Genomic DNA, 459,961 nt, shown 5'->3' with positions numbered 1-459,961 from the left:
CAGCTACCATCATATCGTCAAACCGATTGTCATGGCCGCATGGTCGCCAAACGGCGGAAACCCGAACGAGATTCCGAATGAAGACTCCCAGTCATTCGAGTTTGATGACATCAATATTTTCTCACATGACAGATATAGCGGTATCGACCGTGCAGAAGACGGTTTTAGAACCAGCTACGGCCTTGAATGGGGGGTCTACGGCGAGGAAGGAGGATATACCAGTGCCATGTTCGGTCAAAGCTATCGCGCCAACAAGGGCGATACCTTTGAAGAAGGCTCAGGCCTCGAAGATCATCTGTCGGATTATGTCGGCAGAGTAACCGTCTCTCCAAACAAATATGTCGACCTGACCTATCGCTTCCGGCTTGATAATGAAGATTTCTCGACACGCCGAAATCAGGTATCAGCAGGTTTGGGTGAAAAGGAAACGTTACGCCTTAATCTGGATTACGTTCACTTTGCTGAAGACGCTGGCAGCAACGAGTTAGGACAACGCGAAGAAATTTACTTCCGCGCGGAGCGCCAGTTCAGCGAATTCTGGTCGGGGATGGCATATAGTCGCTATGATCTTGATCAGAACGACCCTCTTGAATACGGTTTCGGCTTTGTTTACGAAGACGAATGCTTCGTGTTTGACGGACGGGTCAGAAGAACATTCTACGAAGATCAGGACCTTGGTCAGTCGGATGAGATTCTTTTCCGACTTGTATTCAAAACACTTGGCGAATTTGCGTCAGCAGCCGGATTATAAGGCAGTATAACTTTGCATAGCACCAGACTTTCTCATCTCGTCGCAGCAATTGCTGTCATGCTTTTTGCTGCTGTTTCGATATCGACAGCAAGAGCTCAAAGCACGATCGGCGTCGCAGCTGTCGTCAATGATGCCCCGATTTCGGTGGTCGATCTGGTAGAACGTATCAAGCTTGTCGCTGCCTCTTCCAATATTCCGATGAGCCCGCAACGAAGCCAGGAGATGGCACCACAGATTTTACAGCAGTTGATTAATGAAAAGCTGCAACTGCAGGAATCTGAACGTCGCGGCTTTGAGGTGACGGACGCAGATATTGATCGCGCCAAAACCCTGATCGAGCAAAATTCAGGATTGCCAACGGGTGGGCTTGACCAGTTTCTGGCTCAGAATGGTATCGCACCAGAAACCATAAGAAACCAGATCCGTCCCCAAATTGCATGGCAGAAACTTTTGGGTTCCATGCGTCGCGAAATCGAGATTTCCGATACAGAAATTGATGACAACCTCGAACGTATTCGCAGCAACCAGGGCAAGCCGCGTAACAATGTTCAGGAAATTTTCCTGCCTGTCGATAATCCGCAGGACGAAACCAAAGTTTACCAGAATGCCCGCGAGGTGATCCGGGCCCTTGAACAGGGGGCTAATTTCGGCGGTCTGGCGAGACAGTTTTCGGCAAGCTCAAGTGCAGCAAACGGTGGTAACCTGGGCTGGCTTTATTCCGGTGAAATGGCCGGAGAATTGCAGCAGGCCATTAACCAGATGCAGCCGGGCGATGTAAGTGATCCTATCAGAACCATTCGCGGATATTACATCCTGAAACTGCTTGAACGCCGTCGGGGAGATGCCAATGCCCTGACAGATGTCCGGCTTGATCTATATCAGCTCTTTGTTCCAATTGCAGCCAACACGCCTCAAGATGAGGTCAACTCCAAACTTGGTATCCTGCAAAATGCCAAAGAAACTGCCGATAGTTGCCAATCATTGGCAAATGTCGCGGTTGACCTTGGTTCGGACATGAGCGGAAAGACCGAAGGCATATCACCAAACGATCTTGCAGGACCTGTACGCAATGCCGTCGCAAATCTGGATAAAGGCGGTATTTCCGATCTGATCAAGGTTGATGGCGGTGCCCTGCTTGTCATGGTTTGCGACAAGACAGAAGAAAGTACTCTTCCGGATCGGGAAAGCATACGCCAACGTCTTGAAATGGAACGCCTCGAAATTCTGGCGCGCCGTAAACTGCGTGAATTGCGCCGCAATGCGTTTATCGATATCCGGATGTAATCCGGAAAGGACGCCAGCCGATGAGCAACATCAAGCCGATTGCAATGACACTGGGAGAACCGGGCGGCATCGGCCCGGAGCTCGCCCTCAAGGCGTGGCTGTCGCGCAAAGACCATGTACTTCCTCCATTTTTCATTCTCAGTCCCAAGACAATCATGGATCAAACCATCGAAAGTCTTGGGCTGCGGGTAAAAACCAAGGTGATAAACGAGGTCAGCCAAACAGGTAAGTTCTTCGAGGACGCCCTTCCGGTTTTTGAAATTCCCGGCACAGCACAAGATATCAAACATGGAACGGCATCCAGCAAAACCGCATCTATTGTCATAGACAGCATTACCCATGCCGTTAACTTGACGCGATCAGGAACAGCAAGTGCTGTGGTAACCAACCCGATCCAGAAGAGCGCGCTTTATCAGGCCGGTTTCAAACATCCCGGCCATACCGAATTTCTGGCAGAGCTTTGTGGTCCGGGCACCATCCCGGTTATGATGTTGGCCAATAGTCAATTGCGCGTCGTACCGATGACAATCCACATCGCCCTTTCGGAAGTGCCAAAGCAACTTACCAGTGAAATGATCAAACAATTGGTCCGCATCACGTCAAAGTCGTTGCAACGGGATTTTGGTCTGGAAAAACCAAGGCTTGCGATTGCCGGCTTAAACCCGCATGCAGGTGAAGATGGATCAATGGGCGACGAAGAAATCAGGATAATGCGCCCTGCCATAAAGGCATTGCAGGATGAGGGGTTTGATGTCGTTGGGCCCCTCCCCGCAGATACCATGTTCCATGCCGAGGCACGTGCAAACTACGATGTCGCCCTATGTCCCTATCATGATCAGGCTCTGATTCCGGTCAAAACACTTGATTTCCATGGCGGTGTGAACGTCACGCTAGGATTGCCCTTTATCAGAACGTCCCCTGATCACGGGACGGCTCTTGATATCGCAGGTAAAGGCATCGCACGGCCTGACAGCCTGATCGCGGCCATCAAAATGGCGGCTGAGATGGCACATAAACGAGTAGCCGGCAACGCTGCCTCACAAGGAGCCTGACATCGTGTCAGACCAGAAAGACGAAACCGCCAGCCTTGCCAATGATGGGCTTCCCCCCTTGCGCGACGTCATTGCAACGCATGGACTGTCCGCGCAAAAGAAGTTTGGCCAGAATTTCCTTTTTGATCTGAACCTGACCGGGCGGATCGCGCGCGCGGCCGCACCACTGAATGACGCAACAGTAATTGAAATCGGTCCAGGTCCCGGCGGTCTGACGCGCTCCTTGCTTTATCATGGCGCAAAGAACTTGACGGTTATCGAACGTGATCCCCGTTGCCAACCGGTTCTTGAACAAATCAGCAATCACTATCCGGGGGCGCTTCATGTGATCGATGGGGATGCGCTTGACGTTGATGTTACGTCACTCGGCCCGGCTCCGCGAAAGATTGTCGCCAACCTTCCCTATAACGTGGGCACGCAACTTTTGCTGGGCTGGCTGATGCAGATTGATCAGTTTGCCAGCCTGACTTTGATGTTCCAGAAAGAAGTAGCAGAGCGCGTTGTCGCCGCCCCGAAAAGCAAGGCCTATGGCCGCCTTTCGGTCCTGTGTCAGTATTTATGTGACTGCCAGATACTTTTTGATGTGCACCGTAGTGCCTTCACCCCACCGCCCAAGGTAACCTCAGCTGTCGTTCAACTGCGTCCCAAAGCAGATCGCGGCAAAGCTGTAAATCTTGTCAGTCTGGGCAAGATCACACAGGCAGCCTTTGGCCAAAGGCGCAAGATGCTGCGCGCCAGCCTGAAGACATTGAACATGGATGTCGGAATGTTGTTGGAACGTGCACAAATTACCGAGACAGCACGTGCCGAAGAATTAAGTGTAGCCGATTTCGTTCGACTAACACTTGTTCATGACGAAATGGCCGCCTGATCAGGCGACCATTTCGGATCATCAATCTGTCAAAAGCTTTTTAACGAACCCCGGGAGTTCGGATTGGCGTTCGCGTTTAACGCGTTCTGCACCAATGATATGTTGTACATCGGCAAGACAACGTTCAAGGTCATCATTGATCAGAACATAGTCAAATTCTTCCCAATGGCTGATTTCGGCACCGGCTTTTGCCATACGCTTCATGATCACATCATCAGCATCCTGTCCCCGGTCACGAAGACGGCGTTCAAGCTCGGCCGACGAGGGCGGCAGGATGAAAACAGAAACAACATCATCCCCACCCTTCTCACGTATTTGCCGCGCGCCTTGCCAGTCAATGTCAAACAGAACATCGTGGCCTTCGGAAAGCGCCTTTTCGACCGGGCCGCTAGGCGTGCCATAATAGTTGCCAAACACTTCCGCCCATTCCAGCAATTCATCATCGGCGATCATATGCTTGAAGGCATCAACGGACTTGAAGAAGTAATGTATCCCCTCTTCCTCGCCCGGACGCGCTGCACGTGTTGTCGCAGAAACCGAAAGAGAAATCTGGCTGTCTTTTTCCAAAATCTGGCGTGTGATCGTGGTTTTCCCTGCCCCTGAAGGGGCACAGAATACCAGCATCACACCACGACGTTTTGCCTGATCCGTCATCGGATTGTCCTTATTCAACGTTCTGAACCTGCTCGCGCAGTTGATCGATTATGACCTTAAGCTCCATGCCGCAACTGGTCAGTTCAATATCATTCGCCTTGGAACAAAGCGTATTGGCTTCACGATTGAATTCCTGACATTGGAAATCAAGTTTACGGCCAATCGCACCGCCTTTTTGGATCATGTCGCGTGCGGCGATGATATGGGCTTTAAGTCGATCAATTTCCTCCCGAACATCCGCCTTGGTCGCAAGCAAAACTGCTTCCTGATGAAGCCGTTCGGGATCGAACTTGTCTGTTTCCATCAGCTCATCGATCTGACGCTTGAGCTTTGCCTTGATCGCATCGCTTCGAACGGACGCGCAATTTTCAGCTCTCAGGACGGCTTCCTCGATACGATCAATATGACCACGCAGCATTTCGTCAAGCTTCGCCCCTTCTTCGGCACGATGTGCTGCCAGTTGATCAAGCGCCTCGCCAAAGCTTTCAAGAATCGCGGCATCCAGATTTTCGCGACTGTCGTCGTCTTCCTGATGTTCGACCGCTTCAAGAACGCCACGCACATTCATCAAATCTGCAATCGTCCCGGCCGAAAGGCTACTGGCGCGATCAAATTCCTCGGCCAGCGCAACCAATTCGGCAAGTAGATCGCGGTTAATGCGATAGGCACTGGTTTCCCCGGGGCGGACAACATTTAACGTGACCCCCATATTGCCTCGCTTGAACCGTTTGACAACGGCGTCTCGTACAACAGGCTCCAGACGTTCAAAGCCACCGTTAAGGCGCGTACGAACGTCCAATCCCTTGCCATTGACACTGCGAAGCTCCCAGGTCCAGCCAAAGCCTTCTGCACCGCCGTCGGTGCGGGCGAACCCGGTCATGCTTGATACGGTCATATTCTTATCCAGTCTGAATTGTCGGTTGCCCGTTTATAACGTTTGTGCCTCGGCGCGCCAAGGGATTGTCGTTTGATGATCGATCATCAAGACAGACAGTTATTGCCCGCATTTCATAATGCTGCCCTAATGCTGTCCCATGTTCCGCGCGAACAATTCGGAACACGTCCAACGGGATCACGAGCAACCATGTCACTGCAATACCACGCCATCCTGATTACCGGTGCCAGCTCGGGCATCGGGGCCGCCCTTGCGCGTCACTATGCCCGCACCGGGGTCACCCTGTTTATCAGCGGCCGGGACCAAACACGTTTGAAACTGGTCGAAAATGAATGCCGCGCTGCAGGGGCAAATGTATTTGCCGATGTGCTTGATGTGACCGAACGCGAAACGATGGCTGAATATGTTACCAAATGCGACCAGATTACACCGCTGAGCCTGATTGTCGCCAATGCGGGTATTTCAGCCGGAACCGGCAGCGAGGGTGAAGACCCCGATCAGGTACGCGATATTTTTGCAACCAATGTTGCGGGTGTTCTCAACACGATTGATCCTGCCATCGCCTTCATGTCCGCACGTAGGCACGGCCAGATCGCACTGGTTTCATCGCAGGCATCTTGGCGTGGTCTTCCGTCCGCCCCGGCTTACTGTGCCAGCAAGGCCGCCGTAAGGACGTATGGTGAAGGACTCCGGGGTGCCCTTGCCCCCTTCGGGATAAAGGTGAATGTGATTTGTCCGGGATTTGTCAAAAGCCGCATTACCGATGCCAACGACTTTCCCATGCCATTCTTCATGCAGGCCGACAAGGCCGCAATCAAGATTGATAAAGGCCTGTCGAAGAACAAGGGAATGATAGCTTTTCCCTGGCAAATGAACATTCTGGTTGGTGTTCTGAAAATGGTCCCTCAATCACTGCTGGACATGGCGGCATCGCGCATCCCGCGAAAGGCATCGAAAAGCCAAACGCGCCAAAGACTGGCATCAACGTCCGAACATATACAGCCGCGTCAATAAAAACGGGGATAACCAGTTACTTATTGGCGATCCCGGATGCGGCGCCAACGCGTGACATTGCGGTTATGCTCGTCCAAAGTCCGGGCAAAGGCATGACCGCCCGTTCCATCCGCGACGAAATAAACCTCGTCAGTTTCGGCAGGATGCAAAACGGCATAGATCGCGTCACGTCCAGGATTTGTTATCGGTCCCGGTGGTAACCCGGATGACACATAAGTATTGTAGGGACTATCGAATTTCAAATCAGCACGCGTCAAGGCACGGTCAAGCGGTTCATCCGGGCTGATTGCATAAGCGACCGTCGGATCGGACTGCAAACGCATATTCATTCTGAGCCGGTTGACAAAAACCCCCGCAACACGTGGACGTTCCGCAGCAACACCGGTTTCCCGTTCTACAATCGATGCCAGAACAATCGCTTCTTCGATGGTATCATACGGCAGATTGGCTTCTCGTCCCGGCCATAACTGGGTTACCAGCGCATCATGTGCTGCTGCCATACGATCAATGATGCTTTGTTTCGTATCACCGAACGAAAACTGATAGGTCTCTGGCAGAAGCATACCATCAGGCGGAACATCAGAAATTTCACCAATGAGACCATCTACAAGATTGATACGGGTGACGATCTCGCTTGAGCGCAGCCCTTCAGGGATCGTCACAAACCGTTTTACAGTATCACCGGTCGCAAGAATTTCTGCGGCCTGTTTGGGGCTGACACGCGCAGGAAAATGATATTCTCCTGCGCGCAATGCCCGATCAAGACCGGCGATGCGGACACCAAGCAGAAACACAAGCGGTTCCTGAATAATATTTTGGCGGCGAAAGATGTCCGCAATCCCGCGAACACCGGTACCCTGCGGAATGACAATATCACTGCCCTGCGCCAGCTTGCTGGGCGATGTATACTGCACATAAACATACACCGCCGCCCCACCAATGGTGAGCGCGGCGGTGATGCATAAAAAGCCAAGAACAAGCAGAAAACGCTTCAAGGGGTTTCCCTCTGTCAGGTTGAATCTGCTGTCTTACACGCCTTTGAAGACCAGCGAAGCATTGGTACCGCCAAAGCCGAACGAGTTCGACAGGGCGACATTGACCTTGCGTTTCTTCGCTTCAAGCGGAACCAGATCAATTCCGAGGCAAGCTTCGGAAGGATTACGCAGGTTAAGGGTCGGCGGAACAATACCTTCATGGATTGCAAGGATCGAGAACACAGCCTCGATCGCACCTGCTGCGCCAAGAAGATGGCCGGTTGCCGATTTGGTCGAGGACATCGAAAGTTTCGATACCGAATCCCCGAACAGACGTTTTACCGCACCGAGTTCGATTTCATCACCCAACGGAGTCGACGTACCATGTGCGTTCACATAATCGACGTCTTCCGGGTTAACGCCCGCATTGCGAAGGGCATTGCGCATCGAACGGAAACCACCATTGCCGTCTTCGGCAGGTGCCGTGATGTGATAAGCGTCACCCGACATGCCATAACCGGCAACTTCGGCATAGATTCTAGCGCCACGGGCTTTGGCGTGCTCGTATTCTTCAAGCACCACACAACCGGCACCTTCCCCCATGACAAAACCGTCACGGCCCTGATCCCAGGGGCGCGATGCTTCGGTCGGGGTATCGTTGTAACCGGTGGACAAGGCACGCGCCGCCGCAAAGCCCGCCATACCCAACCGGCAAACAGCGGCTTCAGCCCCCCCGGCAACCATAACATCGGCATCGCCCAGCATGATCATGCGCGATGCGTCGCCAATGGCGTGCGCACCGGTTGAACATGCCGTAACGACAGCATGGTTCGGGCCTTTAAGGCCATGTTTGATCGAAACCTGGCCGGAAACCAGATTGATCAGGCAGGACGGAATGAAAAATGGGCTGACACGGCGGGTTTTGCCGTTATTCACCAGCTCCGTGGCTTCGGAGATCTTCGGCAAACCACCAATACCCGAACCGATCAAAACACCAGTATTTTCCTGGTCTTCATCAGTTTCGGGCTTCCAGCCGGAATCGGCCAGTGCCTGATCGGCAGCGGCAACACCATAGACGATGAAATCGTCCATTTTTTTCATGTCTTTGATCGAGACATGATCTTCCGCGTTGAAAAGTCCGTCACCCACACCGCGCGGCACAAGGCCAGCGATCTTGGCCGGGATATCGGACACATCGAAAGTGTCGATGCTTTTGATTCCGGATTGGCCGTCCAGCAATTTCTGCCAGGTGTTCTGTGCGCCGCTGGCAAGCGGAGTAACAGCACCAATACCGGTAACAACTACGCGTCTCATCCCGCACTACGCCTTTATTTTATGAATACAGCAAAGACGAAAAGGGCGCCTGAGGATGCCCTCTGGCGCCCATGTCTCACGGCAAGATTAGCCGTTCGCCTTTTCGATGAAGTCGATCGCGTCTTTAACGGTCAGAATTTTTTCTGCTGCGTCATCAGGAATTTCGCAACCGAATTCTTCTTCAAACGCCATGACCAGCTCGACAGTGTCCAGGCTGTCGGCGCCCAGATCGTCGATGAAGCTTGCGTTTTCGGTGACCTTGTCTTCCTCGACACCGAGGTGCTCGACAACGATCTTCTTCACGCGATCTGCGACATCACTCATAGCTCAAATCCTTCAATAGGTTTTCTGTCAGTTGGTTTTGATTGGTTCTTCGCGCCTTCCCCCTATTGAAGGAATTTGCGAGGACCGGAATCCGACAACCGCAATTGCCGGTTTCGTGATTTTCTATAGCGGCCTCTTTTAAACAGAAAAGCAAGCAACCCGCAACGGGTTAAATCATCGCCATTCCGCCATTCACATGCAAGGTCTGCCCCGTGACATAAGCGGCTTCGTCGCTTGCCAGATACAGAACCGCTGCTGCGATCTCTTTGCTTTCCCCCATGCGCCCGGCAGGAACATTGGCCAGAAGCTTTTCTTTCTGTCCGTCATCAAGCTCGTCTGTCATCGCCGTGGTAATGAACCCCGGTGCAACACAGTTAACAGTAATTCCGCGCGATGCAACTTCCTGTGCCAAGGATTTTGACCATCCGATCATTCCGGCCTTCGCTGCCGAATAGTTGGTCTGGCCCGGATTCCCTGTCACACCAACGATCGAGGTAATATTGATAATACGGCCATGACGGCGTTTCATCATCCCGCGCAACGCGTTTCGCGCAAGCTTGAAAGCAGCCGTCAAGTTCACATCGAGAACCGCCTGCCAGTCTTCGTCTTTCATGCGCATCGCGAGCTGATCACGGGTAATACCGGCATTATTGACCAGAATGTCAAGCTGACCGCCAAGGGCTTCTTCGGCATCCTTGATCAGACCTGCAACCGATTCCGGGTCAGAAAGGTTACCCGGAACGACAACAGCATTTTCACCAATTTCTGCGGCAACAGCCAGAAGGCGTTCTACGCGCGTGCCCGAAAGAGCAACCTTTGCACCGGCCGCAGCCAGAATTTTGGCAATTTCACCGCCGATACCACCAGTCGCGCCGGTTACAAGTGCGGTCTTGCCTGCAAGATCAAACATCAATCTATCCCTTTGGGTTCGTCTGTTTCGAGCAACGCTTAAAGCGTGCCGAGGAAGCTTTCGATATCGGCCGGGCCATTAACGGCCAAACCGGTAAGATCGCGGTCGATACGGCGAACCATACCACTCAAAACTTTACCCGCGCCCAGCTCCACCAGATCGGTGACACCCTGCTCTTTCATATAAAGAACAGACTCACGCCAGCGCACGGTTCCGCAAACCTGCTCCACAAGGAGTTTACGAATGGTTTCCGGATCAGCAGTTTTTTCCGCAATCACGTTTGCGACAACCGGTTTACCGGGGGCATTCATCGCCACAGACGCCAGTGCTTCGGCCATACGGTCTGCAGCCGGTTGCATCAACGGGCAATGGAACGGTGCCGACACCGGCAGCAAAACAGCGCGTTTTGCCCCCTTTTCCTTGGCTATCTCGATCGCGCGCTCAACGGCCGCCTTATGGCCCGAAACAACAACCTGTCCGTCGGCATTGTCATTTGCAGCGGTACAGACATCACCTTGCGCAGCTTCTTCGGCAACAGCAACGGCGTCGACATAGTTAAGCCCAAGAAGAGCTGCCATCGCGCCGACACCAACCGGCACAGCGGCCTGCATCGCCTGCCCACGAATTTTCAGAAGGCGAGCCGCATCTGCAATCCCAAAGGTGCCCGCAGCTGCAAGGGCCGAATATTCACCCAGCGAATGGCCCGCAACCAGATCACATTTATCAGCAAGCTTGAAACCGCCTTCGGATTCAAGAACACGGGTAACCGCAAGACTGACAGTCATCAGAGCAGGCTGCGCATTCTCCGTCAGTGTCAATTCGTTTTCAGGACCTTCGAACATCAGGGTGCTGAGTTTCTGCGAAAGAGCGTCATCAACTTCCTGAAAAACTTCGCGGGCAACCGGAAATGCATCTGCCAGTTCCTTGCCCATACCTACCGCTTGCGACCCCTGACCGGGGAAAACGAATGCGCGTGTCATTATGTGTAATTTACCCTTGTCTGCTTTCGTAAGGACCCGGTTCGGTCAGATCCCTTTTTTCGAGCTACCCTTGATACTGCCCGCAAGCCCTGTGTCAAGAACAGACGACATTGTCATGCGACTTTCCGTCGCTTTGTTGCCCCGAAAGGTAACAGACTTGCCAAACGCCGAAAACAAAACCTTGTTGCGCAGTGCAACGTGGCCTGTTTGCTTCCGGCGCGTTCTTGCCCGCAAAGCATCAAGCATCCAACCTGATATATACAAATGCTATTCAATTCTGCACTGAATGACACAAAAGGCCGGTTTTCTGCGGTTTACCACTATTAAAGAACCATCAATCCCCATACCGTTCATGATGGCAGGTTTCGCGCGGTTTTCAGCAGAAGTTTGATGGGGCATTTACGGTTGCATGCCCTGTGGAAAAGTGTATATTCCGCCGTCTCACGGCTCCTTGCCGGGGTTGCCCGGCTATGCCTGCATGGCACGAGGTCATGCGAGGAAGAGACAAGCCAAAAGGAGTAATAGGAGTATTATGAATAAGTACGAGAGCGTGTTTATCGCACGTCAGGACTTCTCGACCGCACAGGTCGAAGCCCTGAATGAAAAACTGGCCCAGACCGTTGAAGGTCTTGGTGGCAAAATTGCCAAAACCGAATATTGGGGCCTGCGTTCCCTGACATACCGTGTCAAGAAGAACCGCAAAGGTCACTATACTCTCTTCCAGATCGAAGCCGACAACGCCACGATTGCGGAATACGAGCGTCAGATGCGCCTGAACGAGGACGTTCTGCGTCAGATGACTGTCAAGGTTGAAGAGTTCGAAGAAGAACAGTCAGCCATTCTGCGTAACCGCGACGAGCGCGGCGGCCGTGGCGGTAATCGCCGTGGCGGTCCCCGTCAGCACGGCTAACAGATAGCGAGGAGAATTTATTATGGCTGGACGTCGTCTGTTTTTCCGTCGCCGCAAAACCTGCCCGTTCTCGGGTGCGGATGCGCCGAAGATTGACTACAAAGATGTCAAACTGCTGCAGCGTTTCGTTTCCGAACGCGGCAAAATCGTTCCGAGCCGTATCACTGCGGTTTCGGCCAAGAAACAGCGCGAACTGGCGAAAGCCATTAAACGTGCCCGTTTCCTGGCGCTGCTGCCGTATTCAGATCAGGTCTGAGGCAGTCGGCAAGAGACCCTCTTGCGGTCTCGGGCCTGGAGTAACTGATGTCGCGTAACATTTTAATGGCAGTCGGTGCAGGTTTGGGCAGTTCTGTCCTGTTCCTGCTTGTATTGTCAGGTAATCCGCTGGCTCTGTTGCTTTCATATTTCGGGCACCTGCCACTTTTTCTTATCGGATTGTGGCAAGGTCCAAAACGCCTGCTGGTTGCGGCAATTGCCGCATGTAGTGCCCTTGTTCTACTGGGGGGACTGCTGCCTTTCACGGTCTTTATGGTCGTGTTTGCCGGACCGGCGATGTTGTTGACCCGCTTGGCGCTGGTCATCCGCAAGGACGAAACCGGGAAACCGGGCTTTGTTCCGACCGGAATAGTGGTAAGCGCCATGGCCGTCATGATTGCAATGGTGATGATTGTCATCACCGGCAGCGTAACGGCGGAAGGTTTGGACATCCAGGAATTCATTTCGCAGTTCCTGGGTCAGATGTATTCAGAAATGGGGGTCCCTATGACGCCCGAACTTCAGAATATCATCGACATGTTCCAAACGTATTTCCCGGCGATTGTGGCGGTAAGCTGGCTTCTTATGCTGTTTGCCAATGCTGCGATCGCACAGGCAATTCTGGTGCGGTCCGGTCGCAATTTGCGTCCGTCGCCCGATCTGGCCTCGATGGCCTTGCCTGGATGGTCACTGTTTGCGTTCGCCCTGGCTGGATTTCTGGTCGGCTTTGCCGATGGATCTTTGGCCTATGTGGCGCGAAACGTCGCGGTGGTGCTGGCAGTGCCGTTCCTGATTCAGGGATTGGCACTGGTGCACGGGCAGGCAGCCCGTTGGCCGCAAAAACGTATGATACTGACGGTATTCTATATCGTCGCGGTTCTGTCCACATGGTCGTTTATCGCGATCACCGGACTTGGAATTGTTGAGCATTTAATCAGGCTGCGGGGGAAACAACCGATGACCCGTAGCAATGAGGAGGATCGGTGATGGAAGTTATTCTGCTCCAGCGGGTAGAAAAACTCGGTCAGATGGGTGACGTAGTCACCGTCAAGCCGGGCCATGCCCGCAACCGTTTGCTTCCGAAGGGCATGGCCCTTCGCGCAAACAAAGCAAATCTGGCAGTTTTCGAAGCTAAAAAAGCACAGCTCGAAGCTGACAACCTTGACCGCCGCAAAGAAGCCGAAGCGGTTGCCGAGAACATGGGCGACGTTGCTGTCACCCTCGTTCGTCAGGCATCCGATGTTGGTCACCTTTACGGTTCGGTTACCGCACGTGATATCTCGAACGCGGTTACCGAAGCAGGCTTTACCGTTGCGCGCACCCAGGTCGTTCTTGATCAGCCGATCAAGACCCTTGGTCTGCACCAGGTCAAAATCAACCTGCACCCGGAAGTTTCCGTTGAAGTGACCGCCAACGTCGCACGTTCCGAAGAAGATGCCGTCGAGCAGCTTCGTAAGGGCGGCGCCGTTCTGGGCACCATCGACGAAATGGAAGCCGAAGAAGCTCTGGAAGCTGCTGAAGAACTCTTCGAAGAAGACGTTCCGGAAGACTTTGCTGACGAAGCTGAAGGCGAAGAAGAAGCCAACGTTTAATCGTTGTCTTTCATTCAAAGCCAGTTTGGAAACGGCGTATCCGCAAGGATGCGCCGTTTTCTTATGGTTTTGTAATATATTTCAGCTTTTTACACCGAAGGCGACCTCTGCGCTTGCGGAATACCGGCTATGAGTTATACCGATTAGCCCTTTCAGCCCAACAAGATGACTGATACCTTTTTACGCCATGACTGATCCCCAGCTAGATGCCCTGTTCGCACCCCTCGAAGAAAACCACGGTGGCAACACTGAAATGGTGCTCGAACGGACTCCGCCTCATAACTTCGAGGCAGAGGCAGCACTGCTTGGCGCCATCCTGAACAATAACGCCGCTTACGAACGCGTTTCAGATATACTGCGTCCCGAACATTTCGCGGACGCCCGCCATGGCCGTATTTTTGAAGCCTGCGGCAAATTGATCGAACGCGGTCAGCTAGCCAACCCGGTGACCCTGTCGGCGTTCTTTCGGCAGGACGAACATCTGGCTGAAATCGGTGGCGCGCAATATCTGGCCGAACTGTCAAACAACCTTGTCTCGGTTATCAATGCCGGCGATTACGGCAAACTGGTATACGACCTGTATCTGCGCCGCGAACTGATTGAAATCGGCGAAGACACCGTCAACGAAGCCTATCGCTACGAAATCGAAACTGACGCCGCCAACCAGATCGAGAAAGCCGAACAGAAACTTTTCTCTCTGGCGACGGCGGGTGCTGCTGAATCCGGTTTCGTTGCATTCGGCCCTGCCCTGACCAAGGCATACGAAAACATTGAACACGCCTATAAAAATGCCGGAAAGGTTGTTGGTGTAACCACTGGCCTGCGCGATATCGACCGTAAGCTTGGCGGTCTGCACGCTTCTGACTTGCTGATCCTTGCCGGACGTCCATCAATGGGTAAAACCGCGCTTGCAATGAACGTGGCATTTAACGCCGCCATTGCATCGCATCAGAACCGAAAAACCGGTGCCGAGGCGGGCGACGAACTCAAGACCGGCGCTGTCGCGGTTTTCTCGCTCGAGATGGCGGCAGAACAGCTGGCTGGGCGACTTCTGTCCCAGGCGGCCGAGGTTTCGGGCGACAACATGCGCCGCGGCGATTTGAACGAAGACGATTTCCAGCGTCTTGTGGTTGCCACTCAGGAACTCAATACCGTTCCGCTTTATATCGATGATACGCCGGCTCTTCCGGTTTCGACCCTGCGCACACGTTGCCGCCGCCTGAAACGTCAGCACGGCCTTGCGATGATCGTCGTCGATTACCTGCAACTTCTGGCACCGCCAACCAACTTCCGCGGCGATGGCCGCGTACAGGAAGTTTCCGAAATCACCCGTATGCTAAAGGCAATCGCCAAGGAACTCGAAGTTCCGGTTCTAGCCCTGTCGCAGCTTTCACGTGCCGTCGAACAGCGCGAAGACAAACGTCCGCAGTTGTCGGATTTGCGTGAATCGGGCTCGATCGAGCAGGACGCCGACGTTGTGATGTTCATTTACCGTGAACAATATTATCTCGAACGTGCAGAACCGGCACAACGTCCGGAAGAAGCTACCGACAAGTTCGGCGAACGTTACTCCCAGTGGCAGGATCGCCTGAACCACGTCTATAACACCGCAGAAGTCATTATCGCCAAACAGCGTCACGGCCCGGTGGGCAACGTACGCCTGTTCTTTGACGGGAACTACACCAAGTTTGGCGACCTTGACCATATCGAAGAAGAATATGAATAGGCCTTGAGCCTGAAACCGAAACGGACTCCACGGGGTATTGCGAATGAGCGTTCTTCCCGCCGCCGGCCGTGCTGCTGAGTGTGCCGAACTTCAGATCAATCTGAAGGCGATTGCTGACAACTACCAGATCATCAAGAAACGCTACAAAGGGCGGACTTGTGGCGCTGTTGTCAAAGCAGATGCTTATGGCCTTGGCGCACAAACCATTGTGCCTGTTCTCAAAAAGCAGGGTTGCCGTCTTTTCTTTGTCGCACAGGCAAACGAAGCAGCCGACCTGTTCCCGCTTCTGCGTGGCGGTGGTCGCATTGCTGTTCTGAACGGTGTCCTGCCCGGCGACGAAGAATTCTTTATCGAAAATGATGTCATTCCGGTTCTCAATGACCTTGGTCAGATCGAACGCTGGTCAAATCTTTGCCGTGAACATGAACGCCCCGCACCGGCCTTCATTCATCTTGATACCGGGATGAACCGTTTGGGTCTTGCCCCGCGCGAGATCGGCGAACTGGTGGATCGTTATTCGTCTCTTTTATACGGCTTCGAAAAAGCGGGATATATGACCCACCCGGTCGCCGCCGACGAGCTTGAAAATCCGGTCACTGCCGAACAGTACGAACTGTTCATGAAATGGTATCGCCGCCTGCCGCCTGCTCCGCGCGGTTTCTGCAATTCCTCGGCGATTTTCCGTAACAACGATTATCACCTCGAATTCTGCCGTCCGGGCTTTGCGCTTTGGGGTGGAAACCCGACCCCCGAAACCACCAACCCGATGCGTCCGGTGGTAAAACTGACCGCAAAGGTACTTCAGGTGCGTCAGATCGTCGCTGGCGAGGCGGTTGGTTATGGCAGCACCTGGCGCGCGGAACGAGCCAGCCGCATTGCGACAGTTGCCGTTGGTTATGCCGATGGATGGCTGCGTTCGCTTTCGAATTCAGGAAAACTGCGCATCAAAGGGCATGAAGTCCCGTATGTCGGACGGGTTTCGATGGATGCAATCAGTATTGATATCACCGATCTTCCGGGCAAGCCGTTGCAGCCGGGCGATATGATTCCGTTGATTGATGACAAAATGACAGTTGACGACATCGCAAGTGCTGCGGGTACAATCGGTTATGAAATACTGACTTCTCTTGGACATCGCTATCGGCGGGTCTATACAGAAAGCTGACTTGAAGAAATCGGCCAACAGTCAATGACTGGCCTGCAACAGGGGAAATAATAATTCCAATGCCGATCTTTGCGCCGGTTGGCCGTATGTTCCTTGCCTTTTTGGCTCTCGTTGGTCGCGTAACGGTATTTGCCGGGCGCACCATTGGCCATATGGTAACGCCGCCATTCTATTTCCGACTGATTTTCAAACAGATGCGCGAGATTGGCTATTTCTCGTTGCCGGTCGTCGCCATGACGACGCTGTTTGCCGGGATGGTTCTGGCCCTGCAATCCTATTCAGGCTTTTCACGCTTTTCTGCCGAAAGTGCGGTTGCCACGGTTGTCGTCATTTCGATGACCCGCGAACTGGGCCCGGTTTTGGCCGGCCTGATGGTGGCCGGTCGTGTCGGGGCGGCGATTGCGGCTGAAATCGGTACCATGCGCGTCACCGAACAGATCGACGCATTGGTGACCCTGTCGACCAACCCGTTCAAATATCTGGTGGTCCCACGTGTCATTGCCGGGCTGCTGACCCTGCCCGTGCTGGTCCTGATCGGGGATATCATCGGGGTGCTGGGCGGATATCTTGTCGGGGTGAACAAGCTCGGCTTCAATGACGGTTCCTATATCCGCAACACCTTCCAGTATCTTGAACAGCTTGATGTTGTTTCGGGTCTGGTCAAGGCGGCGGTCTTCGGCTTCCTGATCACGCTTATGGGTTGCTATCACGGATATCATTCGCGTGGTGGCGCACAAGGCGTCGGGCAAGCCACAACCAATGCTGTGGTTTCAAGCTCTATCCTGATTCTGATATCGAACTACATCGTCACCGAACTTTTCTTCACACGCTAAGGTCGGGATATGAGCGACACAGCCAAAATCTCGCTTCGTGATGTACACAAGTCCTTTGGCCCCAAAAAGGTGCTCCAGGGGGTCAATCTTGATGTCGGCCCGGGAGAATCCGTTGCCATCATCGGCGGCTCTGGTACTGGTAAGTCCGTTACACTGAAATGCGTTCTGGGTTTGCTGACACCTGAACAAGGATCCATCAAGGTCAACGGTGTTGAAATGGTCGGGGCATCGCGGTCCGCCCGTGAAGACATGCTTGATCATACCGGCATGCTGTTTCAGGGGGCCGCGTTGTTTGACTCCGTGCCTGTTTGGGAAAATGTCGCCTTCGGTCTGATCGAAGGCCGCGGCATGAAACGCAAACAGGCCCGTGACATTGCCATAGCAAGACTTTCCGATGTCGGCCTTGGCCCCGAAGTCGCCAATATGTCCCCTGCATCTCTTTCGGGCGGCATGCAAAAACGTGTCGGTTTGGCACGCGCCATTGCCACCGAACCGGAAATCCTGTTTTTTGATGAACCGACCACTGGCATCGACCCGATCATGGGTGACGTGATCAATGATCTGATCGTCAAATGCACCCGCGAGCTTGGTGCCTGTGCGATGACCATCACCCATGACATGGCAAGCGCGCGCAAAATCGCTGATCGCGTTGCCATGCTATATCAGGGCAAAATCATCTGGGATGGTCCGGTTTCTGAAATCGACAATGCCGATAACCCCTATTTGCAACAGTTCGTTTCGGGTGATATCGAAGGTCCTCTGGATCTTGATCTGAAGCATCTCTGATCACGATCAGCCCCTTCGCCTGTTTCGTTCCATCCTCATGCGCGGAGCCACCTGTGGCCAAAACCCAAAGTCGTTTCATCTGCCAGAATTGCGGTGCAGAATACCGGAAATGGACCGGACGTTGCGATGCCTGCGGCGAATGGAATTCGATCGAGGAAGAACGCATTGAAGCCAGCCCCAAGGCAACCGGTGGCATCGCGACCGGGTCGAAGGGCAAACAGCTTGATTTCGTCGCCCTTGAAGGTGAAAGTGCAAGCCCGCCCCGCATCATAACCGGCATTGCCGAACTTGATCGTGCGGTTGGTGGCGGCCTTGTTCCTGGCTCTGCCCTTTTGGTTGGCGGCGATCCTGGGATCGGTAAATCAACGATCCTGTTGCAGGCCGTTGGCGTCCTGTCGACCAGACATAAATGTGCCTATATCTCGGGCGAGGAAGCGGTTGATCAGGTGCGCATGCGTGCCGCCCGTCTTGGACTTGAAAAATCAAAGGTCGATTTTGCCGCCGCAACCAGCCTGCGCGATATCATCGCGACACTGGATCAAAGTTCACATGAAGTCGTGGTCATCGATTCCATTCAGACGATGTATGCCGATACGCTCGACAGTGCCCCGGGTACCGTATCGCAGGTCCGCGCCTGTGCACTTGAACTGATCCGCCTTGCCAAGCGCAAGGGTTTTGCCGTGATCCTTGTCGGTCACGTCACCAAGGAAGGCCAGATTGCCGGTCCCCGTGTTCTGGAACACATGGTCGACACGGTTCTATATTTCGAAGGCGAACGCGGCCATCAGTTCCGCATTCTGCGCGCGGTTAAAAACCGTTTTGGTGCGACCGATGAAATTGGCGTGTTTGAAATGGGCGATGCGGGCCTTGTCGAAGTCCCGAACCCGTCCGCCCTTTTCCTTGCCGACCGCGAAGCCCCGGTATCGGGCACCGCCGTGTTTGCCGGGCTTGAAGGCACCCGCCCGATGCTGGTGGAAATTCAGGCGCTGGTCGCGCAATCTGCACTCGCCACGCCACGTCGGGCGGTTGTCGGCTGGGATTCGGCGCGTATGAACATGATCCTTGCGGTTCTGGATGCGCGCTGTGGCTTGCCCCTTAGCCAATTTGACGTTTACCTGAACGTTGCCGGTGGTATGCGTGTGGGCGAACCCGCCGCCGACCTTGCCGTGGCGGCTGCCCTTATATCTGCCGTCGCAGATGCGCCGGTTCCTGCCGAAACCGTTATTGTCGGCGAAGTCGGCCTTTCGGGCGAAGTCCGCCCTGTCGGTCAAATCGAATCACGCCTTAAAGAAGCCGCCAAACTCGGCTTTGTAAATGCCTATAGCCCGCGAACCGGTGGCAACGGCAAGAAGAAGATCACGATCAAGGGCCTTAACCAGCGTGAAATCGGCCATCTTCAGGATTTGGTAAATCTCTTCGGCGACGATGTTCGTGACAAGGTGCGTCCGCGCGAAGGCATGTATTGATCGTTGCCCGGCTTTTTTGTGCGCGTACTGCGAACTGACTGACCAACAGGATTTACGAAATTATGGACTTTTCCAGCCTACCCGATCTTGGTGCACGGGACGTATTCGATCTGGTGATAGTAGGCATTGTCCTGATCTCCGGTCTGTTTGCATTTTTCCGCGGCTTTATCCATGAAACCCTGTCGATGATGGGCTGGGTCGGGGCTGGTCTTTGCGCATTGTATGGTTATCCGGTCGCGCGCCCCTATGTGCGTGATCTGATTCCTTCCGAACTGATTGCCGATCTGGCCACCGGGGTTGGCTTGTTTCTGATAAGCTTTCTGATCTTTTCCTTCATCAGCGGGCGTATTGGTCGTGCCGTTCAGAATTCCGGTCTTGATAGCCTCGATAGCACGCTTGGCTTTGTCTTCGGGCTTCTGCGTGGCGGGCTTATCGCCTGTATTGGTTTTCTGGCCCTGTCATGGCTTTTGCCGGCTACCTCGCAGCCAGACTGGGTTCGAGACGCCCGTACCCGCCCGGTTCTGGAAGAAGGTGCGTTTCTGCTGATGCGCGCAATGCCCAATGAAATCTTTGACACAACCGCCGAAGAAATTGCCCGTGCGCAACGTGATGCGGAAATCAACGACCAGACATACCGTCAACTTCTGGGTCCTGAGCCAAAAGGTGCTGGACCCAAGCCCCTAAACGGGTATACAAGGCCCTCGCGCGATGATTTGGATCGTCTGATTGAGGCGACCACCAACGAGTGAGGCGATAGGGTTTCGCATGGGTGCGGTATCCTGCGCCACCGGCGAGAGAGCGGAACCCACTCATGCTGACCACCAATCCATTTGACGACGACAAGCTGCGTGAAGAATGCGGTGTTTTCGGTGTTTTCGGATCGCCCGATGCGGCGGCCCTGACGGCCCTTGGCCTGCATGCGCTTCAGCATCGCGGACAGGAAGCCGCCGGCATCGTTTCCTATGACGGCGAAGATTTTCCTGCGCACCGGGCATCCGGTCAGGTCGGCGATATCTTCGGTTCTGAAGACGTAATAAAAAGCCTGCAAGGCCACCGTGCCATCGGCCATGTGCGCTATTCCACGGCCGGGGGCAAAGGCCTTCGCAACGTGCAGCCACTCTTTGCAGATTTCGAATTCGGCGGTCTGGCGATTGCCCATAACGGGAACCTGACCAACGCACTTGCCGTGCGGGAGCGTCTTGTAAAACGTGGTTCGATCTTCCAGTCGACCTCGGACACCGAAACATTCATTCACCTGATCGCAACCAGCCTGTATGAAAAAATCGTGGATCGCCTGATTGATGCCATTCGTCAGGTCGAAGGCGCATACAGCCTTGTGGTCATGACCCAGAAAAAGCTGATCGGTGTACGTGATCCCTTGGGTGTACGTCCGCTGGTTCTGGGCAAGCTGAATGAAAGCTATATTCTGTCATCGGAAACGGTTGGCCTTGATATCGTTGGCGCGGAATTCATTCGCGACGTCGAACCTGGCGAAATCGTTGAAATCACGGATGACGGCCTCAAATCGATCAAGCCGTTCAAACCGGTCAAATCGCGTTTCTGCATTTTCGAACATGTCTATTTCGCCCGCCCCGACAGCATCGTCGAAGGCACAAGCGTTTATGACGTGCGCAAGAATATCGGTCGCGAACTGGCACTGGAATCCGGTGTTGATGCCGATGTGGTCGTACCGATCCCCGATTCAGGTGTTCCGTCCGCGCTTGGCTATGCCGAGGCAAGTGGCGTCCCGTTCGAACTGGGCATCATCCGCAACCACTATGTCGGTCGTACCTTCATCGAGCCGACCGATCAGATCCGCCACCTTGGCGTGAAGCTGAAACACAACGCCAACCCCGGCAAGCTTAAGGGCAAACGCGTTATTCTGGTCGACGATTCCATTGTTCGCGGTACCACCTCGACCAAGATTGTCGATCTGGTCCGTCAGGCTGGTGCTGCCGAAGTGCATATGCGCATCGCAAGCCCGCCAACCACCAATCCGTGCTTCTATGGTGTTGATACACCGTCGAAGGAAAAACTGATGGCGGCCAATCACGACATCGAAAGCATGGCAAAGATCATTGGTGTCGACAGCCTTGCCTTTGTCACCATTGACGGCCTTTATCGCGCAGCCGGTCTCACGGGACGCGACAATGACAGTCCGGCCTTCTGTGATGCCTGCTTCACCGGTGATTATCCGATCCGTTTGGTCGATCATCAGGCCGAAAACAAGGACCGCAAACTTAGCCAGCTTGTCGAAAGGCAGTCCGCATGAGTGATGCGAAGCGCCTTGAAGGCCGCGTTGCCCTGATCACAGGAGCCTCGCACGGGATCGGTCGCGCGGTTGCAAAACGTTTTGCTGCCGAAGGTGCCACTGTTATTGCGCTGGGTCGTAATGTCGGTGCGCTCGAAGAACTTGATGATGAAATCCGGGCTGATGGCGGCAAACTTGTTTTGCTGCCCATGGATTTGACCATGTATGAAAAGATCGATGCCATGGGAGCATCGATCTATGAACGCTTTGGCAAACTGGACATCGTCGTCGGCAATGCCGGTCTTCTGGGGGAACTTGCCCCGGTCGGCCATATCGATACACAGGTTTTTGAAAACACTTATGCGACGAATGTCACGGCGAATTTCCGCCTGATCCGCAGTGTCGATAAACTTCTGCGTCTTTCCGATGCTGGTCGAGCGATCTTTGTGACCTCGAATGCCTCGTCCAAGGGACGTGCTTTCTGGGGCCTTTATGCGTCGACCAAGGCCGCGCTGGAAAGTCTGGTGCTGTCCTATGCCCAGGAAGTCGAAGAAACGCCCCTGCGTGTTAATCTGGTCAATCCGGGCCGCATCCGCACAAAGATGCGCGCAGAGGCCTATCCGGGTGAAGACCCGGAAACCCTTCCGACAGCTGAAAGCATCACCGATGTGTTTGTCGATCTGGCCGCAACCGATTGCACAAAACATGCCGAGGTCGTCAACGCATACTAAGCCAAAGTGACCTGAAATGACAAAGGCCGGGCATATGTCCGGCCTTTTTGGTATTTGCGTAATCCGGGGACTTACTATTCAAATGTGACCGACGGACCATTATCGATGATCTCACGAATACGGTCGCTCAGATCATCCTCGGTGAAGCTTTCCTGTGCCTCTCTGTCATGCGCGAAAGCATAGATATCGGCCAGATCCTGACCGTTGAAATCAATCTGATAGCCAAGATCAGCGCGCTGCAAATGCAGCATCTCATCCGCGCCATGCCACATCCGCGCAAAAAAATCGAACGGGTTTAATGACTGATCGATATTGCTGGCATCAAACCCCGGTCCGATATCTCCGCCGACATTATTCACGGCGTGGCAAACAACACAACCACGCTCGGCAAACAGCTTTTTACCGCGCAGGGCATCCATTTCCGGATAAACAATATTAGCAGCGCCGGCGTTGGTGTCATTCTGCGCCCAAACCACACCGAAACCCGAAAATCCTACCGCCAATGCGATTCCAACGGCAAAGGATAGCCCCAAAGGGCGAGTAAAAGAAAAATGCTGGTGCATATAAAGTCCTTAGGTTGCTTGCTTGGCTCCAAACGGTGCAGCGTTGCGACTGTAAAGAAGCCTATGCCACGAGACAAGCGTATCAACGAAACTGCAAACCGTTTTGCACGACCCCATGTGCGAAAAGGAGCACCGACATCTCATCGGCCTTGTCCTGCAACGCGCCCCACTTGTTCAACGCAATAATCAACGCGTGTTTTTTTCAATTCAGACGGATGTTTTCGGCGCAGAAATCCAAAAATGCTCGAACACGGGCGGGTAAATGCCCTCGCCCGCCAATATAAACGGCGTTAATATCGACACCGCCGCCGGGATAAAATTCATCCAGTAAAACTTCAAGCCTGCCATCCGCGACTTCCGCATCGATGTGGAACCTTGCAAGCCGCACGATACCGCCCCCTGCAAGGGCCAACTGACGCGCACTTTCGGCATCCGCAACGTCAAACACACCACCCGGGGTTACCGAAACGTCCTGCCCGTTTACCCGAAACGGCCAGTCAGGAAGAACACGCTGAAAATTGTATCCGATCAATGTATGGCTTTGCAGCGCATCCACGGTCGTTGGTCGTCCGTGTTTTTCAAGATATGACGGGGAGGCGGCAATTGCCATCCGGCATTGCCCAAGCTTGCGCGCAATCAGTCCGGATGACTGTAACGGACCACTTCGGATCGCCACATCGGCACGTTCCTCATACAGGTCCATCACCTTGTCGCTGACTGTCACGTCCAGCGTGATATCGGGATACCGTTCCCGAAACAGCGGCACCAACGGTAAAAGACGATGCAACCCGACAGGCACGTTGGCCGTTACGCGCAACCGCCCGCGCGGTGCCATTGCGGTTGCGACTTCCTGTTCTGCCTCATTAATATCCGCAATGATATCAAGTGCGCGTTCATAAAACCGCTGCCCTTCGGATGTCAGATGCAGCTTGCGGGTCGACCGGTTAAACAATCGCGTACCCAGCCGGTCTTCCAAACGACCGACAAGCTTGCTGACGGCGGATGGTGTCATGTTGAAATCACGTGCCGCAGCAGAAAACCCGCCGCGTTCAACAACACGCACGAAGACTTCCATCTCGCCGGATCGGTTGGTTTCAAGTCGCGCCACAGTGAATTCAACTCACAAATCTTCTTCTTCGGATAGCACTAGTTGAAAATAAGCCATTTGTCCATATTCCCCTCATAAACCATTTCCAGTGAAGGAGAAAACAATGGAATACAGACAATTGGGGAATTCCGGTTTGCGTGTCCCGGCACTCAGCTTTGGGGCCGGTACCTTTGGCGGCCAGGGCCCCCTGTTCGGTGCATGGGGTACAATTGACGCCCGCGAAGCCAGCCGCATGATCGATATCAGCCTGGAAGCAGGCTTGAACATGTTCGACAGTGCCGACGTCTATTCCGACGGTGCGTCCGAACAGGTTCTGGGCGAAGCCATTAAAGGACGCCGCGACAAAATCATCCTGTCGACCAAACTGGCCTTGCCGGTTGGCGATGGCCCGAATGACTTTGGCACCTCGCGCCACCGCCTGATCATGGCAACCGATGCCGCCCTGAAACGATTGGGGACCGATTACATTGATCTGCTGCAACTTCACGCCTTTGACGCCTTCACCCCGGTCGAGGAAGTCCTGTCAACGCTGGATGACCTCGTACGCGCCGGGAAGCTGCGTTATATCGGCGTTTCAAATTTTGCCGGGTGGCAGATCATGAAATCACTCGCCGTATCTGATCACCTTGGTTACAGCCGCTATGTCGCCCATCAGGTTTACTATTCACTGGTCGGGCGCGATTACGAATGGGACCTGATGCCGCTGGCGCAGGATCAGGGACTTGGCGCACTGGTCTGGAGCCCCTTGGGCTGGGGCCGGTTGACCGGTAAAATCCGCCGCGGCACGCAGATCCCTGATGGCAGCCGCCTGCATCAAACCGCACAATTCGGCCCGCCGGTTGATGAAGACCATCTCTATGACATTGTCGATGTGCTTGATGAACTAAGTGCCGAAACCGGCAAAACCGTCCCACAGATTGCCATCAACTGGCTGCTGCACCGCCCTACGGTGGCATCTGTGATTATCGGGGCACGCAATGAACAGCAATTGCGCGACAATCTGGGGGCGGTTGGCTGGTCTCTTTCCAGCGAACAAATTGCCCGCCTTGATGCCGTCAGCAAAAGGCAACCACCCTACCCGCATTACCCTTATTACATCCAGGAAGGCTTCGCCCGACTAAACCCGCCATTATTTGCATAAGGATTACAAATACCTGCAACAGGGCCGATCACCCGGTATTGATCACAACGGATTGATCGGCTCTGTCTTGTCTTTGCCAACATCAACGGTTAGTCGGAACATCCGGTTTAATCATGCCACGGATACCCGATGCGATTTTTGCGCTGCCTCATCGTTTCTGTAATATTTACTATCACGGCACCTGCCATCGGGGGGACTGAAACGTCACCCCTGTCGCTGATTGGCGAAAGCAGCCAGTTTGTCGAACTTGATCCAAAACGGATTGCGCGCAACACCCGATTTTATGACCGGCGAAATCAGCAGACCAGTATCACGACCTATCGCGGCAAGGTGGTACTGGTAAATTTCTGGGCCAGCTGGTGCCTGCCCTGTATGGCTGAAATGCCGTCGCTTGATCAGTTGGCCTATGACCATTCCAATGATGACCTTGTCATCATTCCGGTCTCGATAGATGAAGACGGGTTGTTGGCTGCCATTCCCTTTTACCGCCGTTTGGGCCTTGAAAATATTGACCTTTTCGTCGATCCGAACGGCGAAACCGCTTATAGCAACCATGACAATCCAAAGAATGCCGAGTTTGCCCTTTATGGTCTGCCGATCACATATGCCCTTGATCGTGATGGCCATATTCTTGGTTATGTAACCGGGTTGGTCGACTGGCAGTCAGACAATGCTGCCGATTTCATTGACCGTCTTTTGGAGCCTGCCAAATAAAAACGGAGGCATTCCTGCCCCCGTTGATGCCTCTGCACTCAGGCCCTATCGTTTTTTCTTCTTGTTGCCATAGGGGTTGTCACTGCTACGCAGATAAATGCGGATCGGAACACCCGGCATGTCGAAATCCTCGCGCAGACCATTAATCAGGTAGCGCGTATAGCTTTCGGGCAGCTCGGCCGCCTTGGAGCAGTTGATAAAGAAGCTTGGTGGACGCGATTTCGCCTGGGTCATATACCGCAGACGGATACGACGGCCGGAAATAACCGGCGGCAGATGGCGTTCGGTAATGGCTTCAAGCCAGCGGTTCAGCTGCGAGGTCGGAATACGGCGGCTCCAGATATCATAGATATCAAGGACTGTCGGCATCAAGGTATCTGTCCCGCGACCGGTAAGGGCCGAGAATGTCAGGATCGGAATACCCTTGGCCTGCGCAAAGGACGTATCAAGCTTGTCGCGCAAAGCCGACATCACACCGGATTTGTCTTTGACCGCGTCCCACTTGTTCACCGCAATGATAAGCGCACGACCTTCTTCCAGAACCATACGCGCAATCGTCAGGTCCTGTTTATCAAGCGTATTGGTCGCATCGAGCATAATGACAACCACCTGCGCATAGCGGATCACGCGCAAGGTATCGGTCACAGACAGCTTTTCAACCCGATCATCAATCTTCTTCTTGCGGCGCATTCCGGCGGTATCGACCAGACGGATCGGACGGCCTTCATAGGACCAGTCAACAGCAATCGAGTCACGGGTCAAACCAGCCTGCGGACCGGTCATTACCCGGTTTTCACCCAAAAGCTGGTTCAGAAGGGTTGATTTACCCACATTTGGACGGCCGACAATCGCAAGCTGGATTTTCGAATTGTCCTTGCGAACAACTTCTTCCTCGCCTTCATCGTCTTCGTCATATTCGATTTCAAAGGACGGGAAAGAACCATCGTCCTCGTCCATCTCGTCATCTTCGAAATCGTCATCGATGGCAGCAATATCGCCTTCCTTGCGCGCCTTGCGCTGCTTGTCGCGATATTCTTCCCAATGGGGGCGCATGATATCTATCAGCAATTCCATGCCAAGGCCATGCTCGGCTGAAATCGGCGCAACATCGCCAAGACCAAGGCCATAAGCCTCGTACAGACCTGCATCCTGATCCCTGCCCTCGTGCTTGTTGGCAATCACATAAACCGGCTTCTTGCGTTTGCGCAGCCAATCGGCAAAGTGATTGTCAAGCGGGGTCAGGCCCGCACGTGCATCGATCAGGAAAAACGCAATATCACATTCTTCAAAGGCCATTTCGCTTTGCTGGCGCATTTTGCCTTCGATTGAATCGTCAAATGCCTCTTCCAGACCGGCGGTATCGATAATATCGAAACCCATATGGCCAAGACGCGCCCTGCCATAACGGCGATCACGTGTGACGCCCGGCTGGTCATCAACCAGCGCCAGCTTCTTGCCGACCAGACGGTTAAACAAGGTCGACTTCCCGACATTGGGGCGACCGATAATGGCTACTTTCAGCGACATCTGACTTTCAGACTCATTGTTATAAAACGGCGATGTGCGCCGAGGGGCAGTTTACCCCGTTCCGGCGCACGCGCATATCAGGCAAAAGATCGGATCTTTCGCAAAAACTGTGTTCTACCTGTTAGCGATACGCGATTAGATCGGCATCCGCAGTCAGGAAGTAAAGACTGTCACCCGCAACAGAAGGCGGCAAGGTGATCGGGCCGGAAACTTCATCCTTGCCAATGATCTCGCCACTATACGGGGAAACAGTCATGATTTCGCCCTGCTCGTTTCCAACGATCAACCGGTCACCAACCAGGACCGGACCGGTCCATACCATCGGGCCTTCCTGATCTTCGGGATCGACAAAACGCGGCAAAGCAGTCACCCATTTAACCTGTCCGGTGTCTCGACGCAAGGCTATCAGGTCATTTGTGTTGGTAAGGATGAAAACATAATCGCCCGCAACCCACGGCGACTGGATGCCTCCGGCTTCCAGTTCCCAGACGCGGTACCCGGTGCGAAGGTCAATCGCAACCGTCAAACCGGCATTACTGGTGGCGATCACCAGATTATTGTCAATCACCGGAAGACCGCGAATATCGGCAATCGCCGAAACCGCATCGGTGCGCCCCGCCGATGCCAGCGCATCGGACCAGATCACCTGACCGTTTTCAACACGAAGCGCGTACATTTCACCGGTCGTGTAAGCCGAAATAACAACCCCTTGGTCAACCGCCGGGCTTGCACCACCGATAAAGGAAGCACCTTCAGATGCGCCGCGATGGCTCCAAAGTGTCTCGCCGGTCATTGCGTTCAGTGCGACAGTCTGGTTATCAACCGTCACAACGAACACGCGCCCACCACGAACCGTCGGCGCGCCGCGCATCGGGGCGGTTACCTGTGAGCGCCACATCACGGTTGCACTGGGAGCATCAATCGCAATTACCTCAGCAAAGCCGGTGGTTGCATAAAGAATACCATTCTCGTAGGCCAGACCACCGCCCAGAAGCGTGCTGTCTTCGTCCTCGTCCTTCGCCAGTTCAAGCGACCAGATACGCTTGCCCGATTTGGCACTGAACGCACGAACGACGGCGTCGGCATCAATGGTAAACACCACACCCCGCGCCACAATCGCTTGATTGAGCAGAAGATTGTCATCCATCGATCCTTCCCCGATACCAACAGACCAATCCTGACGCAGCACATCGTTGTCCAGACCGACATGATGCAGGGCATGACTTGGCAGACCACCGTTCTGCGGCCAGTCTTCCATCGGCTCCGGTTCCGGCAGGATCACGCGTTGATCGCTCAATTCGGCATCCGGCTGAACCGTGCTTTCAAGCGAAAGAACCGCAAGGCGTTCACCGGGAAGCGGCGGATCTTCGGATTCTCCAAGCCAGCTTGAGCATGCAGAAACGGCAACCGACATGCCCATGACGCACAAAAGGGATTTAATGTTGCGTGGTCTCAAAACCATATCCTCTGATCCAGTCCCTGTGAACAGGTTGCCTGTGCCATTCCCGCCAATCAGGCGCCAACGGCTTTCAGAATTTCACTTGCGCGGGCGCGCATGCCTGACGGTGCTTCGCTGTCATCGGCAATCTCGGTCAGCAGCGGCTTTGCTGCCTCTACCTCGCCTGCTGCGATATGAAGCATCGCGATCATTTCACGTGCCGAGTAGTACCAGGGATTTTCAGGCACAGCGATCGGTTCCAAACGCGAAACCAAATCCTTGGCATTTGATGCGTCGGCGTTGTTCATCGCAATCTGAACCACGGCAAGATCGCGATAGATCTTTTCGACGTCGCTGTTACCCGCAATTGCCTCAAGCTCGGCGACCGCGGAATCTTTCGCCCCGGCGCGAAGATAAATTGCCGCCTTCTGGAAATGACCAAGGGCGACAAAACCGGCATCGCCATCGGCAATGATCGCATCAAGCGCACCCAGTGCCGCATCCTGCTTTTCTTCACCAGCCTGTGCCAGTTCAATGGCATTTGCCATGCGCGTGCCGTTTTCGATGCGCGAATTTTCCTCGTAGCTTTTCCAGCCTTCACGTCCGGCAACACCCAGCACGATCACGGCCGCCACACCCACGATGTATTTGCCGTATTTGCGCCACAGCGCTTCATTGCGCTCGCGCTTGAGGTCTTCTTCGACTTCCTGGAAAATATCAACCACGAAAACCGCTCCAATCCGATCAAAAGAAAGCGGGCAACCTGCCCGCTTGTCAGAATTAATTCCGGCAAGGATTTAACGCGCCAGTACGCAAGGGGTCAAGTCCGCTGCACATCAGGAGCCGCCAATATCGCAATTAAATCCCGCAATGCTGTATTTCACGCGCAAAACTGCCCCCCCATCACGTTGTTTTTGATCCAGTGAACAACCATCAAAGGAAAGAATTGCCGCCTGCGATGCAGGACCAGACCTTAACCCGAACGAAAATCTGCCGCTAAAATCATAATCTGCCGTCCGGTTAATTGCCAAACCCGGCTGAAATGTGGCCAATCCGTCCCAACATCAAAAACAGTATCTGCTTCACCCAAAACGGCACATGGATTGCATTTGTATATTCGGGAAACGGAATTTTAATCGCTACCGGGCAAATACTGACCGGTCGATGCACGGAGATCAGGATGAAAAGCTTGCACAAGGCCCAAAGCCGACAAGAGGCGAAACGTATAATCCGTCAGCGCGTTCTGGCTGGATTATTCGCAACGCTGCTTGGTGCCGGGGTCGCAGGCTGCGATACCACCGCATCCGACATTGCAGGTACACACATCTTCACCGGTGTTGAATGGTATATCGCGCTCGACGTTGTCAGCATCATCAACACCGACAAAACCCTGATTGACCACGTCGTTTCCCTTTCGACTGGCCGCGATTGTTCGACCATCCGCAAGATCGATGGCAAATCATACTGCAAAAAGGACCCGGTCCCGGAACCGCCACTTTATTGCTATCGCACCTTGGCCGCCGTCAGCTGCTATCGCACACCCGATCCTTATAACACCGGTGCACAAACCGTTGACTGGCCGCCAACACGATCACGCAGCCTGTAATCACCTCAACCAACTGAAATCACACATATATTTGTAAAAATTTTCATATCCCGGCCCTTTCAAACTTGAGGCTGCGGATAAACCGCGCTACCGTGTCATCAGAGCGTCATAAACGCTCTACCCCGGCCTTTTGAAATTACGTCCGGAGAAAGACATGGGTACATTGTTCAATCTGGCTCAATACCGCAAAGCCAAAAGCTTTGTGCATTTCGACCGGACTGAATTGATGCAGCTCATGAACACTTATTCCAGACAAGTCGCAAGTGGTGCATGGCGCGACTATGCCATTGATCACCTTGATGGCATGGCCATGTTCTCCATCTTCCGTTCCTCACACGAAACAGCCATATTCACCGTCATCAAACTTGGTGCGGATCACAAGAATGCCGGGCATTTCGTAGCACTTCACAGCGGTGAAAAAATTAAACAAAGCTCGGAAATCCAGAACGTTCTTGATGCCGTTGAAAAACGTGCACGCAAAGTCGTCCCGCTGTTCAAATCCCGTTAAAGATCGGTTTCGCCTTTTGCTCCTTTCCATACTTGCTTTCTTCTCGCCCAATCGCGGCAATCGCACCATCCTGTGTGGTTTTCTTGTTCTGGCGGCATATACGTTTCATGCTCCACCGGCACAGGCCGACTACACCAGTGGTTACAAGGCCTATCAGGCGGGGAATTATGAAATGGCCCGCGCACAGTGGCGCGTTGCCGCACAGGAAGACGATCCACGTGCGCAATATGCGCTTGGCCTGCTTTACTATCGCGGTCTTGCCGGACCACAGGACTACCGACAGGCGGCAGATTGGTTTGCCCTTGCAGCACGCTCTAATCATGCAAATGCAATCTATTACCTTGGGCTGATGTATTTCAATGGCTGGGGGCTGCGCTATGACCAGTTCCGCGCCACAGAATTCTTTAAACGCGCTCTTCATGCCAACGGGAACAATACCGATGCCGCCTTTCTGATTGGCGAACAGTATTTTCACGGGCGTGGAGCGGAACAAAACTATGTTGAAGCCGCCCATTATTACAGGATCGCCGCCGAAAAAGGCATGCATGCCGCCCAATTCATGCTCGGCGCGATGCTGGAACGCGGCTGGGGTATAGAACAGGATTATGCTGATGCCTATTACTGGCTGCGCCGTTCAGCCCTTGGCCCACGCCCCCTGCCACCCGGTGTCGAACTTGAAATGGACCCGGCAACGGCAATTACCAATCTTGAACCAAAGCTGCGCCTTGAAGAAATCAGACGTGTTGACAAACGGCTACAGGAATTGGCTGTTCCCTGAACCAGAATACAAAAGGCCACCCGAAGGCGGCCTTTTGCATGATATTCGTTCCGTGACCAGGATCAGGAAAATGCTTCGTCCCAAGTACCGCGCGTTGCGGCTTTTGAATATTCCGTCGCGCGGTTTTCAAAGAAGTTGGTGTGCTCGACCGCATTCAGCATCGCATCCATCCATGGCAACGGGTTCTGTTCAATCCCGTATTGCTCCTCAAGACCAAGCTGGCTAAGGCGGCGATCAGCGATATAGCGGATGTATTTCTTTATATCTTCCGCTGTCAGGCCCTGCACCGCACCGGCTTCGAAGGACAGATCGATAAACGCATCTTCGTGACTGACGATGGTTTTGCAGGCCTCGATCAGGTCGCTGCGCATTTCCTCATCCCAGATTTCCGGGTTCTCTTTGCAGAATGTCCTAAACAGGCGGATGATGCTTTCGCAATGCAGGCTTTCATCGCGAACCGACCATGTGACAATCTGCCCCATGCCCTTCATCTTGTTAAAGCGCGGGAAATTCATCAGCATCGCGAATGACGCAAACAGCTGCAAACCCTCGGTAAAGGCGCCAAACACCGCAAGCGTCTTGGCGATGTTCCGCTTGCCCTGTGTGGTTAAACGCAGGTCGCCATGCTCATCGGTATACTCGTCTTCCGGACCAATGCCCCAGATTTGCATATAGTCGTATTTGTCCTTCATTTCCTTGTACTGGAAGAAGGCCTCATACTCGGCTTCGGGCATGCCAATGGTATCAAGAAGGTGCGAATAGGCGGCTACATGGATGGTTTCCATGTTGGAAAATGCCGCCAGCATCATCTGGACTTCGGTTGGTTTGAATACGCGCGTATAATGGCGCATATAGCAGTTATTGACCTCGATATCCGACTGAGTGAAAAAGCGGAAAATCTGCGTAAGCAGGTTGCGCTCGGCATCGGAAATCGTGTGGTTCCAATCCTTGACGTCATCGGCCAGCGGCACTTCTTCCGGCAGCCAGTGAATTTGCTGCTGGGTCAGCCACGCCTCATAGGCCCACGGATAACGGAACGGCTTGTAGACCGGGTTTTCCGTCAGAAGATCAATTACTTTATCGTCAGACATATTGTCACTTCTCGCAAAATTTCTGTGTGCTAAAGCCGCTTTACTGGCAGGCGAGACATTCATCATAATCGGGTTCGCTGGATGCCTGTGCGGCGGCGGCCGCAACCAGTGCCGGGATTTCAAACGAGCTTTCCGGGCTTGGCATATCGTCATCATTCGACTTCGCACGCCCCGGAATGTTCGCAACCACCTCGGCCCGCTGGATCGATTTCGACCGGCAGTAATAAAGGCTTTTGACCCCCTTTTTCCATGCCTGGAAATGGATCTGATGCAGGTCACGTTTATGAACATTCGACGCCAGGAAGATGTTCAGTGACTGTGCCTGATCAATCATCGGCGTGCGATCACCGGCAAGTTCGATCAGCCAGCGCTGATCCAGCTCGAACGCAGTCTTGAAGATGTCCTTTTCCAGATCAGACAGGAAATCAAGATGCTGAACCGATCCTTCATGCACCGTGATGGATGTCCAGACTTCTTCATTATTCCGACCTTTTTCTTCCAGAACCTCGGCAAGATACTTGTTACGCACGTTAAACGAGCCCGAAAGCGTCTTGTGGGTGTAGGAGTTCGCCGCCATCGGCTCGATTCCCGGCGAAGCACCGCCGCAAATGATCGAAATCGATGCGGTCGGCGCAATCGCGGTTTTGTTCGAGAAACGGGCTTTGATGCCGTATTCGGCCGCATCCGGGCATGAACCGCGTTCTTCCGCCAACTTCTCGGACGCAGCATCGGCATGCTTTTTCAAGTGATCAAAAATCTGCTTGTTCCAGACCTTGCTCATCACCCCTTCAAGCGGCACTTTCTGCGACTGAAGGAAGGAATGGAAGCCCATCACGCCAAGACCAACCGAACGTTCACGCATCGCGGAATATTTCGCACGCGCCATGGTATCGGGCGCATGATCGATAAAGTCCTGAAGCACGTTATCAAGGAAACGCAGAATATCTTCGATGAACTGCGTGTCATCCTTCCAGGTCAGATAATGTTCAAGGTTCAGCGACGACAGGCAGCAAACAGCAGTGCGATCCCCGCCCAGATGATCCTTGCCGGTCGGCAACGTGATTTCCGAACACAGGTTCGACGTCTTAACACTAAGCCCGGCCAGCTTGTGGTGTTCCGGCACCGCACGGTTCACGGTGTCGATGAACAGCATATAGGGCTCGCCTGTTTCAACGCGCGATGTCAGCAACCGTATCCACAATGAACGCGCGCTGATTTTGCGGACAACATGCCCGTCTTTGGGGGATGTCAGCGCCCATTCTTCATCATTTTCGACCGCACGCATGAAGGCATCCGAAATCGCAACGCCCTGATGCAGGTTCGGCGTCTTGCGGTTCGGGTCACCACCGGTCGGGCGGCGCATCTCGGAAAACTCTTCGATCTCTGGATGGCTGACCGGCATATAAACCGCGGCCGATCCGCGGCGCAACGATCCCTGACTGATCGCCAGTGTCAAGCTGTCCATCACACGGATAAACGGCACCACGCCCGATGTTTTACCGTTCTTGCCGACCTTCTCGCCAATCGAACGCAGATTGCCCCAATACGAACCGATTCCGCCGCCACGTGCCGCAAGCCAGACATTCTCTGTCCAGATATCCACAATACCGCCAAGATTATCGTCTGCCTCGTTCAGGAAGCAGGAAATCGGCAAGCCTCGCGTGGTCCCGCCATTCGACAGGATCGGAGTGGCGGGCATGAACCAGAGCTTGGAAATATAATCATAAAGACGCTGCGCATGCGCTTCGTTGTCACCATAGTAGCTGGCAACGCGCGCAAACAGATCCTGATAGCTTTCGCCCGGCATCAGATAACGGTCATTCAAAACCGCCTTGCCAAAGTCAGTCAGCAATGCATCGCGCGAACGATCAACAATAACGCGCGCACCTTTTTCGTGCTGCACCACATCCAGCATCTTCATGCTTGTAGTCCCCTTACCTGAACGGTCGCACGTTGGCGGCGATCCGCTTCCTGTTTGTTATCTTCATCAAACGGCGTTTGCCTGATCCGGCCCCGGTTGACGGCCTGCCAGATCATGAAAAATAGCCGTTTCCAATGCCCGTTTGAAAATGGTTATGCCTGCTCAAAGCCGGATTGAAAACACAATATGTAGTGGGAATGAATAAAAAATCGTCAATTGATTGTATCAGTTCCGTTACAATCCCGGATATCCAATGATTCGCGGCAAAGGCATTTTTTACTCCCCCTGCGGTCAAGCAAAAGATCAGCAAAATTTTTGCGAACAGCTTGATCCCAAAGGTTGAGTTTGGGGTGATCAGCATCCTACAAATTCGCAAAACGCCAGTTGCGATTCCCGATTTGAATTGTCCCAAACAAAAAGCGCCCGGACAAACCGGACGCTTTTTACAGATATTCGAAACGTGCTTAGGGCAGTTTATAGGCCACCACGTAATCACCGGCCTTGGTTCCGATGGAACCGTGCCCACCAGCAACGATCAGCACATATTGTGTGCCGTCATCGGTGGTGTAGGTCATCGGCGTTGACTGCCCACCAGCAGGCAGCCGCGCCTCCCAAAGCTGTTTGCCCGTGGTGACGTCATAGGCACGGAAGTAGTTATCAACCGCCGCACCAAGGAACGCCACACCACCCTTGGTGATGATCGGACCACCGATGCCTGGCACACCAAGCTCGAACGGTAATGGCAGGGGTGTCATGTCCTCAACCGTACCGTTTTTATGCTTGTAAACAACCTCGCCAGTGCGAAGGTCCGCCCCCGCGACATAGCCCCATGGCGGAGCCTGGCACGGTACGCCAACTGGTGACAGGAATGGCCCCATATTGACTGCATAAGGCGCGCCTTCATTGCGGTTGATCCCCATCTCGCTGGCTTTTTCCGTACCGCGCGGCGGCACTTCGTCGCGTGGGATCAATTGCGATGTGAAAGCAAGATATGTCGGCATGCCGAACATGATCTGTTTTTCGGGATCAATCGCCACACTGCCCCAATTGAATGTGCCGAAATTACCGGGATAAACCAGCGTCCCTTCCAAAGAAGGCGGGGTGTAACGGCCTTCATATTTCAACTGATGGAACTGAATGCGACATGCCAGCTGATCAAACAGTGTAATGCCCCACATGTCCTTTTCCGTCAGCGGTTCGGGCATGAAGGTCAGGTCCGATACCGGCTGTGTCGGCGCCGTGAAATCCTCCGGGATCGCACCGCCAGGTGCGGGAACTTCCCTAACCGGAATGATCGGTTCGCCCGTTCGGCGATCAAGGACATAGATATCACCCTGCTTGGTCGGTCCGACAAGTGCCGGGACATTTTCACCATCGGATGTGGTGATATCGAGCAACGCGGGCTGGGCCGGAACATCCATATCCCAAAGGTCGTGATGCACCGTCTGGCGCACCCACTGGACCTGTCCGGTTTCAAGGCTAAGCGCAACGATGGATGATGAATAGGTTTCAACCTCTTCACTACGCCCCATACCCAATTGATCGGGCACCTTGTTGCCCAGCGGCACATAGATCATGCCGAGCTCCTCATCTGCGCTCGACACTGACCAGCTATTGGGTGAATTCGCGGTATAGGTCTGACCTTCGGGGATCGGTTCGGTCTGTTCCGGATTGCCAGAATCCCAGTTCCACACCAGCTCACCGCTATTGACGTCATAGGCACGAATGACACCCGACTGGGATTTGGTCGAATAATTGTCATTCACCGCGCCGCCAATAATGATCTTGCCATCAGCAACAACCGGCGGCGAGGTAGAATAATAATATCCGGCCGGGTTGTAGGGCATGCCCTCTTCCAGATGGACGGTTCCCTGATCACCAAAGTCGGCGCAAATCTCGCCGTTATTAGCATCAAGGGCAATCAGTCGCGCATCCGACGTCGGCAGATACACCCGTGCGGCACACGATGCATCTGCTGACATCGCGGTATCCTGATAGAATGTCACCCCTCGGCAGGTTTGGTGCTGCCGGTCGGTATTATCGGGAACTTCCGGATCAAACCGCCATTTTTCCTGCCCGGTTTTGGCATCAATCGCCATTGCCCAGCTATGCGGCGTACACAGATAAAGCGTGTCATTGATCTTAAGGGGGGTCACCTGATAGGTCGTTTCAGGCACGTCTTCGGACCGCCTGACATCGCCGGTCTGAAAAACCCACGCCTGTTCAAGTGTCGCAACATTATCGGTGTTGATCTGATCAAGAGGCGAATAACGTTGCCCGAACGGTGTCCGTCCATATTGATGCCAATCACCTGCCGGAACATCGCCGCCCAGGTCAGGATTGGAAACAACCGGGCTGTCGTTTAACTGGCCCTCGATTGCATGGGGGTTATTCATCATCGAATACACCGCAACAACAATCGCCAGGACAAGGCTGCCCTCCAGCACGAACGAACGTGTTGGTTTGACTTCCGGCACTGGCTGTCCGACCAGAAGCGTCTTGCGATAGGCAGGCATGGCAAGCCAAAGGCCGATCAAGACAATCAAACCACCGCGCGGTCCCAACTGCCACCAGTCAAACCCGACTTCCCAAACGGCCCAGCCAAGGCTTGCGATCATGAAAAGTGCGTAAAACGGTAAAACGACAGGTCGTTTTGCGAATGAAAGAGCCGCGGCAATCAGAAATGCCAATCCGGCAAATGCATAATACCAGCTACCATCCAGCAAAATAAGCCAGACGCCCCCGGCACCAAGTGCCAGTCCGATCAAGGCCAGCAACCCGGATGTCAGAATATTGATCATGAGATTGTCCTCGTTGTGCGTAAAAGCGGGACATAAGACACAGCCTTTGACCACAAAATGGCAGGTTAAAGGCAGTATCGGCATTTGTTCCAGAACGCACAGACAGCAACACCGGTTCCAACCAACATCGGGAAAAATAAAAACCACCGGCTGCCAACAATCCGGTGGTTTGCAAAATGGCCGAGTTCTTTGGAAAATCTCTTAGTGATGGGTCTCGATAATGGTGCCGGATTTAACAACTTCGGTGATCGTTACACCCAGGTTTTCATCCACGACAACGAGTTCCCCACGTGCCACCAACCGGTTATTGACGTAAATATCAACCGGCTCCCCCACTTTGCGATCCAGTTCAAGAACCGCACCGCGGGTCAGGCGCATCAATTGTGCAACCTGAATCTGGCTTTTGCCGATCACGGTCGATACGCGTACCGGCACATCATACGCCGCCCCGATTTCAGATGCAGCGTGACGTTTGGCAAAAGGATCGTCGTCGTTTTTAGCCATGGTAACCAGATCACCCGGATAAAATGGAAGAATCGCGAAACTCTATTCTAGAGGTTAGCTTTGAAAAAAGTGTTAGCAAGCTTATTCGCAAAATTTACGGTAGTTTTCTGTATAATAATCGCCTACATGAAGAAACCTTCAACGATCCGCGTCACCAGCGCCAAACAGAAATACAGGACTTTTCATGAGCTACGATCGCCAATGGGTGGCTGATGCCATCAATATCATCGAAGCCGACTTCAACCGGTCTGCAGACACCCATCTGATCCGTCTTGATCTGCCGTCACTTGATGGCATCGGGCTTTACCTCAAGGATGAATCGACCCATCCGTCCGGCAGCCTGAAGCATCGCCTGGCGCGCTCATTGTTCCTGTATGGCCTTTGCAATGGCTGGATATCCAAAGACACCCCGATCATCGAGGCATCAAGCGGCTCCACTGCCGTGTCCGAAGCCTATTTTGCCCGCCTTCTGGGGCTTCGCTTTATTGCGGTGATGCCCAAATCAACATCGCAACAGAAAATCGATCAGATCGCCTTTTATGGCGGCGAAAGCCATCTGGTCGAACACAGCGGCCAGATTTATGCCGAATCCCAACGCCTGGCGCGGGAACTGGGCGGCCATTACATGGACCAGTTCACCTATGCCGAACGCGCAACTGACTGGCGGGGTAACAACAATATCGCTGAAAGCATCTTTGACCAGCTCAAACGCGAACCCCACCCTGTTCCGCGCTGGATCATTGTTGGTGCCGGTACGGGTGGAACATCTTCTACCATTGGTCGCTATATCCGTTACGGACAGATCCTTGGCATGGGATGCGAACTTTGCGTCGCGGATCCGGAAAACTCTGTTTTCTATGACGCTTATGAAACCGGCAAATGTGACATCACCGGGCAAAAGGCATCACGCGTCGAAGGCATCGGTCGCCCGCGCGTTGAACCAAGCTTTAATCCCAACGTCGTCGATCACATGATCCGCGTACCGGATGCCGGCAGCTTCGCCGCCCTGCAATATCTGGAAAAACATATGGGCCGTCGCTGCGGCGGGTCGACCGGCACCAACCTGATCGCCACCCTGTCACTGATCAGTCAGATGAAAAAGACCGGCGAAAGCGGATCGGTTGTTACCCTTCTGTGCGATGGCGGTGATCGCTATCGCGATACCTATTACAATCCCGACTGGATCACCAAACAGGGCATCGACCTTGACCCTTGGCATGCCGCCCTCGAAGCCTTCGATAAAACCGGTGTGTTTGAAATGCCGATGGATTGCTGCACGGCTCACTAACCATCGCCATGCGACCGCAGACAAAAAAGACGGGCGGATTTCTCCGCCCGTTCAGGTGCTTCATCAAGGTTGAGGCAAAACTTACCCGGAAATCGCAATCTTGCGCGGCTCCGGCTTCACTTCCGCTACTTTAGGGAGAGTGAGCGTCAGGACACCGTTCTTGAACGATGCCGCAATCTTGTCTGCATCGACGGTATCAGGTAGACGGAATGAACGTTTGAAGCTGCCATAGGTGCGCTCAATAACACGGGCACCATCATTGCTTTCACGGGTTGATTTCTTTTCACCCGTAATCGTCAGGACACCTTCAAGTACCGACACATCAACATCGTCCTGTTCAACACCCGGAAGTTCGGCGGCAAGTTCGATATTGTCATCAGTTTCGTGGACGTCGATGCGCGGGGTCAAAATCTTTTGCGACACCTCGTCACCACTTGCACCAGCAGAATTCACAAGCCCGTCACGTCCAAAGATCGAGCCGATCATACGATCAAAATCACGTCCGAAAACACCAAACGGATCACCATATGCCGGACGCGAAGCCAGACGACGAGCAGTACCATTTACAGTCTGAAGACCAGTCATAATTACCCTCCTAAACAGACAGGTAGTTCTTGCGCCACAGGTCCAGACATGCTGCAACCCTGACGCGTACAAGGCCACCATGGCCCTTCGATTCAACAAATAGATCAGGGTCATTTTTCCGCAAGTAGGTGCACGCATTTTTTTGAAAATTTTTTAGCTCCTTATCTCGCCCTCATCGGTGTCCTTATCTGGCCGACCATTCCACAAGACGGAAAAGCCTTGGATCCCTATGGCGCGAACTGCAATTTCCAACTAGCTTCATGTCATTGTCGGTAGGAACCCCTGCCCCCACTGATACAGGACACCTCCATGAGCCACCTTTTTACGCAGCTCTGCCTTGGCAAGCTTGAACTGGAAAACCGCATTGTCATAGCGCCGATGTGCCAATATTCCGCCGATAACGGTAAAGCCACGGCATGGCACGACATGCATCTTGGCAATCTTGCCCAATCCGGTGCCGGCCTTCTGATAATCGAGGCATCTGCGATTGAACCCGAAGGCCGCATTACCTATGGCGATCTTGGACTATGGGACGATGAAACCGAAGCAGCCCTTGGCAAGACCCTCGCCGCTGTGCGCAGCCATTCCGACATGCCAATTGCCATCCAGCTTGCCCATGCCGGGCGTAAGGCATCCTGCGAAAAGCCTTGGGATGGTGGTGGCGCCATTGCACCGGATCATGAAAATGGCTGGCAGGTTGTTGCCCCGTCCGCTGTTCCGTTCCGTGCAGGCGACCCGGAACCAGAGGCACTCAACACCTCACGCATCCGCGAAATCATTCAGGGCTTTGCCGATGCGGCCAAGCGCGCGGATCGACTTGGTCTTGATGCCATCGAAATTCACGGGGCACACGGGTACCTGCTCCATCAATTCCTCTCACCACATTCCAACAAACGCGATGACGACTATGGCGGATCGCTTGAAAATCGTATGCGGATCGTGATCGAGGTTTATGATGCAGTTCGCGCAGCTTTCGATCCTGCCAAACCGGTCGGCATTCGGATTTCGGCTTCTGATTGGGTCGAAGGCGGCTGGGATATTGATCAAAGCGTCGAATTGGCCCGTGTCCTGAAGGAACGCGGTTGCGATTTTATCCATGTGTCATCTGGCGGTCTTCACATCGATCAGAATATCCCCGTTGGCCCGAACTATCAGGTCCCCTTTGCAGATCGCATCAAATCGGAAACCGGCATGACCACCATCGCGGTTGGCCTGATTACCGAAGCAGAACAGGCAGAGGCCATTGTCTTCACCGGTCAGGCCGATGCCATTGCGCTGGCGCGTGGCATTCTTTATGACCCGCGCTGGCCGTGGCATGCGGCAGCAAGCCTTGGTGCCGAGGTCAAGGCGGCCAATCAGTATCTGCGCTGTCAGCCACGCACACTTAAAAAGCTGTTCGGTTAATCTGAAAAATCCCCGCAACTCATCTGATTGCGGGGATTTTTATCGCAATCGATACAAAAACAAAAAGGGCCTCGCAAATGCGAGACCCTTTCCGTAGCAAGAAGGTCGGTTGGTGGTAAGGCTTAGAAGCCCATACCGCCCATACCGCCCATACCACCCATGCCGCCCATGTCAGGCGCGCCACCGGAGGATTTATCTTCCGGCTTTTCAGCGATCATGCATTCGGTGGTGATCAGCAGACCTGCGACCGATGCTGCGTCCTGCAGGGCAGTACGAACAACTTTGGCCGGGTCGATGATGCCGGCTTTGACCAGGTTGGTGTATTCACCTTTCTGGGCGTCGAAGCCGAATTCAACATCGTCCTGCTCAAGCAGCTTGCCAGCGACAACTGCGCCATCAACACCTGCGTTCTGAGCGATCTGACGGACCGGAGCCTGCAGCGCGCGACGAACGATGTCGACACCGATGGTCTGGTCATGGTTTACACCTTCAAGACCGTCAAGAGCGCGGGTCGCGTACAGCAGAGCCGTACCGCCACCAGCAACGATACCTTCTTCAACAGCAGCGCGAGTTGCGTGCAGGGCATCGTCAACGCGGTCTTTGCGTTCTTTCACTTCGATTTCCGAAGCGCCACCGATTTTGATCACGGCAACACCGCCAGCGAGTTTCGCAAGACGTTCCTGCAGTTTCTCGCGGTCATAATCCGAAGTGGTTTCTTCGATCTGTGCACGGATCTGGCCAACGCGGGCTTCGATCTGGGCTTTCTCACCGGCACCATCAACGATGGTGGTTTCTTCTTTGGTGATGGTGATCGATTTCGCGGTACCGAGCATATCGAGCGTAACGCTCTCAAGCTTGATGCCAAGATCTTCTGAGACAACCTGACCACCGGTAAGGATGGCAATGTCTTCGAGCATTGCTTTGCGACGATCGCCGAAGCCCGGTGCTTTGACAGCAGCGATTTTCAGACCGCCGCGCAGCTTGTTGACGACGAGGGTCGCAAGAGCTTCGCCTTCGACGTCTTCAGCAATGATAAGAAGCGGCTTTCCCGACTGAACGGCAGCTTCCAGAAGCGGCAGCAGCGGCTGCAGCGAGGAAACTTTTTTGTCGAACAGAAGAACATACGGGTTGTCGAGTTCGGCAACCATCTTTTCCGGATTGGTTACGAAGTACGGCGACAGGTAACCACGATCAAACTGCATGCCTTCGACAACGTCGAGTTCGGTGTGCAGGCCCTTGGCTTCCTCGACGGTGATAACACCTTCGTTGCCAACTTTTTCCATGGCTTCAGCGATCATGTCGCCGACTTCACGGTCACCGTTGGCCGAAATGTTACCAACCTGTGCGATTTCGTCCTTGCCCGACACTTTACGTGCGCGGCTCTGGATGGCTTCAATTACTTTGGTCGTCGCAAGATCGATACCGCGTTTCAGGTCCATCGGGTTCATGCCTGCAGCAACGGACTTGTTGCCTTCACGAACGATTGCCTGTGCCAGAACGGTTGCGGTGGTGGTGCCGTCACCAGCCAGATCGGCGGTTTTGGAAGCCACTTCACGCAGCATCTGTGCGCCCATGTTTTCGAACTTGTCAGAAAGTTCGATTTCCTTGGCCACCGAAACACCGTCCTTGGTCACACGCGGTGCGCCAAAGGATTTTTCGATGACAACGTTACGGCCTTTCGGGCCGAGCGTCACTTTAACGGCATCAGCAAGGATGTCGACACCGCGCAGCATTTTGGCGCGGGCGTCGGTGGAGAATTTCACTTCTTTAGCAGCCATAATATTCTTTCCTCTCTATGAGACGGATGAACGTGGATTTAAGTCACCAAAAGGCTGACTTATTCCATGATGCCCATAATGTCGGACTCTTTCATGATCAGCAGCTCTTCGCCATCGACCTTGACTTCGGTGCCCGACCATTTGCCGAACAGAACCTTGTCACCAGCCTTGACGTCAAGCGCGACAAGCGAGCCGTCTTCTTTGCGAACACCGGAACCGACAGCGATGATCTCGCCTTCCTGCGGTTTTTCTTTCGCGGTATCCGGGATAATGATGCCACCGGCAGTCTTGGTGTCGGATTCGACACGACGGACCAGCACACGATCATGTAACGGACGGAACTTCATGTTAGACAACTCCGTGTTTAAGCTAAGGCTCGTTTTAAACTAAAACTAACCGGGATGAGCCCGTATTAGCACTCACCCCCGGCGAGTGCTAACAGCATGTATTGAAGCCATCGGAATTTGTCAACAGAAGAGAGCAAAAGGACGCAAAAATATCATGATTTTGGGGATTTTCTCGCACTTGCGAGAATGAAGCCGACGCGCTTCGCCCACGCGCCGCGCCACGATCATTTTCTGATGCCATGCCTATCACGCGACACCTCACATGACAAAGGGCAATATTGTGACACGATTTCCGAAATTCTTCATTCGCCAGCATAAACTCATTGGCGTTGATTTAACCAAATCCCCAACGCATCTTTATAAGTTATGCTAAGTAGGATATTCGTCTTGCAGGTCATTAGCCCGACTGGACCACTTGGGTCCCAAAATGGTGATTTTATGAAGATCGAATCTCTGGAAATTCCCGAGGTCAAACTGCTCTTCCCGAGAAAATTCGAAGACGAGCGGGGATTCTTCTCCGAAACCTATAATCAGGAGGAGTTTTCACAGGCCGGAATCACGCAGGATTTCGTTCAGGATAACCATTCCTTTTCCAAAAGCCCCGGTGTTTTGCGCGGCCTGCATTTCCAGCGCGAACCGTATGCCCAAGACAAACTCGTTCGGGTTCTGCGCGGTCGAATCCTAGACGTTGCCGTCGACATTCGTCCCAATTCGCCAACACTTGGCAAATCGGTTATTGCCGAAATCAACGCCGATGACTGGAACCAGATTTTTGTTCCGCGCGGATTTGCTCATGGTTTTCTGACGCTCGCCCCCGACACAGAAGTCGTCTACAAGGTCAGCAGGCCTTACACCCCTTCGGCCGAGCATGCTATTCTATGGAACGATCCGGATCTTGGCATCAACTGGCCGATGGATGAAAGCCAGCTGATACTGTCAGCCAAAGATACCAATGCGATGTCGTTCAAAAAGTATCTTGAAACAGTTAGAGACGAAAACTGAACTGTCGTCTACATCCGATGCAGGCTGCGCAAAACGGATATTAGATAGTCGCGATACGAGCTGGCACCAAAGGCATCAATCAGCTTTTCAAATTGCCCCTCATCAATCAGACCTGTGCGTAATGCTATTTCTTCGGGACAAGCAATTTTAAGGCTTTGCCGCTTTTCTACTGTTTCAACAAAGTTTGCGGCATCAAGCATCGCACCATGGGTTCCAGTATCAAGCCAGGCATATCCGCGCCCCATCTTTTCCACATGCAACTGCCCGCGTTCCAGATACGCATTGTTGACATCGGTAATTTCAAGCTCGCCACGCGCCGATGGTTTTATGGATCTTGCGATTTCAACGACCTGCGCGTCATAGAAATACATCCCGGTCACGGCATAATTCGATTTCGGCTCTTTCGGCTTTTCTTCAATTCCCTTTGCCATTCCCTTGTTATCGAATTCGACGACACCGTAACGTTCAGGGTCCTGCACATAATAGGCAAAAACCGTTGCGCCGGTGGTCTGCTTCATCGCGTTGACCAGAAGCTCGGTCAGGCCATGCCCGAAAAATATGTTATCCCCCAGAACCAGACAGCACGGGTCATCGCCGATAAATGCAGCCCCAACCCGAAACGCATCGGCAAGACCGCGGGGCTCTTCCTGAACTGCATATTCGATCTGAAGCCCCCACCTCTGACCATCACCCAACAGCTCACGAAATAACGGTAAATCGCGCGGCGTACTGATCAAAAGGATTTCCCTGATCCCGGCCAACATCAATGTCGTCAGCGGGTAATAGACCATTGGCTTGTCGTAAACCGGCAACAGCTGCTTTGACACAACCATTGTCGACGGATGCAACCGCGATCCGGTTCCGCCCGCAAGAATGATGCCTTTACGCATTTTCTATCTGCCCGCTTCAAGGTTGTTCAAACATGTCGGAAGGCTTTCCGAAATATCAGGCAGCCCATAACCGAAAGTATCGGTAAATTTCTGTGTCGACATTATGGAATAGGCTGGACGCTTGGCAATCGTTGGAAAGGCATCCGAGTTTACCGGATCGATCCTGCAATTTTTCCCAGTCCAATTTGCCCCAAACTGCGCAATCGCTGCATCCTGAATACGTTTGGCGAAATCAAACCACGTCATCTGATTATCGGAAACAAGATGGTATGTCCCAAACCCGTTAAAGTTCAGATCAAGTATCACCGGTAATAATCGCAAGGTCGCATTCGCCAGATCAATTGCCGATGTCGGACATCCATGCTGATCATTCACAATCGTCAGAACATCACGTTGCGCCATTAATCCCAGCATCGTTTTCACGAAATTCTTGCCAAACGGACTGTAAACCCAGGCTGTGCGCAAAATAAGGTGGCGCTTAGCCGCAGCCCTCACCGCGCATTCGCCTGCCAGTTTGCTGGCACCGTAAACGCCAAGTGGCGCGACCGGATCATCTTCGCAGTATGGGCGCTGTGACGCGCCATCAAAAACATAATCGGTTGAAAAATGGATCAGCGGAATATCAAGATCGTCGGCAGCCCGGGCCATCATATCAACAGCATCGCAGTTGATATGATAGGCGTTCTCACGATCATTTTCGGCAAGATCAACAGCCGTATAAGCAGCAGCATTGATGATCACATGCGGTTGATTGTCCCGAATGGCCGAAGCAATTGTCGACAGATCAGATAAATCACACTTGCTTCGATCCAAGAGTGTCAAACGGACTTTCGGAAAAGCCGCGCCACATAGCGCCAGACTTCTTCCCAATTGGCCGTTTGCGCCAAAGACAAGTGCATTAATCATCACTATTTCACCGTTCCGAGCCGCTCACCTGCATATTTATCTTTCAGGATGGGCTCCCACCACGCCCGATTTGCCAGATACCATTTCACTGTCTGCTCCAGACCGCTTTCAAAGCTGTGTTTTGGTTCCCAGCCAAGCTCGTCGCGTGTCTTGGATGGATCAATCGCATACCGCCAGTCATGCCCCGGGCGGTCGGTCACGAACCGAACCTGCGCCTCAAAGTCACCTGTCACAGCATCGGGCTGAAACCGCGACACAACATCAAATATGCTGCGCACGACATCAATATTTGCAACTTCGTTGCAACCACCGACATTGTATTTCTCGCCAATTCGTCCCTCGGTCAAAATGGTAAAAAGCGCGTCTGCATGGTCTTCAACATGAAGCCAGTCCCGCGTGTTTTTGCCATCGCCATAAACCGGCAACGCCTTGCCATGCAAGATATTCAGGATCATCAGGGGGATCAGCTTCTCGGGGAATTGATAGGGCCCGTAATTGTTCGAACAATTGCTGATAATCACCGGCAACCCATACGTATGATGCCAGGCGCGCACCAGGTGATCCGATCCCGCCTTGCTTGCAGAATATGGCGAATTGGGCGCATAGGGGGTTTCTTCTGTAAAAAGCCCCTCGTCCCCAAGCGAACCATACACCTCGTCAGTCGAAATATGATGAAACCGGAAAGTCGACCGTCGTTCAGCAGACAAGCCGTTGAAATAATCACGTGCTGCTTCCAGCAGGGTGAATGTACCAACAAGATTCGTCTGAATAAATTCAGACGGCCCGTCAATCGAACGGTCTACGTGGCTTTCTGCCGCCAGATGCATCACAGCATCGGGTTGAAAATCTTCAAAGACCCGGTCAAGTTCCGCCCGATTGCAGATATCCTGTTTTACGAAACAATAGTTGGGTAGCGAAGAAACACTTTCAACAGTGCGCAAATCAGACGCATAGGTCAGCTTATCAAGGTTGAGAACCTCGATCTTTTTCTGCCCGGCCAAAAGTCGGCAGACCGCCGACCCGATAAACCCTGCACCACCTGTCACAATGACTTTCATAGGCCCCGCCCGTTTATCCAACTACCTGTGCAACCTGTCGCCTGAAATATCGACCTTATTCCACCGTAACCGATTTGGCGAGGTTACGGGGCTGATCGACATCCGTACCCTTATGGACCGCCACATGATAGGCCAACATCTGAACCGGAATAGTATACAGGATTGGCGCAACAAAATCGGCAACCTTTGGCAGCTCTACCGTGGCCGATGCCATCTCGCCAAGCTTCGCAAGTCCCTCTGCATCAGACAGGAAAATTACCCGTCCGCCTCGTGCGGCCGCTTCCTGCATGTTCGATGCGGTTTTTTCAAAAAGTTCGTCGGACGGTGCAATCACGATGATCGGAACCGACTGATCAATCAGGGCAATCGGGCCGTGCTTCATCTCGCCCGCCGCATAGCCTTCGGCGTGGATATAGGAAATTTCCTTAAGCTTTAGCGCCCCTTCCATCGCAATCGGATAGCCAAGGCCGCGGCCGATATAAAGCACATCGCGCGCATCAGCGATATTGATCGCAAGTTCACGGATTTCATCGTCATGATGAAGGACTTCGGCCGCATGTTTTGGCACTTCGGTCAGCGCGTTGACGATGGCGGCTTCCTCGTCCTTGGCAAGAGTGCCGTTATCGCGCCCGATCGTCACAGCAAGACAGGCCAGAACAGTCAATTGCGTGGTAAAGGCCTTGGTCGATGCGACCCCGATTTCCGGCCCGGCATAGGTCAGCAAGACCACATCGCTTTCGCGTGCAATCGTGCTTTCGGCAACATTGACGATGGAAACAATTTTCTGCCCCTTTGACTTCGCATAACGAAGGGCAGCCAAGGTATCAAGCGTCTCGCCGGATTGCGAAAGAAATAGCGCCACGCCCCCTTTTGGAAGCGGCGGGCACCGATAGCGGAATTCAGACGCGATATCGACATCAACGCCAAGCCCGGCATAGCGTTCGATCCAGTGCTTTGCCACCATTCCGGCATAGAAGGACGTGCCGCACGCCACAATCGTCAACCGGCTGACATCGTTAAACGAAAACGGCATATCGGGCAGCTTGATCGTCCGCGTCGCCGGATTGATGAAGGCATGCAACGTGTCGCCAATCACGGCTGGCTGTTCGAAAATTTCCTTCTGCATGAAATGGTTATAGTTACCCTTGCCCATCATGGCTCCGGAAACAGCCGAAAGCTTTGTTTCACGGGTAACGTCATTGTCATGCTCGTCACGGACCTGAACACCATCGCGGGTCACTTCGACCCAATCACCTTCTTCAAGGTAAATCAGCCTGTTGGTCAGATGCGACAGTGCCATCGCGTCCGAGCCAAGATACATCTCGCCCTCACCCAAACCAACCGCAAGCGGCGTGCCACGGCGCGCGCCAAAAATCACGTCATGCTGCCCAGCAATCATGATTACCAGCGCAAAGGCACCCTCAATCCGATGTAATGTGGCGGCGACTGCGTCACGCGGGGTTTTGCCCTGATCAAGGAAGTCGGAAACCAGATGCACAATCACTTCAGTGTCGGTATCAGTGGCAAAAGCCCGGCCCTTGCCGGAAAGCTCAGCCTTGATTTCCTGATAATTTTCGATGATGCCGTTATGCACCACGGCAACCTTGCCATCGGTATGCGGATGGGCATTGTTTTCGGTCGGCACACCGTGGGTCGCCCAGCGGGTGTGACCAATGCCGACATCCCCCGCCAGCGGCATTTCCGCAAGACGGTTGGCAAGGTTGATCAGCTTGCCTTCGGCCCGGCGGCGATCGATATGACCATTCACAAGGGTTGCAATCCCGGCACTGTCATAGCCCCGATATTCAAGCCGTTTAAGCCCCTCAAGAATACGGTCGCTGACGCTGTCCTTGCCGATAATGCCGATAATACCGCACATAGTGTTGTCTTCCCCGTCGAAATTTTGCCCATCGCGCACGCAAATGCCGCGCGTTAATTGCCATTACTTACCCAAAAGGGCCTTCATCTTCTCGCGAAATACCCGCGCCCAGCCCGGTTTATCAAGCCGTTGCGCCCGCTCTATCACCAGGGCATCGGCTTCGACCGTTCCGGTAATCGTGCTGCCCGCACCAATAATGGCACCATCCCCGATGGATACGGGGGCGACCAGTGCCGAATTGGAACCGATAAATGCACCTGCCCCGATATCAGTATGCTGTTTGCGGTATCCGTCGTAATTGCATGTGATGGTTCCGGCACCGATATTGGCCTTTGCCCCGACACGGGCATCACCGATATAGCTGAGGTGATTGACCTTCGCCCCGGCTTCAACAACAGCCTTTTTGATCTCGACAAAATTTCCAACCCTGGCACCGGCACCAATTTCCGCGCCCGGTCGCAAACGTGCATAGGGCCCGATATCGGCTTTGTCGCCCACCACACAGCTTTCAAGATGGCTGAAGGCCTTGATGGTCACATCATCGCCAACCGTAACACCAGGACCCAAAAACACATTCGGCTCGATAACAACATCCCGGCCCAATATGGTGTCGCTGGCCAGATAGACCGAACCCGGATCAATCAGGGTCGCACCATTCACCATTGCCGCCTCGCGCAGGCGTGACTGCATAATGGCTTCGGCCACGGCAAGCTGGCTTCTGGAATTCACACCAAGCGTTTCTTCCTCAGCGACCTCAACAGCAACGCAACTATTGCCGTTAGCACGCGCCACCTCGACCGCATCGGTCAGGTAATATTCGCCCTTGGCATTGGCATTTCCAATCGCTTCAAGGGTTTCAATCATGCTTTCAGCACGGAAGCACATCACACCGGAATTGCAAAAATTGATCGCACGTTGCGTTTCGTCACATTCCTTGTCTTCAACAATCGCCAGCAACTCACCATTTGCCGGATCGGTCACAAGGCGGCCATAACCGGTCGGGTCTTCAGGGCGAAATCCCAAAACCGCAACCGCGTGATCGCCATGCTCGCGCGCCGCGACAAGGCGTGAGAGGGTTTCGGTAGTAAAAAGCGGACTGTCGGCATAAAGCACAAGCACATTGCCCGTAAGGCCACGAAGGGCCTCTTTGGCGGCAAGAACCGCATGTGCGGTTCCAAGTCGATCAGTTTGTTCAAATGTCGAATGCGGGGAGACGGCCTCAATCAGCTTGGGCATATCCGGCCCGACAACAACCATGGTTTTGGTTGCGTTCAGATGGGCCGCCGTATCAATCACATGATTGACCATCGGTTTGCCTGCTATCTTGTGCATGACCTTGGGGATCGCGCTTTTCATTCGCGTTCCCATACCCGCAGCCAGAACCACCACACTTAATTCACGCGACATGCTTTAACCCTGTTGTGCCATGCGTTACACGGCGTCCCCTTTGTTTTCGATCCGGTCACGATATGCCGGTCCGAACCTGTCACAGCCGATTTGAAGCAACTCCTAACCTATAATCCCCAAAGGCAAAAGCCCCGAAAGAATCACGTTTTGTTACTTCGTGTTAGCAGATGTTACCGTTTGTTAATGACACCAGTTCGGTTAAGGTCCGATAAATCGATATTCGTTTTCAAAGGCAGCATCGCAAAATGGCAAAATTCATCCTGTTCGATCTTGACGGCACCCTGATTGACGGGGTGGATGATCTGCTGTTTGCGATGAACGAAACCCTCGCCGCCCAAGACCTTGCGCCACTTGCCCGTCCCGAACTGGAAGCCATGCTGGGCGATGGCACCAAAATGCTGACCAAACGGGCGTTTGATGCGCGCGGTGTCACGATTGATGGTCAACAGCTCGATGACTGCGAAGGCGATTTCACCACACGTTATATCGACACCGACTATGCCCATACCCGCCTGTTTGAAAATGCCGAAGCAACCCTTCGCGATCTGGCATCAGATGGCTGGATCATTGGTCTGGCATCAAACAAACCGACCGCACCCTGCAAACGCATCCTTGAACGGCTGGGTGTCTTCGATCTGTTTGCCGTGATTGTCGGCGGCGATGCAACGCACGTTAAAAAGCCCGACGGCGCTCATTTGGCATTCGCCCTTGATCAAGCCGGATATGACCGGGCACGCGGCGATATCGCGATCATGGTTGGTGATCATGCCAATGATGTGAATGCCGCACGCAATTTCGGCATTCCGGCCATTGCGGTGGCCTTTGAAGTCGATGATACACGTGCAAAAAATCTCGCCGCGGATGGGGTTGTCACTGCATTTGAAAACCTGCCCGAAGAGATCGGAAAAATCGTCAAACAGGCTGCTTGACACCCCCTGATCACCCCCTTATAACCCCGCGCTACCGACGGAGAACAAGCTGCCCAATCGGGCCGCGATTTCCGTTTTCGGGCGTATAGCTCAGTTGGTTAGAGCGTTCCCTTCACACGGGAGAGGTCACAAGTTCGAATCTTGTTACGCCCACCATTTTTTCCATAAAACTTAAATCGTCATACCGTTCCCTGAACAGGGAAGCAGGCTGCATTTTCCTCTATGGGGAATAAAAAAACCGGTCAGCAATTTCCTGCCGACCGGTCGGGAGTGCGCAATCAACGCTATCGCGTCTTGCGGGAGCTTTGGCCTAATGGCTGTCTTTCGGGATCGCCTTGCCGCGATGACCGACGAGGAAGTCGAAATCGGCCCCCTTGTCCGCGCCAATGACGCTTTTGTAATACAGCGATGCATAACCGCTTTCCGGTACCGGCACCGTCGATTTCCAATTATCAAGGCGCTTCTTAAGCTCCTCGTCACTGATATCGAGGTGCAGTTTGCGGTTTGGCACATCCAGTTCAATCATGTCGCCATTCTGCACCACCGCCAACGGGCCGCCAGCAGCGGCTTCAGGGGATGTATGCAGAACCACCGTGCCATATGCCGTGCCGCTCATACGGGCATCGGAAATACGCACCATGTCGGTAATGCCCTTGCGTAGCACCTTGGGCGGCAAGCCCATATTGCCGACCTCGGCCATACCCGGATAGCCTTTCGGCCCGCAGTTTTTCAGAACCATGATGCAGTTTTCATCGATATCAAGGCTTTCGTCATAGATCTTGGCCTTGTAATCATCAATGTCCTCAAACACCACGGCACGACCACGATGGGTGAGCAAGGAAGCTGTTGCCGCCGACGGCTTCAACACCGCACCATTGGGCGCAAGGTTGCCTTTGACAACCGCGATGCCACCGCTTTGGGTCAGGGCCTTTTCGAACGGGCGAATGACATCGTCATTCCAGTTCTGAACATCCTTGACCTGCTCCCACATGGTGTCGCCCGAAACGGTCAAAGCATCATTATGCAGCTTGCCCGCCTCACCCAGTGCCTTGATGACCACCGGTAAACCACCGGCATAGAAGAATTCCTCCATCAGGTATTTGCCCGATGGCTGCAGATTCACAATCGTCGGAATATCACGACCCAGACGGTCCCAATCATCAAGTGTCAGGTCGATGCCAACACGACCGGCAATGGCGAGCAAATGGATCACGGCATTGGTCGAACCACCAATCGCCCCATTGACCCGGATCGCATTTTCAAACGCTTCCTTGGTCATGACGTCGGATGGTTTCAGGTCGTCCTTGACCATCTGCACGATCCGGCGGCCGGTCACATGCGCCATCACGCGACGACGGCTATCCACGGCCGGAATCGCCGCATTTCCCGAAAGCGCCATGCCCAGTGCTTCCGCCATGCTGGCCATGGTGGATGCGGTGCCCATCGTATTGCATGAACCGGGCGAACGCGACATGGCGATTTCGGCTTCAAGGAAGTCCTCGGTGCTGATCTTGCCGGCCTTGCGGTCTTCGGAAAGCTGCCAAAGCGACGTGCCCGAACCGATATCCTGACCGCGCCATTTACCGTTCAGCATCGGCCCGCCGGTGACCACAATCGCCGGGATATCAACACTTGCAGCCCCCATCAAAAGGGCTGGGGTGGTTTTATCGCAGCCCACCATCAGAACCACACCGTCAAGCGGCGTTCCGCGCAGCGCTTCCTCGACATCCATCGCGCACAAATTACGGAACATCATGGCGGTCGGGCGCAATGTGCTCTCGCCCGGCGAGAAAACCGGGAATTCAAGCGGTAAACCACCAGCTTCGTAAATACCGTGTTTGACGCGTTCCGCCAGATCGCGCAAATGCGCGTTGCAGGGCGTCAACTGCGACCAGGTATTGCAAATCCCGATCACCGGACGACCGTCAAACAGGTCCGATGGCAGGCCCTGGTTCTTCATCCAGCTGCGGTGATAGATATTGTCCTTGCTGGTTCCGCCGAACCAGCCTTCCTGCGAACGCAGGACGCGGGGCCATGCTGCCGGTTTGAACTTCGTCATGCCCGTTCTCCTTTATGAGTTTTTATCGAGACGGGTCCGATTCCATATGGATGTGGCATTCCATATGGGGGACTTTGAACGGCATGGCTTTGCAATTGCTTTATCCAAGCAACTGATCCTGTCAGAACCGTGCCGTTCCTCGTCTGCATGTTGTTACGCTTTGTTCTTGTTATAGACATCAAAGATCACAGCCGCGAGCAGCACCAGACCCTTGATGACCTGCTGCCAGTCGATACCGACACCAATGATCGACATGCCGTTATTCATGACCCCCATGATCAACGCGCCAACCACCGCACCGATCACCTTGCCAACCCCGCCCGACATCGATGCGCCACCGATAAACACGGCCGCAATCACATCAAGCTCGAATGCAAGACCGGCTTTCGGGGTTGCCGTATTCAAACGCGCGGCAAACACCAGACCGGCGAGCGCGGCCAGCATGCCCATATTGGCAAAGGTCAGGAAGGTCAGGCGTTTAGTATTGATGCCCGAAAGCTTGGCGGCTTTTTCATTCCCGCCCAGCGCATAGATACGGCGCCCAAGCGTTGTGCTGTTGGTGATGAAGGTGAATATCGCAATCAGAAGCGCCATCACGATCAAAACGTTCGGCAACCCGCGATAGGTCGACAGAAGATAGGTGACATACAGGATCGCAAGACCGGCAATCGCATGTTTGGCCGCAAAGAACGCTATCGGTTCTTCAACCTCGGCGAACTTCGCCTGCTTGGCGCGTGCCCGCAGACCAAGGACCGGCAGAATCACCGCAATTGCAACGCCCAGAACCATCGAAAAGATGTTAAAGCGGCCTTCGATCAAACCGGCAAAGAAATCCGGCAGAAAGCCCGAAGACATCGCCTGGAAGCTGTCAGGGAACGGACCAACCGATGCCCCACCCAGAAGCGCCAGCGTCAAACCTTTAAACACCAGCATACCGGCCAGCGTCACGATAAAGGACGGAATGCGCCAATAGGCAACCCAGTATCCTTGGGCGGCACCGATAATCGCACCGACGATCAGACAGGCCGGGATCACAATAATCGTCGGCAAATCCCAATGGACAATCATCACCGCGGCGAGCGCACCGATAAAGCCGACGACCGATCCAACCGAAAGGTCGATATGACCGCCGACAATCACCAGCAGCATGCCCACTGCCATGATGATAATATAGCTGTTCTGAAGGAACAGGTTGGTCAGGTTGACCGGTTTAAGCATCACGCCATCGGTCATCACCTGGAAGAAGGCCAGAATCGCGATCAGCGCGACCACCATGCCATATTCGCGCATATGCGTGCGCAGGTAATAACCCATCGATTTGCTGCTAGAAGTATCCGTCATTGTCTGCTTCCTTACGCTTTCAGGATCATGCGCATGATTTTTTCCTGATCGGCATCATTTGCCGCCAGTTGCCCTTTGATCTCACCCTCGTTCATCACATAGATGCGATCGCACATGCCCAGAAGCTCCGGCATCTCCGACGAGATCATGATGACCCCCTTACCATCGGCTGCCAGCTGGTTGATAATCGTATAAATCTCGTATTTCGCACCAACATCAATGCCACGCGTCGGTTCGTCCAGAATAAGGACCTCCGGCCCGGCAAACAGCCATTTCGCCAAAACGACTTTCTGCTGGTTACCCCCCGAAAGATTGACAGCCTTCTGTCCGACATTCGGGGTGCGGATATTGATTTTGCTGCGATATTCTTCGGCCACCTGACGTTCGGCCCCTTCATTGATGACGCCGTGTTCGGCAACACCGTCAAGATTGGCCAATGTGATATTGGTCGTGATGCTTTCTTCAAGCACCAGCCCCATTTCCTTGCGATCCTCTGTCACATAGGCAAGACCCGATGCAATCGCCTTTTCAACGGTCGACACATCGGCAGGTTTGCCATTAATCAGGACCTCGCCGCTGATATCCGCGCCATAGGCACGGCCAAAGATGCTCATGGCAAGTTCGGTACGCCCGGCCCCCATCAGACCGGCAATCCCGACAACCTCGCCTGCCGCCACATCGATACTGACATTTTTGACGACCTTGCGTTCGGGATGGAGCGGATGGGTCACATTCCAGTTGCGCACTTCCATCAGCTTGGTCGTGCCGATATTAGGTGTGCGATCCGGATAACGATGCGCCATATCGCGCCCGACCATATCCTTGACGATATCGTCTTCGGTAATTTTGCCGCCACGCGCATCAAGTGTCGAAATCGCCTTGCCATCGCGAATAACCGTGATGCGGTCAGCCACGCGATTGATTTCGTTCAGCTTGTGCGAAATCAGGATCGATGTGATCCCCTGCGCCTTGAATTCAAGCAACAGGTCCAGAAGTTTCTGGCTGTCATTTTCCTGCAAACTTGCCGTCGGCTCGTCAAGGATCAGAAGCTTGACCTTTTTCGAAAGCGCCTTGGCAATTTCAACAAGCTGCTGCTTGCCGACACCGATATTGGTGATCAGTTCGCTGGGTGTTTCGCGAAGCCCGACTTTTTTCAAAAGCTCGCTCGTGCGTGCAAAGGTCGCGGGCCAGTTAATCACACCGTTTTCGCAAATCTCGTTGCCCAGAAAGATGTTCTCGGCAATCGACAGCAACGGCACAAGAGCCAGTTCCTGATGAATGATGATAATGCCGCGTTCTTCGCTGTCGCGGATATCCTTGAATTCCTGCACATCCCCGCCATAAAGGATGTCACCTTCATAGGTGCCAATCGGGTAAACGCCGCTCAATACTTTCATCAGGGTCGATTTACCGGCCCCGTTTTCGCCGCAAAGGGCGTGGATTTCACCACGTTCCACTTTCAGGCTGACATCGTCCAGCGCCTTCACCCCCGGAAAGGTTTTGGTGATATTGCGCATTTCCAGGATGGTATCCATCCGGTCCTCCCACTGCCGATGTTTTCACAACGGCGCTATTCTCGCTCGCAGTCTTGTTTGACTGTTACCGTCAGTTTCAGACAGCACAGAAAAAGGCGGGCCAGCATTTCAGAGCGAGCCCGCCCTCTGTCACATTCAGATCAACGGATTACTGGACTTCGTCCTTGGTGTAGTAACCCGAACCCACCAGGATTTCTTCCCAGTTGGATTTATCAACCATAACCGGCTCCAGCAGGTAGGAAGGAACAACCTTCACACCGTTGTCATAGGTTTTGGTATCGTTGATGGTCGGCTTTTTACCGGCAAGAACACTGTCGACCATCGAAACGGTGACGCGTGCAAGTTCACGGGTATCCTTGAAGATCGTGGAATACTGTTCACCAGCAAGGATCGATTTGACCGACGGCAGTTCGGCGTCCTGACCGCTAACAACCGGCATTTTCATGTCGCCGGAACCATAGCCAACGCCTTTAAGCGACGACAGTATGCCGATCGAAAGACCATCATAGGGCGACAGAACGCCATCAACCTGATCGTCGGTGTAATAAGCCGACAGCAGGTTATCCATACGTGCCTGTGCAACCGCGCCATCCCAGCGAAGGGTACCAACCTTGTCCATGCCCATCTGGCCAGATTTGACAACAACCGTGCCTTCATCAATCAGCGGCTGCAGAACGGACATCGCACCGTTATAGAAGAAATAGGCGTTGTTATCATCCGGCGAACCACCGAACAGTTCAACATTATAGGGCGGCTCACCAGCCGCGGTCAGACCTTCAACCAGCGAGGTTGCCTGCTGAACGCCGACTTTGAAGTTATCGAAGGTCGAATAGTAATCAACATTGGCGGTGTCACGGATCAGGCGGTCATAGGCGAACACCTGAATACCGGCTGCCTTGGCATTTTCCAGCGCGTTCGAAAGCGTGGTGCCGTCGATTGCCGCGATCACAAGAACATCAACGCCTTTGACGATCATGTTTTCAATCTGGGAAAGCTGGTTGGGAATATCGTCTTCTGCATATTGCAGATCGGTTTTGTAACCGGCGTCTTCGAACTGCTTGACCATGGACTCGCCGTCCGAAATCCAGCGTGCCGAGGATTTGGTGGGCATCGCGATCCCGACATATCCTTTTTCATCGGCATGTGCATAGCTGCCGGAAATCATCGGGCTCATCATTGCGGCCGCGCCAAAGGCGACCCCTGCCATTACGGCACTGAGACGTTTCATATCTTTCCTCCCTAAAAGACACGGCCTTTACAGCCTTTTGCCCGACTTTCCAGGCAAAGCTGCCTGTATGTGCCGCGTCTTTGTTTTCGCTTGATAATGCATCCCGTTTTCCCGCGAGATGCGGCGCCATTATTCCGGGGCCAGACATAACAATCAAATAAGTATTTTCGAAACTTGCATATCAATAATGATATATTAAACTCGCCGGGAACGGAGGATCCCCATGACTGAGCCCGCAAAAACATTACCGCTGAGTTCCGCAAAATCCCTGTTGTTTCGATCCGGCAATCTGTTTCAGCGCGGCCTGAAGCTTAGCCATCTGCGCATGATTGTCGCGATGGAAGAAACCGGGCAGATCAGCCAGGCCGCCGCCATGCTGCAAACATCGCAGCCCGCAGCATCACGTCTGTTATCAGAAATGGAAACCATTCTTGAAGCCCGGCTTTGTGTGCGCGGATCGCGCGGCATTGAAATGACCAATGCTGGACGCGCACTGGCGAGGCGCGCGCGCAGCATGCTGATTGAAATCCGCGAAGCCGAACGCGAGATCGAGGATATCAAGCATGGCGGCGGCACGGTTTTCATCGGCGCTGTGACCGCAGCAGCAGTTGATCTTGTCGTGCCGGCCATCCGCACGGTGCAGTCGATCAACGCCCTGCTTGAAGCACATGTGTCGGTCGGACCATCGCATCTGCTGATCAAGGATCTGCTGGCGGGGGATCATGATTTTGTCATCGGCCGCGTCCCCGAAGATATGGACCCTCGCCAATTCAACATCCGCGAAATCCGAAGCGAGAAAATCCGCCTGATGGTTCGCGCCGGGCATCCTTTGCTTGCGGAAAACAAGCCTGTTTCACTGGCCCGTCTTGCCAAATTCGAATGGCTATTACCGCCACCAGGCAACCTGATGCGCCGCACCATCGAAGACGTGTTTATCTCGCGCCATCTGCCGCTGCCGCATTCCAGTCTGAATTCCGCGTCACTGCTGGTTACCCTTGCCACCCTGTCGGGCACGGATGCCATCGCACCGATGGCGGAGGAGGTCACATCGCTTTTAAGCATCGGGGGCATGATTGCCGAACTGCCGTTTGACGGAACGATTGAAATCAAACCCTACAGCCTGATTACAGCGCGCGGACACCGCCTGTCACCATCCGCGCAGCTGGTTTCTGACCATATTCTTGCCCGTATCGAAAAGCCCGATGCCTGATTTCATGCCGGGGCCTGTCCTCTACCAAAAGCGAGTGGCGCGATGGCATGTCTTTCGCATAAAGTTCCGCACAAGATTTCAACACAAAGACCAAACATTCCGCCGGACAGATAATGCAATCAGCAACACTTGCCTTTTTGACACTGGGCTTGACCCATTTTGCCTTTGCCAGCACGGCACTGCAAAATCCTGTCGCGATGCCGGAAACCGATCCCTATGTTCTGTTTGATCTGCGCGATAATTTCGTCTGGAACCTGACGCATTATCAGATCCTTGATCCCGACGAGACAATGGTGGAAACCCTGATCACAGAAGCAGATCAGGGTCAGATGGTTTTTGACATGGTCCTGCGCGATACGGTCCCGCCCTATTGCGAATTGCGGTTTGATCCGACGATTTGCGATGATCGTGGCTCCCCGGTCAACTGGTTCAGCGACCTGCCCCAGACCATCTGCATGGATATCCCGGCCAACGTTTCATTCAGCCATGCCGAACAGCTCAAGGGCGCAAAGTTCCTGTGCCTTGAACCACGCGAAAAGCTGTTGCTGCCCGAAAGCTGGCAAAACCAGCAGACCGGTGCTCAGACCTATTTGTCGCAACGCATCGAACCTGGTGCGGTCACCGTACGCGATGATATCGCCACCATTGATATCCTTGTACTTGATGCCATAAACACCCCGCTTGCGACCCTGTCGCCCGAAGGATATGGCGATGCCAAAATCGGCATGACCGAGGATCAGGTCCGTACAGCCATGGTCGAGCCCATGACATCAACCCGCGACGGGACCGAAAATAACGCCTGTTATCACCTGCAATCGGCAGGCGGCCCGACCGGGCTTGGCTTTATGATGCTTGATGAAAAGCTGGCCCGGGTTTCGGTTTATGCCGATGAATATGATATCGCCACCAGCCTGATCCGCACCGGCCATAATATTCAGGTTGGCGATACCATTGATGATGTCCGTGCGGCCTATGGCGATAACCTGATCGATGAAGAACACGAATATGAAGGCCCAGATGGCCGTTACCTGACCTGGTGGGCAAATGATGCCAAAACATCGGGCATCCGCTTTGAAACCGGGCCGGATGGCGCGGTAACCGCCATGCATGCGGGCACCGGTTCGATCACGCTGCTTGAAAGCTGCTATTAAAGCAGATCCCATCGGGCAATCTCTGTATTGACAGTCTTTGCGGTGCGGATTAATGCCCTGCCTCCCCATGCCTTTCGGGCGTCCTGCCCCAAAGGCCCAAACAATCATTTTTACGCCATCAGCTTGCCGCAAAGCGCTTTCATATCGTGCGCCTTGTGCAGGGAATACGAATGCAATCGCCTTATCCATCCAATCTTGTTGTCATCACCGGCGGGCCCGGTGCCGGCAAAACCACATTGATCAATTATCTTCATGAACGCGGCTATGAAATAAGCCGCGAAGTCGCGCGCGCCGTGATCGAAGAACAGCAGGAACGCGGCGGCAATGCCCTGCCCTGGGGCGATAATGAAGCCTATGCCGGGTTGATGACGCGCGGCTCGATCCGCGCATGGCAACACGGCATGGGTCAGGACCCGCAAACCGTGTTCTTTGATCGTGGCCTTCCCGATACGCTGGCCCATCGGGAACTTTCCGGCCTACCCGATGACCCCGGCCTTAAACGCGCCATTGAAACCTATCGCTATCGCAAAACGGTTTTCATCCTGCCGCCATGGTCGGAAATCTACAAAACCGACAGCGCGCGAACACAAAGCTTCGCGGACGCCGTCAGAACATATGTCGTTCTGTATCGCACCTATCTGCAATGCGGTTACGAGCCGATTGAAATCCGCAAAGGCCCGGTCGAACAGCGCGCCGCCCAGATACTTGCCCGCCTGAAACTGTAATCCGACTTCGACAATTCAAAAGAACACCCCAATGCCCCGCACCTCAATCCGACTCACCATCGCACCTCTAACACTTTGCAGCATGTTTCTGCCCGCGGCCTCCATCTCGGCTATCGCTGCCTGCTATGACTGGCCGCTGCGCGAACGGCACGGTGAATACGCTTATGATGGCGATACCATCTATGTGAATATCCCCAGCCTTCCCGGCGAAATTGCCGAAATGTCGGTACGTGTGCGCGGCGTGGACACCCCCGAAATACGCGGCAAATGCGAAAGCGAAAAGTCCCTTGCGGGCAAAGCCCGCGATTTCGCCCGTCAAAGCCTGAAATCGGCCAAACGCGTTGAATTCTGCGAACCGGAATGGGGCCGTTATGGCGGACGCGTCGTCGCATCGGTGCGCATTGACGGCAGGGCACTCGATCAGGAACTGATCAATCAGGGTCTCGCCCGCCCTTATGACGGCAAAACCAAACGCCAACCCTGGTGCCAAGGGTGATCCGGTCCCAAAATCCATAACTTTGCCGTGAAGGCACTGGACATTGCGCCCAATCCGACCATCTTCGGAAGCATGACCAAATAACGCCTCCCGGAGAAACCATGACGAAATACACCAAGAACCCGGACGCCATCAAAGCCCTTGACGCCAACCAGTATCACGTCACGCAAAACAGCGGCACCGAACCACCGTTTCGCAATGAATTCTGGGATCACAAGGAAGACGGGCTTTATGTTGATATCGTCTCGGGCGAGCCGTTATTCACATCCCGCGACAAGTTTGATTCCGGCTGCGGCTGGCCAAGCTTCACCCGCCCTGTCGAAACAGATCATGTCGTCGCACGCGAAGACAATACCCACGGCATGCGCCGGATCGAAGTCCGCTCCAAACATGGTGACAGCCATCTGGGCCATGTCTTCCCCGATGGCCCCAAAGAAGCCGGCGGCCTGCGCTATTGCATCAATTCCGCATCGCTGCGTTTTATCCCCGTCCGCGATCTAGAGGCCGAAGGATACGGCGAATACAAACCGCTTTTTGATTAAAACAGCAAAGACCGGCACACGCGCCGGTCTTTCTCTATCAAGGCCTTAAAAATCCCCCGGCGCACATTGCAGGCAGGTCAACCCCATATCGCGCCATTTATCGACCACGCGCTTGCGATCATCGACCACCAGCCACGGGTTGAAGCCGTCGGCACGGATTTGTGCCAGAAGGTCTTCTTTGACTTCCTCGTCCGTGCGGTGATCGGCATCTTCCGGGCGCAGATACATGCCATCAAACGGAATGCCATGCGCCCGAAGCCATGCTTCGGACCGGTGCTGCCACCCGGCCGGGCGACCAGAACAAATCACAATCGCCTGCCCGGATTGGTGCAAAACGCGCAAAAGCCGTTCGATATCGGCAATCGGTGCGGCTTTATCCATTGCGTCGAAGAACGCATCCCAATGCTTTTCCGTCCCATGCACCAGATGTCCCAATTCATCGGCATCGAAATAGGCCAGCGTGCCATCCATATCGAACACCACCGCATCACGCGGGTTACTGATCGAACCGGATATTATGGTTTCTGGCTGGGTCACGCGGAAATCTCCCTGATCAGATCTTCGGTCAAATTTTCATATTCCCATCCCGTTCCGACCGGGCGGAACAGAATCGGCGTTGCATTTGCAATACGCGGACCTTCGGCATCAAAACCGGTCATATAAAGAATGCAACGCCCGACACCGGAATGGGCAACCACCACGGTCAAACGGTCGCTTACCTCGGCCAGGGCGGTTTGCATGGCAAACGATACCCGCTGACACATCGCATCAAACCCCTCGCCATTGGGCGGTGTATCGAACCGTGATCCAGCCTCGGCAATCGGGCGGCCTTCAAGGTCACCCCAATGGCGTTCGCGCAACCCGTCAAGAATATGCAAATCATAATCGGGCAAAACCAGCTCGGCTGTTTTGCGGGCCCTGTCCTGCGGGCTGACATAAACCGCCTGCCATTTGCCCATCGCCATCAATGGCGCAATCGCACGCGCCTGTTCGCGACCGGCATTGTTCAATGGCGGCTCGCTTGACCCGGCGATGATTTCGGCCTTGTTGGCATCGGTTTCCCCGTGCCGGATAAACACAAACGGCACTTTCGGAAAATCGAACGTCTTTGCAGGATAAATCATGTCTGGTCATTGCCCATTTACAGATAAAACCGATCCGAAAGCTGTAACCGCCCTTCAAAGCCATCGACAAGGCTAAAGTCCTCGGGACGGCCATTAAACAGCGGCACGATCTGCATCGCGTGGCAATCATTGGCCATCGCAACCACATCATCAAACAGCGGATGCACGTTCCAGCGCCGGAAATGGGCATGCCCCTTTTCGACCATGCGGCGTGCCTCGGCTGGCATGAAACCGGTAAAGATTACATGCGCATCGCGGCCCAGCCGTCCGTCCTGCCCCCATTTTTCAATCAGTTCGCCCGCGATGCCATACGTGCCGCACGGCGCATGGCACAAAAGCAATCTGGCATCCGGATTGAAATCACGCGCCTTGTCCTTAAGCACGCGCAGTTTTTTGATCGCATCAAACGATACATAATCCGATCCGCCATCCCCCAGAACCTGTTTGACCCGTCCATAGCACCGCGCATCCATCGTCCAGTCGGTCATGCCGTGCTTTTCAAACAGCAATGCCATTTCAGCTGCCCGTCCGCTCGGCGGTACGGGAAACAGGATTTGGCCGTCAAGTTTGGACATCTTGGTCAAAAGTCCGTCGATCCGCACCTGTTGTGTCAGGCGTTCCATGCCATAGGACGCATCCATCAAAACCGTCGCGGCATCCGGTGGTGTGTCATAAAGGAAGTAATCAGACTCCTTGCAGAAATCACCGGTGTAAAGAACCCCGCCGCCCAGTTCGAAATGCAGCCACACCCCGCCAAAGGCATGCCCGGTCCGCCCGGTGGTGACGGTGACACCGTCAACCTGGATTTCCCCATAGGGCGGCAGAATGATCACATTCGCCCCTGCAGGCAGGGATCGCGCCGTGACCTCGGTACAGTAAATCGGTAAACCGGCTGCTATCACCTCCGCCGCGGCACCGATATGATCGACATGGTCGTGAGTAATGAAAACGGCGTTAACCTTGTTCAACCATGCCGGATCAAAACCGCTGTCATTTTCCGGACCGACCCCGCAATCCAGCAACCAGCGCCGATTGAAAAATTCCAACCGCAAACAGGCCGGGCCTTTTTCACCAAGACCCGATAAAACACGCATCCGGGCAGACATCAGGCGGCCTCACCTTCTGATCGGTTAAACACCCAGCCATCGGAAATCACCAATCCGACGGCTTCGCCGATCCGTGCGCGTTGCGTCGCATAAACCGGTAAAACCTGATCGGCACCGACCCGCACCTGAAGCCGGAACCGACCGCCCAGATAAACGCAATCCTCGACCGAACCGCGCAATGTCCCGGCCTCGTCGACCCAGACATCCTCTGGCCGCAAACACAAACCAAGTTCGTTCATATTGCTGGCCGCCTCCTGGCAAATCCGCGCATGGATCGCCGCATCGCCCAATCGCACCGAACACCGTCCGGCACCCCGCATGGATACGTCACCAATCGGCAACACCGCCCCGGCCCCGACAAAGCCCGCGACCATATGATCGGCCGGTTCACGGTAAAGGGTTTCCGGGGCCGCCATCTGACGAATGCGGCCCTTGTCCATCACCGCAATCCGGTCGGCCATGGCCATGGCTTCGGCCTGATCGTGGGTGACGTAAATCATTGTCGCCCCGGTCCGGCGATGGAAATCCAGAAATGCCTGCTGCATGGTTTCGCGCAGATGCACATCAAGGTTTGCAAGCGGTTCGTCCAGCAACACCGCCCGCGGCTCCATCACCAGACATCGCGCCAATGCAACCCGCTGGCGCTGCCCACCCGAAAGTTCCGTCGGGCTGCGGTCGGCATAAGGTTCAAGGGCGACAATCGACAATGCCTCGGCAATTTTCGCATCACGTTCCGCCCGGCCAAGCCCGCGCACCTCCAACGGATAACCGACATTGCGCGCCACCGACATATGCGGCCAAAGCGCATAGGACTGAAACACGATGCCAAGGTTGCGTGCCTCTGGGTTGATCATCACCCCGTTGGCCGGATCGGCAACTGCCTGTCCGCCCAGGGCGATGACACCCTGATCAGGTTCCTCGAAACCGGCCAGAAGACGCAGCAACGTCGTCTTGCCACAGCCCGACGGCCCCAAAAGAGCAACAAATTCGCCATCATGGATATCAAGCGATACCTGATTGACCGCGCGGTAATCGCCAAAAGATTTGGTAATCCGCGAAAGATTTATGTCTGCCATGGTACAACTCCCTTGGGCAAACGGCGTGATGCCAGTTGGAAACCGGTCATCAACGCAACAACAACCAGCACAACCAATACCGCCACGGCCGAGGCCAGAACGGTGTCGCCACTGTCATCCAGATTGAAAATCAAAACGCCCAGCGTCTCGTTTCCGGCCGACCACAGAAGGGCCGAAACCGTCAATTCGTTAAACGCTGTCAAAAACACCAGCAACGCCCCAGCCGCTGCCGACGGTGCCGCCAATGGCAGCAGAATATCGCGCAACCGGCGACCAAGTCCTGCACCGCACGCCTGTGCCGCCTCTTCCAATGCCGGATCAAGCTGGGAAAAACTGTTCATCACCGGGCGCAGCGCAATCACCAGAAACCGTGCCAGATAGGCAACAAAAATGATCGCAAGCGTGCCATACAAACTGACATCGATTACCGGAATGCGGATGAACAGAAGAATGCAGGCAATCGCCAGAACCACACCGGGCAAGGCATAGGGCACCTCGACCAGAAGATTGACCATATGGGTCAACCGGGTCGGCCGCCTTACAATCACATAGGCCAACGGCAAACAGATCGCGACCAGCGTCACCGCCGCCCCAACCGACAACATGAAACTGTTATGGAACGCCCGGATGGTCGATGGCTGGACAAACAGGACTTCGTAAAACGCATCGAAACTGTAATTGGCAAGGCTCAGCTTAACGCCAAATGCCGGGACCAGTGCGGTCGCGACCAACGCCATCAACGGGATCACCAGAATGGCGATCAAAACCGTCCAAAGCACCGCTTCAACCAATGTCCTGCGTGCGCCCAACCGGATATCAAGTGGCCGCCCCACCATCCCCATCAGACGATAGTCACGCTTGCCCAGTAACCGGTGATGCACCGCCACACCCAAGATCGCAATCGTCCCGATCAACATCGCCAGCACCGATACCTCGCCCAGGACCGACGGGCCAAATCCGGCCAGTTTCTGATAAATCAGGGTCGGTAATGTCGAATAATTGGCGGGTATCCCCAGCATCGCCGGTATCCCGAAATTGCCAAGGGCCGTGACAAACGCCATCGCGGTTCCGGCGATCAGACCGGGACTGGTCAGTGGCAATATGATCTGCCACCACAGCCGTCCACCACGCGCACCCGCCAAACGGGCTGCTTCGATCTGTTCGCGCGGCAGCATGCGCAAATTGGCCCGAAGGGTCAAAAACACGATTGATGCATGCTGAATCCCCAGCAAAAGCGCAATCCCCTCGGCCGAATAAAACGGCTGGGGCGATCCCATCGGGGGTGCCATGCCAAGCGCATTCAAAAGTGCACTGCTCGGTCCGGTCAGTTGCACCCACGCCAACGCCGTGATCTGCGGCGGGATCATCATCGGGATCATGAAACAGAAAACCAGTACCGCCTTGGCGCGGATATCGGTCAGCGCGACCAGAAAGGCAAACGCGCCCCCAATCAAAAGCGAAATGATCGTTCCAAGCCCTGCGGTATAAAGACTGTTGGCAGTTGCCCGCCATGTCGTCGAACTGCCCAGAACATCGCGGATGTAATCCGCACTGGGCACACCGCCAACAAACACGCCTTCAATCGCAAGGCGCGCAATCGGTAAAATCGAAATCACGAACACCGGCAATAAAAGCCACGGCAACAACCGGTCCGAAGACCGGCTGCCAACCGTTGGGCTTGCAAAGCCGGGCATGAAGCCGCGAAGGCGACTTGCAGCCTGCATTATTCAGCCCCGAAAATGTCCGCGAACTTTTTCTTGTTCGCTTCTGCCTGTTCCAGTGCCACGGCCGGATTGAAATCCATCAGCTTGATGTCGCTGCGTGCCGGGAAACCTTCCGGCAATGCCATGTCGCCGCGTGCCGGGACATAACCCATGTCCAGAACCAGTTCCTGGCCTTTGCTCGACAGAACAAAATCAACAAACTTGTGCGCCGCATCGACGTTTTTGGCGTCTTTCATGATCGCAACCGGCTCGGTCACATAAGTGACACCCTCGGTCGGGAAGACGAAATCAACGGGCGAACCTTCGGCCTTGCCACGGATCGCAAGGAAATCGACAACCACACCATACGGCTTTTCGCCCGATGCAACGGCCTTGAACACGCCGCCATTACCACCCTGTGCGCGCGCTTCGTTCGCGGCCAGTGCCTGATAGTAATCCCAACCCAGTTCCTTGTTTTCCGTCAGGGTCGACAGATGAATAAGGGCCGCACCGGAATAAAGCGGGCTTGGCATCACGACCTGATTTTTCATCGCCGGATCGGCAAGATCGGCCCAGCTTTTCGGGGCTTTCTCGACACCGGTATTATAAACGATGCCGGTCGTGATCAGCTTGGTCGAATAGTAATAACCGTCCGCATCATAAAGGGCGGCTTCATAGGCCGATGCTTCGGGCGATTTATACGCCTGCAAAAGCCCCTCGCCCTTCATGCCTTCCAGGGTCACCGTATCGGCAATCAGCAAAACATCCGGGCGCGGATCACCTGCCGCAATCTCGGCACGCAGTTTTGCCATCAGCTTGGTGGTGCCATCACGCACCCATTCGACTTCAACATCCGGATAGGCGGCCTTGAAGGCATCGACGGTGGTCTGGGCATCCTGATTTGGCTGGCTGGTATAAAGAACCAGTTTTTCGGCGGCCTGACCAACAACTGGCAGCATCATCGCAGCCGAAGCCACGGCAGCAAGAAGAACGTTACGCATCATCCACATCCCTTGATTGCGTGGGGCGTACCTTTGCGGCCACCCCGAAGGTTTCGTTCGAAAACAATCCGACGGGGACGCTATATGGATTTCGATTTCAGTTGTGTGACAAAGCAAAGAATTAAATGTTTCAACAAGCCTGCCGGGCTTTTCAGACACAACCAAGCCTGTCTATACTCCGTGACATCGCGAAACACATGCTTTCGAACGAAAGAACATCAAAGGAAACCAATGTCCGATCCCGTGCCACTTGACCGCCGCCGCGACCGGATTGTCGCCCTTGTCAAATCCTGCGGCTTCATGGCGGTCGAAGAACTGGCACGCCGCTTTAACGTTTCGGTCCAGACAATCCGGACCGATCTGCGCGACTTGCAGGAACAGGGGCGCATCTTCCGCCGTCATGGCCTTGCCGGTCCGGCGCCCGATCCGGATAACTCGGCCTATGAAAAACGCGAAGTCTGGAACCGCAGTGGCAAACGCGCCCTTGCTGCCAAACTCGCCGATATCATCCCCGAAGGCTGCACCATCGCGATTGGCACCGGCACCACCGCCGAACTGGCCGCCCAAAGCCTGGCCTCGCACCGCAACCTGACGGTGCTGACCAACAATATCCATGTGGTACTGACATTACAAAACGCGCCCAATGTCACGTTACGCCTTGCGGGCGGGACCATCCGCACCCGCGATCTTGATATCATCGGGGCCGACAGCGCGGAATTCTTTGGCACCTACCGCGCCGATTTCGGGATTGTGAGTGTCGGGGGGATGTCGGAAACCGGGGACCTGATGGATTTCAACATGGACGAAGTCCGCGCACGTCGCGCCCTTGTCGCCTGCTGCGATCACGCGATCCTATTGGTCGATGAAAAAAAGGTCGGTCGCAAGGCCCTGTGCCGCGATGGTCATGCATCGGATTTCAAAACCGTAATGCTTAACACCGCACCGGGCGATATTTTGCAACAGCAACTGGTTCGGGGCCGATCACAGGTGATCGTCGCGAACTAGGATCAGGCTGCGCCCTTGCACCCGGTCGCCGACAGTGTCGGTTCTTCGCAGATATTCAAATCACGGCAAACATGCAGGGTATGGTTGGGTGCCACCGCGATCCAGCTATCGCTTTCGGCATCCAGCGGTTCGGACACGACAATCACATGATCCCCACGCTTGCGCCAGTAAAGCGATGGCGGCTTGTCATCGCTGGCATGGCGGATGGCACAAACGCTCTCGCCATTTGACAGGCAGGCGGTGAAACGGAAGGGTGCAGTTGCACCGCGCTCGTTCATTTCACGTTCGACAACTTCGATGGTTTTGCGGATCGCGCGATGCGGATCGGTGCGCAAACCAAATGTCAGCATCAGACAGAAAATAAGCTCGCTATCGGTCGTGCCATGGCGGGTGGCGTAAAATTCATCATCGATCATCGCTTCCAGCACGCGCCGCACAAGCGGATAATCCCCGATCTGGCCGTTATGCATGAACAGGTAATTGTCATGGGCAAACGGATGGCAGTTGGTGCGGCTGGTTTCGGTCCCCGTCGATGCCCGGACATGGGCGAAAAACATGCCTGATCGGATATGATGGGCAAGCGACCGCAGGTTCGGATCATTCCAGGCTGGCAGGATTTCACGATAAAGACCAGGCGTCTTGCGTTCGTCATACCAGCCGATGCCAAACCCATCGCCATTGGTCGGCGTCTTGGCCTGTTCGGCATGCAGGCTTTGTTCAACAAGGGAATGGCGTGGCTCGAACACCAGTTTTTCAAGATAAACCGGATCTCCGATATAGCTCAGCCAGCGGCACATATGACTTCCCTTGATTGACGTTACGGCATGAAGCGGCGCGACGCGTTATCTATGCCGGGGAACTACATAACGGTCAATGTGATATTTATGGTTTTGGTCGATCTTCCGGCTGCCTTGCGCAATCTGTCCGATACAGTTGGGGATGGATAATAAAAAGAACAATAAAGCACTTGCCAACCGGGAGGATTATCCGTATTTTCCGCGCCACAAAATGAATCGTGCTGATGTAGCTCAGCTGGTAGAGCGGCGCATTCGTAATGCGTAGGTCGTAGGTTCAAATCCTATCATCAGCACCACTATAACCCCGTCGGGCGAACAGCCCTGCGGGGTTTTTTGCTGCCTTTCCCCGGACGCGATTTGACGTTTTTTGTCACAACCTCCGGTGCTCCCCGTCCTTTTGACATGTGAACCGTCGCAATCCTTGTGAAATCCGGTTCGGCGCAGGCGTGCACCCTCCGCAGCGTTTCGCAAGTGCAACCAGGGGATTGTCAGCATGACCGACAAAGACCAACAGCCCAACAGCACCGAAAATGGCGGAAGCAATCCCGCCGCCACCAACGGCCCCAAAAGCCCGGCCGTCGATAACTGGCCGTGGGCCCATGTGCTGGGTTTCGACACGGCAAAGGAATGGGGTCTTGACGCCGTCATTCCCCGCCCGTCATCGGCCTCGCCGATCCCCGATCCGTCCAGTGGCGCGACCGGCGGCAACAATCCGGGGCCGCTCGATGGGCTATCGGGCCATACACCACTGCAAGGCCAGAATCTGATCGAATATGCCATGCAGAAAATCGAACAAGCCCTTGGCCAGCCGATGCAGGCGGTCCCGCCACTGTCATCTTACAGCTACGACGAATACGGCAACCTGACCACAACGGCGGGCGCGACCGTACCGGCTCCGGCCCCGCAAAACGCGGCACCGGAAACATCATCTAACGGCTCCGCCCCCACTGCTGCCGACACCCCCGATAACGGGGACGACGGGGACGACGATCTCACCGACGAAGAAGTCCCCCCCCGCTTTCAGGATCACGACGATACCGTAACCACGCCAAGCCGCCCGACATCCGGCATGTCCGGTCCCACAGGCCCGCAATCCTATCGCGTTGACCTGATCCGTGATGACGGCCGTGTGACACGGCTCGAAGGCAGCGTGACGTATGGCGATCTTTATCGCCCGCTTCTGCCCGAGCTATCTGGCAATGCCCAAAATGCCCAGACGCCGGACTGGTCGATCACACTTGATCAATTGCCCAACCCCGGCCCTACCGGCAGCGACACGGATGCCATTGTCACCGCACGGCTTGATGCCGCCGAAATCCCGGCTGATATCCGACAATGGGCGCTATCGGTAGGGCCACAAGATATCAACACCGCCCGGCTGGCGCTTGATATCCCGGCAACCCTGCCGTCTCTGACACGGGCCAGCATCATCGGTGGATTACCGTCCAGCGAATGGCACATGGCCGCGGCAACACTGGCAGCGGGCGGCGTCAGTACGGACAACTCCGGCACTTCGATCCCGGACGCTGCCGAACCCGTTGCTCCGGCAAGCCTTGGCATGGATCAGCAACTCGGTACGATTGACAGCACGCAGGATCCGTTCATCGCCACCCTGCGCATCACATCGGCCATCACCAGCATCCCGACCTCGATCCCGGTTCAACTGCAATATACAGGTGCTTTGCCCAGCCCGATCTTGCAGGGTGACGTCCCTCTCACGACCGAAACCAGCCTGTCGCTTCGCATGCAGATCATCGCCCCCACCGACGGCAAATCGGGCGCAACCCTTGTCGCGCTGATCCTGCGCGGGGCTGCGTCGGGCTTTTCGGTCACCGCACAACTGCGCGGCGATCACAAAATCTCGACCCCGACCGCGATGCTCGGCTGCATCGATCCGGGCCAGGATACCGAATGCCGCGCCGAAAGCATGATCGCCAATGCAACATCCAACCTGCAAACCAGCCTGATCAGCATCACCGATACCCCGGACGATGACGGGCTTGCCGCCTATGGGTTTGTGCTGCCCGCACCGTCCGGTAACGACAGCACCACCGACGCAACCCAGACCGACAAACCGGACAAAGGCACAAATATCGCCAAATCAGCCCCGGCGAAGCCAGCATCGGTAAAAGGCAAAGCCGCCATCACTGACAACACCAACAGCCCCCCCGATGCTGACAGCAATAACGGCGATACCGGCACTACTGCCACCAACAGTCCCGAAAAACCGGACAAGGGAGCCTCCTGATGACAAGCGGCCCGAACTTTCCTGGCGTCGAAACGGCAAGCAGCAAAAAGGATGCGGTAAAAAAGGCCTTCAATCAGGAATATCAGGCCACCATGAAAGCCATGGCGAATGCCGCGGACCGTGCGCGTGCGCAAGTTTTGAACCAGAAACTCGCCGCGGGAAGCCACGCACAATCAAGCCAAAGCACAAAAGCCGCCGCAACCGCCCCGAATGCACCGGGCACCAACAACGCGCCATCAACCCCGATCGAGCCGGGCGCAATGGTCATGATCGAAATCGCCAATGAATTGCGCCGCATCATCGTCGCGGAAATTGACATGCGCATGAACCATCTGGCGGGACAGGTCGAACAGGCAATCGCACAGTCAATTCCGCCTGTGGCATCAAATGCATCTTCCGATGCAAAACCCGCGGCCGCCCAGCCTGCCGGAAGCGGAAGCGAAACCGGCACTGCCCCACAAACGCCTCAACCAAATATTCCCGCCACGCCGCAAAGCAACGCGCAAAACCCAAGCGCCGCAGCGCCTCCCCAACCTACACCTTCTCCGGAAACCGCCCCGTCGGAAAACACCCGGCCCACAGCACCACAAACTGCCAATGCCGGTTCCGAAAATCCACCAAACGCCGCCCCACCGGCGGATGGATGATTCGGCTTTTGCCAAAGGTTGCAAGTCCGACCTGCAACTCGATCCCGCAGGACGTGGGCCACGACCTAGGCGAGAAATCTGAAAAATATCTTTTAAAACAGAAGGTTAAAGGGTGTCATCTGCGACTTTCCCAGCCAAGAATTGCGCAACCTTAAATGGTATTTTTCTTTTTCTTCACAATTAAGACTGCGCGCCGTCATAATAGTCGCGAGAGACCTAAACAGCCTTTGGTTGTAATCTTTCTGAGGAGGGGTCCGAAGTGCAGTACGAAAAGAATACCGAACAGGGACAGACAGAACTATCGGAAAACGAAATCACGTTTGCCCAATCCCTAGACGATGCCTTGGAAAAGGCATTGGGGACAGGCGACAATGTCACATCAATCTGGTCGCACCTCAAAGATGAACAGCGCGCCAGACTGGCTGCGGACTACCTTGCCGCATTGAATACTGATTCTCGTAAAAGTAGTAATTTTGAAAACAATTCGTCAGCCTCACCCACCACGCCAGAGGCACCGCCAGAAGCACAGCAAGGAACAGCAGCAGCCCACACAGCCCCCCCGCAAACCGGGCCAGAAACCTCTGCCGTGCCACGTGGTTATCCGGCGAATTTCAATCCATTGGCCGGATTTCCGGGACTGGAACCATCGTCAAACGGCCCAAGCCCAACCGATATCATCGCCGGTAGTCTTGGCAATCCTGGCAGTCTTGCCGGGCTGGCCGGCTTGCAGGGAATGCCGGGAATGCCCGGCTCGCGAGGATCGGGCAACACCGGCAATCAGATCGACCAGATGCAGCGATCCCTGCAGGATGCGATGTCGCTGCTGGGCAATCTCGGTTTCGAACAACCGGCTCCTTGCCAGCCCCTTGGCACCCCGCCAACACACGCCCCCCATCCACGGGCATGGCAATCCGATCCCCTCGATGATTCCGACCTTCCCGGTATGGAACCGGCCGCGCCAAATTTCTGGCCGCTCTGGATGGATCAACAGGACAGCCTTCTCAAGCAATGCCTGAAACTGATGTCTGGCAATATGGATGACGCGCAGGATGCACTGTCCGAAGCCATGCTAAAGGCATCGGTAAAGTTCGAGGATTCAATGGACGAAATCCGTAATCACCGCGCCTGGCTGTCACGGATCGTACACAATGCCTGCATTGATCTGCATCGGCAAAACCGCCGAAAGGCGGAATACAAGGAAGAAAACCACGGCACCGCGGATGCCGCCCTGCCGCCGATTTCCGGTCGCAACGAACCCAGCCCCGAGGAATCCTTTCTTGCGACCGAAATGTTCGACCATCTTGAACGCGCCTTACGCGCCCTTCCTGAAAAACTGCGCAAGCCGCTTCTGATGCGATGTGTCGAAGACCGCAGCTACGACGATATCGCGGTCAATCTCGGACTAAGCAATTGTGCCGTGCGTAAACGCGTTCAGCTTGCCCGCGATCATCTGCGTGGCGCAGGCATCCAGTAACCGCACGTGAAACCTGTTTAACGGGCAGAATGACAAATGCCATTCTGCCCGTCTCAACGCCGGGCTTGAAAAAGATTCGGCCCACAAAAGACTTACAGAAATCCCCTTGCTGGCAAAAAAAATCATCCGTCCTGTCACAACCCCGAATTGCCAGCGTCGATAGGGTGAATTCGGGACGGAGAAACCCCGTCAGGATTTCCACCGCAAGCAGCATACGAAGGAGTTTTGAAATGGCGATTCCGACCCCGGTAAACGGTCAAATCACCGATGCCGTCACCCAGGCAAACGTCAAGGTGCTCGGTGATGCCCCGGCCATGGCTATGGGCTCGATCTTCCAGTCACTGGCCCATTCCACGGGCATTCTCTATGAAAATGCCGTCAGCGCCCAGCAGCAGCTTGGCATTTCTTCTCAGGCGGCAACCAACCAGGGTGTCATCCAGATCTATTCGATCGACACCATGGCCGATGCCGTTGCGACCTCGAAAATTGCCCAGAGCGACGTCCCCGACAACATGCTTTCGCTTCTGACCACCCTTCAGGCCGTCAAAAGCTAAGCCCCGTCCTCCAAGACCTCCCCGATTGGGCGGCCCGTTTTCCGACCGGCCGCCCAATATCGTTTCCCGGCAATTCCGCCCGCAGTTTTTGACGGTTTGACGTCACAAAGGCATATCCTCACCGTCAAATGACTGATCGCCGCGCACCACGCGGAACGGGCCGGTTTCCGGCATATTTATCCAGGCAACCAGGAGACAGATTATGGCTGATAATACCCCGGTCAATGGCATGATTACCGATGCAGTGACCCAGGCCAATGTCAAAGTACTGGGCGATGCACCGGCCATGGCCATGGGCTCGCTGTTTCAGTCGCTGGCACATTCCCACGGCATTCTTTACGAAAACGCCGTCAGCAACCAGCAGCAGGTCGGCATCTCGTCGCAGGCTGCAACCAACCAGGGCGTCATTCAGGTCTATTCCGTCGACACCATGGCAGGTGCCGTGGCAACGCAGAAAATCGCAACCAGCGACGTTCCGGACAACATGCTTGCATTGCTGTCCGCCCTGAAGGCAACCACCGGCACCGCAGTGTCGTAAACCTTCATTGGTTTCGCCGCCCGAACCGGCCCGGCATGCAAAAGCTTGCCGGGCTTTTTTTGTGTCACAAATTCCGATCCTCACCGTCATTGCGATGTAGTTCACGCGCCAGCCAAGGAGACCGCGATGGCACCGGCAAATACCGCCCCGTCCGACAACAATTCCGACGCAACCTCCGTCGCAGACGCGGTGGAAAATTTGCAGGATCAGGTATCCCATCAGATCAGTGACGCTGTCAGTCTGGTAAATGTTGGCACCCTTGGTGTCGGCCCGGCCTATGCCACCCTGCAATCCATGCTGGCCCAGTCACAGGCACAGGGTGTTTTGATGGCCAACATGGTTTCCGGTCAGCGGCAACTATCCATGACCGGCATGGCCACCCTGACCAAAAGCATCGAACAGATGATGTCGCGTCCTAACCGATAAGGATCAAAACGATGAGCAACCCGCGCGAAGTCGACGAACAGATCACCGATGGCGTGACACAGACCAATACCACCGTCATCGGCTCCGCACCCGCCATGGGAACCATGCAGACTTACCTGTCGCAGGCCCAGGCACAGGGCGTGCTGTTTGCAAACATGGTCAATGAACAGCAACAGCTTGCCGTCGCCAGTCTGGCGACCACCATGGAATGCGCCCGCAATACGCTGGCGATCGGGGACAAAGGCCCAAAGTCCTAAGGGGGGATAATAATGGGACAGCAAAGCGCCCCCCCGACCTCAAGAGCGCACCGCCTCCCGCCCCCAAAATACCGGAAGACCCGAACAGCAATATCGAACTGACCGACGACGAACTTAAACGCCAGCAGGACGAATACGAAAGACAGAGACAGGCCGGACAATAACGGCACTTTAACCGGCTCCGTCGGTTCTGACCCGACCTGCGGACAAACCTTCAAGACAAAGGCATGACGTCATGAGCGATATCGTCAATCCGCAAATCACCGATGCCGTGACTCAGACCAACGTCAAGGTGCTGGGCGAAAGCCCGGCACAGGCGGTATCGATCGCCCTGCAATCGCATTCCCATTCAACAGGTCTGGCCATGGAAAACGCCACCCTGACGCAGGGAAACATGCAACAGGTCGCCAATACCGCAACCTCAAAACTGGTGGCCATGATCACAGCCCAGGCGGGTTGATAAAAAGGTCATCATTCAGGATTTTTGTCACAAAGATCAATCATCTGCGTCAAAACGGGTACGGTCATCGTGACCGCCAAATCGGAGGAAGAAATGGCTATTCCAACCCCAGTGAACGGTCAGATCACAGATGCGGTGACCCAGACATCGGTCAGCGTTCTCGGCTCGGCCCCGGCGAATGCCATGGGCATGATCTATCAAAGTGCCGCGCATTCGACATCCATCCTGTTCCAGAACGCTATCCAGGCCCAGCAACAGGCCTCGATGTGCTCGCAGGCCGCGACCAATATGGGTGTGATGCAGCTTTACTCGGTCAATACAATGGCCGGCGCGCAGGCAACAACCAAGCTGTCGCGATCCGACAACAGCAACACACTTCTGACCCTTTTGGTCATTTTGGCAGCAACTCGCCGGTAGGCAGCATTCGGATGTCACGCGCCGTGCGTGTTATCCGGAAATTTCAGTGAGGGCGTGACATGGCAGACAACACCCCGGTAAATTCCCAGATTACGGACGCGGTCACGCAGACCAACGTCAAGGTTCTGGGCGAGGCTCCGGCACAGGCAATGGGGCTCGTGTATCAGACGATGGCACATTCCATCAGTCTATCGATGCAGAACGCCATGCAAACCCAGGGCGGACTGCAACAGATCGGCAATGCCGTAACCTCCAGTGCGTGCAAAATGATTCTCGACAGCTCCGGTGGCGGCATGGGTGGCGGCGGCAAATCCTGACGCCGCCAACATGATTTCCCACGCCTTAAACGTCCGGCAACTTTGCGCCAAGCTCCTGAAACCGACCCGTTAACGCGATGAGGCCCGTCATGGCTGACGAAAACGAAAATCCCCCAAAGGACACCCCGCCCGCTGGTGGAAATCCCGCCGATGAACAGGGTGCCGCCGATCCCGAAAAAGCCGGAGACAAAACCTCCCCTCCGGCCGATGCCCAGGGTGGTGCTGGTGGCGGCAAAGCTGCCGGCGGCGACACCCCGCCCGCGAATGGTGGCGCTGCTGGCGGAGGAGGAGGAGGCGCAAACAACACACCGCTCAGCACCGCCCTTAACCCGCAAATCGTTCAGGCCGTCGGCACCACCAATCACGCTGTACTGAACGGGGCCGGTCCCGGTGCCAACGGGATCGCCTATCAAAAGGTCGCGCAGGCCGCCGCCTACGCCGTACAGGACAGCACCGATTACATGCGAAACATCATGTCGATGGCGTCTGCCACAACCGGTGTCGCGCTGCAAAAGATGCTGGTGGAAAAAACAACCGATCCCTATGCCGATATCATCAAGGCGGCAACACAGGCCGTCACCGATGCCCAGCAAACATTTACCAATGTCGGCACGGCATCAAGCGGTGTGGTCAAGGATTTCGACAGTATGGCCTGATGATCGCCAGGCGGGATCACCCCGCCTGCATTAACTGGATACGCTCGCACGCTTCGGTAAAGTCCGGCGCAAACAGTTTCAGGCTCAGACCCGTGCCATGAAGCTCGAAGGCACCCATTTCTTCCGTCGGACAGGAAATGAACTTCGCCACCTGATGACTGACCAGAACCCGTTTGCCAAGCTGCTTGGTCAACTGTTCGATCCGGGCGGCTTCGTTGGCCGCCTGCCCGATCACGGTAAAATCGACCCGGTCAGGCACGCCGACATTGCCGTAAATCACATCACCAACATGCATGCCAAGCCCGTAATCAAAGGCCGGCAATCCGGTTTCTTCGCGCTGGCGGTTAAGCTGATCGATATTAAGCTGCGCCTCGGCTGCTGCGTAAACCGCGGCTGTACAGGCCTGTTCCAGATCCTGCTCATCCTCGCGGATCGGGAAAATCGCCAATGTCGCATCCCCGATATAGCGCAAGACCTGCCCACCATGCTTCAGGACCGCACCGGCCGTCGCGGCAAAGAAATCATTCATTTCACCCAGAAAAGCATCGTCCCCGACACTGGCGGCAACCGATGTCGAATTGCGCATATCGGAAAACCAGATCACTGCCCGCGTCTTGGTACTGTCGCCAAGCTTGATCTGCCCGTCGCGCACCCGATGCCCGGCATCCGAACCCAGATAGGTTTCAAGGATCGTCTTGGTTTCTTCGTGCATGATGCGCATTTTGCACGACACGGCAAAACGGCGCTGGATCGATGACAGGATTGCCAGATCCTCGTCGGTAAAACCGCTGGGCCGACGCGTCATATAGGTCATGAAGATACGGTTCGTACCCAGCGTGCTGTCGCGGTCCGTGGTAAAGGGCGTCATCAGGGCCAGATAATCCGTGCCGCCGGATTTGCGGAAAGTCTGCAAAACATTGAAATCAAGGATCGCCCCCGGCCCGATCAGATGGCGACGCATGAAGGTGACATCGTTATCGGACATCCACTTCATCGGGCTATCAAGCCAGTCGGGGTTCTTTTCGCGCACATCAAGATGAAGCGACCGTTCAACCCGGCCCTCATCCTTGGACCAGATATAGGAAACGCCTTCATAAAGCGGATGCAAGGTCTTGAAACCAACCATGACGCGTTCGATCGGAATGCCCGCGGCAACAAGCCGCGACACCATGCCTTCGACAATCGCATCAATATCGGTATCGTCGAGTGCGCGCTCCATCAGCCAGTCATTGACCGCCCGCACAAAGCCACCGCCAGACAGGGCACTGTTCGTACCCGGCAGCGACGTGACATTGTTGTTGGACTTCGTGTTTTCCGGCATGACGGGCTCCGTCCAATTCTTAAGCGACTATGACATGAATATGACATCGCATAAATGGGACAGGCTTGTGATTTCGCAATCGCAAAATCGCAAAAACTGCACTGACCGATATTATTCCTGACAAATTTCGGTCAATCCAGCGAAACCTTTTGCCCAAGACCCCGGGATCACTGCGCAATCGGCGGAAGGTAAATCCGCGCCAGAAGCCCGCCAGACGGCGCATCTTCCAGATAAATCTCGCCGCCATGCGCCCGGATCGCGGTGCGGGCAATCGCCAGACCAAGGCCAATTCCACCCGTTTCACGATTGCGCGAGGATTCAAGCCGGAAGAACGGCTCGAACACCTGATCGCGCTGATCGGGTGGAATTCCCGGCCCGTCATCACTGACTTCGATCCACATGCCGCCATCATCGGCGGGCTTCAACGATACGTCGACATGATCGCCGAATGTCAGGGCATTTGACATCAGATTGCCCATCGCCCGCTTGATCGAAAGCGGACGGCACGGATAAACCCGTGGTGCGCCATCACCCACGAACCGGATCGGTCGCCCGGTTTCGGCAAGGTCTTCGACCGCGGCCTCGATCAGGGCGGCAATATCGATCTTGCGGGTCGCCTCGTTCGCGGTTTCTTCGCGCGCAAAGGTCATGGCCGCTTCGACCATCTGCTCCATTTCATTCAATGTCTCGATGATCCGAGACCGGTTTTCCGCATCCTCGACAAATTCCGCCCGCAGCCGAAGAGACGTGATCGGAGTGCGCAAATCGTGCGAAATCGCGGCCAGCATCCGGGTTCGATCCTCGACAAAACGTTTCAGCCTTGCGGTCATGCGGTTGAACGCCTTGGCCGCCCGTCGGATTTCAAGCGGGCCATCTTCGGGCACCGGTTCGGGATAATCACCACGCCCCACCCGGTCGGCGGCCTGTGCCAGAACCGCCCAGGACCGTGTCATGCGACGCGCCAGGAAAAACGCGATGATCCCGATCAGGACCGCCGAAATAACAATACGCAGGATATTTTGCAAAACCGCACGCGGCGGCGGTGCAACACCATTGATCCGCGCTTCCAGCCAGACAACAGGCTGCACACTTTCAGCCCCCGCCGATCCGGCAGCGTTTACCGTCGCCCCCACCGGGAAGATCGGCACACTGATCTGCATTAATGGTGCGGCAACACAGTCAAGGTGATCAAAGAAACGCGGCCCGTGATGTCCGTCGCGAACAAAGTCATCCTTGCGCCATTTCTTGTCGCGATCATCATCATCGTCATCGTCACCATGCTTTTCGTGTTTCTTTTTCTCGCGCTCCTCAACCGCCTCACAATCATCCTCCGACAGGATATGCACTCGCGCGGGCACCGCGGGACCGTCAAGCGCCTGATTAAGCCGCTCGCTCAGCGTGTAACTGATATCAGACATCGGCAGGCTGCTATCGGGCTTGTCCGCCAGACGCATGATGCTTTGCGGCGACTGGCCGACCTTCAGGACATCACGCCAGTTTTCCGATGGGGTTGCCGCCAGAATGCGCGAAATCGCAGCAACGCGTGCCAATGCACCGCCACGCCGCTCGCTTAACAACGCATCGCGCCGTTCTTCGGCCAAAAGCAATCCCAACACCACATGGGTCAGAACCACGGCACCAAGGATCAGCAACACCAGCTGCCCGACAAGGGTTTCTGGCCATAAACGGGAAATGAAACCGCGCAGTTTCATTTTTTCACCACGTCGCAGGTAAACATATATCCCCCGCCCCAAACGGTTTTGATCAGGGTCGGGTTCTTCGGGTCGGGCTCGATCTTTTTGCGCAGGCGGCTGACCTGATTATCAATACTGCGGTCAAACGGAATGGCTTCGCGCCCCTTGGTCAGGTCAAGCAACTGGTCGCGGTTCAGCACCATATTGTGGTGATCGACAAAGGCGCATAACAGGGCAAATTCACCAGCACTCAGCGGCACGACAACATCGTTTTCGTCACGCAATTCATGACGCGTGCGATCCAGTATCCAGCGATCAAAGGCAATTTCACCCCCGGTCTTCTGGCCGCGCCGCCCGCTTGGCAAACTTTGCGCCCGACGAAGCACCGCCTTGATACGGGCCAGCAACTCACGCGGATTGAAAGGCTTTGCCAGATAATCATCTGCCCCCATTTCAAGGCCGATGATCCGGTCGGTTTCCTCGCCAAGCGCGGTCAGCATCACAACCGGCACATCATAATTCTCGCGCAGCCACCGGCAAAGACTCAACCCGTCTTCGCCAGGCATCATCAGATCGAGCACGATCAGATCGGGCGGAACATTCTCCCCCATCAGCTTGCGCAATTCGCGCCCGTCGGACGCCAGCGTCACGCGGTATTCATGCTGGCGCAGATAGCGCCCCAGCAGATCACGAATATCGCGGTGGTCATCAACAACGAGAATATGGGCCGGATCACTCATCAAGCTGTGCCTGTCTTTCCAAAGATTATCTGATCCCAGCTTATCGCGCCCGGTGCCCCATCAAAAACAGCAATTTGTATCAGATTGTCGCAAAAGCCGGTTTTGGTAAACATTGCGACCATTTCCCCGGTTTACCGGGATCATTTCGCGACAAATCAGCTTCATAAAGGCCTCAGCCAAACAAAACGTCCCCCAACGAAAAGAGGCCCACATGACCCGTAACAGCAAACTTAAAATCGCATCCCTCCTGATCGCGACCAGCATTGTCGCAACCCCCATCGCCACCGCGCTTGCATCGGGCGGCGATCATCGACCCTGGCAGATGAGCGATGATGACCGTGGCGATGGCCCGAAATTCCGCGATCATGACCGCGACCACCACAAAGGCATGTATGGCAAACATGGCATGCGCCGCAGCACTCCGCTGACGGTCGAGGAAGCCAAAATTCTAGTCGATGCAATGCTTCTGCGTCGCGGCACGACGGAGCTTAAAACCGGCGATGTCAAATCGGTCGATGACGGCGAGGAAATCGAAGTCACCCTGCTGAATGCCAACGGCGATGTTGTCGATACCGTGAGTTTCGATGCCAAATCGGGCCGCCCGGATCGCGACGAAATGCGTGACATGCACCGCATGATGCCCAAACCGGACGCGGAGGACCGCTTTGACCGTCGCTTTACCACCGAACAGATGACCCTTCTGGCAAATGCCATGGTGATCCGGTTTGGTGGCGGTGAACTGACGCTGGGCGAAATCAAGGAAACGCCGCACGGCACCTATATCGCGACCATCACCAACAAGGCCGGCGACATCGTTCGCGAAATGGAGCTTAGCCGCGTGACCGGTCGCCCGGTCAGCTAACCGGCTTTTTCAGAACACGGACTTCCCTTCTACCCAACTCCCACTGTCCGGGTCCTTCCCCCACCCAACCGATAGCCCGGACAACACTGGCGCCCCCCTCTCCCCGGGGGCGCCACTTTTTATATTTGCATGACTTTTGGTTTGACGCGCCTTCGATCCCTGATCATTCTGCGTTTTTAGGAACCAAGAAGCTGCATCATGACTGCCACCCACCTTTCCCACGCCCCTCGTACCGCCCTTGAAACCGACATTCCCGCAATCACCAAACTCTGGCAGGAAACCGGGCTTTACCGGCCCTATAATCCGCCGGAATGGGATGTGCGTTTTGCGCTCTCGGATCGCAATTCGACGCTGATGGTATGGGAAGATATCAACGGTGTTATCATTGCCACCGTGATGGTCGGCCATGACGGGCATCGCGGCTGGATTTATTATCTGTCGGTTGCACCAAGCCATCAGAAAACCGGGCTTGGCAAAAAGCTGGTTGCCATCGGCGAAGACTGGCTGCGTGAACACGGCGTCTGGCGCATGCAACTAATGGTACGGTCGGAAAACAGCGCGATGCAGGATTTCTACCGCCATCTTGGCTATCGGGCCCTTGATGTCACGGTCATGCAAAAAGATATAGATATCCCGCCCGCTGACCGCGGGCGATAACGCCCCGAACCGACAAGCTAAATCATCAGACTATTCAAGTTTTCGGTTCCGGGATGGGCCGCTGTTCGGTGGGATTGCTATTCCTGTCATCTTGTGTAATCGCCAGCGAGGCACGGGCGATACGGCGTGCGCGCTCGTAAATCCGGTTGATGCGTTCGACTAGGGCGACTTCGGTGCGATAACGGCGGATATCGATGTCCCGCGGGCCGATATCGTCGCTGATCCGGCGCAGGGTAAGTTCCATTTTCTCAATGAATTCCGCCTTGCGGGCCAAAACGCCCTTGGCGGCTTCGGCATCATCGCTGGCAAAGGCGGTCAGGGACTGTTTCAGGCAATGCTCGGCAATGGCGAATAATTCGGCCATCTGTTCGCGGCTTTCGATTGACGGCAGGCTGCGTTCATCCAGAAGCCTGCCAAGTAGATCGGTCAATTCCTCGCTGACGATATCGCCGATGGCCTCCAAGTGGTTACTGATCGCGAGCTTGTTCAAAAGCCGGTTTTGATCGGATGGCAATAGCTCCGAATGGCGAAGTTTTCCGGAAAAACGCGCAATCGCATCCTGAAGGCTGTCAATACCGTCATCCAGTTCGGCGATTTTTTCAAGTTTTGCCGGTGTCGGGTTTTGCATCGCGGCGCGCCCGCGACGCACAACATCGCAGACGATATCGCCCATATGCATGACTTCGTTGCGCAGCAGCATCAGGGCGGCAGACGGGGTATTGGCGATTTCAGTGACCAGAAATTTTGGTGCCGGGTCAAGCGGCGGTTCGAACACATCACGCACCGGCACACATTTTTCGATCAGACGCGCAATCCACGGCACGAAACCGATCATGATCGCGACATTGGCAATGTTGAAAATGCTGTGCGCATTGGCGATTTCACGCGCGATGTCGACCTGACCACCCTCCTCGCCCAGCGACACGGCATGGACGAAACCGGCCAGTTGCGGGATAAACGGCAGCCAGATCAGCACCCCGACAACGTTAAAGAACACATGACCAAGGGCAGTGCGCATTGCATCGCGATTCTTGCCAATCGTCACCAGAAGGGCCGTGATACAGGTGCCGATATTCGCCCCGAAGATCAGGGCAATCCCCCCTTCGAGCGGCACAAGCCCCTGCCCGGCAAGGGCAATCACAATGCCGGTCGTTGCCGAACTTGATTGCACAAGGGCGGTAAAGGCCGCGGCAATCGCAATCGACAAAAACGGGTTTGTCATCTGCGCCATCAGATTGATGAAGGGGTCGTAGGTGCGAAGCGGTTCCATCGCCTCGCTCATCATGCCCATACCGAAAAACAACAGCCCAAGCCCCAGCAGGGCACGACCGCCAAGTGACCAGCTTCGATCACGCCAAAACGTCATGACACTAAAGCCGACCGCAATCATCAACGGCGCGACGGCATCAATCCGGAAGGCGATAATCTGCGCCGTCAGGGTCGTTCCGATATTGGCCCCCATGATCACAGCAATGGATTGGGCAAAGCTCATCAATCCGGCTGAAACAAAGCCGACCACAAGAACCGTTGTCACACTCGACGATTGCACCAGCCCGGTGATCGCCACCCCAGAAAGGGCGGCCATAAAACGGTTGCGGGTCATTTTGGCAAGGATCACACGCAACCTTGCCCCGGCCAGCGTTTTAAGCGCCGTTGCAAGATGATCCATGCCATACAGGAAAAGGGCAAGGCCGCCCAAAAGGCCAATCGCCATCCAGCCCAACTGCAAATCCGGCACCGAAGGATCATTGGTTGCCGCAAGGATGCCGCGCATCGGAAGGACGGTCAAAACAGCCGTCAGGGCAGATAAAAAGGCGGATAAGCGAAGGGATGACATCGGCATGGAACCTGCCATAAACTATTGATATGCCATCATAGCACACAGAAATCCCGCGTATAGATCAGACTGGATCGCCGCCATAATGCCCGCCCCGAACCCGCACGGAAAAATGCGCAATATCGGCCCGACATCGTCGCACGAACTGGCCGAGATTGGCATTAAAAGCCGATCCGACCTGATCAAGGCCGGGATTGAGGAAACGGCAAGACGGCTATTGTTCCGGTTTGGCGGGGAAAAACAGATCAGCGTGAATTATCTTTATGCACTTGAAGGTGCCATTCACGACCATGACTGGCGCGATATTACCCCATCGCGCAAACAGGAACTCTGCGATTTGCTGGCAAAGTTACGCAGCGAAATCGCGGCGCATTAAGGCCAGCCGATTACTGGGCCGCAATCTGGTCCGATGACACGGATGCCAGACGTTTGCGAAGTCCCGCAATCTGATCTTCTGACAGGCGCAAACCAAGTTTGGAGCGACGCCAGACAAGGTCTTCGACGCCACGCACCCATTCCTGATCAATCAGATAACGCACTTCGGCTTCATACAGGTCATAACCATAACAAACACCAAGGTCGGCCATACTGTTGCTGCCATCAAGCAGTTTTTCGATCCTGCTGCCATAGGCACGCAGAAGACGTTTCAGGGTTGCTTCCGGTAGCCAGTCATAACGGGCACCATAGGATTGCAGGGCCTTTTCAAAGGATGCATCGGGCAGGTCACCACCGGGCAGTACTTCGCCCGCCGTCCAGGGACGATCCGCCACGCCAAGCTGTTTTGAAATCAGTTGCAAGGCATGCTCGGCCAGTTTGCGATAGGTGGTGATTTTGCCACCAAACACATGCAGCGCCGGGGCTTTGCCCTGCCCGGCTTCGAGTTTGAGCGTGTAATCACGCGAGACTTTGGATGCGTTGGCAACTTCGCCCTCGCCCGCATATAGCGGACGCACCCCGGAATAGGACCAGACGACATCCATCACCGAAATCGGTGTTTCGAAATAATCACCAGCCAGCTTGCACAGATAATCGACTTCGTCAGCGCCGATTTCAACCTTGGCCGGATCGCCGTTAAAATCGACATCGGTGGTGCCGATCAAGGTGAAATCATCCTGATAGGGAATGGCAAAAACGATGCGGCCATCCGGGTTCTGGAAAATATAGCAATGATCATGATCGAAAAGTTTCGGAACCACGATATGGCTACCCTTGACCAGACGGATATTTGCCTTGGTTTCGGCATCGACCACACCATTCTCAGGATCAATCAGCGAGGCACACCAAGGACCGGCGGCATTGATCAGCATCTTGCCACTAACGATGCGTTCGGCGTTGCTGTCGCGATCACTCAGGGTGACCTGCCATTTGCCATCCTGTTGGGTTGCACCGACACAGCGGGTACGCGTCAGGATTTCGGCACCGCATTCGCGGGCATCCATGGCATTCAGAACCACAAGCCGTGCATCATCGACCCAGCAATCTGAATAGACGAATGCCTTGTCCATCCCGGTCTTGAGCGGCTGCCCTGCAACGTGCTTGCGCAGTGAAATGCCTTCGCTGCCCGGCAGTTTTTTGCGTCCGCCAAGATGATCGTAAAGGAACAGGCCAAGGCGAATCATCCATGCCGGACGCAGGCCGGGAACATGGGGCAGAACAAACCGCAGCGGCCAGATGATATGCGGCGCGTTGCCCAGAAGGACTTCGCGTTCGTTCAATGCCTCACGGACCAGACGGAATTCATAATGTTCAAGATAACGCAGACCGCCATGGATCAGTTTCGTACTGGCCGAAGATGTGGCACTTGCCAGATCGTTCATTTCGCACAACAGGACCCTGAGCCCGCGCCCGGCTGCATCACGGGCGATCCCCGCCCCGTTGATCCCGCCGCCGACGATGATCAGGTCATATTCCGAATGGTTCTGCATGGCATGTCTTCCGCGCTTTAATTTCGATATTGACCATAAAATATTTCATATTCGAAAATTTTCAAGCGATGAATTGTGACAATTTGTAGTTACCCAGCATCTCATGACATACCCGGGCCCCCTCTAAGACCGGGAAAGTTTGCACAAAAATTTCGATTTTGAAAAATATGAACAGATTTATTTGTTGCACAAACGAAAACACCCCGCCAGAAGGCGGGGTGTTTCAGAGGCCAGAATATGAAGACGGAATCAGGAAAGCCAGCGACGCTGCCAGTCAGACAGCATGGCAATCGCCCAAAGCTGATTGGCCCAGTTCTTACGGCCTGAAAGATGCTCGGCAAAGCGTTTGTCAATCTCGGCCCGGTTCAGGCCCAGGTCGGAATAAAGCGCATCGCGTGCCAGCAAATCCCCAACCCATTCCTTAAGTGGCCCACGCAACCATTCCGCCAGCGGCACACCAAAACCGGTTTTGGGCCGGTCGATCAATTCGCGCGGGACATATTTGTAAAGGATACGCCGCAGGGCAACCTTGCCCACCGAACCGTCCAGCTTAAGGTGCGCTGGCATACGCCAGCCAAATTCGATCACCCGATGATCGATCAAAGGCACGCGCACCTCAAGCGAGCTTGCCATTGATGCCCGGTCAACCTTGGTCAGGACGTCATCGACCATATACATCATCGTATCCATGACCTGCATCGCGGACACATGATCAAGGTTTCGGTTACGGCAGAACTTTTCGCCCGGAATGCGGAATTTCTTGCGGGGCCTCCCCGGTTCATCCGCCATCAGGACATCGGGGTTCCAAAGCGAAAGCAACGCCTGATAGCGATCCAGATCGTCACGGATCGACAGAAGCGGTGCCACCTTGTGGATTTTGTCGCCCAATGCCGCCGTCCCGCGCTTGCCGGGTACAAGACCGATCAGGGCATCCCATTGCCCAGGCGACAGGGCCATCAGCCCCTTGGATACCAGCGACGATCCGAACGGGATGTTTTTGGCGATATTGCTGATCTGGCGCGCCCAAAGATACCGATTATAGCCGCCAAAAGTTTCATCGCCGCCATCGCCCGAAAGGGCAACCGTGACTTCCTTGCGGGTCAGGGCCGAAATCAGGCAGGTCGGGATGGATGAGCTGTCAAAGAACGGTTCGTCATAGATTTCCGAAAGACGCGGCACCAGATCAAGCGCGTCCTTGGCGGTGACGTAAAGCTCGGTATGGTCGGTGCCAAGATGTTTGGCAACTTCACCGGCAAAGGCCGCCTCGTTATAGGCATCATGATCAAAGCCGATGGAATAGGTTTTCACCGGCCGATCCGAAACCGATTGCATCAGGGCAACGACAGTCGAGGAATCAATACCACCCGACAGAAACGCGCCGAGTGGCACATCGGCAATCATCCGCCGTTCGACGGCATCGCGCAGCAAATCTTCCAGTGCGTCAATCGCACTTTGGTCATCGCCACTCCAATGATGGTTCTGACCGCTGATGACCGCGTCCTCGACCGACCAGTAGGCAAATTCGGATGCGTGCCCCTCCCCGGCGATTTCAAGGATGTGACCAGGTTGCAGCATTTTGGCGTGGGCATAGATCGAATGCCCCGATGGCACATAGCCAAACCGCAAATAGGCATCAAGGGCGGTACGATTGACCTCGCGCGAGATGACATTGCCCGCGATCAGGCCTTTAAGCTCAGACGCAAAGGCGATGTTCCCGTCATAACGCGACCAGTAAAGGGGCTTGATCCCCAACCGGTCACGAACCAGTGTCAATTTGCCGGTCTTTTTATCCCAAAGGGCGATGGCGAACATGCCGATCAGGCGTTTGACCGTATCGCGCACGCCCCAGCGGGCCATGCATTCAAGGATCACCTCGCTATCGGAATGGCCGCGCCAGACAATGTTTTCACCGGCCAGTTTGGCACGCAGGTCTTCGGCGTTATAGACTTCGCCATTATAGACCATGACATAACGGCCATCGGCCGAATGCATCGGTTGTTTACCGGCATCGGAAAGATCGATGATGGCAAGGCGACGCTGCCCCAGCGCCAGTCCGGCATCGCTATCGCACCAGACATCGCCGCCATCCGGCCCGCGATGAAGCAATGCAGCGGTCATGCGCGTGATGGTGTCGCGCAATTTATCGCCGTCGCTATTGCGACCTAGCCACAGACCGGTGATGCCGCACATGAAAATATCCCTTTATTATTTGCCCCTACTTAAAAACGATCCGGACGCGTTCGACAATGAAAATCATGGGGTTGCCGACAAGGATTTGCAGTTTGTTTCGGGGATTTTGGTCGCGTACGACGACAAGCGGTGATAAACAGGCAGCATTGCCCATCAAGCTGGAATGACCATGCTGAAACTGGATCGACTGTTCATCAAAATCCTGCAGGTTTTGCAAACCAATGGCCGGATTTCGAACCTTGATCTTTCAGAAGAGGTCAATCTGTCGCCGTCACCCTGTCTGGAACGGGTGCGCAAGCTTGAGGAAGCCGGGCTGATCACGCAGTATCTGGCGGAAATCGACCTTGATAAAATCGGTGCCAACCTGCACATCATGGCCGAAATCACGCTGGGCAATCATCTGGTCGATGACTTCAAACGGTTCGAAGCCGCAATCACCGACGTCCCCGAAGTCATTTCCTGCTATAAAATCGCCGGACCGTTCGATTACACGATGGATATGATCTGCCGCGATATCGCGCATTTCAACCAGCTTAAAGAAAAGCTTCTGGCCGCCAATATCGGGATCGAGAATTTCCGTGGCCATGTGGTGATGGAACGCACCAAAACCTTCTCGGGCTATCCGCTCGAAAGCCTCACCGCGCCCTCGCCGCTTGACGGTGTGCTCAAGGGCTAGGCTTCACGCCTTATATCGAACCGGTCCATCTTGCGATAAAGCGTATTGCGGCTGATGCCAAGCGCCTTTGCGGTTTTGCTGATATGCCAGCGGTGATCATCAAGCACCTGACGCAATGCATCGGATTCGGCCCGTTTCAGGATCGATCCGGCATGATTTGGATCGCGCGTAATGGCTTCGTGGAAATCGTCAGGCAGGTGCGACCGCAGGATCAAACCACCTTCGGCAAAGACGCAGGCATATTGCAATACATTGACCAGTTCGCGGATGTTGCCCGGCCAGTCATGGCGTGACAGCAGCTCCAGAACGTCGTCAGAACACCGAACATCCCCCGCCATATCGCCGGAAATACCGCGAAGAAGCCGGGCGATGAGATCGGGCAGATCGGACCGTTCGCGAAGCGCCGGCAGCGAAAGCCGCGCGCCCTTGATCCGGTAAAGCAGATCTTCGCGGAATTTGCCATCCGCCACGGCACGGGTCAGATCAACATTGCTGGCACAGATCAGACGGAAATTGACCGGCACGGATTTGGTACTGCCAAGCGGCTCGACCGTGCGTTGTTCAAGCATACGCAAAAGCCGCCCCTGTGCTGAAAGCGGCATATCACCGATTTCATCCAGGAACAAAGTCCCGCCATCGGCCTGTTTGATCCGCCCGCCAAAGCCATCGCGTGCCGCCCCGGTAAAGGCACCACCGGCATGACCGAAAAGCTCGCTTTCAATCAGGCTTTCGGGAAGGGCCGCGCAATTGATCGCGACAAACGGTTTGCGTTCACCAACGGACGACGCATGAATGGCGCGCGCCATATGTTCCTTGCCGCTGCCGGTTTCGCCCGACATCAGAACATTGATACGATTGCTCAGAAGCTTGCTACCGACCTTGTAAAGACGACGGATTACCGGGTCCTGATCGGGGATGTCACCGGTTCCATTCGCCGCCGAACGCGCGGACGGACGCGACAATGGTGCGGGCCGCATCGAGATAAACTTGCGCCGCTGCTTTTCAGGCAAAGTCACCCGCCCGAACAAAAGCCCCCCGCCATTGACCGCCAGGGCCTTGGCCGATGCAGAAGTTGATGCCCCTTCGCCCACGCCAAGGGTCGTGATCAGGCCATCAAGATCAAAACCGAACATCGATTGCACATCGCACGCATTATCCGCCGCCGCCAGCAAACGGCGCGCGGTCGAGGTCGCACCACGGATATTACCATCCGGGCCAATCGAAATCAGGGCATCACGGGTCGATCCGACATGCTGGGCATCGGGATGAAGATGCAGGATCAGATCAGACGCGCATTCATCAAAGAAAAGAATACGCTCAAGCGCATCGGCATAATCGGCAATCAGGCTTCGGACGCGCAAACAATCCGTACGTTTGATGTCATCGCGCACGGCAGACACATCAAGGACAGAGCAAACCTGCCCTTCGGGGTCAAACACCGGTGCCGCCGTGCAGGTCAGCACCGCATGTTGCGCCAGAAAATGTTCGTCCTTGTGGATGGTGATCGGACGACCTTCAACGATGCAGGTGCCGATACCATTGGTGCCCTCGCGTTCCTCGCTCCAGACCGCACCGGGCAAAAGACCGTTGGTGCGAAACGACGGCAGCAACGTGTGGGCCGCGACACTGTCAAGGATCACACCGTCATTATCGGTCAGGAAAACCGCATAGCCCGACGCATCGATCTTGCGATAAAGCGTGCGCACCAGATCATGGGCATGATGATAAAGCCGCCCGCTGCGATCACGGCGCTGGCGGGTTTGGCTTTCGGGCATGACTTCGGGACGGCGCAAAGTGTCATGCGCCAAACCAAAGCGCTGTTCGCAACGTTGCCAGCTTTCGAGAACGGCGCGATTTTGGGCGACGCCACTTAACTGCAACGCAGCTTCGATCCGTCCACCGTAATGGTTTCCAGACATAAGACGTTATCTCCCTTGCGTCGGTATTTTGTCGGGAATGCGTTCTGGCATGGCCCGGCTTGCGGCTTTGTCCGCGTCCGATCACAGCCAAGATCGTAACACATCACAGCCCCGAAACGCCAAATGGTTTCCGTGCAAACAGACGGCATAATTGGTTGTGTCACAAATATGGGACAGTTTGTACCATCTGTGCCACGACACGGAACGGCATGACACAATCGCCCCCAATCAGCGCCATCTTCCAACCGATTGTAAAAAGGCAAAAAAATCGGTCACCGGGTCCTCTGGCACAGAATTTTGCGAACTGGCACGTACTTTGCGGAACTGTCAGGGCCAAAACCAAAAACAGGTGGCAAAGCCGCCTTTCGATCATGGAGGATCCAAGATGATTTACAAGAATCCGGGCGACGCGGGCAGCGTCGTTGCATTCAAATCCCGTTATGACAACTATATCGGCGGCGAATGGACCGCGCCCACCAAGGGGCAGTATTTCGAAAATATCTCGCCGGTGAATGGCAAGCCATTCTGCGAAATCGCACGATCCAGTTCGGAAGATATCGAAAAGGCACTTGATGCCGCCCACGGCGCAGCCGAAGCGTGGGGCAAAACATCGGTGACCGAACGGGCCAATATCCTCAATAAAATCGCCGACCGCATGGAACAGAACCTTGAAATGCTGGCGGTTGCCGAAACATGGGATAATGGCAAGGCGGTGCGTGAAACGCTCGCCGCCGACATTCCGCTGGCGATTGATCATTTCCGGTATTTTGCTGGTGCGATCCGCGCCCAGGAAGGATCGCTTGGCGAGATTGACGACAATACCGTCGCCTATCACTTCCACGAACCGCTTGGCGTTGTCGGGCAGATCATTCCGTGGAACTTCCCGATCCTGATGGCAGTCTGGAAACTGGCCCCGGCGCTGGCGGCGGGCAACTGCGTTATCCTGAAACCGGCCGAACAGACCCCGGCATCGATTTGCGTACTTCTGGAACTGGTTGGTGATCTTCTTCCTGCCGGTGTTCTGAACGTCGTGCAGGGCTTCGGGGTCGAAGCTGGCAAGCCATTGGCACAAAGCAACCGGATCGCCAAGGTCGCCTTTACCGGCGAAACCACCACCGGCCGCCTGATCATGCAATATGCCAGCGAAAACATCATTCCGGTCACCCTCGAACTGGGCGGCAAATCGCCCAACATCTTCTTTGATGATGTGATGGCACAGGATGATGATTTCCGTCAGAAAGCCGCCGAAGGCATGACCATGTTCGCGCTCAATCAGGGCGAGGTCTGCACCTGCCCGTCGCGTGCGCTTATTCAGGAAAACATCTATGACAAGTTCATGGATAGCGTCCTGTCACGCGTGGCCAATATCAAGCAGGGCAACCCGCTGGATAGTGAAACCATGATCGGCGCGCAGGCATCGACCGAACAGATGGAAAAAATCCTGTCCTACCTTGATATCGGCAAGCAGGAAGGTGCCGAAGTCCTTTGCGGCGGCGGCAGGGCGGAACTGGGCGGCGATCTTTCGACCGGGTTCTATGTCCAGCCTACCATCTTCAAGGGGCACAACCGGATGCGGATTTTCCAAGAGGAAATCTTTGGCCCGGTGGTTTCAGCAACAACCTTCAAGGACGAGGCAGAGGCGCTTAAAATCGCCAACGATACGCTTTACGGTCTTGGTGCCGGTGTCTGGACCCGCGATGGCACGCGCGCCTATCGGTTTGGCCGCAATATCAAGGCCGGTCGCGTCTGGACCAATTGCTATCACCTCTATCCGGCGCATGCGGCCTTTGGCGGGTACAAGCAATCGGGTATCGGGCGTGAAAACCACAAGATGATGCTCAACCATTATCAGCAGACCAAGAACCTGCTGGTTTCCTATGATCCGAAACCGATGGGCTTCTTCTGATCGGAATGTTCTGGCCGGGTGCCCGTTCGCACCCGGCCCTTCCCGATACAGGAGGCGAAGATGGCAACAGATCAAATTCCGGCACGGGTGACGGCCACCGACGCGGCCACTGCCCTGATCCGGAAGCTCAAGGACATTCACGGCCCCCTGATGTTTCATCAGTCGGGTGGATGTTGCGATGGCAGTGCGCCAATGTGCTTTCCGGATGGGGAATTCAAAACCGGCGATCAGGATGTGTTACTGGGCGAAATTGAAGGCAGCCCGTTTTATATCGGACGCGCCCAATTCGAATATTGGCGTCACACACAGCTGATCATTGACGTCGTGGATGGACGCGGGGGCATGTTTTCGCTTGAGGGACCCGAAGGCAAACGCTTTCTGACCCGATCACGCATCTTCACCGATGACGAATGGAATGCACTGAAACACGCCGAACAAGGAAACGAGCAATCTAAAACAGAAGCAGGAACGTAAAGAAGATTACCAACGCAGATCTACCCGTGACATTGCGCGATCCCTGCCTCCCACAGTGCCTGCTCGCCAATGTCTGAAGATGCCGGACGCATCTTCCCCTTGCCCGTCGCCATTCCCCCCGAACAGGCGGCGGGCTTTTTTTATCTGCGATCAGGCCAAAATCACCAGCACCATAAGCCCTAGCGCGCACAGCACCAGAAGCGACAGAAGGGCCGCTGCCATCACCCGCCCGCCAACATGCATGACGCTTCGGATATCGACACTTAACCCCAATGCCGCCATGGCAAGGATAGTCAGGAAGGATGAAATTGTGCGCATCGGCTCCAGCGCGATTTCGGGGATCAGGCCAAATGAACGGGCTGCCATCATCGCAACGAACCCGACAATGAACCACGGCACCATCTGGGTCACAGGCAGGCGAACCTCGCGCTTGCGCCCCCCCATAAGGGCAAGCGCAAAGATCACCGGGCCAAGCATCAGAACGCGGATCAGCTTGACCAGGGTGCCGACCTGCACGGCCAACGCACCCGCCGGGGCCGTCGCGGCCAGAACCTGCGGTACGGCATAGACCGTCAGCCCGGAAAAAATACCATATTGCGCGGCACTCAGGCCCAGCCCGACATGCACCAGCGGCAGGGCAAAAACAAACAGAACCCCCAGAACCGCGGTAAAGGCGATGGAGGCCGCAACATCATCGGATTTTGCTGAAATCACCGGGGCGGTGGCGGCAATCGCCGAATTGCCACAGATCGAATTGCCGCAGGCCACCAGCATCGCTAAATGCTTCGACAGTCCAAGTAACCGCCCGATATGGAAGCTTAAAAACAGACTGGTGCAAACCACCAGAACAATGGCCGCAATCAGGCCAAAGCCCGCCTGCCCCAAGGCCTGCGCACTGATTGACGCGCCCAGCAAAACAATCGCGATTTCAAGCACGGTCTTCCCACAAAACCGCACACCATCATGAAACGGCTTGGCAAGGCCAAACACGGATCGCACCACCACACCAAGCAGGATGGCAAAAACCAGACCTTCGATCCAGCCATGCCCCAAAAGGCTACGCTCCGCCTGCTCGACCAGTTTGGCGATCAGGGCAATCGCCGTGGTCAGGAACAAACCGGGCAAAAGGGATTTGATGTGCGCCTTAAAAAACATGATCTGCCTGTAAAATGTGACAGTCGGAAAATCACACGAACAATCATTTACTTCCATCGAATAAAAATGGATATTTCATTCGATTATTTCGAACAATAACGGGCATTTGCCATGATGACTCTTGAACAGCTTGCCATCTTTGTGGCCGTGGCCGAACGCGAACATCTTACAAAAGCTGCCGATGCAATTGGCCTCACCCCCTCGGCAGTCAGTTCGGCGATCAAGAACCTAGAAGGGTTTTATGGCGTTGCGCTGTTCCACCGGGTCGGACGGCGGATCGAGCTTAGCGAAACCGGGCGGCTGTTTTTAAACGAGGCCAAGGCGACCCTGGCGCGCGCACGCGCCGCCGAACTGACACTGGCCGAACTTGGCGGATTGCAGCGCGGCGAGCTTAACGTTTATGCCAGCCAGACAATCGCCAGTTACTGGCTGCCACCGTTTTTGATGCAGTTTCATGATCAGTATCCCGGCATTGCCATCAATCTGACGATTGGCAATACAAAAACCGTGGCCGATGCCGTCCGCGGTGGTGCCGCCGATATCGGCTTTATCGAGGGCGAAGTTGATGAACCGGCACTTGCCATGCGCGAAGTCGCCGAAGATGCATTGGTGGTGGTGGTCGGCCCCAAACATCTCTGGGCTGACGGCAGGCCCTTAAGCGCGCAGGACCTGACAACTCAAAGCAGTTGGGTCCTTCGCGAAGCCGGTTCCGGAACACGGTCGGAATTTGAAAATGCCGTGCACCAGTCTGGCATCGATCCGCAACGGCTTAAAATCGCCCTGACATTACCGGCAAACGAGGCGGTGATTACCGCGGTTGAAACCGGCATCAGCGCCACCGCCGTTTCAAGCTTCGCCGTCAGTTCCCTGATCGCGCAGGGGCGGCTTTTCCGTGCAGCATTTCACATCCGCCCACGCAAATTCATGATGCTGCGCCACAAGGAACGCCGCCAGACGCAAAGTTCGCTGGCTTTGGAAAAGCTTTGCCTTTCCACAAACGCATAATCGAATTTTTCCAGATCAAAATTGCGAATACGCAATGCACAATTCGGACGGGCCCTTTATCACTTTATCCTTATGAACACGGCCCCTGATCCGCTGTTCTCAGTGGATCAGGTCATGCAATGAGCGATTTCGCGTTGCAACGAAAAACGCGGCCCGACAGGAAGGCTTTGCCTGATAAAAGGACCAACGCCAATGTTTGATCCCGACATATTGGCCCGCGTGCAATTCGCGTTCACCATCTCGTTTCACATCATTTTTCCGTCCTTTACCATTGGACTGGCCAGTTATCTTTTCGTGCTCGAAGCGCTTTGGCTGCGCACACGCGATGACACCTATCTGGCGCTATATAAATTCTGGCTGAAAATCTTTGCGCTGGCCTTTGGCATGGGTGTCGTTTCGGGCATTGTCATGTCCTATCAGTTCGGCACGAACTGGGGACCTTTTTCCGAATTTACCGGCAGCGTGCTGGGCCCGCTTCTGGCCTACGAGGTGCTAAGCGCCTTTTTCCTTGAGGCCGGGTTCCTTGGCATCATGCTGTTTGGCCTTAACCGTGTCGGACCGAAGCTGCATTTCACTGCGACCACCATGGTTGCGATTGGCACATTGTTTTCCGCCTTCTGGATTTTGTCCGCCAATAGCTGGATGCAGACACCCACCGGCCATATTATCGAAAATGGTCGGGCTGTTGTCCAAAGCTGGTGGGATGTGATCTTTAATCCAAGCTTCCCCTATCGGCTTGTTCACATGGTTCTGGCCGCCTTCCTGACCACCGCCCTTGTGGTTGGTGCGGTGGGGGCGTGGCATTTGCTGCGTGATCGGGAAAACCGCGCCGCACGGATCATGTTTTCCATGGCAATGTGGATGGCCGCCATTGTCGCCCCGATCCAGATCGTGGCCGGTGATATGCACGGGCTTAATACCCTTGAACATCAACCGGCCAAGGTCGCGGCTATGGAGGGCCATTTTGAAACGCAAAATGGTGCGCCGCTAATCCTGTTTGGCTGGCCCGACATGGCGGCAGAGGAAACAAAATACGCCGTTGAAATCCCGAAACTGGGATCAATGATCCTGACACATGACTGGGATGGCAGGATCACCGGATTAAAGGATTTCGCCCCCGAAGATCGCCCGAATGCGACCATCGTATTCTGGACATTCCGCATCATGGTCGGGCTGGGCGTTTTGATGGCGTTACTTGGTATCGTCAGCCTGTTCGCCCGGTGGCGCAAATCGCTTTATAGCTGCACGTGGCTGCATCGCTTTGCCCTGATCATGGGACCAAGCGGCTTTATCGCCATTCTGGCCGGATGGTTCACCACCGAAATCGGACGTCAGCCATGGGTGGTTTACGGATTGATGCGCACATCCGAGGCCGGATCGCCCGTCGCCCCGACCGCAATTGCCGGATCGCTTGCCGCATTCGTCATTGTCTATGCCATCGTGTTCGGGGTTGGCACCGCCTATATCATCCGCGCGATGAACAGGGACCCTCGTTTTGCCCATTCGCCGAAGGGCGAGGTGCTGCGCGCCGGAAGCCGCCCGGTTTCTGATCCCACCATCCCGACGGCAGGAGAATGATCATGGATTATCAACTGATCTGGGCACTGCTGATTGCGGTTGCCGTTTTCGCCTATGTCACGCTCGATGGTTTTGATCTTGGCATTGGCATTCTGTTTCCCTTCATCAAGGACCCGGCCAAACGCGGTAAGATGATGAATACGGTTGCTCCTGTGTGGGATGGCAATGAAACCTGGCTGGTGCTGGGCGGTGGTGGGCTTTATGCCGCCTTCCCGCTGGCCTATTCATTGCTGATGACCGCGTTTTACATCCCGGTTTTCACCATGCTGCTAGCATTGGTGTTTCGTGGGGTCGCGTTCGAATTCCGGTTCAAAAGCCGCGATCATCAAAAACACTGGGACTTTGCCTTTTCCGCCGGGTCGATCATTGCGGCCGCGATGCAGGGTGCAATGCTGGGTGCGTTTATCGAAGGCATTGCCGTTGAAAATGCCAAATTCGTTGGCGGTCCGTTTGATTGGTTAAGCCCGTTTTCGGTGTTCTGCGCATCCGCCGTTGTGGTCGGCTATGCCCTGCTTGGCACCGGCTGGCTGATCATGAAGATGGAAGGCAATTTTCAGGGACGTTTGCGGGCCCTTGCCAAGCCTGCGGTCATCTGGATGGCAGCCAATCTTGGCGTGGTGTCACTGATGACAAGCTATATCCACCCGGCTTATGCCGCGCGATGGTTTGATATGCCAAACCTGTTTTTCCTCGCCCCGATCCCGATTGTCACGACCGGTCTGCTTTTCTGGCTTTGGCATGCGGTGAAGCACCGGGAAAAGACGGTGTTTGGCATTACGCTTGGGATTTTCTTCCTGTGCTATGCCGGGTTTGGCATCACGCTTTATCCCAATATCGTCCCGCCGATGATTGATTTCAGAACGGCCGCAGCCCCCGATAACAGCCTGTCCTTCATGCTGTTCGGTGCCGCCATCCTGATCCCGATCATTCTGGCCTATACCGCCTATGCCTATTGGGTATTCCGGGGCAAGGTCGGGGATGAAGGATATCACTGATGACGGCATTTTCACCCAAACCCAAAACCCGGCGTGTGCTTTGGTTTATCGGGCTCTATGCCGGGGGAATCCTTGTGATCGGGGCCGTGTCGCTTTTGCTCCGCAGCCTGATCACCGGGATTTCATGAAAATATCCGGTCACAAATACCGGATTTAACCGTCTACCTGCTGACACTTGTCAGCAACTCCGGCCCGGCAGAAAGGTCCCCCACCCCTGCCGGGCTTTTTTATTCGGGTCAGGTCATTGGCCCAGATAATCGCTGTCCGCCACCTTTTCCAGCCAATCCACCGCCGATCCGTTCACGGATTCCGCAATCGCGATATGCGTCATCGCGGTTTTGTCGGTCGCCCCATGCCAGTGCTTTTCACCCGGTTCGAACCAGATGATATCGCCAGGGCGGATTTCTTCGCGGGGTCCGCCTTCACGCTGCGCCCAGCCAAGACCACTTGTGATGATCACGGTCTGGCCCAGCGGATGGGTATGCCATGCGGTGCGCGCCCCCGGTTCAAACGTCACAATGGCCCCACCGACACGGGCGGGATCGGTGGTCTGAAACGGGCTGTCGATCCTGACCGTACCCGTGAAGTAATCCGGCGATCCTTTGGCCGATGGTTTTGATGCGTTGCGCTGGATGTTCATGATGATCCTCCGGATTTGTTTCGTGGTGCACTTTACTGATTGTGCACCCGCCGGATCAGCAATGCCAAGCGCTCGATCCCGTCGCGAATGCGATCCGCGTTTTCGGTCGCGAAGCTGAGCCGTGCGGTATTGCGGCCCGTGTGATCACAGAAGAAAGCCTGACCGGGGACAAAGGCGACCCTGGCATCGTGCAGGGCCTGATCCAGCAATTGGCGGCTGTCGATATTTTCCGGCAGAGTCAGCCAGATGAACATGCCGCCTTCGGGTCTTGTATAGGACACGGTTTCGGGCATGAATTCGTCAAGGGCGGCCAGCATCGTGTCGCGTTTGGCGCGATAGGCATCGCGGATGGTATCCAGATGCCCCGGAAACAGTCTGCGTGCCGCACGAAGGGCGACTTCCTGATTGATGGTCGACACATGCAGATCACCGGCCTGCTTCATCAGAACCAGCCGTTCGATCACCGGACGGGGCGCAGAAACCCAGCCAATCCGAAGGGCGGGCACCAGCGTTTTGGAAAATGTGCCAAGCTGAATAACGGTTCCGGCCTCTGGATCGCCATTGGTTTCATCAAGTGACAGCAACGATGGCAACACATCACCTTCGTAGGACAGCTTGCAATAGGCCGCGTCTTCAAGAATGACCGCACCATATTTGCGCGCGATTTCAAGAACGGCCAGACGCCGTTCAAGACTATAGGACCGCCCGGTCGGATTCTGGAAATCCGGTGCGAGATAGGCAATGCGCGCACCACGTTCAAACGCGGCTTCGAGTTCGGCAATCACCGGGCCATCATCATCCATCTTCACCCCGACATAGGTCGGACGGCGCATGGAAAAGGCCTGCATCCCGCCAAGGTAGCTTGGCTTTTCCACAACAATTTCACGGCCCGGTTCCAACAACAAACGGGCAAGCATATCAAGCCCCTGCTGCGCACCACAGGTAATCAGGATGTTATCAATCCCGCGCACCGCCCCGCTGGCAGCCAGATCATCGACAATCCATTGACGCAGGGCCGGCAGGCCTTCGCTGATGGAATATTGCAGGCTTTTGCGACCGGCAACCTCGTCGGTCGTCAGATCACCATAGATGGCATTAAAATCGGCCAGCGGGAAAAGCGACGGGTCGGGTACGCCCCCGGCAAAGGAAATGATTTCCGGCCGGTCGGCCACTTTAAGCAGATCACGGATTTCGGAGGCGGTAAGCGCACGGGCATCGCGAACGATCAGGTCATTCCATTGGACAGTCATGGGGCTTCTCTTTAGGTCAGTGTTGTTGCCATTATTTGGCAAGGAAGACTGACCTAAATCAAGTTTATTTTTCTAGAGGCATCAATTTTGAAATAAAATTACCAACCCGCATTTCATCGGACCGCAGGTAATTCCGTTTCCATCCCCGTATCCCGCACCACCTGCCGGGCGGTTTTTGGCACGATATATCCAATAATCAATCAACAATGCCAAACCGTTCCAAAGGTTATCATGACCGAATATGCAAAGTTTCAGCCTTGGCTCGACTGGCTTGATCAGCGTTACGACAAAACGCTTGATCGCCTGAAATCGTGGTCCGCGATCAATAGTGGTACGGGCAATATCGACGGCCTCGACCGGATGCGTGACGCCATTCTGGATGCCTTTGCCGAACTTGATGCCACAACCGCCATTATCGACCTGCCCGATAGCGAGGCAGTTGCCAGCGACGGCAGCATCGCCCCCGTGCGCTATGGCAAGCTTTTGCATTTTTCCAAACGGCCACAGGCCCCGGTTAGGGTTCTGCTGTGCATTCATTATGACACGGTCTTTGCCATCGACAGTGCGTTTCAAACCCCGCGCCTGATCGATGAAAACACCTTGAACGGGCCGGGTGTTGCCGATGCCAAAGGCGGCATCCTGACAATCCTCAATGCGTTAAGCGCGCTGGAACGAAGCCCGTTTGCGGGTGGCATCGGCTGGGACGTGATCCTGAACCCGGATGAAGAAACCGGCTCCATCGGATCAGCCCCGTTTCTGGCGGAGCGCGCCCGTACCGCCGATTTCGGCATGCTGTATGAACCGGCACTGGAAGACGGCACCCTTGCCGGGGCACGCAAGGGATCGGGCAATTTTGCCATCAGGATCAAGGGGCGTGCTGCCCATGCGGGGCGCGAATTTCATGCCGGGCGCAGTGCGATGGTCGCGGCCAGTGACTGCGTCATGCGCCTTGATCAGCTTAACGGCAAGGTTGGCGAGGCCACATTCAATATCGGCAAGATCGATGGCGGCGGGCCGGTCAATGTCGTGCCCGAAAGTGCCGTCGTGCGCTTTAACGTTCGGGTTTCAAACCATGACGAACGCCATCAGGCCGAAAATCAAATTGCCGACGTCATTGCCTCGATCAATCAGCGTGCCGGCATCACGGCCGAACTGCATGGCCAGTTTGGCCGCGCGCCAAAACCAATGGCTGGCAGGACCAAGGCGCTTTTCGAATGGGTCCGCGAACTGGGTCATGACCTTGATCTGGACATCTCATGGAAGGCAACGGGGGGCTGTTGCGATGGCAACAATCTGGCCGAGGCCGGATTGCCCAATATCGATACCCTTGGGGTGCGCGGCGGCCTGATCCATTCCGATCAGGAATTTGTGAAGCTCGAAAGTCTGATCGAGCGGGCAAAACTTTCGGCCCTGATCCTGATGAAAGCCGGTTCCGGTGATTTACCCGACGCATTGAAAAAGACGGAGATATAAAATCATGATGCGTGTCCGCCCCGCCCGTATGAGCGACCTTGACCGGCTGGTTGATCTGGCATCCTCGGCCAGCAAGGGGTTAACCACCCTTCCCGCCAATCGTGACGTGCTCAAAGCCCGCATTTCTGAAAGCATCGAGGCCTTCGGGGCCGATGCAAACGGGCCGGGTGGCGAAAGCTATTTCATGGTTCTCGAAGATACCGCCAATGGCAAGGTCGCGGGCACCTGCGCGATCTATGCCGGGGTCGGGTTATCAAAGGCGTTCTATAACTATAAAATCCTGAAACTGACGCAGTATTCGCACGAATTGAATGTCACCGTAACGTCACGCCTGCTGACCCTCGTGAATGATTATCAGGGTGCTACCGAGGTGGGCACACTTTACCTTGACCCCGATTATCGCAAGGACGGCAACGGGCAGCTTCTGGCACGGTCACGATATTTGCTGATGGGGTGCTTCAAGGAACGGTTTTCGGAAATGGTCATGGCCGAAATGCGCGGCTGGCAGAATGAAAACGGTAAATCACCGCTTTGGGAAGCTCTGGGATCGCATTTCTTCAATATCCCGTTCCCGGATGCCGATTACATTTCCGGGATCGGCAATAACCAGTTCATTGCCGATCTGATGCCGAAATATCCGATCTATATCGAAATGCTGCCCAAGGCCGCCCAGGATGTGATCGGCAAAACCCATGATGAAACGCGCCCGGCATTGAACCTTTTGAAAAAGGAAGGTTTCCGGTTTTCAAATGCGGTCGATATTTTTGATGGCGGACCATGCGTTGATGTTCGGCTTGATGACATCCGCACCATCCGCCATTCCAAAATCGCCACCATCCGCAAAATCGTTGATCGAAGCCCCGCCATGGAACGCCACCTTGCCTGCACACTGGAACTTTCCGGGTATCAGGCAAGCTGGCTTTACATGAATGTTGTGAATGGCACGCATGTCGATCTGGACCGCGATCAGGCCGAAATCCTTGGTCTGCGTGCTGGCGATCAGATCCGTTTTGTCACCGATTAACACGTAGGAGCAGGCATCATGGCCCAGAAATCAAATCCCGCCCTGTTCATCAATGGCACATGGCAGACCGGCATTGGTACGCCGTTTCACGCCGAAAACCCGACCAACGGCGATATCATCTGGCAGGGAAATTCCGCCAGCAGTGATGATGTTAACGCCGCGATCATAGCGGCACGAAATGCCTTTCCGGCATGGGCAAAACGCGATCTGAATGAACGGATCGAAATCCTTGAACGGTTTGCAGGGCTTCTCAATGATCACAAGGACGCACTGGCACGCACCATCAGCCTTGATGCCGGAAAACCGCATTGGGAGGCATTAACAGAAGTCGGTGCAATGGCCGGTAAAATCACGATTTCGATCAAGGCATATCACGACCGCACCGGCACACGCCAAGGTGACGCACCGGGCGGCGGACAGGCGATCTTGCGCCATAAACCCCATGGGGTGGTTGCGGTCTTTGGTCCCTATAACTTCCCCGGCCATCTGCCCAACGGCCATATCGTCCCGGCCCTTCTGGCGGGCAATTGCGTGGTGTTCAAGCCATCCGAACTAACCCCGCTTGTCGCCGAGGAAACCGTAAAGCTCTGGCAACAGGCCGGATTGCCGGGCGGGGTTCTGAACCTTGTGCAGGGCGAACGCGATACCGGCATTGCCGTGGCGCAGCATCCCGGTATCGACGGGCTGTTCTTTACCGGCAGTGTCCCGACCGGACGCCATTTGCACCATGCCTTTGCCAGGCAGATGGATAAAATCCTGGCCCTCGAACTTGGCGGGAATAATCCGCTTGTGGTCTGGGACGCCGCCGATCTGGATGCCGTGGCCCACCATACCGCCATGTCGGCCTTTATCACGGCGGGGCAGCGTTGCACCTGTGCGCGCCGCCTGATCGTGCCATCCGGCGCAAAAGGCGATGCAATGATCGCCGCGATCAATGATTATTGCGACAGGCTGATCGTTGGCGCACCGGATGATGATCCCGAACCCTTTATGGGCCCGGTGATTTCCAACCGGGCGGCGGATGCATTGATCGCGGCACAGGCAAAACTTATTACCGATGGTGCCAAAATCATCCGCGAAATGACGCGTCCCGTCCCTGCCCGCCCGTTTCTGACGCCGGGCCTGATTGAGGTGACCGATGTAAAGAACCGTGCGGACGAGGAACTGTTTGGTCCGATCCTGCAAATCATCCGGGTCGATCACTTTGACGATGCCATCCGCGAAGCCAACAATACCCGTTTTGGCCTTGCCGCCGGGTTGCTGTGCGATGATGCCGAACTATGGCAGCGCTTCATCCATGAAAGCCGCGCCGGGATCGTCAACTGGAACAAACAGCTGACCGGCGCATCCAGTAGCGCCCCGTTTGGCGGCATCGGCGAAAGCGGCAACCACCGCCCGTCGGCCTATTACGCCGCCGATTATTGCGCATGGCCGGTCGCAACCCTTCAGATCGACAAACTGATCGCCCCCGATGCCGTCCCCAAAGGAGTACGTCCATGACCCGATACGCCATCGAAGCCAATTTTGACGGTTTGGTCGGGCCAACGCACAATTATGCCGGGTTAAGCTTTGGCAATGTCGCCTCGACCAGCAACGCCAGCACACATTCCAACCCAAAATCCGCCGCCCTTCAGGGCCTGACCAAGATGAAGGCGCTGCATGACATGGGCTTTGTGCAGGGTGTGTTGCCACCCCATGAACGCCCGCATGTCAAAACCCTGCGCGATGTTTTCGGCTTTTGTGGGTCGGATGGTGATGTTCTGGCCTCCGCCTGGAAGACCAACCCGAACCTTGTTCTGGCGGTATCATCGGCATCCCCGATGTGGACGGCCAATGCCGCAACCGTTTCGCCTAGCGGTGATACTGCCGATGGCAAGGTGCATTTCACCCCGGCCAATCTGTGCGCCATGTTCCACCGGTCGATCGAACATCCGGTGACCGGGCGCGCACTTGCCGCGACATTCGCCAATCCTGATCATTTCATCCATCATGCCGCCCTGCCCGGCACCGACCATATGGGGGACGAGGGGGCTGCCAACCACACCCGTTTTTGTGGCGATTACGGCGCGCGCGGGGTCGAATTTTTCGTCTATGGCCGTCATGCTTTTGATCCTGGTAAAACCCGGCCAAACCGCTATCCGGCACGCCAGACGTTCGAAGCCAGCAGCGCGATTGCCCGCCATCATGGCTTATCCGAAAATGGTGTCGTCTATGCGCAGCAAAACCCGGACCTGATTGATGCCGGGGTGTTTCATAATGACGTGATTTCGGTCGGCAATGCCAATGTGCTGTTCCATTACGAGGACGTCTTTGTTAACACGCCCGCCGTCATTGACGACATCCGGCGCAAGATGGACGGCATTGCCGATTTCACCAGCATCGAGGTGCCCCAAAGCGCGGTGCCGCTTCCCGACGTGATCAAAAGCTACCTGTTCAATTCACAGCTTTTGCGCCTGCCGGAAAATGGTCAGATGATGCTGATCCTGCCGACCGAGGCCGAAGAAACCATATCGGTCCGCGATTACCTTTATGACCTGATCGGCAAGGACAATACGCCAATAAGACAGATCAAGTTTTTCGACCTGCGCCAAAGCATGCGCAATGGCGGTGGGCCGGCCTGTTTGCGGCTGCGCGTCGCCCTGACAGGGGATGAACTTGCCGCCACCAACCCGCAAAGCCTGATCGACGATCAACGCTTTGCCGAACTGACAGGCTGGGTCGAAAAACATTATCGCGACCGGCTAAGCGCTGATGATTTCCGCGATCCGCTACTTCTGAACGAAGTCCGGACAGCTCTTGATGAGCTGACGCAACTTCTCGACCTTGGCCCGATTTATGATTTCCAGCACACCTAATTAGCATGCATCTACGGTGCTAATGGTTAAAGTAACGTCGGACGAATCTAACGTTTCCATGATGCGCTTTGTCCGTCAAAACAACCGCAACCACGGCTCCGATAGCTGCGAAAACCAGCATTGCAGCAAAACTGTACCCAAAGAAATTTGCCATAATAATACTAGACAATATCGATGCGCCAATACCTCCGAAAAGCATGGCAGTTTTTATTTCACTTGAAGTACTTCCGTAGACCACCTCGGCTTGGCAACCGATACAGACCTTTACTCCATTCTGAGAAACATAATGGCAATGTGGGCAGGCAATTTCAGACATTTTTACCCCAAACTTAGAAATTAAAAAGTGATTCGAAAATTAAACTATCTTCGGTTGCAAAGGCAACGAGTTTCAACCGCAGCCACTGCTGTAAAGTCTACCAGCTTCAAAATTTAATACCGGACCAACCGTGGCAGAATAACGGAAACAACAAGCTTCACGCCCCACACAAAGCCCCGGAGACCCGCCATGTCGACCCTCTATGATACCGAACATCTCAAAAGATCGGATGCGGCCAATATCCTGCATCCGGCATCCGTGGTTGCCGATGTGTCAAACAACGGCCCGGCCCGCATTTTTGTTAAGGGCAAGGGCGCGTTCATTACCGATACCGACGGCAATAGAATGCTGGACGGGGTTGGCGGGCTTTGGTGCATGAATATCGGCTATGGCCGGACCGAGATCGGCGATGCGATGAAGGCCGCATCCGATCAGATGGGCTATTTCCATACCTTTGCCGGGGCATCCAACCCGGCCCAGATCGAGCTGGCCGAAAAGCTGGTGGCAAAAATGCCCGCTCACATCACCAAGGTGTTCTTTGGCAGTTCCGGGTCGGATGCCAACGACACATTGATGAAGATCGTCTGGTATTATAACGGGCTTCGCGGCAAGCCGGAAAAGCGCAAGATCATCGCCCGCAAGCAGGCCTATCACGGCACCACCATTGCCACCGCCAGCCTGACCGGGCTTGCATCGTTTCATCGCAATTTCGGCCTGCCGATCCCCGAAGTCAAACACACGTCGCTCCCGCATTATTACCGCGAAGCCAAACCGGGCGAGACCGAGGAACAGTTTTCGGACCGGCTGGCAAACGAGCTTGAATCCCTGATCATCGCCGAAGGCCCGGAAACGGTCGGTGCCTTCATTGCCGAACCGATCATGGGGGCCGGTGGTGTGATCACCCCGCCAAAGGGCTATTTCAGGGCCGTTCAGGCGGTGTTGAAAAAGCACGATATCCTGTTCATCTGTGACGAGGTTGTTTGCGGTTACGGCCGCACCGGGCACTGGTTTGGTCATCAGCTTTATGACATTCGCCCCGATATGATCGCCACCGCCAAGGGCCTGACCAGCGGCTATTTCCCGATGTCGGCAGCCTTTATCAGCGACGATATCTGGAAAGTCCTGCGCGACGGGTCGGCAACCCTTGGTGCATTTGCCCATGGCTTTACCTATTCCGGCCATCCGGTGGGATCGGCCGTGGCACTGGCGAACCTTGCGATCATCGAAGGCGAAAATCTGGTCGCGAACTCGGCAGAAACCGGTGCCTATCTGCATGCGCAGCTTAACGATACCTTTGGCCATCACGCTCATATCGGCGAAGTCCGCGGTGTCGGCCTGCTGGGTGCCTTGCAACTGATGGCGGACCGGAACACAAAAACCGGGTTCGATCTGAAACACAAGATCGCAGCACGCTGTGCCGCAGCCATCGGAAACCAGGGCGTGATTGTCCGCCCGCTTCCAACCGCCGACAGCCTGGCATTTTCCCCGCCCCTGACGCTAAGCCGGGGCGAAGCCGACCAGATGGTCGATGCGATCAAAAAGGGCATTGATCAGGTAATGGGTGAACTGAGTGCCGAGGAACGCAAGGGCATGGCTGCCTGATTTTCGAAACGTCCCAAATCCTGCCCCACCTGCCCGACCGGAATACTGGTCGGGCCGTTTTTTTATGTGTAAGGTGGCGCAAACAAGATAACGGCGACCCGATGATCAAGATCGACGAGATCAACCTTAAAATCCTGCGCGCCCTTCAGGCCAATGCAAAGCTGACCAATCTTGCCCTGTCAAAGCTGGTGGGACTAAGCCCGAGCCCGTGCCTTGACCGGGTCAAAAAGCTTGAAAAAGAAGCGGTCGTGAAACGCTACCGCGCGGTGCTTGATATCGAAAAAATCTGCCCGCATGTCCGGGTCTTTGCCGAGGTCACACTGACCGGCAAGACCGCCGCCGATTACAAACGGTTTGCCGACGCGGCCAAAACCATCCCCGAAGTCGTTGCCGCCTACCGGATTTCAGGGCCGTATGATTATATGCTGTGCCTCGTTTGTCGCGATGTGCAGCATTATCATTCCCTGTCCGAGGAAATGATCCACGGCAATCTTGGCATCACCAAATTCATCGGCCATGTCGCTTTGGCCCAGACCAAGGCATTCAAAGGCTATCCGGTTTGAGTTTTTGAAAACCTCAAACACACCTTGGACTGATAGCACCCATAATCATCACAACAATTGGAATATATTAAATATAGCAATTATCTTTTTGCAAATAATGGCCCAACGTCTTTATCAGAATCAATTTCTCCGATCTCAGGGTTAACTTCATTATGATTTTCTGCCTTCTCCGAAGTCCAGCTTTTTGCAAAAGAAGAACGATCAGATCCTGAAAAATCCAATACAACACCCAAAAATGACTTTTCGTCACTTGAGAGATTATCAAATGAAGACAAATTCTGGTGGAATCCTCTATATTCTAAATGCCTAGCTAGCTGGAAGAGTCCATCTCTTTTTAAGTGTGATAAAACAAAATCAACTATTATCTCGGCTGGTATACTAGCATAGTCTTTCTGAACAGAGGAAATCATTACCTGAGAAAGAGCACTACCGTTCGGAATATATTTTTCCACCAGTGCAGCAGCCACTCTAATTTTCTCGATTCCTACCTCAAAATCATCATGACCAAACCGAATAACGTTTAGAAGTGTCTTACGCCTTTCTTCAAAAGATTTAAATGATACCTTTGCCATACAAAGATCAATAGATATTGCGACTATTGAAGCAGAAATATACGATAGCCTGATAAATACTTCTGAGGCGCTACTATTTGGATGGCATTGATTGGCCATCTTAGAGAACTGAGAAAAATGATCCAATGCACGATTAACCGTCCCAAACCCAAAATCATCAATTAAAGACGCTTTAAGATCTCGATAAGCATCCTGTATGTGCTTTCCTCTTCTAGAAGAGTCTACGGATTTAATTTTCTGTTCTAGTTTCTCTTCATCAATTCTATCTTCAAATAGAACTTTTTCACTTTCTGCCATTCGCTTGATATCTGAACCATCAAGAACAGATACGCCGATTTTCCTAGACATCTCATGTAAAAGTGCTCGGGTATCGGTGGTGGCAATATACGCTCCGTCAACCCTCAAGAGCTCAGCCAAGCCTTTTGTCCAAAATAAGCGTTCAATAGCTTTCGGCTTTGTCTTTGACTTTGCATCAACAATTTGAGTCCGCCTTGATGACCCGGTCGGGCGTTCATACAGCCAAATATCAACATCTGTTAAATCATCTCCATGCAGCTGGAATGGAACTCCCCTAACGGCGTAAACTCCTGCTCTAATGAAATAAGCTCGAAGAAGCTCCTCAAGTTTATAACCCTTTTCACCTGATTTAGAGACCATCAAACAGCCCTCCGACCGCGAAGCGCATTGAGAATGTCATGCGTTTGTCTTTTACTAGGTTGCGATTGATTTTTTCGAACCTGTTCACGAGCTCTTTCTGGTGATTTATAACCGGTCATCGGGGAGCTAGGAGGCGTATTCAAACTCTCGGCATTAGCATCACCGCTCTTTAAAACTTGTAACGCCAGCTGACCAATATCTTTTTTTAGAAGCCTCATTCTATACATATTTCCACCTGCTGGTGTCAGCTTCACGACTCTGTTCTCCTCCAAGACCCTATAATCAGCACCTATAGCTGTTGCGGGACCGATACTACGTCCAGATATCAACGCGTTCAAAATCCAATCAACACTGATAATTCTACCTTGAGATCGGGACCTTAACTGCATTCCGTAGGCAAGAGCTGAAACCAAAGCCTTCGCTAAATCAAAACTATCATCAACAATTGGATTCACAAATTTATGAAATGCCCCGGGAAGAGTGACGAAAGCATGCTCACCTAACTCATTGGAAACAGTGTTTACCTCGAAAACGGCAGCCGCTTTCAATTTTTCAAACAAAGTCGTCCCGAGGATACTCTCACATTTAGATGCCGACACACAGCCTCGCGCAGAAATCACCTCAGTCACTTCGGTTAATTTTCCTTGTTCCGCCGATGACAAAGAAGACAGAACTCGCGCCGACTTTTCAACTGAATCTCGCTTAAAAAGATTCCCATTAAATAATAATGTATTTGAAGGGTCATCTCCCTCCTGATCGACAAAACCTATTTCGACTGACCTTCTGAGAAAATCAAGCACATCGGCATTACGAATTTCGAATTTATCGGCAACTATTTCTTTTGCGTCAGCTAGATATATTGGAGAACTAGAGGCAATTTCTCCAAGCTCAATTGCTGCCAGCTCAAAAGGTTTAGGTTCTCCATCCTCAAAAATATCAACAGCATGTCGTAATACTCCCCGAGTATTAACACCAAGAACCACAATCTCACCAGCTGCTTCGTCAATTAGTCGTTTGTCTTTCAGTAAATTCAGATAATGTGGAAGTTCTGTTCTCGGATTTAAACGCGCGGAGAGAGCAACCGCCTGCACCTCATCTTTAGATAGCTTAGCCTCGTCCGCTTCTGACAACTTCATCAGCAAATCAGCAGCCTTACCAGCCTCATCCAGCACTGAGTACTCTGACGGAGCATGTATATCCATTGAGATTTTTCTAGCATGATGAACAATCCAAGCTCCTCGATTTTCTTTTTCTTGGTTATTCTGATCAGTCACCATTTTCACATCCTCCTAATCCAGCACAGAACCAAATTGAGACACATGCCCAAACTTTACCATCAACTAATACAACTATTAAATGAGTACAGTCCACTCAGAAAACCTTAAAGTGCTCCCATACTTTAGTCACCAAGCGCCTCTAATGACATTTCTGGACCAAGCAGCTTAATGGATAACTGGGCTTATCACCTTTCAATAAGGTTCCCGTATTTCATCCGCAAAGAAAACACCCAAAGAACATATTTCCTTTGTACTAGAAAATATCTGGTTATCTTTTTTGTGTGATTTGGATAGATCGCGCTTGCATCAAAGCCGTTTCCATATTACCCATCAAAGCAACGTGAAATACATTTATAAACACAAATTTTGTGTTATTTGCCACAGTTTTGATTGATCGGCAGGAACGAGAATGCAGCCTAATCTGACCCATCTCCGCCAGCTTGAGGCCGAGAGTATTCACATTATCCGCGAAGTTGCGGCGTCGTTCGAACGGCCTGTGATGCTTTATTCCATCGGCAAGGATTCGTCGGTTTTGCTGCATCTGGCGCGCAAGGCATTTTACCCGGCCCCGCCGCCCTTTCCGCTAATGCATGTCGATACCACGTGGAAATTCCGCGAAATGATCGAATTTCGCGACAAGGTGGCGGCGGAATACGGGTTTGAGCTGATTGTTCATATCAATCAGGACGGCGTTGATCAGGGCATTGGCCCGTTCACCCACGGATCAAGCCTGCATACCGACGTCATGAAAACCCAATCGCTGAAACAGGCGCTGAACAAATACAAGTTCGATGCAGCCTTTGGCGGGGCGCGGCGTGACGAGGAAAAGGCACGCGCCAAGGAACGCGTGTTTTCGTTCCGCACCGAAACCCATCGCTGGGACCCGAAAAATCAGCGCCCGGAATTGTGGGACATTTACAACGCACGGATCAACAAGGGCGAAAGCATTCGCGCTTTCCCGATCTCGAACTGGACCGAGCTTGATATCTGGCAATATATCTATCTCGAACAGATCCCGATTGTGCCGCTATATTATTCGGCCAAGCGCCCGGTGGTTGAGCGTGACGGTACGCTTATCATGGTCGATGACGACCGCATGCCGCTTCATCCGGGTGAAAAGCCGGAAATGAAATCGGTACGGTTCCGCACCTTGGGCTGCTACCCACTCACCGGTGCTGTTGAGTCCGAAGCAACCACCCTGCCCGATATCATTCAGGAAATGCTGCTGACCCGTTCAAGCGAGCGTCAGGGTCGTATGATTGACCACGACGAAGCCGGGTCGATGGAAAAGAAGAAGCAGGAAGGATACTTCTAATGGCGCATCAATCCGACCTGATTGCCGATGACATTCTCGGCTACCTGAAATCCCAGGAAGAAAAAAGCCTGCTGCGCTTCATCACGTGCGGCAGTGTCGATGATGGCAAATCAACCCTGATTGGCCGTCTGCTTTGGGATTCCAAAATGATCTTTGAAGATCAGTTGGCAGCCCTTGAATCCGATAGCCGCAAGGTCGGCACCCAAGGCGGCGAGATCGATTTCGCCCTGCTGCTGGACGGGCTTCAGGCCGAACGCGAACAGGGCATCACGATTGATGTCGCCTATCGGTTCTTTTCGACCGACAAACGCAAATTCATTGTCGCCGATACCCCCGGCCATGAACAATATACCCGCAACATGGCAACCGGTGCCTCGACCGCCGATGTCGCCGTGATCCTGATCGATGCCCGCAAAGGCATCCTGACACAGACACGTCGCCACAGCTTCATCACGTCGTTGCTGGGGATCAAGCATGTGGTGCTCGCCGTGAATAAGATGGACCTGATCGACTATGATCAGGCCAAATTCGACACCATTGTTGCCGACTACAAGGAATTCGCCAAAGACCTTGGCTATAGCTCGATCATGCCAATCCCGTTATCGGCCCTTCGCGGCGATAACATGATCGAAGCCAGCCCGAACACCCCTTGGTACGAAGGTCCGACGCTGCTCGCACATCTTGAAACCGTTCAGGTCGAACAGGATGCGATTGAAAAGCCGTTCCGTCTTCCGGTGCAGTGGGTCAACCGCCCGAACCTTGATTTCCGGGGTTTTTCCGGCACCATCGCATCGGGCATCATCAAGCCGGGCGATGCGATTGCCGTCACCGCCTCGGGTCAGACCAGCAAGATCAGGGAAATCGTCACCTTTGACGGCAACCTCGATCAGGCTTTTGCCGGTCAGGCCGTGACCCTGACCCTCGAAGATGAAATCGACATTTCGCGCGGCGATGTTCTGGCCCGCCCGGATGAACGTCCGGAATTTGCCGACCAGTTCGAAGCCCGCATCATCTGGATGCACGAAGATCATCTTCTGCCCGGCCGCCCCTATATCATCAAGATGGGCGCACAGGTCACCAACGCACAGATCAGCGACCTGAAATACAAGGTCAATGTCAATACGCTGGAACATATTGCCGGCAAGACGCTGGAACTGAACGAAGTCGGCATTGCCAATATCGCAACCGACAAGGCACTGGCCTTTGATCCCTATGATGACAACCGCCATTCGGGCCGGTTCATCATCATCGACCGTTATTCCAACGCCACCGTTGGCGCAGGCATGGTCAACCATTCGCTTCGCCGTGCGACCAACGTCAAATGGCAGGAAATGGACATCAACAAAAAGTCACGTGCCTATCAGAAAGGTCAGAAATCAGCCGTTCTGTGGTTCACGGGTCTTTCGGGTGCCGGTAAATCGACCATCGCCAACCTGGTCGAGAAAAAGCTGCATGCCATGGGCAAGCACACCTACACCCTTGATGGTGACAATGTCCGTCACGGATTGAACAAGGACCTTGGCTTTACCGATGCCGACCGGGTGGAAAACATCCGCCGTGTGGGTGAAACCGCCAAGCTGTTTGTCGATGCCGGGATCATCACGCTGGTATCCTTCATCTCGCCGTTCAAAAGCGAACGCCAGTTTGCGCGTAGCCTTGTCGAAGATGGCGAGTTCATCGAGGTCTTTATCGACACCCCGATTGAAGTCTGCGAACAGCGCGACGTGAAAGGCCTTTATAAAAAGGCCCGCGAAGGCAAAATCGCCAATTTCACCGGGATCGACAGCCCGTATGAAGCACCGGAAAACGCCGAGATCACGGTCAACACATCTGATCAAACCGCCGAACAGGCAGCAGAGGTCATCGTTGCCAAGCTCGAAGAATTCGGCGTTCTGGGTGCGTGGTATCCGGAAATCTGATCATCTGACGTCCATAATTCACATGCAAAACCCGATGCTCCTGGCATCGGGTTTTGTTTTGGCGCAATGACTTGGACCCTTCCTGACATTTCCCGGTCTTTGCTGCTTGACTCCTGTTCCGTCCTGACCACATAAAAAGAACAAATCAGGAACTTACATCATGTCGGACAGACGTCTTCATCTTGCCCGTGCTGCGTTGCAACGGGCCGAAAAACAATGGAAAGGACAGGTTGCCTGCCTGCCCGGCGGGACGGATCGGATCATGCGCCGTGCCTTTGGCGGGGTCGATCTGGCACATCATATCAGCATCGGGGGCATTGCCCCGGTGGGTCTGCATGAAATCATCTGCGGTCATGATGATACCGCCGCCTCCATTCTGGCATGGTATCTGGCACGACTTTCCATCGGGGATCAAACAGGCAAAAGCCTGTTTTGGATTCGACAACGGCGCGCGATTGACCAAGGCGGGCTTTATCCGCTTGCGCTGCCAGCGACGGATATGCCGGTCATGATGGTGGTTGATCGGCAGGCCACCGCCCTTTGGACCTGCGAGGAAGCGGCAAAATCCGGACAGATCGTCAGCATCATTGTCGAAACCACGGATTATGACCTGACTGCGGCACGCCGCCTGCAACTAGCCTGCGAAGCCGGACATACGCGCCTGATTGCGATCCGGCATATGCGGTCCGATGGCAAAACCACCGCATCAAGCGCGCATACGCGGTGGCGGATAACGCCGGAAGCAGCGAAACATTCAACAACAGGCAACCGACACATACTCAGCCTGATCGGGGGACGCGGGGTTCGACCGGGCAGCTGGAGAATGCAAATTGATGCAACAACGTTTTCTTTATCTGTGGCTGACGCACTGGAAAACAGATTGCCACCGGATCGATATGCCTGAAACCGGGGATGATACCCCGCAAACCGCACCATCCCCGCAACGGGAACCGGTCGTGATCACGCGAGCTGATCACAAGGGTGTGCTTGTCTGCGGCAGCAACAAGGCAGCACAATCACGCGGGCTGGCACCGGGCATGCGCCTTGCCGAAGCACGCAGCATATACCCGGCTTTGCGCGACCTTCCCGAACAGCCCGATCTTTATGAACGCCATCTGGCGCGTTTGATCCGCGCGATGGACCGATACAGCCCGTGGGTTGCCCGAGACCGGTTCTTGCAGGAAGCCGATCATAACCATACAGGTGATGCCGGATTGTGGCTTGAAATTACCGGCGGCAGTCACCTTTTTGGTGGCGAAAGTGCGCTTCTGGCGCTGGTTCTGCGCGATGTCAAATCACGTGGTTATGCTGGCCGTGCCGCCATTGCCGATACGGCAGGTGCGGCATGGGGGGCGGCACGATGCCACCCTGCTGCCTTGGCTGATCAACGGATTTTAAGCCTGCCGCGCGATCATGATATTGCCGCCGGTTTTCCGATATCCGCCCTGCGTCTGGCCGAACAGACACGTGTCACCCTGTTTCGGCTGGGGCTTAAACATCTGGGCGACATCACCCCGATGCCGCGTGCCAATATCACCACGCGCTTGGGGCCCGAAGTTTTGCAACGGCTTGATCAGTTTTATGGACGTCTGCCCGAACATCTGAATTTCAATTTGCCAGATCGGCCATGGCTGATCCGGCGCAGCTTTGGCGAACCGCTGGGCGATGCGGCCAATCTGGCGATTACGGTTGAAAGCATGGTAACGGAACTCTGCAACAATCTGGCGCAGGAAAATCTGGGTCTGCGCCGCATTATCCTGCGCTGTGTACGGGTTGACGGGCATACCCATACCATCACACTTGGTACCGGAAGCCCGTGCCAGTCCGCCCCGCATGTGTTGCGATTGCTGTCTGAAAAAATGCCCGGTGTCGATACTGGTTTTGGCATCGAACAGGTGATTGTCTACGCCCCGTGGGTCGAACATGTGGCCTTTCGCCAGTCGCGCCTTGACCAGCAACAGGAAGAAACCACCGACCAGATTGCCCTTGCCCAGTTGATCGACCGGATTTCCCATCATCTGGGTCCGCGCGACATGCTGTTTCACCCCGGCCACCACGCCAGCCACTTGCCTGAACAGGCTTCTGTGCGACAGGCCGTTAACGCCCGGACATATCCGGCCAGACGCACCGACATGACATTGCCCAAACGCCCGGCACGCCTGATCGACCCGCCCGAACCGGTCGAAATCCTTGCGCGCGACACCAATGACACGCCAAGCCGCCTGCGCTGGCGCAAAATGGCGGTCGACATCATCCATGCCGAAGGACCCGAACGGATTTGCCCGGAATGGTGGCAATGCCTTGATCAGGATGAATATGCCCTATCCCCCAAAACGCGGGATTATTTCCGCATCCGCGATCAGGCAGGCCGATTGTTATGGGCCTTTCGCACCGGCCCAACCGGGCAGGATATCTGGTCCATCCATGGATTATTCGGGGACTGACATGACCGATTTCCCCCTTCAGCAATCGGCACCTGCCTATGCCGAATTACAGGTCAGCAGCAATTTTTCCTTCCTGCGCGGGGCCTCCCACGCCGAGGAACTGGTTCTTATGGCCGCAACCAAGGGACTGCATGCTATTGCGATAACCGACTGCAACACCTTGGCCGGGGTCGTGCGTGGCCACACCGCACATCAGCCCCACAGGGACCGGCTGAATTATATTGTCGGCTGTCGGCTTGATCCCGTCGATGGTCCGTCGCTGTTATGTTATCCGACGGACCGCATGGCCTATGCCCGGTTATGCCGGTTACTGACCCTTGGCAAACGCCGTGCGCCAAAGGGTGAATGCGAAATTTATCTGGCGGATATCATAAGTCACGCCGACGGGTTGCTTTTCATCGCGGTTCCGCCACAAGTCCCCGATGACACCTTTCGCTCGCAGCTGATCGACCTGAAACGCCACTTATCAGGCCGTTTATGGCTTGCCATCGGTCGGTTCATGGACGGGTTTGATAGCGAACGGCTGGCCTTTACCGAGGCGGTCGAGGCAGAACTTGCTATCCCCGCAGTTATCACCAATGACGTGCACATGCATGTCCGGTCGCGCAAACCGTTGCAGGATGTCCTGACCTGTATTCGCCATCATTGCCGGATCGAGGATGCCGGATATCGGCTGTTTCCCAATGGCGAACGCCATGTCAAAAGCCCGCAGGACATGGCGAAACTTTTCCCGACACATCCCGAATGGCTGGCCCGCACCGTCGAAATCGCCGATCAATGCCAATTCTCGTTATCCGAATTACGCTATGAATATCCCGATGAAAATGACGGATCAGGCGAAGGCACGCAGGAACGCCTGACCCGCCTGACATGGGAAGGTGCTCATAAACGCTATCCCGACGGCATCCCCGACAAGGTCCGGGGATTGATCGAAGCAGAACTTAAACTGATCGACGAACTCGGCTATGCCCCCTATTTCCTGACCGTGCATGACATTGTCGCCTTTGCCAGATCGCAAAACATTCTGTGTCAAGGACGCGGATCGGCCGCCAATTCATCGGTCTGTTTCTGTCTGCATGTCACATCGGTCGACCCGGCCAAGGTGGAACTTCTGTTTTCGCGCTTCATCAGCAACGCACGGAACGAGCCGCCTGACATTGATGTCGATTTCGAACATGAACGCCGCGAAGAGGTGATCCAGCATATCTATCAACGTTATGGCCGGGAACGGGCCGGATTGACGGCAACCGTGATTTCATACCGGTCGCGAAGCGCCATCCGCGATGTCGGCAAGGTGTTCGGCCTGCCCGAAGACACCATTGTCAAACTGACCAAAACCATCTGGGGATCGGGCAGCAAGGGGGCCCATGATGAAATGATGCGTCAGTCGGGCATTCATCCCGATGAACCGCGCTTAAAGGCGGTACTTGATCTGGCAGGAGAACTGACCGGGTTCCCCCGCCATCTGTCCCAGCATGTCGGGGGTTTTGTCATCACCCGCGGGCCGTTATGCGAACTGTCCCCGATTGCCAATGCCGCGATGGAGGACCGCACCACCATCGAATGGGACAAGGACGATATCGATGCGCTGGGTATCCTGAAGGTCGATGTGCTTGCCCTTGGAATGCTAAGCTGCATTCACAAGGCATTCGATGAATTGCGGAACCACAAGAATATCGATCATGATCTGGCAACCCTTCCCAAGGAAGACGGGCGGGTTTACGACATGCTGGAAAAAGCCGACAGCATCGGCACGTTTCAGGTCGAATCTCGCGCGCAAATGAGCATGCTTCCACGATTAAAGCCGCGCAGCATCTATGACCTGACCATTCAGGTTGCCATTGTCCGCCCCGGCCCGATCCAGGGCGGCATGGTTCACCCCTTCCTCCAACGGCGCATGGGCCGCGAAAAGGTCGATTACCCGTCAAAGGAACTCGAAGCCGTTTTAAAGCGCACCTGTGGCGTGCCGCTGTTTCAGGAACAGGCCATGCAGATTGCCATCGTGGCTGCCGGCTATACGGGGGGCGAAGCCGATGAATTGCGCCGTGCCATGGCAACTTTTCGCCGCACCGGCACGATTGGCGCGCATCGCGACAAATTCATCAATGGCATGCAAAAAAACGGATATGACGCCGAGTTTGCCGAACGCTGCTTCAAACAGATCGAAGGCTTCGCCGATTACGGCTTTCCCGAAAGCCATGCAGCCAGTTTTGCCATCCTTGCCTATGCGTCATCATGGCTTAAATGCCATCATCCTGATGTGTTTTTATGCGCCCTTCTGAACGCGCAACCGATGGGGTTTTATGCCCCGGCGCAACTGGTTGCGGATGCCAAAAATCATGGTATCCGGGTGCTTGAAATCGATATCAATCACAGTTTCTGGGACAATCATCTGGAACGGGAACTGGGCCGCGCCAGCGGTCATCTTTCCGTCCGGCTGGGCTTCCGCCAGATCAAGGGGTTCGGGCAGTTCGATGCCCTGTCCCTGATCGCAAACCGCCCGACCGGCGGATTTCAGGATATCTTTCTGATGGCACGCCAGACCGGGCTATCCCCCGCCGCCCTTGAAAAACTGGCCGAAGCCGATGCGTTTGGCTCCCTTGGCCTGTCACGGCGCGAAGCGTTATGGGCGGTCCGCCGGTTTGGCAAGGGGCGCAAGGCCCCGGCGGCCTTACCCCTGTTTGAAGCAGCCCAGAATTTCAACCACAATATGGGCGTTTCCGCCGAATTCGGGCCCGAAGCCCCGGTCAATCTGCCAATTATGGGACCGGGCGAAGAAATCATCGAAGATTACGCCAGCCTGCGGCTGTCGCTTAAGGGGCACCCTGTATCGATGCTGCGCGATGCCCTGTCCGCAGCCGGGGTGTGCAAATCGACCGATCTGGTCAATTTCAAGAATAACGAACGGATCAACCATGCCGGTCTTGCCATTGTTCGCCAGCGCCCCGGCACCTCGTCCGGCGTGGTTTTCATAACGCTTGAGGATGAAACAGGCATCACCAATCTGGTCGTCTGGAGCAAGGTGATGGAACAGTTCCGCCGCGAGGTCATGACCGCAACCGTCCTTGGCGTATCAGGCAAGCTTCAGCGCGAAGACGGTGTCACCCACATCATTGCCGATAAACTGGTTGACCTGTCAGGGATGCTGCAAAGCCTGACCGATAACACCCGCATTGCACGCGCCAATAACGCCCATCCCCGCAACCTGCGCTGGGCCACACCCGCCGCAGGACCATCCGATCAAACCAGCCCCGTCCCCCAAAACCTTGATCAGCTTGAACAACGCCACGGCAAACAGCAAAACACATCACGCCTTAAGGTCGACAGCCACGATTTCCATTAATCCCTCAAACGAAAACACCCCGGCATTTGCACCGGGGTGTTTTGCAAAAGGCCGACATGATCGATCAATCTTTATCAAGGTTCTGCCATGCGTCATAGGCGGTAACAACCGTTGCCATCTGCGCAGTATGGGCCGCGATGAAGGCATCGCCATAGATCGTTTCATCGGGATATTCGGTAATCAGGGTCAGCGGCACGTCATGACGATCATCAATGGAAATCATACACGGGAAACCATTGATGATCCGAAAACCGGTTTCACCGGCATGAATGCGATACAGATCAATCTGTGCCGCGTTGAATGCCAGAAGCCCCGGAATGGCGGCAAGTTTTCGGGTGACCTGATCGATAAAGTTTTCCGCCCGTTCCGACCATTCATCATGATGACGCATGATCAGGAAGAACCCCTTTGGCAGGGTCCACATGCCAAAGCCGCGCGGAACATACCCCGAAAGCGGTCGGGTCCATTCATGACAGGGATAGCCATGCAGATTAACATGCAGGCTTGCCCCGCTGATGGCACGCGCCCGAACCCGGATTTCCTTTTCATAAAGGCCATCACCGCTGCGGTATTCCATATCATCGCCAAGCGCTGTATAGCGCGCCGCGTGATGCATATGGTTCGGGTTATCGACAATCAGGCGCTGATGAAGGGCATAACCATCCGGATTTTCCAGCGGTGAAATCGTGAAATGCGCCCCATCGCGTTTTGCCAGCTCCAACGCCCCGCGAAGCGCGCCCGCAACACCTGAAATCTCGTTGGGATGCTGCCCGCCACTGATCATGACCGGCAAATCCGTCCCCTTGTGATAGCGCGCATTCAAAATCCGCCCGGATCGCGACCTCGCATGGAATTCTTCGCCCTCGATCCCGTCAAGCTCGGCCCGGATTTGCGCAACCGTCAACGGGCGGGTGGCGTGATCAATCTGTTGCATCTCACCCGCTATCTCGTCCTTTGACAGGGGGCGTAACTCAACCGTGACCCGGGCGTCACCATCATCGGATACCTGACGGATTTCCGGGACGATCTGCCCCGGCTGCAATCCACGATCGCCCAGCGGGCGGCCTGATTTGACCTGAAAATATTCCAGCAGCGAGAAATAGAAATCCTCGTGCAGGGCTTCATGAAGGCTCAGAACCTCGTGACCATGGGCGATCTTCTGATCATGCCCCGGCAGATCGACCGCGATATTCAGCTCTTCGAAATAGGGTTCCTGATCGCCCCAGTCATAATCGGCAATGGCCGCCATGGTTTGGGCAAAAAGCGCCTCATATTCGGTTTCAATCCGTTCATCGCGGACAATCTGACCATCGGCATCGATAATCCGCACCCACCCGGTCGGCGACAGGTGGGTTTCATCAACCACATCCTGATGCACCCGGTTTGGCGCAAAAACTTCATGACGGGTTTCAACCCCATCCGCCCCACGCAGGATCACATCATAGGTGCAATCGCAACGATCCGATGCCTCGAACGTGATCAAGGCTGGCGCAACCAGGGCCGCCAAGGGATAGGTTTCAAGCAGGAAGCGATTATCCGCCGCATTTTGATGGCGCGGATAACGCACCGTGATATCGGCAATGCCCGACTTTGCCAGATCAATATCTTCAAGGAAGAAATGCAAAAGCGGCTTATAGGCACTGCGAATGCGCGCCTTGACCCCCTGCTGGGCCAACTTTGCCTCGGTAGCGACACGGGTTTGGGCATCGTTAAACAGCCATGCCTCGATAAGCTGCCCGGGGCTGGCGGCCTTGACGATTTCGTCGCTCAGATTTGGGAGGGTCGGCGCAAAGGTGGTGGCGAAAATCTGTGTCATTTGGACGTCCTGCCTGTGGGGTCAAGGCTATCGCGCAGCCAGTCGCCCAGAAGGTTCAGGCCAAGCACGGTCAGAAGAATGGCAAGCCCGGGGAAAACCGATACCCACCAGGCATTCTGCAAATAAGTCCGCCCATCCGCCAGCATCCCGCCCCAGCTTGGGATCAGGGGGTCAACCCCCAGCCCAAGGAAGGTCAGGCTGCTCTCAAGCAGGATATTGGTCGCAACATTAAGCGTCATCAGAACGATAACCGGCCCGATCAGGTTGGGCAGAAGGTGACGGAACAGGATATGAATATCGCGCACGCCAATCGCCTTGGCCGACTGGATGAATTCCCGATCCCTTAGCGACAGAACCGATCCCCGCACCAGACGGGCATATTGCACCGATTGCGCAATGATCAGCAGAATGATCATGTTGGTCAGTCCACCGCCGATGATCGCGATAAAGGTGATCGCCAGCAAAATGAACGGCAATGCAAGCTGCACATCAGCAAAGCGCATCACGATCATGTCCCAGAAACCGCGATAATATCCCGATATCAGGCCCATGATCACACCAATGACAACCGCCCCGGCAACGGAAAGCAAACCAACCTGAAGTGATATTTTGCCCCCTGAAACCACACGCGCCAGAACGTCACGCCCCAGCGGATCGGTGCCAAAAATATGATCGGCATTGGTAAACGGCGCGATCAGGCGGGCCGAAAGATCAATCTTGTCCGCCCCACCGGCAAACAGCAGATCGGAAAACACGACCAGAAAACAGATGCCACCGGTCAGAACAGCACCCAGAACGAATTCAAGATTTTTAAAACGCGCAAACCGCGCCTTGGTTGCAGTGGTCGCCATGGGGTTACTCCGTCCGGATACGTGGATCAATCAGGCCATAGGCAATGTCGACAAGCAGGTTCACCCCGACAATCATGATCGACAGAACCGTAATCACGGCCTGTAAAACCGGATAATCACGTGCACCAACGGCCTCAAAGGCCAGCGTGCCCATTCCCGGCCAGTTAAACACCAGCTCAACGACAACAATCCCGCCCAGAAGATTGCCAAACTGCAAACCGAAATAAGTCACAAGCGGGATCGCACAGTTGCGAAGCGCGTGTTTATAAAGAACGACCTTCTCGCTAAGCCCCTTGGCGCGCGCGACCATGATGTATTGCGACTGAAGGGTTTCCAGCATCGAGGTCCGCACAAGCCGCACATTGGTCGCGGTCAGGATCACCCCCATGGTGATGGCTGGCATGATGAAGTTCTCAATCCCCGTCATGCCACTTGGCGGCAGAAGCCGGAAAGTAATCGACAGCAACAGCACCAGCATGATCGCCAGCCAGAAATTCGGGAATGACAACCCCACCAGCGACAGGATGCGAATGACCTGATCGGGCCATTTGCCACGCGAAATGGCGGCCTTGATCCCCAGCGGGATCGAAATCACGATCGACACAAACATCGATGCAAACGCCAGCATCAGGGTAGCGGGCAATGCATTGCCAATCAGGGTGGAAACCTGCGTTCCACCAAGGAAGGATCTACCGAAATCAAGGCTGAAAAGCCCCAGCATGAAATCGGCATACTGAACAAAAAACGGCTGGTTCAAACCAAGGGATTCACGAATACGTGCAAGGTCTTCCTCGGTGATGCTGCCGGCCCCCTGGCTTAGCATCAGCGCCGGGTCACCCGTCAAACGGATGGCAAACGAGACAATCAATGTCACCGCGACGACCACGAAAATCGCCTGCAAAAGGCGTTTGATCAGAAAACCAGCCAAAACACTTGTCCTTTAAAGAAATAGGCATGAAAGCCGCCCGGCATCTGTCCGGGCGGCTTTCGTTTCACATCAGTCGACAGTCACTTCCGTCAGGCGCAGACGGCTGTCGGGAACCGGGGTGAAATTCTTGACGCGCTTGGAAACCCCAAAGATCGCATTGAGGTTATAAAGCGGCATTTCCAGCGCGCGATCGGCGGTGTAATGCGCGATCGACTGCAGGATTTCTTCACGTTTGGCACGGTCGGTAATCGCACGCTGGGATTCCAGCAGCTTGTCGAGTTCCGGGTCGCTGTCATACGGGTTCCACTTTTCGCCCGTGTGATACATGAAGTAAGCGGTGTTATCATAATCAAGCGTCCAGCCGCCCCACGACTGCTGGAACATCGCACCGGTTTTACCCGCCGGAATGATGTCATTAAGCAGAACGTTGGTTTCATAAGGCTTGATCGTCGCATTCAGGCCAATCACCTGAAGGTAGCTGGCAACGGCCTGAGCAACTTCGTTAAAGGTTGCGTCATTGCCGCGAATGTCGATCTGGATTTTCGTGCCCAGTGCAACACCGGCTTCTTTCAAAAGCGCCTGTGCCTTGGCCGGATCATACGGCAACGGTTTCATCGACGGGTCATTGCCAAACGACAATTCACCCTGGAAACTTGCAATCGGCGCTGCCTGACCACCAAGGATCGAGTCAATGATCGCCTGACGATCCACACCGTAAATCATCGCCTTACGGACTTTTTCATCCGCCGTGATGCCATTGCCGGTGTTAAAGCGAAGCGCATAAACCGTCGGGCTTACGGTGGTGACGATATCGATATTTTCGTCTTCTTCAATGGTCGGGATCATGCCAATCGGAATGGTCGGCGGAATGACAAGGTCAACGTTCCCGGCCTGAAGTTCCGCAACCGCGGTCGACGGTTCACTGATGAAGCGATACTTGATGGTTGAAAGTTTCGGCGCACCGCCCCAATGATCAGCATAGGCTTCAAGTGTCAGACCAACTTTCGGCTCATAGGAAACCATTTTGAACGGACCGGTGCCGATCGGATGGGCGTTGAAATAATCTTCGCCTTTTTCCGCGATATATTTCGGCGGAACAATCATCGCACCATAGCCGGCAAGCTTGGTCAGGAGCACCGGATCCGGCTGGGTCAGATGCATATCGACGGTGTTTTCGTCGATGACTTCGACCGATTTGATCGCGGCATAGTTTGACCGCTGCGGCCCTTTTTTGCCTTCATCGCCCATCAGGCGATCAAAGGTGAATTTGACCGCTTCGGCATTGAACGGCTCGCCATTCTGGAAGGTCACGCCTTCGCGCAGATGGAAACGGATGCGCGTGCCGCCATCAAATTCTTCCCATGATGACGCAAGCCCCGGAACCAGTTTGGCATCCGGCCCGCGATAGGTCAGACCGTCATAAATATTGGTCGCAACCGACGACCAGTTGACCAGAAACGTATCGACCGGGTCCCAGCTACCGGGGTCCTGTGGTGATGAAATGGTCAAGGTGCCTTCGGCATATGCCGGCGCAGTTGCCATCAGACCGCCCGCAAAGGCAAGAGCCATCAGCGCACTGCGCATTCCCTGTTTTTTCGTCATGTTATTTTTTCTCCGTTGTTGGTGGCTTGGCGCGAGGGGAGACAGGCTTGCGACCCAAGGGCCGCTTAACGTGCGTCGGCCACAAAGTGACCGGGCGCAATTTCACGATGGGCAAGAATGGCCGGCTCATCACCGACCCGACGGATCGGGCTTGGAATTTCACCATCCATCAGGATACGGTCGCGCAGGATTGTGGGGTCGGCGACCGGTACGGCACTCAGAAGCCGCTGGGTATAGGGATGGGTTGGCGTTTCAAGAACCTGCTGACGCGATCCAAGTTCGGCAACCTGACCAAGATAAAGCACGGCGACCCGATGGCTCATTTTTTCAACCACCGCCATGTCATGGCTGATGAACAGATAGGCAAGCCCGTGTTCTTCCTGAAGTTCCATGAACAGATTGATGATCTGCGCCTGGATCGACACATCAAGGGCCGAAAGGGCTTCGTCGGCGATGATCAGCTTGGGATTGGATGCCAACGCGCGCGCAATGCAGATACGCTGGCGCTGACCACCGGAAAATTCATGCGGGTAACGATTGGCATGGGCCGATGTCAGGCCAACCCGTTCCAGCAGCTGGTCAACCCGCGCAGCAATCTGTTTTTCACCGTCAATCAGTCGGTGCGTGCGGATCGGCTCGGCAATCGAAAATCCGATTTTCTTGCGCGGATCAAGGGACGCAAACGGATCCTGAAAGATATACTGGATCTCCTGACGCAGGCGCTGCTGTTCGCCTTTGCCCATGTCACTGAATGCGCGACCTTCGAAACTGATATTGCCCGCCGTTGCCTTTTGCAATTGCTGGATCGTTCGGCCAATGGTCGATTTGCCCGATCCGGACTCCCCGACAAGCGCCAGCGTTTCACCGCGATAAATATCAAAACTGACATTCTCGACCGCGTGAACCCGGTGGGAAACCCCGCCAAACAGGCCCTTTTTGATATCAAAGCGCGTTACCAGATCACGCACCGACAATAACGGGGCCTCGTCGTAACGTGCGGTATTCTGGATATGCTCCGTCCCGACCAGACGCGGCGTATCGCCATCCATCATCGTCACCGGGAACCGTTTGGGGAATGCTTCGCCCGTCATGCTGCCCAGTTTCGGAACTGCGGATAGCAATGTCTGGGTATAGGGATGGGCCGGATTGGCAAAAATATCGGCAACCGTGCCTTCTTCGACCTTTTTGCCCTTCCACATGACGACAACATCATCGGCAACCTCGGCAACAACCCCCATGTCATGGGTGATGAAAATCACCGCCATGCCAAGTTCTTGTTGCAGATCACGGATGATGGTCAAAATTTGCGCCTGAATGGTCACATCAAGGGCCGTGGTCGGTTCATCCGCAATCAGGACCTTGGGCCGACAGGCAAGCGCCATGGCAATCATGACGCGCTGGCGCATCCCGCCCGAAAGCTGATGGGGATACCGCCCCAAAAGTTCCTGCGCATCGGGCAGCCGCACCATATCAAGCAGCCGTTTGCTTTCAACAAGCGCATCGGGCTTGGACATGCCTTCATGCAGCATCAGGGATTCCGCAATCTGATCGCCGATGGTGAAAACCGGATTCAGCGACGTCATCGGTTCCTGAAAGATCATCGCGATGTCTTTGCCGCGAATGCGGCGCATCTGTTTTTGCGACAGTGCCAGCAAATCTTCATCGCGATCTTTTGACGTAAACCGGATACGCCCCGATGCATAGGATGCGCCCATCATATCGGCCAGACGCATGATCGACATCGATGTCACCGATTTGCCCGATCCGGACTCTCCGACAATTGCCAATGTCCTTCCGGGTTTCACGGCAAAACTCAGATTTTCGATGACCCGGCTGTCGCCGAACTCAACGGACAAATCTTCGACGGACAGGATCGGAACAGAAACAGCATCAGTCACGCAAACATCCTCGGCAATGTAAGGCGGATGCGCGGGTGGCGCGCACCGGTCAAACCGGTATCAGTGCTGCAAGAAACGACGGCCGCAAAGAAGGAATTTTCTTCAGGCACGGTGGGGGCCGTGACCTTCTGATCATGCGTAACGGAAAGTTGTAACGCGGTCCCTCTTAACGACGATTGCCAACAACCCTGATACCGAATTCATGGTTTTTTATTTTGTATACAAACCTCATCATTTATTCGACAAATTGTCAACGAATTGAATTTCACTAAATTCAATTCGGTTTAAATGCCCTGCTGCCGCATAATCCACTGCACAGCCCGAACGTATTAAAGGTTTGTTTCAAAACCGCAATTTTGCATCGCAACATTTCACCATGTTTCTGGTGTATGCCAACGCACTTCACAATCAAAAGACGACCCCATCACATCGCTTTCGGAACCCACCCCGAAGACTCCTCATGCACCGGCACCAACCATCCTTCCCTTTGCCAAACCATGGCCGGTTTTGGAATGCCCCTTTCCGGTCAGAAAATTGGCACCATTAATTTTACCAAAACGGCTCTTTATGGCGCACCAATAATATCCCAGACTGCATGCTCCCTCGCCCCGCAACAAAGGTCATCAGATGCCATCCGAACATAAAAACGAATTTGGCCAGCCGGTCGGGCGCCCGGTTGAAAACTGGCAAGAATGCCCGATGCCACCACGCAGTGACATGGCTGGCCGCCATGTCATTGTCAGTCCGACCGATGTGAAACGCGACGCCAGACAGCTATTTAACGCCAACCGCACAGCCATGGACGGATCGCGCTTTACCTATCTTTTCACCGATGCCTTCGCCGATTTTGATGCTTATCAGGCGTGGCTCGAAACCATGACCGCCACCCGCGACCCGATGCTTCATACCATCATCGACAAGGCATCGAACAAGGCCGTCGGCATTGCCGCCTTCATGCGGACCGATACCAAATTTGGCGGCATTGAAATCGGCAATATCAATTATTCCCCGGCGCTTTCGAAAACCATCGGCGGGACAGAGGCGATGTATCTGATGATGAAACGCGCCTTTGACGAACTGGGTTACCGCCGGTACGAATGGAAATGCGACGATCAGAACGCCCCATCACGTGCCGCCGCCCTGCGATATGGCTTCACCTACGAAGGCACCTTCCGCAACCACATGGTCTATAAGGGCCGCAACCGCGATACCGCATGGTTTTCGATTACCGATCTTGAATGGCCGATGGTCAGGGCCGCGTTCGAAGCATGGCTTGCCCCCGGCAACTTTGATGAAACCGGCAAACAACGCAGCAGCCTGCAAAGCTTCCGCAGGGCATAATCGCGCCAATAATATCGCCCCATGAATCACGCCTCTGGTCCGGTGCCGGTTTTATTCCCCGACACCGGCAAAGCTGCGCATGTCGAATATGCTGTTATCCAGAAACGCATCCGGGCCGACAAACGCCCGGTCGGCGGCATCATTCGCGCCCTCGACCCGCCAGTCATCATGCGGAAGCGCAACATCAAGCCCCTTGACCGCACGACGATAAAGATCAGGACGATAAATGTCGGAAATAAGCGTACCGAAATCGACAGAGGCATCCACCTGCCCCCAGCGCTGCATCTGTGCGCCAACCCACGCCCCCTGCGACAGCCACGGGAACGTCGCGGTATAGCGATAAAACACATGGCGATCAGGCGCCTCAATCGGGTTGTCACCGGGTTTAAGTACCGGCCGGCCAAGTAACGAGGCCCGCAGAATATCAAACGATGCCCCGACGTGATTTTCACCAGACAGCAATTGCGCCAGTTCGGTGCGGTTTTCCGGCTGATCGGCCCATTCCGCCGACCGGACAAGCGCACGCACCAGCGCATCCACCGTATCGGGATTGGATTGCACCCAGTCTTCGCGCACGCCAAGAACCTTTTCCGGGCTACGCGCCCAGATATCTTCCTTAAGCGCGACAATCACCCCGTCCCCATGGAACACCGCCCGCTGGTTCCACGGTTCCCCCACGCAATACCCATCGACCCAGCCATTGCGCAGACTGTCAAACATGCGCGGCGGTGCGATGACGCCGATATTGACGTCCTTGTCCGGGTCAATACCGCCCGCCGCCATCCAGTAACGCAGTTCGTAATTATGGCTCGAATACGGGAATACGGTCGCAAAGGACATGATCGGGCGACCATCCGCCCGGTCCTCGTCGATCACCTTTTTAAGCGCCCGCGCCGAAAGCCCGCGCGGCCCATGCATCGCCGCCGGATCTGCTTCAAGCATCCGCTGATAAAGCCGGGTTGAAACCGTAATCGCATTCCCGCCGCGCCCCAGCGCCATAGGAACCGCAATGCGTTGCGAGGGCATCCCGCCAAGGCCAAGCCGCGCTGCCAGCGGAATACCCGCAAGCAGATGCGCCGCATCATAAACCCCATAAGACAGCTTGTCGCGAATGGCCGCCCAGGACATTTCCCGGATCAGGGTCAGGTCGATATTTTCTTCCTCGGCAAAGCCCTTGGCACGCGCCACGACAGGCAGGGCACAATCCACAAGCGGCACAAAGCCAAGTCGAACCTGTTTAAGGGACATGCGTTAGAACTCCAACTGAAAGGCCGTGATCACGCTTTGCGCGATTTCAGAAATTTTGCGGTTCTGTTTCATGGCGTTTTTGCGCAGCAGGTTATAGGCCTCGTCCTCGCTCAGCCCCTTTTCCTGCATCAACAATCCTTTGGCCCGGTCGATCAGCTTGCGATCATTAAGCTTGGCCTTGGCCTCGTCGCGTTCGCGGCGCAATTGATCAAACGCGTTAAAACGCGAAATCGCCATTTCGACGATGGGCCGAATACGATCCTGGCGCAAGCCATCAACAACATAGGCACTGACCCCGGCCTCGACCGCCTCGCGGATCGTGTTGCTGTCGCTTTGATCGACAAACATCGCAATCGGGCGCGCAATAACGCGCGATACCTGAAACATCTGTTCAAGCGTATCACGGTCGGGATTTTCAAGATCAATGATGATGATGTCGGGGGCCAACGCCTGAATGCGTTCGACCAGATTGTATGACGTGCCAATGCGGCTGACACGGGTATAGCCACTTTCGACAAGGCCGCGCTCGACAATCGCGGCACGGTCCGGGTTTTCGTCGATCACCAGAATGCTGAAGTCTTCAAGCTTCATTTAGAACCTTTTCCCTGACGATCAAGGTCTCTCTCCTGTCTGTTCTTTTTCGCCCGGACCTTGATGGCCCGGTGGAAACCGGGATGCGGCACATGTCGCATCCCGGAAAGATCGTATGTTATTCTGCCGGAACCGCCTGCGCACCGGATGGCAGCGCATCGCGTTCCTGCATGGCTTTTTCGAAACGTTCCTTTTCCTCGGCCACGGTCTTTTCCGAGAAACGAACCGCAAGGGCTGCAAAGGAACAGACAATCACGGCAATACCAAGATACATCAGTCCCTGCTGATAGGTCAGTGCTTCGGATTTGAACAGGAAGCCCGCGGCAACCGCCCCGGCATTCCCGCCCGCACCAACAATACCGGCAACCGAACCAAGCGCCTTGCGGTTAACAAACGGAACAATCCCGAATGTTGCCCCTTCGGACATCTGCACGAAAAGCGAGAAGACCACCATCATCGACACCGCGATGACCAGCGCATCCATCATCGAAAACGCAACAAGCGCAACACCTTCAATGAACAGTGCTAGAAACAGGAATTTGACCCGCCCCGAAAGCCCGCCCTTGGCGGCAAACTTGTCGGAAAACACCCCGCCCAGCGTGCGGGCAAAGATGTTCATCAAACCAAACAGACCGGCAATCAGACCGGCTGTCTGAAGGCTAAGTTCAAACCGGTCAAAGAAATAGATCGCGGCGATGTTGTTGATCGTAAGCTCGACACCGAAACACGCCCCGTAAACCAGAAACAGCGCCCAGACCCGGTAATCCTTGGCTGCGGCCAGCATGCCCTTGGTCGCACCGGCATGATCGTCTTCCGGTGACAGGGCACCGCTTTTGCGCATGTCGGCATAGTTGCCATCCGGCGCATCGGTGGTGAAGAACCAGTAAAGTGCCGCAACCACCAGCATGATCACACCCGGAAAGACCATCGCCAGACGCCAGCCCATGGTTTCCGAAACACCAAAGCCAAGCACCATGGCAAGGATCAGCGGCATGACCATCTGTGTCACACCACCGCCAAGATTGCCCCAGCCCGCCGTGGTCGCATTTGCGGTCCCAACAACGTTCGGCGCAAACATGGTCGAGGTGTGATACTGCGTGATCACGAACGATGCTCCGATCGAACCGATAGCAAGACGCGCCAGCAGGAATGTTTCATAACTATCGGCAAGCCCGATCAGCATGACCGGTAGGGAACCGATAACCAGCAACGCCGTATAGGTCTTGCGCGGGCCGATCTTGTCGCAAAGCGGCCCGATCAGAAGACGGACCAGAACCGTGATCGCGACAGACGCAATGATGGTATTGCCGATTTCACCCTTGGTCAGGCCAAGATCGTCACGCACAAGCGGCATCAGCGGCGCAATACCGAACCAGCCAAAGAAACACAGGAAGAAGGCAAGCCAGGTCAGGTGGAAAGTCCGCATCTGAACAGTCCTGAGACTGAAGAGATTGATCCGCGGAGCCTTGTTTTTGATTTCCATAACAATGAAGCCCTTCGTTTGGGTCACTCCGAACCGGTTTCCCGGTTGTCGCGACCGACGGTTATTTCCCCAAGGGCCGCACGCTTCATCAGATGGATTCCGCTGGCGGCCCGTCATTCGTTTCGACTGCGGCTGCGCCATCGTTGCGCGCCAAAATCGAACGTCTGATCGCCCGCCATTGGACGAAGAACTGTGAGTCACCCGTCATTGGGCCTGCTTCCGTCGAAGCGGCTCACACGAAACAAGTTGTGCAAACCGCGCGCCAATTTTTTCGCGTTGCGGAAATTTTCAAATAATCACCTGAAATCCAAAGCATTTTAACCACCGCAACCGCACAAACAGAAAACCCACCCCATCAACGAGCCTTGTATTTGCACATTTTTTAATCTCATCATTTTGCGTGTGGTTATTTTTTAAACAATCACAGGCTTCGTGCAATTCTTGCATATCCCGTGGGCATCAAAAATCTTATTTTAAATCAGTATTTTGCAAGTTTTTCGGCGCAATCTGCAGTTCTGGCACGCAACTTGTATAGTAAGGGACAAGAGCGCGGGCAAGGTCGCCTGCTGCCACGGCAGAAATGCCAAACCCCTATATAGAATCCAATGGCGGGTTCACCCGGATAACGACGTCCGTTGCGAGATTGCCTTTTTGACAGGCAGTGCGCACCGGGCGTTTTTTTTTGCCAATTCGCTTCCCGCGATCAGGAGCCAGAGACAAATGAACCACGTCCCTGCAGCACTTACCAAGAAACCCCGCCTTGTCGTCATCGGCAACGGCATGGCCGGCATGCGCACCGTCGAGGAAATCCTCGGTCGCGCCCCTGACAAATACGAAATCACCGTTTTCGGTGCCGAGCCACGCGTGAACTATAACCGCATCATGCTCTCCCCGCTTCTGTCGGGCGAAAAGGAATTCGACGATATCGTCATCAACACCGCCGAATGGTATCAGGAAAACCGCATCCATCTGTTTTCCGGCGATCCGGTGGTTGAAATCGACCGCGCCCGCAAGGTCGTCATTTCCAGAAGCGGCACCGAAACCACTTATGACCAGCTTCTGCTGGCCACCGGTTCCGACCCGATCATGATCCCGGTCCCCGGTCACAAGCTTTCGGGCGTTGTCACCTTCCGCGATGTCGATGATGTCGATACCATGCTAAAAACCGCCGCCAATGGCGGCCCGGCTGTCGTGATCGGTGGCGGTCTTCTGGGCCTTGAGGCCGCTGTTGGCTTGCAGGCACGCGGCATGACGGTCACGGTCCTGCATCTGGCCGGTCACGTGATGGAACGCCAGCTTGATCCGTCGGCGGGTTACCTTCTCGCGCAGGAACTCGGCCGTCGGGGCATCAATGTCATTACCGAGGCCGACACCGCCGAAATCGTCGGAACGGATTGCGTCACCGGTGTCCGGCTTAAAGACGGGCGCATGATCCCGGCTGATCTGGTGGTCATGGCTGTTGGCATCCGCCCCAACGGGCGCCTTGCCGCAGACGCGGGACTGACCGTCGAACGCGGCATTGTCGTTGACGATGTCATGACCACCAGTGATCCGGATATCTTTGCCGTTGGCGAATGCGTGCAGCATCGCGGGCAATGCTACGGCCTTGTTGCGCCGCTGTTTGAAATGGCAAAATCCTGTGCCGATCATCTGGCCGAAATCGCAACCGATGGCTATGCCGGTTCGGTCACCTCGACCAAACTGAAAGTCACCGGGGTTGATGTTTTTTCCGCCGGTGATTTTTCCGGCGGCGGCGAAACCGAAGAAATCGTCTTCCGCGATGCCGGACGCGGCGTTTACAAACGCATCGTTCTGGAAGACGGCAGGATCAAGGGGGCCGTCCTTTATGGCGATACATCCGATGGCGGCTGGTATTTCCAGCTGATGAAAGATGCTCAGGACGTGACCGAACTTCGCGATACCCTCGCCTTTGGTCAGGCCTTCGCCGGGGGATCCGCCGGAAACCCTCTTGATGCCGTTGCCGCCCTGCCAGACGACGCAGAGATTTGTGGCTGCAACGGCATTTGCAAGGGAACCATCGTTTCTGCCATCACCGAAAAGGGCCTGACGACACTCGACGAAGTCAAAGGCCACACCAAGGCATCCGCATCCTGTGGTTCATGCAGCGGCCTTGTCGAAAACCTTCTGGCGGCAACCCTTGGCGGTGATTATCAGGCGGCTGCGGTCAAACCGATCTGCACCTGTACCGATCATGACCATGACAATGTCCGCCGCCTGATCAAGGCCAAGGAACTGAAATCCATGCCTGCCGTCATGCAGGAACTGGAATGGAAATCATCGGACGGCTGCCATGTCTGCCGCCCGGCACTCAACTATTACCTGCTGGCCGCATGGCCGGGTGAATATGTTGATCATGGTGCGTCGCGTTTCATCAATGAACGCGTCCACGCCAACATTCAGAAAGACGGCACCTATTCGGTGGTGCCGCGCATGTGGGGCGGCCTGACCAACCCGCGCGAATTGCGCGCCATTGCCGATGTCGCCGACAAATTCAATATCCCGACCGTCAAGGTCACCGGCGGGCAGCGCATCGACCTTCTGGGTGTAAAAAAGGAAGACCTGCCCGCTGTCTGGGCCGATCTGAATGCGGCCGGGATGGTTTCGGGTCATGCCTATGGCAAGTCCCTTCGCACGGTCAAAAGCTGTGTCGGGCAGGAATGGTGCCGCTTTGGCACCCAGATGTCGATGAGCATGGCGGTCGACCTTGAAAAAATGACCTGGGGCTCGTGGATGCCCCACAAATTCAAGATGGCGGTATCAGGTTGCCCGCGCAACTGTGCCGAAGCCACGATCAAGGATTTCGGCATTGTCGCAACCGATGGCGGCTGGGACCTGCATGTGGGTGGCAATGGCGGCATTCATGTCCGCGCGACCGAACTTCTGTGCAAGGTCACAACCGATCAGGAAGTAAAGGAATATTGCGGCGCCTTCATCCAGCTTTACCGCGAAGAAGCCCGCTATCTGGAACGCACCGCCCCCTGGATCGAACGTGTCGGCCTGAAACACGTTCAGGAACGCGTTGTCGATGATGCCGAAAATCGCGCCGCCCTGTTTGAACGTTTCATCGAAAGCCAGAAAACGGCGCAGGTCGATCCGTGGGCCGAACGCGCCAGCCAGGGCGTGGATGCGCACGAATTCAAATCCCTTTCCCTGATCGCAGCGGAGTAACGGCAATGACGGATATCGTAAACTGGGTAAATGTCGGACCGGTCGCCAATATCCCGCTTCAGGGCGCGCGCACCTTCCAGACCGAAACCGATCGCATCGCGATTTTCAGAACCCTTGATGATCAGGTCTATGCCCTTCTGGACCGCTGCCCGCACAAGGACGGGCCGCTGGCACAGGGGATCGTGCATGGCCATTTTGTCACCTGTCCGCTGCATAACATGGTCTTTTCGCTTGAAACCGGCGCGGCACAGGGCCCCGATGACGGCTGTGCGGCCAAGGTGGAACTGCGCGTCATTGACGGCACGGTTCATATCGGCCTGACGGCGGAACAAATCGGTCTGCGCCATGCGGGGTGAGGTTAAAACCACCTGTCCTTATTGCGGCGTTGGCTGCGGCCTGATCGTCTCCCCCACCAGGGACGGCTGGGCGGTCGGGGGCGACCCCGATCACCCGGCCAACCGGGGACGGCTATGCTCAAAGGGTGCCGCCCTGATCGATACGATCACCGCCGAGATGAAGCGCGATTTCCGCCTGCTGAAACCCGAAATCTATGGCAAAATCGTCGATTGGCCAACCGCAACACAGGAAACCGCGGATCGCCTGCGCGCAACCATCCAGAAACACGGCCCGAAATCAGTGGCATTCTATGTTTCCGGTCAGTTATTGACCGAGGACTATTATATCGCCAACAAGCTGATCAAGGGCTTCATCGGGTCGCCGCATATCGATACCAATTCCCGACTGTGCATGGCATCAACCGTGGTCGGGCACAAACGTGCCTTTGGCGCGGATGTCGTGCCGGGATGCTACGAAGACCTCGAAATTGCCGATCTGGTCGTCCTGACCGGATCGAACCTGGCATGGTGCCATCCGGTCCTGAACCAGCGTTTGCGCGCCGCCAAGGAAAAGCACGGCACCAAGATCGTCGTGATCGATCCGCGCAAAACCGCAAGCTGCGACATTGCCGATCTGCATCTGCCAATCAAACCGGGCAGCGACGTGGCCCTGTTTAACGGCTTGCTGGCATGGCTTGACCAGAACGGTCATTGCGACCTTAAATATGTCGCCCGCCATGTCAGCGGCTATGAAACCGCCATCGCCGAGGCGCGCGCGGACTGCCCCGATATCGAGAGTACAGCAAAAAAATGCGGCCTCGATTATCCCGCCGAGATCAGTGAGTACGCCGATCATGACGGCTCGGGTGTGGGGAAACTGGAGACGTTCTTTAACTGGTTTGCCGCCTTTGACCGCACGGTCACCGTGTTTTCACAAGGTGTCAACCAATCCAGCAGTGGCTCTGACAAGGTCAATGCGATCATCAATACCCATCTGGCAACCGGCCGGGTCGGCAAACCGGGATCAAGCCCGTTTTCCGTCACCGGCCAGCCCAACGCCATGGGCGGACGCGAAGTCGGCGGCCTTGCCAACCAGCTTGCCGCCCACATGGACCCGAACAATGTTAACGACGTTGACCGGGTCCGCCGCTTCTGGAAATCCGATATTCTGGAACCGGGCGAGGGATACAAGACGGTTGATATGTTCCGCGCCATCGAACGCGGTGAAATCAAGGCCGTCTGGATCATGGCAACAAACCCTGCTGTCAGCCTGCCCGATGCGGACCGCGTCCGTCTTGCCCTGTCGCGTTGCCCGCTTGTCATCGTGTCCGACACGGTGAACGATACCGATACGCTGCGCTATGCCCATATCAAGCTACCCGCCGCCGGTTGGGGCGAAAAATCCGGCACGGTCACCAACTCCGAACGCCGCATTTCCCGCCAACGCCCGTTCCGCGAATTGCAGGGTGACGCCAAACCCGACTGGTGGATCATGACGCAGGTCGCACGCGCCATGGGCTATGGCAAGGCGTTCAAATACCGCGATCCTGCCGATATTTTCGCCGAACACGCCGCCCTGTCGGAATTTGAAAATGACGGGATGCGCGCCTTCGACATCGGCCAATGGCACAAGGCAAAAAAATCGACCTATGACGCCATGGAACCCTTCCAATGGCCCGCATCGCGCAAACATCAACCCGCTGGCGGGGCCGAACGCCTGTATGGCAATGGCATTTTCACCACCTCAAACGGGCGGGCCCGTATGCTGGCGGTCGCGCATAAACTGCCCATGTCGCAACCCGGCAAGGAATTCCCGCTGATCGCCAATAGCGGCCGGTATCGCGACCAATGGCACACCATGACCCGTACGGGCACCGCCGCGCGCCTTTCGGCCCATCGGCCCGAACCGCTGCTCGAAGTCAATATCCTTGATGCCAAGCGTTACAAGCTGACCGATGGCGGCCTTGCCCGGATCAGAAGCAAACGCGGCACCGCCCTGATGCGGGTATCCGTATCAGACGCCCAGATGCCCGGCGAAGTCTTCATGCCGATGCACTGGAACGATGTTTATTCATCGGCGGGCGGGATCGGGCGTTTGCCAACCGCCCATGTTGATCCCTATTCCGGGCAACCGGAAACCAAACATATCCCGGTTTCCATCGAACCGTTTGAACCGCTGTGGCAGGGATTGCTGTTTTCCAACACGCCGGTCGACCTTTCAGACCTGCCTTATTGGGTGGCGGCAACCGGCCCCGGCTGCATGATTTACGAAATCGCCGGCGACAGGCCCTGCCTGTTCAAATCCATGCTACCGACGGCGGCCAACAATACCGGTGATGAAAACGCCATCGAACACATCATTGAATATAGCGACGGCAAAAAAGGCGTTCATCGCTATGCCCGCCTGAATGGCGACCGTATCACCGGCGCACTTTTTGTCGGCCCGGATCGCCCAGCCCTTGGCCGGGACTGGATATCGGCACTGCTTGGCAATGATGCGATCAGCGGGCAGGAACGCAATGCGCTTCTGGCGGGCCGCATGCCCGATGCAGGTGCCATCAATGATCGTTTGATCTGTTCGTGCTTCTCGGTCGGGCTGGCGGCCATCACACGCGCCATCCAGGACCGGAATGCGGTCAGCACCGCCGATATCGGCCGCCTGTTGCAAGCAGGAACCGGATGCGGCTCCTGCCTGCCCGAACTCAAGGAGATTCTTGATGACGCATTACCGCGCGCCGCAGAATAAGCAGCAGTATAAAACGGCCAAACCCGAAAACCTGTATGGCCCTGAAACGGAAAACCGGGAAACTTTCCCCTTCTTTCCGGCCTTTGTCCATGTCACCGGCAAAAAGGTGGTGGTGCTGGGCGGGGGCGAGGTCGCGGCGGGCAAACTCCGGCTTTTGCTACGCAGCCAGGCCGATATTTCCGTCATCGCCCCGGAACTGTGCACCGACATCGCAACGATGGTCGATACCGGCGCGATCCGTTGGGAAGCAGCCCCGTTTGTCGATACCATGCTAAATGGCGCGGTGATGATCTTTGACGCCGCCGATGACATGCACCTGACCCGCCGGGTCAAACTCGCGGCCAAACGGCGCAACATCCTATTGAATGTTGTCGACAAGACCGAACATTGCGATTTCATCGTGCCCGCCATCCTTGACCGGGCACCGGTGATGGTCACGATCTCGACGGGCGGCTGCGCCCCGGCACTGGCCCGCATCATCCGCCAACGCCTTGAAACCTCCCTGCCCGCCTCGATGTCACAATTGGCAAGCCTCGCCCGCAGCGCACGCCGTCGCGTTGCCGCCCACCTGCCCGACAATGTCGCAAGACAACGGTTCTGGACACATTTTTTCCAGAACGGTTTGCAGGACACCCACCTGACGCAAAGCACCCCGCAGGATATTGACGCCGCCCTGACCCGCTTCGTCCCCGAAGGCAGTTCCGCCACCGTTCCGGGCGGTCAGATCCTGCATGCTGATGTCACGGCCGACAATGCCTTTGACCTTGCCCACGGCATTGCACGCGCGATTGAAACATCGGACATCATCTTCCACATGCCCGGCATAGCACCCGACATTCTGGGCCTCGCCCGCCGCGACGCCACCGTGATCGAACTCGAAAGCAGCGGCGATGACGGAAACATCGACGACGACGCCCGCGAACGCCTGAAACACCAGGCCGCCTTTTTCGCTCGCCAAGGCAGCAATATCACCTGCCTGTATCGAAACTAACGCTTCAAAAACCGGGCCAGTCCGTCCATCGCCTTGTGAATGCGGTCTTCCGATACCGCGTAACAGGCACGGATATGGCCTGCTCCCTCTGGCCCGAATGCCTCGCCGGGCGCAAGGCCGATGCCCTCGGACAGCAAAAGCTCCTTGGCAAAGGAAAGCGTATCCTCAACCCCATCAACCCGGAAAAACGCATAAAACGCGCCGTCTGCTTCGGGCAGGTGGATGCGGTTCATATCGCGCAAACGTTCGATGATTGCCGCGCGTGCACGGCTATATCTGGCGCGCGAGCCCGCAACAAATTCCTCGCCTTCCTCAAGCGCTACAATCCCCGCCTGCTGAATGAACCCCGCCGGGCAGGACACATTGAATTCCATCAGCTTTTCAAGTTCACTGCCAACCCCCTTGGGTGCAGTGATCCAACCCAACCGCCAGCCGGTCATCGCCCAGCTTTTGGAAAAGCTGTTGATCACCATGATCCGCGTATCGTCGCTGACATAGGGCACAAATGACGGGGCCACGTCCGATCCGTCATAGATCAGGCGCGCATAAACCTCATCCGCGATCAACCAGATGCCCCGTTCAGAGGCAAACTCGACCAGCTTTTTCTGGTCCTCCGCGGGCATCACCCAGCCGGTCGGGTTATTCGGCGAATTGATCAGGATGGCGCGCGTATCGGGGCCACAGGCGGCAATGAATTCATCGATATCAAGCTGCCAGCCATCATTCCCGGACCGCAACGGCACCGTTGTCACCTGCGCGCCCAGAACCTTTGGCATGGCAACGATGTTGGGCCAGATCGGGGCTGTGGTCACCATCCTGTCGCCCGCCTTCAGGATCGACTGCATCGCAATCATCAGGGCATTTAGCCCCGATACCGTCACGGTGATGTTTTCACGGTCCAGTGCCGTGCCATAAAGTCGATTGCCATACACCGCCAGCGCATCGCGAAGTGGTGTGATACCCCGGTTGGGCTGATAAAAAGTATCGCCCGCCTCAAGGGCCGAAATCGCCGCCTTGCGAATGAATTCCGGGGTCGGCTGATCGGGTTCACCAAACCATAGCGGCACGATATTTTCGCGCCCCATGCCCAGATGGGCAACCTCGCGGATCAGCGACGCGCCAATGTCACGCACGTCATGTCGAATGCCGTTTGCGGCAAACGGGGAAACAGGCAGGTTATCTGAAACGGACATCTGGGGCGCACCGATAAGGGATCAAAGGTTTTCCAACCGATAGCCAATCCCGTTTTCAACGCCCCGTCAATCGGACAATTTCCAATCGGCATCATCACGCGTGCATGATTTCCCCACAGACCGTGATAGGATTATGATGCGCCTGCAATGATTTAACCGGAAACCAGAATGTTTGATGCCCGCCTGCGCCCCCTGATCGACAAACCGCTCAATGCCGTCGCCCGCCAGCTATCGGGAAGCGGCATCACGCCCAACATGGTCACCGGCCTTGGTTTTGTCTTTGGTTTTCTGGCTGCCGCCGCACTCGCCTTCCGGCTTGATCACATCGCGCTTGGACTGATTTTGCTCAGCCGCATCATGGATGGTCTTGATGGCGCCGTTGCCCGCCATACCCAGCCCCGGTCCCGCCATGCCGGGTCAAAATCACAGGAAAGCGACCTTGGCGGCTATTACGATATTGTCGCTGATTTCCTGTTTTATGCTGGCATCATTCTGGCCTTTGCCATCGGGCGGCCGGAGCATGCCCTCATGGCAGCGTTCCTGATTTTCTGTTTTGTCGGCACCGGATCAAGTTTTCTGGCCTATGCGATCATCGCGGCCAAAACCGGCCGCAACCATGAAACACAGGGCAAGAAAAGCTTCTATTACCTGACCGGCATTACAGAAGGCAGCGAAACCATCCTGGTCCTTGTGCTAATATGCGTTTTCCCGCAATGGTTTAATCAGATTGCCGGGATTTTCGGGGCGTTATGTCTACTGACGACGGCGGGCCGCGTAATGCAGGCACGTCGGGACTTCGGATAAGGCAAACATCCCGCGCTGGGGAAACTTGAAGTCGTGATCGGCGCGCGCCATATCAAACAGTCTGATAACACAAACAATAATCTTCTTTTTCAACCGGTTCGGCAAAATATGAACAAGCACGAAGATCGCGCATCAAGACCGGTAAAGAAGCCCGGATTGTCCATCCGTTTTTGTGCCATCGCCGCGGCTGCGATGATGCTGTTTGGCTGCGGGGAAAGCGGCCCGATCAAAATCGGTTTCATTGCCGGTATTTCCGGTGACGGTGCCGATACCGGAATTGCGGCACTTCATGCGCTTGAACTTGCCGTCGAACAGGTCAACCAGCAAGGCGGCATTCACGGTCGCAAACTTGAAATCATCGCACGCGATGATCAGAAAAATCCCGAAACGGCAAAGGCTGCGGTTCGCGAATTCAAGGAACTTGGCGTGACCGCCATTATCGGACCAATCATAAGCTCGGTCGGCATGGCAATGCTGCCGGTGGTCAACGAACTTGATATCGTGACCATTTCACCGACCGCTTCCGCTGCAGAATTCACCGGCCTTCGCGATAACTTTTTCCGCATGAATTCGACAACCCGTGAAAATGCCGATGCCTACGCCAGACGCAATATCGACAAGGGACGCATGCGCATTTCGCTTGCGCTGGACGGTGAAAACGAAGCTTTCACCGAAAGCTGGTATCGTGAATTTCTGCTGACCTTTGACAAGCTTGGCGGTCGGGTCCTTTCAAAAGTCTGGTTCAACACCGCCGATACCAACAAACCGGATGTCGCCCGGCAACTTCTGGCCGATAATCCCGATGCGATCATCTTTGTTGCCAACGGTGTCGACAGTGCCGAACTGGCAAAGGAAATCCGCAAAACAGATCAAGATATCCCGCTTTCAACGGCCGAATGGGCCGGCACCGAACAACTGATCACCCTTGGTGGGGATGCCGTCGAAGGCATGGAACTGCTGCAAACCTATGATCGTTATGCCACCAACCCGCGCTATCAGAAATTTGTCGCCGATTACCGGAATAAGTTCAACGAACAGCCCGGCTATACCAGTGTCCTGGCCTATGATGCGATGACCGTTTTGGTCGCAGCCCTTGAAACCCGGGCCCCCGATCAACCGCTTTCGGATGCGCTTGTGACCCTGCCACCGCAACAGGGCCTGCATCAGGAATTGATGTTTGACCAATTCGGTGACGGCAAACGCGATGCCTATTTCGTAAAAATCAAAAACGGGCAGTTCATTCTGGAATAAAAAAACCCCGACGGATCGGGGCTTTTGCTGGTCTGGATTGACAGATCAATGATCTGATTCTTCGACAAAATTCTCAGAAAGGCCGGTATCATATTCCATGCCCTCGCGGGTCAGAACGATGCTGGCCGGATAACCTTCGCGCGCCAGTCCCTTGCGGGCCAAAGCCACCCAGACCGCCGGATTGGCAAACCCGCTGGCGTCGCGCGCGGCAACCACGAATTTCCCGACATGAACATGATCCCCATGCGCATGCGGAATACGCAAAAGGGTCGCATCACCCGTGGCTTCGTCAATCGATCCCGAATTCGGGTCCTTGGCGATAATCTGCGCCAGCACAAGCGTGCGCAGCTGCAGGTTATTGAGCTTCAGCGGATTTTTGCGTTGTACCGGCATGATGTCGTCCTGATGGTTTGAAACTGTTGGCCCAGATATCTGCGACTGCGCGCAAATATTCAAGCCCTGATTTGTTTATCACACGCCCCCTGCCAGCATTTTGCGCAATTTCCGGTCACGCTTTAAATGCCATTCGCGGCTCATCGCCTCGCCAAAGGTGCGGAACCGTTCGACATAAACAAGCTCCCATTGCCGCCCGCGTGTCGTCTTGGCTCCCTTGCCGCTGTTATGCGTCGTAAGCCGCGCCTCGACATCGGTTGACCAGCCAACATAGGTGCGCGGGCGGGGCATATCCCGCTCGCGCAACACATAGACAAAGGTGAATGACGCCATGCTAGCACCACCCTTTGCGCCGGGCATTTGCAGACCGCCCTGTAGCGAAAGACGACATATCAGCCCATGGTCGAGTTGAAGGCACCACCATCAAGCAGAATGTTTTGACCGACCATGAATTTTGCGTGTTCACTGCACATGAAGGCACAGGTCGCCCCGAAATCAATCGGGTCACCAAAACGCCCGGTCGGAAGACCCGCCTGTGTTTTGGCGCGCGCCTCGTCAAGGCTGATATCCTCGCTCTTCGCCCGATTGGTCATCAATGCATTGATGCGATCCGTATCATGCTGCCCCGGCAGCAGGTTATTCATGATCACGCCATCCTTGGCCACCTGGCGTGCGGTCCCGGCCACAAAGCCGGTAAGGCCTGCACGTGCCGCATTGGAAAGCCCCAGATGCGGGATCGGCGATTTGACCGAACCCGACGTGATATTGACGATCCGGCCCCATTTGCGCGAAATCATGCCCGGCAAAACCGCGGTCGCCAGCAGGATCGGGGTCAGCATGTTGGACTGAACCGCCACCTCCCATTCCTTCTGTCCCCAGTCGGACCAGACACCGGGCGGCGGACCACCGGCATTATTGACCAGAATATCGGGCATGCCTTCGGCCGCCAGAACCTTGTTGCGGCCCTCTTCGGTGGTGATGTCACACGCAACCGTCGTGACTTTCACCCCATATGTATCGCGGATATATTCCGCCGTTTCCTTTAACGGCCCTTCGGAACGCGCATTCAGCGTCAGATCAACACCGGCCTCGGCCAGCTTGATCGCACAACCACGCCCAAGTCCCTTTGATGACGCACAGACAATCGCCTTGCGGCCCTTAATTCCCAGATCCAATGGATCCTCCCATTCTCGATTTCTTGCAATGGCAGGAATTTAGCCCGGCAATGACGTCCCGGTCAAACAGCCTTCCACGATCCGGAAGGTCTTAATCGCCAAACACCGCATCATGCGCCGCGACATAGGCTTTGGCGGCTTTTGAAACATCATCCGCCGTCATGCCCGGCTTATAGATCCCCGATCCAAGACCAAACCCGTCACACCCGGCCTTGGCATAGGTGGCAAAATCATCCGGCCCGACGCCGCCCACCGCATAAACCGGCATATCTTTTGGCAATACGGCCCGCATCGCCTTGATCCCGTCTGATCCGATCACACTGGCCGGAAAGATTTTAAGCCCATCCGCCCCGGCCTTGATCGCGGCAAAGCATTCGGTGGGTGTAAGCACACCGGGCCACGATCCAAGGCCCAATTCCTTGGTTCTGGCGATCACCTCTATATCGCAATTGGGCGATACGATGAATTCGCCCTTGGCCGCCTTGACCTGTTCGGCGTCTTCGGGTGTTAAAACCGTCCCCGCCCCGATCAATGCCGCCGTGCCGACTTCATCCTTCATCGCCGCAATGCTTTTAAGCGGCTCAGGGGAATTCAGCGGCACCTCGATCATCGTGATTCCGGCATCGACAAGCGCGCGCGCCATCCCGGCCGCTTCATCGGGTTTCACCCCGCGCAGGATGGCAATCAGCTTGCGATGGGAAACCGGTTCCACCACGTCCGTGATCTGTGAATTTACCGAAGTCGGATATGCCATGTTACACCTGCGAAACCTTGAAAAACAAAATACTGTTATGCATTGCGGATGGCCTGATGCGCCGCCGCAAGACCGGCAATCGTGATCGCCTGCCCATCAACGGCATCCGCATCAAAACCATGCACCGCCAACGCCTTGCGATACAAACCGGCCAGCTTGCCATCCCCGATCAGGGCAATCTGCGCATTTCCGTCCAGCGCGCCAACGACATCGGCAATTTCCGAACCGATCACAGCCCCGGAAAGAACCGCAGCACCCGGTACATTTGCGGCGTTCGCATTGCCGACCAGCCCACTTGCACGCACCGTAAACAGCTTATGCAGGAAACCGGTCGGTGCATGGGATGCATCGCGTATCGCGGCCTCGAAAGTGGCATCATCCCATCGATCATCCATCGAATGGCGCAGGATCGATTGCCCGGAAAGCAGGGCAAAAACCTCGCCGCTCATATAGGTTTTAAATCCAAGGATCGCTCCGCCCGAAACCCGCGCCCATTTCGAATGGGTGCCCGGCAAACAGACCCAGCCATCAAATTCCGGCTGCGAGGCCATAAACCCGACAAGCTGGGTTTCCTCGCCCCGCATCACATCGGGATCATCGACCTGCTTAAGCCCCGGCAGGATCGCAACATCAATCCTTTGATCGGAAATGACCGGGCGTACCGCGCCGGATGCCAATTCATCCGGGCGCACCGGCACCGAACAATACGGCGCTTCAAGCCACCCCTGCTTTGCCCCGGCCATGCCGCAAATCACAACCCGCATCCGATCAGATACCCCGGATGGCAACCACCGACCAATCAGATCGATCAGAACGCCCTCAAACCCAAGTGCCGCATCCGCCGCAATCGCATTCATGCCAAGCGGGCTTGAGACCTGATCAAGGATATTGGCACGATCATCCATCGCCCATGCCCGAACGTTGGATGTTCCCCAATCCACGGCAATCCATGCGGCGGAAGATTTAAGTTCCGATTGTGACACGGCCACCCTGCCCTCAAACGTTATGATTTGTTTGAATTCCTCATACTATTTGCAACAGGGCCGGTCAATCTGCGTCTGCACAGATGATCGGCTGAATGGCGGGATCATTGCACCCGATCATTGCACCCAATCACTGCGCCATATCACTGAGCAAGAAGCTCCTGATGCGACCGCCAGTTTTGCGCTTCGATAAACACCTTCGCGACACCGGGAATGGTGGATCGGATATCGGCTTCGACCTGGGAAACGGTCGCCTCTATCTGGTTCGAACTGATATTGTCCTGAAAATCGACACTGATGCACACCATAAGGCTTTGCGGACCTTGATGCAGTGTAATGATTTCATTGGCGCGCTTGATCCCGGGAATGGCATTCACCATTGCAGTGATCTTTGACCGGGTTTCGGCCGTAGCACTTTCACCGATCAGCAATCCCTTGCATTCCACAGCAAGGAAGAACGCCGTAACCGCCAGAATGACGCCAATCGCAACCGATGCAATCCCGTCCAAAAGCGGCATATCAAGAACATATGCCGCCGATATCCCGAAAAAGGCAACGATCAGGCCAAGCATGGCCGCACTGTCTTCAAACAGGATGACGATCACGGTCGGATCTTTGGTATCGTGAATGGCCTTCAAAACTGGCGTATCGGGATGTTGCGTGACAAAGGCCCGGTAGGCTGTCCGGAACGCCAACCCTTCCAGCAGCATGGCAATGACAAGGATCGACAGCACGACATGATAGGTCATGACATCGAACCCGCCGATGCTGGCAACCATATGAATATCAAGCGCATGGGGATGAATGATCTTGTCCACCCCTTCCCAGATCGAAACCCCCGCCCCAAGGCCAAAAATCATCACCGCCACCAGAAACGACCAGAAATAGGTTTCCTTGCCATAACCAAGCGGATGCTGCTTGTCGGGCTGCTTGTTCGACAGCCGGATACCAAGCAGAAGCAATCCCTGATTTCCGGTATCAACCAGCGAATGGATACCTTCTGACATCATCGCGGCAGACCCGGTAACCGCCGCCCCGCCAAACTTGGCAACGGCGATCAAAAGATTGGCGGCAGCAGCCATATAAATGGCGCCTTTGGAAGAATGAGACATGATATGGTGGCTTCCGGGTTTTGTGGTTGTCAGGGTCAGGACCAGGGACTGGAAAGATTGTTGATCGGCCGATCTTCTTTGATCAGAAAATCCAGATTGCGCAACAGTCTAACCTGTTTTCACGAAATGTCATTGCTGGCAGTGATATACGGGTTCACGCAAGAGACAGGCTGCTTTGAAACGCGGATACGATTTCGATGCCTCCCGCCGCAGAAGACCCGCTACAGAAGCAATCATCCTGCCATTTCTGCCCGTCGATGAAATTGAAAAATCCCTGTTTTCAATGGATAACAGCCTATCATGGCGATCTGACACCCAATGTTACACTCTTGCGTCGCAATTTTACTGTGTGATTGCCTCAAGGTTCCTGCCACCTGCCGTCCAATTCGCAATAGATTTTCAAATCTTTTTAATCGCCTGTTGTTCATCAAGGGCGAATGAAGAGCAGGTTACCTGCCGCATGAAAAGAGGGAGACTTTGGGTGCAATTGACAGCACGCGCCGCATACAAGACAGGCATCCCGTTTGCGGGCGCTTGTTTTTCAAGTATCTGCCCCCCTGTTGTGACCAACCGGGAAAGGGCCGAACTGCGCTACCGGGAAGCATTTCCATGTGCTTTTGCCTTGTCTGTTCGTTGCCATGACAAACGCCTGAAACCGGCCAATGATGTCGTCCGAAGACGGAAAATCACTGCTTCCTGTTTCCTTGCACCCAAGACAGGTCCATCATTCACTTATTCCGCAAGGACCGACAAAGTCCTTCTCCCGTGACACCCTCATAAGTTGAGGTACCGATCATGCGTTTTTCTTCTGACATACAAGAACTCGTGTCGCGCCGCGAGAAAGGCAAAAGCCTTGAAGCGCCATTTTACAATGCCCCGGAAATCCTTGATCTGGATATAGAGGTCATTTTCAACCGGCACTGGATTTTCGTCGCGGTCGAGCCGGAACTGCCCGAACCGGGTGACTGCATCACGGTCGAGGTAGGCCGCGCATCGATCCTGCTTTTGCGCGGCGACGATATGGAAATCCGCGCGTTTCACAATGTATGTCGCCACCGTGGGGCAAAGCTGATCGACGAACGCGCCACGACAATCGGCAATATCGTGTGCCGCTATCACGGCTGGACCTATAACGAAGACGGCGATCTGATCCTGGCCGAACATATGGGGGCTGGCTTTGATAAAAGCTGTCACGGGCTTAAAGCCGTCCATATCCGTTCCATCGCCGGACTGATTTTCATCTGCCTTGCCGATGAAGCCCCCAAAGACATCGACGATATGGCCCGCGTGATGACGCCCTATATCGCACCGCACGACATCGCCAATTGCAAGGTTGCCTTCACCTCTGACCTGATCGAGGAAGGCAACTGGAAGCTGACGATGGAAAACAACCGCGAATGCTATCACTGCGAAGCCAACCATCCGCAACTGACCGTGCCGCTATCCGAATTCGGCTTTGGCTTTTCCCCCGATGAAATGGACGAACGCCGGTCCGAAGACGTCAAAAAATATACCAGCGCGATTGAAAACGAGCATAAACGCTGGGAATCCTGTGGCCTGCCATCGGCAGAGGAAGATCATCTTTCGGATATCACCGGCTTTCGCACCATGCGCCTGCCGCTGATGTGGGAAGGAGAATCTCACACCCTTGACACCAAGGTCGCCTCGAAAAAGCTGCTGGGCAAATTCACCGATCCAAAGCTGGGCGGGCTCAGCTTCTGGACGCATCCGAATTCCTGGCACCATTTCATGAGCGACCATATCGTCACCTTCTCGGTCCTGCCGCTATCAGCCGACCGCACGCTGGTGCGCACCACATGGCTGGTCCATAAGGATGCCATCGAAGGCGAAGATTACAACCTCGATAACCTGACCCAGGTCTGGAAAATGACCAACCAGCAGGACGCCGATCTTGTCCGTATTGCCCAGCTTGGCAGTGAACAGCCATCCTACGAGCCCGGCCCCTATTCACGCTTTACCGAGCCACATGTCGAAGCATTCTGTGACTGGTATATCGCCCGGATGAATCAACATCTGACCAAAGACAAATCCGGGGCGGCCACCAAATGATGACCCAGACCAATCCACCGGCAACCGGGCAAGCCGCCCCGTCCGGGGACGATGAAAACTTTACCGAGGCCACCCGCATCCCGCTTTGGGACCCGGAAAATGATGACGTTCTGGTCTGTCGGCAGGTGCGGCAGGAAACCCACGACGTAAAAACATTCGTCTTTTCAGCCCGCGAACCGCGCGCATTCCGCTTCTATCCGGGCCAATACATGACGTTTGAACTGCCCGTCGAAGGCATGGTCACGCGCAGTTACACGATTTCGGGATCTGCCGCCCGCCCCTACCGGATCGAGATCACGGTCAAACGCGTACCCGGCGGCCCCGGTTCGAACTGGCTGCATGACTATATGATGCCCGGCAAGGAAGTGAATGTTTCCGGCCCGTTCGGTGAATTCACCACCGATGCAACTGGCGAGGAAAAGCTTCTGTTCATTTCGGCAGGCAGCGGCATCACCCCGATGATGTCGATGACCCGCACGGCCTGCGATCTGTCCGAACCGTCCGATCTGTATTTCATCCACGCGGCACGAACCCCGGCCGACATCATTTTCCACAAGGAACTGTCGCTTCTTGCCACCCAGAACCCGGGCCTCAGAATTGCCTTCACCTGCAGTACCGCCGCCGCCCATCATAGCTGGAGCGGCTATACCGGCCGCTTCAACATTCAGATGCTGTCGTTGATGCTGCCCGATTTCAAGGACCGCAAGGTGTTCTGTTGCGGTCCAGCCCCCTTCATGGAAGGTGTTCGCAACATGTTGCGCGATGCCGGTTTCGACATGGAGAAATATTACGAGGAAAGCTTCGACTTCGGCGCGGAAACAGCCGGAACATTTGAAGAGCCTGTCGCGGCCCCGGAAATCAGCGGCCAGACCTTCCGGGTGAGCTTCACCAAAACCGGCCACGTTGTCGAATGTGGTCCGGGCATGACCGTTCTTTCGGCGGCACGCGAGGCGGGGATATTGCCGATGTCCTCCTGCCAGCGCGGCATCTGCGGTACATGCAAGTCAAAACTGATTTCCGGTGAAGTCGATATGCAGCACGGTGGCGGTATCCGCCAGCGCGAAATAGATCAGGGCAAAGTCCTGATTTGTTGTTCGATACCTTTGTCGGACATCGAGGTCGAACTCTAGAACTCCAGACCTCTGCCTTACGCCCCGCACGTTACCAACAGCATAAATGAGCTCGCCTATTGGCGTGCGCGGCATCCTTTTATCCAAATCACAAGAAGGGTCCAATCAAAGGATCTCTCCTGACGGAATTTTTTCGCAGGTTCATAACAGGAGAAGCTTCATGAGTGACGTCAAAACATCGGCGGAAGAAACGCCGCCAGAAGGCCAGATTGATACAGACTACAATATCGGTCAGGACAATATCGAAGGGCATCTCGGCCCCATCGGGTTCGATATCCATAACCCCGTCTTTGCCGTCTCCGCCCTGACCGTCATCGCGTTCGTTGCCTACACACTGTTGATGCCAGAACAGGCAAATTCGGTTTTCAGCCTGTTGTTTTCAGAAGTCACCAAAGGCTTCGACTGGTTCTTCATCGGTGCCGCCGACATTTTCGTAATCCTCTGCCTTGTCGTCGTCGTCAGCCCCTATGGCAAGGTTCGGCTTGGCGGCAAGGACGCAACACCTGATTTCAGCTATCTAAGCTGGTTCTCCATGCTGTTTGCGGCCGGCATGGGGATCGGGCTTATGTTCTATGGTGTCTCGGAACCGCTAAGCCACTTCTCGTCTTCTCTGGGCGGGACTGCCGTGGGTGCCGATGGCATTCGCACCGACTGGGCCCCGCTGGGTGCCGCCGCCACGCAGGAAGAAGCCGTTCGTCTGGGCATGGCGGCATCGATTTTCCATTGGGCCCTTCACCCTTGGGCGATCTATGCCATCGTCGCACTCAGCCTTGCGCTATTTAGCTATAACAAGGGTCTGCCGCTAACCATCCGTTCCGCCTTCTATCCGATCTTCGGTGAACGCGTCTGGGGATGGCCCGGGCATATCATTGATATTCTGGCTGTTTTCGCGACCCTTTTCGGTCTTGCCACCTCGCTTGGTCTTGGTGCGGTTCAGGCAAATTCCGGCTTTAACAAGCTGTTCGGAATGCCCATCGACACCACCTGGCAGGTCATCCTGATTGTCGGCATCACTTCCATCGCCCTGTTCTCGGTCGTTCGCGGTCTGGAATCCGGGGTGAAGCTGTTATCCGAAATCAATATGGGGATTGCCTTCCTGCTGTTCCTGTTCGTGCTTGTCGCGGGTCCGACCCTGCTTCTGGCAACCGATGTTTTTGACTTCCTGGGGGCATATCTTCAATACCTTCCGGCCCTGTCAAACCCGGTTGGCCGCGAAGATGTCAACTTCATGCAGGGATGGACATCGTTCTACTGGGCATGGTGGATTTCCTGGTCCCCGTTTGTCGGTATGTTCATCGCCCGTGTCAGCCGTGGCCGTACCGTGCGGGAATTCATCATCAGTGTCCTGCTGATCCCGTCGCTGGTCTGCGTGCTGTGGATGTCGATCTTTGGCGGCTCCGCCATCAGCCAGGTCGTTCGTGACGGGTACACTGCCGTGCAGGAAGCCGACCTTCCGGTGCAGCTCTTCACCATGCTTGATGCACTCCCGCTGACCTCAATCACGTCCTTTATCGGGATCGTGCTTGTGATTGTTTTCTTTGTCACGTCCTCGGATTCCGGGTCGCTGGTCATTGATACGATTGCAGCCGGTGGCAAGGTCGACGCACCAATGCCGCAACGCGTCTTCTGGTGCGTGTTCGAAGGTCTGGTCGCGATTGTCCTGCTGCTCTCGGCAGGCGGTCTGAAATCATTGCAATCCATGGTGATTTCAACAGGATTGCCGTTTACGATTGTTCTGCTTGTGATGTGCGTTGCCATCTGGCGCGGACTTGCCAACGAACCGCGCTGATCACGGTCTTTGATCACTGAAAAACGCCGCCCGGAGGGATCATCTTCCGGGCGGCGTTTTCATGTTAACTTCGATATGAAAAGGCGAAAGTTACGCCTCTTCCAGAACCGGCACCGCATCAGATACTTGATCGGATACCGGGCGGCGCAATTCCTGTGGCGTGCAGCCATATCGCCGCCGGAACATCCGGCTTAGATGCGAAGAATCACAAAATCCGCAATCCACCGCAACCTGTGCCACCGACTTCTGGCTTTTCGCCATCAGGTAATGGGCCATATCAAGCCGGATATTCAGAAACGCCACCTGCGGCGATGTATCAAGCGAAAGCCTGAAATGCCGTTCGATCTGACGTTTGCTGTTGCCCATCCGGCGCGCGATTTCCTGCACCGAAATCGGTGTATCAATATTCTGCTGCATGATCAGCAACGCCCGCTGCACAATCGGGTCCTGCGTCTTGAGGTCAAGCGGAATACCCGGCTGCGGTTTTTCCGCCTGCAACGCATCATCAATGATCATGATATGCAGGCTTTTGCTGGCCTGTGCCCGCCCGACATGCTTGTCCACCAGATAGGCTGCAAGGTGGGCCGAACTGACCCCGCCCGAACAGGTCAGCCGATCCCGGTCAACGACAAAAATCTGATCGGCAACCGGATCAAGTCCCTCGAACTGTTCGATGAAATCGGAATGATGGAACCAGCTAACGCAACACCGATACCCGTCAAGCAACCCCGCCCGGTGCAACAGGAACGCCCCCGTGCATATCCCGACAAGCGGCACACCGGCCTCCGCCGCCTCGTGCAAAAACTTGTGATAGGCCGATCCAAGATTGGGCGTTTCTTCCATAAGCCCGCCAACCACGACGATATAATTGAATCGCCTTGGGTCGCCCAGCCGTTCCTTGGGCTGAACGATAATACCGCTGCTTGACGGCACCGGGTCCATGGTGTCGGACACCACCGTCCAGTTGCACAGGATCGGTCGGCTGCGATCCCCTTCATCCGCCGCCAGTCTGAGCACATCGACAAAATTGGCAAAGGCACACAGCGTAAACCGCTTCGCCAGAATGAACCCGACCGAAAGCCGCGGCTTTTCGTGGTTCGACTTGCCCACACCAGACGCATTCGCAGGACGCCCCGCTTTGACGCTTTGAGATCCGGAATACATGGCCCTAGACCCTCCGATGCAGACAAGGTTGCTGTATCTGTCGTAGCGATAATCCCGCTTTGACGCAAACATTCTATTTTCCGGCGCAAAAATTCGCCAAGCTATTTTTCAACAATACCAATAATGCGATTTCGCGGCGAAAGGATGAAATTCCCAAACCGCGATTTTATCAGGAAGGACGAAGATGAAGGTTCTCGTACCTGTAAAGCGGGTTGTCGATTACAACGTCAAAATCCGCGTCAAGGCAGACGGCACTGGTGTCGATCTTGCCAATGTCAAAATGTCGATGAACCCGTTTGACGAAATTGCCATCGAAGAAGCCGTGCGCCTGAAAGAATCCCGCAAAGCGAACGAAGTCGTCGCCGTTTCCATCGGCCCGGCACAGGCGCAGGAAACCCTGCGCACGGCCCTTGCCATGGGGGCGGATCGCGCCATCCTGATCACGGTCGATGGCCCCATCGAACCGCTATCTGTCGCAAAACTGCTCAAAGGCGTGGTTGCGGTCGAAAATCCAAACCTCGTCATCCTTGGAAAACAGGCGATTGACGATGACGCCAATCAGACCGGGCAGATGCTTTCCGCCCTGCTCGGCTGGTCGCAGGCAACCTTTGCCTCCGAACTTGACCTTGGTGATGCCACCGCCAAGGTCACCCGCGAAGTCGATGGCGGCCTTCAGGCCATCGAAGTCACCCTGCCCGCCATTGTGACTGCCGATCTTCGCCTGAATGAACCGCGCTATGCGTCGCTTCCCAACATCATGAAGGCCAAGAAAAAGCCGCTGGAAACCAGAACGCCCGATGATTTCGGCGTCACCGTTTCCCTGCGCCTTCGCGTGATCCGGGTCGAAGAACCCGCCGGTCGCACCGCCGGGATCAAGGTCGCGGGTGTAACCGATCTGATTGAAAAGCTCAAATCCGAAGCAGGCGTCATCTGAACCGGGCGGAGATAAAAATGGCCATTCTTCTTTTTGCAGAACATGACAATCAATCCCTGTCCGATCAGACCGCCAAGGCGCTCAGCGCCGCATCCCTGATCGGTGGCGATATCGACATTCTGATCGCCGGAAAAAATGCCGGTTCGGTGGCCGATGCGACGGCAAAACTTTCGGGCATTCGCAATGTGATCCTTGCCGAAGGCGACACCCTTGAACACCGTCTTGCCGAACCGACCGCCGCCCTGATCGCCAAACTTTCAGGCGATTACGACACCATCCTCGCGCCGGCCACCACCACGGGCAAAAACGTATTGCCCCGTGTCGCCGCCCTTCTCGATGTCATGCAGGTTTCCGACGTGATCGAAGTCGTATCGCCCGATACCTTCAAACGCCCGATCTATGCCGGAAATGCGATTGAAACCGTGCAGACGACCGATGCGACAAAGGTCCTGACGATCCGCACCACAAGCTTCGCCGCCGCCAATGGCGACAACGCCCCGGCCCCGGTCAAAACCATTGATGCCGGATCGGACGCAACCGGTCTTTCGACCTTCCTTGAAAATATCCTGTCGAAAAATGATCGCCCGGAACTTGGCTCCGCCAAGATCATCGTATCGGGCGGCCGCGCCCTTGGCTCCGCCGAGAAGTTCCAGCAGGTCATGACACCGGTTGCCGATAAACTTGGTGCTGCCATCGGCGCATCCCGTGCGGCCGTGGATGCCGGTTACGCATCGAACGATTTGCAGGTCGGCCAGACCGGCAAGGTGGTCGCCCCCGATCTTTACATCGCATGTGGCATTTCGGGCGCCATTCAGCACCTTGCGGGCATGAAGGATTCCAAAATCATCGTTGCGATCAATACCGACGAAGATGCACCGATCTTCCAGGTCGCGGATTATGGCATTGTGGGTGATCTGTTCGACATTCTTCCCGAACTGGAGCGTCAGCTCTGACACGAACGTCACACCCCTTTGAAACGGAGCACTCCAGTGAGCGAACATTCCTATACCCTGCGTATCGCCTGTGATGACCAGCCGGGCATTGTCGCAACCGTCGCCTCTGCCCTTGCATCGCGCGGGGCCAATATCATTGAATCCAACCAGTTCTGGGACCGTCAGACCAACCAGTTCTTTTTGCGCATCGCCACCAGCACACCGGAAAATGTCAGCAAGGCCGAAATCGAACTGATGCTGAACCCGGCGGTTGACCGCTTCAATATGAAGCTCAAGATCGATGATCTGTCCCGCCGTCCCAAGATCATCATCATGGTGTCGAAATTCGATCACGCGATGCTGCATCTGCTCTATCAGATCAAGGTCGGCTGGCTCGATGCCGAGGTCGCGGCCATCGTCTCGAACCACGAAGACGCGCGCAAAATCGCCGATCAGGAAGGCATCCCCTTCCATTACTGGCCGGTAAACAAGGAAAACAAGATCGAACAGGAAGCCAAACTTGCCGATCTGATCAAGGAAACCAAATCCGAACTGGTCGTCCTTGCCCGATATATGCAGGTCCTGACCAACGATCTTTCAAGCCAGTTTTATGGCATGATCATCAATATTCACCACTCGTTCCTGCCGTCCTTCAAGGGCGCAAAACCCTATCATCAGGCCTATGAACGCGGTGTGAAACTGATCGGGGCAACCGCGCACTATGTCACGCCCGACCTCGACGAAGGCCCGATCATCGAACAGGAAACCGAACGCGTCAGCCACGCCATGTCGGCCGATGATTTCGTCGCCACCGGGCGCGATATCGAAGCCCGCGTTCTGGCCCGTGGTGTCAAATATCACCTCGAAGGCCGCGTGATGCTCAATAAAAACCGCACCGTAGTCTTCACTCAATAATTCTTCACCCAGTAATACCGCCAAAATTCCGCCACCGCCGCCGACACAAGATAACCATCGCAATAAGAAGGAAACAGAGAAATGGCCGCATTTCCGAACAGGGCAAAAGTCGTTATCGTCGGCGTCGGCGGTATTGTCGGTGCATCGGTATCGCATCATCTGATCGAAAATGGCTGGGACGATATTGTCGGCATCGACAAATCCGGCATTCCGACCGATATCGGCTCGACCGCGCATGCGTCCGATTTCTGCTTTGCGACAAGCCACGATCTGCTGTCCTGCTGGACAACGATGTATTCCATCGATTTCTACGAAAAGATGGGCCATTACGCCCGCATCGGCGGGATAGAGGTCGCCCGCGTCGGCGATGATGCCCGCATGGCCGAACTCAAACGCCGCGTTGATTCCGGCAAGGCGTTTGGCACCAATGTCAAAATCATTACCGCTGCCGAGGCCAAGGAAAAATTCCCCCTTCTCGAAGAAGACCAGATTCAGGGGGCGATGTGGGATCCGGATGCCGGCCTTGTCATCCCGCGTTCGCAAACCGTGGCAGGCAAGCTGATCGATCAGGGTGTCGCAAGCAACAAGCTCAAGATTTTTGCCAACACCTCCGCCCTTGAACTGATCACCGAAAATGGCCGCATCACGGGTGTCAAAACCGAACGCGGCACGATCCATGCCGATTATGTTGTCGTCTGTGCCGGTCTTTGGGGCCGCCTGATTGCCGAAATGGCCGGCGAAGACCTGCCGGTCATGCCCGTTGACCATCCGCTGACCTTCTTCGGGCCCTATAACGAATTTGCCGGAACCGGTGTTGAAATCGGCATGCCGCTTCTGCGCGATCAAGGGAATTCCGCCTATATGCGCGATACCGGCGATCCCAAAAGCACCGAGGGCGGCCAGATCGAATGGGGCTATTACTACGAAGAAAACCCGCGTCTGGTCCATCCGCGCGAAATCCTTGAAAAGGATCAGGCACGCCTGTCCCCGTCCCAGCGCGACCTTGAACTCGAAGACGTCATCGAACCGCTTGAACGCGCCATGGAACTGACCCCGATCCTGACCGAACTTGGCTTTAACGAAAGCCATTCCTTCAATGGCCTTTTGCAAACATCCGCTGATGGCGGCCCGTCGATGGGTGAAAGCCAGAAGCTGCGCGGCCTTTGGTATGCGGTCGGCATCTGGATCAAGGACGGGCCCGGTATGGGCAAACTGATTGCCGACTGGATGACCCATGGCCGCACCCATGTCGATCACCATGCGATTGATTTCGCGCGCTTCAATGAATTCCAGCTCGACGAAAAATACATTTACGACCGCTGCTGGGAAACCGCGAAAAAGATCTATAACCCGCCCGTCCACCCGCGCGAGCCATTTTCAAAAGCCCGCGGCATCCGCCGCTCGCCCTTCTACGAACGCGAAGTCGAACTTGGCGGCTATTTCATGGAACTGGGCGGATGGGAACGCGCACACGGTTACGCCGCCAACGAACATCTGCTTGAAAAATACGCCGACCGGGTGCCTGTGCGTGAAAACGAATGGGATACCCGCCATTTCTGGCGCGTTTCCAACGCCGAACAGCTCGCGATGAGTGACGATTGCGGCATCATCAACCTGTCGCACTTCCACATGACCGATATCGAAGGCCCGGATCATGTCGAATTGATGGAATGGCTCTGTGCCGCCAAAATCGGCGGGGATGCCAATATCGGCAAGGGTATCTATACCCATATGCTCGATGACGAGGGCATGGTTCGTGCCGACTTCACCGTCTTCCGCATGGCCGATCGCTGCCGTCTGGTCAATGGTGCCGATGCCGGCCCGCGTGACCTGATCTATATGCGCCGCATGGCACAGGACAAGGGCTGGGACGTCACCATCACCGACGTCACCGAAAAATTCACCACCATCGGCATCTGGGGCCCGAACGCGCGTGAAAACCTTAAAAAGGTTGTCGCCGCCCCCGAAGAACTCGATATCGAAAACTTCCCGTTTGCCGCCATCCGCCAGATCAGCATTGCGGGTAAAACCGTCACCGCATTCCGCATTTCCTATGTCGGGGAACAGGGGTGGGAGCTTCATATGCGCTACGAAGACGGTCTTGCTGTCTGGGATGCGCTGCGCGGCATTGGGGTGATGGCCGTGGGTGTCGAAACCTATGCCAACTCGCGCCGTCTGGAAAAATCACTGCGCCTGCAAAACGCCGATCTGCATACGCAATATAACCTGATCGAAGCCGCCCTCGCCCGCCCAAAGGTCAAAGAGGCCGATTTCCGTGGCAAGGCAAAGCATGTCGAATATCGCGAACGCGATCATCAACCGGCCATGCTCTGCACCCTTGTCATGACAGACAACATTGATGCCAACGGGGTGGCGCGCTACCCGGTCGGCAATCTGCCGGTCATGGACCCGGACACCGGCAAAACCCTGATCGATGAACTGGGCCGTCGGTCCTATACGACCTCCATCGCATTCGGCCCCAGCATCGGCAAAAACATCGCCTTGGCCTATCTGCCATGGGACTATTGCCAGGAAGGTCGGAAACTGACCGTGTCGTATTTTGACGAGATTTACCCGGTCGAAGTCGTCGGCATCGGCTACAAGCCGCTTTACGACCCGGAAAACCTCAAACCGCGCAGCTAATCATCCGCGCAAGCGCGCAAAAAAGAACGGGGGCCACTGCTGGTTCCCCAGACTGCTGACGAACCCCATCATTTTTGTCGGGGTTCGTTTTTTTTATGGGGCAGTGTCTTTTTAAGGAGAAAGCCTTGCTGTTTGCCAGATCATTCGGCAAAGGCAGGCAAAATCCCGTGTTTTCTGGCCCAATTGCTCACAATCCATAAAAGCATGTCACAAAACGCCCCCTTGCGCGTCAGGATCAGGGCTATCTTCTTCATGTTCTGGGCCGTTGCCGCCAGAAGGCATTGCTCACGCACCTTGGCAAGCCCGCGCAGGCGTGCGTATCGGTGCCCATGCAATTGCTTGGCATCGGCAAAACTGCGCTCTACCGTTTCCTTGCGTCGCTCATAAATCCGCTTGCCCCAGGGGCTGAGACGGTTGGCTGTGATCTTTTCAAGGCTGTCCTGCCAGACATGGCGTGTCACAACCTTGGTGTGATTGCGGCTTTGCGTACAGGCATCGCGCAGCGGACAGCTTTTGCAGACCCTCGGGCTGCTTTTATATTCCCGGTATCCGGATCTGTTGGTGGTGCTGTAATTGAGGATTTCCCCTTGCGGACATCGATAGCCATCGATCCCAGGCAGATATTCAAAGTCTTTCTTGCGCAGGTATCCCTTGCGATGGGTCGGACGGCGATAGCCGATCACGCCCTCAATTTCCCTGTCTTCCAGACCCTTGGCGATCCCGGCGGTAAAGTAACCGGCATCCAGCCCCACTGCCCGCACATCGAAGCCGAACCGGGCGCGCTGCCGGTCCAGACGTGACAGATAGGGCATACTGTCATGGACATTGCCCGGCGTGACATGGATATCGGTGATCAGTGCATGGGCACTGTCGACAGTGCGGTGATCAAGATAGAAAAAACCCTTCGGCTTGCCATCGCGCACCATATAGCCGCTCTCGGGATCGGTACGGTTGATCTTTGTTTCTTTGGCAACAGACTGACGCGCTTTCTCCCTGAGCGGCTTCTTGCCATGATCAGCCCGGTCCTGCGCAATATCGGCATCAAGGGCGGCAAGATAGTCCGCACGAGACTTCTCGACCACCTGACGGTCGAAGCGGTTCTTGTTGGCATTGGCCTTGAGGTGCGTGCTGTCGCTATAAAGTACTGTGCCATCGACAAGGCCCGCCCGGATACCCTGTTCGACAATCTCGTCGAAAATCTCCTGACAGATGTCGCTGTCATTGAACCGTCGCCGCCGGTTCTGACTGATCGTGCTGGCATCGGGCACCTTGTCGGTCAGGCGAAGCTGCAAAAACCAACGATAGGCCACATTGACCTCGATCTCGCGCAGCAATTGCCGTTCCGAGCGAATGCCAAACAGATAGCCGACAAACAGCATCTTGAACAACAGCACCGGATCAAGCGCCGGGCGTCCGTTGTCGGCACAATACAAATGTGCAACCCGGTCATGAATGAAACTGAAATCGATCACCGCGTCGATATTGCGCAGCAAATGATCCGAAGGCACCAGAGATGACAGCGTCACCATCTCAAGTTCTTCCTGATGGGCTTCTTTCTTTTTAAGCATGCCCCATTGAATCAAAAGTCCCCGCAATTGGCGAGGACTTTGTCAGCAGTCTGAAATCAGTCTTTTTTGATTTTCGGCGGAAGCTGCACCCGCAGATGCAGTTCTTTAAGCTGGCGGTCATCGACCTCGGCTGGGGCATTCATCATCAGATCCTGCGCCTGCTGGTTCAGCGGGAAGGCAATGACTTCGCGAATGTTCGGCTCGTCAGCCAGAAGCATCACAATACGGTCAACACCCGGGGCCGAACCACCGTGCGGCGGGGCGCCGAATTTGAAGGCGTTGATCATGCCGCCAAAGCGGTCATCAACGACGTCCTTGCCATAACCGGCAATCTCGAACGCCTTGTACATGATGTCCGGGCGGTGGTTACGAATGGCACCGGACGACAGTTCGATACCGTTACAGACGATGTCATACTGCCACGCCTTGATATCAAGCGGGTTCATGGTTTCAAGGGCTTCAAGACCGCCTTGCGGCATCGAGAACGGGTTGTGGCTGAATTCGATCTTGCCGTCGTCGTCTTCCTCATACATCGGGAAATCAACGATCCAGCAGAATTTGAACATGCCGTCTTCGCGAAGGCCCAGTTCATCGCAAACCTTGTCGCGCGACTTGCCGGCAAATTTGGCTGCTGCCAGTTCCTTGTCACAGGCAAAGAAGACCGCATCGCCATTGGCAACGCCGGTAACTTCCTTGATCTTTGCGATGCGTTCGGCATCGAGGTTCTTGGCAATCGGGCCTTTGGCTTCGCCGTTTTCATCGTAAACGATGTAACCAAGACCGGCGGCCCCTTCTTCGCGGGCCCAGGCATTGAGCTTGTCAAAGAAGCTGCGCGGGCGGCCAGCGGCCCCCGGTGCCGGAATGGCGCGAACCACCGAACCCTTTTCGATGTTCGAGGCAAAGATGCCGAAATTCGAACCACGGAAGGCTTCGGTCACGTCAGACAGGATGATCGGGTTGCGAAGGTCGGGCTTGTCCGAGCCGTATTTCGCCATCGATTCATCAAACGGAATGCGCGGGAACGGAAGCGGCGTTACGTCACGACCACCGCCGAATTCGACGAAGATGTCATGGAGAACCGGCTCAATCGCGTCAAACACATCGTCCTGGGTGGCAAAGGCCATCTCGAAGTCGAGCTGATAGAACTCGCCCGGGGAGCGGTCGGCACGGGCGTCTTCATCGCGGAAGCACGGTGCGATCTGGAAATAACGGTCAAAGCCCGAAACCATCAGAAGCTGTTTGAACTGCTGGGGGGCTTGGGGCAGGGCATAAAATTTGCCCGGATGCATGCGCGACGGTACGAGGAAGTCACGCGCGCCTTCGGGCGAGCTTGCCGTCAGGATCGGGGTCTGGATTTCCAAAAATCCCTGTGCGGTCATTTTCTGACGCATCGCCGAGATCACGCGCGAGCGCAGAACGATGTTCGAATGAACACTTTCGCGACGCAGATCAAGGTAACGGTGACGCAGGCGGATTTCCTCGCCATATTCGGCATCGCCAAAGACCGGCATCGGCAGCACGTCGGCCGACGACTGGACTTCGATATTCGATGCATAAACCTCGATCTCGCCGGTCGGCAGGTTCGGGTTGACGGTTTCGGCGGTACGTTTGACGACCTTGCCGTCCACCGTGATCACACTTTCGGCGCGCGACTTTTCAAGAACCGCGAAAAGCGGGCTTGAAATATCGATCACGATCTGGGTGATGCCGTAATGGTCGCGCAAATCGACAAACAGAAGGTTGCCGTGGTCGCGCTTGCGGTGGATCCAGCCGGACAGGCGCACTTCCGCATCGGCGTCAGAGGCGCGCAACGCATTACAATTGTGTGAACGATAAGGATGCATGGTCTTTCCAGGTTGCTTTGTATGCTTCGTATTTTGGGCCACAAATTTGGCGCAAAGGTGCATGGCTGCACCGCGCTGTCAAACAAAAAAGCACCGCAATCCAGCCACCCCGGTCAATTCGGGGGGCTTAAATCGGGTGATCTGTCTGTTTGCGCGACGCGGCGCTTGAAATTCTGCGGTATAAAACGCTGCCAAAGCCCCGCCGTCAAGTGCCCGTCGCAATGGTCTGCATTGCGGGCCGGAATTTCAGGTCGGCGGCGCACCGATCCCCTGCAAATCCTTGACCTTTACAAAGCGAATCAGGCGCCCGGCCTCAAACCGAACGTCCGCCCAATGATCAACATCAAATTCATACTGGCAAAGACCGCAGGTCGGATATTTACGGTTCATTTCCAGCAATGCCTCGCCATCGCCCTCGCCAAACAGCCGGGCGGCGAAATCGGCAAGTCCCGGATTATGGCCGATCATCATTACACAGCGGGCCTCGTCATGGGTGTGCCCAAGGCTTTCAAGCAGCACGGCCTCGGTCGCCATATAAAGGTCTTCGTTGTAGATCACGTCGGATGCACTGGCAAAATCGCGCCCCAGCAGGGTTAATGTCTGGACCGCACGTTCGGCGGTTGAACACCAGATCAGATCGGGCACCAGCCCCTGTTCATGCAAATAGCGCCCCATCACCGGGGCCGCCTTTTCGCCGCGCCGGTTCAGTTCCCGGTCGTGATCGGATCGGGACGGATCAGTCCAGCTTGATTTTGCATGCCTGAGCAGAAGCAATGTCTTCATAAAATCGGGTATCCGGTGATCTTAAGGAAAGCAGACTTTTGCATGCCACATCGGGCGCTGTGAAGCCACCAAGAAAACTGACTTAAAAATTTAAGAAAATTGCACCCCGACAAGCAGTTATCCTATACTCCAATCGCAACCGGGACCTGTCGCTTTATTTCAAGGACACAAACCCACTTTCGCAGGAGGCACAGCGTGACCCACGCCGCCGTTATTCAATCAAGCGCCATCACACTTGATTCGGACAAGCGCTTTATAAACCGCGAACTTTCCTGGCTGGCCTTTAACGGCCGCGTCCTTGAAGAGGCACAAAACAAACGTCACCCGTTGCTGGAACGCTTGCGGTTCCTGTCGATTTCCGCCAGCAACCTTGACGAATTTTATATGGTGCGCGTGGCCGGTCTGGTCGGGCAGCTGCGTGCGGGCATGACCAAGGTCAGCCAGGATGGCATGAGCCCGTCCGAGCAGCTGCGCGCCATTACCTATGATGCCAGCCAGTTGATGCAGGATCAGCAGCGCATCTGGCAGCAGCTTAGCAGCGAGATGGACAAGCACGGGATTTCGGTGATCAGACCGGATGATTTGACCCAGACCGACCGCAAATGGCTTGATGGCTATTTCATGCGCGAAATCTTCCCGACCTTAACGCCGCTTGCCATTGATCCGTCCCATCCCTTCCCGTTCATTCCGAACCTTGGCTTTGCGATTGTCATGCAGCTGTTTGATCCGGCGGATGGTCACAACATGCGCGGGCTGATCCCGGTGCCGCCGAAAATCGGCCGTTTCCTGCGCATGCCGGGCCGGACCGAACGGTATCTGCCGCTGGAACAGGCGATTGTCCTTTACCTTAACAAGCTGTTCCCCGGTTTCGACATGATCGAACACGGCCTGTTCCGCGTTATCCGTGACTCGGACGTTGAAATCGAAGAAGAAGCCGAAGATCTGGTGCGCGTTTTCAAGACCGCCCTGAAGCGTCGGCGCCGCGGCAGCATCATCCGGCTTAAAGTCAATGCCGAGATGCCAGAAGACCTTCTGGATTTCGTGGTCGACGAACTTTCTGTCGCCCCCGAAGAAGTCGTCAAGGTCGACGGGCTTGTCGGGCTTGTCGATGTCAAACAGCTGATCGATTCCGATCTGCATCATGATCTTCTGTTCCCGCCCTATGGCGCGCGTTATCCCGAACGGGTGCGCGACTTTGGCGGCGATTGCTTTGCCGCGATCAGCAAAAAGGATCTGGTGGTTCACCACCCGTTCGAGGATTTCGACGTCGTCGTGCAGTTCCTGTTGCAGGCTGCGCGTGACCCCGAAGTCGTCACCATCAAGCAGACCCTTTATCGCACATCGGAAAACAGCCCGATCGTCAAGGCCCTGATTGCGGCTGCCGAAGCGGGCAAATCGGTAACGGCGATGGTGGAGCTCAAGGCCCGCTTTGACGAGGAAGCCAACCTGCGCTGGGCGGCCGATCTTGAACGTGCCGGTTGTCAGGTGGTCTATGGCTTCCTTGACTGGAAAACGCATGCCAAGGTGTCACTGGTGGTCAGGCGCGAAAGCCACGGGCTTCGGACCTATGTCCATTTCGGGACCGGCAACTATCACCCGATCACCGCGAAATTCTATACCGATATTTCGTTCTTCTCGTGCGATCCGGCATTGGGTCGTGACGCGGCCAGCATCTTTAATTTCATGACCGGTTATGCGACCCCGCGGTCGCTTGAAAAGATTGCCATCGCGCCGCATACGCTTCGCCCGACCCTGCTTGCCCATATCGATCAGGAGATCGAAAATTGTCAGGCAGGCAAACCGGCGGGCATCTGGGCCAAGATGAACAGCCTTGTTGATCCGGTGGTGATTGACGCGCTTTATCGCGCCAGCCAGTGCGGGGTTCATATCGAACTGGTCGTGCGCGGCATCTGCTGTTTGCGGCCGGGTGTGCCGGGGTTATCGGAAAATATTCGGGTCAAATCCATCGTCGGTCGTTTCCTTGAGCATTCGCGCATTGTCGTCTTTGCAAACGGCGCAAAACTGCCGTCGCGCAAGGCCAAGGCGTTTATTTCATCTGCCGATTGGATGCCGCGCAACCTTAACCGTCGTGTCGAAACACTGGTCCCGGTGGAAAACCCCACCTGCCAGCGCCAGATTGTCGAACAGATCATGATTGCAAATCTGAAAGATACGGCGCAGGCTTGGTACCTGCAGCCCGACGGGACTTACGAGCGGTGCGAAGCCGATGAAAATGCTTTCTCCTCTCACCAGTATTTCATGACCAACCCGTCACTTTCGGGCCGTGGCAGCGCGCTTAGCGAGGAAGATCCAAATGTCCCCGTGCTGCAGCTTGATGACTAAGAAAACAGGCAGGTTCAACCAACCGCATGCTGACTGACCAAAGGGTTTCCAACCGTATCGCCATCATTGATGTTGGCTCGAACTCGGTGCGTCTTGTTGTGTTTGATGGCATGACACGCGCACCAGCCCCGATTTTTAACGAAAAGGTGATGTGCGGTCTGGGGCGCGACCCCGAAAACACCGGCCGTCTCAACCCCGAAGGCGTTGAAATGGCAACCGCCGCCCTGCGGCGTTTTGCCCGGTTGCTCCGCGCGATGAAGGTCACACGGGTCGACATCCTTGCGACCGCGGCTGTCCGTGCTGCCAGCGACGGACAGGCTTTTTGTGATCGGGTCCTTGCCGAGACCGGCCTGACCGTCAAGGTCATTGACGGCCTTGAAGAAGCCCGCCTTTCCGCCCTTGGCGTGATTTCGGGGGATCGGCGCGCAACCGGCATTGTTGGTGATATCGGTGGCGGGTCGCTGGAACTGGTATTGCTTGATGAAGGCGACATCAAAAAACGCGTCAGCGTTCCGTTGGGTGCCATGCGCCTGCATGCGGTATTTGGTTCGGACCGTGCCCGTCTGGAAGCCGAAGTCAAAACCCACCTTGAAAGCATCGACTGGCTGCATGAAGGGGCGGCCAAGCCATTGATTGCGGTTGGCGGTTCATGGCGTTCGATTGCCAAGCTTTATATCGCCCAGGAAAACTATCCGATTTCGGTGGTGCATAACCTGACCATGCCGCGATCCGAGATCGGCGAACTGACGCATATCATATCACAGCAGAGCCGCGTGTCGCTTGACAAGGTGGGCGGTGTTTCCAAGCGCCGTATCGACAGCCTGCCCCATGCGGGGCTTGTCATGAACCTGCTGCTTGAACGCATGCAGGCCAAGGAGGTCGTGTTTTCCAGTCACGGGCTTCGCGAAGGCTGGATGTACGAAGCCCTGCCCGATGAATTGCGCGAACGCGATCCGTTGCTTGATGCCTGTCTCAGCTTTGCCGAAGATGGCGAAAGGTTCCATCAGCATGGTGAAGAACTGTATCGCTGGTCGGCACCGATTTTCCGCGATCAGCCTGGCAATCTTGGCCGTCTGCGCCTTGCCGCCTGCATCATCGGCGACGTTGGATGGAGCGAACACCCCGATTACCGCGCGATCCAGAGCTATAACCGCATTCTGCATCACCCCTATCTTGATCTGAACCATCATGACCGGGTGTTCCTCGCTTATACCATCGGGTCACGCTATACCGGCAATTTCAAGGGTGACGAGTCAAGCGACCGTCTGCTTGACGAAGACACGCGTGCGATTGGCCGCCTTTACGGTCACGCCATCCGCCTTGGCCATACCCTTTCGGGAGGGGTTGAAGGCATCCTTCCCGGTACGGCGCTTGTTCATGAAGACAAGACGCTTACACTTCAGATGCACAGGGACTTCGCGGCACTCAACGGTGAAGTCGTTGAACAGCGTTTATCGAAGCTTGCCAAACTGATGGATTGCGACAGCAGGGTCGTGATTGTCGATCAGCTTCCCCAGCCCTGATCCCGTTTCCTTCTGTTTATTCAGTGCTTTCCGGTTCATTTATTTTGAACCGGAAAGCCCGCAATGCTATGGTGCCCTTGCTTCCCAAAGCACCCCGTCCGCGGAAAGGGCTGCGCCCGGTCTAATCGACATATGAACCACACGGTTTCCTTGCCTGTCTGGCGGACACAGGCTTAAGCACAGGGGAATCGTATGTCTGCTTCGCGCACATCGAAATCCGGAATCTTTGACGGTCGTCTGAACCTTGAGCAGCAGCGCAAACGCGCCAAGGAACTGCTGAAATCCGCCCGCGCCCAACAGGGCGATGCCCAAACCCGCATCAGTACCCACCTGCCCGGCAAAAGCATTGATGATCTGCAACTGGCCGATAGCCAGCTTGTCATCGCGCGCGAAAACGGTTTTGCCAGCTGGCCGAAGCTGAAATCCCATATCGACCGGATTACCGAACATCAGCGCCAGATCGCATCGGGGCATCTGCCGAAGCTCGATACGGCGCAAACCCTACATCTGCGCTGTGGCTCGGATATTTCGCATTGCCTGAAACTGGCCGGGTTTGCCGGTGCTTTCATGGAATTTTCCGATCCCTTCTGTCAGGGGCCGGTGCCGGATTTGCCCCTGCCCGACTTCATCGAAACCCGGGCGCGTTTTATCGCATCATCCTATCGCATTGATTTTCCCGATGCGTTTTCGCGCCTGCAACGCGAATATGCCGGTCTTGCGACACTGGGCGATTATGATCATGTCGTGCTGTGGTTTGAACATGACAGCTACGATCAGCTGATCCTCGTCTTCCTGCTTGATTTCATCGCGAACCTTCGCCCGCAAACCCGGCTTGATCTGATCTGTGTTGATCGGGTGCCCGGGGTCGAGCGTTTCATCGGCCTAGGTCAGCTTTCGCCCGAATTGCTGATCTGGTGCTGGGAAAATGCCCGTGCACCGGTTTCGGATGCCATGCTGGAATGCGGTCAAACGGTCTGGCCCGCGATCCGTGCCTCAAAGCCCGATGCGCTACGCGCCATAATCGATAACGGCCAATCGCCGATCCCCTGCATGATCGCAGCCCTTGACCGCCATCTGCGCGAATTGCCCGATCCCGGAAACGGTCTTGGCCTGACGCAGGAACTGACCCTGCAAATCCTTGCCGATTTCGGTCCGCTTCCGGCCGGCAAGGTTTTTGGTCATCTTATGCTGTCTTACGAACCGCTACCGTTTCTGGGCGATCTGATGTTCCGGGAAATTCTGGCCGATATGAAGCAAACCAGCTCACCGCTTTTTGACTTCGCCGACAATCAACCGCACACGCCCTGGCCCGAACAGATATTGTCACTGACTGAAACCGGCCACGAAATCCTTTCCGGCTCCCGGAATTTCATGGAACTTTACACCGGCGAACGTTGGGTTGGCGGGATCAGGATTACGGGAGCCGCGGTCGGTTAAACCAGCTTTCGCGTCACCCTGAAAATCTCGCCGCGCAGCCATTTATGCGGGGCGCTGGCGGCGTTGCGCACATGCCAGGACTGGGCGAAGCTGTATTCAGGGAAATCAAGCGGGAAGGTGCATTTGGCAAAGCCCGCCATGACATCGCGTTCAAGCCGCGAGGGCAGCGATGCGATCACATCCGTCCCGCGGATCAGGCTGGCGATGCTGGCAAAGGTCGATGCCTGCAAAACCGTGCGGCGTTTGCGTCCGCAGGCATCGAGCATCTCGTCCACCGCCGAATGCTCGTTATTGCCGATGATCACGCGCGCATGGGGCACGGCGCAATATTGATCGAGCGTATCGGGTGGCACATCATGGCAATCGGCATCGTAAAAGCACGCCATATGTTCGCGAAACAGGGTCTGTTGCGCGATATCGCCAACATTTTCAGTCATATGCAGGCCAATCGCCAGATCAAGCTGACCGCTTCGCAACCGGTCGATCACGTTTACATCGCCATGGATCGGCAGAATCCGAAGCCGGATATCGGCGGCATAGCCGCGGATGATGCGAAACAGTTCGGGCATGATCACCGCCACCTCGTAATCGTTGGTGCCGATTACAAAGCGGGCTGATTGGGCCGGATCATTCGGATCGAAGGCATCAACGCGGGCAAGGTTGCGCAAATCCTGCAACAGGATGCGCACCCGCCCGGCCATTTCATCGGCATGGGCGGTTGGCGTGATCCCCCGGCCCGACCGGACAAAAAGCGGATCGCCGACAATCTGGCGCAACCGGTCGAGCCCGTGGCTGACGGTGGGTTGCCCGACGCCAAGGCGGTTGGCGGCGGCTGTTACTGATCCCTCGTCATAGATGGTCAGGAAAAGCCGCAGCAAACGATAATCAAGGTCCAATTCATCGATATTCATACATGAATACTATCACCTTGATCGAATTGATCATATGGGAAATCAGGTGCAGTTTCATTCCATTGACGGGCCAATGCCCACCCCCGATTACCGGAGAATGAAACCATGAAAATCCTTGTTACCGGCGCAACCGGCCAGCTCGGAAGTCTTGTCGTCAAACATCTGCTGAGCCGTGTTTCTGCTGATCAGATCGCCGTAAGTGTACGTGATGTTGCCAAGGCAGAGGACATTGCCGCCAAGGGCATTGATGTCCGCCATGGCGATTTTGATGATCTTGCCCTGATGACCAATGCGTTCAAAGGCATTGATATCGCGCTGATCATTTCGGGCGAAACCGATGTTGAAACCCGCATCAAACAGCACCGTACCGCCGTTGATGCCGCCAAGGCCGCCGGTGTCAGCCATCTGGTCTATACCAGCTTTATCGATGCGCGCCCTGAAAGCCCGTTTACCTATGCCGCGATCCATGCCGACACCGAAAGCTACATCAAGGCAAGCGGCCTGTCCTTCACCCTGCTTCGCAACAGCTTCTATACCGACCTTCTGATGGCGGGCGTGCCGCATGCGCTTGAAACCGGTGATTTCGGTGCCCCGGCCGGCAATGGCAAGGTCAGCTACATTCCGCGCAACGACCTTGCCGAAGCCGCCGCCACCGTGCTTGCCAATCCGGCCGACCATGTCAATCAGACCTACGAGCTTTCCGGCACGCCGATCGGCTTTGCCGATATCGCCGCCATCATTGCCAACGCAACCGGCAAGGAGATCCGTTATGTCGATCTGCCGCCCGAAGTCCATACCGGTATTCTGGCAAGCTTTGGCCTGCCCGATCATCTGGTCGACGCCCTGACCGGCATGTATGTCGGCACTCGCAATGGCGATTATGAACAAACCAGCGATGATTTCGCCAAGGTTGTTGGCCGCGCACCGCAAAGCACCGCGGACTTTCTGAAAGAGGCACTGAAATGAGCCGCACCAAAACAATCCTTGCTGCCAGCCTGGTCGTCACCTTGGTCGCCATCGGCTTCGCCTTGCCCGCCCATGCGGGCGAGGTCGAAGACCGCAACACCGCCAATGTCGTCGCGTTTTATAACATGGTTTTCAATCAGCGCGATGTTGACGGTGCGATCACGAAATATATCGGCGATGAATATATCCAGCATAACCCGTTTGTTGCCGATGGCATTGACGGCTTCCGCGATGGCATTACCAGTTGGCTGAATTCTGATGCGTCGATCCATGCCGAAATCGTCCGCACTGTCGCCGAGGGTAATCTGGTGGTTACCCATGTCAGGTCCCTTTCGGCAGAAGGCGAAAGTGCGGTAATGGATATCTTCCGACTTGATGATGCTGGCAAGATCATCGAACACTGGGACGTCGCCCAGCCGGTCCCGGCCGAACAGGCGCATGACAACACCATGTTCTAAAACCGGGGTTCTAAAACCGGGGTTCCTTTCCTGTTGCAAAAACGAAAAACGGGCCGACTTTGGCCCGTTTTTTCATGTCTTCGATTGGGTGAAAGGATTTAGTCCTTGGCGTCAAGTTCGACAAACACCACTTCGCCGTTCTTGAGCTTGAGCCCGATCTGTCCATGTTTGAGTTGCAGGGCATATTGCCCGAACAATTCGCGCCGCCAGCCATGCATCGCCGGGACGTCGGCATTGTCATCAGCCGCGATATTCTGCAAATCGTCGCTGGATGCCACAAGACGCTGGGCGACGCCCTTTTCCTCGGAACAGAGTTTGAGCAGCACCTTGAGCAGCTCCACCGTCGGGCCAATGCCCGATGGAAGGTCGGGGCGGAATTTTGGTTGTGGCCAATCTTCCTGCGGGCTGTCAAGCGCGGCCTGGATGGCTTCGATGATCGCCTGACCGGGTTTGCTGCTGCCGAAATTGCGGCCAACACCACGGGTCTTGTCGAGATCCTTGTCGGTCAATGGCTGCCGGGCGGCGATATCAAGCAGCGTATCATCGCGCAGAACACGGTTACGCGGCAGGTTCTTGCGTTGTGCCTCGGTCTCGCGCCATTCGCCAAGCGCGCGCGCCACCGCCAGGAATTTCGGGCTGTTGGAGCGGGTTTTAAGCCGAAGCCAGGCTTCTTTCGGGTCAATCGTATAGATCGACGGATCGGTCAGGCGTTCCATTTCCTCGGCCAGCCAATAGGCACGGCCATTGGCTTCGAGGCGTTCGTGGAAGGCTTCGTAAATCACGCGCAGATGCGTCACATCCGACAGCGCATAGCTGAGCTGTTTGGTCGAAAGCGGGCGGTGCGACCAGTCGGTAAAGCGCATCGATTTATCGATATTCTTGCGCACCACCTTGTTGACCAGCGTCTCGTAACCGACCTGATCGCCATAGCCAAGCACCATCGCCGCCACCTGGGTATCAAATACCGGGTGCGGGACCCTGCCGCTGAGATGGACGAAAATCTCGATATCCTGACGGGCGGCGTGAAACACCTTGACCACGCTTTCGTCCTGCATCAGGTCGAACAGCGGGGCAAGGTCAATGCCCTCGGCCAGCGGATCAACCGCCGCCCCATTATCCGACGGTTCGGGACTTGCAAGCTGCACGAGGCAAAGCTGCGGCCAATAGGTCGAATCGCGCATGAACTCGGTATCGACCGTGACATATTCGAACTGCCGGAGCTTTTCGCACAACGCGCGCAGTTCTTCTGTATTTGTAATTGGTTCCATAAACCTTGCTATAACATTGCCGGGCGTGATCCGCCAGTAGCTTCGATATGGCAGCTATCATGCGCAAAAAGCACTTAAAAACGACGTCTTAGATGATTTCATCCTCGTCGAGCAGCGGATCGGATTGCAGATGGGTTTCGATGGCATCCATGCGTTCCTGCAATTCCGATGACCGTTTGATCGCTGCCACATGGAAAAGCGCATCGCCCTGATTGACAATCGGCAGATTGGTCCGCCCGATGATCAATCCGGCATGTTTCGCCACGACCTCTGCATCGCGAAGGCCAAACGGATCGGAGACGGCGGCCACCACATCGCCCTCGTTGACGAACTCGCCCGCGATCTTGAAGGTCCGTAAGATCCCGCCGACCGGCGCACGCAGCCAGTAACTGCTTGATGATTTGAAAGGGGGGACTTTCGGATCACGGATCGAGCGGCCCGACGTCATGCCAAGCTTGCGCATCACACGCAAAACCCCCGAAACACCGGCCCGGATCGACATTTCATCAAAACGCAGCCCCTCGCCCGCTTCATAGAGCAGGATCGGCACCTCGGCCTCCTTGCCGGCCTGGCGCAGCGACCCTTCGCGCAGCGGACTGGTCAGGATGATCGGGGCGCCGAAGGCCTCGGCATAGGCCATGATATCCTCGTCATCTTCATTGACCCTGATCTGGGGCAGATTCACGCGGTTCACGGCTGCGGAATGCAGATCGATGCCGAAATCGGACCGTTCGACAATTTCAGTCAGGAAAAGATGGGCAAGCTGTGCGGCAAGGGAGCCCGCCGAATGACCGGGGAAACACCGATTAAGGTCGCGGCGGTCGGGCAGATAGCGCGTATGGTTCAGAAACCCGAACGCATTGACGACCGGAACCGCCAGCAAGGTTCCATGCATCCCGCGAAGGGCGGGCGATTTCAGAACCCGGCGGATGACCTCCACCCCGACGATTTCATCGCCATGCACGGCACCACTAACGAACAGAACCGGGCCGGGCCGTTTGCCATGCACCACATTGACGGTCAGATTGACCGGCGTGTGATTGGATAAAAGCGAGATCGGAATATCAACGATCTGGCGGGTGCCCGCAGGCACCCTTTTATCGCCAATCTCGAAGTCCGGGGTCCTGGCTACCTTTGCCGATCTGGCGTTGGATACTTTCTTCCCGATCTCGTTCACAGTTTATCCCTTGCCTTTAGTCCGCACCTTGCCGGGGCGGTGATCCTTTTCCATGAATTCGATAATCATTCCGGCAATGTCCTTGCCGGTTGCCCCTTCGATGCCTTCCAGCCCGGGCGATGAATTGACTTCCATCACCACCGGACCGTGGTTGGAGCGAAGAATATCGACACCACAGACATTTAGCCCCATCGCCTTGGCGGCTTCAACTGCTGTTGCACGTTCCTGCGGAGTAATACGCACGGCCCGCGCCGAACCGCCGCGATGAATGTTGGACCGGAAATCACCCTCCGCCCCGGTGCGTTCCATGCTGGCAATGACTTTCTCGCCAATTACAAAGCAGCGAATATCGGTATTGCCCGCTTCCTTGATGAATTCCTGCACCATGATATCGACATTGGCCCCGCGGAAGGCCTCGATCACGGATTTGGCGGATTTTTCGGTTTCGCCAAGAACCACACCAATGCCCTGGGTGCCTTCCAGAAGCTTGATCACCACCGGCGCACCGCCAACAATCGAAAGAACCTCGTCGGTTTTTTTCGGATCATGGGCAAAGGCCGTCACCGGCAGGCCGACACCACGCCGCGACAGGATCTGCAAGGAGCGCAGCTTGTCACGTGACCGGCCAATCGCCACGGATTCGTTTAACGGATAAACCCCCATCATTTCAAACTGACGCAACACCGCCAGTCCAAAAAACGTCACCGAAACGCCGATACGCGGAATAACCGCGTCATACCCGGTCAGTTTCTTGCCGCCGTAATAGATTTCCGGCTTCAGCGACGTGATGTTCATCGTCACGCGCAAGGTGTTGATGACATCAATCTCGTGCCCGCGACTTTCGGCCGCCTCGACCAGCCGTTTGTGGGAGTACAGATTAGGATTGCGCGCAAGCATTGCGATTTTCATGCAATGGACTCCCGTGGTCGAGCGTTACAGAATGTGTCGAAGGTTCAACGACAGCGTCGGATCATTGTTCCGAAACGGTGCCGGATTGCAGCGCCGTATAAACCTGTTCCGGTTTCCCCGCCAGATAAGATTTTGACGGTTGGACCAAAAATCTTCCTGCCTTCATTGCCGTGCGCCCCAGCAGCATGGGAAAGCCCATCAATGAACGGTTTGCCAATGAAATCTCGACCCGGATTTTATGATGCCCGACGGCAATATGGGTCGAAATCACATAACGTTCCTCGGCCTCGCCGTTGGAACTGCGAATCTCGCGGGTTTCCACAAGCGGTGCCGTGCATTCGATACGACCATGCCCGTCACCGCGGTAATGCGGCAAGATGAATTTTACGAATTTTTGGTTATCGCGTTCAACCATGCGGGGATTAAGCGCATGAAGCGACGATGTCCGCGCCCCGGTATCGACCTTGGCCTTCATCAACGGCACGTCAAAATCCGGTAGTCCGATCCATTCGCGCCAGCCCAGAACATGTCCGGACTGGACCAGTTCATCGGTCTTGGATTTCAGGGACGGTTTAACCTTGGTCTTGCGCGGGGTCACATGCACTATCCGGTAATTTGCAATCGGGCGAATATAACGCGCAACATCTTGCCTCGCCTATCGAAAATGCGTCTGACTGCTGCGTCAATCCTGTTGACCATCCATCACGGCCCGCACCAGCGGCAATGTCACCGCGCGCTTTTGCGCCAATGCCTGCCGGTCAATCGCGGCCACCAGTTCGGTAAGCGCGACAAAGCTGCGTTCGATGCGGGGCAGGATATAGGCAATGATCTGCGGGCCTGGTGCCATCTGCCGGTCGGCGAACAGCTTGATCAGAAGTCCGACCATCAGGTCGTCATCGGGCGGGGAGATTTCGCAGACCAGTGCCGCCCCCAGACGTGATTTCAAATCCGGCAGATCGACTTTCCAGCGCGATGGGGGCTGCTGTGCGGTCATCAGCAAATGCCCGCCGCGTTCTTTCAGCATATTATAAAGATGGAAACACACCGTCTCGTCGAGGCCAAGATCGGCATCCTCGATGACAAGCCCGGTGGCATCGCCCAGAAGCACGTCCGGATTCGCCCCGACAAGGTCACGCCCCGAAACGCTTAGCGCGGCCGACCGTGCCCGCCATACTTCCGCAAGGTGGCTTTTGCCCGATCCGCGCGGACCATAAAGGCAAAGGGCAGGAACCGGCCATTCCGGCCAGTGATCAATCCATGAAACGGCTTCGCGATTACAATCGGCGACCATGAAATCGGCCCGCCCCAATGCCGGGCGCAGTTCCAGTTCCAGCGGCAACTGTTGCGGCGATAATTCCGGCATATGGCCGTCGCCACCCTTTTCGGGTGCAGCGGGCGTTTCGTCCGGGGCCGTCTTTTGGGGTGCGCGGGTCACTGTGTTCTCAATTCTCGGCGTCTTTTAACGGATCATAGGCCGGATTGTCAGGGCCGTGATCATATAACCGGCTATCCAGATACTGCCTTAAGCCATATCGCACAAGCACACCGATCACCGCAGCCACCGGTACGGCCAGCATCACACCCAGCAATCCGAAAACAGCACCCCCGGCCAGCAGGGCAAACATCACCCAGACCGCATGCAGACCGACCTTGTCGCCGACCAGTTTCGGGGTCAGGAAGTTGCCTTCCATCACCTGCCCGGCCCCGAAAACAAGGGCCACAAGCGCCAGATCGACACTGACGCCAAACTGCGCCAATGCCACGCCCATGCCAACGGCGAACCCGGCAAACATTCCGAAATAGGGTACAAAGGACACAAGCCCGGTCATCAGGCCAATGACAAAGCCGAATTCAAGCCCAACCGCCGTCAGGCCCAGCGCGTAGAACAGGCCGAGCAAAATGCAAACCGTGGCCTGCCCGCGCACGAAGCCAGCCAGGGTTTCATCAATTTCGCGCGCGCATTGGCGGATATCCTCGGCCGAACGGCGCGGCAGATATCCATCGATCTTGGCAACGATCTTGTCCCAGTCACGCAGCAGGTAAAACGCCACAACCGGGGTAATGAACACAAGGCTGAGGAAGTTCAGCAACGCCAGCCCCCCCGAAAGCACATTGGTCAGAAGGTTGCCGACCCATTTGATCGCGTTCGCGGTCTGGCCTTTGACCGAATCCGATATGCCTTCAAGCGTTTCGGGCGCGATGCGGTCGATGATGTGCTGCACATACGGCGCTACGGTCGTCCGCAATGTGTCGATATAACCGGGCAGTCTTTCAAGGAAGCCTGCAAGCTGGCTGCCGATCATCGGCACGATCAGCAACAACACGAAAATGAAAATCAGGAAAAACAGAACCGTGATGATCGTCGTGGCAATCGTCCGGTTGATCCCGCGTGCTTCCAGCCGGTCGGCCAGCGGATCAAGGAAATAGGCAATCGCCATCCCGGCCACAAACGGCAGCAGGATGCCGGAAAAAAGCCAGATCAGAACGAAAAAACCGACAATGAAAATCAGCCAGAAACGGGCCTGTTGCCGAAACGTCATATCCGTTTTTCCCCTTGTTTCGCTGTCATGTCGCCGTGATGATGCCCGCCCCCAAAATATTTGCGAACATCCTGCACGGTTAAGCCTCAGGCGGCATTATCCGCCAATCGACAGGTCCTGCAAACGCTCCGAACCGGCAGGCTGGATGAACCAGATATCCCCCATCTGGCTCAGGCTCAGATTCTGTTGTGCCAGGGCGGTGCGAAGCTGATCGGTCGAACCGACATAATCCACAGCAATCTGTACTTCGCGGCGCGACATTGCGACAACCCGGCTGTTGCGTACCACCGGAGAGTCGATAATGCGTTCCTCGATCCTGGCCCAGTCATCAAGACCGGTGATCGGAATGAACACCATCAACTGCCCGCCGGTGCCGTAATTGATCAGGTTGGCACGTTTCCAGCCGTCCGAAAGCTGGTCCTGCACCCCTTTGGCCGCGCGAACCAGCGTTTCGTTCAGGCTTTCGCCCGGCTGGGTGGTTTCGGTCACGCCAAAAATCTGTGGCGCACCGCCCGCGTCATATCGGGTGGCGGTCACATCAACCGTTTCCGCGCCGGTTTCACCACGGACCGTGGCGCTGGCAACAACGGCGACATTCGCACCATAGCGGCGGGCAAGCTCGTTCAAGCGGTCGATCGCACCATTTTCAGCCTGCTCGGCCGAAACAATGCCGATATCCTGCAAATCTCCAATTGGTGCCTTGACCGGGACCAGACCGCCCGATGCGAAATTGCGGCTCCAGATATCGCGCCACGGATTGGGGTCATCCCACAGGCTGGTGTAACCGCCCGAATGATAGACCGGCACAATGATCACCGGCTTGGACTGCAATTCGGCAAACGGGATATCGCGGAAACGCAAATAATTGCGAAGTTCGTTTTCCTTGAAGCGCACCGTCATGTCGGCGATATAGCGCACCGAGGATGTTTTCTCGTTCGAAACGCCGAAATCGCGCACCATATTATTGATGTCGTTCTGGTTTGGCGTGCCAAGACCCCGGCGGTCTTCGGGCAATGTCAGGCGTGCCACAACCTCATCGAAGGCCTTGCGCTGACCGATGGCAAGGGCCTGATCACGTGCGGCGGCGGCGGTTTCCGCACTTTCGTCAACATGCACCCCCGATACCGAAAAGATATCCTGCGCAAATACCGGAAAGGATAAGGACGCCGAAAGTCCGACGACACCTGCCAACAGCCTGAAACTTTTGAGTCTTGTAAGCACGTTTGCCTCTTTGCCCATTTTTCGATGGTTTGATGCTTCTTGTGGCACGAGTGAAGCATTCTGGAAAGAAAACTCTCCCATGCGCACCTGAGCATTGCATATTGCCCACGTTTGAGTATTTTCGGCCCAGCGGAAATTATCAAGCCCGCGTTTTTTATCAGTATGATGACTTTTGGCTTCTTATTGCCCTGATTAAAGGCGTAACCAAGGCGAAAGTTCCAGCCCCGGTTGCCAAAACCCGGCCTGATCGCCCCTACTGATGAAAAACGCGGGTTGCCCGCTTTGTTTTATCCATGCGCTTAAGCCGAGGATCACCCAATGACCGCCTCCAACGGCCTTACCTATAAGGACTCCGGTGTCGATATCGATGCTGGCAATGCCCTTGTCGATGCTATCAAACCGCTGGCCAAAGCAACCAGCAGAACCGGCGTTACCGGTGGTTTGGGGGGATTCGGCGCTTTGTTCGACCTGAAAGCTGCCGGTTATAACGACCCGGTTCTGGTGTCGTGCACCGATGGTGTCGGCACCAAGCTTAAAGTCGCCTTTCTGGCCGACAAACACGATACCGTCGGCATCGACCTTGTCGCGATGAGCGTCAATGACCTTGTGGTCCAGGGGGCGGAGCCGCTTCTGTTCCTTGATTACTTTGCCACCGGCAAACTTGCCGTTGATAAGGCAACTGACGTTGTTGCCGGTATTGCCGAGGGTTGCAAACAGGCGGGCTGCGCGTTGATCGGCGGCGAAACCGCCGAAATGCCGGGCATGTATGCGGACGGCGAATATGATCTGGCCGGTTTTGCGGTCGGGGCGGCGGAACGCGGCGAGTTGCTTGACGGTTCCAACGTTGCCGAGGGCGATGTGATCCTTGGCCTGGCATCCAGTGGCGTTCATTCCAACGGTTATTCGCTGGTGCGCAAGGTCGTCGACATGGCCGGTCTTGGTTACGGCGATGATGCCCCGTTTGCACCGGGCAAAAATGTTGGCGAGGCGCTGCTTGAACCGACCAAAATCTATGTCAAAAGCTGTTTGGCGGCCCACAAAGCCGGTCTGGTCAAGGCGCTGGCGCATATCACCGGTGGCGGTTTGACCGAAAACGTCCCGCGCGTTTTGCCCGAAAACCTGACGGCGGTGTTTGACGCCAGCACGTGGGAATTCCTGCCGATTTTCAAATGGCTGTCCAAACAGGGCGGCATCCCGTCGGTTGAAATGGCGCGGACCTTTAACTGCGGCATTGGCATGTGCGTTGTGGTTCCGGCCGACAAGGCAGATGAGGCCGAAGCGCTTTTGCGCGAACACGGCGAAACCGTCAGCCAGATCGGTGTGATCGGCCCGCGTGCCGGTGATGGCCCGCAGGTCATCATCAAAAACATGGCCGCGGCATGGGAAAAGTAACGCCGCTAAAACTCGCGGTTCTGGTTTCGGGCGGCGGGTCGAACCTTCAGGCGATCATTGATGCCTGCAAGACGCCTGATTATCCGGCGGAAATCGTTCTGGTGTTTTCCAACCAGCTTGACGCAGGCGGGCTTGAACGGGCGCGTCGTGCCGGTATCCGGGCAGAAGCCATTTCGCACAAGGGCTTTGAAGGTGGGCGCGAAGCCTATGACAGCACGGTCAGCAACCTGATTGAAGAATCCGGTGCCGATCTGGTGGTTCTGGCGGGTTATCTGCGTCTGGTCAGTGAAAGCTTCGTGACGCGCTGGAAAGGTCGGCTGATCAATATTCACCCGTCCCTTCTGCCAAGCTTCAAGGGCCTGCACGTTCATCAGGCCGCCCTTGATGCCGGGGTGAAATATTCCGGCTGCACGGTGCATTACGTCGTGCCAGAAGTCGACAGCGGCCCGATCATTGCGCAGGCCGTGGTGCCGGTCCTGCCCGGTGATGATGCCGGTACGCTGGCGCAGCGCATCCTGAAACAGGAACATCGTATTTACCCGCAGGTGATCCGCTGGATCGCCGAAGGCCGGGTTTCGGTCGATGAAGCCGGGATCGTTACGGTCGCCGATGCGAATGCCCCGGATTTCGCGCAAATCAATCCGGTGCATGAACCGAATTGACTGCGCCCGTGGCGGGCGATCCGCACATGGTTCAGGGGCAGGTAAAAACCTGTCCCTTTTTTTGTCTGCTGATATCGCGAAAAATGATCTGGCAGTTTCTGATATTGGTCATATTTCATTCGCATTTTTCAGGTCTTTTCTCCTTCGACCTGTCCACCGGATCAGAGCCCCGAAACATGAAATTATCCGTGCTGCGCCTGAATATTCCCCAAGCCATCCTGGTGCATACATCCCTTCTGGCTGCTGTATTGGTGGCACCGATGCTGCTTTGTGCCGATGAAGCCCGCGCCGATGAACAGAGCTGGTCCCAACGCAAGTGCCAGTTTTACCAGTCGTTTCGCGACCAGCTTCAAACGAGCCGGGATAAAAGCGAGCTTGGTGAGGAATTTCTAAAAAGCGAAGATGCCTTTGTTGCATCGGGATGCACCGGACGCATCCATGTCTGTCCGACCACCGAGGCCGAACTCGATTACGCCAATAAAATGTCCCTGAGAATGATGAATGAAGGCGCCACGGGTTCCTTCCTGCCCTATTCCTGCGCCCCGACAGACTGACATCCGCATCGGGCTTTATTGGCCAAATGAATGATATCGCCAGTTAATCTGCGTCTTGCGTCGCAACAACTTCACGTCTATACACTGGAGAAATTCTAAACGCAGGAGGCTAATTTGCAGGGTAAAGACTACGAACTGACCAAAACCCACGTCGACATCTATAACGGCTATACCGTCTTTATGAAGTGGGGCACTCTTTCTGTTGTCGCCATTCTGATCCTGATGGCAATCTTCCTGCTGTGATCGCCTGATCGCGGGGTAAAAAATGCAAAGCTGCCGGTTTCGGCAGCTTTTTTCTTGGCCAAAAACAAACGCATGACGTTATTTTGGTGATCTTTATTCACCCTTGAAATGTGTTACGATGCGTTTGGTATTTCCCGCCAAGGGTCACGCCACACCTGTAACAAGTCAGGGAGGAAACAATGCAGGGAAGCGACTACGATAACAATCTGGTTGATGTCCACCAGCATGGCTGGGAAAACTGGACCAAATTCATGCTCTGGAGCGTCATTTCAATTGCCGTCCTGCTGTTATTGATGGCGGCATTCCTGCTCTGATCGGCTGTATATTTCAGGCATAAAAAAACGCCCCGCACATGATGCGGGGCGCTTCTTATCCGGCGAACCGGAAACCGTATTTCATATCGCTTAACCGACGATGTCGGAGCTTTAAGGCTTAACCGACAATATCGGTCTGGGCGAAGAAATAGGAAATTTCGATTGCAGCATTTTCAAGCGAGTCCGAACCATGGACCGAGTTCGCTTCGATGGATTCTGCAAACTGTTTGCGAATGGTGCCTTCCTCGGCATTGGCCGGGTTGGTGGCGCCCATAACTTCGCGGTATTTGGCAACAGCGTTTTCGCCTTCCAGAGCCTGGACGACGACCGGGCCGGAAACCATGAAGTCCACGAGTTCGCCAAAGAACGAACGTTCCTTGTGAACAGCGTAGAAGCCTTCGGCCTGTGCACGGGTCAGAGCGACACGCTTCTGCGCGACGATGCGAAGGCCTGCGTCTTCGATGACGGCATTGATTTTGCCCGTCAGGTTGCGGCGCGTTGCGTCCGGCTTGATGATCGAAAGAGTGCGTTCGATAGCCATTGGTTTCACCTAGCTACTTGTAAAAATTCGTTACCCCCAAGAAGGGACTGCGGAAGATAAAAAAGCCGACGACAAGGCTTCCTTATCATCCGCAGACCCTAAGGTTGGCGCTATATAAACGCCCTTGGTTCGCAACGCAACACATAGTTCGGTCCGCGCAATTCAGACCTGCGCCCCTTGCATCGGGGGTTGAACAGGTGTGAAAAGCCGCCAAATCCCATGAAACTGCGCGCCTTGCCGCCCCATCACGCACGCATTTTGTCCTGTTGGTCCTGTGATCGAGTGTTCATGACAGTTTCAAGAATCCTTGCGTCACGGCCCTCCCTGCCCTATTGAAAGCACAGATTTTCAAACGATTCCCGAACGCGGACCCGAAATGCTGCAAATTACCGACCTGACCTACCGCATTGGCGGCCGTATGATCCTTGATCACGTGACCCTGACCGTACCCGACGGGTACAAACTGGGCCTGATCGGACGTAACGGGGCCGGCAAATCCACGCTTTTGAAACTGATTTCCGGCGAAATCGCATCGGATGGCGGCGATGTATCGCTGTCTAACCGCACCCGCATGGGTGTGGTATCGCAGGAAGCCCCGGCGGGGTCGCGATCCCTGCTTGATACGGTTCTGGATGCCGATACCGAACGTGCGGCCCTTCTGCATGAAGCCGAAAACGTTACTGATCCGAACCGGATCGCCGATATCTATACCCGGCTTGCCGATATCGATGCCCACACCGCAGAAGCCCGCGCGGCATCGATCCTGTCGGGTCTTGGTTTTGATGCCGAAGCCCAGCAACGCCCGTGCGATGATTTTTCCGGCGGCTGGCGGATGCGTGTGGCACTGGCGGCAACCCTGTTCCTGCAACCCGACCTGCTGCTGCTTGACGAGCCGACCAACCACCTTGATCTTGAAGCCACCATCTGGCTTGAAAACTATCTGATCAACTATCCCGGCACGATCATCCTGATCAGTCACGACCGCGACCTTCTGAACAAGGCGGTCAAACATATTGCCCATCTGACCGATGGCAAGGTGACGATGTATGGCGGCAATTACGACAAATTTGCCAAAACGCGCCGCGAACAGATGGAACTGGCGTCCAAGCATTACGAAAAACAGGTCGCCCAGCAAAAACACATCCAGTCCTTCATCGACCGGTTCCGCGCCAAGGCCAGCAAGGCCAAACAGGCGCAAAGCCGTATCAAGATGCTGGAAAAAATGGGACCGGCGATTGCCGTTGTCGAAGACCGCAGCATTTCGTTCGACTTCCCAAGCCCCAAGGAACTGCCACCGCCGCTGATCAATATCCATAACGGCGATGTCGGCTATGAACCCGGCAAACCGGTCTTGCGCAATATCAGCCTGCGCATTGATATGGATGACCGCATCGCGCTTCTGGGTGCCAACGGTAACGGTAAATCGACACTGGCAAAGCTTCTTGCCAACCGGCTTGAACTGATGGCCGGGGAAAAGGTTGCGTCGGGCAAGCTGCGCATCGGTTATTTTGCACAGCATCAGACTGACGAGCTTCGCCCCGATGAAACCCCGTATCAGCATATGGCTGCCCTGATGCCTGATGTGATCGAACACAAGGTCCGGGCCCAGCTTGGCCGCTTTGCGTTTGAAGGCCAGAAAGGCGACACCAAGGTCAAGGACCTTTCGGGTGGGGAAAAGGCGCGTCTGCTGTTTGCGCTGATGACGCTTGATGCCCCGCATATGCTGATCCTTGACGAACCGACCAACCACCTTGATATCGACAGCCGCGATGCGCTGAACCATGCGCTTAATGCCTATGAAGGTGCGGTGATCATCATCAGCCACGATCCCTATCTGATCGAAGCCTGTGCCGATCGCCTGATTCTGGTGGCCGATGGTGCGGTCACCGCCTTTGACGGCGACGTTGCCGAATATCGCCAGTATCTGCTGAACCGGGCGCGTGATGAACGCCGCGCGGACAAGGCAGAAGCCAACGAAAACGGCGAACCGGCACGGCCAGAGGACAAGGGCAACCGAAAGGCGCTCCGCCAGCAGGCTGCCGAAAAGCGCAAGGCCGCCGCCCCCATCAAGCGCGAGATTGAAAACCTTGAAAAGCAGATGGAAAAGCTGACCGCGCGTCGTGACAAAATCAAGGACGAGATGGCCGATCCGACGCTTTACGAGCCTGATAACGCCACCAAACTGACCACCTTGCAAAAAGACCTTGGCAAGATCGAAAACGAACTGGCCGAGATCGAAACCCGCTGGATGGAAAAGCAGGAAGAATACGAACAGAAGGTGGCGTAACCCGCCGCCTTCTGGCGTCTCCCCTGTTTTGACGTCAATCCCGCCCCGCTGCCATCAAGTCGCCGAATTCTCCCCGCAGCTTTTCCCAAGGGCAAAGCAAACAATGCGGGAGACGGACCATGGTTGAACTCATCTATGGGACCGACGGCGCAGATGTGCTTGTCGGAACAGAGCAGGACGATCATATTTTTGGGCGCGCGGGCAGTGATGATATTCGCGGGCTTGGCGGCAATGACCGCTTCTATGAGATCGGACCGGGGAACGATACGCTTGATGGCGGTGCCGGTCATGATCATTTTCATGCAAGTATCGGTGACGACACGCTGCTTGGCGGGTCGGGCAATGACAAACTTGATGGCGGTCCGGGGGCTGATGTCATTGATGGCGGTCCCGGCCGCGATGAAATTCGATTTTCCTATTCAAATGACTCGGCCAAGGAAGGCGTCATCGTCAATCTTGCCACCGGCATTGGTGTGGGCGGCGATGCGGATGGCGACCGTTACAGCAACATCGAAGATATCCGCGCATCACGCTATGGCGACATTCTGATCGGGGATGACGGCAACAACACCTTTTACCAAACCTATAACGGTGCTGGCGAAGGCGACATCATGATGGGCGGCGGCGGAGACGATACTTTCTATGCCACCCACAGCTCCGCTTTTTCCGAGGATATCGCAAGCTACTTTATCGGCGGCGAAGGCATTGACACCATCAGCTACATCGCCGGTTGGGGCAATGATGCGCCCTATGGTGAATATGGTCCGCAACCGGTGATCAATCTTGAAACCGGATCGGGCCGCACCGGCGATCATTTCGTCAGTATCGAAAATGTCGATGGCAGCAATCAAAGCGACCTGATCATCGGCGATGATAACGATAACCGCCTGATCGGCAACAAGGGCGGCGATACCATCTATGGCCGCGATGGCGACGACGTCATTGTCGGCGAAAACATCCATGGCGAAGCCGGAAATGATACGCTCACCGGCGAATGGTATGATGTCTCGCTTTATGGCGGCGACGGCCATGACATACTTGATGCCGGCCCCATCGCCCATGAAGCCTTCTCCGACAACATCCTCTCGGGCGGCGGCGGCAATGACTGGCTTCAGGGCAATATCGGCGACGATACTTTCGTCTTCGACGCCGAAGCCTCCAGCCGGGATCGTGTGGTTGATTTCGAAAGCGGCAATGACGGCGATACCCTGCTCCTCACCGCTGATCTTCAGGCCAGATCGGGCATTACCGATTTCGACAGCCTGCTTGATCATGCGACTGAAACCGATGGCGGTGATCTTTACATCGATTTCAGCAACGGCGATCCATGGACCTTTGGGGTGATTATCGAAGACATCACCAAGGACGACCTGACACCCGACAATGTCGAGTTCGGCTAGGCCCCGCCCCCGAAACACCAAAGGCCGTCCGGTTTATCGCAAGGCGGCCTTTTTCTTCGGCATTTCCCGTTTCTGATCTTGTCCGTCAGGTTGCAGCTGGTTGATAGATCCCTGGCACGAAATAGCTGTATCGCTTTCGAACTGTTCGGAGTACCGATCAACAAGGTGATCGCGAATGTTGCCGGTTAACCAAACCCTTCAGGCGATTTGGTCAAATCCTTGCGCCTGATGCGTCAAAACCAATTCCCAATGCCAATAACCAGCGACCGAAACCGTCCGGAAAGGATGACACAGCAAGCTATTGTCAAACCATAAGAACTTGCAAAAAATATATCCCTAATGTAGAAAAAACAACAATCACATCAATCATTGATTTAGTCCGGGCGCAAAAGTGCGGGCGATTAATTGTACCAATTTATCGTTCTGCCATTAATGCGAAAGAGTCCCCGGATTGACAAAACTGAAACCGGTTCCCGTATCAAACTTTGACACCAATGATATCGAGCCACGTCATCGTTTTGACGCATGGCAGGAAAATATCGGTATCTTTTTTGATGTAACGATGTCCGATCATGAATGTCATCTCACGAATTTTTTTGCACAGATCGATGTTTACGACCTTCAGGAAACGGTTTTTGGTGTCACCAGATCACAAGCCCAGCAATTTTCACGGCATCCCCGCCGAGTGATCGATGATGATATGGACCACATTCTGGTTCAGCTTTTTCTGCAGGGCGGCGGCCTTACCAAAGAGAATGAGCGCATTGTCGCGGGCGACATGCTTATCATCGATCTTTCTTACCCCCACGACATGATCACGGGTGATTTTGAAAACCTTACGCTTGTTCTGCCACGGGAATTGCGACCAGATATATCGGATATTCTCGCGCCACTGCATGGACTGAAGCTTTCCAAGGACAATCCGATGGTCCGCTTCATGGCCACTGGTTTTCAGAATCTTTGGAAGAACATTCCTGACATGACAACTCAACAAGCTGTTAGTGCCGTGCAAGGAACTCTCGGCCTGATGCAAGGATGCTTGCTGTGCGAAGGCCTGCTTCCCGAGGAAATTGACGCGCCAACAACAGTTGCCCTTGCAAAGGTCATCTACCGCTATATTGATGCCAACCTTGCCGAAAACATCACGCCAGCAAGCCTTGCCCTGACCTTTCGAATGTCAAGAACACATATCTATCGCATTTTTGCCCCGCATGGCGGGGTCGCAAATTATCTTTGGGATCGCCGTTTGCAGCGGAGCTTTCAATTGCTGTCGCAACAGCGTTACAGCCACAAGAACATTGGCAGCATTGCCTTTGAATGCGGTTTTAACAGTGAGTCCCATTTTAGCCGCGCATTCCGCGCCAAATTCCATTCAACACCAAGTCAGACCCGTGCCGATGCCGTGAACGCCCAATTGCATCATCACGGCAAAGCCACAACGTCAACCGGCTACGCCGCAGGGTTGCCAAACTGGGTGCGGCGGCTTTAGAACCGGTATTCCAGCCCCAGATAGCCTGAAGCAGTGCGTTCGTCGCCAGTTGCAAGCCCCAGTTCCATGTCTGCGACAACCGTCATCCGCCGGTCCACGTCATAGCGCATATTGCCCCCGACATATCCCCCGTACGAGGACGTATCACCGGTTCCCTGATAGCGTAAAACCGGACCGTTGCCGAGCCCGACATCAACGCTGTCACGCCCGAAATAGCTGTATTTCATCCCGCCGCGCAGTTCCATCTCGCCCCGGCCATCTGCAAGCGCCTGACGGGCTGCCAATTGCAAACGGCCATTGATCACATCCACACCATGCCCCTTAACCCGAAGATTGGATGATGTCGTGCCGGTTTCGGTGTATTCACCGTAATAGCCATAGGTGTAATTAACCTCGGCCGATGGCCGCAATTCAATCCCGCCGCCGATGTCAATCGACCGGACCACCGCCAGTGACGGACTGATATAGACACTGTTGTAATCTGATTGTGCGGTTTCCTCGCCGGTCAGGTTATCGACCACAAGACGTTTATCCTGATGGCGTTGATAGCCGACGACCAACGCCCCGTCGATAGCCCAGTCGCCAACCACATATTCACCATATCCGCCGACAAAAAAGCCGTTGCTGTCACTTTCGACCGATGCCTCGTCGGTTTTCATCCCTGCAACGGACGCCCCGCCAAACACACCGATACTGTGGTCATCAATCGGCTTTTCATATCCGCCGATCACGCCACCAACCCGGCTGCGATAGCCCAAATTCGCCCCGTCATCGCCGCGTTTTTTGTACCCACCAAAAACATGTCCCCAGACAAAGGGCATCTGCGGCGCATATAACATACCCGGTTCAAGTTCGCTGGCCGCGACCACAACCGATTGCGGTTTGTTTGATCGTGCCAGTTGCTGGCTGACCGCCTGATGAATGCCGGCTGCCGTCGTTCCCAGCGCCGCCCGATTGGCAGCAAGACCTGTCGGATCTGCGATCACCACCGTCGATCCACTTTGCCGGACAAGCCCCTCACCGCCAGCCGATGTATTCACCGTACCGGCATTGCTGATGCTCAGGGTCGATGACCGCGCCCCGGCCGATGTATCGATATTGACCACATTGGTGCCTGCACCAAGATTAATCGTCCCGACAATCGTCGCACCTGGCTTGATGTTCAGGGTCTGGTTGCTCGACCCCACAATCGCCTCGGTCGCCGACCCGGTCGCGATCACCTTCCCGCTGACATTGATCGTCCCGTTGGCCCCTGTGGATCTGATCCCGGCAAGTCCTGCACCCGATACGGTGACGGTTCCGCCGTCACTGACCGTAAGGGTGTTGCCGCTACCGGTTGATCGTATTCCGTCGGCATTCGTGCTGGTAATCGCACCGCTATTGACAAGTGTCGAATTATTTCCGTCGCTCCGCATGCCCTCGCCATCGCTGCCGCTTGTGGTAATCGTACCGCTATTGACAGCTGTTACGCCATTCCCGTCAGCGTACATGCCACGGGAACGAACTCCGCTTGTCGTGATTGTACCGCTATTGGAAAGTGTCGAACCGCTATTGGTGCTTCCGATGCCATAGGAATCTGTTCCGCTTGTCGCAATCGTACCGCTATTAACGAGTGTCGAATTGGCGTTGGCGCTGTTTAGACCGTACGAACCATCTCCGCTTGTCGTAAGCGTGCCGTTATTGACAAGTGTCGAATTGGTTCCGGTGCCATTTATGGCATGGGCATTCGCACCGCCTGTCGTAAGCGTGCCATTGTTGAAAAATTTAGAACCCGGCCCGAAACTGGCCATTCCGTAACCGCTCGCTGCGTCTGTCCGAATTGTACCGTTATTAACAAACTGCGCATTTCTAGCCCCCCCATCACCAAATATGCCCACGCGCCCGCCACCCACCGTCGTGATCGTGCCGTTATTGGTTACACGCACGCCGTCTGCGCTAACAGTGATGGCGGCGCTATTCGCCGGCGTCGTAACATTGAGAACCCCGCCCTGCTCGATCAATCCGGTTTCCCCGACGCTCAGGGTTTTGGCAACCGTATCGGTGACACCGCCAGAAACGGTAAAATCTGCGGCCTGCGCCGCATGACCCGATAATGCGGCACCAACAAACGCCAAGGGAACTACCCGTCGACGTAACAATCTGAATCCCTTAGCCATTTATCCCCCCAATGATGCCGGAGAGAATAACACGCCTAAGATTTTTGTTTTGACTGAGCATCCCAAATTATTGTTACGAGCGTACAGAACGACATGCTTTGATCCGAAACCAGTCCTGACTTTGGCTGGGCATTGATGCGCCAATAATTCGGTGAGCAACGCATTTAAAGACAAAGCTTTATTCTCAGGCTTCGTCGCGATTTCACCTGCCCTGATCCAGAAAAACGAAAGGCCGCCCGATTATGACAGGGCGGCCTTTGTTCTGTTCAGGTTGCGGAGGGCTGATTGACCCTGGCCGAAAGGGCCGCGTGGCTTTCCACCCGTTCGGAATACCGATCGACAAGGTGATCGCGAATATCGCGGGTTAACAGCGTGAACTTCACCAGTTCTTCCATCACATCGACAATCCGGTCGTAATAGGGGGACGGCTTCATGCGCCCCGCCTCATCAAACTCGTTCCATGCCTTGGCAACCGATGACTGATTGGGAATGGTCAATAACCGCATCCAGCGCCCCAGAATGCGCAACTGATTGACCGTGTTAAAGCTTTGGCTGCCGCCGCACACCTGCATCACGGCCAATGTCTTGCCCTGCGTCGGGCGCACCGCGCCAAGCGAAAGCGGTATCCAGTCGATCTGGCTTTTCATAAGGCCGGTCATCGCCCCATGCCGCTCGGGCGAGGACCACACCATCCCCTCGCACCAGCTTACAAGATCGCGAAGCTCCGCCACTTTGGGATGATCGGCACCGGTTTCGTCGACCAGGGGCAGGCCTGCGGGGTTGAATATCCTGACCTCTGCACCAAACCGGGTCAGGATGCGCGCGGCTTCCTCGGCGGCGAAACGCGAAAAGCTGCGTTCACGAAGCGAGCCATAAAGCACCAATATGCGCGGCGCATGGGTACTGTGTGCCTTGGGGAACAATGCCGCAGCCGGGATCGGTGCGAACTGTTCGTCCTGAATATTGGGGGTATCAGCCAACGCGCGCTCCTTTCTCGTTTAAAATCATTTCGCCGTCTTCCTTGTAAAGCGGCCCGGCCGGCAGGTGATCGAGCAGATCAAGTACCGTTTCGGATGGGCGACACAACCGAACCCCTTTGGGCGATGCCACAATCGGCCGGTTGACCAGAACCGGGTGTGCCAGCATCGCCGCGATCAGGGCATCGTCCGATATCGCGTCATCAAGCAAGCCCAATTCTGCGGCGGGTGATCTGGTCGTGCGCAATGCCGTGCGCGGCGTCAGGTCGGCAGCGGCAAAAAGAGCGATAAGCTGCGGTCGGGTCCAGCCTTCTTTCAGATATTCGATCACCTGATAGGGATCGCCGGATTTCTCGATGATATCGAGGACATTGCGCGATGTGCCGCAATCCGGATTGTGGTGGACAACGATCATGGCAGAACCTTATGAAACCTTGTTTTGTGCTTCGGGGAAATGGGCGCGTGTCCGGTTGGCAAAAGCCACCAGCGACAGCATCACCGGCACCTCGACCAGAACACCCACCACGGTTGCCAATGCCGCCCCGGAATTCAGGCCAAACAGACTGATCGCCACCGCAACCGCCAGTTCGAAAAAGTTTGATGTCCCGATCATCGCGCAGGGGGCAGCCATCCGATGCGGAATACGCAGCAGGAACGCCGCCCCATAGGCCAGCGCGAAAATCCCGTAGCTTTGAATGAGGATCGGCACCGCAATCAGGAAAATCACCAGGGGCTGTCGCAGGATCACATCGCCCTGAAGCCCGAACAGAATGGCGACCGTCGCAATCAGGCCAAGGATCGACCATGGCTTGACCCGGGCGGAAAATCTTTCGATTGCGTCCTTTGATCCCAGGATCCGGCGCGTTAGCAACCCGGCCAGAAGCGGCAGAACCACATAAAGCACGGTTGCCAGAACCAGTGTTTCCCAAGGAACGGCAATGTCGGTCACGCCGAGCAACAATGCGACAATCGGCGCGAATGCCACGACCATGATCAGATCATTGACCGATACCTGCACCAGCGTGTAGGTCGCATCGCCCCGCGTCAGTTGCGACCAGACAAACACCATCGCCGTGCACGGTGCCGCCCCCAGAAGGATCAGACCGGCGACATATTGCGCGGCGTCAGCTGGTGCGATCCAGGGGGCAAAAACATGTTCGAAAAACACCACCGCCAGAAACGCCATGGTGAACGGCTTGATCAGCCAGTTGACCACCAGCGTCACCAGAAGCCCCTTGGGCTGACGGGCCACCCCGGCCACGGCGGCGAAATCAACCCCGACCATCATCGGATAGACCATCGCCCAGATCAGGACGGCGACCACAAGATTGATCGACGCCACCTCGCTTGCGGCAATCGCATCGACAAGCCCCGGGGCAACCACGCCGATCACAACCCCGCCAATCATGGCAAGCCCGACCCAAAGGGTCAGAAACCGTTCGAACACGCCAAGTTTGCCACTATCGGCACTGCAATCGGCACCATTGTTTGCGCGATTATTCTCTGTCATCGGAATTCCCTGTGATCGCTGTGGGCGCTGTGGGCGCTGTGATTATCGGCAGGTTTTGTTCAACATCGGCAGACAGATATCCTCCCGCCCGCCACAACAATCTTCCATCAGAAACACCAGAAGATCGCGCATCGTGCCGATCTCGGCAAAATAGCGGATCGCCCGCCCTTCGCGCACCGACCGAACCAATCCGGCGGTCGACAGGATGTTCAGATTGTTCGAAAGCGTATTGGCGCGAATATCAAGTGCTGCGGCAATATCCCCGGCAATCATGCCTTCCGGTTCCGCCTTGATCAGCAGCCGGAAAATATCAAGCCGAACATCATGCGCCAGCGCCGATAATGCGTTTAAGGTATCTATCTTTTCCATAATTCATGAAATATCGAATTATAAAGATAAGCGCAATGGAAAATATGCGCAAATCACGATCAGGTTCCCGTGACCTGCCCCCACCCCGAACTGGCACAGTTTCAAAACTGGCTCAAGTCAGCTCTTTCAATCCTGTCGGTGTCTTGATCTGCGCCCGATAACGGACGTCGGCCCCCTGAATGATCGCAGGTGGACGATCAATGGAAAGTTCGCGATAGAGTGCCTCGACGAACGCAGGGTCGGGATGCTCCATCCTCATCGAAACAAGGCGCGCGCCCAAATCGGGGATTTCCGCCATTGATGTCGGGTCACCCTGATGATCAATGATCGATGGTGCAGCACCATCCAGCGGTAACGAGCCATCAGCAGGAATGGCAAAGGCAAAAGTCGGGTCCGTTGTCGGCAAAAGCACCTTTTCGCCAAAAATCGCGCCATGGGCTGAAACAACGGTATCAATGGATTTTGTCGCGGCAACCCAGCCCCGCAAACGACGGCCTTCTTCCCAATCCGATCTGATCTTGCGCTGATTATCCAATCCGAACCATCGCGCCCTGCCCGGCGTGATACCGTCCGGGTCCAGCGCCACGATTTCCAGATAGACATTGTTACCAAGCTGAAGCCGGTGATTATGCGTGCCCATATAACCATGACGCGTCCCGAACGGCACATCAAGATCAAGACACGCCCGGACATGCGCCACACCGTCGGCCAGCGTCGGCGCAATAACAGTAATATGGTCAAGTTTCAGCATGCTTGGGGAAAACTCCAATGCCACCCGATGCATGCATTTGATCCAATCTGAAACGAAAAGTAAATGCAACGTCGAACACAGAATCACCCACCATCCTGACATGAGCCTGTCAGGAGCGCCCTGCTAGTTTACCCCTGCCGATCAAGCCGTTCGGCGGATAAATTACGAGCGCCCCATGACATATGCTGAAAATCTCTGGCTGTTCTTTGTTCTGCTGTCGGGCATCATCATTGTGCCCGGCATGGATATGTTTTTCGTGATTGCCAATTCCCTGACCGGGGGCAAACGCGCAGGGTTGTCGGCCACCGCCGGGATCATGCTGGGCGGGGTGTATCACACGCTGCTGGGTGCCATCGGCATCAGCGCCCTTCTGGCCGTTGCACCATGGCTTTTGAATGTCATGCTGTTTGCCGGGGCGGCCTATATGGTCTGGATCGGCATTACGCTGTTGCGCAGCGCCATCACGGTGGAACGCATCCGGGCGGCCAGAACCGCGTCGCTTTGGATCGCGTTTCGCCAGGGCATGATCACCTGCATGCTTAATCCCAAGGCCTATCTGTTCATTTTTGCGGTTTATCCGCAATTCATCCGCCCGCATTACGGGCCGCTTTGGTCGCAGGCGCTGATCATGGGGATCATGACGGCCGCCGTACAGCTTGCGGTTTATGGCGCGCTTGCCCTTGCGGCCGGGACCAGCCGCAACCTGATTACCGGCAATCCGGTGGCAACGATTTTCATCGGGCGGACGGCGGGTTTGCTGTTTATCGGTGTTGCCCTTCTGACCGCGTGGCAGGGGATGGTGACAACCGGGATCAACTTTTGATTGACAGGGCGGTGTGGCCTGATCAATACTTAACTTCATGGTTAAGTATCAAGAAGCCGAACTGAACGACATCTTTGCCGCCCTTGCCGATCCAACCCGCCGTGCGCTTCTGGCCCGGCTGGAGACGGAAGAAAACCTGTCGGTCAGTGAGCTGGCGCGACCGTTTCACGTTTCGTTGCCGGCGGTGATGAAACATCTGGATGTTCTGTCCGATGCCGGGCTGATTGCGCGGCAGAAGACCGGACGGACGGTCAATGTGCGCCTGAATGCCGAACCGATGGAGCACGCCATGGAATGGCTGGCCCGCTATCAGCGCTTCTGGTCGCATAAACTCGATCAGCTTGCCGCCTTCCTTGAACAAGAAGACGACGACGCCACCAAAACCGAAAAGCAGCAGGATTAGGGACTGATGCCCGATACAATACCAGACAAGCCGAGCCTGATGATCCGGCGCCGGATTGCCGCCCCACCGGCAAAGGTTTACGCCGCATGGACCCAGCCCGAAAAACTCGCCAGATGGTGGGGACCAGAAGGTTGCGAGATGATTGATGCCAGCATCGACGCAAAAATCGGCGGCACCTTTCGCATCCGTTTCAAGGAACCGGGGCCCGATGGTGAAATCCACGATGTCAGCGGCACCTATGATGCGGTTGAAACCGATGCAAAGCTGTCCTTTTCCTGGCAATGGATCACAATGCCCGAACGCAAATCGCATGTGACCCTGACCATTATGGCCGAGGATCGCGGGGCGGCGACCATATTAACCCTCCATCACACGCAGTTCTTTGACGAGGCTGCGCGTGATGGACATCAGGAAGGATGGAGCAGCGCCCTCGACAAGCTCGAAGTCTGTTGCACTTAGGGTTGCACCTCTGAATGAATTTGCCCCGATTTCCGTCTTGACCTCAACCACGGTTAAGGTCCCAACATCGCCCCGAATAACAACCGCAGCATAAATTCCGCGATGCCCCAATCCATTGCGGCCTGCGCCACCATAAGAAATACTGGAAACACAAGACATGAGCGCCCCGAATACCCCCGTCGCGTCACCAACCGACGATACCGCCCAGACCGACAACAAGGCCACCCGCCGCGAATGGATCGGCCTTCTGGTGCTGACCCTGCCGTGCCTTCTGATCGCGATGGATATGACGGTTCTGCATCTTGCCGTACCGGCCCTGACCGCAAGCCTTAACCCGACAAGTGACCAGTTGCTGTGGATTGTCGATATCTATGGCTTTTTCATTGCCGGGTCGCTGATCACCATGGGGACACTGGGTGACCGGATCGGTCGGCGCAAATTGCTGATGATCGGCGGTGGCTGCTTTGGCGCGGCCTCCGTGCTGGCGGCCTTTTCCGATACGCCCGAAATGCTGATTTTTGCGCGTGGGGTTCTGGGCATTGCCGGGGCGACGCTTATGCCCTCTACCCTGTCGCTGATCCGTTCGATGTTTCACAATGACAAGGAACGGTCCTTTGCCATTGCCGCATGGATGACAACCTTTATGGTCGGCACGGCTGCCGGGCCGCTTCTGGGCGGACTTGTTCTCAGCTATTTCTGGTGGGGGGCTGTTTTCCTGCTCAATGTGCCCGTGATGGGACTTTTGCTGATTGTTGCTCCGATCCTGCTTCCGGAACACAAGGCCAAAAGCTTTGGCCGGCTTGACCTGTTCAGTGCCGCGCTTTCGCTTGGCTCGGTGCTGGCAATCATTTACGGGGTCAAGGTCGTTGCTGCCTATGGCTTTGGCAGTGATGCCCTTTCTGCCCTTGTCTTTGGCCTGCTGGGTGCATGGGTTTTCATCCGCCGTCAGCGCAAGCTTGCCGATCCGCTGCTGGATCTTGATCTGCTCAAACAGAAGACCATCGCACTTCCCATCGTCATTCAGACCGCGGTGATCTTTGCCGGGATGGCTTATTTCCTGTTCCTGTCCCAGGCCCTGCAACTGGTCATCGGCCTTACCCCGATCCAGGCCGGGCTTTCGATGTTGCCCGCAACTGTCGCCGGTATTGTCGGCTCGATGGGGGCGCCGGTCCTTATGGGCCGGTTCAAACCGGGACAGGTGATGACCGGTGCCCTGATCCTGACCGCGGCTGGCTTTGGCATGCTGTCATGGCCGGGCAGCGTCGTCAGCCTTTATGTCCTAGTGGCTGGTGCGACGATCTTCTCGCTTGGCATTACGCCGGTTGCGATGATCTGTACGGATATGGTGGTGGCATCGGCCCCGTCTGATCGGGCCGGGTCGGCCGCCGCGATGTCGGAAACAAGTGCGGAGCTTGGCGGGGCACTTGGCATTGCCATTCTGGGCAGTGTCGGCACCGCGATCTATCGCGATGTCATGATCGAAGCCGTACCGACCGGCATCGGGAACGAGGCCGCAGACGCCATCCGCAGCACCCTTGGCGGGGCGGTCAATGCGCTGCATGATCTGCCTGCGGCAATATCATCGGATATTTTGCCACTGGCGCGCGCGGCCTTTACGGACGGTTTACAGGTTATTTCGATTATCTGCACAATTTTGATGGTTTTATCGGCGATTGGCACCCTGTTCGCGTTGCGCGATGTGCATTGTGACACAAATAACGATGATGGGACCGATGGGGTAAATGGCGATACCCCTTACGACCCGGCCATCAAACAGGCGGCCTGCGCCACCGGAAATGTGGAGTAATCACAATGCGAAGTCCGGAACTCCTCGCAAGACTTGAAAGCAAGCGTTTCATCCTGCGCGATTTCACGCCCTCGGATCGGGCGGCGTTTGTCGCCTATCAGATGGATGAACGGTATCGCGCCCTTTACGCTACTGCTGATAACGACAGCACGCGCGCCAGCAGCAATGCGCTGTTTGACCGGTTCCTTGCATGGCAGGAAGAACAGCCGCGGCGCAATTTCCAGGTCGGGATTTTTGATAAATCGTCCGGTGATCTTCTGGGCTGTGTCGGCCTGCGTGGCAAGGACCTGCCGGTAGATACCGCGATTTTCGGGATCGAGCTGTCGCCGACCCATTGGGGGCGTTACCGCGCCGCCATCGAGGCCAGCACGATGATGATCGCCTTTGGTTTCCGCGAGCTTGATCTTGCGTCGATCATGGGCGTTACGGCCAGCGACAATAAACGCATTGCCCGTCTGGCTGACTGGTTCGGGGCCGAAGTCGTGGCAGAACGCCATGGGTCGGAAAATTCCCCCGAATTTACCACCGAATGGACCACCGAATGCGGAACCGCAAAGGTCGACTGGTCGCTTAAACGCAATCTCTGGGACCATGGTACACCCGGTGCGTCACGTCGTACCGACAACTTTGCCTATGCCAACTGCAATCACAAAACCGGCACTGCCGCTGAGATGCAAAAACAGGCCTGCGAGGGAATGTAAGTCAGATCCGATTGGACGGACATATTGCCGGTAAAACGGTCTTGCCCCCTGATCGGTGCCTGATGCCTGCCTGAATTGCCCACCCATTTCCCGGACGACACGTAATTGCATTGCCTTTTGATCAGCGCGCCAACCGATCAACAAGGAGAATATGATGAAACGCCCCGAAATCGTCTCTCGTGCGGAATGGCTTGATGCCCGCAAGGCGCATCTTGCAAGGGAAAAGGAACATATGCGTGCCTATGACCGCCTGTGCGAGGAACGCCGTGCCCTGCCATGGGTGCGGGTGGACAAGGATTATGTCTTTGACACGCCCGATGGTCAGAAATCGCTCGCCGATCTGTTTGATGGCCGCAACCAGTTAATCGTCTATCACTTCATGTTTGGCCCCGGCTGGAAAGAGGGCTGTGTCGGTTGTTCGTTTCTGGCCGATCACTTTGACGGTGCCAACCTGCATCTCAAACATCATGACGTGACACTCGCGGTCGTTTCGCGGGCCCCGCTTGCGGAATTTCAGGATTTCAAGAAACGGATGGGCTGGAACTTCCCCTGGTTTTCTTCGGCGGGATCAGATTTCAATTACGATTTCGATGCGTCGTTTCGCCCTGATGACGTCAAGGCCGGCAAGGCGACCTATAACTACGCGCCCTATACCGGCAAGATGGAAGACCTTCACGGCGAAAGCGTCTTTGTCCGTGATCCCGACAGCGGCGAGATTTTCCACACCTATTCCAGTTACGCCCGCGCCGGTGATGCCCTGATCGGGGCGCACGCCTTCCTTGACATGACGCCCTTTGGCCGTAACGAGGACGGGGTGATGGACTGGGTCAAGCTGCATGATCAGTACGAGGAATACCAACCCGTGCATTCCTGCTGTCACTGATCAGGCTGTTCTGACATTTGCTTTACGGGTATTGCCTCCCCCTTGTCGGTGTTGCGGGGCAATACCCATAAATATCCCTCTGCCGCGGCCAAACGGGCGCAATCCTATACACTCCTGTAAAGACAAGACAATTCGCTTTTTCGCGCTATGATGGCGGAAATAATCGCGGATAAAAATCCGCCCCCGCACGAGCAATGCGAAAAAGAGGATTACATGGAGCTGTTTTTCACAGGTGTCTTCAGCCTGACCATATTGGTTGGGGCGATCATGGGCATCATCGCTTTTTTCCGGATACGCGGTTTCAAACAGAAACTGCAAATGCTGGAACAACAGATCGGGCTTTTGAAAGCCGGTCTGCCGGTGCCTCCGGCTCCTTCGGTCACACCTGCTGCGGTGCCACCGGATAAAACGGCAAAAACCGATCTGGTCGATCCGGTCGATCCGGCCAAACCGGCCAGGACCGACACACCCGCCCACCCAGCAAAACCGGCGGCGGTCGCGCCAAGACCACAACGCACCGTGCCGCAAGCAGCCCCCAAACGCGCCATCGGCTTTGAAGAAAAGATCGGCACGCGCTGGGCGGTGTGGATTGGCGGCATCGCGCTGGTGTTTGGCGGCATTTTCCTTGTGCATTATTCCATTGAGGCCGGTTTGCTCAGCCCGCTGGTGCGCATTCTGCTTGCGGCCCTGTTTGCCGCGGCCCTGTTTGGCAGTGGCGAATATCTTCGCCGTCAGCCCGCCCTGCTTGCGGCCAAGACCGGCAATAATGCCGGTTATATTCCGGGCATTCTGACCCTTGCGGGGACAACAACGGCCTTTGCCACGGTTTTTTCGGCCCATATGCTTTATGGCATGATCGGCCCGGCGATGGCCTTTGTCCTGATGGCGCTTGTGGCGCTGGGTACGCTCGCACTTTCGCTTTTGCAGGGGCCATTGGTGGCATCGACCGGGCTTCTGGCCAGTTACATCGTGCCGTTTATGGTGCAGTCGGGTGAACCCGCCCCCTGGGTTCTGGCCTTTTACGGTTTGATCATCACGGCGGGCAGCTATGGGATTGCGCGATTGCGTGGCTGGCACTGGTTTGCCATGACAACCGCGATTGCGGGTTTTGTCTGGGGCCATCTTCTGGCCTTTGCCGCCCCGTCCGATATGGGGGCGTCGCTTGCGGTTTATGATATTGCCATTCTGCTGGCCGCGATTGCGACCTATGCCATTGGCATTTACCCCCGCGATCCTGCCCGCATTCCCGAACGCATCGACTGGAAATCGTCGCTTATGGTCGCCGGGAATGGCTGGCTTGTGATTTATCTGCTTCATCACAGCGGGTTTGATGCGACCGGCACCGCGACCCTGATGATCATGCTGGCCCTGCTGCTGGCGACGGCGGCCCTGTTCCCGGTTCTGGGGCCGGTTGCACTCGGTGCGCCAGTATTGGTACTGATTGGCTATCTGGGTTGGGATATCCGTCTTTCCATCGATCCGCTGCTATATGATCAGCCAATCATCACCGATGCGATTGATAAATTTTCCGTCCTGCCCGATACGCAATCCTTCCTTCTGACCGGGCTTGGGCTTGGCCTGATTCTTGGTCTTGGTGGCTTTGCCGGGGCGGTATTTTCCACCGCCCGCCTGTTTATGGCGGTTGCCGGGGTGTCGGGCCCGATCGGGCTGTTCCTGATTGCGCTCTGGCGTAGTGATATTCTTGATGTCGATATGTTCTTTGGCGGTTTTGCCCTTGCACTGGCGGCAGGGTTCCTTGGTGCCTTAAGCATCATCGACCGCAGAATGCCCGCCACCGCACATGGCCGGGATGGGGCGCTTGCCACCTATACGGTGGGCACCATCGGCATGATAGCCACCGCGATGTTCATCCTGCTGGGGGATGGCTGGCTGCCGCTGGGGCTTGCCGCCCTTGCGGTTGCGACCGTTTGGGTTGGCGGGCGCTGGCCCCTGCCGGGGCTTGCCAAGACGGCGATTGGCATTGCCGGTCTGGTTCTTGTGACGATCTTCTGGCAGCCGACCATTGTTCCCGCTGATCAGCTTGGCACCACACCGGTTTTCAATGCATTGCTGTGGGGCTATGGCGGTCCGGCGATGGCATTCTGGGCCTGCGTCTGGATGCTTCGCCAATCGGGTGATGTGCGCCATCGTCTTGTTTTCGAAGGACTTGCGATTTTCACAAGCCTTGCGACCGGTGCGGTGATCCTGCATCACGCCACCAATCAGGGTATTTTCCATACCGTGCCCGATACCCTGATGGAATGGAGCCTTCAATCCCTTCTGGCGCTTTCGGCGGCAATCGGTTTGCAGCGGCTTGACCGGTCGCTGGCAAGCCCGGTGATGTCCCGGTGCATTCTGGGGCTTGGTTTTGCCGGGTTCTTCATGCTCGGCATGCTGAACCTGCTGTTGCTCAACCCGTTGATGAGTGGCGAGTTTGTCGGCAATGGCCTGTTCTTTAACCTGCTGCTTTCGGCCTATCTGCTGCCCGCGATCCTGACCGGCCTTCTGGCGACCCGGCTTTCGGGGGGCAAACCGGAAAGCTATCGCCGGACGGCGGGGGTTCTGTCGATCCTGCTGGCTTTTTGCTGGATCACCTTTGAAATCCGCCATTTCTTCCACGGCGGTTATATCGGCATGTATCAGCCCTGGACATCGCCGGAACTTTACAGCTATTCCGCGGCGTGGCTGGGCTTTGGGATTGCGCTTTTGGCCTATGGGTTGTGGCGTGGATCGCTGCATGTCCGCATGGCATCGGCGGCCTTTGTCTTTATGGCGGTTGCCAAGGCGTTCCTGTTTGATATGTCGGGCCTTGAAGGCATCTGGCGGGCGCTGTCCTTTATCGGGCTTGGCGTCGTTCTGATCTGTATCGGGTTGTTCTATCAGCGCCTTTTGGCACGCCAAAACGGCACCAGCCCCGAAAACGATCATGAGAACGGGAAAATCGCCGAAAATGCGCCGCCAGAGCCACCAAAAGGAAATCAGGACTAAACCGGTTTTTATGTCTGAGAGGATCAGAAACCGGGTGTCGTACACGATCAGCGATATGGTTGAACCGCGTTAAATCGTGCATATGCCTGCACATAACAAAAGCGCCCGCGCTCTGATCCGAGCGCGGGCGCAATTTTTTATGAATAATCGCGGGGATTATTCAGAAATTTTGAAAACCGGCAGGACCGAGCCTTCATATTTGGTTTCGATGAATTCACGGATCGCATCATCGTGATAGGATTCAACCAGCGTTTTGACCCACGGCGCGTCTTTGTCCTGGGTGCGGGTGACAATCACGTTGGCGTACGGGCTGTCATTGCCTTCAATCGCGATTGAATCCTTGATCGGGTTCAGACCGGCTTCAAGCGCGTAGTTGGTGTTGATCGCCGAGGCATCGAGATCAGCCAGCGAACGCGGAAGCTGTGCCGCATCAAGTTCGACAAATTTGATGTTTTTCGGGTTTTCGATGACATCAAGCGGGCTGACGACAAGGCCAACCGCCGGATCAACCTTGATCAGGCCTTCGGACTGAAGGACCAGAAGCGCACGACCGCCATTGGTCGGGTCGTTCGGAATCCCGACTTCGGCACCGTCTTTAAGCTCGCTCAGATCCTTGATCTTGTCCGAATAGATGCCCATCGGGGTCAGGATGTTATAGCCGACCACCGAAAGGTCATAACCGCGATCCTTGATCTGGTTATCAAGATAGGGCTTGTGCTGGAAGCTGTTGGCCTGAAGGTCGCCATCATCAAGCGCCTGGTTGGGAATGACATAGTCCGAGAAGCTGACGATTTCGATATCAAGGCCCTTTGTCGCCGCCACTTTGACGACTTCTTCCATGACTTCTTCGTGCGCACCGGGGGTAACGCCGATCTTGATTTTCTCGTTCGCCAGTGCCTGCCCGGTCAGGGCGGCGGTCAGAACGGCAGCAGCCGTCAGTTTAAGCAGAAACCGCATGGTAAAACTCCTTGTTTACTGTGGTGTTTTGCGGGAATTCAAAGAAGATAAAGAAACGAAAACGGGTTCAGATATTGCGCTTGTCCGCCTTGCGCGCCATCCAGTCGCCAAGGCTTTGCACCATCTGCACCACCACAATCAGGGTTATGACAACCGCCGCCATCACATCGGGGCGGAAACGCTGATAACCATAGCGAATGCCAAGATCGCCAAGGCCACCGGCACCCACCGCGCCAACCATCGCCGAATACCCGATCAGGGTGACCGCGGTTAAGGTCAGGCCGTGAATGATGCCGGGCAATGCTTCGGGCAGCAGCACCTTGGTCACCACCTGGAACGGGCGGGCGCCCATCGCCTGGGCAGCTTCGACAAGGCCACCATCGACTTCGCGGATCGCACCTTCGATGATACGGGCAATGAACGGAATGGCCGCAACGGTCAGTGGCACGATAGCCGCCGACGTACCAATCGATGTCCCGACAATCAGGCGGGTGAACGGAATGATCGCGACGGCCAGAATGATGAAGGGCACGGATCGGGTCGCATTGACAATCGGACCGATGGATTTCTGAAACAGCGGGGCTTCGAACAGTTCACCCCGGCCAGACGTCGCCAGCAAAACGCCAAGCGGCAGACCAAACGCCGTGCCAAGTGCAAGGGCGGATATCACCATCGCAAAGGTTTCAAGCGTTGCTTGAAGCAGGATCGGTGCAAGTGTTGCAAACATGATTAAGCCTCCTGCCCGGTGGTTGTATCGACAGTCGCGTTCGCAGCCGCATTCGGCCGCGCCGGGTAATCAAGGAATTCATCGGCCAGAAGCGATTGCGTCGTGGCGTGGGTCGGATTGGCGAAAATCGCGTCAACCTTGCCTTCCTCGACAATCACGCCGCCATCCATGACCGCCACGCGGTCGCAAAGCTGTTTGACCACCGCCATTTCATGGGTGATCACCACCATGGTCAGGCCAAGGCGTTTATTGATGTCACGCAGGAGGCTGAGGATCTGGCGGGTGGTTTCCGGGTCAAGGGCGGATGTGACCTCGTCACACAGAACGACCTTGGGATTGCTTGAAAGGGCGCGTGCAATGCCGACACGCTGTTTCTGGCCGCCGGAAAGTTCGGCGGGATAACGGTCGCGTTTGTCTTCTAGCCCGACCAGCGGCAGCAACGGATCAACCGCCGCGGCAATGTCGGCCTTGCTGGCCCCGGCCAGTTCAAGCGGCAGGGCGATATTGTCGTAAACCGTGCGCGATGACAGCAGATTGAAATGCTGGAACACCATGCCAAGTTGACGGCGAAACAGCGGCAGATCGCGTTTCGCCAGTTGCGTGACATCGGTGCCATCAACAATCACGCTGCCCGATGTCGGGACTTCAAGCAGGTTGATGCAACGAATAAGCGTGGATTTTCCCGCACCGGACCGACCGATCACCCCCACGATTTCACCGGCCGCGATATCAAGATCGATGCCGTGCAGCGCGGTATGCGCCGGGCTTCCGCGCCGTGCGGGATAGGTCTTCTGGACGTTCGAGAGCCTGATCATGGATCCCAACCTTTTCCGAACATAAAAAAACCGCCGCGGCGAAACCGAGGCGGTCGTACATGTCGGAGCGTGCACGCCCTCTCGCTTTAGCCGCATTTTTAGCGCGCCCGCAAGCTGAGGAGCAAATCGGCGCGTTCGATATGACATGTATAGCGAACCGGACGTCATTCATCAATCCCCATCAACATGCAATTTACGCATGGCTTGCATGAGATCGAAATAATCAACAGGGAATATTTGTATTAAACCCACCCATCACAAACCCCGCCTGTCGGCGTCATAGGACGTCTTCACCAAAGCGGGACCGGACAAATGGCCTATGCCGACAGGATCAGCGACCTTGCCCGAACACTGGCGCAATACCCGACCAGTGTGACCATTACCGGCACCAGGATCGACATTCGCACCGCCAAGCAGCTTGAAAGCCTGAATGCGCAGATCAGCAACGATCAGAAGCTTGCACGTGATGGCGATGCCCTGATTGCGGCAGGTAGCGGCAAGGACGCCAAGGCATTGTCGCAACGCATTGCCGATGCCGGCCCGCAGGTTGGCAATCTTCTGGCGGCATTTGGCGCACAGGATGCCGAACGGCTCAAGACGCTGAGCATCATGAGCAAACAGAAATTCGATGCGAGTGCTGCCAGCCGCCTTCAGGCCGAGAAACGCTTTGCCGAAGAGGTGGCGAAACTGATGGCGGCAGAGGCCAGCAGCGTTGCCGCCCTGCCAGCTTCGCCCTGTGGCCCGAAACCGCAACCCACACCAACGCCGACACCGTCACCGACGCCAACACCATCCCCGACCCCGTCACCGGTACCATCGCTTGACGATGTCATCGCATCGCTTCCCGGTTATTTGCAGATCACCATTCCCGATGCGGTTGCCCGATATGACGCCGACAGTCTGGCGGTTGCCAGCAAGGCCGCCGGGGATGCCGCGATCAGGCTTGGCGTTAAAACGCCGGACGGGATTACCGATTACGCCACCATACAATTCGCAGGTGGCCCGGACATCACCAGCCAGCCGTGGGCGAGTGCAATCCTGAAGGATGCCGGGCTTGGCACCATCGATGACCGGATTGCCATTCTGAACAACGCGCTTCAGGCACGGCTTCTGTTGGCCGATGCGATGAATGACAGCCCATCACCCGCCCCTACCAGCCGCTGAGGACGTCATGGCAAATTACACCGTCCAGCTTACTGCCCCCGCCGGAGTTTATCCGTTCAACTCGGTACGCATCTCGCTCACCAGCGATGTCCATCCGCAAAAGACACAGGATCTGGTTGTGACACCAAATGTCACGGTTTCGCATGTTTTTGATATTGCGGATAGTACGTGGCGGCTGAAGGTTAGCGGAGCCGGGTTCGTCCCGGTGGACGAGCCGGGTATTGTCGTGAATGGTGATGCCACCAATGCCAAAAATCTTGATGTTGTCTGGTATACGCTTCACACGGACCGCAATCGTGACGGCAATCTGGATGATGCCGGTATCCTTAATCAGGTGACACCACCCGCCATCACATATGGCGCAGGGGGTGTTGGTGCGATCATTCCGGTTAACTGCAACCGCGATGGCAATAACACCGCTGTCGGCTATGCCGACAATCAGGATCAGCGGGTAAACGGTAACAATGACCTGGTGACCGGCACCTCCCGCCTTGAAATCCGGCGAAATGCACTTGGCCCGAATGCAGGTGCCCCTGTTGTACCCGGCGGTTGGGGTTTGGAACTGCGCGTTATCGGGACTGGGGGTGAAAACCCGGCCCGGCAACATTTGCGGATATTCAACGGTATTCTGAATAACAGCACCGAAATCATTGGTCCCGAAACGACGGACATCGCAGCAATTACAACCGGCAATGTCGGCGCTTCCAAACTCTTTGCCCTTGAAGCCGTCCGGTTTGCCGGCACCGGGTTTACCTCTGGTCAAGTCCGCATCGTTTTGCATGTGATCCAGCCCGAGGTCACAGGAGCAGGCAATCCAAGCTATCTTTATGCAGACCGGGTTGTCGCAGCACGGTGGGTCGGCAATCACCATTTGCAAACAGTTGCCCGCATGTATGTCGCCAACGCAAACAATGCACAGTTTCGCGTTGATCTTGGCGCGGCAGCCGGTGCAGACAATCCGGTTATCCCGGTCACGGTAGGCGATCCCGCCGCAGCAACCCCAACAGGTGTTCCTTATCTGAACGGCAATGCATGGGCAAACTATCGCGGGGGCACCGTTCCCGCCGGGGATGACCGCTGGATGCGCGACACCATTGTATCGGGTCACTGTTCATGGCCCGGTAACGGAACAGGTGTTGAAAACAAGGATGTTTTCATGAAGGCCCACCGCTGGCGGCCCCTGCAAAACTGGGTGTATGAGACATTGCTGAATGCAAATGTCGGCATTTCCTATCCGGCAGCGGGAAGCGCAGATGCCATTGCCTCGGCCAATTCGGGTGGAAATATTGCCGTAACCCCACCGGTTCAGAAAACGGCGAATGGCATCGTCACAGCATATCGATACGGCCGGATTTATTACGGCCATAACCGGTATCACAGGGTCGATGCCAGCAGCCGCGACTTCATGGCCGCCCAGAACATGCAAACACCGATCATTCTGGATACGGACTGGCTACTGGTTGGTCATGTCGATGAAATGATGACCTTTGTACCCGACAACAATCCGGCCAGTGCCTTCAAAAAATGGAAGCTTCTGGTGGCAAGCCCGGCAGAGGCATACCGCCTGATGACGGCCGCCCAAGGTGCACATGGTGCCGCAAATGTGCTTAATCGTGCGGCATGGGATGGTGTTCATAATCGTTTTGATTATACCAGCCTGCAGATCAACGGGACCAATGTTGGCGCGACCATCAATGCCTTTCTGGGCAACGGCCCGGCACCCTTGACCAATCCACGCGATCACAGCAATTACACATACAAGCAACTGCGCGACTGGAACATTGGCGGGGTTGAAACAGTTATCGCCAGAAATGTCGCGGTTCTGAAAAATGCATTCGATCTGGTAGATACCGATATCATCAAGGTTCCGGTCATCTTCTTCCCGGAAGGCTATAATCCCGGTGATTTCACCTTTGCAGACAAGGTTTCAGGCTGGACAATCGGGCGGGATAACGGCTTTAACGTCTATCCGGGCAAACAGGGCGGCTTCCAGTGCGGTGCCTTGACCGGTGACATGCCCAATATGTTTGTTGGTAATGACCGCCTGATGATTCCCAAGCCTTTCGGCCCGTGGATCGAGGACAATACAAATCCCAATCACGGATATGATCTTTTTGAACGTGATTTGACCCAGAAAATCGCTGCCATTGTCAATGGCCCCACCTGCGACTTCATTGATGACTGGGATGACTATCACGTTGCACTTGGCGAAATTCACTGTGGCACCAACGAATTGCGCACGCCCTATGACGGTCAGGCGGCGTTTGGCAATGTGCGCTATGCCAACTGGTGGACAGCGGTTGATGCGTGATATCGTGACATATGAAACGGGAGCTTTCCGATGACGGCACAAAGCGACTATCAACAGGCCCTGAAAGATATCGCCGCCCTTGCAACGCAGGAAGCAACCCGCGTGACAGGCCGCCCGGCCCCACAGGCGATTGACCAGATTTTCCGGCAATATGGCGGCACCATCGCCACGCCGATGATCGATGACCTTAAAGCCGGTTCGTGGAAAAAGTGGGAAAGCTGGCAGTTGGGCGGAGCGATTGCCTATCTGTCGAGCTACGGCACATCGGCCGCCGTCGCCCCGTTGCGCGACATCGAACAGAATTACCCGGTGACGGATATTCAGATTCAGGCAAAGGCATTGGCCGATCTTTTGGCAACACTTGACGTTGCCGTGTCCGAGGCCAAGCAAATCCCGCAGGTTCAGGACGCGATCAAAAGTGGTGATGCCGATCAGATGGCACGCGCAATGTTGCTGGGTCTGGCACAAATTGACCCGGACTGGCCGGTGCGCGCATCGGAAATCCAGACAAAGCTGTTTGCCCTGTCGGCGGACAGTTTCCCGGCAATCAATGAAATGGCCGCCGGAAAACTAAGCCAGAATGACGTCACCAAGGCGCTGGTGGAAATCCTGTTTGAGGATGTCATGAGCACTGGTGGTACTGGTGGTAGCGGCAAAACCGGCACGCCTTGAGCCCGTATCAAATCAGACCGGTTGCCGGGTAAACAGCAATTTGACGAAACTGCGTAGCAACATGATCTGATTGGCAAGCATATGCGGGCGACCAAGCGCCTTTGACATCACGATGCCACCTTCCACCACGGTTGAAACCATGTCGGCAAGTTCATCAAGGTCGACCGGCTCGTTGGGCGGATAAACATCAACGATCCGATCCAGAATGGCGCGGAACCGTGTGCGCCAGCCCAGCACCGCCTGCCGGTTCAAAAGCCGGACTTCATTGTCAAACAGCCGTTCCTGATAACAGTAAACCGCGATCAGGCATCCCGGGTGACCCTGCGGCAGATCTTCGACCAGTTCGGCAAGGATTTTAAGCCCGATCAGGAATTGTTGCAGCGGATCATCAACCAGTTCCTGCCCGCGCAAAAACACCTGATCGAGAATCTTTTCATCCTGTTCGATATGACGCAGCAAAAGGGCGCGCGCCAGTTCGTTCTTATCCTTGAAGTGATAGAAAAATCCGCTTTTGGTGATGCCAGCCTCGCAGATGAGCTCCTCGATAGAGGTTGCGCCAAATCCCTTGTTCAGCACAGAGTTTTCGGCAATTTCGAGGATACGGTCGCGGGTGCGCTCACCCTTGCCCTTGGCCTGCTCTGATGCCGCATCGGCGGTCTGATCAATCGTCTGGTTCATCACTTTACCCTACCGGCGGTACAGTTTTCCGTCGCACAGCATAACCCCGAATGCGCCAGAAAGCCGACCAGTTCCGATATTCCATTGTTTTAAAAAGGTTTTCAGTAATTTCAAAAACTGCACCGCATGCTTACTAGAAGCAAAACCCAACCGGGGCGAGACTTCGGCCCCTGCTCTTTCGCTGGTTTGAATAGCGTCCGGGTAGAATTTTTGAAACCCCAAAATGTGAAATTTGAAGTCATGACCGCACACCATTCCCATCTGCCCCCTTTCGCGCCAACCAAATTCATTACCGACGGCGGACTTGAAACCACCCTGATTTTCCATGACGGGATTGATATCCCCTATTTCGCATCATTTGATCTTTTGCAGACACAGGACGGCTACAATCGCGTTGCCAACTATTACGCGCGCTACCTTGAAATTGCACGTAAGGCCAAGGTCGGTTTTGTGCTGGAAAGCCCGACATGGCGCGCCAATAGCGACTGGGGCCTGCGCATGGGTTACAGTGCGGTCGAACTTGCCGACATGAACCACAAGTCGGTCCGGATGATGGCCGATCTGCGCGACCGGTATCAGAGCGCCGAAACCCCGTGCCTGATTAGTGGCTGCATCGGACCACGCGGCGATGGGTATAGCCCGACCGACCGCATGACCACCCAGCAGGCACGCGACTATCACGCGGTTCAGGTGCGCACCTTTGCCGGTACGCCGGTCGATATGGTATCGGCGATCACGATGAATTACCCTGAAGAAGCGATTGGCATCGCCTTGGCCTGCAAGGATGCCGATTTGCCCTGCGTGATTTCCATTACCGTTGAAACCGATGGCCAAATGCCAAGCGGTGACGGCATTGGCGACGTGATTGAAATGGTTGATGCGCAAACCGGTGCCTATCCGGTTTATTACATGATCAATTGCGCCCACCCTGACCATTTCCGCGACAAGCTTGACGGCAACAACGCCTGGAAGAACCGCATTTGTGGTGTTCGGGCCAATGCATCGCGCCAAAGCCATGCGGAACTTGATGCCTGCGAACATCTTGACGACGGCAACCCGGACGAACTGGGGCGGCTTTATTGCGATCTGGCCGAATTGCTGCCGAACCTTGCGGTGATTGGCGGCTGTTGCGGGACCGATCATCGCCATGTCCATGCCATGGCCAAACATGCCCTGCCACGTCTTGTGGCGGCGGGATGATCGCAAAGACAAAGAAAAGGGACACGAGCAATGAATATGAGCTTTAAACCAGCCGCGCGGCCATTGGCACAATCGAACACCGACCGCCCGACACCGCCAATGGATTTACTGCGCGCAAGCGTTAATGATGCCGATGTCATGGCCAAGCTGATCAATATCGCGGGCGAAGGCCTGCCGGTTTATCTGTGGCAGGACATGATCGATGGCGACGAGACCGTCTGGGATGTCGGGCGCCGACGCGCCCGGCGCGACGAAGGCGGATTTTCCTATCGCAATACCACGCTTGCCTTTGGCGAACATCAGGTGATGGGTGCTCTGATTGATTATGCCCAGCCCGATACGTTTGATCCGATTGATCCGACGGAAATACCGGCGATGTTTGTGCCGTTACTTGAACTTGAAAGCCTGGCACCGGGAAGCTGGTACATCAATGTGCTGGCGGTGTTTCCGCCGTTTCGCAATCGCGGGGTCGGATCAGAACTAATCCGGGCGGCCGAACGCAATGCGATCAATGCCGGAAAACAGGCGATCAGCATCATCGCATCAGACGGCAATCCCGGTGCCATCCGTCTTTATGAACGGCACGGTTATACCCAGTGCGCCAAACGCGCGATGGTCAAGGAAGGTTGGGAAAATCCCGGTAAAAACTGGATATTGCTGATCAAGCAGTTCTGATCAGAAGCAGGAGACCAAACAAAAAGCCGGAAGCCCTCAGCTTTCGGCCTTCTTTTCCCACGCCCCTTGCGGGGTCTGCTGCCAGTAAGACAGCTTGTGCCCGGCGTCTTTCCAGTCTTTCCATCGGGTACGTGCCTCGGCCACCGCCTCATGATCGCGGTCGTCAAACAGCATGATGACCCGTTCATAATCGGCGATCTTTTCGCTTATCGCGCGGTCGGTCAGAAACAGGAACTGTGCGCCGTTGGGATTTTCATCCTCGGATGTCAGCCAGACCGGCTGCATTTCCGGATCACCATCAGATTTCGATCCATGGGGCATCCAGCTTGCGGCGTCATAGGTCCAAAGCAGGGTATTGAGCGCCTCGATCCTTTCCTCTGTCCCGGTCATGACGACAGCACGTTTTTCCCGCTCCAATGTCTTGGACAGCAGGGTCGGCAATGCACGTTCCAGCGGGGACGCGGTCAGATGATAGAACCAGATGTCAGCCATGGACGATTTCTATCGCGAACATGAAAACGGGGCAAGGTGATCATCACCCTGCCCCGCAAGTTTCTGGTCAAACTGCCGTGAAATCAGGACTCACAGTTATCGGCCACAAAGCGATCCAGCAGACGCACGCCATAGCCTGTGCCGCCCTTTGGCGTGACTTCGCTATCCTTCGTCGCCCAGGCCATGGCAGCGATATCAAGATGCGCCCACGGGCGATCCTTGGTGATGAAGCGTTGCAGGAACTGGGCCGCCGTGATGGAGCCAGCCGGACGGCCGCCAACGTTTTTCATATCGGCGATGTCGGATTTAAGCTGGCTGTCATAGGCCTTCGACAGCGGCAGACGCCAGACGGTTTCATTGACTGCAAGACCGGCATTGGTGATCTGGGTGGACAATTCATCATTGTTGGAAAACAGCCCGGCATTTTCATGGCCAAGGGCAATGATGATCGCGCCGGTAAGCGTCGCCAGATCGACGATCAGTTTCGGATCATATTTTTCCTGCACATAGGTCAGGGCATCACACAGGACAAGGCGGCCTTCGGCGTCAGTATTGATGACTTCGATGGTCTGCCCCGACATGGAGGTCACAACATCGCCCGGACGCTGTGCGGTGCTTGACGGCATATTTTCAACAAGGCCGATGACGCCGATCACGTTGGCCTTGGCCTTGCGCCCGGCCAGGGCCTTCATCAGGCCGGAAACCACACCGGCCCCGCCCATATCGAATTTCATGTCTTCCATGCCAGCAGCCGGTTTAATCGAAATACCGCCCGTATCAAAGGTCACACCCTTGCCAACAAACGCGACCGGTGCGTCTTTTTTCTTGCCACCGTTCCAGCGCATGACAACCATATAGGGCTTGTGCGCCGAACCTTGCGAGACGCCCAGAAGTGCGCCCATGCCAAGCTTTTTCATTTCCTTTTCGTCAAGCACGTCAATCTCGATACCGAGCTTTTCAAGCGCGCTGACTTCTTTCATGAAGCTTTCGGGATACAGCACATTGGCCGGTTCAGACACCAGATCGCGGGTGAAGAATACGCCTTCGATAACCTTTTTGGCACTGTCGAACTGTTTTTTGGCGTCCTTATGATCGCGGGCGGCAATCGCAATGGATTTCAGGACCGGTTTATCTTCCTTGGTTTCGGTGGTGCGGTATTTATCGAAACGATAATCGCGCAGCATCGCACCGGTGGCGAAATCACAGGCCATGCCTTCCATGTCAAACAGGACGGTCACATCCTTCTCGCCGGTCGAAAGGGCGCGCACGGTGACATTGCCGCCAAGTTTCTGGGCGGCGATCACGTCAAATTCGGCTTCCTTGCCAATCCCGAACACGATGATGCGTGAAAGATCGGTATTGGCCGGTGCCAGAAGCTGCAGGCTTTGCCCTGCTTTCCCCTTGAAGGTCGATCCCTTGATCGCCTTGGCAAGTGCGCCGCCGGTTGCTTCGTCCAGCGCCACGGCACTTGGCATCAGATCACCGCCATCGGTGGCAAAGGCGATCACAGCGCCCGAGGTCGGGATGGCGAGATCGGAGAACGTGATCTTCATGAGAAAAAGGCTCCTGTCATGTTTCGGGCATATGTGGTGTCTGCACCGGCAATCCCGCCGATGCTTGAATGCTTTCCCTAATCTAGCGCGTTAAATGGCGAAGAAAAGGCTTATTGCTCAAAAACCTGCGGGATTTTACCGATATGACAGGCCCATGACGACCGACCAAGTGTTTCCACGGTGATTTTGGCCGATTGCTCAATGTCAAGGCAGGCGCACAATCGCGGCCTATGATGGAACTGTTCCAACTTAGTCCCCTGCTTGTTTGACGGTGCCATGATGAATGCGAAAACCACGCCGATCTCGATATCCGAACCCGCCCCCGCACCGCACCCATTCTGGAGTGGCGCGTTTCGCCCGATGTTTCTGTTTGCCGGGCTGATTGCGGTGGTGGCCGTGGTCTGGTGGGTGGCGGGGATGGCGCATGGCGTACCGACGCCGTCGCTTGGCACGCCGTCGCTTTGGCACGGGCATGAAATGATTTTCGGCTTTGGCGGGGCGGCGATTGGCGGGTTCCTGCTGACCGCGATTGCCAACTGGACGGGGCGGCCCGGCGTTGCGGGCGGATTGCTGATGGTGCTTGCCGCGTGCTGGCTTATCGCGCGGCTGGCGGTTGGCTTTGGCGAGGCATTGCCGCCCGCCTTGACCATCATTGGCGGGCTTGGTTATTTCATCGCCCTTATCGTGATTGCCGGGCGGGAGCTTGTGCTGGGTCGGAATTATCGCAACCTTAAAATCCTTGGTATTCTGGGGCCGATTACCGCCTTTGACGGGATGTTTATTGCAAGCGCACTTGGCCTGATCGCGCTTGATGCAATGGTGATTTATCAAAGCGCAATTTTGCTGATCGTGCTTCTGATCGCGCTGATTGGCGGGCGGATCATCCCGGCCTTTACACGCAACTGGCTGCAACGCGAACGGCCGGATGCCACGATGCCGGTGATGTTTACGCGCTTTGACGGCGTGTGCCTTGCCGCCCTTGCCATCACCATCGTAATCGGGATGGTGGATACGGATGGCGTCATCTTTGGCGTGGCGTTGCTGATCACCGCCACCTTGCACGGGTTTCGCATGGCGCGCTGGCGCGGGCACCTGACGCTGCGCGATCCGTTGGTGGCGATGTTGCATTTCGCCTATTTCTGGGTGCCTGCCGGATTGGCGGCGTTTGGCATCGCCCATATCTGGCCGGACGTGATTGCGGCGCGTGATGCCCTGCACGGGCTTACCGGCGGGGCGATGGCCTGCATGATCATCGCGATTGGCGGGCGGGCAGCCCTTGGCCATACCGGGCGGGAATTGCGCGCAAGCCGGGCCTTGAATGCGGCATTCGGGTTGGTGTGGATGTCGACCGTGCTGCGGCTTCTGGTCGGGCAGTTCCCGGATGCTTACCTTCCGGTTCTGGCGGCGGCGACCCTGTGCTGGCTGGTCGGGTGGCTGGCGTTTCTGATTGGCTATGCGCCGATCCTGATCGGGCCAAGCCAGAAGAAAACGCGCGGCATTCCGGTAAAGTGAACGGCGTTAACCAAAATCAAACAGCGACAGGGTCGGGTTGGATTTGATGTATTCAACCTGCCCCTTATCCGCATCCCCGGTGCAGTGCCAGCCGTGGCTTTCGTAAAAGCCATGCGCGCGGATTTTGGGATCGGCATCGGTGGTCAGCGATATGTCGTTGCAGCCTTGGGCAAACAGCCATTCCTCGGCCACACGCAAAAGTGCCCTGCCCACCCCGCGACCTTCGAAATCGGGATCAACAAACAGCGCCCATAATGTTGCCTCGTGCGGGATGGCAATGGCAAAGCCCGCCGCCGCCCCATCCAGGTCGGCCACCCACATGCCATAGCCATCAGCAATCCATTTGCCAAAGGCGGCCTTGGTGATGCCGCGTTCGGCCAGTTGATCGACGGACAGATGGTTTTCGCGCACCCGGCTTCGGATGGCGAAAATGGCACTGACGTCAGAGGTACTGGCTTTGCGGATTTTCATGGGGTGATTTTGGGTCCAAACGAAACTAGCGGCAATTTAGCCTGCTTTGCCCGAAATGGAAGCAAAAACGCCGTCAGGATGGTGGTGCCGAACCCGCGGTTGGCGCGGCCAGACGCACCGGCTGGCGCTTTGGCCCCCATGTGCCGGGACGGGGTTGGAACACACCCGCACAATGGGTGCCGCAATGGGTGCAGGCCCCCTGCGCATCAAGGTTCCAGTCCGATAACTGATACCAGTCCCGCCCGATCAGGATATGCCCGCAATGATGGCAAAAGGTGCTTGATCCCGCCTTGTCATGGACATTGCCGACATAAGCATACCGAATGCCGTTTTTCATCGCGATCTCGCGCGCCCGGATCAGGGTCGCGGGCGGGGTGCGCGGATGATCCATCATTTTCCAGTCGGGATGAAAGGCGGTGAAATGCATTGGCACATCGGGGCCAAGTTCATCATGTACCCATGACGTCATTTCATCAAATTCCGCGTCGCTGTCATTCTCGCCCGGGATCACCAGATTGGTCAGTTCAAACCACACACCGGTTTCATGTTTAAGGTATTTCAGGGTTTCCAGAACATCGGCCAGATGGGCGGAACAAAGCTTGTGATAGAAATCCTCGGTAAAGCCCTTGAGGTCGACATTGGCCGCGTCCATATGGCGGAAAAATTCCTCGCGGGCTTTATCGCCAATATATCCCGCCGTGACAGCGACGGTGCGAATGCCCATTTCGCGGCAGGCCTGCGCAACATCAACGGCATATTCCAGAAAGATCACCGGATCATTATAGGTGAATGCCACCGCCGAGCAGCCATATTCCTTTGCCGTTCTGGCGATCATTTCAGGTGTCGCAAGCGATCCCAGCCTGTCCATTTCACGCGCCTTGGAAATCTCGTAATTCTGACAGAACTTGCAGGTCAGATTGCAGCCCGCCGTGCCAAATGACAGGATCGGGGTGCCAGGCAGGAAATGGTTAAGCGGCTTTTTCTCGATCGGATCAATGCAAAAGCCCGATGACCGCCCCCATGTGGTCAAAACCACCTGATCACCTTCCCGCGCCCGGACAAAGCACAAGCCCCGCTGCCCGTCCTTCAGCTTGCAAAAGCGCGGGCAGACATCACACTGGATACGGCCATCATCAAGATGGTGCCAGTAGCGTCCGGGGACGGTTCCTATTTGCGGGGTCGTGACATTCATGGCGCTTTGGACCCTGACCGGGTTCACGATTGTTAGCTTGTCCTTTCAAAGTGTAGTCCTGATCGCTATCTTTTTCAAAGGAAGCCCATCATTGGAAGCGTCATGACGATTATCCGCCCGCCCGCCATTGCCGGAACGTTTTATCCCGCTGCACCCGATATGTTGCGCAGCGAGATTGACGGGTTGATCCATGCCGCGGTCGAGAGCCAGACGGAGAATGATAGGCCAATCCCCAAGGCGATCATTGTGCCCCATGCCGGGCTGATGTTTTCGGGCGCGATTGCCGGATTGGGTTTTGCCACCGTTCGGGCGTTAAAGGGTACGGTCAAACGGATCGTGATCATTGGCCCGGCGCATCGCATGGCATTTCAGGGGATTGCGATTGCCAAGGCGGACGGGTTTGCCACACCGCTTGGCGATGTGCCCTGCGACCTTGCCGGGTTGCAGGCGGCCCTTGCATGGCCGCAGGTACAGGTTCTGGACGAGGCGCACCGGCTTGAACACGGGCTTGAGATCGAATTGCCGTTTATCCAGCGATTGTTTGGCGAAGATGCCGATATCGGCATTGTGCCGCTGCTGGTCAGCCGGTGTTCTGCACGGCAGGTGCATGAGGTGATCGAGGCCCTTTGGGGCGGGCCGGAAACCCTGATCGTGATTTCATCGGACCTGTCGCATTTTCATGATTACGATACCGCCAGGCGCATCGACGACAATACGCGCGCAATGATCGAACGGTTTGACGCCGAAAGCATCACAAGCGGGGATGCGTGTGGCGCGTTGCCGGTTGCGGGCATGTTGATGTCGGCCCGCAAGCGCGGCATGCGGATCAGGACGCTTGGCATGTGTAATTCCGGCGATGTGACGGGCGATAAATCGCGCGTTGTCGGCTATGGCGCGTGGGCGATTTATGCAGGATCAAAAGACATGCGCGAGGATGAAAAGACGAGCAAATCATCAGGCGGCTTTGTCGGCATGACCGAAAAGCTTCTGATCGATCACGGGGCGACGATGATCGATCTTGCGCGGCAATCGATCTGGCACGGGATCACGCCTGGCGGGCCGCTTCGCATTGATCCGGCATCGGTTTCGCCCGAACTTCTGCAACCGGGTGCGTGCTTTGTAACGTTAAAGAAATCTGGCCAGCTTCGCGGCTGCATCGGATCGGTGATGGCGCATCGCGATCTGGCGACGGATCTGTGTGAAAATGCGTTTAAGGCCGGGTTTGGCGACCCGCGCTTTCCGGCCCTTCGCCAAGATGAACTGAATGACGATCTGGAATTATCGATCTCGGTCCTCTCCCCACCGCGTGATTTTCCGTTTGAAAGCGAGGCCGATCTGATCGCGAAACTGACGCCCCATGAGGATGGCATTATCCTGTCGGATGGCAATCATCGTGGCTTGTTCCTGCCTCAAGTCTGGGAACAGTTGCCCGATCCGGCGGATTTCATGGCACAATTGAAACGCAAGGCCGGGCTTTCGACGGATCACTGGTCGGATCGCATGCGCGCACAACGGTTTGTGACGCGCGGCATATCGGGCAAGGACATCTCGCCCAGGGATTTCTGGCAGCAACCGACCCCGATGTCATGAGCATTACAGGATCAGACAGCATCAATGCCCGTGATGCGCGCTATCGTTACTTCATTGAAAGCGTGATCGCGTGGGAAGGGGTTTGGGGGCTTTATGACAAGGGCTGGCTGTTGTGCCCCGGCAATGATGGCACCCGATATTGCCCGTTTTTCGCTAGCCATGACCATGCGGCTGCGTGGAACGAGATAGCGCAAACCGGCTATGTCCCGACCGCGATCACCCTGGTTGAACTGACCGAAAAGCTGCTGCCCGATCTTGCCCGGAACAGGATTGAACCCGGTATTTCACCGACCGGCGATGATGGCCCGATCCTGCCGGGGCATTTGGCATTGCATGATGATTTGATGGCCGCGTTAAAGAAATCGATCACCGGCTAGGGATGTGAGACAGCGTTTTCGCAAAGCGCAGCTTTGGCAGGGCCCGTGCCCCATTGCGTTCATAAAACCGGGCAGCATCGATATTCCAGTCGGGCGTTTGCCATTCCATCCAGCCAAGGTTTTGCAGCCGTGCGAGATTTTCAAACGCGGCCAGCATCCGCGCGCCAAGTCCGGCCCCACGGCTTTGCGGCGCAAGGTAAAGACAATCCAGATGCAGGAAGCAGGCGGCCTTCCATGTTGAAAATTCGATACTGGCCGCACCATAGCCGACCAGTTCCCCACCCCTGCCCGCCACCATCACGCTCAGGCGGGCATCCGCGCCAAACAGATATCGGGGCAGGTTTTCGGCCAGATGGGCGCGATTGACCTTCTGGCGTTCAAAATCCGCGTGATCGGCAATCAGGTCAATCAGACGGGGCAGATCATCAGGGACTGCGGTGCGGATTTCATATGGCACTGGTGATGACGTCATTGGTGCGATCCGGTGGCAAAGAATAGGATTGGCCGACAGGTAGCGATCCTGTCGGCCAGTATTAGCGATGGTTACCGTCAGATCAGGCAACCGGTTCCGTCAGGTTGAACCCCTCGTCGATCCATCCGGTCACACCGCCAATCATCAGTTTGACCGGCAGGCCAAGGGCGGCCAGCCGACAGGCGGCCTTGTTGGCACCATTGCAATGCGGACCGGCACAATAAACCACAAAAGTTTTACCGGCGGGATATTCGGCCATGCGGCGTTCGGTCATCTTGCCGTGCGGGATGTTGATCGCGCCTTCAATATGGCCGCCGTGATACAGCGCGGGGGACCGGACATCGACAAGAATGAAATCATCGGCCCCGGATTGCAGGCTTGCATGCGTGTCCCAGCAATCGGTTTCAAATTGCAGCATCGCATCAAAATGGGCGCGTGCAATATGCGACGGTGCGGGGTTGATTTCATTGATCAGGCTTTTCATTCGGGTGGCTCCGTTTTCAATCATCATGGGTGATGGGATGATCGTAACGATTGCCATTTTTTGCGATAGTGGCCAAAATGCCATTATTCGGTAATTTTTCGCCAAACCGCATTTTAACGGAATCAAATCCGGTCATGCCCGATCATCGTGCCGCAGATATCAAACCAACCGACGCCCTGCATCATGTTGTGGTGCTGGCCTATGACGGGCTTTGCACATTTGAATTTGGCATCGCCCTGGAGGCATTTGCCCTGCCCCGGCCGGAATTTGATTTTCCGTGGTATCGCTGTTCGATTGCGGGAATTGACCCGGAAATCCGGGCGATGGGCGGATTTCGGGTGGCGACCGATGCCGGGACCGAATTGATTGATCATGCGGACACCGTGATCATCCCCGGCTGGCGCGGGGCGGATGTGATGCCCGATGTGGCACTTTGTGATGCGTTAAGGCGTGCTCATGCCCGCGGATGCCGGTTGGTAAGCATCTGTTCGGGCGTGTTTGTTCTGGCGGCAAGCGGGTTGCTGGCAAACGGGCGGGCGACGACGCATTGGCGATATACCGACCGGCTGCACGCGATGTATCCCGATATCGAGATTGTCGATGATGTTCTATATGTCGAAAACAGCCAGATCATCACATCGGCGGGCAGCAGTGCGGGGATTGATGCCTGTTTGCATGTGATCCGGTCCGATCATGGCGCGCAGGTTGCCAATGTGGTCGCACGGCGGTTGGTGATGCCGCCCCATCGTGATGGGGGACAGGCGCAATATGTCGAAGCACCTGTACAGGAACGACCGGGCAAATCGATTGCAGCCGCTCTGGACTGGGCACGCGGCAAACTGGCCGAACCGATTGAAATCGGCGAAATGGCCAACTTTTCGGGACTAAGCGAAAGAACGTTTTTACGGCGTTTCCGCGAAGGCACCGGCATGGCGCCGCTTAAATGGCTGCGGCGTGAACGGGTATTGCGGGCGATGAAATTGCTTGAAGAAACCAGTTTGCCGCTGGGTGACATTGCCGAGCAATGCGGGTTCCAGTCGATGGAAACATTTCGCATCGCGTTTCGCGATATCGCCCACGTGCCCCCGGCCCGCTATCGCAACCGGTTTCGGATCGGTCAACCGGCGTGACCGGGCATAGGGCCTGATGAGAGGCGATGGCGATGATGAACGTGAACAGGAAAGTGAACGTGATCTCGCCATAATGGAACGGTCTTACTGGACGTGATGGGCAAAATTCCCTATGCCCTTTGCACGCAAAAAGATTAACCAGACGAGATTGCCATGACGATTGCCCTTCCGGCCGATGCCAGTGCCCTTGAAAACGGGTTGATTGAAATTGCGCGCCGTGCCGGTGCCGCCATGATGAAAATCTATGACACCGATTTCGAAGTCCGGTCGAAGGATGATGCATCCCCGGTGACCGAGGCCGACGACGCCGCCGAGGCGGTGATCCTGCCCGGTCTTCGCGCCCTGACCCCGAATGTCAAAATCGTGTCCGAGGAAAGTGCGGCTGCGGGTGACATTCCCGATGTAAACGGGGATACCGATTTCTTCTGGCTGGTGGATCCGCTGGACGGGACCAAGGAATTCATCAAACGCAACGGCGAATTCACCGTCAATATCGCCCTGATTGCCAAGGGCGTCCCGGTTCTGGGCGTGGTTTATGCCCCGGCAATTGAAAAGCTTTATTACGGCGGGCCGGATGGGGCGAAGCTGATTGAAGGCAATGGCGATATTGATGACACAACCCGCGCCATCACGGTGCGCGACATGCCCGAAGACGGGGTAGTCGTCGTCGGTTCACGTTCGCATGGCGATCCCGAGGCGATGAAGGCGTTTCTGGGCGACCTCGCGGTCAAGGAACTGCGCCCGGCGGGAAGTTCGCTTAAACTCTGCCTGCTGGCCGAGGGGGTGGCCGACCTTTATCCCCGCCTTGGCCCGACCATGGAATGGGATATCGGGGCGGGCCATGCGGTTCTGGCGGCGGCGGGTGGCTTGGTCGAGAATATGGACGGCACCCGGTTTGCCTATGGCAAGGCCGATTTCCGCAATCCGTTCTTCATCGCACGCAGCCCATCCGTACCGGTGAAATACCAAGGTTAAGCTTCGTTACTTTCCGCATTGCAGGATCAAGGCACGATTTACGCATCCCGCAAGGCGTGATCGCATGATTGATCACGTCTGCAGATCACACGCAAATCTTCGCTGAAGGAAAAAAGCGCGCTATTTCAGTTCTCTGGTTGAAATTCAATTCTGCGGCACAAACTGTATAACACCGAAAAATCGCTATACGTTTGGGTTGAGATATTTTCCCCTTTGGGAGAGAGAATTGATGTTCCGGAATTCAATTTCGCGCCTGATCATTTCCTTGCAGAGCCTTTTGCTTATTGGCTTTGTAAGTGTTACGGGCGTTCTGGCCTTTATCAGTTGGCATGACTCGGACAATGCATCGGAAATCCTGAATGCAACCCGTGCAGACCAGCTTTTGTTTTCCGCAGTCCTTGGCGTCCGACAGCAGATTTCCGGCACCCAAACCGCGTTGATGTCGCAAGACGACCCGACCGGGGCCTTTGCCAGAACGCGCGCGATTGCCGACCAGAGTTTTGACACCGCAATGGCGGCCCTTGAAGATGTCGAGGTCGACGGGGTTGATAAATATATTTCCGACCTTCAGGCAGCATGGGCGGAACAGAACCGCCTTGAAGAAAATATTGATGCACTGGCAAAGCGGCCCAAAGACCAGCGCAGCGTCCCCGAAGTCAAGGAATGGTCAGATTCCGTCCGCAACGTCGTTGACACCATTCTGGGTGTGTCGCTTGCGGTTGGAAATGATGTTCGGCTGCTTGACCCGTTTGTCGGCGAAATGATCCAGGTTCGCCGGGCGGCATGGATGGTACGCGACAAGTTCGGCAGCCAATGTTCGCTTTTGCGTCCGAATGTCTCGAAAAACGAGCCGTTAAGCCCCGAATCCTTCGCGCGTTGGAACCAGCTTAAGGGCGGTTATCAGCTTATGTGGGACGAGATTGATTCCGTCATGGCCCGCCCGGGCATTCCACAGCGTCTTTTAAGTGAAGTAAAAGCAGCTGAAAGCGCGACGGCATCAGCACAGACGCAGCTCGATGCCCTTTATACCGGTTTGAATGGTGGCACGGCACCAGCCATGCCACCGACCGAATATACAGCCCTTTGCAATGGGCCGTTTGACCAGATTGTTGAAATCGGTCACACCGCCATGAAAGAGGCCGTGTTAAGTGCGGAAAGCAAAAAAGCATCGGCAAATATCGGGCTTGTGACCGTCAGCATCGGGCTTGTCATCGCCCTTGGGCTTTCGGCGATTGCGATTGCATCCGTGCTACGGCGTTTTTCAACCCCGATTGGCCATCTGATGGTCGATGTCGAACGCCTGTCACAGGCTGATTATAAAACCAAGGTCACGGAAACCGGTACCCCTGACGAGCTGGGCCGTCTGGCGGAGGCCCTTGAAGAGTTGCGCAAAAATGCGTTGCAGACCGAAGAACTGCGACAGGCACAGCAAAGAGCCCAGCAGGAGCAAATCGAGAAAGGCAAGAAACTGGCCGAGGCGGTCAGTGCATTCGAACAGGGATCAGCAAGGATCGTGCAGGCCGTTCGCCATGCCTCGGGGGATATGCAGGGAAATGCCGAACAATTGTCCACCATTGCCGAAAACACCGATCAGCGCACCCAGGTTGTTGCCAAGGCATCGGGCGAGGCATCGGGCAATGTGCAGACCGTTGCCGCCGCGTCCGAAGAACTGAGCGCCTCGATCATTGAAGTCAATCAGCAGATCAATGGATCATCACGCATGGCCAATGACGCGGTTGACGAAGTTGAACAAACCAATCAATCGTTCTCGGACCTTAAGGAAGCGGCCGAAAAGATTGGCGAGGTTGTCGAGCTCATTCAGAATATCGCATCGCAAACCAACCTTCTGGCGTTGAATGCGACGATTGAGGCGGCAAGAGCCGGCGACGCGGGCAAGGGTTTTGCCGTGGTCGCTAACGAGGTCAAAACCCTTGCCACCCAGACGCACAAGGCAACCGAGGAAATTTCGGGCCAGATTGGCGGCATGCAAACCGCCGTTGGGCTTTGCATTGAAGCGATTACCGGGATCGGCACCAAAATCCACACCATCAACGAGGCGATTTCGGCGATTGCCGCAGCCACCGAAGAACAATCTTCGGCAACGCAGGAAATTGCCCGAAATGTCCAGCATGCCGCGACCGGCACATCAGAGGTTTCAGATAACATTGCGTCTGTGACCGAGATGGCCCGCGACACGCGGCAAATGTCTGCCGAGGTCCTGAAAGCATCGTCAGAGCTTTCAAGTCAGGCGGATGCCCTTGGACGGGAGGTTGAAGAATTCCTGTCCCGGGTCAGGGGCATCTGATCGATCCGATGTCTCCAAGCAACGTCAGATAGAAAAATCGGGCAGCGGCCTTATGCACGCTGCCCGATTTTTTGGTGACGAAAGCAGCTATGCTCCTTCGAAAATCATTTCGCGAACGCAGCATCAAAACGAATAGCAAAGCCCGATCAGCAGTTTGCCATTGATGCGGCGCAACAGGCATCTGCCGCTTCTTTTATGGCTTTTATTGAAAGAACTGAATCCCGCAGTTTCGTTGACTTTGAGCGTATTTTTTGCTATATGATCCTTATCGCCACACAACGTGTTGGTGACGTAAATAGCCGCCGGAATCACGGCGACGCGGTCCGGGTCACTGCTGCAGGGCGACCGCCGGGCTAGAGCGTAAATGGAGCCGCCATCCTGATGGCGGCTCTGCGCTGTCTGGGGCTATTGCCCCGGTGCAGGTGTGGTCCGGCGCATCATCAAAAGCAGCACCGAAATCCCCGCCGCCAGCAAGACCAGAACCGGCAGGGCCCAGTTTCCGATCGTCACCAGAAGCGACGTCCCCGCCGACGGGCCGACAATCGCACCCAGCGTATAGCTTTGCGAGACAACCACCAGAACGCCGACCTGATATCCCTGCCCCGCTCCTCCTCCTCCTGCGCCTTGTCCTTTCCCCCGGCCGCTGGCCGCGATCAGGACGGCGGCGGTATAAAGCCCGGCCACCGCAACACCGAGCGCAAACAGGATGATCGCCGCCATGATGCCATATCCGGCAAGCGCCATGGGGACAGCGCCAACCAGAAGCAGACCAAAGCACAGCCACGCCAGTTTGATCGGACCGCTTTTATCCGAAACATAACCGACAAGCGGCTGGCAGATCGTGCCGCCAAACACAAAGACCGCCGCCAGCCACAAACCGGCTTCGGCAAGGCCGGTGTCACGTTGCGATTGCAACGGCAGGACCGATAAAAAGCAGATTTCAACAAACCCTGCGACAAAGGCAATCAGCACCAGATCCCAATGATCAATCCAGCGCCGCAATGCTGCCCCCGCGCCCCTTTGGGTTGATGCCATTTCAAGGCGCGGCATGGCAACAGCACAGAAAAGCGGGATGATCGCCGCGACAAAGGCAATGCCAGACATGGCGAATGCATCCGTTCCAAACCAGCCAATCAGGACCGGGCCCAGAACAATGCCAAGCCCCATCAGGGTTTCATGAAAACCAACCACCCGGCCCAGTTTATCACGCGGGGCCAGTTGCACGATCAGCCCGTCACACACCACCCACCGCAAAATCAGCCCCACCCCGGCAAACAGGGTTGCGGGCAGGACAAGCGCCGATTGCGGCGCATACATCACCACGACAATCAGGGTGAAAAACGACAGGCCACTGACGACAAGCGGGATAACGGGATGGGTTTTGCGCAAAATCGCCGCGACAAAGAACCCGCCGATCAGATCGGCAATCCAGTAAAGCGACAGCATCATGCCGCCATGCCGTTCCCCTAATCCGGCATTGGTCAGTGCCAGCGGCAAAAGCGTATCGATCACGCCGATCTGGATGATCTGCGAAACAAAGGACGCCAGATTAATCAGGGCCAGCGGAATGGCAATTTTCGGCGGAATGGATGGCATGTGCAAAGGCATGAAAGGCCCTCCTTGCGATGGATTACACCGTTTTGAGGACCTGAGCGGGTGTTTGCAGCAGGCCGGATATCAGGGATGCAGGCTTTGACACGCACCACGTGCGAACCGGGATCAATCATCGGGTTCTTCCTGCGACCGACACCCTAAACCGGGATGATCATTCGATCAATGCAAACAGCGATAAAGTCGGTTCCAGCTTGTCATTAAGCCCTATCGTCGCTAGGTATTTCATAGAGCTATATTTTTTATGGAATGCTTGATGTCCCCGGCTTTGACGATCCGCCCCTATTCCGAAGGTGCCCTGACGCAGGCCGCGGCCAAGTTGCGCGCGGGCGAGCTTGTCGCCTTTCCGACCGAAACGGTTTACGGGCTGGGTGCGGATGCCACCAATGACGATGCGGTTGCGGGCATTTTTGCCGCCAAACAACGGCCAAGCTTCAACCCGCTGATCAGCCATTTCCCTGATCGCGATGCCGCCGCCAAACATGCGATTTTCGATGCGCGTGCCGATAAGCTTGCCGATGCGTTCTGGCCCGGTGCCCTGACCCTTGTTTTGCCCAAACGCGATGACAGCACGGTTTCGCACCTGACCACCGCCGGATTGCCAAGCATCGCGGTGCGTGTCCCCGCACATGACATGGCACGCGCATTATTACGTGCGGTCGGTCGCCCGATTGCCGCCCCCTCGGCCAACCGATCCGGGCGGATCAGCCCGACCACCGCGGCCCATGTGGCAGCATCCCTTGGCAATGCGATTGGCATGATTCTGGATGGCGGGCCGTGCGGGGTTGGGCTTGAAAGCACGGTGATTGACCTGACCACCGACCGCGTCGTGATGCTGCGCCCCGGCGGGATTACCCGCGATCAGGTGGCAGAGGTTCTGGGCACCGACGTTGTCATGGCCGAAACCGATGACAACGCGCCCAAAAGCCCCGGCATGATGACCAGCCATTATGCCCCGGGATTGCCGGTGCGGCTGAATGCGACTTCACCGGATCAGAAGAAATACGGCCATGAAATCTTGCTGGCATTCGGGGATTGCGTGACCAAGGGGTTTGACAAGGTCCTGTGGCTTTCGAAAACCGGCGATGACCGCGAGGCCGCCGCCAACCTGTTTGCCAAACTGCACGAAGCCGATCAGAAGCGGTTTGACGGGATCGCGATTGCGCCGATCCCCGATACCGGTCTTGGGCTTGCGATCAATGACCGGATGAAACGCGCCAGCGCCCCCCGCGCCCTTCATCCGACCCCGTAATTCTTCCAACCTCAGCCGAGCGGAAAACAGCCCCCATGCACATCCTGCCCGCCAGCGCGATCAAGGAACTTCAGGATGCCCTTGGCCCGAAAGGCTGGAGCATGGAGGCCGATATTCTGGCCACGCATAATGCCGAGGCACGTGGCAAGTTTGCCGGCGACGCGGGCATGGTGCTTTATCCCGCCAATACCGACGAGGTCGCCAAATGTGTCGCGATCTGTGCAACCCATGGCATTGCGATTGTGCCCCAGGGCGGCAATACCGGGCGATGCGGCGGGGCAGTTGCCAATGCGGCAGAGGTCATTTTAAACCTTCGCCGGATGAACCGGATCATTGATATCGATGCGCGCGATTTTACCGCTACCGTCGAAGCCGGTGCGATCCTGCAAACCCTTCAGGAAGCTGCCCTTGATCGTGATCTGATCTTCCCGCTTAGCCTTGGCGCAGAGGGAACCTGCCAGATTGGCGGCAACCTTGCGACCAATGCCGGCGGGTTGAACGTCATCCGGTATGGCAATACGCGCGATCTGGTGCTGGGGCTTGAGGTTGTTCTGCCCGATGGCAGCGTGTGGAACGGGCTTTCGAAATTGCGCAAGGATAATACCGGCTATGACCTGCGCGATCTGTTTATCGGGGCCGAAGGGACGCTTGGCATTATCACCAAGGCGAGTTTGAAACTGTTTCCAAAGCCCCGCCATGTCGCGACCGCGTGGGTTGCCGTCCCCGGCCCCGATGCGGCACTTGACCTTCTGGCGCTTGCGCGGCGCGAAAGCGGTGATGCAATTGCCGCGTTCGAACTGATCTGCGGCTTTGCACATGATATGACGGTGGCACACCTGCCGGGGCTATCCGCCCCGCTTGCCGCCCCTTCGGACTGGTATGTGATGATCGAACTGACCTCGTCACGGCCCAAGGATGACCTGAACGAGGTCCTAAGCGACCTTCTCGAAAGCGCCCTTGAGGCAGGCCTTGCCAGCGATGCGGCATTGGCGCAGTCCGAAGCCCAGCGCGCCAATCTTTGGGCGATCCGCGAAGGCATCCCCGAGGCACAGGGGTTTGAAGGCGGCAGTATCAAACATGATGTGTCGGTCCCGGTTTCCAGGGTGCCGGAGTTGCTTATACGTGGCATGGCAGCCGCCGGGGATCTGATCCCGGGCATTCGTCCCTGCCCGTTTGGCCATGTCGGCGATGGCAATATCCATTTCAACTTCACCCAGCCGGTCGAGATGGAAAAACAGGCATTTCTCGATTGCTGGGAAACGCTTAACCGTCTGATCCATGACATTGTCGCCGATCTTGGCGGCTCCATCAGCGCCGAACATGGCATTGGCAAGCTGAAGCTTGATGAACTCGCCCGCTATGCCAGCCCGGAAAAGATGAAGCTTTTGCGCGCGATCAAAGACGCGATTGATCCAGATGGTATGCTCAATCCCGGCAAGGTCGTGAAATAAACCACATCATGGGCGACCCCAAACCCATAAAGGTCTGCAATGTTTTCGATTGATACCTATGATCCGCTGAATGTTCCCAAGGCCGTTGGGGATGATATCTGGATCATTGATGGTCCGGTGATCGGGTTTCAGTATCTGGGCATGAAATTGCCGTTTCCGACCCGGATGACGATCATCCGGCTGGCGTCAGAGAAGCTGTTTGTCCATTCACCGATCCGTTTGACGCCGGAGCTCAAGGCACGTGTTGATGCACTGGGCGAAGTTGCCTGTCTGATTGCACCCAACACCATCCATTATGCCGGGGTGCCGGAATGGCAGGCGGCCTATCCGACGGCGCAAAGTTTCTGTGCGCCCGGTGTGATCAAACGGGCGAAGTCGGTCGGCATGACGGTATCGTTTGATGCCGAACTTGCCGATACTGCCGAACCGGAATGGGCGGATGAAATCAAACAGGTGATGGTGCGCGGCGGCTATTTGTGCGAGGCCGTGTTTTATCACCCGAAATCAAACAGCCTGATCCTGACCGACCTGATCGAGAATTTCGAGGCGCACAAGATCAAAAGCCCGATCTGGCGGTGGCTGGTGCGGATGTTTGGCTCGATGGACCCGGATGGATGTGCGCCGCGTGATATGCGCATGACCTTTGCCGGGCATAAGGAAAGTCTGCGTAAGGCGGTAAATCAGATGATCGACTGGGCACCGGAACGGGTGATTATGTCGCATGGCCGCTGGTATGATCACAACGGCACCTCCGAGCTTAAACGCGCATTCCGCTGGGTCATGAAATAAGGGGCGCGCCGATCATGGCACGCCCCCTTTCTACCGTCAGATGCGAAAGAAATTATTCTTTCGGGCCCGACCAGCTATTGAGCGCGTCAAGCTTGTCCTGACGGCGGGCTTCGGGGGATTTTTTCCAGTCATTGCCAAATGCCGCGGATTCCCATGACCCATAGGTCGGGTTTGGCAGCATGAACCAGCGTTCCCCCCAATAGGTCGCGTATTTGTCCATGACTTCAAGGCGTTCATCGATGGTGCCATCGACATCATCGGTGAAATCGCCGAAGTTATCGCCAAACATCATGATGACGCGGAAATCAGCAGCCACCGCTTCGCGGCGGGTGGCCTTGGCCGAACCCCATTCTTCCTTTTCACCGCGCACCATCACATGATCCGCATCAGCATAAGGGAAGCCATATTCCTGAAGGTTTTTGATGGTTGCGGCTTCTTCGGCGGCCTTGCGGTTGGTGACATAGAAGACTTCAACGCCCTTGTCGGCGGCCGCCTTGGTCAGTTCCAGCGCGCCCGGCGTCGGGGTTGAAATCGCATCTTCGACAAACGCCGCCCAGGTTTTGGAGCTGTAAGACGTATTGGCCGTCACAACCCATGACTGATAGGCCGAGTTATCCAGAACGGTTTCATCAACATCAAGGATGATCGCGGGTGGCTTGGCCGAATAATTGCCATCCTGTTCAAGGGCCGCGGTCCAGTCATGATCGCCAATCGCCGCATCGAGAAGACGCTGTGCGCCTGCATAAACCGAAAGGGCCGTGGTTTTGTATTCGACCGAGGTCTGATACCAAAGCGATGCGTTCAGACCGTCATTCTGTGCCGGTTCCTGGGCCTGCGCACCAAAGGCCGAACCCGCCAGAAGAACAGCAACGCCAAATGATTTCGTCGTCAATTTCATGTTTTATTCTCCCTGTTTGGTTCCCGATCCGGCCGGGGTGCCCCCAATGAGTTGAACAGCGATCTGACCAGCCGGACAGGATCGCAAGAGCATGCCACCGCACCGCACCAAAGAAAAAGCCTTTTTCTGCATCGGGGCGGAAAAAGGCTTTGGACGCGATTGGATAAAGGCGCCAATCCGGCGGCCCGGCAATCAGGCCGTCGGGCGTTTTTCAAAAGTGGTGAAACCGTCTTCAAGGCCGGGTTCTTCATGCACGCGGGTGACATTCGCATGGGTCGGGCCGTCATGGCAGGCCGCGATCATGGATTGCACCCCGGCCACCGGGCCGCAAAACAGCGCCTCGACCGTGCCATCCGTGCGGTTGCGCACCCAGCCGGTCAGGTCGCGCTTACGCGCTTCCTCGACCGTCCAGGCACGATACCATACGCCCTGCACCCGGCCTTCGATCCGGGCAAGGACGGAAATGTTTCCGGTGCCGGTTTGCGGGTCAGGTTCGGTGGTGGTCATGGCAACATCCTTTGATGTGATGTTTACTTCGCGCCGGGGATATTGGCGTGCAGATGGGCGGTGTCCTGAAACTTCTGTTTCTGTTCGGCTGTTGCCGGGGCCTGATGATTGTCTTTCCATTCATCATAGGTCATGCCATAGACCACCTCGCGCGCGCCGTCATAATCCATGGCCACATCGCGTTCACGCGCCGCCGCCAAATACCATTTAGCAAGGCAGTTGCGGCAGAAACCCGCAAGGTTCATCAGATCGATATTCTGCACATCCTTGCGGTCCTGAAGATGCTGCACAAGGCCGCGAAAGGCAGCGGCTTCAAGTTCCAGCTTGATTTGCGGATCAAGGTTTGCCGCCGGGCCATTGGCAAGGGATGCTTCGGTCGACATTTCCGAACCGGCGCAATCAGACATTTTCCATACTCCCGACCTTGCCATAGGCTGGCAGGTCCTGTTCAAGTTTTTCGATATTTTCCGGGACCTCGGCGATGCTTTCGACCGTCACGAAATGATCATTGTCGATTTCGGTCTGATCGACCATTTCGTGAACCCAGGTGATTTCATAGGGAATGTGGATCGCCGACCCGCCACACGCAAGCACCGGCAGGATATCGGACTTCAACGAATTGCCGATCATCACGGCTTCGGATGGCTCCACACCATAGCGGCCAAAAATATTGCGATAGGTCAGCGGATCTTTTTCCGAAACGATCTCGACACCGGCAAACAGGCTTTCGAGGCCGGAACGCTCGATCTTGAGCTGCTGGGCGATCAAATCGCCCTTGGTGATCAGGACGATCTTGCGATCAGACTGTTTGACATAATGGCGCAGCACCTCTTCGGCCCCGTCAATCAGACGGGTCGGCGCACGCAGCATGGATTTGCCGATTTCGGCCAGTTCATGAATGTCGGCAGCACTTATTTTCTTGTCGGAAAGCTCAATCGCAGTTTCGATCATCGACAGGGTAAAGCCGGTGATGCCGTATCCATAAATCGAAAGGTTGGACAGTTCCGCCTGATAGAGGCGATCATTGACCGTATCAGCATCGACATAGTGGGAAAGCATTTCGCGCAGGCGGATATGGGCGTCACGAAACAGCGGTTCGTTATGCCACAGCGTATCGTCGCCATCAAAAGCAATCAGTTTATACATACTCACGCCTCGTTTCTTGTTCTTGGATGGCCTTGCAGAAAGCACCCGGCCTCAATCCGCGACCATAAGTCAGCCGGAAATCCCCGTAAAGCCCCGTTTCCTGTATTTAATATGCGCAATAACTGTTCGAAAGGGGTTGCAAACCCGTCCAATCGAACAGGTATGGAACAAAAACGCCGGGGGAATGTTCCCCCGGCGCATTTCCCGGTTCTTTTCCGGGCCATCTCCCGGCGGACCCGGCCCTAGCTGACAAGGATACCGATCTTGCCGATATGCGATTTCGCAACGAATGCTTCCTGTGCCTTGGCGAGATCGCGAAGGTCGTAAACTTCCGCGACCAGCGGACGAATTTCACCCTTTTCGATATATTTCACCAGATCGGTGAAAACGCGATCTTCCTGATGGGTGCAGCCATAAAGTGTTAAATCCCTAAGATAAAGCGTGCGCAGATCAAGTTCGACAATCGGCCCGGCGATTGCCCCAGCCGTGGCATATCGACCACCCGAAACAAGGGTTTCAAGCAGTTCGGGCCAGCGCGGCCCGCCGACCAGATCGATCACGACATCAAAGCGGTTGCGCGGCAATTCATCTGCACGGTCAAGAACCTCATCCGCGCCAAGATCACGCAGGGCCTTGGCCTTTGACGCGCTTGACACCGCAACGACATAGGCCCCGCGCCGCTTGGCAAGCTGAATGGCCGCCGAACCGACACCGCCCGATGCCCCGGTTACAAGGACGCGTTCCGCCCCAAGACCGACCCGCTGGATAATCCCCTCGGCGGTTGAAAACGCGCATGGGAAGGATGCAAGATCGGTGTCCGACAGGTCCGAATTGATGGCAATCGCGTTTTTATCCGCGACCACGGCATATTGCGCAAAAGCCCCGTTCGTCTCGCTGCCGAATGTTTCGACCCGGTGTGTTCCGTCCTCGTTGGGAACGGATTGCAGGGCGCGGACCAGAACACGCTGCCCAAGGCGCGCGGGATCAACACCCTGCCCGACCGCGACAATCGTGCCGCAACAATCCGCCCCCTGAATATGGGGAAAGACCAAAGTACCGCCCGACCAGGTGGCATCGGCAAGGGCATCCTCGCCAAAACCGGCATCGCTGCCCTCGCTTGTGGCGCCGCGAACGGCCTTTGAATACCAGGCGATGCGCGTATTGATATCGGTATTGTTGACCGACGATGCCCCGACTTTGATCAGAACCTGCCCGGCTTCGGGGGTTGGCGTTTCCAGGTCTTCGCGCCATTCGAGCTTATCAAGCCCGCCATGCCCGGTCAGAACAACGCCATGCATTTTTGTCGGGATATCGGTCATTGGTCACTCCATGTAGAACGATTACTCTACTTGCCAAGGTAAAGGGAACGTTCTACATTTGTCAACATGACGGATACAAAACTGAAAATCGCGGCCGGTCTTGAACGGGCCTTTGCCAAGGGCGGCTTTGCCGAACCCAGTGTTGATGACCTGCGCGAAGCCGCCGATGTCAGCCTGCGCACGCTCTATAAATACACACCATCGCGGGCCGACATGGTGCATCTGGCACTTGAACATCGCCATCAGCGTTACATTGATCTGCTGTTCACCAATTTGCCCGAGGCCCCCGACAAAGCCCTTTCGGCAATCATTGATCGTGTCGGTGTCTGGATGGAAACAGAGGCAAGCCACGGCTGCCTGTTCCACGCCGCCGTTGCCGCATCACCGGGCGATCAGATGCTGCGCGATTTGCTATCACGCCATAAGGTCGAGGTCGCAACCAAAGCCGCCATCGCCACAGGGCGACAGGGATACGAGATCGAGCTTAACCTGATCCTTGAAGGATTAACGCAAAGCTTCACCCTGCACGGGGCACAAGCCATTGCCGCAGCGAAACGGCTGGCGGGTGGGATACCGACGCACTCCAACCCATAGGATTTCTGCTCCCAAAGGAACAAGGCGCTGGCCCGAAGACTAGCACCTTTTATTGCACCTTCAAGGGATCAGGCGGCTTATTCGTCCTTCTCGAACTCGATGATAATTGCATCGACCGACAGGTTCGCGCCCTGCTCGGCGTGGATTTTCTTGACCACGCCTTTGCTTTCGGCCTTCAGCACGTTTTCCATTTTCATCGCTTCAAGGATGCAAAGTTCCTCGCCCGGCTGGACGGTCTGGCCTTCGGTCACCGATACCTTGACCAGCAAGCCCGGCATCGGGGACAGCAGGAAGTTTGACATATCGGGCGGTGCCTTGAACGGCATCAGTTTTTGCAATTCGGCGACACGGGGCAGCATCACCTTGAAGCTGCGCTGGATGCCGTTGGCCGACAGGCGATAGCCGACACCTTCGAGGTCGATCTGCACGCAGACCGGCGCGCCGTCAATGTCGCCAACAAACATCGCATCACCGATTTTCCAGTCGGATGACACGCCATAGCTGCGCTCCCCGATGGCGACGATATAGTCGTTGTTAACACCGTCAATTTCGATATCGAACGCGGTGTGATCATCGCCCGATACCGCGACCCAGCTTTCGGCAACCTGCAACGGATGATCGCTGACCTGTCCGGTCACGCGCGCATTGCGTTCGGCAACACGTTGATTGAGGTATCCTGCAACCACCACCAGCATCGCCGGATCATCATTGGGCAGATCATCGGCAGAAAAACCGTCGGGATATTCTTCGGCGATGAAATTGGTGGTGATATTGCCTGACTGGAAGCGTTTATTGGCCATAACGGCGGCAACAAACGGGATATTGTGCGAAATGCCGCGGATGTAATAGGCATCAAGGGCGGCCCGCATTTCCGCAATCGCATCATCGCGGGTTTCGCCATACGTCACCAGTTTTGCGACCATCGGGTCGTAATACATCGAAATCTCGCCGCCTTCGAACACGCCGGTATCGACACGCACGGATGCACTTTCAGCCGGCGGCTGATACCGCACCAGACGCCCGGTGGAAGGCAGGAATTCGCGGAACGGGTCCTCGGCATAAATGCGGGTTTCCATCGCCCAGCCGGTCAGCTTGACATCATCCTGCGCGAGCGTCAGTTTTTCGTCATTGGCGATGCGGATCATCCATTCCACAAGGTCCTCGCCAGTCACCAGTTCGGTCACCGGATGTTCGACCTGAAGCCTTGTGTTCATTTCAAGGAAGTAGAAGTTCTTGTCCTTGTCGACGATGAATTCCACCGTCCCGGCGGAGCAGTAATTCACCGCATGCGCCAGTGCGACGGCCTGTTCGCCCATCGCCTTGCGGGTTTCGGGATCAATAAAGGGTGACGGCGCTTCTTCGACGACCTTCTGATGGCGGCGCTGGATCGAACATTCGCGTTCGCCAAGGTAAATGCCATGCCCGTGTTTATCGCAAAGCACCTGAATTTCGATATGGCGCGGTTCTTCGACGAATTTTTCGATAAAGACACGATCATCACCAAACGAGCTTGCGGCTTCTGACGTGGCGCGCTCGAACCCTTCGCGGCATTCGGCATCGTTGCGCGCAATGCGCATGCCCTTGCCACCACCGCCAGCAGACGCCTTCAACATCACCGGGTAGCCGACATCATTGGCGATTTTGATCGCCTCGTCGGTGTCCTTGATCACGCCCATATAGCCCGGAACGGTTGAAACACCGGCCTCAGATGCGATTTTCTTGGACGTGATCTTATCGCCCATCGCGGCAATCGCGCCAACCGGCGGGCCGATAAAGGCGATTTTGGCGGCATCAAGCGCCTTGGCAAAGGCCTGATTTTCCGAAAGGAAGCCATAGCCGGGATGGACGGCCTCCGCCCCCGTGGATTTGCAGGCATCGATGATTTTATCAATCACCAGATAGGACTGGTTGGAGGGTGCCGGGCCGATATGCACGGCCTCGTCGGCCATCTGCACATGCAGGGCGTTTTTATCGGCGTCGGAATAAACCGCCACCGTGGCAATGCCCATTTTGCGGGCCGATTTGATCACGCGGCAGGCAATTTCACCGCGGTTGGCAATCAGGATTTTCTTGAACATATTGTTTGCTCCCAATTTGACGTCGCGGGTTAAAGCGGAATGTTGCCGTGTTTGCGGGCCGGGTTTTTGATGTCCTTGTTGCGCAGCATCGCAAGTGACTTGCACACGCGCCTGCGCGTGCCATGCGGCATGATGACATCGTCAATGAAACCCTTGCGCCCCGCGACAAACGGGTTGGCAAATTTTTCACGGTATTCTTCCGTGCGGGCCTCGATCTTTTCGGGATCGTTCATATCGGCCCGGAAAATGATTTCCACCGCGCCCTTTGGCCCCATCACCGCGATTTCGGCTGTCGGCCAGGCATAGTTGACATCACCGCGCAGATGCTTGGACGCCATCACGTCATAGGCCCCGCCATAAGCCTTGCGCGTGATGACGGTGACCTTCGGCACCGTCGCCTCGGCATAGGCATAAAGCAGTTTGGCACCGTGTTTGATGATGCCACCATATTCCTGTGCGGTGCCCGGCATGAAGCCCGGCACATCGACAAAGGTGACAATCGGAATGTTATAGGCATCGCAGAACCGCACAAACCGCGCGGCCTTTTTCGAACTGGCGATATCAAGACATCCCGCCAGAACCATCGGCTGATTGGCAACGATGCCAACCGTGCGGCCATCCATGCGCGCCATGCCGATGATGATGTTTTTGGCATGATCGGGCTGAATTTCATAAAAGTCTCCTTCATCGACGACCTTTGTGATCAGTTCCTTCATGTCATAGGGCATGTTGGGATTTTCCGGCACCAGCGTATCAAGCGAGAAATCATCGCGCATGATCGGGTCTTCGCACAGGCGTGCGGGCGGTTTTTCCTTATTGGATAGCGGCAGGAAATCCATGAAACGACGGGTCTGCAACAACAGATCAACATCGTTTTCAAACGCCAGATCGGCCACCCCGGAAATGCTGGTATGGGTCATCGCCCCGCCGAGTTCCTCGTGGGTGACTTCCTCGTGCGTGACGGTTTTGACCACATCGGGGCCGGTCACGAACATATAGGAACTGTCCTTGACCATGAAAATGAAGTCGGTCATGGCCGGGCTATAGACAGCCCCACCCGCACACGGCCCCATGATCAGGGAAATCTGCGGGATAACGCCGGATGCCTCGACATTGCGCTGGAACACATCGGCATAACCCGCAAGGCTTTCGACACCTTCCTGAATACGCGCCCCGCCGGAATCGTTAAGCCCGATCACGGGCGCGCCGACTTTCATCGCCTGATCCATGATCTTGCAGATCTTGCGCGCATGGGCACCCGAAAGCGCACCGCCAAATACGGTGAAATCCTGGGAAAAGACGAACACCAACCGACCATTGATCGTGCCATGCCCGGTGACCACGCCATCGCCGGGAATGCGGTTTTCGGGCATGCCGAAATCAACGCAATCATGTTCGACAAACATGTCCCATTCCTCGAACGAGCCTTCGTCAAGAAGAACATCAAGCCGTTCGCGCGCGGTCAATTTGCCCTTGGCATGCTGATTGTCGATGCGGCGCTGACCGCCGCCCATGGCCGCCTCTGCGCGTTTGACTTCGAGCTTGGCGATAATATCCTGCATATTGCGTGATCCTTACTTTGGGCCGCCCGGAATGCGTTCATGACGATGGTCATGCCGGTGATGCAATCTGAATGATGATTTGGAATAGCATTATTCGGTACTGGAATGCCAATTATTTTTCACAGTCTGGCACAAGATGAAAATAGCCTGTAAAGGCCTGATTTCCCTAACGTCATTGCGATATGTGAGGACGGGCTGGACTAAAGTCTAGAAGCAGGTCGACAAATACCAATATTCAGGACAAGCCGGGCACCAAACGGCTTCTGGCGCGTTAAGGCCTTATGATATCCATCAGAACGGTCCTTTCATGAAGCTGTTTCGCATCCGCCCGCACGAGCCGAAATCCACCGGCGATGATCGCCCTGCGCAATCCTTATGGCGTTATATCTGGCTTATGAGCGGCCGACACCAGATCGTTGTATGCCTGATTGCCATATCGGTGGCGGCCCTTGGCATCGTGCCGCTGGAACTGCAACGCCGCCTGGTCGACGATGCGATCAGCAAACAGGATATGTCGCTTCTGACCGTGCTGGCGGTGATCTATCTGGCGGTTGTTGTGGTTCATTCGGCGACCAAATTCATGCTTCGGATGTATGAAGGCTGGCTCAGTGAAAGTGCGATCCGCCACAACCGCCGCCATCTCAGCCGCCTTTATGCCGAAGACCGCACCGGCAATGGCGAAGGCGAAAATGGCCGGGCAGTTTCGATCATCGGATCGGAAATCGAAAAACTGGGCGGCTTTGTGGGCGATGGATTGTCGCAGCCGGTCGTGAATGCGGGGATGCTGATTTTCGGAATTGGCTATATGGTCAGTGTCGAGCCGATCATCGGACTGATCGGTATTCTGGCGCTGATCCCGCAAATCGCGCTGGTGCCGATCATTCAAAAACAGATCAACCGGCTGATTGAAAAGCGCGTGGAAAAAATGCGCGAAGTCAGCGACGAACTAAGCGAACTCCACCCCAGCCACGACGATGATCACAGAGAACTTCTGGACCCGATCCATCGCGGCATCAGTTACCTTTATAACAACCGCATGTGGTTTTTCATCCTCAAGTTCGGAATGAAAACCCTGATCAATCTGCTGAATGCGCTTGCCCCGCTTTCGGTGCTGATTGTGGGCGGCTATCTTGCGATCAAGGGTGAAACATCGGTCGGGATTATTGTCGCGTTCATTTCCGGCTTTGACCGGATGTCATCACCAATGCGCGAATTGCTGTCCTATTACCGGATGGCGGCACAGGCAGCCGTACAGCATCGCATGATCGCGAAATGGATGAATTGATCAGGGCAACGAATGTTTATCGCTGCCCGATCAGATCAAGATACCGCCCCGCCGCCAGCAATTCGGCCCGGTGGCGTTCGCGGCGCGCGACGGCTTCGGCGTCCGCCCCCCAATGTTCGATGGAATAGTTTTCATCAAGCTGGGAAACTTCAAACGCCTGTTCGGCGCTGATCCGGCCGCGCAAGGTCGCAAGCCCGATGATCACCGATCCCGACACCGTTGTCAGGGTGTGAAGGGCTGTCAGGTAGTAATCATCAAGCGCCTCGATCTCGTCCTGAATGCGCAGAAGGGCCTCATCTTCCTGCGAGATCGGCATGACGCCTTCGGTCACTTTAAGCGACACACCCAGTTCATGATGCGCCCAGTCAAGCAACGGCTGCCATGCTTCGGCCTGCTGGCGGACAAGGTCATCGGGGAAGGATGCGCGATAGCATAACAGGTCAGACCGGCCAAATCCGGTCAGTTCCGCAATCACGCCAAACCGGTGCGAGCGCACGCGGTCAATCGCGGTTGCGGCCAGTTGCATGATTGGCATCGTGGTCGGCAGAACCTTTTCACCCTGCGCATCCCATTCGGCCGCAATTTCATGCGCCAGCTGTTCCGCCGGCAACACGAATTCGGCCTTGGACGGCGATTTTACCGGCCTTCCGTCCAGATGGATACGCCAGCCCTGCGCATCTTCGTCGCGCACGGCTTCGGCTTTTTTGTAAAAACGTTTGATCGATTTTGTAAGCATGATGGCGATATGCCCAAATCCGTTTCCATGTGCAAGCGATTTGATTGGACCGCCATGTTCAAAGGCGATTATCAAGAATTTCTGTATAATTTTTGATCAATTTACCCCATTGACCATTTATTAAACAACCGTACTCTGCCCGTAACAGTCCCTTCATATCAGGAAAACCGGCAAAAAAGGGATTTGGCACAGGCATTGCTGTGCGATCAGGGGTATCATTCGGTCAATGGGTCGTCAAAAAGACCCGAAACAGGAGGCTTCATTAATGGTGAGACTTAAAGCGCGGCTACTTGGCGCGACCGTCGGCATTGCCGTTGCACTTGGTGCGCAATCCGCCATGGCCCAGATGGCGATCAAATTTACACTCGACTGGAAATTCGAAGGCCCGGCAGCCCCCTATGTGCTGGCCAAGAAAAAGGGCTATTTCTCCGACGAGGGCCTTGATGTGACGATTGATTCCGGGAACGGATCGGTCGGTTCGATCACACGCGTTGCCAGCGGCGCCTATGATGTCGGCTTTGCCGATATCAACTCGATGCTGGAATTCAATGCATCGAACCCGGATCGCGCGATGAAGTCGGTCTTCATGGTTTATGACCGCCCGCCGTTTTCGTTGTTCATGCTGAAAAAAAGCGGCATCACCAAGCCCGAAGACCTGATTGGCAAGACGCTGGGCGCGCCGGTTTTCGATGCATCGCGCAAACTTTTCCCGGCCTTTGCACAGGCAACCGGGCTTAAGCTTGACGATGTCAAATGGGAAAGCATGGACCCGCCGCTGCGCGAACCGATGCTGGTGCGTGGGGACGTTGATGCGATCACCGGTCACTATTTCACATCAATCCTGAACCTTCAGGCACAGGGCATTTCCAAGGACGATCTGACCGTTTTCAAATATTTCGATTACGGCATGGATTTCTATGGCAATGCGATGATTGCATCACCCGACATGATGGAAAACCATCCGGAAGAACTGCGCGCATTCCTGCGTGCGGTCGTCAAGGGATGGCGTGATGCGATTGCCAACCCCGAAGAAGCCATTGCGGCCCTTAAGGATACCGATCCGCTGATTGACCCGGCCCTTGAATTGCAGCGCCTTCAGATGACGATTGATGACAATGTCGTCACCGAGGTAACGCTTAAAGAAGGCATGGGCCAGATCAAGACCGACCGCATGAACAAGGCGATTGACCAGGTCAGCCTGGCATTTGGCATTGAAAACAAGCCAACCGTTGCGGATATCTTCACCGACATTTTCATGCCCGGCGATAAAGACCGGATGCTGAAATAACTGGCACGCCAGACCACGCAAACGGGGCCGGGCAAACCGGCCCCGATACATAATAAATCATCAGGATACGCAGGGGGATGACTGCCGTGTCGAAAAGCTTTGTCGAACTCGACAATGTCCGGCTTCGTTACAGCGAAGGTGACGATCTGGCATTGGAAACAACAAACATGAAGATCAACAAGGGTGAATTCATTGCCGTTGTCGGACCTTCGGGATGTGGCAAGTCATCGCTGCTGAAACTGGTATCGGGATTGATGCCGCCCAGCGAAGGCACGGTTATCGTCGATAACAAGGAAGTTTCCGGGCCGCTTAAGATCGTCGGCATGGCGTTTCAGAACCCGACCCTTCTGCCGTGGCGAACGACCCTTGATAACGTCCTGCTGCCGATGGAAATCGTCAAGCCGCATCGCAACCGCCTGCGCAAGCACCGTGCCGAATATGAAGACCGCGCGCGAAAGCTTCTCGCCAGTGTCGGGCTTGCCGGGCACGAAGACAAATACCCGTGGGAATTGTCAGGCGGGATGCAGCAACGCGCGTCGCTCTGCCGGTCATTGATCCATGAACCCGATCTTCTGATGCTCGACGAGCCGTTCGGTGCCCTTGATGCCTTCACCCGCGAAGAGCTTTGGGACATTCTGCAGAACCTTTGGATGGTGCGGCCCTTTACCGTCATTCTTGTCACCCATGATCTGCGCGAAGCAGCCTATCTCGCCGATACGATTTATGTGATGTCCAAGCGCCCGGGTACGATTTTGGTCCAGCGCGAAAACACCCTGCCCCGCCCACGCGATCAGGAAACGACATTCACGCAGCCCTTCACCGATCTGGTCCACGAATTGCGCAGTCACATCCGTGACGTGCGCGCGGCATAAGGGAAGGTTGAAAGCATCATGGCCAAGAAAAAAGACCTGTCCAAAGCCACCCCCTGGATCAGCGCAATCGGGCTTTTCGTGATCTGGGAACTGATTGTCCGGATTTTCAATATTCCGGTCTATATCCTGCCGACCCCGTCGGAAAGCATCATGGTCGGCTGGGATTTCCGCGGTGCAATCTGGATGCATGCGGTTCATACGCTTTATACGACCCTGGCGGGCTTTGCCATTGCGGTCGTGTTTGGTGTGGTTCTGGGCGCGCTTGTCGGGTCCAGCAAGGCGGTTTATGACGCGGCCAACCCGCTTCTGGTCGGGTTCAATTCGGTGCCAAAGGTGGCACTGGTCCCGGTTCTTGTCATGTGGTTTGGCATCGGTACGGTGCCCGCGATCATCACCGCATTCCTGATTTCGTTTTTCCCGATTGTTGTCAATGTGGCGACGGGACTGGCAACGCTTGAACCCGAATTGCGCGATGTGTTGCGGTCCCTTGGCGCGACCCGGCGCGATATTCTGATCAAGGTCGGCTTCCCTCGCGCCATGCCCTATTTCTTTGCATCGCTTAAGGTCGCGATCACGCTGGCCTTTGTCGGTTCGGTGATTTCCGAAACCGTCGCATCGAACCTTGGCGTTGGCTATCTGATGTTGTCGGCATCGTCTAAATTCAACATGCCGCTGGTGTTTGCCGGGTTGCTGGTGATCGCGGTGATGGGGATTGCGATGTACGAGCTGTTTAACATCATCGAACGCCGGTCCACCAAATGGGCCAATCGCGGAAATCCGACCAATTAATAGCTTCGTCGCACCGCTTGGGCACGTAAAAGGCCGGGAAAACCCCGGCCTTTTGATGTTCTGGCGATTGCGATAAAGCCTTAGGACAGATGGGTATCAAAGAAACCCATCGTGCGTTCCCACGCCAGTTTGGCATCCTCGGCGTCATAACGGCCACCGGTCGGATTGGCAAAGGCGTGGTCGGCTTCGTACCAGAAAATCTGATAGTCGGTTTTCCCGGCTTCCTTAAGGGATTCCTCGAACCCGTTGACCATCGACTTGTTGATGCTTTTATCAAGGGTGCCGAAATGCCCCATCAGCGGCGCGTTCAGGGTTGTAACCTGCTCGGCGGTCTTTTTGACATTGCCGTAATAGACAACAACCGCATCAACATCGGCGGCAAGCGCGGTATTGAGCGACCAGCCACCACCAAAGCACCAGCCAACCGTTCCCACCTTGCCGGTTGAATCCTTGTGATTTTTAAGGAATTTGACGGATTCCTGCAATTTTTCGGTGGCAATCGCCGGATTGACCGCCGACATCAGCGCCTTTGCCCCGTCGGCCGAGGTTGCGGGCGGCTTACCATACAGATCAACCGCAAGCGCGATATAGCCCTGCTTGGCATATTCTGCCGCAACCGCGCGGATCTGATCATTCAGGCCCCACCATTCATGGATCAGAATGACGGTCGGGGCCGGAAGGGTTGCCGGCATGGCGATTTCGGCGGTCATTTTTTCCCCGCCCGGCGTGGTGATGGTCACGGGGGACAATGTCGATCCGGCGGCATGGGCCAAAATCGGATCGGCCAGAATAACCGCAAGCGGCAAGGCAACCGCGCCTTTAAGGAACAGACGGCGATCTTCATCCGTGGCCTTCGGCGGCGGGCCGAGATGGTCGTTTACGCCACATCCGTCAAGCGTGCACATATTCAAGCCTCCTCTGTCTGGTTACGATCAGGCGTTTTATCAGGTTGTATTTTGCATGATGCTCTTCGCGTGATCATTTCGCAAGAAGCGAAGAATTTGCAAATCACGCGCGCGTCATAAATCCCTGTCACCCCAAAGAGTACGCACTCAAACCCGTTACAGATCAACCCTTTGTACCGCCATCCTGGCAATTGTCATGCAAATGTCCCCTTGCCCTGTCTGCTGTTGCCTGCTTTAACAGCCAAACGTCGATCCCGTTCCCAATCATCCGAGGAAATCATGCGTACTATCGAAACGGTTCTTTTTGATCTGGGCGGCGTTCTGGTCGATTGGGATCCACGGCATCTGTATCGCAAGATTTTCAAAGATGATGCCGAAATGGAACGTTTCCTGACAGAAATCTGTCATCCGCACTGGAATTTCCTGCATGACAAGGGTGCGCTTCGCTTTGCCAAATCGATCCCCGATCTTCAGCATCGCTATCCGGAATATAGCGATCAGATCGCGGCATGGATGGACCGCTGGCCGGAAATGATGAAGGGGTCGATTGACCGCACCGTTCACATCCTTGAAGAACTGAAATCACGCGGCAATGTGCGTTTGTTTGCCCTGACCAACTGGTCGGCGGATACCTGGCCGCATGCGATTGAACGGTTCGGTTTCCTAAGCCATTTCGAAGGCATTCTGGTATCGGGGCAGGAAAAACTGGCCAAGCCCGACCCGCAGATTTTCGATCTGACCGCCGCGCGGTTCAAGCTTGATCCGCGCGAAACCCTGTTTATCGATGACAGCGAAAAGAATATCCAGCAGGCGCGTGAAATGGGCTTTGCCACCCACTGGTTCCGCGATCCGATCCGCCTGCGCCGTGATTTGATGGAATATGGCCTGCTTTAAAAACAGTCAGTGCCGCTTGGCCGTCAGGTAATTGGCAAAGCACTGTTCGAAAACATATTTCCAGCCGCTTTCGTATCCGTCGCGGACCATCGGGGCGATTTCGCCCAGATTTTGCCAGTCCCAATGCTTGAGCCGGATCACACAGCGGCCAAAGGCATTCTGTTCGAACGTGACACTGATGCGGGTATAGGCCCCTTCTTCCCAGCCCGGATGCCAGGTAAAGGCAACATGTTCGCCTGCCTGCCAGATATCGACAGTGCCCCAGACCACCGGATCGCGGCCCTTGGCATGCTCGACAATCTTGCCGCCAAGGCCCGGATTGATTTCGACCGATTTGCAGTTTTCACGCGCCAGCGAATGGCTGTCGGTCGGCCACCAATTGCCAAAGCCATTGGTGAATGCCTCGAACGCGTATTCCGGTTCGACCGGAACGGTGATTTCCACCCGGATCGGTTTCAGGTCGTCATCTTTGTGATCGGCTTCAGGCAGCATCGCGGCCAGTTCCCCACATGGTTTCCAGCAATCCGGGCAGCTGATCGAAATGATCAATCACGGCATGCGCCCCGGCATTGTTCAGCGTTTCAATATCGTGATAGCCCCAACTGACACCAATCGACAGCATCCCCGCCGCCCGGCCCATTTCGATATCATAGGCGGTATCGCCAATGATCACCGCATTGGGCGCATCCACGCCGGTTTCATCCATGGCGGCGTGCAACATCGACGGATGGGGTTTGCTCGGATGATTGTCGCATGTCTGAAGGGTAACGAACCGGCCTTCAAGTGCGTTGCGCGCCAGAACGGCATCAAGACCGCGGCGCGCCTTGCCCGTCGCAACCCCCAAAAGCCAGTTGCGCGTATCCAGTGCGGCCAGCATTTCGCGCACACCGGGGAAAAGCGGCTCGTAAAAATCCGGGGTCTGGCGCAATTCAAAGAATGCCGCCTTATAGGCCGCGGTGACGCCTTCAATAATTGCGTCATCGATCATGCCCGGTGCGGCAAGCTTGCGGATCGCTTCAGGCAGGCTCAGACCGATGATGGTACGTGTCTTTTCAAGGCCGGGGCAATCAAGGTCATGTGCGGCAAAGGCATGATCCATGCAATGCGCAATCGCATGCTGGCTATCAACCAGCGTACCGTCACAATCAAATACCACAAGCCTGAGCGGATCGTTCGCCATCAAAAGTCATCCAGTTCTGTTCATATCGCGGCGGAGATTATTCCAAAGTCCGCCAAAGATCGAGTCTCTAGCCCATGCAAAGTCGACGCATTTTTTGCTCTGCGGCAAGCAATGGAAACCAATGGTAAATTTAAACACACTTCCGAACACCCCAAGGTAGGGTTAGGATGATTCTGTTAGCACGCAAACTGCGGAGGCTGAACATGCTCACACTGCGGGACTGCATCGATTTTAGCGATCTGAGCGAGGAGGAAATCCTCGCGATTGCCGAGTGTGAACACATCCCCCTTCTGACCGCCCTTGAGGAAGGCGAAAGCATGGTGCACACCCCACGGGGGCGCAAACGGATTGCTATTATGATCAAAAGCCAGGCGGAAATGTGCGAACGTACGGGAAATACGGTCCACGCCCAACATCTGCGCCGGGTTCATGATGCGTTTATCAACCGCTTCGACAAAATGGTCGCGCGCCCTTAAAGATCGATTGTCATCAACGCCGTTGACAGGGACGAAAAAGCCGACGCACTGCGTCGGCTTTTCGCGTTTCGGACACTGACCGCATCCGTTATCTTTTACGCAACCGGGACGGCTTTGCCTTGGGTTTCGGTTTGATTTCCTTTTCCCGGTGGATTTCCGGCGTCAGGAATTTGGTCGGCGTTTTCGGATCAAAGTTCAGCGCTTTGATGGTTGCGCTGAAATGTTCGGGCACCGGGGCTTCGATCACGACGCGATGGCCGGTCACCGGATGGGGAAAGTCAATCGCGCGCGCATGCAGATGCATCTGGTTTGACAGTCCATCAAGAAACGCTTTGGCCCCGCCATATTTACCATCGCCAAGGATCGGGCATTCCATTGCCTGGCAATGCGCGCGCAGCTGGTGGGTACGACCGGTCAGCGGCGACAGGGCAAGCCACGCCGCACGACGTCCGGCGCGCGCCAACTGGCGATAGATCGTCTGGGCGGATTTGCCTTCTTTTTCGTCGATGACCATCTTTTCACCGCCCTTGCCGCCATGTTTGGCAAGCGGGGCATCAATCAGACCTTCGCGTTCATCGGGCGCACCCGATACAATCGCCCAGTACAATTTCCGCGTGGTCTTGTCCTTGAATGCCTTGGTCAGGGCATTGGCCGCCGATGCCGACCGTGCAAGCAACAGCACGCCGCTGGTGTCCTTATCAAGACGATGCACCAGTTTCGGGCGTTCCTTGCTATCAAGCTTTAACGCATCAAGCATGCCATCAACATGAAGGTCGGTATTGGTCCCGCCCTGCACCGCCAGACCGGCGGGCTTGTTGATCGCCAGAACCACTTCGTCATAGAAAATGACGGAATCGCGCAGCGCCTGAAGTTCTTCCTCGGTCGCGTTCGATTTGGCCGGGCCGGATTTTACATGCTGGGCCGCATTGGCCGCATCGTAATTGCCCTCCGCCCATGGCCCCATACCTCCGCCCGACATGACCGGCGCGGGCGGAACACGGACTTCCTGACCGGGCTCAAGGCGCTGACCGGCCTTGGCACGTTTGCCATCAACACGGATCTGACCACCCCGCAGGAACTTCTGAACCTGCCCAAAGGTAAATTCCGGGCAGTTCCGTTTGAACCAGCGATCCAGCCGCATTTCGGCTTCGTCATTCTTAACCTTGCGCAGAGTGACGCCACTCATTGCAGAACTCCCCTTACCAGCGCGATTGCGCCGAACAATGCTGCGATGCCAACGCAGACCGAAACCGCGACATAAAGGCCCGAAAGGCCGATATTACCGCGTTCATATAAGGTCGCGACATCGAGCGAAAAAGTCGAAAACGTTGTAAACGCCCCCAGAAAGCCGGTCACAAGGAAGGCCCGCATTTCAGGACTGAGCGACAGCTTGACCGCCGAAAGCTCGATCAGAAGTCCCATCAGGAAGGAGCCGACGATATTGACCGTCAAAGTCCCCCATGGAAATCCATGACCAAGTGTCGCGCCCATCAGGGCCGAAACACCATATCGGGCAACCGCCCCGATAGCCCCGCCCAATGCGATGGATGCGATAAACAACGGTGAAAATTGCATGGCGCGGAACCTAGTCTTTCAGTTCTGAAAAGTCACGTGTGAAAACATCATGGGCGGGTCGCATTCCGGTACACCAACCAAGCCCCGTCGCAAACGAACAATCAGTTCTGCGGCGCGGCCTGCCGGCCAATCAGGGCGACGGTTGCCGCCATCCATGATTTCAGGCGTTTTTCATTCTGGCCGAAATCGTCACTGCCATAGACGGATCGGGAATAGGCAAAAACGCGGCTGCCGCCATTTTCACCGGGAATGACCTTGACATCAACCCAGTCGGGAAAACGGAAAACAGGCGTCCGGGCAAGGAAGCGCAATTCAAGCGCCAATCCATTCCCCTCGACAAGTTTCATGCCTTGTGCGCCCGCGGTTGCCTGCAAGGCGGTTGCGACGGTATCGGGCGATGCATCGAATACCGGGCTTGGCACGTTGCGATCGGTCGATGGGCAGGCATCCGGCGGGCAGACCAGGAAATAGGTCGGTGATTGCGGCAGGTCGATATCCGGTCCCAGACTGATGTCTGCCGGCTCATCTGCCATCAACATACTGTCGAGCAATCCGCTGAAACGGATTACGGCAAATGTCAGTCCGCCGACAAACAGAAGCCATGCCAGTACAATCGCTACGCGTTTCACAAAAATTCCCCGTTCCCGTTTTGCGTGCCCTGCTGTAACGCAAGACTCCCTAAATACCGGTTAATTCCTGTAATTCGTCAAGTTAACAAATACGAAAATGCCCAAACGAGATGCTCGTTCGGGCATTTTTGGGAAACCAATGGACCGCAACGGGGGGGGTGGATTGCGATGATCGATTTCCCGCGGGCAATGCAACAGGCCGTAAGCGTTATGCCGCCGTCGGAAGCGGTGCAGCAGCCACATTGGCAATCGCACGTTCCATGGCTTCTTCAGCGTTTACCGCGAAACCGGATGCATCGATAACGTCAATATCGGAAATACCGACGAAACCAAGAACCTGTTTCAGATACGGGGTCGCGAAATCGGCCGGGCTGTTGACCGGAACACCTCCGGTGGCAACAACGATATAGGCTTTCTTGCCTTCAAGCAGGCCTTTCGGGCCATTTTCAGTGTAGTTGAAGGTCACACCGACACGGGCGATCAGGTCAACCCAGGCCTTAAGCGTCGACGGGACCGAGAAATTATACATCGGCGCACCGATCACAACGACGTCGGATGCCTGAAGCTCGGCAACCAGTTTGTCGGAAACGGCGATCACGTCTTTCTGTGCCTCGGTACGGTTTTCAGCCGGGGTATAGAACGCGCCGACAATCTCGCCGGTCAGGGCCGGGATCGATTTGTCGTTCAGGTCACGTTCAACAACATTGGCAGCCGGAGTTGCGGCAACAATACGTTCGATCAGCTTTGATGCGATCTGACGCGAATTGGAATTTTCGCCGTTAACCGAGGCATTGATATGCAGGATCGAAGTCATGTGAATTCTCCAAGTCCGGGTTTGTTTCTGTTACCCCGACTTTAACAGTTTCCATGACGATGATTATCCGATGTCTTTTCACCAGATTGTTGACCAAAAGAGAACAACACACCTGCCGGTTAGTCTTCGCCGCGCTGCTTTTGACGTTCCCGGCGTAATTTATCGAAATAGTCGACCCGCTTTTTCAAATCACGTTCAAAACCGCGTTCGACCGGTTCGTAAAAATTCTGGCGGCGCATGCCATCGGGAAAATAATTCTGCCCGGAAAAACCATCTTCCTGATCATGGTCATAGGCATAGCCACTGCCATAGCCGATATCCTTCATCAGCTTGGTCGGCGCATTGAGGATATGGGCAGGCGGCATCAGCGACCCGGTATCACGCGCGACCTTCAATGATCGTTTATAGGCGGCATAACCGGCATTTGATTTGGGCGCCAGCGCCAGATAGATCACCGCCTGCGCCAGCGCCAGTTCGCCTTCGGGACTGCCAAGGCGTTCATACGCCTCCCACGCGCCAACACAAATCTGCTGCGCCTGCGGATCGGCAAGTCCGATATCCTCGACCGCCATGCGGGTGATGCGGCGCGCGACGAATTTCGGGTCCTCGCCCCCGGCCAGCATCCGATTAAACCAGTACAGGGCCGCATCCGGGTCCGACCCGCGCACCGATTTATGCAGCGCACTGATCAGGTTATAATGACTGTCATCGCCCTTGTCATAAAGCGGCATGCGCTTTTGCACGGTACGCGACAGTTCGGCAACGCCAAGCGGCCCATCGTCACTGGGCGGCAGCAAAAACAGCTCTTCGGCAAGGTTCAGCAAATAACGGCCATCCCCATCGGCCATGGCGCGCAACGTCACCCGTGCTTCGGGCGACAGGGGCAGCTCGAACCCCATTTCCTTTTCCGCACGCACCAGAAGCTCTTCAAGCCCCTGATCATCGAGGCGTTTAAGCACCAGCACCTGACAGCGCGACAGCAACGCCGCGTTCAGCTCGAACGAGGGGTTTTCGGTTGTCGCCCCGATCAGGGTAATGGTGCCGTCTTCAACAAACGGCAGGAAGCTGTCCTGTTGTGCCTTGTTGAAACGGTGGATTTCATCAATGAACAAAAGGGTTGATGCCCCGGTTGCCCGCCGCCCGCGTGCCCGGTCAAACACCTTGCGAAGGTCCGCCACCCCGGAAAAGATCGCCGACAAGGGCTCGAACGCCATATCGGCAACATCGGCCATCAGGCGCGCCAGCGTCGTTTTACCGCAGCCCGGCGGCCCCCAAAGAATGACCGATGGCACACGCCCGGTATTGATCATGCGCGTAATCGGTCCCTCATCCCCGAACAGATGCCCCTGTCCGACAACCTCATCCAGCTTGGCCGGACGCAGCCTGTCGGCCAAGGGCCGGGATGCCTGACTTTCAAACAGTGACGCCATATCGGGCAGATGTTCCTATTATTATCTTGCGACCGGTTTTGCGCGGAACTTATCACGAACATCGACCGGTTTATAGCGATAAGGCAAGAATATTGACACCTCGACCATCGAGGTATACCGTTCGCGCCGTCAAACCAGCCGGAAACACCGACGTGAAACAGATTGCCGATTATACTGACCGTTCCTATTGGCAGGGCACAATCAAAATGTCCTTGTCGAAGTTTTTCGTGCTGTGCGTTTTGCATCGCAAGCCGATGCATGGCTACGAGGTCGTTCAGGCCGTCGAAAAAACCACCAATGGCTGCTGTTCCCCTTCCGAAGGAACCGTCTATCCGGTTCTGAACGAATTCGAGGCCGGTGGATACCTGACATCACACCCCGAAGTCGTTCAGGGCCGTCAGCGCAAGGTTTACGAACTGACCAACAAGGGGCGCGATGCATTCCGGGTCGCGACCGAGGCATGGATGGATGTGACCCAGCATATCCTTGCCAGCCGGGATGCAACCCAGACCCGCACGGCATCCTCCACCACCCCGGTCCCCCAACCACAGGGAAAGGCATGCTGTGAGTAGCCCTTTTTTCAGGTCATCATACCTCGATGATCGAGGCATCAAACCATGACCAAAGCCCCCAAAAAATTGCCGATCATTATCGCCCTTGGCAGCGCACAAACACTGGGGTTCGGATCGACACTTTATCTGCCGGCCATTCTGTCCGCCCCAATGGCAGAGGAATTCGGCATTCCGACCGGCTGGGCGTTTGGTGCCTTTTCGCTGGCACTTGTGGTTGCGGCCCTTCTGGGCCCGATGGCAGGTGCGCGGATCGACCGGTTTGGCGGGCGCAATATCCTGACGGTTTCAAGCCTTGTCTTCGCGCTTGGCCTTGGTTTGCTTGGCCTGTCGAACGGTATGATCGCCATGTGCATGGCGTGGCTCATCATCGGGGCCGGTATGGCGATGGGACTTTACGAGGCGGCCTTTGCAACACTTGCCGGGATCTTTGGGCGCGGTGCACGCGGGCCGATTACCGGCATCACATTGATTGCCGGATTCGCCAGCACGATCTGCTGGCCGATATCAGCCGGGCTTGAAATCGAATATGGCTGGCGTACTGCCTGCTTTTTCTGGGCGGCGATGCATCTGTTTGTCGGGTTGCCGTTAAACCGCCTGATCATCCCGGCCGGAAACGGCCAGCATGCCGCACCAGCCCAGGCCCCTGCTGACAATCCCGATAATGTCAGGGTCAAAGCGGATACGGCGGTAACCCCGGGATATTTCACCGTACCGATGATCCTGCTGGCATTTATTTTTGCCGCAAGCTGGTTTATCGCAACCGCCATGGCCGCCCATTTGCCGCGATTGTTGCAAATTTCGGGGATGGATACGGCGGATGCGATTATTGCCGCCTCGCTCGTCGGCCCGGCACAGGTCGCGGGACGATTGCTGGAATTCGGTGTACTGCAACGCATGCATCCACTGATTTCGGCCAGGATAGCAGGCTTTGCCCATCCGCTTGGCGCATCGCTTCTGCTGGTTTTTGCCGGTCCCGTCGGCATGATATTCACAAGCCTGCATGGAGCGGGCAATGGTATCCTGACCATCGCCAAGGGGACCTTGCCCCTTGCCCTGTTCGGGCCGGTTGGCTATGGCCTGCGGCAGGGGTTTCTAATGGCACCGTCGCGCTTTGCACAGGCCGCCGCCCCGTTCCTGTTCGGATTGCTGATCGACGGATATGGCGTCCGGGCAGTGCTTCTGACCGTCGGGCTGGGTTTACTCAGCTGTCTGGCGATGATGTTTCTTAAAACCGATACGGCCAGATCAGCGGCATCATGAAAAGCCAGATCGACCATCGGCCGCTATCGATTGTCAGCGACAAAAACGACAGAACCGGGGAATGATCCCCGGATCTGTCTATCTATTGGCTGACAAGGATCAAAGCTGGAATTCAGCAGTAAGAACCTTGCCATCGCGTTTGACCGCAATCGACCAGTCACGACCGCGTTCACCGGCTTTGATAACGTCCTTCAGGCGGGCCACGGTGTCAATCGTCACACCATTGACCTCGACGATATAATCACCGGGTTGAATGCGGGCACGGCGCGCAAGGCTGTCGCGCTGCACGGCAAGGACGATGACACCGTTGCTCAGCGTATCAATGCCAATTTCATCGGCAAGTGCGGGGTTCACATTGGCGATTTTTGATCCGCTGAACGGATTGCGGCCTTCGACCTCGGTTTCATCACGCGCAGGCAGTTCGGGTGCGACTTCAAGCGGCATCCGGAGCATCACTTCCTGCCCCTTGCGCAGCACGGAAAGCTCGGCATTGTGATCAAGTTCCAGTGTTGCGATGCGGAATTTAAGCTCGTTGGGGTTATCGACAGGAAGACCATTCACCGCAACCACCACATCACCGGGTTTAAGGCCGCCGCGATCCGCCGGGCTACCATTGCGGACTTCGTTGATCAGAACACCATGCGGGCGATCCAGATCAAGCGACGCCGCCAGATCGGCGGTTACCGACTGCCCTGCCGCCCCCAGCCACGGGCGACGCAGATCGCCACTGATCAGGCCACGCATCACCACCTTGACCATATTGACCGGCACGGCAAAACCGATGCCGTTTGACCCGCCCGATTTGGTAAAGATTGCCGAATTCACCCCGATCAGATTGCCATCGATATCAACAAGCGCCCCGCCGGAGTTCCCCGGATTGATCGCGGCATCGGTCTGGATAAAGGATTGGTAATCCTGCCCGGTCACACCGGCACGCGCCAGTGCGGAAACGATGCCGCTGGTCACGGTCTGCCCCACCCCGAACGGGTTGCCTATGGCAAGGACAAGGTCGCCGACCTCGACCGCGTCAGAATCGCCAAGCGTGATGGCCGGCAATTCATCCTTCACATCACGCAGACGCAGAACAGCCAGGTCGGTGCGTTCGTCCGAACCGACCAGATCGGCATCGAATTCGCGATTGTCATGTAAAACAACGCGGATCTCGCTGGCACCATCAATCACGTGATGGTTGGTCACGATTGTGCCGTCCGACGATACAATCACCCCGGAACCAAGCGACCGTTCAACCCGCTGGCGCGGGGCACCAAACGCACCGCCAAACCGTTCGCCAAAGAACTGCCGAAAGAACGGATCGTTGAAAAACGGGCTTCGTTGCTGGGTGGTGACGACCTTTTTGGTATAGATGTTCACAACGGCCGGCGCGGTTTGCTTCACCAGCGGCGACAGCGACATCTTTATTTCGGTCTGGCTTTCGGGCAGACGCCGATCCTGTGCGGATGCTACGCCAATCTGGCCAAACATGGCCCCTGATACAATCATGATCCCGGTCATGACGGTCGCAATCAATCGTGCCTGCACGTCGAACTCTCTCTTTTCTTCGTAAAGCGGGTCAGCGCGGAAAACAGTCTGGTTAGGGTCAGGGTCAGAACCCTGGATACCGACAGAAAGTAGGGTGATCAGGATTTACGCGCAACCTTGGCGGAAATATGATGAATTTTGAAATATTTCCCAATGCGCGATAAAACCAAAAGAAAACGGGCGGCACCATTGGCACCGCCCGTTTCTATCTTAAAGGCCGAAACGTTGCTTATTCAGCAGACGCTTCTTCGCCTTCGCCCTCTGCTTCAAGGCGAGCACGGTCTTCCGCGCCTTTGGCTTCCGGGTTGCGATCAACGAGTTCGATCACAGCAACCGGAGCAGCATCGCCATAACGGAAGCCAGCCTTCAGAACGCGGGTGTAACCACCCGAACGCTCTTTGTAGCGATCAGCAATTTCGCCGAACAGCTTGGCAACGACTTTCTCGTCACGCAGGATCGAAATGGCCTGACGGCGTGCATGCAGGTCGCCCCGCTTGCCCAGCGTAATCAGTTTTTCGACATACGGGCGAAGATCCTTGGCCTTCGGAAGAGTGGTTTTGATCTGCTCGTGGGTGAGCAGCGAAACCGCCATGTTAGAGAACATCGCCTTACGATGGGACGAAGTACGATTAAGCTTACGGCCTTGCATACCGTGACGCATAGGAACTCTCCTTATTGCCTTGGCTTCGCGCACGAAACCGATTGTGATACCGCGCCGCCACCCTGACTAAATCAGGTCATGCACGTGCGGTTTTGGGCACCAGCCCGCCAGAAATTCCGAAAACCGGGTTTCTGGTTGGGGCAGAACGCCTGCCCCGTCAGTCAAAAAGCACCGACCCGAAGGCCGAAGCCCCGTCTTAGAACGGGTCTTCGAACTTACGCGCCAGTTCTTCGATGTTTTCCGGCGGCCAACCGCCGACTTCCATACCAAGATGCAGGCCCATCTGCGCCAGAACATCCTTGATTTCGTTCAGCGATTTACGGCCGAAGTTCGGCGTACGAAGCATTTCTGCTTCGGTTTTCTGAACCAGATCACCGATATAGATGATGTTGTCGTTCTTGAGGCAGTTTGCCGAACGGACCGAGAGCTCGAGCTCGTCGACCTTGCGCAGCAGATTGCGGTTGAACGGCAGTTCGTCTTCTTTCTTCTCTTCGACAACCGCTTCCGGCTCGTCGAAGTTGACGAACAGCGACAGCTGGTCCTGAAGGATACGGGCAGCAAGTGCCATTGCATCTTCCGGGGTGACCGAACCGTTGGTTTCAACGGTCAGCGACAGCTTGTCATAATCGGTATCCTGACCAACACGGGTGTTTTCCACCTTGTAGGCCACTTTACGGATCGGGCTGAAGATTGCATCGATCGGAATAAGACCGATCGGCGCATCCGACGAACGATGCGAGGTCGCCGCAACATAGCCTTTACCGTTATCAACGGTAAATTCGATGTTCAGCGTCGCACCATCATCAAGATGGCACAGCTCGAGATCCGGGTTAAGGATTTCGATGTCGGCACCGGTTTCGATCTGACCCGCAGTGACAGCACCCGGACCAGTCGCTTTAAGCGCCATTTTCTTCGGACCTTCGGCATGCATGCGCACACCCATGGTCTTGATATTCAGGATGATGTCGGTGACATCTTCACGCACACCCGGGATCGACGAAAATTCGTGCAATACACCGTCAATCTGGATCGCAGTAACCGCCGAACCCTGGAGCGACGACAGCAGAATGCGACGCAGCGCGTTACCCAGAGTCTGACCAAAACCGCGCTCCAGCGGTTCCGCCACGATCGTACCGATGCGGCTGGCATCCGTACCCGGAGTAACATCAAGCTTGGTCGGCTTAATCAGTTCCTGCCAGTTCTTTTGAATCACGAGACCCACCTTCGCAACTGGAGCCTATGGTAAGGGGGGCACAAAATTGGCCCCCGCGAGAAACGCGAAGAGGCCCGGTCGCCCGGGCCCAAACGCGGGGTCGTCCGCAGATCGGCGCGATTAGACGCGACGACGTTTACGCGGACGGCAACCGTTATGCGGGATCGGCGTTACGTCTTTGATCGACGTAATGGTGAAACCAACCGCCTGAAGCGCACGAAGAGCAGATTCACGTCCCGAACCCGGGCCTTTAACCTGAACTTCAAGGGTTTTCATGCCGTGTTCAGCAGCTTTTTTACCTGCGTCTTCGGCAGCAACCTGTGCAGCATACGGGGTCGATTTACGCGAACCGCGGAAACCCATACCACCAGCGGTCGACCAGGAAATGGTATTCCCCTGAACGTCGGTGATGGTGATCATGGTGTTGTTGAAGGTCGCGTTTACGTGCGCGATACCGTTCGTAATGTTCTTCCGCTCGCGGCGACGCACGCGAGTCTGAGGAGCTTTTGCCATTGTCTGTCCCCTACCTTACTTCTTCTTGCCAGCGATCGGCTTAGCCGGGCCCTTGCGGGTGCGGGCGTTGGTGTGGGTACGCTGACCGCGTACCGGGAGACCGCGACGATGACGCAGGCCGCGATAGCAACCCAGATCCATCAGACGTTTAATGTTCATTGCGGTTTCACGACGAAGGTCGCCTTCGACGGTGTAATCAGCGTCGATGACTTCACGCACCTTGAGAACCTGGTCATCAGAGAGCTGATGAACGCGGGTTGCTGCTTCGATGCCAACCTTTGCGCAAATTTCTTTAGCTTTCGCCGGGCCAATGCCGGTGATGTAGGTAAGCGCAATCACGACGCGCTTAGCGGTCGGGATGTTTACGCCAGCAATACGAGCCACTGTGTGAGACTCCTGTTTCCTGTTAACAAACCCTGCGGCAGATCCGGTAGGACGGGGCGCTGCAAAAGCGGGCCAGCAATACTGCCAACCCGCCAGCAAAAAAATGCCCTGCCCGGGAAATTACCCCAGGATGGCTTCTATCTCGCGCGTAACTTCGTCGATTTCGGCCATCCCGTCAACTGTTTTCAGCTTACCGGCATTCTCATAGTAGGGAATGATCGGTGCTGTCTGCTTGTGATAAGCTTCCAGTCGCGAGGTGACCGTCTCGGCATTGTCATCCGCACGGCGTTTGAATTCGGTGCTGCCACATACGTCGCAAACACCGTCCTGCTTGGGTTTCTGGAACGTGTCATGGTATCCCTGCCCGCATTTCGCGCAGGTGTAGCGACCAACGATACGTGCCACAAGGGCGGCATCATCAACCCGCAACTCGATCACATAATCAAGTGCCAGTCCCTTGGTTTCCAGCATCACATCCAGGGCATGTGCCTGGGCTGTGGTGCGCGGAAAACCGTCCAGGATGAAACCGTTCTTGGTATCATCCTGATCAAGTCGTTCGGAAATCAGACCGATCATCAGATCGTCGGAGACGAGCTTGCCCGCATCCATGACTTCCTTTGCCTTCTGCCCCAGCTCGGTACCGGCTGCGACCGCTGCACGCAGCATGTCACCGGTCGAAAGCTGAATCATGCCGCGTCCCGTTTCAAGACGCTTTGCCTGGGTCCCTTTGCCAGCACCCGGAGGGCCAAGAAGGATAATGTTCATTGTTGTCCGTCCCCCTGATGGTCTTGGTGGCGCCGCCTTAGCGGCGGCGTCCACGCAATTTGGATTTCTTGATCAGGCCTTCATACTGGTGTGCCAGCATATGCGACTGGATCTGTGCTACGGTATCCATGGTTACCGTGACAACGATCAGCAAGCTAGTCCCACCAAAGTAGAACGGCACCGACCATTCGGCGATCAGAAGCTCTGGCAGGATACAGACAAATGCCAGATACGCTGCACCGATGACCGTCAGGCGGGTCAGGATGAAATCCAGATAGTTGGCGGTATTCTTGCCCGGGCGGATGCCCGGAATGAAGCCGCCATGCTTTTTCAGGTTGTCTGCCGTATCTTCCGGGTTGAAAACAACCGCCGTATAGAAGAAGGCAAAGAAGACGATCAGCGCGATATACAGACCGATATAAAGCGGCTGGCCACGGCCAAGCAGTGCTGTCACCGTGCTAAGCCACGCAGGCGCATCCGCACCGGCAGTGAACTGTGCAACCGACAGCGGCATCAGCAGAAGCGAGCTTGCAAAGATCGGCGGAATAACGCCGGCCGTATTGATCTTGAGCGGCAGGTGCGAGCTCTGACCTTCCATGACCTTCATGCCGACCTGGCGTTTCGGGTACTGGATCAGAACACGGCGCTGGGCACGTTCCATGAACACGATGAAGGCAATGACGGCAATCGCCAGCACGATGATCGCAACGATCACCAGGGCGGAAATCGCACCGGTACGGCCAAGCTCAAGCGTGCCCGCAATCGCGGCCGGAAGGCCCGCAACAATACCGGTAAAGATGATAAGCGAAATGCCGTTACCGATACCGCGCTGGGTGATCTGTTCGCCCAGCCACATCAGGAACATGGTGCCGCCAACCAGGGTCACAACCGCAGTAAAGCGGAAGAACATGCCCGGATCATGAACCGCAGAGCCGGATGAACCGCTCATGCTTTCAAGACCAACGGCAATGCCCCAAGCCTGGATCGTGGCGATCACAACGGTCAGATAACGGGTATATTGATTAATCTTTTTACGCCCCTGTTCGCCCTCTTTTTTCATAGCCTCAAGGCTTGGCGAAACAGTGGTCATCAGCTGAATGATGATCGAGGCGGAGATGTAAGGCATGATGTTCAGCGCGAAGATGGTCATACGCCCTAGCGCACCACCAGCAAACATGTCGAACATGCCCAGGACGCCACCAGCATTCTGCTGGAAAATATCAGCAAGAATGGACGGGTCAACGCCGGGAATCGGGATATATGTTCCCAGACGGTAAACTATAAGCGCGCCCAACGTGAACCAGATGCGCTTTTTAAGCTCGGTTGCCTTAGAAAAAGACGACCAGTTCAGGTTCGCGGCAAGCTGCTCGGCGGCCGATGCCATGCACTTATCTCCCAATAGGCTAAAACTGGAGGGTCCGGTCCCGTAATCTTGGGAACCGGACCCTCACGTAGTCATAGAGGCTTATTCTGCGGTTTCTGCTGCGGCAACCGGAGCAAGAACCTTGACCGAGCCACCAGCTTTCTCGACGGCTTCGATAGCCGACTTGGAAGCACCGGTGATTTCGATGTTCAGTTTCGCTTTCAGTTCGCCTTTAGCGAGCAGACGCAGACCGTCTTTCTGCGGACGGGCCAGGCCTTTTTCGACCAGAACTTCGATGGTGACATTCGCACCTTCTTCAAGAACGCCGTTATCAACGGCGGTCTGAAGGGTACCAAGGTTCACGACACCGAACAGTTTCCGGAACGGATTTTTAAAGCCGCGCTTCGGAAGACGACGGTAGATTGGCATCTGCCCGCCTTCGAAGCCATTGATCGCTACACCGGAACGGGACGTCTGGCCCTTCTGACCTGCGCCAGAAGTTTTGCCTTTGCCCGAACCGATACCGCGACCGACGCGGGTGCGCGCCTTGCGGGCACCCGGGTTATCGGCAAGTTCGTTGAGTTTCATTAATCAACACCTTTTCGATCTGGGGGCCAATCAGGCCTCGTCCACGCGGACGAGGTGCTTGACCTTGGCGATCATACCGCGAACAGCCGGAGTATCTTCCAGCTCACGAGTCCGGTGCAGTTTGTTCAGGCCAAGACCCACAAGGGTCTGGCGCTGATCAGCCGGACGTCCGATCGGCGAACCCGTCTGGGTAACGCGAACGGTCGCTTTTTTCTTAGCAGCCATATCGAATTACTCCTTTTCGAGAACGGCGGCCGCAGCCGAACCGCTATCGCGACGGGCAACGATCTCGCCAACCTTCAGGCCGCGTTTTGCAGCGACCTGACGCGGTGAAGCGCCGTTGACCAGAGCGTCAAGAGTTGCACGGATAACGTTGTGCGGGTTGTTCGAACCGGTGCATTTGGACACGACGTCCTGAACACCCATGGTTTCGAAAACTGCGCGCATCGCACCGCCAGCAATGATACCGGTACCAGCCGGAGCAGAACGGAGAATAACCCGACCTGCACCAAAGTGGCCCTGCACATCGTGGTGAAGGGTACGGCCTTCACGCAACGGAACGCGGATCATGTTGCGCTTGGCTGCTTCGGTAGCCTTGCGGATCGCTTCCGGAACTTCACGGGCTTTGCCCGTGCCGTATCCGACGCGACCGCGCTGGTCACCGACGACAACCATTGCGGAGAAAGCAAAGCGACGGCCGCCCTTAACGACTTTCGCGACGCGGTTGATACCAACCAGCTTGTCGACGAGTTCGTTTTCTTCACGGGCTTTCGGCGCCTGCTGCTGCTGTTGTGTATTCTGATTACGTGCCATGGTCGTGCTCCTTAGAAGTCCAGACCGCCCTCACGGGCGGCATCGGCCAGAGCTTTCACCCGGCCATGGAACAAATACCCGCCACGATCAAATACGACCGTTTTCACACCAGCGGCAACGGCACGTTCGGCAATAGCTTTACCGACCAGCACAGCTGCTTCGGCATTGCTGCCTTTGCCACCGAGATCTTTCTCGGCCGACGAAGCGCAGACAAGAGTCTTGCCTGCCAGATCGTCGATAATCTGTGCATAGATATGCGCGTTGGAACGGTGCACGCTGAGGCGCGGGCGACCGGCCGCTTTCTGGCGGATCGCAAAACGAACGCGGCGTTTGCGGCGCTCGAAGAGGTTTCTCGCGTTTTTCATCGTGCCAGTCCTTACTTCTTCTTGCCTTCTTTGCGCAAGATATACTCGCCTTCGTAACGGACACCTTTGCCTTTGTAAGGCTCCGGACCGCGCCAGCCGCGTGCATTTGCAGCGAACTGACCAACGAGCTGTTTATCTGCGCCAGAGATGGCGATAAGGGTCGGCTTTTCTGCGACGACGTTAAGACCCGCGGGGATCTCCATTTCCACGTCATGAGAGAAGCCAAGCTGCAGAACCAGTTTATTGCCCTGGACCTGCGCACGGTAACCAACACCGGTGATTTCCAGTTTCTTGGTGAAGCCGTCCGAAACCCCGGTTACGAGGTTTGCGATATTGGCGCGTGTGGTACCCCAAAGGGCACGGGCGCGCTTGGTATCGTTGGCCGGTTTCACGGTGATCTGGTTGTCATCCTGTGAAACAGTTACGTCCGAGGTCAGCGGCAGACGAAGCTCACCGAGCTTGCCTTTTGCACTGATCTGTTCTTCGGTCAGGGTGATGGTAACGCCGCTAGGCACGACCACCGGGTTTTTTCCTACTCGCGACATCGTTGGCCCTCCTTAGAATACCTTGCAGAGGATTTCGCCGCCGACATTCTGCTCGCGAGCCTCCTGATCCGACAGAACCCCTTTCGGAGTGGATAGGACTGCGATGCCCAAGCCGTTGTATACTTTCGGAAGATCTTTGATCTTCGAATACACACGACGACCCGGGGTCGAGACGCGGTCGATCTGCTTAATCACGCCTTCGCCCTCAAAATATTTGAGTTCGATGTTGATTTCGCTGACGCCCTTGCGAATTTCATTAATGCTGTAACCGCGGATGTAACCTTCGCGCTGGAGAACATCCAGCACACCGGTACGCAGTTTTGAAGCCGGCGAAGCAACGTTGGATTTACCAACGCGCTGACCGTTGCGGATACGCGTGAGCATATCGCCTACGGGATCAGTCATCGACATGTGATGTCCTCCTTACCAGCTCGACTTCACCATGCCCGGGATCTGACCACGCGAAGCAAGTTCACGAAGCGCGATACGGGACAGGCGGAATTTGCGATAGACACCGCGCGGACGACCGGAAACCTGGCAGCGGATACGCTGACGGATACGGGCCGAGTTACGCGGCAGCTGGGCGAGTTTGATCACGCACGCGATACGCTCTTCAGGAGAGGTCTCGCGATTGTTAATGACCGCTTTAAGGGCGGCACGCTTGGCAGCATGCTGCTTAGCCAGGCGCTCACGTTTAAGTTCGCGCTGAACGGCGCTTTTCTTGGCCATGGGCCAACCTCCAGTTAGTTTCCGAACGGAAGATCAAAGCCCTTGAGAAGGGCGAGAGCTTCGGCGTCGGACTTTGCCGTGGTGCAAATGATGATGTCCATCCCGCGGACCGAGTCGACTTTGTCGTACTCGACTTCAGGAAAGACGAACTGTTCCTTGAGGCCCATGGCAAAGTTGCCACGACCATCGAAGGATTTTTTGTTCAGGCCGCGGAAGTCACGAACGCGCGGAAGCGCGACCGAAACCAGACGGTCCAGGAACTCGTACATACGGTCGCGACGCAGGGTCACTTTACAACCGATGTTCATGCCTTCACGAAGCTTGAAAGCCGCTACCGACTTTTTCGCCTTGGTGAAGATAGGCTTCTGACCGGTGATGGCAGCGAGATCCGCAGCCGCACCTTCCAGCTTTTTGCGATCCTGGGTGGCGTCGCCGACACCCATATTGATCACGATCTTCTCGAGGCGCGGAACCTCCATGGAGTTCTCGTAGGAGAACTCCTTCTGGAGTGCGTCACGCACCACTTCTTTGTAATGTTCGCGCAGGCGCGTCATTTTTCCGTCCCTCAGTTGTCGATGACTTCGCCGCTGAGCTTCGCTACGCGAACCTTGCGACCATCATCGAGGGTCTTGAAACCGACGCGGGTCGGCTTGTTTTCTTTCGGGTCGACAATCGCCACGTTGGAAACGTTGATTTTCGCTTCCTTCTCGACGATGCCGCCAGCATCAGCACCGGTCGGACGCTGGTGACGTTTCACCAGGTTGATGCCCGAAACCAGAACTTTGTTCTCGGTCGGGAAAGCGGCGATAACTTCGCCGGTTTTCCCTTTGTCTTTACCCGTAAGAACAATGACGCGATCACCCTTTTTAATCTTGGCAGCCATTACAGCACCTCCGGGGCAAGCGAAATGATCTTCATGTAACCACGCGAACGGAGTTCACGGGTCACCGGGCCGAAAATACGCGTACCGATAGGCTCACCGTTCGCATTAATAAGAACGGCAGCATTACGGTCAAAGCGGATCGCCGAACCATCGGAACGACGAATTTCCTTTGCGGTCCGAACGATAACAGCTTTGTGTACTGCACCCTTCTTAACACGACCGCGCGGAATGGCTTCCTTGACGGAAACCACGATAACATCACCGACATTAGCGGTTTTGCGCTTCGAGCCGCCCAGCACCTTGATGCACTGAACACGGCGAGCGCCGCTATTATCGGCAACGTCCAGATTGGACTGCATCTGGATCATGGGTTTACCCCTTGACTATGGTTGGGCTGAGGACTCACTCCTCGACCACTACTTCCCAAGACTTCAATTTCGAGATCGGCCGGCATTCGCGAATACGAACGACGTCACCCGTCTTGAAGCGGTTCTCTTCATCATGCGCGTGGAATTTCTTCGACTTGCGCACATACTTTTTATACAGCGGGTGCATGACCTGGCGTTCCACACGGACCACCACAGTCTTGTCGTTTTTTGTCGAAACGACTGTCCCCTGCAATACACGCCTCGGCATGTGTCTTAACTCCTATGCGTGTCCAGTTAGGCCGCAGTAGCACCCTTCTCGTTTCCGAGAAGGGTTTTGATGCGGGCGATATCACGGCGGACCTTACGGACCTGCGCAGTGTTCTCGAACTGACCGGAAGCCTGCTGGAAACGCATATTGAACGATTCCTTACGCAGGTCGAGCAGCATCTGTTTTAGTTCATCAGCGCTTTTCGCGCGGAGATCAGCAATTTTCATCACTAATTACTCCCCTTCACCAAGACGCGTGACAAACTTGGTCTTGATCGGCAATTTTGCCGCTGCGAGCTCGAAAGCCCGACGTGCAAGATCCAGCGGAACACCGTCAAGTTCAAACATAATCCGACCCGGTTTTACACGTGCCGCCCAATATTCGACCGAGCCTTTGCCTTTACCCTGACGGACTTCAGCAGGCTTTTGCGATACCGGGAGATCCGGGAAAACGCGGATCCACACACGGCCTTGACGGCGCATGTGGCGGGTGATCGCGCGGCGGGCCGCTTCGATCTGACGCGCCGTTATACGCTCCGGCTCCAAGGCTTTCAAGCCATAAGCGCCGAAATTAAGTTCCGTACCACCTTTGGCCTCACCTTTAAGGCGACCCTTGTGTGCTTTACGGAACTTTGTACGTTTTGGAGAAAGCATCTCTCTATCTCCTTACTTACGACCTGAACCAGCCGACTCGAGCGCTTTACGCTCGGAAGCCAACGGATCGTGAGCCATGATTTCGCCCTTGAAGATCCAGACCTTCAGACCGCAGACACCATAGGTGGTGTGAGCTTCCGAAGTGCCATAATCAACGTCCGCACGCAGGGTGTGCAGCGGAACGCGACCTTCACGGTACCATTCGGTACGAGCGATTTCAGCACCACCAAGACGACCAGCGGCATTAATACGAATGCCACCAGCACCGAGACGGATTGCGTTCTGAACCGAGCGCTTCATGGCGCGACGGAACGAAACACGGCGCTCAAGCTGCTGGGCGATGTTGTCAGCGACCAGCTTGGCATCGATTTCCGGTTTACGGATTTCGATGATGTTAACCTGCACTTCCGACTTGGTCAGTTTCTGCAGATCGTTCTTGAGCTTCTCGATGTCCTGGCCTTTTTTCCCGATCACAACACCCGGACGGGCAGAGTGGATCGAGATGCGGGCTTTTTTCGCCGGACGTTCGATAATCACCTTCGAAACACCCGCCTGTTTCAGACGGTCGAAGATGTATTTACGGATCGCCAGGTCTTCATGAAGAAGGCCAGCGAAATCGGCCTTGTTGGCGTACCAGCGGGAATCCCACGTGCGGTTGATGCCAACGCGTAAACCGATCGGATTTACTTTCTGACCCATTACTCGGCCTCCTCACGTTCGCAGACGACGATGCGCATGTTGGAGAACGGCTTGATGATCTTGCCGACGCGACCGCGTGCGCGGGCCCGCCAACGTTTCATCACGAATGCCTTACCAACAGTCGCCTCTTTGATAAAGAGACGGTCAACATCGAGCTGGTGGTTGTTCTCGGCATTAGCAATTGCCGATTCCAGCAGCTTTTTGACGTCCTGCGAAATGCGTTTGTTGGAGAAGGTGAGCTCTGCCAAAGCAGCCTCTGCCTTCATACCACGGATCGACTCGGCGACGAGGTTGAGCTTACGCGGGGAAATGCGTACTGCCCGGAGCGAAGCCGCAGCCTCGTTGTCCGCCAGCCGACGGATGTCAGCTTTTTTACCCATCGTTACTTCCTCTTCGCCTTCTTGTCGGCCGCGTGACCATAGTAGGTACGGGTCGGCGAAAACTCACCGAACTTATGACCGATCATATCTTCGTTCACAAGTACCGGCAGAAACTTCTGGCCATTGTAAACCCCAAAGGTGAGGCCTACGAATTGCGGCAAAATCGTCGAGCGCCGCGACCAGGTCTTAATTACCTCATTCCGGCCTGAAGCACGGACTGTTTCGGCTTTCTTAAGAAGGTATCCGTCTACAAACGGACCCTTCCAAACGGAACGCGCCATAGTCTAGCCTCCTCCGTTAGCTCTTATGACGACGGCGCATGATGAGCGCGTCAGTCTTTTTGTTCGAGCGGGTACGTTTGCCCTTGGTAGGCTTGCCCCACGGCGTAACCGGGTGACGACCACCCGAAGTGCGACCTTCACCACCACCATGCGGGTGATCGATCGGGTTCATGGCAACACCACGAACCGAAGGACGCTTGCCAAGCCAGCGATTGCGGCCTGCTTTACCAAGGTTTGTGTTCTGCTGGTCCTGGTTGGACACGGCACCGATGGTAGCCATGCATTCACCACGAACCAAACGTACCTCACCGGAGGACAGCTTAAGCTGGGCGTAACCCTGGTCCTTGCCGACAAGCTGCACATAGGTGCCTGCCGAACGTGCGATCTGACCACCTTTACCGGCTTTCAGTTCGACGTTATGGACGATGGTACCGACCGGAATATTCTTCAGCGGTGCGGCATTACCCGGCTTAATGTCTACGCGTTCGGCTGCAACAATGTTGTCGCCGACAGCAAGACGCTGCGGTGCGAGGATGTAGGCCAACTCGTCATCGGAATAACGAACCAGGGCGATAAACGCCGTGCGGTTCGGATCATATTCCAGACGTTCGACCGTACCAACGACATCAAACTTGGTACGTTTGAAGTCGATAATGCGGTAACGACGCTTGTGACCACCACCAATACGGCGGGCGGTGATACGACCAGAGTTGTTACGGCCACCTTTCTTGCGAAGACCTTCGGTCAACGCTTTGATCGGCTTGCCCTTGTGGAGATCGGAACGATCGACAAGAACCAGCTGACGGCGACCAGGAGAGGTTGGTTTAAACTTCTTCAAAGCCATGTCTTAGATTCCCGTCGTCACGTCGATGGACTGACCCTCTTCGAGGGTAACCATCGCTTTCTTGAAATCGCTCCGGCGACCGACAGTACCGCGAAAACGCTTGGTCTTGCCTTTTACCACAGAGGTATTGACCGCCTTGACCTTCACCCCGAACAGACCTTCCACAGCAGCCTTGATCTCCGGCTTGGTGGCGTCGATCGCAACTTTGAACGCAACGGCGTTGTGTTCAGAAATCAGCGTCGACTTTTCAGTGATATGCGGGGCGCGGATGACTTCGTACATCCGCTCTTTGCTGATGATCGTCATTTGAGACGTGCCTCCAACGCTTCGACCGCACCCTTGGTCAGCACCAGGGTGTCACGGCGCAGGATGTCATAGACGTTAGCACCAATCTCTGGCAGCACATCAACCTGCGGGATGTTGCGCGCAGCGCGTGCAAAGCCCTCATTGATCTGCGCACCGTCAATGATCAGTGCAGATTTCCAGCCGAGCTTAGCGAAAGCAGCGACCAGATTCTTGGTTTTGGCGTCCGAGAATTCCGCGGAGTCCAGAACGATAAGCTTACCGTCCTTTGCTTTGGCCGACAGAGCGGTTTTCAGCGCGAGCTTACGGAATTTCTTGGTCAGATCGTGCGAATGATCGCGAACACGCGGACCATGCGCTACACCACCACCACGGAACTGTACGGCTTTACGGGAACCGTGACGTGCACCGCCACTGCCCTTCTGACGTACGAACTTTTTCGTGGTCGCAGAGATCTCGCTTTTTTCCTTTACCTTGTGGGTACCGGCGCGGCGTTTTGCCAACTGCCAGTTCACCATGCGGTGCAGGATGTCACGACGAACGTCCAGACCAAAGATCTCTTCTGCGAGATCGATGTTACCGGCCTTGGACGCGTCAAGTTTAAGAATGTCGAGCTTCATGATGCTTATTCCTTATCCTCGGCGGCAGCTTCTTCAGCAGCCGGGGCAGCACCCTTTAGCGCGGCCGGGAACGGCAGACCTTCCGGTGCAGCACGTTTCACGGCATCCTTGACAAGGACATAAGCGCCGGCATGACCCGGGACAGCACCGTGAACCAGAACAAGACCCTTTGCTTCGTCGGTAGAGACGATTTTCAGGGACTGAACGGTTACGCGCGCCGCACCCATATGACCAGCCATCTTCTTACCTTTGAAGACGCGGCCCGGATCCTGGCACTGACCAGTGGAACCATGCGAACGGTGCGATACAGACACACCGTGCGACGCACGCAGACCACCGAAGTTATGGCGCTTCATCGCACCGGCAAAACCTTTACCGATGGAGGTGCCGATGACGTCAACGTACTGGCCTTCAACAAAGTGGGTTGCCGAAAGTTCGGCACCGACTTCGATCAGCGCATCTTCGCTAACGCGGAATTCAGCAAGTTTGGCTTTCGGCTCAACCTTGGCTTTTGCAAAGTGACCGCGCATCGGCTTCGATACGTTTTTCACTTTTGCTTTGCCATAGCCAAGCTGAACAGCAACGTAACCGTCGGTGTCGCTGGTACGATTAGCAACGACCTGAAGGTTATCGACTTTCAGAACGGTGACAGGAAGGTGCACGCCTTCGTCCGTGAAGACGCGAGTCATGCCAACCTTCTGGGTAATAAGTCCACTACGCATTGCGGCTTACTCCCGATTAAAGTTTGATCTCGACGTCGACGCCTGCAGCCAGGTCGAGCTTCATCAGAGCATCAACGGTCTGGGGAGTCGGGTCGACAATGTCGAGAAGACGCTTATGCGTACGGATTTCGAACTGCTCACGCGATTTCTTATCGATGTGCGGAGACCGCAGAACAGTGTATTTCTCAATGCGGGTCGGCAGCGGAATCGGGCCGCGGACCTCTGCGCCAGTGCGCTTCGCCGTATTGACGATCTCGCGCGTGGACTGATCCAGCACGCGATGGTCAAACGCCTTCAGGCGAATGCGAATGTTCTGACTATCCATGTAATTATGTACCGGAGCCCTCAAAAGGACACCGGCCCCTCAACTGGAGTTGACGATTGCCGCAAAAGTGTTGCGGGCGGCTTACATAGCCGCCCGCTTCACAAAGATCAAGAGAAAATTACTCGATGATCTTGGCAACAACGCCCGCGCCGACGGTACGACCGCCTTCACGGATTGCGAAACGCAGACCTTCGTCCATTGCGATCGGTGCAATGAGGGTCGCGGTCATCTGGACGTTGTCGCCCGGCATAACCATTTCCGTGCCTGCCGGCAGCTCGATCGAGCCGGTGACGTCAGTGGTACGGAAGTAGAACTGCGGACGGTAGTTCGAGAAGAACGGCGTGTGACGGCCACCTTCATCCTTGGTCAGGATGTAGGCTTCTGCGGTGAACTTGGTGTGCGGCTTGATCGAGCCGACATGCGCCAGAACCTGGCCACGTTCGACGTCTTCACGTTTGGTGCCGCGCAGCAGCGCGCCAATGTTGTCGCCAGCTTCACCCTGATCGAGCAGCTTGCGGAACATCTCAACGCCGGTGACAATCGTTTTGACGGTGTCTTTGATACCGACGATTTCGACTTCTTCACCAACCTTGACGATACCGGTTTCAACACGACCGGTCACAACGGTACCACGACCCGAGATCGAGAACACGTCCTCGATCGGCATCAGGAACGGACGGTCTTTCGGACGTTCCGGTGCCGGGATGTAGCTGTCAACAGCTTCCATCAGCTTCAGGATCGCTTCTTTGCCAATCGCGTCATCACGACCTTCAAGGGCAGCAAGAGCCGAACCTTTAACGATCGGAATATCGTCGCCCGGGAAGTCGTAAGACGACAGAAGTTCACGGATTTCCATTTCGACGAGTTCGAGGAGTTCCTCGTCATCGACCTGGTCAACCTTGTTCATGAACACGACGAGGGCCGGAACGCCAACCTGACGTGCAAGCAGGATGTGCTCGCGGGTCTGCGGCATCGGGCCGTCTGCTGCCGAAACAACCAGAATGCCGCCGTCCATCTGTGCCGCACCGGTGATCATGTTCTTGACATAGTCAGCGTGGCCCGGGCAGTCGACGTGCGCATAGTGGCGGTTCGCCGTTTCGTATTCGACGTGCGCGGTCGAGATCGTGATACCACGAGCTTTCTCTTCCGGCGCTTTGTCGATCATGCTGTAGTCCTGGAACGATGCGCCGCCGCTCTCTGCGAGAACTTTGGTGATCGCTGCGGTCAGCGTGGTTTTACCGTGGTCAACGTGGCCGATGGTGCCAACGTTCACGTGCGGTTTTGTACGGGCAAATTTTTCTTTAGCCATTTCTAACTCCGTTTATTCTGGCTTCGCCTTAGCCGGCCGACTTGGCCTTGACTTCGTCCGCAACTGCCTGCGGGACGTCGGCGTAATGATCGAACTGCATCACGAACTGGGCACGGCCCTGGGACATGGAACGCAGCGTATTGACGTAACCGAACATGTTCGCCAGCGGGACAAACGCGCTAACAACGCGTGCAATACCACGGGAATCCATGTCACGGACCTGACCACGGCGACTGTTAAGGTCACCAATGATGTCGCCCATGTATTCTTCCGGCGTCACAACTTCGACACTCATGATCGGCTCGAGAAGCTTCGGACGAGCTTTCGCAAGACCTTCACGGAATGCGGCACGAGCTGCGATTTCGAAGGCCATCACGCTCGAGTCAACGTCGTGGTATGCACCGTCGGTCAGGGTGACCGAGAAGTCGGTGACCGGGAACCCGGCGATCACACCGCTGTTAAGCGAGGTTTCAAGACCTTTCTGAACGCCCGGAATGTATTCCTTCGGAACGTTACCGCCAACGACGGTGTCCTTGAAGGAGAACCCGCTGCCCGGTTCACCCGGGGTGAAGGTCAACTTGATACGTGCGAACTGACCCGAACCACCCGACTGTTTCTTGTGGGTGTAATCGATGTCGACTTCCTGGGAAATCGTCTCACGATAAGCAACCTGCGGCGCGCCGACGTTTGCTTCGACTTTGAATTCACGCTTCATGCGATCGACGATGATGTCGAGGTGAAGCTCGCCCATACCGGAAATGATGGTCTGGCCGGATTCGTGGTCGGTTTTGACGCGGAACGACGGATCTTCCTGTGCAAGACGTGCAAGGGCGAGACCCATTTTCTCCTGGTCGGCTTTCGATTTCGGCTCTACAGCGATCTCGATAACCGGATCCGGGAATTCCATACGCTCAAGGATGATCGGCTTGGCCGTGTCACAAAGGGTATCACCGGTGGTGGTATCCTTCAGACCAACCAGAGCAACGATGTCGCCCGAGCAAGCGTATTTGATTTCTTCGCGGTTGTTTGAATGCATAAGCAGCATACGGCCGATACGTTCTTTTTTCTCTTTGACAGAGTTCAGAACGTAAGAACCGGCTTCAAGCATACCGGAATAAATACGAACGAAGGTCAGGGAGCCAACGAACGGGTCGCTCATGATCTTGAATGCAAGACCGGAGAACGGTGCTTCGTCGTTCAGCGGACGTGAGTCCGGCTCGTCTTCGGTGCCCGGCTTGATGCCGCGCACGTCTTCGATATCGTCCGGAGCCGGCATGTAATCGATGACGGCATCAAGAAGCGGCTGAACGCCTTTGTTCTTGAACGCAGTACCGCAAAGGACCGGAACCAGTTCGCCTTTCAGCGTACCTTTACGGATGCACTTCTTGAGAACTTCCTCGGACGGCATTTCGCCTTCGAGGTAAGCTTCCATGGCAGCTTCGTCACACTCAACAGCCTGTTCGATCAGAGCTTCACGGTACTCTTCAGCCTGGTCTTTGAGCGAATCGCGAATGTCGCGATATTCGAACTCGGCGCCAAGGCTTTCGTCTTTCCAGACGATTTCCTTGTTGGCAACAAGGTCGACAACGCCTTCGAATTCCATTTCGGAACCAATCGGCAGCTGCATGACAGCCGCGTTGGCACCGAGACGGTCTTTGATCATCTTGACGCAGCGGAAGAAGTCCGCACCGGTACGGTCCATCTTGTTGACAAAGCACATACGCGGAACGTTGTACTTGTCAGCCTGGCGCCATACGGTTTCGGTCTGCGGTTCAACACCGGAAACGGCATCGAAAACAGCGCATGCACCATCGAGAACACGAAGCGAACGTTCAACTTCAATCGTGAAGTCAACGTGGCCCGGGGTATCGATGATGTTGATGCGGTTATCTTTCCAGAAGCAGGTCGTCGCAGCAGACGTAATCGTGATGCCGCGTTCCTGTTCCTGTTCCATCCAGTCCATGGTTGCGGCGCCGTCGTGGACTTCGCCGATTTTGTAGGACTTGCCGGTGTAGAATAGAATTCGCTCGGTGGTCGTCGTTTTACCAGCATCGATGTGAGCCATGATGCCGATGTTGCGATACCGAGAGATCGGAGTACGTTGTACCATAATCGACTCTTGATCTTGAGGTCTGAATTACCAGCGGTAATGAGCGAAAGCCTTGTTGGCTTCGGCCATACGATGGGTGTCTTCGCGCTTCTTGACGGCCGAGCCACGGTTGTTGGCTGCGTCCATCAGTTCACCGGCGAGACGACCGACCATGGTCGTTTCGGAACGCTTGCGAGCAGCGTCAACCAGCCAGCGAATGGCCAGTGCCTGACGGCGCTCGGAACGAACTTCAACCGGAACCTGGTAAGTAGCACCACCAACACGGCGCGAACGCACTTCGACGTTCGGCTTGACGTTGTCCATGGCTTCATGGAACTGGGCAACCGGATCGGCACCCTTGCCTTCCATAACTTCCAGTGCACCATAAACGATCTTTTCTGCGGCGGATTTCTTACCGTCGAGCATAAGGCCGTTCATGAATTTGGTCAGAACCTTATCGCCATATTTGGCGTCAGGCAAAACTTCGCGCTTTTCAGCAGCGTGACGACGTGACATCTGAGCTGCTCCTTATTTCGGGCGTTTCGCGCCGTATTTCGAACGACGCTGTTTACGGTCTTTGACACCCTGCGTATCGAGGGTACCGCGAATGATGTGGTAACGCACACCCGGCAAATCCTTTACGCGGCCGCCACGGATCATGACGACAGAGTGTTCCTGCAGGTTGTGACCTTCACCCGGAATATAGCTGGTGACTTCGTAGCCGTTGGTCAAACGGACACGAGCAACCTTACGAAGTGCCGAGTTCGGCTTCTTCGGGGTCGTGGTGTAGACACGGGTGCATACGCCGCGTTTCTGCGGGCAGGCTTCCAGTGCCGGAACCATGTCGCGCTGGGTGCGCGGAGTCCGCGATTTGCGGATCAACTGGTTGATAGTGGGCATTAACTTTCCCTTTGTACTTTAACGGACGCCACAAGGGCGCTGCTCTATCGACGCACGACGAACGACCGCATGCCTTTGCAAAACCTGCAAACGCAAATACGGACCGCCCATTACGCAGGATCACCCTGCCCTCGACGGCCGTTAGAGTCGCACTCAAGCGACGGGGGGCAAAACCGCCCGCTGCCAAACAAAATGGCACCGACACAGCTACACCCCCCGAGATTCGGTGGGCGCATACTAGTGACGGCCCCATTTCGCGTCAAGCAAAACCCTGTGGGCCTTCGAGTTGGCGCTTCAAACGCCGAGGCGAACCGGTGCATCGATAGAAAATTCCCGGTTCGCCTCTGATTCTTTAACAAGCTTGCGCGGCGATATTACTCGCCGGCTGGCAATGACGGGGACTCGGCACCGGCCTGCGGGCCGAAATTGTCGCCGATTTCCTCTTCTGCCTCGATCTGTACGTTCTTGTCGCGTTCGGCGGCAAGTGCGCGGAAGCGGTTCATCACCGCACCGGTACCTGCCGGGATCAGACGACCCACAATCACGTTTTCTTTCAGACCGATCAGGGTATCGGTTTTGCCCGATACGGCTGCTTCGGTAAGAACGCGTGTGGTTTCCTGGAACGACGCGGCCGAGATGAAGGAATGCGTCTGGAGCGATGCTTTGGTGATCCCCTGAAGGACCGGTGCAGCTTCGGCCAGTTCGCCGCCTTCTTTAACGGCACGTTCGTTTTCGGCATCGAAATCGACACGGTCGATGATTTCGCCAACCAGAAGCGTGGTGTCACCGGTTTTGGTCACTTCCACTTTCTGAAGCATCTGACGAACGATGACTTCGATGTGCTTGTCGTTAATCTTAACGCCCTGCAAACGGTAGACTTCCTGGATCTCGTTGACCAGGTAATCGGCCAGTGCCGGAACGCCCATGACGCGAAGGATATCGTGCGGAACCGGCGAGCCATCAAGCAGCTGGTCGCCCTTCTCTACGAAGTCCCCTTCCTGAACGGCAAGATGCTTGCCTTTCGGGATCATGTATTCAACCGGTTCGGTCAGACCAGAATCTTCAAGCGGGTGCACGATGACACGGCGCTTGTTCTTGTAGTCCTTACCGAACTCGACACGACCAGCGATGTCGGCGATGATGGCGTGGTCCTTCGGCTTGCGTGCCTCGAACAATTCAGCCACACGCGGCAGACCACCGGTGATGTCACGGGTTTTCGACCCTTCGCGCGGAATACGTGCAAGCACGTCACCGGCGTTGACTTTCTGACCGTTCTCAACCGAGAGAATGGCATCAACCGACAGGAAGTAACGGGCTTCAAGGCCGTTATCCAGGTTGATGACCTCGCCGTTTTCGTTACGAAGCGTAACGCGCGGCTTAAGGTCGGATGCCTTCGGCATGCTCTTCCAGTCGATAACCGTTTTCGAGGCGATACCCGTCGCTTCGTCATAGACTTCGCGAATGGTTACGTTCTCGAGAAGGTCGACATAGTTCACATAACCTTCTTTCTCGGTGATGATCGGCAGGGTGTACGGATCCCATTCGGCCAGTTTCTGGCCGCGCGTGATCTGGTCACCGTCATCAGCAAGCAGTTTCGCACCGTACGGGACGCGGTATTTCGCACGTTCACGGCCGGTCTTGTCGATCAGCAGGATTTCGAGGTTACGTGCCATGACAATCATGACACCGCTCGAATTCGTAACGACAGCACGGTTCTTCAGTTTGACGGTCGCATCGAAGTTGGCTTCGACACCCGAAACTTCCGCACCACGCTGTGCCGCACCACCAATGTGGAACGTACGCATCGTAAGCTGCGTGCCCGGCTCACCGATCGACTGCGCGGCGATAACACCGACAGCTTCACCAATGTTCACCGTGGTACCACGTGCCAGGTCACGACCATAGCAATGGCCGCAAACGCCGGTTTCGGCATCACAGGTCAGGACCGAGCGGATACGCGCCATTTCGACGCCTGCTTTTTCGATCAGATCAAGGTGATCTTCGACAACCATTTCGTTCTTCGGAACGATGACTTCGCCGGTTGACGGATTGACAATCTCGTCAGCGGTGAAACGACCGAGGATACGATCAGACAGCGTCTCGATAACTTCGCCGGAGTCGACAACCGCAGCAATGTCGAGGCCACGTTCGGTACCGCAATCATGCTGGGTAATGATGCTGTCCTGCGCGACGTCGACGAGACGACGGGTCAGATAACCCGAGTTCGCCGTTTTCAATGCGGTATCGGCCAGACCTTTACGGGCACCGTGGGTGGAGTTGAAGTACTCCTGCACGGTCAGGCCTTCTTTGAAGTTCGAGATAATCGGGGTCTCGATGATAGAGCCGTCCGGCTTTGCCATCAGGCCGCGCATAGCAGCAAGCTGACGCATCTGGGCGGCAGAACCACGAGCACCCGAGTGAGCCATCATGTAAACCGAGTTCACATTGTCACCTTCTGCCGTTGCCGAGATGACTTTCATCATCGCTTCGGAAACGTCATCGGTGCACTGTGACCAGGCGTCTACGACCTTGTTGTATTTCTCACCGCGGGTGATCAGACCATCCTGATACTGCTGTTCGTATTCCTTGACCTTGTCATGGGTCGCACCAACCAGGTTTTCCTTGGCTTCCGGAATGATCATGTCATCCTTGCCAAACGAAATACCGGCTTTGCACGCCCAGTTGAAGCCAAGGCCCATCATGCGGTCAGCAAAGATAACGGTCTCTTTCTGGCCACAGTGACGATAGACGACGTCGATAACGTTCGACACGTCTTTCTTGGTCAGCAGCTTGTTGATGGTCGCGAACGGAATACGCGGATGACGCGGCAGCAGTTCGGACAGCAACATGCGGCCAACCGTGGTCTGAACACGAATGGTGATCGGCTCGTTGTTCTCATCGACGGTTTTGTAACGTGCATTGATTTTCGAATGCAGGGTCACAACACCGGCATCAAGTGCCTGTTCGATTTCAGCGATATTGACAAAGGACATGCCCTCGCCCGGCTGACCGTCACGTTCCATCGAGATGTAGTACAGACCAAGGACAATATCCTGCGACGGCACGATGATCGGTTTACCCGATGCCGGCGAAAGGATGTTGTTAGTCGACATCATCAGGGTACGTGCTTCAAGCTGCGCTTCAAGCGACAGCGGCACGTGAACGGCCATCTGGTCACCGTCGAAGTCGGCGTTGAAAGCCGTACAAACGAGCGGATGCAGCTGGATCGCCTTACCTTCAATCAGGGTAGGCTCGAAAGCCTGGATACCAAGACGGTGAAGGGTCGGTGCACGGTTGAGCATGACCGGATGTTCGCGAATAACCTGTTCAAGGATATCCCAAACTTCGGCACGCTCTTTTTCCACCATGCGCTTTGCAGCCTTGATGGTGGTTGCCATCCCGTACAGCTCAAGCTTCGCATAGACGAACGGCTTGAACAGTTCGAGCGCCATTTTCTTCGGCAGACCGCACTGATGCAGTTTCAGGTTCGGACCCACGGTAATAACCGAACGACCGGAATAGTCGACGCGTTTACCCAGAAGGTTCTGACGGAAACGACCCTGCTTGCCTTTAAGCATGTCCGACATAGATTTAAGCGGACGCTTGTTGGCACCGGTGATCGGACGACCACGACGACCATTGTCAAACAGCGCATCAACCGATTCCTGAAGCATACGTTTTTCGTTACGCACGATGATATCGGGCGCACGAAGCTCGATCAGACGCTTCAGACGGTTGTTACGGTTGATGACACGACGGTAAAGGTCGTTCAAATCCGACGTTGCGAAACGGCCACCATCAAGCGGAACCAGCGGACGCAGTTCTGGCGGAATGACCGGAATGACTTCAAGGATCATCCATTCCGGACGCGCACCGGACTCCTGGAAAGCTTCGATCAGCTTCAGGCGTTTGACCAGCTTCTTGCGCTTGGCTTCGGAATTGGTTTCCTTGAGATCGATTTTCGCGGTTTCGCGTTCGTCATCAAGATCGATCGCTGCAAGCATGTCGCGGATCGCTTCGGCACCGATACCGGCACGGAAACTATCTTCGCCATACTCTTCCTGTGCGGTCATGTACTGATCTTCTGAAAGAAGCTCACCCATCTTGAGCGGGGTCAGACCCGGCTCAATAACCACATAGTTTTCGAAATACAGAATGCGCTCAAGATCCTTGAGCGTCATGTCCAGCAGCAAACCCAGACGGCTCGGCAGCGACTTCATGAACCAGATATGGGCAACAGGTGCCGCTAGCTCGATATGGCCCATGCGTTCACGACGTACTTTGGCCAGAGTCACTTCGACGCCGCATTTCTCACAGATAATGCCGCGATATTTCATACGCTTGTACTTGCCGCACAAGCATTCGTAATCCTTTACCGGACCAAAAATGCGCGCACAGAACAGGCCGTCGCGTTCCGGTTTAAAGGTCCGGTAGTTGATGGTCTCCGGTTTCTTGATTTCACCAAAGGACCAGGAACGGATGCGCTCCGGGCTGGCAATCTGGATCCGGATCTGATCGAAGCTCTGGGTGCCCTGCGGCTGCCCGAAGATCTTCATCAACTCGTTCATAAAGGCTCTCCCGCTATGCCCGGTCTCGCCGGGTTTCGCCAATTTCAGGCCGAAAGATGCTTGATGGCGGACGGGTTACCCGAATGGTACCCGCCCGCCAAGCTCTTAAACGTCGTCTTGCTCAAGCTCGACATTGAGACCAAGCGACCGAAGTTCTTTAACGAGAACGTTAAAGGATTCCGGAATGCCCGCCTCGAAGGTGTCTTCGCCACGAACGATCGCCTCATAGACCTTGGTACGGCCTGAAACGTCGTCCGACTTGACAGTAAGCATTTCCTGGAGGGTGTAGGCAGCACCGTAAGCTTCGAGTGCCCACACTTCCATCTCCCCGAAACGCTGGCCACCGAACTGTGCCTTACCACCCAGCGGCTGCTGGGTAACAAGCGAGTACGGACCAATCGAACGGGCATGGATCTTGTCGTCAACCAGGTGATGCAGCTTGAGCATGTAGATGTAGCCCACGGTCACCTTGCGATGGAATTTCTCACCGGTACGACCATCATAAAGATCGACCTGACCAGAGCCATCAAGCCCGGCTTTTTCGAGCATGCGAACCACATCCGGCTCACGTGCACCGTCGAAGACCGGGGTGGCCATCGGCACACCACGACGCAGGTTGTTACCAAGCTCGATGACATCGCCATCGCTCAGCTCTTTAATGCCGGTGACGTATTGTTCGTCCTCGTACACTTCATTGAGCTTGCCACGCAGGCTGTCCATCTCGGCACGACCATCGGCAACAGCATCGACGAGCTCGCCGATCTGTTCACCCAGACCACGTGACGCCCAACCAAGATGGGTTTCAAGGATCTGGCCGACGTTCATACGCGACGGAACACCAAGCGGGTTCAGAACGATATCGACCGGCGTACCATCTTCGAGGTGCGGCATGTCTTCCATCGGCATGATGCGCGATACGACACCCTTGTTCCCGTGACGGCCGGCCATCTTGTCACCCGGCTGCATCTTGCGCTTAACCGCAACAAAGACTTTGACCATCTTCATCACGCCCGGCGGCAGTTCATCACCAGCCTGAAGCTTGTCGACCTTGTCGTCGAAACGAGCCTGTAGAACAGCAATCGATTCTTCGAACTGTTTCTTCAGAGCTTCGATGTCGGACATGACACTGTCATCAGCAACGGCAATCTGACGCCACAGACCACGTGCAACACCCGAAAGGGCGTCTTCGGTGATCTCGCCATTCAGACCTTTCGGTCCGTCGACCAGGGTCTGGCCAAGCAGCAGGTTTTTCAGACGACCATAGAAGTTGCGTTCCAGGATCGCACGTTCGTCATCACGGTCTTTTGCAAGACGTTCGATTTCGGAACGTTCGATTGCCAGGGCACGTTCGTCCTTGTCAACGCCACGACGCGAGAACACGCGGACTTCAACAACCGTACCGAACTGTCCCGGCGGGACACGCAGCGAGGTATCACGGACGTCGGATGCTTTTTCACCGAAGATGGCGCGCAGAAGTTTTTCTTCCGGCGTCATCGGGCTTTCGCCCTTCGGCGTCACTTTACCGACAAGGATATCGCCCGGTTTGATTTCCGCGCCGATGTAAACGATGCCCGCCTCGTCGAGGTTTTTGAGCGCCTCTTCACCGACGTTCGGAATGTCACGGGTGATCTCTTCCTGACCCAGCTTGGTATCGCGGGCCATGACTTCGAATTCCTCGATATGGATCGAGGTATAAACGTCATCACGTGCGATACGCTCGGACAGAAGGATGGAATCCTCGAAGTTGTAACCGTTCCAAGGCATAAACGCGACCAGCACGTTACGGCCCAGAGCCAGTTCACCCATATCGGTACACGGACCATCCGAGATGATGTCGCCCTTCTGGACAACATCGCCCACCTTCACCAGCGGACGCTGGTTGATGCAGCTACCCTGGTTGGAACGCTGATATTTCAGCAGGGTGTAAATATCGACACCCGATTCCGATGCGGCGATGTCACCGGTTGCGCGGATAACCATACGGGTCGCGTCAACGGATTCAACAACACCATCACGGCGTGCGATCAGGGTTGCACCCGAATCACGTGCCACCGGAACTTCCATACCGGTACCGACATACGGCGCTTCAGAACGGATCAGCGGAACCGCCTGACGCTGCATGTTCGACCCCATCAGTGCGCGGTTCGCGTCATCGTTCTCAAGGAACGGAATGAGCGCGGATGCGACCGATACGAGCTGCTTCGGCGAGACGTCCATAAGGTCGATCTCTTCGGAGCGGGCCATATAGTGGTCACCGGCTTTACGGGTGTTGATCAGTTCGTTCTCGAAGCCGAATTCCTTGGTCAGCGGTTCGTTCGCCTGTGCAATGACATAGCGACCTTCTTCGATGGCCGAAAGATAGATGACTTCAGGGGTAACCACGCCATCGACAACCTTGCGGTACGGGCTTTCGATGAAGCCGTACTGGTTGACGCGGGCAAAGGTCGCCAGCGAGTTGATCAGACCAATGTTCGGACCTTCCGGCGTTTCGACCGGGCAGATACGACCATAGTGGGTCGGATGAACGTCACGAACTTCAAAGCCTGCACGCTCACGGGTCAAACCGCCCGGTCCAAGTGCCGAAAGACGACGCTTGTGGGTGATTTCCGAAAGCGGGTTGGTCTGGTCCATGAACTGCGATAGCTGCGAAGAGCCGAAGAATTCACGAACAGCAGCCGCAACCGGCTTCGCATTGATCAGGTCATGCGGCATAACGTTGTCGATCTCGACCGAGCTCATACGCTCGCGGATCGCACGTTCCATACGCAGCAGGCCAACACGGAACTGGTTTTCCATCAGCTCGCCGACCGAACGCAGACGACGGTTGCCAAGATGGTCAATATCGTCGATTTCGCCACGACCGTCTTTCAGATCGATCAGAACGCGGACGACTTCCAGAATGTCTTCACGACGCAGAACACGAACCGTATCCGGGCATTCCAGATTAAGGCGCGCATTCATTTTCACACGGCCAACAGCCGAGAGGTCGTAACGCTCTGCATCAAAGAACAGGCCTTTGAACATGGCTTCCGCACCCTCGATGGTCGGCGGTTCGCCAGGGCGCATGACGCGATAGATGTCCACAAGGGCTTCTTCGCGGTTGCTGTTCTTGTCCAGTGCAATGGTGTTGCGCAGATACGCACCGACATTGTTGTGATCGATCATCAGCAGACGAACGGTGTCGACACCCCATTCTTTAAGCTGCTCGAACACACCTTCGGTCAGTTCGTGGCCGGCTTCGGCAAGAATTTCACCGGTTTCGCCGTCAATCTGGTCTTCTGCCATGAACCAGCCGTTAAGCTGTTCTTCCGGCACCAGGATGTGTTTGACACCCTGCTCGACCAGCTTGGCTGCCGAACGCTTGGTGATCTTGCTGCCGGCGGCGGCAACAACTTCACCGCTATCGGCGTCAAGCAGGTCAAAGACCAGCTTCTGACCGATATAGCGATCTGCATTGAAATCGGTTACCCAACCATCCTTGGTGCGGCGGTATTCTGCCGACTCATAGTAATAGTTGAGGATTTCTTCAGGCGTCAGGCCTTCGATTTCCGACGGATCGACAGAGCGGCCTTCTTCGGCACGCTGTGCACGCAGGGCCTGGGACTCTTCGTTTTCAAGAGCCATAAGCAGCGTGGTCGCCGGCAGTTTGCGGCGACGGTCGATGCGGACATACAGGATGTCTTTCGCGTCGAATTCGAAATCCAGCCACGACCCGCGATACGGGATTACGCGCGCAGCAAACAGGTACTTGCCCGAGCTGTGGCTTTTGCCCTTGTCGTGGTCGAAGAAGACGCCCGGCGAGCGGTGCATCTGCGAGACGATAACACGCTCGGTGCCGTTCACGATAAAGGTACCGTGTTCGGTCATGAGCGGCATATCGCCCATATACACGTCCTGTTCCTTGATATCGCGGATCGAACGTGCACCGGTATCTTCGTCAATATCCCAGACAACCAGACGCAGTGTCACGCGCAGCGGCGCGGCAAAGGTCATGCCACGCTGACGGCACTCCTCGGTATCGTATTTGGGCTGCTCCAGCTCATACGACACAAATTCGAGGGTTGCGCGCTCTGAGAAATCTTTAATCGGAAAGACGCTCTTGAACACTTCCTGGAGGCCGGCATCGTCCCGCTGCTCCTGCGGGGTACCAGTCTGCAAAAACTTGTCGTAAGAATTCTTTTGAACCTCAATCAGGTTCGGGAGCGGAGCGACTTCGCTGATCCGTCCAAAGCTCTTGCGGATGCGCTTTCGACCGGTAAAGGACTTATCCATCATCGTTCCTTTAATCGCGCCTCCCCACACCGTCGTAACTCGTTCGTCCCCGTGCCATTATGCAGAAAGCATACAGCACAACGACGCCCGAGCCCCGTACGGGGCGGGCGTTCACTTGATTATGACCGTGGATGTTATGTGACATCCAACATGAATGAGATCACTGATCCCTCGGCTGTCGACGCCGTCAAAGATAACCTCTGACCTAAACGGCCTTACGTTATGTACGATTACCTTTGGCAGCGTCAACCGTAAATTTCCTTTTCGCGTCCCGACAGTCCGGACACCCATTGCCCGCACCGCAGAGACGGATAGGTCGGCGACCCGAAGGCCGCCGACCCAAACCTTGGCAAGAAGCCGTCGATTACTTGAGTTCGACGGTTGCGCCAGCTTCTTCAAGCTGCTTCTTGATCGACTCGGCTTCGTCTTTCGACGCGCCTTCTTTAACAGCTTTCGGTGCGCCTTCGACCAGGTCTTTGGCTTCTTTCAGGCCAAGACCGGTGATTGCGCGAACTTCTTTGATGACGTTGATTTTCTTGTCACCAGCAGAAGCCAGGATAACGTCGAATTCGGTTTTTTCTTCTGCAGCAGCAGCACCGGCAGCAGCGCCACCAGCAGCAGCAACAGCAACCGGAGCAGCGGCGGAAACGCCCCACTCTTCTTCGAGAAGTTTGGAAAGCTCTGCAGCTTCGATAACGGTGAGCTTCGAAAGCTCTTCAACGAGTGCCTTAAGATCGGCCATTTGTATAAACTCCTAGGCTTGAACTTGGATAAGTTGGTAAATTGGGTTACGCGGCTTCGCCTTTGTCGGCGTATGCCTTCAGCACCTGGGCAATCTGGGCCGCCGGCTTGGAGGTCAGCGTAGCGATACGCTGTGCCGGGGTCTGGATCATACCCACCAGTTTCGCGCGCAGTTCGTCCAGCGACGGCAGTTCTGCCAGAGCTTTAACGCCCTGTTCGTCCAGAATCTGTTCACCGATGGCGCCAGCAACAAGAACGAGCTTGTCATTGGCTTTTGCGAACGTTGAGGCCACTTTCGCAGCCGACGCAGGATCAGCCGAATAGGCGATCGCGGTCGGGCCGGTGAAGTGGTCTGCAAGACCAGCAAATTTGGTGCCTTCCAGAGCAAGTCGCGTAAGCCGGTTTTTGGTGACCTTGAAGCCCGCACCAGCATCACGCATCTGCGCACGAAGAGCGGTGATTTCCGCAACCGTCAACCCTTTGTACTGGGTAACGATAACGCCTTCCGCACCTTCGAACACTTCGCGCATTTCTGCTACGAACTGTGTTTTATCATCGCGGTTCACTTTAAGTCTCCGACATTGCTTATTGCCCTGAACCCCATGGGGGGTTCACAGACGTGACCAGTCCTTTCGAACCGGTCTGTGACGCCCGTCCGTTTGCCAGATGTCCAAGCCTTTTGTGATGCCCCGTTAACCGGGGAAAACTAAAAACCGGAACCTCTGCCTATGCAGGAGATTAAGAACGGCAAATACCGTTCACCTGCAGTCTGGGACAGACAGGTAGAGAGGATCTTGCAACCCTCTCCGGTCCTGACCGGCCGCATGCGACCGGTCAGAATTCTTGAATTACTTCGATGCGATATCCGCAATCGACAGTTTCACGCCAGCGCCCATGGTCGAGCTGATGGCAGCGCGCTGAAGGTATACACCTTTTGCGCCTGTCGGTTTTGCTTTGACGATCGCAGAAACGAATGCCTTGGCATTTTCAACAAGCTGTTCTTCGCTGAAGGATGCCTTGCCGATACCGGCATGGACAATACCATTCTTTTCAGCGCGGAACTGAACCTGGCCAGCTTTGGCATCGGAAACAGCCTGGGCAACATCCATGGTCACGGTGCCGAGTTTCGGGTTCGGCATCAGGCCGCGCGGGCCCAAAACCTTACCGAGACGACCGACAACAGCCATCATGTCCGGGGTTGCAATAACGCGATCATAGTTCAGATCGCCTTTCTGCATTGCTTCCATCAGGTCTTCAGCACCAACAGCGTCCGCACCAGCTTTCTGGGCTTCTTCTGCTTTGGCGTCTTTTGCGAAGACGGCGACGCGCATGGTTTTACCGGTACCATGCGGAAGCGAAACAACACCACGGACCATCTGGTCTGCGTGACGCGGATCAACACCAAGGTTCATTGCGATTTCAACGGTTTCGTCGAATTTCGCTTTTGCACCATCCTTGACGAGCTTGACCGCTGCGGTCAGTTCGTACTGGGTGTTACGGTCGATGCCCTCATAAGCCTGGGCAAGGCGCTTACCAGTCTTGGCCATCGTCTTACTCCACAACCTCGAGGCCCATAGCACGGGCAGAACCTTCGATCATCGACATCGCGCCTTCAACGTCAAATGCGTTGAGGTCAGCCATTTTGGCTTCCGCGATTTCCTTGACCTGTGCTTTGGTCACTTTACCGATGTAACCTTTACCGGTCGTACCGGAACCTTTCGGAATGCCTGCTGCCTTTTTCAGGAAGTAGGATGCCGGCGGGGTTTTGGTGACAAAGCTGAAGGAACGGTCGGAATAAACGGTGATGACGACCGGAATCGGCATCCCTGGTTCCATCTGCTGGGTCGCTGCGTTGAACGCCTTGCAGAATTCCATGATATTCACGCCGCGCTGACCAAGAGCCGGGCCGACAGGCGGCGACGGGTTGGCTTTGCCGGCGGGAATCTGCAGCTTGATATAGCCGTCGATTTTCTTCGCCATTAGAGTACCTCATTACAGAAGCGCGCGGTACGGTCATGGCTGACCTCCCGCGCTTTAAAAACTGCCTGCATCACGCAGACAGAAACTTCACTTGATAAGCTCGTTAAAGCTTTTCGACCTGGGTATATTCCAGTTCGACCGGGGTTGAACGACCGAAGATCGAAACCGACACCTTAAGGCGCGAACGTTCTTCATCAACCCCTTCGACGACACCGTTAAACGATGCAAACGGACCGTCGGAAACACGGACTTCCTCGCCAACCTCGAACGAGATGGTCGACTTCGGACGCTCGACACCTTCCTGCACCTGATGCAGAATATGCTGGGCTTCCTTTTCGGAAATCGGCATCGGCTTGCCACGGCTGCCAAGGAAATCGGTGACCTTGGCGGTGTTCTTCACCAGATGCCAGCTCTCATCTGTCAGGTCCATATTCAGCAGCACGTAGCCGGGGAAAAACTTCCGCTCGGCATTGACCTTCGCACCGCGACGAACCTCGACAGTTTCTTCCGTCGGAACCAGGACCTCTTTGATTTCGCCCTCAAGACCTTTCTTGATGGACTGCTCGCGGATCGACTGGGCGACTTTTTTCTCAAAACCCGAATGGACGTGCAAAACGTACCAGCGATGCGCCATGACTTAACCCCCGACACCAAAGATCAACTGAACGCCCCAGGCGAGAAGCTGATCGACAACAAAAAAGAAAACAGACGCCAAGGCCACCATGACGAAAACCATGATGGTCGAAACGGTTGTTTCCTTGCGGGACGGCCACGAGACCTTTTTGGCCTCGGTGCGAACCTGCTGTACGAATTGTGCCGGCGACGTTTTAGCCATTGTCGGGGTTACACCGCTTTCAAAAATTCAATTCCAGGACCCGGGTAAATGGCAGGAGCGGAGGGACTCGAACCCACGGCCCTCGGTTTTGGAGACCGATGCTCTACCAACTGAGCTACACTCCTACAAGGTAATCAGAAAGTTGAATTTCTTCAGGTCTTTCCGACACAGTCCTGCCCGGGCGGCAGGGTGTGCGGGCGGCTTATATCCGCCCGCACATCAAAGATCAAGCACCCAATGGTGCAAATCTTCAAAAATTATTCGATGATTTTCGCAACAACACCCGCGCCGACGGTACGACCGCCTTCACGGATTGCGAAACGCAGACCTTCGTCCATTGCAATCGGTGCAATGAGGGTCGCGGTCATCTGGACGTTGTCGCCCGGCATAACCATTTCCGTGCCTGCCGGCAGCTCGATCGAGCCGGTGACGTCAGTGGTACGGAAGTAGAACTGCGGACGGTAGTTCGAGAAGAACGGCGTGTGACGGCCACCTTCATCCTTGGTCAGGATGTAAGCTTCTGCGGTGAACTTGGTGTGCGGCTTGATCGAGCCGACATGCGCCAGAACCTGGCCACGTTCGACGTCTTCACGTTTGGTGCCGCGCAGCAGCGCGCCAATGTTGTCGCCAGCTTCACCCTGATCGAGCAGCTTGCGGAACATCTCAACGCCGGTGACAATCGTTTTGACGGTGTCTTTGATACCGACGATTTCGACTTCTTCACCAACCTTGACGATACCGGTTTCAACACGACCGGTCACAACCGTACCACGACCAGAGATCGAGAACACGTCCTCGATCGGCATCAGGAACGGACGGTCTTTCGGACGTTCCGGTGCCGGGATGTAGCTGTCAACAGCTTCCATCAGCTTCAGGATCGCTTCTTTGCCAATCGCGTCATCACGACCTTCAAGGGCAGCAAGAGCCGAACCTTTGACGATCGGAATGTCGTCGCCCGGGAAGTCGTAGGACGACAGAAGTTCACGGATTTCCATTTCGACGAGTTCGAGGAGTTCCTCGTCATCGACCTGGTCAACCTTGTTCATGAACACGACGAGGGCCGGAACGCCAACCTGACGCGCAAGCAGGATGTGCTCGCGGGTCTGCGGCATCGGGCCGTCTGCTGCCGAAACAACCAGAATGCCGCCGTCCATCTGTGCCGCACCGGTGATCATGTTCTTGACATAGTCAGCGTGGCCCGGGCAGTCGACGTGCGCATAGTGGCGGTTCGCCGTTTCATATTCGACGTGCGCGGTCGAGATCGTGATACCACGAGCTTTCTCTTCCGGCGCTTTGTCGATCATGCTGTAGTCCTGGAACGATGCGCCGCCGCTCTCTGCGAGAACTTTGGTGATCGCTGCGGTCAGCGTGGTTTTACCGTGGTCAACGTGGCCGATGGTGCCAACGTTCACGTGCGGTTTTGTACGCGCAAACTTTTCTTTAGCCATTACACTCAGATCCTAATCCGAACCAAAAAAAACACGTAAGAACCCACCGCACGAGCCGACGGGATCATATAAAATCTGGAGCGGGTGAAGGGAATCGAACCCTCGTCGTAAGCTTGGAAGGCTTCTGCTCTACCATTGAGCTACACCCGCATATTTTTTATTGCGAGCTCTCGCGAGGGCGAGAGAATGGTGGAGGGGGCAGGATTCGAACCTGCGTAGACTAAGTCGGCGGATTTACAGTCCGCTGCATTTGACCGCTCTGCCACCCCTCCATCAGGGTCAAAACGTTGTCGGGGTTGCCCCCGGCTTCGTTCGGCGAGGGAGGGAATACGTTGCAGGGCCCTTCCTTGTCAACAGCAAAAAAAACACGAAATCGTATTTCCTTTCCTATATGTTCCCCGTGCTTTCGTTCCAAAGCGAAACAAACAGCATTCACACCCTTACCGTCCGGAGGTTTCCGCCATTATGTCGCGTCGCAACAATTCACGTTCTGCCAACCGTTCGACCGGGACGGGTCCGGGCGACAGCTTCCCGCAAGACGATGATAAACGCGATGGCAATTCGCGTCGCGGACGAAAACGCGGTCGTGACGGCGGCAATGCCGGTGGGGCATCGCGCCTGATTCTATTTGGTCGTCACCCGGTTCTGAACGCGATTTACAATCCGCAACGCACGATTCACAAAATCTGGGCGTCCGAAGCCGTACGCGACGAAATCGTCGCCGCCCTTGCCGATACCGAACGCACCGATGTCCAGCTCGACGCAGCCGGGCGCACCGATCTGGATGAAATGCTGCCGCCGGGCACCGTCCATCAGGGCATGGCGATGCATTGCGCCCCCCTGCCCCAGATTTCGGTCGAAGAACTGATTGCCGACACAAGGGACGAGGAACAATGCACGGTCCTGATCCTTGATCAGGTCACCGACCCGCACAATGTCGGCGCGATTCTCCGCAGTGCGGCGGCCTTTGGTGCGGCTGCCGTCATCGTGCCCGACCGTCACGCCCCTCCCGAAACCGGTGTTCTGGCAAAATCGGCCAGCGGCGCGCTTGAAACCGTGCCCTATATTCACGCGGGCAATCTCAGCCAGACCATCGAGAAACTTAAAGGTGCGAATTTCTGGCTGGCCGGTATGGATGGCTATGCCGAACAAACACTGGCCGAAGCCAAGCTCAAGGGCCGGGTCGGCATCATCATGGGCTCCGAGGGCGAAGGCCTGCGCCGCCTGACGCGTGAAAATTGCGATTTCCTCGTCAAACTGCCGATGTCGGACCGCATCGAAAGCCTCAATGTGTCCAACGCGGCAGCAGTTGCCCTGTACGAGCTGTATCGCCGCTAGGAACAAGGCCCAAAGCCAGGATTCCCAGCAGCCAGGGCACCGCCAGAAGCAGGGAAAATATGCCGCAAAATTTGATGCGATTTTCCCTGCATCAAAGGCTTGCAATCGCGCGCATCCCGGACTATGTTTCGCGCCGCCCACGCCGGCATAGCTTTAACTGGTAGAGCAGCGGATTTGTAATTCGAAGGTTGGGAGTTCGAGTCTCTCTGTCGGCACCATTTCCCCTATTAACCCTTTGTTTTAAAAGGGTTTTTTAGGGCGAAATTGGGACTCATGAACACTATGTGTACCACATAGGAGTCCCAACAAATGTCTCTATGCACAAATGTATTCCGCCGTGGAAGTCGCTACTATTTCAGAAAGCGCATCCCTAGCGATTTACAGCACCTTTTTCCCTCGCCCATATATAAAGTGTCCCTTGGAACACCAAATCCAGTTGAAGCCAAGCAGCAGGCTGCTAAGGTATCGTATCAGCTTGTCAACTTTTTCCAGGATTTAAGAATGTCAGACGAAGAAGTCACTAAAGAGATGTTGTTTGATTTGTTTCGTAAAAATAAAAGAATCATTCAATCAAAAAAACTTGGATTAATGAAGAAACAAGAACAACTTGATAAACAAACATCTCAAATTGCTGACTTAGAGATGGAAGGAATTGTAAAAGATAGGATAATTGCTAAAAAAGCGGTTTCTGAAAACAATCCTCTAAAAGAGGATTCTGTAAACCTTTTCTCCAAGCGTTTTCATGAATTCATGGAAGAAAAAAAGTCGGAAATAACACCTGCTTTTTATAACTTCCATAAACTTGTTTTAAGATTCTTTATAGAAATCTGTGAAGATAAAAATCTTATTGAATACAAAAGAAGTGATTCAAATCTGTATCGCAATACAATTCTCGAATTGCCAAAATATCCGGCCAATTGGAAAAAGTATTTTGCGACAACAAAAGTATCCGAAGTTTTAGAAAAAAATAAAAAACTAAAAAGAGATACCGTATCAAAAACAACATTCAATAAAAAACATTTAGCTGTTTTAGTTCCATTTTTTAAGTGGGGCATAAAACAAGGTTATGTTGACTTTAACATATTTGATGATATGACCAGTGACTTAACAACAAAAGAAAAACATATAAAACGAAAAGAAAAAAGGCCATCTTTCTCAATTGAAGAACTAAACACTATTTTTAATAGTGAAAACTTCACAAATCGACACAAAGATTTAGTTTACTACGGCCCTTTGATTCTGTTGTTTTCTGGACTTCGATTTGGAGAACTTGGACAATTAAAACTAAAAGATATTGTTGAACACAATGGGATTCTTCATTTTGATTTAACAGGGAATGATAAATCACTGAAAACAGTATCGTCATATCGGCTTGTTCCAGTTCACGACGAACTCCAAAAAATCGGACTACTCAAGTATGTCGAAGAACGACTGAAACAGTCAAAAAACCCAGAAGAATATCTGTTTGATATTTCATATAATGAGAAAACTAAAACTTATGATAGCCGCAGAATCCTGAGACTTTTTGAATCTTTTAAAGAACAAGGAACACTCAGAAAAAATATCGTTGTTCACAGTTTCAGACATAGCTTTAGAAACAAACTGGTTGAATCTGGAGTAGATTCCGAAACCATTTCTATGGCTATGGGACACGAAGGAAACGAGAAAAATCTTAGAATGGCTAAGACATACAACGATGGACTGATAAAAAAAATACAATCAGAAAGAGTTTTGACACTCAAGTATGAAGGTTTAGAGTTGTCTCATCTATATGTGTAGGATAGGAGAAAATACTATGTCGGAATACAAACCAACAAAAACGCTAGACCCCAACTCAACTGAAGATGATCATCTTTCATTTGAAATTGAAATGCTAAGAAACAAAATTGAAAACCTAGAAGAAATTGTAAAGGCTTTATCTCTCAACGCCGGTGCCCCTGCAAATCTCGTAGAAGACTGGCTAAAAGCACCAACTAAGGGGATTAATAGAACAGTTGAAGAAATTAAGGGCAGAGGAAAGCTAGTAGCTTCCTATATAAAACCCGAATAACAGTGAGATTAAAGAAAACCCCGCCTTTTCAGGTGGGGTTTTCTTTAATAAGAACGTAGGAATATGTTCCTACAATTAAACTATTGACAATATTAATAAATTATTATATAAAAAAAGAGTTAAATATGTCGGGAAAACATTTTTTAACTCTAACTCTTTTTTCATTAATCTGTGGGTTTAATAAAGATTATCATATACTAATTTAGAAAAAAGTCAATAGAGAAAATCGCTTCCGACAAAAAAAATATCGGAGGCTTTTTTTATGTTAATTTTTGAAGATGCAACACCAACAGAAATAAGAAATTTTAGCTATGCTGTCCCTTGCCAGTTTCTTGGCAATCAAGGGGATACATCAGATTTAGAGTTAAACACAGACTTTCTATATAAAGAAAAAAGAACCTTAGAAACTCTGGATAAACTCACATCTGAGACACAATCTGAGTATGAACAATACAGAGATTTCATATCTAAAAATCCTGATATGAGATTTTTTGAGATAGATAAAAATATCTATAGACATAAGGTAGACACTATCAATCAGATAGTGAGAAAGTTCGAGTTTCTACCTGAACTCATTAAAAAAGACATTAGGTACGCCCTTTCTAAAATCACCGGATTAGATATCAATTATATATCTCATCTCAAAGAACGTTTTGAAATCTCAACATCCCATATTGATTATAAATGGGGAGAAGCTGACCTACTAATATTCTTACAATTTAAAAAAATCACAGGCACTTTTGAATTATATAAAATACTCAAAAAATTAGAGAAGTTTGACGAAATCACACTCGAATTGGTTGGCAAAAATCAGGATGATTTAAGAGAGCAAGCTGAGTCAATTGCAGCACTCTACAGGCACAAACATAGATATCTCGATGACGATGAGAGAAATCTCAGATTAGAATGTCCAAGGCATTGGAAACGCAAACTCAGACGAGAAGTCTACGAAATCTCAGAATGGATTAGCAATATTCTCAGGCTTGCAAAACGCAAGACACCTTTCGTATCAAAACACACCTTGAAGCTATATAAACAAATGTGTGCAGGGAACAAAAAGTTCCTCGCTGATAACTACATCATCAATCAAGATGGTGACAAAGTTCAGTTATCAGAAATTGTAAGAAACAAGCTAAAATCCAAACAATCTATGATGTATGCCCAACTCCTGGGCATGGCTGAGAAGGCAGAGGAATTAAGATATACTCCTTGCTTCCTAACATTCACTCTCCCGCCTGAGTACCATCCAGTTTCAGATAAATATGATGACACTTATGGTCCGCTTGAACAGCGAATTGCTATGCAAGAAAGATGGACCCTAGTTCGTTCTCTATTAGCCAAAAAAGGAGTTCGTATTTTTGGGTTTCATGTCACAGAAGGACATAAAGACGGAACCCCACATAGGCACGGCCTATTTTATATACATCCTGCTGATGTCAATGAGGCAATCTATTGTTTTAGGTATCATTTCCCTGAAACTGAAGAAAATCAGCACAGAGATATAGAGGAAGGAGTTTCTGTCAATCTCAAGTATCTCAATGATTATAAAGGGTCTGTTATCTATGTGAACAAGTACCTTCAGAAGACATTGAACTTAGAAGAGACTGACACTCAGACAGACAAAAAAGTGGACGAAGACCACCTAAACAACTTTGACCGACATCGCGCATGGGCGAGTTCAAGAAGAATCAGAAGATACGGATTCATAGGAATCAAAAGCACAATCGGAATATGGAGTTTAATATATAAACAGAAAGAACGACCAGCCGGAGGCTTGGGCGAAGTTTGGGATTCACTCAAAAATGCAGACTGGAAAACAGCTTTAGAGCAATTAGGTGCATTTTCTGATAACGTCAGATATACATTTAAGGTTGATTATATCACAGCATTAAATATGTATAATGAAGAGTATAAAAAACCAGATATCCTTATCTGTTTAGACACTGAATCAGGCACACAAACCAAACTAGATTTCAGACCTGTTGAATGGCGAATTATATCTAAAGATGAATTAGATAATCAGACTGATGATGGGCTTACGGTTACACTTAATCCTAGTTATCCAAGAGAAGAGATTATAGTGGAAGATGACCCGATTTTAGATGCCATATATGAATATATTGGAAGTCAGAATCGGGATTAAAACATTTTTCATATGTGATGACCTAATTTTTTTTATATAAAAAGAGATCTTCATTATTCCCCCCTCTCCCATTTCAAACGAACTCTCCCCCAGGGGAAAGTTCTATCCCCAATGTTTCACATTGGGTTTTGGAGCGGGAAACTTACGACTTGTCGTAACAATTAACTCTGAAAAACTTACCCACACCATTCCGCAAAAACTTGACTCAAATGGGGTCATTTTGCTGCATGGCATGGATAAGTTTAAGCACATGTAAGCCATTGTTTTACAATGATTTTATACTTGACATGTTCCTAATATAATGTATAATGAGTTTCATTATTAGAATAGCCAGCCCTTCCCTTCGTGCTACGCACTTCGGGAGAACTGGCAGGGGGATTTCATCCCCGCTTGACCCCCTAAGAATAAGGAACCTCGAATGTTAAGAATGAAACACAATTTTTTATATATAATTTTTACACTAACTTTTTGTGCAATGTTGACAAATACAGCGTCCGCACAGGAATATGTCTTTAGATATAAATCTAACGGAATCATCCATGTCAAAAATGAAACCGTTTTGCCATCCGCACCAACGGAGCCAGAGCCACCTCTCTCACACTGTGAAGAGTTTACATGTGAAAACGAAGGTGTCGTTTCCAATCCTGAAAAACCTCATTCCTATCGTTTCTCAGATACCGGAACATATCAGGTCGTGGATTATATTCCTGGCACTGACTCTATCTACATCCCTAATAATTCATCATTAGATTACGACCTAGACGGAAACGTAATCATAAATCTCCCGTCAGGTTTGGTGACACTTTACGGAGTAATGGACACAGACGAATTAACAAACATCAATTACTATTAATAACAAAAAGGAAAAACAACATGGAGACAAATAACTACCCACGATATTTACATTTAAGATTAACAGAAAAAATGTTCAACGACATTTCAAAAAATTCTGATGAATTAGGATACAACAAAAGTCGATGGCTCAGAGAAGTTATCAAAATTGCTTTGAAGAATGAATCTATTTTAAATAATAACTTACAACTTGTAGAAACAAAACGAATTCTCTCTCAAATAAAGTCAATTGGAAATAACCTTAATCAGTTAACGAGACATGCTCATCAAACAGGAGACATTGAAAACTTAGAAAATATTCAAACTTTATTAGAAGAGATTAAACAAAAACTATGATTATAAAATCAACTCGTATCAAAACAAAAAGTGGAACCAAAAATATAACAAATCACCTTCTCAATAAACCAGAAGACAATGAAGTCATTAAGGTTTTGCACGGCGACGAATCTGATTTTGAAACATTTCATCAGTTTGCTGATGAAGATAAAACTATGTATTCCCTTAGACATTTTTCTATCAATCCTGGTCAAAAGTGGACCAATAAACAAATGTCTGAAACGATTGATAAAATAAGGGAAGAATATGGTGCAAAAGACCGCCCTTATTTTGCAGTAGGTCACTCAAAAAAGTTAGCTGATGGCTCAGATAACAAACACATTCATTTAGTTATTCCAGAACGTTTCTCAGGAAAAACTCTGGACAATAAGTTTGCTTATCAGAGAAATGAGAAGATTAGCAGAATGTGTGAATATGATTTCAAACATGAAATCACTACAGGGAAACACAATAAATCTGTAGGTCATGCCCTTGAAAATGATGAAAAATACAAAGAATTATCAGAAATTATGTTAGAAGTTCATGCAACTAAACCAAGACCCAAAGCGGCCTACTCTTCTAATGATTTACAGATAGCGAAACGACAAGGAATTGACTTACCTAAATCAAAAATTGAGATTAAAGATATCCACTCAAGGTCAGATAACTATCAGTCATTTGAAGCAGGGTTAAAAGAATCTGGATACCAGATAAAAATGGGCGAAAAAGCCCACATTATTGAGAAAGATGGAACCTTTATTGGCTCTGCAAACAGACTTTTAAAAATGAAAAAATCAGACTTTGAACAATTTATGAAAGGAAATAATTATGAAAATAACAGCAAGAGACATAAAGAAGGACACAACAGAAATATTAGAACTCGTTCAACCCCAAGAGGGACCAAACAAAATCGACGAGATGATAGAACTAATGGTTCAAATGAATCACAAAATAGACGAACAGAAAAAAGAAATATCAAGCCTGAAAGGATTGATGAAAGAAATATACAAGAGAATAAATTAATGACATTTTCAGAAATTAAAATTTTAAATGATATTAATAATTCGGAAAATATTTTCAAAATAAAAAATGAAATTAAAAATAATAATAATTTATTAAAAAATATTTCAAAATTCTTTAAATCTATTTTCAAAGATGAATCTAAAATCAATCAAAAAGACTTAGATGATTTAAACGAAATTGACAATATGTCAGACGACCAAAAAATTATGTATAAGTTTACTTCTAATGAATTAGAGAATGAAATCTTTAATCCCACAAAAACTGATATTGAAACTCAGAAGACAGAACCAACCAAGCCGGAACCACCAAAACCTGAGTCTCCTATGGCAAAGTATGAAACTCCGAAAATCGGCAGAATGTCAGATAAGAAATCTGACAGAAAACAGAAAAAACCTAGTGTCTCTATAGGGTCTGACACACCTGTAAATCTTAATAGTAAACTGATGGAAGATGTCACCAGAGATAGAGATTTACAGCCAGCACCCAAACCATTTTGATTGAAATGTGTACCAGTTTTGTGTACCAGTTTACCTAGTGTCAGACGCTAATTTGTTTACAAATCAAGTGTTTATCAGGTTTTTGGAACAGTGTTCGAGTCTCTCTGCCGGCACCATTAAAAAGAAAACCCCGCACGCCTTTTGGCTGCGGGGTTTTCTTTTGATCGGCTTGGCTTCTCAATTCGCGATCATACGCCCGCCCAGCAAAACAAATGCCGTCCCCATCACCCCCTGAATGGCGCGATAGGCGCGGCGATAAACGCGCATGACGGCTTCGGTTGAAAAGAACCACGCCAGCACCAGATGCCAGCCAAATGAAAACGTTGTCGTGCCCAGCACAATCGCAAGCCCGACCCAGCCCGGCGCATCGGGACGCAGTACAATCGACATGATCGAAAACCAGAAAAGGGCCGCCTTGGGATTGCTCATCTGCACCAGAAGTCCGCGCCGGACATAGCGCCATAACGGGCGATCCGCCTTCGCGTCCGACACGGGCACCTCAAGCCCCTGCCCCCGGCTTTTATAAGCACTGCGTAGCGCCATGAACCCCATATAGATCAGATACCCACCGCCAATCCAGCGAAGGGCAATCGCCAGTTCCTCGGACGCGGCAAGAATCGCGGTCAGCCCAAGCACAGTCATCGTCGATCAGCAGATCGTGCCCGTACCGATGCCAAGCGCAATGCCCAATCCCGCACGGCGCGACACCGTCATCGAGGCACTTGTCACCGCCAGAAAATTCGGACCGGGCGACATCACCGCCATGGCAAAAATCGCATAGGCGGTCAGAAGATAGGGGACATATTCCATCGCGTCCTCGGAATGTATGGTGGCTGGTGGCTTGCCCCGTCATGCCGGATTTGCGCGATAGTGCCAGTTTCCCGGCAAAACCGGAACGGGAATCCCGTGCGCGCGCTCCCTGCCTCGGCACAGGACCCGCGGCACCATAGACTCCCGCTTTCGCGGGAGTGACGGATAGGTTTGTGAAGACCCCAAAACGTCATGCCCGCGAAGGCGGGCATCCAGTCAGCGGTACAACAAACTCGATATGATGATGTTGCGGACTAACTGCCCAAGGAAACCAGGGTCAGGAAACTAGCGCTTTTCGACCAGAAACCCCTCGGCCATCAGGCTGAAGGCATCAACCGCCTTGGGCAAAGCAGACTTCGGATCATCACTGTCCGCAACCCATAACGCCGCGTTCAGGGCCGCCCCGCACAGCAGCCGGGCAGCGGCATCGGTATCGACCGGTTTCATAACCCCGTCGGCAATCAGCCTTTCGACCGCTTCTTTGGTGGCCTCAAGGCAGGCATTCTGGCTTGGCCAATGTGACGGATCGCCAAGAATGGCTGGCCCGTCAAGCAGCACGATTCTCCTCACCTCGGGATCAAGCGCCATCGCGATATAGGCCGCCCCCTCTGCCAGAAGCTGTTGCCACCCGTCCCCGGCGCTGGCACTGGCCGCCCGCGCCCGCGCAGCCATCTCGCCATCGACCTGCGCGACAACGGCCGCAAGCAGCCCCTTTTTATCGCCGAAATTGTGATAAAGCGCGCCCCGCGTCAGGCCAACCGATGCGGTCAATTCATCCATCGACGCCGCGGCAAAGCCTTGCGTTCCAAACGCCTTTCGCCCCGCCGAAATCAGCTTTTCGCGGTTTTCTTCCATCGTTTTCTGGCGACGCCGTGCGGCCATTGCGAACCTCCCTGATCAATTACCCGACACATATCATTCCACATACGCCACGTATATAAAACTTGACATACGCAATGTATCTGAGTTTTATATACGCATCGTATGTGAAACTGCACACCCGGATAAAAGGATAAATCCACATGGCACAGCGCAACGCCGTTTTCCCGGCCAACCGACATGCCCTTTATGCCGAACACGGCTATTCCGCCGCGATCAAATCGGGCGATCTTCTGTTCGTTTCCGGTCAGGTCGGCAGCCGCTCTGACGGTTCGCCCGAACCGGATTTCGAGGCACAGGTGCGTCTGGCATTCGACAATCTTGAAGCAACGCTCAAGGCTGGTGGAGCCACGCTTGACGATATCGTCGATGTCACGACCTTCCACACCGATCCCGAAAACCAGTTTGAAACGATCATGAAGGTGAAGGGTGACGTTTTCCCAAAAGCCCCCTATCCGAACTGGACCGCAATCGGGGTCAACTGGCTGGCCGGGTTTGATTTTGAAATCAAGGTCATTGCCCGCATTCCGGACTAAAATGCAAAACGGCGCGCGAGAATCCCCCCGCGCGCCGTTTGACCGACAATCAGATGAACGCTTGCCCTACCCGCGTTTCGAGGTCGCGTAGCGTTCCGATTCCTCGTAATAGGCATCAAAGCCGATGCGATTGCGCAACTGGCCCCAATCCATCAGCATATCGGTGCGTGGCTTCCCGGCCTTCATAAATTGCAGGGTTTCAACCATCGCCTTCATGGCGGCTGCCATAAGCGATAAAGGATAGGCCGCAATCTGATAGCCGATATCGGTCAGTTCTTCGGGGGTCAGATCGGGGGTTTCCCCGCCTTCGACGATATTGGCCATTTTCGGCCCCGGCAGGGCCGCACAAAGTTCACGCATTTCCGCGACGGTTTTCGGGGCTTCGACAAACAATATGTCAGCACCCAGTTCGGCAAATTTCGCGGCCCGGTCAATCGCCTCGCTCAAACCATGCTGATGACGGGCATCGGTCCGCGCGAGTATCAGGATATCCGCCCCGGCTTCCCTTGCATCAACGGCGGCCTTGATACGATCAAATGCCTCGTCCCGGCCAACAACTTCCTTGCCCTTGGTATGGCCGCAACGCTTGGGCGCAAGCTGATCCTCGATCATCACCGCGGCACAGCCTGCCTTGGCAAATCCGGTGACGGTGCGTTTCACATTCATCGCATTGCCATATCCGGTATCACCATCACCGATCACCGGGATCGAAACCGCATCAGTGATGTTGCGCGCCTGATCAAGAACTTCGCCATAAGACATCAGGCCAAGATCAGGTTCGCCGATCCGCGATGCTGCAGCCGAAAAGCCCGACATGAAAGTCAGGCCAAAGCCTTCCTGTTCGATCAGCTTGGCCGACAGCGCATCAAAGCAGCACGGCATGGTAATCAGATCGCCAGTCGCCAGAAGCGCACGGAGTTTATCGGCAGGAGAGATTTGTTTGGTCATAAGCGTCACATTTTAAAGGGGATATACAGGGCAAGATCATGCCAGACATACAGAATGGCTGCGGTCAGGAACATCAGAAGCAGGAACGGCAACACGCCGCGCGCCACTTCGCCCAATCGCGTTTTCGCCACCGACTGAATGACATAAAGGTTAAGCCCCACCGGTGGCGTGATCAGCGCGCATTCAACCATGATCACCATATAGACCCCGAACCAGATCGGATCAAAGCCAAGTGCCAAAGCTGCGGGCAACAGAACCGGCGTCATGATCAGCACCATTGAAAGTGCTTCAAATACCAGCCCCATGATCAGCAATACGACCGTCACGACGAGGATAAAACCAAGTTCGGTATCGATCCCCTGGCTGATCATCATCGAGATATCCTGCGGGATGCGATACAGCGTGATCGCCTTGCCAAATACCTTCGCCCCGGCAATGATCAGAATGATCGCAACCGTGGTCGCCATGGTATCAAAAATCGCAAGCTTCAACGCCTTCCAGGTCAGAACCCGCATCGCTGCCGTAATCAGAAGGGCAGCGGCAAAACCGATGGCCGCGGCCTCGGTCGGGGTGAAGGCCCCGGAATAGATCCCCGATATGATCAGCACCGCCAGAAGCACGGCAGGCAGCGCCTTTAACGTGGCGCGCTTGCGCTCATCCCAGCCGCGTTTGGGTTCACGTTCCTGCCCGCCAAACCGGGCATAGATCATCGAATAGACGATAAACAGCAACAGCAACGCAATGCCCGGCCCGACCCCGGCAAGGAAAAGCGCAATCACGGATTCTTCGGTCACGAAGCCATAAATGATCATCGGGATCGAAGGCGGGATCAGGATGCCAAGCGTGCCGCCCGCCGCCATCAGGCCATAGACGAAACGCTTGTTATAGCCGCGCTGGACCATTTCCGGGATGGCGACCGTGCCAATCGTGGCTGCGGTTGCCACCGATGATCCCGAAATCGCGGCAAACACGCCACACGAAAGGATGGTTGCCACCGCAAGCCCGCCCGGCCAATGACCGACCCACGCACTGACCGCGGCAAACAGGTCGTTACCGACCCCTGCACGCAGCAGGATATTGGACATCAGCAAAAACAGCGGCACCGACAGCAGGATAAAACCATCCAGTGTCGACAGGATCGCCTGCGGTGCCATCAGCGGCGAAAAGCCACCAAGAATCAGCATGGCAAGGCCAAGCCCGCCCAGCGCAAAGGCCACCGGCACACGGATCAGCAGCAAGGCGAACATTGCCGCAAGTGTCAGGATAATCGTCATTCGTGCGCCCCTTCCGGAATATCCTTGCCGCGGATCACGCCGACAATTTCAATGACGGCCTGAACAGCCAGAAGCGCAAAACCGATCACGACCGGGATTTCGGCAACCCATGCCGGAAGGTCAAGCATCGTGCCGCTGGTGCGGCCGCGCTCGAAACTCTCAAGGAAGATTTCCCAGCCCTTGACCGTCACCATCACGGAAAACACCAGAACCACCGCCATCGCGATGATTTCAAGCACACGGCGCATCGATGGTTTGCAAAGCCGGGTCACCGCATCGACGGAAATATGCCGCCGTGCCGCCAATGCCCATGGCATGCCAAGCAACGATCCCCAGATCAGGCAAAGCTGCGAAAGCTCTGCCGCCCAGATGGTGGGACGAATAAAGAAATAACGGGCCACGACCTCATAGGTCAGCATCACACCCGCTGCGACAAACAGCAGGGCCGCGATCCAGGCCAGCAAAAGCATCAAACGATCAAACATGATGAAATCTTGGCCGTGCCGGGAATATGCGCCCCGGTCTCGACCGCCTCCTGAAAAGAGAGACAGATGAATAGATGAAAAGACATCACCGCAACGGCGGGGCCGCCGAAAATGCGGTGATGTCTTCCTTATTGGCAGTTCAGTCTGCAATCACCGGGCAAGGCTTAAAGCTTGCTGGCCGCATCAAAAACCTGCTTGCCCAGATCGCCGGTATGGTTGAGGAATTCCTCGTAAACCGGTTTGGCAACTTCACGCCATGCCGCCATTTCCTCGTCCGTCGGGGTATAGACGGTCATGCCGTTGGCTTTGGCTTCGGCATAGGCCTCGGCTTCGATGGATGACATGCGATCACGGACGTCTTTTTCCGCGTTCATTGCTGCGGTCGAAATGATGTCACGCTGCGCATCCGAAAGGCCGTTCCAGAAATCGGTATTGATCACCACGATGAATTCAACATCGGCATCGTTGGTGACGGTCACCGTATCCATGACTTCCCAAAGCTGGCGGGATTTGACGCCCGACATGCCGGTCATGCCGACATCAACCGTGCCACGCTGATAGGCGATATACTGCTCGGACCCGGAAACAAGGGTCGGCGCACCACCAGCTGCTGAAATGAAATCGCCCTGGGTTTTGGAAAATACGCGGACTTTCTGGCCTTTAAGACCTTCCGGGCCTTTGATCGGACCACCGTTCGACAGCATGATCGATCCGCCATAAGCCTGCCACCACAGGACGGTCGCACCGGTATCGGCAATCGCCTCATCCAGCGGGCCACGCACCGGGGAACCTTTGGCAACGGCCGCACGGACTTTATCTTCGGAATCAAGCAGGAACGGCTGATAGAACACATCAACCGCCGGAACATCCCCGACATAACGGGTCAGCGACGCCACACCCATTTCAATCGCCCCGGAACCGACGGCGGCGGGAACTTCCTTGTCCTTGTAAAGCTGCGCACTGTCATAAATCTCGACCGCGATATCGCCGTTCGATTTTTCCTCGACCTCGTTCTTGAACATCAAAAGGTTCTGGCCAAGGTGGCTTTTCATCGGCAGTTGCAACGAAATCCGCAGGGTCAGATCGGCCGCAATGGCATTATGGGTCATGCCGGTAAAACCAACGGCAGCCATCAGGGCCGCCGCAAGGGCAAATTTCTTCATGACGAACGTCCTCCGGGTTTTTTTATTTTATACAAAAGCTTTCAGGCGCAAAGATGCGCTCAACCCGGTTTGGCATTCAAGATGTTTTGGTCATACCACTGTCACACGCATTAACCCTTAGTGCACCGCACATCAGCATGAATGTCCTTTATTTCAGGGAAAAATCGACCACTCAGGCCATGCCATGCTGCACCGCAAAACGTGAATAATCGGGCTGATTATTCACTTTTTCTACGCAATCTGGCATGCCAGCAAAACGGTTTTGAATACAGAATACGGGAATCGTCCACCAGCGTATTACACAGCAAGCCGCTTATACATCACGGTGGTTGCACTCAGTTTTTCGGAAAACGGATCGCGGGCATAGGCCGGGATCACGCCCGCCGTTTCAAAACCGAGCGAGGCATAAAGCGGCTCGGCACTGTCGCCGGTTCTTGTATCAAGTGTCAGCAGATGACGTGCTTTCGCAAACGCCCGTTTTTCCAGTGCCTCCATCAGTTTCCGTGCAATGCCCAGACGACGATAGTGCGGATGCACCATCAGCTTGCAGACCTCGCCGCGATGGACCTGATTGGGCATGGTCGCGCAATCAAGCTGCACGGTTCCGACCACCTTGCCGCCCAGCAGCGCCACAAACAGATCGCGTCTGCCGCCCCGCATCGCAGGCAGGACCATATCGCGCCAGAATGCCACCGCATTCTCGATGTCAAACGGGTCGATAAACCCGATGCTGGCCCCGTCATGTACGCAGGCATGCAGCATCTCGCCAAACGCCTCAAGGTGGCTTTCAAGCTGATCGGCGTCAAAGCTTGCAATGGTGATCTGATCGCTCATTTTTGGGGCCTCATACGATAAAAAGGGGTTAGCGCCGGGCGGCAAACACAGAATGAGATAGAGGCAAAGGCACGTGGCGCGTTTGTTAGCCTTGGGCGAGATCAAACCCGTCGCGTGTCCAGCTTTGCAAACCGCCTTTGAGGTTCATCACCTTGCAGTCGAGGTGGGGCAGAACGGCGTTGGCGGCGCCGAAAGATCGCTGTCCGACGGCACAAATGAACACGAAATCCGTCTCTGTATCGTCGGCAAGGTCGACAAGTGCCGGAATATCGAAAGTCGAGGTCGGCATATTGATCGCCCCGCTGATATGACCGGACCTGAATTCGTCGGGTTCGCGGACGTCAATCAGGGTCACGTTACCCTGTGCGATCAGGTGATCAAGTTCACCACTTTCGACGAAATTCACGCTACCATCGGTCATTCGATACTTCCCTTCGGGGCGGGTTTGGCGCACAGTAGAAAGACAGAACTGATATAATTTTGCGGTTTGACTGTGCAATTGCAAAATGGGTACGGCGGATGAATTCGCCGTCAGAGTGCCGGTTTCCCGGCATCCGGCCCGGTCACTTCGACGTGATCGTTTCGCAAGCGTTTTTACCAACAATATTCGTAGCTTGACCATTGCGGAATGATACCGGAAGCCCCACGTCAAAGAGACAGGGTCACAGGAGCGGACCTTATCCGGGTGCATTCACCGGCTACGCCCGCCCCTAGGAAAAAGTGACTTCGGGTCGCCGCAAAGCGGGACTTTGACTATTACCATTGCCGGTTGCAAATATTGCAAGCCATTCTAAAAAGTCATCACCCATTTTCTTTGCCATCATCTGGCAGACCTTTAAACGAACCTTAAATAAAGTTCATTATTTTATTTACTCACCGCCCGATTGAACGATTCGTTTATTTCGGACGTAGACAGAATGAACGGCGGCTACTTTCAATGCCACCGCAGCGCAGCAAACCCGCTGCCGTCTTGCAACAGGATCGGGCAATCCGGCCATCATGCCGGTTAAGCCCCAAGATCAAAAGAACACAGGAAACGACATCTGACAGAAGTGCGATAACGTTGGAAAGGAGACCGCGCCATGGCTGAAGACAAGGACATCTTCGAGCTGTATGCGGAAGGCTATGACGGAAAACGCGAAACCGAACTAACCATCCGGGACTATCTTAATCTATGTCGCGATGATCCATCGGCCTACGCATCCGCAGCCGAGCGGATGATCAAGGCAATCGGCGAACCCGAAATGATCGACACCTCGACCGATTCCCGTCTCGGCCGAATTTTCCTGAACCGCACCATCAAACGATATCCCGCCTTTGAAGATTTCTTTGGCATGGAAGAAACCATCGAACGCATCGTTGGCTTCTTCAAATATGCCGCCCAGGGACTGGAAGAACGCAAACAGGTTCTTTATCTGCTGGGCCCGGTTGGCGGCGGTAAAAGTTCGCTTGCCGAACGGTTAAAGGAACTGATGGAGGTCGAGCCGATCTACGTGCTCAAAGCCGGCGATCAGATCAGCCCGGTTTTCGAAAGCCCGCTTGGCCTGTTTAATCCGGCCAAAATGGGCGATGCGATCGAAGACAAATACGGCATCCCCAAACGCCGCCTGACCGGGCTGATGTCGCCATGGGCGGTGAAACGGCTTGATGAGTTTAACGGCGATCTTTCCAAATTCTCGGTCGTAAAACTGATCCCGTCGCGCCTGCGCCAGATTGCGATTGCCAAAACCGAACCGGGCGATGAAAACAATCAGGACATTTCGTCACTGGTCGGCAAGGTCGATATCCGCAAACTTGAATATTACAGCCAGAACGACCCGGACGCATACAGCTATTCCGGCGGCCTTAACCGCGCCAATCAGGGACTTCTTGAATTTGTCGAGATGTTCAAGGCCCCGATCAAGATGCTCCATCCGTTGCTGACGGCAACGCAGGAAAGCAACTATATCGGCACCGAAAACCTTGGTGCGATCCCGTTCCAGGGCCTTATTCTGGCGCACTCGAACGAGGCGGAATGGCAAACCTTCAAGGCCAACAAGAATAACGAGGCCTTTATCGACCGTATCAGCGTGATCAAGGTTCCCTATTGCCTGCGGGTGACAGAAGAAACCCTGATTTACGACAAACTGTTGCAGGGATCCGAACTGGAACAGGGGTCCTGCGCGCCCGGTACGCTTAAAATGCTGGCACAGTTTTCGGTTCTGTCGCGCCTTGAAGAACACGAAAATTCAAACCTGTATTCCAAGATGCGCGTCTATGACGGCGAAACATTGAAGGATGTCGACCCCAAAGCAAAATCGATGCAGGAATATCGCGATACCGCCAGTGTCGACGAAGGCATGGACGGCATTTCAACCCGTTTCGCCTTCAAGGTGCTTTCGGAAACCTTCAACCATGACACCCACGAGGTCGCGGCCGACCCGGTACATCTGATGTATGTGCTCGAACAGGCGATCCGGCGTGAACAATACCCCGAAGAACGCGAAAAGGATTACATGGATTTCATCAAATCCGAACTGGCCCCGCGTTATGCGGAGTTCATCGGGGCGGAAATCCAGAAGGCCTATCTCGAAAGCTATTCCGATTACGGCCAGAACCTGTTTGACCGTTATGTCGCCTATGCCGATGCCTGGATCGAGGATCAGGACTTCAAGGACCCCGATACCGGTCAGTTGCTGGATCGCAAGATCATCGATCAGGAACTGTCCAAGATCGAAAAACCCGCGGGCATCGCCAATCCGAAGGATTTCCGCAACGAGGTCGTCAAGTTTGCCCTGCGCGCACGCGCCAATAACAAGGGCAAGAACCCGGCATGGACGTCCTATGAAAAACTGCGCGAAGTCATCGAAAAACGCATGTTCAGTCAGGTCGAAGACCTGCTGCCGGTGATTTCCTTCGGGTCGAAAAAAGACAGCGACACCGAGAAGAAACATAACGAGTTCGTCAAACGCATGATTGATCGAAGCTATACCGAACGTCAGACCCGCCGTCTGGTCGAATGGTACATGCGTGTCAATAAGGCCGGTTAAGCCCAAGCTGCGGCTTTGCCGACCCGCACCGGGCGGTTTGTCCCCTTGTCCGCCCGGTGCACCGAGCTCCCGGTCGACGGTTTTCCAACGATCCGTCGGCCGGGGTTCTCGAAACGACAGCTGCGCAAGCAAGGATGTAACTGCCCATGCTTTATATCGTCGACCGCCGCAAGAACCCGAAAGGCAAAAGCCTTGGCAACCGGCAGCGCTTTATGCGGCGCGCAAAGGCACAGATCAAAAAAGCAGTCGAAGACACCATCCGCACGCGTGGCATCACCGATATCAATAGCGGCGATTCCATCACCATTCCGGGCAAGACCCTGCATGAACCGGGTTTTCATCACGCACGCCGCGGCGGGGATCGCAATTATGTGCTGCCCGGCAATAAAAAGTTTGTCCCCGGCGACCGGATTGCGCGTCCGCAAGGTGGCGATGGCGGTGCAGGCGGATCACAGGCCAGCCCCGATGGCGACGGTGAAGACGAATTTCAGTTCACCCTGTCGCGTGACGAGTTCCTTGATATCTTTTTCGAAGATCTGGAACTGCCCGACCTTTTGAAAAAAAGCCTGAAACAGACCACCGCCTTTCGCACGGCGCGCGCGGGTTTTTCATCGGACGGAACACCCGCCAACCTTAGCCTTGTGCGCACCATGCGCAATTCGCTGGCGCGCCGGATTGGCCTGCGCCGCCCGAAAACCGCCGAAATCCGCGACCTTGAAGAAAAAATCGCCGCCCTTCAGGCCAAGGCCGAAAAACGCCCGTCCGGCAAACTGACCAAGCCCGATGAGGATACCCTTCACGGGCTTCTGGCCGATCTTGAAGAAGCCAAACGCCGCATGAAGGCGATCCCGTTCATCGATCCCATCGACACGCGATACAACCAGTTTCAGCAAATCCCCGATCCGAACACCCAGGCCGTCATGTTCTGTCTGATGGATGTGTCGGGATCGATGTCCGAACAGATGAAGGAACTGGCCAAACGGTTCTTCATGCTGCTGCATCTGTTTTTGCATCGCCGCTACGAACATGTCGATGTGGTGTTTATCCGCCATACCTCGCGCGCCGCCGAAGTGGACGAGGAAACGTTTTTCTATTCACGCGAAACCGGCGGCACCATCGTTTCGACCGCGCTGGAAGAAATGAAACGGGTGATGAAGGATCGTTACCCGACCGATCAATGGAACATCTATGCCGCCCAGGCATCGGACGGCGACAATTATTCCAACGACGGGGCAAAATGCACCGCCTTGCTGGCCGAGGACCTTTTGCCGAAATGCCAGTACTACGCCTATATCGAAATCACCGACGAGCGCGAGGCCGAGATTTTTTCCTCCGCCGAAGGCGAAACCGCGCTTTGGAAGGCCTATGCCCCGGTTGCCCGCGCCAATGCGCGATTTGCCCTTAAACGGGTGACCAAGGCCGCCGATATCTTCCCGGTCTTCCGGGAACTGTTTGCCAAAAACCGTGCGGAAAAACTAAGCGGGGTCAAAGGATGACCAAAAAGACCGAACCAGCCACCGCCCCCGAACTTCTGTTTTCCGGTGCCGACTGGGATTTCAACACCCTTAAGGCCACCTATGACGCGATCGAGGATATCGCGATCAACGACTTGAAACTGGACGTTTACCCCAATCAGGTCGAGGTGATCACGTCCGAGCAGATGCTGGACGCCTATTCATCCATCGGCATGCCGTTGATGTATCATCATTGGTCGTTCGGCAAACGGTTCGTGCGCGACGATGTGATGTATCGCAAGGGATATCAGGGCCTGGCATACGAGATCGTGATCAATTCCAACCCCTGCATTTCCTATGTGATGGAAGAAAACACCATCGTCATGCAGGCCCTGGTGATCGCCCATGCCGCCTTTGGCCATAACCATTTCTTCAAGAACAATTACCTGTTCAAGCAATGGACCGACGCCGAAGGCATTCTCGATTATCTGCAATTTGCCAAACGCTATATCGCCAAATGCGAGGACCGGTTTGGCTTTGATGCGGTCGAACGGGTTCTTGATGCGGCGCATGCCCTGATGGAACAGGGGGTAAACCGGTATTCCCACCCGGAAAAGCCAAATCTGGCGGCAGAACTGGAACGTGAACGCGAACGCGCCAAATACGAGGACGAAACCTATAACGATCTGTGGCGGACCTTGCCGCAGGCCGAAAAGGACGACGAAGACCTTGATGAAATGCGTCGCAAGATGCGGGTCGAGGAACGCCGGGCCCAGTTCGGATTACCCGAAGAAAACCTGCTGTATTTCCTGGAGAAAAACGCCCCGACCCTGCAAGCCTGGGAGCGCGAGATTTTGCGGATCGTGCGCAATATCGGGCAATATTTCTATCCGCAGAAACAGACCAAAATGATGAATGAAGGCTGTGCGTGTTATGTCCATTACGCGATCATGAACAGCCTCTATGACAAGGGCCTGATTTCCGAAGGTGCGATGATGGAATTCATCGATTACCATTCGCGCGTGGTGTTTCAGGCGGAATATGACGATCCGCGTTATTCCGGGTTCAACCCCTATGCGCTTGGCTTTGCCATGATGCAGGACATTCACCGCATCTGTGTCGACCCGACCGAGGAAGACCGCAAATGGTTCCCCGATATTGCGGGCAATAACGCGCCGGTCGAAACGCTAAAAGAAGCGTGGGCGCATTACCGCGATGAAAGTTTCATCCTGCAATTCCTGTCGCCCAAACTGATGCGCGACATGCGGATGTTCCTGATCGACGATCTGAGTTCCAGCCCGCATCTGGAAGTCGCCGCCATCCACGACGATAACGGATACCGCAAGGTGCGCCGCGCCTTGGCACGCATGCATGACATTTCGGTACGCGAACCCGACATGCAGGTGGTTGATGTCGACCTGCGCGGCAACCGGCAGCTTTACATCCAGCACACCGAACATGACGGCATCCGGCTTGAAAAATCCGAAGCGGAAATGACACTGGGCTATATCGGGCAGTTATGGGGATATGGCGTGACCTTGCAGGCGGTTGACAATGAAACCGGTGAAATCCTGCATGAAATGAACTTCACGCCCGAAGACCTTGCCAACACCTGATATTGGCATTGCGGCAGTTTAGCCGCCCCAGAATCCGATCCGTTTCGTTGACGTACGGCGGAACAGGATTTGCCTTTTTGCGCGCCAAAGAAAACCTGAAGCTGTATCAGGCCACGAACTTATCCCTCTAAAACCGTGACTTCAGCACATCCACACCCAAAGATTGTGCCTTATCAGCAGATACAATCAACATATTCGCAAGCTACTTAATTAATAATGGAAATCAGTTGCATCATTTTAATGCAACTGCATATTACTTGCGATATTAATTCGAACCGTGTCCGATGCGGTTTCGAATTCCCGGTTCATGACACAAGATGGAAAATCGATCCGATGGCGTCCCGCCTGGCAGCCCGCATTGCACATGCTCTTGTTCTGCTGCTTGCCGTTTCGGTTGCGGGCTTTGCCCTGCTTCGGCTGATGCCGGGTGATTTTGCCGAAGTTCTGTTAATGGCGCAGATGGATGGCACCCTGCCCGATGCCTCCCAGGTTGCAAGATTTGCCGATAGTCATGGTCTGAACGATCCGTTGCCGATGCAGTATTTGCGCTGGCTTGGCGGATTGATGCAGGGCGATCTCGGTCTTTCGCTTGTGACCCGTGAACCTATTATCACCGACATTCTGTTGCGGATTGAACAATCGCTGATCCTTGCGATCTGTGCGCTGGCGGTTGCCCTTTTACTTGCGGCGCCAATCGGCATCTTGTGTGCGGTTTATCCCGACAGCAAGATTGACCGGGTTGCCGGAATCATCAGCGTGATCGGCATGTCGATCCCGAATTTCTGGTACTCGCTGCTGCTTGCACTGCTGTTTTCGCTTGCGCTTGGCTGGTTGCCGACCGGCGGGCACGGTACATGGCAACATGCTATTTTGCCGACCCTCGTGATTGCAACATCTATCACTGGCGTTCTGTCACGGTTCGTGCGCAGCAGTCTTCTGGAAGAATTATCAAAACCCTATATCCGCACCGCACGCGCCAAGGGCGGGCGACGCAGACGCGTCATTCTGCATCATGCAATTCCCAATATCGTGCCGGGTCTTCTGACATTTTCCGGGCTGCAATTTGCCCGGATTTTTGATGGCATGATCATTGTCGAAACGCTGTTTGCATGGCCGGGGATCGGGCGGTATCTGGTGGAATCACTGCTTAATCGTGATTATCCGGCGATACAGGCCTGTTTCCTTCTGATTGCCGCGTCCTACATTCTGGTCAATCTGATCGTCGATATCACCATATCGGTTTACGATCCCCGCACGCGCGAGATCGTCTAGATGCTGGCGCGATCCTTTGTCCCCAAATCCATCGCCCACGAAAAGCTGTCTGCCCTTCTTGGCCGGAATGGCAATATGTATGCGACCGTCGTCGTCTCGGTAATGGTGGCAATCCTGATCCTGCCGTTTTTTGCCCCGCATGATCCCTATCAGGCGCAATTCCTGTTTCGGTTGCAGCCGCCAAGTCTTGATTATCCGCTGGGCACGGATGCAATGGGGCGCTGCGTGTTTTCGCGGTTGCTTTATGGCGCGCGGCTTACCACCGCCTCGGCGATTGTTGTGGTGATTGCATCATCCCTGTTTGGCAGTCTGCTTGGCACGGTTGCCGCAATGATCGGCGGAACGCCAGACCGTATCCTGATGCGGTTCTGCGAGGGTATTTCGGTTTTCCCGGCATTGGCGATTTGCATGATCATTGCCGGGGTGCTGGGGCTTGGACTTAACGCCGTTATCATCGCCCTGATCGCCATTCACTGGACCGACTATGCCCGGATCGTTCGCAATGCGGTGATTGTTGAACGGGCCAAGCCCTATGTCATGGCCGCCGAGGCGCTTGGCGCGCCACGCCACCGGATCGCCAGACGCCATATCCTGCCCAATATCGTCGGACCGCTTTTGACCCTTGGTGCCTATTCCATGTCCTGGGTGATCCTGTCCTTCGCGGGGCTCAGTTTCCTTGGACTGGGTGTGGAACCGGGCACGCCGGAATGGGGCCTGATGATTGCAGAATCCCGCAACTACCTTCGCGATTATCCGCGGCTGGTTCTGGCACCTGGCCTGACCATTGCCGGTTTTGTCGTTGCCGTAAACCTGCTTGGAGACGCGCTTGGCGATCGTTTCCGGCTCAGTCAGATCAACTATCTTCACTAGAAGGATCACTATGACGATATTCAGGAAGGCCCTTTGCACTTTTGCCTTTGCAACACTGGCAATCGGTACCATCGCAGCCGCCCCGCAGAAAGCAGCCGCAACCGAACAGGATACGCTGGTTGTCGGCACGATGTGGGAAGCACTGCCGCTGGCGATGCAGCCGCGCCGGTCGCGCTTTTTCAATGAAAGCGAGATCCTTGATACGCTGGTCAAACTTGACTATGACCTGAATACCGTTCCCGGTCTTGCGACATCGTGGGAACGCATTTCACCGACTGTCTGGCATTTCAACCTGCGTGAAAATGTCGTCTTCCATGACGGGACAAAACTTGATGCCGGGGCGGTCAAATTCTCGCTCGAACGGGTGATTGCGCTGCTGCCCTATGCTGCTGATCTTTTGAACATCAAACAGATGTCGGCCACCGCACCGCTGGTTCTGGAGATCGAGACGAACGAACCGTTTGCCGCACTTCCCAACCAGCTGACTGACGCGATCACCGGCATTTATGCCAAGGCATCGTTCAATGATGCAGGTGAATTCGTCAAACCGGTCGGTACCGGCCCGTGGAAATTCGAGGAATACCGCAAACAGGACCGCACCATTGTGACCCGGTTTGATGGGTATTGGGGTGAAAAACCGGCCCTTTCGAAAGTCGAATACCGCTTCATCCCCGATCATAATTCGCGCACGCTGGCCCTTGAGGCCGGCGAGGTAGACTTCATCGACAATATGCTGCCATCCGATGTGGCACGCCTGTCACGCGATGAAAATTTCAAGGTCTATTCCAAACCGATTGCCGGGCTTTATTACGGCGCGTTCAATGCCGGGGACAAAAGCCCGCTTTCGGATGTGCGCATTCGTCAGGCGGTCAATGCGCTGGTGGATCGCGACCTGATCGTCAAGGGTGCCCTTGACGGGATTGGCGAACCAGCGTGGGAGTTTTTTGGCCCGCAATTTGATTGGGCGCCCAAGGCCGATGCCCCCTTCAAGCTTGACACCGCTTTGGCGACGTCGCTTCTGAACGATGCCGGATATCAACAGAATGACGGCAAATGGGAAAAGGATGGCAAGCCTCTTACGCTGCGTATCCTCAGCTATTCCAGCCGGACCGAAATGCCCGCGATTACCGAGGCACTCGCTGCCCTTCTGAACCAGAACGGCATCGCCACCGATGTGCAGATGTATACCTGGGAAGGAATGCTTGATCTGGTCAAGCGCGGTGAATACGACATCTCGGTCGTGTTCTGGACCCCGGAAATGACCGGCCACCCGGACCTGCACCTTAAATCGCAATTCCATTCGAAGGCCGGGCTGAATTACCAGTTCTGGAACAATGCCGGATTTGACGAGGCCGTCGATACCGGCCGGACCCTTTCGCCCGGTGCGGAAAAGGACGAAGCCTATCGCAGGGCGATGAATATCCTGCATGACGATGCACCGATCATTCCGCTGGTGCACAAGGTTTCGGTCGGCGCGTCGGCCAAGGATGTTGAAGGTTATCGCATCCATCCGTCCGGCTTCTTCTATGACTTCAAGAGTGTGTCGAAAGACTGATGGTCTTCCCGTCCCTGGCACTGTCGCCGGGGACGGGATTTTACCCGCTTTTCTTGCAGGAAACAGCCATGGGACTTTGCCTGTTTATCAATCCGATCAAGGGGGCCGGGGATGATTTGCCCGATGTGGGTGATCATGCGCCCGGTATCGCACAGATCGATCATTACGACCTGAGCGATATCGATCTTTCACCCTATGCCGCCCTGATGTTACCCGCCCATCTTGATCAGCGGTTTTTCGGGACGCTGACAACCAAGATCGAGGGGTTCCTTGACGACGGCGGGACGCTTGTGTTCAACGGGCATGTCGCATGGCCAATGTTGCCGGAATTCCAGACCTTTGTTCCGCTTGAAAACCAGTCGCTTGAAAACCTGATCATTCATCGCCTTGCCGATCACCCGGTTTTCGAAGGTGTGGATACGCATCATCTGACATTCCGGCGCGGTGTGGCGGGGTTTTATGCCCGCGGTTACAACCCGCCGCCCAAGGGCGCGATTGCCCTGCACGGGGTTGGCCCGGACCGGCTGCCGTGCGACTGGATTTATCATCGTCCCGAAGGCGGCCGCATCCTGATGCATGCAGGCAATGATTTATGGATGTATGCCGGATCAGAGGACAGCACCGCACGGATCGTGCCGCAGCTTTGCCAGTGGGCCGGTAGCGGCGATAGAGGACAGGAAGCTGTATCATGACCCATAGGATCGCAGCCCTTGATAGCGGGACTTATTACCACCACAGAACGCTTTATGAACCGCGCTATCGCGACTTTTTCGATGGTGTGATCTATACCCGCGAACTCGGCGATACGGTGCTTGAGGATTATGACACGCTGATTGTGTCATGCCGTACCGATCCGTCCGTGTTGCGGCCGCATCGTGAAAAATTCAGGCAGTTCCTTGAAAGCGGCAGAACACTTGTCATCATGGGATCGACCGGACCGGCGGAATGGATTTCGGGGATCGAATGGCATTTCACCCCGACCAATTTCTGGTGGTGGAAGGAAGGCGGCAGCCTTGGCCTTCATGTGACGGCCCCCGATCACCCATTGTTTGATCACATCACGCTGGCCGATGCGACGTGGCATCATCACGGACATCTTATCGTACCTGATGGTGCGGTATCGCTGATCGATGTCGGTGATCTGGGATCGGTTCTTTATGACGACACGGTCACCACGCCGGGCCGGATGATCGTCACCACGCTGGACCCGATGTATCATCACGGCAGCCATTTCATGCCCGCGACCACACGATTTCTCGATGGCTTCCTGCCATGGCTAAAGGGCATGAAGCCGTCCTCGACAAGACGCCCGCAACATTAACGATATATAATATTCAAAGGACGTCCCTTTAACATCGCAAAGCGCGCCCAATATACATCGTAGGCTGAGCCTCACGTGACCTTTATATGGGCGAATGTTTTGAAAATCCTGCGTTTTGCATTTTGGGTCGTTTGTGTTTGCCTTTTGCTCCAGGAAACCGCACAGGCCGATACCAGAACCATCAAAATGGCCTTCCCAGAAGGTCTGAAGAAATTTTTTGCCTATGAATTCGGCGTCATCGAAATGGCGCTGGACTTGTCGGGCACTGATTACGTTATGGATATCGAGGAATTAAAAGGCGCGACACAGTCACGCATCAGCGAAATGCTGTTGGCCGGTGATATCGATGTGATGTTTGCCGGTTACAGTGCGGAACGTGAAAGCAGATTTCGCCAGGTCAATATTCCCATCACCCGCGGCATTCTGGGGCACCGTGTTTTCATGGTCAAAAAGGACCGGGCCGAGGCGCTTAGGAATGTCGAAACCCTGGACGAATTGCGCCAGTTCTGCATCGGGGTGGGGTCTGACTGGCCCGATGGCGACATCATGGAAGATAACGGTTTCTGTGTTGAACGCGGCCCGCGCAGCAACCTTTGGGAAATGCTGGAAAACAGGCGGTTTGATGCTTTAACCCGTGCCGTTCACGAAGCCTATCGGGAATTGCCCGCAATTCAGGCGCAATATCCGGATGTGGTTCTCAATGACACCGTCATGCTGGTTTATCCGTTCGACTTTTTCATCTATGTGAACAGGAAAAACAGCGCCCTGTGGCAAACCATTACCGATGGCCTTCTTGAAGCGTATCGAACCGGTGCCTTCATGGAACATTTTCACAATGCCCCGGCGATTGCACGCGCCCTTGATGCCCTGAAAACAGAACGGCGGCACGTTTTCAACATCGAAAATACCATCATGAGTCAGACGACAAAAAACATCGATGACCGTTTCTGGCTGAGTGTTTCTGATTTGCATACCGATCGCGAGACCGGCACCCCGGATATGAAATGTCCTCCGTGCCGGATGTAACATCCCGGCAGGATATTTTAACCGGCCCGAAAATATGGAACCGCCTTCGATGCGGATTGTTTCTTGCCGGTTCAAATCGCATATGGCAGCCGCATCATTACCATTCCCCAACATTTGTTCTGCAATGAAATCGGCAAAAATGCGTCTTCAACTACGGATGCGGATTTTTCGTTACGAACACGAAACTCACTTATTTTGATCAATAGAAAACATCTATTAGGATCAAAAACACCCCCGCCGGATCAGGGATGTAATTATCGCTTGACGAAACGTTATGATATAACATAACAAACATATCCTCACCGATTACCCCATCCCTGTTCCCAACCGGATTGATATCATGCCCCTCTCAAGCCTTCGCAGCACCCTGCTTGCCCTGCCGTTGCTTGCCCTGCCATTTACGGCACAGGCGGCAGAAAATCCGTCGGTCGTTGTTTCGATCAAACCGATCCACGGTATTGCCAGTGCGATCATGGCAGGCGTTGGCAAACCGGCACTGCTGATTGATGGCGCGTCCTCGCCGCATGCCTATTCGCTACGCCCCAGCGAAGCCCGCTCGCTTCAGGAAGCTGATCTGGTGATTTATGTCTCCCACGGCCTTGAGGGCTTCCTGAAAAAGCCGCTGGCAACCCTGTCGGACAGTGCCCATCAGCTTGAACTGGCCGATATTGACGGCCTGACCGTCCGGGCAATGCGCGAAGGTGGCGCATGGGAATCGCATGACCATGATCACGAAGGTCACGATCACGAAGGTCATGAAGACGAACATCATGATGAACATGGTCATGACGGTCATGACGAACACGGTCATGATGAACACGCCCATGCCGAAGAACACGATCACGATCACGATCACGATCACGCCCATGAGGGTGAAGAAGGTCACCATCATGACGAAGAAGGTGCCGACCCCCACATCTGGCTTGATCCGGCCAACGGCGCAGCCATCGCAACAGCAATTGCCACCGAACTTGGTGAAATCGACCCGGCCCATGCAGGCACCTATCAGGACAATCTGAAAAAGTTCCTTGCCAGCCTTGATGCACTTGGGAATGATCTGGAAACCCAACTCGCACCGGTTCGCGAAAAGCCGTTCGTCGTTTTCCATGATGCCTATCAGTATCTCGAAGCGGGATTTGGCCTGAACGCGGTTGGTTCGATTACGGTTTCACCGGAACAGAAGCCCGGAGCAAAGCGCCTGCATGAGATCGAAGACAAAATCCGCAACAGCAATGCTGTCTGCGTCTTTGCCGAACCGCAATTCCGCCCGGCCATCGTCGAGGCCGTGGTTGCCGATACGGGCGCGCATATCGGAACGCTTGACCCGCTGGGCGCGGATATTCCGGCAGGACCGGATGCCTATCAGAACATCCTGCGCCAGAATGTGGGCGCACTGGTTGACTGCCTGTCGCAGTCCTAAAAATCTTGCCGCCGGTATGCTCGCATCCGTCCTTTGGGCCGGATCGGGCATGCCCGCATCGGCCCATCCGCATGTCTGGATCGATGCCGATGCACAGATGGTTTTTGAAGATGACAAAATCACCGCGATCCGGCTGCATTGGGTATTTGATGATCTGTTCAGCCTGACCCTGATCGACCAGTTCGACAAAAATCACGATTTGCGATTCTTTGACGCAGAAAACACCGATGTTCACGACAATGCCTTTGCATTGCTTTCCGAAGTTTCCTGGCTCACCCACCTGCGCCGGAACGAGGAACTGGTGACATTTGCCGACGCAACGGACTTCAAGGCCGATATCACCGATGATCGCCGGGTAAGTTACGATTTCACCCTGACGCTTAAAGAACCGCTTGATCCGATAAAAGATGCGATTGCCCTGTCGGTCTATGATGCGGAATTCTATATTGATGTTGCCTTCACCCAGGTCGATCCGATCCTGTTTCGCGGCAACCGCCATCTCAAATGCCACTATGAAATGAGCGAAGATGAAAAGAACCGCATCTATTTTGATCTGGTTTCGCCGATCCGCGCCGACCTTGCCTGCGAAAAACAGGTTGCGGATGCCGGCTCTGATCATGGCCTTTCTGCTGGCGATTTCGTTTCTGCCGAGTAATCCGGCCTTTGCCCAGGCCAGCAACCTTCTGGGCCGCGGCACAAGCAGCGAACAGGCCCCGAATGCCCCCGATCAGACGACACAAAATGATGGCGAAAGCCTGATCAGCCTGCCGGGATGGCTATCGGATATTGTCGGTCAGGTGGTGGTGATCCAGACGCAGCTTAACCGGCAGATGACCGCAACATTGCGCAGTGCCAAAACCGGCGATGCGTGGTGGCCGGGGCTGACCATTATCGCGCTTTCATTCGCCTATGGCGTGTTTCACGCTGCGGGCCCCGGCCATGGCAAGATGGTCACCACCACCTATTTCCTGTCACGCGATGCCGGCTGGAAACAGGGTGTCGCCATGGGCAGCCTGATTGCAGCCGTTCAGGCGGTGACGGCGATTGTCCTTGTCGGCTCGCTGACCCTGATCCTTAATCTCGGCCCGGCGGCGGTTACGCAAAACGGACTGGTACTGGAAGCCATATCCTATGCCCTGATTGCCGGGCTGGGCGGATTGATGTGTATCCGCATCTTGCAGGGGCGTGATGATTGTTGCGATCACGGCGGGCATGATCATCACCATCATGATCACACCCATCATCATCATGATCATGCGCACCATCATCACGATCATGACCACAACCACGCCCCGATCAAATCGCGCTGGCAGATGATCGCAAGCGGTGTCGTGGTCGGCCTGCGTCCCTGTACCGGATCGATACTGGTGCTGCTGTTTACGCTGGCCAACGGGTTGTTCCTGATCGGGGTTGCATCGGCCTTTGCCATGGCACTCGGGGTGGCACTGACCATCAGCCTGATCGGGTTGGCGGCCATCGGCATTCGCACCGGCACCCAGCATCTTTTCACTGTGTCGGAAAGCACTTCGGGCTGGCTTCGGCGTGGGGTTGGCCTGACAGGGGCCGCCCTGATTACGCTGTTTGGCCTGTTGCTACTGCTTTCGGCCGCCCGGCAGCTTGGCTGGCTGTAAAAGATAACGGCCCGCAAGGTCGCTTGCGAGCCGTTTGATTTAAACTGCCAACCAGATTATTGGGCGGTCACGACCTTCATCACCAGTTTGCCATCCGGCTTGATCGGGCCGTCTTCCTTGGCACCCAGCGTATATTCGAAATAGCCGGTTTTCATGCCGCCCTGTTCGGAATGGATCATCAGCATCAGCATCTCACCGGATTTGACCGGTTCCTGCAAAATGGCGGTAACATCCATATTCTCGCCCTTTTTAAGCGGCGCATAACCGACAACCGGGCCCGGCTTCATCTCGGAATCGGTGCGATGCACCACCAGCCAGCCATTTTCACCGGCCATGATTTTCGATGCACTGACGGTTCCGCCCGAAACATCCTGATCCATCGCCTCGACCATCGGCCCCATGGCGTTGGCCGCCGCCGGAATGGCGGCGCTCAAGGCACCGGCCATCAAAGCCCCACCGAAAATACCGACCATTTTCTTGGTCACCAGCATGTGAAGTCTCCTTGTCTGTTAAACCGGGACGGGCTGTTTGCTGCCGTCCGCTCGTGTCGCACTGTGTTGCGCGCATCGAAGCTACGCAGACTAGACAGGCCGGGTTTCAGACCGGGAAATTTTTTTTTGAAATCAGTGTTCGACCGGGATCAGACGACCATGAATGGCAGGACCGGTCGGACGCCCGGTGGGCGAACCGCCCTCGGGTTCCAGACTGATGCCAAAGGTCGCATTGCGCAGCAGGGCCGGATCAAATTCCCCCAGCGACCGGGTTGTTGGCACGGATGCGTTTTCAAGCAAACCCAGCGATTTTGGGGCCGGGCCCAACTCATCGGATGCAATCCACAACTGATAGGTCTTGCCTTCGGGCAATGTTGCCGAAACCGGGCGGATGATCACCGCACGGGTATCCAGATCAATGCTCATAACAAAGGCGGGCTGGGTATCGTCACGGTGGAAGACGGCGACAAATTGCCGATCCGAAACCGGGGCGGCAAAATCCGATACCAGCACCGCCACCATCAGGCTTGCCGCCAGTGCACCGGTGGCAAATGTCCCGATCCGCCACCGGGCGAGTTTGCGTTTCAGCAGATCGATTTCGACAATATTATCCGCCTGCACAAACGCCCTCTCGATCCGGGCCCCTTCTATCCGCGCACGGATACCGGGAAACAGATCACGCGTCGGCATTTCATCACGGTAATGTGCATTTAACGGCGACAGGCGTTTTTCCCAATCGGCAATCGCGGCATTCAGGTCATCCTCGTTTGACCGGCGTTCATCGACAAGGCGGCGCATGTCGGGATCAAGCGTTCCCAACACATATTCCGCCGCCAGCATGTCGATATCTTCCCGGTCGGTCATGATCCGAGGCATTCCTTCAACTGTTTCAGGCTGCGATGCAGCCATGTCTTGATCGTGCCGACCGGCTGGGCAAATCGTTCTGCCAGTTCGGCGCGCGAAAATCCGTCAAGATAGGCCAGCCTGACCATTGTGCGGCGATCATCATCGAGCCCGCCAAGGCAGAATTCAAGCTGGCGCAGGTCATCATTGCGTTCGGCATCATCGGCAACCGACAGATCATCATGATCGGCCAGTTGGTCGATATCGAAATCATCCACCACCACCTCATGACGCTTGTCACGACGCAGCGCATCAATCGCCCGGTTCCGCGCAATCGTTGCCATCCAGGTGATGATTGATGCACGCCTGGGTTCAAAATCCCCGGCACGTTCCCAGACCTTCACATAGATTTCCTGCAGGATATCCTCGCTTTGGGCCCGGTTCTTCAAGATACGCAGGACAATGCCGAAAAGTTTCGCCGATGTCGCATGATAAAGCTGCCCGAAGGCGTCCATGTCGCCATCGGCCGCACGCGCCAGAAGCTGTTCCAGATCCCGGGTTGATGTCCCCATGCCATCCGCCAATTGACGTCCGCCGCCACCCTGCGGCGAACCGATGTATCATTTTTTCGAGATGATTGTTCCCAAGCCATAAATTTTTACGAAAGGTTCTGGCATACTGATCACTAAAACCCGTGTTTAAATTCCGGATTGATGTTCTCGGTCGCGCGCACCAGCGCATCCATCACGATGCGCACCGCCGGTGATCGACGGATATCGGGATGGACCACCATCCAGACCGGTCTGCTGATCTCGCAGTCATCATCGCGCAGGACAAGTTCAAGGCGCTGATCCTCGTCCCCGATATAGCGCGGCAGAATACCCAATCCATATCCGGCGACGATAAAGGATCGCACTGTTTCGGTATCGTCAGCACGGACGCGGACAGGCAATTGCCGCCCCAGTTTTTTCCACACCCATGCCTGTTGCCGTTCGCCACGGGAATTGCGTTCTTCGCTGCAAAATTCCCATTCATCAGGCGGGGTTTGTTCGCAATATCCCCGGCAGGCATAGATACCCATCCGCAGATGGGTCAATTTGCGCACCACCAAACCGTTCTGGTCGGGCTGCACCATGCGCACGGCAACGTCTGCTTCGCGCCGGGCAAGATTGGCGACAATGCTTGATGCAAGAATTTCATATTGCAGATGTTTCTGATCTTTGAGCACCTCGGCCAGACGCGGCGCAAAAAGCAGCCGCCCCGCAGCCGGCGGCACCGAGATACGCACCACGCCATAGGCGGTCTCGTCGCCATGTGCCTGCCGTTCAAACGCCAGAACGTCTTCTTCGATCTTGGTCGCCACGGGCACAAGATTTTCCCCCGCCTCGGTCAGAGTCCATCCGGTTGCCAGTCGATCAAACAGTTTGGAATTCAGATCCTGCTCAAGGGCTTCGATCCGGCGTGCTACGGTGGTGTGATCCTTTTTAAGGCGTCTTGCCGCACCGGAAAGTGTTCCCTCAGCAGCGAGAACAACAAAATATCGCAGATCATTCCAGTTCATGATGCCTCGCCCCAACTTGCGCAAATTTGCACAACTATAGCGCAAATTAATCGGATTACGTGATTTTTATGCGCATGAGAAAGTCTGTGCATCGACATCAAACATTCGTGGCACAGGAGGTCAGATGATGAGCGGACAAGTCAGCCTGGAAGCACGCACGGCATGCGAAACCATGGGCAATCGTGCAAAGAAATCGGCGAATTTCAAGACCTTGACGCTTGGCCGCCTACTTCGCGCCGCCGCCGATTTCGTGATCAGAGCCTTTAAAAGCCATCAAACCGATGCGGCTCTGATGCGACTTAATGAATACCAACTGCGCGATATGGGTCTGGAGCGCACCCAGGATGGCAGCCTGCGCGAAAAAATGTGGTGATTACATCGAATTCAAAGCGGCCGTACAATATCAGGGGATTGTGATCCCTGTTTTACCCGGCAATCGACACGCTTTGATATGCCTCCCTCAGGCAGCAAAAGAGATCCCACACGGGGTCTCTTTTTGTTTTTCACACCTGAAATTCTGCCGAAATGCTGTCGGCGGCCTTGATCAGGGCATCCATGACAAGCCGCACACCGGGGGACCGGCGCATATCGGGATGCACAACCAGCCATGCGGTTTCGCGGCTTTCGCCCGCCGTATCGGCCCGGATCAGTTCAAGCCGGTCGTCGCCATCGGCAAGGTAGCGCGGCAACACCCCGACCCCGTGCCCGGCCGCGATGAATTGCCGCACCGATTCCGTATCATCGGCCCGAAACCGGCAGGGCAATTCCCGCCCCATAATATTACGCACCCATTCCTTTTTGGCTGCCCCATAGGACGTGTCCTCGTACCCGCAGAATTCCCAATCCTGTTCGGGGACGCTGTCACGATATCCGCGTGCAGCATAAAGACCGACCCCCAGTTCGACCAGCTTGCGCGTAATCAGGCCCGGTTCGCGCGGGGTAATCATGCGCACCGCAAGATCGGCTTCCCGACGGGCCAGATTGACCACGTTGGACGCACCGATAATTTCAAATTCCAGCCCCTTATGCGCGGTCAGCAATTGCGCCAGACGGGGCGCAAACAAAACCCGCCCCGCGACCGGGGGCACGGATATCCGCACCACACCGTGGGCGGCTTCATCGCCCCTGGCCTGCCGTTCAAAGCCAAGCGCCTCTGCCTCGACCCGTTCGGCCACCGGCACAAGGTTCTGCCCCGCAGCCGTCAGTTGCCAGCCGCGCGGCAGACGATCAAACAGCTTGGTCCCCACCGCCTCTTCAAGCGCCTCGATCCGCCGCGCCACGGTGGTGTGCTCCTTGCGCAACCGTCGCGCAGCCCCCGAAAGACTGCCTTCTTCGGCAAGGATCAGGAAATAACGCAAATCGTTCCAGTTCATGTACTTGACCAGTCCATATGATCGGGCCTTGGCAGTTCCGTTTATTTTTGCACATTAAATCTGCAAAACAACCAAATTCCCGTTTTATTTTGCATATGAGAGGATCAGGTCATCAACAGAACACGACCTTTTGGAAAATCAGGAGGACATCATGGCCTATCAGACCCCGACCAAAGCACAGGACTTCGACATCCGCACCGACCCGATCGCCAACCGCGTCCCGTTTGGCCGCCTCATCAACAAGATCGCAAGCTATTCGCTCGACGCCCGCAAACGCAAAAACGAACGCGAGGTGATGGCGCATCTGAGTGACGATCAGCTTCGCGATGTCGGCCTGCAACGCACATTTGACGGCAACCAGTGGCGCGTCACGCGCATTGTCTGATGACCGTCCCTCGCACCACCAGCAAACAAAAGGGAGCCCATACCGGGCTCCCGAACCGCTGACACAGCCCTCCCAACCGGCAAGGCCCTCCCAACCGGATCGCCATTCCCGCGAATGACAAGACGGGAATCCATTCCATTTCAACGGGATAGGGTTTCCGGGTCTGCACTCCGCTGCCCCCGGCATCGCCAAACGCCACCGACCGGATGGACCGCGCCCCGGACGGCCCCCGCTACCCCGAACAAACACCCATCGCTCTCGGTTGACCTCAAAACGCACCTCACCCCAAACGGCAACGGCGTTGCTGCGTGACAGGCACAAATCCCGCCAGAGATGACCGACCTTTCGGCATGTCCGAATGCTCCACCGGCCCGCTGGCAACCGATCCCGCCAGCCGCTCTTGGCAAACGACCCAATCCCACCAAGCCAAACCTGCTGCCCCCGGCATCGCCAAACGCCACCGCCCGGACGGACCACGCCCCGGCCCCCGCTGCCCCGAACAAACACCCGCCGCCCTTGGTTGACCCGAAACGCACCTCACCCCAAGGGCCACACGTTGCCGCATGGCAGGCACACAACTCCCGCCATCGATCACCGCCCTTTCGCATCGCCAAACGGTCTACCAGCCCGCTGACAACCGATCCTGCCTGCCAATCCCGGCCAGTCGATCCCGTGCCGATCCAATCCAGGCGCAATTCGGGCCCGCTGTTTCTCGGCATTGTCACACTTCACCGACCGGAGGACTGGACTAAACGGACCGGACGAACTTCGCCTCGCCCCGGCTATCGCTGCCCCGAACAAACGCCCTTGCCCCAAGGGCACATTTCTCCCGTCATGATAAACACCCGTTTTTCGCAAATATCCAAGGTCCTTACGGCCCGGACGCACCACCGCCGTAATGGCTTTTCCATGCGCCAGAGATGCTCCTTTGGCGACACCACCCCCGCCATGTCATCGCGTCAGATCGCTGCCCTGCCATCGTCTCATTCCTGTTTTGCCGCCCGAAACGCAAAAAACCCGCAAAAGCGAATCACGCTTTGCGGGTTTTGTCTCCGGACCCATTTGTCCTGTTGACTTTATCTTTATGCCACAACATAAAGAACAAATCAAGAACTATCTTCCAGAAAACCGGAAAAAGTTCCCAATCAAAGCTCAGTACAGCGAGAAGACAATATTTATCAATGCCTTGGGCATGATCATCCTATTCCCCCGCCAAAGCCCTCATCGCAAAAGGAGCCCGAACCGGGCTCCTTTTGTGGTCGTTTATCCCGGCCAATCAGCCGCGCAATTCGGCAACCTTGTCAGTCGCTTCCTGTGCCAGGCGGGTGATGGTGGCCCAGTCACCGGCCTTGACCGCGTCCTTGGGGGCCACCCATGAACCACCCACGGTGATGATGTTTGGCAGGGCCAGATAATCGCCAAGGTTTGCCAGCGACACACCACCCGTCGGGCAGAATTTGACCTGCGGCAGCGGGCCGGAAAGGGCTTTGAGCATTGAAACACCGCCCTGCTGTTCGGCGGGGAAGAATTTCAGCATGTCGTAACCATGTTCAAGCAGATACATGATCTCGGACGGGGTTCCGGCCCCCGGAAGCAACGGCACGCCGGTATCCTTGGCCGCCTTCAGAAGGCTTTTGGTATGGCCAGGCGACACGGCAAAGGCACAGCCGATTTTTGCCATGCGTTCCATTTGCTTGGCATTGATCACGGTGCCCGCACCGGTAATCGCATCTGGCACTTCGGCGATGATGCGTTTGATGCTTTCTTCGGCCGCGGCACTGCGCAGTGTGATTTCAAGCACCGGCAAACCACCGGCCACCAGCGCCTTTGCAAGCGGAACGGCATCATTGGCGTCTTCGATCACCAGAACCGGTACGACCGGGGCCTTGGACAGAATTTCGCGTGACGAAAGGCTCATTGGGTATCCTCCAGTTTATCGGTCAGGCCGTCAAAATTTTGGCACAACCGATCAGGGCCGGGTATTTCGCCGTCATCAGGCGCACCGGCACATCATTCATCAAATCATGGAAACGGCCCTTGGCGATCATACGATCCTTAAGGCCGCTTTGTTTCATAAAACCGGCAATCCGCGGACCAATGCCGCCGCCGATAAACACACCATCAAACGCGCCAAGCGTCAGGACCAGATCACCGGCCACCCCGCCCATGAACAGACAGAACCGATCCAGCACCTTAAGGCAAAGCGGATCGTTTTTCTGCATGGCATTTTCAACGATTTCCGCCGCACTAAGCGGTGTGACGTCGATCCCGTCAATGGCGGCAAGCGCACGATAAAGGTTTTCAAGCCCCATCCCCGACAGGATACGTTCGGCCGACACACGGCCCAGTTCAGCCGTCAGGAATTTGACGATTTCATAATCAAGATCATCGACGGCGGGCAGTGACACATGGCCGCCTTCGCCCTGGATCGGAATCCAGTGATCGTCATGGCGCAGAAGCCCCGAAACGCCAAGCCCGGTGCCCGCTCCGATCACCGCCAATGGCAATCCCGGGCGCCCCGGACCATCAAACAGCGTGATCAGGTCTTCGTCGCCAAGATAGGGCACGGACATCGCAAGGCCGGTAAAGTCATTGACCACCACCAGACGATCCAGACCAAATTCGGCCTTGAGCGCGTCCTTGGAAAACACCCACGGGTTATTGGTGAATTTGATGATATCTGCGGATGCCGGGCAGGCCACGGCAACCGCAAATTCATTCAGATCCGCGCAATCGGTTTTCACCATGAAATCGCGCATGGCATCGCCGATGGTCGCATAATCGCGGACCGGCAATGTCATCGGTGATTGCGGATTTCCATTTTCGTCAATCCAGGCAAAGCGGGCGTTGGTACCGCCGATATCACCAACCAGCCGCATTATGCTACCTCGACCTCGACAGCCCCCGGAAGCACCGCACTGGCCCCCATTTCGGCCAGTCCGACATGTTCGCGGAACACACCAAACAATTCACGACCGAAACCGGTCTGATGTTCGGCCTTGTTATCAAAGGTCGCAAAGTCGCGCTTGGCCAGCTCGGCCTCGGTCACGTTCAGGATCAGTTCGCCGGTTTCGGCATCCAGACGCACGATATCGCCGTCTTTTACCTTGGCAATCGGACCATTCATCATGGCTTCGGGGGTGACGTGGATTGCCGCCGGGACCTTGCCCGACGCACCCGACATGCGACCATCGGTGACAAGGGCGACCTTGTAACCAAGGTCCTGCAACACGCCAAGCGGCGGGGTCAGTTTGTGAAGTTCCGGCATCCCATTGGCCTTCGCCCCCTGGAAACGCACAACACAGACAACGTCGCGATGCAGTTTGCCGTCCTTGAACGCCTGCATCATTTCTTCCTGCGAGGTAAAGACCGCCGCCGGGGCTTCGATCACGCGGTTTTCCGGCTTCACCGCCGATACCTTGATCACCGAACGGCCAAGGTTCCCCGCCAGCATGCGAAGGCCGCCATCGGTGCTAAACGCCTTTTCGGTCGGGCGCAGGATTTCCTCGTCATGGCTGGTGGCCGGGGCATCACGCCACGACAATTTGCCATTATCCAGATACGGCTCGGTGCCATAGGCCGCCATGCCACCGGTATGGATGGTCTGAAGATCGGGATGCAGAAGACCGTTTTTCAGAAGGTCGCTGATCACAAAGCCCATGCCGCCCGCGGCGTGGAAATGGTTCACATCGGCCTGCCCGTTCGGATAAACGCGGCACAGCAAGGGCACAAGTTTCGACAATTCATCGAAATCTTCCCAACGAAGTTCGATCCCTGCGGCACGGGCCATCGCCGGAAGATGCAGGGTATGGTTGGTCGATCCACCGGTCGCAAGCAAACCGATAATGCCGTTCACAAAAGCCTTTTCATCGAGAATTTTGCCAACCGGACGGTAATCATTGCCAAGCTTGGTGATCTGAAGCGCACGACGGGCGGCTTCTTCGGTCAGGGCATCACGCAGATCGGTGTTCGGATTAACAAACGCCGCACCGGGCAAATGCAGCCCCATGATTTCCATCAGCATCTGGTTGGAGTTCGCCGTACCATAGAAGGTACAGGTCCCCGGGCTGTGATAGGACGCGGTTTCGGCTTCAAGAAGCTCCTTGCGACCGACTTTGCCCTGCGCGTAAAGCTGACGGATGCGGGCCTTTTCATTGTTGGGCAAACCGGACGGCATCGGACCGGCTGGCACAAACACCGCCGGAATGTGACCATAGGCAAGTGCGCCCATGACAAGACCCGGTACGATTTTATCGCAGACACCAAGATAAAGGGCTGCATCGAACACATCATGCGACAGCGATACCGCCGTCGACATCGCGATCACGTCACGTGAAAACAGCGACAGCTCCATGCCCGGACGGCCTTGCGTCACGCCATCGCACATGGCGGGCACGCCACCGGCAACCTGTGCGGTTGCCCCGGCTTCGAACACGGCCTTTTTGATGCGGTCGGGATAGACGCCCAATGGCTGATGGGCCGACAGCATATCGTTATAGGATGTCACGATGCCCAGATTGGCACCTTCGTCACCATTGATGCGTTCCTTGTCCGCCGCACTGCAGCCCGCAGACGCATGGGCAAGGTTGCCGCACGACAGGGATGAGCGATGCGGACGGTCGGACGCGGCGGCTTCGATCCGTTCCAGATATGCCTCGCGGGTCGGCTTGGAACGTTCGATGATGCGTTTGGTAATCTGTTCTAATTCACGTTTCATGGGGTTCAGCCTTTCGGGTTCTCGGCGCTCCACCACAGATCGACGGGGATGTCAGTCTGCTGCAAGATTGCGCGAACCGGCATTTCTTCGATCTCGGTGCCGTTTTTCGCGGTTTCAAAGGTCGACCATTTGGATTGTCCGGTAATATGGATGCCAATATACCGGGCATTAAGGATGGCGGGCAAAGTCATGCTGATGCGCGGGACCGGGGATACGGTCGGGCGCGCGGCGGCAACCAGTTCGCCATGGGCGGGATAAAGTCCCTTTTGCAGGGCATCGGGCGCGGATGACGGGAACAGGGATGCCGTGTGGCCATCATCCCCCATGCCCAGATACACGATATCAAGCGGCCAGTTCAGATCGGTGCGAAGGCGGCTTGAAACCGTTGAAATTGCGTCTTCGGGATTGGCATCGCCAGTTTTCAGCGACACAAAACGCGCATGCTGGGCCTCGTTGATCAGGAAATGATCGCGAACCAGCTTTTCGTTTGACTGATCGTCATCCAGCCCCACCCAGCGATCATCGCCAAGGGTGACGGTGACTTTTGACCAATCCAGTTTGACGGTCGAGAGTTTTTCAAAAAGCGGTTTGGGAAAACGTCCACCGGCCACCGCCATGCTGGCATGGCCGCGGGTGGCAATGGCGAATTCAAGACGTTCCACGGTTTCCTTGACCATGGCCGCAAGCATGTCATCGCCGCTTTGGAAAATGCGTTCGTTTGTCATGTCTTCGTCCAGAAAATTGGGAACCGGTTCATCGTCACGCAAGGTCGCCATACCAAAAGACAAGGCGACCCGCATGTCATCAGAACCCGGCTTCTTCGTTCCAGGTCCGGCCGTCACGCTCGATCAGCGCAATTGCCGCCGAAGGCCCCCACGTGCCCGAGGTATACCCCTTGGGCGTGATGTGATTGCTTTGCCATGCTTCCTGAATGGCATCGACCCACTGCCAGGCAATGTCCTGCTCGTCACGGCGAACAAACAGCGTGTTATTGCCATCAATCGCATCGAGCAAAAGACGTTCATAAGCATCCGGGCTGCGCCCGCCGAACGCCTCGGCAAAGGACAGGTTAAGCGCGGTCGGACGCAGGCGCACAAGACCCGGCCCCGGATTCTTGGTATTCAGAACCAGATGGATGCCGTCATCAGGCTGCAAACGCAGAACAAGGCGGTTGGCCTGATAATTGGTCATTGATTTTGCCAGCGGGAAAATCTGGTGCGGCACATCGCGGAACTGGATGACAATTTCCGAATGACGTTTCGGCAAGCGTTTCCCGGTCCGCAGATAGAACGGCACCCCGGCCCAGCGCCAGTTATTCAGTTCGGCCCGGATGGCAACGAATGTCTCGGTGGTGCTGTCAATATTGGCACCTTCTTCTTCAAGATAGCCCGGGACTTCCTTGCCGCCAACGGCACCATTGCGGTACTGGCCGCGCACGGTGGCACTGTCGATATTGGAATCGTTGATCGGTTTCAGCGCCTTGAGCACCTTGACCTTTTCATCGCGCACCGCGTCCTGATCCAGAACATGCGGGGCTTCCATCGCGACAAGGCAGAGTAGCTGCAACATATGGTTCTGAACCATGTCGCGCATCGCACCGGCATCGTCATAATAGGACCAGCGCCCTTCGACGCCGACTTCTTCGCCAACCGTGATCTGCACATGATCGATATGCGCGCTGTTCCACAGCGGTTCGAACATGGCATTGGCAAAGCGCAGGATCAAAAGGTTCTGCACCGTTTCCTTGCCAAGATAATGGTCGATACGGAAAATCTGGTGTTCTTCGAAGACTTCGCCGATCTGGCCGTTGATTTCACGGCAGCTTTCAAGATCGTGGCCCAGCGGCTTTTCAAGCACAACGCGCGAATTGGGCGTTACCAGACCGGCTTTCTTGAGGTTAAAGGCCATATCGGCAAACAGCGACGGGCTGGTCGAGAAATAATAGACACGGTCCCGATCCGGCTGATCGGAAAGCTTTTCATGCAGGATTTTAAACCCGGTTTCATCCCCCGCGGATACCTGAACATAGGCGATGCGTGCGGCAAATTTTTTCCAGACCTTGGCGTCAAATTCGCCTTTGGGAATGTATTTTTTTCCGGCTTCTTCGAGCTTGGCGCGGAATTCTTCATCGGAATGTTCGCTACGTGATGCACCGAAAATACGGGTGGTATCGTCAAAACGCCCGGTACGTTCCATTTCGTAAAGTGCGGGGAAAAGTTTGCGTAACGCCAAATCTCCGGTCCCACCGAAAATCACGATATCAGCGATACGATGCTTCAGCCGTTGGCGCTGCGTCGTCGTTTGTGTCATCTTGCCCTAAGCCTTCCAAGCGAACTGCTTTGCTCTCACTCGTTTCCTCCCCGTCGTAAAGGTGGGATCCCGAGCCCGAAGGGCTCTGGCAAACGACCGGGCCACGGTATTTACCGTGTTGGCAGGCGTCGGGTTTTCCCCGCCACCGCCTATCCTGTTGCCAGCTGGGCTCTGAGCGGTTCGTTATCCACATCAAGGCGCCGTCTGGCTTGTCCGTTCTGATCGAACAGATAGCAATCTTCCACCCGGGCATGAATGCCGATGGATGATCCTGTTACAATTGCCGTATCACCCGTGACACGGGCAACAAACAGTTCGTCCCCATCGGCCTGCACATAGACGAGACCCGCCTCGCCCAGATGTTCAACCACTTCGACCGTTCCTGACAGCATTGCCGTGTCCTGATCGGCAAGGCTGCAATGTTCCGGTCTGATGCCCACTGTTACACGATCTCCGGCGTCAAGACCACTGCCATCAACAGGCAGCATCACCTCTTTACCGGAATCCAGTTTAACCGTAACAGTTTGTTGCGAAACCCCCATCACAACCGCCGGAACAAAGTTCATTTTAGGCGACCCGATAAAGCCCGCAACAAATTGATTTTGCGGGTGATGATAGAGTTCAAGCGGGGTCCCGACCTGTTCGACCGAACCGGCCCGCAAAACCACGATCTTGTCGGCCATTGTCATGGCTTCGACCTGATCATGCGTCACATAAATCATCGTGGACTTCAATTTTTCATGAAGTTTTGTCAATTCGATGCGCATTTGCACGCGCAAACCGGCATCAAGGTTCGACAGCGGTTCATCAAACAGGAAGACTTTCGGCTTGCGTACAATCGCCCGGCCAATCGCGACGCGCTGACGCTGCCCACCTGAAAGTTCCTTTGGCTTGCGGTCGAGCAATTCTTCAAGTTGCAGCACCCTGGCCGCAGCCATCACGCGTTCACGTTGTTCGTCCTTGCTTCTTTTCGCAAGATCAAGGCCGAACGCCATGTTTTCATAGACTGTCATATGCGGATAAAGCGCGTAGGACTGAAAGACCATGGCAACACCACGATCCTTTGGCGCCCTGTCATTGACGACATCGCCGCCAATGGAAAGTTCGCCGTCGCTGATATCTTCCAGCCCGGCAATCAGGCGCAGCAAGGTCGATTTGCCACATCCCGACGGGCCGACAAACACACAAAACTCGCCATCGCGGATGTTCAGATCGACACCATGAATAGTTTCGATTGGACCGAAACGTTTTTTAACCTGCTTAAGAACCACTTCCGACATGCGGGTTCCTCCCTCGACTTGTCGATTTATATCGTTCCGAAATAAAAGCCCCAGCCCGGCAGCGAAAGCTGATTGCCGGTAACCGATCCGCTGTTAAGGGCGAAATTCGCATCCGAGCGGCCGGGCAAGGTCACGGTCCGGGCATCGGGTGTAGTGTTGAACACGCAAATGGTCCGGACCACGCCCGCCATCCGGGCATAGGCAATGACATTGTCATCGATATCGAGCATCTCGATATCGCCATCGATGATTTCCGGATGGATTTTACGCCACGCCAGAAGATCACGATAGAAACTGCGCAATGAGTTGGGATCATCCATCTGCTCGGCCACGGCAAGCGCGCTGTGATCCTGGGGGACCGGCAGCCACGGCGTATCGCTTGTGGTGAAACCACCATGGGGGATATTGGCATTCATCCACGGCATCGGGGTCCGGCATCCATCGCGCCCCTTGAATTCCGGCCACATTTCAATCCCGTAGGGATCCTGCAACAATTCGAAGGGCACGACGGCCTCTTCAAGGCCAAGTTCTTCCCCCTGATAGATGCAGGGCGTGCCACGCAATGTGGTGTAAAGGGCCGGGATCATGCGAAGGCGCGCATCATTATCGCCGCCCTTGTCCTTGCCCCAACGGGTCGCGACCCGGACAAAATCATGGTTCGACACCGCCCAGCACGGCCAACCGTCGCCAAGAACGTCAAACACATTGCGCAACATCCCGCGGATCAGCGGCGTTTCAAGCGGGCTTTCGAGCAGATTGATCGTATAGGCCATGTGAAGCTTGTCGCCCCCGGCGGTATATTCCGCCATCGTCGCCAGCGAATTGTCCGACCCGATTTCACCGACCGTCGTTGCCCCCGGATATTTATCAAGAACCGCGCGCAGTTTTTTAAGGAACGCGATATTTTCCGGGCGTGTCTTGTCATAGACATGCATCTGGCGGGTATAGGGATTTTCCTTTGGCGCGCCTTCGGGCCGGTGGGTGCCCGGAACCCATGGCGGGTTATCACGTAATTCCGCGTCATGGACATAGAAATTGGCGGTATCAAGCCGGAAACCATCCACCCCACGACGCAGCCAGAATTCCACATCGTCAAGCAACTGGGCCTGAACATCCGGGTTATGGAAATTCAGGTCCGGCTGACTGACCAGAAAGTTGTGCATGTAATATTGCTGCCGGGTGGTATCGAACTTCCATGCCGAACCGCCAAAGATCGACAGCCAGTTATTGGGCGGCGTGCCGTCGGGCTTGGGATCAGCCCAGACATACCAGTCGGCCTTGGGATTATCACGTGATGACCGGCTTTCCTTGAACCAGGCATGCTGATCGGAACTGTGCGACAGAACCTGATCAATGGTGACACGCAGGCCAAGCGAATGGGCCTTTTCAACCAGATGGTCGAAATCGGCCAATGTCCCGAACATCGGATCGACATCGCGGTAATCCGCCACGTCATAGCCGAAATCCTTCATCGGCGAGGTAAAGAATGGCGACAGCCAGATGCCATCAACGCCCAGATCGGCAATGTAATCCAGTTTCTGGGTAATCCCGGGCAGGTCGCCAATACCATCGCCGTTGGAATCAAAGAAGCTGCGCGGATAGATTTGATACAGGACGCCACCGCGCCACCAGTCAGGATTTCCGGCCAAAGCCATTTAAGTCACCTTAGGTCATGTGGGACGAGAAGCCGCATCAGCCTTTGACAGCCCCGGCGGTCAGGCCGGACACGATGCGACGCTGGAAAATCAGAACCAGAACAATCAGCGGAACCGTCACGATCACCGATGCCGCCATGATATTGCCCCATGGCATTTCAAACTGGCTGGCCCCGGAAATCAGGGCGATGGCAACCGGCACGGTGCGTTGTTCATTGGTCAGGGTAAAGGTCAGGGCAAACAGGAATTCGTTCCATGCCATGATGAAGGCCAGAAGCCCGGTGGTCACCATGGCAGGCCACATGACCGGCAGGAACACGCGCGTAATCACGGTCCAGGGGCTTGCCCCATCCATCACGGCGGCTTCTTCAAGTTCACGGGGCAATTCGCGCATGAAGGCGGTCAATATCCAGACCGTGAATGGCAGGGTCAGCATCATGTATGAAATCGCCAGCCCGAACATCGAATTATAAAGCCCAACCGCCCGGATCAGTTCGAACATCCCCGACAACACCGCGACCTGCGGGAACATCGACACCGACAGGATCGTCACCAGCAACAGGCCGCGTCCGGCAAATTTAACCCGTGCAAGCGCATAGGATGCCGTTACCCCCATCAGAAGCGACAGGGCCACAACCATCACACTGACAAAGATCGAATTGAAGATGTTGCGACCGAACGGCTGGCCTTCGAATACCGACAGATAGTTCGAGAAACTGAAACTTTCCGGCAGATAATTGACGTCAAACAGCGCAGACCCGGTTTCGAACGCGGTCAGGGTCGCATAGTAGAACGGGAAAACGGCAAAGATCACGATCACCGCCACCAGAAGATAGAACCCTGCCTTCATCATCAGGGATTTGACATTGCGGTTCATCTTAATGTCCCCCTTCGTCAAGCCGGACCCGACCGATCATCATGTAGGCCATGATCGAAAAGGCGATGACCAGAAACAGCAGTGTTGATGCCGCCGAGCCATATCCGACTTCCTGAAAATCGACCAGAAGCTGCCGGGCATAGACCGACATGGTCATGGTGTTCGGATTGTTCGGCGTAAGAACATAAATCACGTCAAACACACGCAATGCATCAAGGGCACGGAAGATCACGGCGACCATCAATGCCGGTTTGATCAGCGGCAATGTCACCTTGAAAAACACCCGGATCGGATGAATGCCATCGACACGGGCGGCCTCGTAACAGTCACTTGGCAGCATCTGGAGGGCCGCCAGTGTCAGAAGCGCCATGAATGGCGTGGTTTTCCAGACATCGACCATGATTACCGCGACCATTGCCGTATCGGGATTGGCTGTCCAGGCAACCGGCGATGCAATCAGCCCCAGTGACATCAGAAGATCATTGATGATGCCGAACTGGTCATGCAGCATCCAGTTCCACATCTTGGCCGATACAATCGTCGGGATCGCCCACGGGATCAGAACCGCCGCCCGAACCAGACCGCGCCCCTTGAATTCCTGATTAAGGACAAGGGCCACAATGATACCCAGCACCGTTTCAAGCGAAACCGAAATCACGGTGAAGTAAATCGTGTTCCAGACTGCCTGCCACCATTCCGGATCGGCCAGAAGGCCGAACGTCTCGCCGTCATAAACCGCATAGAAATTTTCAAAGCCGATAAAGCCATAATTGCCAAGGTCGGAAAGATTTGCATCGGTAAAACCGAAGATGAAAGTCCGCAGCAACGGCCAACCGGCCACTGCGGCAAGAATGACCAGCATCGGTGTTAAAAACAGCCATGCCGAACGCCGTCTTGCACGCGTCAGGGACGAAGCTTGCGCCATGGGAACCGCTCTTGATCTTGAAGGGGGATGATCGATCATGACCGCCATCCATCAAACCGGCCAAAGCAAAGCCGGTACGAAAACAGGATTGGAGCAACACCGGGAAAACAAGAGCCTCCCGGTGTTGCAAACCCTGTTTACCAGCCGGAACGTTTCACACGTTTCAGGTTGCGTTCAAGTCCGGTAATCGCCTGATCGGCGTTCTGCGATCCCGACAAGGATGCATGCACCGCCTGCCAGAACTCGCTTGATACCTGATTGTATTTCGAACCGGTCACGGTTGACGGGCGCGGTGCCGCACTGGTGAATGTCTCGTACAGATCGCCAAAGAACGGATTGGCAGAAAGGACTTCCTCGTCCTTGTAGAGATCGGCAATGGTCGGGTTATAGGAACCCTTGATCGCACGGCGTTTCTGTTCCCCGTAAGATGTCAGGAACTTCACAAGATCGGCCGCCAGTTTCGGATTTTCCGAATATTTCGAAACCGAGAGCTGCCAGCCACCAAGGGCTGCGGCCGAACGGCCGTCTTCAGCGCCTTTGGGCAGGGCAGCAACACCGACCTTGCCCTTGACCGGGCTGTCTGCCGAATTGGCCAATGCCCAGGCATAGGGCCAGTTGCGCATGAAAACCGAATTGCCTGACTGGAACACACCGCGCGCTTCTTCCTCGGCATAGCCAAGAACGCCTTCGGGGGAAATGGTGCCGACCCAGTTTGATGCGGTTTCAATCGCCTTTTTTGCCTGATCGTTATTGATCGAAATATCGCCATTCGGTTCGACCACCGAACCACCATTGAACGAAACCACCCATTCCAGCGCGTTACAGGTCAGCCCTTCATAGGCGCGGCCCTGAAACACATGGCCCCACATCTTGTCATTACCGGCCTTGCGTTCGCCTTCCTGAATTTTCTGAGCCGTCGCAGTCAGCTGTTCCCAGGTTTCAGGAACGCTTTCGCCGTACTTTTCCAGCAGATCCTTGCGGTAATACAGCACGCCTGCATCCGTGTACCACGGCATTGCGACCAGCCGGTCTTCAAAGGTATTGTTGGTAACAATGGCCTCAAAGTGCTGCTTGGCCTCGTCCGCCATGTATTCGTTAAGATCGATGAAGTGGTTGCCAAGAATCCCCGGCCAGATCACATCAATCTGGAACACGTCGATATCGGATGATCCGGCAGCAAGAATCTGCTGATACAGCGCCAGTCGTTCGGTAGTCGAATTCGGGGTGGAAATTACCGCAACTTCGTTGCCGGTTTGCTTTGCCCATGCATCGACACCTTCCTGGCAAAGCGCAAGTTCCTGGCCGACGGCACCACAGGAAATAGAAATTTTTGCGGCATTGGCCGGTCCGGCCATCACGAAAGCTGCGCCAAGAACGCCCGCCGTTGCGAGCAATTTTTTCATCAAGGTCATTGAGACCTCCCTAGGATGTTATCGGTTTTCCCATACAGCTTTTGGCAGCTGCTTTTGTTCGTTTTGATTGGTCTTTTTGTCCGGGTCGGGCACCCGTACCGGACCCCCAGATGCAATCACCGGCTGCAATCTGTTTTGGTGATTGCTTCCCGGCGCGAAGCCGCCCGATTGAAAAAGGATACGCCTCATCGCACCTTTTCAAAGTGTCATATCCTTCAAAGGATGATACTATTCTGCAAATTCGCGGCGATCAGGACACGAATAGTAGGACGATATGCGGATCATTCAGGAACGGATCACGAATCCACAGGGATATAGCTGGGGTTATTTTCACTATGTCTGGGATGATTTTCGCTGCAACTGGCACCAGCACCCCGAATATGAAATGACCCTGACGCTCAACGCCAAAGGATCGCGGTTGATTGGCGATCATCGGCAGACGTTTGACGGGCTGGATTTCGCCATGGTCGGCCCCAACCTGCCCCATCTTTGGGAATGCAAACGCATTGATCCGTCCCGCCCGATCGAGGTTTATGTGCTTTGGCTGTCGCAGGAATGGGTCGAAAACCTCACGCGGGATTTTGTTGAATTTGCCGATTTTCACGAATTGTTTGCCCGTGCGCGCCGCGGTCTTTCCTTTCGCGATGAAACCGTGGAACAGGTTCGGGAAATCTGCCCGCATCTTGATGATGCCAAACCGCGGCGGCGCTTTATCCTGATGATCGAACTGCTTGAAGCCCTGCTTGCCGGGATCGACAAACCGCTGGCATCGGCCAATTTTGGCGGCGAAGCCGGGAAGAATAGCGAATCTATCCGGGTGGATCGCTCACTGGCCTTCATTCATGCCCATTACGCCGAACCGCTTCGGGTTTCATCGCTTGCCGATGTGGCAGGGGTCAGTGAAAGCAGTTTTTACCGGCTGTTCAAACGCTATACCGGGCGCAGTGTTGTCGAATATCTGAACGAATACCGGATTTCGCGGGCCTGCGTGCAGCTATCGCGCACCGATCTTCCGATCTATCAGATCGCCGAAAATAACGGCTTTAGCAATCTGTCTAACTTCAACCGGCGTTTTCGCCAGTATCGCGGAAAATCAGCCAGCGACTATCGCGAAAACATTCGCATTCATGGCCAGTTCCCCGATCACCCACCGATGCCCGATGCCCGCATCGGCGCCGTTCCGGCCCGCCCGCTGCCAAGCGAGGTCGACGGTGTCCCGGACCGCCGCACAGCCATTCCGGCATCCGCCGCAGAATAGGTCCTGCGAAGCAATACGGAACATCTGGAATGCGACGATGTTCCATTTTGCGTTCTCCTATGGCCCACCCCCTTGAAGACTCGCGTAAAGCCTTTGTTTTCTGCGGGTTTCATTCGACCTGACACACAGTGTTCACCATCGATGTTCTCATTTTCAGCAGTAAAAAGAGAACATCGAGAACAAATAAATTTCATTTAAAAACATCAACTTAACAATTTAATCGGCCTTTGTTCTAATTTTGTTCTTGTGAGAACAAAACGGGATCAGTATGGTTTCTTCAGACAGATTGAGGAGGACATCGCCATGATGAAGTTGCTTGAAAATCCGAACCGCCTAAACGAGCTTTGCAGCACGGTCGCCGTGGTCGGAAGCACCGGATTTTTCCTGTTCGTGATTGGACTGGGAATGGCGCAAACCCTTCGCGGTCTGATCTGATCAAAGCTCATACCTTTTACGAGACCCGGATGGACTTCCCATCCAGGGTGACGACCGGCAGGCAACCCCGCACCCATACCCTGTCCCGTCTGTCGGTCGTCCCTCTTCCATCGGTCCGGGTCACGTAAATTGTAACCTGCATATTACTTTCGTTATTCCGCGCTACTTGACGCTGCTGTTTCCCCGACAGCAGCGTTTTTCTTTGATTGGTTCTTTCGGACCTCGAGTCCCGCAGATACTATACCATTGCATAGATCAGGACGGATTTACCTCATCTTTCAGGGAAAAACTATTATTGCAACGCAACAACTTACGCTGCATTGCAAAATTTCACTCGACAGCACCCCGAATGTTGGTTTGAATCAAGGTGAAAAACGAAAGTTTGGAAATTCATCATACTTTTAGGCTATTGATTGAAACCTGAAGTATCGTAGGATTCTGATGAATTGCAGGATTTCTGTTTATCGTGATTTTGCGGTGTCTTAGCCCGCAATCAGCTGAACCCCGGATGGTCACCCGCAAAAAACGGCCGGACGCGGGTTCGGAACTTACGAAAATCAGAAGGCCTGCCCACCGGAAATCCTTTCGGAAAAATGCAGCCGGGGACCAACACGGTCGATGCACCCCACCACCGAACCTTTGCATCGCCGGGGAGTGAGAGATTAATGCTGTACCATCTCTATGAACTGCAGCACGCCACCATCAGTCCATTGCGGATGGCGGCAGATGCCAGCAAGAAGTGGCTGCGCAATCCGGTCAACCCGCTTGCCTATACCCATCAGGGCCGCGCGGCGGCCGCCGCGTTTGATGTGTTCACCCATATCACGCATCGTTATGGCAAGCCTGAATTTGGCCTTGATACCACGATCATCAATGGTGAAACCGTTGCCGTGACCGAGGAAATCGTTCACAGCGAACCGTTCTGCAATCTTTTGCATTTCAAACGCGAAACCGATCACCTTAAAAATCAGCCCGACGATCCGCGGCTTCTGATCGTGGCCCCGCTGTCAGGTCACTTCTCGACGCTTCTGCGCGGCACGGTCGAGGCATTACTGCCCGATCACGATGTTTACATCACCGACTGGATCGATGCGCGCACGGTGCCGGTGCATCTGGGTCATTTCGACCTTGATAGCTATATCGACTATGTCATGCAGTTCCTGCGCAAGCTGGGCCCTAATACGCATCTGATGGCAGTGTGCCAGCCATCCGTTCCGGTGGTTGCCGCCGTATCGCTAATGGCAGCAGGTAACGAGCCGTGCCAGCCGGCATCGATGACCCTGATGGGCGGCCCGGTCGATACGCGTGAAAACCCGACCGAGGTCAACAATTTCGCCAAACAGCACAGTCTGGACTGGTTTGAACGCCATGTCATTTCGCATGTACCGCTGCCCCATGCCGGTGTGATGCGCCGCGTTTATCCTGGCTTCATGCAGTTGGCCGGGTTCATGAGCATGAATTGGGACAAGCACGTTTCCGCCCACCACGAGATGTTCACCCATCTTGTCGAAGGCGACGGCGAAAGTGCCGATGCCAAGCGCAATTTCTATCATGAATATCTGGCAGTGATGGATATGAGTGCCGAGTTCTATCTTCAGACGCTGAAAGCCGTGTTCCACGAACATCAGCTGCCCGAAGGGACGATGCGCTGGCAGGGAGTTCCGGTTGAACCGTCCGCCATCACCAAGACCGCCCTTCTGACGGTCGAAGGTGAACGCGACGATATCACCGGCATGGGACAAACTCGTGCCGCGCACAAGCTTTGCAGCAATCTGCCCGATAATATGCGCATGCATCACATCCAGAAGGGCGTTGGTCATTACGGCGTGTTTAACGGTCGTCGCTGGCGCGAACAGATCAGCCCGCGGATCAAGGATTTCATCCGCCGCCACGACCAGCAGGGCAAAGGCCGCCAAAGCGCGCCCGACATGACCCGGATCGAAGCCGCCGAATAGGCAGCGCCCCGATCCTCGGATGAATAGAACACTCAAAAGCCGCCCTTATCCGGGGCGGCTTTTGGCTTTGATGCCTGAGACGGGGGATATGGGGATGTGTTCACGCCCCGATCATCAGTCAGCTTGACGTCAAAAGCGCGGCTGAATCCGGCCATTGACGATTTCGCCACCATAGGTCCCGTCGCCATAGGCATATTGTTCAACCGGATGCAGTGTATCGACCAGATGCTGATAGACCGCAGACGCCGATGCTTCCCATGCACTGATCGATCCGATCACGACAGGATACGCCCCACCATCCAGCAATCCGATTGCCGTATCGATATCGTCATTGGTCACCGCGTTATTCCCATCACGCAGTGGCAGATGCACACCGATGACCTCATTGTTCTTGATTGCCATGATCCCGATGCACGATGAAAAGCCGGTAAACATGATCTGAGCCGCTTTGCCCCATTCCCGTTCGGCGATGGCTTCGGTATCGGCGGCCTGGCTAAAAACATATGGCATTGGATTGTCCCGGATTTGCGAAAGATAAAGGATAACTGACGCATCTGAGACGGGTGTAATCCGTTACTGTGACAATCCATAAACCAACACGGTTTTGCCTACGTAAAACAGACAGGATAGAAAACCAGATCGGGGATCAGATCATGTCGATACCACCCGCCCCCAAACTGCAAAGTTTTGATGCTGCCAGCATCGCAATTGTAATCGGGGCAACCGGCGGCATCGGCCGGGCCTTTGTGAAACATCTTCGCGATTGTGGCCGGTTCGATGGTGTGATCGAACTATCGCGCAGCACCCAGCCAGCCATTGATTTTGCCGATCCCGGCAGCATCGAAAATGCCGCCGCCTTTGTTCGTGATAAGGCATCTGCCAAGAACCAATCCGTTCGCCTGATCATCGATGCCACCGGTTATCTGCATGACGAGGTATTTCAGCCGGAAAAATCATTGCGCCAGATTGATGCCGATTACATGGCGAAATCGTTTCTGATCAACGCCATTGGCCCGGCTTTGCTGATGAAGCATTTCACGCCGTTATTGCCGCGCGACGGCAAATCGGTATTTGCCACCCTGTCGGCAAAGGTCGGTAGCATCGGCGATAATCGGATGGGCGGCTGGTACGGTTATCGTGCCGCAAAGGCCGCATTGAACCAGTTGGTCAAATGCACCGCCATCGAACTTGCACGCAGCAAACGCAATGCCATCTGCGTCGCCCTGCATCCTGGCACGGTTGATACCGGCCTTTCGGGCCCGTTTGCCAAATCGGGGCTCAATGTACAAAGCCCCGATTTGGCAACGGCCAATATGTTGATGGTGATTGACGGGCTGCAACCATCACAAAGCGGCGGTTTCTTTGCCTATGATGGTAGCGAATTACCTTGGTAAAGCTGCAAAAACATCAATCAAACAGCCCCTTCAACAAGGTGTGCTGTAACAGAATCACCGTTTTGGCATCCCTGATGCGACCATCCGCGATCATGGCCAGTGCGTCCTTGAAGGGCACTTCAAGCACGTGGATATCCTCGCCCTCTTCATGCAAGCCGCCGCCCTCGCCCGCACGGTGGTTGCTTGTGACTTCGGCCACGAACAGGTGCAGACGTTCGGTAACCGAACCGGGGCTCATGAACAGATCAAACACCTTTTGCGGTTTGCCGATCTTGTAGCCGGTTTCTTCTTCGACTTCGGCAACCACGGCGGATGCCGGATCGCGGTCGTCAAGCAAACCCGCCGGAACTTCGATCAGCATGCCGTTTTCATGGCCGTTCACGAAGGATGGCAGACGAAATTGCCGTGTCAGAACCACGGTGCCAGCCCCGCGATTATAAAGCAGGATGCCCGCCCCGTTGCCCCGGTCATAGGCTTCGCGTTGCTGATGCTGCCATTCGCCGTTGCTGCGGCGCAGATCAAAGCTGACGCGGTACAGGTGATACCAGTTGTCCGACAGGCATTCGATGTTCTGAACGCGGATATCGTCGTTTTCCGGCAAGTTCCAACCTTTGGGAAGCTCTGTCATGTCAAAATATCCGTTAGCGGTTCAGAAATGCCGACAGGGTCAGCAATACCGCATCGGGTTTTTCGGCATGAACCCAATGGCCTGCGCCCTTGATGCTGGTAAAGGCCGCCTTGGGAAATAGCGACTTGATGTGATCGCGGTCCTTGGGATCGACATAATGCGAATTGGCCCCGGATATGAACAGCACATCGCGATCAAAACTGCCATTGGCCGTTTCGGGCCAGCCGGTGATGTCGGAGAGGTGGTTTGCCATGGCATCGATATTGACCTGCCATGACATTTTGCCGGTTTCCTTGTCGGTTGCGACATTCTGCGCAAGGAACTGACGCACGCCCTTTTCCGAAACGCCACGGACAAGTGCATCTTCGACTTCGGCGCGCCGCGATACTGCATCGAAATCCACCGACTTCATGGCACTGATATAGTCGGTATAGTCATGGTCATAGGTCACAGGCGCAATATCAACCACAACCAGATCGGCCACCAGATCGGCATCCTGTGACAGCGTCAGCACCATTGATGCCTTACCCCCCATCGAATGTCCGATCAGGTGAACCGGACCATTGGCAACATCCCGGATCAGCTCAGCGATGTCCGATGCCATCGCCGCGTAGGTCATGTTCGCATCCCACTCAGACCGGCCATGATTGCGCAGATCGGCGGTAATCACATGATATTTTTCCGCCAGACGCCGCGCGATGGCGGTCCAGTTACGCGCCTGCCCGAACAGCCCGTGCAGGATCACAAGCGTGCCATTGTCACGGTTCTCTTCGCCAAAGGCATAATGGGCAAGTTTCATCAGGCACGCTCCGCAATCAGGTTATCTGGTTATTCCCTTTAATAGCGGGACCGGACGGTGGCGTGAAGCCCTGTGGTGGGGATGGAATCAAAACACCCCCGCATGGGAGGAATGCGGGGGTGTTTTTTGGGTCATTCGACCCGGTATTCATCGCCAAGCGTTAAGCTTAGGCACCAGCCGGACGGCCACCCGGAAGGCGGTTACCGCCAAACAGGGAAGCAATTTTGCGGGCCAAAGTAACAACGGCTTTGCGGATCGCCTGAGCACGGAGTTTTTCGGCTTCGCGCTGCAGCGTGGTCAGATCGTAATCACCATAACGACGCATGGCTTTATCCTTTCCATAACAGGCGGAGCTATGTGCGCTCCGGTTTCGCGTTGATTTGTTCTGAAGCCGGTGTACGCCTGTTTATTCGATCCGACGAGACGAGTTTTTTCACCTCACCCATGCATTTGACGCATATCCAGACACAAGTCCGTCATAATCATTTCATGCGAAAGACGCATGATTGTCTCATGACAAATAAACCATTCAACTTGAACGAAATTTTCCCCGACCCGTTTTACACAGTTCAAACACAATCCGAACAGGCCGGATCAATTAGACCTCTATCCTTTGCATATAAAGGGATTGAGGCAGATCAAACAGGGCGATTTCGATGCTTAAAGCGGGGTCTTAAATGGCAATTTGCCGACAAATCGGTTTTAAATTGCAGACTCGATTCCTGGAATCGCGCACCGTTCAATTTTGCATGGCTGATTAAGAAATCGGAGAACGGCAATAGTGGTGCGCATAATTGCCGTTATGCGATCTTCAAATTATCTTACGAAAGTCAGCGAATATTCGCGGGTTCAACCCAGTGCATAATTCAGATATTTGGGTTCAAGATATTCTTCCAGCCCCCAATGACCGCCTTCGCGGCCCTGTCCGCTTTCCTTCACGCCGCCAAATGGTGCACCTTCGTGGGACGTGGTGCCATCATTGATGCCAACCACCCCGGTTTCAAGCCCATCGGCAATCCGCTGGATACGGCCGATATCGCGACTGAAAAGATAGGATGACAGACCGGCACGTACCCGGTTGGAAAGTTCGATCACCTCGGCCTCGGTCCTGAAACGATAGACCGGTGCCACCGGGGCAAACAGTTCTTCGTTGAAGCAATCGGCGTCAAGGGGCACATCCGTTATGACAAGCGGCCGGATGAAATGGCCATCTTCGGGGCGGTCAGCACCGTAATGCAGGGTCGCGCCACGTTTTTTCGCATCATCGATCAATCGTTCAACTTTTGCCACCGCCTGACGATTGATCAGCGGGCCAATATCCGTACCGGGAATGAAGCCGTTGCCGATGGTCTGCGCATGACTTGCCGCGATGAATTTTTCGACAAAGCTTTCATAAACCCCGTCCTGCACGAAAATGCGGTTGGCACAAACGCAGGTCTGGCCGCTGTTGCGGAATTTGGAAATCATGGCCCCAGCCACAGCGGCATCGATGTCGGCATCATCCATCACGATGAAAGGCGCATTGCCGCCCAGTTCAAGCGACAGTTTCTTGACCGTCGGCGCACATTGCACCATCAGCCGTTTGCCGACCTCGGTAGAGCCGGTGAAGGACAGCATCCGTACGCGCGGATCCCCGGTCAGAGCCTCACCAATCGGCATGGGTTGGCCGGTCACAACGTTAAACACTCCGGCTGGGAAACCGGCCATTTCGGCAAGCTTGGCGGCGGCCAGTGCCGAAATCGGGGTATCTTCGGCTGGTTTGACAACAATTGTGCACCCCGCCGCCAGTGCCGGGGCACATTTGCGCACCACCATCGTCAACGGGAAGTTCCATGGCGTGATCGCCGCCACAACACCCACGGGATGCTTTTGCACAACCACGCGCCGGTCACGCTGGGTCGCGGGCATGGTTTGCCCATAAGCGCGTTTAGCTTCCTCGGCATACCATTCGGCATAGGCAATGGCGCCGACGACTTCGCGCAAGGCCTGATCATAGGGTTTACCCTGTTCAAGCGTGACCAGGGCGGCCAGATCATCCTGATACTGTTCCAGAAGGTCGCGCCAACGTTTAAGGTAACCGGATCGTTCCTTTGCCAGCATGCGCGACCATGCCGGAAACGCCGCATCGGCGGCATCAATCGCGCGCCTTGCCTCGGAAGTGCGCGTGAAGGGCACATCGCCGATAACCTTGCCAGTTGCCGGATCATACACATCAATGGCTTCGCGCGAATCAGCACGCGCCCATTCGCCATTGATGAATGCCTTATCAAGGTTCCAGTCGGCGATCAGCTTGCGGGCGCGCGATCTGCCCTCACGAATGGCGGTTTGGCTGGCATCGGGGGCGGCGTTGGACACAGCGGACATTTGGGGGCGTTTCCTTGTGCACGTCATTTACAATAATTTATTCGGTGATCACGCGGTTGTGATTCCGAATTTCGGGGCGCAATTGGGAGACTAAGCGCAGCGGCAAGTCATAGGCAACAACGCTTATGACCTTAATATAAGAATTAAAACAGCCGGGGCAGCACGCCAGTGCCCCGGATCCGTCAGAGAGTTTCGAAGAGACAACCAACGAGAGAGCCATGAAGCATATTGTGACCGCAGGTTTGATGACCGCATCCCTCGCCCTTGGTCTGGGGGCATTTGGAACTGCACAGGCCGACGAGGCAATGGATAATGAAGCCGTTCAAACCCGTCAGATGCTGATGGATGGCATCGGTGGTGCGATGGGGACACTTGGCTGCTACATGAAGGGCCAGTGCGAACTGCCCGATGGTGTGATCCGCAACCTTGCCAATGGCATTGCGTTTTCCGCCACTGCCGCCCCGGCCGCGTTCGAACCCAATACAGCCGACGCATCGGTAAAAACAACCGCCAAACCGGATGTCTGGACAAACTGGGACGATTTTTCGGGCCGTTTCCCGGAAATGAAAACCGCGGCGATGAACCTTGCGGCCGCAGCCGGTGACAAGGGCGCAATGGGTGCCGCCCTTGGCGAACTTGGCAAATCCTGCAAAGGCTGCCACGACGAATACCGTTCGAAGTAACAGATCGAAGATGCCGGGCACGAGCAAGCTCGGACATCCCCGAAAGGCCCTGTCATCCCCCCCTGCTGCCCTCCCCCGGCGGCACGACAGGAAAAACCTTTCGGGGATTTCTTTATCAGCGCGCCAGCGTGACCATCCCCCACACCGCCAGACCACAAACCACGAGAATCGCAATCCCGAGGACCGGGGAGGCAAAGCGGATTTGCAGAAAGCCGGCCGAGATGCTTTCGGGGACATTGCGTACGCCGGTGATCATTGCACCGATCAGGTTTTCGCGTTTGATCATCAGATAGAAAATCGCTGCCAGAACATGCAGTGCTACCGCGGCGTAGATCAGATTGATGTTGGTGTGGTGAATGAAATTCATCGTGCTGGCGACATCGGAACTGACATAGGCAACCAGCGGACCATCAAAGAAGAGGAAGGTATCCTCGCTGGCAAAAAGGCCGCTTATCGCCTGTATCGCCACGAGCAGGATCAGCACAATAACCATCCAGCCGCCCGCCGGATTGTGCCCTGGATAAGTCAGGTCGCGGACCGAGCCGTTTGGCAATTTGCGCATATAGCCGATCACCTTGCCTGGACCGGCAAGGAAACTGGAAAACCGTGCGTTGGAACTGCCGACAAATCCCCAGACTGTGCGAAACAGCACCAGTGCTAATACGCTGTATCCGGCAAGGGCATGGATATCAATCATGACTTCCTGATTGGACCACCAGGATGTCGCAATCGCGATCACCAATGCCCAATGGAACAGACGGACGGGAAAATCCCAAAGCCGAACGGTTTTTTGCGGTTCTGTATCATCGCTCATACTCAGGTCCCCTCTTTCTGCTTGTTGGCGGTCGCATCATGCATTTGTTTGATGATGCCCCGATCTTGGCAAAAGTGCAGGTCAAATTCCGTTTATCACAGCAAAAAATGTGGAAAATCTGCTTGTTGAGATATTTCGAGTTTGCAAATCATTATCACAAGCAGTAACAATTACCCCGAAGTATCACGGGCTATGCCCTTGGCTCACCTTCAGGGACAGATGGGAACTCCTATGAAATTCGTTAAAATTCTCGGGATGGCTGCACTGGCAACCACCCTTGGTGCACAGGCCTATGCCGCGCCGGACGCAAAAGACGTCCTGACCACCTATGCCGATATTGCACATGCCGGTTACGAAGATTCGCTCATCACCGCAAAACAGCTCCAGACCACTGTTGATGCGCTGGTGTCCAATCCGTCGCAGGCGACTTTTGATGCTGCGAAATCCGCATGGCTGGCCTCACGCGTGCCGTATCAGCAGACCGAAGTTTACCGTTTCGGCAATGCGATCGTTGATGACTGGGAAGGCAAGGTTAACGCATGGCCGCTTGACGAAGGTCTGATCGACTATGTCGAAACTGACCTTTACGGCGAAGAAAACGAAGAAAACCCGGCTTATACCGCCAATGTCGTTGCCAATCCGAGCCTGAGCATTTCCGGTGAAACCATCGATGCATCAACCATCGATGCCACACTGATCGAAAGCCTGCATGAGATTGACGACGTTGAAAGCAACGTTGCAACCGGCTACCACGCCATTGAATTCCTTCTGTGGGGTCAGGATCTGAACGGAACCGAAGCCGGTGCCGGTGCACGCGCATGGACCGACTATGCCGCAGGCGATGCCTGTACCAACGACAATTGCGACCGTCGCGGTGCGTATCTTCAGGCCGCAACCGACCTTATGGTTTCGGACCTTGAATGGATGACCGCACAGTGGGCGGATGGTGGCGAAGCACGTGCGACCGTTCTTGAAGGTGACGGCGTTCCGGGCCTGACCGCAATCGTGACCGGCATGGGCTCGCTGTCTTATGGCGAACTCGCGGGTGAGCGCACCAAGCTTGGCCTGCTGCTGCATGATCCGGAAGAAGAGCATGACTGCTTCTCGGACAACACCCACAACTCGCACTACTATGATGCGCTGGGCATCCAGAACGTTTATCTTGGCCGTTATACCCGTGTTGACGGTTCGGTCGTCGAAGGCGCATCGCTTTCGGATATGGTTGCCGCCAAGGATGAAGGCCTTGATACCGAACTGCGTGCCAAACTGGCGGCATCGGTTCTGGCCGGTAAGGCCATGGTCAGCCGCGCACAGGCAGGCGAGCATTTCGACCAGCTGATCGCAATGGACAATGAAGACGGCAATGCCGTTGTTCAGACCTTTGTCGATGCGCTTGTTGATCAGACCAAATCGATCGAACAGATCGTTGCCGCGATTGGCGTTGACGGGATCGAGTTCGAAGGGTCGGACAGCCTTGACAATCCGTCCTCGATCAATTGATCAGATACGATCCGCATTCGGGGTCATGCCCCAAATGAGTCCGACGGCGGGGGAATTTTTCTCCCGCCGTTTCGCTTTTACGATTAGAAGAATTCCATGCAGTTTCCCGCCATGCGCCTTTCCCGTTTCATGATCGCGACCGCCCTTGTTTTTGGGGCAATGACACCGGCATTTGCCGATGAAACCATACCCGCCGATGCCCTGCCGGGCGGGGCGACCACCTGGCAAAAGAAAACCGGACGAATGGCATTCACCCATCATTCGGCCAATATGACCTTTGAAAAGCGGCTTGATTTCAAGCTTGGCGAGGCCCTTTTTCAAAGGCTTTGGGTAACCGCCCCAACGCGCACCAAGGCAGCAGACGGTTTGGGGCCGCTGTTTAATTCACGGGCCTGCAACGGGTGCCATATCAGAAATGGCCGCGGCCATCCGGTTGATGAAGATGATCCGTCTGCCGGGGCGACGTCGATGTTGTTGCGCCTGTCGATCCCGCCGCAAAATGATGCGGATCGGGAATTACTGGCGTCAGGCCATGCATCCACCCTGCCCGATCCGGTTTATGGCGGCCAGTTTCAGGATTTTTCGATCCCGACCGTTCAAGCCGAAGGCAAGGTCACCGTCAGTTATGACATGCAAACCGTCGAACTAGCCGATGGTACCAGAGTCGAATTGCGCCATCCGACCTATGGCATGCGCGATCTGGCTTATGGGCCATTGCACGACGATGTGATGATATCGCCGCGCATTGCACCGCCGATGATCGGGCTTGGGCTTCTGGAAGCCATTCCCGATGAAGTACTGCTTGCGAGCGCGGATCCGGAAGATCATGACGGCGATGGCATATCGGGCCGGGTCAACCGGGTTTGGGATATTGCAAAGGATGAGCTTGCCATCGGGCGGTTTGGCTGGAAAGCCGGAATGCCAAGCCTTGATCAGCAGAACCAGAATGCATTCCAGTTCGATATCGGCCTTTCAACCCCACTATATCCCAACGGATACGGTGACTGCACCGAAGCCCAGACACTGTGCCGTGGTGCGCCGGATGGTAATGATCCGGAATTTGACAATCTGGAAGCGCACGGGCAGATCACCGACCTTGTGCTTTATTACACCCGTAACATAGCCCCGCCGATGCGACAAAACGTATCCGATCCGGAGGTGATCCCAGGGCGTGAGATTTTCAATTCAATCGGTTGCGGAGCCTGCCACACGCCAAGCTATCAATTGCCCGAACAGACTGATCTGGCGGAGCAATCCGGGCAGGTGATCTGGCCGTATAGCGACCTGTTATTGCACGATATGGGGGCCGGGCTTGCCGACAACCGGCCTGAAGCCGATGCCAGCGGAACGGAATGGCGCACCCCGCCCCTTTGGGGATTGGGCCGCGCAAAGGAAATTGATCCACGTGCCGGATACCTGCATGACGGGCGGGCGCGCAACATTCTGGAAGCCATATTGTGGCACGGGGGAGAGGCAAAACCCGCGCGTGACGCCGTCACATTCTTGCCATCATCGGATCGCAGCAAGTTGATCGCGTTTTTGAATTCTTTATAAGCGTTATTTTATAAGCCTTACTGTTCGGGGGATATCATGCCTTTCCTGTTTCGCACTCGCAAAGCCGCCCTTTTGGGGGCATCTGCCTTGCTGACGGTGGGGCTGGCACCGCCCGGCGCGCGCGCCGATATCCCCGATGAAAATTACCGCCCGGTGCTTGAACATCTTCTGGGTGAGGTCATGCCACCCAAGCTTGATGCGCTGTATGACGCCACAACAAACCTGTCCGATGAAATGGATGATTTCTGTGCCGAGCCCGATCAGGATGGCCTTGACGAAGTACGCGAAGATTTCCATGCGGCCATGGATATCTGGCAGGAAGTGCAGCCTTGGCGCATGGGACCGCTGATTGCCAATGGCCGTGATCAGCATATCGAATACTGGCCTGACAAACATGGTACGGCGACAAGGCAGTTCCGCAAACTGATGTTTGATAAGCCCGCAATCTATACCGACGGGGAGAAAATCGCCGAAACCAGTGCTGCGTTGCAGGGGTTCCCGGCGCTTGAGCAGGTTCTCTTTGATGACAAGCTGTCACCCAAGCTTCTGGACGATGACGAGGATGGCGTGTTCCTGTGCGGTTATGGTGGGGCCGTCGGCGCCAATCTGGCACGCATGACCGGTGAACTGGTCGATGAATGGCCGGCATTTGCCCAAGGCATGATCGAAGCCGGCCCTGATAGTATGGATTACCCGGATGCCAAATTTGCCGCGACCGACCTTTATCGTGCGCTTCACGAAGGACTTCTGATCATTGTCAGTCAGAAACTTGGCCGACCGCTTGGCGACGGACCGAAGGATGGCAAAGCCAGCCGCGCCGAAAGCCCGACTTCCGAACGATCCCTGCGCAACATTGCCCATAACCTGACCGGGCTGTTTGCGATTTATGACGGCAAGTGGGGCGATACCGGCGAAGAAGGCAAAGGCCTTTCGGCCCTGATTGATAGCAGCCTTCTGGATCGATCCTTCCGGCTGAACTGGCAGGCCATGTCAGACGGACTTGATCAGTTGCCTGCCTCGATTGTCGAGTTGCTTGATCAGCCCGATGGCTATCAGAAACTATCAGATTTCGCCGATCAGGTCAGTTTCGTGAATACGCTGGTTGAGGGCGACGTTGGCGGTACGACGCAATTGGGCGGCGGTTTTAACGCGCTTGATGGCGACTAGGCGAACAGGAGTTCAAAAAGTGAAACATCAACGACGCGAGTTTTTGAAACTCATGGGTGTTGGCGGGGCCTTTACCCTGTTGCCGGTTGGCATTGGGCGTGCGGCGAGCGCCCCCGCGATGGAAGACCGGGCACATTATATTTCCGCAAGTGCCGGGGATCATGATGACTTTTACGTCAGCGCGTTCAACGCCAATGGCAAAATCCTGTTCGAACAGGCCCTGCCCGGCCGGGGTCACGACCTTGGCCTGCGCCCAAACCATGTCGATGTGGCCGCAGTTGAACGCCGACCGGGTCTCTATGGCCTGATCCTTGATCGCCATAGCGGCGAGGTCCGCGCCAAACTGCATTGCCCGGAAGACCGCCGGTTTTATGGCCACGCGGTTTATTCCAATGATGGCCGGTTCCTTTATATCACCGAGAATGATTTCAACCATGCCCGCGGGGTTGTTTCCGTCTGGGATGCCGAAGACGGGTATCGCCGCATTGCCGAATTTGACAGTTTTGGCACCGGCCCGCACGAATTGCACCTGATGCCGGACGGTGAAAGCCTTGTGATCGCCAATGGTGGCTTGCACACCCATCCGGACTTTGACGGACGCACAGCCCTTAATATCGACAGTATGGAACCGAACCTGTCGATCATTGATCGGCATACCGGCAAGCTGATCCATCAGGCGGCCCTCAAAGCCGACTGGCATCAATTATCCATCCGCCATCTTGATGTCGCATCCAATGGGACAATTGCGGCGGGCTTCCAGTATCAGGGGGAACTGACCGATCAGGTGCCGCTGGTCGGGTTGTGGCAGCCGGGTAGCGAAATCCGCCCGATCGAGGCCCCGGACAATGTCCAGCTGCGCATGCGGCAATATTGCGGATCGGTGCGCTTTGACGCATCGGGACAGGTATTTGGCATTTCCTGCCCACGCGGCGGATTGATCACATTCTGGGATGCCAAAACATCGGGCTTCCTGACCCATATCGCCGCCCCGGATGGCTGCGGGCTTGCCGCGACAGATGTTGCGGGTCAGTTCGTTGGCACCAGCGGCCTTGGTACCGGATGGCGCATGGATGCGATTCGCCGAAAACGCGTCGAATTACCCGACGATTCGCTTAAATCGCTTCATTGGGACAATCATCTGCGGCGTATTTCCATCTAGATATCGTCATTTAACCCGACCTGAAAGGCCGCACAGATCGTGCGGCCTTTTTGGCATTTTCGGCCTGAAATCCGCAGAAAACCGCGGCATTAACCAACCATTTTAGTCGGGATATAAACACCCTAAATCTCTCAACCAAAAATTTTATGCAAATGCGAACGATTTTCACTTGCGCAGTCATTTTTCCTGACCTATAAGGGGTCTCGACACAGCCCGCGAATGCAACCCATTCGCACTTGTCCCCAAAAGGCTTGTCTCTCACCTGCGGGTCTCTCTCCCCGCAGGCCTCTCAAGGTGGAACAGCGGTGGTTATCGATGCGGGAAACGATAACCGCCGCTTTCTCTTTTCAGCACAAAGAAACCGGCATTCTTCCACGCAAAGATATTGTGTGCGGACGGATAAGTAATCAGACGCTGTGGGATAGTTTATCGCCAGCGGATTTCAGTGCGTCGCGATACTGCGCATAGTTTTTGCGGGCATCATCCTTTGGCGCGACAATACATACCGTTGCAACACAGACGCCGTTCTGATCGCGGATCGGGGCGGCGAAGCAATGGGTGAAGGTGTCAACGATGCTATCAAAGGAAAAGAATCCGTCTTTTGCCGCCTGCCGGATTTCGGCGATATAGGCATCAAAATCGGTATGGCTGCCATCGGGCAGAACAAAATCGTTTGCCGGAATCAGATCGCGGATTTCATCATCGGAAAAATGGCCCAGCAACAGCCGACCCGATGCCGTCCACGGGATCGGGGTGCGTTCGCCAACATTTGCACTGATGCGGAACGGACGGCTGCCTTCGCGTTGAAGGGCGACGGTGTATTTATTGCCGTCCAGCATGCAGAACTGCGATGTTTCCTTGGTCGTGGCGGTGATTTCATCCAGCACGACACCGGCTTCGCGGGTCAGATCGAAATATTCGCGATAGGCCAGCCCAAGGAAATAGACACGACGCCCAAGGAACACCGATCCGTTGGCATCGGTGACCTCGAGCATGCCATGTTCCAGTAGAACGCTGATCAGATCATAGATCGTAGAGGTCGGCGCGCCGAGCGCCTGAGCGATCTCGGCAGGCCGTTGCGAGACTTTGACAGAGCGCAAATGATCAAGAATATCAAACGCCCGATCAATGCCGCGCGCCCGTTTCCGTATTTGCCCTTCTTTCATAAGTCCCCTCTTCGCTGGCGATCAGTTCTTTGGATAGAGGTTCTTATGCCTTGCGAAAGGCAATGCAGTCGACCTCGACCTTGCAATCCACCACCATTGAAGACTGAACGCAAGCGCGCGCAGGCGGATGGTCTCCGAAATATTCCTGAAAGACGCCGTTGAAGCTCCAGAAATCGCGCGCATCATCAAGCCAGACGCCGATGCGCATGATATCGCTTGCGCCATACCCGGCATCCTCGACGATTTTCAGCATGTTTTCGATAGCAATGCGGGACTGTTCGACAATCCCGTTTCCAACGACTTCGCCATCACGCATCGGCGTTTGTCCGGACACGTAAAGCCATCCGTCAGCTTCCGTAGCCTTTGCAAAAGGCAGTGCCTTCTGACCATTGCCTTTTGCTTCACCGACACCGTGTCTTTTGATGGTCATTCAATATCTCCTGGTCTTCAATCACATTTCAGAATTTGCAAGAAAGCCCCGCAACCGGTCTGTTTCCGGCGCGCCGAAAATCTGTTCGGGGGGACCTTCTTCGTGGATACGGCCGTGATGCATGAACACGACCTTGCTTGAAACATCGCGGGCAAAGCGCATTTCATGGGTGACAAGCAGCATGGTCATGCCGTCATCGGCAAGATCGCGGACAACGGCCAGAACTTCCTTGACCAGTTCCGGATCAAGGGCGGATGTCACTTCGTCAAACAGCATGATGCGCGGGTTCATCGCAATCGCGCGCGCAATCGCGACACGCTGCTGCTGTCCGCCGGACAACTGACCGGGGAAATGATCGCGCCGTTCAATCATGCCGACCCGTTCAAGCCATTTTTCGGCAATGGCATAGGCTTCGTCCTTTGCCATTTTCTTGGTCTTGGTCAGACCCAGCATGACATTGCGAATGGCGGTCATATGCGGGAACAGGTTGAACTGCTGAAACGCCATGCCGGTCATGGCGCGTTGACGCGCAATATGACGTTCGGAAAGACGGCGACGCTCACCACCTTCGTGTCTGTAGCCGATGGCTTCGCCGTCCAGTTCGATGGAACCGCGTTCGAAATCTTCAAGCAGGTTCACGCAGCGCAACAGGGTTGTCTTGCCCGAACCCGATGATCCGATCAGCGAGACGACATCACCCTTTTGCATGGTCATATCGATGCCCTTGAGGACTTCGAGATCGCCAAAGCTTTTGTGAAGGTCGGTAATTGTCAGAATGGGGGACATGGCTGCCTCATTATGGGATCGAGATGCGGCGTTCGACAGCACGGCCGGCCTGTTCGATCAGGAAGTTCAGAATGAAATAGACGAAACCCACGAACAGATAGAATTCGAGGCTGAGATAGGTCCGCGAAATGACCTGCTGGGTTGCCAGCAGCAATTCAACCACACCAATGATCGAAAGCAGCGTCGATGCCTTGACGATTTCGGTCGCGGTATTGACCCAGGTTGGCAATATCTGACGTAGGGCCTGGGGCAGCAGGACATAGGCAAAGGTCTGCCCGAAAGTCAGCCCGATTGATTTGGCGGCTTCGGTCTGCCCGGCCGGGATCGCCTTTAGCGCACCACGGACAATTTCACCAACATGCGACGAACAGAACATCGTCAGCGCAAGCACACCAGCCTGAAACGCACTGAGATCCAGGCCAACAACAGAAAGAATATAAAAACAGGCAAGAATCAGAACGAAGACCGGAGTTCCGCGCAGGAAGTCGATATAGACGCGCACCCCGAACCGGGTCGGCTTGTTGCCATATGTCATCGCCAGACCGACGAAAACGCCAAGGAACGTTCCAAGCAGCACGGACGCGACGGAAATGAGAACCGTATCGCCAAGCCCGGCCAACAGGTTCATCCGGGCGTTCCACAATTCTGTCAGGAAAGGAGAAAAATTCATGTGAAAGCCTTTCAGCGCGGAACCGCAAGTCGTTGTTCAAGCTGGCGCAGGAACCACGCGATGACATAGCAGGCCACCACGTAAATCAGTGACGCAACCATCCATGTTTCAATCACACGGAAGCTTTCGACATTGATCTTGCGCGCATAAAACGTCAGTTCGGGAACCGCGATGGCGGCCGCAAGCGACGTGTCCTTGAACAGCGAAATGAAATTGTTCGAAAGCGACGGCAACACATTGCGCAACATCACCGGAATGATGATGTGGATTTTGATTTTCAGTTCCGTCAGACCGATGGCAAGCCCGGCTTCGCGCAGGCCCTTTGGCAATGCCACAAGGCCCGAACGGAAAACTTCGGCCAGATAGGCACCGGCATAAATCGACAGCGTGAAAATGAAGGACGGTATTTTATCAAGCGCAATGCCAAGCTGAGGCAATGCGAAATAGCAAAACAGGATCAGAACAAGGATCGGAGTATTGCGGATCGCAGAGACATAAGCCACTGCGATCCAGCGTAAAACCCGATGACGGGACAGCATCCCGAAAGCCGCCAGAAGTCCGATCCCGCAACCGATTGCAATCGAAACAAGGGCAAGGGACAAGCCAAGGCCAAGCCCTTGCGCCAGCAGTTCCCAATTGCGCCAGATGACGCTGAAATTGAAATCGTAGTTCAAAGCGGTTCTTCCCGGATGCTGCTGGGTTATTTGTATTCGACGGGGAAGCCGATCTGCGGCACCGACAGTTCGGTACCAAACCAGGTTTTGAAACTGTCGGCGTAGAACGGGAATTCAACACCGGTCATGCCTTCGTGCAGAACCGTGTTTACAAAGTTCAGCCAACGCTGATCGCCGGGCTTTACACCACAGGAATAGCTTTGCGGGTTCCAGCCATATCCGGCGTCATGATAACGGCCCGGGTTTTTGACCATGAACCAGCGCAGTGCCGACTGATCGGTTGCGGCGGCATCGGCACGCCCGGAATTAAGCGCCTGATACATCAGATCCACGCTGTCATACTGGTCAACTTCTGCCTCTGGCAGGGCGGCGTGAACCATTTCCTCGGCATAGACGTTCTGAAGAACGGCAACGGTGACGTCGGACCCGGCAGCCTTGAGCGCTTCGTAATCGGCGTAGTCGCCACCTTCCATCTGCAACAGACCAACGCCTTCACGGTAATAGGGGATCGTGAATTCGATCTGCTGGGCGCGTTCGGCGGTCACCGTCATGAACTGGCAGGCCAGATCGACCTTGTCGGTCACAAGGTTCGGAATGCGGGCATCGCCGGACTGCTGGACATATTCAATCTTGTCGGGATCGCCAAACAGGGCCTTGGCAACAAGGCGGCCCATATCAACGTCAAAGCCCTTGAGCTTGTTATCCGAGTCAATGAAGTGCCATGGCGGGTTGGTGGAGCCGGTCCCCAAAATCAGGTAACCGCGGTCAAGGACCTGCTGGAGCTTGCTGGCTTCCTGTGCAATGGCCGATCCGGCAGTTGCGGTCATAAGAGCCGCGACTGCGATTGTCTTTAAGAAGGTCATGTTTGTCTCCGCTGATGAAAAGAGCCAACCGTTTTTGATGAGTCCCGGTTTTTCCGTTATACCGGAATTAATATCGTTATTACGGATTTAACTTGAAACCAAAATCTAGCCATGTCAATTCGCTTTTGCGAAACCCGCAGTTTCCCTTGGTTTTCTAAGTGTAGTGATTTTGTTGCCCGGACCCTCCGGTCAGGGGATTTTCGTGGATGCCATGACCTGCACGTCCTGTAAAAACAGGCCGTTTTCCGCATATTTCTGCGCAAAATGAAGGTCACGCACACAGGGCAGATCGGGAGTCGCGGCATGGAAGGTAGCAAAAAGAAATCGGCCGCTATCACGAGATGCAATAGCGGCCGACTTTCGATAATTTTCTGGAGTAGCTTGCCCGGCTGAGGGATCAGCGGTTGCGCAGCGCGATCAGCAGACGAAGACTGTTAAGCGTCACCAGAACGGTTGCGCCGGTATCGGCCATCACCGCCAGCCAAAGTCCCGTCAGACCGGTGATACTGGTGACCAGAAAGACGGCCTTGAGCCCCAGTGCCAGTGCGATGTTTTCGCGGATCACGCGACGTGTGGTTCGGGACAGTTTCACCAGATTAACGACATCCGAAAGCCGGTCCTTGACCGCCACCGCATCGGCGGCCTCAAGCGCAATATCCGTACCCCCGCCAATTGCGATGCCAACATCGGCCGATTTCAGCGCCGGGGCATCATTGATGCCGTCGCCCACCATGGCAATCGGCCCCTTTCGCACCGGATCATTGCGCAATTCGGCCAGCACGTTCAGCTTGTCTTCGGGCAGAAGCTGCGCCCGGTAATCAATGCCAAGTTCACCAGCCATACGTTTGGCGACACGTTCGGCATCGCCGGTCAGCATCACGGGACTGATACCCAAAGTGTTCAGTTTGCCAAGTGCATCCTTTGCATCGGCGCGTGCGATATCGCGCAACGCAAGCGCGCCAATGACATCGCCATCACGCAGGACGACAACGGCCGTGCTACCGGCGTCTTCCTGTGCGGCGAGCCAGTCGGCAACTTCGGCAGCCGGTTTGATATCAAGGCGTTTGGCCGCCCCGACACGATAAAGCGTGCCATCAATCCGGGCTTCGACCCCGGCACCGGCGATGGTTCGCGCATCGGTGATTTCCGGCAGATCAAGTTTCTTGTCCGTCGCCGCATTGACCACCGCCTTTGCCAGCGGGTGGGAGGTCACGGTTTCAAGGGCGGCGGCAATGGCAAGCAGCCGGTCCTCGTACATATCATCCACCGACATCATTGCCGTCAGCTTCGGCTTGCCTTCGGTCAGCGTGCCAGTTTTATCAAACGCCATGGTGCGTACGGCCCCGATGGCCTCAAGTGCTGCACCGCCTTTAACCAGCAGGCCGATCCTGGATGCACGGGCAAGGGCCGATGTCACCGCCGCCGGTGTGGAGATCACCAAGGCACAGGGGCAGCCGATCAGAAGCAGGGCCAGCCCGCGATAGATCCATTCTTCCCAGCCTTGCCCGAACAGAACCGGTGGAACAACGACCGTAAGGGCCGCAAGCGCCATGATGATTGGCGTATAGATACGGGCGAATTTGGCAACGAAGCGCTCGACCGGTGCCTTGTGCTTTTCGCTTTGTTCGACCAGATCGATCACGCGATCCAGCATGGTTTGCCCGGCCCCCCGGGCCACACGCAGGTGCACCGGTCGGTCGGTAACAATGGCACCGGCAAAAACCTCGTCCCCCGGCTCGGAGGCAACCGGAACGGATTCCCCGGTCAGGTGGCTGTTATCGATTTCAGCCGAGCCGACAGTCAGGATACCATCCGCCGGGATGCGTTCGCCGGGGCGGACTTCAACGATGTCGTCAAGCGCAAGCACCGAGGGTGCAACCGTATCAAAGCCGCCACCAGATGGTGAAACCCGCCGCGCAGTCTCCGGGGCCAGTTTCATCAGCGATTTGACACCGCTGCGCGCACGGCCTGCGGCGACACCCTCGAGGCTTTCGCCAATCGCAAACAGCAGAACAACCATCCCGGCCTCAAGGCTTTCGCCAATCGCGACCGCGCCAAGCACCGCGACACTCATCAATAGTTCGATGGAAAAGAACGCCCCGCTTGCGGCCAGACGGAATGCCGATTTCATCACCGGCAATGCCGCGATGATCGAGGCAATGGACATGGCATAAGCATCGGTGACCGGAACCAGCCAGTCAACCAGCCCGCCCAGCACAAGCCAGACCGCCGCCCATGCAATTTCGTCCCCGGCTTCCGGCCAGGGGGCCAGTTTGCGCAGCAGGGATTTGTCATTCGCATCGATATCTTGCGACGCGGCATTATCCGTCGCAGCCGGATTGGCAGAGCCACAGGAGCCGCCAGCGCAGCAAGCGGCTTCGGATGATTTCCCCGCCCCCGGAATTACCTTTTCCTTTGCCGGATAACCCAGTTTGGTCAGCATGGTGCTGATATCGGAACGCGTTTCGGCACTGTCGTCGCGAAGGCCCAGCGTCACCGTTTCACGCATCATCGACACATCGACACATTGCACGCCCTCACGTTTGGAAAGCGCGGTTTCGATTTTCGCCACACAGGACCCGCAATCCATGCCCGACACGGACCAATGACGATGCGAAACGCCATCACGATGGCGGTCCAGCACATCATCAACCGTGCCCTGTTCCCTGCCACTCAGTTCGGATTGCGCGTGCAGGCCATCGGCGGCAGCAATAAAGCTTTGCCCCGGCACGGCGTCGTTCAAAGCCGCAATCAGCGATGACTTGCAGCTTTCACAATTTCCAATGGCCGGGAACTGATCCCATTTTGCGATGACGGACATTCTGGACCTCGCCAACATTCAAATTTACATTCATGCGTTATATTCAAATAACAATTCATATGTTGTGGAGTCAAGAACATTCAAACCATGATTTGAATGTTATCACACACAATGCCCGACGCCCCGAAAAAGTTGATGAATTACGCCAGCACTGCGGCCATAGTGACCACCCGATTTAAGAACCAAGGCCAACCGCCAGATGCCCCGTATTGTCATTTGCAAAACCTGCCAACCAGCACCCGATGCTGATCCGGCCTCAAAGGTGGATTTTGTCGATGCGGATGGTTTTGCGCGGCAGTTAGGCACGGCACTTGATCAGGCGGAATTGCCCGAAACGTTTGAAATCACGCAGGTTGACTGCATGGGATCATGCAGCGACCCGACATCGGTTGCACTTCAGGGAACCGGGCGGGCAAGTTATCTTTTTGCCGGATTATCGGCACATCGTGATATTGACGATATCATTGCCACCTGCCGGGAATATCTGAACGCCCCGGATGGATGGATCGAAGACGCACGCGGCTGCGGACGTCTTCGATTTTGCCTTAAGGCCCGTATCCCGGCCCTGTGATTATGGTGCAACCGAAACAGTCATGGCCTGACGCAGCGGCTTATCGCCAACGGCAAGCTGGCTATGGTCATTAGCCGTAAGGGTCACGATAACCTCGTTATCACCCGCTGGAAGGTCTGCGATATGAAGCCACGGGCCATACAGGCGGGCGATCTTGGTGCCGTTAACATAGACATGAGCATGCCCCTCGCCCGGGATATGGGGACTGCTGGCATGTTCGGGGGCAAAACGGAAATTCTGGACCAAGAGATGCAGGTTCCAGCCACTGACCGGATCGGGCGCAATGGCAACATCAAGCCTTGGCGCATCAACGGCATCGGGCAGTGAAATGACGGCATCATGGCTGGCATGGGCACCGTTGACATTCATCGTGTCATGCGTATCACCATGGGCACTTTCCCCATGCGCGCGCGGATCGGAATGGTCATGACCATCAAGGGTGATGCCATTGCCCGCCGCCACCAGAAAGCCAATCCCGCCGCCAAAAACAAGCCCGATCCCGAAAAGAGCAAGTGAACGTGGCATTACGTTTATCCAGGCAAATCAATGAAAGAAAACAGGCGCGGAATATACCGCGCCTGATCAATGTGATTGCGTTTTACGCTTCCCGGTCGGCTTCACGCCGCCAGAAATGCCCGGCAAACAGCCCGGTCAACACCCAGGCCACCGCCCCGATACCAAAGGCACGCGCAGCAAACAGCGCGCCGAGTTCGGTCGGCACGGGACCGCTGAACTGATCGGGTTCCGGCGCACCGATAACATGGGGCGCCAGAAGCAGAACAACCGCCGCCCCCCACGCCAGCCAGTTCCGGCCAAAGGCGATCAGCCAAACCGCAAGTGCCGCGGTTGCCACCGTCGCAAACCACCAGATTTGCCGTTCATAGACATCGGCCGCAGCAACACCGGGCACCTCTGGCGCCAAGGTGAAGCCCGGTGCGAAATGCACGATGACAAACCCTGCAATGCCCCAGATGATGCCATTGCGCGCCGTCACCACATGACCACGATTTTCGGCAAAGGCCATGGCCGCGATCAGGATCAGTGCATAGCCGGTATAGACCAGCATGGTGAACAGGATGCTTAGCCCGTCACGCAGCGGATCAATCCCGCCGACATCCTGATGCGCGCTAACCGCGTCACCGCCGAAATGCACAAGGGCACCGGTTTCATACAGCTCCGCATGCAGCAAAACGGGCTGCACAAAATACAGCTGTAGCAGGGCCGCAATAAGCCCCGCTGCAGCACCAGCGAACAACGCGCTGGTTACTATGCGTGTGAACATGACTTAGTGGCAGGGAAAGCCGGTCGCGTGGCGCACATCGTGTGCCGCATCATGAAGCAGGTCCGCCTGAACGTGGCCGGTCACAAAGACAATCGCCATGCCGAAAACGGCACAGGCAAGGATCGGCAGAAGAACGGATTTTTTCGAAACGGCAAATGCCGCGGTCTGCGTGGTCATAGAAATCTCCTTTGCTGTCACACCCGACAGTCGGTTCGGGTCCATGCCTGGCAGGTCTCCTGGCTTGCGGGTCTTCATGCGTCGCCGACCTTCCCTGCTTTCGCAAGTGGTATGATGGCGGGCACTCGTCGCATACAGTCGCGGGGGCGGCTTTGGCTTTGACCGTCAAACAGACGGCTTTCCAAATTCCCTCTTCGTTTCCCAACCCCGAGCAGAGCGGGAAAAACCAAGCCATCCGTTTATGACGGTAATTTTGCGCAAGTGCAATGTGAAAACCACGCAGGCCGGGTGATCATTTGCCGAACATATTCGCCCGATTGTCGATATGCGACTGGAATGCCCGCAAAGATCAGTGCGGGGGTGGCTTAGTCGTGTGTGACGTGGGCAAAGACATCTCGAACAACACGGGAAATATGTTCGTCATCAATCTGATAGAAGATATGACGCCCGTTGCGCTCGGACGCCAGAATGCGCTGATCGCGCAACTGACGCAGATGATGGCTGGTAAGCGACTGCGACATGCCCGATGCCTCGGCCAGTTCACCAACGGTTTGCGGTTTTTCCATGCAGCGCAGAACAAGCTGCAACCGCCCGGCATCCCCCAAAAGCGCAAAGATTTTCGCCGCCGCCTCGATATCGGGCAGCGACAGGTTATGACCGGTGGCGCGCGACGCATCACGCGTTACGGCTTCCCCCTGTTCGGTGGAAAGGCCAAGACGTGCGGCGGTATCGCATTCATGACAACCGTCACCATCATTATTGGCGCTGACCACGACCGGGCGGGCCGGTGTGACTTCGACTTTACGGGATTTTGCTTTGCTTTGTGACATGCCCCTATTTTCCACGCCCTGCATCGCTTGGCAAGGGGACTTGATGTTTGCGTGCATGGAACTCCGCCACGCAGGGAACGTTACAGGTATGACACATCATCGAAAGTGCCCACCAGAACAAGGAGACACACCGATGCAAGAGCAAACAGCACTCGACATTTTTAATCTGCGCCAGTCCCACGACAGCTGGGAACGGAATGTTGCCGGTTACTGCGCGAAAAACGACATGCAGGTCGGAAATCTGCCCAAAGAGGTAACCGGCCCCTATAACGAGATGAATGAGGCATGGGAAAAGCTTAAGGCCGAAGGCGATGCCGCAAGCAACGCCACCGCAGAGCAGTTCCACAAGGCGACCGCAAATCTTGAAAAAGCATGGAACGATATGATTGGCAGGTAAATTGCCGGTTTTATGCCCTTTATAGAGAATGCCCCAAAATCGCCTTTTCATTGCAAATCGATGACATGATTACGCGCCAGATTGAAATTGTCTGGAAAAGCAAAAGGAGGCTCCCATGACAGCCCGTCCCCTTCCGGAGCACGCCAAGCTCCATCAGGAATTCAAGGATTGGGAATTCGGCCTTACAGCCCATTGCAAGGAATCCGAAGCCGGGCTTGAACAATTGCCAAGCGAGGTTGTTCAGGCGTGGGATGACATGGATGCCGCCTGGGGCGAGATCAAGGATCATAGCGGTGATATCCCGCAAGAATGCCTGCAGCGTTTTCGTGAAGCCAAACAACGTTTGCAAGGTGCGTGGGACGCGATGATCTCTTCCAAACGGCATTAACGACGCCGCGCTGGAAGCAGCCAGACTTTTTCGTCTCCCTCTCTTCCCTGGCGGGTTTTCCTCCCCTCCCCGCCATTCCTTCTGCAGCCGGGTGTTTCAACCGCCCCGGCTGCATTTTTTTGTCTGCATTTTGGCCGACCACCGCCCTGCAACGGATCAAAACCGGTTACGGGCAAAAATCCGAATTGACTCATCTCGATAAAAAATTCATGTTTTATTTTAATTAATAAATTCGATTCGTTATTTAAGCGTCACCCGAATGCTTCTGGATGGAGCCCCGTCATGGTCGATACCTTGAAAAATGTCCGCACCGTCAGCCGCATTCTTGGCTGGGTATGCCTTATCGGCGTTGTTTTCGAAATCTGTCTCGTGCCGCTGATATGGCATGTGGATGGCTGGATTGATACCAGCGCCAGCCAGATGACCATCAGCATTGAAGAATTGCGCGCCCTTTCCGGATGGCAGAAATATGCCGTGATGGCATCGATGATGCTGCCGACACTTGTTATGGCCTATGGGCTTTGGCGGTTGCGCAAGATGTTCCTGTCTTTTGCCGAAAACCATATTTTCCAGCCTGCCCCAATTGCCCATCTGAAAGCATTTTCCGTGGCCCTTATGGCACAGACCCTGATCAAGCCGATTTCAGGCGCTCTGACATCCGTGCTGGCAACCATAACCCGGCCAGAAGGCGAACGGGTACTGTCGATCGGGCTGAGCAATGCCGAAGCCAGCACGCTGTTTCTGGGTGGGCTGCTTCTGGTGATTGCATGGGTACTGGGTGAAGCCACCCGTATCGAAGACGAAAACAGGAGCTTCGTCTGATGGCGATCATTGTCCGGCTTGACGTGATGCTTGCCCTGCGAAAGATGAAATCCAAGGACCTCGCTGCGCGGATCGGCGTTAGCGAACAGAACCTGTCGCTTCTGAAATCAGGCAAGGTGCGCGGGGTCAGGTTTGAAACGCTTGCCGCGATTTGTCGGGAACTTGATTGCCAACCCGGTGATCTTCTGGAATTCGTTGCCGACGACCTGTAAGCTCTTGTGATCATGACGGGCCCGGTTAACAGGGGGCCGTCCTTCATAAGAAACCAAGCAGCCTGTTTAACGGCTGTTATCAGGGAAGACGTGAATGGAAAACAAGGTTGCCCTCGTAACAGGTGCCGCGCGCGGCATCGGACTTGCCACCACACATCTTTTTATCGAACAGGGCTGGCAGGTTGCGATGATTGATCGCGACAGCGCGGAACTTCGCAAATCATGTCGTGATATCGCAAATGCCAAGGCATTTGAATATGACGTATCAATCCCCGAACAGGTCGATCTGATGATCGACGAGGTCCTGACCGAGTTCGGACAGATTGATGCGGTCGTCAATAATGCCGGGGTTGCCGATTTCCTGCCAATTGGTGAAACCGACTTCAGCGCGTGGCGCCGGATCATGGAAACCAACCTTGATGGTGTTTTTCTTGTCTCACAGGCGGCAATCCCTGCTCTGAAGCAGACCAAGGGCGCGATTGTCAATATCGGCTCTATTTCCGGGCTTCGGGCATCTACCCTTCGGGTCGCTTATGGCACATCTAAGGCCGCCGTCATTCACCTGACAAAACAGCAGGCGATCGAGCTTGGCGATTTCGGGGTGCGGGCCAATTGCGTCTGCCCTGGCCCGGTCAAGACCAAGCTTGCCATGGCGGTCCATTCGCCGGAAATCATATCGGCCTATCTTGATGCCATGCCGCTTGGCCGATACGGTAACGAACGCGAAATCGCCGAGGTCATTGCGTTTTTATGCTCCGACAAAGCGAGCTACGTTACCGGTCAGGTGATCGCGGCCGATGGCGGGTTTGAAACGGCCGGTGTCGGGCTCCCGGCCCTTCGCAAGGCCGCAGAAGAATAAGCACTTTCGGGCGATCAGCTTGATAAAACACGCACGCCTCGCGGCGCAAAAGTTTGATCGCCTGCCCTTTTTCCTGCGTATGGCTTGGATAAACCATCACCAAAAGGTGTTTCCGTGACCATCGAACTTGCCCTTCTAGTTTTCAACGCCCTTTTCTGCCTTGCTTTCCCGTGGGTTTACAATTGGTCCTATGGCAAGCAGGTCGGCGGCAAACGCCTTTTGGGCAATCGCGACAATCTGCCCGAACGGCAGGGCTTGGCTGCCCGCGGCCTGCGCGCCCATCAGAACCATCTGGAAAATCTGGTGCCGTTCGCGATTATCGTTCTGGTCGCGCATGTAATCGGCATTTCTAACACTGTCACTGTGGCTTGCGCAGTTGTCTTTACCCTCGCCCGTATCGCACATGCCGGGTTCTATGTTGCCGGGATCACGCGCGTTCCGGGGATCAATGGCGTGCGATCCATTGCCTATTTTGTCAGCCTGTTTGCGATGCTTGCCTTTGTCTCGCAATTATTCGGGTCGTAATTGTCGGCGCAAACTCTCGACAAGCCGGGTTTCGGGCGTTACGAGATAGGCGGCCAAACCGGAACGGGTAGGGTCATGACTTAACGCTTTTACCCAAGGATCTGCCGTGAGCACGTTACCCCCCTGCCCCAAATGCCAGTCGCCCTATACCTACGAAGATGGTGAATTGCTGATTTGCCCGGAATGCGCCCATGAATGGTCGCTGCAAACCGCGGCAAGTGGCGATCAAACCGAATACAAGGATGCCAATGGCAATGTGCTTGTTGACGGCGATACGGTCTCGATCATCAAGGATCTGAAGGTCAAGGGTGCGTCTCAATCGCTTAAGGTCGGCACCAAGGTCAAGAATATCCGCCTTGTCGAAGGCGACCACAATATCGATTGCAAGATCGACGGATTTGGCCCGATGAAGCTTAAATCCGAATTTGTCAAAAAGATCTGATTGCGGGCTTGTGAGCCACAGGACTATGGCGACGACATTGCGACCGGGTTCTGGTACAATGTCGTCGTCTGATACCGGCTTGAACCACCCGAAAGAAACGGGGGCCACCATGCGCCACCTTGCCCTTATCGCCGCAATAGTCGCAACCCTGTCGCTGCCTTCCTGCCTGACCTTCAACTGGCAGCGCAGCGTTCAGCAGATTCTATCGAATGCATGCAATTCGACAGGGGATTGCGGCTCGGATGGGCCAGGTTATTAGAACAGCCCCAAACAAAACGGCGCGCCCAATGGACGCGCCGCTGTCATTTCCGATGATCGGAAAGCTTATTCCCACTCAATCGTTCCCGGTGGTTTCGAGGTGTAGTCATAGGTGACGCGGTTGATACCGTTGACCTCGTTGATGATCCGGTTGGCGATACGACCAAGCAGTTCCGGCGGGAAGGCGAAGAAGTCGGCGGTCATGCCGTCGGTCGAGGTGACGGCACGAAGTGCACAGGCATAGTCATAGGTACGACCATCGCCCATCACGCCAACGGTACGGACCGGCAGCAGCACCGCGAAGGCCTGCCAGATGGCGTCATAGAGACCGGCATTACGGATTTCTTCGAGATAGATCGCATCGGCCTTGCGCAGGATATCGAGCTTTTCGCGCGTGATCGGCTGGCCGGGGATACGAATGGCAAGGCCCGGTCCAGGGAACGGGTGACGGCCGACAAAGCTGTCGGGCAGACCCAGTTCACGACCAAGGTCACGGACTTCGTCCTTGAACAATTCGCGCAGCGGTTCGACCAGTTGCATGTTCATGCGTTCCGGAAGGCCACCGACGTTGTGGTGTGACTTGATAGTGACCGACGGGCCGCCGGTGAAAGACACGCTTTCGATGACGTCCGGGTAAAGGGTCCCCTGTGCAAGGAAATCGGCACCACCGATTTTCTTGGCTTCTTCTTCGAACACTTCGATGAACAGACGGCCAATGGTTTTGCGTTTGGTTTCCGGATCAATTTCGCCTTCGATCGCGCCGATAAAGGTTTCGGACGCGTCAACATGCACCAGCGGAATATTGTAATGGTCGCGGAACAGGGTGACGACCTGATCGGCCTCGCCCGAGCGCATAAAACCATGATCGACAAACACGCAGGTCAGCTGATCGCCAATCGCTTCGTGGATCAGAACCGCGGTGACAGAGCTGTCAACACCGCCGGAAAGACCGCAAATGACCTTGCCATCGCCGACCTGTTTGCGGATTTTGGCGATTGCATCGTCTTTATAGGCGTTCATCGTCCAGTCGCCAGAACAACCGGCAACGCCATGCGTGAAGTTTTTAAGCAGCTGCGCACCATGCGGGGTGTGGACCACTTCGGGGTGGAACTGCACGGCGTAGAATTTCTTGTCATCATTGGCGATGGCAGCAAACGGTGCGCCTTCGGATTTGCCAACAACGCGGAACCCGTCAGGAAGAGCATCGACACGGTCGCCGTGGCTCATCCAGACCTGTTCGCGTGCACCTTCAGCCCAGATGCCGGTGAACAGCGCGCAATCTTCGATGACATCGACAAAGGCACGACCGAATTCGCGGTGATCGGACGTTGCGACCTTGCCGCCAAGCTGGTTGACCATGGTCTGCTGACCATAGCAGATGCCAAGCACCGGCACGCCAAGCTCGAACACCTTTGCCGGGGCAGAGGGTGCCTTGTCCCAATGGACCGATGCCGGACCACCCGAGAGGATCACGGCCTTGGGCGCATATTCGTCAAGGAAAGCATCCGAGACATTGTTGAAGGGGTGGATTTCGCTATAGACACCGCTTTCGCGCACGCGGCGTGCAATCAGCTGGGTGACCTGCGATCCAAAATCAATAATCAGCACGCGATCTGTCATCGGGCCGTATCTCCGTCGAGTATGGGGTTGCGCCGTACATACGCCAAACCATCCGTCTCGGCAACCCGGCGCAAACGGTTACCTTGGGATGCATTCATGAAATTCTGATGCCGAATTCCGGCATTTGGGGACAATTGCGGCCTTTTCCTGCCGGAACGCCCCCGAAAAGAGCACAATTGGTCCCTTTTTCCTGCGCAATGCGTCTGTAACTTGGTTTCCAACGGAGCACGGAGATAACCGCGTCCGACAGAATCAGAAATCATGAGCAAATCAAGTTTGACCATGCAAAGGGACACAGACAAATGACACAGAACAAAGGCAGTAAAATCGCGCTTGCCGTCGCTGGCCTTCTTCTGGTCGCTGGTGCGGCAACGGCCATTGCAATGACCCAATCCGAGACCAACAATCCGGCGTCGCTGTTTGGCACCGAAACCGGTACTGAAAAAAGCGATACCATGACCCCGGCACCGGATGCCCCGGCGGCCGAAACCGGCGAAGCGCCGAACACCGTCCTTCCAGAAGACAATCAGGAAGTTCCGGGCATGAAGGGTCTTGATGGCAATGCAGGCGAAGATAGCAGCCCGCTGGAACTGATGCCGCAGGATGACGGCGGCACCACCGATGGCGAAGCTGCCCCGAAGACGGAATAAAAAACCGGCCGGGTAAACTGTGGAAGATCCAATCTTCACATCGCGTTCACGGTAAAATGCACTTGTGAAAAGAATTGGCCCTGTCCCCATTCGGGACAGGGCCATTTTTCTTGCCGCAATTTTACAGTTTGCGAGCAGACCAAGGGCGGCATCGGACATCGGGTTGTTTGCGATGACCATAGCCGTCATTGTCATTATTTCACCTTGCCTTTGGCTGTGCGTTCAAACACCGCGACAAAGAAACCGTCCGTACCGTGAACATTAGGCGACAGGCGAAGCCACGGCTTGTCCTTGCCACCGGGTACCGGAACGGATTTGGGTCCGTCGGGCCAGATTTCACTGATCGGAACCGGTTTGAAATCCTTGCGATCCCGCATGAAGGTCTCGATCAGACGTTCATTTTCTTCGGGCATGATCGAACAGGTCGCGTAAATCAGGCGCCCACCCTTGGTGACCTTTGCCGCACCGGCCTTCAATATCTTGCTTTGATTTGCCATCAGGGTGCGGATATCACGCTGCCCGATACGCCAGCGCAGTGCCGGGTTACGGCGCAGGGTGCCAAGCCCCGAACAGGGGACATCAAGCAACACACGATCAAAGAAACCGGATTTGTTGCGAAGCCAGCTATCGCGTTCATCAGCGATGATGCGCTGCTGAATACAGTCACCGGCACCGGCACGTTTGGCACGCTTGCGCGAATTATCCAGACGACCGCCATGGGTGTCGCAGGCAAGGATACGGCCCTTGCCGCGCATGTCGGACGCCATGCCAAGCGTCTTGCCGCCACCGCCCGCGCACATATCAAGGATATGCATGCCCGGCTTGGCATCGACCAGCCGCACGCAAATCTGCGATGCCTCGTCCTGGATTTCAATCAGGCCGTCCTTGTAGGCCGCCGTAACCAGCATATTCACACCAAGCGGCAGACGCAGGCCGTTGGGCGCATAAGGCGTTCTTTCGATATTGTGGATGCCATCGGCTTCGAGCGATTTGATTGCGTCTTCAACCGTGCCCTGAAGGCGGTTAACGCGCAGATCAAGTTTGGCGGGCTGATTATAGGCCGCCATTTCAGCCGGAAGGTTTTCGTGATGGAGTTTCAGCAGTTCGGCATAAAGCCATTTCGGCAGTTCGGTTTTGACCGCACCTGGCTGGCCGTCATGATCAAGCGTCTTGCCGGTCAGCTTGTTGATCAGGTGATTTTCTGCCGGATGCAGCGGGTTCGGGCAGAACTCCTCACCATTGAACATGCTTGAAATGTCTTCGGCCTTGCGTTTGTCCTGCAAGACCAGTTCGGCGATCATGCGCGCACGACCGTCCTGAAACTCATATCCGCATTCGGCAAGCCACCAGCCCAGACGCGCCTGATGGCGGATCAAGTTATAGAAACGTTCGCTGATCTCACGACGATCGCCACCACCGATATAACGGCGATTGCCAAAATAGCCGGAAATGACGCGGTCTGCGTCGTCTCTGGTCTGGGTCCAGCCGTCATAAAGTTCAATGACAGCCGCGATACGTGCACCGGGTTTCAAAACGAATGTCCAACCTGTCTGAGTGTGATGTTCCTGTCCCGATATGGGAATTCAAATAAACACCATACGATAAAAAAGGCGATGACGGCAGGATTGCCTGCCGTCACCTGAAATTTGTGCCCGCTGATATCACGGGTTGGGCCATTCGCCAACAGCGACAAGCGCAAGGCAGCCCAGCCAATTGATCAGCGTGCCCCGATTAGTTACCAGGACGGTAATTCGGGGCCTCGCGGGTGATGGTCACGTCATGGGCATGGCTTTCGCGCAGGCCCGCATTGGTGATGCGAACGAACTGGGCCCGTTCACGGAAATCGGCAAGCGTTGCCGAACCGGTATAGCCCATCGATGCCTTAAGACCGCCAACCATCTGATGGATGATCTGACCAGCCGGGCCCTTGTAAGGGACGCGGCCTTCGATGCCCTCGGGGACGAGTTTCAGGTTATCCTGAACGTCCTGCTGGAAGTAACGGTCCGCAGACCCGCGTGCCATCGCACCGACCGAACCCATCCCGCGATAGGATTTGTACGAACGGCCTTGATACAGGATGACTTCGCCTGGCGCTTCGTCGGTACCGGCCAGAAGCGAGCCAACCATGCAGGTGCTGGCACCGGCGGCCATTGCCTTGGCAATGTCGCCCGAAAACTTGATACCGCCATCGGCGATGATCGGAACGTCAAGCTTGTGACCGATTTCCGCACATTCAAGGATGGCCGTCAATTGCGGCACACCCACACCGGCAACAATGCGGGTGGTGCAGATCGACCCCGGACCGATGCCGACCTTGACCGCGTCCGCACCGGCTTCGGCCAGTGCCTTGACGGCTTCGGGGGTGGCAACGTTACCGGCGATGATCTGGGTATTGCCGATCTTTGATTTTATATATTCGACTGCCTTGATCACACCGGCGGAATGGCCATGTGCGGTATCAATGACCAGTACGTCAACACCGGCTTCAACCAGCGCCATCGCACGTTCAAAGCCGCTTTCGCCAACGCCGGTTGCCGCGGCAACACGCAGACGACCGCTTTCATCCTTGCACGCATTCGGGTGCAATTTGGCTTTTTCGATGTCCTTGACGGTAATCAGGCCGGTGCAGCGATAGGCTTCGTCAACCACCAGAAGCTTTTCAATGCGATGCTGGTGCAGAAGTTTTTTGGCTTCTTCGGTTTCGACATTTTCCGTTACCGTAACCAGATTTTCGTGGGTCATCAGTTCGGAAACCGGTTGCGAACGGTTGGACGCAAAACGCACATCGCGGTTGGTCAGAATGCCGACCAGCTTGTTGCTGGCGCGTTCAACAACCGGAATACCGGAAATGTGGTTGATGTCCATCAGGTCCAGCGCATCGGCGAGCGTCTGATCCGGGTGAATGGTGATCGGGTTGACGACCATACCGGATTCAAATTTCTTTACGCGGCGAACTTGTTCGGCCTGCTGTGCGATATCGAGGTTCTTGTGAATGACCCCCATACCACCATGCTGCGCCATAACAATCGCCATCGGGCTTTCGGTCACTGTGTCCATTGCGGACGACAGAAGCGGAATGCGCAGGTCGATATTTTTGGTAATGCGGGTATTGGTCTGCACCTGTGCCGGCAGCACTTCGCTGGCGGCGGGTTTGATCAAAACGTCATCAAACGTCAGGGCTTCTGCAATGCGGGTCATATGGGGCCACCTCGTTAATCTGAGTTGGCGCGGAACTTATACACGTTATGGCCTTTATGCCAAGTTTTCTGCGCCCATAGCAGCCCTGTTATTTTATTGCTGCATTATCCGGGCAGTTCCGTTAGAAACTGGTAGATGGGGCTGCTATCTGGCGCAGCCCCATTTTTATGCCCGGATCACCCCCGAATTTTGCAAGGCAGACCAAGCGTTTGCCGCAATCGCGAAAGCCGCCCGCCCCTGTTTTACGCGGTCGCAGCATCCGGAACGTTGAGCACCTTGTCGATAAACCGGCGTACATCACCATCAAGTGAATCGGCCTGCCCCAGAAGATTTGTCGCCTCGCTATGGAGTTGCAGGACGACAGAGCCGGACTCGGTCGTGCCGCTGGCAACGTCAGCAAGGATGGCCGCAATGGTTTGCATGCGTCGCACCGCCTGATCGATCCGGTCACTGATCGCACCGACAACTTCGGTCTGTTCGCGGGCGGCTTCGGCAACCAGACGCGCACCGCTATCGATTTCGCTGATCTTTTCATTGATCTCGCGCACCGATGAAACGGCTTCGCGGGTCATTGACTGCATTTCGCCGATTTCACCAATCACCTGTTCGGCGGCACGCGATGTCTGGGACGCCAGGTTTTTGACCTCGGTCGCGACAACGGCAAAACCCTTGCCTGCTTCGCCGGCACGGGCGGCCTCTATGGTGGCGTTCAGGGCCAGAAGATTGGTCTGATCGGCGACATCGGTGATCAGTTCGACCACCTTGGTCACGCGAAGCGCCATGTCATCAAGACGCGTGATGTGATTATCGGCAACACGGGCCCGGCTAACCGCGGCTTCGGCCAGTTCGGCGGAACCATTGATCTGCGCGCCGATCTGACGAATGGAGGCACTGAATTGTTCGGTGGCAACCGCGATGCCGTTCAGGGCCTCGGTACTGTCATCGGCAGCAAGGCGCATATCGTTGGCCTGTTCGGCGATGCGACTGACCTGCCGGGACAGAAAATCGGAACTGTCACTTAGCTGTTTTGCACTGTTCGAGACCGAACCAACCACCGACTGGATATCATCACCGATACGCCCGGCGCTATCGCTGAAGTTTCTGGTTTTTTCATGCATGGCATCAAGGGCGGCATTGACCGTCCCGGCATAGCCGATCAGATCACCGCGCAGTCCCCTTGGCAGGATTTTGCGATAATAGGATCCCCGCGATGCATGGCCCATGGCACCTGCGGCTTCCTTGGCGAACGCCTCGGTCAGGTCAAGCAACTGGTTCACCGCATTTTGCAGGGGCGCAAGATAACCCTGTGTTTGACGATTATTGACCCTGACACCCATTTTTCCATCGGCAGCGTCATGGACGATATCGTACAGTTCATCAATGATCCGCTTGTGACGCGTGATGGCAACCGCACCAATCAACGCCATGACCAGAAGCGCAATCGTCGCAATCAAAGAAACAAACGGTGCATGCGTTGGCGCCATCAGAAGTGCACCAATCAGACCAAAGGCCAGCATCAGGCCAGAAATCAAAATCCGTCGCAGATTAGAGAGTGAAAACAAACTGATCATAGTCGATGCCTGCCTGCCCCAGAAGATTACCAAGTTTTTGTGTACTGCGCGCCATGCCGTCCTTGCGATTACGTTCGCGTTCTTCTTCTGCACGAAGATCGGCATAAAGCGGGATAACCTGTTCAACCGCTTCGCGGCGAGGTACCCGACGATTGGAATGATAACCAACGATATTGCCATTCGGCCCGAAGGTCGGTGTGACATTGGCCAGCACCCAGTAATGATCCCCGTTCGCCGAGCGATTGATCACATAGGCGAAAATCTCGCGCCCCTTGGAAATCGTGTCCCACAGTAAGGCGAACACGCAGCGCGGCATGTCGGGATGGCGGATAATGCTGTGCGGCTGGCCCAGAATATCCTTTTCACGATATCCTGCGACCCGCAGAAAGACATCATTTGCGTAAGTAATACGTCCCTTGGTGTCGGTCTTGCTGACGATAATTTCATTATCGCCAAAATGACGTTCAACACCGGTCAGAAAAAGCTGATCCTGTTTCATCAATTGCACCCCGTTCACGGATCAATGGTCCCACAACCGATCCTGACATAGCGAAACCCCGCCCGGGTCGCGCAATTCTGCGTCAATTTCATCCGGTGCGGAGACTATTTGCTAGACCAATGTATAGAAGATGCCGGATTGCCACTTCTTGACTTAGCGCAATCGGATTGCGGAATATTTCACCCGCGACACAACCCAAGCGGGATGAAAGCGAATTTTTGCAAATAAAAAAGCGCGCCGATCTTGTGGCGCGCTTTGCATTTTACCTTTTCATGAACTTAGCCGACCGGCGACCAGCCGTCGTCTTCGCGCAACTCTGCATTGGCAATGTCATCGGCGGCATTGTTCTGCCCGCGGAAGCCGGTTGCAATCAGATAAGCTTCCGGGCTTTCGGGGCGTGATGCCGGTGGTTTGGCATGTTTGGATACGCGGAAGTTCTTTTTGACCCGATTCAAAAGATCATTTTCCGTACCGCCCTTGAACACCTTGGCGATGAAAATACCGCCCGGTGCCAGAACTTCTTCGGCAAACAGCAATGCATGTTCGACCAGATCGATAATACGGATATGGTCGGTCTGGCGATGGCCGGTGGTTTCGGGCGACATATCGGAAATCACAGCATCAACCGGCCCATCAAGGGCCTGCTTGATCATGTCGGGTGCTGCCGGGTCAAGGAAGTCGGCCTGCAAACAGGTTGCACCGGAAAGACCTTCCCATTCCAGAATATCAAGCCCGACGACCTGACCGCGTCCCTGTTTTGAACCGACCATGTCAACCGCAACCTGCGTCCAGCCGCCCGGTGCCGCGCCAAGGTCGACAATGCGCATGCCCGGACGCAGCAGATCGAACTGATTGTTGATTTCAATCAGCTTGAAGGCCGCACGCGACCGATAGCCAAGGCGCTTGGCTTCCTGCACATAGGGATCGTTCAGTTGCCGGTCGAGCCAGCGGGTCGAGGAAATCTTGCGTCCCTTGGCACTTTTGACGCGCGTCCGCAGCCCGCGCCGTGCGCCGGTATCGATCGCAGCAATGGCTGAACCCTTGCGGCGGCGCGTCCCGCCTTTTCCGCTGCTATTGTCGGTCATGTTCTTTACCTGAACTGAAACGTGTTAAAGGCCAGTACGATCCGATGGCGCGATGCCGATCATGGATTGGCCGAGATATGGGACACTGTATGACGTCGCGCATCGCACGGGTCAATAGCATGACCGTCTGCGCGCATCAAATCGACCAAGATTCCCTCGCGAAGGCCACGATCGGCAACTTTTAGCGTCGCCAAGGGCCAGATATCGCGAATCGCGGCAAAGATCGCCGCCCCCGCATCCATCAGCTCGGCCCGCTGATTCCCGATGCAGGGATGGCCTTTGCGTTTGTCAGCTTCCATGCGCAGCAGCAATTCGGTGACGCGTTCCGCATCATCGAACCGCAAATCCGATCCATCAACCTTGTGACGTTCGTACCGTTCAAGGCCAAGCGCAATACCGCAGAATGTGGTCACGGTGCCCGATGTACCAACCATCTGCACCTTGCCATCGTCAAGAATATCCGAGCAGCAATTGCGGCTGGCGAAATCGCGCAGGCGGTCGCGAATTTCAGTGCGCATTGCTTCGAACCGTTCGCGGCGCTGCTCGATCCCGGCATAACGTTCGGTCAGGCACAGAACCCCGCAGGGCATCGAAAGCGTTTCAATGCACTGGGTCTGGCCCATATTGTCGACCTTGATCCAGCAGATTTCCGTGCTGCCACCGCCAATGTCAAACACCACCGCATATGGGCGCTCGTCAAGCAAGGCAGAGCAGGCCTGAAGTGCCAAACGGCTTTCTTCGTCCGGATTGATGATTTTAAGTTCAATACCAGTTTCGTCAAAGACCTTCCGGACAAATTCATCGCGATTTTTGGCCGTCCGACAGGCTTCTGTCGCCACCGCATGCAGTTTTGCACCGGGATGCTTGCGCAGTTTTTTCGAACAGACCTTTAACGCGTCAATCGCGCGATCCATTGCCGCCTGACAAAGATAACCTTTTTCCCGCACACCTTCGCCAAGACGCACAACGCGCGAAAACGCGTCAATCACCTTGAACCCGTCTTTGCAAGGGCGCGCGACCAGCAGACGGCAATTCGAACTGCCCAGATCAATCGCGGCATAAAGCGGGGGATGACTGGTCGTGGGGTGCAGCGGGCGATCCACAACAAGGCTGTCGGCAGGCAAACTCGATGATGGCACAACGCACGGCGCATCCATCACGGCATTTCCGGCCATGGCAGCACCGCCTTCAGGGCGGATAGCCCTGTGCGTGTCGCTATGGGGAGATACCTGTTTCACCTGCTCTGATCTGCCTTGCTTGTCGGTTACAAATTCTTTGATCGCATCAACACGACAATTATATGACGTTCCCGCGAATCACACATATGAGTTTACCGACAATGTTGCACAAGGCAAATCCCGTATGCATTTAACTCATGGAGCAGCGGCTTCACCCCCGTGCCCAAAGACGTAACGGGCAAAAAAGGTCTTGCCAAAGTGCCATCGGTTTAATAAATAGCGGCCCACGCCACACAGCGTTCAAGGCTCTGTTGGGGAATAGGTTAACGGTAGACCTACGGACTCTGACTCCGTCAGTCCTGGTTCGAATCCAGGTTCCCCAGCCAGCCTTTGCTTGCTTTGCAAGCTATGGTGAGGTTCGTCTCGTACAAATATGTACCGAACAGTAAATCGCACCAAAACCCCTGCTGGGGAATAGGTTAATGGTAGACCCGCGGACTCTGACTCCGCTAGTCCTGGTTCGAGTCCAGGTTCCCCAGCCATCTTTCTGATCTGCATATCCCGAACCTTTACGATTTTTTTTTGCAGCACAAAGCCGTGATTGTCTTATGTGGTGCAACAGTCCTTTTCCTGTCAGGCAGGAAAGCCGGGAACGCAGAGAAAAGATATTTCACGCTTTTTGGAACCTGCCGCCTATGCGGCACGTTGGGCTATCACGATCTGTGACAAATCACAGGCAACGAATGCACATTTGGCAACAAAGGAGCATGAGATGCTTACCGATATGTACCGATCCCGAAACGCTTCCCATCCGACCATCATCGATCGTGTTGATCCGGTAATCTGGTCCGATCATGGCCATTGCCCGATGATCACGGCCGAGGATGAGAAGTTTTATGAAAAGAACGGATTTCTGTTTCTGAAAAATGTTTTCAGCGATGGGGAAATCGCCAAGCTCCGCCGCGAGGCAGGGCTGGTCGAAAATTCCGACCCGACCGACGAAGAGGTCATCTCGGAACCGGGCAGCGACGAAGTCCGTAGCGTTTTCCGTGTTCATGACAAAAGCGATGTGTTTTCGAAGCTGATATCAGATGACCGCTTGGTCGCGATTGCCGAACATTTCCTTGATGACGATGTTTATATTCATCAATCACGGGTCAATTTCAAACCTGCCTTCAAAGGCAAGGAATTCTTCTGGCATTCGGATTTTGAAACCTGGCACACCGAAGACGGCATGCCCCGCATGCGTGCCCTTTCGATGTCGATCACTTTGACGGATAACTCGGCCCATAATGGCCCGTTAATGCTGATCCCGGGATCGCATAAAAAGTTCATTTCCTGCGTCGGAGAAACTCCCGATCAGAACTACAAAAACTCGCTCAAGATACAGGAAATCGGCACTCCTGATCAGAAAAACCTCTCGGAAATGGTCGATGAGAACGGGATTGTCGCACCAGTCGGCCCCGCCGGGTCGGTTCTGATTTTCGAATGCAACACACTGCACGGGTCGGGCAACAACATCACCCCCTACCCGCGGTCGAACCTGTTTTTCGTTTATAATGCGATGTCAAACAGGCTGGTTGCGCCATTTGGTGGTACGAAGCCAAGACCGAACTTTCTTGCCGCGCGCAAAGATATTGTTCCGGTACGTAGCGGCCGTCAAAAAATACAGGCCGCCGAATAACCCGCTCAGGATGACAGGAAGCAGGGCGGCGACGCTCCCTCCGCCCTGTTGAAATCGCCGGTTGCCTTTTCGCTTACCGGGCGTATGCCAGCCTCGGTCAGGATGATATCGACCGGAATGTCATATTCATGGGGAAAGATATCGGCGATGCGCGTGGCTTCAAAGCCGACACCGATAACAAGTGGACGAACCGCCATCGCGGCAAGTGTCCGGTCAAAAAATCCGCCACCATATCCCAACCGATAGCCACGACCGTCAAATCCGACCAGTGGCGCGATCATGACATGGATAGGCACGGCTTCTTTGGTCCCGACCGGTTCGGGAATGCTTGCAAAGCCCGGGGCTATTTCGGTTTGCGGTGTCCAATCATGAAAAATCATCGGCTGTGCCTTAGCCGGTACGACTGGCAAGGCAGCCTTTCCGCCGCGCGCGATATGATCGACAATCACCGGGCGCAGATCGATTTCATTCTGGATCGGCCAGTAAAAGCCGACCGTCGCCTTTGGCCGTTCGGCAAGAATGGCCGTCATTCCATTGCAAACGGATACGGACCATTGCCTGTGGATGGCCGGATCGATACTGCCGCGCCATGCCAGCAACTTCTTGCGCACACTCTTGCGCCACTCAGATATTACGGCATCGTCTGAAACATTAGGCGGGGCGGGCAAAATGATCCGGGTCATGGGGCGTAACCTGATGGCGATGTCGGAAACGGGCGTGATAGACAAATTTAACGCAAAAAGGCCCTGAAACGAATAACGCGCCGGAGACCGGCGCGTTAACGGTTGTCAGCAAAAGCTGCAATCCAAAATCAAATTACATGATGGAGAGTTCTTCTGCCGACATGCGGCCGTTACGACCTTCAATCAGCTCGAATTGAACCTTCTGACCCTCATCAAGTCCCTGCAAACCAGCGCGCTGAACAGCGGTGATGTGCACGAATGCATCCTTGCCGCCTTCGTCCGGGGTGATGAAGCCATAACCCTTGGTCGCATTGAACCACTTAACCGTTCCGGTAGCCATATCCGTAGTCGTCCTTAGTTTTGGTAATCGCATTTCCCAAGCGCGGAAAATGCTTAAGTTACGTCCCTGCAATACGCTTTTGAACCAGCGTTAGAAACCTCAACCAGAAGGCAACAACACAGACCAAAGATGCACTGCATCGTTTCAACATTTACGCGAATTTGGACCTTCACGCAACGAATTCGTGTTTGAAGTTCTTTATTCAACCCTGATGGTTAGCCGGTATTTTGCGAATATTGCTTGCTGATCGACGTTCAACTTTCAGCACAACCTGATCGCGCCGGGGGGGCACATTGATTTCGAACGAATTTCAATTTTGACCTGCCTTGTCGTGACAAGCTACCGCCTGGCAACCTGATCAAGATCAGTGAACCCGGCCCAAACGCTTGTATTTCCCTTGGCTTCAGACGGAAGCGGCATTATTCGAACCACATTTTTCCGACCTCAGATCCTTCACCATTCCCATTCAGCCCCCCCACACGCAAGAAGGCAGGCCGGATCAATCTGGCCATACCGGATTTAACAAGCAACAGAGCGGGCCATCCGTCGCATCAGGCGCAACGGCCAAATGTGAACATTTTCACAAAATTGAACATAGAAAGATTGTTTTTCAATGCCCCACCATATGTCAGAAATCACTTTATTGCACCGAGTCCCTCGATAGTTTTCCAAAACCAAACGAGAGGCCAAAAGCGAATCACATGGCGCTTGCCCCGGCTCCACACGAAGTACCACCCGCAAATACACGATGCTTTCCCCGAACAATAAAACGGGAATATAAAACATCAATATTCAATCAAAAGAACCAACCACCTGTAGCCGTTAGGATTTCTGGCGTCCCTGTCCGTTCGTATTTCGAATGTTCGATTTTGTCATAATTGTTGACGCGGTTTCTCGTGACAAGCAGAGGCAATTCGGTTGAAGATAGAAATAAATGTGTGAAAAGCAGCACGCAGTCACAACATATTAAAAAAACGAGCAAACCGGATAATTCCGGACGGATTGGGACATAAGCAGTTGGTAAAAAGGTTAAGCCGAAGACCGGATCGGAAAACATAAATTGACTGCCACGACAAAGATCGCCAATCCACGCGACATTGCGCACAATGTCATGACGCTGATCTCCGAGTTGAATCTGCAGCCCACGCCGCAGGTTTATCACGTATTTTACAGCTATCTGACCGATGAGATTCCCGAACTGAGCCAACTGATCAAGGTCTTGATCCGCAACACTCAGGAATTGGATGAAGAAACCGTTTTCCGGATTTACCACAAATTCCTTGGCACACATGCCCTGCAACAACGACTGAATATGGGGGTCGAAGGATTACAGGCTGCGGTAGAACGGGTCGAAGAAGCTGTTCACAGCGTCCTTCGTGAAACCGAAGGCTTCTGCGAGCATCTCGACAATGCGTCAGATCGGTTAAGCTCGGACGATATCACGCTTGAAATCGCGCGCGATGTCACACGCGGACTTTCAAGTGCCACCCGCGATGCGCATGGCCGTTATAGTGAATTCAACGGTTGCCTTGACGAGTACCACAATGAAGTTCGCCGGGTTCGCAGCGAACTGGAACTGGTCCGCCGTGATGCATTGACCGATACCCTGACCGGGATAGCCAACCGTAAGAATTTTGATGCATCGCTTCGTGATGCGGTCACGACAACGATGGAAACCGGCGCCCCGTTAAGCCTTTTGATGATCGATATTGATCATTTCAAAAACTTCAATGACAATCACGGCCATCGTGCCGGGGACGGGGTTTTGAAGGCTGTTGCACGGGTTCTGGTCAATTCGACCAAAGGGGCGGATACCGTTGCGCGTTACGGTGGCGAAGAATTTGCCGTCATCCTGCCCGACACGACATTGGAAAACGCCACGAAGCTTGCCAACAAATTGCGCGACAATGTTTCAGGTCAAAGAATTATCAACAAGAAAACAGGCAAGGATTTCGGTAAGTTAACCGTTTCAATCGGCTTGACGTCTTATAAGCTTGGCGAGAATATACTGGAGTTTGTTGACCGTGCTGACGGCGCCCTTTATCAAGCCAAACAGGAAGGCAGAAATACCTGCATTATGATAATGTGACATATCTGTCAGGTTGAGACTGGAAACATCGATACGTTCTCCCAACCTTATCGGTATGAGAATATGGACACTACCAGTCCCGGGGGCTGCTGCAATAAACTGACCGTCAGCCCTATCGCAGGAGCTGACGATAAATCAGACCAGCAGTACCAATCCGGGCGGAGCAAATAAATGAACAAACCGATGCGCGAACGGAAACTTGATCTTGAACACAAGGTCTTCAAATCGTTCGAGGAATGCCATTTCCAAAAGTCCGACCTTTCGGAAGAGGCTCTTTTTGTGCTGAAAATGGCCGAAGGATCGGTTGTATCCCTGCCCCTTAAGGCGGTTTGCAAGGAATTCGGGATCGACCCGGATTCAAATGATGGTGAACTGATCGGCCTTGTCGACAAGTCACTGGATTTCGTCAATGTGCTGCGCCCCGGCGATGATTTGCCGCTCGAAGTTCTGACGGGCGAGGCGTCGTGGGATGTCGATGAAGATCACCGTGCAATCGCCTATAACCGCCTGACCATGCAGCTTGTCACCTGGATGTCCGGGAATGAAGAACTGATCACTGATCCCGAACAGCTGATGCAGATCGCCGAAGACCCCGGCACCAAGAAAAAGATCAATCAGGCATTCGACGAAGTCGCCGATAAACTCAATATCGGCCGCGAAAACCGCGAGGAAGTCGTCAATCTGGTTCATCAGGTTGCCGAGGAACTTTCTTATGTCGAAACGCTGCGCGACAAGTACCGCAATGTGAAAAAGATCGACACGAAGCTGCAGGAACTGCGCCGTATCTATGCACATGAAAAGGGCGTTCTGGAAACGGTCACACAGGTCATTCGCCTTATTGATGATGCGATGAAAAAGTTTGAAACCAGCTTTGACGAGATTGACGCCAATACCGGCGAAATCATGTCAGTCCTGCGTAACTTCACGACCCAGCGCCAGTATATCCGCAACAAGCGCGATGATCTGTATCGCCGTCTGCGGGCATGGGAACCGCTTTTTGAACGCTGGGATACGATGGCACTGGAACGGGGCGCACCGGCGGTGCGTCTGGTCCGCGATACATATCAGTTCCTTGCCCCACGTTTCATGAAGGTCAAGGAATGGCTGATGATGACAAAGGTGCAGGACGGGATTGTCGCAGGCCAAAGCTTCAAGAACGAAGACGAACGCATGGGCGCTCTCAAAGGCAAGATGATGCAGTGGTAACACTGATCCGACCTTGATCTCCCTGCCCTCAATTGCAAAAGCGCAGCCAATGCCGCGCTTTTTCTTTTGGGCGTTAAAGTCGTCCCTATTGCTTCATGATCTTTAGCGCGACATGCCCATCAATCATGGTAATCGACTTTTTCGAAGATGCCGGTACCGGCACGCGCACATCAATGCAATAGGCAATCAGGGCTGCCGCCAGTTCTGCACCTGCCGCCGGGACAATTATCGGGTCACCATGATCGGCAATGATATTGAGCCGTGCGGCAATTTCAGGAGATTTTTCAATTTCAAGCCTCCCGATCTGACCGGGCGGCAACGGCTTTCCGGTGCGGCGGCGATATCCGACCAGCGCCTTGATCAGCTCGCTTTCCTCGAAAATGATGCAGCGCAATTCGCGCATAATGGCTCTTCCTGCAAATAAACTTATACAACGATATAAGGCAGGATAATCCGATTTAAAGAGGTTTTACAAACAAATAGGCCCCTAGCTTGACGCCAGCCAGATCCCGACCGCGATCATCAGCGTCCCGGCGATCCGGTTAAGGATACGGACATTGCCGCTTTTTTCCAGAAAGTGTCGCAACGACCGGCCGCCGGTCGCATAAAGCGTCATGCAAATCAGTTCTGTCACCAGAATGATTGCCACCAGCACGGAAAGCTGCGGCGCGATAGCATGATCCAGACTGATAAAGGGTGGCAATAGAGCCACCATAAACGCCCAGCCCTTCGGATTGGCAATCGCAGTCACAAACCCCTGAGAAGCAAGCGCAAACGGTGTTGCCGGGCGGGAGGCATCAATTTCAGCGTTAAATGCCATGCGTCCGCGCGAACGCCACATCTGGATACCCAGCCACGCCAGATAGGCACCACCCACATATTTGAAAACAGCAAAGACCGCCGGATATTCCAGCATCACCGTTGCAACACCAAGGGCCGAGGCCACCACGACAATCCCCACGCCGACAAGTTCGCCCATCATCATCCAGACGGTACGGCGCACGCCAATCGTCATTCCCATTGTCAGCGCAAGGGTCATGCACATGCCCGGCGTGATCGAGACAAAGAAGGCCGTCGGGATAAAGGCCCCGATCAAAGACAGGCTTACCATCGTGTATATCCGTAAGTTGGTGGCGGCACTTGATACGAAACGTTATCGGAAAATTTTCTGGGGCATTTCGCATCGATACTGCAACAGATAACCAAGAATTTGAACACTTCAAGCGCAATCTTTGGCTTGGGTGGTTTGCCATTCTCGTATTTGATCAATGTAGCTCTATCCTATGCTGCACGCCGCCATATGGGCCCGCGACAATACCGTCGCGCTAATTTCCCCCCTTAAAAGCGCATCAAAGATACAAAAATTACTTGACCTTGGCGGGCCGTCCGATGAAATTGGGTGCGTCGCCAGCACAGCCTGGCACTTCGATACCATTTGATGAAGACCGATGACCGCAGACATTTGCAACATTCCTGCAATTGCCGATCGCACCGAAGCCGATGCTTCGCGTGTCTTTGTGCTGTCTGCTCTAAACCTAATTCTCGGTCTCCTTGGTCTCGCAGCGCTCGGGTCGCTACGACTTACCCGCCCCTGAGCGTACGAAGACGGTTCGGATTACCAAATAGGTCAATCCATTTACCGCAGCTCAGGGGAACAAGTCGCGCCACAAGGCCCGCACTCTTTCCAAATTGACGTTTCAAATTTCGGGCAAAGTCCCGCTTGATCAGGAATTACGGTAATGGCTAGTGCTAACGACAATCGCGTCATCATTTTTGACACCACCCTGCGTGACGGCGAACAGTCCCCGGGTGCATCAATGACGCTCGATGAAAAACTGCGTGTGGCACACGCATTGGCAGAAATGAAAGTCGACATCATCGAGGCAGGCTTTGCCATCGCATCGAATGGCGACTTCCGGTCAGTCAATGAAATCGCCAAACAAATCAAGGGCCCGACCATCTGTTCGCTGGCCCGCGCGGCCAAAGGCGACATCGAACGGGCCGCCGAAGCATTGGAACCGGCAGAAAACAAACGCATCCACACCTTCATTTCCACAAGCCCCCTGCATATGAAATTCAAATTGCAGATGGAACCGGAACGCGTTCTGGAAAAGGTGATTGAAAGTGTCACACTGGCACGCAAATTTACCGACGACGTTGAATGGTCGGCCGAGGACGGATCGCGCACCGAGCATGACTTCCTGTGCCGTTGCGTCGAAGCCGCGATTGATGCCGGTGCCACCACCATCAACATCCCGGACACCGTCGGCTATACCACGCCAACCGAATATGCCGACCTGATGACCATGCTGTTTAACCGTGTGCCGAATATCGACAAGGCCATCCTGTCGGTTCACTGCCATAACGATCTGGGCATGGCGGTCGCGAACTCGCTGGCGGCTGTCCATGCCGGTGCCCGGCAGATCGAATGCACGATCAACGGTCTGGGCGAACGCGCTGGCAACGCGGCACTGGAAGAAATCGTCATGGCGCTGAAAACGCGCAACGATGCCTTCCCGTATGAAACCGGGATCGATTCAACCAAAATCATGAACGCATCACGTCTGGTGTCGGCTGTATCGGGCTTCGTCGTACAACCGAACAAGGCAATTGTCGGCGCAAACGCCTTCGCCCATGAAAGCGGCATTCATCAGGACGGCTTCCTGAAGAATTCCGAAACCTATGAAATCATGAAACCAGAAAGCATCGGCCTGAACAAATCAAGTCTGGTGATGGGCAAGCATTCCGGCCGTCATGCCTTCAAGGAAAAGCTCAAGGAACTGGGCTTTGCCGAACTGGGCGACAATGCCATCGAAGACGCGTTCGCCCGCTTCAAGGAACTGGCCGACAAGAAGAAAGAAGTCTATGACGACGACATCGTCGCACTGGTCGATGATGGCATGCGTGATAACGAACATATCAAGTTCGTGTCGCTGGCTGTCACCTGTGGCTCCAAAGGTCCGCAGACCGCCGAACTGGAACTGAATGTGAATGGGGAAACCCGCACTGCCAAAACCACCGGTGATGGCCCGATTGATGCAACCTTCAACGCCATCAAGGCAATCTATCCGCATGACTGGAAGCTGAAACTCTATCAGGTTCATGCTGTCACCGAAGGCACGGACGCACAGGGTACGGTTACCGTCAAGCTGGATGGTGAAGACCGCACCGTGGTTGGCAATGCATCGGATACCGACACCGTTGTCGCATCCTGCGTGGCCTATGTAACCGCGGTTAACAAGCTGATCGAGAAAAGCCAGAAAACGGCACCGGACGCCATGGCTTCCTGATCAGGCATTCTGCATTTTGAGAATAGAAGGGGTGGTATTTGCCGCCCCTTTTTCCGTTTCAGGGCTGGTTTCCGTCAGGTACCCCCGCTTTTTAGCAGGTATGATTGCTGTGAACCCGCGCATTCTGTGATACATTATGCCTCTTGAACGAAGGGGCCAAAGCCATGACCATGCAGCCTGTTCTTCAGTTTCATCACCGATCTGTTGCCATTACGATATTGGCGTTTTGTGCAGTCGTGATTGTCGCTATGACGCCACACGCAAAAGCCGCTGCGATTAATGATGTGCAGAAAATCGACATACCATCTCAACCTTATCCGATAAGCGGACTGCGGCAGCGTTTGATTGACGCGGGAAAAGCCATTCCCGAAGTCGATAGCAGCCTGCAATTCGATATTCCCGGCCTCTATTACCCGCCTGTGGATGGAAACGCTAAAACCGCAGCGGTAATTGCTGTTCCTGATTGTGACGACCGTTTTCCGGAAGACTGGATTACCGCGCTGCATGATGCAGGCCTTGCGGTTCTTCGCATATCGCCTGGAAAAGCCCACCCGTCACAAAGCTATTGCACCGCTGGTACACTTGATAATCCGAAACACGGCGTGACCTATTGGGCCTTTGATGCACTAAGCGCTCTTGACTATCTGGCTGGACAGGATGGTATCGATCCTGATCGGATTGCGATTTTCGGTTACGGATACGGTGCGGCTGCGGCCCAATTCGCGATCTATCGCCACGGTCACGCCAAACGATTTGATCAGCGGTTCGTCTCGATGGTGGGACTGCGTGCCCAATGCATGTCGGAAATGGATAATTTCGTTCCCGCATTGCTGGTGACGGTAACGGGGGATCGGCTAAACCCGCCGGCATGGTGCCAGTGGCGGATGGATCGGGACCTGCATGCGGATCGCGAACCGGTAATGTTTAAAATGCTTCAAAGCAATGAAACACCGGAAAAACAAGCGACTCGCAAATTTCTGAAAGTGGAAACCGGACCCGAGACAACTGCCCTGATCATGGATTTCCTACTTAAAACTGGAATAATTCTCAAGGAAGATAAACCTTGAATGAAAACGCCAACACCATATGGCGGATCATCTTTTTGCATCTTATTTCAAGTCTTGTGACCCGTCTTAATTATTCCTCAATTCCCTGAGCAGATTATTCGTGCATCGACTGGCGCGTTACGCTATCAAAGCCGGTACATTCGTATTCAAGATTTTACTATTAACCGGGGCATAGGGCAGGAATGTTTTCCAAGCTTCTTGGGGTTTTATCCTCCGACATGGCGGTGGATTTGGGCACCGCCAACACACTGGTTTACGTCAAAGGGCGTGGCATCGTCCTTAACGAACCATCCGTGGTAGCCATCACCGACGAAAAAGGCAAGAAACAGGTACTTGCCGTCGGGGAAGAAGCTAAGCAGATGCTCGGGCGTACGCCCGGTTACATTCAGGCCATTCGCCCGCTGCGCGATGGCGTGATTGCCGAATTCCACATCGCCGAAGAGATGATCAAACACTTTATCCGTAAAGTGCATGGCCGTCGCAACTTCGCAAGCCCGGAAGTCATCATTTGCGTTCCGTCTGGCTCGACCGCCGTTGAACGCCGCGCCATTCAGGAAAGTGCTGAAAGTGCCGGCGCCCGCAAGGTCTGGCTGATTGACGAACCGATGGCAGCCGCCATTGGCGCGGGTCTTCCGGTCACCGAGCCGACCGGCTCCATGGTTGTAGACATCGGCGGTGGCACCACCGAGGTCGCAGTCCTGTCGCTTGGCGGTATCGTTTATGCCCGTTCGGTGCGTGTTGGTGGCGACAAGATGGACGAGGCGATCATCGCCTATATCCGTCGCACCCATAACCTGCTGGTAGGTGAAAGCACCGCAGAACGCATCAAGAAAGAAATCGGTTCGGCCTGCGCACCAGACGATGGTGATGGTGCAACGGTTGAAATCCGTGGCCGTGATCTGATGAATGGCGTTCCGAAGGAACTGATCATTTCCGAACGCCAGATCGCAGAAAGCCTTGCAGAACCTGTTTCGGCAATCATCGAGGCGGTGAAAGTCGCCCTTGAACAGACCCCGCCGGAACTGGCAGCCGACATCGTCGACAAGGGTATCGTTCTGACGGGTGGTGGCGCAATGCTTGGCAATCTGGACTATGTCCTGCGCCATGCAACCGGCCTTCCGGTTTCGATTGCCGATGATCCCCTGTCCTGCGTTGCGCTTGGTACGGGTCGTGCACTCGAAGAAAAGAAGATGCTTCGCAACGTGTTGCACACCGCCTACTAAGGCGAAATGGCAAAAAACATCTCACCGGGTCATGTCCTGACTGGACGCGACTCGGTGATTTCGTTAAGGTTGAATATCCCACGGGGATTTCGGGACAACTTTTCTGATCTAATGCGGGGAATATAGTGGCTCAGCATGGCGGTCCGCAGCAGCGTATCTTTTCGCCGTTACGTACGGCGCTTCACCGCTTCGCCTTCATCCTTCTGATTGTTTCGGCGTTTGGCCTTATGCTTCTGGGCAAGGCTGATACCGTTCTGATCGAAAGGATACGAGCCGCTTCGGCCGATCTTGTATCCCCGATCATGAATGTTGTTTCCCGTCCCGCCGCCAGCATCAACGAGCTGACGGAACAAGCGACCAATATCTTCAATCTCTATGAACAGAACGAACGCCTGCGTCGCGAAAACCGCGAATTGCTGGCGTGGCAGCAGGTTGCCCGTAATCTGGCGCATGAAAATGCCCGCCTGCGCGACCTTGCCGATTATACAAGCCCGCCGCCATTGCGCCTTGTCACCACCCGCGTGATTGCCGATATGGGCGGTGCCTATGCGCACAGCCTGATGGTATCGGCCGGTTCGCGCGATGGCGTGATCAAAGGACAGGCAGTTATGTCCGACGAAGGGCTTGTCGGACGTGTTGCCGAAGCAGGCTATCAGGCTTCGCGCGTTCTGTTGATTACAGACATCAATTCACGCGTCCCGGTGATTGTTGAAAATTCGCGTGACCGTGCGTTTCTGTCGGGCGACAACACAGACCGCCCGCTTTTGACCTTCCTGACTGCGGATGCGGCGGTTGCGCCGGGTGATCGCATTCTGACATCCGGTCATGGTGGTGCCTTCCCGCCTGGCATTCCGGTTGGTGTCGTTTCATCCGTTTCGGAAAATGCCGTGCGTGTCGCGCCACTGTTCCGCCGCCACCAACTTGAATATCTGCGCGTCGCGGATTATGGCCTGCAAGGCATCCTGAGCGATCAGGCCATGCGCCGTGATCAGCAGAATGATGGCGTTATCCCCAACGGTGTTGGCATCGTACCCAATGACGGGAACGATGCGGCAGCAAATATGCCAACGCTTGGCCCCGCACAGCCAACGGATCGACTTCCGTGAAGCCCGGTGTCTGGCACAGGCTGGATATCATTGCGCGAGGCTTGTTTCCGGCATTCAGCGTTTTCATTCTGTTGCTGTTTAATCTGCTGCCGATCAGCGTGCCATTGCTCAGCACCGCATCACCTGCATTGCCTTTGATGGCAGTATTTTACTGGTCGGTGAACCGCCCGGATTTGCTAACCGCGCTGACGGCATTCTTTCTTGGACTGTTGCAGGATTTGCTGACAGGCCTGCCCCTTGGCGTCAGCTCGCTGGTCTTGCTGCTCGTGCAGACCGGATCTGCAAGCCAAGGCCGTTTTTTCCATAACAAGCCGTTCAGCGTAATGTGGTGGGGCTTTGCATTGGTCGCGATCCCGGCCCTGCTGGTTCAGTGGCTTTTGAGTTCGGCATTAATCGGGGCCTTCTTGCCGATCAAGTCGACATTGATTAGCTATGTACTGACTGCGGCACTTTTCCCGCTTGTTGCATGGGTTCTGGCACGGGCGCAAAATACGCTTCTGCGCCATATCTAGAACAGCACCAGCTGGATCAATATTGATGTTTTGGCAATAGCTACCGGCTATGTTTGAAAGACAGTTTTCAACATGCACCGCACAGGATAAAACGGGCACGCAAGTTTCCGGAATTCCGTCGGGGCACTCCGACCAGCAGGTTTGACGACGCCGATGTGGCACCGTGACTCAGACAGATATCGCATGTTTACCCGCCGCGCCCTGATGCTCGGCGCGGGGCAGGGTATATTGCTGACCGGTCTTGCCGCACGCATGTACTATCTGCAGGTAATGGAAAGCGACCGTTACAGGGTCCTTGCCGATGAAAACCGGATATCCCATCGCCTTTTGCCGCCACCGCGCGGCCTGATTACCGACCGTTTTGGTGCTCCGGTCGCGGTAAACCGGCAGAACTATCACATCATGATCGTTCGCGAACAGGCGCAGGATGTTCGGAGGACCCTGGAAATTCTGGGTCAGATCATCGAACTTGGCCCCGACACCATCGAACGGGTTGAACGTGACGTCGCGCGCAGACGGTCCTTTGTCCCGGTTACGGTGCGCGACAATTTAACTTGGGAAGAAGTTGCACGCGTCGGCGTTAACGCCCCGGACCTGCCCGGTCTGATCATTGATGCCGGTCGTTCGCGCGATTATCCCGAAGGTCCGCATCTGGCGCATACTTTGGGCTATGTGGCGGCCGTGTCGGAAAAAGAACTGACCGGCGATCCATTGCTTGAACTGCCCGGGTTCCGGATTGGCAAAAGCGGGATCGAGAAAGTTTACGATCTGGCACTTCGCGGCAGTGCTGGCACCAGCCAGGTCGAAGTCAATGCACTTGGCCGTGTCATCCGCGAACTTGACCGCGAAGAAGGCGACAGTGGCAACACGGTTGTCATGACCCTTGATCTTGAATTGCAGCGTTACGCCAACCAGCGCCTGTCAAACAAGGAAAGCGCATCTGCCGTTGTGCTTGATATTCATAACGGCGAAGTGCTTGCGATGGCATCGCATCCGACATACGACCCGAACGCCTTTACCAACGGCATTTCGCACAAGCTATGGAACAGTCTGGTCAATAACGAATACGCACCACTGTCTAACAAGGCCGTCACCGGTACCTATGCACCGGGTTCGACATTCAAGATGTGTGTCGCCCTTGCCGGACTTGAAGCCGGTGTGGTTACAGCCAATCAGCGTTTCTTCTGCCCGGGTCACCTTGATCTTGGCAATGCACGGTTCCATTGCTGGAAACGTGGCGGGCATGGCTGGGTCGATATGCATGACTCGATGAAACATTCCTGCGATGTTTATTACTATGAAATATCGCAAAAGATCGGCATCGACCGCATCGCCGCCATGGCCAATAAACTGGGCCTTGGCGAATTGACCGGTATTGACCTGCCCAATGAACGTTCCGGCCTGATCCCGACCAAAGACTGGAAGGAAATCCAGCTCGGCAAACGCTGGCAGGGTGGTGAAACCCTGATTTCGTCAATCGGCCAGGGATACGTTCTGGCAACACCGTTGCAACTGGCGACCATGGTTGCACGCATTGCATCGGGCAAGGCTGTTAAGCCGCATCTGACACGCGATCATGTAACCGCAGAAGGCATCACCAGCCGGGCGAATGAGGAATTCCCCGGACTTCAGGTCAACCGTGCCCATCTGGCACGTATTCGCGATGGCATGAATGGTGTCACCAACGAATTGCGTGGCACGGCACACCGGTCGCGGATTGATATCAAGGGCATGGAGATGGCCGGAAAAACCGGCACCAGTCAGGTCCGCCGCATTACCATGCGCGAACGCCAGACCACCGGCGTTCTTGATAACGCCGATCTGCCGTGGAAATACCGTGACCATGCGCTGTTTGTTGCCTTTGCGCCGGTCGACAATCCGCGCTATGCCTGTGCGGTTGTTGTTGATCACGGCGGATCAGGTTCGGGCATCGCCGCACCGATTGCGCGTGACATTCTGATAAAGGCGCAGGAACTGAAATCCGCACGCCCGGGCATATCTGCGGCCAACATTCAATCCACCGCGCAATTGTCGCGCCCGTCACAGACAGACCGCGAAGAAGAAGGCTAGAACGATGGCAAGCCGCAGATATCGTATCGGCGAAGATCCGGATTACGTGCCAATCGGTCGCCGTCTTTTAATGCTTAACTGGACGCTGGTATTGCTGATTTCCGCACTGTCGGGGATCGGTTTTGCCATGCTGTATTCGGCGGCCAACGGTTCGGTTGAACCATGGGCAGAACGTCAGATGATGCGTTTTGCTGTTGGCGCCATCCTGATGATTGGTATCGCGGTTACCGATGTCCGTGTCTGGCTGAAACTTGCCTATTTTTCCTATTTCGTCGCGCTGATCCTTCTGATTGGGGTTGAAATCAAGGGGGATATTGGCATGGGGGCGCAACGCTGGATCAATCTTGGTTTCTTCCAGTTGCAACCATCCGAACTGATGAAAATCTCGCTTGTGCTGGCACTTGCGCGTTATTTTCACGGCCTGACTGTCGAAGAAGTGGGGCGCATTCCGCTTTTGATACCGCCACTTTTAATGGTTCTGGCTCCTGCGGCACTGGTGCTGCGCCAGCCTGATCTGGGTACTGCCCTATTGCTGATTGCCGGTGGCGGCGTCATCTTCTGGCTTGCCGGGGTTCGGATGTGGAAATTCGCCCTGATACTTGGCGCGGTTCTGGCAATCATTCCCATCGGCTGGCAGTTTCTGCGCGATTATCAGAAGAACCGCGTTCTGACGTTCCTGAACCCTGAAAATGACCCGCTTGGTGCGGGCTATCACATTACCCAGTCAAAGATTGCCCTTGGGTCGGGCGGCCTGTTTGGCAAGGGTTATATGCTGGGATCGCAAAGCCATCTGAACTTCCTGCCGGAAAAACAGACCGACTTTATCTTTACCATGCTGGGTGAAGAGTTCGGGCTGGTTGGCGGATTGGCGTTGCTGCTGCTTTATACCATGGTAATCATGTATGGTTATGTGATTGCGCTTCGGTGCCGCAACCAGTTCGGTCGCCTTGTCGCAATCGGGATCACCTCGACCTTTTTCCTGTATGTCTTCATCAACATCGCCATGGTAATGGGACTTATCCCTGTGGTCGGTGTTCCGTTGCCGCTGGTATCGTATGGCGGCACGGTGATGATGACCATTCTTGTCAGCTTTGGCCTTCTGATGAGTGTATCAATCCACCGCGATATACGGATTTCAAGACAGGGAAATGACGACGGCCGTCAATAGCCCCCAACTCAGGTGCTGATCTGATCGGCCAGATTGGCAAGATCGACAGGCACACAGCGATTTCGCCCTGTTTCCTTGGCTTGATAAAGTGCGGCATCGACCAGCGAATAAAGAATGTCGGCAACATCTGTGTTTTCGCGGGATTTCAGCAATGCAACGTTTTTGGCAACTTGCGCATCCAATTTGCCAGCCGTCCCCTGTGCAGGCAGGGATATCACCCCGAAACTTGACGTGTAGTTCAAATGCTTGCCGCCGAAGCCAACAGCATCCTGTTCAAACGCGCTCCGAAGACGCTCTGCAAGGATCATGGCACCTTCCGCCCCCTCCCCCGGAAGAAGAACCGCAAACTCTTCCCCGCCCAGTCGGGCTGGCAAATCGATATCACGCAGGCTGTATTTCAAAAGCTTTGCCAGTGATACCAGAACCGCATCTCCGGCCTGATGACCATAGGTGTCATTCAAAAGCTTGAACCTATCAATATCGAGCAAAATGATACTCATCGGCGTATCACGACGCTTCCAGATCGAAAGGTTTTCTTCAAGACGCATCATAAAAATGCGACGGTTGGCAAGACCGGTCAACGGGTCTGTCGAAGCCAGCACTTCAAGCTTGCCCATGGCTTCATTCAATGCGCGCGTCCGACTTTCAACCCGCGTTTCCAGATTGACATTTGCGTCCTGCAAATCATCACGCGCGCGCTGCAACTGCCCGATTTGCCCCCGTATCATGCCAAAAAGCCCTACCGTAACCGAACTCAGCAATTGCACTTCATCGTCATGACGGTACGTTGGCGGCATATCCAGCGACCGTTTAACATCCGACGGATCGGAATTGACGATGTAATGCGCCAGCTTCACCAAGGGGCGCGAAAACACAAAATAACTAAGCGAGGCAAATACCACCGCCATGGTGACCGCAAAAACCATGTTGGCCAAAAACGACCAGGCAGACCGCGACATGAACGCAGTTACATAAACCTGGGGATTCAGGCCAACGACCAGTGTTCCCAAGGCATCGGCAGACGGGTTGTTTTCATTTTGAAGCGGGATTTCAAGCTGCTGCAAACCGCCAAACAACTTTTCCGCCCATCGCGAGGTTGGAATTTCCCCTACCGGACGTTTTCTTTGATAAAGAACGGAGCCATCGCCAAGCTGTATTTTGACACTGGAAATGGATCTTTGCAGCATCATGCCGCGCGCCATGACCTCGGCCAATGCTGCATCCTTTTTTGTCACCGCTTCGGCCGCCACAGGCAGGCTGCTATCAACAACACGCTCGTTGGCCTGCTGATAGACCCCCTCAAGCCATTGATAGTCGCTGAAAATCTGAAAAGCCGTGATAACAAAACCAAGTAACATTGCGGCAAACAGGGAATATTTAAGCTGCCTTGTCGCAACAGAACTGCCAAGCTTCAGTCCAGACAGGTCCTGAACGGTATCCTTTCCTGTCTTAGACACACGGCACCCTTTCCATTAAAGCCAGTCCAATCAGCGCGACGGTATTGGCCAATCACGTTCCTGCGCCGAATTCAGTTCCTCGATCCTGAACCGATAGTCCCTTTGTTCCGGATTGCTGACAAGGCTGAACTGTGAAAAATCAATCTTATTCCAGTCACGGTCGCCAAGAACCTGCTTGTAGGTCTCGAAATTATCCCGTGTTATTGCCTGCATTCCGAAAGATACTTCGGGATTTGTTGTCAGTTTTTCAATGCCTTCAAGGTAATCTTTTAGCAATACCATAATCCACGCACCCGCCAGAAAATGTCCGCCATGCGTCATCGTCATTTTGCCACTGGCAACATTTTCCAATCCTTCGGTGGACCAGTTCAAGCCGCCAACAAAGACATCCTTCCCGGGAACTTTTCCGAATTCTTCGATCGCCTTGATTGCACCAAGGGCGATACTGTCATTGGCAGCCCACACCGCATCCAGACAGCCACCTGTGGCAAGCCATTCCGCAGTCCTGCGATAGGCCTCCTCAAATGACCAATTGACCACAAGGCGACGCTGTTCACGAAGCAAGGGATACTGTTCCAATGCCATATCAAGCCCCCGGAGCCGCTGCAGCGACGCCGGTGTCATGCTGTCCCCGGCCAAAGACAAAAGGCAAAGGTCTTTGCGCAAACCGCCATTATGTGCGTCCTTTGCGGCAATAGCCAACGACTGGGCAATTTCAAATCCGGCACGCTCGTTATCAGGAACCAGCGTCGCAATCCAGAAGCCGAGTTCCCTGCCCGGTCGGCCAAATCGCTGCTTTTGTTCATCGGTCAGATCATTGAGCAGCATCAGAACCGGGATGCTGCGTTCCTGCGCCTCAAGAACGATCCGGGTACCTTGCTGATGTTCATTAACCGCGATGATGTAATCGGGCGGGGGATTCATGGCAAAAACACGATTGGCGCTTTCGGCCATCTGTTTCCAGTCACGGTCACTGTCAAACACAACAAGATCAAAACCGAACTGATCGGCTGCGGCCTGCATGGTGTCGCGCACGTCTTTCCAGAAACCGCGATCACCATAACCCGGATTGATAAAAGCGATGCGCGGTTCGGAAACATTGTTCAGGTCACGCGCATCAACATGCATCGCGCCCCCCAAAATCGCGCACAGCGCAGCGATCCAGCTTACAAGTTTCAAAGACTATTCCCTCGACACCGGTCACAGGCCTTTCCCACCGTGCAAAGGACGATGATCGCCTGTTTATTTTCAGTGTCGCCGCATTAACCAATTATATCCGAAAGGTCAAATCAAGTTGGCCTACGGAAGGATCAGATCGTCTGGGTGGCACCATCCAAACGCAACATGACTTCCTGCTGAACCGCGCGGAAAAGCGCCGCATAATCCAGATTGACATAGTCAATCTGCCATTCGACAAGTTTGGCGAAAAGTTCCGCATTGGGCGTATCGATGAAAATCATCGTCTCAAGACCACGCGCCTTTGCTTCATGTATTGCATCGCGCGTCACATTTTCCTCAAGAAATTCGAAAATATGTGCCTGTTCATGATGGATCGCCTGTTCTAGCGAACCGGTAATATGAAGCTGCACATTGCGCCGGATATCCGGTGCAACCCGGCGCAGGTCGTCACGAATGTCGGCAGAAAAAGAACTGACAAAAACGTCGTTTCCGAAGGCAAAACCATCAAGCATGTCGACAACCCTGCCCGCATCTGCCTGCTTGATCTCGCAATATATTTTCACCCGCCCCTTTAGACGGCGCAGAAAGTCTTCAAGCCGCGGCACCGGCTCGCCTGCGAATGCCGGATTGAACCAAGACCCGGCATCCAGCCGGTCAATTTCCGCGCTGGTCATTTCCGCAATGGCACCGGTGCCATCGGTTGTCCGATCCACGGTTGCGTCATGCATGACATACAGAACTTCGTCGGCGGACTGACGCACATCGAATTCGATATAGTCCGCCCCCGCCACAATCGCACTTTCGGCGCTGGCAAAGGTATTTTCCGGCGCATTAAGGCTGTCGCCACGGTGATAAACAAGTTGTACTGGCTTCACGGGACCCTCCATATGGCTCGACTGGCCATAGGGAAGGTAGGTCGACAGTCCCGCGCGCAGCAAGCATGTCAGGTCAATTTAACCTTACTGTTACCTTGCCTGTTACCTCCCAAAACCGCATCCGCAAGATATCAGGCACAAAAATTATGCGGCGTCCCGCAAACAGCATGACACCCAAAAGTCACCGAAAGGAAGCCCAGTCTAACCAATATCGCGCAACGCACGGGCCAGTTCGTCGGTCGACATACTCGCGCGATTCTCGATCCCGTGCTGCTTGGCAAGGTGATAAAGATCGTCGCGCCGCCATTTTTCATAGGCCGGTTCGAACTGTCTTTCTCGCGATGACGTTGCCGGCGCATTTCCAGAAAATTTCTTATAGCTAGCCACTTTTGCCTCCTGAGGGGGATGGTCTTAAGCGGAACTGGCATCGGGCAATTTCGATGCCCTTTGTGACACTGCCATTACATTTCATTTGGGATGGAATGAAAAAATGTCTACGGTTTCGAACAAAATTTACTGATTTCTTTCGGTAAGATCATGATCTGAAACGACAATCCCGGAAAGATCGCCACCCAACAATTGCAATTTATCAACAAAACATCATTGGATCGTATTTTTTACTATTTCGTGTTCACGGAGTTTGTTAGCGTCATTGGCAAATCAACAATCACAATCAGGGAAGCCCCCATGGCATTGCATTTTGAACGCGCCGAACTGTCGGCCCGCCGCGCAAAAACGGTTGCACGTCTTGAAGCCGCCGGTCTTGATGGCCTGCTGATGTTCCGCCAGGAAAGCATGTTCTATCTGACGGGGTATGACACGTTCGGTTATGTCTTTTTCCAGTGCCTGTATCTGGGGGCTGACGGCCGCATTGCCCTTATTACCCGCGCACCGGACTTGCGTCAGGCACAACATACATCCGACATCGAAGATATCCGTATCTGGGTCGATGGCCCGGATGTGAACCCTGCATTGCAACTGCGCGACATGCTGGCGGAGTTTGGCTGTGGCGGCAAAAAACTTGGCGTTGAATACGATGCCTATGGGTTGACCGCCGCCAATGGTAAAAAGCTTGATGCAGCACTTGACGGCTTCTGCACGCTTACCGATGCATCCCGTCTGGTATCGGAACTGCGCGTTGTCAAAAGCCCGGCGGAACTCGATTATATCCGCACCGCCGCCAGTCTTGCCGATGACGCATGGGATGCCGCCCTTGAAACCGTCCATGCAGGTGCGTTTGAAGGCGACATACTGGCCGCCATGCAGGGCGCTATTTTCAAAGGGGGCGGGGATTATCCCGGCAATGAATTCATTATCGGTGCCGGACGCGATGCACTGCTTTGCCGTTACTTCACCGGGCGCAAACATCTGGCTGACATGGATCAGATCACGCTGGAATGGGCGGGAGCCTATCGGCATTATCATGCTGCGATGATGCGCACCATCCCAATCGGCAAGGCAACATCGCGCCACGTTGAAATGCACAAGGTCGCAACGGATGCCATGGTCGCCTGCCGCGATGCGCTTAAACCCGGCGAACCAATCGGCAAGGTATTCGATGCCTATGCCAGGGTTTGCGATGCAGGCGGCATGAAAGCCCACCGTCTAAACGCGTGCGGTTATTCAATGGGGACGACCTTTGCCCCGAACTGGATGGACTGGCCGATGTTTTATCATGGCAATCCGGTGATCGCCGAACCGGGCATGGTTTACTTCCTGCATATGATCCTGATGGACAGCGAAAGCGGCATCGCCATGTGCCCCGGCCATTCGGTGATTGTTACCGAAACCGGCAACGAAGCCATATCACGTCATCAACTCGACCTGGTCACGCGCTGATATACAAAGCAGTTTTCCACAAAAAGGCCTGCTCGAATATGAAGCGGGCCTTTTCGTGTATTGCAGCTATCAGTCCTGCAATGCCTTGCGCATGGCATCTGCCGTGTCTTCGGCAAGACGATCCAGTTTGGCAATCCGGTCATGGATCGCCCCATCAAAGTCGCCTTCATAAAGTTCCAACTGGCGGGCATCGACCGCCAGCTTTTCTGCAGCAAGGTTTGCAGCCATTCCCTTGATCGTATGTGCCGCACGGCGAAGGCTTTCGCGGTCACCATCGGCAATTGCTGCGATGATCTTTTCGCGTTCTTCCTGATAGGACGCCGGCAGCAGGTCAATCAGGCTGGCCATCTGATCGGCACCCAAGGCACGACTCATTTCCTCGAAACGTATTTTGTCGATCAGATTCATTTTTGTCTCTTTGGCAGATATGTTTGCTTTAGCCGGCTCGGGCACGGGTTTTGTGTCTCCCGTTGCGTTATCACTGTTAACCGTTCGCGCCGGACTATCTACGGGCAAGGCGTCGGGCAGGTTCACTTCCATATCGGCATCTTTAACCTGCAAACCGGATGTTACAGAATACCCGCCGCCACGGTTTCTCAGGAAGCGTAACAGAACACCGTAAAGCCTGCGTTCTTCGACAGGCTTAGTCATAACCTCGTCCATGCCCGCCGCCAGAAAATCACGATGGCGATCACTGAATGCTTCGGCCGTTACACAAATGATCGGAACACGTCCACCTCTGGTGACACGTTCCAGTTCACGGATATGGCGGGTCGCCCCCTCGCCATCCAGAACCGGCATATGGGCATCCATCAGGATCGCATCATAGTCATTCTGCTGGAAGGCATGCACGGCCTGGCGACCATTGGGGACGATATCGACAACCAATCCATAACGCAGCAACAGCCCGCGGATCACGTTGGCATTAATCTCGTTATCCTCGGCAACAAGAATGCGACTACCCGAAAGAACACTGTCGCCTCTGCTCTCGGCAATCTGGCCGCCCCCATGCTCATGCCGTTCCGATCGGCGGGCTTCAAACGGCAGCCACACATCAAATCGCGTTCCCTTGCCCTCGGTACTATCGACCTTCATGAAGCCGCCCATCAATTCCGTCAGACTGCGTGCAATCGAAAGACCAAGCCCCGTTCCACCATATTGCCGCATGGTGGAATTGTCGGCCTGGCTAAAGGGGGAAAATATCTGTTCCTGACGATCCCGCGGAATTCCGATGCCGGTATCGATAACGGCAAAATGGTAAACTTCCTCATCCGCAATCAGGTCGCGCACCCGTTCCGGTATATTTTCCTCCCGGGTGACTTCCAACCTTACCGATCCCTTCCGGGTGAATTTCACTGCATTTGATAACAGGTTCCACAGTATCTGGCGAAACCGGACTTCATCACCGGTAAACACCCTTGTTGCCAACGGCGCATCATCACAATGCAGGGAAAGGTTCTTTTCGCGTGCCATGTCGGCAATCGCACGAAACAGATCATAGGTAATGTCGGATGGGTGAAAGGGGCGTTTTTCCAACTCGACCCGACCGGCCTCGATCTTGCTCATATCAAGGATATCGTTCAAAAGCGCCATCAGCGCCCGCCCGGATGACAAGATCGCACTGACCCGTTCCTTTTGCGCATCGTCAAGCTGACTTTGCCGCAACAATTGCGCCATGCCCAGAATGCCATTTAACGGCGTTCTGATTTCGTGGCTCATGGTCGCCAGAAATTCGCTTTTGGCCGAACTTGCCTGAAATGACTGTCGATAATGGCTGCGCAATTCCAGCAACATGAAAGCCAGGGCAAAACTGTAACTGATCAGGCGCGATGGAATGATGAAGCGCGCGACAATATCGGCGTGTTCCGGACCGAATACGAAAAATGCCAGATGATTGAAGCAGCCAATCAGCAGCGTGAAACAGATCAGGCTTTCGGAAAGGGAAAACCGGTAATGGCACCGTACCAGATACCCCGCCGCCCCGGCAAAAATCATGATTGTCGTCGGAAACAGGATAAGCGTGCTGATATTTTGCAATGCCCCGCTGACGTCGCTTGAAACACCGGGCATGAACCAGACCAGAAATGCCTGAACCGCGACACCGGCGATGATCAGCCCGGGCACCATTGCCCACACCTGATCAGTACCCTGACGGCTTTCATGACGGTTTGCGACATGCCAGCTCATGACAACCAGCCAGAAAGAGCCCAGTCGTAACACAAGAACCAGAAGGCCGGTAAAGGAACCAAGTGCCTGTTCTTGCCCCAACACGCTGCGGGCCGCAAGAAGGTTGGGAATACCCAAAAGGTCGCTGATCAGCAGCACCCCCATCGCGGTCGCCAAATAGAAAATCTGCTTGCGCTTGGTGATGTCGAACAGGATCCAGCCAATGCACATCGACAGCAGCGCGATGAATTCCACGACCACCAGAACCGAGACGGTAATGCCCGACACCAGATCGTCATCAAGCGACGAGAAAAGCAGAAACACAGGAGCGATGGCACAGAAGGCAAGAAATGCGACACCGGGAAGGCTCAGCATTTTTGGCATATTGGCATCGACCCCGGTTCTGGTCTTTTTGACCGTTGTTAGCGTGCCATTCCGGCATCTGGAACGCGATGCAGGGCTTTTGTCATGCCCAACCTGACAGTTCGGCATGAATGCTGTTTGCCCATCGCAGGGTATCGTCGTCCATCGATTGCATATGCCGGTATTTCGCAAATTGCTGCACGATCAGTTCAAGCCGTTCACGAAACGCCGGTGGCTGGTCCAGGTCAAGCAGACGATCCGCCAGGGGATCAAATGCTGCATTCTGAAATTCAAGCGACAGACTGATCCTTGGTTCGGTGGCAAAGGTACTGGCGCGCCCACCCCAATGATACAAGTCCTGCCGCCAGCCCATCACGGTCCCCGGTCTCGCGGGTAGTGCCCGAACATCTTGCAAAACAACATCTTCCGGTTTAGCAACAGGGCAAGGATAACACTTTTCAAATGAACGCGGCAATACGTACATACAGCCGTTGTCGGGGCTTGCAATGCCCAGTGGCACCCAAAGTGACAGGCTGATCAGCATGTCATCGCCAATAACACTTTCACCCTGATAATCGCGATGCGGCGGCCACCCGCGCCCGCCCTGCCCCGGATCGACGTGCCATGCCCAGAAATGAGGAAGCAGCTTTACCCGATCCCCCAGAAAATGGGTCAGCAACGGGCGAAGCCGCATGAAAATCTGCCATGCCTCGTCATACAGATAGATCATCGCTGGCGGCAAACCGTTGACCACCAATGTTTCAATCCCGGTGCGCAATTGCGCCAGACTTTCAACAGGCAACAGATCATCAATCAGGAAATATCCATCCTGCCAGAACCGGTCGGAATGCGCCGAACCGTCAAATCCGCCCTTGTCATAACCGACCGACGGCACATCACAGATCCCCGCACCGGCGGCGGAAATTGTCAGTTGCGGGTTGATCGAAAGCCAACTTTCACGTTGGCAGGCCTGAAACGCAGTCATCATGTCGGAAAATCCAATGCAGGGTCTGGCGGACGATACGAAGTCACCTGCTGCCGCGCAAGTCCGACTTGCGCCCGATCCTGTCACGCGTTACGCAGATAGCATTAAGTTTTTCCGCTCTGTATCCCCATTTCGGGCCAAAGGCACATTCATGATCCTGCAATCCCCATCCCATGGTGGCGCTATCGATGCGGCGGCCGAAAAATACGGCATTGCCGCACCGGACTGGCTTGATCTGTCGACGGGGATCAATGCAAAAGCCTGGCCAATTGCCGCGATTGATGCCATCCATTGGCAACGATTGCCGCTGGCAAGTGAACTGGACGCCCTGAAACAGGCCGCAGCGGACTATTACGGCATTTCACATCCCAACCAGATTGCCTGTGCGCCGGGAACGCAGGCATTGATCCAGACCATTCCCTTCTGGTTTGCCGATCAGGACAGAACCGCAACCGTTCACATTATCGGTCCGACATATGCCGAACATGCACTGGGCTGGAAACGTGCGGGGTTCAGAACGGAAACCGTCACAACAACACCGGAAAACCGGGTATCGAACATGGCCGATATCCTGCAATCCCCTGGCGGCCGCGATGACATTGTCATTCTGGTTAATCCAAACAATCCCGATGGCGGCCTGATAGACCAGACCACACTGACAGAACTTGCCCAACTAGCAACAGAACATGGCAAATGGCTTCTGATTGACGAGGCCTTTATGGATTGCAGCCCGGAATACAGCATTTGCAGACAAAGCCATAAATTCGAACGCATGATTGTCCTGCGTTCATTTGGCAAGTTTTTCGGCCTTGCAGGATTACGTCTTGGATGTGCCGTCATGCCCCCTGAACTGGCGGCTGCTCTAACCGACCGGATCGGTCCATGGGCTATCGCGGGTCCGGCACTGACCATCGCGCGGGCGGCATTTGAAGATCTGGTATGGCAAACCGATATGCGCCATCAGTTGTCAATCGATGCAAACCGCCTTGATAATCTGATTGCCAGCCTGACCGATCTGGAACGGGTCGGCGGCACCATACTGTTTCGGCTATATCACGGCAAGAATGCCGCAAAGCTTGCGCACCATCTGGGCACGCAGGGCATTCTGGTCCGGTTGTTTGATGATCATGCTGACCGTATCCGGTTTGGTCTGCCGGGCACGGAAAAGGACTGGATCAGGCTGGAAAAGGCGCTGGCAGCAGGCCCTTAAAGGCAATCACTTAAAAGCTGCCTTGCCTATTTCGCCCCGTTTTCTTCCCACGCCTGTTTCTTGCGATAAATCGTCGATGGACTGACGCCCAGGGCATCCGCTGCACGCGGGATCGATCCACCGCATCGCGCAATTGCTTCTTCAATCGCCTGCTTTTCCACCAGCCAAAGCGGCTTGATCCCGGCATAGCTGCTGTCTATCGGCAAACCGGTTGACATCGGTGCCATGCCAAACCGGCCATTCGCGCCAATCATGGCAGGGGCCATATCCATATGCTTTGGTTCCACCCCGTCGCGCAGGTTGCGCGCCCCGGCCAAAAAGGCCAACGCATCCGGGTCCCCTTCCCAAAATCGACCGGCATCCTCCAACCCGTTTGAGACGACCGGATGGGGCGGAGGTGCTTCGATGGATTCCGACCCAAAACGTTCGTCGTCCGTGCCGCTGTTAACCGGTCGGGGCACCATCGACATGGTGACTTCGGTGCCATTATTCAGAACGACAATGTTGCGGATGATGTTCTGAAGCTGACGAATGTTGCCCGGCCAGGCATAGCGCGCAAACAGGGCGGCGACATCGGGGCTGAAGCGTTGAAAATCGCGCCCTTCTTCTCGGGTAAAGCGTTGCAGATAGAAATTGGCGATCTGCAGGATATCGTCATCGCGATCACGTAAGGGCGGCATGTGAAGCGGAATCACATGAAGACGGTAATACAGATCTTCTCGGAAACGCCCGGCACGCACTTCTTCAAGCGGATCACGGTTTGTTGCACAAACAAACCTTACATCCACGCTTTCAATCGAACTGCCACCGACTTTCTGGAATGTACCAGTCTGAATGAACCTCAAAAGCTTGGTCTGCAGATCCAGATCCATCTCGCATATTTCATCCAGAAAAAGGGTCCCGCCATCGGCCCGGTGTGCGGCCCCTTCGCGGTCGATTACGGCACCGGTGAACGCGCCTTTGACGTGACCGAAAATCTCGCTTTCCATCAGGTCTTTGGGGATCGCACCACAGTTTAGCGGAATAAACGGCTCGTTAACCCGCTCGGACCGACGGTGAATGGCTTCTGCCGCAAGTTCCTTACCGGTCCCTGACTCACCAGTGATGAAAACTGTTGCCCGACTGGGGGCCGCATTTTCAATGATACGATAGATATCATGCATCGTGTCCGACGCGCCGATGATGTCAAAATACATCTCGTCGACGGTATCGACGCCATCAGATTTTTGGACCGCATGACTGATAGCAGACCGGCCTTCCAAGGCATCACTGACCGTGATCCGAAGCTTGTCGGCGGTAAAAGGCTTCAGAAGAAAATCCCACGCCCCGTCACGCATCGCCTCGACCGCGACATTGACCGAACCGTGGGCGGTAATCACAACCACCTTGCATTCCGGTGCGGCCTGATGGGCGGCGCGCAGAACATCACGCCCATCCATGTCCGGCAGGATAAGATCAAGAACCAGAACGTCAGGCGGATCATTTCGCAGTCTTTGAATAGCATCACGACCAGTGACGACATGCTCGACCTTGTGGCCATCAGCGCGCAAGTAGTCCTGATACACCCGCGCAAGCGACAGCGTGTCTTCGACAACGATAATGCGTGCCTGTTCTGGCATTTTGCCGTTCACGTCCCGATCTATTCATCTATCGGAACCATACCGATAGTGACATTACATGCACAACTGCTAACCTCTAGTCAGCTGATTCGTTATCTCATAGAAATCAGCTTTTGGTTAAAAAAGGCATAGTTTCAGTAACATTGCTCGCATCCGGGAGTATCACGGCTTGAATTACACCACCGAAAAATCCGGCGACACGATCAAGGTCGAACTGAATGGCCGATTTACATTTGGGGACCATTCCAGTTTTCGCAAACTGATCGAAGAAATCCGCAGTCAGGAAGCCGAAACACAAATCCTTGACCTTTCCGGGGTCGAGTTCATCGACTCAGCCGGGCTCGGCATGCTGCTGCTCGCCCGTGACGAAGGTGAGAAGTCGCGTGCAACGGTCATTCTCAAAGGCGCGCAGGGACAGGTAAAACGCATGCTCGAAGTTGCCCGCTTCGATACCCTGTTCAAGCTGGAAGACTGACACATGCCGACAACCGGCGAGGCCAACCCGCGCCCCCTTGTTGCGGTTGCCGAACCGCTTGACCAAGCCCGCGCGGCAAAGGTTCTGGGGGGGCAGCATATTTTCGGTGATGGCGCAGGCGCGAATGCGGAACTTTTCTTTGGCCGAAGCCCCGAAGATTTTGAACACCGCAACCGATATCAATTATGCCTGATACCGTCCGAAACCGGTCGGGAATGGCTTGGCGCGCTGGTGCGCCTCAACTGCAATTATTTTGTCGAATGCTATGACGGGCTTGATCTGGGTGATCTTGGACCGTTGCGAACCGCCAAACGGGGCGCGAATTGGGACCTTCTGGTCTGCATGTCGACGCAAAGTGCCTATCAACTGCCAATGGCACGAAAATTCGTCACCGCCCTTCGCCACCGCGACATCATTCACGATACCATCGCGCCGACGGTCGAAATGGCCGTTCAGGAAGCGTTTGCAAATTCGATGCTTCACGGCAACCTGGAAATGAATACGACAGGCCATCTGTCGATGGACCGCTTCAACGAATTGGGCGAGGAAACGGCGCGCCGCCTGGCATCCCCGATCCATGGTGGCCGCGCGATCATGCTGACGGCGAAAAAACGGCGCAACGGCAATGTCGAAATTTCGATCCATGATCAGGGCAGAGGCTTTGTCCCGCCCGATGAGACACCGCTTCCAAAATTACCCGGCGCTGAATCCACCTTTGGCCGTGGCCTGCCATTGATCCGAAGCCTTTGCCACGATGTCACCTTTGATCGTGGCGGGCGGACAATCCGGCTGACTTTTGCCCCCGATGCATCGGCAGCCCTGCCGCTTAATACCAATTTCGTCGCGGGTCTCGAGGCCGCCGAACGGGCCGCCGGGGAAGGAGACCTTCGCAACCCGCGTGATGCGATGATCCTGATTGCCGATGACACCATGATATCGCGTGAAATCATCGCGTCGTATTTGCGTTCGGACGGGTTTACCAATCTGGTTTTCGCCAAGGACGGCGAAGATGCACTGGCACAGGCGCAAAAGCATAATCCCGACCTGATCATCCTTGATATCATCATGCCCAAAATGGATGGTTACGAGGTATGCAAGGCCCTGCGTGCCGACCCGCTATTTGCCGAAACCCCGATCATTGCCCAGACCGCGCTTGAAGAAAACGAAGGGCGCACGCGGATTTTCGAGGACGGAGCGACCGACCTTATTTTAAAGCCGCTAAACAAGGCGGAAATGATCGCGCGTACGCGTATCCATCTTGAAAATCGCCTGCTGGTCAAACAGTTGCAGGCCTATCAGGAACGTACGCAGTCCGAACTGGAAATGGCGCGTGACATGCAGGAAATGCTGATCCCCAAGGCGGAACAATATCGGGGGACCGGCCTTGAATATGGCATGACCATCAGTGCCAGCTTCCAGATGTCATCTGAACTTGGCGGTGACATGTGGGGACTGGCCCCGATTGATGATGACCGGCTGGGTGTTTACATCGTTGACTTTGCCGGTCACGGACTTGGTGCCGCACTCAATACATTCCGCCTTCATTCCCTGATATGGTCGGATGACCAGCATGATGATGATCCGGGTGTCTATCTGGAATCTCTTAACCGCCACCTCAAGAGTCTGCTCCCGGTCGGCCAATACGCCACGATGCTGTATGGTGTTATCAATCGAACCGCCGAAACATTCCGCTACGCCAGTGCGGCCTGCACCTCGCCAGTTCTGGGTAACATCAAAACCGGTGAAACCACGTTTCTTGATGGCTCAGGTGTGCCGCTTGGCGTTATCCGCGATGCCAGATATGAAACCCGCGAAATACCCTTCGGGATCGATAATTTCCTGCTGCTTTACAGCGATGCGTTGATCGAAACCGTGCTTGATGATGGGGCTTTTCTTGAAGGTGAACGGCTTTTGAAAATGGTTCAGGACATAATTTCCGAAACAGGCGGCATGACCGACCTGGCATCCCACCTTGCCGATCAATTCATGGATCGCGCACCGGTCAAGCTGCATGACGACTTCACCGTCGTGTCATTACAGCCCAATGCCCTTACCCGGTCAGGAAAATAACATCAGGCACAATCAGCTAATTTAAAAACCACGGCTGGGGCGGTGAAAGTTCCCGTTCCGGCATATGATCCTGCAAATCCCAGATATGGGTGGTATCGGTCGCAACCTTTGACGCAGAATATCTGCTTTCCTGAATGCGGCTTGTGATCACGGATCGTATCAATGCCGCAAGCCCCTTGCGTGCGCCCGCATGATCCGGATCTCTCGACAGGACCGCACCCAATTGATCGAATGCCTTCATGCGGTCGCAGCAAGAGACAAGATCGGCGGCCACCACGCGCAACTCGCGGGCATCAGGCCGCAGGCTGATCGCGATTTCCAGATGTTCAAGCGCGATGTCGCGCGATCCGTTCTGCAAATAGGTCCGGGTCAATCCCAGATGCGTTGTCGGATCAAGATCATCCAGCAACAGGGCCCGTCCAAACGCATCAAGTGCAAGACTGCCAAGCCCCATATCCAGCAGAACATGCCCCATTACCCGTAATCGGGCGGGTTGGTCAGGCAGTGTGTCGATCAGATTGCGAAGACGGCTGCGAATTTCAGGCGCCAGATCAATGCCGTCAATCTTGACAGCGGCTATCTGGGATGAAATGTGCGTCTGGCCTGACATCTGTCCGAAGCCCTGTTCCCGTCTAAGATGGCGAATCGTAACGACTCGCCTGAATTCTTGCAATAGCCAATAAAAACAACGAGTCGTTTCAATTGCTTAGATAGGCCGCAAAATCGGTATCCGGTGCAGTCCGGCGCGCGACGCGGGCATATGCCAATATCTGTCATGCCGGATGACCAGAAGAATACCCTGATTGGGTTGCGGGAAGATTAACCGGGAAACCGACATCAATAGGGCAAAGATGCAGCCGGTTTTGCCCTATTTGCGATCACCCGCTTCATGATGGAAACGTTATGATTTTGCGTCGACCTGTCGGACATCCGATGGGGTTTCTGTCCAATCCCGATCTGCCACATTGGGCAAGGCATCCCAATCAATGCTGGCCGATGGCCGGGCAAAGAAATATCCCTGTGCGAGACGCCCGCCAAGACGCAGGACCTGGTCGCGCTGTTCGGGTGTCTCGATCCCTTCGATCACGCAATCGGTGCCCAGATTGTCGCACATGTCGATCACGGTTTTGACAATCCGCTGGCTGCGTTCGCTGGTAACAATCGGTTCGATAAAACTGCGATCAACCTTGAGGCAGTCAAATTCCAGTTCATGAACATAGCGCAGGCTGGAATATCCGATCCCGAAATCATCCAGCGCAACCTTTGCACCATGGCGACGCAGATAACGAATGCTGGCACGGGCCGACACAAAATCCCGCAGCAAAGCCGTTTCCGTCACTTCAAATGTCAAACGTCCCGAATCAATTCCAAAGAATTTGATCTGGTCAATCAGCCAGTGCGCCATGTCGGGCAGAACAATATCGCGGGCCGACAGGTTAAACGACAGCGGCACATCCTGCGGCCAGGTAATCATGGATTTCAGGGCCTTCTGAAACAGGACTGCCGACAAAGTTCCGACCTGTCCGGTTTTTTCGGCCACCGGGAAAAACATTTCCGGCGAAACCCGCCCCATTTTGTCATTGTCCCACCGCGCCAAAACCTCGACCGAATGCAGTTTGCCGCTGCGCAAATCAAAAACCGGCTGGTAATGAATTGATAATTCACTTTCCAGATCGGCCTTGCGCAACGCCTGTTCAATCTGACTGTCATGTCGGATCAGGGTTTCATGATGGGCGGCAAACAGAACCGGATGACCGGGCATGTTTTTCTTGGCGTAATAAAGCGCGAAATCGGCGCGCTCGAACAGGGCATTGGGTTCGCGTGCCACCGCCGGATAAGTCGCAAAACCAAGCGATGCGGAAAGCTGTACCGTACCCCCGCCAACTTCGAATGGATCGTTTAACGTTCCACACAACTCCCGTCCGATGCGGATCAGTTCAGTTGCATCCGTGACACCGTCAAGGATCACACCGAATTCATCACCGCCCAACCGCGCCAACAGGACATCCGGCCCCAGAATCTCGCGCAGGCGGGCGCTGGCTTTGACCAGCACATCATCTCCAGCCGGATGGCCATGCACGTCATTGACCGGCTTGAACCCGTCCAGATCAATCATCGCAATCGCAAACCGCCCGCTGTCCTTTGCACGCGCCACCGCTTCGTCAAGATGGGAAAAGAATGCACGTCGGTTGGAAAGCCCGGTCAACGCATCAAGAAAGGCCAGTTCACGGTTCTGATTGGAAAGCTCGATGGTTTTAGCGTGCTGCCTTTCCAGATCGATTTGGGATTCCACCAGTCCGGAAAACGCCGCGTAATAGCTTCGGATGATCTGGACGATCATCAAGGACACCATCGCCATATTGGCCGCAATCGCGACATATACCTCGTTCCCGGTAGACCCGAAATGCAGGACGAAAGATCCCAGAACGATGATCACGACCAAAAGGGCTGCCGGGGGAAAATGCAGAAGGCAAAAGATACACCCAACCACAGTGATCGATATGAAATAGGCGACATGCCCCTGCTGATAGGCGTCACCATAGCCAAACATCTTGATTGCCCACGCGGTGAAGACGACGCTGATGACTGCGGCCAGAATGCGGATACGGCGCAAATGCAGCACCGCACTGGCAAAATCATTTGCCGTATCACGCAATCGCATCCACGCAAGTCCGCGGATCAGACACACAATCCCCAGAACGGCTGGAATATAAATCGTCATCCAGTCAGGTGCGGTTCCATAATGCGTGAAAGCCAGCGCGACCGCATTGGCAAAAAGAAGGATGTATAGCAGCGGGATTTGACGGGAAAGGGCCTTGACCTGTGCGCGAACCAGTTCGGGTTGATCTTCCCGAACGCGGAACGTCCCGACAATGTTCCGGCACAAATCCTTTAACGCCACACCGATGCGCTTTCCCCGTGGTTTTCTTACTACAGGAAAACCTTATACGAAAATCCGCGGCAAATGCAGCCCTTTCAGTGCGACCTTAAACAATCGGATGATTTTGCCGCGATTTCCCTGAAAACTTTTATCCTTTGCTGCCGGGTTTCGACTTTTTGCGCCTGGCTTTGGCAGCCTTTGCCGATGCCACACGATGCGCCGCGCCAAGGGCCATATGGACAAATTCGTTATCGTCCGATGCCATTCAGAATTTCCCCCTCCACGCCTTCGGAAATCAGGTAATCGCGCAATGTCCGCCCTGGTGTCGGGCGAAAATGATCGGTGGTGATCTGCATGTTCTTGATCCGGTCTGCACGGAAAACGCGGAAGGCCTGGCGCAGCTCGCACCAGCTCGCCAACAGCCAGATGGTGCCAAAAAACAGCATCCCCAACGGCCAGACCCGCCGGTTGGTGTCATCCCCCTTGGCATCGGTGTAATCGATATTGATCAGATGCCGTTCGCGAATGGCACGACGCAAATCGGGCATCGAAATTGCAATCGGGGCCTGGGCGATTTCGGCAATCGCAATCGGCACCCCGCCAATAAGGCCCCGCATTTTTTCCGGCAAGACCGCCTCGATCTTGGTCAGAGCATCGCCCGCGGCACGCGCCATATGCGGATCGGTCCAGCTTTGCACCATGCGGGCGGCGACCACCAGTGCCTCGATCTCATCGGCATCAAACATCAATGGCGGCAGGTCATATCCATCGCGCAGGATATACCCCACACCCGCCTCGCCTTCGACCGGAACACCGGACGCGGCAAGATCGCGAATATCGCGGTAAATCGTGCGTTCGGAAACTTCCAGTTCCTCGGCAAGTTCGCGCGCCCGGCAAAGTTTGCGACGGCGTAAAATCTGTACAAGACGGAAAAGTCGGTCGGCCCTTCTCATGTTCGCTCCTTTCTCAGCATGACCGAGAATTTATCATAACGCTCCTGACAGGCTCCTGTCAGGAGGCATGTGCAAACATGACAATTATCGGGAACAGGGTTTCAACATTCGTCAGGAACAAACCAATGAAAATCACCAGCGCCTTTCCGATTATTGTCACCGAGAAACTGACAGAAAGCCGGACTTTTTACGAAAAACTGGGCTTTGTCGCTGTCTTTGCCGGCGACTGGTACATTCACCTTGTCTGGCCCGACTGCATGGAAGTGCAGATCGGATTGATGCAGCCAGACCACCCGACCCAGCCGCCCCTGTTTCAGGGTCGCACAATGGGCGAAGGCAGTATCTTTGGAATCAGCGTCGACAACGCCAAATCCGCCGCCGAAGAACTTCGCGCCAAGGGTTTTGAATTCGCCCTTGAACTCCGCGATGAACCATGGGGCCAACGTCATTTCACCCTGCTTGACCCCAATGGAGTAAGGATCGATATCGCCAGTCAGGAAGCGGAAATGAGTGATGAATATGCCAAGGATTTCCTGATGCCGGTCGAAAGCATCCCAGCCTAATCCCCTTCGCGTCACCACCAATCGATGTTTTTGCCACAAACATCAAAAGCGGGATGATGCAGTCATTGCATCATCCCGTTGTCTTGACAAAGTTATCAATCGCGGCGACCACACCGGCAATATTGCCTTCCTGTGTGTGGCCCGACTTCTTGCGTGGTTCAAAATCATGATTGCCGTCAGAAACCCAGTGCACCGCCACCGCATCCGAAAGACCATAACCCGCCACTTCGTTCGGGCTACCAAACGGATCGCGCGTTCCGTGGCAGATCAGGGTTGGTGTTTTCGTTTTCTGTAAATGCGCAGTCCGCAGGTTTTCGGACTTTCCCGGCGGATGGAAGGGATAACCAAGGCAGACAACACCGCGCACGCCAAGATCATCTGCGGCCATACTGGCAATCCGTCCGCCCATTGATTTGCCACCGATCACAAGATTTTCAGGTGTGCCAAGCTGTTCCACAACCTGTTGATAAGTTTCGATCAGAACCGGGGCCCTATCCGGCCCACGCTTTTTCCCGTCCACCCGGCGTTTCGCCATATAGGGAAATTCAAACCGCGCCACGCGATAACCACACCCGGCAAGTCCCAAGACCATTTCATTCATGAACGGGCTGTCCATCGGTGCCCCCGCCCCATGCGCCAGCAAAATGATCTGCCTGGCATCATCAGGCCCGTCAAAGATAAAATCGATGGTCATGACAATCGGGTTTCCCTGTTCCTGTGGCGATCAAAAACATAAGCCATCGCGATTGATCGGGCCAAGTCCCAATCCCCTGCCCGCCCGTTGTTTCCCCGCTATTCATCCGAAAAACTCGCCATATCAGGATGTTTCGGTTTATCATGGCACTCCCCAAAGCAGTGCGCCAGCCCAAACGGCGTCACCATCTGCCCCAATCCGATAGCTTGCCCCAATCAGGTGTTCCCATGTCCAAAGATCAAATCCTGCTGGACCCGGCGCGTACCGCCCTTGTCATGATCGACCTGCAGAATGGCATTCTGGCCCAGTCTCTGCATCCGCGAAACGGTGATGTGGTGCTTGAAAATGCCCGCAATCTGATCGCCAAATTCCGTTCGACCAACGCCCCCATCGTTCTGGTCCGCGTGTACTGGTCTTCTGATATGGCCGATGCCCCGCAACAAATGGTCGATCTGCCATCCGTCCCACAGAAATGCCCACCCGAAGATTGGGGCACCCTTGCTGATGGCCTGCAACAGCCCGACGATATCCTGATTACCAAACATCAATGGGGCGCGTTTTACGGCACCGATCTTGATTTGCAGCTTCGCCGTCGCGGCATCGACACCATCATTCTTGGCGGCGTCGTCACCAATTTCGGCGTTGAGTCGACCGCACGTTGCGCCTGGGAACACGGCTATAACGTCGTGATTGCCGAAGATACCACTGCCACCAAATCAGCCGAAATGCACCAGTTTTCAATCACTGAAATCCTGCCACGTATTGCGCGCATCCGCCAATCAACCGAACTGACCTTTGCCGCCCAATAATCATCGCTGCCCCAAACAAAGGCTTTCCCGTGCCAGATACCTCGCCCCACGCGCCCAAGCCCAAACAATCCGAAGCGCCCTCAGATCGGGAAAAGCTCGGCAAAATGCCGCATCTCCTGCAATGGGGATTGCTGATCGGTGTTTCTCTTGTCCTGTCCGTGATTCTGCATGATGCCGATATCCCCGCCGCCCTTTTGCTCGGCCCGATGATTGTCGGTATTGCCATGGGTACCAATGGCGCCACCATTGCCATGCCAAAGCCGATCTATCTTGGCGCACAATCGGTGCTTGGCTGCATGGTTGGCGGGTCGATGACCGCCGGGATCATAACATCCTTCATGCATGACTGGCCGCTTGTTCTGGGCGTTACGGCACTGACATTGATCGCCAGCAGCTTTCTGGGCTGGATATTGTGCATCAAGCAGGTTCTGCCGGGGACGGCAGGCATTTGGGGATCATCACCGGGTGCCGCCTCCGCCATGGTCATCATGGCCGAGGCCTTTGGCGCCGACGCCAGGCTTGTGGCTTTCATGCAATATGTCCGGGTGGTGATTGTGGTTGCCGTGGCGTCAAGTGTTGCCAATTTCTGGGTCGATCCGGCACTTGCCTCGGCCAATCCGCATCAATGGTTTAACCCGTTTGATATCGGCGATTTCGGCATCACATTGGCAATTGCCGTCATCCTCTGCATTGTCGGGGCAAAGTCACGTTTGCCATCGGGGCCGCTTCTGGTGCCGATGATCGTCGTGATGGGGCTAAGCATCAGCGGTATGGTCGATATCGTCCTGCCAGAATGGTTTCTTGGCCTGACCTATGCCGTGATCGGCTGGATGATCGGATTGAAATTCACCCCTGCGGTATTGCGCCACGCGGCCTATGCCCTGCCGAAAATCCTGATTTCGATTTTCGTTCTGATTGCGTTCTGTGCCGGGATTTCGGTTTTGCTGGTGATCTTCATGGATGTCGATCCACTGACTGCCTATCTCGCAACCAGCCCCGGCGGCCTTGATTCGGTTGCCATCATCGCCGCCAGCACCAATGTCGACCTGTCCTTCATTCTGGTGTTACAGGCAACGCGCTTTTTCATGGTGCTGCTGTTTGGTCCGCCCCTGGCCCGCATGGTGGCAAAACGCACCGCACAATTCCCGGATCGGATTGTATAAAAGCGTTGCAGACACCTGCAAACGGGCAAAACCCGTTGGCGGTGTCTGCAAATCGACAAGCCCGCAACGGGTTAACGCAGAACCCTGCGAAAAACACCCGATGCGACCATCACCCCGAAAATTACCAATCCCACAGCAATCGCCAGCGCAAGATTGCCTTCCTCGCTAAGCAGGAACACACCGCCGAGCGCGGTCAATGCCGGGGTCATCGCGCCAAAGGCTGATGCACCGGTCGATCCGATGTGACGCACCGCAAGCCCATAGGTGACCACCGCAACGCATCCCGCCAGCAATCCCTGTGTCACAAGCAACAGCAATACATCATCCATCGACGCATCGGGGATATGGCTTCCGGTAAACAGCGCCACCACCGCCATAATCACAAACGACCAGAACCCGACAAATGCCGCCGCTTCCAGCGCACCAAGGCCGCTTTGGCGCATTGCATGGGTATAACACGCCCACATAAATGCCCCCGCCGATACAAGCCCATACCCATAAAGGATCGTGTCGCCGGTCGAATGACCGGGTTTAAGTACCGCCAGAAGGACGATACCGGTAATCACCGTGGCATAACCCGCCAGTCGGACCCAGCCCGGACGTTCGCCAAACATCACAACCGCGATCAGAACCGCCCAGACAGCCATCACACCGGGCAGCAAAATGCCCACATGGCTCGCCGGAACATATTGCAGGGCACTGGCGACCAGAAGCGTATAAAACGCCCCCGATCCCACCAGCATAATCAAGCCATTGGCAATCGAAAGCCCCTTGGGCCAGATACCGCGTTTAAGCCAGATCGGGGCCAGCAACACAAACGGCACGACAAAGCGCAAAAGCCCGATATCGACCGCGGTAAAATCCGATGTCATGGCATAGCGCGTGACAATCAGCCACGCAGCCCAGATCGTCACCGTCGCCAGGGCCGATGTCACACCGACCAGACGGCTTTCCGTTGCCGACGAAACAGCAACAGCAGAAGTTCGAGACATATCAGCATTCCCGCTAAAGGGTTGATTTTGCGGAAATCAGACCACGCAGCCCCAATCAAGGCAAGAATTTTGACTGTGGGTCAGCTATGCATAACCGGCCGGAAACGAAAACAGGGCAGCACGGATTGCCCGCACTGCCCTGTTTCAAATCATCAATCTCGAAATCAGATACCAAATTCGGCAAAGAAGTCATTGCCCTTGTCATCGATCACGATGAAGGCTGGGAAATCTTCGACCTCGATCTTCCAGACGGCTTCCATGCCTAGTTCCGGATATTCAAGGACTTCGACCTTCTTGATGCAATCCTGTGCAAGGCGCGCGGCCGGGCCACCGATGGAACCAAGATAGAACCCGCCGTGGTTTTTGCAGGCATCCTTGACCTGTTTCGAACGGTTGCCTTTGGCAAGCATGACGAACGACCCGCCTGCGGCCTGGAACTGTTCGACATAGGCATCCATGCGGCCCGCCGTGGTCGGGCCGAACGAACCCGATGGCATGCCTTCGGGCGTTTTGGCCGGGCCCGCATAATAAACCGGGTGGTTTTTCATGTAATCGGGCATGCCTTCACCGGCATCAAGACGTTCCTTGATCTTGGCATGTGCAATATCACGCGCCACGATCACGGTCCCGGTCAGTGCCAGACGCGTCTTGACCGCATATTGCGAAAGCTGTTTACGGATTTCATCCATCGGACGGTTCAGGTCAACCTTGACCACATTGTCATCAAGATGTTCGTCCGACACTTCCGGAAGGTATTTTGCCGGATTGTGTTCAAGGTCTTCGATGAAAATACCGTCCTTGGTGATCTTGCCCAGAACCTGACGGTCGGCAGAGCACGAAACACCAATCGCCACCGGGCAACTTGCCCCATGACGCGGCAGGCGGACAACACGCGCGTCGTGGCAGAAATACTTGCCGCCGAACTGTGCGCCAATGCCCATTTCGCGCGTCATCTCAAGGACCTTCTGTTCCCATTCAAGATCACGATAGGCCTGACCATACACCCCGCCCTCGGTCGGCAGGTTATCGTAATACCGCGCCGAAGCCATTTTAACGGTCTTGAGTGCCGCCTCCGCCGACGTCCCGCCAATCACGATGGCAAGATGATAGGGCGGGCAGGCAGAGGTACCAAGCGTTCTGATTTTCTCATCCAGGAACTTGCGCAGGCTTTCCGGGTTCAGAAGCGCCTTGGTCTGCTGATACAAAAACGTCTTGTTGGCCGAACCGCCGCCCTTTGCCATGAACATGAATTTGTATTCATCGCCCGGCGTCGCATACAGATCAATCTGCGCCGGAAGGTTCGAACCGGTGTTCTTTTCTTCGAACATATTGACCGGGGAAACCTGCGAATAACGCAGGTTATGTTCCTGATAGGCGCGCCAGATCCCCCTCGACAGGGCTTCTTCATCGGCACCATTGGTGATGACCTTGCCACCGCGCTTGCCCATGACAATCGCCGTACCGGTATCCTGACACATCGGCAAAACGCCGCCAGATGCGATATTGGCGTTTTTCAGAAGGTCCATCGCAACGAACTTGTCGTTCGGCGTTGCTTCCGGGTCATCAAGGATTTTGCGCAACTGTTCGAGATGGCCCGGGCGCAGCAAATGCGAACAATCGAAAAACGCCTGAAGGGTCAGTTTCTCAATCGCTTCGGGTTCGACTTTCAAAAACGTCTCGCCATTGACCTCAACGGTTGAAACGCCTTCGTCGCCGATCTTGCGGTATGGGGTCGTGTCCTTCCCCTGCTCGAACATGGGTTTATAGACAAAATCACTCATGGGATAAGTTCTCGTCTCTCTCAAAAACAAGGTGGGTTTGTTTTAATTTGTGCCGTTCATAACGCCAAACGCGGTAAATTTCCACGATACGTTAGATGAACAGACTTCCGGCAATCGGCGGGAAACCGGACCGGGCATGCGGGAAAGAAAAAAGGGCGAGCCAAATGCCCGCCCCTTTGAAACTCATTTTTTACGAAACGCATCAAGGGCGATGACTTCGCCGGTTTCACCCTGCTCGGCAGGTTTTTTCTTTTTGCGTTTGGCGGGTTCGGTGACCAGCTGCGGGGTTGCATCCTCGTCACCATCGACCAAATCGGCGTCAAGATCGTCATCTTCGTCGTAATCGAAATCATCGTCACCCATCTCTTCTTCGACGCTGAAGGTCAGCATGAAGTTGGCGGACGGATCGACAAAAGCCAGCATGGCATCATACGGGACAACCACCGTGGTTGGCATGCCATCAAAGCTCATGCCGACTGAAAAATGATCGTCTTCCGCTTTCAGGTCCCAGAACCGGTGCTGCAATACCACGGTGATATTGTCCGGGTGCGCCTTGCGCTGTCCTTCAGGCAAAGCAACGCCGGGATGATTGGTCTGGAACGTGATGTAATAGTGATGCTCGCCGAAAAGGCCTTCTTCGGCCACGCGCGAAAGGATCTGCTTCACCACGCCGCGCAGCGCCTGATCGACCATAAGGTCGTAACGGAATTCTTCCGGTTCCTGCATCGATAATCCTGTGTCTGGCGGGTTCCCTGATGATTTCAGGATATGCCCGTCATTTATATATGGCACCTGATCGCGTCATTTGCAGATGACGCAATTGAATTGCTTCTATTCATAACGGAGAGGGGAAAAAATACAAGAGCGGGGCGTTCTGTTGCTAGGTGCCCCATCCCCCACCAGACTACCGCTCCCGGCAATCGGAATTTCGCTTTGGTGCTAGTACCGCTTAGGCGGCAACAGCAACCGGAGCATTGTTGTCGTTTGCGTTTACAAACATTAGCCCGATAACGGTGGTACCATGCCGAGCGCCAACAGAGGCTTTTACTACACACGTCGATCCTATTTCGGCCCCAACATCTTCGCCTGAGTCGGACGAAGTCAGATAGATGAAAGTTGGTGGAGCCGCCGGGTACCGCCCCCGGGTCCGTAATGTCTATTCTGCCAAGTCGTGTAACGCCATAGTCGGGTTGCCCCGACAGCCCCTATATAGGGCAAACGCCCCCCTTTTCACAAGGGGATTCGGGAAATCTTTTTTTGATTTTCGGCGGAACACTTTGTGATCGGGGCAAAGTACGATCTCCAATTTTTCGCGAAATCACACGCGACGGAAGGTATCCGGATAATCGGTAACAAGCCCCACATCATCGATCTCAAGCTCTGCAGCGAAATTGCGAAACAGCCCCTCGTAGCGATAGAGACGACCAGGGACCAGACAAGTGTAACGTTGTCGCGCGCTACGTGGCAGGAAATCGCCCTCAATCTGGCTTGGAAGCGGTACGTAAGCCGCCAAAACATCACGCGCTTCTCCCTCAACCAGTTTCAATCGTTTGATCGGAAGCATGTTTGTCGCGGGGGTTATACCGATATCAACGTCAAAGCACCCCGACAAGGACGGCAGCTCTTGCTTCGCGATGCAATCAAACCATGTTCCCTTGCCATCTGAGGTCACATGCATGTTCTCCCCGCCGACATAGCTTACCTTCACTTCGCGTGTGGCAAACATCGCGTCAGTCATCACAAGGTAGGACCCGCCATAGTGGCCGTGACGCGTACCAATCACGACTCCTTCAAGCTTTATCCCATCCGGGCCAGACTGACAGACACAGTATTCAAGACCGTTTCCATCCCAATCAACCCACTGAACTGCTTCTTGCATGATCAACGCTCCGATGCGGCAAATACGTCCCCGATTCAGGCGGCTAAGTATACCCGCACTTGCCAATTTTGCGCGACGTATGCTGACAAGTATTGTCAGCAGGAAGCGTTTAGTAAAGCTGCGCCAAAGATGGGATAGCGCCGCTTGCCCGTATCCACCGACCTGACTATGCTGCGACCAAAGCGATTCCAAAAATGCAGGGAACACCATGCAGCAATATCTCGATCTGATGCGACTGGTGCGCGATACTGGCGCACATAAGGAAGACCGCACCGGCACCGGCACGGTATCGGTCTTTGGGCACCAGATGCGGTTTGACCTGTCAAAGGGCTTTCCGATGGTCACCACCAAAAAGCTGCATCTGAAATCGATCATCCATGAATTGCTGTGGTTCCTGGCCGGTGACACCAATGTCAAATATCTTCAGGACAATGGTGTACGCATCTGGAACGAATGGGCCGATGAAAACGGTGAACTTGGCCCGGTTTACGGCGGCCAGTGGCGGTCATGGCGCGGGGCAAACGGCGAAACCATCGACCAGATCACCCAGTTGATCGACCAGATCAAAAACAATCCCGACAGCCGTCGCCTGATCGTTTCGGCATGGAATGTGGCCGATGTGCCCAACATGGCGCTGCCGCCCTGCCACTGCCTGTTCCAGTTCTATGTCGCGAATGGCAAACTGTCCTGCCAGCTTTATCAACGCAGTGCCGATATCTTTCTGGGCGTGCCGTTCAATATCGCATCCTATGCATTGCTGACCATGATGATCGCGCAGGTCTGCGATCTTGGTGTTGGTGATTTCGTCCATACGCTGGGCGATGCCCATCTTTACACCAACCATCTTGAACAGGTCGAATTGCAGCTTTCGCGTGAACCGCGCCCGTTGCCGACCATGAAAATCAATCCGGCAGTCAAATCGATCTTTGATTTCAAGTATGACGATTTCGAACTGACCGGCTATGACCCGCATCCGCATATCGCGGGCAAGGTGGCCGTCTGATGCCCGCCAACAATAACGACCGGATCGAACGGGTTGCCGTGGTTGCCGCCGCCCAAAACGGTGCGATTGGCAAGGATGGCTGGATGCCCTGGCACCTGCCCGAGGACCTCAAACGCTTCAAGGCACTCACCCTTGGCAAACCAATGATCATGGGCCGCGTGACGTTCGAGGCGATTGGCAAACCGCTTCCCAAACGCACCACCATCGTGGTGACACGCGATAAGGACTGGACATTTGATCACGAAAATGTCCGCGTCTGCCATGACATCGAAAGTGCGATCAAACTGGCCGATCAGATCGCTGCACAGGATGATGTCAACGAGGTCGTCATTGCCGGTGGGGCGCAGATTTACAAACTCGCCCTGCCTTACACCACGCGGTATGAATTGACCGAAGTCCATGATGATATTGATGGCGATGCGTTTCTTGATCCCCTGCCCGCCGAAAAATGGCAGGAAACCGCGCGTGCCACCATCAAAAATCCCGATGGACCGGATTACAGCTTTGTCACGTTAAATCGCCTTTTGGTGGCGGGCTGATCGGATAGCCTTCCTCAACCAAACAAAACAATTCCTGTTTTCGCATTTCAATTCTAAAGTTTTTTATCGGTAGGGCATCAAACCGCCTGTCCGATAAAACCAAGAATGAAAGAGGACAGGTAAACATGTTTGAAGAATTCAAGAAGTTTGCCCTGCGCGGCAATGTTGTCGATCTGGCAATCGGTGTGATCATCGGGGCGGCATTCGGGCGGATTGTCACATCTCTTGTCGGGGACGTCATCATGCCGGTGATCGGTTATGTTTCTGGCGGGCTCGATTTTTCCAACTATTTCATTGCCCTGTCGGACGCGGTAACCGCAACGAATTACGCCGATGCCAAGGCACAGGGTGCCGTGATCGGCTATGGCGCATTCATTACCATTGCGCTTAATTTCGCGATCATTGCCTGGGTCTTGTTCCTTGTCGTCAAGGCAATCAACAAGGCCAAGAAAAAAGAAGACGAAAAAGCCGGTGAAACGCCCCCGCCCGCAACGCCCGAGGATGTCGCCCTTCTGCGCGAAATCCGCGACCTGCTGGCAGATCGCAAGGAACAATAGATATCGGGAATGTGCGCGCTACCGGTTGTTTCTGACTTTGTCAGTTGATATTGCGCGCTCTCGCGCCTATTTTTGAATATGTTTCAGAACATCCATTCCAGTTACTGGAACAAGGAAGGATTGCCGATGGCCCGCCCCCGCACATTTGACGAAGAAAGCGTTCTTGATAACGCCATGAACATTTTCTGGAGCAAAGGCTTCGAGGCGACATCGGTGCAGGATCTCGTCGAGGAAACCGGTATTAACCGTGCCAGTATGTATTCAAGCTTCGGCGATAAAAAGGCCCTGTTCCTCCGTGTTCTAGACCATTACAGCCAGAAGGTCAGCACGGTTCGCTTTGCCAAACTGCGCGAAACCGTCGATGGTCGCGAGGCCATCGTCGCGACCTTCCGCGATGCCGGACGACAGGGCTGTGGCGAAGGCCGCCACAAGGGTTGCCTGATTGTCAATTCCGGCATGGAACTGGCCCCGCACGATCCCGAAACCGCCGCAATTGCGCAGGCGTCATTCCGCCGGGTTGAAGATATGTTTGCCCGCGCACTTCACCGCGGTGTTGAACAGGGCACCATCGGCAAGGATAAAAATATCCGCTCCTTCTCGCGATTTCTGGCGGGCTCCATTCAGGGCGTGCATTTGATGGCCCGCCGTGGTGCGGACAAGGATACACTTGACGATTACGTCAATACCATCCTGTCCACGCTCGACTGATTCCCGATCTCGGCAAAATATCGCCCTGCTCCCAACGGGTGAATTCACATTCACCCGTTTTGCGTGTATATCCATCGCGGGTCACGGAACCATATACGGGGGATGGCATGGACCAAGACACAAAATTCTGGGACAAGGCAGCAGCGAAATATGCCCGAAAGCCCGTTAGAAACCAGACGGCTTATGCCGAAACCCTGGATCGTACCCGTCATTACCTGACTCCGGATCAAAATGTTCTTGAAATCGGATGTGGTACCGGTTCGACAGCCCTGTTGCTTGCCCCGTCAGTCGGACATCTTACCGCAACCGACCTGTCCCCTGCCATGATCGCCATTGCGCAGGACAAGCTCGCCGATGGGAACCATCCGAATGTTCACTTTCAGGCGGCCCGCCTGTCCGATGGCAATCTTGCCGATCAGGTATTTGATGCGGTTCTGGCGTTTAATGTCCTGCATCTTGTCCGAGATATTCCCGCTGAAATCCGCACAATTCATCGCTTGCTTAAACCCGGCGGGCTGTTCATTTCAAAAACCGGCTGTATTGGTGAAGCGGGTCGCTTGCTTGCCATTTTGATTGCCGTCATGCGCAAGCTTGGCTTTGCGCCATTTGTCAATTCCCTACGCTATGGCGAACTGGACGCAATGATCGCAAGCGAGGGTTTCGAAATCATCGAAACCGGCCTTTACCCTGCCTCGGACCATGCCCGTTTCGTGGTTGCCCGCAAACTCTGATTCCAGACCATCCGCCATCACAGTTCGGTGATGGAACCATTTGTTTGTTGTTATTTCGGAATGATCATTCCACATTATTCGTCATTCAGTCAGATAACATTCATGAGGAACGAAATGTCCGCAATTACGCCCCTGATGCCACGCCAAAAGGTCCCTGCCCTGTCCGTCCCGCTTGTCGGTGGTGGCACATGGTCGCTTGCCGATCAGGCGCCAGAAAACTTCACCATGGTCGTGTTCTATCGCGGCCTGCATTGTCCGATCTGCGGCAAATACCTTAAAGACCTTGACAACAAGCTGGCCGACTTCAACAAACGTGGTGTGAATGTGATTGTCCTGTCATCGGATACACAGGACCGCGCCGAAACGGCCAGAGAAAAATGGGCCCTTGAAAACCTTGATCTCGGTTATGGCCTCAGCCTCGAAAAAGCCCGCGAATGGGGCCTGTATATTTCGTCAAGCAACGGCGTGACTTCGTCCGGGCTCGAAGAACCGGCCCTGTTTTCCGAACCGGGCCTGTTCCTTGTCCGGCCTGATGGCACACTTTATTTTGGCACCGTTCAAACCATGCCATTCGCCCGCCCAGCCTTTGCCGAGATTCTGGGGGCGCTTGATTTTGTCATTGCCAAAAACTATCCGGCACGCGGCGAAGTCATTGATCATGCAAATATCTGATCACTGCGCGGCGACATTTTGAAAAACGAAACGGCCGGTTTCATTTCGCAGAAACCGGCCCTTTTGTTTCTATAGCTCTTCGGGTTATCGCCGAAGACCGCGGGAATTTTGATAGCCGGATGTGATCCACGGCAAGACAGTAGCGACAGCGATCACTTATTCAGGATCACTGTCATCATCTCTGCTACGCCTTGGACGCAGAACGATCCATGCCGCCACCAGCGTCAGCGCCGCCATGCCAAACCACGTTATGGCATACATCAGATGATTGTTGGGGAAACTGATCCGTGTCAGCCCGCCCACCGGCAGTTTTCCGGGATTGTTACTTCCATTGGCATCAATGAAATATGGTGCGACATCATCCGGGTTAAGGCCGCGTTTCGCGGCCATGGCGCGCACATCGCGCGAATACCAGCGGTCTTCGTCAGGCACGTTGTCCCGGATAAAGGTACCGCCCGGCTCATCCATCCGCAAAAGACCGGTGACGCGCGTATCGCCTGAAACCAAGCCATCCGTCCGGCTATCAGGTTCGCGGCGGTCGGTTGGGACAAAGCCGCGATTGATCATGATAATGGTGCCATCGACCCGTTCGAACGGGGTCATGACCCAGTATCCCGCACCATAATCCGTGGCAGCATAAACGTGGCTTTCCAGATCGTTGCGATAACGGCCTAGCAACGTAACCTTGCGGTATTCGTCACGTTCGCGGGTAACATTTTCCCAATCCGCCCGGTCCGGTGCGGTTAACGGGTCACCATGAACGCGGGCATCAACCCGTTCAATCAGATCAAGCTTCCACGCCCGGCGTTCAACCTGCCAGACACCAAGGCCCGCAAAACCCGAAAACAGGATCGCGGCCAGAATGCAAACCACGATACGGGTTCTGGTCGACGGTCCCTTGGCGGTAGACATATCCGTATCAGCCATAATCTTCATGACCTTCAAAACATCATCGGAACGAAAAAGGGCGCGATACCGGTAAAAGTATTGCGCCCCCTATGACATAAGCCGAGCCTAGCCGAAGCTTCGGATCATTTCATGATCCATCTGCGGCATCATGTTGGTGTTCAGGTGATACATCACCCACAGCGAACCGGCGATGGCAATCGCCACGATCACAAGGGTAAAGATCAGCGCCAGCATGTTCCAGCCGCCTTCGGACTTGGTGTTCATGTGCAGGAAGTAGACCATATGGACGACAATCTGCACGACACCAAGGCCCATGACCCAGGCCGCGGTTGCCACCTTGCTGTCAAGAACTCCATCCATCACCAGCCAGAACGGGATGGCGGTCAGGATTACCGACAGGATGAAACCGATCAGATAGCTGTTGAAGGTGCCGTGGCTGGCACCGTCAGCATGATCGTGACCGTGATGGTCATCATGTGCATGAGAATGCGTGCTCATCCCAGAACTCCCAACAGGTAAACAACGGAGAATACGCCAATCCAGATCACGTCAAGGAAGTGCCAGAACAGCGAAAGGCACATCAGACGACGCTTGTTTTCGACGATCAGACCGCGCTTGGCAACCTGAACCATCAGGGTGACAAGCCAGATGATGCCAAACGTCACATGAAGCCCGTGGGTCGCAACCAGCGTGTAGAACGACGACAGGAAACCACTGCGCATCGGGGTGGCGCCGAGACTCCAAAGATGATGGAACTCGTAAATTTCCAACCCCACGAAGGCAACACCGAACAGGCCGGTAATCGCCAGCCACATCTGGGTTCCCTTGATGCTGCCCTTTTCCATCGCCAGCATGGCAAAGCCATAGGTGATCGAGGAAAACAGCAGCATGGAGGTGTTGATCGCAACCAGTTCCAGATCAAACAGATCCACCGGTGCCGGCCCGGCCGCATAATTGCGGCCAAGCACGCCATGGGTTGCAAACAGGATCGCAAAGATGAGGCAGTCGCTCATCAGATAGAGCCAGAAGCCAAGCATCGTCCCGTTCTGCGGGTGATGCTCTTCCTTCAGGTAAAAGACCGGCGCTTCGGTCTGAGAGGCAGTTGTATTCGCCATTGTCATTCCCTTACGCCTGCTGCTTTGCCAAAAGGGCGGTACGTTCGTCTTCGGTTGCAACAACTTCGCTGGCCGGGATGTGGTAATCACGGTTGTAGTTGAAGGTGTGCGCAATCGCGGTACCGATCAGGGCAATGAAGCTGACGGCGACAAGCCACCAGATATGCCAGATCAGCGCGAAACCAAGGACAAGCGACATCCCCGCAAGGATCGCACCGGCACCGGTGTTTTTCGGCATGTGAATGTCGAGGAACCCGGAAGTCGGACGGACATAGCCGCGCTTCTTCATATCAGCCCAGGCATCAAGATCGTGAACGACCGGGGTAAAGGCAAAGTTGTAGGCCGGGGGCGGCGACGAGGTCGACCATTCCAGCGTACGGCCATCCCACGGATCGCCCGTTTCATCACGCAGTTCTTCACGCTTGATGAAGGACACGACCAGCGACATCAGGAACGATGCAATACCGATGGCAATCAGAACCGCACCAAAGGCAGCAATGATGAACCAGATTTGCAGCGAGCCGTCATCGAAATGGTTCATGCGGCGGGTAACGCCCATCAGGCCCAGAACATAAAGCGGCATGAAGGCGAAATAGAACCCGACCAGCCAGAACCAGAAGGACATTTTGCCCCAGAACGGATCAAGCTTGTAACCGAACGCCTTCGGGAACCAGTACACGATACCGGCAAACATCCCGAACACCACACCACCGATGATGACATTGTGGAAATGCGCAATCAGGAACAGGCTGTTATGCAGCACGAAGTCCGCCGGCGGAACCGCGAGCATCACACCGGTCATGCCACCAATCACGAAGGTCAGCATAAAGCCCATCGTCCACAGCATCGGGACGTCAAAGCTGATGCGGCCCTTATACATGGTGAACAGCCAGTTGAATATCTTGGCCCCGGTCGGGATCGAGATGATCATCGTGGTGATACCAAAGAAGGCGTTCACACTGGCACCCGACCCCATGGTGAAGAAGTGATGCAGCCACACCAGATAGGACAGGATGGTAATAACGATCGTCGCGTAAACCATCGAGCTGTAACCGAACAGGCGTTTACGGCAGAAGGTCGAAACCACTTCCGAAAATACGCCAAATGCCGGCAGGATCAGGATGTAAACTTCCGGGTGGCCCCAGATCCAGATCAGGTTCACATACATCATGGCGTTGCCGCCAAGATCATTGGTGAAGAAGTTCGTGCCGACATAACGGTCAAGCGACAGCAGAACCAGAACCGCGGTCAGAACCGGGAAGGCGGCAACGATCAGGATGTTGGTGCAAAGCGCGGTCCAGGTGAAGACCGGCATTTTCATCATCGACATGCCCGGTGCGCGCATCTTGACGATGGTCACAATCAGGTTCACGCCCGACAACAATGTACCGACACCGGCAATCTGCAAGGCCCAGATATAGTAATCAACCCCGACCCCCGGACTGTAAACAATGTCCGAAAGCGGCGGATAGGCCAGCCAGCCGGTTTTGGCAAACTCGCCAACAAACAGCGAGATCATCACCGTGATCGCACCCGCCGCCGTCATCCAGAAGCTGAAATTGTTCAGGAACGGGAAGGCAACGTCACGCGCGCCAATCTGAAGCGGCACGACGAAGTTCATAAGCCCTGTCACCAGCGGCATCGCCACGAAGAAGATCATGATCACGCCGTGGGCGGTAAAGATCTGGTCGTAGTGATCGGGCGGCAGATAGCCTGCAACATCGCCAAAGGCAATCGCCTGCTGGGCACGCATCATGATCGCGTCGGCAAAGCCGCGCAAAAGCATGATCAGGGCCAGAATGATATACATGATACCGATCTTTTTATGATCGATAGATGTAATCCATTCATGCCACAGGTAACCCCACAGTTTGAAATAGGTCAGCGCGCCAACAACGACGATACCACCCAGAACAACTCCCGCGAATGTCACAGCCAGGATCGGCTCGTGGAACATCGGGAAGGAGTCGAGTGAAAGCCGGCCAAATATAAAATGCAAAAGGTCCGGATTTGAAAACATCGGATTACTCTTCTTTTCGATGCGGCAACGCACCGGCCAGGCCGGTGCGCAAGCCGCGAAGGGCCGGTCGACTTACATCAACCGGCACTGCTTCAGAACCCTGTCGATACGCTGGCAGGAACGGGGCTGAACCGGCTGTCTTCAGACCCGTTTTCAAACAGCGGGATCGAAGAAATTTCCTGGCTCAGACCGCCTGTCGGCGTCGTGCAAAGCGTTGCCACGAATGATTCGGTCAACGGCAAAGGCTGGCTGCCACGTTCGCGCGGGGTGTCGTATGTCAGCGACATAACGTTATAGATACCCGCAAGACCGCCACCGCCATTTTTGTCGATATGCATCATTTCGTTCATGCACATTTTCGACTGATCGACGCACATATTCAGGATGGCCGTGTACAGTTCCGGATCGACATTACCGAAATAGTGGACCGGTTCCGCAATACTTGGCTTTTCAAGTTCCAGATATTCCGATCGGCCCAAAGTGGCGCTATCGGATTTGACCTTGGCAACCCAGTCATCAAAGCCTGCGTCGCTCAGCCCGTGGAACTTGAAGCGCATATGCGAGAAACCCTCGCCACTATAGTTCGCCGAAAACCCGTCATAGACGCCTTCCTCGTTGATCACGGCATGGAGCTTGGTTTCCATACCGGCCATCGAATAGATCATCCCGGCCAGTGCCGGAACATAGAAGGAGTTCATGATCCCCGAAGAGGTGATTTTGAACTGGATCGGTGTATCAATCGGTGCGGCCAACTCATTGATGGTCGCAATCCCTTGCTCGGGATAGATGAACAGCCATTTCCAATCGAGGGAAACGACTTCTACCACCATCGGCTTGTGATCTTTCTCAAGCGGACGTTCCGCATCGATACGATCCAGCGGGCGGTATGGGTCCAGGGTGTGCGTACTGACCCAGGTGATCGCACCCAGCGCGATAATGATCGCAAGCGGGGCGGACCAGATGACAATTTCCAGCTTGGTGGAATGGTGCCATTCAGGATCGTACTCTGCATCCTTATTGGATTGACGATATTTCCAGGCAAAGAACACTGTCAGCGCCATCACCGGAAGGATGATGATCAGCATCAGGATCGTGGAAACAACGATAAGGTCGGCTTGCTGTGACGCAATATCGCCAGACGGATCCATCACGACCAGATTACATCCGGTCAGTAACGTGAACACAGAAGCAATTGCGACGCCGCGTGCAAGTTTTGAGAGCATGCGCTTCTACTTTGTCAGTCTCTGGAAAATGTTCTCACAAGCAACCATATGCTTGCGAGCCGCATAACCAGCCCACCGGACCGGCACACGTCGTACCCCAACCGTAGCGGCATATAGGAATTAAAATTCCAAACTTCCACGGAAGGGACACAAATTTGGCGAACTTTTTTCTTAAAGATCACCAGCAGAAAATTTCGCTCACTAGCTATAGCTGCGCCGCAACAATGTCAAGCAGGCCGCCAAACATCGGTTGGTGTTTATGATAATTATCAAAAAGCTGTAAACCATGCGTTGTGCAACGCAACACAATAATTGACACTGACGTTTGCAATTCACATGTCTATAATTAGACTCGATCCAATCAAGATGGCCAATCAAGATGGGTCCAATGAGAAGCAATGAAGTCAGATAATTAGGGAGACAGGCGTGAATCAACCCACTCATACCTTAGCGACCTCCACCTCCTCTGGACTGGAACGCGACGCACGCCAACACTCGGCTGGCACAGTCAACGACCCCGGACAGATCGCGCTTGGCGTGATTATCGGTCGGTCATCGGAGTTTTTCGATTTCTTCGTTTATTGCATCGCCTCTGTGCTGGTGTTCCCCCAACTCCTGTTCCCCGGCGAAAGCGCGATCGTCGGTACCATCCATTCCTTCTTTATATTCTCGCTGGCTTTCATCGCCCGCCCGATCGGGTCCCTCGTCTTCATGACAGTGGACCGGCGCTATGGCCGCGGCACAAAGCTGACGGTTGCCATGTTCCTGCTGGGCGGTTCAACCGCCGCGATGGCCTTTTTGCCAAGCTTTGACAGTGCTGGCATGTTTGCGATCTATCTGCTGTGCGTGCTTCGCTTTACGCAGGGGCTGGCACTTGGCGGTGCATGGGATGGTCTTGCCTCCCTGCTGGCACTCAACGCGCCTGATAATCGCAAGGGCTGGTATGCCATGATGCCACAGCTTGGCGCACCGCTTGGCTTCATTCTGGCATGCTCGCTGTTTGCCTACCTGATCCTGACCCTGTCGCCCGAGGATTTCCTCGCATTCGGCTGGCGCTATGCCTTCTTTGTTGCCTTTGCAATCAACGTGGTGGCGCTGTTTGCCCGTCTGCGTCTGGTCGCAACGTCCGAATTCGGAAGCCTGCTTGAAAAGAACGAATTGCAGGCCGTCCGTGTCCGCGACACCATCCGCCATCACGGCCGGACCGTGCTTCTCGGCGCGCTTGTGCCACTCGTCAGCTACGCGCTTTTCCATCTGGTCACTGTCTTCGCGCTTAGCTGGGTCGTGCTTTACACCCCGGCCAATCCGGGGCAGTTCCTGTTGACCCAGGGTGTCGGTGCGGTGCTTTGCGCGCTTGGCATTATCGCATCGGGCTTCATTGCCGATCAGATCGGTCGTCGCCGGTTGCTGGGTTATTCGGCGGCCATCATCGCGGTCGGTGCGCTCCTGACCCCGCTGCTTTATGCCTATAACATCATCAATGAAGGCATGATCGTTCTGGGCGGTTTTGCGGTTCTGGGTCTGTGCTTTGGTCAGGCGGCCGGGACACTGGCATCGAACTTCAAACGTGAATATCGCTATACCGGTTCGGCCCTGACATCCGATCTTGCATGGTTGCTCGGTGCCGGCTTCGCCCCGCTGATTGCCCTTCTGCTCTGCGTGGCTTATGGCCCGATTGGCGTTGGAGCGTATCTGCTTTCGGGGGCGGCAGTCACTCTGCTCGTCCTGCATTTCAACAAGCAGTTCGGACAGAAAAACACCGACTGATTGATCTTTCCCTATGTGAAACGAAACACCCCCGGCAGTCATCTACCGGGGGTGTTTTTGTTAAAATCGGACTATCAGCTGTAATTCGACGGGAACAGTGCCCGTTTGGCAACGTCATCCATTTCCGATTTGAAGGCATGGTCACTGCCAACCTTGCGTGCGCGTTCCACCGCAGGGCGGGTACAGATACCCTGATACCATTTTTTCAGGTTCGGATAAGGATCAAGCGGCGCATCATTTTTCATGACGAATGCCGCCCGCTCGATCCAGCCCCAAAGCGACATATCGGCAATGGTGTAACTGTCACCGACAACAAATTCGCGCTGGGCCAAGTGATCATCCATCACCTTGTAATGGCGTTCAATTTCCTTGCGATAGCGGTTCACACCGTAATCGTTGCCCGCCGGTGCCACATGCTGAAAATGCACCGCCTGCCCGGAAAACGGGCCAAGGCCCGATGCAATGAACATCAACCATGACAGCAATTCACCGCGATCTTCCGCCGTACCAAGGAACTTTCCGGTCTTTTCTGCCAGATAAATCAGGATGGCGTTTGAATCAAAAACGCGGGTTTCCTTGCCACCCGCCCCGTCGGTGTCAACAATCGCCGGGACCTTGCCATTCGGGTTGATTGCCATGAATTCCGGGCTGTGCTGTTCGCCCTTTTTGGTGTCGACCGGATGGATTTCATAAGGCAGACCAGATTCTTCAAGGAAAAGCGAAATCTTGGCCGGGTTCGGGGTCGGGTGGAAGTAAAAGCGGATCATCGGGGTCTCCTGATAAGGGGGCGAAACCGTGTTTTTCGCCTGACCTTGAATTATGGAACGATCAGTTTAAATTGACGTATCAGAAACGTGTTGGCAAGGTCATAGTTTGAGATGAGCCACACATCATGAAAGTTAAAGGAGGCTTCGCCCCATGATTGATCTTTATTACTGGCCAACCCCGAACGGCCACAAAATCACGCTTTTCCTTGAAGAAGCCGGACTTGAATACAAAATCCATCCGGTCAATATCGGTGCCGGGGATCAGTTCAAACCGGAATTCCTCGCCTTTTCGCCCAATAACCGCATGCCTGCGATCATTGATCAGAACCCGGCAGACGGCGGCGATCCGATTACGGTTTTTGAATCCGGTGCCATCCTGCAATATCTGGCGGAAAAAACCGGCAAGTTCCTGCCGACCGATGTCCGGGCCAAGAAAACCGTGATGGAATGGCTGTTCTGGCAGATGGGCGGGCTTGGCCCGATGGCAGGCCAAAACCATCATTTCAGCGGTTACGCGCCGGAAAAAATCCCTTATGCCATCACGCGCTATGTCAATGAAACCAACCGCCTTTACGGTGTGCTGAACAAGCGCCTTGATGGCCGCACTTTCATCGCCGGGGACGATTATTCGATTGCCGATATGGCCTGCTATCCGTGGATTGTCAGCCATGAAAAACAGCAGCAGGACCTGAATGATTTCCCCAACCTGAAACGCTGGTTTGAAAACATCCAAGCCCGCCCGGCAACCATCGCGGCCTATAAGGCCGGCGAAGGTCTGCGATCTGGCGAGATGAGCGAAGAGGACAAAAAAGTCCTGTTCGGCCAAACCGCCAGAAGCACCCAAAACACCTGATCCAATTTGTTCTGCGCAATGCCCCTGCCCGTTCGGGCGGGGGCATCTAAAACCGGTTGCATCGTAATCCCAAACCCAATAAATGTTATGTTATAACATAACATTTAAAAGGAGCCGCTATGCAACGCCTTCCTGTTACGGTTCTGTCCGGATTTCTCGGTGCGGGCAAAACCACCCTGCTTAATCATGTGCTGAACAATCGCGCCGGGCTGAAGGTCGCGGTAATCGTCAATGATATGAGCGAGGTCAATATCGACGCCGATCTGATCCGTGATGGCGGGGCAGCACTTTCGGCCATGGATGAAAAGCTGGTTGAAATGACCAATGGCTGCATCTGCTGCACGCTGCGTGACGATCTTTTGATCGAAGTCCGCCGTCTGGCCGAGGAAGGCCGGTTTGATTATCTGCTGATCGAATCAACCGGCATATCCGAACCCTTGCCAGTTGCCGCGACGTTCGATTTTCGCGATGAAACCGGCCAGTCTCTTGGCGATATTGCCCGACTTGACACCATGGTGACGGTTGTTGATGCCGCGCGCATGATTGCCGATTACAGCAGTACCGATTTCCTTAATGACCGGGGCGAAAGCCTTGGCGACGATGATGAGCGCAGCATCGTCGATCTTCTGGTCGATCAGATCGAATTTGCCGATGTGATTGTGCTGAACAAACTTGATCTGATTGGTGCAGACGAACGCAAAATCGTGCTTGGCATCATTCGCGCGCTCAATGCCGATGCCAAAATCATCGAAACCGATCATGGCCGGGTTGATCCGCATGAAATCCTCAATACCGGGCTGTTTGAGTTCGACCGCGCGCAGGATCATCCGCTTTGGGCCAAGGAACTATATGGCTTTGCCGATCATGTGCCCGAAACCGAAGAATACGGCATCAAAAGCTTTACCTTCCGCACGCCTTTGCCGTTTCACCCCAAACGGTTTTACGATTTCATCCATTCCGAATGGCCGGGTATTATCCGCGCCAAGGGGCATTTCTGGATCGCCACACGCCCCGACTGGGTTGGCGAAATCAGTCAGGCCGGGGCTGCGGTAAAGCATGAAGCCCTTGGTACTTGGTGGTGCGCGGTCCCGCGTGATCACTGGCCCGACAACAATGACTGGCGCGATAAGGTGCTGTCGAACTGGGATCCGACTTTCGGCGACCGTCGGCAGGAAATCGTCTTTATCGGCCTTGCCGATCAGATGAACGAAGCAACCCTTCGCGCCCGCCTTGCCGCCTGCCTGATTGACGAGGACGCGGCATTGGACGCCGGAAGCTTTGAACCCGACCGCTATAAATCCCTGCCCGATCCGTTCCCGGTTTGGGGCCGCAAAGCCGCAGCATAAAAAAACCGCCAGCCTTTCAACAAGGCTGGCGGCAATAATGTCCCTTGCGAACCGACCGCTTAGGCGCTGCGAACCTCGGCCAGGAAGGCTTCGACGGCATCGTTCAGAACCGCCGCCTGACGCCCAAGACCTTCGGCAAGGCCAAGCACCTCGTTCGAAAGTTTTTCGGCATCATCCGCGGCCGACGAAACGCCCGTGATGTTTTCCGAAACATCACGGGTGCCGTGTGCGGCCTGCTCGACATTGCGTGCGATTTCCTGGGTTGCCGCACCCTGTTCTTCAACGGCTGCTGCAATCGTGGTTGTCGCACCGTCAAGACGGCGGATGGTTTCGGCAATCTCGGCAATGGCCGTTACCGCGTTGGATGTCGCAACCTGAATATCACCGACCTGGGATCGGATATCCTCGGTTGCGCGTGCGGTCTGGTTGGCAAGGTTTTTGACCTCGTTGGCCACCACGGCAAAGCCTTTGCCGGCATCACCGGCTCGCGCCGCCTCGATCGTGGCATTAAGCGCCAGAAGGTTGGTCTGTTCGGCAATATCGGTAATCAGCGAAACGACCTCGCCAATCTGGTTTGCCGCTTCGGCCAGCAGTTCGATCTTCTGGTGGGTGTCTTCGGATGTGCGAACCGCACCATTGGCAATGGAAGATGATTGCGCGACCTGATTGCTGATTTCCGCAATCGAGGCACTCAATTCCTCGGCTGCCGATGCAACGGTTTCCACGTTGCTCGACATTTCCTGCGAAGCTGCGGAAACAATGGTCGAACGCTGACCAACCTGTTTAGAGGTATCAGTCATCGCATTGGCGGAATGCTGCATGTTACCCGATGCCTGAATAACCTGTGCAACCACCTGCCCGACGCTAGCCTCGAAACTGTCGGCCATTTTGCGAAGTGCGGCGCGTTTTTCTTCCTCGGCAACACGCTCCTGCTCTTCACGCGCTTCGCGCATTTCTTCCATTTCGATTGTTTTCGATTTGAAGATATCCATGGCGCGGGCCAGATCGCCGATCTCGCTTTTCTGATCGGTATATTTGACGTCGATCTTGTGATCGCCCTGCGACAGACGCAGCATGTTTTCCGAAATGGCATAAAGCGGACGGGTAATGCCCCGGCTGATCATCAGCGAAACACCGACAACCGCACACAAGACCGCCAATGCCACCAGTCCCATCACCAGCATGCTCTGCATGAAGACGGCATTTACGTCATCAATGTAGATCCCTGTGGCAACAACCCAGCCCCACGGCTTGAACGCCTTGACGAAGGAGAGCTTCGGACGGAGCTTGTCAGACTTTGGCACCTGATAGGTATAATCGACAAAGCCCTGGCCGTCTTCTTTGGCCACACGGGCGAATTCGCGATAATGGTGTTTACCCGATCCATCAACCGCATCACTCAGATTCTTGCCAACAAGATCCTTCTTGATGTCATGGATCAGAACCACCGGCGTGTAATCAAACACAAAGAAATAGTTGGTTTCATCATACCGAAGGGCCGCCACCGCCGCCTTGGCCGCATTTTGCGCCTGTTCGGTGGTCATTTCGCCGGACTGTTCCATTGCATGGAAATGCCCAATCAGGCTGATTGTTGATTCAACCAGATTTTTGGTTTTTGCCTTACGATCTTCAAGCATATTGCTGCGCAATTCGGTCAGACCGAACGCCCCAACCAGCAGTGCCGCAAGGATCGCCCCCGCGACGATGATCAGCATTCGCGTGCCGATCTTCATTGAATTCAGATTGAACATTTCCATCCCCATAAGCCAGTGCCTAGTCGTTGCTAACATGTTGGCAACGTTTTGTTCTTTTCAAGTATCCCACCACCAGCGCACCGTATTTTACATTTCCGGCAGTGGGAACAATCAGATTATAGCAAGCGCATACAATATCCAGACATGTTTCAGCTGTGATACTAATCACTTATGCGGCTATATTTATTGTGACTTCATACCCGCGTGGACTCCCTCCCCTTGCGGATAAGCCTTCTGGTCCGATCTATTGGATGTCCAATGGCAAACAGGGATAAAACCATGACCAATCAAACCGGCACCATCTTTAACCCCAATCACCGCACGCGCGTTTTTGCGCTGATTGCATTCATGGTGCTGTGTCTGATCATCTCGGCAGCAGGCGGGGCCGTCACGGCAACCAGCGTCCATGACTGGTATCCGACACTGGAAAAGCCGTTTTTCAATCCGCCAAACTGGCTGTTTGGTCCGGCATGGAGCCTGATTTATTTCCTGATCGCCTTTAGCGGCTGGCGCGTCTGGCTTAAACGCGGGATTTACGGGGCAAAGGGCCCCTTTGCCATCTACGCCGCCCAACTGACCCTGAACCTTTTGTGGTCGTTTCTATTTTTCGGGGCGCAGTCACCATTTCTCGGGCTGGTCGATATCATCCCGCTTCTGATCCTGATCATCATTAATTGCGCGATGTTCTGGCGGATTGATCGGCTGGCGGGGATGCTTCTGGTACCCTATGCATTGTGGGTTGGCTTCGCTACATTGCTCAACGGATCGATTTATTTTCTTAACCCCTGAAACACTCCTGAAATCAGAGGGCTTTTGAAATTCGACCGAAATCCGCCATTGCGAAATGACGGTAGGAATCCTACGTCGGGCACATCTTAGCGTGCGTAAAACCGACCAAGGAGGCCCAGATGAGCATTGCAGCAAAGGAAATCCACCTTTTGCATTACCCCGATGGCGTTCCCACCACGGAAGACTTCGCGGTAAGAGACAGCGTCCTGCCAAATCCGCTTGACGGGGAAGTCCTGATTGAAAATATCTGGATGTCGGTCGATCCCTATATGCGCGGTCGCATGACCAAACGCAAAAGCTATATCCCGCCGTTCGAACTGAATGCCCCGCTTGAAGGCCACGCGATTGGCCGGGTCATGCAAAGCCGCGACCCACGCTTTGCCGAAGGGTCGCTTGTTACCTCGATGACCGGCTGGCGCAGCCATGCACTGCTTGAACGTGATTACCTGCATCCCATCCCCGATATGCCTGATATTCCACCCGAAAAGTTTCTGGGTGTGCTTGGTATGCCCGGCATGACGGCCTGGGTGGGGTTGAACCGGATCGCCAATTGCAAGGCGGGCGATACCGTCTTTGTTTCCGCCGCCGCCGGGGCGGTTGGATCTGTGGTTTGCCAACTCGCCAAAGCCAAGGGATGCCGGGTTATCGGATCGACCGGTGATAGGGACAAGGCAAAATGGCTGCGCACTGAATTGAACGTTGATGCGGTAATAAATTACCGCGATACCGACGACCTTTCAGGAAGCCTTGGCGAAGTCGCCCCGCAGGGCATTGATGTTTATTATGAAAATGTCGGCGGCGCGCATCTTGAGGCCGCCCTTGATCATATCAATACTGGCGGACGGATTGCCGTATGCGGCATGATTTCAAACTATAATGACAAATCCCCGCAACCCGGCCCACGCAACCTGTTCAGGTTAACGACACAACGCGCGAAGATGGAAGGCTTCATCGTTAGCGACCATTGGGGCAGTTACCCCGATTTCGTACGCGAAGGGGCTGATCTGGTCCGAAGCGGGCAGCTCAAAAGCCGTGAAACCGTGATCAAAGGACTGGAAAACGCCCCCGAGGCCTTTATCGATCTGTTCAAGGGTAAGAATACCGGCAAGATGCTGGTTAAACTCGCCGATTGATCCGCCATAGAAGCCCTAAAAAAACAAAGCCCCGCCAAATCAAAATGAGCGGGGCTTTATCGTAGGGTGGATGAAATCAATACGCAGGCGTTCCGGCACCGCCTGCATCTGCTGCTTCAGCTGCTTTCACCGGCTCAACATCACCAACCGGGGCAACATTATCCATCCCCAACCTCCCGACAGACGGCAGACGCAGTGCCGGGCGATTGAAATCAATGCCAAGGTTAAGACCCAGCAGGTTCAACTCGATCCCTTCTTCAAGACCGATGGAAAAACCAAGCAGCCCCAAAAGATTGGCCTGAATACCCTGACCACTGGATGACAATCCGACAGGATCGGTGATCGCACGGAAATCCTTGCCAATCGCATTGGCTGGCATATCAAGATCAAGGTCGGGCACGCTGCGCCCGATATGGGCGACAAAGGTATTGCTGTTTGGCCCCGGATAGCTGCGATACTGATCCGGATAGGGATAATCCTTGATCGCGGTTTCGATCTGATCGATCAGATCATCCACACCCTCGCCGCGATGATCGGCAAGAATTTGTGGTTCAGACCCAAACCACAACCCATCTGGCAATGCATAATTCTTGCGCACGACATTGCCCCCGCCCCAGCCAACAACGTCATATCGCGTGTAACTGGTTTCACCGGCCCGCTTATAGATAATCCACGGATGAACCGCGAAATAACCACGCCAGCCATAGGTATGGGCCGCCATGACCTGCACAATCGCAATATCGGCATTCGCCACCGGATCGGCGGCAACGCCCGATGAATGTCGCGGCGCATTACGCCATGTCTGGCGTTTTTCGGCCTTTTCGGCGGGAGGGTCCTGTGCAAGGCTGATGCCAAACGGCAGCACAAGCATCGCCAGAAGGCCCAGAATGAAATTTCTGCCTTTTCTCACCAATCAATCCTGTCAGATGTCACGTTTCATTAATGTTACGATGTGAAACGACAAATAAGATCAAAAAATGGCAATTGGTTTGCAAAGCAGCATCAAAAAACGGTGAGGCTTTGCGACAATTGCCTTGCGCCCCCCTTATGGCCACGCGGCAAAGGTATGGTCGCGCGCCCGTTCCTCGGCCCGGCGCAGGCGGCGATAAGCGCCGGGCGCCTCGCCCATGTAACGTTTGAAAAACCGGCTGAAATAGGCCGGATCACGAAAACCAAGCCCATAGGCGATCTGCGCGACCGCCAGCGGACTTTGTTCCAGCCGCATGCAGGCTTCGCGAATGACCCGCTCATGCACGAGTGTCAGGGGCGGCTTTCCGGTCGCCCGCATCACCGCCGACCCCAACCGCCTCTCGCTGACGCCAAGGGCCGTGGCATAATCGGCAATGTTCCAATGTTCGCGAAAATGAAGCTCTAGCGTCTGCAAAAACCGCTGAAACGTGATCGATCCGGGGCGATGTTTATCGCGCTGTTCGATCATCCCTTTGGCCAGTCGCAAAACCATCGTCAGGATGATCTGAAGATGCGCCCCAACCACGATCCCTGCGCCAAGCGCATTTTGCATAAGCTCCGCCCGGATCGCATCAAAGCTGCGCGCAAGTAACGCCAGATTATTGCTGCCCTCCGCCGGGGTGACGTTATGAACCGTATCGGCGGCAAACCGTAACGGCAGCCCCCCGCCCGGCACTGGCGGCACACTTGTGCCGGTTGAACTGCCCCCGCAATGGCGCGCCACCAGATCGTCCGCCGCCGATAACAGATATCCATCCGCCCCGGCATTGACGGATATCGCCTGCGTTTCGCCAAGCGGCAACCACACAAATGCCGGGGCATGACAGTCAATCGTGCCCTGACGCAACCGGATATGCGCCCGCCCCGACAGCATCAAAACCGCATGGCACCGGTCCCGACGCGCCCGGTCATTCATCACCCAGTCCTGGGACGACAATGCATGATCAAAACGGTACATCACTGCCTGTGTCGTGACCGGCACCGGATCACCGAACGGTTGGATGCCAAACGCTTCCGGGCGTTGATTTTTTGCAATCACCGGCGAAACCATGCCTTTTTGATCCTGAAACATTCCAAATGGTTATATGTAAAATAGTACAATTTTTCGTCTTAAAATGTCAATTTGACCATCTTTACATCGGAACGCTTACAGCGCTTACTAATATTGCGGTCAAAGCAACCGCCAATAACAACAAGACATATTGAACAATGCGTTTCCGTTATTTTGCACATGCGAGTAAACGGACAGGAGGATACGTCACATTTTTACTTTGAACATCAAAGTAGATAACAGATTTTCTGTATCCATCTTCCTGAGGTAACGCCAAAGCGGGAAAACCGGAATCACTGCCCAAAGACCTTTCCGGGTCTTGCCCGGCGCAAAGCTGCCTTTCGCCGCCGCACAGAAGAACATAAAGAAGAAATCAGGAGAAACGTCGTGAACGATGCCAAGCTATTGATCAACAACGAAGCCGTGAATGCCACCAGCAACCGGACATTCGAACGCAAGAACCCGGTCACCGGCAAGGTCGCAACCTCTGCTGCTGCCGCCAGCCCCGCCGATGCGCGCAAGGCCGCCGATGCCGCCGCCGCCGCATTCCCGGAATGGTCAAAAATGGGTCCGGGCGCACGGCGCAAGATTTTGCTCAAAGCCGCCGACATCATGGAAGCCAAAGGCGACGAGTTTGGTCGCCTCGTCCTTGAAGAAACCGGCAGTACGCGCATGTGGGGCGGTTTCAACGCCCATCTTGCGGCCAATATGCTGCGCGAAGCCGGTGCAATGACAACCCAGATTCAGGGCGACCTGATCCCGTCCGACACGCCGGGCCTGATGGCCATGGGCATTCGCCAACCGGTTGGCGTGGTTCTGGGCATTGCGCCATGGAATGCGCCAGTCATCCTTGGCACGCGCGCGATTGCCATGCCGCTTGCCTGTGGCAACACCGTGGTGCTCAAGGCATCCGAACTGTGCCCCGCCCTGCATCGCCTGATCGGGCAATGCTTGGTCGAGGCAGGCGCCCCGGCCGGTGTCATCAATGTCGTGACCAACGCCCCCGAAAACGCCCCGGAAATCGTCGAAACCCTGATCGCCCATCCGGCGGTGCGCCGCATCAACTTTACCGGCTCCACCCGGGTTGGCCGCATCATCGCCAAACTGGGGGCCGAACATCTTAAACCGGTTCTGCTTGAACTGGGTGGCAAGGCGCCTTTCCTTGTGCTTGACGATGCCGATATTGACGAGGCGGTCAATGGTGCCGCATTCGGGGCCTATATGAATCAGGGCCAGATTTGCATGTCGACCGAACGCCTGATCGTTGACAATGCGGTTGCCGATGATTTCGTTGCCAAACTGGCCGCCAAGGCCAAAACGCTGACCGCTGGCGACCCGGCAAAGGCCGAACATATTCTGGGCGGTGTCGTGAATGTCGAAGCCGTCAACCGGATCGAAGAGCTGGTCGAAGACGCGGTTTCCAAGGGCGCAAAACTGGTCGCCGGTTCCGGCAAGGCGCGCGATGGCGTTCTGATGGATGCGACCCTTCTGGATCACGTCACACCCGCCATGCGGATTTATGCCGAGGAAAGCTTTGGCCCGGTCTGTGTCGTTATCCGTGCCGGGAACGAAGACGAAGCGGTTCGCATCGCCAATGACAGCGAATATGGCCTGTCATCGGCCGTCTTTTCGACCAACATCCCGCGTGCGATGGAAGTCGCCAAACGGATCGAAAGCGGCATCTGCCACATCAACAGCCCGACCGTTCAGGACGAAGCCCAGATGCCGTTTGGCGGGGTGAAAGCCAGCGGCTATGGCCGCTTCGGATCGCAGGCATCAATTGATGAATTCACCGAAATGCGCTGGATCACGATCCAAAGCGGCAAACGCCACTATCCGTTCTAGGAATATCACATTCCGCAGGGGGAAGCCCGGTCGCACTCCCTCAGATGATCGGCCGGGACCTGTGGCAGGCCGCCTTGCGCTTAACCGCGTAGGGCGGCCTGTATCGTGACTTCCAGCATATTGGAAAACCGCGACCGGTCCTTCTGGGTAAAGCCCGCATTGCGGCCCTGCTCCCCGGTGACTTCGCGCATATGGGCGGCAATTTCACGCCCCGCCAGCGCATTGCCGATATTCGCCTCGGTAAATTCCTGACCATTGGGTCGCAACACGCGCGCCCCGATTTCAAGCCCCCGCGATGCCAGCGGAATATCGTTGGTTACGATTACATCGTTTCTAACCGCATTTTCGGCAATCCAGTCGTCGGCGGCATCGGGTTCCGGCGGCACAATCACGATCTGGACCAACGGATTGCGCGACGGGCGAATACCGCCGTTTGACACCATGATCATTTCCAGACGATGGCGTTCGGCCACACGTTCGCATTCCGCCTTCACCGGGCAGGCATCGGCATCGACAAACAAACGCGGGCGCGTATTTTGGGTTTGTTCTGACATGGCGCGATCATCGCCGGGACACGATGAAAGTCAAGCCATCTTCACGCTGTCCCTATTGTCCGCTCTGAATGCTTTGCTTCGCGCATCAACACCAAAACAAAACAGCCAATCGCCGCAAGGCCACAGGCAAAAAGTGTTGTCGTGCGGAAATCAAATGCACTGGCCACAAGCCCGGTCAAAAGATTGCCGACCAGTCCCCCAACAAAAAGCGAACTCATATAATAGCTGGTCGCGACACCGGGCTGCTCGGGGGCAAAGTTTTGAACAAACGTCATGCTGATCCCTGCGAAGATGCCGTAATAAAGCCCGTCAAGCACCGACAGAACAAGAACATCGGCCAGACTGTCGGCACTGTGGATTGCCCCAAAGAAGATGATGGCAAGGATCGCTGCAATCACCATGCCCTTGCGTTCGCCGACCTTGCGAATGATTGATGCGCAGTAATAAATCACCACCACTTCGACAAAGCATTTAACGGTCAGCTCAAGACCGGCTGCAGACGGCATCAAACCAAGCTCGGTCGAGAAATAAAGCGGCATGGCCGACACAAAAACCACATTCCCGGAACCCAGCAAGAACACCGGAATACAGGCAACCAAAAGCCCGCGATTGAACGGAATCTTTGCATTGGGATCAAGCATTCCGGGATGGTGGGTCCGAAACGCAGCAGGCACAACCATCAAACAGACGCCAAACCAGATCACCGCCAATGCCGCAATCGCGTAATAGGTCACGGCAAAGCCATATGCCCCGAAAACCGTCAGCGACACCGCAGGTCCGACCATCCAGCCAAGCGATGTCTGCATCCGCAGGAATCCGTTGAATTTGGCGATATTGCGCCCGGTCTGCTCGGCAAAGAGCCGTCCAAACGAATAGACAACCGACAAAACCCCGGACCCGACACCCAGCAACACCGACACAATCGCCAGATACACCCAATAAACCTGAAAAGTACCCAGCAACAGCATACCCGCGGCAAAGCAGGTAACACTCGGGATCACAAGGAAACGGATCGGCACACCGCGGTCAATCGCGCGCCCGTATGCCCGGTTGGTCAAAAGCGTGACGCAAACCTGCACAATCGCAACAAGGCTGGTTTTCCAGGGCGGTTCGCCCAGTCCTTCAACAATATAAAGCCCGGTCAGGGGAGCAACACAGCTTGTTGCAAACGCCCCGATCAGCACCAGTGCAAGAACCAGCAACGGATATCGATCAAGCCGTGCCAGCATGGCATTCATGGCAGGCTGTTCATTGGGACTATCCGGTCCTGTAACCCCGTCGCGCATTTCACTGATGTCCTTGTTATCGGGTGGCGATATCAAAGAACCGTTCTAGCGTTTCAACTAAAAAGAGTGAAATTTTTTCCGCGTCCCGCGATCAGGATGTCACAAAACCATCAAAGCCTGTCAGGCTGCGATCACGCCAACCCACCAACAAAGCTGGCAAGTTCCGGGGTTTTCGGATTGGCAAAAACGTCTTCGGGGGCACCACTTTCATGAATGCGGCCCTGATGCATAAACACCAGTTTATCGCACACCTCGCGCGCGAAACGCATTTCATGCGTCACCATCACCAATGTCATGCCCTCCTCGGCAAGCTGGCGCACGACAGCCAGAACCTCGTTCACCAGTTCGGGGTCAAGGGCCGATGTCACCTCGTCACACAGCAATACACGTGGCTTCATAGCAAGGGCACGCGCAATCGCCACGCGCTGCTGCTGCCCCCCTGAAAGCTGATCGGGGTAATGCATCATCTTGTCGGCAAGCCCGACCTTGGCCAGCATTTCCTCGGCCACTTCTTTCGCCTCGGCCTTTGACTGTTTTTTCACGACCTGCGGCGACAGCATGACGTTTTCAAGTGCGGTGTAGTGCGGGAACAGATTGAACTGCTGAAACACCATGCCAACGTTAAGCCGAAGCGTGAGCACATCCGTATCGCGGTCACCAACCTTCTTGCCCGCCACCATGATCGTCCCGTCATTGATGGTTTCAAGGCCGTTGATAGTGCGCAAAAGCGTGCTTTTGCCCGACCCGCTTTTCCCGATCAGGGCAATCACCTGCCCTTCCTCGATCTTAAGATCAATGCCTTTAAGGACTTCAAGCTCGCCAAAGCTTTTGTGGATAGCGTGCAGTTCAACGAGCGACATGACGAAGTTTTCCTTCCAGATGGCGGGCATAAAGCGAAAGCGGGAAACAGATCAGGAAATACATGACGGCCACACAGCCATAGACCGTAAAGGGCGCATAGGTCGCGTTGGTGATCATGGTTCCGGCCTTGGTCAGTTCGACAAAACCAATGATCGACGCAACCGCCGTCCCCTTGACCACCTGCACCGAAAAACCGACCGTCGGCGGCACCGCAATACGAAGCGCCTGCGGCAGAATGATATAGCGCATCTGCTGGCGGAAATTCATGCCAAGGCTTGCCGATGCTTCCCATTGGCCAAGCCCGATGGATTCAACGCACCCCCGCCAGATTTCGGTCAGAAACGCACTGGTAAACAGCGTTAACCCCAACATCGCCGCGATCCAGGGCGACACATCAATCCCGATCAGCGGCAGACCGAAGAACACGATGAATAGCTGCATCAAAAGCGGCGTGCCCTGAAACAGTTCGACATAGCCGCGCACCAGTCGCATCGCCCACGGATTACCGGCGGTCCGAACCATCAAAAGCAAAAGCCCGACAATCCCGCCCAGCACAAAGGCGGTAAGTGACAGCAACACCGTCCAGCGTGCGGCCAGCAGCAGATTATAAACAATATCCCAAAGGCTGAATTCAGACATGACTGCGCCGTTCAAACAGGAAGTTGCCAAATATCTTCAAACCCCAGCGCAGCAGTACCGACATCACCAGATAAAGCGCGGTCGCCACGAAATAGACCTCGAAGGCACGGAAATTGACGGCCTGGATATAGTTCGCCGCAAAGGTCAGCTCCTCGGCCGCGATCTGCGAACAGACCGACGACCCCAACATGACAATCACGATCTGGCTTGATAATGCCGGCCAGATTTTCTTGAGCGCCGGACGGATAATGACATAGCGGAAAATCTGCACCCGGTTCATCGCAAGGCTTTGGGCGGCCTCGATCTGCCCCTTGGGGATCGCAAGGATACCCGCCCGGATGATTTCGGTCGAATAGGCCCCAAGATTGACGATCATTGCCAGAACCGCAGCCTGAAATTCACTTAGCTTCACGCCAAGCGCCGGAAGACCGAAAAAGATAAAGAACAACTGCACCAGAAACGGCGTATTGCGGATCAGTTCCACATATATGCCGACGATCTGGCTGATGACGGGGGCACGCGATGCGCGCGCCCACGCCCCCAAAGTCCCCAGACTGACGCCAACCACAGCCCCGATGATTGTCAGTTCGGTTGTCAGGACAACCCCGTCAAGCAGCAATTGCCAATGCGGGACAATTGCACCGAAATCGAATTCATAAGCCATTGAAACCAAGCAATCCGGTCAGGGGTGAAGCCATCAGTCAATCAAGTCAGGATCAGAGCTTTTGCGGCAGCGGAATGCCAAGCCACTTTTCGGCAATCGCATTCAAACGGCCATCGGCAATCGACGCCGCGATGATCTCGTTGACCTTGGCTTTGAATGCATCCTCATCCTTGTTCAACCCCACATAGCAAGGGGAGTTTTTGATCAGGAATTTCGGCTCCGGCTTGCGCGGCGGGTTGCGTTCGATGATGGCGGCCGCCGTGACATTGCCGGTCGCAATCAGGTCAACCTGGCCTGAAAGGAAGGCCGAAATCGTGCCGTTATTATCCTCATACCGTTTGATTTCCAGATCCGCCGGGGCAATCTTGGTCAGCTCCAGATCTTCAATCGCGCCGCGCGTCACACCAACCGAATGCCCCGCAAGGTCTTCGGCACTCTTGACGTCGATATCAGCCGGGCCAAAAACGCCGTTATAGAACGGTGCATAGGCATCGGTGAAATCAATCACCTTTTCACGGTCCGGGTTTTTGCCAAGACTGGAAATCACCAGATCGACCTTGCCGGTGGTCAGATACGGGATGCGGTTGCTGGACGCGACCGGTACCAGTTCAAGCTTCACACCAAGGTCGCTTGCGATCAGGGCCGCCATATCGATGTCATAGCCTTTGGGCTGCATGTCGGTGCCAACGCTTCCGAACGGCGGAAAGTCCTGCGGCACGGCGACTTTCAAAACGCCGGCTTCCTTGATGCTATCAAATGCCCCTGCTGATACGCCTGCCAGCGGGGCAGCAATCATGGCAATCGCGGCGATGGTTGATTTCAGAAATTTGTTCATTTGCCTCTACCCGTATGAAAGTGGATTATTAGACTTATTTTTAATCTGCATAAAATAACTGCATAAAATTTATGCTATTGTCCATGGGTAAATTTCGCACTTGCGAAAAATCACAAGCTGATTAAAGCTACAAACCTTAAATATATTGGATTTTCGCGTTGGAAAAATTTTGGCACTACTGGTCAGACCAGTTATGGAAAACGCATGTCACGCATTGAAACCGCCCCGGAACGCGCCGCGCGCGCCATTCGTAACCTGATTAAAAGCAACGGCTTAGGTCCTGGCGACTCTTTACCGGCCCAGCGCGAACTGGCCGCTACCCTTGGCATCAGCCGCGCCAGCCTGCGCGAAGCCTTGGCAACACTCGAAGCCATGGGACTGATCCGGATTCAGGCTGGCAAGGGCGCCTATGTCGCCGACCCGCATGACGGATTGCCGCGCGATGACAATCAGAAACGCCAGGCCGCACAGGTCTATCAGTTCCGCCTTGCAATCGAGCCCTATGTTGCGGGCCTTGCCGCACAGGCCCGCACGCGCGATCACCTGATCGCCCTTCAACGCAGCATTGATGACATGCAAACCGCGTTCGAGGCTGACGACCTGATCACGGCCGCCAATGCCGATACCGAATTTCATGAAATATTGCTATCCGCATCGGGCAATCCGTTATTTGCCGCTGCGATCTTTCCCGCCGCCCAGACCATCCATGAAAACCAGATGCTGCCCTTTGCCAATGCAGCCGCGATCAAGGCACCGTTGCGCGAACATGAACAGATCCTGCGCTATGTACGCGACCGCAATCCATCGGGTGCGCGCGATGCCATGCACTTTCATGTGCTAAGTGCGGCGACCCGGGCCAATATCGCCTTTCTGCGCCCATAAAAAAGCAGGCCCGAAAACAAAACCCCCACCCGGTTGCCCGGATGGGGGTTTCGCAAATCAGCGCCTTCGCAAGCGAAGGCAAACCGAATTAGGCAGCGGTCAGATCGTCAGCCGAAACGCGGCCCGAACGTGAGTCGGTGCGCAGTTCGTAGTTGATCTTGTCGCCTTCCTGCGGGTGGTTCATACCAGCGCGTTCAACGGCGCTGATGTGCAGGAATACGTCATTTCCACCTTCGTCCGGCTGAATGAAACCAAAGCCTTTGGTTGCGTTGAACCATTTAACGGTACCAGTTGCCATCTTTAAATCTCCTTTAGAGTGTCGATTGGCGTTACGGCGCATCCCGCGTGGATGCACCAATCAGTTTGGAAAGCTGCCTCAGGCGATTTCGCGCCTGCTGCGGTTTCCGGAATTGTTTTCGGAACGGCGTTCGCCATTCGGGCGTGCGCCCGGACGACCACCGACTGGCTTGCCGGGGCGCGCACGACCCGGACGTGCATTGCGGGCTGCCGGTTTGCCGGGCTGACCCGGTTTACCATTTGCAGTCGCACCGTTGCCGGTTGTGCGGCGCTCGTCCGAGCTGCCAAGGAATGAAAGGTTGGATGCAATGCGGTTGTCACCGCCGCCCGTCCCGTTCGAAGTCACCTTTTTCGGTGTCCGAACCCGGCTATCGCCATTGGCGTTACGGGTATCACGGGCATCGCGGCTGTCACGACCTTCACGGCGCGCACCATCACGCCCCTGCGGACGGGCCGCTGCGCGATCAGTACGCTCGTTATTGCGATCATTGCGCTCCGCACCACCTTTGATGCCGCCCTTGTAACGGCCGGAATTTTCCGATCCGCTGGCGACATCGCGCGTGGTTTCTTCGGTGCGACGACGATCATTGTTCCGGTCATTGCGATCATTACGACCACGGGCCTCATTGCGACCCTGACCATTACGACCGCCGGCACCCGGACGACCACCACCATTGCGACCACGTCCGCTACCGTTGCCATTGCTGGCGCGACGGTCCGGATTGGCATCACGTTCGGCTTTCGAAATCGCGTCCTGCTCGGCGGCTGCCTTGGCATCGCGACGATCAATGACCGGGATCGACTGACGGGTGGTTTTCTCGATATCACGCAGAAGACCGCGTTCTTCCTCGTCACAGAAGGCAATCGCCGAACCGCTGGCACCACCGCGGGCGGTACGACCGATACGGTGCACATAGCTTTCCGGGACGTTCGGAAGTTCGAAATTCACAACATGGGTCACACCATCGACATCAATGCCGCGTGCGGCAATGTCGGTTGCGACCAAAACGCCGATCTGACCATCTTTAAACGCATTCAGCGCACGCTCACGCTGATTCTGGCTTTTGTTGCCATGAATCGCAGCAGCACTGATTTTGCAGCTTTCAAGATGACGCGCCACACGATCCGCCCCGCGCTTGGTTCGGGTGAAAACAAGGGTACGTTTGAAAAGCGGGTTATCAAGCAATTCCGCCAGAAGCTGACGCTTGCGGTTTTTCTCGATCATATAGACCGACTGCTCGACGCGCTCCTGGGTCGTGGCAACCGGGGTCACCGAAACCTTGACCGGATCGGAAAGCATATCACCGGCAAGCTGCCCGATCTGCGACGGCATCGTGGCCGAGAAGAACAGGTTCTGACGATCACGCGGGAGCATCTTGATAATGCGTTTGATCGGCGGCAGGAAGCCAAGATCAAGCATGTGGTCGGCCTCGTCGAGCACGACGACATCAACATTGTTAAGTTTCAGCTTGCCTGCATCAATGTGATCAAGCAAACGGCCCGGTGTTGCGACAAGAACGTCAACACCCGGCGTGATCGCCTTGATCTGCGGACCATGCGCAACCCCGCCAACAACAACGGCAACCGTGGTGTTCATGAAGCGGCCATAGGCACGGAAGCTGTCGCCAATCTGGGCGGCCAGTTCACGCGTCGGCGCCAGCACAAGCACACGGCATGATTTCGCCGGGGTACGGGTTTCGTTTTTGGAAAGACGGTCCAAGATCGGCAGTGCAAAAGCAGCAGTCTTGCCAGTGCCGGTCTGTGCGATCCCCAGAAGGTCTTTGCCTTCAAGGAGAGATGGGATGGCCTGTGCCTGGATCGGCGTTGGCGCATCATAGCCTTCATGCTTGAGAGCGCGAAGGACGGGCTCGGCCAGGCCGAGATCCGAAAATTGGGTCAAATAAAAGTATCTCTTGGTATTGCGGCAGCAGAGGGAAGGGAATCGGCCCTTGAATGTATTACGTCAGCTCTGCGCCTTGCATATTCTTTCGGAAAAGCCCGCGTAGTAGGGCCCTTCAATGCGGTTTTCCGGTAGATCACTCAACAGGCGAGGCCAATAAAGTCCCCTCTACGCTTCTGGAGCGATCAGATAACAAGGGCAACATGCGCAGAGTTTTGTCTGCTTGTCAAACACCATGTTTGTCATGGGCCACGCTTATTTTGCAAACAAGCCCGTCACTTAAGCAGCGCGGGCTTGTTTTGATTGCAAATATTCTTGTTCCTAATTGGCAGAACAAGGGCTCCCTGCCCCGCAAGGATTATATGCCGCACACGGATTTTCTGCTGCGCACGGGTTAAACGCCGCACAGGGGTTTCCCGCGCCGCACGGGTTATATGCGGCACACGGGTTGGCACCGCACGGCGCTGCGGCACATGGATTTGCGGCACAAGGATTATAACCCGCACAGGGATTCGCAGCACATGGGTTATAACCCGCACAAGGATTGGCGGCACAAGGGTTAGCAGCACAGGGGTTCGATCCGCACGGATTACCCGCACACGGATTACACCCGACCGCCGGACTGGTGGCCGGGTTCGATATTGCCGGTGGATTGGCGGGCGTGCTGGTGTGATGATAATGATCAAACGCCACCGCACCGCTGGCCGCGAGGAACACCGCACCAAACAGGATTGTATTTTTCTCGCTCATGACTTTTTAAATCCGTCCATGCCAAATACCGGGCGCAGCGCAATACCGATCCAGCTACCGGCAAAGGCCATCACAAACCAGAGCCAGCCATGCACGCTGCCCGAGGCGATGCCGCTAAACAACGCCCCGATATTGCAGCCAAACGCCAGCCGCGCGCCGTAGCCCATCAAAATCCCGCCAACTGCCGCCGCCAGAAGGGATGCAAACGGCACCTTCACTTTGGGCGCGAATTTGCCCGCGAGGCTTGCCGCCAATGCCGCCCCGATCACGATGCCGAAATTCATCACCGACGTATTATCCGCCAGCACCGAATTTGAAAGCGCCTTGGCCGGACCGGCCCAGTTCCAGAATTCCCAGGTTTCAACCGGAATGCCGATACCTTGGGCGATCTTCGCCCCCCAAAGCCCGAACCCGAACGTGATCGACCACGGATGCCCCGCACTCAGAAGCGTTGCAACATTAAGCCCGGCCAGAAGGATACCCGTCCCGACCAATGGCCACGGACCATGCAGCAATCGGGCAAAGCCCGCACGCGGTGCCACCGGTGCGGTTTCAATCGAACCATGGGCGCGTTTTTCAACCCAGATCGTGATCAACGCCACCAAAGCCAGACCGGCAAAGGTCACGCCCAACCCGCCCCAGATGCCAAATTCGGTTCCGAGGCTCATGGGCGGCATGGAAGGCAGTTCAAGCCACATCGGCAAATGTGCGGTGCCGATCACAGCCCCCACGATAAAGAACACAAGCGTCAGCAACATGCGCGCACTGCCGCCGCCAACCGTAAACAGCGTCCCCGATCCGCATCCGCCGCCAAGCTGCATGCCAAGGCCGAACATGAACGCGCCGACCAGAACCGAAACGCCAACCGGTGCCACCGCGCCGACAATCGGAGTGCCAAGTGGTGCGCCGATGGCAAGCAAGGGAATAAACGCCGCCGCGGCAATGCCGATCATCAAAAGCTGGGCCCGCATCGCGCGGCCGCGCTTTTCGACCGAAAACCGCCGCCAGCCGCCGGTAAAACCGAATGACGCATGATAAAGGGCAATGCCCAGCAACCCGCCAAGGCCATAAAGCACGGCCTGATGGATATCGACTGCCTGCGCAATCAGCACCGCGACAATCACAAACAGGATGGCCGTGACGGCTGCGGGCCCTTTGTCAAAACTAAAGCCCGAAGCACGGACATTAAGGGTCGTTTCAGACATGGTGGTGACGCTCTATCTGACTGGAAACCTGAAAACGAACGGAACCGGGCAACCCGGTTCCGTCAAAACATCGTGTATTATAGGGGTGTTACGCCGTATTTCCGAATTATTCCGGAACGACCACGTCGCGCGACGGATCAGCCGCCCATTCGGTCATGGAGCCGTCATACATCCGGGTGTTTTTGTTGCCCATCACTTCCGAAAGGCCAAACCACGCAACCGATGCCCAATGGCCGGTATTGCAATAGGTGATTTCATCACCGTCTTTCGACACACCGGCATTTTCAACAAGGCCGCTGATCACATCGGATGCAACAAACTGGCCTTTCTGATCATCATAAAACGCCGACTGTTCGATATTGACCGCACCGGGGATCGCACCGGCACGCGCCACGACGGGGCTGGTCTGTTCACCGCGGAACTGTGCCGACGGACGCGCATCAACCAGCGCGACGCCATTTTCACGCGCCTTGGCAACATCATCGGCCGTCGCCAGAAGCTCCGGGCGGAAATTGGCATTGAATGCCAAGGTCTGCGGGGCGACCGCATCGGTTGAAACCGGTTTGCCGGCTGCTTCCCAGGCACGCTGCCCGCCATCAAGGATGGTCACCGCATCATGGCCCAGCACCTTAAAGGTCCAGTAAACACGGGTCGCCGAACCGAAATCCGAGCTATTCTGACCGGCCGGTACGACAACAACCTGTTTGTCATTATCAATGCCAAGGCTGCCGATCCGGGCCGAAATCACATCAACCGGCGGCAACTGGCCGACAACCTCGCCAACCTTGGCACGCCAGCCGAACTTGCCATAGGGCGCAAAAACCGCACCCGGAATATGCCCGGCATCATAGGGGCTGCCTGCCTTGGTCAGCGAACGGATATCGACCACCACCAAAGACGGGTTATCAAGATTGTCCGAAAGCCACGCGGCATCAACCAGCGGCTTTTCGGTCAGGCGCTCGGCCTGAGCGGCAGAACCCGCAAAGACAATCGCCACTGCCGCAACGGCAGAAAGAATAAGAGAACGCATGGGGCCTGTCTCCGATATGGTGAATTATAAATCTGTGAAATATATACAATCACCATAAATCTGATGTCAATTAATATATAATAACAGTTATTTTTTGTTATAATGACAAACATTAGTGATTAAGCATCCACCGCAATCTTTAAACGCTAGGGCCGCAACCCATTAAGATACCGCGCATATTCGCGCGCAAACGCGCCATGGGTTTCGCTGTTGCGCAAGGCAGGCGGGCGGGTCAGGAAGCCATGCAGGGCGGCAATGATGAATTCAGCCACCGATGACGGTTCGATATCGGTGCGGATGGTTTTATTGAACTGCCCATGGCCCAGATGCAGCGCCAGACCGCGCCGCCAGTATCGATAAACCCCATCAATCCGCTTGCGCAGATTTTCATCAAGTTCCGCCGCCCCCGATGCCAGCCGTGCCAGCGGACAACCGCCTTCAAGCAGTTTCGGCGCATCCTTGGTACCAAGGCAATCCACCTGCCCCATCATCACCGGCAGGATATCATCCGCCCCGTCAAGCGGCCGCAGCCACACATCATCAATATATTGCGGCAGGCATTCCTCGATCACGGCATGGGCAAGTTTGGCCTTGCCGGGGAAATGATGATAAAGCGCGCCCTTGGTCGTGCCGGTCCGTTCCAGGATCTGATTGATTGATGCCCCGGCAAACCCGGCCATGCGGATTTCATAAAACGCCGCATCAAGGATCAGCTTGCGGGTTGCCTGCGGATTGCGGGGCTGTCGGGTCGTCGCCAGCGCATTTTGCGCATGGTCGGCAATGGCATTTTCAATCGTGCCCTCATCGACCGGATCATCCGGATGGGAAATCCGGGCCAGTGCGGCAGTAATGCTAAAGGGCGGTTTGCTCATGATTTTTATATCTTGTGCCATGTTCGATAAGGCTGTCCAAGGTTCCCCTGTTTTTGCCCCAAGGTCAATATGAGAGCACATCGAACCCAACGTGACCTTGCGCACAGTATCCCCGCGCGTGCGATGATGCAGCCCCTTGCAATTACATGTAAACCAGTCTCTATTACGGGATTGCGGGCCGGTGATACGGCCCCCATATCCGGCCAGAAATAAAACCGGAAACGTTCAGAACCACGCCCGGAACCACGCCCAACGCCACCCTGACACGATTATGGTGGCATGCGATGACAGGATCGCATTCGATCGGAAAGCAGATGCATATTCATTCCATCGCCTTTGTCGCCGCCGACACCAAAATTGCCCAGGACGCGATGTACCGGTTAAAGCATCGCTATGGCCATGTCTCGCCGGAAACGGCGGATGTGATTGTCGCACTTGGCGGAGATGGCTTCATGCTGGAAACCCTGCATCGCTATATGGGGCGCAAGGTGCCGATCTATGGCATGAACCGGGGCACGGTCGGATTTCTGATGAATGAATTCCGTGAAATGGACCTGCCCGAGCGCATTGCCGAGGCCCAGACCGTGCAACTGCACCCGCTTCAGATGGAAGCCCACACCATGCAGGGCGAAAGCATGTGCGCGCTTGCGATCAACGAAGTCTCGCTTCTGCGCGAAACCCGGCAGGCGGCAAAACTTCGCATCAAGATCGACGGGGTCGAACGGCTGGCCGAACTGGTCTGCGACGGCGCACTGGTCTGCACACCGGCCGGAAGTACGGCCTATAACCTGTCGGCCCACGGTCCGATCCTGCCGATGGGAAGCGGCCTTATGGCTCTGACCCCGATCAGCCCGTTTCGCCCGCGTCGCTGGCGCGGTGCGCTTCTGCCGCATGGGGCCGAAGTCGTTTTTGATGTGCAGGATCCGCAAAAACGTCCGGTTTCCGCCGTGGCCGATTATACCGAGGTTCGCGATGTCTCACGCGTGATCATCCGCGAAGACAGCAACATGAAAATCAAATTGCTGTTCGATCCCGAACACAATCTGGAAGAACGCATTCTTAAGGAACAATTCGTCGAATGAGTGCCGCCAACACCACCGCCATGCCGTCTGCCGCAACCCTTGAATGGCTTGCCAAACTGATCAGCCATCCAAGTGTCAGCCTGACCCCGAACCTTGCCCTGATCGAACAGGCGCAAGGCTATCTGGAAAGCCTTGGCTATCTGTGCGCGGTCGTGTTTGACGAAACCAGAAGCAAGGCCAACCTGTATGCCACCATCGGCCCGGCGGTCGATGGCGGCGTGATCCTGTCAGGCCACAGCGACGTGGTCCCGGTCGAAGGCCAGAACTGGGCATCCGACCCGTTCACCACCGATATCCGCGGCGACAAACTTTATGGCCGCGGGGCCTGCGATATGAAGGGTTTCCTTGCCTGCCTGCTGGCCAAGGCAGAAACCTTCAAAAATGCCGATCTGCGCGTGCCGATCCATCTTGCCTTCACCTATGACGAGGAAGTCGGCTGCCTTGGCGTGCCAAGCCTGGTCGAGGCGATCAACGCCCTGCCCCATAAGCCCGCCATGTGCATCGTGGGCGAACCCACCAACATGCAGGTCATCACCCAGCACAAGGGCAAATATTCCGCCCGCGCACATTTCACCGGCCGGTCGGGCCATTCGTCGCTGCCGGGCGAAGGTGTCAATGCGGTTGAATTCGCATCCGAATTCGTGGTGTTCCTGCGCCGCCTTGGCCAAAAATTCCGCAATGAAGGCCCGCATGATGATGAATTCGTGCCCAATCACACGACCTTCCACAGCGGCGTGATCCATGGTGGCACGCAGCTCAACATCATTCCGCAGAATTGCTATGTCGATTTCGAATTCCGCAATCTTCCCAATCATGATCGCAACGAACTCAAAGGCCTGATTTTCGATTATCTCGACAACACCCTGATCCCGCAAATGCGCGAAACCTATGACGATGTCGGGGTCGAAATCGAAGTCGTCTCCGACATGCCGGGCCTTGCCACCGGCGATGACGAGGAAGTCACCAGACTGGTCATGGAACTGACCGGGGCGAACACCACCGGCAAGGTCAGCTTCGGCACCGAAGCCGGTGTATTCTCGGCGATGGGCGATATCCCCACCGTCGTCTGCGGACCCGGCAGCATAGAACAGGCCCACAAACCCGACGAATTCATCGAACTCGACCAGCTCGCGCGCTGTGAAAAGTTCCTGGATAGGCTTTTGGCGGTGTTGGTGCGAAAGTAGCAAATCACCTGCCAAACAAACGTAAAAGCCCCCGCGTTGGGGGCTTTTTTATTGAAAAACTATCAAACACTTGGCCCCGGAATGACCTTTGCCTTTCGCAAGCGACTTGACGCCCATCGGCGTTACGGTCAAAACAAAAGGGCCGGTGCAATGCACCAGCCCTTCTTACGCACGCGCAACGGCGGGGTCGGGGGACTGCGCAGACAAGTCTGCAACCGTCGCGAGCGCGCCGACAAAGCCGGTCTGTGAATTCAGACCGGCTTTGCTTTTTGGTTTATTCCGCCGGATGTTCGTGGGCGGCCTTCACATCACCGCGTTTCGAACGGCTTTTGGCGAAGGTGCCAACAATCAGCACGAAGAACAGCGGCACGAAGAAGATCGCAAGGATCGTAGCCGCAATCATGCCGCCCATCACCCCGGTCCCCACCGCGATACGCGCCCCCGCACCGGCACCGGTACTGATCGCAAGCGGCAGAACGCCCAGCGTGAAGGCCATCGAGGTCATGATGATCGGACGCAGACGCTGGCGCGCGGCCTCGACCGTTGCCTCAAGCAGGCCCATCCCCTGATCATAAAGTTCGCGCGCGAACTCGACGATCAGAATGGCGTTCTTGGCCGACAGACCAATCGTGGTCAGGATCGCCACCTGGAAGTAAACGTCATCGGGAAGCCCGCGCAGCAGCGCTGCAATCACGGCCCCCAAAACGCCCAGTGGCACGACCATCATCACCGAAACCGGAATGGCCCAGCTTTCATACAGTGCGGCAAGGCACAGGAAGACCACGATCATCGACAGGGCATAAAGGGCCGGGCCCTGTTCGCCTGCTTCGCGTTCCTCATAGGAAAGCCCCTGCCATTCAAGGCCGATGCCGCCCGGAAGCTTGGCAACGATTTCCTGCATTGCCGTCATCGCATCACCCGATGCAACGCCCGGTGCCGCCTGCCCCTGAATATTGACAGACGAAAGACCGTTAAAGCGCTCCAACCGCGGCGAGCCATAAGTCCACTGCGTGGTCGAGAAGGCCGAAATCGGCACCATCTCGTCGTGGCTGTTGCGGACATACCAATGATCCATATCTTCGGGCATCATGCGGTATTTCGCATCTGCCTGCATATAGACGCGCTTGACACGGCCCTTCTCGATGAAGTCGTTGACATAGCTTGAGCCCCAGGCAGTTGCCAGCGTGCGGTTGATGTCGGCAATACTGACACCCAGCGCGCTTGCCTTTTCCTGATCGATATTGATGTCGAACTGTGGTGTATCATTCAGGCCGTTCGGACGCACCCCGACCAGACGCGGATCCTGTGCCGCCATGCCAAGCAACTGGTTTCGTGCCGCGATCAGGGCATCGTGCCCCGCACCGCCACGATCCACCAACTGCATGTCAAAGCCGTTCGCCGTGCCCAGTTCGATAATCGCAGGCGGGGCAAAGGCAAAGACCATCGCTTCGCGGATCTGGGCAAAGGCACCATAGGCCCGCCCGATCACCGCCTCAACCGACTGACCGGGCGATGTCCGTTCCGACCAGTCTTTCAGGTTCACAAAGGCGATACCCGCATTCTGACCACTCCCGGCAAACGAGAAACCAGCCACGGTAAAGATACCGTTCACCACTTCCTTCTCGTCTTCCATGAAGTGCTTTTCGAGCTTCTTGAGAACCTCGACCGTCCGCTCCTGCGAGGCACCGGCTGGCAGCTGAACCATCGAGAACATGATCCCCTGATCCTCTTCCGGCAGGAACGAACCCGGCAGACGCACGAACAGGAAGGCCAAAGCCCCGACAAGAATGCCATAAACGAACAGGTAACGCCATTTGCGGTTCACAACATGGCCGACACTGCCCTGATAGAAATTGTTGGTTTTATCAAACCCGCGGTTGAACCAGCCAAAGAAACCCTTTTTGGCATGCGGATCGCCCTTGGACGGCTTAAGCATGGTCGCGCAAAGGGCCGGTGTCAGGACAATCGCCACGATCACCGACAGCACCATCGCCGAAACAATGGTGATCGAAAACTGGCGATAAATCGCCCCGGTCGACCCGGCAAAGAACGCCATCGGCACAAACACCGCCGACAGAACCAGCGCAATACCGACAAGTGCACCGGTAATCTGGCTCATGGATTTGCGCGTTGCTTCACGCGGCGGCAAGCCATCTTCATGCATCACGCGTTCGACGTTTTCGACCACAACGATGGCGTCATCGACCAGAAGACCAATCGCCAGCACCATGCCAAACATGGTCAGCGTGTTGATCGAATATCCGAACGCCGCCAGAACGCCAAACGTACCAAGCAGAACCACCGGCACCGCAATCGTCGGGATCAGGGTCGCGCGCCAGTTTTGCAGGAACACGAACATCACGACGAAGACAAGCGCGATGGCTTCAAACAGGGTCCGGACCACTTCCTCGATCGAAACCTTGACGAACGGGGTCGTGTCATACGGATAAACAACTTCCATCCCCTGCGGGAAGAAAGGTTTAAGCTCCTCAAGGCGGGCTTTCACCGCCTCGGCGGTGTCAAGCGCATTGGCCCCGGTCGCAAGGTTGATACCGATACCGGTAGCGGCCTGTGCATTATATCGCGCAACGACCTCGTAGCTTTCGCCACCGATCTCGATGCGCGCCACATCGCCCAGACGGACCTGCGAACCATCCGTATTCACACGCAGCAGAATATTGGCGAATTCGTCAACGGTCGTAAGCTTGCTTTGCGCCGTAATCGTCGCGTTGATCTGCTGGCCCGGCACCGACGGCGCACCGCCGATCTGACCGGCCGTGACTTCCGTGTTCTGCGCTTCGATTGCCGAACTGACATCGGAAACCGTCAGGTTATAGGAAATCAGCTTGTTCGGATCGAGCCAGATGCGCATCGCATGCTGCGCACCAAACACCTGAACCGAACCGACACCGTTCACACGTGCAATCGGGTCTTCGATGGTCGATACCACAAAGTCCGAAAGGTCTTCGGCATTCATCGAACCATCGGCCGACACAAAGCCCGCCACCATCAGGAACGAACCGCTTGATTTCGAAACCGTGATGCCCTGCTGCTGAACTTCGCTTGGCAGACGCGACATGGCGGCCTGCAACTTGTTCTGCACCTGCACCTGCGCGATATCGGGATCGGCTTCGGGTTCAAAGGTCAGGGTGATGGATGCACTACCCGTCGCACTACTGTTCGACGACATATAGCGCAGGTAATCCAGCCCGTTCATTTCCTGTTCGATGACCTGCGTCACCGTGTTTTCAACGGTTTCCGCCGAAGCACCCGGATAGGTCGCCTCGATCTGCACCGATGGCGGCGCAATCGACGGATATTGCTCGATCGGCAGCTGCAAAATGGACAGCCCCCCCGCCAGCATGATCACCAGGGCCACAACCCAGGCGAAGACGGGGCGATCAATAAAAAACTTTGCCATTAGAAATCGTCCTTAATCGTCAGCTTACTGGGCTGAACCTTGGGCGGCACCCTGGCCAGCATTCTCGACAGGCTGCGCCGTTACCGGCGCCCCCGGTGCGATACGCTGAATGCCATCAACGATCAGCTGTTCGCCATCCGAAACACCGTCTGTCACGACCCAGTTCTCGCCTTGCGACTGTTCGATCTGGATATCCTTGGAAACGACCTTGCCGTCACCGATGGTGTAAACATATGCCGTGCCATCCGGGCGGCGCATCACGGCTTTCTGCGGCACAAGGAAGGCCCCATCAAGCTTGCCCTGACGCACCTGTCCACGCACGAACATGCCCGGCAGCAACACACCATCCGGGTTCGGGAAAACCGCGCGCAGACGGATCGTTCCGGTGGTTTCATTCACCGATACGTCGGAAAACTGCAATGTCCCGGTATGGGGATATTCAACACCGGTCGCATCAATGATCAGGGCAACTTCGATCTTGCCGTTTTCAACACCCTGAATGCGGCCGTTCTGGATCGCCTGCTTGATCTTCATTAACCGGCCACCGGCCTGCGTCACATCGACATAGATCGGGTCAAGCTGGGTGATCGAGGTCAGTGCTTCGGTCTGGTTGGCGGTCACAAGCGCACCTTCGGTCACATCAGACGAACTGATCTGGCCGGAAATCGGGGCGGTTACGGTGGTGTATTCCACATTGATCCGCGCCTGATCGACCTGCGCACGCGCGGCGGCAACCGCGGCTTTTGCCTGGGCTTCTGCCGAAATCGCATCGTCAAAGGTCTGCTCGGAAACCGCCTGGGTTTTCACAAGACTTTCGTATCGCTTGCGGGTTTTGGTCGTCTGATCAAGGGTCGCGCGCTGCTTGGCAAGTTCCGCCTGTGCCGCGTCAAGTTCCGCCATGTAAACGGCCTGATCAATCATATAAAGCTGCTGACCGGCTTCAACAAACGCGCCTTCGGTAAAGTTGCGTTCCTTGATGATACCATCGACCTGCGGGCGCACCGCAGCCTTGCGGAAGGCAACGGTACGACCCGGCATTTCCTCGATCAGACCGACGGTCTGCGCTTCAAGTGTCACGGTACCAACCGGCGTTGCCTGCGGTTGCTGCTGTGCGCTGGCATCCGACTGTTGCGCTTCTTTCTGCTCGTCACAGGCCGCAACCATCAATGCAAGCACAGCAACGCCTGCAAGTTTCAAACAAGATCGCATCGACAAAATGATTTTCCTTCTCACAGTCCTGTAAGCAGCGCTGCCGTGCCGGGGAATATCAGGCAGCTTTGCCATTGAATTATTAAATACTGTACGGTACAGTACACATTGTGCACTGCACGATCAAGAGCCAAAAACAACGTCGACAGAAAAGATCGAAAAACCATGAGCGAAGCGTCAGAAACCCAAGGAAAACAATCCAGTCGCGGCTTCGCACGGCGACGCGCGATGATGGATGCTGCATGGCAGCTTCTGCTGGAGAAAGGCTTTTCTGGCGTTACGCTAAATGACGTAATTTCTCGATCCGGTGGCTCCCGTACAACTCTCTACGAGGCATTTGGCGGAAAGGATGGGTTGCTGACTGCCGTTATGACAGAACGGTGCATGGCGTTTTCCGCGGAATTGCATATTTCGCTGGAATCCAATCTCCCCCCTCGTGACGCTTTGACCGACTTCGCCTTTAAACTATCGACCAAGATACTAACCGAGGAAGCCGTTCGCTTCACGCAGATTCTGTTCTCCGAGGGACAGCATTTCATACCAATGGTTGAGAAGTTCCTTGAAGTCGGCCCCGAAAGCACGCGCAAACACCTTGCAAACTACCTGAAACGCCAGAACGACCTTGGTAATCTTGTCATCGACGATCCCGATCATTATGCCGAAATTTTCGATGCGATGATTGTCGGCGACTGGCAGAATCAGGTGATGAAAATGATCTCTCCTCCGAAACTCAGCGAAGAAGAGATCACAAAAAGGGTCAAACGCGCCGTCGACGTCTTCCTGTGCGGGGTCACCGTCGAAAGCAAGCGTGACAAAATCGGCTGCGCCACCGACTGACCGGCAACGCCCCCATGCTTTCCAGATGACAGCCAGGACAAGATGTGATCCATGTCATACTTGTGTCCTTCTGCTGTGCTTCGCCTGCCCTCGCCACAATCCCTGCCCCATCTTCACCAAATTTGCGCTAAACAATGGAACCGTTCAAACCATTACCCATAGGGGTCTTGATCATGCCTGTACGCCGTATTGTCATCGGCATTGGTGTTTCTCTGATTTCCATTTGCGCCGCCGGTGCAAATGCCTTTGCGCTTGAAACGCAAAAGGCGCGCGAAATCATGGATGGAATCCTGATGCAAAACGGCATTTCCGCAACCGAAACATCCGCGGAAAACAGCAACGGTGCCGTCACCTTCACCTATGACGGAGTGCGCCTTGATCTCAGCGGCTACAGCACCGCGCGTGAACTGGCCCTTGAAGATGTCCGGGTAACGCTAAGCGATACCGATATCGCCAATCAGGTCGATATCGACATTGCCCTGCCCGAACGCGGCAAGATGCTGGCCGATGCCACCAGTGACCAGCGCGAACTGACCATGCGCAAGGCACTCGGCAGCCTGCGCTGGAACTATATAAACGGCACGGCGGTCAATTTCACCGGCGGGGCTGATTTCCTGATTGGCGATGAACCGATCACGCGCAAACACTGGCTGATGAACGGACTTGTCATTCGATGGCTGCCTGACGAAGCCCGGATTTCATGGCAGGCCGCCGAATGGACCGGCCCGAACCGGGAAAAACGCGGCGCGGTCAAATCGACAAGCTTCCTGCTTTATCCCGGCGAAAATGGCGAAACCCATCTTGACTACGCCCATGATGGCCTTTGGCTGCCAAGCCTGCTGCAACCGCGCACCGTGCGCATCAAAAGCAGCAGCACCGGCCTGCCCTGGCTCGAAGCCAAACCCGTCATTGAAAAGGGCTTCAATGATATGCTGACCGGTCTTGCGCCGCGTGCCGCCCGCCGCCAGATCGCCAACGAGCTTTGGCAAAAGGCCGCCGATAACGGTGCCCCGGTCAAGATTGATGAAATCTATGTCGAAGGCCGCGGCCTCGAAGCACTGGGCAAGGGTGAATTCATCGCCCAGCAGGCCGCGCGCTACGGCTTTGCAGGCCAGCTTGACCTTGACCTGATCGGACGCGAACGCCTTCAGGACCTGATCGGCACCCCGCAAAGCCCGACCCTGCTGGGCGCGCTGGTGCCCTTTGCTGTCGATGGCCTTGCCGCCGGTGAACCCGGCAAACAGGGCATGACGAATTACGATGTCGAACTGTTGCGCGATGGCCGGATTGTCGTGAATGGCGTAACGGTATTCAGCGCCGCAAGTGGCAGCTGATAACAACGGAAAACCTGATGCCGACGACCTGCAACCGGATCGTGATCTACACGAAAAAGATCGACGAAATGGTCCATTTCTACTGCGATCTTTTCGTCTATCAGGCCATCCGCCTCGAAGGTGACCGCATCGTCGAACTCAGGCCTGCCCTTGATGGGTTGATCCTGATGCTCCATCCCGCGGGCAAGGGCCAGAAAGAAGGCCAGTCGCTGATCAAACTGGTCTTTGACGTCAAGAATGTTGAAGCCTTCCGCAAGCAACTGGTGGCCCGTGGCGTTGATGTCGGCCCGATCCATCAGGCGGATGGCTATCAATTCGCCAATATGAAAGACCCGTCCGGAAATCCGGTTTCGATTTCCAGCCGGGCCTTTGCAATCCGTTCCTGACGGGGCTTAGATACCCTGTCCATATGCTCCCTCATTCCCGGCAATGCTTTGCGCCCTGTGCGACATCCTGTTGACGGATAATGCCGAACTTCGCATGATCCGGTGACACGGTCGGCCTGCCACATGCCGACCCAATAAATCAGGGAGCCTCATTCAATGAAACTTTTCAAATCCGGTGCGCTTTCAGGCCTTCTGATCGCGGGTACAATGATTGCCGCCATGAACAGCGCATCCGCCGAACCGATCAGGATCGGCATCGCCAATTTCGGCGAACATCCGCAGCTTAACGCGTCCATCGCGGGCTTCAAGGAAGCCATGGCCGCCAACGGCTTTGCCGAGGGCACGGATGTTGTCTATTCCGAAAGCCACACCAATTTCGATGCGTCTCTGGTGCCCCAGATGATCGCGAAATTGCAGGCCGAAAATCCCAAACTGATCTATACCATCACCACCCCGGTCTCCCAGATCGCCAAAAAGGCACTGGCGGGTTCGGGCATTCCAATCGTGTTTTCCGCCGTGACCGATCCGGTGGCCGCCAAACTGGTCCCGTCATGGGATAAGGGCGACGAAGGCATGACCGGCGCGTCCGATCTTCAGGACATCGCAGCCGTTCTTGAATTCACCCACAAATTCCTGCCCGATGCCAAACGCCTTGCCGTGCCCTATAACCCGGGCGAAGCCAATGATGTTGCCCTGCTTGAAAAGGTTCAGGAACTCGCCCCCGCCGCGGGCTTTACCGTTGTTCCGGTCGGCATCGATAACGTCAATGACATACAGCAACGCATCACCGCCGTCGCGGGCAAGGCTGATGTCATCTATACCCCGGCCTCGAACCTGATCCAGCCGGCGATTGCTGCGGTATCCGCTGCTGCGCGTCAGATCGGCGTTCCGATTGTCAATTCCGATAGCTCGGCGGTTGCCAATGGCACCGTGCCCGCCAGCTTCTCGGTCGATTACGAACAGGTCGGCCTGAATGCCGGTAAGATTGCGGCTGAAATCCTCAATGGCAAGGACCCGGCGACCATTCCGCCATCCGCACCATCCTATGAAAACCACGCCCCGATGATTTCGAAAAAGGCCTCCGCCGCCTTTGGCATCGAAATCCCGGCCGAATTCAACGATTGCGGCTGCATCGTCGAATAAATTCCGGCCTCGTCTTTTTGTTGGCGCCCCGCATTCCGGCATCACCGGGGGGCGCCAATTTTGCTTTACGGAGGATACGGATGCTTGAAATCCGGTCTGCACGAAAAACCTTCTACAAAGGCCAGCCCGACGAAAAGATCGCGCTGGACGACCTGTCGCTTACTCTCCAGACCGGCGAATTCGGTGTTGTCATCGGCTCCAACGGGGCGGGCAAAAGCACGATGCTAAACGCCATTTCCGGCGCAATGCCCCTTGATCGCGGCCAGATCCTGATCAATGGCGATGATGTCACCAATATGCCCGTGCATAAACGCGCCATGCGCATTGCGCGTGTGTTTCAGGACCCGATGCTCGGCACTGCTGCCAGCATGACGGTGGCCGAAAACATGCTTCTGGCCGAACTGCGCAGCAAAAGCCGCACATTTGCCCGTGGGCTTAATGCCAAACGCCTTTCGGATTACAAGGAACGCCTGTCGATCCTGGGTCTTGGCCTTGAAAACCGGCTTGATACCCGCGTTGAACTGCTTTCGGGCGGGCAACGTCAATCGCTATCTCTCATCATGGCGGTCGGCGGATCGCCCGATCTGCTGCTACTCGATGAACATACCGCCGCCCTTGATCCGCGCACCGCCGATCTTGTCATGGGGGCAACCGTGCGCGCGGTTGATGCGCTTAAACTCACCACCCTGATGGTCACCCATAACATGCAGCACGCGGTCGATTACGGCCATCGCGTCATCATGCTGGATGCCGGAAAGGTCAAACTGGAAATCGGCGGCGAAGAAAAGGCCGGTGTCACGGTGGCAAAGCTGATCGATCATTTCTCGGTCAAATCCGATGCCATGTTGCTGGGGGCCTGATTGATGATGGAATTCCTTTCTTCGACCTTCACAAGCTATATGGCGCTCGTGCCCGTAACATTGGCACAAAGCCTGATCCTGGCTTTCGTCGTCATGGGCATCATGATCCCGTTCCGCACCCTGCATTTTCCCGACCTCACCAGCGAAGGCGCCTATCCGCTGGGCGGCTGTGTTGCCGGGGTTCTGATTGCCGCCGGGGTCAATCCGGCACTCGCCATCATCGCGGCCCTTCTGTGCGGTTTTGCTGCCGGGTGCTGTACCGCACTCATTCATCTGCGGTTTCGCATTCACACGCTTCTGGCCGGGATCCTGATGATGACGATGCTTTACAGCATCAATCTGCGCATCATGGGCAAATCGAACCTGTCGATCTTTGGCACCGGTTCGGTGTTTGACTGGGCGCCCTTTGTCACCCCCGGTTTCCCGGCGGCCAAGATCATCATTGCCGGGATCATCGGGGCGGCGGTGTTTGTGGCGCTTAACTGGTTTTTCAAAACCGAAAAGGGCACAGCCATGCGCGCGGTCGGTGCCAACCCGGCCATGGCAGAGGCCCAAGGCATTTCCGTCTGGGTTTCGACCATCGGCGGTGTTGGCCTTGCCAGTGCCTTTTCGGCCACCAGCGGCGCGCTTATGGTCCAGTCACAGGGCTTTGCCGATGTGAATATGGGCCTTGGCATCCTGATCAACGGTCTGGCCGCCCTCATGATCGGCGAGGCCATCGTTGGCAAACACAGCGTCTTTCGCCAGCTCCTCGCCCCGTTTGTCGGTGCGATCATCTATTATCAACTGGTGTCGCTCTGCCTGGCCGCCGGTATGCCGCCGCCCGATCTGAAACTGGCAACCGGGCTTTTCGTGCTTGCCATGCTGGCCCTGCCCAGCCTCAAACGCGGGCGCGGCGGCACACCCGCCCGCGAAAAGTTCCGCGAATGAAAAACAACGGGCGGGGTCAATTGGCCCCGCCCTTTCCATGTCGTCAGAAATCAACCGCGCTGCAAAAA

442 protein-coding genes, 8 tRNA genes, 1 other RNA gene, 2 pseudogenes and 1 riboswitch (2 of these 454 cut by a window edge) are annotated in these 459,961 nt (G+C 55.1%); of the genes and pseudogenes, 208 read left to right on the top strand and 245 right to left on the bottom strand.

The features are described from left to right. The 4 genes in view from ABIE64_RS03365 to rsmA are tightly spaced (at most 20 nt apart) and all read left to right on the top strand, a layout consistent with a single transcriptional unit that may run on beyond the window. Positions 1 to 751, top strand: partial view of an LPS-assembly protein LptD gene (locus ABIE64_RS03365; protein ID WP_247643620.1) — the final stretch only. It extends 1,433 nt beyond the left edge of the window; only the last 751 of its 2,184 coding nucleotides appear in the window; its start codon lies beyond the left edge, outside the window; its stop codon occupies positions 749 to 751. 12 nt (positions 752 to 763) lie between these two features. Next, complete coding sequence (locus tag ABIE64_RS03360; RefSeq protein ID WP_278371521.1) at positions 764 to 2,035, top strand: peptidylprolyl isomerase; 1,272 nt, start codon at positions 764 to 766, stop codon at positions 2,033 to 2,035. A gap of 20 nt (positions 2,036 to 2,055) precedes the next feature. Further along, the gene (gene pdxA / locus ABIE64_RS03355) at positions 2,056 to 3,087 is read left to right on the top strand and encodes a 4-hydroxythreonine-4-phosphate dehydrogenase PdxA (RefSeq protein ID WP_071241154.1); all 1,032 of its coding nucleotides are present in this window, start codon (positions 2,056 to 2,058) and stop codon (positions 3,085 to 3,087) included. A gap of 4 nt (positions 3,088 to 3,091) precedes the next feature. Further along, complete coding sequence (gene rsmA, locus ABIE64_RS03350; RefSeq protein ID WP_071241153.1) at positions 3,092 to 3,958, top strand: 16S rRNA (adenine(1518)-N(6)/adenine(1519)-N(6))-dimethyltransferase RsmA; 867 nt, start codon at positions 3,092 to 3,094, stop codon at positions 3,956 to 3,958. 21 nt (positions 3,959 to 3,979) lie between these two features. On the opposite strand, the gene gmk is transcribed toward rsmA, so the two are convergent. Both gmk and ABIE64_RS03340 read right to left on the bottom strand, forming a co-directional pair. After that, on the bottom strand, positions 3,980 to 4,612 hold the full coding sequence (gene gmk, locus ABIE64_RS03345; protein ID WP_071241152.1) for a guanylate kinase: 633 nt from the start codon (positions 4,610 to 4,612) through the stop codon (positions 3,980 to 3,982). A 10-nt stretch (positions 4,613 to 4,622) separates the two neighbouring features. Continuing rightward, entirely contained in the window at positions 4,623 to 5,507 is an 885-nt protein-coding gene (locus ABIE64_RS03340) for a YicC/YloC family endoribonuclease (protein ID WP_071241151.1), read from the bottom strand. A 189-nt stretch (positions 5,508 to 5,696) separates the two neighbouring features. Between ABIE64_RS03340 and ABIE64_RS03335 the strand changes: the two genes are divergently transcribed. Then, positions 5,697 to 6,521 (top strand): SDR family NAD(P)-dependent oxidoreductase, encoded by an 825-nt coding sequence (locus tag ABIE64_RS03335; RefSeq protein WP_007090348.1) that lies wholly within the window; start codon positions 5,697 to 5,699, stop codon positions 6,519 to 6,521. 20 nt (positions 6,522 to 6,541) lie between these two features. Here ABIE64_RS03335 and mltG read toward each other — a convergent pair whose 3' ends face one another. From mltG to fabD, 5 genes are all read right to left on the bottom strand, one after another. Beyond that, positions 6,542 to 7,516 carry an endolytic transglycosylase MltG gene (mltG, locus tag ABIE64_RS03330; protein WP_071241150.1) on the bottom strand — a complete coding sequence of 325 codons (975 nt, stop codon included), beginning with the start codon at positions 7,514 to 7,516 and terminating at the stop codon, positions 6,542 to 6,544. A 33-nt stretch (positions 7,517 to 7,549) separates the two neighbouring features. After that, positions 7,550 to 8,809 (bottom strand): beta-ketoacyl-ACP synthase II, encoded by a 1,260-nt coding sequence (gene fabF, locus ABIE64_RS03325; RefSeq protein ID WP_037990093.1) that lies wholly within the window; start codon positions 8,807 to 8,809, stop codon positions 7,550 to 7,552. An 87-nt stretch (positions 8,810 to 8,896) separates the two neighbouring features. Further along, a complete protein-coding gene (locus tag ABIE64_RS03320) occupies positions 8,897 to 9,133 on the bottom strand; it encodes an acyl carrier protein (protein ID WP_007090351.1) in 237 nt (78 codons plus the stop codon). Between the two features lie 169 nt (positions 9,134 to 9,302). Next, positions 9,303 to 10,043, bottom strand: a complete 741-nt coding sequence (gene fabG, locus ABIE64_RS03315) for a 3-oxoacyl-[acyl-carrier-protein] reductase (protein WP_071241149.1) — start codon at positions 10,041 to 10,043, stop codon at positions 9,303 to 9,305. 38 nt (positions 10,044 to 10,081) lie between these two features. After that, complete coding sequence (gene fabD / locus ABIE64_RS03310) at positions 10,082 to 11,023, bottom strand: ACP S-malonyltransferase (protein ID WP_071241148.1); 942 nt, start codon at positions 11,021 to 11,023, stop codon at positions 10,082 to 10,084. A 532-nt stretch (positions 11,024 to 11,555) separates the two neighbouring features. Between fabD and rpsF the strand changes: the two genes are divergently transcribed. The 12 genes from rpsF to ABIE64_RS03250 all read left to right on the top strand — a co-directional run bounded on the left by rpsF (position 11,556) and on the right by ABIE64_RS03250 (position 22,738). Next, the gene (rpsF, locus tag ABIE64_RS03305; RefSeq protein ID WP_007090354.1) at positions 11,556 to 11,933 is read left to right on the top strand and encodes a 30S ribosomal protein S6; all 378 of its coding nucleotides are present in this window, start codon (positions 11,556 to 11,558) and stop codon (positions 11,931 to 11,933) included. A gap of 22 nt (positions 11,934 to 11,955) precedes the next feature. Beyond that, complete coding sequence (gene rpsR / locus ABIE64_RS03300) at positions 11,956 to 12,189, top strand: 30S ribosomal protein S18 (protein ID WP_007090355.1); 234 nt, start codon at positions 11,956 to 11,958, stop codon at positions 12,187 to 12,189. A gap of 47 nt (positions 12,190 to 12,236) precedes the next feature. Next, a complete protein-coding gene (locus ABIE64_RS03295) occupies positions 12,237 to 13,175 on the top strand; it encodes a DUF2232 domain-containing protein (RefSeq protein WP_354376626.1) in 939 nt (312 codons plus the stop codon). After that, positions 13,175 to 13,780, top strand: coding sequence for a 50S ribosomal protein L9 (gene rplI / locus ABIE64_RS03290; protein WP_007090357.1), 606 nt, complete (start codon positions 13,175 to 13,177; stop codon positions 13,778 to 13,780). Before ABIE64_RS03295 ends, rplI begins: the two co-directional genes overlap by 1 nt. Positions 13,781 to 13,967: 187 nt before the next feature. After that, the gene (locus ABIE64_RS03285; protein WP_007090358.1) at positions 13,968 to 15,506 is read left to right on the top strand and encodes a replicative DNA helicase; all 1,539 of its coding nucleotides are present in this window, start codon (positions 13,968 to 13,970) and stop codon (positions 15,504 to 15,506) included. Between the two features lie 43 nt (positions 15,507 to 15,549). Further along, a complete protein-coding gene (gene alr / locus ABIE64_RS03280) occupies positions 15,550 to 16,671 on the top strand; it encodes an alanine racemase (RefSeq protein WP_063095628.1) in 1,122 nt (373 codons plus the stop codon). A gap of 59 nt (positions 16,672 to 16,730) precedes the next feature. Next, the gene (locus ABIE64_RS03275; RefSeq protein WP_007090360.1) at positions 16,731 to 17,504 is read left to right on the top strand and encodes an MlaE family ABC transporter permease; all 774 of its coding nucleotides are present in this window, start codon (positions 16,731 to 16,733) and stop codon (positions 17,502 to 17,504) included. Positions 17,505 to 17,513: 9 nt separating this feature from the next. Beyond that, positions 17,514 to 18,290: an ABC transporter ATP-binding protein gene (locus ABIE64_RS03270; protein ID WP_354376625.1), complete on the top strand. Its 777-nt coding sequence runs from the start codon at positions 17,514 to 17,516 to the stop codon at positions 18,288 to 18,290. Positions 18,291 to 18,343: 53 nt separating this feature from the next. After that, positions 18,344 to 19,756, top strand: a complete 1,413-nt coding sequence (gene radA, locus ABIE64_RS03265) for a DNA repair protein RadA (RefSeq protein ID WP_037990082.1) — start codon at positions 18,344 to 18,346, stop codon at positions 19,754 to 19,756. Positions 19,757 to 19,818: 62 nt separating this feature from the next. Continuing rightward, on the top strand, positions 19,819 to 20,505 hold the full coding sequence (locus ABIE64_RS03260) for a CvpA family protein (protein ID WP_007090363.1): 687 nt from the start codon (positions 19,819 to 19,821) through the stop codon (positions 20,503 to 20,505). A 62-nt stretch (positions 20,506 to 20,567) separates the two neighbouring features. Further along, positions 20,568 to 22,028, top strand: coding sequence for an amidophosphoribosyltransferase (gene purF, locus ABIE64_RS03255; protein WP_354376624.1), 1,461 nt, complete (start codon positions 20,568 to 20,570; stop codon positions 22,026 to 22,028). After that, positions 22,025 to 22,738, top strand: coding sequence for an SDR family NAD(P)-dependent oxidoreductase (locus tag ABIE64_RS03250; RefSeq protein WP_063095622.1), 714 nt, complete (start codon positions 22,025 to 22,027; stop codon positions 22,736 to 22,738). Before purF ends, ABIE64_RS03250 begins: the two co-directional genes overlap by 4 nt. A 74-nt stretch (positions 22,739 to 22,812) precedes the next feature. On the opposite strand, the gene ABIE64_RS03245 is transcribed toward ABIE64_RS03250, so the two are convergent. Together ABIE64_RS03245 and ABIE64_RS03240 are read right to left on the bottom strand one after the other, a co-directional pair. Next, a complete protein-coding gene (locus ABIE64_RS03245; protein ID WP_233421766.1) occupies positions 22,813 to 23,241 on the bottom strand; it encodes a c-type cytochrome in 429 nt (142 codons plus the stop codon). 262 nt (positions 23,242 to 23,503) lie between these two features. Beyond that, a complete protein-coding gene (locus ABIE64_RS03240) occupies positions 23,504 to 24,409 on the bottom strand; it encodes a LysR family transcriptional regulator (RefSeq protein ID WP_354376623.1) in 906 nt (301 codons plus the stop codon). A gap of 103 nt (positions 24,410 to 24,512) precedes the next feature. Between ABIE64_RS03240 and ABIE64_RS03235 the strand changes: the two genes are divergently transcribed. Further along, positions 24,513 to 25,550 carry an aldo/keto reductase gene (locus ABIE64_RS03235; protein ID WP_354376622.1) on the top strand — a complete coding sequence of 346 codons (1,038 nt, stop codon included), beginning with the start codon at positions 24,513 to 24,515 and terminating at the stop codon, positions 25,548 to 25,550. 129 nt (positions 25,551 to 25,679) lie between these two features. Continuing rightward, positions 25,680 to 26,264, top strand: a complete 585-nt coding sequence (locus ABIE64_RS03230; protein ID WP_354376621.1) for a TlpA disulfide reductase family protein — start codon at positions 25,680 to 25,682, stop codon at positions 26,262 to 26,264. A gap of 45 nt (positions 26,265 to 26,309) precedes the next feature. Here ABIE64_RS03230 and der read toward each other — a convergent pair whose 3' ends face one another. From der to ABIE64_RS03215, 3 genes are all read right to left on the bottom strand, one after another. Continuing rightward, entirely contained in the window at positions 26,310 to 27,791 is a 1,482-nt protein-coding gene (gene der, locus ABIE64_RS03225; protein WP_007090370.1) for a ribosome biogenesis GTPase Der, read from the bottom strand. Between the two features lie 121 nt (positions 27,792 to 27,912). Further along, positions 27,913 to 29,253: an outer membrane protein assembly factor BamB family protein gene (locus tag ABIE64_RS03220; protein ID WP_065702023.1), complete on the bottom strand. Its 1,341-nt coding sequence runs from the start codon at positions 29,251 to 29,253 to the stop codon at positions 27,913 to 27,915. 50 nt (positions 29,254 to 29,303) lie between these two features. Beyond that, positions 29,304 to 29,954, bottom strand: a complete 651-nt coding sequence (locus tag ABIE64_RS03215) for a tetratricopeptide repeat protein (RefSeq protein ID WP_007090372.1) — start codon at positions 29,952 to 29,954, stop codon at positions 29,304 to 29,306. 455 nt (positions 29,955 to 30,409) lie between these two features. Here ABIE64_RS03215 and ABIE64_RS03210 point away from each other — a divergent pair, with 455 nt between their 5' ends. The 3 genes from ABIE64_RS03210 to ABIE64_RS03200 all read left to right on the top strand — a co-directional run bounded on the left by ABIE64_RS03210 (position 30,410) and on the right by ABIE64_RS03200 (position 32,121). Next, positions 30,410 to 30,835 carry a hypothetical protein gene (locus ABIE64_RS03210; protein WP_354376620.1) on the top strand — a complete coding sequence of 142 codons (426 nt, stop codon included), beginning with the start codon at positions 30,410 to 30,412 and terminating at the stop codon, positions 30,833 to 30,835. A gap of 154 nt (positions 30,836 to 30,989) precedes the next feature. Next, the gene (locus ABIE64_RS03205; protein WP_007090374.1) at positions 30,990 to 31,343 is read left to right on the top strand and encodes a DUF2794 domain-containing protein; all 354 of its coding nucleotides are present in this window, start codon (positions 30,990 to 30,992) and stop codon (positions 31,341 to 31,343) included. A 16-nt stretch (positions 31,344 to 31,359) separates the two neighbouring features. Further along, the gene (locus ABIE64_RS03200) at positions 31,360 to 32,121 is read left to right on the top strand and encodes a tetratricopeptide repeat protein (RefSeq protein ID WP_354376619.1); all 762 of its coding nucleotides are present in this window, start codon (positions 31,360 to 31,362) and stop codon (positions 32,119 to 32,121) included. Positions 32,122 to 32,183: 62 nt separating this feature from the next. Here ABIE64_RS03200 and ABIE64_RS03195 read toward each other — a convergent pair whose 3' ends face one another. The 4 genes from ABIE64_RS03195 to fliN form a co-directional block, all read right to left on the bottom strand. After that, positions 32,184 to 33,212 carry a ribonucleotide-diphosphate reductase subunit beta gene (locus ABIE64_RS03195; protein WP_354376618.1) on the bottom strand — a complete coding sequence of 343 codons (1,029 nt, stop codon included), beginning with the start codon at positions 33,210 to 33,212 and terminating at the stop codon, positions 32,184 to 32,186. Positions 33,213 to 33,252: 40 nt separating this feature from the next. Beyond that, a complete protein-coding gene (locus tag ABIE64_RS03190; RefSeq protein WP_354376647.1) occupies positions 33,253 to 35,127 on the bottom strand; it encodes a ribonucleoside-diphosphate reductase subunit alpha in 1,875 nt (624 codons plus the stop codon). A 470-nt stretch (positions 35,128 to 35,597) separates the two neighbouring features. Beyond that, the gene (locus tag ABIE64_RS03185; protein WP_037990072.1) at positions 35,598 to 37,934 is read right to left on the bottom strand and encodes a glucose/quinate/shikimate family membrane-bound PQQ-dependent dehydrogenase; all 2,337 of its coding nucleotides are present in this window, start codon (positions 37,932 to 37,934) and stop codon (positions 35,598 to 35,600) included. Positions 37,935 to 38,135: 201 nt separating this feature from the next. Continuing rightward, positions 38,136 to 38,438, bottom strand: coding sequence for a flagellar motor switch protein FliN (fliN, locus tag ABIE64_RS03180; protein ID WP_007090379.1), 303 nt, complete (start codon positions 38,436 to 38,438; stop codon positions 38,136 to 38,138). A gap of 184 nt (positions 38,439 to 38,622) precedes the next feature. Between fliN and ABIE64_RS03175 the strand changes: the two genes are divergently transcribed. Continuing rightward, positions 38,623 to 39,726, top strand: coding sequence for a PLP-dependent cysteine synthase family protein (locus tag ABIE64_RS03175; protein ID WP_063095604.1), 1,104 nt, complete (start codon positions 38,623 to 38,625; stop codon positions 39,724 to 39,726). 81 nt (positions 39,727 to 39,807) lie between these two features. Here ABIE64_RS03175 and ABIE64_RS03170 read toward each other — a convergent pair whose 3' ends face one another. After that, entirely contained in the window at positions 39,808 to 40,311 is a 504-nt protein-coding gene (locus tag ABIE64_RS03170) for an Hsp20/alpha crystallin family protein (RefSeq protein WP_354376617.1), read from the bottom strand. 309 nt (positions 40,312 to 40,620) lie between these two features. Between ABIE64_RS03170 and ABIE64_RS03165 the strand changes: the two genes are divergently transcribed. Then, positions 40,621 to 41,715 carry an NADH:flavin oxidoreductase/NADH oxidase gene (locus ABIE64_RS03165; protein WP_071241131.1) on the top strand — a complete coding sequence of 365 codons (1,095 nt, stop codon included), beginning with the start codon at positions 40,621 to 40,623 and terminating at the stop codon, positions 41,713 to 41,715. A 122-nt stretch (positions 41,716 to 41,837) separates the two neighbouring features. On the opposite strand, the gene groL is transcribed toward ABIE64_RS03165, so the two are convergent. Then, on the bottom strand, positions 41,838 to 43,493 hold the full coding sequence (groL, locus tag ABIE64_RS03160; RefSeq protein ID WP_037990063.1) for a chaperonin GroEL: 1,656 nt from the start codon (positions 43,491 to 43,493) through the stop codon (positions 41,838 to 41,840). Between the two features lie 59 nt (positions 43,494 to 43,552). Continuing rightward, complete coding sequence (gene groES, locus ABIE64_RS03155; RefSeq protein WP_007090384.1) at positions 43,553 to 43,840, bottom strand: co-chaperone GroES; 288 nt, start codon at positions 43,838 to 43,840, stop codon at positions 43,553 to 43,555. A 438-nt stretch (positions 43,841 to 44,278) separates the two neighbouring features. Between groES and rfbC the strand changes: the two genes are divergently transcribed. After that, entirely contained in the window at positions 44,279 to 44,842 is a 564-nt protein-coding gene (gene rfbC, locus ABIE64_RS03150) for a dTDP-4-dehydrorhamnose 3,5-epimerase (protein WP_007090385.1), read from the top strand. A gap of 8 nt (positions 44,843 to 44,850) precedes the next feature. On the opposite strand, the gene rfbA is transcribed toward rfbC, so the two are convergent. From rfbA to glmU, 5 genes are all read right to left on the bottom strand, one after another. Next, positions 44,851 to 45,732 (bottom strand): glucose-1-phosphate thymidylyltransferase RfbA, encoded by an 882-nt coding sequence (gene rfbA, locus ABIE64_RS03145; RefSeq protein WP_037990059.1) that lies wholly within the window; start codon positions 45,730 to 45,732, stop codon positions 44,851 to 44,853. Between the two features lie 3 nt (positions 45,733 to 45,735). Beyond that, positions 45,736 to 46,638 (bottom strand): dTDP-4-dehydrorhamnose reductase, encoded by a 903-nt coding sequence (gene rfbD / locus ABIE64_RS03140; protein ID WP_354376616.1) that lies wholly within the window; start codon positions 46,636 to 46,638, stop codon positions 45,736 to 45,738. Positions 46,639 to 46,640: 2 nt separating this feature from the next. After that, positions 46,641 to 47,696 carry a dTDP-glucose 4,6-dehydratase gene (rfbB, locus tag ABIE64_RS03135; protein ID WP_071240524.1) on the bottom strand — a complete coding sequence of 352 codons (1,056 nt, stop codon included), beginning with the start codon at positions 47,694 to 47,696 and terminating at the stop codon, positions 46,641 to 46,643. Positions 47,697 to 47,751: 55 nt separating this feature from the next. Continuing rightward, positions 47,752 to 49,575 (bottom strand): glutamine--fructose-6-phosphate transaminase (isomerizing), encoded by a 1,824-nt coding sequence (gene glmS, locus ABIE64_RS03130; protein ID WP_071240523.1) that lies wholly within the window; start codon positions 49,573 to 49,575, stop codon positions 47,752 to 47,754. 63 nt (positions 49,576 to 49,638) lie between these two features. Further along, on the bottom strand, positions 49,639 to 50,982 hold the full coding sequence (glmU, locus tag ABIE64_RS03125; protein ID WP_071240522.1) for a bifunctional UDP-N-acetylglucosamine diphosphorylase/glucosamine-1-phosphate N-acetyltransferase GlmU: 1,344 nt from the start codon (positions 50,980 to 50,982) through the stop codon (positions 49,639 to 49,641). 245 nt (positions 50,983 to 51,227) lie between these two features. On the opposite strand from glmU, the gene ABIE64_RS03120 reads away from it, so the two are divergent. Together ABIE64_RS03120 and ABIE64_RS03115 are read left to right on the top strand one after the other, a co-directional pair. After that, complete coding sequence (locus ABIE64_RS03120; RefSeq protein ID WP_071240521.1) at positions 51,228 to 51,911, top strand: HAD-IA family hydrolase; 684 nt, start codon at positions 51,228 to 51,230, stop codon at positions 51,909 to 51,911. A gap of 79 nt (positions 51,912 to 51,990) precedes the next feature. After that, positions 51,991 to 52,067, top strand: a tRNA-Val gene (locus tag ABIE64_RS03115). A 154-nt stretch (positions 52,068 to 52,221) separates the two neighbouring features. On the opposite strand, the gene araD is transcribed toward ABIE64_RS03115, so the two are convergent. The 4 genes from araD to chvE all read right to left on the bottom strand — a co-directional run bounded on the left by araD (position 52,222) and on the right by chvE (position 58,074). Further along, positions 52,222 to 53,970, bottom strand: coding sequence for an L-arabinonate dehydratase (araD, locus tag ABIE64_RS03110; RefSeq protein WP_071240520.1), 1,749 nt, complete (start codon positions 53,968 to 53,970; stop codon positions 52,222 to 52,224). A 153-nt stretch (positions 53,971 to 54,123) separates the two neighbouring features. Then, entirely contained in the window at positions 54,124 to 55,311 is a 1,188-nt protein-coding gene (gene mmsB / locus ABIE64_RS03105) for a multiple monosaccharide ABC transporter permease (protein ID WP_071240519.1), read from the bottom strand. A gap of 11 nt (positions 55,312 to 55,322) precedes the next feature. Further along, positions 55,323 to 56,846: a multiple monosaccharide ABC transporter ATP-binding protein gene (mmsA, locus tag ABIE64_RS03100; protein ID WP_071240518.1), complete on the bottom strand. Its 1,524-nt coding sequence runs from the start codon at positions 56,844 to 56,846 to the stop codon at positions 55,323 to 55,325. Positions 56,847 to 56,994: 148 nt separating this feature from the next. Continuing rightward, the gene (gene chvE / locus ABIE64_RS03095) at positions 56,995 to 58,074 is read right to left on the bottom strand and encodes a multiple monosaccharide ABC transporter substrate-binding protein (protein WP_007090395.1); all 1,080 of its coding nucleotides are present in this window, start codon (positions 58,072 to 58,074) and stop codon (positions 56,995 to 56,997) included. A 223-nt stretch (positions 58,075 to 58,297) separates the two neighbouring features. Between chvE and ABIE64_RS03090 the strand changes: the two genes are divergently transcribed. The 5 genes from ABIE64_RS03090 to msrB all read left to right on the top strand — a co-directional run bounded on the left by ABIE64_RS03090 (position 58,298) and on the right by msrB (position 62,198). Further along, on the top strand, positions 58,298 to 59,284 hold the full coding sequence (locus tag ABIE64_RS03090; RefSeq protein ID WP_007090396.1) for a LysR family transcriptional regulator: 987 nt from the start codon (positions 58,298 to 58,300) through the stop codon (positions 59,282 to 59,284). A gap of 113 nt (positions 59,285 to 59,397) precedes the next feature. Then, positions 59,398 to 60,435, top strand: a complete 1,038-nt coding sequence (locus tag ABIE64_RS03085; protein ID WP_354376615.1) for a hypothetical protein — start codon at positions 59,398 to 59,400, stop codon at positions 60,433 to 60,435. Positions 60,436 to 60,605: 170 nt separating this feature from the next. Further along, positions 60,606 to 61,160: an AAA family ATPase gene (locus tag ABIE64_RS03080; protein ID WP_007090398.1), complete on the top strand. Its 555-nt coding sequence runs from the start codon at positions 60,606 to 60,608 to the stop codon at positions 61,158 to 61,160. Positions 61,161 to 61,191: 31 nt separating this feature from the next. Continuing rightward, on the top strand, positions 61,192 to 61,656 hold the full coding sequence (locus tag ABIE64_RS03075) for a thermonuclease family protein (protein WP_083379391.1): 465 nt from the start codon (positions 61,192 to 61,194) through the stop codon (positions 61,654 to 61,656). Between the two features lie 101 nt (positions 61,657 to 61,757). Beyond that, on the top strand, positions 61,758 to 62,198 hold the full coding sequence (gene msrB, locus ABIE64_RS03070) for a peptide-methionine (R)-S-oxide reductase MsrB (RefSeq protein WP_007090400.1): 441 nt from the start codon (positions 61,758 to 61,760) through the stop codon (positions 62,196 to 62,198). Positions 62,199 to 62,243: 45 nt separating this feature from the next. On the opposite strand, the gene ABIE64_RS03065 is transcribed toward msrB, so the two are convergent. The 6 genes from ABIE64_RS03065 to ABIE64_RS03040 are packed head-to-tail and all read right to left on the bottom strand — an operon-like array spanning position 62,244 to position 68,208. Beyond that, positions 62,244 to 62,735 carry a phosphatase domain-containing protein gene (locus ABIE64_RS03065; protein ID WP_083379390.1) on the bottom strand — a complete coding sequence of 164 codons (492 nt, stop codon included), beginning with the start codon at positions 62,733 to 62,735 and terminating at the stop codon, positions 62,244 to 62,246. Then, a complete protein-coding gene (locus tag ABIE64_RS03060; protein ID WP_037990928.1) occupies positions 62,732 to 63,322 on the bottom strand; it encodes a histidine phosphatase family protein in 591 nt (196 codons plus the stop codon). Before ABIE64_RS03060 ends, ABIE64_RS03065 begins: the two co-directional genes overlap by 4 nt. Before the next feature lie 17 nt (positions 63,323 to 63,339). After that, the gene (locus tag ABIE64_RS03055) at positions 63,340 to 64,428 is read right to left on the bottom strand and encodes an MBL fold metallo-hydrolase (protein ID WP_083379389.1); all 1,089 of its coding nucleotides are present in this window, start codon (positions 64,426 to 64,428) and stop codon (positions 63,340 to 63,342) included. Further along, entirely contained in the window at positions 64,428 to 65,504 is a 1,077-nt protein-coding gene (locus ABIE64_RS03050; protein ID WP_071240515.1) for an ABC transporter ATP-binding protein, read from the bottom strand. Before ABIE64_RS03050 ends, ABIE64_RS03055 begins: the two co-directional genes overlap by 1 nt. Then, a complete protein-coding gene (locus tag ABIE64_RS03045; RefSeq protein ID WP_354376614.1) occupies positions 65,492 to 67,228 on the bottom strand; it encodes an ABC transporter permease in 1,737 nt (578 codons plus the stop codon). Before ABIE64_RS03045 ends, ABIE64_RS03050 begins: the two co-directional genes overlap by 13 nt. Further along, positions 67,228 to 68,208 carry an ABC transporter substrate-binding protein gene (locus ABIE64_RS03040; protein ID WP_196871236.1) on the bottom strand — a complete coding sequence of 327 codons (981 nt, stop codon included), beginning with the start codon at positions 68,206 to 68,208 and terminating at the stop codon, positions 67,228 to 67,230. Before ABIE64_RS03040 ends, ABIE64_RS03045 begins: the two co-directional genes overlap by 1 nt. 231 nt (positions 68,209 to 68,439) lie before the next feature. Here ABIE64_RS03040 and ABIE64_RS03035 point away from each other — a divergent pair, with 231 nt between their 5' ends. Beyond that, the gene (locus ABIE64_RS03035) at positions 68,440 to 69,213 is read left to right on the top strand and encodes a DeoR/GlpR family DNA-binding transcription regulator (RefSeq protein WP_037990920.1); all 774 of its coding nucleotides are present in this window, start codon (positions 68,440 to 68,442) and stop codon (positions 69,211 to 69,213) included. Positions 69,214 to 69,215: 2 nt separating this feature from the next. Here ABIE64_RS03035 and ABIE64_RS03030 read toward each other — a convergent pair whose 3' ends face one another. After that, complete coding sequence (locus ABIE64_RS03030) at positions 69,216 to 70,010, bottom strand: class II glutamine amidotransferase (RefSeq protein ID WP_007090408.1); 795 nt, start codon at positions 70,008 to 70,010, stop codon at positions 69,216 to 69,218. A 220-nt stretch (positions 70,011 to 70,230) separates the two neighbouring features. On the opposite strand from ABIE64_RS03030, the gene ABIE64_RS03025 reads away from it, so the two are divergent. From ABIE64_RS03025 to ABIE64_RS02970, 12 genes are all read left to right on the top strand, one after another. Then, positions 70,231 to 70,306, top strand: a tRNA-Thr gene (locus ABIE64_RS03025). A gap of 197 nt (positions 70,307 to 70,503) precedes the next feature. After that, positions 70,504 to 72,258: a hypothetical protein gene (locus ABIE64_RS03020; protein ID WP_354376613.1), complete on the top strand. Its 1,755-nt coding sequence runs from the start codon at positions 70,504 to 70,506 to the stop codon at positions 72,256 to 72,258. Continuing rightward, a complete protein-coding gene (locus tag ABIE64_RS03015; protein WP_354376612.1) occupies positions 72,258 to 72,905 on the top strand; it encodes a RodZ family helix-turn-helix domain-containing protein in 648 nt (215 codons plus the stop codon). The genes ABIE64_RS03020 and ABIE64_RS03015 overlap by 1 nt, the downstream gene beginning before the upstream one ends. A 259-nt stretch (positions 72,906 to 73,164) precedes the next feature. After that, positions 73,165 to 74,379, top strand: a complete 1,215-nt coding sequence (locus ABIE64_RS03010) for an RNA polymerase sigma factor (protein WP_007090411.1) — start codon at positions 73,165 to 73,167, stop codon at positions 74,377 to 74,379. 230 nt (positions 74,380 to 74,609) lie between these two features. After that, positions 74,610 to 74,933 (top strand): RebB family R body protein, encoded by a 324-nt coding sequence (locus ABIE64_RS03005; RefSeq protein ID WP_007090412.1) that lies wholly within the window; start codon positions 74,610 to 74,612, stop codon positions 74,931 to 74,933. 202 nt (positions 74,934 to 75,135) lie between these two features. Next, positions 75,136 to 75,471: a RebB family R body protein gene (locus ABIE64_RS03000; protein ID WP_007090413.1), complete on the top strand. Its 336-nt coding sequence runs from the start codon at positions 75,136 to 75,138 to the stop codon at positions 75,469 to 75,471. A 126-nt stretch (positions 75,472 to 75,597) separates the two neighbouring features. After that, complete coding sequence (locus ABIE64_RS02995) at positions 75,598 to 75,897, top strand: RebB family R body protein (protein WP_354376611.1); 300 nt, start codon at positions 75,598 to 75,600, stop codon at positions 75,895 to 75,897. Between the two features lie 11 nt (positions 75,898 to 75,908). Then, positions 75,909 to 76,154 (top strand): RebB family R body protein, encoded by a 246-nt coding sequence (locus ABIE64_RS02990; RefSeq protein ID WP_007090415.1) that lies wholly within the window; start codon positions 75,909 to 75,911, stop codon positions 76,152 to 76,154. Between the two features lie 235 nt (positions 76,155 to 76,389). Continuing rightward, entirely contained in the window at positions 76,390 to 76,614 is a 225-nt protein-coding gene (locus tag ABIE64_RS02985; protein WP_007090416.1) for a RebB family R body protein, read from the top strand. A gap of 93 nt (positions 76,615 to 76,707) precedes the next feature. Then, positions 76,708 to 77,031, top strand: a complete 324-nt coding sequence (locus tag ABIE64_RS02980; protein ID WP_037990938.1) for a RebB family R body protein — start codon at positions 76,708 to 76,710, stop codon at positions 77,029 to 77,031. A 59-nt stretch (positions 77,032 to 77,090) separates the two neighbouring features. Further along, positions 77,091 to 77,348 (top strand): RebB family R body protein, encoded by a 258-nt coding sequence (locus tag ABIE64_RS02975; RefSeq protein ID WP_007090418.1) that lies wholly within the window; start codon positions 77,091 to 77,093, stop codon positions 77,346 to 77,348. 89 nt (positions 77,349 to 77,437) lie between these two features. Next, positions 77,438 to 78,004, top strand: coding sequence for a hypothetical protein (locus ABIE64_RS02970; RefSeq protein ID WP_354376610.1), 567 nt, complete (start codon positions 77,438 to 77,440; stop codon positions 78,002 to 78,004). A gap of 16 nt (positions 78,005 to 78,020) precedes the next feature. On the opposite strand, the gene ABIE64_RS02965 is transcribed toward ABIE64_RS02970, so the two are convergent. The 3 genes from ABIE64_RS02965 to ABIE64_RS02955 form a co-directional block, all read right to left on the bottom strand. Beyond that, positions 78,021 to 79,325, bottom strand: coding sequence for an adenylate/guanylate cyclase domain-containing protein (locus ABIE64_RS02965; protein WP_007090420.1), 1,305 nt, complete (start codon positions 79,323 to 79,325; stop codon positions 78,021 to 78,023). A gap of 167 nt (positions 79,326 to 79,492) precedes the next feature. Beyond that, complete coding sequence (locus ABIE64_RS02960) at positions 79,493 to 81,037, bottom strand: ATP-binding protein (protein WP_354376609.1); 1,545 nt, start codon at positions 81,035 to 81,037, stop codon at positions 79,493 to 79,495. Then, a complete protein-coding gene (locus tag ABIE64_RS02955) occupies positions 81,034 to 81,759 on the bottom strand; it encodes a response regulator (protein WP_354376608.1) in 726 nt (241 codons plus the stop codon). The genes ABIE64_RS02960 and ABIE64_RS02955 overlap by 4 nt, the downstream gene beginning before the upstream one ends. A 211-nt stretch (positions 81,760 to 81,970) precedes the next feature. Between ABIE64_RS02955 and ABIE64_RS02950 the strand changes: the two genes are divergently transcribed. Together ABIE64_RS02950 and ABIE64_RS02945 are read left to right on the top strand one after the other, a co-directional pair. Further along, complete coding sequence (locus tag ABIE64_RS02950; protein ID WP_354376607.1) at positions 81,971 to 82,621, top strand: hypothetical protein; 651 nt, start codon at positions 81,971 to 81,973, stop codon at positions 82,619 to 82,621. Between the two features lie 198 nt (positions 82,622 to 82,819). After that, entirely contained in the window at positions 82,820 to 83,278 is a 459-nt protein-coding gene (locus ABIE64_RS02945) for a GNAT family acetyltransferase (RefSeq protein WP_354376606.1), read from the top strand. Between the two features lie 34 nt (positions 83,279 to 83,312). Here ABIE64_RS02945 and ABIE64_RS02940 read toward each other — a convergent pair whose 3' ends face one another. Beyond that, positions 83,313 to 85,115, bottom strand: a complete 1,803-nt coding sequence (locus ABIE64_RS02940; RefSeq protein ID WP_354376605.1) for a Na/Pi cotransporter family protein — start codon at positions 85,113 to 85,115, stop codon at positions 83,313 to 83,315. Between the two features lie 85 nt (positions 85,116 to 85,200). On the opposite strand from ABIE64_RS02940, the gene ABIE64_RS02935 reads away from it, so the two are divergent. Next, the gene (locus ABIE64_RS02935; RefSeq protein ID WP_354376604.1) at positions 85,201 to 85,491 is read left to right on the top strand and encodes a TfoX/Sxy family DNA transformation protein; all 291 of its coding nucleotides are present in this window, start codon (positions 85,201 to 85,203) and stop codon (positions 85,489 to 85,491) included. Positions 85,492 to 85,501: 10 nt separating this feature from the next. Here the strand turns inward: ABIE64_RS02935 and glpD are convergent, their stop codons facing one another. Then, positions 85,502 to 87,040, bottom strand: coding sequence for a glycerol-3-phosphate dehydrogenase (gene glpD, locus ABIE64_RS02930; protein ID WP_354376603.1), 1,539 nt, complete (start codon positions 87,038 to 87,040; stop codon positions 85,502 to 85,504). Positions 87,041 to 87,289: 249 nt separating this feature from the next. Then, a complete protein-coding gene (asnB, locus tag ABIE64_RS02925; protein WP_354376602.1) occupies positions 87,290 to 89,230 on the bottom strand; it encodes an asparagine synthase (glutamine-hydrolyzing) in 1,941 nt (646 codons plus the stop codon). 169 nt (positions 89,231 to 89,399) lie between these two features. Here asnB and ABIE64_RS02920 point away from each other — a divergent pair, with 169 nt between their 5' ends. Next, a complete protein-coding gene (locus tag ABIE64_RS02920; protein ID WP_084716621.1) occupies positions 89,400 to 89,906 on the top strand; it encodes an Lrp/AsnC family transcriptional regulator in 507 nt (168 codons plus the stop codon). On the opposite strand, the gene ABIE64_RS02915 is transcribed toward ABIE64_RS02920, so the two are convergent. Then, positions 89,903 to 91,825: a sigma-54-dependent Fis family transcriptional regulator gene (locus ABIE64_RS02915; protein ID WP_354376601.1), complete on the bottom strand. Its 1,923-nt coding sequence runs from the start codon at positions 91,823 to 91,825 to the stop codon at positions 89,903 to 89,905. The genes ABIE64_RS02920 and ABIE64_RS02915 overlap by 4 nt on opposite strands. Before the next feature lie 385 nt (positions 91,826 to 92,210). On the opposite strand from ABIE64_RS02915, the gene adh reads away from it, so the two are divergent. Both adh and ABIE64_RS02905 read left to right on the top strand, forming a co-directional pair. Then, positions 92,211 to 93,731 (top strand): aldehyde dehydrogenase, encoded by a 1,521-nt coding sequence (gene adh, locus ABIE64_RS02910; protein WP_007091412.1) that lies wholly within the window; start codon positions 92,211 to 92,213, stop codon positions 93,729 to 93,731. A 60-nt stretch (positions 93,732 to 93,791) separates the two neighbouring features. Further along, positions 93,792 to 94,205, top strand: coding sequence for a DUF779 domain-containing protein (locus ABIE64_RS02905; RefSeq protein ID WP_354376600.1), 414 nt, complete (start codon positions 93,792 to 93,794; stop codon positions 94,203 to 94,205). A gap of 150 nt (positions 94,206 to 94,355) precedes the next feature. On the opposite strand, the gene ABIE64_RS02900 is transcribed toward ABIE64_RS02905, so the two are convergent. Continuing rightward, a complete protein-coding gene (locus tag ABIE64_RS02900; protein WP_354376599.1) occupies positions 94,356 to 95,360 on the bottom strand; it encodes a YeiH family protein in 1,005 nt (334 codons plus the stop codon). Between the two features lie 111 nt (positions 95,361 to 95,471). Here ABIE64_RS02900 and ABIE64_RS02895 point away from each other — a divergent pair, with 111 nt between their 5' ends. The 4 genes from ABIE64_RS02895 (at position 95,472) to ABIE64_RS02880 (ending at position 99,066) form a co-directional block, all read left to right on the top strand. Further along, positions 95,472 to 96,365, top strand: coding sequence for a LysR substrate-binding domain-containing protein (locus tag ABIE64_RS02895; RefSeq protein ID WP_354376598.1), 894 nt, complete (start codon positions 95,472 to 95,474; stop codon positions 96,363 to 96,365). 192 nt (positions 96,366 to 96,557) lie between these two features. Further along, positions 96,558 to 97,943, top strand: coding sequence for a cytochrome ubiquinol oxidase subunit I (locus ABIE64_RS02890; RefSeq protein ID WP_354376597.1), 1,386 nt, complete (start codon positions 96,558 to 96,560; stop codon positions 97,941 to 97,943). A 2-nt stretch (positions 97,944 to 97,945) separates the two neighbouring features. Then, a complete protein-coding gene (gene cydB, locus ABIE64_RS02885) occupies positions 97,946 to 98,938 on the top strand; it encodes a cytochrome d ubiquinol oxidase subunit II (RefSeq protein WP_503012840.1) in 993 nt (330 codons plus the stop codon). Then, positions 98,938 to 99,066: a DUF2474 family protein gene (locus ABIE64_RS02880; protein WP_040059893.1), complete on the top strand. Its 129-nt coding sequence runs from the start codon at positions 98,938 to 98,940 to the stop codon at positions 99,064 to 99,066. Before cydB ends, ABIE64_RS02880 begins: the two co-directional genes overlap by 1 nt. Positions 99,067 to 99,179: 113 nt before the next feature. Here the strand turns inward: ABIE64_RS02880 and ABIE64_RS02875 are convergent, their stop codons facing one another. Beyond that, a complete protein-coding gene (locus ABIE64_RS02875) occupies positions 99,180 to 99,578 on the bottom strand; it encodes a (R)-mandelonitrile lyase (protein WP_354376595.1) in 399 nt (132 codons plus the stop codon). Positions 99,579 to 99,610: 32 nt separating this feature from the next. Further along, a complete protein-coding gene (locus ABIE64_RS02870; RefSeq protein WP_354376594.1) occupies positions 99,611 to 100,828 on the bottom strand; it encodes an aminotransferase-like domain-containing protein in 1,218 nt (405 codons plus the stop codon). 231 nt (positions 100,829 to 101,059) lie between these two features. Here ABIE64_RS02870 and ABIE64_RS02865 point away from each other — a divergent pair, with 231 nt between their 5' ends. The 4 genes from ABIE64_RS02865 to astB are packed head-to-tail and all read left to right on the top strand — an operon-like array spanning position 101,060 to position 106,180. Then, on the top strand, positions 101,060 to 102,301 hold the full coding sequence (locus tag ABIE64_RS02865; RefSeq protein ID WP_354376593.1) for a hydrolase: 1,242 nt from the start codon (positions 101,060 to 101,062) through the stop codon (positions 102,299 to 102,301). A 4-nt stretch (positions 102,302 to 102,305) separates the two neighbouring features. Beyond that, positions 102,306 to 103,325 (top strand): arginine N-succinyltransferase, encoded by a 1,020-nt coding sequence (locus ABIE64_RS02860; protein WP_354376592.1) that lies wholly within the window; start codon positions 102,306 to 102,308, stop codon positions 103,323 to 103,325. An 18-nt stretch (positions 103,326 to 103,343) separates the two neighbouring features. Further along, complete coding sequence (astD, locus tag ABIE64_RS02855; RefSeq protein WP_354376591.1) at positions 103,344 to 104,825, top strand: succinylglutamate-semialdehyde dehydrogenase; 1,482 nt, start codon at positions 103,344 to 103,346, stop codon at positions 104,823 to 104,825. Further along, positions 104,822 to 106,180, top strand: a complete 1,359-nt coding sequence (gene astB / locus ABIE64_RS02850; protein WP_354376590.1) for an N-succinylarginine dihydrolase — start codon at positions 104,822 to 104,824, stop codon at positions 106,178 to 106,180. Before astD ends, astB begins: the two co-directional genes overlap by 4 nt. 19 nt (positions 106,181 to 106,199) lie before the next feature. Here astB and ABIE64_RS02845 read toward each other — a convergent pair whose 3' ends face one another. Continuing rightward, positions 106,200 to 106,496, bottom strand: a complete 297-nt coding sequence (locus tag ABIE64_RS02845) for a hypothetical protein (RefSeq protein ID WP_139190028.1) — start codon at positions 106,494 to 106,496, stop codon at positions 106,200 to 106,202. Between the two features lie 189 nt (positions 106,497 to 106,685). Between ABIE64_RS02845 and ABIE64_RS02840 the strand changes: the two genes are divergently transcribed. After that, a complete protein-coding gene (locus ABIE64_RS02840) occupies positions 106,686 to 108,098 on the top strand; it encodes an aminotransferase (RefSeq protein ID WP_354376589.1) in 1,413 nt (470 codons plus the stop codon). A 101-nt stretch (positions 108,099 to 108,199) separates the two neighbouring features. Continuing rightward, on the top strand, positions 108,200 to 108,661 hold the full coding sequence (locus ABIE64_RS02835) for an Lrp/AsnC family transcriptional regulator (protein ID WP_071240490.1): 462 nt from the start codon (positions 108,200 to 108,202) through the stop codon (positions 108,659 to 108,661). Between the two features lie 80 nt (positions 108,662 to 108,741). Here ABIE64_RS02835 and ABIE64_RS02830 read toward each other — a convergent pair whose 3' ends face one another. Both ABIE64_RS02830 and ABIE64_RS02825 read right to left on the bottom strand, forming a co-directional pair. Further along, a complete protein-coding gene (locus ABIE64_RS02830) occupies positions 108,742 to 109,890 on the bottom strand; it encodes a hypothetical protein (protein ID WP_354376588.1) in 1,149 nt (382 codons plus the stop codon). Then, the gene (locus ABIE64_RS02825) at positions 109,890 to 111,167 is read right to left on the bottom strand and encodes a hypothetical protein (RefSeq protein WP_354376587.1); all 1,278 of its coding nucleotides are present in this window, start codon (positions 111,165 to 111,167) and stop codon (positions 109,890 to 109,892) included. The genes ABIE64_RS02830 and ABIE64_RS02825 overlap by 1 nt, the downstream gene beginning before the upstream one ends. A gap of 421 nt (positions 111,168 to 111,588) precedes the next feature. On the opposite strand from ABIE64_RS02825, the gene cysD reads away from it, so the two are divergent. The 5 genes from cysD (at position 111,589) to ABIE64_RS02800 (ending at position 120,188) form a co-directional block, all read left to right on the top strand. Then, on the top strand, positions 111,589 to 112,482 hold the full coding sequence (gene cysD / locus ABIE64_RS02820) for a sulfate adenylyltransferase subunit CysD (RefSeq protein ID WP_503012841.1): 894 nt from the start codon (positions 111,589 to 111,591) through the stop codon (positions 112,480 to 112,482). Next, a complete protein-coding gene (cysN, locus tag ABIE64_RS02815) occupies positions 112,482 to 114,401 on the top strand; it encodes a sulfate adenylyltransferase subunit CysN (protein WP_354376585.1) in 1,920 nt (639 codons plus the stop codon). Before cysD ends, cysN begins: the two co-directional genes overlap by 1 nt. A gap of 160 nt (positions 114,402 to 114,561) precedes the next feature. Further along, positions 114,562 to 115,305, top strand: a complete 744-nt coding sequence (locus ABIE64_RS02810; protein WP_341364504.1) for an ImuA family protein — start codon at positions 114,562 to 114,564, stop codon at positions 115,303 to 115,305. Continuing rightward, entirely contained in the window at positions 115,235 to 116,845 is a 1,611-nt protein-coding gene (locus tag ABIE64_RS02805) for a Y-family DNA polymerase (RefSeq protein ID WP_354376584.1), read from the top strand. The genes ABIE64_RS02810 and ABIE64_RS02805 overlap by 71 nt, the downstream gene beginning before the upstream one ends. Before the next feature lies 1 nt (position 116,846). Beyond that, positions 116,847 to 120,188: an error-prone DNA polymerase gene (locus tag ABIE64_RS02800; protein ID WP_354376583.1), complete on the top strand. Its 3,342-nt coding sequence runs from the start codon at positions 116,847 to 116,849 to the stop codon at positions 120,186 to 120,188. A gap of 64 nt (positions 120,189 to 120,252) precedes the next feature. Here ABIE64_RS02800 and ABIE64_RS02795 read toward each other — a convergent pair whose 3' ends face one another. From ABIE64_RS02795 to ABIE64_RS02775, 5 genes are all read right to left on the bottom strand, one after another. After that, the gene (locus ABIE64_RS02795; protein WP_354376582.1) at positions 120,253 to 122,004 is read right to left on the bottom strand and encodes a M14 family metallopeptidase; all 1,752 of its coding nucleotides are present in this window, start codon (positions 122,002 to 122,004) and stop codon (positions 120,253 to 120,255) included. Further along, positions 122,001 to 122,855 (bottom strand): ABC transporter permease, encoded by an 855-nt coding sequence (locus tag ABIE64_RS02790; RefSeq protein WP_354376581.1) that lies wholly within the window; start codon positions 122,853 to 122,855, stop codon positions 122,001 to 122,003. The genes ABIE64_RS02795 and ABIE64_RS02790 overlap by 4 nt, the downstream gene beginning before the upstream one ends. Before the next feature lie 4 nt (positions 122,856 to 122,859). Beyond that, positions 122,860 to 123,783 (bottom strand): ABC transporter permease, encoded by a 924-nt coding sequence (locus ABIE64_RS02785; protein ID WP_354376580.1) that lies wholly within the window; start codon positions 123,781 to 123,783, stop codon positions 122,860 to 122,862. A 69-nt stretch (positions 123,784 to 123,852) separates the two neighbouring features. After that, a complete protein-coding gene (locus tag ABIE64_RS02780) occupies positions 123,853 to 125,385 on the bottom strand; it encodes an ABC transporter substrate-binding protein (RefSeq protein WP_354376579.1) in 1,533 nt (510 codons plus the stop codon). 65 nt (positions 125,386 to 125,450) lie between these two features. After that, positions 125,451 to 127,283, bottom strand: a complete 1,833-nt coding sequence (locus ABIE64_RS02775; RefSeq protein ID WP_063092683.1) for an ABC transporter ATP-binding protein — start codon at positions 127,281 to 127,283, stop codon at positions 125,451 to 125,453. Positions 127,284 to 127,910: 627 nt separating this feature from the next. On the opposite strand from ABIE64_RS02775, the gene ABIE64_RS02770 reads away from it, so the two are divergent. Next, positions 127,911 to 128,624, top strand: coding sequence for a GNAT family N-acetyltransferase (locus ABIE64_RS02770; protein ID WP_354376578.1), 714 nt, complete (start codon positions 127,911 to 127,913; stop codon positions 128,622 to 128,624). A 51-nt stretch (positions 128,625 to 128,675) separates the two neighbouring features. Here the strand turns inward: ABIE64_RS02770 and ABIE64_RS02765 are convergent, their stop codons facing one another. From ABIE64_RS02765 to ABIE64_RS02755, 3 genes are all read right to left on the bottom strand, one after another. Next, complete coding sequence (locus tag ABIE64_RS02765; RefSeq protein WP_354376577.1) at positions 128,676 to 129,872, bottom strand: CmpA/NrtA family ABC transporter substrate-binding protein; 1,197 nt, start codon at positions 129,870 to 129,872, stop codon at positions 128,676 to 128,678. 3 nt (positions 129,873 to 129,875) lie between these two features. After that, positions 129,876 to 130,463, bottom strand: a complete 588-nt coding sequence (locus ABIE64_RS02760) for an ANTAR domain-containing response regulator (RefSeq protein WP_007091383.1) — start codon at positions 130,461 to 130,463, stop codon at positions 129,876 to 129,878. A 118-nt stretch (positions 130,464 to 130,581) separates the two neighbouring features. Beyond that, on the bottom strand, positions 130,582 to 131,889 hold the full coding sequence (locus ABIE64_RS02755) for an MFS transporter (RefSeq protein WP_247643587.1): 1,308 nt from the start codon (positions 131,887 to 131,889) through the stop codon (positions 130,582 to 130,584). 777 nt (positions 131,890 to 132,666) lie between these two features. Here ABIE64_RS02755 and nirB point away from each other — a divergent pair. From nirB to ABIE64_RS02735, 4 genes are read left to right on the top strand one after another with little or no spacing between them, the layout of a single operon-like run. Beyond that, a complete protein-coding gene (nirB, locus tag ABIE64_RS02750; RefSeq protein WP_354376576.1) occupies positions 132,667 to 135,135 on the top strand; it encodes a nitrite reductase large subunit NirB in 2,469 nt (822 codons plus the stop codon). Between the two features lie 5 nt (positions 135,136 to 135,140). Next, entirely contained in the window at positions 135,141 to 135,491 is a 351-nt protein-coding gene (gene nirD / locus ABIE64_RS02745; RefSeq protein ID WP_063092678.1) for a nitrite reductase small subunit NirD, read from the top strand. Then, positions 135,481 to 138,216, top strand: a complete 2,736-nt coding sequence (locus ABIE64_RS02740; protein WP_354376575.1) for a molybdopterin-dependent oxidoreductase — start codon at positions 135,481 to 135,483, stop codon at positions 138,214 to 138,216. The genes nirD and ABIE64_RS02740 overlap by 11 nt, the downstream gene beginning before the upstream one ends. Continuing rightward, entirely contained in the window at positions 138,188 to 139,207 is a 1,020-nt protein-coding gene (locus ABIE64_RS02735) for a precorrin-2 dehydrogenase/sirohydrochlorin ferrochelatase family protein (protein ID WP_354376574.1), read from the top strand. Before ABIE64_RS02740 ends, ABIE64_RS02735 begins: the two co-directional genes overlap by 29 nt. Here ABIE64_RS02735 and ABIE64_RS02730 read toward each other — a convergent pair. Continuing rightward, positions 139,204 to 140,400: a pyridoxal phosphate-dependent aminotransferase gene (locus ABIE64_RS02730; RefSeq protein ID WP_354376573.1), complete on the bottom strand. Its 1,197-nt coding sequence runs from the start codon at positions 140,398 to 140,400 to the stop codon at positions 139,204 to 139,206. The two genes, ABIE64_RS02735 and ABIE64_RS02730, sit on opposite strands and share 4 nt — an antisense overlap. A 168-nt stretch (positions 140,401 to 140,568) precedes the next feature. Here ABIE64_RS02730 and ABIE64_RS02725 point away from each other — a divergent pair, with 168 nt between their 5' ends. Then, complete coding sequence (locus ABIE64_RS02725; protein ID WP_354376572.1) at positions 140,569 to 141,204, top strand: CDP-alcohol phosphatidyltransferase family protein; 636 nt, start codon at positions 140,569 to 140,571, stop codon at positions 141,202 to 141,204. A gap of 108 nt (positions 141,205 to 141,312) precedes the next feature. Then, on the top strand, positions 141,313 to 142,455 hold the full coding sequence (locus ABIE64_RS02720) for an ABC transporter substrate-binding protein (RefSeq protein ID WP_354376571.1): 1,143 nt from the start codon (positions 141,313 to 141,315) through the stop codon (positions 142,453 to 142,455). A gap of 45 nt (positions 142,456 to 142,500) precedes the next feature. On the opposite strand, the gene ABIE64_RS02715 is transcribed toward ABIE64_RS02720, so the two are convergent. The 6 genes from ABIE64_RS02715 to ABIE64_RS02690 all read right to left on the bottom strand — a co-directional run bounded on the left by ABIE64_RS02715 (position 142,501) and on the right by ABIE64_RS02690 (position 146,872). Beyond that, the gene (locus ABIE64_RS02715) at positions 142,501 to 142,848 is read right to left on the bottom strand and encodes a hypothetical protein (RefSeq protein WP_037989728.1); all 348 of its coding nucleotides are present in this window, start codon (positions 142,846 to 142,848) and stop codon (positions 142,501 to 142,503) included. Positions 142,849 to 142,926: 78 nt separating this feature from the next. After that, positions 142,927 to 143,181 (bottom strand): GIY-YIG nuclease family protein, encoded by a 255-nt coding sequence (locus ABIE64_RS02710; protein WP_354376570.1) that lies wholly within the window; start codon positions 143,179 to 143,181, stop codon positions 142,927 to 142,929. A 59-nt stretch (positions 143,182 to 143,240) separates the two neighbouring features. After that, positions 143,241 to 144,023, bottom strand: a complete 783-nt coding sequence (locus ABIE64_RS02705; RefSeq protein ID WP_354376569.1) for an SDR family oxidoreductase — start codon at positions 144,021 to 144,023, stop codon at positions 143,241 to 143,243. 91 nt (positions 144,024 to 144,114) lie between these two features. Continuing rightward, positions 144,115 to 144,777 carry a 2-dehydro-3-deoxy-6-phosphogalactonate aldolase gene (locus tag ABIE64_RS02700; protein WP_354376568.1) on the bottom strand — a complete coding sequence of 221 codons (663 nt, stop codon included), beginning with the start codon at positions 144,775 to 144,777 and terminating at the stop codon, positions 144,115 to 144,117. A gap of 35 nt (positions 144,778 to 144,812) precedes the next feature. Beyond that, positions 144,813 to 145,760 carry a 2-dehydro-3-deoxygalactonokinase gene (locus tag ABIE64_RS02695; RefSeq protein ID WP_354376567.1) on the bottom strand — a complete coding sequence of 316 codons (948 nt, stop codon included), beginning with the start codon at positions 145,758 to 145,760 and terminating at the stop codon, positions 144,813 to 144,815. Positions 145,761 to 145,903: 143 nt separating this feature from the next. Beyond that, positions 145,904 to 146,872 (bottom strand): cation diffusion facilitator family transporter, encoded by a 969-nt coding sequence (locus ABIE64_RS02690; protein ID WP_007091362.1) that lies wholly within the window; start codon positions 146,870 to 146,872, stop codon positions 145,904 to 145,906. Positions 146,873 to 147,047: 175 nt separating this feature from the next. Between ABIE64_RS02690 and ABIE64_RS02685 the strand changes: the two genes are divergently transcribed. From ABIE64_RS02685 to ABIE64_RS02670, 4 genes are all read left to right on the top strand, one after another. Further along, complete coding sequence (locus ABIE64_RS02685) at positions 147,048 to 147,641, top strand: hypothetical protein (RefSeq protein ID WP_354376566.1); 594 nt, start codon at positions 147,048 to 147,050, stop codon at positions 147,639 to 147,641. Positions 147,642 to 147,667: 26 nt separating this feature from the next. Beyond that, positions 147,668 to 148,942 (top strand): aromatic ring-hydroxylating oxygenase subunit alpha, encoded by a 1,275-nt coding sequence (locus ABIE64_RS02680; RefSeq protein ID WP_354376565.1) that lies wholly within the window; start codon positions 147,668 to 147,670, stop codon positions 148,940 to 148,942. Next, on the top strand, positions 148,939 to 150,072 hold the full coding sequence (locus tag ABIE64_RS02675) for an FAD-binding oxidoreductase (protein WP_354376564.1): 1,134 nt from the start codon (positions 148,939 to 148,941) through the stop codon (positions 150,070 to 150,072). The genes ABIE64_RS02680 and ABIE64_RS02675 overlap by 4 nt, the downstream gene beginning before the upstream one ends. 160 nt (positions 150,073 to 150,232) lie before the next feature. Beyond that, positions 150,233 to 151,861, top strand: coding sequence for a BCCT family transporter (locus ABIE64_RS02670; RefSeq protein WP_354376563.1), 1,629 nt, complete (start codon positions 150,233 to 150,235; stop codon positions 151,859 to 151,861). A 90-nt stretch (positions 151,862 to 151,951) separates the two neighbouring features. On the opposite strand, the gene ABIE64_RS02665 is transcribed toward ABIE64_RS02670, so the two are convergent. Next, entirely contained in the window at positions 151,952 to 153,025 is a 1,074-nt protein-coding gene (locus ABIE64_RS02665; protein ID WP_354376562.1) for a GlxA family transcriptional regulator, read from the bottom strand. Between the two features lie 184 nt (positions 153,026 to 153,209). On the opposite strand from ABIE64_RS02665, the gene ABIE64_RS02660 reads away from it, so the two are divergent. From ABIE64_RS02660 to ABIE64_RS02645, 4 genes are all read left to right on the top strand, one after another. After that, a complete protein-coding gene (locus tag ABIE64_RS02660; protein WP_354376561.1) occupies positions 153,210 to 153,959 on the top strand; it encodes an electron transfer flavoprotein subunit beta/FixA family protein in 750 nt (249 codons plus the stop codon). Between the two features lie 17 nt (positions 153,960 to 153,976). Then, positions 153,977 to 154,912 carry an electron transfer flavoprotein subunit alpha/FixB family protein gene (locus tag ABIE64_RS02655; protein WP_354376560.1) on the top strand — a complete coding sequence of 312 codons (936 nt, stop codon included), beginning with the start codon at positions 153,977 to 153,979 and terminating at the stop codon, positions 154,910 to 154,912. A gap of 36 nt (positions 154,913 to 154,948) precedes the next feature. Further along, entirely contained in the window at positions 154,949 to 155,806 is an 858-nt protein-coding gene (gene purU, locus ABIE64_RS02650) for a formyltetrahydrofolate deformylase (protein WP_007091355.1), read from the top strand. An 81-nt stretch (positions 155,807 to 155,887) separates the two neighbouring features. After that, positions 155,888 to 158,449 carry a GcvT family protein gene (locus ABIE64_RS02645; protein WP_354376559.1) on the top strand — a complete coding sequence of 854 codons (2,562 nt, stop codon included), beginning with the start codon at positions 155,888 to 155,890 and terminating at the stop codon, positions 158,447 to 158,449. Positions 158,450 to 158,589: 140 nt separating this feature from the next. On the opposite strand, the gene ABIE64_RS02640 is transcribed toward ABIE64_RS02645, so the two are convergent. The 3 genes from ABIE64_RS02640 to ABIE64_RS02630 form a co-directional block, all read right to left on the bottom strand. Then, on the bottom strand, positions 158,590 to 160,017 hold the full coding sequence (locus tag ABIE64_RS02640) for an IS1182 family transposase (protein ID WP_354376558.1): 1,428 nt from the start codon (positions 160,015 to 160,017) through the stop codon (positions 158,590 to 158,592). Positions 160,018 to 160,073: 56 nt separating this feature from the next. After that, entirely contained in the window at positions 160,074 to 161,861 is a 1,788-nt protein-coding gene (gene aspS, locus ABIE64_RS02635) for an aspartate--tRNA ligase (RefSeq protein ID WP_354376557.1), read from the bottom strand. A 246-nt stretch (positions 161,862 to 162,107) separates the two neighbouring features. Continuing rightward, complete coding sequence (locus ABIE64_RS02630) at positions 162,108 to 162,644, bottom strand: SixA phosphatase family protein (RefSeq protein WP_354376556.1); 537 nt, start codon at positions 162,642 to 162,644, stop codon at positions 162,108 to 162,110. Positions 162,645 to 162,839: 195 nt separating this feature from the next. Between ABIE64_RS02630 and ABIE64_RS02625 the strand changes: the two genes are divergently transcribed. From ABIE64_RS02625 to ABIE64_RS02615, 3 genes are all read left to right on the top strand, one after another. After that, positions 162,840 to 164,987, top strand: a complete 2,148-nt coding sequence (locus tag ABIE64_RS02625) for an RNA degradosome polyphosphate kinase (protein ID WP_007090860.1) — start codon at positions 162,840 to 162,842, stop codon at positions 164,985 to 164,987. A 26-nt stretch (positions 164,988 to 165,013) separates the two neighbouring features. Next, positions 165,014 to 166,510, top strand: a complete 1,497-nt coding sequence (locus ABIE64_RS02620) for a Ppx/GppA phosphatase family protein (protein ID WP_354376555.1) — start codon at positions 165,014 to 165,016, stop codon at positions 166,508 to 166,510. A gap of 192 nt (positions 166,511 to 166,702) precedes the next feature. Beyond that, positions 166,703 to 167,947 (top strand): DUF1835 domain-containing protein, encoded by a 1,245-nt coding sequence (locus ABIE64_RS02615; protein ID WP_354376554.1) that lies wholly within the window; start codon positions 166,703 to 166,705, stop codon positions 167,945 to 167,947. Here the strand turns inward: ABIE64_RS02615 and ABIE64_RS02610 are convergent. Further along, a complete protein-coding gene (locus tag ABIE64_RS02610; RefSeq protein ID WP_354376553.1) occupies positions 167,944 to 168,858 on the bottom strand; it encodes a LysR family transcriptional regulator in 915 nt (304 codons plus the stop codon). The two genes, ABIE64_RS02615 and ABIE64_RS02610, sit on opposite strands and share 4 nt — an antisense overlap. Positions 168,859 to 168,963: 105 nt before the next feature. Between ABIE64_RS02610 and ABIE64_RS02605 the strand changes: the two genes are divergently transcribed. Together ABIE64_RS02605 and ABIE64_RS02600 are read left to right on the top strand one after the other, a co-directional pair. After that, positions 168,964 to 169,824 carry an SDR family oxidoreductase gene (locus tag ABIE64_RS02605; RefSeq protein ID WP_354376552.1) on the top strand — a complete coding sequence of 287 codons (861 nt, stop codon included), beginning with the start codon at positions 168,964 to 168,966 and terminating at the stop codon, positions 169,822 to 169,824. Next, a complete protein-coding gene (locus tag ABIE64_RS02600; protein ID WP_354376551.1) occupies positions 169,821 to 170,282 on the top strand; it encodes a nuclear transport factor 2 family protein in 462 nt (153 codons plus the stop codon). Before ABIE64_RS02605 ends, ABIE64_RS02600 begins: the two co-directional genes overlap by 4 nt. A 98-nt stretch (positions 170,283 to 170,380) precedes the next feature. On the opposite strand, the gene rnd is transcribed toward ABIE64_RS02600, so the two are convergent. The 7 genes from rnd to ABIE64_RS02565 form a co-directional block, all read right to left on the bottom strand. Further along, a complete protein-coding gene (rnd, locus tag ABIE64_RS02595; RefSeq protein WP_354376550.1) occupies positions 170,381 to 171,550 on the bottom strand; it encodes a ribonuclease D in 1,170 nt (389 codons plus the stop codon). Positions 171,551 to 171,638: 88 nt separating this feature from the next. After that, positions 171,639 to 172,727, bottom strand: coding sequence for a succinylglutamate desuccinylase/aspartoacylase family protein (locus ABIE64_RS02590; RefSeq protein ID WP_007090853.1), 1,089 nt, complete (start codon positions 172,725 to 172,727; stop codon positions 171,639 to 171,641). A gap of 3 nt (positions 172,728 to 172,730) precedes the next feature. Then, complete coding sequence (gene rimK, locus ABIE64_RS02585; protein ID WP_007090852.1) at positions 172,731 to 173,636, bottom strand: 30S ribosomal protein S6--L-glutamate ligase; 906 nt, start codon at positions 173,634 to 173,636, stop codon at positions 172,731 to 172,733. A gap of 61 nt (positions 173,637 to 173,697) precedes the next feature. After that, positions 173,698 to 174,234, bottom strand: a complete 537-nt coding sequence (locus tag ABIE64_RS02580) for an ATP-dependent zinc protease family protein (protein WP_354376549.1) — start codon at positions 174,232 to 174,234, stop codon at positions 173,698 to 173,700. Between the two features lie 84 nt (positions 174,235 to 174,318). Next, on the bottom strand, positions 174,319 to 175,071 hold the full coding sequence (locus tag ABIE64_RS02575; protein ID WP_007090850.1) for an HdaA/DnaA family protein: 753 nt from the start codon (positions 175,069 to 175,071) through the stop codon (positions 174,319 to 174,321). A gap of 7 nt (positions 175,072 to 175,078) precedes the next feature. After that, entirely contained in the window at positions 175,079 to 176,176 is a 1,098-nt protein-coding gene (locus ABIE64_RS02570; RefSeq protein ID WP_007090849.1) for an AI-2E family transporter, read from the bottom strand. A gap of 96 nt (positions 176,177 to 176,272) precedes the next feature. Beyond that, positions 176,273 to 177,397 carry a DUF2066 domain-containing protein gene (locus ABIE64_RS02565; protein ID WP_354376548.1) on the bottom strand — a complete coding sequence of 375 codons (1,125 nt, stop codon included), beginning with the start codon at positions 177,395 to 177,397 and terminating at the stop codon, positions 176,273 to 176,275. A gap of 318 nt (positions 177,398 to 177,715) precedes the next feature. Here ABIE64_RS02565 and purM point away from each other — a divergent pair, with 318 nt between their 5' ends. The 5 genes from purM (at position 177,716) to ABIE64_RS02540 (ending at position 180,562) form a co-directional block, all read left to right on the top strand. Then, positions 177,716 to 178,789: a phosphoribosylformylglycinamidine cyclo-ligase gene (purM, locus tag ABIE64_RS02560; protein WP_007090847.1), complete on the top strand. Its 1,074-nt coding sequence runs from the start codon at positions 177,716 to 177,718 to the stop codon at positions 178,787 to 178,789. Continuing rightward, positions 178,777 to 179,451 (top strand): phosphoribosylglycinamide formyltransferase, encoded by a 675-nt coding sequence (gene purN, locus ABIE64_RS02555; RefSeq protein ID WP_354376547.1) that lies wholly within the window; start codon positions 178,777 to 178,779, stop codon positions 179,449 to 179,451. The genes purM and purN overlap by 13 nt, the downstream gene beginning before the upstream one ends. An 8-nt stretch (positions 179,452 to 179,459) precedes the next feature. Further along, a complete protein-coding gene (locus tag ABIE64_RS02550; protein WP_220150867.1) occupies positions 179,460 to 180,005 on the top strand; it encodes a hypothetical protein in 546 nt (181 codons plus the stop codon). A gap of 114 nt (positions 180,006 to 180,119) precedes the next feature. Beyond that, a complete protein-coding gene (locus ABIE64_RS02545; protein ID WP_007091417.1) occupies positions 180,120 to 180,248 on the top strand; it encodes an aa3-type cytochrome c oxidase subunit IV in 129 nt (42 codons plus the stop codon). Positions 180,249 to 180,427: 179 nt separating this feature from the next. Further along, positions 180,428 to 180,562, top strand: a complete 135-nt coding sequence (locus ABIE64_RS02540; RefSeq protein WP_139328191.1) for an aa3-type cytochrome c oxidase subunit IV — start codon at positions 180,428 to 180,430, stop codon at positions 180,560 to 180,562. Between the two features lie 118 nt (positions 180,563 to 180,680). On the opposite strand, the gene ndk is transcribed toward ABIE64_RS02540, so the two are convergent. Further along, a complete protein-coding gene (ndk, locus tag ABIE64_RS02535) occupies positions 180,681 to 181,103 on the bottom strand; it encodes a nucleoside-diphosphate kinase (protein ID WP_007091418.1) in 423 nt (140 codons plus the stop codon). 376 nt (positions 181,104 to 181,479) lie between these two features. Here ndk and ABIE64_RS02530 point away from each other — a divergent pair, with 376 nt between their 5' ends. From ABIE64_RS02530 to ABIE64_RS02520, 3 genes are all read left to right on the top strand, one after another. Next, complete coding sequence (locus tag ABIE64_RS02530; protein WP_354376546.1) at positions 181,480 to 183,390, top strand: ABC-F family ATP-binding cassette domain-containing protein; 1,911 nt, start codon at positions 181,480 to 181,482, stop codon at positions 183,388 to 183,390. 119 nt (positions 183,391 to 183,509) lie between these two features. Continuing rightward, entirely contained in the window at positions 183,510 to 184,790 is a 1,281-nt protein-coding gene (locus ABIE64_RS02525; protein ID WP_354376545.1) for a calcium-binding protein, read from the top strand. 451 nt (positions 184,791 to 185,241) lie between these two features. After that, positions 185,242 to 186,279 carry a helix-turn-helix domain-containing protein gene (locus tag ABIE64_RS02520; protein WP_354376544.1) on the top strand — a complete coding sequence of 346 codons (1,038 nt, stop codon included), beginning with the start codon at positions 185,242 to 185,244 and terminating at the stop codon, positions 186,277 to 186,279. Here ABIE64_RS02520 and ABIE64_RS02515 read toward each other — a convergent pair. The 6 genes from ABIE64_RS02515 to ABIE64_RS02490 form a co-directional block, all read right to left on the bottom strand. Then, positions 186,276 to 188,435 carry an autotransporter outer membrane beta-barrel domain-containing protein gene (locus ABIE64_RS02515; protein ID WP_354376543.1) on the bottom strand — a complete coding sequence of 720 codons (2,160 nt, stop codon included), beginning with the start codon at positions 188,433 to 188,435 and terminating at the stop codon, positions 186,276 to 186,278. The genes ABIE64_RS02520 and ABIE64_RS02515 overlap by 4 nt on opposite strands. 266 nt (positions 188,436 to 188,701) lie before the next feature. Beyond that, on the bottom strand, positions 188,702 to 189,415 hold the full coding sequence (gene arsH, locus ABIE64_RS02510; RefSeq protein WP_503012839.1) for an arsenical resistance protein ArsH: 714 nt from the start codon (positions 189,413 to 189,415) through the stop codon (positions 188,702 to 188,704). Next, positions 189,408 to 189,827: an arsenate reductase family protein gene (locus ABIE64_RS02505; RefSeq protein ID WP_354376542.1), complete on the bottom strand. Its 420-nt coding sequence runs from the start codon at positions 189,825 to 189,827 to the stop codon at positions 189,408 to 189,410. The genes arsH and ABIE64_RS02505 overlap by 8 nt, the downstream gene beginning before the upstream one ends. Before the next feature lie 9 nt (positions 189,828 to 189,836). Beyond that, complete coding sequence (gene arsB, locus ABIE64_RS02500) at positions 189,837 to 190,922, bottom strand: ACR3 family arsenite efflux transporter (protein WP_354376541.1); 1,086 nt, start codon at positions 190,920 to 190,922, stop codon at positions 189,837 to 189,839. A gap of 42 nt (positions 190,923 to 190,964) precedes the next feature. Then, positions 190,965 to 191,291: an ArsR/SmtB family transcription factor gene (locus ABIE64_RS02495; protein ID WP_007091426.1), complete on the bottom strand. Its 327-nt coding sequence runs from the start codon at positions 191,289 to 191,291 to the stop codon at positions 190,965 to 190,967. 112 nt (positions 191,292 to 191,403) lie between these two features. Continuing rightward, a complete protein-coding gene (locus tag ABIE64_RS02490; protein WP_354376540.1) occupies positions 191,404 to 192,042 on the bottom strand; it encodes a VOC family protein in 639 nt (212 codons plus the stop codon). Positions 192,043 to 192,217: 175 nt separating this feature from the next. Between ABIE64_RS02490 and ABIE64_RS02485 the strand changes: the two genes are divergently transcribed. From ABIE64_RS02485 to ABIE64_RS02460, 6 genes are all read left to right on the top strand, one after another. Beyond that, a complete protein-coding gene (locus tag ABIE64_RS02485) occupies positions 192,218 to 192,865 on the top strand; it encodes a LysE family translocator (protein ID WP_063093802.1) in 648 nt (215 codons plus the stop codon). Between the two features lie 37 nt (positions 192,866 to 192,902). Then, the gene (locus ABIE64_RS02480) at positions 192,903 to 193,268 is read left to right on the top strand and encodes an ArsR/SmtB family transcription factor (protein WP_354376539.1); all 366 of its coding nucleotides are present in this window, start codon (positions 192,903 to 192,905) and stop codon (positions 193,266 to 193,268) included. Between the two features lie 6 nt (positions 193,269 to 193,274). Next, positions 193,275 to 193,727: an SRPBCC family protein gene (locus tag ABIE64_RS02475; protein ID WP_354376538.1), complete on the top strand. Its 453-nt coding sequence runs from the start codon at positions 193,275 to 193,277 to the stop codon at positions 193,725 to 193,727. A gap of 157 nt (positions 193,728 to 193,884) precedes the next feature. After that, positions 193,885 to 195,534 carry an MFS transporter gene (locus ABIE64_RS02470; protein ID WP_063093796.1) on the top strand — a complete coding sequence of 550 codons (1,650 nt, stop codon included), beginning with the start codon at positions 193,885 to 193,887 and terminating at the stop codon, positions 195,532 to 195,534. 5 nt (positions 195,535 to 195,539) lie between these two features. Beyond that, a complete protein-coding gene (locus ABIE64_RS02465; RefSeq protein WP_354376537.1) occupies positions 195,540 to 196,235 on the top strand; it encodes a GNAT family N-acetyltransferase in 696 nt (231 codons plus the stop codon). 154 nt (positions 196,236 to 196,389) lie between these two features. Next, entirely contained in the window at positions 196,390 to 197,118 is a 729-nt protein-coding gene (locus ABIE64_RS02460) for a DUF899 domain-containing protein (protein WP_354376536.1), read from the top strand. On the opposite strand, the gene ABIE64_RS02455 is transcribed toward ABIE64_RS02460, so the two are convergent. Then, the gene (locus ABIE64_RS02455; protein WP_354376535.1) at positions 197,119 to 197,448 is read right to left on the bottom strand and encodes a hypothetical protein; all 330 of its coding nucleotides are present in this window, start codon (positions 197,446 to 197,448) and stop codon (positions 197,119 to 197,121) included. On the opposite strand from ABIE64_RS02455, the gene ABIE64_RS02450 reads away from it, so the two are divergent. After that, positions 197,437 to 200,106: a DUF2339 domain-containing protein gene (locus tag ABIE64_RS02450; protein WP_354376534.1), complete on the top strand. Its 2,670-nt coding sequence runs from the start codon at positions 197,437 to 197,439 to the stop codon at positions 200,104 to 200,106. The genes ABIE64_RS02455 and ABIE64_RS02450 overlap by 12 nt on opposite strands. 156 nt (positions 200,107 to 200,262) lie before the next feature. Here ABIE64_RS02450 and ABIE64_RS02445 read toward each other — a convergent pair whose 3' ends face one another. The 3 genes and pseudogenes from ABIE64_RS02445 to ABIE64_RS02435 form a co-directional block, all read right to left on the bottom strand. After that, positions 200,263 to 201,063 carry a MetQ/NlpA family ABC transporter substrate-binding protein gene (locus ABIE64_RS02445; RefSeq protein ID WP_007091435.1) on the bottom strand — a complete coding sequence of 267 codons (801 nt, stop codon included), beginning with the start codon at positions 201,061 to 201,063 and terminating at the stop codon, positions 200,263 to 200,265. Positions 201,064 to 201,130: 67 nt separating this feature from the next. Next, complete coding sequence (locus ABIE64_RS02440; RefSeq protein WP_007091436.1) at positions 201,131 to 201,790, bottom strand: methionine ABC transporter permease; 660 nt, start codon at positions 201,788 to 201,790, stop codon at positions 201,131 to 201,133. Between the two features lie 86 nt (positions 201,791 to 201,876). Continuing rightward, positions 201,877 to 202,605 (bottom strand): annotated as a pseudogene (locus tag ABIE64_RS02435) (methionine ABC transporter ATP-binding protein); the annotation flags it as partial. Positions 202,606 to 202,917: 312 nt separating this feature from the next. Between ABIE64_RS02435 and ABIE64_RS02430 the strand changes: the two are divergent. From ABIE64_RS02430 to ABIE64_RS02420, 3 genes are read left to right on the top strand one after another with little or no spacing between them, the layout of a single operon-like run. Then, positions 202,918 to 203,769, top strand: coding sequence for a hypothetical protein (locus tag ABIE64_RS02430; protein WP_354376532.1), 852 nt, complete (start codon positions 202,918 to 202,920; stop codon positions 203,767 to 203,769). A 7-nt stretch (positions 203,770 to 203,776) separates the two neighbouring features. Further along, positions 203,777 to 206,080: a protein-arginine deiminase family protein gene (locus tag ABIE64_RS02425; protein ID WP_354376531.1), complete on the top strand. Its 2,304-nt coding sequence runs from the start codon at positions 203,777 to 203,779 to the stop codon at positions 206,078 to 206,080. A 30-nt stretch (positions 206,081 to 206,110) separates the two neighbouring features. After that, the gene (locus tag ABIE64_RS02420; protein ID WP_341363633.1) at positions 206,111 to 206,752 is read left to right on the top strand and encodes a hypothetical protein; all 642 of its coding nucleotides are present in this window, start codon (positions 206,111 to 206,113) and stop codon (positions 206,750 to 206,752) included. 12 nt (positions 206,753 to 206,764) lie between these two features. Here the strand turns inward: ABIE64_RS02420 and ABIE64_RS02415 are convergent, their stop codons facing one another. After that, positions 206,765 to 207,430: a TetR/AcrR family transcriptional regulator gene (locus tag ABIE64_RS02415; RefSeq protein WP_354376530.1), complete on the bottom strand. Its 666-nt coding sequence runs from the start codon at positions 207,428 to 207,430 to the stop codon at positions 206,765 to 206,767. A 240-nt stretch (positions 207,431 to 207,670) separates the two neighbouring features. Here ABIE64_RS02415 and ABIE64_RS02410 point away from each other — a divergent pair, with 240 nt between their 5' ends. Continuing rightward, positions 207,671 to 208,630: a homocysteine S-methyltransferase family protein gene (locus ABIE64_RS02410; protein WP_354376529.1), complete on the top strand. Its 960-nt coding sequence runs from the start codon at positions 207,671 to 207,673 to the stop codon at positions 208,628 to 208,630. A 36-nt stretch (positions 208,631 to 208,666) separates the two neighbouring features. Beyond that, positions 208,667 to 209,305 (top strand): GNAT family N-acetyltransferase, encoded by a 639-nt coding sequence (locus ABIE64_RS02405; protein WP_354376528.1) that lies wholly within the window; start codon positions 208,667 to 208,669, stop codon positions 209,303 to 209,305. Positions 209,306 to 209,341: 36 nt separating this feature from the next. Here the strand turns inward: ABIE64_RS02405 and ABIE64_RS02400 are convergent, their stop codons facing one another. After that, on the bottom strand, positions 209,342 to 209,797 hold the full coding sequence (locus ABIE64_RS02400) for a DNA polymerase III subunit chi (protein WP_063093781.1): 456 nt from the start codon (positions 209,795 to 209,797) through the stop codon (positions 209,342 to 209,344). An 83-nt stretch (positions 209,798 to 209,880) separates the two neighbouring features. Continuing rightward, positions 209,881 to 211,350, bottom strand: coding sequence for a leucyl aminopeptidase (locus ABIE64_RS02395; RefSeq protein ID WP_354376527.1), 1,470 nt, complete (start codon positions 211,348 to 211,350; stop codon positions 209,881 to 209,883). Between the two features lie 276 nt (positions 211,351 to 211,626). On the opposite strand from ABIE64_RS02395, the gene ABIE64_RS02390 reads away from it, so the two are divergent. Beyond that, positions 211,627 to 212,862 carry an NnrS family protein gene (locus tag ABIE64_RS02390; protein ID WP_354376526.1) on the top strand — a complete coding sequence of 412 codons (1,236 nt, stop codon included), beginning with the start codon at positions 211,627 to 211,629 and terminating at the stop codon, positions 212,860 to 212,862. Positions 212,863 to 212,868: 6 nt separating this feature from the next. On the opposite strand, the gene ABIE64_RS02385 is transcribed toward ABIE64_RS02390, so the two are convergent. Further along, positions 212,869 to 213,333, bottom strand: a complete 465-nt coding sequence (locus ABIE64_RS02385) for a GNAT family N-acetyltransferase (protein ID WP_062958945.1) — start codon at positions 213,331 to 213,333, stop codon at positions 212,869 to 212,871. 73 nt (positions 213,334 to 213,406) lie between these two features. Beyond that, on the bottom strand, positions 213,407 to 214,525 hold the full coding sequence (amrS, locus tag ABIE64_RS02380) for an AmmeMemoRadiSam system radical SAM enzyme (RefSeq protein ID WP_354376525.1): 1,119 nt from the start codon (positions 214,523 to 214,525) through the stop codon (positions 213,407 to 213,409). A 102-nt stretch (positions 214,526 to 214,627) separates the two neighbouring features. Here amrS and amrB point away from each other — a divergent pair, with 102 nt between their 5' ends. Together amrB and ABIE64_RS02370 are read left to right on the top strand one after the other, a co-directional pair. Then, positions 214,628 to 216,115, top strand: a complete 1,488-nt coding sequence (gene amrB, locus ABIE64_RS02375) for an AmmeMemoRadiSam system protein B (RefSeq protein WP_354376524.1) — start codon at positions 214,628 to 214,630, stop codon at positions 216,113 to 216,115. Further along, positions 216,112 to 216,492 (top strand): DUF2750 domain-containing protein, encoded by a 381-nt coding sequence (locus ABIE64_RS02370; protein WP_354376523.1) that lies wholly within the window; start codon positions 216,112 to 216,114, stop codon positions 216,490 to 216,492. Before amrB ends, ABIE64_RS02370 begins: the two co-directional genes overlap by 4 nt. Here ABIE64_RS02370 and ABIE64_RS02365 read toward each other — a convergent pair. Together ABIE64_RS02365 and ABIE64_RS02360 are read right to left on the bottom strand one after the other, a co-directional pair. Beyond that, positions 216,482 to 216,964, bottom strand: coding sequence for a GNAT family N-acetyltransferase (locus ABIE64_RS02365; protein ID WP_354376522.1), 483 nt, complete (start codon positions 216,962 to 216,964; stop codon positions 216,482 to 216,484). The genes ABIE64_RS02370 and ABIE64_RS02365 overlap by 11 nt on opposite strands. Positions 216,965 to 217,046: 82 nt before the next feature. Next, positions 217,047 to 217,448 carry a rhodanese-like domain-containing protein gene (locus tag ABIE64_RS02360; RefSeq protein WP_007091450.1) on the bottom strand — a complete coding sequence of 134 codons (402 nt, stop codon included), beginning with the start codon at positions 217,446 to 217,448 and terminating at the stop codon, positions 217,047 to 217,049. A gap of 134 nt (positions 217,449 to 217,582) precedes the next feature. Between ABIE64_RS02360 and ftrA the strand changes: the two genes are divergently transcribed. From ftrA to ABIE64_RS02345, 3 genes are all read left to right on the top strand, one after another. Beyond that, complete coding sequence (ftrA, locus tag ABIE64_RS02355; protein ID WP_354376521.1) at positions 217,583 to 218,578, top strand: transcriptional regulator FtrA; 996 nt, start codon at positions 217,583 to 217,585, stop codon at positions 218,576 to 218,578. Between the two features lie 153 nt (positions 218,579 to 218,731). Further along, positions 218,732 to 219,553 (top strand): 3'(2'),5'-bisphosphate nucleotidase CysQ, encoded by an 822-nt coding sequence (gene cysQ / locus ABIE64_RS02350; RefSeq protein WP_354376520.1) that lies wholly within the window; start codon positions 218,732 to 218,734, stop codon positions 219,551 to 219,553. A 229-nt stretch (positions 219,554 to 219,782) separates the two neighbouring features. Further along, positions 219,783 to 221,858, top strand: coding sequence for a methyl-accepting chemotaxis protein (locus ABIE64_RS02345; protein WP_354376519.1), 2,076 nt, complete (start codon positions 219,783 to 219,785; stop codon positions 221,856 to 221,858). Positions 221,859 to 222,263: 405 nt separating this feature from the next. Here the strand turns inward: ABIE64_RS02345 and ABIE64_RS02340 are convergent, their stop codons facing one another. Next, positions 222,264 to 223,466, bottom strand: coding sequence for an MFS transporter (locus ABIE64_RS02340; protein ID WP_354376518.1), 1,203 nt, complete (start codon positions 223,464 to 223,466; stop codon positions 222,264 to 222,266). 259 nt (positions 223,467 to 223,725) lie between these two features. Between ABIE64_RS02340 and ABIE64_RS02335 the strand changes: the two genes are divergently transcribed. The 3 genes from ABIE64_RS02335 to ABIE64_RS02325 are packed head-to-tail and all read left to right on the top strand — an operon-like array spanning position 223,726 to position 226,961. Then, on the top strand, positions 223,726 to 224,721 hold the full coding sequence (locus ABIE64_RS02335) for an L-threonylcarbamoyladenylate synthase (RefSeq protein ID WP_354376517.1): 996 nt from the start codon (positions 223,726 to 223,728) through the stop codon (positions 224,719 to 224,721). A 35-nt stretch (positions 224,722 to 224,756) separates the two neighbouring features. Then, positions 224,757 to 226,172, top strand: coding sequence for an FAD-binding oxidoreductase (locus ABIE64_RS02330; protein WP_354376516.1), 1,416 nt, complete (start codon positions 224,757 to 224,759; stop codon positions 226,170 to 226,172). 39 nt (positions 226,173 to 226,211) lie between these two features. Beyond that, positions 226,212 to 226,961, top strand: a complete 750-nt coding sequence (locus ABIE64_RS02325; RefSeq protein WP_354376515.1) for a DUF4336 domain-containing protein — start codon at positions 226,212 to 226,214, stop codon at positions 226,959 to 226,961. A 52-nt stretch (positions 226,962 to 227,013) separates the two neighbouring features. Here ABIE64_RS02325 and ABIE64_RS02320 read toward each other — a convergent pair whose 3' ends face one another. The 5 genes from ABIE64_RS02320 to ABIE64_RS02300 form a co-directional block, all read right to left on the bottom strand. Beyond that, positions 227,014 to 227,859 carry an HAD family acid phosphatase gene (locus tag ABIE64_RS02320; protein WP_354376514.1) on the bottom strand — a complete coding sequence of 282 codons (846 nt, stop codon included), beginning with the start codon at positions 227,857 to 227,859 and terminating at the stop codon, positions 227,014 to 227,016. Between the two features lie 192 nt (positions 227,860 to 228,051). Beyond that, a complete protein-coding gene (locus ABIE64_RS02315; RefSeq protein WP_354376513.1) occupies positions 228,052 to 228,366 on the bottom strand; it encodes an acylphosphatase in 315 nt (104 codons plus the stop codon). Between the two features lie 23 nt (positions 228,367 to 228,389). Continuing rightward, positions 228,390 to 228,773: a DUF1244 domain-containing protein gene (locus tag ABIE64_RS02310; RefSeq protein ID WP_496320741.1), complete on the bottom strand. Its 384-nt coding sequence runs from the start codon at positions 228,771 to 228,773 to the stop codon at positions 228,390 to 228,392. Then, the gene (locus tag ABIE64_RS02305; RefSeq protein WP_037988849.1) at positions 228,766 to 229,512 is read right to left on the bottom strand and encodes an HAD family hydrolase; all 747 of its coding nucleotides are present in this window, start codon (positions 229,510 to 229,512) and stop codon (positions 228,766 to 228,768) included. The genes ABIE64_RS02310 and ABIE64_RS02305 overlap by 8 nt, the downstream gene beginning before the upstream one ends. 242 nt (positions 229,513 to 229,754) lie before the next feature. Further along, positions 229,755 to 230,831 carry an alcohol dehydrogenase family protein gene (locus ABIE64_RS02300; protein WP_354376512.1) on the bottom strand — a complete coding sequence of 359 codons (1,077 nt, stop codon included), beginning with the start codon at positions 230,829 to 230,831 and terminating at the stop codon, positions 229,755 to 229,757. A gap of 66 nt (positions 230,832 to 230,897) precedes the next feature. On the opposite strand from ABIE64_RS02300, the gene ABIE64_RS02295 reads away from it, so the two are divergent. Beyond that, positions 230,898 to 231,425, top strand: coding sequence for a TetR/AcrR family transcriptional regulator (locus tag ABIE64_RS02295; RefSeq protein WP_037988855.1), 528 nt, complete (start codon positions 230,898 to 230,900; stop codon positions 231,423 to 231,425). A gap of 77 nt (positions 231,426 to 231,502) precedes the next feature. On the opposite strand, the gene accC is transcribed toward ABIE64_RS02295, so the two are convergent. Further along, a complete protein-coding gene (gene accC / locus ABIE64_RS02290) occupies positions 231,503 to 233,503 on the bottom strand; it encodes an acetyl-CoA carboxylase biotin carboxylase subunit (protein ID WP_354376511.1) in 2,001 nt (666 codons plus the stop codon). A 29-nt stretch (positions 233,504 to 233,532) separates the two neighbouring features. Beyond that, complete coding sequence (locus tag ABIE64_RS02285) at positions 233,533 to 235,065, bottom strand: acyl-CoA carboxylase subunit beta (protein ID WP_007091463.1); 1,533 nt, start codon at positions 235,063 to 235,065, stop codon at positions 233,533 to 233,535. Between the two features lie 307 nt (positions 235,066 to 235,372). Here ABIE64_RS02285 and ABIE64_RS02280 point away from each other — a divergent pair, with 307 nt between their 5' ends. After that, positions 235,373 to 236,350, top strand: a complete 978-nt coding sequence (locus ABIE64_RS02280) for an ABC transporter transmembrane domain-containing protein (protein WP_354376510.1) — start codon at positions 235,373 to 235,375, stop codon at positions 236,348 to 236,350. Positions 236,351 to 236,366: 16 nt separating this feature from the next. On the opposite strand, the gene ABIE64_RS02275 is transcribed toward ABIE64_RS02280, so the two are convergent. Further along, the gene (locus ABIE64_RS02275) at positions 236,367 to 237,086 is read right to left on the bottom strand and encodes an ATP12 family chaperone protein (protein ID WP_354376509.1); all 720 of its coding nucleotides are present in this window, start codon (positions 237,084 to 237,086) and stop codon (positions 236,367 to 236,369) included. A 265-nt stretch (positions 237,087 to 237,351) separates the two neighbouring features. Between ABIE64_RS02275 and ABIE64_RS02270 the strand changes: the two genes are divergently transcribed. The 3 genes from ABIE64_RS02270 to ABIE64_RS02260 all read left to right on the top strand — a co-directional run bounded on the left by ABIE64_RS02270 (position 237,352) and on the right by ABIE64_RS02260 (position 240,035). Beyond that, the gene (locus ABIE64_RS02270) at positions 237,352 to 238,374 is read left to right on the top strand and encodes an ABC transporter substrate-binding protein (RefSeq protein ID WP_007091466.1); all 1,023 of its coding nucleotides are present in this window, start codon (positions 237,352 to 237,354) and stop codon (positions 238,372 to 238,374) included. Between the two features lie 77 nt (positions 238,375 to 238,451). Next, complete coding sequence (locus tag ABIE64_RS02265) at positions 238,452 to 239,246, top strand: ABC transporter ATP-binding protein (RefSeq protein ID WP_071240410.1); 795 nt, start codon at positions 238,452 to 238,454, stop codon at positions 239,244 to 239,246. 18 nt (positions 239,247 to 239,264) lie between these two features. Further along, a complete protein-coding gene (locus ABIE64_RS02260) occupies positions 239,265 to 240,035 on the top strand; it encodes an ABC transporter permease (protein WP_037990952.1) in 771 nt (256 codons plus the stop codon). Between the two features lie 80 nt (positions 240,036 to 240,115). Here the strand turns inward: ABIE64_RS02260 and ABIE64_RS02255 are convergent, their stop codons facing one another. After that, complete coding sequence (locus ABIE64_RS02255; RefSeq protein ID WP_354376508.1) at positions 240,116 to 240,940, bottom strand: dienelactone hydrolase family protein; 825 nt, start codon at positions 240,938 to 240,940, stop codon at positions 240,116 to 240,118. 279 nt (positions 240,941 to 241,219) lie between these two features. Between ABIE64_RS02255 and ABIE64_RS02250 the strand changes: the two genes are divergently transcribed. Continuing rightward, positions 241,220 to 241,834: an HAD family hydrolase gene (locus tag ABIE64_RS02250; protein ID WP_037990956.1), complete on the top strand. Its 615-nt coding sequence runs from the start codon at positions 241,220 to 241,222 to the stop codon at positions 241,832 to 241,834. Between the two features lie 6 nt (positions 241,835 to 241,840). Here ABIE64_RS02250 and ABIE64_RS02245 read toward each other — a convergent pair whose 3' ends face one another. Further along, positions 241,841 to 242,326, bottom strand: coding sequence for an SRPBCC domain-containing protein (locus ABIE64_RS02245; RefSeq protein WP_354376507.1), 486 nt, complete (start codon positions 242,324 to 242,326; stop codon positions 241,841 to 241,843). Further along, a complete protein-coding gene (locus tag ABIE64_RS02240) occupies positions 242,316 to 243,014 on the bottom strand; it encodes an HAD-IA family hydrolase (protein ID WP_341363606.1) in 699 nt (232 codons plus the stop codon). Before ABIE64_RS02240 ends, ABIE64_RS02245 begins: the two co-directional genes overlap by 11 nt. A gap of 203 nt (positions 243,015 to 243,217) precedes the next feature. Here ABIE64_RS02240 and ABIE64_RS02235 point away from each other — a divergent pair, with 203 nt between their 5' ends. Then, on the top strand, positions 243,218 to 243,490 hold the full coding sequence (locus ABIE64_RS02235) for a hypothetical protein (RefSeq protein WP_007091473.1): 273 nt from the start codon (positions 243,218 to 243,220) through the stop codon (positions 243,488 to 243,490). An 88-nt stretch (positions 243,491 to 243,578) separates the two neighbouring features. On the opposite strand, the gene ABIE64_RS02230 is transcribed toward ABIE64_RS02235, so the two are convergent. From ABIE64_RS02230 to ABIE64_RS02210, 5 genes are all read right to left on the bottom strand, one after another. After that, entirely contained in the window at positions 243,579 to 244,676 is a 1,098-nt protein-coding gene (locus ABIE64_RS02230) for an RluA family pseudouridine synthase (RefSeq protein WP_037990960.1), read from the bottom strand. After that, positions 244,673 to 245,065: a fluoride efflux transporter CrcB gene (gene crcB / locus ABIE64_RS02225; protein WP_007091475.1), complete on the bottom strand. Its 393-nt coding sequence runs from the start codon at positions 245,063 to 245,065 to the stop codon at positions 244,673 to 244,675. The genes ABIE64_RS02230 and crcB overlap by 4 nt, the downstream gene beginning before the upstream one ends. Before the next feature lie 101 nt (positions 245,066 to 245,166). Then, positions 245,167 to 245,694, bottom strand: coding sequence for a DUF1499 domain-containing protein (locus ABIE64_RS02220; RefSeq protein WP_051682309.1), 528 nt, complete (start codon positions 245,692 to 245,694; stop codon positions 245,167 to 245,169). A 208-nt stretch (positions 245,695 to 245,902) separates the two neighbouring features. Next, on the bottom strand, positions 245,903 to 246,508 hold the full coding sequence (locus ABIE64_RS02215) for an FMN-dependent NADH-azoreductase (RefSeq protein ID WP_007091477.1): 606 nt from the start codon (positions 246,506 to 246,508) through the stop codon (positions 245,903 to 245,905). A gap of 119 nt (positions 246,509 to 246,627) precedes the next feature. Continuing rightward, positions 246,628 to 247,938: a replication-associated recombination protein A gene (locus tag ABIE64_RS02210; RefSeq protein WP_037990961.1), complete on the bottom strand. Its 1,311-nt coding sequence runs from the start codon at positions 247,936 to 247,938 to the stop codon at positions 246,628 to 246,630. 152 nt (positions 247,939 to 248,090) lie between these two features. On the opposite strand from ABIE64_RS02210, the gene ABIE64_RS02205 reads away from it, so the two are divergent. Next, complete coding sequence (locus tag ABIE64_RS02205) at positions 248,091 to 248,510, top strand: PadR family transcriptional regulator (protein WP_007091479.1); 420 nt, start codon at positions 248,091 to 248,093, stop codon at positions 248,508 to 248,510. 45 nt (positions 248,511 to 248,555) lie between these two features. After that, complete coding sequence (locus tag ABIE64_RS02200; protein WP_354376506.1) at positions 248,556 to 249,770, top strand: MFS transporter; 1,215 nt, start codon at positions 248,556 to 248,558, stop codon at positions 249,768 to 249,770. A 99-nt stretch (positions 249,771 to 249,869) separates the two neighbouring features. Here the strand turns inward: ABIE64_RS02200 and ABIE64_RS02195 are convergent, their stop codons facing one another. The 44 genes from ABIE64_RS02195 to ABIE64_RS01980 form a co-directional block, all read right to left on the bottom strand. Next, positions 249,870 to 251,309 carry a DegQ family serine endoprotease gene (locus ABIE64_RS02195; RefSeq protein ID WP_354376505.1) on the bottom strand — a complete coding sequence of 480 codons (1,440 nt, stop codon included), beginning with the start codon at positions 251,307 to 251,309 and terminating at the stop codon, positions 249,870 to 249,872. Between the two features lie 229 nt (positions 251,310 to 251,538). Then, complete coding sequence (gene rplQ, locus ABIE64_RS02190) at positions 251,539 to 251,970, bottom strand: 50S ribosomal protein L17 (RefSeq protein WP_007091482.1); 432 nt, start codon at positions 251,968 to 251,970, stop codon at positions 251,539 to 251,541. Between the two features lie 196 nt (positions 251,971 to 252,166). Then, on the bottom strand, positions 252,167 to 253,183 hold the full coding sequence (locus ABIE64_RS02185; RefSeq protein WP_007091483.1) for a DNA-directed RNA polymerase subunit alpha: 1,017 nt from the start codon (positions 253,181 to 253,183) through the stop codon (positions 252,167 to 252,169). Positions 253,184 to 253,303: 120 nt separating this feature from the next. Further along, the gene (gene rpsK, locus ABIE64_RS02180; protein ID WP_007091484.1) at positions 253,304 to 253,696 is read right to left on the bottom strand and encodes a 30S ribosomal protein S11; all 393 of its coding nucleotides are present in this window, start codon (positions 253,694 to 253,696) and stop codon (positions 253,304 to 253,306) included. Between the two features lie 15 nt (positions 253,697 to 253,711). Continuing rightward, positions 253,712 to 254,080: a 30S ribosomal protein S13 gene (rpsM, locus tag ABIE64_RS02175; protein ID WP_007091485.1), complete on the bottom strand. Its 369-nt coding sequence runs from the start codon at positions 254,078 to 254,080 to the stop codon at positions 253,712 to 253,714. Between the two features lie 120 nt (positions 254,081 to 254,200). After that, a complete protein-coding gene (locus ABIE64_RS02170; protein WP_007091486.1) occupies positions 254,201 to 254,845 on the bottom strand; it encodes an adenylate kinase in 645 nt (214 codons plus the stop codon). Between the two features lie 37 nt (positions 254,846 to 254,882). Continuing rightward, complete coding sequence (gene secY, locus ABIE64_RS02165) at positions 254,883 to 256,229, bottom strand: preprotein translocase subunit SecY (protein ID WP_354376504.1); 1,347 nt, start codon at positions 256,227 to 256,229, stop codon at positions 254,883 to 254,885. An 81-nt stretch (positions 256,230 to 256,310) separates the two neighbouring features. Beyond that, entirely contained in the window at positions 256,311 to 256,796 is a 486-nt protein-coding gene (gene rplO / locus ABIE64_RS02160) for a 50S ribosomal protein L15 (RefSeq protein ID WP_071240404.1), read from the bottom strand. Between the two features lie 30 nt (positions 256,797 to 256,826). Then, on the bottom strand, positions 256,827 to 257,021 hold the full coding sequence (gene rpmD / locus ABIE64_RS02155) for a 50S ribosomal protein L30 (RefSeq protein WP_007091489.1): 195 nt from the start codon (positions 257,019 to 257,021) through the stop codon (positions 256,827 to 256,829). 6 nt (positions 257,022 to 257,027) lie between these two features. After that, on the bottom strand, positions 257,028 to 257,609 hold the full coding sequence (gene rpsE, locus ABIE64_RS02150; RefSeq protein WP_007091490.1) for a 30S ribosomal protein S5: 582 nt from the start codon (positions 257,607 to 257,609) through the stop codon (positions 257,028 to 257,030). Between the two features lie 11 nt (positions 257,610 to 257,620). Then, positions 257,621 to 257,974, bottom strand: a complete 354-nt coding sequence (gene rplR, locus ABIE64_RS02145; RefSeq protein WP_007091491.1) for a 50S ribosomal protein L18 — start codon at positions 257,972 to 257,974, stop codon at positions 257,621 to 257,623. Between the two features lie 11 nt (positions 257,975 to 257,985). After that, the gene (gene rplF, locus ABIE64_RS02140; RefSeq protein ID WP_007091492.1) at positions 257,986 to 258,519 is read right to left on the bottom strand and encodes a 50S ribosomal protein L6; all 534 of its coding nucleotides are present in this window, start codon (positions 258,517 to 258,519) and stop codon (positions 257,986 to 257,988) included. Between the two features lie 12 nt (positions 258,520 to 258,531). Then, complete coding sequence (gene rpsH, locus ABIE64_RS02135; RefSeq protein WP_007091493.1) at positions 258,532 to 258,930, bottom strand: 30S ribosomal protein S8; 399 nt, start codon at positions 258,928 to 258,930, stop codon at positions 258,532 to 258,534. Positions 258,931 to 258,942: 12 nt separating this feature from the next. Then, positions 258,943 to 259,248 carry a 30S ribosomal protein S14 gene (rpsN, locus tag ABIE64_RS02130; protein WP_007091494.1) on the bottom strand — a complete coding sequence of 102 codons (306 nt, stop codon included), beginning with the start codon at positions 259,246 to 259,248 and terminating at the stop codon, positions 258,943 to 258,945. A gap of 14 nt (positions 259,249 to 259,262) precedes the next feature. Continuing rightward, a complete protein-coding gene (gene rplE, locus ABIE64_RS02125; protein ID WP_007091495.1) occupies positions 259,263 to 259,802 on the bottom strand; it encodes a 50S ribosomal protein L5 in 540 nt (179 codons plus the stop codon). An 11-nt stretch (positions 259,803 to 259,813) separates the two neighbouring features. Further along, the gene (rplX, locus tag ABIE64_RS02120; protein ID WP_007091496.1) at positions 259,814 to 260,131 is read right to left on the bottom strand and encodes a 50S ribosomal protein L24; all 318 of its coding nucleotides are present in this window, start codon (positions 260,129 to 260,131) and stop codon (positions 259,814 to 259,816) included. Continuing rightward, positions 260,131 to 260,499 (bottom strand): 50S ribosomal protein L14, encoded by a 369-nt coding sequence (gene rplN / locus ABIE64_RS02115; protein ID WP_007091497.1) that lies wholly within the window; start codon positions 260,497 to 260,499, stop codon positions 260,131 to 260,133. Before rplN ends, rplX begins: the two co-directional genes overlap by 1 nt. 34 nt (positions 260,500 to 260,533) lie before the next feature. Then, positions 260,534 to 260,767: a 30S ribosomal protein S17 gene (rpsQ, locus tag ABIE64_RS02110; RefSeq protein ID WP_007091498.1), complete on the bottom strand. Its 234-nt coding sequence runs from the start codon at positions 260,765 to 260,767 to the stop codon at positions 260,534 to 260,536. 26 nt (positions 260,768 to 260,793) lie between these two features. After that, positions 260,794 to 260,994: a 50S ribosomal protein L29 gene (gene rpmC / locus ABIE64_RS02105; RefSeq protein ID WP_007091499.1), complete on the bottom strand. Its 201-nt coding sequence runs from the start codon at positions 260,992 to 260,994 to the stop codon at positions 260,794 to 260,796. 6 nt (positions 260,995 to 261,000) lie between these two features. Continuing rightward, a complete protein-coding gene (gene rplP, locus ABIE64_RS02100; protein WP_007091500.1) occupies positions 261,001 to 261,420 on the bottom strand; it encodes a 50S ribosomal protein L16 in 420 nt (139 codons plus the stop codon). Positions 261,421 to 261,432: 12 nt separating this feature from the next. Beyond that, positions 261,433 to 262,119 (bottom strand): 30S ribosomal protein S3, encoded by a 687-nt coding sequence (rpsC, locus tag ABIE64_RS02095; RefSeq protein ID WP_007091501.1) that lies wholly within the window; start codon positions 262,117 to 262,119, stop codon positions 261,433 to 261,435. Beyond that, positions 262,119 to 262,499, bottom strand: coding sequence for a 50S ribosomal protein L22 (gene rplV, locus ABIE64_RS02090; protein WP_007091502.1), 381 nt, complete (start codon positions 262,497 to 262,499; stop codon positions 262,119 to 262,121). The genes rpsC and rplV overlap by 1 nt, the downstream gene beginning before the upstream one ends. Before the next feature lie 2 nt (positions 262,500 to 262,501). After that, the gene (gene rpsS, locus ABIE64_RS02085; protein WP_007091503.1) at positions 262,502 to 262,780 is read right to left on the bottom strand and encodes a 30S ribosomal protein S19; all 279 of its coding nucleotides are present in this window, start codon (positions 262,778 to 262,780) and stop codon (positions 262,502 to 262,504) included. A 16-nt stretch (positions 262,781 to 262,796) separates the two neighbouring features. After that, complete coding sequence (rplB, locus tag ABIE64_RS02080; protein WP_007091504.1) at positions 262,797 to 263,624, bottom strand: 50S ribosomal protein L2; 828 nt, start codon at positions 263,622 to 263,624, stop codon at positions 262,797 to 262,799. Between the two features lie 3 nt (positions 263,625 to 263,627). Then, the gene (locus tag ABIE64_RS02075) at positions 263,628 to 263,930 is read right to left on the bottom strand and encodes a 50S ribosomal protein L23 (protein WP_007091505.1); all 303 of its coding nucleotides are present in this window, start codon (positions 263,928 to 263,930) and stop codon (positions 263,628 to 263,630) included. Then, on the bottom strand, positions 263,927 to 264,547 hold the full coding sequence (gene rplD, locus ABIE64_RS02070; protein WP_007091506.1) for a 50S ribosomal protein L4: 621 nt from the start codon (positions 264,545 to 264,547) through the stop codon (positions 263,927 to 263,929). Before rplD ends, ABIE64_RS02075 begins: the two co-directional genes overlap by 4 nt. A 5-nt stretch (positions 264,548 to 264,552) precedes the next feature. Next, complete coding sequence (gene rplC / locus ABIE64_RS02065) at positions 264,553 to 265,269, bottom strand: 50S ribosomal protein L3 (RefSeq protein WP_007091507.1); 717 nt, start codon at positions 265,267 to 265,269, stop codon at positions 264,553 to 264,555. A gap of 16 nt (positions 265,270 to 265,285) precedes the next feature. Continuing rightward, positions 265,286 to 265,594, bottom strand: a complete 309-nt coding sequence (gene rpsJ / locus ABIE64_RS02060; protein ID WP_007091508.1) for a 30S ribosomal protein S10 — start codon at positions 265,592 to 265,594, stop codon at positions 265,286 to 265,288. Between the two features lie 118 nt (positions 265,595 to 265,712). Beyond that, entirely contained in the window at positions 265,713 to 266,903 is a 1,191-nt protein-coding gene (tuf, locus tag ABIE64_RS02055) for an elongation factor Tu (protein ID WP_040059651.1), read from the bottom strand. 28 nt (positions 266,904 to 266,931) lie between these two features. Beyond that, entirely contained in the window at positions 266,932 to 269,013 is a 2,082-nt protein-coding gene (gene fusA, locus ABIE64_RS02050; protein WP_037991697.1) for an elongation factor G, read from the bottom strand. Between the two features lie 27 nt (positions 269,014 to 269,040). Continuing rightward, positions 269,041 to 269,508 carry a 30S ribosomal protein S7 gene (gene rpsG, locus ABIE64_RS02045; RefSeq protein WP_007092426.1) on the bottom strand — a complete coding sequence of 156 codons (468 nt, stop codon included), beginning with the start codon at positions 269,506 to 269,508 and terminating at the stop codon, positions 269,041 to 269,043. 12 nt (positions 269,509 to 269,520) lie between these two features. Next, the gene (gene rpsL, locus ABIE64_RS02040; protein ID WP_007092427.1) at positions 269,521 to 269,892 is read right to left on the bottom strand and encodes a 30S ribosomal protein S12; all 372 of its coding nucleotides are present in this window, start codon (positions 269,890 to 269,892) and stop codon (positions 269,521 to 269,523) included. A 374-nt stretch (positions 269,893 to 270,266) separates the two neighbouring features. Continuing rightward, complete coding sequence (gene rpoC / locus ABIE64_RS02035) at positions 270,267 to 274,460, bottom strand: DNA-directed RNA polymerase subunit beta' (protein WP_354376503.1); 4,194 nt, start codon at positions 274,458 to 274,460, stop codon at positions 270,267 to 270,269. A gap of 105 nt (positions 274,461 to 274,565) precedes the next feature. Further along, a complete protein-coding gene (gene rpoB, locus ABIE64_RS02030; protein WP_354376502.1) occupies positions 274,566 to 278,732 on the bottom strand; it encodes a DNA-directed RNA polymerase subunit beta in 4,167 nt (1,388 codons plus the stop codon). Between the two features lie 364 nt (positions 278,733 to 279,096). Then, complete coding sequence (gene rplL / locus ABIE64_RS02025) at positions 279,097 to 279,474, bottom strand: 50S ribosomal protein L7/L12 (RefSeq protein ID WP_354376501.1); 378 nt, start codon at positions 279,472 to 279,474, stop codon at positions 279,097 to 279,099. 46 nt (positions 279,475 to 279,520) lie between these two features. Next, positions 279,521 to 280,039: a 50S ribosomal protein L10 gene (gene rplJ, locus ABIE64_RS02020; protein ID WP_007092431.1), complete on the bottom strand. Its 519-nt coding sequence runs from the start codon at positions 280,037 to 280,039 to the stop codon at positions 279,521 to 279,523. 282 nt (positions 280,040 to 280,321) lie between these two features. Then, on the bottom strand, positions 280,322 to 281,020 hold the full coding sequence (rplA, locus tag ABIE64_RS02015; RefSeq protein WP_007092432.1) for a 50S ribosomal protein L1: 699 nt from the start codon (positions 281,018 to 281,020) through the stop codon (positions 280,322 to 280,324). Positions 281,021 to 281,024: 4 nt separating this feature from the next. Continuing rightward, positions 281,025 to 281,453: a 50S ribosomal protein L11 gene (rplK, locus tag ABIE64_RS02010; protein ID WP_007092433.1), complete on the bottom strand. Its 429-nt coding sequence runs from the start codon at positions 281,451 to 281,453 to the stop codon at positions 281,025 to 281,027. Between the two features lie 103 nt (positions 281,454 to 281,556). Then, on the bottom strand, positions 281,557 to 282,087 hold the full coding sequence (nusG, locus tag ABIE64_RS02005; protein ID WP_071240402.1) for a transcription termination/antitermination protein NusG: 531 nt from the start codon (positions 282,085 to 282,087) through the stop codon (positions 281,557 to 281,559). A 3-nt stretch (positions 282,088 to 282,090) separates the two neighbouring features. Next, entirely contained in the window at positions 282,091 to 282,288 is a 198-nt protein-coding gene (gene secE / locus ABIE64_RS02000; protein WP_007092435.1) for a preprotein translocase subunit SecE, read from the bottom strand. Positions 282,289 to 282,337: 49 nt separating this feature from the next. After that, positions 282,338 to 282,413 (bottom strand) — tRNA-Trp (locus tag ABIE64_RS01995). 132 nt (positions 282,414 to 282,545) lie between these two features. After that, positions 282,546 to 283,736: an elongation factor Tu gene (tuf, locus tag ABIE64_RS01990; RefSeq protein ID WP_040059651.1), complete on the bottom strand. Its 1,191-nt coding sequence runs from the start codon at positions 283,734 to 283,736 to the stop codon at positions 282,546 to 282,548. Between the two features lie 76 nt (positions 283,737 to 283,812). After that, positions 283,813 to 283,886, bottom strand: a tRNA-Gly gene (locus ABIE64_RS01985). 37 nt (positions 283,887 to 283,923) lie between these two features. Beyond that, positions 283,924 to 284,008, bottom strand: a tRNA-Tyr gene (locus ABIE64_RS01980). Between the two features lie 193 nt (positions 284,009 to 284,201). On the opposite strand from ABIE64_RS01980, the gene rlmB reads away from it, so the two are divergent. The 9 genes and pseudogenes from rlmB to ABIE64_RS01935 all read left to right on the top strand — a co-directional run bounded on the left by rlmB (position 284,202) and on the right by ABIE64_RS01935 (position 291,954). After that, positions 284,202 to 285,074: a 23S rRNA (guanosine(2251)-2'-O)-methyltransferase RlmB gene (rlmB, locus tag ABIE64_RS01975; protein ID WP_071240401.1), complete on the top strand. Its 873-nt coding sequence runs from the start codon at positions 284,202 to 284,204 to the stop codon at positions 285,072 to 285,074. Between the two features lie 141 nt (positions 285,075 to 285,215). After that, positions 285,216 to 285,292 (top strand) — tRNA-Thr (locus ABIE64_RS01970). A 91-nt stretch (positions 285,293 to 285,383) separates the two neighbouring features. Further along, a pseudogene (locus ABIE64_RS01965) lies at positions 285,384 to 285,566 on the top strand (DUF6538 domain-containing protein); the annotation flags it as partial. 9 nt (positions 285,567 to 285,575) lie between these two features. Continuing rightward, positions 285,576 to 286,853, top strand: coding sequence for a tyrosine-type recombinase/integrase (locus tag ABIE64_RS01960; RefSeq protein ID WP_354376644.1), 1,278 nt, complete (start codon positions 285,576 to 285,578; stop codon positions 286,851 to 286,853). A 16-nt stretch (positions 286,854 to 286,869) separates the two neighbouring features. After that, a complete protein-coding gene (locus tag ABIE64_RS01955) occupies positions 286,870 to 287,124 on the top strand; it encodes a hypothetical protein (RefSeq protein WP_354376500.1) in 255 nt (84 codons plus the stop codon). Positions 287,125 to 287,386: 262 nt separating this feature from the next. Beyond that, entirely contained in the window at positions 287,387 to 289,267 is a 1,881-nt protein-coding gene (locus ABIE64_RS01950; protein WP_354376499.1) for a replication endonuclease, read from the top strand. Between the two features lie 418 nt (positions 289,268 to 289,685). Next, positions 289,686 to 290,120: a hypothetical protein gene (locus tag ABIE64_RS01945; protein ID WP_354376498.1), complete on the top strand. Its 435-nt coding sequence runs from the start codon at positions 289,686 to 289,688 to the stop codon at positions 290,118 to 290,120. Between the two features lie 20 nt (positions 290,121 to 290,140). Beyond that, a complete protein-coding gene (mobC, locus tag ABIE64_RS01940; protein WP_354376497.1) occupies positions 290,141 to 290,455 on the top strand; it encodes a plasmid mobilization relaxosome protein MobC in 315 nt (104 codons plus the stop codon). Further along, on the top strand, positions 290,452 to 291,954 hold the full coding sequence (locus ABIE64_RS01935; RefSeq protein ID WP_354376496.1) for a relaxase/mobilization nuclease domain-containing protein: 1,503 nt from the start codon (positions 290,452 to 290,454) through the stop codon (positions 291,952 to 291,954). Before mobC ends, ABIE64_RS01935 begins: the two co-directional genes overlap by 4 nt. 177 nt (positions 291,955 to 292,131) lie before the next feature. Here ABIE64_RS01935 and ABIE64_RS01930 read toward each other — a convergent pair whose 3' ends face one another. The 3 genes from ABIE64_RS01930 to ABIE64_RS01920 form a co-directional block, all read right to left on the bottom strand. Beyond that, complete coding sequence (locus tag ABIE64_RS01930) at positions 292,132 to 292,596, bottom strand: LysE family transporter (RefSeq protein WP_354376495.1); 465 nt, start codon at positions 292,594 to 292,596, stop codon at positions 292,132 to 292,134. A gap of 6 nt (positions 292,597 to 292,602) precedes the next feature. After that, positions 292,603 to 292,764: a hypothetical protein gene (locus tag ABIE64_RS01925; RefSeq protein WP_354376494.1), complete on the bottom strand. Its 162-nt coding sequence runs from the start codon at positions 292,762 to 292,764 to the stop codon at positions 292,603 to 292,605. A gap of 285 nt (positions 292,765 to 293,049) precedes the next feature. Next, positions 293,050 to 293,646, bottom strand: a complete 597-nt coding sequence (locus ABIE64_RS01920) for a TetR/AcrR family transcriptional regulator (protein WP_354376493.1) — start codon at positions 293,644 to 293,646, stop codon at positions 293,050 to 293,052. A gap of 140 nt (positions 293,647 to 293,786) precedes the next feature. Here ABIE64_RS01920 and ABIE64_RS01915 point away from each other — a divergent pair, with 140 nt between their 5' ends. Further along, on the top strand, positions 293,787 to 294,179 hold the full coding sequence (locus ABIE64_RS01915) for a RidA family protein (RefSeq protein WP_037992441.1): 393 nt from the start codon (positions 293,787 to 293,789) through the stop codon (positions 294,177 to 294,179). A gap of 66 nt (positions 294,180 to 294,245) precedes the next feature. On the opposite strand, the gene ABIE64_RS01910 is transcribed toward ABIE64_RS01915, so the two are convergent. The 6 genes from ABIE64_RS01910 to ABIE64_RS01885 form a co-directional block, all read right to left on the bottom strand. Continuing rightward, complete coding sequence (locus tag ABIE64_RS01910) at positions 294,246 to 295,127, bottom strand: isocitrate lyase/PEP mutase family protein (protein WP_354376492.1); 882 nt, start codon at positions 295,125 to 295,127, stop codon at positions 294,246 to 294,248. Positions 295,128 to 295,132: 5 nt separating this feature from the next. Then, complete coding sequence (locus ABIE64_RS01905; RefSeq protein WP_354376491.1) at positions 295,133 to 296,401, bottom strand: TRAP transporter large permease; 1,269 nt, start codon at positions 296,399 to 296,401, stop codon at positions 295,133 to 295,135. Beyond that, positions 296,398 to 296,886 carry a TRAP transporter small permease gene (locus ABIE64_RS01900; protein ID WP_354376490.1) on the bottom strand — a complete coding sequence of 163 codons (489 nt, stop codon included), beginning with the start codon at positions 296,884 to 296,886 and terminating at the stop codon, positions 296,398 to 296,400. Before ABIE64_RS01900 ends, ABIE64_RS01905 begins: the two co-directional genes overlap by 4 nt. Positions 296,887 to 297,050: 164 nt before the next feature. Then, positions 297,051 to 298,049, bottom strand: coding sequence for a TRAP transporter substrate-binding protein (locus ABIE64_RS01895; protein ID WP_354376489.1), 999 nt, complete (start codon positions 298,047 to 298,049; stop codon positions 297,051 to 297,053). Between the two features lie 297 nt (positions 298,050 to 298,346). Then, the gene (locus ABIE64_RS01890) at positions 298,347 to 298,883 is read right to left on the bottom strand and encodes a GNAT family N-acetyltransferase (protein ID WP_354376488.1); all 537 of its coding nucleotides are present in this window, start codon (positions 298,881 to 298,883) and stop codon (positions 298,347 to 298,349) included. A gap of 85 nt (positions 298,884 to 298,968) precedes the next feature. Then, on the bottom strand, positions 298,969 to 299,304 hold the full coding sequence (locus tag ABIE64_RS01885; RefSeq protein WP_007092240.1) for a rhodanese-like domain-containing protein: 336 nt from the start codon (positions 299,302 to 299,304) through the stop codon (positions 298,969 to 298,971). A gap of 661 nt (positions 299,305 to 299,965) precedes the next feature. Between ABIE64_RS01885 and ABIE64_RS01880 the strand changes: the two genes are divergently transcribed. From ABIE64_RS01880 to ABIE64_RS01825, 12 genes are all read left to right on the top strand, one after another. Next, on the top strand, positions 299,966 to 301,912 hold the full coding sequence (locus tag ABIE64_RS01880) for a PrkA family serine protein kinase (RefSeq protein ID WP_007092241.1): 1,947 nt from the start codon (positions 299,966 to 299,968) through the stop codon (positions 301,910 to 301,912). A gap of 146 nt (positions 301,913 to 302,058) precedes the next feature. Beyond that, positions 302,059 to 303,408, top strand: a complete 1,350-nt coding sequence (locus ABIE64_RS01875; protein ID WP_354376487.1) for a YeaH/YhbH family protein — start codon at positions 302,059 to 302,061, stop codon at positions 303,406 to 303,408. Then, the gene (locus ABIE64_RS01870) at positions 303,405 to 304,982 is read left to right on the top strand and encodes a SpoVR family protein (protein WP_007092243.1); all 1,578 of its coding nucleotides are present in this window, start codon (positions 303,405 to 303,407) and stop codon (positions 304,980 to 304,982) included. The genes ABIE64_RS01875 and ABIE64_RS01870 overlap by 4 nt, the downstream gene beginning before the upstream one ends. Before the next feature lie 333 nt (positions 304,983 to 305,315). Next, a complete protein-coding gene (locus ABIE64_RS01865; protein ID WP_354376486.1) occupies positions 305,316 to 306,254 on the top strand; it encodes an ABC transporter permease in 939 nt (312 codons plus the stop codon). Beyond that, the gene (locus ABIE64_RS01860; protein WP_354376485.1) at positions 306,255 to 307,124 is read left to right on the top strand and encodes an ABC transporter permease; all 870 of its coding nucleotides are present in this window, start codon (positions 306,255 to 306,257) and stop codon (positions 307,122 to 307,124) included. 10 nt (positions 307,125 to 307,134) lie between these two features. Then, positions 307,135 to 308,679 (top strand): ABC transporter substrate-binding protein, encoded by a 1,545-nt coding sequence (locus ABIE64_RS01855; RefSeq protein ID WP_114095771.1) that lies wholly within the window; start codon positions 307,135 to 307,137, stop codon positions 308,677 to 308,679. Further along, a complete protein-coding gene (locus ABIE64_RS01850; protein ID WP_354376484.1) occupies positions 308,679 to 309,371 on the top strand; it encodes a hypothetical protein in 693 nt (230 codons plus the stop codon). The genes ABIE64_RS01855 and ABIE64_RS01850 overlap by 1 nt, the downstream gene beginning before the upstream one ends. Further along, the gene (locus ABIE64_RS01845; protein WP_037992426.1) at positions 309,368 to 310,000 is read left to right on the top strand and encodes a hypothetical protein; all 633 of its coding nucleotides are present in this window, start codon (positions 309,368 to 309,370) and stop codon (positions 309,998 to 310,000) included. The genes ABIE64_RS01850 and ABIE64_RS01845 overlap by 4 nt, the downstream gene beginning before the upstream one ends. Positions 310,001 to 310,186: 186 nt before the next feature. Continuing rightward, the gene (locus tag ABIE64_RS01840; protein ID WP_354376483.1) at positions 310,187 to 311,026 is read left to right on the top strand and encodes a transporter substrate-binding domain-containing protein; all 840 of its coding nucleotides are present in this window, start codon (positions 310,187 to 310,189) and stop codon (positions 311,024 to 311,026) included. 340 nt (positions 311,027 to 311,366) lie between these two features. Continuing rightward, complete coding sequence (locus tag ABIE64_RS01835) at positions 311,367 to 312,446, top strand: zinc ABC transporter substrate-binding protein (protein WP_354376482.1); 1,080 nt, start codon at positions 311,367 to 311,369, stop codon at positions 312,444 to 312,446. A 16-nt stretch (positions 312,447 to 312,462) separates the two neighbouring features. Then, the gene (locus tag ABIE64_RS01830) at positions 312,463 to 313,101 is read left to right on the top strand and encodes a DUF1007 family protein (RefSeq protein ID WP_007092251.1); all 639 of its coding nucleotides are present in this window, start codon (positions 312,463 to 312,465) and stop codon (positions 313,099 to 313,101) included. After that, complete coding sequence (locus ABIE64_RS01825; RefSeq protein WP_007092252.1) at positions 313,064 to 314,077, top strand: nickel/cobalt transporter; 1,014 nt, start codon at positions 313,064 to 313,066, stop codon at positions 314,075 to 314,077. Before ABIE64_RS01830 ends, ABIE64_RS01825 begins: the two co-directional genes overlap by 38 nt. Positions 314,078 to 314,133: 56 nt before the next feature. Here the strand turns inward: ABIE64_RS01825 and ABIE64_RS01820 are convergent, their stop codons facing one another. The 4 genes from ABIE64_RS01820 to ABIE64_RS01805 all read right to left on the bottom strand — a co-directional run bounded on the left by ABIE64_RS01820 (position 314,134) and on the right by ABIE64_RS01805 (position 316,972). Next, entirely contained in the window at positions 314,134 to 314,568 is a 435-nt protein-coding gene (locus tag ABIE64_RS01820) for a DUF7282 domain-containing protein (RefSeq protein ID WP_354376481.1), read from the bottom strand. A 132-nt stretch (positions 314,569 to 314,700) separates the two neighbouring features. After that, positions 314,701 to 315,432 (bottom strand): anti-sigma factor, encoded by a 732-nt coding sequence (locus tag ABIE64_RS01815; protein WP_354376480.1) that lies wholly within the window; start codon positions 315,430 to 315,432, stop codon positions 314,701 to 314,703. Next, positions 315,429 to 315,983 (bottom strand): sigma-70 family RNA polymerase sigma factor, encoded by a 555-nt coding sequence (locus ABIE64_RS01810; RefSeq protein ID WP_354376479.1) that lies wholly within the window; start codon positions 315,981 to 315,983, stop codon positions 315,429 to 315,431. Before ABIE64_RS01810 ends, ABIE64_RS01815 begins: the two co-directional genes overlap by 4 nt. Before the next feature lie 113 nt (positions 315,984 to 316,096). Further along, positions 316,097 to 316,972, bottom strand: a complete 876-nt coding sequence (locus ABIE64_RS01805; protein WP_354376478.1) for a LysR family transcriptional regulator — start codon at positions 316,970 to 316,972, stop codon at positions 316,097 to 316,099. 127 nt (positions 316,973 to 317,099) lie between these two features. Between ABIE64_RS01805 and ABIE64_RS01800 the strand changes: the two genes are divergently transcribed. Further along, the gene (locus ABIE64_RS01800; RefSeq protein ID WP_354376477.1) at positions 317,100 to 317,345 is read left to right on the top strand and encodes a hypothetical protein; all 246 of its coding nucleotides are present in this window, start codon (positions 317,100 to 317,102) and stop codon (positions 317,343 to 317,345) included. Positions 317,346 to 317,475: 130 nt separating this feature from the next. Here ABIE64_RS01800 and ABIE64_RS01795 read toward each other — a convergent pair whose 3' ends face one another. Further along, entirely contained in the window at positions 317,476 to 318,345 is an 870-nt protein-coding gene (locus tag ABIE64_RS01795) for a LysR family transcriptional regulator (RefSeq protein WP_354376476.1), read from the bottom strand. A gap of 151 nt (positions 318,346 to 318,496) precedes the next feature. Here ABIE64_RS01795 and ABIE64_RS01790 point away from each other — a divergent pair, with 151 nt between their 5' ends. Continuing rightward, positions 318,497 to 318,730, top strand: a complete 234-nt coding sequence (locus tag ABIE64_RS01790; RefSeq protein ID WP_007092259.1) for a hypothetical protein — start codon at positions 318,497 to 318,499, stop codon at positions 318,728 to 318,730. 1,276 nt (positions 318,731 to 320,006) lie between these two features. Here the strand turns inward: ABIE64_RS01790 and ABIE64_RS01785 are convergent. The 10 genes from ABIE64_RS01785 to ABIE64_RS01740 form a co-directional block, all read right to left on the bottom strand. Continuing rightward, complete coding sequence (locus ABIE64_RS01785; protein ID WP_007090845.1) at positions 320,007 to 320,648, bottom strand: bifunctional 4-hydroxy-2-oxoglutarate aldolase/2-dehydro-3-deoxy-phosphogluconate aldolase; 642 nt, start codon at positions 320,646 to 320,648, stop codon at positions 320,007 to 320,009. A 22-nt stretch (positions 320,649 to 320,670) separates the two neighbouring features. Then, positions 320,671 to 321,609: a glucokinase gene (gene glk, locus ABIE64_RS01780; RefSeq protein ID WP_007090844.1), complete on the bottom strand. Its 939-nt coding sequence runs from the start codon at positions 321,607 to 321,609 to the stop codon at positions 320,671 to 320,673. Continuing rightward, positions 321,609 to 323,447 (bottom strand): phosphogluconate dehydratase, encoded by a 1,839-nt coding sequence (gene edd / locus ABIE64_RS01775; RefSeq protein WP_354376475.1) that lies wholly within the window; start codon positions 323,445 to 323,447, stop codon positions 321,609 to 321,611. The genes glk and edd overlap by 1 nt, the downstream gene beginning before the upstream one ends. Positions 323,448 to 323,452: 5 nt before the next feature. Then, the gene (gene pgl, locus ABIE64_RS01770) at positions 323,453 to 324,247 is read right to left on the bottom strand and encodes a 6-phosphogluconolactonase (RefSeq protein ID WP_354376474.1); all 795 of its coding nucleotides are present in this window, start codon (positions 324,245 to 324,247) and stop codon (positions 323,453 to 323,455) included. Between the two features lie 4 nt (positions 324,248 to 324,251). Continuing rightward, entirely contained in the window at positions 324,252 to 325,757 is a 1,506-nt protein-coding gene (gene zwf, locus ABIE64_RS01765) for a glucose-6-phosphate dehydrogenase (RefSeq protein WP_354376473.1), read from the bottom strand. Between the two features lie 149 nt (positions 325,758 to 325,906). Continuing rightward, positions 325,907 to 327,037, bottom strand: coding sequence for an ABC transporter ATP-binding protein (locus ABIE64_RS01760; RefSeq protein ID WP_354376472.1), 1,131 nt, complete (start codon positions 327,035 to 327,037; stop codon positions 325,907 to 325,909). Between the two features lie 26 nt (positions 327,038 to 327,063). Further along, positions 327,064 to 328,692, bottom strand: coding sequence for an alpha-glucosidase (locus ABIE64_RS01755; protein WP_354376471.1), 1,629 nt, complete (start codon positions 328,690 to 328,692; stop codon positions 327,064 to 327,066). Positions 328,693 to 328,729: 37 nt separating this feature from the next. After that, positions 328,730 to 329,569, bottom strand: coding sequence for a carbohydrate ABC transporter permease (locus ABIE64_RS01750; protein WP_354376470.1), 840 nt, complete (start codon positions 329,567 to 329,569; stop codon positions 328,730 to 328,732). Position 329,570: 1 nt separating this feature from the next. After that, positions 329,571 to 330,494, bottom strand: coding sequence for a carbohydrate ABC transporter permease (locus tag ABIE64_RS01745; RefSeq protein ID WP_007090837.1), 924 nt, complete (start codon positions 330,492 to 330,494; stop codon positions 329,571 to 329,573). Between the two features lie 137 nt (positions 330,495 to 330,631). After that, complete coding sequence (locus tag ABIE64_RS01740) at positions 330,632 to 331,906, bottom strand: ABC transporter substrate-binding protein (protein ID WP_341363582.1); 1,275 nt, start codon at positions 331,904 to 331,906, stop codon at positions 330,632 to 330,634. Positions 331,907 to 332,180: 274 nt separating this feature from the next. Here ABIE64_RS01740 and ABIE64_RS01735 point away from each other — a divergent pair, with 274 nt between their 5' ends. From ABIE64_RS01735 to ABIE64_RS01725, 3 genes are all read left to right on the top strand, one after another. Beyond that, on the top strand, positions 332,181 to 333,164 hold the full coding sequence (locus ABIE64_RS01735) for a helix-turn-helix transcriptional regulator (protein WP_051682424.1): 984 nt from the start codon (positions 332,181 to 332,183) through the stop codon (positions 333,162 to 333,164). Between the two features lie 303 nt (positions 333,165 to 333,467). Next, positions 333,468 to 333,599, top strand: a complete 132-nt coding sequence (locus tag ABIE64_RS01730) for a hypothetical protein (protein WP_255356831.1) — start codon at positions 333,468 to 333,470, stop codon at positions 333,597 to 333,599. 665 nt (positions 333,600 to 334,264) lie between these two features. Further along, positions 334,265 to 335,554 carry a polyhydroxyalkanoate depolymerase gene (locus ABIE64_RS01725; RefSeq protein WP_037992408.1) on the top strand — a complete coding sequence of 430 codons (1,290 nt, stop codon included), beginning with the start codon at positions 334,265 to 334,267 and terminating at the stop codon, positions 335,552 to 335,554. A 129-nt stretch (positions 335,555 to 335,683) separates the two neighbouring features. Here the strand turns inward: ABIE64_RS01725 and ABIE64_RS01720 are convergent, their stop codons facing one another. Then, positions 335,684 to 336,064, bottom strand: a complete 381-nt coding sequence (locus ABIE64_RS01720) for a hypothetical protein (protein WP_037992407.1) — start codon at positions 336,062 to 336,064, stop codon at positions 335,684 to 335,686. A 143-nt stretch (positions 336,065 to 336,207) separates the two neighbouring features. Here ABIE64_RS01720 and ABIE64_RS01715 point away from each other — a divergent pair, with 143 nt between their 5' ends. Continuing rightward, positions 336,208 to 336,948, top strand: coding sequence for an SDR family NAD(P)-dependent oxidoreductase (locus tag ABIE64_RS01715; RefSeq protein ID WP_007090832.1), 741 nt, complete (start codon positions 336,208 to 336,210; stop codon positions 336,946 to 336,948). A gap of 13 nt (positions 336,949 to 336,961) precedes the next feature. On the opposite strand, the gene ABIE64_RS01710 is transcribed toward ABIE64_RS01715, so the two are convergent. The 4 genes from ABIE64_RS01710 to ABIE64_RS01695 form a co-directional block, all read right to left on the bottom strand. Beyond that, positions 336,962 to 337,576 carry an NUDIX domain-containing protein gene (locus ABIE64_RS01710; RefSeq protein WP_354376469.1) on the bottom strand — a complete coding sequence of 205 codons (615 nt, stop codon included), beginning with the start codon at positions 337,574 to 337,576 and terminating at the stop codon, positions 336,962 to 336,964. Positions 337,577 to 337,589: 13 nt separating this feature from the next. Continuing rightward, on the bottom strand, positions 337,590 to 338,375 hold the full coding sequence (locus ABIE64_RS01705) for an alpha/beta fold hydrolase (protein ID WP_354376468.1): 786 nt from the start codon (positions 338,373 to 338,375) through the stop codon (positions 337,590 to 337,592). A 166-nt stretch (positions 338,376 to 338,541) separates the two neighbouring features. Then, positions 338,542 to 338,700 carry an RSP_7527 family protein gene (locus ABIE64_RS01700; RefSeq protein ID WP_156484639.1) on the bottom strand — a complete coding sequence of 53 codons (159 nt, stop codon included), beginning with the start codon at positions 338,698 to 338,700 and terminating at the stop codon, positions 338,542 to 338,544. A gap of 524 nt (positions 338,701 to 339,224) precedes the next feature. Then, positions 339,225 to 340,739: an NAD-dependent succinate-semialdehyde dehydrogenase gene (locus ABIE64_RS01695; protein WP_247643578.1), complete on the bottom strand. Its 1,515-nt coding sequence runs from the start codon at positions 340,737 to 340,739 to the stop codon at positions 339,225 to 339,227. A gap of 218 nt (positions 340,740 to 340,957) precedes the next feature. Here ABIE64_RS01695 and ABIE64_RS01690 point away from each other — a divergent pair, with 218 nt between their 5' ends. Beyond that, positions 340,958 to 341,422 carry a c-type cytochrome gene (locus tag ABIE64_RS01690; protein WP_071240371.1) on the top strand — a complete coding sequence of 155 codons (465 nt, stop codon included), beginning with the start codon at positions 340,958 to 340,960 and terminating at the stop codon, positions 341,420 to 341,422. A 115-nt stretch (positions 341,423 to 341,537) separates the two neighbouring features. On the opposite strand, the gene ABIE64_RS01685 is transcribed toward ABIE64_RS01690, so the two are convergent. Beyond that, the gene (locus ABIE64_RS01685; RefSeq protein ID WP_354376467.1) at positions 341,538 to 342,236 is read right to left on the bottom strand and encodes a cytochrome b/b6 domain-containing protein; all 699 of its coding nucleotides are present in this window, start codon (positions 342,234 to 342,236) and stop codon (positions 341,538 to 341,540) included. Positions 342,237 to 342,467: 231 nt separating this feature from the next. Here ABIE64_RS01685 and ABIE64_RS01680 point away from each other — a divergent pair, with 231 nt between their 5' ends. The 4 genes from ABIE64_RS01680 to ABIE64_RS01665 all read left to right on the top strand — a co-directional run bounded on the left by ABIE64_RS01680 (position 342,468) and on the right by ABIE64_RS01665 (position 347,616). Then, complete coding sequence (locus ABIE64_RS01680; RefSeq protein ID WP_354376466.1) at positions 342,468 to 343,736, top strand: imelysin family protein; 1,269 nt, start codon at positions 342,468 to 342,470, stop codon at positions 343,734 to 343,736. 96 nt (positions 343,737 to 343,832) lie between these two features. Then, positions 343,833 to 345,290, top strand: coding sequence for a di-heme oxidoreductase family protein (locus ABIE64_RS01675; protein ID WP_354376465.1), 1,458 nt, complete (start codon positions 343,833 to 343,835; stop codon positions 345,288 to 345,290). A gap of 36 nt (positions 345,291 to 345,326) precedes the next feature. Next, entirely contained in the window at positions 345,327 to 346,457 is a 1,131-nt protein-coding gene (locus ABIE64_RS01670) for an imelysin family protein (RefSeq protein ID WP_354376464.1), read from the top strand. 19 nt (positions 346,458 to 346,476) lie between these two features. Beyond that, complete coding sequence (locus ABIE64_RS01665; RefSeq protein ID WP_354376463.1) at positions 346,477 to 347,616, top strand: DUF1513 domain-containing protein; 1,140 nt, start codon at positions 346,477 to 346,479, stop codon at positions 347,614 to 347,616. Positions 347,617 to 348,023: 407 nt separating this feature from the next. Here the strand turns inward: ABIE64_RS01665 and ABIE64_RS01660 are convergent, their stop codons facing one another. The 7 genes from ABIE64_RS01660 to ABIE64_RS01630 all read right to left on the bottom strand — a co-directional run bounded on the left by ABIE64_RS01660 (position 348,024) and on the right by ABIE64_RS01630 (position 355,026). Next, complete coding sequence (locus ABIE64_RS01660; protein WP_007090816.1) at positions 348,024 to 348,782, bottom strand: IclR family transcriptional regulator; 759 nt, start codon at positions 348,780 to 348,782, stop codon at positions 348,024 to 348,026. 43 nt (positions 348,783 to 348,825) lie between these two features. Further along, entirely contained in the window at positions 348,826 to 349,212 is a 387-nt protein-coding gene (locus ABIE64_RS01655) for a RidA family protein (protein ID WP_007090815.1), read from the bottom strand. A gap of 21 nt (positions 349,213 to 349,233) precedes the next feature. Beyond that, positions 349,234 to 349,998 (bottom strand): amino acid ABC transporter ATP-binding protein, encoded by a 765-nt coding sequence (locus ABIE64_RS01650; RefSeq protein WP_007090814.1) that lies wholly within the window; start codon positions 349,996 to 349,998, stop codon positions 349,234 to 349,236. 10 nt (positions 349,999 to 350,008) lie between these two features. After that, positions 350,009 to 350,668, bottom strand: coding sequence for an amino acid ABC transporter permease (locus tag ABIE64_RS01645; RefSeq protein WP_354376462.1), 660 nt, complete (start codon positions 350,666 to 350,668; stop codon positions 350,009 to 350,011). 11 nt (positions 350,669 to 350,679) lie between these two features. Beyond that, entirely contained in the window at positions 350,680 to 351,342 is a 663-nt protein-coding gene (locus tag ABIE64_RS01640) for an amino acid ABC transporter permease (protein WP_354376461.1), read from the bottom strand. A 26-nt stretch (positions 351,343 to 351,368) separates the two neighbouring features. Further along, the gene (locus tag ABIE64_RS01635; RefSeq protein ID WP_007090811.1) at positions 351,369 to 352,205 is read right to left on the bottom strand and encodes a transporter substrate-binding protein; all 837 of its coding nucleotides are present in this window, start codon (positions 352,203 to 352,205) and stop codon (positions 351,369 to 351,371) included. Positions 352,206 to 352,602: 397 nt separating this feature from the next. Next, positions 352,603 to 355,026 (bottom strand): heavy metal translocating P-type ATPase, encoded by a 2,424-nt coding sequence (locus ABIE64_RS01630; protein ID WP_354376460.1) that lies wholly within the window; start codon positions 355,024 to 355,026, stop codon positions 352,603 to 352,605. A gap of 199 nt (positions 355,027 to 355,225) precedes the next feature. Between ABIE64_RS01630 and ABIE64_RS01625 the strand changes: the two genes are divergently transcribed. Beyond that, complete coding sequence (locus ABIE64_RS01625) at positions 355,226 to 355,597, top strand: DUF1636 family protein (RefSeq protein WP_354376459.1); 372 nt, start codon at positions 355,226 to 355,228, stop codon at positions 355,595 to 355,597. Here the strand turns inward: ABIE64_RS01625 and ABIE64_RS01620 are convergent, their stop codons facing one another. From ABIE64_RS01620 to ABIE64_RS01605, 4 genes are all read right to left on the bottom strand, one after another. Beyond that, positions 355,598 to 356,122 carry a hypothetical protein gene (locus ABIE64_RS01620; RefSeq protein ID WP_354376458.1) on the bottom strand — a complete coding sequence of 175 codons (525 nt, stop codon included), beginning with the start codon at positions 356,120 to 356,122 and terminating at the stop codon, positions 355,598 to 355,600. Between the two features lie 73 nt (positions 356,123 to 356,195). Continuing rightward, the gene (locus ABIE64_RS01615) at positions 356,196 to 356,879 is read right to left on the bottom strand and encodes a CbtA family protein (protein ID WP_037992379.1); all 684 of its coding nucleotides are present in this window, start codon (positions 356,877 to 356,879) and stop codon (positions 356,196 to 356,198) included. Positions 356,880 to 356,882: 3 nt separating this feature from the next. Next, on the bottom strand, positions 356,883 to 357,056 hold the full coding sequence (locus ABIE64_RS01610) for a CbtB domain-containing protein (RefSeq protein ID WP_007090806.1): 174 nt from the start codon (positions 357,054 to 357,056) through the stop codon (positions 356,883 to 356,885). Between the two features lie 32 nt (positions 357,057 to 357,088). Next, positions 357,089 to 357,302, bottom strand: a riboswitch (cobalamin riboswitch). Positions 357,303 to 357,421: 119 nt separating this feature from the next. Then, entirely contained in the window at positions 357,422 to 357,886 is a 465-nt protein-coding gene (locus ABIE64_RS01605) for an ArsR/SmtB family transcription factor (RefSeq protein ID WP_354376457.1), read from the bottom strand. 133 nt (positions 357,887 to 358,019) lie between these two features. On the opposite strand from ABIE64_RS01605, the gene ABIE64_RS01600 reads away from it, so the two are divergent. The 9 genes from ABIE64_RS01600 (at position 358,020) to ABIE64_RS01560 (ending at position 361,790) form a co-directional block, all read left to right on the top strand. Further along, positions 358,020 to 358,283, top strand: coding sequence for a hypothetical protein (locus tag ABIE64_RS01600; RefSeq protein WP_007090804.1), 264 nt, complete (start codon positions 358,020 to 358,022; stop codon positions 358,281 to 358,283). A gap of 115 nt (positions 358,284 to 358,398) precedes the next feature. Next, the gene (locus tag ABIE64_RS01595) at positions 358,399 to 358,671 is read left to right on the top strand and encodes a hypothetical protein (protein WP_354376456.1); all 273 of its coding nucleotides are present in this window, start codon (positions 358,399 to 358,401) and stop codon (positions 358,669 to 358,671) included. Further along, complete coding sequence (locus tag ABIE64_RS01590; RefSeq protein WP_354376455.1) at positions 358,638 to 358,898, top strand: hypothetical protein; 261 nt, start codon at positions 358,638 to 358,640, stop codon at positions 358,896 to 358,898. Before ABIE64_RS01595 ends, ABIE64_RS01590 begins: the two co-directional genes overlap by 34 nt. A 55-nt stretch (positions 358,899 to 358,953) precedes the next feature. Beyond that, positions 358,954 to 359,493, top strand: coding sequence for a DUF2975 domain-containing protein (locus ABIE64_RS01585; RefSeq protein WP_354376454.1), 540 nt, complete (start codon positions 358,954 to 358,956; stop codon positions 359,491 to 359,493). Then, on the top strand, positions 359,493 to 359,705 hold the full coding sequence (locus tag ABIE64_RS01580; protein WP_063093489.1) for a helix-turn-helix domain-containing protein: 213 nt from the start codon (positions 359,493 to 359,495) through the stop codon (positions 359,703 to 359,705). The genes ABIE64_RS01585 and ABIE64_RS01580 overlap by 1 nt, the downstream gene beginning before the upstream one ends. Positions 359,706 to 359,799: 94 nt before the next feature. After that, positions 359,800 to 360,564: an SDR family NAD(P)-dependent oxidoreductase gene (locus ABIE64_RS01575; RefSeq protein WP_354376453.1), complete on the top strand. Its 765-nt coding sequence runs from the start codon at positions 359,800 to 359,802 to the stop codon at positions 360,562 to 360,564. A gap of 114 nt (positions 360,565 to 360,678) precedes the next feature. Next, a complete protein-coding gene (locus tag ABIE64_RS01570; protein WP_354376452.1) occupies positions 360,679 to 361,089 on the top strand; it encodes an MAPEG family protein in 411 nt (136 codons plus the stop codon). Between the two features lie 106 nt (positions 361,090 to 361,195). Continuing rightward, a complete protein-coding gene (locus ABIE64_RS01565) occupies positions 361,196 to 361,531 on the top strand; it encodes a zinc ribbon domain-containing protein YjdM (protein WP_354376451.1) in 336 nt (111 codons plus the stop codon). A gap of 58 nt (positions 361,532 to 361,589) precedes the next feature. Further along, positions 361,590 to 361,790: a hypothetical protein gene (locus ABIE64_RS01560; RefSeq protein WP_354376450.1), complete on the top strand. Its 201-nt coding sequence runs from the start codon at positions 361,590 to 361,592 to the stop codon at positions 361,788 to 361,790. A gap of 65 nt (positions 361,791 to 361,855) precedes the next feature. Here the strand turns inward: ABIE64_RS01560 and guaA are convergent, their stop codons facing one another. Next, positions 361,856 to 363,409 carry a glutamine-hydrolyzing GMP synthase gene (gene guaA / locus ABIE64_RS01555; protein WP_114094949.1) on the bottom strand — a complete coding sequence of 518 codons (1,554 nt, stop codon included), beginning with the start codon at positions 363,407 to 363,409 and terminating at the stop codon, positions 361,856 to 361,858. A gap of 302 nt (positions 363,410 to 363,711) precedes the next feature. On the opposite strand from guaA, the gene ABIE64_RS01550 reads away from it, so the two are divergent. Then, entirely contained in the window at positions 363,712 to 364,059 is a 348-nt protein-coding gene (locus ABIE64_RS01550; protein ID WP_354376449.1) for a hypothetical protein, read from the top strand. A gap of 194 nt (positions 364,060 to 364,253) precedes the next feature. On the opposite strand, the gene ABIE64_RS01545 is transcribed toward ABIE64_RS01550, so the two are convergent. The 6 genes from ABIE64_RS01545 to ABIE64_RS01520 all read right to left on the bottom strand — a co-directional run bounded on the left by ABIE64_RS01545 (position 364,254) and on the right by ABIE64_RS01520 (position 371,650). Further along, on the bottom strand, positions 364,254 to 365,591 hold the full coding sequence (locus tag ABIE64_RS01545) for an RsmB/NOP family class I SAM-dependent RNA methyltransferase (RefSeq protein WP_354376448.1): 1,338 nt from the start codon (positions 365,589 to 365,591) through the stop codon (positions 364,254 to 364,256). Positions 365,592 to 365,790: 199 nt separating this feature from the next. Then, the gene (gene guaB, locus ABIE64_RS01540; protein WP_037992357.1) at positions 365,791 to 367,257 is read right to left on the bottom strand and encodes an IMP dehydrogenase; all 1,467 of its coding nucleotides are present in this window, start codon (positions 367,255 to 367,257) and stop codon (positions 365,791 to 365,793) included. Between the two features lie 242 nt (positions 367,258 to 367,499). Next, positions 367,500 to 368,828 (bottom strand): methyl-accepting chemotaxis protein, encoded by a 1,329-nt coding sequence (locus ABIE64_RS01535; protein ID WP_082822540.1) that lies wholly within the window; start codon positions 368,826 to 368,828, stop codon positions 367,500 to 367,502. Next, a complete protein-coding gene (locus ABIE64_RS01530) occupies positions 368,803 to 369,327 on the bottom strand; it encodes a PAS domain-containing protein (protein ID WP_007090791.1) in 525 nt (174 codons plus the stop codon). The genes ABIE64_RS01535 and ABIE64_RS01530 overlap by 26 nt, the downstream gene beginning before the upstream one ends. A 278-nt stretch (positions 369,328 to 369,605) precedes the next feature. Continuing rightward, the gene (locus tag ABIE64_RS01525; RefSeq protein WP_007090790.1) at positions 369,606 to 370,412 is read right to left on the bottom strand and encodes an RlmE family RNA methyltransferase; all 807 of its coding nucleotides are present in this window, start codon (positions 370,410 to 370,412) and stop codon (positions 369,606 to 369,608) included. 59 nt (positions 370,413 to 370,471) lie between these two features. Continuing rightward, complete coding sequence (locus ABIE64_RS01520; protein ID WP_223305027.1) at positions 370,472 to 371,650, bottom strand: Ppx/GppA phosphatase family protein; 1,179 nt, start codon at positions 371,648 to 371,650, stop codon at positions 370,472 to 370,474. 252 nt (positions 371,651 to 371,902) lie between these two features. On the opposite strand from ABIE64_RS01520, the gene ABIE64_RS01515 reads away from it, so the two are divergent. The 3 genes from ABIE64_RS01515 (at position 371,903) to thpD (ending at position 373,274) form a co-directional block, all read left to right on the top strand. Further along, positions 371,903 to 371,976 (top strand) — tRNA-Gln (locus ABIE64_RS01515). Positions 371,977 to 372,058: 82 nt separating this feature from the next. Further along, positions 372,059 to 372,132 (top strand) — tRNA-Gln (locus ABIE64_RS01510). A gap of 230 nt (positions 372,133 to 372,362) precedes the next feature. Further along, positions 372,363 to 373,274, top strand: a complete 912-nt coding sequence (thpD, locus tag ABIE64_RS01505; protein ID WP_071240531.1) for an ectoine hydroxylase — start codon at positions 372,363 to 372,365, stop codon at positions 373,272 to 373,274. A gap of 5 nt (positions 373,275 to 373,279) precedes the next feature. On the opposite strand, the gene ABIE64_RS01500 is transcribed toward thpD, so the two are convergent. After that, positions 373,280 to 373,957, bottom strand: a complete 678-nt coding sequence (locus ABIE64_RS01500) for a 5-formyltetrahydrofolate cyclo-ligase (RefSeq protein WP_071240349.1) — start codon at positions 373,955 to 373,957, stop codon at positions 373,280 to 373,282. 133 nt (positions 373,958 to 374,090) lie between these two features. Further along, a complete protein-coding gene (locus ABIE64_RS01495) occupies positions 374,091 to 374,297 on the bottom strand; it encodes a cold-shock protein (RefSeq protein WP_007090786.1) in 207 nt (68 codons plus the stop codon). Positions 374,298 to 375,357: 1,060 nt separating this feature from the next. Between ABIE64_RS01495 and ABIE64_RS01490 the strand changes: the two genes are divergently transcribed. Further along, a complete protein-coding gene (locus ABIE64_RS01490) occupies positions 375,358 to 376,386 on the top strand; it encodes a GGDEF domain-containing protein (RefSeq protein ID WP_063093496.1) in 1,029 nt (342 codons plus the stop codon). Between the two features lie 171 nt (positions 376,387 to 376,557). After that, positions 376,558 to 377,592 (top strand): hypothetical protein, encoded by a 1,035-nt coding sequence (locus ABIE64_RS01485; RefSeq protein ID WP_341363557.1) that lies wholly within the window; start codon positions 376,558 to 376,560, stop codon positions 377,590 to 377,592. Positions 377,593 to 377,677: 85 nt separating this feature from the next. Here the strand turns inward: ABIE64_RS01485 and ABIE64_RS01480 are convergent, their stop codons facing one another. Beyond that, positions 377,678 to 377,995 carry a hypothetical protein gene (locus tag ABIE64_RS01480; protein WP_007090783.1) on the bottom strand — a complete coding sequence of 106 codons (318 nt, stop codon included), beginning with the start codon at positions 377,993 to 377,995 and terminating at the stop codon, positions 377,678 to 377,680. Positions 377,996 to 378,079: 84 nt separating this feature from the next. Next, the gene (locus tag ABIE64_RS01475) at positions 378,080 to 378,703 is read right to left on the bottom strand and encodes a LysE family translocator (protein WP_007090782.1); all 624 of its coding nucleotides are present in this window, start codon (positions 378,701 to 378,703) and stop codon (positions 378,080 to 378,082) included. 628 nt (positions 378,704 to 379,331) lie between these two features. On the opposite strand from ABIE64_RS01475, the gene ABIE64_RS01470 reads away from it, so the two are divergent. The 7 genes from ABIE64_RS01470 to rodA all read left to right on the top strand — a co-directional run bounded on the left by ABIE64_RS01470 (position 379,332) and on the right by rodA (position 388,028). After that, positions 379,332 to 380,882, top strand: coding sequence for a 2-isopropylmalate synthase (locus ABIE64_RS01470; RefSeq protein WP_007090781.1), 1,551 nt, complete (start codon positions 379,332 to 379,334; stop codon positions 380,880 to 380,882). Positions 380,883 to 381,046: 164 nt separating this feature from the next. Beyond that, complete coding sequence (locus tag ABIE64_RS01465; RefSeq protein ID WP_354376447.1) at positions 381,047 to 381,949, top strand: alpha/beta hydrolase family protein; 903 nt, start codon at positions 381,047 to 381,049, stop codon at positions 381,947 to 381,949. A gap of 182 nt (positions 381,950 to 382,131) precedes the next feature. Beyond that, the gene (locus ABIE64_RS01460; protein ID WP_007090779.1) at positions 382,132 to 383,172 is read left to right on the top strand and encodes a rod shape-determining protein; all 1,041 of its coding nucleotides are present in this window, start codon (positions 382,132 to 382,134) and stop codon (positions 383,170 to 383,172) included. A 125-nt stretch (positions 383,173 to 383,297) separates the two neighbouring features. Further along, positions 383,298 to 384,278: a rod shape-determining protein MreC gene (gene mreC, locus ABIE64_RS01455; protein ID WP_071240345.1), complete on the top strand. Its 981-nt coding sequence runs from the start codon at positions 383,298 to 383,300 to the stop codon at positions 384,276 to 384,278. Then, positions 384,275 to 384,790 (top strand): rod shape-determining protein MreD, encoded by a 516-nt coding sequence (mreD, locus tag ABIE64_RS01450; RefSeq protein WP_007090777.1) that lies wholly within the window; start codon positions 384,275 to 384,277, stop codon positions 384,788 to 384,790. Before mreC ends, mreD begins: the two co-directional genes overlap by 4 nt. 183 nt (positions 384,791 to 384,973) lie before the next feature. Continuing rightward, on the top strand, positions 384,974 to 386,860 hold the full coding sequence (mrdA, locus tag ABIE64_RS01445; RefSeq protein WP_354376446.1) for a penicillin-binding protein 2: 1,887 nt from the start codon (positions 384,974 to 384,976) through the stop codon (positions 386,858 to 386,860). 4 nt (positions 386,861 to 386,864) lie between these two features. Then, on the top strand, positions 386,865 to 388,028 hold the full coding sequence (gene rodA, locus ABIE64_RS01440; RefSeq protein WP_037992351.1) for a rod shape-determining protein RodA: 1,164 nt from the start codon (positions 386,865 to 386,867) through the stop codon (positions 388,026 to 388,028). An 8-nt stretch (positions 388,029 to 388,036) separates the two neighbouring features. On the opposite strand, the gene ABIE64_RS01435 is transcribed toward rodA, so the two are convergent. The 4 genes from ABIE64_RS01435 to ABIE64_RS01420 form a co-directional block, all read right to left on the bottom strand. Next, positions 388,037 to 389,485 carry a GGDEF domain-containing protein gene (locus ABIE64_RS01435; RefSeq protein WP_354376445.1) on the bottom strand — a complete coding sequence of 483 codons (1,449 nt, stop codon included), beginning with the start codon at positions 389,483 to 389,485 and terminating at the stop codon, positions 388,037 to 388,039. A gap of 30 nt (positions 389,486 to 389,515) precedes the next feature. Continuing rightward, positions 389,516 to 390,664, bottom strand: a complete 1,149-nt coding sequence (locus ABIE64_RS01430; RefSeq protein ID WP_354376444.1) for an ABC transporter substrate-binding protein — start codon at positions 390,662 to 390,664, stop codon at positions 389,516 to 389,518. Positions 390,665 to 390,795: 131 nt separating this feature from the next. Continuing rightward, a complete protein-coding gene (locus ABIE64_RS01425; protein ID WP_354376443.1) occupies positions 390,796 to 391,539 on the bottom strand; it encodes a glycerophosphodiester phosphodiesterase in 744 nt (247 codons plus the stop codon). 201 nt (positions 391,540 to 391,740) lie between these two features. Next, a complete protein-coding gene (locus ABIE64_RS01420; RefSeq protein WP_354376442.1) occupies positions 391,741 to 391,926 on the bottom strand; it encodes a hypothetical protein in 186 nt (61 codons plus the stop codon). Positions 391,927 to 392,226: 300 nt separating this feature from the next. Here ABIE64_RS01420 and ABIE64_RS01415 point away from each other — a divergent pair, with 300 nt between their 5' ends. Continuing rightward, positions 392,227 to 393,378 (top strand): M24 family metallopeptidase, encoded by a 1,152-nt coding sequence (locus tag ABIE64_RS01415; RefSeq protein ID WP_354376441.1) that lies wholly within the window; start codon positions 392,227 to 392,229, stop codon positions 393,376 to 393,378. Positions 393,379 to 393,447: 69 nt separating this feature from the next. On the opposite strand, the gene ABIE64_RS01410 is transcribed toward ABIE64_RS01415, so the two are convergent. After that, positions 393,448 to 396,036, bottom strand: coding sequence for an ATP-binding protein (locus ABIE64_RS01410; RefSeq protein WP_354376440.1), 2,589 nt, complete (start codon positions 396,034 to 396,036; stop codon positions 393,448 to 393,450). After that, entirely contained in the window at positions 396,011 to 396,895 is an 885-nt protein-coding gene (locus tag ABIE64_RS01405) for a phytanoyl-CoA dioxygenase family protein (RefSeq protein ID WP_354376439.1), read from the bottom strand. Before ABIE64_RS01405 ends, ABIE64_RS01410 begins: the two co-directional genes overlap by 26 nt. A gap of 13 nt (positions 396,896 to 396,908) precedes the next feature. Between ABIE64_RS01405 and cobD the strand changes: the two genes are divergently transcribed. After that, a complete protein-coding gene (cobD, locus tag ABIE64_RS01400) occupies positions 396,909 to 398,102 on the top strand; it encodes a threonine-phosphate decarboxylase CobD (protein WP_354376438.1) in 1,194 nt (397 codons plus the stop codon). A gap of 26 nt (positions 398,103 to 398,128) precedes the next feature. Here cobD and ABIE64_RS01395 read toward each other — a convergent pair whose 3' ends face one another. Further along, positions 398,129 to 399,721: a sigma-54-dependent transcriptional regulator gene (locus tag ABIE64_RS01395; protein WP_354376437.1), complete on the bottom strand. Its 1,593-nt coding sequence runs from the start codon at positions 399,719 to 399,721 to the stop codon at positions 398,129 to 398,131. A gap of 169 nt (positions 399,722 to 399,890) precedes the next feature. Between ABIE64_RS01395 and ABIE64_RS01390 the strand changes: the two genes are divergently transcribed. Further along, positions 399,891 to 400,196: an STAS domain-containing protein gene (locus ABIE64_RS01390; protein ID WP_007090765.1), complete on the top strand. Its 306-nt coding sequence runs from the start codon at positions 399,891 to 399,893 to the stop codon at positions 400,194 to 400,196. A 3-nt stretch (positions 400,197 to 400,199) separates the two neighbouring features. Next, positions 400,200 to 402,266, top strand: coding sequence for a SpoIIE family protein phosphatase (locus ABIE64_RS01385; RefSeq protein WP_354376436.1), 2,067 nt, complete (start codon positions 400,200 to 400,202; stop codon positions 402,264 to 402,266). Between the two features lie 16 nt (positions 402,267 to 402,282). Here ABIE64_RS01385 and ABIE64_RS01380 read toward each other — a convergent pair whose 3' ends face one another. The 3 genes from ABIE64_RS01380 to ABIE64_RS01370 all read right to left on the bottom strand — a co-directional run bounded on the left by ABIE64_RS01380 (position 402,283) and on the right by ABIE64_RS01370 (position 406,100). Beyond that, the gene (locus ABIE64_RS01380; RefSeq protein ID WP_354376435.1) at positions 402,283 to 402,876 is read right to left on the bottom strand and encodes a tetratricopeptide repeat protein; all 594 of its coding nucleotides are present in this window, start codon (positions 402,874 to 402,876) and stop codon (positions 402,283 to 402,285) included. Between the two features lie 291 nt (positions 402,877 to 403,167). Continuing rightward, positions 403,168 to 405,168, bottom strand: coding sequence for a putative bifunctional diguanylate cyclase/phosphodiesterase (locus ABIE64_RS01375; RefSeq protein WP_354376434.1), 2,001 nt, complete (start codon positions 405,166 to 405,168; stop codon positions 403,168 to 403,170). A gap of 227 nt (positions 405,169 to 405,395) precedes the next feature. Continuing rightward, complete coding sequence (locus ABIE64_RS01370) at positions 405,396 to 406,100, bottom strand: helix-turn-helix transcriptional regulator (RefSeq protein ID WP_354376433.1); 705 nt, start codon at positions 406,098 to 406,100, stop codon at positions 405,396 to 405,398. 125 nt (positions 406,101 to 406,225) lie between these two features. On the opposite strand from ABIE64_RS01370, the gene ABIE64_RS01365 reads away from it, so the two are divergent. Continuing rightward, positions 406,226 to 406,663: a VOC family protein gene (locus ABIE64_RS01365; RefSeq protein ID WP_071240334.1), complete on the top strand. Its 438-nt coding sequence runs from the start codon at positions 406,226 to 406,228 to the stop codon at positions 406,661 to 406,663. 70 nt (positions 406,664 to 406,733) lie between these two features. On the opposite strand, the gene ABIE64_RS01360 is transcribed toward ABIE64_RS01365, so the two are convergent. Next, the gene (locus ABIE64_RS01360) at positions 406,734 to 407,357 is read right to left on the bottom strand and encodes an alpha/beta family hydrolase (protein WP_354376432.1); all 624 of its coding nucleotides are present in this window, start codon (positions 407,355 to 407,357) and stop codon (positions 406,734 to 406,736) included. Positions 407,358 to 407,584: 227 nt separating this feature from the next. Here ABIE64_RS01360 and ABIE64_RS01355 point away from each other — a divergent pair, with 227 nt between their 5' ends. Both ABIE64_RS01355 and ABIE64_RS01350 read left to right on the top strand, forming a co-directional pair. After that, entirely contained in the window at positions 407,585 to 408,166 is a 582-nt protein-coding gene (locus ABIE64_RS01355) for a hydrolase (RefSeq protein WP_354376431.1), read from the top strand. Between the two features lie 104 nt (positions 408,167 to 408,270). Then, entirely contained in the window at positions 408,271 to 409,329 is a 1,059-nt protein-coding gene (locus ABIE64_RS01350; RefSeq protein WP_354376430.1) for an AbrB family transcriptional regulator, read from the top strand. A 71-nt stretch (positions 409,330 to 409,400) separates the two neighbouring features. Here ABIE64_RS01350 and ABIE64_RS01345 read toward each other — a convergent pair whose 3' ends face one another. The 5 genes from ABIE64_RS01345 to ABIE64_RS01325 all read right to left on the bottom strand — a co-directional run bounded on the left by ABIE64_RS01345 (position 409,401) and on the right by ABIE64_RS01325 (position 413,981). Further along, complete coding sequence (locus ABIE64_RS01345) at positions 409,401 to 410,321, bottom strand: DMT family transporter (protein WP_354376429.1); 921 nt, start codon at positions 410,319 to 410,321, stop codon at positions 409,401 to 409,403. A gap of 164 nt (positions 410,322 to 410,485) precedes the next feature. After that, complete coding sequence (locus ABIE64_RS01340; protein WP_354376428.1) at positions 410,486 to 412,102, bottom strand: fumarate hydratase; 1,617 nt, start codon at positions 412,100 to 412,102, stop codon at positions 410,486 to 410,488. A gap of 183 nt (positions 412,103 to 412,285) precedes the next feature. After that, the gene (locus tag ABIE64_RS01335; protein WP_114094968.1) at positions 412,286 to 412,828 is read right to left on the bottom strand and encodes an SspB family protein; all 543 of its coding nucleotides are present in this window, start codon (positions 412,826 to 412,828) and stop codon (positions 412,286 to 412,288) included. A 137-nt stretch (positions 412,829 to 412,965) separates the two neighbouring features. Next, positions 412,966 to 413,342: a transfer-messenger RNA gene (gene ssrA / locus ABIE64_RS01330) on the bottom strand. A 78-nt stretch (positions 413,343 to 413,420) separates the two neighbouring features. After that, entirely contained in the window at positions 413,421 to 413,981 is a 561-nt protein-coding gene (locus ABIE64_RS01325; protein ID WP_114094995.1) for a putative glycolipid-binding domain-containing protein, read from the bottom strand. A gap of 208 nt (positions 413,982 to 414,189) precedes the next feature. Between ABIE64_RS01325 and ABIE64_RS01320 the strand changes: the two genes are divergently transcribed. The 6 genes from ABIE64_RS01320 (at position 414,190) to ABIE64_RS01295 (ending at position 418,191) form a co-directional block, all read left to right on the top strand. Beyond that, complete coding sequence (locus tag ABIE64_RS01320; protein ID WP_354376427.1) at positions 414,190 to 414,984, top strand: thymidylate synthase; 795 nt, start codon at positions 414,190 to 414,192, stop codon at positions 414,982 to 414,984. After that, the gene (locus ABIE64_RS01315) at positions 414,984 to 415,523 is read left to right on the top strand and encodes a dihydrofolate reductase (protein ID WP_341363539.1); all 540 of its coding nucleotides are present in this window, start codon (positions 414,984 to 414,986) and stop codon (positions 415,521 to 415,523) included. The genes ABIE64_RS01320 and ABIE64_RS01315 overlap by 1 nt, the downstream gene beginning before the upstream one ends. Before the next feature lie 125 nt (positions 415,524 to 415,648). Continuing rightward, positions 415,649 to 416,080 (top strand): large conductance mechanosensitive channel protein MscL, encoded by a 432-nt coding sequence (gene mscL / locus ABIE64_RS01310; protein ID WP_354376426.1) that lies wholly within the window; start codon positions 415,649 to 415,651, stop codon positions 416,078 to 416,080. Positions 416,081 to 416,206: 126 nt separating this feature from the next. Further along, positions 416,207 to 416,788, top strand: a complete 582-nt coding sequence (locus ABIE64_RS01305; RefSeq protein WP_037992448.1) for a TetR/AcrR family transcriptional regulator — start codon at positions 416,207 to 416,209, stop codon at positions 416,786 to 416,788. 107 nt (positions 416,789 to 416,895) lie between these two features. Further along, positions 416,896 to 417,519: a class I SAM-dependent methyltransferase gene (locus ABIE64_RS01300; protein WP_037992317.1), complete on the top strand. Its 624-nt coding sequence runs from the start codon at positions 416,896 to 416,898 to the stop codon at positions 417,517 to 417,519. 114 nt (positions 417,520 to 417,633) lie between these two features. After that, the gene (locus ABIE64_RS01295; protein ID WP_354376425.1) at positions 417,634 to 418,191 is read left to right on the top strand and encodes a peroxiredoxin-like family protein; all 558 of its coding nucleotides are present in this window, start codon (positions 417,634 to 417,636) and stop codon (positions 418,189 to 418,191) included. 156 nt (positions 418,192 to 418,347) lie between these two features. On the opposite strand, the gene ABIE64_RS01290 is transcribed toward ABIE64_RS01295, so the two are convergent. The 5 genes from ABIE64_RS01290 to cyoA form a co-directional block, all read right to left on the bottom strand. Then, on the bottom strand, positions 418,348 to 419,118 hold the full coding sequence (locus tag ABIE64_RS01290) for an SURF1 family protein (protein WP_354376424.1): 771 nt from the start codon (positions 419,116 to 419,118) through the stop codon (positions 418,348 to 418,350). Between the two features lie 87 nt (positions 419,119 to 419,205). Further along, the gene (locus ABIE64_RS01285; protein ID WP_007090743.1) at positions 419,206 to 419,598 is read right to left on the bottom strand and encodes a cytochrome o ubiquinol oxidase subunit IV; all 393 of its coding nucleotides are present in this window, start codon (positions 419,596 to 419,598) and stop codon (positions 419,206 to 419,208) included. Beyond that, entirely contained in the window at positions 419,595 to 420,215 is a 621-nt protein-coding gene (cyoC, locus tag ABIE64_RS01280; protein ID WP_007090742.1) for a cytochrome o ubiquinol oxidase subunit III, read from the bottom strand. The genes ABIE64_RS01285 and cyoC overlap by 4 nt, the downstream gene beginning before the upstream one ends. Before the next feature lie 10 nt (positions 420,216 to 420,225). After that, positions 420,226 to 422,235 (bottom strand): cytochrome o ubiquinol oxidase subunit I, encoded by a 2,010-nt coding sequence (gene cyoB / locus ABIE64_RS01275; RefSeq protein WP_114094970.1) that lies wholly within the window; start codon positions 422,233 to 422,235, stop codon positions 420,226 to 420,228. Positions 422,236 to 422,327: 92 nt separating this feature from the next. Continuing rightward, the gene (cyoA, locus tag ABIE64_RS01270) at positions 422,328 to 423,458 is read right to left on the bottom strand and encodes a ubiquinol oxidase subunit II (RefSeq protein WP_037992314.1); all 1,131 of its coding nucleotides are present in this window, start codon (positions 423,456 to 423,458) and stop codon (positions 422,328 to 422,330) included. A gap of 426 nt (positions 423,459 to 423,884) precedes the next feature. Here cyoA and ABIE64_RS01265 point away from each other — a divergent pair, with 426 nt between their 5' ends. Then, positions 423,885 to 425,225, top strand: a complete 1,341-nt coding sequence (locus ABIE64_RS01265; protein ID WP_354376423.1) for an MFS transporter — start codon at positions 423,885 to 423,887, stop codon at positions 425,223 to 425,225. Positions 425,226 to 425,299: 74 nt separating this feature from the next. On the opposite strand, the gene ABIE64_RS01260 is transcribed toward ABIE64_RS01265, so the two are convergent. Further along, the gene (locus ABIE64_RS01260) at positions 425,300 to 425,992 is read right to left on the bottom strand and encodes a glutathione S-transferase family protein (protein ID WP_354376422.1); all 693 of its coding nucleotides are present in this window, start codon (positions 425,990 to 425,992) and stop codon (positions 425,300 to 425,302) included. Between the two features lie 151 nt (positions 425,993 to 426,143). On the opposite strand from ABIE64_RS01260, the gene ABIE64_RS01255 reads away from it, so the two are divergent. Then, a complete protein-coding gene (locus tag ABIE64_RS01255) occupies positions 426,144 to 426,845 on the top strand; it encodes a glutathione binding-like protein (RefSeq protein ID WP_063093520.1) in 702 nt (233 codons plus the stop codon). A 119-nt stretch (positions 426,846 to 426,964) separates the two neighbouring features. Further along, a complete protein-coding gene (gene zigA, locus ABIE64_RS01250) occupies positions 426,965 to 428,191 on the top strand; it encodes a zinc metallochaperone GTPase ZigA (protein WP_354376421.1) in 1,227 nt (408 codons plus the stop codon). 59 nt (positions 428,192 to 428,250) lie between these two features. On the opposite strand, the gene ABIE64_RS01245 is transcribed toward zigA, so the two are convergent. Then, entirely contained in the window at positions 428,251 to 429,942 is a 1,692-nt protein-coding gene (locus tag ABIE64_RS01245; protein ID WP_354376420.1) for a methyl-accepting chemotaxis protein, read from the bottom strand. A gap of 282 nt (positions 429,943 to 430,224) precedes the next feature. Between ABIE64_RS01245 and ABIE64_RS01240 the strand changes: the two genes are divergently transcribed. Beyond that, entirely contained in the window at positions 430,225 to 430,734 is a 510-nt protein-coding gene (locus ABIE64_RS01240; RefSeq protein ID WP_071240318.1) for a TspO/MBR family protein, read from the top strand. 119 nt (positions 430,735 to 430,853) lie between these two features. Further along, on the top strand, positions 430,854 to 431,867 hold the full coding sequence (locus tag ABIE64_RS01235) for an NADP-dependent oxidoreductase (protein WP_354376419.1): 1,014 nt from the start codon (positions 430,854 to 430,856) through the stop codon (positions 431,865 to 431,867). 76 nt (positions 431,868 to 431,943) lie between these two features. On the opposite strand, the gene ABIE64_RS01230 is transcribed toward ABIE64_RS01235, so the two are convergent. Beyond that, the gene (locus ABIE64_RS01230; RefSeq protein ID WP_354376418.1) at positions 431,944 to 432,777 is read right to left on the bottom strand and encodes a DUF3750 domain-containing protein; all 834 of its coding nucleotides are present in this window, start codon (positions 432,775 to 432,777) and stop codon (positions 431,944 to 431,946) included. 135 nt (positions 432,778 to 432,912) lie between these two features. Beyond that, positions 432,913 to 433,887, bottom strand: coding sequence for a helix-turn-helix domain-containing protein (locus ABIE64_RS01225; protein ID WP_354376417.1), 975 nt, complete (start codon positions 433,885 to 433,887; stop codon positions 432,913 to 432,915). 387 nt (positions 433,888 to 434,274) lie between these two features. Between ABIE64_RS01225 and ABIE64_RS01220 the strand changes: the two genes are divergently transcribed. Beyond that, on the top strand, positions 434,275 to 435,732 hold the full coding sequence (locus ABIE64_RS01220; RefSeq protein WP_354376416.1) for an aldehyde dehydrogenase: 1,458 nt from the start codon (positions 434,275 to 434,277) through the stop codon (positions 435,730 to 435,732). A gap of 80 nt (positions 435,733 to 435,812) precedes the next feature. Here ABIE64_RS01220 and ABIE64_RS01215 read toward each other — a convergent pair whose 3' ends face one another. From ABIE64_RS01215 to ABIE64_RS01190, 6 genes are all read right to left on the bottom strand, one after another. Further along, positions 435,813 to 436,286, bottom strand: a complete 474-nt coding sequence (locus tag ABIE64_RS01215) for a YaiI/YqxD family protein (protein ID WP_007090729.1) — start codon at positions 436,284 to 436,286, stop codon at positions 435,813 to 435,815. Between the two features lie 41 nt (positions 436,287 to 436,327). Beyond that, positions 436,328 to 437,572 (bottom strand): MFS transporter, encoded by a 1,245-nt coding sequence (locus ABIE64_RS01210; RefSeq protein WP_007090728.1) that lies wholly within the window; start codon positions 437,570 to 437,572, stop codon positions 436,328 to 436,330. A gap of 131 nt (positions 437,573 to 437,703) precedes the next feature. Further along, a complete protein-coding gene (locus ABIE64_RS01205; protein ID WP_007090727.1) occupies positions 437,704 to 438,432 on the bottom strand; it encodes an amino acid ABC transporter ATP-binding protein in 729 nt (242 codons plus the stop codon). After that, entirely contained in the window at positions 438,419 to 439,072 is a 654-nt protein-coding gene (locus tag ABIE64_RS01200; RefSeq protein ID WP_007090726.1) for an amino acid ABC transporter permease, read from the bottom strand. The genes ABIE64_RS01205 and ABIE64_RS01200 overlap by 14 nt, the downstream gene beginning before the upstream one ends. Then, the gene (locus tag ABIE64_RS01195) at positions 439,065 to 439,736 is read right to left on the bottom strand and encodes an amino acid ABC transporter permease (protein ID WP_037991958.1); all 672 of its coding nucleotides are present in this window, start codon (positions 439,734 to 439,736) and stop codon (positions 439,065 to 439,067) included. Before ABIE64_RS01195 ends, ABIE64_RS01200 begins: the two co-directional genes overlap by 8 nt. A gap of 52 nt (positions 439,737 to 439,788) precedes the next feature. Then, on the bottom strand, positions 439,789 to 440,571 hold the full coding sequence (locus ABIE64_RS01190) for a transporter substrate-binding domain-containing protein (RefSeq protein WP_354376415.1): 783 nt from the start codon (positions 440,569 to 440,571) through the stop codon (positions 439,789 to 439,791). A gap of 204 nt (positions 440,572 to 440,775) precedes the next feature. Here ABIE64_RS01190 and ABIE64_RS01185 point away from each other — a divergent pair, with 204 nt between their 5' ends. After that, positions 440,776 to 441,453, top strand: a complete 678-nt coding sequence (locus ABIE64_RS01185) for a FadR/GntR family transcriptional regulator (RefSeq protein ID WP_354376414.1) — start codon at positions 440,776 to 440,778, stop codon at positions 441,451 to 441,453. 88 nt (positions 441,454 to 441,541) lie between these two features. Here the strand turns inward: ABIE64_RS01185 and ABIE64_RS01180 are convergent, their stop codons facing one another. The 5 genes from ABIE64_RS01180 to ABIE64_RS01160 form a co-directional block, all read right to left on the bottom strand. Further along, entirely contained in the window at positions 441,542 to 441,751 is a 210-nt protein-coding gene (locus tag ABIE64_RS01180; RefSeq protein ID WP_007090722.1) for a cold-shock protein, read from the bottom strand. A 78-nt stretch (positions 441,752 to 441,829) separates the two neighbouring features. Continuing rightward, positions 441,830 to 443,650, bottom strand: coding sequence for a DEAD/DEAH box helicase (locus tag ABIE64_RS01175; RefSeq protein ID WP_354376413.1), 1,821 nt, complete (start codon positions 443,648 to 443,650; stop codon positions 441,830 to 441,832). A gap of 746 nt (positions 443,651 to 444,396) precedes the next feature. Continuing rightward, positions 444,397 to 445,605 (bottom strand): YeeE/YedE family protein, encoded by a 1,209-nt coding sequence (locus ABIE64_RS01170; RefSeq protein WP_354376412.1) that lies wholly within the window; start codon positions 445,603 to 445,605, stop codon positions 444,397 to 444,399. A 106-nt stretch (positions 445,606 to 445,711) separates the two neighbouring features. Continuing rightward, complete coding sequence (locus ABIE64_RS01165) at positions 445,712 to 446,635, bottom strand: sulfurtransferase (protein ID WP_354376411.1); 924 nt, start codon at positions 446,633 to 446,635, stop codon at positions 445,712 to 445,714. 146 nt (positions 446,636 to 446,781) lie between these two features. Then, a complete protein-coding gene (locus ABIE64_RS01160) occupies positions 446,782 to 447,507 on the bottom strand; it encodes a TetR family transcriptional regulator (RefSeq protein ID WP_110252816.1) in 726 nt (241 codons plus the stop codon). 314 nt (positions 447,508 to 447,821) lie between these two features. Between ABIE64_RS01160 and ABIE64_RS01155 the strand changes: the two genes are divergently transcribed. Both ABIE64_RS01155 and argE read left to right on the top strand, forming a co-directional pair. Further along, entirely contained in the window at positions 447,822 to 448,589 is a 768-nt protein-coding gene (locus ABIE64_RS01155; protein WP_037992041.1) for an NAD kinase, read from the top strand. Continuing rightward, positions 448,586 to 449,773, top strand: a complete 1,188-nt coding sequence (argE, locus tag ABIE64_RS01150; protein WP_354376410.1) for an acetylornithine deacetylase — start codon at positions 448,586 to 448,588, stop codon at positions 449,771 to 449,773. The genes ABIE64_RS01155 and argE overlap by 4 nt, the downstream gene beginning before the upstream one ends. A gap of 274 nt (positions 449,774 to 450,047) precedes the next feature. Here argE and ABIE64_RS01145 read toward each other — a convergent pair whose 3' ends face one another. Together ABIE64_RS01145 and ABIE64_RS01140 are read right to left on the bottom strand one after the other, a co-directional pair. Next, entirely contained in the window at positions 450,048 to 453,194 is a 3,147-nt protein-coding gene (locus tag ABIE64_RS01145) for an efflux RND transporter permease subunit (RefSeq protein WP_037991939.1), read from the bottom strand. 24 nt (positions 453,195 to 453,218) lie between these two features. Continuing rightward, positions 453,219 to 454,403, bottom strand: a complete 1,185-nt coding sequence (locus ABIE64_RS01140) for an efflux RND transporter periplasmic adaptor subunit (RefSeq protein ID WP_354376643.1) — start codon at positions 454,401 to 454,403, stop codon at positions 453,219 to 453,221. A gap of 165 nt (positions 454,404 to 454,568) precedes the next feature. Here ABIE64_RS01140 and ABIE64_RS01135 point away from each other — a divergent pair, with 165 nt between their 5' ends. The 6 genes from ABIE64_RS01135 to ABIE64_RS01110 all read left to right on the top strand — a co-directional run bounded on the left by ABIE64_RS01135 (position 454,569) and on the right by ABIE64_RS01110 (position 459,893). Next, complete coding sequence (locus ABIE64_RS01135; protein WP_354376409.1) at positions 454,569 to 455,240, top strand: TetR/AcrR family transcriptional regulator; 672 nt, start codon at positions 454,569 to 454,571, stop codon at positions 455,238 to 455,240. A gap of 173 nt (positions 455,241 to 455,413) precedes the next feature. Further along, entirely contained in the window at positions 455,414 to 456,574 is a 1,161-nt protein-coding gene (locus ABIE64_RS01130) for a hypothetical protein (RefSeq protein WP_354376408.1), read from the top strand. Positions 456,575 to 456,591: 17 nt separating this feature from the next. Beyond that, positions 456,592 to 456,960, top strand: a complete 369-nt coding sequence (locus tag ABIE64_RS01125; protein ID WP_341363515.1) for a VOC family protein — start codon at positions 456,592 to 456,594, stop codon at positions 456,958 to 456,960. A gap of 156 nt (positions 456,961 to 457,116) precedes the next feature. Beyond that, positions 457,117 to 458,103 carry an ABC transporter substrate-binding protein gene (locus tag ABIE64_RS01120; protein WP_354376407.1) on the top strand — a complete coding sequence of 329 codons (987 nt, stop codon included), beginning with the start codon at positions 457,117 to 457,119 and terminating at the stop codon, positions 458,101 to 458,103. 80 nt (positions 458,104 to 458,183) lie between these two features. Further along, the gene (locus ABIE64_RS01115; RefSeq protein WP_007090706.1) at positions 458,184 to 458,963 is read left to right on the top strand and encodes an ABC transporter ATP-binding protein; all 780 of its coding nucleotides are present in this window, start codon (positions 458,184 to 458,186) and stop codon (positions 458,961 to 458,963) included. Between the two features lie 3 nt (positions 458,964 to 458,966). Continuing rightward, entirely contained in the window at positions 458,967 to 459,893 is a 927-nt protein-coding gene (locus ABIE64_RS01110) for an ABC transporter permease (RefSeq protein ID WP_210766358.1), read from the top strand. 50 nt (positions 459,894 to 459,943) lie between these two features. On the opposite strand, the gene ABIE64_RS01105 is transcribed toward ABIE64_RS01110, so the two are convergent. Beyond that, on the bottom strand, positions 459,944 to 459,961 hold the 3' portion of the coding sequence (locus tag ABIE64_RS01105; protein ID WP_354376406.1) for a class I SAM-dependent methyltransferase. It continues 618 nt past the right edge of the window; the window shows 18 of its 636 coding nt (coding positions 619-636); the start codon falls outside the window, past its right edge; its stop codon occupies positions 459,944 to 459,946.

Origin of the sequence: Thalassospira sp. MBR-102, assembly GCF_040549275.1 — a bacterium.
Lineage (GTDB): Bacteria > Pseudomonadota > Alphaproteobacteria > Rhodospirillales > Thalassospiraceae > Thalassospira > Thalassospira xiamenensis.
The sequence above is the reverse complement of the archived record's forward strand: the minus strand, read 5'-3'. Positions and strand labels throughout refer to the sequence as shown.

What these genes read in the sequence shown, in the direction of transcription:
- ABIE64_RS02830 (WP_354376588.1), bottom strand. Translation starts at nt 109,890, where the DNA reads ATGGTCTCTAAATCAGGTGAAAAGGGTTATAAACTTGAGGAGCTTCTT.
- cydB (WP_503012840.1), top strand. Translation starts at nt 97,946, where the DNA reads ATGGATTATCAACTGATCTGGGCACTGCTGATTGCGGTTGCCGTTTTC.
- ABIE64_RS02250 (WP_037990956.1), top strand. Translation starts at nt 241,220, where the DNA reads ATGCGTACTATCGAAACGGTTCTTTTTGATCTGGGCGGCGTTCTGGTC.
- ABIE64_RS03170 (WP_354376617.1), bottom strand. Translation starts at nt 40,311, where the DNA reads ATGACTGGTCTTCAGACTGTAAATGGTACTGCTCGTCGTCTGGCTTCG.
- ABIE64_RS03035 (WP_037990920.1), top strand. Translation starts at nt 68,440, where the DNA reads ATGTCCGATCCCGTGCCACTTGACCGCCGCCGCGACCGGATTGTCGCC.
- ABIE64_RS01875 (WP_354376487.1), top strand. Translation starts at nt 302,059, where the DNA reads ATGCTTTATATCGTCGACCGCCGCAAGAACCCGAAAGGCAAAAGCCTT.
- ABIE64_RS01525 (WP_007090790.1), bottom strand. Translation starts at nt 370,412, where the DNA reads ATGACCGACAATAGCAGCGGAAAAGGCGGGACGCGCCGCCGCAAGGGT.
- ABIE64_RS02615 (WP_354376554.1), top strand. Translation starts at nt 166,703, where the DNA reads ATGTCTGCTTCGCGCACATCGAAATCCGGAATCTTTGACGGTCGTCTG.
- ABIE64_RS02990 (WP_007090415.1), top strand. Translation starts at nt 75,909, where the DNA reads ATGAGCAACCCGCGCGAAGTCGACGAACAGATCACCGATGGCGTGACA.
- nusG (WP_071240402.1), bottom strand. Translation starts at nt 282,087, where the DNA reads ATGGCGCATCGCTGGTACGTTTTGCACGTCCATTCGGGTTTTGAGAAA.
- fabF (WP_037990093.1), bottom strand. Translation starts at nt 8,809, where the DNA reads ATGAGACGCGTAGTTGTTACCGGTATTGGTGCTGTTACTCCGCTTGCC.
- ABIE64_RS01370 (WP_354376433.1), bottom strand. Translation starts at nt 406,100, where the DNA reads ATGAGAAGGGCCGACCGACTTTTCCGTCTTGTACAGATTTTACGCCGT.
- ABIE64_RS01735 (WP_051682424.1), top strand. Translation starts at nt 332,181, where the DNA reads ATGCGGATCATTCAGGAACGGATCACGAATCCACAGGGATATAGCTGG.
- ABIE64_RS01800 (WP_354376477.1), top strand. Translation starts at nt 317,100, where the DNA reads ATGAGCGGACAAGTCAGCCTGGAAGCACGCACGGCATGCGAAACCATG.
- ABIE64_RS01600 (WP_007090804.1), top strand. Translation starts at nt 358,020, where the DNA reads ATGCAAGAGCAAACAGCACTCGACATTTTTAATCTGCGCCAGTCCCAC.
- ABIE64_RS01825 (WP_007092252.1), top strand. Translation starts at nt 313,064, where the DNA reads ATGGCCTTTCTGCTGGCGATTTCGTTTCTGCCGAGTAATCCGGCCTTT.
- rpsL (WP_007092427.1), bottom strand. Translation starts at nt 269,892, where the DNA reads ATGCCCACTATCAACCAGTTGATCCGCAAATCGCGGACTCCGCGCACC.
- rpmC (WP_007091499.1), bottom strand. Translation starts at nt 260,994, where the DNA reads ATGAAAATTGCTGATCTCCGCGCGAAAAGCGCTGATGAACTAAAACAG.
- fabG (WP_071241149.1), bottom strand. Translation starts at nt 10,043, where the DNA reads ATGTTTGATCTTGCAGGCAAGACCGCACTTGTAACCGGCGCGACTGGT.
- ABIE64_RS03210 (WP_354376620.1), top strand. Translation starts at nt 30,410, where the DNA reads ATGAAAAGCTTGCACAAGGCCCAAAGCCGACAAGAGGCGAAACGTATA.
- rplD (WP_007091506.1), bottom strand. Translation starts at nt 264,547, where the DNA reads ATGAAGCTCGACATTCTTAAACTTGACGCGTCCAAGGCCGGTAACATC.
- ABIE64_RS01715 (WP_007090832.1), top strand. Translation starts at nt 336,208, where the DNA reads ATGTCGATACCACCCGCCCCCAAACTGCAAAGTTTTGATGCTGCCAGC.
- accC (WP_354376511.1), bottom strand. Translation starts at nt 233,503, where the DNA reads ATGTTCAAGAAAATCCTGATTGCCAACCGCGGTGAAATTGCCTGCCGC.
- ABIE64_RS01305 (WP_037992448.1), top strand. Translation starts at nt 416,207, where the DNA reads ATGGCCCGCCCCCGCACATTTGACGAAGAAAGCGTTCTTGATAACGCC.
- rplA (WP_007092432.1), bottom strand. Translation starts at nt 281,020, where the DNA reads ATGGCCAAGACTGGTAAGCGCCTTGCCCAGGCTTATGAGGGCATCGAC.
- ABIE64_RS01675 (WP_354376465.1), top strand. Translation starts at nt 343,833, where the DNA reads ATGCAGTTTCCCGCCATGCGCCTTTCCCGTTTCATGATCGCGACCGCC.
- amrS (WP_354376525.1), bottom strand. Translation starts at nt 214,525, where the DNA reads ATGAATGTCACGACCCCGCAAATAGGAACCGTCCCCGGACGCTACTGG.
- ABIE64_RS02445 (WP_007091435.1), bottom strand. Translation starts at nt 201,063, where the DNA reads ATGCGGTTTCTGCTTAAACTGACGGCTGCTGCCGTTCTGACCGCCGCC.
- ABIE64_RS02405 (WP_354376528.1), top strand. Translation starts at nt 208,667, where the DNA reads ATGAGCTTTAAACCAGCCGCGCGGCCATTGGCACAATCGAACACCGAC.
- ABIE64_RS01405 (WP_354376439.1), bottom strand. Translation starts at nt 396,895, where the DNA reads ATGATGACTGCGTTTCAGGCCTGCCAACGTGAAAGTTGGCTTTCGATC.
- ABIE64_RS02890 (WP_354376597.1), top strand. Translation starts at nt 96,558, where the DNA reads ATGTTTGATCCCGACATATTGGCCCGCGTGCAATTCGCGTTCACCATC.
- mmsB (WP_071240519.1), bottom strand. Translation starts at nt 55,311, where the DNA reads ATGACGGATACTTCTAGCAGCAAATCGATGGGTTATTACCTGCGCACG.
- tuf (WP_040059651.1), bottom strand. Translation starts at nt 266,903, where the DNA reads ATGGCTAAAGAAAAATTTGCCCGTACAAAACCGCACGTGAACGTTGGC.
- ABIE64_RS01295 (WP_354376425.1), top strand. Translation starts at nt 417,634, where the DNA reads ATGTCCGCAATTACGCCCCTGATGCCACGCCAAAAGGTCCCTGCCCTG.
- ABIE64_RS02335 (WP_354376517.1), top strand. Translation starts at nt 223,726, where the DNA reads ATGTCCCCGGCTTTGACGATCCGCCCCTATTCCGAAGGTGCCCTGACG.
- ABIE64_RS02240 (WP_341363606.1), bottom strand. Translation starts at nt 243,014, where the DNA reads ATGGCGAACGATCCGCTCAGGCTTGTGGTATTTGATTGTGACGGTACG.
- ABIE64_RS02810 (WP_341364504.1), top strand. Translation starts at nt 114,562, where the DNA reads ATGTCGGACAGACGTCTTCATCTTGCCCGTGCTGCGTTGCAACGGGCC.
- ABIE64_RS02285 (WP_007091463.1), bottom strand. Translation starts at nt 235,065, where the DNA reads ATGCAGGATATTATCGCCAAGCTCGAAGTCAAACGCGCAGAGGCGGCC.
- purF (WP_354376624.1), top strand. Translation starts at nt 20,568, where the DNA reads ATGCTGACCACCAATCCATTTGACGACGACAAGCTGCGTGAAGAATGC.
- ABIE64_RS03190 (WP_354376647.1), bottom strand. Translation starts at nt 35,127, where the DNA reads ATGCTGGATGTGGTGCAGCACGAAAAAGGTGCGCGCGTTATTGTTGAT.
- ABIE64_RS02680 (WP_354376565.1), top strand. Translation starts at nt 147,668, where the DNA reads ATGCGTTTTTCTTCTGACATACAAGAACTCGTGTCGCGCCGCGAGAAA.
- ABIE64_RS01935 (WP_354376496.1), top strand. Translation starts at nt 290,452, where the DNA reads ATGATTATAAAATCAACTCGTATCAAAACAAAAAGTGGAACCAAAAAT.
- ABIE64_RS03335 (WP_007090348.1), top strand. Translation starts at nt 5,697, where the DNA reads ATGTCACTGCAATACCACGCCATCCTGATTACCGGTGCCAGCTCGGGC.
- ABIE64_RS02260 (WP_037990952.1), top strand. Translation starts at nt 239,265, where the DNA reads ATGGCCAAGAAAAAAGACCTGTCCAAAGCCACCCCCTGGATCAGCGCA.
- ABIE64_RS02655 (WP_354376560.1), top strand. Translation starts at nt 153,977, where the DNA reads ATGGCCATTCTTCTTTTTGCAGAACATGACAATCAATCCCTGTCCGAT.
- ABIE64_RS03295 (WP_354376626.1), top strand. Translation starts at nt 12,237, where the DNA reads ATGTCGCGTAACATTTTAATGGCAGTCGGTGCAGGTTTGGGCAGTTCT.
- ABIE64_RS01475 (WP_007090782.1), bottom strand. Translation starts at nt 378,703, where the DNA reads ATGGTAAGCCTGTCTTTGATCGGGGCCTTTATCCCGACGGCCTTCTTT.
- ABIE64_RS01925 (WP_354376494.1), bottom strand. Translation starts at nt 292,764, where the DNA reads ATGGAATATGTCCCCTATCTTCTGACCGCCTATGCGATTTTTGCCATG.
- ABIE64_RS01690 (WP_071240371.1), top strand. Translation starts at nt 340,958, where the DNA reads ATGAAGCATATTGTGACCGCAGGTTTGATGACCGCATCCCTCGCCCTT.
- ABIE64_RS01755 (WP_354376471.1), bottom strand. Translation starts at nt 328,692, where the DNA reads ATGGCTTTGGCCGGAAATCCTGACTGGTGGCGCGGTGGCGTCCTGTAT.
- ABIE64_RS02245 (WP_354376507.1), bottom strand. Translation starts at nt 242,326, where the DNA reads ATGCTGCCTGAAGCCGATCACAAAGATGACGACCTGAAACCGATCCGG.
- ABIE64_RS01320 (WP_354376427.1), top strand. Translation starts at nt 414,190, where the DNA reads ATGCAGCAATATCTCGATCTGATGCGACTGGTGCGCGATACTGGCGCA.
- ABIE64_RS01350 (WP_354376430.1), top strand. Translation starts at nt 408,271, where the DNA reads ATGCCGCATCTCCTGCAATGGGGATTGCTGATCGGTGTTTCTCTTGTC.
- ABIE64_RS01460 (WP_007090779.1), top strand. Translation starts at nt 382,132, where the DNA reads ATGTTTTCCAAGCTTCTTGGGGTTTTATCCTCCGACATGGCGGTGGAT.
- ABIE64_RS02330 (WP_354376516.1), top strand. Translation starts at nt 224,757, where the DNA reads ATGCACATCCTGCCCGCCAGCGCGATCAAGGAACTTCAGGATGCCCTT.
- ABIE64_RS01480 (WP_007090783.1), bottom strand. Translation starts at nt 377,995, where the DNA reads ATGCGCGAATTGCGCTGCATCATTTTCGAGGAAAGCGAGCTGATCAAG.
- ABIE64_RS02300 (WP_354376512.1), bottom strand. Translation starts at nt 230,831, where the DNA reads ATGACCGATATCCCGACAAAAATGCATGGCGTTGTTCTGACCGGGCAT.
- ABIE64_RS02905 (WP_354376600.1), top strand. Translation starts at nt 93,792, where the DNA reads ATGGCAACAGATCAAATTCCGGCACGGGTGACGGCCACCGACGCGGCC.
- ABIE64_RS03340 (WP_071241151.1), bottom strand. Translation starts at nt 5,507, where the DNA reads ATGACCGTATCAAGCATGACCGGGTTCGCCCGCACCGACGGCGGTGCA.
- purM (WP_007090847.1), top strand. Translation starts at nt 177,716, where the DNA reads ATGACCGCCTCCAACGGCCTTACCTATAAGGACTCCGGTGTCGATATC.
- ABIE64_RS01865 (WP_354376486.1), top strand. Translation starts at nt 305,316, where the DNA reads ATGGCGTCCCGCCTGGCAGCCCGCATTGCACATGCTCTTGTTCTGCTG.
- ABIE64_RS02735 (WP_354376574.1), top strand. Translation starts at nt 138,188, where the DNA reads ATGACGCATTACCGCGCGCCGCAGAATAAGCAGCAGTATAAAACGGCC.
- ABIE64_RS02305 (WP_037988849.1), bottom strand. Translation starts at nt 229,512, where the DNA reads ATGTATAAACTGATTGCTTTTGATGGCGACGATACGCTGTGGCATAAC.
- ABIE64_RS02315 (WP_354376513.1), bottom strand. Translation starts at nt 228,366, where the DNA reads ATGACCACCACCGAACCTGACCCGCAAACCGGCACCGGAAACATTTCC.
- ABIE64_RS01845 (WP_037992426.1), top strand. Translation starts at nt 309,368, where the DNA reads ATGACCCATAGGATCGCAGCCCTTGATAGCGGGACTTATTACCACCAC.
- ABIE64_RS02365 (WP_354376522.1), bottom strand. Translation starts at nt 216,964, where the DNA reads ATGACGTCATCACCAGTGCCATATGAAATCCGCACCGCAGTCCCTGAT.
- ABIE64_RS01340 (WP_354376428.1), bottom strand. Translation starts at nt 412,102, where the DNA reads ATGAGTGATTTTGTCTATAAACCCATGTTCGAGCAGGGGAAGGACACG.
- ABIE64_RS01705 (WP_354376468.1), bottom strand. Translation starts at nt 338,375, where the DNA reads ATGAAACTTGCCCATTATGCCTTTGGCGAAGAGAACCGTGACAATGGC.
- rplN (WP_007091497.1), bottom strand. Translation starts at nt 260,499, where the DNA reads ATGATCCAGATGCAGTCCAATCTGGACGTTGCCGATAATAGCGGCGCT.
- thpD (WP_071240531.1), top strand. Translation starts at nt 372,363, where the DNA reads ATGCTTACCGATATGTACCGATCCCGAAACGCTTCCCATCCGACCATC.
- rimK (WP_007090852.1), bottom strand. Translation starts at nt 173,636, where the DNA reads ATGAAAATCGCAATGCTTGCGCGCAATCCTAATCTGTACTCCCACAAA.
- ABIE64_RS02425 (WP_354376531.1), top strand. Translation starts at nt 203,777, where the DNA reads ATGGCAAATTACACCGTCCAGCTTACTGCCCCCGCCGGAGTTTATCCG.
- rplP (WP_007091500.1), bottom strand. Translation starts at nt 261,420, where the DNA reads ATGCTTTCTCCAAAACGTACAAAGTTCCGTAAAGCACACAAGGGTCGC.
- ABIE64_RS01955 (WP_354376500.1), top strand. Translation starts at nt 286,870, where the DNA reads ATGTCGGAATACAAACCAACAAAAACGCTAGACCCCAACTCAACTGAA.
- groES (WP_007090384.1), bottom strand. Translation starts at nt 43,840, where the DNA reads ATGAAGTTCCGTCCGTTACATGATCGTGTGCTGGTCCGTCGTGTCGAA.
- ABIE64_RS02860 (WP_354376592.1), top strand. Translation starts at nt 102,306, where the DNA reads ATGATGCGTGTCCGCCCCGCCCGTATGAGCGACCTTGACCGGCTGGTT.
- ABIE64_RS01210 (WP_007090728.1), bottom strand. Translation starts at nt 437,572, where the DNA reads ATGCGCGACGGGGTTACAGGACCGGATAGTCCCAATGAACAGCCTGCC.
- ABIE64_RS02715 (WP_037989728.1), bottom strand. Translation starts at nt 142,848, where the DNA reads ATGCCGGTACAACGCAAAAATCCGCTGAAGCTCAATAACCTGCAGCTG.
- ABIE64_RS02530 (WP_354376546.1), top strand. Translation starts at nt 181,480, where the DNA reads ATGCTGCAAATTACCGACCTGACCTACCGCATTGGCGGCCGTATGATC.
- ABIE64_RS02915 (WP_354376601.1), bottom strand. Translation starts at nt 91,825, where the DNA reads ATGTCTGGAAACCATTACGGTGGACGGATCGAAGCTGCGTTGCAGTTA.
- ABIE64_RS03055 (WP_083379389.1), bottom strand. Translation starts at nt 64,428, where the DNA reads ATGTCTGCCCGGATGCGTGTTTTATCGGGTCTTGGTGAAAAAGGCCCG.
- ABIE64_RS02660 (WP_354376561.1), top strand. Translation starts at nt 153,210, where the DNA reads ATGAAGGTTCTCGTACCTGTAAAGCGGGTTGTCGATTACAACGTCAAA.
- ABIE64_RS02875 (WP_354376595.1), bottom strand. Translation starts at nt 99,578, where the DNA reads ATGAACATCCAGCGCAACGCATCAAAACCATCGGCCAAAGGATCGCCG.
- ABIE64_RS01575 (WP_354376453.1), top strand. Translation starts at nt 359,800, where the DNA reads ATGGAAAACAAGGTTGCCCTCGTAACAGGTGCCGCGCGCGGCATCGGA.
- ABIE64_RS02410 (WP_354376529.1), top strand. Translation starts at nt 207,671, where the DNA reads ATGACCGCACACCATTCCCATCTGCCCCCTTTCGCGCCAACCAAATTC.
- ABIE64_RS02630 (WP_354376556.1), bottom strand. Translation starts at nt 162,644, where the DNA reads ATGAAGACATTGCTTCTGCTCAGGCATGCAAAATCAAGCTGGACTGAT.
- ABIE64_RS01170 (WP_354376412.1), bottom strand. Translation starts at nt 445,605, where the DNA reads ATGTCTGAAACGACCCTTAATGTCCGTGCTTCGGGCTTTAGTTTTGAC.
- rpsN (WP_007091494.1), bottom strand. Translation starts at nt 259,248, where the DNA reads ATGGCCAAGAAAAGCGCCGTTCAGCGCGAACTTAAACGTGAGCGCCTG.
- ABIE64_RS01920 (WP_354376493.1), bottom strand. Translation starts at nt 293,646, where the DNA reads ATGGCCGCACGGCGTCGCCAGAAAACGATGGAAGAAAACCGCGAAAAG.
- ABIE64_RS01950 (WP_354376499.1), top strand. Translation starts at nt 287,387, where the DNA reads ATGTTAATTTTTGAAGATGCAACACCAACAGAAATAAGAAATTTTAGC.
- ABIE64_RS02985 (WP_007090416.1), top strand. Translation starts at nt 76,390, where the DNA reads ATGAGCGATATCGTCAATCCGCAAATCACCGATGCCGTGACTCAGACC.
- mscL (WP_354376426.1), top strand. Translation starts at nt 415,649, where the DNA reads ATGTTTGAAGAATTCAAGAAGTTTGCCCTGCGCGGCAATGTTGTCGAT.
- rplC (WP_007091507.1), bottom strand. Translation starts at nt 265,269, where the DNA reads ATGCGTAGTGGACTTATTACCCAGAAGGTTGGCATGACTCGCGTCTTC.
- ABIE64_RS01670 (WP_354376464.1), top strand. Translation starts at nt 345,327, where the DNA reads ATGCCTTTCCTGTTTCGCACTCGCAAAGCCGCCCTTTTGGGGGCATCT.
- ABIE64_RS02945 (WP_354376606.1), top strand. Translation starts at nt 82,820, where the DNA reads ATGACTGCCACCCACCTTTCCCACGCCCCTCGTACCGCCCTTGAAACC.
- ABIE64_RS03235 (WP_354376622.1), top strand. Translation starts at nt 24,513, where the DNA reads ATGGAATACAGACAATTGGGGAATTCCGGTTTGCGTGTCCCGGCACTC.
- astD (WP_354376591.1), top strand. Translation starts at nt 103,344, where the DNA reads ATGGCCCAGAAATCAAATCCCGCCCTGTTCATCAATGGCACATGGCAG.
- ABIE64_RS02980 (WP_037990938.1), top strand. Translation starts at nt 76,708, where the DNA reads ATGGCTATTCCAACCCCAGTGAACGGTCAGATCACAGATGCGGTGACC.
- ABIE64_RS02670 (WP_354376563.1), top strand. Translation starts at nt 150,233, where the DNA reads ATGAGTGACGTCAAAACATCGGCGGAAGAAACGCCGCCAGAAGGCCAG.
- rplE (WP_007091495.1), bottom strand. Translation starts at nt 259,802, where the DNA reads ATGACGCGCCTGCGCGAACATTACAAAGAAGTGGTGCGTGACGCACTC.
- ABIE64_RS01190 (WP_354376415.1), bottom strand. Translation starts at nt 440,571, where the DNA reads ATGAACAAATTTCTGAAATCAACCATCGCCGCGATTGCCATGATTGCT.
- cysQ (WP_354376520.1), top strand. Translation starts at nt 218,732, where the DNA reads ATGACGATTGCCCTTCCGGCCGATGCCAGTGCCCTTGAAAACGGGTTG.
- ABIE64_RS03000 (WP_007090413.1), top strand. Translation starts at nt 75,136, where the DNA reads ATGGCTGATAATACCCCGGTCAATGGCATGATTACCGATGCAGTGACC.
- ABIE64_RS02940 (WP_354376605.1), bottom strand. Translation starts at nt 85,115, where the DNA reads ATGTCATCCCTTCGCTTATCCGCCTTTTTATCTGCCCTGACGGCTGTT.
- ABIE64_RS01680 (WP_354376466.1), top strand. Translation starts at nt 342,468, where the DNA reads ATGAAATTCGTTAAAATTCTCGGGATGGCTGCACTGGCAACCACCCTT.
- ABIE64_RS01870 (WP_007092243.1), top strand. Translation starts at nt 303,405, where the DNA reads ATGACCAAAAAGACCGAACCAGCCACCGCCCCCGAACTTCTGTTTTCC.
- ABIE64_RS01740 (WP_341363582.1), bottom strand. Translation starts at nt 331,906, where the DNA reads ATGACCTTGATGAAAAAATTGCTCGCAACGGCGGGCGTTCTTGGCGCA.
- ABIE64_RS01960 (WP_354376644.1), top strand. Translation starts at nt 285,576, where the DNA reads ATGTCAGACGAAGAAGTCACTAAAGAGATGTTGTTTGATTTGTTTCGT.
- arsB (WP_354376541.1), bottom strand. Translation starts at nt 190,922, where the DNA reads ATGACAGAGAATAATCGCGCAAACAATGGTGCCGATTGCAGTGCCGAT.
- rfbB (WP_071240524.1), bottom strand. Translation starts at nt 47,696, where the DNA reads ATGAAAGTCATTGTGACAGGTGGTGCAGGGTTTATCGGGTCGGCGGTC.
- rpoB (WP_354376502.1), bottom strand. Translation starts at nt 278,732, where the DNA reads ATGGATAAGTCCTTTACCGGTCGAAAGCGCATCCGCAAGAGCTTTGGA.
- ABIE64_RS01410 (WP_354376440.1), bottom strand. Translation starts at nt 396,036, where the DNA reads ATGCCGAACTGTCAGGTTGGGCATGACAAAAGCCCTGCATCGCGTTCC.
- asnB (WP_354376602.1), bottom strand. Translation starts at nt 89,230, where the DNA reads ATGTGCGGCATCACCGGTCTGTGGCTAGGTCGCAATAGCGACGGCGAT.
- ABIE64_RS01905 (WP_354376491.1), bottom strand. Translation starts at nt 296,401, where the DNA reads ATGACGATTATCCTGACACTTGCGGCAATGTTCGCCTTGCTGCTGATC.
- ABIE64_RS02495 (WP_007091426.1), bottom strand. Translation starts at nt 191,291, where the DNA reads ATGGAAAAGATAGATACCTTAAACGCATTATCGGCGCTGGCGCATGAT.
- ABIE64_RS01185 (WP_354376414.1), top strand. Translation starts at nt 440,776, where the DNA reads ATGTCACGCATTGAAACCGCCCCGGAACGCGCCGCGCGCGCCATTCGT.
- ABIE64_RS02900 (WP_354376599.1), bottom strand. Translation starts at nt 95,360, where the DNA reads ATGTTTTTTAAGGCGCACATCAAATCCCTTTTGCCCGGTTTGTTCCTG.
- ABIE64_RS01240 (WP_071240318.1), top strand. Translation starts at nt 430,225, where the DNA reads ATGACCAATCAAACCGGCACCATCTTTAACCCCAATCACCGCACGCGC.
- ABIE64_RS02995 (WP_354376611.1), top strand. Translation starts at nt 75,598, where the DNA reads ATGGCACCGGCAAATACCGCCCCGTCCGACAACAATTCCGACGCAACC.
- ABIE64_RS01195 (WP_037991958.1), bottom strand. Translation starts at nt 439,736, where the DNA reads ATGGCTTATGAATTCGATTTCGGTGCAATTGTCCCGCATTGGCAATTG.
- rpsH (WP_007091493.1), bottom strand. Translation starts at nt 258,930, where the DNA reads ATGTCGATGACTGATCCCGTAGGCGATATGCTCACGCGTATCCGCAAC.
- ABIE64_RS01585 (WP_354376454.1), top strand. Translation starts at nt 358,954, where the DNA reads ATGGTCGATACCTTGAAAAATGTCCGCACCGTCAGCCGCATTCTTGGC.
- ABIE64_RS01805 (WP_354376478.1), bottom strand. Translation starts at nt 316,972, where the DNA reads ATGAACTGGAATGATCTGCGATATTTTGTTGTTCTCGCTGCTGAGGGA.
- ABIE64_RS02370 (WP_354376523.1), top strand. Translation starts at nt 216,112, where the DNA reads ATGAGCATTACAGGATCAGACAGCATCAATGCCCGTGATGCGCGCTAT.
- ABIE64_RS01745 (WP_007090837.1), bottom strand. Translation starts at nt 330,494, where the DNA reads ATGGCGCAAGCTTCGTCCCTGACGCGTGCAAGACGGCGTTCGGCATGG.
- tuf (WP_040059651.1), bottom strand. Translation starts at nt 283,736, where the DNA reads ATGGCTAAAGAAAAGTTTGCGCGTACAAAACCGCACGTGAACGTTGGC.
- ABIE64_RS01650 (WP_007090814.1), bottom strand. Translation starts at nt 349,998, where the DNA reads ATGTCCCCCATTCTGACAATTACCGACCTTCACAAAAGCTTTGGCGAT.
- rpmD (WP_007091489.1), bottom strand. Translation starts at nt 257,021, where the DNA reads ATGGCTGCTAAGAAAAAAGCGACCGTTCGCGTTACCCAGACGGGTTCG.
- ABIE64_RS01125 (WP_341363515.1), top strand. Translation starts at nt 456,592, where the DNA reads ATGCCGACGACCTGCAACCGGATCGTGATCTACACGAAAAAGATCGAC.
- ABIE64_RS03185 (WP_037990072.1), bottom strand. Translation starts at nt 37,934, where the DNA reads ATGATCAATATTCTGACATCCGGGTTGCTGGCCTTGATCGGACTGGCA.
- ABIE64_RS01835 (WP_354376482.1), top strand. Translation starts at nt 311,367, where the DNA reads ATGCCCCTCTCAAGCCTTCGCAGCACCCTGCTTGCCCTGCCGTTGCTT.
- ABIE64_RS01840 (WP_354376483.1), top strand. Translation starts at nt 310,187, where the DNA reads ATGGCCTTCCCAGAAGGTCTGAAGAAATTTTTTGCCTATGAATTCGGC.
- ABIE64_RS02460 (WP_354376536.1), top strand. Translation starts at nt 196,390, where the DNA reads ATGAAACGCCCCGAAATCGTCTCTCGTGCGGAATGGCTTGATGCCCGC.
- ABIE64_RS03260 (WP_007090363.1), top strand. Translation starts at nt 19,819, where the DNA reads ATGGACTTTTCCAGCCTACCCGATCTTGGTGCACGGGACGTATTCGAT.
- ABIE64_RS02265 (WP_071240410.1), top strand. Translation starts at nt 238,452, where the DNA reads ATGACTGCCGTGTCGAAAAGCTTTGTCGAACTCGACAATGTCCGGCTT.
- ABIE64_RS02880 (WP_040059893.1), top strand. Translation starts at nt 98,938, where the DNA reads ATGACGGCATTTTCACCCAAACCCAAAACCCGGCGTGTGCTTTGGTTT.
- ABIE64_RS02935 (WP_354376604.1), top strand. Translation starts at nt 85,201, where the DNA reads ATGCCCGCCCCGAACCCGCACGGAAAAATGCGCAATATCGGCCCGACA.
- ABIE64_RS02210 (WP_037990961.1), bottom strand. Translation starts at nt 247,938, where the DNA reads ATGGCGTCACTGTTTGAAAGTCAGGCATCCCGGCCCTTGGCCGACAGG.
- ABIE64_RS02470 (WP_063093796.1), top strand. Translation starts at nt 193,885, where the DNA reads ATGAGCGCCCCGAATACCCCCGTCGCGTCACCAACCGACGATACCGCC.
- ABIE64_RS02340 (WP_354376518.1), bottom strand. Translation starts at nt 223,466, where the DNA reads ATGCCTTTGCACATGCCATCCATTCCGCCGAAAATTGCCATTCCGCTG.
- glmU (WP_071240522.1), bottom strand. Translation starts at nt 50,982, where the DNA reads ATGTCGCGTGAATTAAGTGTGGTGGTTCTGGCTGCGGGTATGGGAACG.
- ABIE64_RS01810 (WP_354376479.1), bottom strand. Translation starts at nt 315,983, where the DNA reads ATGGGGACATCAACCCGGGATCTGGAACAGCTTCTGGCGCGTGCGGCC.
- ABIE64_RS03005 (WP_007090412.1), top strand. Translation starts at nt 74,610, where the DNA reads ATGGCGATTCCGACCCCGGTAAACGGTCAAATCACCGATGCCGTCACC.
- ABIE64_RS02360 (WP_007091450.1), bottom strand. Translation starts at nt 217,448, where the DNA reads ATGAAAAGCCTGATCAATGAAATCAACCCCGCACCGTCGCATATTGCA.
- ABIE64_RS02835 (WP_071240490.1), top strand. Translation starts at nt 108,200, where the DNA reads ATGATCAAGATCGACGAGATCAACCTTAAAATCCTGCGCGCCCTTCAG.
- ABIE64_RS01165 (WP_354376411.1), bottom strand. Translation starts at nt 446,635, where the DNA reads ATGCGTTCTCTTATTCTTTCTGCCGTTGCGGCAGTGGCGATTGTCTTT.
- ABIE64_RS02720 (WP_354376571.1), top strand. Translation starts at nt 141,313, where the DNA reads ATGAACAAGCACGAAGATCGCGCATCAAGACCGGTAAAGAAGCCCGGA.
- rlmB (WP_071240401.1), top strand. Translation starts at nt 284,202, where the DNA reads ATGTCGCGTCGCAACAATTCACGTTCTGCCAACCGTTCGACCGGGACG.
- rpsR (WP_007090355.1), top strand. Translation starts at nt 11,956, where the DNA reads ATGGCTGGACGTCGTCTGTTTTTCCGTCGCCGCAAAACCTGCCCGTTC.
- ABIE64_RS02430 (WP_354376532.1), top strand. Translation starts at nt 202,918, where the DNA reads ATGGCCTATGCCGACAGGATCAGCGACCTTGCCCGAACACTGGCGCAA.
- alr (WP_063095628.1), top strand. Translation starts at nt 15,550, where the DNA reads ATGAGCGTTCTTCCCGCCGCCGGCCGTGCTGCTGAGTGTGCCGAACTT.
- ABIE64_RS01710 (WP_354376469.1), bottom strand. Translation starts at nt 337,576, where the DNA reads ATGACAGAGCTTCCCAAAGGTTGGAACTTGCCGGAAAACGACGATATC.
- fliN (WP_007090379.1), bottom strand. Translation starts at nt 38,438, where the DNA reads ATGGCTAAAAACGACGACGATCCTTTTGCCAAACGTCACGCTGCATCT.
- ABIE64_RS02525 (WP_354376545.1), top strand. Translation starts at nt 183,510, where the DNA reads ATGGTTGAACTCATCTATGGGACCGACGGCGCAGATGTGCTTGTCGGA.
- ABIE64_RS02345 (WP_354376519.1), top strand. Translation starts at nt 219,783, where the DNA reads ATGTTCCGGAATTCAATTTCGCGCCTGATCATTTCCTTGCAGAGCCTT.
- ABIE64_RS01830 (WP_007092251.1), top strand. Translation starts at nt 312,463, where the DNA reads ATGCTCGCATCCGTCCTTTGGGCCGGATCGGGCATGCCCGCATCGGCC.
- rplV (WP_007091502.1), bottom strand. Translation starts at nt 262,499, where the DNA reads ATGGGTAAAAAAGCTGACATCCGTCGGCTGGCGGACAACGAGGCTGCG.
- ABIE64_RS02395 (WP_354376527.1), bottom strand. Translation starts at nt 211,350, where the DNA reads ATGAAGATCACGTTCTCCGATCTCGCCATCCCGACCTCGGGCGCTGTG.
- ABIE64_RS02805 (WP_354376584.1), top strand. Translation starts at nt 115,235, where the DNA reads ATGCAACAACGTTTTCTTTATCTGTGGCTGACGCACTGGAAAACAGAT.
- ABIE64_RS03030 (WP_007090408.1), bottom strand. Translation starts at nt 70,010, where the DNA reads ATGTGCCGCTGGCTGAGCTATATCGGAGATCCGGTTTATCTTGAAAAA.
- ABIE64_RS01325 (WP_114094995.1), bottom strand. Translation starts at nt 413,981, where the DNA reads ATGCAAGAAGCAGTTCAGTGGGTTGATTGGGATGGAAACGGTCTTGAA.
- ABIE64_RS02235 (WP_007091473.1), top strand. Translation starts at nt 243,218, where the DNA reads ATGCTCACACTGCGGGACTGCATCGATTTTAGCGATCTGAGCGAGGAG.
- ABIE64_RS01610 (WP_007090806.1), bottom strand. Translation starts at nt 357,056, where the DNA reads ATGACCACGCAGACCGCGGCATTTGCCGTTTCGAAAAAATCCGTTCTT.
- ABIE64_RS02730 (WP_354376573.1), bottom strand. Translation starts at nt 140,400, where the DNA reads ATGTCCGTTTCAGATAACCTGCCTGTTTCCCCGTTTGCCGCAAACGGC.
- rfbA (WP_037990059.1), bottom strand. Translation starts at nt 45,732, where the DNA reads ATGCGTAAAGGCATCATTCTTGCGGGCGGAACCGGATCGCGGTTGCAT.
- ABIE64_RS01580 (WP_063093489.1), top strand. Translation starts at nt 359,493, where the DNA reads ATGGCGATCATTGTCCGGCTTGACGTGATGCTTGCCCTGCGAAAGATG.
- ABIE64_RS01200 (WP_007090726.1), bottom strand. Translation starts at nt 439,072, where the DNA reads ATGTCTGAATTCAGCCTTTGGGATATTGTTTATAATCTGCTGCTGGCC.
- cyoC (WP_007090742.1), bottom strand. Translation starts at nt 420,215, where the DNA reads ATGGCGAATACAACTGCCTCTCAGACCGAAGCGCCGGTCTTTTACCTG.
- guaB (WP_037992357.1), bottom strand. Translation starts at nt 367,257, where the DNA reads ATGACCCGCATTGCAGAAGCCCTGACGTTTGATGACGTTTTGATCAAA.
- ABIE64_RS01890 (WP_354376488.1), bottom strand. Translation starts at nt 298,883, where the DNA reads ATGAGCGATCAGATCACCATTGCAAGCTTTGACGCCGATCAGCTTGAA.
- ABIE64_RS01645 (WP_354376462.1), bottom strand. Translation starts at nt 350,668, where the DNA reads ATGAATTTTTCTCCTTTCCTGACAGAATTGTGGAACGCCCGGATGAAC.
- ABIE64_RS01300 (WP_037992317.1), top strand. Translation starts at nt 416,896, where the DNA reads ATGGACCAAGACACAAAATTCTGGGACAAGGCAGCAGCGAAATATGCC.
- mobC (WP_354376497.1), top strand. Translation starts at nt 290,141, where the DNA reads ATGGAGACAAATAACTACCCACGATATTTACATTTAAGATTAACAGAA.
- ABIE64_RS01365 (WP_071240334.1), top strand. Translation starts at nt 406,226, where the DNA reads ATGAAAATCACCAGCGCCTTTCCGATTATTGTCACCGAGAAACTGACA.
- ABIE64_RS01725 (WP_037992408.1), top strand. Translation starts at nt 334,265, where the DNA reads ATGCTGTACCATCTCTATGAACTGCAGCACGCCACCATCAGTCCATTG.
- ABIE64_RS02840 (WP_354376589.1), top strand. Translation starts at nt 106,686, where the DNA reads ATGTCGACCCTCTATGATACCGAACATCTCAAAAGATCGGATGCGGCC.
- ABIE64_RS02690 (WP_007091362.1), bottom strand. Translation starts at nt 146,872, where the DNA reads ATGTCTCATTCTTCCAAAGGCGCCATTTATATGGCTGCTGCCGCCAAT.
- ABIE64_RS02700 (WP_354376568.1), bottom strand. Translation starts at nt 144,777, where the DNA reads ATGGCATATCCGACTTCGGTAAATTCACAGATCACGGACGTGGTGGAA.
- rfbD (WP_354376616.1), bottom strand. Translation starts at nt 46,638, where the DNA reads ATGATTAATGCACTTGTCTTTGGCGCAAACGGCCAATTGGGAAGAAGT.
- aspS (WP_354376557.1), bottom strand. Translation starts at nt 161,861, where the DNA reads ATGCATCCTTATCGTTCACACAATTGTAATGCGTTGCGCGCCTCTGAC.
- ABIE64_RS01730 (WP_255356831.1), top strand. Translation starts at nt 333,468, where the DNA reads ATGATGAAGTTGCTTGAAAATCCGAACCGCCTAAACGAGCTTTGCAGC.
- ABIE64_RS02475 (WP_354376538.1), top strand. Translation starts at nt 193,275, where the DNA reads ATGCCCGATACAATACCAGACAAGCCGAGCCTGATGATCCGGCGCCGG.
- ABIE64_RS03015 (WP_354376612.1), top strand. Translation starts at nt 72,258, where the DNA reads ATGACAAGCGGCCCGAACTTTCCTGGCGTCGAAACGGCAAGCAGCAAA.
- ABIE64_RS02825 (WP_354376587.1), bottom strand. Translation starts at nt 111,167, where the DNA reads ATGGTGACTGATCAGAATAACCAAGAAAAAGAAAATCGAGGAGCTTGG.
- ABIE64_RS02540 (WP_139328191.1), top strand. Translation starts at nt 180,428, where the DNA reads ATGCAGGGAAGCGACTACGATAACAATCTGGTTGATGTCCACCAGCAT.
- ABIE64_RS02895 (WP_354376598.1), top strand. Translation starts at nt 95,472, where the DNA reads ATGATGACTCTTGAACAGCTTGCCATCTTTGTGGCCGTGGCCGAACGC.
- ABIE64_RS01655 (WP_007090815.1), bottom strand. Translation starts at nt 349,212, where the DNA reads ATGACCATCAAAAGACACGGTGTCGGTGAAGCAAAAGGCAATGGTCAG.
- ABIE64_RS02960 (WP_354376609.1), bottom strand. Translation starts at nt 81,037, where the DNA reads ATGAAACTGCGCGGTTTCATTTCCCGTTTATGGCCAGAAACCCTTGTC.
- ABIE64_RS01860 (WP_354376485.1), top strand. Translation starts at nt 306,255, where the DNA reads ATGCTGGCGCGATCCTTTGTCCCCAAATCCATCGCCCACGAAAAGCTG.
- ABIE64_RS02325 (WP_354376515.1), top strand. Translation starts at nt 226,212, where the DNA reads ATGTTTTCGATTGATACCTATGATCCGCTGAATGTTCCCAAGGCCGTT.
- ABIE64_RS01335 (WP_114094968.1), bottom strand. Translation starts at nt 412,828, where the DNA reads ATGCAGGAACCGGAAGAATTCCGTTACGACCTTATGGTCGATCAGGCG.
- ABIE64_RS01660 (WP_007090816.1), bottom strand. Translation starts at nt 348,782, where the DNA reads ATGAAAGAAGGGCAAATACGGAAACGGGCGCGCGGCATTGATCGGGCG.
- ABIE64_RS01235 (WP_354376419.1), top strand. Translation starts at nt 430,854, where the DNA reads ATGAGCATTGCAGCAAAGGAAATCCACCTTTTGCATTACCCCGATGGC.
- ABIE64_RS02795 (WP_354376582.1), bottom strand. Translation starts at nt 122,004, where the DNA reads ATGACACAGATTTTCGCCACCACCTTTGCGCCGACCCTCCCAAATCTG.
- ABIE64_RS02505 (WP_354376542.1), bottom strand. Translation starts at nt 189,827, where the DNA reads ATGATCGTTGTCCACCACAATCCGGATTGCGGCACATCGCGCAATGTC.
- rodA (WP_037992351.1), top strand. Translation starts at nt 386,865, where the DNA reads ATGGCAAGCCGCAGATATCGTATCGGCGAAGATCCGGATTACGTGCCA.
- ABIE64_RS01820 (WP_354376481.1), bottom strand. Translation starts at nt 314,568, where the DNA reads ATGCTGGTGACCAAGAAAATGGTCGGTATTTTCGGTGGGGCTTTGATG.
- ABIE64_RS01415 (WP_354376441.1), top strand. Translation starts at nt 392,227, where the DNA reads ATGGCATTGCATTTTGAACGCGCCGAACTGTCGGCCCGCCGCGCAAAA.
- ABIE64_RS01795 (WP_354376476.1), bottom strand. Translation starts at nt 318,345, where the DNA reads ATGAACTGGAACGATTTGCGTTATTTCCTGATCCTTGCCGAAGAAGGC.
- ABIE64_RS02255 (WP_354376508.1), bottom strand. Translation starts at nt 240,940, where the DNA reads ATGTGCACGCTTGACGGATGTGGCGTAAACGACCATCTCGGCCCGCCG.
- ABIE64_RS03050 (WP_071240515.1), bottom strand. Translation starts at nt 65,504, where the DNA reads ATGGCAGACATAAATCTTTCGCGGATTACCAAATCTTTTGGCGATTAC.
- ABIE64_RS02420 (WP_341363633.1), top strand. Translation starts at nt 206,111, where the DNA reads ATGACGGCACAAAGCGACTATCAACAGGCCCTGAAAGATATCGCCGCC.
- ABIE64_RS01685 (WP_354376467.1), bottom strand. Translation starts at nt 342,236, where the DNA reads ATGAGCGATGATACAGAACCGCAAAAAACCGTTCGGCTTTGGGATTTT.
- secE (WP_007092435.1), bottom strand. Translation starts at nt 282,288, where the DNA reads ATGGCTAAAACGTCGCCGGCACAATTCGTACAGCAGGTTCGCACCGAG.
- ABIE64_RS02755 (WP_247643587.1), bottom strand. Translation starts at nt 131,889, where the DNA reads ATGCGGACTTTCCACCTGACCTGGCTTGCCTTCTTCCTGTGTTTCTTT.
- ABIE64_RS01225 (WP_354376417.1), bottom strand. Translation starts at nt 433,887, where the DNA reads ATGGTTTCGCCGGTGATTGCAAAAAATCAACGCCCGGAAGCGTTTGGC.
- fusA (WP_037991697.1), bottom strand. Translation starts at nt 269,013, where the DNA reads ATGGTACAACGTACTCCGATCTCTCGGTATCGCAACATCGGCATCATG.
- ABIE64_RS02490 (WP_354376540.1), bottom strand. Translation starts at nt 192,042, where the DNA reads ATGCTGAAACTTGACCATATTACTGTTATTGCGCCGACGCTGGCCGAC.
- ABIE64_RS01215 (WP_007090729.1), bottom strand. Translation starts at nt 436,286, where the DNA reads ATGTCAGAACAAACCCAAAATACGCGCCCGCGTTTGTTTGTCGATGCC.
- ABIE64_RS01750 (WP_354376470.1), bottom strand. Translation starts at nt 329,569, where the DNA reads ATGAACCGCAATGTCAAATCCCTGATGATGAAGGCAGGGTTCTATCTT.
- ABIE64_RS02760 (WP_007091383.1), bottom strand. Translation starts at nt 130,463, where the DNA reads ATGAAGCTTGAAGACTTCAGCATTCTGGTGATCGACGAAAACCCGGAC.
- ABIE64_RS02610 (WP_354376553.1), bottom strand. Translation starts at nt 168,858, where the DNA reads ATGAATATCGATGAATTGGACCTTGATTATCGTTTGCTGCGGCTTTTC.
- gmk (WP_071241152.1), bottom strand. Translation starts at nt 4,612, where the DNA reads ATGACGGATCAGGCAAAACGTCGTGGTGTGATGCTGGTATTCTGTGCC.
- ABIE64_RS01895 (WP_354376489.1), bottom strand. Translation starts at nt 298,049, where the DNA reads ATGAAGAAATTTGCCCTTGCGGCGGCCCTGATGGCTGCCGTTGGTTTT.
- rplB (WP_007091504.1), bottom strand. Translation starts at nt 263,624, where the DNA reads ATGGCTTTGAAGAAGTTTAAACCAACCTCTCCTGGTCGCCGTCAGCTG.
- ABIE64_RS02665 (WP_354376562.1), bottom strand. Translation starts at nt 153,025, where the DNA reads ATGTATTCCGGATCTCAAAGCGTCAAAGCGGGGCGTCCTGCGAATGCG.
- ABIE64_RS01140 (WP_354376643.1), bottom strand. Translation starts at nt 454,403, where the DNA reads ATGCGATCTTGTTTGAAACTTGCAGGCGTTGCTGTGCTTGCATTGATG.
- ABIE64_RS02640 (WP_354376558.1), bottom strand. Translation starts at nt 160,017, where the DNA reads ATGCTTAAAAAGAAAGAAGCCCATCAGGAAGAACTTGAGATGGTGACG.
- ABIE64_RS02725 (WP_354376572.1), top strand. Translation starts at nt 140,569, where the DNA reads ATGTTTGATGCCCGCCTGCGCCCCCTGATCGACAAACCGCTCAATGCC.
- ABIE64_RS02645 (WP_354376559.1), top strand. Translation starts at nt 155,888, where the DNA reads ATGGCCGCATTTCCGAACAGGGCAAAAGTCGTTATCGTCGGCGTCGGC.
- ABIE64_RS03320 (WP_007090351.1), bottom strand. Translation starts at nt 9,133, where the DNA reads ATGAGTGATGTCGCAGATCGCGTGAAGAAGATCGTTGTCGAGCACCTC.
- ABIE64_RS01915 (WP_037992441.1), top strand. Translation starts at nt 293,787, where the DNA reads ATGGCACAGCGCAACGCCGTTTTCCCGGCCAACCGACATGCCCTTTAT.
- ABIE64_RS02515 (WP_354376543.1), bottom strand. Translation starts at nt 188,435, where the DNA reads ATGGCTAAGGGATTCAGATTGTTACGTCGACGGGTAGTTCCCTTGGCG.
- ABIE64_RS02415 (WP_354376530.1), bottom strand. Translation starts at nt 207,430, where the DNA reads ATGAACCAGACGATTGATCAGACCGCCGATGCGGCATCAGAGCAGGCC.
- ABIE64_RS02215 (WP_007091477.1), bottom strand. Translation starts at nt 246,508, where the DNA reads ATGACTTCGATCCTGCATATCAATGCCTCGGTTAACGGCGAAAATTCC.
- ABIE64_RS03080 (WP_007090398.1), top strand. Translation starts at nt 60,606, where the DNA reads ATGCAATCGCCTTATCCATCCAATCTTGTTGTCATCACCGGCGGGCCC.
- glk (WP_007090844.1), bottom strand. Translation starts at nt 321,609, where the DNA reads ATGCGGCTGGTTGGTGATATCGGCGGTACCAACGCCCGCTTTGCCTGG.
- ABIE64_RS03205 (WP_007090374.1), top strand. Translation starts at nt 30,990, where the DNA reads ATGGGTACATTGTTCAATCTGGCTCAATACCGCAAAGCCAAAAGCTTT.
- ABIE64_RS02280 (WP_354376510.1), top strand. Translation starts at nt 235,373, where the DNA reads ATGAAGCTGTTTCGCATCCGCCCGCACGAGCCGAAATCCACCGGCGAT.
- ABIE64_RS03250 (WP_063095622.1), top strand. Translation starts at nt 22,025, where the DNA reads ATGAGTGATGCGAAGCGCCTTGAAGGCCGCGTTGCCCTGATCACAGGA.
- ABIE64_RS01785 (WP_007090845.1), bottom strand. Translation starts at nt 320,648, where the DNA reads ATGAGCCTTTCGTCACGCGAAATTCTGTCCAAGGCCCCGGTCGTACCG.
- rplX (WP_007091496.1), bottom strand. Translation starts at nt 260,131, where the DNA reads ATGGCTGCCAAGATTAAAAAGGGTGATCGCGTCATTGTTCTTACGGGT.
- mrdA (WP_354376446.1), top strand. Translation starts at nt 384,974, where the DNA reads ATGTTTACCCGCCGCGCCCTGATGCTCGGCGCGGGGCAGGGTATATTG.
- ABIE64_RS01485 (WP_341363557.1), top strand. Translation starts at nt 376,558, where the DNA reads ATGAACAAACCGATGCGCGAACGGAAACTTGATCTTGAACACAAGGTC.
- ABIE64_RS01635 (WP_007090811.1), bottom strand. Translation starts at nt 352,205, where the DNA reads ATGACCTTCTTAAAGACAATCGCAGTCGCGGCTCTTATGACCGCAACT.
- ABIE64_RS03090 (WP_007090396.1), top strand. Translation starts at nt 58,298, where the DNA reads ATGACTGAGCCCGCAAAAACATTACCGCTGAGTTCCGCAAAATCCCTG.
- ABIE64_RS02320 (WP_354376514.1), bottom strand. Translation starts at nt 227,859, where the DNA reads ATGAAATTGACGACGAAATCATTTGGCGTTGCTGTTCTTCTGGCGGGT.
- rpoC (WP_354376503.1), bottom strand. Translation starts at nt 274,460, where the DNA reads ATGAACGAGTTGATGAAGATCTTCGGGCAGCCGCAGGGCACCCAGAGC.
- ABIE64_RS03195 (WP_354376618.1), bottom strand. Translation starts at nt 33,212, where the DNA reads ATGTCTGACGATAAAGTAATTGATCTTCTGACGGAAAACCCGGTCTAC.
- rplR (WP_007091491.1), bottom strand. Translation starts at nt 257,974, where the DNA reads ATGAAAAACGCGAGAAACCTCTTCGAGCGCCGCAAACGCCGCGTTCGT.
- adh (WP_007091412.1), top strand. Translation starts at nt 92,211, where the DNA reads ATGATTTACAAGAATCCGGGCGACGCGGGCAGCGTCGTTGCATTCAAA.
- rpsS (WP_007091503.1), bottom strand. Translation starts at nt 262,780, where the DNA reads ATGGCGCGTTCCGTTTGGAAGGGTCCGTTTGTAGACGGATACCTTCTT.
- ABIE64_RS02440 (WP_007091436.1), bottom strand. Translation starts at nt 201,790, where the DNA reads ATGTTTGCAACACTTGCACCGATCCTGCTTCAAGCAACGCTTGAAACC.
- ABIE64_RS01625 (WP_354376459.1), top strand. Translation starts at nt 355,226, where the DNA reads ATGCCCCGTATTGTCATTTGCAAAACCTGCCAACCAGCACCCGATGCT.
- chvE (WP_007090395.1), bottom strand. Translation starts at nt 58,074, where the DNA reads ATGAAACGTCTCAGTGCCGTAATGGCAGGGGTCGCCTTTGGCGCGGCC.
- glpD (WP_354376603.1), bottom strand. Translation starts at nt 87,040, where the DNA reads ATGCAGAACCATTCGGAATATGACCTGATCATCGTCGGCGGCGGGATC.
- ABIE64_RS01620 (WP_354376458.1), bottom strand. Translation starts at nt 356,122, where the DNA reads ATGCCACGTTCACTTGCTCTTTTCGGGATCGGGCTTGTTTTTGGCGGC.
- guaA (WP_114094949.1), bottom strand. Translation starts at nt 363,409, where the DNA reads ATGACAGATCGCGTGCTGATTATTGATTTTGGATCGCAGGTCACCCAG.
- ABIE64_RS02485 (WP_063093802.1), top strand. Translation starts at nt 192,218, where the DNA reads ATGACATATGCTGAAAATCTCTGGCTGTTCTTTGTTCTGCTGTCGGGC.
- cyoB (WP_114094970.1), bottom strand. Translation starts at nt 422,235, where the DNA reads ATGTTTTCAAATCCGGACCTTTTGCATTTTATATTTGGCCGGCTTTCA.
- ABIE64_RS03275 (WP_007090360.1), top strand. Translation starts at nt 16,731, where the DNA reads ATGCCGATCTTTGCGCCGGTTGGCCGTATGTTCCTTGCCTTTTTGGCT.
- pdxA (WP_071241154.1), top strand. Translation starts at nt 2,056, where the DNA reads ATGAGCAACATCAAGCCGATTGCAATGACACTGGGAGAACCGGGCGGC.
- ABIE64_RS03165 (WP_071241131.1), top strand. Translation starts at nt 40,621, where the DNA reads ATGAGCCACCTTTTTACGCAGCTCTGCCTTGGCAAGCTTGAACTGGAA.
- rplO (WP_071240404.1), bottom strand. Translation starts at nt 256,796, where the DNA reads ATGAAACTCAACGAACTTGCCGATAACCCGGGTGCCCGCAAGGCGCGC.
- nirB (WP_354376576.1), top strand. Translation starts at nt 132,667, where the DNA reads ATGAACCACGTCCCTGCAGCACTTACCAAGAAACCCCGCCTTGTCGTC.
- ABIE64_RS01855 (WP_114095771.1), top strand. Translation starts at nt 307,135, where the DNA reads ATGACGATATTCAGGAAGGCCCTTTGCACTTTTGCCTTTGCAACACTG.
- cyoA (WP_037992314.1), bottom strand. Translation starts at nt 423,458, where the DNA reads ATGCTCTCAAAACTTGCACGCGGCGTCGCAATTGCTTCTGTGTTCACG.
- edd (WP_354376475.1), bottom strand. Translation starts at nt 323,447, where the DNA reads ATGAAACGTGAATTAGAACAGATTACCAAACGCATCATCGAACGTTCC.
- ABIE64_RS03120 (WP_071240521.1), top strand. Translation starts at nt 51,228, where the DNA reads ATGGCAAAATTCATCCTGTTCGATCTTGACGGCACCCTGATTGACGGG.
- rpsF (WP_007090354.1), top strand. Translation starts at nt 11,556, where the DNA reads ATGAATAAGTACGAGAGCGTGTTTATCGCACGTCAGGACTTCTCGACC.
- ABIE64_RS02710 (WP_354376570.1), bottom strand. Translation starts at nt 143,181, where the DNA reads ATGGCGTCATTCACCTTTGTCTATGTGTTGCGCGAGCGGGATATGCCC.
- ABIE64_RS01760 (WP_354376472.1), bottom strand. Translation starts at nt 327,037, where the DNA reads ATGTCGGAAGTGGTTCTTAAGCAGGTTAAAAAACGTTTCGGTCCAATC.
- ABIE64_RS01790 (WP_007092259.1), top strand. Translation starts at nt 318,497, where the DNA reads ATGGCCTATCAGACCCCGACCAAAGCACAGGACTTCGACATCCGCACC.
- ABIE64_RS01380 (WP_354376435.1), bottom strand. Translation starts at nt 402,876, where the DNA reads ATGTCAGGCCAGACGCACATTTCATCCCAGATAGCCGCTGTCAAGATT.
- ABIE64_RS01145 (WP_037991939.1), bottom strand. Translation starts at nt 453,194, where the DNA reads ATGGCAAAGTTTTTTATTGATCGCCCCGTCTTCGCCTGGGTTGTGGCC.
- rplF (WP_007091492.1), bottom strand. Translation starts at nt 258,519, where the DNA reads ATGTCGCGAGTAGGAAAAAACCCGGTGGTCGTGCCTAGCGGCGTTACC.
- ABIE64_RS01315 (WP_341363539.1), top strand. Translation starts at nt 414,984, where the DNA reads ATGCCCGCCAACAATAACGACCGGATCGAACGGGTTGCCGTGGTTGCC.
- ABIE64_RS02310 (WP_496320741.1), bottom strand. Translation starts at nt 228,773, where the DNA reads ATGTCTGATTGCGCCGGTTCGGAAATGTCGACCGAAGCATCCCTTGCC.
- ABIE64_RS02770 (WP_354376578.1), top strand. Translation starts at nt 127,911, where the DNA reads ATGCCATCCGAACATAAAAACGAATTTGGCCAGCCGGTCGGGCGCCCG.
- ABIE64_RS01595 (WP_354376456.1), top strand. Translation starts at nt 358,399, where the DNA reads ATGACAGCCCGTCCCCTTCCGGAGCACGCCAAGCTCCATCAGGAATTC.
- ABIE64_RS01470 (WP_007090781.1), top strand. Translation starts at nt 379,332, where the DNA reads ATGGCTAGTGCTAACGACAATCGCGTCATCATTTTTGACACCACCCTG.
- ABIE64_RS03045 (WP_354376614.1), bottom strand. Translation starts at nt 67,228, where the DNA reads ATGCAGGCTGCAAGTCGCCTTCGCGGCTTCATGCCCGGCTTTGCAAGC.
- ABIE64_RS01110 (WP_210766358.1), top strand. Translation starts at nt 458,967, where the DNA reads ATGATGGAATTCCTTTCTTCGACCTTCACAAGCTATATGGCGCTCGTG.
- ABIE64_RS02170 (WP_007091486.1), bottom strand. Translation starts at nt 254,845, where the DNA reads ATGAACATTATCCTTCTTGGCCCTCCGGGTGCTGGCAAAGGGACCCAG.
- rpsE (WP_007091490.1), bottom strand. Translation starts at nt 257,609, where the DNA reads ATGGCACGTAATCAGAATACACAACAGCAGCAGCAGGCGCCGAAAGCC.
- ABIE64_RS02965 (WP_007090420.1), bottom strand. Translation starts at nt 79,325, where the DNA reads ATGCCGGAAAACACGAAGTCCAACAACAATGTCACGTCGCTGCCGGGT.
- der (WP_007090370.1), bottom strand. Translation starts at nt 27,791, where the DNA reads ATGTCGCTGAAAGTAGCCATTATCGGTCGCCCCAATGTCGGGAAGTCG.
- ABIE64_RS01815 (WP_354376480.1), bottom strand. Translation starts at nt 315,432, where the DNA reads ATGACCGACCGGGAAGATATCGACATGCTGGCGGCGGAATATGTGTTG.
- ABIE64_RS03060 (WP_037990928.1), bottom strand. Translation starts at nt 63,322, where the DNA reads ATGATTTATCCTGCAAAGACGTTCGATTTTCCGAAAGTGCCGTTTGTG.
- secY (WP_354376504.1), bottom strand. Translation starts at nt 256,229, where the DNA reads ATGGCATCGGCCGCCGAGCAGCTTGCCGCGAACCTGAACTGGTCGTCT.
- rpsJ (WP_007091508.1), bottom strand. Translation starts at nt 265,594, where the DNA reads ATGGATAGTCAGAACATTCGCATTCGCCTGAAGGCGTTTGACCATCGC.
- ftrA (WP_354376521.1), top strand. Translation starts at nt 217,583, where the DNA reads ATGCCCGATCATCGTGCCGCAGATATCAAACCAACCGACGCCCTGCAT.
- ABIE64_RS02480 (WP_354376539.1), top strand. Translation starts at nt 192,903, where the DNA reads ATGGTTAAGTATCAAGAAGCCGAACTGAACGACATCTTTGCCGCCCTT.
- ABIE64_RS01120 (WP_354376407.1), top strand. Translation starts at nt 457,117, where the DNA reads ATGAAACTTTTCAAATCCGGTGCGCTTTCAGGCCTTCTGATCGCGGGT.
- ABIE64_RS03220 (WP_065702023.1), bottom strand. Translation starts at nt 29,253, where the DNA reads ATGGTTTTGAGACCACGCAACATTAAATCCCTTTTGTGCGTCATGGGC.
- ABIE64_RS01880 (WP_007092241.1), top strand. Translation starts at nt 299,966, where the DNA reads ATGGCTGAAGACAAGGACATCTTCGAGCTGTATGCGGAAGGCTATGAC.
- ABIE64_RS01885 (WP_007092240.1), bottom strand. Translation starts at nt 299,304, where the DNA reads ATGACCGATGGTAGCGTGAATTTCGTCGAAAGTGGTGAACTTGATCAC.
- ABIE64_RS02295 (WP_037988855.1), top strand. Translation starts at nt 230,898, where the DNA reads ATGACGGATACAAAACTGAAAATCGCGGCCGGTCTTGAACGGGCCTTT.
- ABIE64_RS01255 (WP_063093520.1), top strand. Translation starts at nt 426,144, where the DNA reads ATGATTGATCTTTATTACTGGCCAACCCCGAACGGCCACAAAATCACG.
- ABIE64_RS01700 (WP_156484639.1), bottom strand. Translation starts at nt 338,700, where the DNA reads ATGCGTCGTTATGGTGATTACGATCTGACCACGCTGCAGCGCGAAGCC.
- ABIE64_RS03075 (WP_083379391.1), top strand. Translation starts at nt 61,192, where the DNA reads ATGCCCCGCACCTCAATCCGACTCACCATCGCACCTCTAACACTTTGC.
- rplK (WP_007092433.1), bottom strand. Translation starts at nt 281,453, where the DNA reads ATGGCGAAGAAAATCGACGGCTATATCAAGCTGCAGATTCCCGCCGGC.
- zigA (WP_354376421.1), top strand. Translation starts at nt 426,965, where the DNA reads ATGCAACGCCTTCCTGTTACGGTTCTGTCCGGATTTCTCGGTGCGGGC.
- araD (WP_071240520.1), bottom strand. Translation starts at nt 53,970, where the DNA reads ATGACGAAGTTCAAACCGGCAGCATGGCCCCGCGTCCTGCGTTCGCAG.
- ABIE64_RS02600 (WP_354376551.1), top strand. Translation starts at nt 169,821, where the DNA reads ATGAGCCGCACCAAAACAATCCTTGCTGCCAGCCTGGTCGTCACCTTG.
- rplQ (WP_007091482.1), bottom strand. Translation starts at nt 251,970, where the DNA reads ATGCGTCACGGTATGCAAGGCCGTAAGCTTAATCGTACTTCGTCCCAT.
- ABIE64_RS01395 (WP_354376437.1), bottom strand. Translation starts at nt 399,721, where the DNA reads ATGCCAGAACAGGCACGCATTATCGTTGTCGAAGACACGCTGTCGCTT.
- ABIE64_RS01615 (WP_037992379.1), bottom strand. Translation starts at nt 356,879, where the DNA reads ATGTTCACACGCATAGTAACCAGCGCGTTGTTCGCTGGTGCTGCAGCG.
- rpsG (WP_007092426.1), bottom strand. Translation starts at nt 269,508, where the DNA reads ATGTCACGTCGTCACGCTGCTGAAAAGCGCGAAGTTTTGCCTGACGCC.
- ABIE64_RS01135 (WP_354376409.1), top strand. Translation starts at nt 454,569, where the DNA reads ATGAGCGAAGCGTCAGAAACCCAAGGAAAACAATCCAGTCGCGGCTTC.
- ABIE64_RS02390 (WP_354376526.1), top strand. Translation starts at nt 211,627, where the DNA reads ATGATGAATGCGAAAACCACGCCGATCTCGATATCCGAACCCGCCCCC.
- ABIE64_RS02740 (WP_354376575.1), top strand. Translation starts at nt 135,481, where the DNA reads ATGCGGGGTGAGGTTAAAACCACCTGTCCTTATTGCGGCGTTGGCTGC.
- ABIE64_RS02870 (WP_354376594.1), bottom strand. Translation starts at nt 100,828, where the DNA reads ATGACTGTCCAATGGAATGACCTGATCGTTCGCGATGCCCGTGCGCTT.
- ABIE64_RS02675 (WP_354376564.1), top strand. Translation starts at nt 148,939, where the DNA reads ATGATGACCCAGACCAATCCACCGGCAACCGGGCAAGCCGCCCCGTCC.
- ABIE64_RS02450 (WP_354376534.1), top strand. Translation starts at nt 197,437, where the DNA reads ATGCTGGAACAACAGATCGGGCTTTTGAAAGCCGGTCTGCCGGTGCCT.
- ABIE64_RS01360 (WP_354376432.1), bottom strand. Translation starts at nt 407,357, where the DNA reads ATGACCATCGATTTTATCTTTGACGGGCCTGATGATGCCAGGCAGATC.
- argE (WP_354376410.1), top strand. Translation starts at nt 448,586, where the DNA reads ATGAGTGCCGCCAACACCACCGCCATGCCGTCTGCCGCAACCCTTGAA.
- ABIE64_RS01605 (WP_354376457.1), bottom strand. Translation starts at nt 357,886, where the DNA reads ATGTCACAAAGCAAAGCAAAATCCCGTAAAGTCGAAGTCACACCGGCC.
- ABIE64_RS02845 (WP_139190028.1), bottom strand. Translation starts at nt 106,496, where the DNA reads ATGTCTGAAATTGCCTGCCCACATTGCCATTATGTTTCTCAGAATGGA.
- ABIE64_RS01900 (WP_354376490.1), bottom strand. Translation starts at nt 296,886, where the DNA reads ATGTTTGATCGTTTGATGCTTTTGCTGGCCTGGATCGCGGCCCTGCTG.
- rnd (WP_354376550.1), bottom strand. Translation starts at nt 171,550, where the DNA reads ATGGAACCAATTACAAATACAGAAGAACTGCGCGCGTTGTGCGAAAAG.
- pgl (WP_354376474.1), bottom strand. Translation starts at nt 324,247, where the DNA reads ATGCGGGTCGCCTTGTCTTTTGGTATGGCGACCTTGCGTGACGATGAA.
- ABIE64_RS02230 (WP_037990960.1), bottom strand. Translation starts at nt 244,676, where the DNA reads ATGAGTGGCGTCACTCTGCGCAAGGTTAAGAATGACGAAGCCGAAATG.
- ABIE64_RS01530 (WP_007090791.1), bottom strand. Translation starts at nt 369,327, where the DNA reads ATGAAACAGGATCAGCTTTTTCTGACCGGTGTTGAACGTCATTTTGGC.
- rpsC (WP_007091501.1), bottom strand. Translation starts at nt 262,119, where the DNA reads ATGGGTCAGAAAGTAAATCCGATCGGTTTACGCGTTGGCATCAACCGC.
- ABIE64_RS02400 (WP_063093781.1), bottom strand. Translation starts at nt 209,797, where the DNA reads ATGGCTGACATCTGGTTCTATCATCTGACCGCGTCCCCGCTGGAACGT.
- ABIE64_RS02200 (WP_354376506.1), top strand. Translation starts at nt 248,556, where the DNA reads ATGACCAAAGCCCCCAAAAAATTGCCGATCATTATCGCCCTTGGCAGC.
- ABIE64_RS02790 (WP_354376581.1), bottom strand. Translation starts at nt 122,855, where the DNA reads ATGGCGACCACTGCAACCAAGGCGCGGTTTGCGCGTTTTAAAAATCTT.
- ABIE64_RS01290 (WP_354376424.1), bottom strand. Translation starts at nt 419,118, where the DNA reads ATGGCTGATACGGATATGTCTACCGCCAAGGGACCGTCGACCAGAACC.
- ABIE64_RS01130 (WP_354376408.1), top strand. Translation starts at nt 455,414, where the DNA reads ATGCCTGTACGCCGTATTGTCATCGGCATTGGTGTTTCTCTGATTTCC.
- groL (WP_037990063.1), bottom strand. Translation starts at nt 43,493, where the DNA reads ATGGCTGCTAAAGAAGTGAAATTCTCCACCGACGCCCGCGCCAAAATG.
- cysN (WP_354376585.1), top strand. Translation starts at nt 112,482, where the DNA reads ATGGCGCATCAATCCGACCTGATTGCCGATGACATTCTCGGCTACCTG.
- ABIE64_RS02765 (WP_354376577.1), bottom strand. Translation starts at nt 129,872, where the DNA reads ATGTCCCTTAAACAGGTTCGACTTGGCTTTGTGCCGCTTGTGGATTGT.
- ABIE64_RS02075 (WP_007091505.1), bottom strand. Translation starts at nt 263,930, where the DNA reads ATGACGATCATCAGCAAAGAGCGGATGTACGAAGTCATCCGCGCCCCG.
- ABIE64_RS02970 (WP_354376610.1), top strand. Translation starts at nt 77,438, where the DNA reads ATGGCTGACGAAAACGAAAATCCCCCAAAGGACACCCCGCCCGCTGGT.
- ABIE64_RS01695 (WP_247643578.1), bottom strand. Translation starts at nt 340,739, where the DNA reads ATGTCCGCTGTGTCCAACGCCGCCCCCGATGCCAGCCAAACCGCCATT.
- rfbC (WP_007090385.1), top strand. Translation starts at nt 44,279, where the DNA reads ATGAAGATCGAATCTCTGGAAATTCCCGAGGTCAAACTGCTCTTCCCG.
- ABIE64_RS02950 (WP_354376607.1), top strand. Translation starts at nt 81,971, where the DNA reads ATGACCCGTAACAGCAAACTTAAAATCGCATCCCTCCTGATCGCGACC.
- ABIE64_RS01285 (WP_007090743.1), bottom strand. Translation starts at nt 419,598, where the DNA reads ATGAGCACGCATTCTCATGCACATGATGACCATCACGGTCACGATCAT.
- astB (WP_354376590.1), top strand. Translation starts at nt 104,822, where the DNA reads ATGACCCGATACGCCATCGAAGCCAATTTTGACGGTTTGGTCGGGCCA.
- ABIE64_RS03040 (WP_196871236.1), bottom strand. Translation starts at nt 68,208, where the DNA reads ATGCGTAACGTTCTTCTTGCTGCCGTGGCTTCGGCTGCGATGATGCTG.
- ABIE64_RS01160 (WP_110252816.1), bottom strand. Translation starts at nt 447,507, where the DNA reads ATGAGCAAACCGCCCTTTAGCATTACTGCCGCACTGGCCCGGATTTCC.
- purN (WP_354376547.1), top strand. Translation starts at nt 178,777, where the DNA reads ATGGGAAAAGTAACGCCGCTAAAACTCGCGGTTCTGGTTTCGGGCGGC.
- ABIE64_RS03085 (WP_354376615.1), top strand. Translation starts at nt 59,398, where the DNA reads ATGCAATCAGCAACACTTGCCTTTTTGACACTGGGCTTGACCCATTTT.
- cobD (WP_354376438.1), top strand. Translation starts at nt 396,909, where the DNA reads ATGCAGGGTCTGGCGGACGATACGAAGTCACCTGCTGCCGCGCAAGTC.
- ABIE64_RS02605 (WP_354376552.1), top strand. Translation starts at nt 168,964, where the DNA reads ATGAAAATCCTTGTTACCGGCGCAACCGGCCAGCTCGGAAGTCTTGTC.
- rplI (WP_007090357.1), top strand. Translation starts at nt 13,175, where the DNA reads ATGGAAGTTATTCTGCTCCAGCGGGTAGAAAAACTCGGTCAGATGGGT.
- ABIE64_RS01245 (WP_354376420.1), bottom strand. Translation starts at nt 429,942, where the DNA reads ATGTTCAATCTGAATTCAATGAAGATCGGCACGCGAATGCTGATCATC.
- ABIE64_RS03230 (WP_354376621.1), top strand. Translation starts at nt 25,680, where the DNA reads ATGCGATTTTTGCGCTGCCTCATCGTTTCTGTAATATTTACTATCACG.
- ABIE64_RS01260 (WP_354376422.1), bottom strand. Translation starts at nt 425,992, where the DNA reads ATGATCCGCTTTTACTTCCACCCGACCCCGAACCCGGCCAAGATTTCG.
- ABIE64_RS01500 (WP_071240349.1), bottom strand. Translation starts at nt 373,957, where the DNA reads ATGACCCGGATCATTTTGCCCGCCCCGCCTAATGTTTCAGACGATGCC.
- ABIE64_RS02955 (WP_354376608.1), bottom strand. Translation starts at nt 81,759, where the DNA reads ATGAGTGATCCGGCCCATATTCTCGTTGTTGATGACCACCGCGATATT.
- ABIE64_RS01630 (WP_354376460.1), bottom strand. Translation starts at nt 355,026, where the DNA reads ATGTCCGTCATCGCAAAATGGGATCAGTTCCCGGCCATTGGAAATTGT.
- ABIE64_RS01930 (WP_354376495.1), bottom strand. Translation starts at nt 292,596, where the DNA reads ATGACTGTGCTTGGGCTGACCGCGATTCTTGCCGCGTCCGAGGAACTG.
- ABIE64_RS02620 (WP_354376555.1), top strand. Translation starts at nt 165,014, where the DNA reads ATGCTGACTGACCAAAGGGTTTCCAACCGTATCGCCATCATTGATGTT.
- amrB (WP_354376524.1), top strand. Translation starts at nt 214,628, where the DNA reads ATGACGATTATCCGCCCGCCCGCCATTGCCGGAACGTTTTATCCCGCT.
- ABIE64_RS01850 (WP_354376484.1), top strand. Translation starts at nt 308,679, where the DNA reads ATGGTCTTCCCGTCCCTGGCACTGTCGCCGGGGACGGGATTTTACCCG.
- ABIE64_RS01345 (WP_354376429.1), bottom strand. Translation starts at nt 410,321, where the DNA reads ATGTCTCGAACTTCTGCTGTTGCTGTTTCGTCGGCAACGGAAAGCCGT.
- ABIE64_RS02570 (WP_007090849.1), bottom strand. Translation starts at nt 176,176, where the DNA reads ATGACGTTTCGGCAACAGGCCCGTTTCTGGCTGATTTTCATTGTCGGT.
- crcB (WP_007091475.1), bottom strand. Translation starts at nt 245,065, where the DNA reads ATGCAATTTTCACCGTTGTTTATCGCATCCATCGCATTGGGCGGGGCT.
- ABIE64_RS01180 (WP_007090722.1), bottom strand. Translation starts at nt 441,751, where the DNA reads ATGGCAACTGGTACCGTTAAATGGTTCAACGCAACCAAAGGCTTTGGT.
- ABIE64_RS02385 (WP_062958945.1), bottom strand. Translation starts at nt 213,333, where the DNA reads ATGAAAATCCGCAAAGCCAGTACCTCTGACGTCAGTGCCATTTTCGCC.
- ABIE64_RS01550 (WP_354376449.1), top strand. Translation starts at nt 363,712, where the DNA reads ATGACACAGAACAAAGGCAGTAAAATCGCGCTTGCCGTCGCTGGCCTT.
- ABIE64_RS01495 (WP_007090786.1), bottom strand. Translation starts at nt 374,297, where the DNA reads ATGGCTACCGGAACGGTTAAGTGGTTCAATGCGACCAAGGGTTATGGC.
- ABIE64_RS01535 (WP_082822540.1), bottom strand. Translation starts at nt 368,828, where the DNA reads ATGATCAGTTTGTTTTCACTCTCTAATCTGCGACGGATTTTGATTTCT.
- rpsK (WP_007091484.1), bottom strand. Translation starts at nt 253,696, where the DNA reads ATGGCAAAAGCTCCTCAGACTCGCGTGCGTCGCCGCGAGCGGAAGAAC.
- ABIE64_RS02270 (WP_007091466.1), top strand. Translation starts at nt 237,352, where the DNA reads ATGGTGAGACTTAAAGCGCGGCTACTTGGCGCGACCGTCGGCATTGCC.
- ndk (WP_007091418.1), bottom strand. Translation starts at nt 181,103, where the DNA reads ATGGCTATCGAACGCACTCTTTCGATCATCAAGCCGGACGCAACGCGC.
- mmsA (WP_071240518.1), bottom strand. Translation starts at nt 56,846, where the DNA reads ATGGATACCATCCTGGAAATGCGCAATATCACCAAAACCTTTCCGGGG.
- ABIE64_RS03020 (WP_354376613.1), top strand. Translation starts at nt 70,504, where the DNA reads ATGACCGACAAAGACCAACAGCCCAACAGCACCGAAAATGGCGGAAGC.
- ABIE64_RS01560 (WP_354376450.1), top strand. Translation starts at nt 361,590, where the DNA reads ATGTCGTCGTCTGATACCGGCTTGAACCACCCGAAAGAAACGGGGGCC.
- ABIE64_RS01155 (WP_037992041.1), top strand. Translation starts at nt 447,822, where the DNA reads ATGCATATTCATTCCATCGCCTTTGTCGCCGCCGACACCAAAATTGCC.
- ABIE64_RS03175 (WP_063095604.1), top strand. Translation starts at nt 38,623, where the DNA reads ATGAGCTACGATCGCCAATGGGTGGCTGATGCCATCAATATCATCGAA.
- ABIE64_RS01910 (WP_354376492.1), bottom strand. Translation starts at nt 295,127, where the DNA reads ATGACCAAACAAATCTCTCCTGCCGATAAACTCCGTGCGCTTCTGGCG.
- ABIE64_RS03270 (WP_354376625.1), top strand. Translation starts at nt 17,514, where the DNA reads ATGAGCGACACAGCCAAAATCTCGCTTCGTGATGTACACAAGTCCTTT.
- nirD (WP_063092678.1), top strand. Translation starts at nt 135,141, where the DNA reads ATGACGGATATCGTAAACTGGGTAAATGTCGGACCGGTCGCCAATATC.
- ABIE64_RS01205 (WP_007090727.1), bottom strand. Translation starts at nt 438,432, where the DNA reads ATGTCGCTCGTTGAACTGCACGCTATCCACAAAAGCTTTGGCGAGCTT.
- ABIE64_RS02920 (WP_084716621.1), top strand. Translation starts at nt 89,400, where the DNA reads ATGCTGAAACTGGATCGACTGTTCATCAAAATCCTGCAGGTTTTGCAA.
- ABIE64_RS02780 (WP_354376579.1), bottom strand. Translation starts at nt 125,385, where the DNA reads ATGACGAAAAAACAGGGAATGCGCAGTGCGCTGATGGCTCTTGCCTTT.
- rpsQ (WP_007091498.1), bottom strand. Translation starts at nt 260,767, where the DNA reads ATGCCGAGGCGTGTATTGCAGGGGACAGTCGTTTCGACAAAAAACGAC.
- ABIE64_RS01385 (WP_354376436.1), top strand. Translation starts at nt 400,200, where the DNA reads ATGCCGACAACCGGCGAGGCCAACCCGCGCCCCCTTGTTGCGGTTGCC.
- ABIE64_RS01465 (WP_354376447.1), top strand. Translation starts at nt 381,047, where the DNA reads ATGACCATGCAGCCTGTTCTTCAGTTTCATCACCGATCTGTTGCCATT.
- ABIE64_RS02800 (WP_354376583.1), top strand. Translation starts at nt 116,847, where the DNA reads ATGACCGATTTCCCCCTTCAGCAATCGGCACCTGCCTATGCCGAATTA.
- zwf (WP_354376473.1), bottom strand. Translation starts at nt 325,757, where the DNA reads ATGACACAAACGACGACGCAGCGCCAACGGCTGAAGCATCGTATCGCT.
- ABIE64_RS02865 (WP_354376593.1), top strand. Translation starts at nt 101,060, where the DNA reads ATGACCGAATATGCAAAGTTTCAGCCTTGGCTCGACTGGCTTGATCAG.
- ABIE64_RS01720 (WP_037992407.1), bottom strand. Translation starts at nt 336,064, where the DNA reads ATGCCATATGTTTTTAGCCAGGCCGCCGATACCGAAGCCATCGCCGAA.
- ABIE64_RS03285 (WP_007090358.1), top strand. Translation starts at nt 13,968, where the DNA reads ATGACTGATCCCCAGCTAGATGCCCTGTTCGCACCCCTCGAAGAAAAC.
- rplL (WP_354376501.1), bottom strand. Translation starts at nt 279,474, where the DNA reads ATGGCCGATCTTAAGGCACTCGTTGAAGAGCTTTCGAAGCTCACCGTT.
- ABIE64_RS02275 (WP_354376509.1), bottom strand. Translation starts at nt 237,086, where the DNA reads ATGCTTACAAAATCGATCAAACGTTTTTACAAAAAAGCCGAAGCCGTG.
- glmS (WP_071240523.1), bottom strand. Translation starts at nt 49,575, where the DNA reads ATGTGCGGTATTATCGGCATTATCGGCAAGGACAGCGTCAGCGACCGT.
- ABIE64_RS01115 (WP_007090706.1), top strand. Translation starts at nt 458,184, where the DNA reads ATGCTTGAAATCCGGTCTGCACGAAAAACCTTCTACAAAGGCCAGCCC.
- ABIE64_RS02975 (WP_007090418.1), top strand. Translation starts at nt 77,091, where the DNA reads ATGGCAGACAACACCCCGGTAAATTCCCAGATTACGGACGCGGTCACG.
- ABIE64_RS01355 (WP_354376431.1), top strand. Translation starts at nt 407,585, where the DNA reads ATGTCCAAAGATCAAATCCTGCTGGACCCGGCGCGTACCGCCCTTGTC.
- msrB (WP_007090400.1), top strand. Translation starts at nt 61,758, where the DNA reads ATGACGAAATACACCAAGAACCCGGACGCCATCAAAGCCCTTGACGCC.
- ABIE64_RS02465 (WP_354376537.1), top strand. Translation starts at nt 195,540, where the DNA reads ATGCGAAGTCCGGAACTCCTCGCAAGACTTGAAAGCAAGCGTTTCATC.
- ABIE64_RS01945 (WP_354376498.1), top strand. Translation starts at nt 289,686, where the DNA reads ATGTTAAGAATGAAACACAATTTTTTATATATAATTTTTACACTAACT.
- fabD (WP_071241148.1), bottom strand. Translation starts at nt 11,023, where the DNA reads ATGACACGCGCATTCGTTTTCCCCGGTCAGGGGTCGCAAGCGGTAGGT.